This window comes from Pedobacter superstes (assembly GCF_037622515.1).
GTDB lineage: Bacteria > Bacteroidota > Bacteroidia > Sphingobacteriales > Sphingobacteriaceae > Paradesertivirga > Paradesertivirga superstes.
On record NZ_JBBJCN010000003.1, the window covers coordinates 1 to 461,373 of the forward strand.

342 protein-coding genes and 2 tRNA genes (1 of these 344 only partly in view) are annotated in these 461,373 nt (G+C 39.5%); 104 read left to right on the top strand and 240 right to left on the bottom strand.

Annotated elements, in window-relative coordinates:
• Positions 1-432: 432 nt before the first annotated feature.
• Positions 433-711, top strand: a complete 279-nt coding sequence (locus WG906_RS09045) for a hypothetical protein (RefSeq protein WP_339992263.1) — start codon at positions 433-435, stop codon at positions 709-711.
• A 1,120-nt stretch (positions 712-1,831) separates the two neighbouring features.
• Here WG906_RS09045 and WG906_RS09050 read toward each other — a convergent pair.
• The 10 genes from WG906_RS09050 to ppsA form a co-directional block, all read right to left on the bottom strand.
• On the bottom strand, positions 1,832-2,086 hold the full coding sequence (locus WG906_RS09050; RefSeq protein WP_339992264.1) for a hypothetical protein: 255 nt from the start codon (positions 2,084-2,086) through the stop codon (positions 1,832-1,834).
• A 234-nt stretch (positions 2,087-2,320) separates the two neighbouring features.
• Complete coding sequence (locus tag WG906_RS09055; RefSeq protein ID WP_339992265.1) at positions 2,321-4,750, bottom strand: glycoside hydrolase family 2 TIM barrel-domain containing protein; 2,430 nt, start codon at positions 4,748-4,750, stop codon at positions 2,321-2,323.
• Positions 4,751-5,016: 266 nt separating this feature from the next.
• Positions 5,017-9,231 (bottom strand): hybrid sensor histidine kinase/response regulator transcription factor, encoded by a 4,215-nt coding sequence (locus WG906_RS09060; protein ID WP_339992266.1) that lies wholly within the window; start codon positions 9,229-9,231, stop codon positions 5,017-5,019.
• A gap of 108 nt (positions 9,232-9,339) precedes the next feature.
• Positions 9,340-11,175 (bottom strand): glycoside hydrolase family 35 protein, encoded by a 1,836-nt coding sequence (locus WG906_RS09065; protein ID WP_339992267.1) that lies wholly within the window; start codon positions 11,173-11,175, stop codon positions 9,340-9,342.
• Between the two features lie 60 nt (positions 11,176-11,235).
• Positions 11,236-12,798, bottom strand: coding sequence for a glycoside hydrolase family 30 protein (locus tag WG906_RS09070; RefSeq protein ID WP_339992268.1), 1,563 nt, complete (start codon positions 12,796-12,798; stop codon positions 11,236-11,238).
• A 68-nt stretch (positions 12,799-12,866) separates the two neighbouring features.
• On the bottom strand, positions 12,867-14,543 hold the full coding sequence (locus WG906_RS09075) for a RagB/SusD family nutrient uptake outer membrane protein (protein ID WP_339992269.1): 1,677 nt from the start codon (positions 14,541-14,543) through the stop codon (positions 12,867-12,869).
• A 10-nt stretch (positions 14,544-14,553) separates the two neighbouring features.
• Positions 14,554-17,637: a SusC/RagA family TonB-linked outer membrane protein gene (locus WG906_RS09080; RefSeq protein WP_339992270.1), complete on the bottom strand. Its 3,084-nt coding sequence runs from the start codon at positions 17,635-17,637 to the stop codon at positions 14,554-14,556.
• 501 nt (positions 17,638-18,138) lie between these two features.
• Complete coding sequence (locus WG906_RS09085; protein ID WP_339992271.1) at positions 18,139-18,348, bottom strand: hypothetical protein; 210 nt, start codon at positions 18,346-18,348, stop codon at positions 18,139-18,141.
• A gap of 191 nt (positions 18,349-18,539) precedes the next feature.
• Positions 18,540-20,474 carry a sialate O-acetylesterase gene (locus WG906_RS09090; protein ID WP_339992272.1) on the bottom strand — a complete coding sequence of 645 codons (1,935 nt, stop codon included), beginning with the start codon at positions 20,472-20,474 and terminating at the stop codon, positions 18,540-18,542.
• 496 nt (positions 20,475-20,970) lie between these two features.
• The gene (gene ppsA, locus WG906_RS09095) at positions 20,971-23,448 is read right to left on the bottom strand and encodes a phosphoenolpyruvate synthase (protein WP_339992273.1); all 2,478 of its coding nucleotides are present in this window, start codon (positions 23,446-23,448) and stop codon (positions 20,971-20,973) included.
• A 127-nt stretch (positions 23,449-23,575) separates the two neighbouring features.
• Between ppsA and WG906_RS09100 the strand changes: the two genes are divergently transcribed.
• Genes WG906_RS09100 through WG906_RS09110 form a run of 3 tightly spaced genes read left to right on the top strand, consistent with a single transcriptional unit; the run spans position 23,576 to position 25,791 of the window.
• Positions 23,576-24,436, top strand: a complete 861-nt coding sequence (locus WG906_RS09100; RefSeq protein WP_339992274.1) for a helix-turn-helix domain-containing protein — start codon at positions 23,576-23,578, stop codon at positions 24,434-24,436.
• The gene (locus WG906_RS09105) at positions 24,429-24,617 is read left to right on the top strand and encodes a hypothetical protein (protein WP_339992275.1); all 189 of its coding nucleotides are present in this window, start codon (positions 24,429-24,431) and stop codon (positions 24,615-24,617) included. Before WG906_RS09100 ends, WG906_RS09105 begins: the two co-directional genes overlap by 8 nt.
• On the top strand, positions 24,610-25,791 hold the full coding sequence (locus WG906_RS09110; protein WP_339992276.1) for a PAS domain-containing sensor histidine kinase: 1,182 nt from the start codon (positions 24,610-24,612) through the stop codon (positions 25,789-25,791). The genes WG906_RS09105 and WG906_RS09110 overlap by 8 nt, the downstream gene beginning before the upstream one ends.
• A gap of 154 nt (positions 25,792-25,945) precedes the next feature.
• Here the strand turns inward: WG906_RS09110 and WG906_RS09115 are convergent, their stop codons facing one another.
• The 6 genes from WG906_RS09115 to WG906_RS09140 form a co-directional block, all read right to left on the bottom strand.
• Complete coding sequence (locus tag WG906_RS09115; RefSeq protein ID WP_339992277.1) at positions 25,946-27,982, bottom strand: RagB/SusD family nutrient uptake outer membrane protein; 2,037 nt, start codon at positions 27,980-27,982, stop codon at positions 25,946-25,948.
• Between the two features lie 17 nt (positions 27,983-27,999).
• On the bottom strand, positions 28,000-31,371 hold the full coding sequence (locus tag WG906_RS09120; RefSeq protein ID WP_339992278.1) for a SusC/RagA family TonB-linked outer membrane protein: 3,372 nt from the start codon (positions 31,369-31,371) through the stop codon (positions 28,000-28,002).
• Between the two features lie 576 nt (positions 31,372-31,947).
• Positions 31,948-32,946, bottom strand: coding sequence for an alpha/beta hydrolase fold domain-containing protein (locus tag WG906_RS09125; RefSeq protein ID WP_339992279.1), 999 nt, complete (start codon positions 32,944-32,946; stop codon positions 31,948-31,950).
• A 59-nt stretch (positions 32,947-33,005) separates the two neighbouring features.
• Positions 33,006-34,685: a RagB/SusD family nutrient uptake outer membrane protein gene (locus WG906_RS09130; RefSeq protein WP_339992280.1), complete on the bottom strand. Its 1,680-nt coding sequence runs from the start codon at positions 34,683-34,685 to the stop codon at positions 33,006-33,008.
• A gap of 24 nt (positions 34,686-34,709) precedes the next feature.
• Positions 34,710-37,910: a TonB-dependent receptor gene (locus WG906_RS09135; RefSeq protein ID WP_339992281.1), complete on the bottom strand. Its 3,201-nt coding sequence runs from the start codon at positions 37,908-37,910 to the stop codon at positions 34,710-34,712.
• Between the two features lie 228 nt (positions 37,911-38,138).
• Positions 38,139-39,272 carry a FecR family protein gene (locus WG906_RS09140; RefSeq protein ID WP_339992282.1) on the bottom strand — a complete coding sequence of 378 codons (1,134 nt, stop codon included), beginning with the start codon at positions 39,270-39,272 and terminating at the stop codon, positions 38,139-38,141.
• Positions 39,273-39,376: 104 nt separating this feature from the next.
• Between WG906_RS09140 and WG906_RS09145 the strand changes: the two genes are divergently transcribed.
• The gene (locus WG906_RS09145) at positions 39,377-39,958 is read left to right on the top strand and encodes an RNA polymerase sigma-70 factor (protein ID WP_339992283.1); all 582 of its coding nucleotides are present in this window, start codon (positions 39,377-39,379) and stop codon (positions 39,956-39,958) included.
• Between the two features lie 65 nt (positions 39,959-40,023).
• On the opposite strand, the gene WG906_RS09150 is transcribed toward WG906_RS09145, so the two are convergent.
• From WG906_RS09150 to WG906_RS09195, 10 genes are all read right to left on the bottom strand, one after another.
• Complete coding sequence (locus WG906_RS09150) at positions 40,024-40,788, bottom strand: rhamnogalacturonan acetylesterase (protein WP_339992284.1); 765 nt, start codon at positions 40,786-40,788, stop codon at positions 40,024-40,026.
• A gap of 18 nt (positions 40,789-40,806) precedes the next feature.
• Positions 40,807-41,541 carry a rhamnogalacturonan acetylesterase gene (locus WG906_RS09155; RefSeq protein WP_339992285.1) on the bottom strand — a complete coding sequence of 245 codons (735 nt, stop codon included), beginning with the start codon at positions 41,539-41,541 and terminating at the stop codon, positions 40,807-40,809.
• Positions 41,542-41,939: 398 nt separating this feature from the next.
• Positions 41,940-44,318, bottom strand: coding sequence for a PAS domain S-box protein (locus tag WG906_RS09160; RefSeq protein WP_339992286.1), 2,379 nt, complete (start codon positions 44,316-44,318; stop codon positions 41,940-41,942).
• A 593-nt stretch (positions 44,319-44,911) separates the two neighbouring features.
• Positions 44,912-46,069: a glycoside hydrolase family protein gene (locus tag WG906_RS09165; RefSeq protein ID WP_339992287.1), complete on the bottom strand. Its 1,158-nt coding sequence runs from the start codon at positions 46,067-46,069 to the stop codon at positions 44,912-44,914.
• The gene (locus WG906_RS09170; RefSeq protein ID WP_339992288.1) at positions 46,038-46,691 is read right to left on the bottom strand and encodes a hypothetical protein; all 654 of its coding nucleotides are present in this window, start codon (positions 46,689-46,691) and stop codon (positions 46,038-46,040) included. Before WG906_RS09170 ends, WG906_RS09165 begins: the two co-directional genes overlap by 32 nt.
• Positions 46,688-47,152 (bottom strand): three component ABC system middle component, encoded by a 465-nt coding sequence (locus WG906_RS09175; RefSeq protein WP_339992289.1) that lies wholly within the window; start codon positions 47,150-47,152, stop codon positions 46,688-46,690. The genes WG906_RS09170 and WG906_RS09175 overlap by 4 nt, the downstream gene beginning before the upstream one ends.
• Entirely contained in the window at positions 47,149-48,375 is a 1,227-nt protein-coding gene (locus WG906_RS09180) for a hypothetical protein (RefSeq protein ID WP_339992290.1), read from the bottom strand. Before WG906_RS09180 ends, WG906_RS09175 begins: the two co-directional genes overlap by 4 nt.
• 171 nt (positions 48,376-48,546) lie before the next feature.
• Complete coding sequence (gene mobC, locus WG906_RS09185; protein ID WP_339992291.1) at positions 48,547-50,580, bottom strand: conjugal transfer protein MobC; 2,034 nt, start codon at positions 50,578-50,580, stop codon at positions 48,547-48,549.
• Between the two features lie 10 nt (positions 50,581-50,590).
• Positions 50,591-51,868: a relaxase/mobilization nuclease domain-containing protein gene (locus tag WG906_RS09190; RefSeq protein WP_339992292.1), complete on the bottom strand. Its 1,278-nt coding sequence runs from the start codon at positions 51,866-51,868 to the stop codon at positions 50,591-50,593.
• Positions 51,850-52,260 (bottom strand): mobilization protein, encoded by a 411-nt coding sequence (locus WG906_RS09195; RefSeq protein WP_339992293.1) that lies wholly within the window; start codon positions 52,258-52,260, stop codon positions 51,850-51,852. The genes WG906_RS09190 and WG906_RS09195 overlap by 19 nt, the downstream gene beginning before the upstream one ends.
• A 578-nt stretch (positions 52,261-52,838) precedes the next feature.
• Here WG906_RS09195 and WG906_RS09200 point away from each other — a divergent pair.
• Positions 52,839-54,389, top strand: a complete 1,551-nt coding sequence (locus WG906_RS09200; protein WP_339992294.1) for a recombinase family protein — start codon at positions 52,839-52,841, stop codon at positions 54,387-54,389.
• Here the strand turns inward: WG906_RS09200 and WG906_RS09205 are convergent.
• A tRNA-Asn gene (locus tag WG906_RS09205) sits at positions 54,352-54,428 on the bottom strand. The genes WG906_RS09200 and WG906_RS09205 overlap by 38 nt on opposite strands.
• Positions 54,429-54,537: 109 nt before the next feature.
• Between WG906_RS09205 and WG906_RS09210 the strand changes: the two genes are divergently transcribed.
• On the top strand, positions 54,538-55,458 hold the full coding sequence (locus tag WG906_RS09210) for a PfkB family carbohydrate kinase (RefSeq protein WP_339992295.1): 921 nt from the start codon (positions 54,538-54,540) through the stop codon (positions 55,456-55,458).
• 42 nt (positions 55,459-55,500) lie between these two features.
• Here WG906_RS09210 and WG906_RS09215 read toward each other — a convergent pair whose 3' ends face one another.
• The 3 genes from WG906_RS09215 to WG906_RS09225 are packed head-to-tail and all read right to left on the bottom strand — an operon-like array spanning position 55,501 to position 56,946.
• A complete protein-coding gene (locus tag WG906_RS09215) occupies positions 55,501-55,749 on the bottom strand; it encodes a cytochrome b5 domain-containing protein (protein ID WP_339992296.1) in 249 nt (82 codons plus the stop codon).
• Positions 55,749-56,435, bottom strand: coding sequence for a lycopene cyclase domain-containing protein (locus WG906_RS09220; RefSeq protein WP_339992297.1), 687 nt, complete (start codon positions 56,433-56,435; stop codon positions 55,749-55,751). The genes WG906_RS09215 and WG906_RS09220 overlap by 1 nt, the downstream gene beginning before the upstream one ends.
• Positions 56,428-56,946, bottom strand: coding sequence for a hypothetical protein (locus tag WG906_RS09225; RefSeq protein WP_339992298.1), 519 nt, complete (start codon positions 56,944-56,946; stop codon positions 56,428-56,430). Before WG906_RS09225 ends, WG906_RS09220 begins: the two co-directional genes overlap by 8 nt.
• A gap of 229 nt (positions 56,947-57,175) precedes the next feature.
• Between WG906_RS09225 and WG906_RS09230 the strand changes: the two genes are divergently transcribed.
• Both WG906_RS09230 and WG906_RS09235 read left to right on the top strand, forming a co-directional pair.
• Positions 57,176-58,651 carry a phytoene desaturase family protein gene (locus WG906_RS09230; protein WP_339992299.1) on the top strand — a complete coding sequence of 492 codons (1,476 nt, stop codon included), beginning with the start codon at positions 57,176-57,178 and terminating at the stop codon, positions 58,649-58,651.
• Between the two features lie 51 nt (positions 58,652-58,702).
• A complete protein-coding gene (locus WG906_RS09235) occupies positions 58,703-59,230 on the top strand; it encodes an SRPBCC family protein (RefSeq protein ID WP_339992300.1) in 528 nt (175 codons plus the stop codon).
• 70 nt (positions 59,231-59,300) lie between these two features.
• Here WG906_RS09235 and WG906_RS09240 read toward each other — a convergent pair whose 3' ends face one another.
• Both WG906_RS09240 and murB read right to left on the bottom strand, forming a co-directional pair.
• Complete coding sequence (locus tag WG906_RS09240; RefSeq protein WP_339992301.1) at positions 59,301-59,840, bottom strand: sigma-70 family RNA polymerase sigma factor; 540 nt, start codon at positions 59,838-59,840, stop codon at positions 59,301-59,303.
• A 134-nt stretch (positions 59,841-59,974) separates the two neighbouring features.
• Positions 59,975-60,991 (bottom strand): UDP-N-acetylmuramate dehydrogenase, encoded by a 1,017-nt coding sequence (gene murB / locus WG906_RS09245; RefSeq protein WP_339992917.1) that lies wholly within the window; start codon positions 60,989-60,991, stop codon positions 59,975-59,977.
• Between the two features lie 133 nt (positions 60,992-61,124).
• Between murB and WG906_RS09250 the strand changes: the two genes are divergently transcribed.
• On the top strand, positions 61,125-61,862 hold the full coding sequence (locus WG906_RS09250; protein ID WP_339992302.1) for an SGNH/GDSL hydrolase family protein: 738 nt from the start codon (positions 61,125-61,127) through the stop codon (positions 61,860-61,862).
• Positions 61,863-61,932: 70 nt separating this feature from the next.
• Here the strand turns inward: WG906_RS09250 and lpdA are convergent, their stop codons facing one another.
• A complete protein-coding gene (gene lpdA / locus WG906_RS09255; RefSeq protein WP_339992303.1) occupies positions 61,933-63,336 on the bottom strand; it encodes a dihydrolipoyl dehydrogenase in 1,404 nt (467 codons plus the stop codon).
• A gap of 294 nt (positions 63,337-63,630) precedes the next feature.
• Here lpdA and WG906_RS09260 point away from each other — a divergent pair, with 294 nt between their 5' ends.
• Both WG906_RS09260 and WG906_RS09265 read left to right on the top strand, forming a co-directional pair.
• Positions 63,631-65,283: a M1 family metallopeptidase gene (locus WG906_RS09260; RefSeq protein ID WP_339992304.1), complete on the top strand. Its 1,653-nt coding sequence runs from the start codon at positions 63,631-63,633 to the stop codon at positions 65,281-65,283.
• Positions 65,284-65,329: 46 nt separating this feature from the next.
• A complete protein-coding gene (locus tag WG906_RS09265; protein WP_339992305.1) occupies positions 65,330-66,061 on the top strand; it encodes a head GIN domain-containing protein in 732 nt (243 codons plus the stop codon).
• Positions 66,062-66,126: 65 nt separating this feature from the next.
• On the opposite strand, the gene odhB is transcribed toward WG906_RS09265, so the two are convergent.
• The 3 genes from odhB to WG906_RS09280 all read right to left on the bottom strand — a co-directional run bounded on the left by odhB (position 66,127) and on the right by WG906_RS09280 (position 71,839).
• On the bottom strand, positions 66,127-67,641 hold the full coding sequence (odhB, locus tag WG906_RS09270; protein WP_339992306.1) for a 2-oxoglutarate dehydrogenase complex dihydrolipoyllysine-residue succinyltransferase: 1,515 nt from the start codon (positions 67,639-67,641) through the stop codon (positions 66,127-66,129).
• 18 nt (positions 67,642-67,659) lie between these two features.
• Positions 67,660-70,455, bottom strand: a complete 2,796-nt coding sequence (locus WG906_RS09275) for a 2-oxoglutarate dehydrogenase E1 component (protein WP_339992307.1) — start codon at positions 70,453-70,455, stop codon at positions 67,660-67,662.
• A gap of 112 nt (positions 70,456-70,567) precedes the next feature.
• On the bottom strand, positions 70,568-71,839 hold the full coding sequence (locus WG906_RS09280; protein WP_339992308.1) for a DASH family cryptochrome: 1,272 nt from the start codon (positions 71,837-71,839) through the stop codon (positions 70,568-70,570).
• Between the two features lie 197 nt (positions 71,840-72,036).
• Between WG906_RS09280 and WG906_RS09285 the strand changes: the two genes are divergently transcribed.
• Positions 72,037-72,465 carry a CBS domain-containing protein gene (locus tag WG906_RS09285; protein ID WP_339992309.1) on the top strand — a complete coding sequence of 143 codons (429 nt, stop codon included), beginning with the start codon at positions 72,037-72,039 and terminating at the stop codon, positions 72,463-72,465.
• On the opposite strand, the gene WG906_RS09290 is transcribed toward WG906_RS09285, so the two are convergent.
• Entirely contained in the window at positions 72,462-72,815 is a 354-nt protein-coding gene (locus WG906_RS09290; protein ID WP_339992310.1) for a (2Fe-2S) ferredoxin domain-containing protein, read from the bottom strand. The two genes, WG906_RS09285 and WG906_RS09290, sit on opposite strands and share 4 nt — an antisense overlap.
• Positions 72,816-72,852: 37 nt before the next feature.
• On the opposite strand from WG906_RS09290, the gene WG906_RS09295 reads away from it, so the two are divergent.
• Together WG906_RS09295 and WG906_RS09300 are read left to right on the top strand one after the other, a co-directional pair.
• The gene (locus tag WG906_RS09295; RefSeq protein WP_339992311.1) at positions 72,853-73,764 is read left to right on the top strand and encodes a TIGR01777 family oxidoreductase; all 912 of its coding nucleotides are present in this window, start codon (positions 72,853-72,855) and stop codon (positions 73,762-73,764) included.
• A complete protein-coding gene (locus WG906_RS09300) occupies positions 73,757-75,073 on the top strand; it encodes a cryptochrome/photolyase family protein (protein ID WP_339992312.1) in 1,317 nt (438 codons plus the stop codon). Before WG906_RS09295 ends, WG906_RS09300 begins: the two co-directional genes overlap by 8 nt.
• 17 nt (positions 75,074-75,090) lie before the next feature.
• Here WG906_RS09300 and WG906_RS09305 read toward each other — a convergent pair whose 3' ends face one another.
• Positions 75,091-75,984: an FKBP-type peptidyl-prolyl cis-trans isomerase gene (locus WG906_RS09305; RefSeq protein WP_339992313.1), complete on the bottom strand. Its 894-nt coding sequence runs from the start codon at positions 75,982-75,984 to the stop codon at positions 75,091-75,093.
• Between the two features lie 7 nt (positions 75,985-75,991).
• Positions 75,992-76,465, bottom strand: a complete 474-nt coding sequence (locus WG906_RS09310; RefSeq protein WP_339992314.1) for an FKBP-type peptidyl-prolyl cis-trans isomerase — start codon at positions 76,463-76,465, stop codon at positions 75,992-75,994.
• 251 nt (positions 76,466-76,716) lie between these two features.
• Here WG906_RS09310 and WG906_RS09315 point away from each other — a divergent pair, with 251 nt between their 5' ends.
• Positions 76,717-77,196: a hypothetical protein gene (locus WG906_RS09315; protein WP_339992315.1), complete on the top strand. Its 480-nt coding sequence runs from the start codon at positions 76,717-76,719 to the stop codon at positions 77,194-77,196.
• A gap of 130 nt (positions 77,197-77,326) precedes the next feature.
• Here the strand turns inward: WG906_RS09315 and WG906_RS09320 are convergent, their stop codons facing one another.
• From WG906_RS09320 to pdxA, 11 genes are all read right to left on the bottom strand, one after another.
• Positions 77,327-78,916: a M28 family peptidase gene (locus WG906_RS09320; protein ID WP_339992316.1), complete on the bottom strand. Its 1,590-nt coding sequence runs from the start codon at positions 78,914-78,916 to the stop codon at positions 77,327-77,329.
• A 6-nt stretch (positions 78,917-78,922) separates the two neighbouring features.
• Positions 78,923-79,357: a ribose 5-phosphate isomerase B gene (gene rpiB, locus WG906_RS09325; RefSeq protein WP_339992317.1), complete on the bottom strand. Its 435-nt coding sequence runs from the start codon at positions 79,355-79,357 to the stop codon at positions 78,923-78,925.
• 25 nt (positions 79,358-79,382) lie between these two features.
• Positions 79,383-80,264: a twin-arginine translocase subunit TatC gene (gene tatC, locus WG906_RS09330; protein WP_339992318.1), complete on the bottom strand. Its 882-nt coding sequence runs from the start codon at positions 80,262-80,264 to the stop codon at positions 79,383-79,385.
• Positions 80,265-80,323: 59 nt separating this feature from the next.
• Entirely contained in the window at positions 80,324-81,673 is a 1,350-nt protein-coding gene (gene accC, locus WG906_RS09335; protein WP_339992319.1) for an acetyl-CoA carboxylase biotin carboxylase subunit, read from the bottom strand.
• A gap of 88 nt (positions 81,674-81,761) precedes the next feature.
• Positions 81,762-82,235: an acetyl-CoA carboxylase biotin carboxyl carrier protein gene (gene accB, locus WG906_RS09340; RefSeq protein WP_339992320.1), complete on the bottom strand. Its 474-nt coding sequence runs from the start codon at positions 82,233-82,235 to the stop codon at positions 81,762-81,764.
• A 78-nt stretch (positions 82,236-82,313) separates the two neighbouring features.
• Entirely contained in the window at positions 82,314-83,309 is a 996-nt protein-coding gene (locus WG906_RS09345) for a beta-ketoacyl-ACP synthase III (protein WP_339992321.1), read from the bottom strand.
• Between the two features lie 13 nt (positions 83,310-83,322).
• Complete coding sequence (gene plsX, locus WG906_RS09350; RefSeq protein ID WP_339992322.1) at positions 83,323-84,261, bottom strand: phosphate acyltransferase PlsX; 939 nt, start codon at positions 84,259-84,261, stop codon at positions 83,323-83,325.
• Positions 84,261-84,386, bottom strand: a complete 126-nt coding sequence (locus tag WG906_RS09355) for a hypothetical protein (RefSeq protein WP_339992323.1) — start codon at positions 84,384-84,386, stop codon at positions 84,261-84,263. The genes plsX and WG906_RS09355 overlap by 1 nt, the downstream gene beginning before the upstream one ends.
• A 15-nt stretch (positions 84,387-84,401) precedes the next feature.
• Positions 84,402-84,593 carry a 50S ribosomal protein L32 gene (rpmF, locus tag WG906_RS09360; RefSeq protein ID WP_339992324.1) on the bottom strand — a complete coding sequence of 64 codons (192 nt, stop codon included), beginning with the start codon at positions 84,591-84,593 and terminating at the stop codon, positions 84,402-84,404.
• Between the two features lie 14 nt (positions 84,594-84,607).
• Positions 84,608-85,150, bottom strand: a complete 543-nt coding sequence (locus WG906_RS09365) for a YceD family protein (RefSeq protein ID WP_339992325.1) — start codon at positions 85,148-85,150, stop codon at positions 84,608-84,610.
• 158 nt (positions 85,151-85,308) lie between these two features.
• Positions 85,309-86,364 carry a 4-hydroxythreonine-4-phosphate dehydrogenase PdxA gene (pdxA, locus tag WG906_RS09370; RefSeq protein ID WP_339992918.1) on the bottom strand — a complete coding sequence of 352 codons (1,056 nt, stop codon included), beginning with the start codon at positions 86,362-86,364 and terminating at the stop codon, positions 85,309-85,311.
• A 110-nt stretch (positions 86,365-86,474) separates the two neighbouring features.
• Here pdxA and rsmA point away from each other — a divergent pair, with 110 nt between their 5' ends.
• On the top strand, positions 86,475-87,257 hold the full coding sequence (gene rsmA / locus WG906_RS09375) for a 16S rRNA (adenine(1518)-N(6)/adenine(1519)-N(6))-dimethyltransferase RsmA (protein WP_339992326.1): 783 nt from the start codon (positions 86,475-86,477) through the stop codon (positions 87,255-87,257).
• 8 nt (positions 87,258-87,265) lie between these two features.
• On the opposite strand, the gene WG906_RS09380 is transcribed toward rsmA, so the two are convergent.
• Positions 87,266-87,814, bottom strand: a complete 549-nt coding sequence (locus WG906_RS09380) for a DUF3575 domain-containing protein (protein WP_339992327.1) — start codon at positions 87,812-87,814, stop codon at positions 87,266-87,268.
• A 233-nt stretch (positions 87,815-88,047) separates the two neighbouring features.
• On the opposite strand from WG906_RS09380, the gene WG906_RS09385 reads away from it, so the two are divergent.
• A complete protein-coding gene (locus WG906_RS09385; protein ID WP_339992328.1) occupies positions 88,048-88,980 on the top strand; it encodes an NAD(P)-dependent oxidoreductase in 933 nt (310 codons plus the stop codon).
• 23 nt (positions 88,981-89,003) lie between these two features.
• Here the strand turns inward: WG906_RS09385 and WG906_RS09390 are convergent, their stop codons facing one another.
• Complete coding sequence (locus WG906_RS09390) at positions 89,004-89,300, bottom strand: hypothetical protein (RefSeq protein WP_339992329.1); 297 nt, start codon at positions 89,298-89,300, stop codon at positions 89,004-89,006.
• Positions 89,301-89,602: 302 nt separating this feature from the next.
• Here WG906_RS09390 and WG906_RS09395 point away from each other — a divergent pair, with 302 nt between their 5' ends.
• Complete coding sequence (locus WG906_RS09395; RefSeq protein ID WP_339992330.1) at positions 89,603-91,795, top strand: bifunctional alpha,alpha-trehalose-phosphate synthase (UDP-forming)/trehalose-phosphatase; 2,193 nt, start codon at positions 89,603-89,605, stop codon at positions 91,793-91,795.
• On the opposite strand, the gene WG906_RS09400 is transcribed toward WG906_RS09395, so the two are convergent.
• From WG906_RS09400 to WG906_RS09460, 13 genes are all read right to left on the bottom strand, one after another.
• Entirely contained in the window at positions 91,792-93,576 is a 1,785-nt protein-coding gene (locus tag WG906_RS09400) for a glycoside hydrolase family 15 protein (protein ID WP_339992331.1), read from the bottom strand. The genes WG906_RS09395 and WG906_RS09400 overlap by 4 nt on opposite strands.
• A gap of 40 nt (positions 93,577-93,616) precedes the next feature.
• Positions 93,617-94,663, bottom strand: coding sequence for a GntR family transcriptional regulator (locus WG906_RS09405; protein WP_339992332.1), 1,047 nt, complete (start codon positions 94,661-94,663; stop codon positions 93,617-93,619).
• 88 nt (positions 94,664-94,751) lie between these two features.
• Positions 94,752-96,488, bottom strand: coding sequence for a hypothetical protein (locus WG906_RS09410; protein ID WP_339992333.1), 1,737 nt, complete (start codon positions 96,486-96,488; stop codon positions 94,752-94,754).
• Between the two features lie 100 nt (positions 96,489-96,588).
• The gene (locus WG906_RS09415; RefSeq protein WP_339992334.1) at positions 96,589-99,357 is read right to left on the bottom strand and encodes a glycosyl hydrolase; all 2,769 of its coding nucleotides are present in this window, start codon (positions 99,355-99,357) and stop codon (positions 96,589-96,591) included.
• Between the two features lie 166 nt (positions 99,358-99,523).
• On the bottom strand, positions 99,524-99,835 hold the full coding sequence (gene rhaM, locus WG906_RS09420; RefSeq protein WP_339992335.1) for an L-rhamnose mutarotase: 312 nt from the start codon (positions 99,833-99,835) through the stop codon (positions 99,524-99,526).
• Positions 99,836-99,888: 53 nt separating this feature from the next.
• A complete protein-coding gene (locus tag WG906_RS09425) occupies positions 99,889-102,855 on the bottom strand; it encodes a glycoside hydrolase family 2 protein (RefSeq protein WP_339992336.1) in 2,967 nt (988 codons plus the stop codon).
• A 1-nt stretch (position 102,856) separates the two neighbouring features.
• Positions 102,857-105,313, bottom strand: coding sequence for a glycoside hydrolase family 31 protein (locus tag WG906_RS09430; RefSeq protein ID WP_339992337.1), 2,457 nt, complete (start codon positions 105,311-105,313; stop codon positions 102,857-102,859).
• A 131-nt stretch (positions 105,314-105,444) separates the two neighbouring features.
• Complete coding sequence (locus tag WG906_RS09435; protein WP_339992338.1) at positions 105,445-106,602, bottom strand: glycoside hydrolase family 88/105 protein; 1,158 nt, start codon at positions 106,600-106,602, stop codon at positions 105,445-105,447.
• A gap of 16 nt (positions 106,603-106,618) precedes the next feature.
• Complete coding sequence (locus WG906_RS09440; RefSeq protein ID WP_339992339.1) at positions 106,619-107,413, bottom strand: DUF459 domain-containing protein; 795 nt, start codon at positions 107,411-107,413, stop codon at positions 106,619-106,621.
• 203 nt (positions 107,414-107,616) lie between these two features.
• A complete protein-coding gene (locus tag WG906_RS09445; RefSeq protein WP_339992340.1) occupies positions 107,617-108,390 on the bottom strand; it encodes a rhamnogalacturonan acetylesterase in 774 nt (257 codons plus the stop codon).
• Positions 108,391-108,403: 13 nt separating this feature from the next.
• A complete protein-coding gene (locus tag WG906_RS09450; protein ID WP_339992341.1) occupies positions 108,404-110,296 on the bottom strand; it encodes a rhamnogalacturonan lyase in 1,893 nt (630 codons plus the stop codon).
• 320 nt (positions 110,297-110,616) lie between these two features.
• A complete protein-coding gene (locus WG906_RS09455; RefSeq protein ID WP_339992342.1) occupies positions 110,617-112,980 on the bottom strand; it encodes a glycoside hydrolase family 2 TIM barrel-domain containing protein in 2,364 nt (787 codons plus the stop codon).
• An 18-nt stretch (positions 112,981-112,998) separates the two neighbouring features.
• Positions 112,999-114,906, bottom strand: a complete 1,908-nt coding sequence (locus WG906_RS09460) for a rhamnogalacturonan lyase (protein ID WP_339992343.1) — start codon at positions 114,904-114,906, stop codon at positions 112,999-113,001.
• Between the two features lie 541 nt (positions 114,907-115,447).
• Here WG906_RS09460 and WG906_RS09465 point away from each other — a divergent pair.
• Positions 115,448-115,888 (top strand): hypothetical protein, encoded by a 441-nt coding sequence (locus WG906_RS09465; RefSeq protein WP_339992344.1) that lies wholly within the window; start codon positions 115,448-115,450, stop codon positions 115,886-115,888.
• 94 nt (positions 115,889-115,982) lie between these two features.
• Here WG906_RS09465 and WG906_RS09470 read toward each other — a convergent pair whose 3' ends face one another.
• Positions 115,983-116,990, bottom strand: a complete 1,008-nt coding sequence (locus WG906_RS09470; RefSeq protein ID WP_339992345.1) for a hypothetical protein — start codon at positions 116,988-116,990, stop codon at positions 115,983-115,985.
• 471 nt (positions 116,991-117,461) lie between these two features.
• Positions 117,462-118,310, bottom strand: coding sequence for a DUF2911 domain-containing protein (locus WG906_RS09475; protein WP_339992346.1), 849 nt, complete (start codon positions 118,308-118,310; stop codon positions 117,462-117,464).
• Between the two features lie 262 nt (positions 118,311-118,572).
• Here WG906_RS09475 and map point away from each other — a divergent pair, with 262 nt between their 5' ends.
• Positions 118,573-119,337, top strand: a complete 765-nt coding sequence (gene map, locus WG906_RS09480; protein WP_339992347.1) for a type I methionyl aminopeptidase — start codon at positions 118,573-118,575, stop codon at positions 119,335-119,337.
• A 193-nt stretch (positions 119,338-119,530) separates the two neighbouring features.
• On the opposite strand, the gene WG906_RS09485 is transcribed toward map, so the two are convergent.
• From WG906_RS09485 to WG906_RS09665, 37 genes are all read right to left on the bottom strand, one after another.
• On the bottom strand, positions 119,531-121,690 hold the full coding sequence (locus WG906_RS09485; protein ID WP_339992348.1) for a hypothetical protein: 2,160 nt from the start codon (positions 121,688-121,690) through the stop codon (positions 119,531-119,533).
• Positions 121,691-121,697: 7 nt separating this feature from the next.
• Positions 121,698-123,002 carry a pectate lyase family protein gene (locus WG906_RS09490; protein ID WP_339992349.1) on the bottom strand — a complete coding sequence of 435 codons (1,305 nt, stop codon included), beginning with the start codon at positions 123,000-123,002 and terminating at the stop codon, positions 121,698-121,700.
• Positions 123,003-123,029: 27 nt separating this feature from the next.
• A complete protein-coding gene (locus WG906_RS09495; RefSeq protein WP_339992350.1) occupies positions 123,030-126,731 on the bottom strand; it encodes a DUF4450 domain-containing protein in 3,702 nt (1,233 codons plus the stop codon).
• Positions 126,732-126,932: 201 nt separating this feature from the next.
• A complete protein-coding gene (locus WG906_RS09500) occupies positions 126,933-128,384 on the bottom strand; it encodes a glycoside hydrolase family 28 protein (protein ID WP_339992351.1) in 1,452 nt (483 codons plus the stop codon).
• A gap of 10 nt (positions 128,385-128,394) precedes the next feature.
• Positions 128,395-129,471, bottom strand: a complete 1,077-nt coding sequence (locus WG906_RS09505) for a glycoside hydrolase family protein (RefSeq protein WP_339992352.1) — start codon at positions 129,469-129,471, stop codon at positions 128,395-128,397.
• Between the two features lie 111 nt (positions 129,472-129,582).
• Entirely contained in the window at positions 129,583-130,830 is a 1,248-nt protein-coding gene (locus WG906_RS09510; protein ID WP_339992353.1) for a pectate lyase family protein, read from the bottom strand.
• A 321-nt stretch (positions 130,831-131,151) separates the two neighbouring features.
• On the bottom strand, positions 131,152-132,843 hold the full coding sequence (locus tag WG906_RS09515; protein WP_339992354.1) for a RagB/SusD family nutrient uptake outer membrane protein: 1,692 nt from the start codon (positions 132,841-132,843) through the stop codon (positions 131,152-131,154).
• 51 nt (positions 132,844-132,894) lie between these two features.
• Entirely contained in the window at positions 132,895-136,110 is a 3,216-nt protein-coding gene (locus tag WG906_RS09520) for a SusC/RagA family TonB-linked outer membrane protein (RefSeq protein ID WP_339992355.1), read from the bottom strand.
• A 23-nt stretch (positions 136,111-136,133) separates the two neighbouring features.
• Positions 136,134-137,567, bottom strand: a complete 1,434-nt coding sequence (locus tag WG906_RS09525; protein ID WP_339992356.1) for a fasciclin domain-containing protein — start codon at positions 137,565-137,567, stop codon at positions 136,134-136,136.
• Positions 137,568-137,636: 69 nt separating this feature from the next.
• Positions 137,637-139,391, bottom strand: a complete 1,755-nt coding sequence (locus WG906_RS09530) for a fasciclin domain-containing protein (RefSeq protein ID WP_339992357.1) — start codon at positions 139,389-139,391, stop codon at positions 137,637-137,639.
• A gap of 5 nt (positions 139,392-139,396) precedes the next feature.
• On the bottom strand, positions 139,397-140,884 hold the full coding sequence (locus tag WG906_RS09535; RefSeq protein WP_339992358.1) for a RagB/SusD family nutrient uptake outer membrane protein: 1,488 nt from the start codon (positions 140,882-140,884) through the stop codon (positions 139,397-139,399).
• A gap of 18 nt (positions 140,885-140,902) precedes the next feature.
• A complete protein-coding gene (locus tag WG906_RS09540; protein ID WP_339992359.1) occupies positions 140,903-144,154 on the bottom strand; it encodes a SusC/RagA family TonB-linked outer membrane protein in 3,252 nt (1,083 codons plus the stop codon).
• 21 nt (positions 144,155-144,175) lie between these two features.
• Positions 144,176-146,464, bottom strand: a complete 2,289-nt coding sequence (locus WG906_RS09545) for a fasciclin domain-containing protein (protein ID WP_339992360.1) — start codon at positions 146,462-146,464, stop codon at positions 144,176-144,178.
• 361 nt (positions 146,465-146,825) lie between these two features.
• The gene (locus WG906_RS09550; RefSeq protein WP_339992361.1) at positions 146,826-151,313 is read right to left on the bottom strand and encodes a hybrid sensor histidine kinase/response regulator transcription factor; all 4,488 of its coding nucleotides are present in this window, start codon (positions 151,311-151,313) and stop codon (positions 146,826-146,828) included.
• Between the two features lie 139 nt (positions 151,314-151,452).
• Positions 151,453-152,874 carry a glycoside hydrolase family 28 protein gene (locus WG906_RS09555; RefSeq protein WP_339992362.1) on the bottom strand — a complete coding sequence of 474 codons (1,422 nt, stop codon included), beginning with the start codon at positions 152,872-152,874 and terminating at the stop codon, positions 151,453-151,455.
• Positions 152,875-153,050: 176 nt separating this feature from the next.
• Positions 153,051-155,921, bottom strand: coding sequence for a glycoside hydrolase family 2 protein (locus WG906_RS09560; RefSeq protein WP_339992363.1), 2,871 nt, complete (start codon positions 155,919-155,921; stop codon positions 153,051-153,053).
• A gap of 8 nt (positions 155,922-155,929) precedes the next feature.
• Positions 155,930-157,003: a glycoside hydrolase family protein gene (locus tag WG906_RS09565; RefSeq protein ID WP_339992364.1), complete on the bottom strand. Its 1,074-nt coding sequence runs from the start codon at positions 157,001-157,003 to the stop codon at positions 155,930-155,932.
• Positions 157,004-157,008: 5 nt separating this feature from the next.
• A complete protein-coding gene (locus tag WG906_RS09570; protein WP_339992365.1) occupies positions 157,009-159,948 on the bottom strand; it encodes a glycosyl hydrolase 115 family protein in 2,940 nt (979 codons plus the stop codon).
• A gap of 70 nt (positions 159,949-160,018) precedes the next feature.
• On the bottom strand, positions 160,019-162,865 hold the full coding sequence (locus WG906_RS09575; RefSeq protein ID WP_339992366.1) for a glycosyl hydrolase: 2,847 nt from the start codon (positions 162,863-162,865) through the stop codon (positions 160,019-160,021).
• Between the two features lie 10 nt (positions 162,866-162,875).
• Positions 162,876-164,096: an oligogalacturonate lyase family protein gene (locus WG906_RS09580; protein WP_339992367.1), complete on the bottom strand. Its 1,221-nt coding sequence runs from the start codon at positions 164,094-164,096 to the stop codon at positions 162,876-162,878.
• Between the two features lies 1 nt (position 164,097).
• The gene (locus WG906_RS09585; RefSeq protein WP_339992368.1) at positions 164,098-164,886 is read right to left on the bottom strand and encodes a polysaccharide deacetylase family protein; all 789 of its coding nucleotides are present in this window, start codon (positions 164,884-164,886) and stop codon (positions 164,098-164,100) included.
• Positions 164,887-166,422 (bottom strand): rhamnogalacturonidase, encoded by a 1,536-nt coding sequence (locus tag WG906_RS09590; protein WP_339992369.1) that lies wholly within the window; start codon positions 166,420-166,422, stop codon positions 164,887-164,889.
• Between the two features lie 2 nt (positions 166,423-166,424).
• Positions 166,425-167,735, bottom strand: a complete 1,311-nt coding sequence (locus WG906_RS09595; protein ID WP_339992370.1) for a rhamnogalacturonan acetylesterase — start codon at positions 167,733-167,735, stop codon at positions 166,425-166,427.
• Between the two features lie 2 nt (positions 167,736-167,737).
• A complete protein-coding gene (locus WG906_RS09600; protein WP_339992371.1) occupies positions 167,738-170,158 on the bottom strand; it encodes a glycoside hydrolase family 95 protein in 2,421 nt (806 codons plus the stop codon).
• A gap of 1 nt (position 170,159) precedes the next feature.
• Positions 170,160-171,533 (bottom strand): glycoside hydrolase family 88/105 protein, encoded by a 1,374-nt coding sequence (locus WG906_RS09605; RefSeq protein ID WP_339992372.1) that lies wholly within the window; start codon positions 171,531-171,533, stop codon positions 170,160-170,162.
• Between the two features lie 394 nt (positions 171,534-171,927).
• Positions 171,928-173,481 (bottom strand): sialate O-acetylesterase, encoded by a 1,554-nt coding sequence (locus WG906_RS09610; RefSeq protein WP_339992373.1) that lies wholly within the window; start codon positions 173,479-173,481, stop codon positions 171,928-171,930.
• 98 nt (positions 173,482-173,579) lie between these two features.
• Positions 173,580-174,686, bottom strand: a complete 1,107-nt coding sequence (locus WG906_RS09615; protein WP_339992374.1) for an SGBP N-terminal domain-containing protein — start codon at positions 174,684-174,686, stop codon at positions 173,580-173,582.
• A 154-nt stretch (positions 174,687-174,840) separates the two neighbouring features.
• Positions 174,841-176,601 (bottom strand): RagB/SusD family nutrient uptake outer membrane protein, encoded by a 1,761-nt coding sequence (locus WG906_RS09620; RefSeq protein ID WP_339992375.1) that lies wholly within the window; start codon positions 176,599-176,601, stop codon positions 174,841-174,843.
• 25 nt (positions 176,602-176,626) lie between these two features.
• Positions 176,627-179,848 (bottom strand): SusC/RagA family TonB-linked outer membrane protein, encoded by a 3,222-nt coding sequence (locus WG906_RS09625; protein WP_339992376.1) that lies wholly within the window; start codon positions 179,846-179,848, stop codon positions 176,627-176,629.
• A 16-nt stretch (positions 179,849-179,864) separates the two neighbouring features.
• Positions 179,865-181,448 (bottom strand): fasciclin domain-containing protein, encoded by a 1,584-nt coding sequence (locus tag WG906_RS09630; protein WP_339992377.1) that lies wholly within the window; start codon positions 181,446-181,448, stop codon positions 179,865-179,867.
• Positions 181,449-181,524: 76 nt separating this feature from the next.
• On the bottom strand, positions 181,525-183,342 hold the full coding sequence (locus WG906_RS09635) for a fasciclin domain-containing protein (RefSeq protein WP_339992378.1): 1,818 nt from the start codon (positions 183,340-183,342) through the stop codon (positions 181,525-181,527).
• A gap of 18 nt (positions 183,343-183,360) precedes the next feature.
• Positions 183,361-184,860, bottom strand: a complete 1,500-nt coding sequence (locus tag WG906_RS09640) for a RagB/SusD family nutrient uptake outer membrane protein (RefSeq protein WP_339992379.1) — start codon at positions 184,858-184,860, stop codon at positions 183,361-183,363.
• A 17-nt stretch (positions 184,861-184,877) separates the two neighbouring features.
• Complete coding sequence (locus tag WG906_RS09645; protein WP_339992380.1) at positions 184,878-188,144, bottom strand: SusC/RagA family TonB-linked outer membrane protein; 3,267 nt, start codon at positions 188,142-188,144, stop codon at positions 184,878-184,880.
• A gap of 9 nt (positions 188,145-188,153) precedes the next feature.
• Positions 188,154-190,379, bottom strand: coding sequence for a fasciclin domain-containing protein (locus tag WG906_RS09650; RefSeq protein WP_339992381.1), 2,226 nt, complete (start codon positions 190,377-190,379; stop codon positions 188,154-188,156).
• 695 nt (positions 190,380-191,074) lie between these two features.
• Positions 191,075-193,234, bottom strand: coding sequence for a RagB/SusD family nutrient uptake outer membrane protein (locus tag WG906_RS09655; RefSeq protein ID WP_339992382.1), 2,160 nt, complete (start codon positions 193,232-193,234; stop codon positions 191,075-191,077).
• Between the two features lie 21 nt (positions 193,235-193,255).
• Positions 193,256-196,597, bottom strand: coding sequence for a SusC/RagA family TonB-linked outer membrane protein (locus WG906_RS09660; protein WP_339992383.1), 3,342 nt, complete (start codon positions 196,595-196,597; stop codon positions 193,256-193,258).
• A 391-nt stretch (positions 196,598-196,988) separates the two neighbouring features.
• On the bottom strand, positions 196,989-197,219 hold the full coding sequence (locus tag WG906_RS09665; protein ID WP_339992384.1) for a hypothetical protein: 231 nt from the start codon (positions 197,217-197,219) through the stop codon (positions 196,989-196,991).
• 75 nt (positions 197,220-197,294) lie between these two features.
• Here WG906_RS09665 and WG906_RS09670 point away from each other — a divergent pair, with 75 nt between their 5' ends.
• Positions 197,295-197,885: a YceI family protein gene (locus WG906_RS09670; protein ID WP_339992385.1), complete on the top strand. Its 591-nt coding sequence runs from the start codon at positions 197,295-197,297 to the stop codon at positions 197,883-197,885.
• Positions 197,886-197,944: 59 nt separating this feature from the next.
• On the opposite strand, the gene WG906_RS09675 is transcribed toward WG906_RS09670, so the two are convergent.
• Complete coding sequence (locus WG906_RS09675) at positions 197,945-198,721, bottom strand: MBL fold metallo-hydrolase (protein WP_339992386.1); 777 nt, start codon at positions 198,719-198,721, stop codon at positions 197,945-197,947.
• A 98-nt stretch (positions 198,722-198,819) separates the two neighbouring features.
• On the opposite strand from WG906_RS09675, the gene recJ reads away from it, so the two are divergent.
• From recJ to WG906_RS09690, 3 genes are read left to right on the top strand one after another with little or no spacing between them, the layout of a single operon-like run.
• Positions 198,820-200,523, top strand: a complete 1,704-nt coding sequence (gene recJ / locus WG906_RS09680; RefSeq protein WP_339992387.1) for a single-stranded-DNA-specific exonuclease RecJ — start codon at positions 198,820-198,822, stop codon at positions 200,521-200,523.
• Positions 200,524-200,528: 5 nt separating this feature from the next.
• On the top strand, positions 200,529-201,293 hold the full coding sequence (lptB, locus tag WG906_RS09685; RefSeq protein WP_339992388.1) for an LPS export ABC transporter ATP-binding protein: 765 nt from the start codon (positions 200,529-200,531) through the stop codon (positions 201,291-201,293).
• On the top strand, positions 201,280-202,794 hold the full coding sequence (locus WG906_RS09690) for a GH3 auxin-responsive promoter family protein (protein ID WP_339992389.1): 1,515 nt from the start codon (positions 201,280-201,282) through the stop codon (positions 202,792-202,794). The genes lptB and WG906_RS09690 overlap by 14 nt, the downstream gene beginning before the upstream one ends.
• Before the next feature lie 96 nt (positions 202,795-202,890).
• Here the strand turns inward: WG906_RS09690 and WG906_RS09695 are convergent, their stop codons facing one another.
• Positions 202,891-203,943, bottom strand: a complete 1,053-nt coding sequence (locus WG906_RS09695; RefSeq protein WP_339992390.1) for a TerC family protein — start codon at positions 203,941-203,943, stop codon at positions 202,891-202,893.
• A 3-nt stretch (positions 203,944-203,946) separates the two neighbouring features.
• On the bottom strand, positions 203,947-204,918 hold the full coding sequence (locus tag WG906_RS09700; protein WP_339992391.1) for a polyprenyl synthetase family protein: 972 nt from the start codon (positions 204,916-204,918) through the stop codon (positions 203,947-203,949).
• A 171-nt stretch (positions 204,919-205,089) separates the two neighbouring features.
• On the opposite strand from WG906_RS09700, the gene WG906_RS09705 reads away from it, so the two are divergent.
• From WG906_RS09705 to WG906_RS09715, 3 genes are all read left to right on the top strand, one after another.
• Complete coding sequence (locus WG906_RS09705) at positions 205,090-205,797, top strand: helix-turn-helix transcriptional regulator (protein WP_339992392.1); 708 nt, start codon at positions 205,090-205,092, stop codon at positions 205,795-205,797.
• Between the two features lie 103 nt (positions 205,798-205,900).
• Positions 205,901-206,788: a PepSY-like domain-containing protein gene (locus tag WG906_RS09710; RefSeq protein ID WP_339992393.1), complete on the top strand. Its 888-nt coding sequence runs from the start codon at positions 205,901-205,903 to the stop codon at positions 206,786-206,788.
• Between the two features lie 122 nt (positions 206,789-206,910).
• Positions 206,911-206,997, top strand: a tRNA-Ser gene (locus WG906_RS09715).
• Between the two features lie 218 nt (positions 206,998-207,215).
• On the opposite strand, the gene WG906_RS09720 is transcribed toward WG906_RS09715, so the two are convergent.
• The 4 genes from WG906_RS09720 to WG906_RS09735 form a co-directional block, all read right to left on the bottom strand.
• Entirely contained in the window at positions 207,216-207,782 is a 567-nt protein-coding gene (locus tag WG906_RS09720) for a hypothetical protein (protein WP_339992394.1), read from the bottom strand.
• Positions 207,783-207,786: 4 nt separating this feature from the next.
• Positions 207,787-208,350, bottom strand: a complete 564-nt coding sequence (locus WG906_RS09725) for a hypothetical protein (RefSeq protein WP_339992395.1) — start codon at positions 208,348-208,350, stop codon at positions 207,787-207,789.
• Complete coding sequence (locus tag WG906_RS09730; protein ID WP_339992396.1) at positions 208,347-208,703, bottom strand: hypothetical protein; 357 nt, start codon at positions 208,701-208,703, stop codon at positions 208,347-208,349. Before WG906_RS09730 ends, WG906_RS09725 begins: the two co-directional genes overlap by 4 nt.
• Positions 208,704-209,083: 380 nt before the next feature.
• A complete protein-coding gene (locus tag WG906_RS09735) occupies positions 209,084-209,614 on the bottom strand; it encodes a hypothetical protein (protein ID WP_339992397.1) in 531 nt (176 codons plus the stop codon).
• A gap of 390 nt (positions 209,615-210,004) precedes the next feature.
• Between WG906_RS09735 and WG906_RS09740 the strand changes: the two genes are divergently transcribed.
• From WG906_RS09740 to WG906_RS09750, 3 genes are all read left to right on the top strand, one after another.
• Positions 210,005-210,205: a DUF6965 family protein gene (locus WG906_RS09740; protein WP_339992398.1), complete on the top strand. Its 201-nt coding sequence runs from the start codon at positions 210,005-210,007 to the stop codon at positions 210,203-210,205.
• A gap of 241 nt (positions 210,206-210,446) precedes the next feature.
• Positions 210,447-210,725: a hypothetical protein gene (locus tag WG906_RS09745; protein ID WP_339992399.1), complete on the top strand. Its 279-nt coding sequence runs from the start codon at positions 210,447-210,449 to the stop codon at positions 210,723-210,725.
• An 11-nt stretch (positions 210,726-210,736) separates the two neighbouring features.
• The gene (locus tag WG906_RS09750) at positions 210,737-211,036 is read left to right on the top strand and encodes a hypothetical protein (protein WP_339992400.1); all 300 of its coding nucleotides are present in this window, start codon (positions 210,737-210,739) and stop codon (positions 211,034-211,036) included.
• Between the two features lie 411 nt (positions 211,037-211,447).
• Here WG906_RS09750 and WG906_RS09755 read toward each other — a convergent pair whose 3' ends face one another.
• Positions 211,448-211,858: a hypothetical protein gene (locus WG906_RS09755; RefSeq protein ID WP_339992401.1), complete on the bottom strand. Its 411-nt coding sequence runs from the start codon at positions 211,856-211,858 to the stop codon at positions 211,448-211,450.
• 214 nt (positions 211,859-212,072) lie between these two features.
• Here WG906_RS09755 and WG906_RS09760 point away from each other — a divergent pair, with 214 nt between their 5' ends.
• Positions 212,073-212,405 carry a hypothetical protein gene (locus WG906_RS09760; RefSeq protein ID WP_339992402.1) on the top strand — a complete coding sequence of 111 codons (333 nt, stop codon included), beginning with the start codon at positions 212,073-212,075 and terminating at the stop codon, positions 212,403-212,405.
• A 217-nt stretch (positions 212,406-212,622) separates the two neighbouring features.
• Here WG906_RS09760 and WG906_RS09765 read toward each other — a convergent pair whose 3' ends face one another.
• The 12 genes from WG906_RS09765 to WG906_RS09820 form a co-directional block, all read right to left on the bottom strand.
• On the bottom strand, positions 212,623-212,925 hold the full coding sequence (locus WG906_RS09765; RefSeq protein ID WP_339992403.1) for a hypothetical protein: 303 nt from the start codon (positions 212,923-212,925) through the stop codon (positions 212,623-212,625).
• A gap of 51 nt (positions 212,926-212,976) precedes the next feature.
• On the bottom strand, positions 212,977-215,001 hold the full coding sequence (locus tag WG906_RS09770; protein WP_339992404.1) for a hypothetical protein: 2,025 nt from the start codon (positions 214,999-215,001) through the stop codon (positions 212,977-212,979).
• Positions 215,001-218,015, bottom strand: coding sequence for a coiled-coil domain-containing protein (locus WG906_RS09775; RefSeq protein WP_339992405.1), 3,015 nt, complete (start codon positions 218,013-218,015; stop codon positions 215,001-215,003). The genes WG906_RS09770 and WG906_RS09775 overlap by 1 nt, the downstream gene beginning before the upstream one ends.
• Before the next feature lies 1 nt (position 218,016).
• Complete coding sequence (locus tag WG906_RS09780; protein WP_339992406.1) at positions 218,017-218,586, bottom strand: hypothetical protein; 570 nt, start codon at positions 218,584-218,586, stop codon at positions 218,017-218,019.
• A 346-nt stretch (positions 218,587-218,932) separates the two neighbouring features.
• Positions 218,933-219,499 (bottom strand): hypothetical protein, encoded by a 567-nt coding sequence (locus WG906_RS09785; protein WP_339992407.1) that lies wholly within the window; start codon positions 219,497-219,499, stop codon positions 218,933-218,935.
• 505 nt (positions 219,500-220,004) lie between these two features.
• On the bottom strand, positions 220,005-220,295 hold the full coding sequence (locus WG906_RS09790) for a helix-turn-helix domain-containing protein (RefSeq protein ID WP_339992408.1): 291 nt from the start codon (positions 220,293-220,295) through the stop codon (positions 220,005-220,007).
• Positions 220,296-220,395: 100 nt separating this feature from the next.
• Complete coding sequence (locus WG906_RS09795) at positions 220,396-221,286, bottom strand: hypothetical protein (RefSeq protein WP_339992409.1); 891 nt, start codon at positions 221,284-221,286, stop codon at positions 220,396-220,398.
• Positions 221,287-222,630 (bottom strand): phage integrase SAM-like domain-containing protein, encoded by a 1,344-nt coding sequence (locus WG906_RS09800; protein WP_339992410.1) that lies wholly within the window; start codon positions 222,628-222,630, stop codon positions 221,287-221,289.
• Between the two features lie 499 nt (positions 222,631-223,129).
• Positions 223,130-224,182, bottom strand: a complete 1,053-nt coding sequence (locus WG906_RS09805) for an asparaginase (protein WP_339992411.1) — start codon at positions 224,180-224,182, stop codon at positions 223,130-223,132.
• A gap of 45 nt (positions 224,183-224,227) precedes the next feature.
• Entirely contained in the window at positions 224,228-224,995 is a 768-nt protein-coding gene (locus tag WG906_RS09810; RefSeq protein ID WP_339992412.1) for a TatD family hydrolase, read from the bottom strand.
• Positions 224,996-225,106: 111 nt separating this feature from the next.
• Entirely contained in the window at positions 225,107-226,747 is a 1,641-nt protein-coding gene (locus WG906_RS09815) for an NAD+ synthase (RefSeq protein WP_339992413.1), read from the bottom strand.
• A gap of 18 nt (positions 226,748-226,765) precedes the next feature.
• Positions 226,766-227,392 carry a porin family protein gene (locus WG906_RS09820; protein WP_339992414.1) on the bottom strand — a complete coding sequence of 209 codons (627 nt, stop codon included), beginning with the start codon at positions 227,390-227,392 and terminating at the stop codon, positions 226,766-226,768.
• Positions 227,393-227,453: 61 nt separating this feature from the next.
• Between WG906_RS09820 and gldB the strand changes: the two genes are divergently transcribed.
• Positions 227,454-228,485, top strand: a complete 1,032-nt coding sequence (gldB, locus tag WG906_RS09825) for a gliding motility lipoprotein GldB (RefSeq protein ID WP_339992415.1) — start codon at positions 227,454-227,456, stop codon at positions 228,483-228,485.
• Between the two features lie 266 nt (positions 228,486-228,751).
• On the opposite strand, the gene WG906_RS09830 is transcribed toward gldB, so the two are convergent.
• The gene (locus tag WG906_RS09830; protein ID WP_339992416.1) at positions 228,752-228,973 is read right to left on the bottom strand and encodes a hypothetical protein; all 222 of its coding nucleotides are present in this window, start codon (positions 228,971-228,973) and stop codon (positions 228,752-228,754) included.
• A gap of 106 nt (positions 228,974-229,079) precedes the next feature.
• Between WG906_RS09830 and WG906_RS09835 the strand changes: the two genes are divergently transcribed.
• Positions 229,080-229,253, top strand: coding sequence for a DUF6496 domain-containing protein (locus tag WG906_RS09835; RefSeq protein ID WP_339992417.1), 174 nt, complete (start codon positions 229,080-229,082; stop codon positions 229,251-229,253).
• Positions 229,254-229,407: 154 nt separating this feature from the next.
• Here WG906_RS09835 and WG906_RS09840 read toward each other — a convergent pair whose 3' ends face one another.
• Entirely contained in the window at positions 229,408-230,400 is a 993-nt protein-coding gene (locus WG906_RS09840) for an aldo/keto reductase (protein WP_339992418.1), read from the bottom strand.
• 143 nt (positions 230,401-230,543) lie between these two features.
• Between WG906_RS09840 and WG906_RS09845 the strand changes: the two genes are divergently transcribed.
• Entirely contained in the window at positions 230,544-230,996 is a 453-nt protein-coding gene (locus tag WG906_RS09845; protein WP_339992419.1) for a hypothetical protein, read from the top strand.
• 53 nt (positions 230,997-231,049) lie between these two features.
• On the opposite strand, the gene atpG is transcribed toward WG906_RS09845, so the two are convergent.
• The 8 genes from atpG to WG906_RS09885 all read right to left on the bottom strand — a co-directional run bounded on the left by atpG (position 231,050) and on the right by WG906_RS09885 (position 237,019).
• Positions 231,050-231,934, bottom strand: a complete 885-nt coding sequence (gene atpG, locus WG906_RS09850; protein ID WP_339992420.1) for an ATP synthase F1 subunit gamma — start codon at positions 231,932-231,934, stop codon at positions 231,050-231,052.
• A gap of 88 nt (positions 231,935-232,022) precedes the next feature.
• Positions 232,023-233,597, bottom strand: a complete 1,575-nt coding sequence (atpA, locus tag WG906_RS09855) for a F0F1 ATP synthase subunit alpha (RefSeq protein WP_339992421.1) — start codon at positions 233,595-233,597, stop codon at positions 232,023-232,025.
• Positions 233,598-233,761: 164 nt separating this feature from the next.
• Positions 233,762-234,307: an ATP synthase F1 subunit delta gene (atpH, locus tag WG906_RS09860; protein WP_339992422.1), complete on the bottom strand. Its 546-nt coding sequence runs from the start codon at positions 234,305-234,307 to the stop codon at positions 233,762-233,764.
• 83 nt (positions 234,308-234,390) lie between these two features.
• Complete coding sequence (locus WG906_RS09865) at positions 234,391-234,900, bottom strand: F0F1 ATP synthase subunit B (protein WP_339992423.1); 510 nt, start codon at positions 234,898-234,900, stop codon at positions 234,391-234,393.
• A 76-nt stretch (positions 234,901-234,976) separates the two neighbouring features.
• Complete coding sequence (atpE, locus tag WG906_RS09870) at positions 234,977-235,192, bottom strand: ATP synthase F0 subunit C (protein ID WP_106292165.1); 216 nt, start codon at positions 235,190-235,192, stop codon at positions 234,977-234,979.
• A 35-nt stretch (positions 235,193-235,227) separates the two neighbouring features.
• Complete coding sequence (gene atpB, locus WG906_RS09875; protein ID WP_339992424.1) at positions 235,228-236,337, bottom strand: F0F1 ATP synthase subunit A; 1,110 nt, start codon at positions 236,335-236,337, stop codon at positions 235,228-235,230.
• A gap of 53 nt (positions 236,338-236,390) precedes the next feature.
• Positions 236,391-236,780, bottom strand: coding sequence for a hypothetical protein (locus tag WG906_RS09880; RefSeq protein WP_339992425.1), 390 nt, complete (start codon positions 236,778-236,780; stop codon positions 236,391-236,393).
• Entirely contained in the window at positions 236,777-237,019 is a 243-nt protein-coding gene (locus tag WG906_RS09885; protein ID WP_339992426.1) for an AtpZ/AtpI family protein, read from the bottom strand. Before WG906_RS09885 ends, WG906_RS09880 begins: the two co-directional genes overlap by 4 nt.
• Before the next feature lie 79 nt (positions 237,020-237,098).
• Here WG906_RS09885 and ade point away from each other — a divergent pair, with 79 nt between their 5' ends.
• The 4 genes from ade (at position 237,099) to uvrC (ending at position 245,795) form a co-directional block, all read left to right on the top strand.
• Positions 237,099-238,733 (top strand): adenine deaminase, encoded by a 1,635-nt coding sequence (gene ade / locus WG906_RS09890; protein ID WP_339992427.1) that lies wholly within the window; start codon positions 237,099-237,101, stop codon positions 238,731-238,733.
• Between the two features lie 122 nt (positions 238,734-238,855).
• On the top strand, positions 238,856-241,684 hold the full coding sequence (gene porW / locus WG906_RS09895) for a type IX secretion system periplasmic lipoprotein PorW/SprE (RefSeq protein ID WP_339992428.1): 2,829 nt from the start codon (positions 238,856-238,858) through the stop codon (positions 241,682-241,684).
• Between the two features lie 3 nt (positions 241,685-241,687).
• On the top strand, positions 241,688-243,949 hold the full coding sequence (locus tag WG906_RS09900; protein ID WP_339992429.1) for a transglycosylase domain-containing protein: 2,262 nt from the start codon (positions 241,688-241,690) through the stop codon (positions 243,947-243,949).
• A 22-nt stretch (positions 243,950-243,971) separates the two neighbouring features.
• Positions 243,972-245,795, top strand: a complete 1,824-nt coding sequence (gene uvrC / locus WG906_RS09905; RefSeq protein WP_339992430.1) for an excinuclease ABC subunit UvrC — start codon at positions 243,972-243,974, stop codon at positions 245,793-245,795.
• A gap of 52 nt (positions 245,796-245,847) precedes the next feature.
• On the opposite strand, the gene porN is transcribed toward uvrC, so the two are convergent.
• The 6 genes from porN to WG906_RS09935 all read right to left on the bottom strand — a co-directional run bounded on the left by porN (position 245,848) and on the right by WG906_RS09935 (position 252,472).
• A complete protein-coding gene (gene porN, locus WG906_RS09910; protein ID WP_339992431.1) occupies positions 245,848-246,714 on the bottom strand; it encodes a type IX secretion system ring subunit PorN/GldN in 867 nt (288 codons plus the stop codon).
• A gap of 7 nt (positions 246,715-246,721) precedes the next feature.
• Positions 246,722-248,254, bottom strand: a complete 1,533-nt coding sequence (gene porM, locus WG906_RS09915; RefSeq protein ID WP_339992432.1) for a type IX secretion system motor protein PorM/GldM — start codon at positions 248,252-248,254, stop codon at positions 246,722-246,724.
• A 42-nt stretch (positions 248,255-248,296) separates the two neighbouring features.
• Positions 248,297-249,112 carry a type IX secretion system motor protein PorL/GldL gene (gene porL, locus WG906_RS09920; RefSeq protein ID WP_339992433.1) on the bottom strand — a complete coding sequence of 272 codons (816 nt, stop codon included), beginning with the start codon at positions 249,110-249,112 and terminating at the stop codon, positions 248,297-248,299.
• A gap of 62 nt (positions 249,113-249,174) precedes the next feature.
• On the bottom strand, positions 249,175-250,488 hold the full coding sequence (gene porK / locus WG906_RS09925; RefSeq protein WP_339992434.1) for a T9SS ring complex lipoprotein PorK/GldK: 1,314 nt from the start codon (positions 250,486-250,488) through the stop codon (positions 249,175-249,177).
• Between the two features lie 196 nt (positions 250,489-250,684).
• Entirely contained in the window at positions 250,685-251,452 is a 768-nt protein-coding gene (locus WG906_RS09930; protein WP_339992435.1) for a uroporphyrinogen-III synthase, read from the bottom strand.
• A 6-nt stretch (positions 251,453-251,458) separates the two neighbouring features.
• Positions 251,459-252,472 carry a DUF4271 domain-containing protein gene (locus tag WG906_RS09935; protein ID WP_339992436.1) on the bottom strand — a complete coding sequence of 338 codons (1,014 nt, stop codon included), beginning with the start codon at positions 252,470-252,472 and terminating at the stop codon, positions 251,459-251,461.
• A 241-nt stretch (positions 252,473-252,713) separates the two neighbouring features.
• Between WG906_RS09935 and WG906_RS09940 the strand changes: the two genes are divergently transcribed.
• Entirely contained in the window at positions 252,714-252,947 is a 234-nt protein-coding gene (locus WG906_RS09940; RefSeq protein ID WP_339992437.1) for a hypothetical protein, read from the top strand.
• A 2-nt stretch (positions 252,948-252,949) separates the two neighbouring features.
• Here the strand turns inward: WG906_RS09940 and WG906_RS09945 are convergent, their stop codons facing one another.
• The 3 genes from WG906_RS09945 to WG906_RS09955 form a co-directional block, all read right to left on the bottom strand.
• Positions 252,950-253,378 carry a hypothetical protein gene (locus WG906_RS09945; RefSeq protein ID WP_339992438.1) on the bottom strand — a complete coding sequence of 143 codons (429 nt, stop codon included), beginning with the start codon at positions 253,376-253,378 and terminating at the stop codon, positions 252,950-252,952.
• A 134-nt stretch (positions 253,379-253,512) separates the two neighbouring features.
• Positions 253,513-256,071, bottom strand: a complete 2,559-nt coding sequence (locus WG906_RS09950; protein WP_339992439.1) for an ABC transporter permease — start codon at positions 256,069-256,071, stop codon at positions 253,513-253,515.
• Positions 256,064-256,759 (bottom strand): ABC transporter ATP-binding protein, encoded by a 696-nt coding sequence (locus tag WG906_RS09955; protein WP_339992440.1) that lies wholly within the window; start codon positions 256,757-256,759, stop codon positions 256,064-256,066. The genes WG906_RS09950 and WG906_RS09955 overlap by 8 nt, the downstream gene beginning before the upstream one ends.
• Before the next feature lie 211 nt (positions 256,760-256,970).
• Between WG906_RS09955 and WG906_RS09960 the strand changes: the two genes are divergently transcribed.
• Positions 256,971-257,636, top strand: coding sequence for an arylesterase (locus WG906_RS09960; RefSeq protein WP_339992441.1), 666 nt, complete (start codon positions 256,971-256,973; stop codon positions 257,634-257,636).
• Positions 257,637-257,706: 70 nt separating this feature from the next.
• On the opposite strand, the gene WG906_RS09965 is transcribed toward WG906_RS09960, so the two are convergent.
• Complete coding sequence (locus WG906_RS09965; RefSeq protein ID WP_339992442.1) at positions 257,707-259,257, bottom strand: malate:quinone oxidoreductase; 1,551 nt, start codon at positions 259,255-259,257, stop codon at positions 257,707-257,709.
• A gap of 120 nt (positions 259,258-259,377) precedes the next feature.
• A complete protein-coding gene (locus WG906_RS09970; RefSeq protein ID WP_339992443.1) occupies positions 259,378-259,767 on the bottom strand; it encodes a hypothetical protein in 390 nt (129 codons plus the stop codon).
• A 231-nt stretch (positions 259,768-259,998) separates the two neighbouring features.
• Between WG906_RS09970 and WG906_RS09975 the strand changes: the two genes are divergently transcribed.
• The 10 genes from WG906_RS09975 to WG906_RS10020 all read left to right on the top strand — a co-directional run bounded on the left by WG906_RS09975 (position 259,999) and on the right by WG906_RS10020 (position 272,525).
• The gene (locus WG906_RS09975; protein ID WP_339992444.1) at positions 259,999-262,509 is read left to right on the top strand and encodes an AsmA family protein; all 2,511 of its coding nucleotides are present in this window, start codon (positions 259,999-260,001) and stop codon (positions 262,507-262,509) included.
• A gap of 125 nt (positions 262,510-262,634) precedes the next feature.
• On the top strand, positions 262,635-262,955 hold the full coding sequence (locus tag WG906_RS09980) for a YgaP family membrane protein (RefSeq protein ID WP_339992445.1): 321 nt from the start codon (positions 262,635-262,637) through the stop codon (positions 262,953-262,955).
• A gap of 345 nt (positions 262,956-263,300) precedes the next feature.
• Positions 263,301-264,029, top strand: coding sequence for a hypothetical protein (locus tag WG906_RS09985; protein WP_339992446.1), 729 nt, complete (start codon positions 263,301-263,303; stop codon positions 264,027-264,029).
• 529 nt (positions 264,030-264,558) lie between these two features.
• Positions 264,559-265,689 (top strand): radical SAM family heme chaperone HemW, encoded by a 1,131-nt coding sequence (gene hemW, locus WG906_RS09990; RefSeq protein ID WP_339992447.1) that lies wholly within the window; start codon positions 264,559-264,561, stop codon positions 265,687-265,689.
• Between the two features lie 282 nt (positions 265,690-265,971).
• Positions 265,972-266,517 carry a fasciclin domain-containing protein gene (locus tag WG906_RS09995; protein WP_339992448.1) on the top strand — a complete coding sequence of 182 codons (546 nt, stop codon included), beginning with the start codon at positions 265,972-265,974 and terminating at the stop codon, positions 266,515-266,517.
• Between the two features lie 124 nt (positions 266,518-266,641).
• Positions 266,642-267,523: a carbohydrate kinase family protein gene (locus WG906_RS10000; RefSeq protein ID WP_339992449.1), complete on the top strand. Its 882-nt coding sequence runs from the start codon at positions 266,642-266,644 to the stop codon at positions 267,521-267,523.
• A 77-nt stretch (positions 267,524-267,600) separates the two neighbouring features.
• Positions 267,601-268,698: a vWA domain-containing protein gene (locus tag WG906_RS10005; RefSeq protein WP_339992450.1), complete on the top strand. Its 1,098-nt coding sequence runs from the start codon at positions 267,601-267,603 to the stop codon at positions 268,696-268,698.
• A 70-nt stretch (positions 268,699-268,768) separates the two neighbouring features.
• The gene (locus WG906_RS10010; protein ID WP_339992451.1) at positions 268,769-270,271 is read left to right on the top strand and encodes a sigma 54-interacting transcriptional regulator; all 1,503 of its coding nucleotides are present in this window, start codon (positions 268,769-268,771) and stop codon (positions 270,269-270,271) included.
• 77 nt (positions 270,272-270,348) lie between these two features.
• Positions 270,349-271,596: a metallophosphoesterase gene (locus tag WG906_RS10015; RefSeq protein ID WP_339992452.1), complete on the top strand. Its 1,248-nt coding sequence runs from the start codon at positions 270,349-270,351 to the stop codon at positions 271,594-271,596.
• A 23-nt stretch (positions 271,597-271,619) separates the two neighbouring features.
• Positions 271,620-272,525 carry a UbiA prenyltransferase family protein gene (locus tag WG906_RS10020; protein WP_339992453.1) on the top strand — a complete coding sequence of 302 codons (906 nt, stop codon included), beginning with the start codon at positions 271,620-271,622 and terminating at the stop codon, positions 272,523-272,525.
• Between the two features lie 161 nt (positions 272,526-272,686).
• Here WG906_RS10020 and WG906_RS10025 read toward each other — a convergent pair whose 3' ends face one another.
• The 3 genes from WG906_RS10025 to WG906_RS10035 are packed head-to-tail and all read right to left on the bottom strand — an operon-like array spanning position 272,687 to position 276,948.
• Complete coding sequence (locus tag WG906_RS10025; RefSeq protein ID WP_339992454.1) at positions 272,687-273,373, bottom strand: response regulator transcription factor; 687 nt, start codon at positions 273,371-273,373, stop codon at positions 272,687-272,689.
• Positions 273,374-273,376: 3 nt separating this feature from the next.
• The gene (locus WG906_RS10030; protein WP_339992455.1) at positions 273,377-275,047 is read right to left on the bottom strand and encodes a sensor histidine kinase; all 1,671 of its coding nucleotides are present in this window, start codon (positions 275,045-275,047) and stop codon (positions 273,377-273,379) included.
• Between the two features lie 8 nt (positions 275,048-275,055).
• A complete protein-coding gene (locus WG906_RS10035; RefSeq protein ID WP_339992456.1) occupies positions 275,056-276,948 on the bottom strand; it encodes a S9 family peptidase in 1,893 nt (630 codons plus the stop codon).
• 240 nt (positions 276,949-277,188) lie between these two features.
• On the opposite strand from WG906_RS10035, the gene WG906_RS10040 reads away from it, so the two are divergent.
• The 3 genes from WG906_RS10040 to rfbC are packed head-to-tail and all read left to right on the top strand — an operon-like array spanning position 277,189 to position 279,888.
• A complete protein-coding gene (locus WG906_RS10040; RefSeq protein WP_339992457.1) occupies positions 277,189-279,003 on the top strand; it encodes a tetratricopeptide repeat protein in 1,815 nt (604 codons plus the stop codon).
• A 29-nt stretch (positions 279,004-279,032) separates the two neighbouring features.
• On the top strand, positions 279,033-279,335 hold the full coding sequence (locus tag WG906_RS10045; protein ID WP_339992458.1) for a DUF4286 family protein: 303 nt from the start codon (positions 279,033-279,035) through the stop codon (positions 279,333-279,335).
• Position 279,336: 1 nt separating this feature from the next.
• A complete protein-coding gene (rfbC, locus tag WG906_RS10050; RefSeq protein ID WP_339992459.1) occupies positions 279,337-279,888 on the top strand; it encodes a dTDP-4-dehydrorhamnose 3,5-epimerase in 552 nt (183 codons plus the stop codon).
• 51 nt (positions 279,889-279,939) lie between these two features.
• Here rfbC and WG906_RS10055 read toward each other — a convergent pair whose 3' ends face one another.
• The 19 genes from WG906_RS10055 to WG906_RS10145 all read right to left on the bottom strand — a co-directional run bounded on the left by WG906_RS10055 (position 279,940) and on the right by WG906_RS10145 (position 299,671).
• Positions 279,940-280,776: an OmpA/MotB family protein gene (locus WG906_RS10055; RefSeq protein ID WP_339992460.1), complete on the bottom strand. Its 837-nt coding sequence runs from the start codon at positions 280,774-280,776 to the stop codon at positions 279,940-279,942.
• 9 nt (positions 280,777-280,785) lie between these two features.
• Positions 280,786-281,448, bottom strand: coding sequence for a DUF2461 domain-containing protein (locus WG906_RS10060; RefSeq protein WP_339992461.1), 663 nt, complete (start codon positions 281,446-281,448; stop codon positions 280,786-280,788).
• A gap of 28 nt (positions 281,449-281,476) precedes the next feature.
• The gene (locus WG906_RS10065) at positions 281,477-281,752 is read right to left on the bottom strand and encodes a hypothetical protein (protein WP_339992462.1); all 276 of its coding nucleotides are present in this window, start codon (positions 281,750-281,752) and stop codon (positions 281,477-281,479) included.
• Between the two features lie 154 nt (positions 281,753-281,906).
• Entirely contained in the window at positions 281,907-282,446 is a 540-nt protein-coding gene (locus WG906_RS10070; RefSeq protein WP_339992463.1) for a DUF420 domain-containing protein, read from the bottom strand.
• A 3-nt stretch (positions 282,447-282,449) separates the two neighbouring features.
• Positions 282,450-283,160 carry an SCO family protein gene (locus tag WG906_RS10075; RefSeq protein WP_339992464.1) on the bottom strand — a complete coding sequence of 237 codons (711 nt, stop codon included), beginning with the start codon at positions 283,158-283,160 and terminating at the stop codon, positions 282,450-282,452.
• The gene (locus WG906_RS10080; protein WP_339992465.1) at positions 283,160-283,513 is read right to left on the bottom strand and encodes a cytochrome C oxidase subunit IV family protein; all 354 of its coding nucleotides are present in this window, start codon (positions 283,511-283,513) and stop codon (positions 283,160-283,162) included. Before WG906_RS10080 ends, WG906_RS10075 begins: the two co-directional genes overlap by 1 nt.
• A 14-nt stretch (positions 283,514-283,527) precedes the next feature.
• The gene (locus WG906_RS10085; protein WP_339992466.1) at positions 283,528-284,217 is read right to left on the bottom strand and encodes a cytochrome c oxidase subunit 3; all 690 of its coding nucleotides are present in this window, start codon (positions 284,215-284,217) and stop codon (positions 283,528-283,530) included.
• Between the two features lie 9 nt (positions 284,218-284,226).
• Positions 284,227-284,805, bottom strand: coding sequence for a cytochrome c oxidase subunit 3 (locus tag WG906_RS10090; RefSeq protein ID WP_339992467.1), 579 nt, complete (start codon positions 284,803-284,805; stop codon positions 284,227-284,229).
• Positions 284,806-284,822: 17 nt separating this feature from the next.
• On the bottom strand, positions 284,823-285,695 hold the full coding sequence (gene cyoE, locus WG906_RS10095) for a heme o synthase (protein WP_339992468.1): 873 nt from the start codon (positions 285,693-285,695) through the stop codon (positions 284,823-284,825).
• Positions 285,696-286,766: a COX15/CtaA family protein gene (locus WG906_RS10100; RefSeq protein ID WP_339992469.1), complete on the bottom strand. Its 1,071-nt coding sequence runs from the start codon at positions 286,764-286,766 to the stop codon at positions 285,696-285,698. It lies immediately after the preceding gene.
• A 73-nt stretch (positions 286,767-286,839) separates the two neighbouring features.
• Positions 286,840-288,732 carry a cytochrome c oxidase subunit I gene (locus WG906_RS10105; RefSeq protein ID WP_339992470.1) on the bottom strand — a complete coding sequence of 631 codons (1,893 nt, stop codon included), beginning with the start codon at positions 288,730-288,732 and terminating at the stop codon, positions 286,840-286,842.
• A gap of 18 nt (positions 288,733-288,750) precedes the next feature.
• Positions 288,751-290,061: a cytochrome c oxidase subunit II gene (locus WG906_RS10110; protein WP_339992471.1), complete on the bottom strand. Its 1,311-nt coding sequence runs from the start codon at positions 290,059-290,061 to the stop codon at positions 288,751-288,753.
• Positions 290,062-290,097: 36 nt separating this feature from the next.
• The gene (locus WG906_RS10115; RefSeq protein WP_339992472.1) at positions 290,098-291,333 is read right to left on the bottom strand and encodes a quinol:cytochrome C oxidoreductase; all 1,236 of its coding nucleotides are present in this window, start codon (positions 291,331-291,333) and stop codon (positions 290,098-290,100) included.
• Between the two features lie 19 nt (positions 291,334-291,352).
• Positions 291,353-291,907, bottom strand: a complete 555-nt coding sequence (locus WG906_RS10120; protein ID WP_339992473.1) for a c-type cytochrome — start codon at positions 291,905-291,907, stop codon at positions 291,353-291,355.
• A 25-nt stretch (positions 291,908-291,932) separates the two neighbouring features.
• Positions 291,933-292,469, bottom strand: coding sequence for a DUF3341 domain-containing protein (locus tag WG906_RS10125; protein ID WP_339992474.1), 537 nt, complete (start codon positions 292,467-292,469; stop codon positions 291,933-291,935).
• 2 nt (positions 292,470-292,471) lie between these two features.
• Positions 292,472-293,935, bottom strand: coding sequence for an NrfD/PsrC family molybdoenzyme membrane anchor subunit (nrfD, locus tag WG906_RS10130; RefSeq protein WP_339992475.1), 1,464 nt, complete (start codon positions 293,933-293,935; stop codon positions 292,472-292,474).
• Between the two features lie 29 nt (positions 293,936-293,964).
• The gene (locus WG906_RS10135) at positions 293,965-297,018 is read right to left on the bottom strand and encodes a TAT-variant-translocated molybdopterin oxidoreductase (RefSeq protein ID WP_339992476.1); all 3,054 of its coding nucleotides are present in this window, start codon (positions 297,016-297,018) and stop codon (positions 293,965-293,967) included.
• Positions 297,019-297,061: 43 nt separating this feature from the next.
• Positions 297,062-298,411: a c-type cytochrome gene (locus WG906_RS10140; RefSeq protein WP_339992477.1), complete on the bottom strand. Its 1,350-nt coding sequence runs from the start codon at positions 298,409-298,411 to the stop codon at positions 297,062-297,064.
• 285 nt (positions 298,412-298,696) lie between these two features.
• The gene (locus WG906_RS10145) at positions 298,697-299,671 is read right to left on the bottom strand and encodes a deoxyhypusine synthase family protein (RefSeq protein ID WP_339992478.1); all 975 of its coding nucleotides are present in this window, start codon (positions 299,669-299,671) and stop codon (positions 298,697-298,699) included.
• A gap of 132 nt (positions 299,672-299,803) precedes the next feature.
• Here WG906_RS10145 and WG906_RS10150 point away from each other — a divergent pair, with 132 nt between their 5' ends.
• Positions 299,804-300,934 (top strand): BamA/TamA family outer membrane protein, encoded by a 1,131-nt coding sequence (locus tag WG906_RS10150; RefSeq protein ID WP_339992479.1) that lies wholly within the window; start codon positions 299,804-299,806, stop codon positions 300,932-300,934.
• 13 nt (positions 300,935-300,947) lie between these two features.
• On the opposite strand, the gene WG906_RS10155 is transcribed toward WG906_RS10150, so the two are convergent.
• Positions 300,948-302,321, bottom strand: a complete 1,374-nt coding sequence (locus WG906_RS10155) for an OmpA family protein (protein WP_339992480.1) — start codon at positions 302,319-302,321, stop codon at positions 300,948-300,950.
• Positions 302,322-302,368: 47 nt separating this feature from the next.
• Entirely contained in the window at positions 302,369-303,154 is a 786-nt protein-coding gene (locus WG906_RS10160; RefSeq protein ID WP_339992481.1) for an O-methyltransferase, read from the bottom strand.
• Positions 303,155-303,275: 121 nt separating this feature from the next.
• Here WG906_RS10160 and WG906_RS10165 point away from each other — a divergent pair, with 121 nt between their 5' ends.
• A complete protein-coding gene (locus tag WG906_RS10165; protein WP_339992482.1) occupies positions 303,276-304,139 on the top strand; it encodes a transglutaminase-like domain-containing protein in 864 nt (287 codons plus the stop codon).
• Between the two features lie 42 nt (positions 304,140-304,181).
• On the opposite strand, the gene prfB is transcribed toward WG906_RS10165, so the two are convergent.
• A protein-coding gene (prfB, locus tag WG906_RS10170; protein ID WP_339992483.1) for a peptide chain release factor 2 occupies positions 304,182-305,256 on the bottom strand; the annotation gives its coding sequence in 2 pieces (ribosomal slippage) (positions 304,182-305,195 and positions 305,197-305,256; 1,074 coding nt in all).
• 176 nt (positions 305,257-305,432) lie between these two features.
• Between prfB and WG906_RS10175 the strand changes: the two genes are divergently transcribed.
• From WG906_RS10175 to WG906_RS10210, 9 genes are all read left to right on the top strand, one after another.
• Positions 305,433-305,699 (top strand): nucleotidyltransferase family protein, encoded by a 267-nt coding sequence (locus tag WG906_RS10175; RefSeq protein ID WP_339992484.1) that lies wholly within the window; start codon positions 305,433-305,435, stop codon positions 305,697-305,699.
• Positions 305,692-305,856: a HepT-like ribonuclease domain-containing protein gene (locus WG906_RS19470; protein ID WP_431844474.1), complete on the top strand. Its 165-nt coding sequence runs from the start codon at positions 305,692-305,694 to the stop codon at positions 305,854-305,856. Before WG906_RS10175 ends, WG906_RS19470 begins: the two co-directional genes overlap by 8 nt.
• Before the next feature lie 108 nt (positions 305,857-305,964).
• Positions 305,965-306,729: a hypothetical protein gene (locus tag WG906_RS10180; RefSeq protein WP_339992485.1), complete on the top strand. Its 765-nt coding sequence runs from the start codon at positions 305,965-305,967 to the stop codon at positions 306,727-306,729.
• A gap of 58 nt (positions 306,730-306,787) precedes the next feature.
• Positions 306,788-308,446: a glucose-6-phosphate isomerase gene (gene pgi / locus WG906_RS10185; RefSeq protein WP_339992486.1), complete on the top strand. Its 1,659-nt coding sequence runs from the start codon at positions 306,788-306,790 to the stop codon at positions 308,444-308,446.
• A gap of 699 nt (positions 308,447-309,145) precedes the next feature.
• Positions 309,146-309,715 carry an RNA polymerase sigma factor gene (locus tag WG906_RS10190; RefSeq protein ID WP_339992487.1) on the top strand — a complete coding sequence of 190 codons (570 nt, stop codon included), beginning with the start codon at positions 309,146-309,148 and terminating at the stop codon, positions 309,713-309,715.
• Positions 309,712-310,917 (top strand): hypothetical protein, encoded by a 1,206-nt coding sequence (locus WG906_RS10195; protein ID WP_339992488.1) that lies wholly within the window; start codon positions 309,712-309,714, stop codon positions 310,915-310,917. Before WG906_RS10190 ends, WG906_RS10195 begins: the two co-directional genes overlap by 4 nt.
• Positions 310,892-311,449 (top strand): YceI family protein, encoded by a 558-nt coding sequence (locus tag WG906_RS10200; RefSeq protein ID WP_339992489.1) that lies wholly within the window; start codon positions 310,892-310,894, stop codon positions 311,447-311,449. Before WG906_RS10195 ends, WG906_RS10200 begins: the two co-directional genes overlap by 26 nt.
• A gap of 5 nt (positions 311,450-311,454) precedes the next feature.
• Positions 311,455-312,387: a DUF5777 family beta-barrel protein gene (locus WG906_RS10205; protein ID WP_339992490.1), complete on the top strand. Its 933-nt coding sequence runs from the start codon at positions 311,455-311,457 to the stop codon at positions 312,385-312,387.
• A gap of 9 nt (positions 312,388-312,396) precedes the next feature.
• Complete coding sequence (locus WG906_RS10210) at positions 312,397-312,861, top strand: Rieske 2Fe-2S domain-containing protein (protein WP_339992491.1); 465 nt, start codon at positions 312,397-312,399, stop codon at positions 312,859-312,861.
• A gap of 73 nt (positions 312,862-312,934) precedes the next feature.
• On the opposite strand, the gene WG906_RS10215 is transcribed toward WG906_RS10210, so the two are convergent.
• From WG906_RS10215 to WG906_RS10245, 7 genes are all read right to left on the bottom strand, one after another.
• Complete coding sequence (locus WG906_RS10215; RefSeq protein WP_339992492.1) at positions 312,935-313,999, bottom strand: glutaminyl-peptide cyclotransferase; 1,065 nt, start codon at positions 313,997-313,999, stop codon at positions 312,935-312,937.
• Positions 313,986-314,342 carry a YraN family protein gene (locus WG906_RS10220; protein ID WP_339992493.1) on the bottom strand — a complete coding sequence of 119 codons (357 nt, stop codon included), beginning with the start codon at positions 314,340-314,342 and terminating at the stop codon, positions 313,986-313,988. The genes WG906_RS10215 and WG906_RS10220 overlap by 14 nt, the downstream gene beginning before the upstream one ends.
• Positions 314,342-316,270, bottom strand: coding sequence for a DNA primase (gene dnaG / locus WG906_RS10225; protein WP_339992494.1), 1,929 nt, complete (start codon positions 316,268-316,270; stop codon positions 314,342-314,344). Before dnaG ends, WG906_RS10220 begins: the two co-directional genes overlap by 1 nt.
• Positions 316,271-316,321: 51 nt before the next feature.
• Complete coding sequence (locus WG906_RS10230) at positions 316,322-317,269, bottom strand: hypothetical protein (protein WP_339992495.1); 948 nt, start codon at positions 317,267-317,269, stop codon at positions 316,322-316,324.
• Between the two features lie 130 nt (positions 317,270-317,399).
• Complete coding sequence (locus WG906_RS10235; RefSeq protein ID WP_339992496.1) at positions 317,400-318,584, bottom strand: M20 metallopeptidase family protein; 1,185 nt, start codon at positions 318,582-318,584, stop codon at positions 317,400-317,402.
• A 62-nt stretch (positions 318,585-318,646) separates the two neighbouring features.
• Entirely contained in the window at positions 318,647-321,955 is a 3,309-nt protein-coding gene (gene secA, locus WG906_RS10240; protein ID WP_339992497.1) for a preprotein translocase subunit SecA, read from the bottom strand.
• A gap of 201 nt (positions 321,956-322,156) precedes the next feature.
• The gene (locus WG906_RS10245; RefSeq protein WP_339992498.1) at positions 322,157-322,666 is read right to left on the bottom strand and encodes a hypothetical protein; all 510 of its coding nucleotides are present in this window, start codon (positions 322,664-322,666) and stop codon (positions 322,157-322,159) included.
• Positions 322,667-322,739: 73 nt separating this feature from the next.
• Here WG906_RS10245 and purD point away from each other — a divergent pair, with 73 nt between their 5' ends.
• Entirely contained in the window at positions 322,740-324,014 is a 1,275-nt protein-coding gene (purD, locus tag WG906_RS10250) for a phosphoribosylamine--glycine ligase (RefSeq protein ID WP_339992499.1), read from the top strand.
• 55 nt (positions 324,015-324,069) lie between these two features.
• On the opposite strand, the gene WG906_RS10255 is transcribed toward purD, so the two are convergent.
• Both WG906_RS10255 and WG906_RS10260 read right to left on the bottom strand, forming a co-directional pair.
• Complete coding sequence (locus WG906_RS10255; RefSeq protein WP_339992500.1) at positions 324,070-325,203, bottom strand: redoxin domain-containing protein; 1,134 nt, start codon at positions 325,201-325,203, stop codon at positions 324,070-324,072.
• A gap of 75 nt (positions 325,204-325,278) precedes the next feature.
• Complete coding sequence (locus WG906_RS10260; protein WP_339992501.1) at positions 325,279-326,463, bottom strand: formimidoylglutamase; 1,185 nt, start codon at positions 326,461-326,463, stop codon at positions 325,279-325,281.
• Positions 326,464-326,632: 169 nt separating this feature from the next.
• On the opposite strand from WG906_RS10260, the gene WG906_RS10265 reads away from it, so the two are divergent.
• The 5 genes from WG906_RS10265 to WG906_RS10285 all read left to right on the top strand — a co-directional run bounded on the left by WG906_RS10265 (position 326,633) and on the right by WG906_RS10285 (position 331,901).
• Positions 326,633-326,992 carry a hypothetical protein gene (locus WG906_RS10265; RefSeq protein WP_339992502.1) on the top strand — a complete coding sequence of 120 codons (360 nt, stop codon included), beginning with the start codon at positions 326,633-326,635 and terminating at the stop codon, positions 326,990-326,992.
• 42 nt (positions 326,993-327,034) lie between these two features.
• Positions 327,035-328,006 carry an NAD-dependent epimerase/dehydratase family protein gene (locus WG906_RS10270; protein WP_339992503.1) on the top strand — a complete coding sequence of 324 codons (972 nt, stop codon included), beginning with the start codon at positions 327,035-327,037 and terminating at the stop codon, positions 328,004-328,006.
• A gap of 122 nt (positions 328,007-328,128) precedes the next feature.
• Complete coding sequence (locus tag WG906_RS10275; RefSeq protein WP_339992504.1) at positions 328,129-329,421, top strand: HAD-IB family phosphatase; 1,293 nt, start codon at positions 328,129-328,131, stop codon at positions 329,419-329,421.
• 68 nt (positions 329,422-329,489) lie between these two features.
• The gene (locus WG906_RS10280; RefSeq protein WP_339992505.1) at positions 329,490-330,746 is read left to right on the top strand and encodes a voltage-gated chloride channel family protein; all 1,257 of its coding nucleotides are present in this window, start codon (positions 329,490-329,492) and stop codon (positions 330,744-330,746) included.
• A gap of 90 nt (positions 330,747-330,836) precedes the next feature.
• Entirely contained in the window at positions 330,837-331,901 is a 1,065-nt protein-coding gene (locus tag WG906_RS10285; RefSeq protein WP_339992506.1) for a branched-chain amino acid aminotransferase, read from the top strand.
• Between the two features lie 60 nt (positions 331,902-331,961).
• On the opposite strand, the gene WG906_RS10290 is transcribed toward WG906_RS10285, so the two are convergent.
• The 17 genes from WG906_RS10290 to dcd form a co-directional block, all read right to left on the bottom strand.
• The gene (locus tag WG906_RS10290; RefSeq protein WP_339992507.1) at positions 331,962-332,936 is read right to left on the bottom strand and encodes a pectinesterase family protein; all 975 of its coding nucleotides are present in this window, start codon (positions 332,934-332,936) and stop codon (positions 331,962-331,964) included.
• Positions 332,937-332,954: 18 nt separating this feature from the next.
• On the bottom strand, positions 332,955-334,169 hold the full coding sequence (locus WG906_RS10295; protein ID WP_339992508.1) for a multidrug effflux MFS transporter: 1,215 nt from the start codon (positions 334,167-334,169) through the stop codon (positions 332,955-332,957).
• A 39-nt stretch (positions 334,170-334,208) separates the two neighbouring features.
• The gene (locus tag WG906_RS10300) at positions 334,209-335,192 is read right to left on the bottom strand and encodes an aldo/keto reductase (protein ID WP_339992509.1); all 984 of its coding nucleotides are present in this window, start codon (positions 335,190-335,192) and stop codon (positions 334,209-334,211) included.
• A 13-nt stretch (positions 335,193-335,205) separates the two neighbouring features.
• Entirely contained in the window at positions 335,206-335,652 is a 447-nt protein-coding gene (locus WG906_RS10305; RefSeq protein WP_339992510.1) for a c-type cytochrome, read from the bottom strand.
• A 9-nt stretch (positions 335,653-335,661) separates the two neighbouring features.
• On the bottom strand, positions 335,662-336,915 hold the full coding sequence (locus tag WG906_RS10310; protein WP_339992511.1) for a PQQ-dependent sugar dehydrogenase: 1,254 nt from the start codon (positions 336,913-336,915) through the stop codon (positions 335,662-335,664).
• A 32-nt stretch (positions 336,916-336,947) separates the two neighbouring features.
• A complete protein-coding gene (locus WG906_RS10315) occupies positions 336,948-338,651 on the bottom strand; it encodes a GH39 family glycosyl hydrolase (RefSeq protein ID WP_339992512.1) in 1,704 nt (567 codons plus the stop codon).
• A 522-nt stretch (positions 338,652-339,173) separates the two neighbouring features.
• Positions 339,174-340,190, bottom strand: coding sequence for a zinc-binding alcohol dehydrogenase family protein (locus WG906_RS10320; protein WP_339992513.1), 1,017 nt, complete (start codon positions 340,188-340,190; stop codon positions 339,174-339,176).
• An 11-nt stretch (positions 340,191-340,201) separates the two neighbouring features.
• Positions 340,202-340,990, bottom strand: a complete 789-nt coding sequence (locus WG906_RS10325; RefSeq protein ID WP_339992514.1) for an L-fucose dehydrogenase — start codon at positions 340,988-340,990, stop codon at positions 340,202-340,204.
• A 36-nt stretch (positions 340,991-341,026) separates the two neighbouring features.
• Positions 341,027-341,863 carry an amidohydrolase family protein gene (locus tag WG906_RS10330; protein ID WP_339992515.1) on the bottom strand — a complete coding sequence of 279 codons (837 nt, stop codon included), beginning with the start codon at positions 341,861-341,863 and terminating at the stop codon, positions 341,027-341,029.
• A gap of 60 nt (positions 341,864-341,923) precedes the next feature.
• Entirely contained in the window at positions 341,924-342,781 is an 858-nt protein-coding gene (locus WG906_RS10335; protein ID WP_339992516.1) for a fumarylacetoacetate hydrolase family protein, read from the bottom strand.
• 14 nt (positions 342,782-342,795) lie between these two features.
• Complete coding sequence (locus WG906_RS10340) at positions 342,796-343,560, bottom strand: SDR family NAD(P)-dependent oxidoreductase (RefSeq protein ID WP_339992517.1); 765 nt, start codon at positions 343,558-343,560, stop codon at positions 342,796-342,798.
• Positions 343,561-343,570: 10 nt separating this feature from the next.
• Positions 343,571-344,818, bottom strand: a complete 1,248-nt coding sequence (fucP, locus tag WG906_RS10345) for an L-fucose:H+ symporter permease (protein ID WP_339992518.1) — start codon at positions 344,816-344,818, stop codon at positions 343,571-343,573.
• 191 nt (positions 344,819-345,009) lie between these two features.
• Positions 345,010-347,478 (bottom strand): TonB-dependent receptor, encoded by a 2,469-nt coding sequence (locus WG906_RS10350; protein ID WP_339992519.1) that lies wholly within the window; start codon positions 347,476-347,478, stop codon positions 345,010-345,012.
• A 119-nt stretch (positions 347,479-347,597) separates the two neighbouring features.
• The gene (locus WG906_RS10355) at positions 347,598-347,894 is read right to left on the bottom strand and encodes an ATP-dependent Clp protease adaptor ClpS (protein ID WP_339992520.1); all 297 of its coding nucleotides are present in this window, start codon (positions 347,892-347,894) and stop codon (positions 347,598-347,600) included.
• A gap of 38 nt (positions 347,895-347,932) precedes the next feature.
• Positions 347,933-348,670, bottom strand: a complete 738-nt coding sequence (locus WG906_RS10360) for an enoyl-CoA hydratase/isomerase family protein (protein ID WP_339992521.1) — start codon at positions 348,668-348,670, stop codon at positions 347,933-347,935.
• Between the two features lie 20 nt (positions 348,671-348,690).
• A complete protein-coding gene (locus WG906_RS10365) occupies positions 348,691-351,405 on the bottom strand; it encodes a TonB-dependent receptor plug domain-containing protein (RefSeq protein WP_339992522.1) in 2,715 nt (904 codons plus the stop codon).
• A 106-nt stretch (positions 351,406-351,511) separates the two neighbouring features.
• Positions 351,512-352,048: a dCTP deaminase gene (gene dcd, locus WG906_RS10370; protein ID WP_339992523.1), complete on the bottom strand. Its 537-nt coding sequence runs from the start codon at positions 352,046-352,048 to the stop codon at positions 351,512-351,514.
• A gap of 124 nt (positions 352,049-352,172) precedes the next feature.
• On the opposite strand from dcd, the gene WG906_RS10375 reads away from it, so the two are divergent.
• Positions 352,173-352,862 (top strand): 4'-phosphopantetheinyl transferase family protein, encoded by a 690-nt coding sequence (locus WG906_RS10375; protein WP_339992524.1) that lies wholly within the window; start codon positions 352,173-352,175, stop codon positions 352,860-352,862.
• Positions 352,859-353,557: a lipoyl(octanoyl) transferase LipB gene (gene lipB, locus WG906_RS10380; RefSeq protein WP_339992525.1), complete on the top strand. Its 699-nt coding sequence runs from the start codon at positions 352,859-352,861 to the stop codon at positions 353,555-353,557. Before WG906_RS10375 ends, lipB begins: the two co-directional genes overlap by 4 nt.
• 25 nt (positions 353,558-353,582) lie before the next feature.
• On the opposite strand, the gene WG906_RS10385 is transcribed toward lipB, so the two are convergent.
• The 8 genes from WG906_RS10385 to miaB all read right to left on the bottom strand — a co-directional run bounded on the left by WG906_RS10385 (position 353,583) and on the right by miaB (position 362,176).
• Complete coding sequence (locus tag WG906_RS10385; RefSeq protein WP_339992526.1) at positions 353,583-354,368, bottom strand: mechanosensitive ion channel family protein; 786 nt, start codon at positions 354,366-354,368, stop codon at positions 353,583-353,585.
• Between the two features lie 275 nt (positions 354,369-354,643).
• Positions 354,644-356,284 (bottom strand): chaperonin GroEL, encoded by a 1,641-nt coding sequence (groL, locus tag WG906_RS10390; RefSeq protein ID WP_339992527.1) that lies wholly within the window; start codon positions 356,282-356,284, stop codon positions 354,644-354,646.
• A gap of 112 nt (positions 356,285-356,396) precedes the next feature.
• Positions 356,397-356,684, bottom strand: a complete 288-nt coding sequence (locus WG906_RS10395; protein ID WP_339992528.1) for a co-chaperone GroES — start codon at positions 356,682-356,684, stop codon at positions 356,397-356,399.
• Positions 356,685-356,893: 209 nt separating this feature from the next.
• Positions 356,894-357,226, bottom strand: a complete 333-nt coding sequence (gene secG / locus WG906_RS10400; RefSeq protein WP_339992529.1) for a preprotein translocase subunit SecG — start codon at positions 357,224-357,226, stop codon at positions 356,894-356,896.
• A 10-nt stretch (positions 357,227-357,236) separates the two neighbouring features.
• A complete protein-coding gene (locus tag WG906_RS10405; protein ID WP_339992530.1) occupies positions 357,237-358,835 on the bottom strand; it encodes a DUF8458 domain-containing protein in 1,599 nt (532 codons plus the stop codon).
• Between the two features lie 29 nt (positions 358,836-358,864).
• Positions 358,865-359,380 (bottom strand): LPS assembly lipoprotein LptE, encoded by a 516-nt coding sequence (gene lptE, locus WG906_RS10410; protein WP_339992531.1) that lies wholly within the window; start codon positions 359,378-359,380, stop codon positions 358,865-358,867.
• 2 nt (positions 359,381-359,382) lie between these two features.
• Positions 359,383-360,615 (bottom strand): sigma-54 interaction domain-containing protein, encoded by a 1,233-nt coding sequence (locus WG906_RS10415; protein ID WP_339992532.1) that lies wholly within the window; start codon positions 360,613-360,615, stop codon positions 359,383-359,385.
• Positions 360,616-360,745: 130 nt separating this feature from the next.
• A complete protein-coding gene (gene miaB / locus WG906_RS10420) occupies positions 360,746-362,176 on the bottom strand; it encodes a tRNA (N6-isopentenyl adenosine(37)-C2)-methylthiotransferase MiaB (protein WP_339992533.1) in 1,431 nt (476 codons plus the stop codon).
• 111 nt (positions 362,177-362,287) lie between these two features.
• On the opposite strand from miaB, the gene WG906_RS10425 reads away from it, so the two are divergent.
• The 10 genes from WG906_RS10425 to WG906_RS10470 all read left to right on the top strand — a co-directional run bounded on the left by WG906_RS10425 (position 362,288) and on the right by WG906_RS10470 (position 381,505).
• Positions 362,288-364,096 carry a hypothetical protein gene (locus WG906_RS10425; RefSeq protein ID WP_339992534.1) on the top strand — a complete coding sequence of 603 codons (1,809 nt, stop codon included), beginning with the start codon at positions 362,288-362,290 and terminating at the stop codon, positions 364,094-364,096.
• Between the two features lie 312 nt (positions 364,097-364,408).
• On the top strand, positions 364,409-364,789 hold the full coding sequence (locus WG906_RS10430) for a hypothetical protein (protein ID WP_339992535.1): 381 nt from the start codon (positions 364,409-364,411) through the stop codon (positions 364,787-364,789).
• 272 nt (positions 364,790-365,061) lie between these two features.
• The gene (locus tag WG906_RS10435) at positions 365,062-373,788 is read left to right on the top strand and encodes a glycoside hydrolase family 94 protein (protein WP_339992536.1); all 8,727 of its coding nucleotides are present in this window, start codon (positions 365,062-365,064) and stop codon (positions 373,786-373,788) included.
• Positions 373,789-373,925: 137 nt separating this feature from the next.
• Complete coding sequence (locus WG906_RS10440; protein WP_339992537.1) at positions 373,926-374,792, top strand: STAS domain-containing protein; 867 nt, start codon at positions 373,926-373,928, stop codon at positions 374,790-374,792.
• Positions 374,793-374,794: 2 nt separating this feature from the next.
• Positions 374,795-375,202, top strand: coding sequence for an STAS domain-containing protein (locus tag WG906_RS10445; RefSeq protein WP_339992538.1), 408 nt, complete (start codon positions 374,795-374,797; stop codon positions 375,200-375,202).
• A 7-nt stretch (positions 375,203-375,209) separates the two neighbouring features.
• Positions 375,210-375,596, top strand: coding sequence for an anti-sigma regulatory factor (locus WG906_RS10450; RefSeq protein WP_339992539.1), 387 nt, complete (start codon positions 375,210-375,212; stop codon positions 375,594-375,596).
• Complete coding sequence (locus WG906_RS10455; RefSeq protein ID WP_339992540.1) at positions 375,589-376,599, top strand: ATP-binding protein; 1,011 nt, start codon at positions 375,589-375,591, stop codon at positions 376,597-376,599. The genes WG906_RS10450 and WG906_RS10455 overlap by 8 nt, the downstream gene beginning before the upstream one ends.
• Position 376,600: 1 nt before the next feature.
• A complete protein-coding gene (locus WG906_RS10460; protein WP_339992541.1) occupies positions 376,601-377,797 on the top strand; it encodes a sensor histidine kinase in 1,197 nt (398 codons plus the stop codon).
• Between the two features lie 303 nt (positions 377,798-378,100).
• Positions 378,101-378,232: a hypothetical protein gene (locus WG906_RS10465; protein ID WP_339992542.1), complete on the top strand. Its 132-nt coding sequence runs from the start codon at positions 378,101-378,103 to the stop codon at positions 378,230-378,232.
• Positions 378,233-378,325: 93 nt separating this feature from the next.
• Positions 378,326-381,505, top strand: a complete 3,180-nt coding sequence (locus WG906_RS10470; protein ID WP_339992543.1) for a chemotaxis protein CheB — start codon at positions 378,326-378,328, stop codon at positions 381,503-381,505.
• A gap of 147 nt (positions 381,506-381,652) precedes the next feature.
• Here WG906_RS10470 and WG906_RS10475 read toward each other — a convergent pair whose 3' ends face one another.
• The 5 genes from WG906_RS10475 to WG906_RS10495 form a co-directional block, all read right to left on the bottom strand.
• Complete coding sequence (locus tag WG906_RS10475; RefSeq protein ID WP_339992544.1) at positions 381,653-383,596, bottom strand: OmpA family protein; 1,944 nt, start codon at positions 383,594-383,596, stop codon at positions 381,653-381,655.
• Between the two features lie 73 nt (positions 383,597-383,669).
• Positions 383,670-385,310: an ice-binding family protein gene (locus WG906_RS10480; RefSeq protein ID WP_339992545.1), complete on the bottom strand. Its 1,641-nt coding sequence runs from the start codon at positions 385,308-385,310 to the stop codon at positions 383,670-383,672.
• A gap of 729 nt (positions 385,311-386,039) precedes the next feature.
• Positions 386,040-387,728: a sodium:solute symporter family transporter gene (locus tag WG906_RS10485; RefSeq protein WP_339992546.1), complete on the bottom strand. Its 1,689-nt coding sequence runs from the start codon at positions 387,726-387,728 to the stop codon at positions 386,040-386,042.
• 178 nt (positions 387,729-387,906) lie between these two features.
• Positions 387,907-388,830, bottom strand: coding sequence for a glycoside hydrolase family 43 protein (locus tag WG906_RS10490; RefSeq protein WP_339992547.1), 924 nt, complete (start codon positions 388,828-388,830; stop codon positions 387,907-387,909).
• Positions 388,831-388,908: 78 nt separating this feature from the next.
• Positions 388,909-389,949, bottom strand: a complete 1,041-nt coding sequence (locus WG906_RS10495) for an Ldh family oxidoreductase (protein WP_339992548.1) — start codon at positions 389,947-389,949, stop codon at positions 388,909-388,911.
• Positions 389,950-390,219: 270 nt separating this feature from the next.
• Here WG906_RS10495 and WG906_RS10500 point away from each other — a divergent pair, with 270 nt between their 5' ends.
• Genes WG906_RS10500 through uxuA form a run of 4 tightly spaced genes read left to right on the top strand, consistent with a single transcriptional unit; the run spans position 390,220 to position 395,414 of the window.
• Positions 390,220-391,245 (top strand): LacI family DNA-binding transcriptional regulator, encoded by a 1,026-nt coding sequence (locus WG906_RS10500; RefSeq protein ID WP_339992549.1) that lies wholly within the window; start codon positions 390,220-390,222, stop codon positions 391,243-391,245.
• 18 nt (positions 391,246-391,263) lie between these two features.
• Positions 391,264-393,414, top strand: coding sequence for an alpha-glucuronidase family glycosyl hydrolase (locus WG906_RS10505; RefSeq protein ID WP_339992550.1), 2,151 nt, complete (start codon positions 391,264-391,266; stop codon positions 393,412-393,414).
• Positions 393,415-393,434: 20 nt separating this feature from the next.
• Positions 393,435-394,190: an SDR family NAD(P)-dependent oxidoreductase gene (locus WG906_RS10510; protein ID WP_339992551.1), complete on the top strand. Its 756-nt coding sequence runs from the start codon at positions 393,435-393,437 to the stop codon at positions 394,188-394,190.
• A gap of 60 nt (positions 394,191-394,250) precedes the next feature.
• The gene (uxuA, locus tag WG906_RS10515; RefSeq protein ID WP_339992552.1) at positions 394,251-395,414 is read left to right on the top strand and encodes a mannonate dehydratase; all 1,164 of its coding nucleotides are present in this window, start codon (positions 394,251-394,253) and stop codon (positions 395,412-395,414) included.
• Positions 395,415-395,481: 67 nt separating this feature from the next.
• Here the strand turns inward: uxuA and WG906_RS10520 are convergent, their stop codons facing one another.
• The 4 genes from WG906_RS10520 to WG906_RS10535 all read right to left on the bottom strand — a co-directional run bounded on the left by WG906_RS10520 (position 395,482) and on the right by WG906_RS10535 (position 404,623).
• Positions 395,482-400,437, bottom strand: coding sequence for a LamG-like jellyroll fold domain-containing protein (locus tag WG906_RS10520; RefSeq protein WP_339992553.1), 4,956 nt, complete (start codon positions 400,435-400,437; stop codon positions 395,482-395,484).
• A gap of 249 nt (positions 400,438-400,686) precedes the next feature.
• Entirely contained in the window at positions 400,687-402,309 is a 1,623-nt protein-coding gene (locus tag WG906_RS10525) for an NADP-dependent glyceraldehyde-3-phosphate dehydrogenase (RefSeq protein WP_339992554.1), read from the bottom strand.
• 187 nt (positions 402,310-402,496) lie between these two features.
• Positions 402,497-403,936, bottom strand: a complete 1,440-nt coding sequence (locus WG906_RS10530) for an MFS transporter (protein WP_339992555.1) — start codon at positions 403,934-403,936, stop codon at positions 402,497-402,499.
• A 27-nt stretch (positions 403,937-403,963) separates the two neighbouring features.
• The gene (locus WG906_RS10535) at positions 403,964-404,623 is read right to left on the bottom strand and encodes a bifunctional 4-hydroxy-2-oxoglutarate aldolase/2-dehydro-3-deoxy-phosphogluconate aldolase (RefSeq protein ID WP_339992556.1); all 660 of its coding nucleotides are present in this window, start codon (positions 404,621-404,623) and stop codon (positions 403,964-403,966) included.
• A 231-nt stretch (positions 404,624-404,854) separates the two neighbouring features.
• Here WG906_RS10535 and WG906_RS10540 point away from each other — a divergent pair, with 231 nt between their 5' ends.
• Together WG906_RS10540 and WG906_RS10545 are read left to right on the top strand one after the other, a co-directional pair.
• Positions 404,855-405,880, top strand: a complete 1,026-nt coding sequence (locus WG906_RS10540) for a PfkB family carbohydrate kinase (RefSeq protein WP_339992557.1) — start codon at positions 404,855-404,857, stop codon at positions 405,878-405,880.
• An 85-nt stretch (positions 405,881-405,965) separates the two neighbouring features.
• Positions 405,966-406,415 (top strand): NanQ anomerase/TabA/YiaL family protein, encoded by a 450-nt coding sequence (locus WG906_RS10545; protein WP_339992558.1) that lies wholly within the window; start codon positions 405,966-405,968, stop codon positions 406,413-406,415.
• 800 nt (positions 406,416-407,215) lie between these two features.
• Here the strand turns inward: WG906_RS10545 and WG906_RS10550 are convergent.
• The 9 genes from WG906_RS10550 to WG906_RS10590 all read right to left on the bottom strand — a co-directional run bounded on the left by WG906_RS10550 (position 407,216) and on the right by WG906_RS10590 (position 420,514).
• Complete coding sequence (locus WG906_RS10550) at positions 407,216-408,706, bottom strand: UxaA family hydrolase (RefSeq protein ID WP_339992559.1); 1,491 nt, start codon at positions 408,704-408,706, stop codon at positions 407,216-407,218.
• Between the two features lie 96 nt (positions 408,707-408,802).
• On the bottom strand, positions 408,803-410,248 hold the full coding sequence (locus tag WG906_RS10555) for a tagaturonate reductase (RefSeq protein ID WP_339992560.1): 1,446 nt from the start codon (positions 410,246-410,248) through the stop codon (positions 408,803-408,805).
• Between the two features lie 85 nt (positions 410,249-410,333).
• Complete coding sequence (locus tag WG906_RS10560) at positions 410,334-411,350, bottom strand: sugar kinase (protein WP_339992561.1); 1,017 nt, start codon at positions 411,348-411,350, stop codon at positions 410,334-410,336.
• Complete coding sequence (gene uxaC / locus WG906_RS10565; protein ID WP_339992562.1) at positions 411,347-412,747, bottom strand: glucuronate isomerase; 1,401 nt, start codon at positions 412,745-412,747, stop codon at positions 411,347-411,349. Before uxaC ends, WG906_RS10560 begins: the two co-directional genes overlap by 4 nt.
• Before the next feature lie 40 nt (positions 412,748-412,787).
• Positions 412,788-414,440: a UxaA family hydrolase gene (locus WG906_RS10570; protein WP_339992563.1), complete on the bottom strand. Its 1,653-nt coding sequence runs from the start codon at positions 414,438-414,440 to the stop codon at positions 412,788-412,790.
• Between the two features lie 98 nt (positions 414,441-414,538).
• Positions 414,539-416,449 carry a glycoside hydrolase family 88 protein gene (locus tag WG906_RS10575; protein WP_339992564.1) on the bottom strand — a complete coding sequence of 637 codons (1,911 nt, stop codon included), beginning with the start codon at positions 416,447-416,449 and terminating at the stop codon, positions 414,539-414,541.
• A gap of 12 nt (positions 416,450-416,461) precedes the next feature.
• Entirely contained in the window at positions 416,462-418,129 is a 1,668-nt protein-coding gene (locus WG906_RS10580; protein ID WP_339992565.1) for a glycoside hydrolase family 28 protein, read from the bottom strand.
• A gap of 455 nt (positions 418,130-418,584) precedes the next feature.
• Positions 418,585-419,508, bottom strand: coding sequence for an alpha/beta hydrolase (locus WG906_RS10585; RefSeq protein ID WP_339992566.1), 924 nt, complete (start codon positions 419,506-419,508; stop codon positions 418,585-418,587).
• A gap of 22 nt (positions 419,509-419,530) precedes the next feature.
• Positions 419,531-420,514 carry a pectinesterase family protein gene (locus WG906_RS10590; protein ID WP_339992567.1) on the bottom strand — a complete coding sequence of 328 codons (984 nt, stop codon included), beginning with the start codon at positions 420,512-420,514 and terminating at the stop codon, positions 419,531-419,533.
• Between the two features lie 84 nt (positions 420,515-420,598).
• Here WG906_RS10590 and WG906_RS10595 point away from each other — a divergent pair, with 84 nt between their 5' ends.
• The 3 genes from WG906_RS10595 to WG906_RS10605 are packed head-to-tail and all read left to right on the top strand — an operon-like array spanning position 420,599 to position 426,385.
• Positions 420,599-420,850, top strand: a complete 252-nt coding sequence (locus WG906_RS10595; protein WP_339992568.1) for a hypothetical protein — start codon at positions 420,599-420,601, stop codon at positions 420,848-420,850.
• Positions 420,840-423,893, top strand: coding sequence for a glycoside hydrolase family 2 protein (locus WG906_RS10600; RefSeq protein WP_339992569.1), 3,054 nt, complete (start codon positions 420,840-420,842; stop codon positions 423,891-423,893). Before WG906_RS10595 ends, WG906_RS10600 begins: the two co-directional genes overlap by 11 nt.
• Before the next feature lie 29 nt (positions 423,894-423,922).
• Positions 423,923-426,385, top strand: coding sequence for a glycoside hydrolase family 95 protein (locus tag WG906_RS10605; protein WP_339992570.1), 2,463 nt, complete (start codon positions 423,923-423,925; stop codon positions 426,383-426,385).
• A gap of 82 nt (positions 426,386-426,467) precedes the next feature.
• Here WG906_RS10605 and WG906_RS10610 read toward each other — a convergent pair whose 3' ends face one another.
• From WG906_RS10610 to kduD, 4 genes are all read right to left on the bottom strand, one after another.
• Complete coding sequence (locus WG906_RS10610; protein WP_339992571.1) at positions 426,468-427,769, bottom strand: acetylxylan esterase; 1,302 nt, start codon at positions 427,767-427,769, stop codon at positions 426,468-426,470.
• Positions 427,770-427,862: 93 nt separating this feature from the next.
• Positions 427,863-429,263 carry a glycoside hydrolase family 28 protein gene (locus WG906_RS10615; RefSeq protein ID WP_339992572.1) on the bottom strand — a complete coding sequence of 467 codons (1,401 nt, stop codon included), beginning with the start codon at positions 429,261-429,263 and terminating at the stop codon, positions 427,863-427,865.
• Between the two features lie 249 nt (positions 429,264-429,512).
• On the bottom strand, positions 429,513-430,349 hold the full coding sequence (gene kduI, locus WG906_RS10620; RefSeq protein WP_339992573.1) for a 5-dehydro-4-deoxy-D-glucuronate isomerase: 837 nt from the start codon (positions 430,347-430,349) through the stop codon (positions 429,513-429,515).
• 30 nt (positions 430,350-430,379) lie between these two features.
• Positions 430,380-431,153 (bottom strand): 2-dehydro-3-deoxy-D-gluconate 5-dehydrogenase KduD, encoded by a 774-nt coding sequence (kduD, locus tag WG906_RS10625; protein ID WP_339992574.1) that lies wholly within the window; start codon positions 431,151-431,153, stop codon positions 430,380-430,382.
• A 206-nt stretch (positions 431,154-431,359) separates the two neighbouring features.
• Between kduD and WG906_RS10630 the strand changes: the two genes are divergently transcribed.
• Positions 431,360-432,148, top strand: coding sequence for a gluconate 5-dehydrogenase (locus tag WG906_RS10630; RefSeq protein WP_339992575.1), 789 nt, complete (start codon positions 431,360-431,362; stop codon positions 432,146-432,148).
• A 55-nt stretch (positions 432,149-432,203) separates the two neighbouring features.
• Here the strand turns inward: WG906_RS10630 and WG906_RS10635 are convergent, their stop codons facing one another.
• The 5 genes from WG906_RS10635 to WG906_RS10655 form a co-directional block, all read right to left on the bottom strand.
• Complete coding sequence (locus WG906_RS10635; protein ID WP_339992576.1) at positions 432,204-433,553, bottom strand: pectate lyase family protein; 1,350 nt, start codon at positions 433,551-433,553, stop codon at positions 432,204-432,206.
• A gap of 132 nt (positions 433,554-433,685) precedes the next feature.
• Complete coding sequence (locus WG906_RS10640; RefSeq protein ID WP_339992577.1) at positions 433,686-434,699, bottom strand: pectinesterase family protein; 1,014 nt, start codon at positions 434,697-434,699, stop codon at positions 433,686-433,688.
• 5 nt (positions 434,700-434,704) lie between these two features.
• Positions 434,705-436,090 carry a pectate lyase family protein gene (locus tag WG906_RS10645; protein WP_339992578.1) on the bottom strand — a complete coding sequence of 462 codons (1,386 nt, stop codon included), beginning with the start codon at positions 436,088-436,090 and terminating at the stop codon, positions 434,705-434,707.
• A 336-nt stretch (positions 436,091-436,426) separates the two neighbouring features.
• The gene (locus WG906_RS10650; protein WP_339992579.1) at positions 436,427-438,232 is read right to left on the bottom strand and encodes a RagB/SusD family nutrient uptake outer membrane protein; all 1,806 of its coding nucleotides are present in this window, start codon (positions 438,230-438,232) and stop codon (positions 436,427-436,429) included.
• Positions 438,233-438,242: 10 nt separating this feature from the next.
• Complete coding sequence (locus WG906_RS10655) at positions 438,243-441,443, bottom strand: SusC/RagA family TonB-linked outer membrane protein (RefSeq protein WP_339992580.1); 3,201 nt, start codon at positions 441,441-441,443, stop codon at positions 438,243-438,245.
• Between the two features lie 226 nt (positions 441,444-441,669).
• On the opposite strand from WG906_RS10655, the gene WG906_RS10660 reads away from it, so the two are divergent.
• Both WG906_RS10660 and WG906_RS10665 read left to right on the top strand, forming a co-directional pair.
• Positions 441,670-442,698: a LacI family DNA-binding transcriptional regulator gene (locus WG906_RS10660; RefSeq protein ID WP_339992581.1), complete on the top strand. Its 1,029-nt coding sequence runs from the start codon at positions 441,670-441,672 to the stop codon at positions 442,696-442,698.
• A gap of 202 nt (positions 442,699-442,900) precedes the next feature.
• On the top strand, positions 442,901-443,074 hold the full coding sequence (locus tag WG906_RS10665; protein WP_339992582.1) for a hypothetical protein: 174 nt from the start codon (positions 442,901-442,903) through the stop codon (positions 443,072-443,074).
• A 2-nt stretch (positions 443,075-443,076) separates the two neighbouring features.
• Here WG906_RS10665 and WG906_RS10670 read toward each other — a convergent pair whose 3' ends face one another.
• The gene (locus tag WG906_RS10670; RefSeq protein WP_339992583.1) at positions 443,077-444,477 is read right to left on the bottom strand and encodes an MBL fold metallo-hydrolase RNA specificity domain-containing protein; all 1,401 of its coding nucleotides are present in this window, start codon (positions 444,475-444,477) and stop codon (positions 443,077-443,079) included.
• A 122-nt stretch (positions 444,478-444,599) separates the two neighbouring features.
• Between WG906_RS10670 and WG906_RS10675 the strand changes: the two genes are divergently transcribed.
• Positions 444,600-444,971, top strand: coding sequence for a BlaI/MecI/CopY family transcriptional regulator (locus WG906_RS10675; RefSeq protein WP_339992584.1), 372 nt, complete (start codon positions 444,600-444,602; stop codon positions 444,969-444,971).
• A gap of 1 nt (position 444,972) precedes the next feature.
• On the top strand, positions 444,973-446,655 hold the full coding sequence (locus WG906_RS10680) for an energy transducer TonB (protein WP_339992585.1): 1,683 nt from the start codon (positions 444,973-444,975) through the stop codon (positions 446,653-446,655).
• An 84-nt stretch (positions 446,656-446,739) separates the two neighbouring features.
• Here WG906_RS10680 and WG906_RS10685 read toward each other — a convergent pair whose 3' ends face one another.
• From WG906_RS10685 to WG906_RS10695, 3 genes are all read right to left on the bottom strand, one after another.
• Positions 446,740-447,507 carry a succinate dehydrogenase/fumarate reductase iron-sulfur subunit gene (locus WG906_RS10685; RefSeq protein ID WP_339992919.1) on the bottom strand — a complete coding sequence of 256 codons (768 nt, stop codon included), beginning with the start codon at positions 447,505-447,507 and terminating at the stop codon, positions 446,740-446,742.
• 80 nt (positions 447,508-447,587) lie between these two features.
• Positions 447,588-449,522, bottom strand: a complete 1,935-nt coding sequence (locus tag WG906_RS10690; RefSeq protein WP_339992586.1) for a fumarate reductase/succinate dehydrogenase flavoprotein subunit — start codon at positions 449,520-449,522, stop codon at positions 447,588-447,590.
• A gap of 39 nt (positions 449,523-449,561) precedes the next feature.
• A complete protein-coding gene (locus WG906_RS10695) occupies positions 449,562-450,347 on the bottom strand; it encodes a succinate dehydrogenase cytochrome b subunit (protein ID WP_339992587.1) in 786 nt (261 codons plus the stop codon).
• Between the two features lie 358 nt (positions 450,348-450,705).
• On the opposite strand from WG906_RS10695, the gene WG906_RS10700 reads away from it, so the two are divergent.
• Positions 450,706-451,701, top strand: a complete 996-nt coding sequence (locus WG906_RS10700) for a TlpA family protein disulfide reductase (protein ID WP_339992588.1) — start codon at positions 450,706-450,708, stop codon at positions 451,699-451,701.
• Here WG906_RS10700 and pdeM read toward each other — a convergent pair.
• Positions 451,667-452,347 carry a ligase-associated DNA damage response endonuclease PdeM gene (gene pdeM, locus WG906_RS10705; RefSeq protein WP_339992589.1) on the bottom strand — a complete coding sequence of 227 codons (681 nt, stop codon included), beginning with the start codon at positions 452,345-452,347 and terminating at the stop codon, positions 451,667-451,669. The two genes, WG906_RS10700 and pdeM, sit on opposite strands and share 35 nt — an antisense overlap.
• A 66-nt stretch (positions 452,348-452,413) precedes the next feature.
• Positions 452,414-453,949 (bottom strand): Do family serine endopeptidase, encoded by a 1,536-nt coding sequence (locus tag WG906_RS10710; RefSeq protein WP_339992590.1) that lies wholly within the window; start codon positions 453,947-453,949, stop codon positions 452,414-452,416.
• 186 nt (positions 453,950-454,135) lie between these two features.
• Here WG906_RS10710 and dapF point away from each other — a divergent pair, with 186 nt between their 5' ends.
• Complete coding sequence (gene dapF / locus WG906_RS10715; RefSeq protein WP_339992591.1) at positions 454,136-454,921, top strand: diaminopimelate epimerase; 786 nt, start codon at positions 454,136-454,138, stop codon at positions 454,919-454,921.
• A gap of 275 nt (positions 454,922-455,196) precedes the next feature.
• On the opposite strand, the gene WG906_RS10720 is transcribed toward dapF, so the two are convergent.
• Positions 455,197-455,562, bottom strand: a complete 366-nt coding sequence (locus WG906_RS10720) for a hypothetical protein (protein ID WP_339992592.1) — start codon at positions 455,560-455,562, stop codon at positions 455,197-455,199.
• Positions 455,563-455,703: 141 nt separating this feature from the next.
• On the opposite strand from WG906_RS10720, the gene aspS reads away from it, so the two are divergent.
• Positions 455,704-457,449, top strand: coding sequence for an aspartate--tRNA ligase (aspS, locus tag WG906_RS10725; RefSeq protein WP_339992593.1), 1,746 nt, complete (start codon positions 455,704-455,706; stop codon positions 457,447-457,449).
• A gap of 180 nt (positions 457,450-457,629) precedes the next feature.
• Here aspS and mscL read toward each other — a convergent pair whose 3' ends face one another.
• Positions 457,630-458,043, bottom strand: coding sequence for a large-conductance mechanosensitive channel protein MscL (gene mscL / locus WG906_RS10730; RefSeq protein ID WP_339992594.1), 414 nt, complete (start codon positions 458,041-458,043; stop codon positions 457,630-457,632).
• Positions 458,044-458,146: 103 nt separating this feature from the next.
• Positions 458,147-458,878: an acyl-CoA desaturase gene (locus WG906_RS10735; protein ID WP_339992595.1), complete on the bottom strand. Its 732-nt coding sequence runs from the start codon at positions 458,876-458,878 to the stop codon at positions 458,147-458,149.
• A gap of 229 nt (positions 458,879-459,107) precedes the next feature.
• On the opposite strand from WG906_RS10735, the gene WG906_RS10740 reads away from it, so the two are divergent.
• From WG906_RS10740 to rpsB, 4 genes are all read left to right on the top strand, one after another.
• Positions 459,108-459,329: a hypothetical protein gene (locus tag WG906_RS10740; protein ID WP_339992596.1), complete on the top strand. Its 222-nt coding sequence runs from the start codon at positions 459,108-459,110 to the stop codon at positions 459,327-459,329.
• A 609-nt stretch (positions 459,330-459,938) separates the two neighbouring features.
• Positions 459,939-460,382, top strand: a complete 444-nt coding sequence (gene rplM / locus WG906_RS10745) for a 50S ribosomal protein L13 (RefSeq protein ID WP_339992597.1) — start codon at positions 459,939-459,941, stop codon at positions 460,380-460,382.
• 15 nt (positions 460,383-460,397) lie between these two features.
• Positions 460,398-460,784: a 30S ribosomal protein S9 gene (rpsI, locus tag WG906_RS10750; protein ID WP_339992598.1), complete on the top strand. Its 387-nt coding sequence runs from the start codon at positions 460,398-460,400 to the stop codon at positions 460,782-460,784.
• Between the two features lie 18 nt (positions 460,785-460,802).
• Positions 460,803-461,373 carry the 5' portion of a 30S ribosomal protein S2 gene (gene rpsB, locus WG906_RS10755; protein ID WP_339992599.1) on the top strand. It continues 275 nt past the right edge of the window, so only the first 571 of its 846 coding nucleotides appear in the window; its start codon is at positions 460,803-460,805; its stop codon lies off the right edge, out of view.

Consider the following 461,373-nt stretch of genomic DNA (forward strand, 5'->3'; position numbering starts at 1 on the left):
GATACCTTTATAATTTTTTAAGTTCATTATATCTTTATTAGATTATAGATTCTATGATGCTTTAATTCTCTAAAGGCCCTATAATAAATGCCTTCGCCTGAATAAGCACCATATTTATTTTTTATAAAGGTAAAAAAACTTAGTGTAAATTATACACTAAGTTTTCAACAACATAAATTTTATCGAAATTACTATAGACCCATGCCGGGTATTATCCCGAAAACCCTCTTTAATGATACTATTAAGGACCTTCTCGTATCAATTCCCTTAAACTAATAAATCGCAATCCATAGGTAGTTTACAATTTATCCGGTAGGACATCAGAACTGACAGCAATTTTATATCCTAATAAGTAAATTTTTAACAAATAAGTTGTGATTGTTAAAATTGTTTTTTAAATTTAATCTCTAAACCAATTAAACCTAACAACATATGGGCAACACGACAACAGTCTTAGGAAATCAGCCTGCTTTACACCACTTTAAAAACTTTAAAGTAACTTATCAGGATAAAGACGGATCAGTTTTACATGGATTTGTTAAACAGGTCACTTTCTTTGATTATGAAGTATATGTTAAAGAAAAGGGAGTAATTATTCATTGTATTAAAAATGAAGAGGGACTTCTAACCTGTGCCCTTAATAGCCACAAAAATCCAGCTTGGGTTGATGGGCTTAGTGAAGAGGTGGCGAAAAGAGTTTTAACCCTTTAATTATAGTAACTCACTTCATTTTTATAGCCCCTTACAGACTCCGTACAGGATCGCATATTTCAATTTAAACAGTTAAAATTATTAAAAAGGGTTGAACCAACCGCCAACCCCACATCTACCTATGAAAATATCTTTTTGAGAAGGGAACGCAATTCTACAACTAAATCGCCATTCCTAATAGTTCACACTCATCTCAGTCCTTTCTTCCGAATCATACAACGATTGATTTAATAGTAGTTTTTTTGAGTCAATTGCCTTTTAATTTGTGCGTTAATTTGACATCTGTATCATCTAAACATGGAGAATAACTACCCTGAACCATACCTAACTCAAAGCACAACAGCTTAAATTACAACAACTTAAATTACAACAACTTAATTCCAATAATATATCAAACTAAATTATTGGCATAATAAATGCAAAGGACTTTATATGAAGATAGTGAATTTAAAAACTGCTCCAACGCTAAGTAAAACTCAAAGGTTATTAAAGGAAATCTTAAAAAAAGACGCATGTGCATTAAAAGCTATTAACATGCAATTTTTACGGAATAATCAGGGATATAACTCCAGATTTATAGGGTTTATCGCCTAATCAACATATTTATCATCATCTACCTATCAAAAGAGCTTTCTAACGGAAGCTCTTTTGTTTTTCAGGATAATGCCGAGGCAGATTAAGCAAATGATTGAAATTCTTTAGACCATGAAAATTATGAAATTTTCATTTTCGAGTCTGATAAACAAAATACAACTCATTAGAAAGAATCGCAATTAGGCCGAGAATTTTGCTTTTTCAACAATTTGATTTTTTTATTACCAAAATGTTAATTTTTATTGAAAAACTTTGCATTTGTAGCAAATTTTATATCTTTGTGACAGGTTTATAATTGGTTAGTTAAAAGGTCTTCATTCTCCCCGTTTGAAGACCTTTCTTTTTAAGAAATTACCTCTCACTGGTTCTAAAAAAAATACATCTGGTAAGGTTGTTGGGTCTTACGCCATTTGAACAAAAGATGTACAGGTCGACCAAGAAAAATATTTTGATAATTCAATCGGAGGATTTGATTTGATCTTTGTACCCCTCCTAAAACGGCAGAGATTTCGCCCTTATAACACCCTTAAAGTTCTACCAGATATTCTTCAATCGATTCTGAAATCAACTGAATTATTTTAGCATCTGGTGCCAGATTATTCATTTCTGCCTCTTCATTTATAATTGCGATATAATTCTGGTTGACATCTGGTTCGAAAGCAATAGCAATACCGTCTACGATAACATGAAATGAATGTTTATGGCCGCATGCATAAAAGACTGCGTCATACTCAATAACTGCATCGTTATATTTAACCAGAAGGGTGAAGAAGTCAAGCATAATTAATTTAACTTGTACGTAAAGTCAATCTAATTAGTTTCTATATTCTTCTAATCATTTAAAAGTTTTTAGTCTGCGGTGATCTCTATTAATTCAACATATTGTAATAAGCTCTGATTTTGAGCTCATTACTACAAAATCATTTGAAGAATTTTTAAGAAATTACTTTCGTAATTTTTCAGAAAAACATATAAAACAAACATCTCCTGAAAATATGTGGGAAGGTCCCCGCAATTATTGGCCAGTTTTGAGGAATATTGTTGATGATTTCAAACCCGGGGAGCTTATTGTGATTTTTACCCGTCCTGGTTGCCCTCCTGACTGAACATAGGCGAGCAGCTTCCCATTATATACCTTTCTCTTATTCTCTTTATAATCTTCATGACTTGAAAGATCTCCGCTTTCAAGCCCAAGCAAGACTGCCGGCCCTTCAATAGTTAGCAAAAGCTCATTATTTGCTTCATACACAGGATTCCCCGCATTATCTGCAAGTTGAATTTCTATGTGCGTAAGTTCTTTTCTCTTGGCGCTGAATTGGGTTTTATCTGCAGAAGCTTTAATGACGGCAACTTGTCCGGCAGTTTTTAATTGGCATGACGCTACCAGAGAATTCTTATTAAATCCTTTTACTAACAGTACGCCCGGCGTATATTCAATGTCCCAGAAAACAGGCTTGCTCTTTTCTATTCTGATTTTTTTTCCAAGCGATTTACCATTTAAAAATAATTCAGATTCTTCTGTGTTAGAAATGGCGATTACCCGGATCTTGTCGCCTGTATTCCAGTTCCATGACGGCTTAGACTCCCTTCTCCCTCTCTCTTCCGTTCCCTGGGATACTTTTGAAGCTGTTAAATAAATTAGTGGCTGGGTAACCCATAGGCTCTTTGTTGTATAAAAATTGGGCTTGGGAAAACCGGCTAAATCAAGTAATCCAGCGCCACTGCTCCTGATCGGCCATGCCCGTGACTCGCCTATAAAATCATATCCTGTCCATAAATATTGGCCGAAGATATTTTTACTGGTATCAACAGCTTCCCACGCATCATAGCTCATTCCATTTTCACTCCCATAAATAATCCGGTTTGGATATTTTTTATGATCTTCTTCGTATCGGTATTCCTGGTAGTTGTATCCTACGATGTCGAGATTTTCAGGATACCTGGTCGTATTCGACATCACTACACCAGCAAGAGCAGCCGTAACAGGGCGGCTTGTGTCTTCTTCCTTTACGGCCTGAACCAATATTTTTGAAAGTTCAGCCAGGCGGCTTGCTGCTGGGTGATCAAGAAGGTGGCCTTTACCATAGATCTGCGGGTTTCTGCCGGTATTCAATATCTCGTGAGTATATGGGTCGTTAGGATAATCTATCTCATTTCCAATGCTCCACATAATTATGGAGGGATGATTTCGGTTTCGCAAAACCATATCTTTCACGTCGCGTTGCGCCCATTCTTTAAACTCCTCATGAGAGCCGTCCCTGCCTGGCTTTCCATCATTCCAACCCTCAATCCATTTATTTTTGCCTTCTTCCCACTCATCAAAGGCTTCATCAATAACTAGAAAGCCCATTTGATCGCACAGTTCATAAAAATAATCCTGATGTGGATAATGACTCATCCGGATAGAATTACACCCTACTTCTTTTAGCTTATTCAATCTTCTGGCCCAAACCTCCCGCGGAACCGCTGCTCCCAACGCCCCTGCATCATGGTGGACACAAATGCCTTTAAGTTTCATATTCTTCCCATTAAGAAAGAAGCCTTCATTAGCATCAAACTTTATCGTCCGTATACCTACCTTCTCTTTATACTCATCAGTCTTTTTGCCGTTATTGTAGGTAGAAACAGTTAATGTATACAGGTGAGGATCTTCCACTGACCACAATTTAGGCTGCGTTACAGGCATCGAAAGCTGAATCTCGCCTGAAGAATTTGCACCAATTGAAATATTCTTAGTGGCAGTTGCTATCGTTCTCGATCCCAGACTCAACTTAGTTTCAACCAAAATCGTTGAAAGGACAGCCAAAGAGTTATCAACCCAAACTTTCACATCAGCCCGGGCTCTTTGCAAAGACACTTCCGGCGTTGTAAAACTTACGCCCCATTTGGGGATATAGATTGGCTGCTCTGTAATTAAGTAGACATCACGATATATCCCAGATCCTGTATAAAACCTTGAATCAGCAAATTTTGAGTGATCAACTTTAACAGCAATAGTATTACTCCCTCTCTTTAAATAGGGAGTAAGTTCGTATTGAAAAGGAATAAATCCATTGGGTCTTTTACCCAGATAATGTTCATTAATCCAAACTTCGCTGTTCTTATATACTCCATCGAAATAAATAAAAGCTTTGCCAGAGGGCGGGACACCAATCTCATTAAATGTTTTACGATACCAAGCTATACCGCCGGGTAAATAACCAGTGCCACTAGCCCACTCTTTACTGAAAGGACCTTCGATGCTCCAATCGTGAGGTAGCTGGACATTTCTCCAGGTGTTATCATTAAAACTTGACCGTTCGGCGTTTAAAGCCTCGCCTTTATAAAACTTCCAGCCATCGGTAAATAATTTCTTCTGTCCAATTTGCTGTGCTGAAACACTTAGAAATGCCAAATTCAAACAAAGAATAGTTAACAGTCGTTTCGCGATGTAGATTGTATTCATATTAGTAATACTGGTTTATAAAAGATTTGAGCAGCCTTTTCGGAAGCTGTCAGAGCGAAAATCGACAAAAAAAATTAAGGAAACAGGGGGTAAACAGATAAAATCATGAGGTAATCCTATTATCGCGAAAAGGTGCTATTTATGACATCATGTATTCTGCACCGGCTTGGAACAAGCAAACAGAAATCTTAATGCGGAGAAAAATATCTGGCACCTGAACAAACTTTATGGTACCAATCGGGTCCGGCAATGACTATACCCTATGACTATCTAATAGTATGGGTCGTGTGAAACTTCCTTCTATACTTTTTCATATATTCAGAAGGATTCATACCAAACACCTTGTTGAATTGCTCCCTGAAATGCTTAATATCTTTTATCCCTACTTTATAAGCAGCCTCAGAAACGGTACACTCCGTTGAAATAAACATTTCCGCTGCTTTTCGAAGGCGAATGAATCGTATAAATTCATTTGGAGATTGTCCGGAAATGGATTTTATTCTGCTATAAAGCGTTGACCTGCTCATGCCTATTCTATCTGCCAGTACCTTTATCCCAAACTGGGATTCAGATAAATTTTCTTCAACTATCCGGATGCAGCGATCAAGGAATTGCTTGTATTCATCTGAAATCTTTGAATTATCCGGCTTTAAGGTAATATGATTAAAAAAGTAATTTTGTAGGTCATTCCTGTTTTTTAGAATTCCGGCTACCCTGGCTATTAACATTTCCTTCTCAAAAGGCTTGCTGATAAAGTCTTCCGCACCGCACTCTATTCCTTTTAGCTTTACTTCATCGGATGAACTTGCAGTTAAAAGAATAACCGGAATATGATTTAAGGCCGGGTCGTCTTTTATTCTCGAGCACAGTTCTATGCCACTTATTCCTTGCATCATGATATCGCTTATGACCAGGTCTGGCATATATTTTTTTACTGTTTCAAGTCCTTTATCCCCGTTTTCAGCTTCCAAAACTTCGAATTCTCCCTCAAACAGCTGCTTTACGTATTGACGTATCTGAACATTATCATCAACAATCAGAATTCTTTTATCATCTGAGTACACTTCCGTACTTTCTGAATTGCCAGCAGGTCTTACTCCGAAATCCTGTTCCATCTGCGATTCCACTACTAATTCTTCCAGGAACACAGAACTCTCGTGAAGCTCCTCAAAAATTATAGCATCTTTGAAATGTTCTTTCCCCTTCTTAAATAAGACAGAAAACTTAGTCCCCTGCCCTGTCTTGCTCTCATAACTAACACAACCTTTGTGACTTTCAACAAAACTCTTTACCAGTGATAGTCCAATTCCAAAACCTCCTGCTGAACCGGAACTATTATTTTGTACCTGGTAGAACTGTTGAAAGATACGTTCTCCGACTATCTCAGGAATGCCAATTCCAGTATCGCTTATTTCGATTAATACATCCTGGTCTGTTTCTAAAACTTTTATAGTTATGGAGCCTTTTTCAGGAGTATTTTTTAATGCGTTGGAAATGAGGTTAAAAAGAATAATTTCCATTTTTTCCCGATCGGCAATAATTTCGAGAGAGTTATTTGCCGTTTCAAACGATAAATCAATATTTTTTTTCCTGGCCTGATGAGTGAAGCATAAATACACTTCCTGGCAAACGCTGCTAATATTTAATTTCACCAGTTTAAGCTTACTCATCTCGCTCTCAGATTTTCTAAAAAGTAAGAGCTGATCAACCAGGCTTAACAATCTTCGGGCATTCCTATAAATCGTATTTAGATTCCCCATGCTTGCATTATGAGAATCATCATGCAGTAATTCTTTTGCAGGATTAATAATAAGTGTCAGAGGGGTTCGAAACTCATGAGAAACATTTGTGAAGAAATTTATCTTTTTCTCATGTAATTCCTTTTCCTTTTCGGCTTCAAATTGTGCGGCTTTAACCTTGAATTTCAGCCTTGCCTGCCTCGTTCTGTATAGGATCAAAGAATAGATCGCGACTCCAATAAGCCCCGCGTAAATTAAATAGGCCCACCATGTTTTATACCAGGGTGGTAGAATGACGACGCTAATACTCGAAAAAGTATCAGCCCATATTCCATCTTCGTTAGAGGCTTTTACTTTAAATATATAGGTACCCGGGGCCAGATATCTGTAAGTAGCGGATCGCTGGCCTTTTACAAAGTTCCACTCTTTATCAAGCCCCTCAAGCTTATAAGCATACTCCCCTTCGTGCGGGAAGCCATAATTCAGAGTTAAATAATTTATTGAAAATACGGGCTGATCGGGATTTAACTCTATCTGACTAGCCTCTGTGATATCCTTAATATTTTCGAATTTGGCTCTGTCTGTCGGCTGCCCGTATATATTTAAACCCGTTATTAACACCTTCGGGGCCGATTTGCTCGGTTTTATATTGCCCGGATCAAAGAAATTACATCCCTCGGTACCACCAAATAACATATAATTACCATTTTCACCCACCAGTGCAGAGCCTTCGTGAAACTGCCCGCCCTGTAAACCGTCAGATTCATCGTAATTATAGATTTTGCGAGTTTTACCGTCAACTTTGGATATGCCCTTATTTGTGCTTAACCAAACATTCCCCTGGGCATCCGCCTTAATGGAATACACCGTATTGTTAGCAAGGCCGTTTTTTTCATTATATTTTGTTATTGCTTTGGTCTTTGTGTTGTAAATCACCAGACCGTCGCCTTCCGCCCCAATCCAAAGCTGTCCTTCCTTATCCAGATACAGAGCATAGACCACATTATTTACCAGAACACCGCTTTCTGCTGAGGTTTCAAAAAGCTTGAAAAAGGCATTTCTCCTTACGTCATAGTAATTGACTCCGCCACCATATGTACCAACAAATAAATTTCCACTGCTATCTTCGGTGATCGCCCGCACATCATTGGAAGCAATTTCGCTGTTATCAGGATTCCAGTTATCGAAAGTCTCGGTTTTTAAATCAAAAAGATTTAAACCTCCCCCATTTGTTCCAACCCAGATATTTTGTTTGCTGTCTTCATATATTACCCTGACATCATTATACTTCAAACTGCCGGGACTTTTAGAATTGTATGAAAAGGATTGAAAGGCATCAGACTTTTTATCATAACGCATCAATCCGCTTTTATAGGTCCCAAACCAAAGGCGATCCCTGCTATCTTTTAACGCTGATAACACTGCGTTGTCAGTGATACTACCTTTTCGTCCATCAGCCCTATAATTTTTAAGAATCTTTCCTTCTTTCGTTACTTTAAATATTCCATCCCCGTCTGTACCCAGCCAATACAAGCCCTCGTTATCCTGCGTCAGGCCATAAAAACGGACAAAATCGGAACCTTCCAAATCTTTCCTTATTTGAAACTTCCTGAATTTTTTTGGAATGCTGTTAACCATAAAGATTCCATTCCCATAGGTTCCTAACCAAATATTTTTATCCTTATCCAAAAAAAGTGTCTGGACCGACCATTTCGTTACGAGACTACCGTTGCTATCCTTAACCGGTTCGAACTGATATTTACTCGCTGACTGGCTGCTTGCAACCTTATACAGTCCACCATCCTGGAGGCCTACAAGGATTTCCTTATCTCCATTTTCGATCACCGATAAAAAAATATTACCCGGCAGATTGTAATCATGTCCATTAAAGAGCTGAAAGCTGTTTAATTTTCGTGAATAGAGAGCTAAGCCATTGGAAGTGGCAACCCACACATTTTGATCTTTGTCTTCAAAAATTTTATTAATTCTTGCCTCTGGCAAGGGGGGTATAATTTTCGATTGTCTTTTAACCTGAGAGCCCAATACCGCAAACACCTGAATTCCAAATCCGTTTGTACCTACCCATAAAAAACCTTTTGAGTCTTCATAGATATTCAGTATTGAATTTGTGTTTAAGCCTTTTAAGTTACCGGTATTATAAGGTGTAAATTTCTTATTCTTCTTATTAAAATAGTAAAATCCGGCCGCTGTGGCTACCCATAGGTTATTATCACGACTTTCTGTAACACAGGTAATATCATCCTTCTTATCTGGCTTCTTCCCGTTACTATTATACCGGATAAAACGCTGACTACCGGTATCAAAACTCGTCAACCCATTCCGGGACGAGATCCAGAGCAAACCCTGCGAATCCTTAAAAACCGACTGTACATGATTGCTGGCGATCCCATATGGATTATTAGGTTCATTTTTAAAAACAGTAAATGAATGACCGTCAAATCTGTTTAAACCATCTGATGTAGCTATCCAAATGAAACCCTTGTTATCCTGTGTGATACTATTTACGATTCCGAAGGAAAGCCCGTCCTTTAAACCATAATGAAAAATATTCTTTTCCGCATGCGTTTGAGACTGAACTGCTAAAGAACTTATTAGCAGGAGAATGAAAAACACCTTATTCATCTTGAAACTTGCCGACATTAATAATTGGTTATTAAATATACGTTTATCTACCGACAGTCCGAAAAAGCATCCGCTTAAATATGCTGTTAGAGCATTCAAATTTCATTGAATTATATCATCCCGGCCCCGAAACTCAAGAACGCCTGATATGGAAATAACAGGCGTTCGATTGAGCAATCCTCAATTTAATGAGCACTAAATTTTATCCTACTTTAGCTTATCTAAAATTGCTTTATCACGACCTGCCAGAATGGATTGTTCGGGTTTATTAAGTTCAAAAACTAGGACTTCATTTTTACCTTCTTTAAGCCACTCGGCAGGAACATATATGGTTTGTTGAGGACCTATTTCCCAGTACTTCCCAAGGTTGTGTCCGTTAATCCAAACCACTCCCTTGCCCCAGTTTGAAAAATCCAGATAAGTATCAGCAACTTTGTCTATAGTAAGGTACCCCTTTTTAAGAGCAGGCGTTTTTGAATCAACACTAATTTTCTTTACACTACCCGCCGGTATGGTATCAAAAGGAAGCTTATACATTTGCCAATTTTGAATTTCCCTTCCACCTAATTCCACTTTTTCGGTGATTCCTTTTTTATTTTTCAGTAAATAGGGCCCAAAATTTATTCTTCCCATATTCTCTACGAGGATATCAAGTGTTACCTTTCCTTTCGGCAGGGTTAACATTAAACTATCCTGGTATAAACGCCTGTCCAGATTTCCTGCCCGTTTTCCATTGATAAAAACGATACCATAGTCTCTCAGATCCCGGATTTTAAGCAGTTGCTTAGTTCCGCTTCCATTGATTATTGTCCGGTACATTACGTACCCGTAGGCCTGGTTTAAATCTTCAAATGTTAAAGGTTTTTTGCTGGTGATCGGAGATTTCAGCAAATCGAATACAGTACTCGAAGACGTAAATACAACAGGTTTTGTATTGATGGAGGTTTTAGCGGAAGGAACCGAAGGCAAATCCTGGCCTTCAGGTAAATTTTTCTGAATAACTTCTCTAAAAAGCATAAACTTTTCGGTTGCGTTACCTGCCTCATCTAATGGCGCGTCATAATCATAACTACTGATCTGGGGTTCATAAGGATTCTTATCATTAAAGTTTGCGCCATTCATAAAACCGCGGGTAGTTCCTCCATGAAACATATACATATTTATAGATATGCCGGCTTTTAGTACAGAATCTAACCTCCCTGCATATTTTGCCGCAGGAACAGTATGATGTGTCGTACCCCACCAATCAAACCAGGCGGGATACCACTCTGCGATGAAGTAGGGACCTTTACCATTATTATTTTGGCTGACAAGCCTTTTCACTTTCTCAGGATCGTCTACTCCGTTGATCGCTGCAAGTAAACCCGGTAAGTGGCCGTCTTTAATTGCAGCTTCCGGATCACAGGTGTAAAGAATACCATCAAAACCTGCCTCTATAAACATCTTTCTGTTTAGGTCAAGATATTTTTTATCACTTCCATAAGAGCCATACTCATTTTCTATTTGTGTCATAAGAACGTTCCCGCCATGGTTTACCTGCAGAGGTGCCAGCTGCTTTCCTACCTCCTTGATGTAATTCTCGTAAGCAGCCAGATATTGAGATTCGGTGCTTCGAACCTCAAGGCCCTTTATATTTTGCAACCAGTAAGGATAACCACCGAATTCCCACTCGGCACAGACATATGGACTTGGACGTAAAACAACCCAAAGGCCCTCTTCCTGAGCTATTTTTACAAACTCCTTAACATCGTTGTTTCCTGAAAAATCATATTTCCCTTTTTGAGGTTCATGCACATTCCAAAAAACATATGTGCCAATTGTATTCAGGCCCATAGCCTTGGCCATCTTCATTCTGTGTCTCCACGATTCACGGGGAACCCTGGGATAATGAATCTCGCCGGAAACCATTTGAAACGGTTTGCCATCTAAAAGAAATGCCGAGTCGGTTAAAGTGAAGGTGTGGGATGAAGTTTGAGCGTTCAGGTCCTTGCCAAGGAAAACGAGCAAAGCCAGGAGAGCGAGGTTGTGTGTTATTTTATTCATGATTTTGTATTATCTATGCTTTTTCCAGCGAAAATTTAGTAGTGTTGATACAGGCTCTAATTATTCTAAATCAGATAAAAAAGTGGTTATGCTTTGCGGTTCCAGCACAATAGGTTTATCAGCAGGAAGGGCACGTTTTATAAGCAGATCTTTTGTTGCTGAGGTTATATAAGTTGTAAGATCTTTAAGCTTCCCATTATTCAAAGCTAAACTTAGTTCAACAGCCTGTGGAGTTGAGTTTATTACAACGGTGACCAGCTTATTATCATTGGTTTTGTATGATGAAGCCAGAACTTCTGGTTCCCCACCGTTAGAGACAACATCCAGCCTTACCGAACCGGGTGTAATAAAGCGACTGTAATTACCCAGAGCCCAAAGCATTTTGCTCGGGTAATGAGCACCGTCAGTTTTATTTTTGTCAATATAAATCAGCCCGTCTTTGTAATCATAAGGAGAAAGGGCCAGCCACCATTGCCATGCAGAAGCACTCGCATTGACCAGATCGTTATGAATTACCCTTGCTAAATACAATGCAGGAGCGATACTCAAATCCCGGCCCTCTCCTTTCATCTCATTTTCATTATCACCTAAAATACAATATTCAGACTGCCAGAATCCTAATCCGGAAACAGAGGATATTTTCGCAGCAACCTGCTTTCTGATGCCTGCTGCCTTTGCATAACTTGATGTGGTAAAGTAGCTATGGCCACAGATGAGCTTTTCTACAGAAGATAAATTACCGATATAGTTCGGGGATGAAGAATCGAAGAAAGCTTCAATCTGATTGCCCTTATCGGCCTTACCATTTGCGGAATAAAGAAATTCATATTGCCCTGCTTCAGAAACTGTAATTTTCGTATTCAGATTATTCGTTTTAAGCGATGCATCGAGTGAATTTATAATGCCAGAGATCTCGCTGTTGGTGAAAGGCGTTCCTTCCTGCCCGCCGTCGCTCCAATCCCACTGTGGTTCGTTGACCGGACTTATGTAATTAAATGTAACTCCTGATTTAACCTGAACTCCTTTTATCACAGTCGTAAGAAAATCTGCGAACGCAGGAAAGTTTTCTCGAGCCAGATTGGGCTGCGCAGAACTTGCGAACGCTTTTTTAGTCACCGTCATTTGAACTGGTGGACTGTTTGTGAAAGCAAGAAAATTGTTTACGCCGCGTTCCTTTGCAGCTTTCAAAAACCACATCTGTCCGGACTGCCGATTCCAATCGTAAGTTCCATTGTCATTCATAAACGATTCCGCTCTGCGCCATTCATCGCCAATACCACTTTGACTTCCCTGTTGTGTACTCCCGGCACCAATATTAAATCGCCAGAATGAAAGACCTATACCTTCCGGAGATCCGTCCGATTTTAGCTTTCGGCTGAAAAGCAGATCAGCAATCCCATTTTTTTTGGCTTCCGGCCAGTTCCCCGCGAATTGACAGGACCATGCGTCGGATGCTCCAAAGTTGTCGATCGTTTGATACCCCTTGTTAAGATCTATTGAGACCATAACTTTTCGCACCTGATCCGCAGCAGCAGGATTTTTTAAGCCTTTTTCCTTCCCGCAGGCAGAGATACTTAGAGAAAGCATAAAGGACAAAACTTTGCTTATTAGCTTTAAATTCATTGTTCGATTTGTAAAGAAATGCCTATAGAAAAAGCTACCGGCTTATCCGGTAGCTCATAAATCATTTATTAATAATTAGCATTTTGCTTTAGTTTGTCGCCAGAGGCCTGGATCTCAGCCCTTGGAATTGGCAACCAGTAGTGCTTTTCTTCAAATTTTCTGCCCTCTAGGGCTACCTTTTTCTGGTAAGCCAAAGTACTTCCGCTTTTCGTGATAGTAATCCCTTGTGCAGGCATATTTTCAGTTTGTGTAGCTATTTTCCAGCGACGAACATCATAGAAACGGTGCTCTTCAAAAGCCAGCTCCACTCGGCGCTCTCTTCTTATAGCCTCACGCATTTGTTCTTTAGTTAAGCCAGCCAGAGGCGGCATATTTACTCCGGCACGTGCACGAACTTCGTTAACCGCATTGTATACCGTTATATCTGGGGTAGCGACAACTTCATTTTGTGCTTCCGCATAATTCAACAGGATCTCAGCGTACCTGAAATAAATCCATGGCTGTATACCAGCTACGTTCCAGGGATTTTGAATCGGCAAATCCTCATCAACAAATTTCCTTAGGTAATAACCTGTTTTAGAAGTATTCCAGTTTGACGGTCCGTCTTTGCTGTCGCGCCCTCCGGGAATAAAAGTTTCAACTGCGCGCCCGCGATATGGAGCGCCATTGTGAAGAACTGTAGCGTAAAACCTTGGATCCCGGTTTTTGTAGGGATCTTGTTCATTATATCCTGATGTAGGATCTGTTATAACTTTGCCATTATTCATCTCATAGGCGTCTACCATATTCTGCAAAGGAAGGTTACCGCCCCAGCCGTCGTAGCCATTGGGGCCGTTAGAGATTTCCAGCCGAACGTGAGGAGCAGCAACAGTATAATAACGAGCGAAAATAACTTCGTTGCTGGGGTCGGATTTCTGAAATAAGCGGCTATAGTTCGAACTTAAACTATAAGTACCAAGATTCATTACTGCTTTAGCAGCATCAGCAGCTGCCTGCCATGTGCCTGCGTTATATAGCGGGCTTGCAGCATATAAAAGCAATCTTGATTTCAAAGCAAGAGCAGCACCTTTTGTTGCTCTGCCTCTTACCCAGCTGCTATTATTACTTTCAGGCAGTCCAGCTGCAGCCTCGCTTAATTGGGCAACAGCATAGTTAATACAATCAGCGATGCTTGCTCTTTGAAATAGCGCCGGATCTGTGAGATCGTCGGATAGGTTAGAAACTTTGTCTCCCATTAAAGGAACACCGCCGTAGTTACGAATGAGATCATGGTAACGGAAGGCACGGATAAATTTAATTTCGGCTATCAGGTTTTTTTTATGAGATGCACTCATAGGAACCTGATCAACATTTGCCAGGGCGTAATTACATTCTCTTATACTTCTGTAGCTGCGGCCCCACAATGTGCCTGCAATACCTGTATTCTCAGGAGACAACTCCCCCTTCTGAACAAGCCAGGTATCATCGTTATTATTATAAATAGCCTCATCAGTCAGGGAACACCACATGGCATATTCAAAACCCCGTCCAAACCCCGGCAGTGTTCCTTCTGCTTCTTTATTCGTTAATCTGGTTCCCAGATAACGGTTAATTACAAAAGATTCAAAAAGTGTAGAATCTGATGTGATTGCTGCATCGGATACTCTATCGGTAGGTGTGATGTCTAAAAAATCTTTTTTACAGGAGGCCACTATTGAAAGTGCAGCTGTAAAGTATAGTATATTTAAAATTCTGCTTGATTTCATGATCTCTTATTTAAAACTTAATACTCGCGCCTAAATTGATAATACGTTGCTGAGGATAAAACTGTCCGCTTTCACTGCTACCCTCAGGATCATAATCTTTAACTTTTGTAAGGGTGAACACATTAAATGCATTGGTGTAAAACCTTACCGACTGTATTTTAGCTTTAGAAAGCACAGACATAGGTAAAGTATAACCTAACTCAATGTTCTTTAACCTTAAAAAAGCAGTATTATTTAACCAGAAATCATTTCGGTATTGGCCACCGCTTATAGAAGCAGAAGCTCTTTCATCTACACGAGGAAAAGTGCCATTTGGATTTGCAGGACTCCAACGGTTGTCGGCCCAGCTGCTGTAAAAATTACCAACTGTTCCAGCTTCCCCTAATACATATTGATTCACTTTAGACTGACCCGCCAAAACAGCAGAAAAATCAAAGTTTTTCCATCCGGCATTTAGATTGATACCGTATGTCAGCTGAGGTATATTTCCAAGCTCAGTTCTTACCTGATCATCAGCGGTTATCTTGCCATCATCATTGTAATCCTCAAATTTTAAATCACCTAATTTCGCGCCAGTTACATGCGGGTAACTATCTAATTCTTGTTGGGTGCGAAAAATACCTATAGACCTGTATAACAAATAAGTATTTAACGGCTTGCCGGTTTCTTTCTGGTAGTCAAGGGCTGCAGGTGATTCATCTCTGAAAACAACCTTACTTTTTGCATACGTAACGTTCCCTGAAATACCATAGCTGAAATTACCTTTATGATTATAACCCAATGTAGATTCAAATCCGGCATTATCTACCTCTCCTATGTTTTCAGATGGTACTAATGCATCCGAACCAAAGGGATTTACAATTCCGGTCACATTTGGAATGGAAGCATTTCTGTTATAAAGAATTTTTGATCTGTTTTCTTTAAAGTAGATAAACTCAAGGGAAATATCTTGAAAAAGAGCTGCATTTAAACCGATATCTGTTTTTTTAGAAACTTCCCAGGTAATACTCGGATTGGCAAGTTTAACCAAATCAATTCCGGGATTAACACCACTACCAAGTATGTACTGATTATTGAAAGAATAGTTATTGATAAACTGGTTAGAGCCAACATTATCCCCACCCAGTTCTCCATAAGAAGCTCGAAGTTTCAGGTCATTAACAAATTTTACTTTGTTCTTAAACCATCCTTCTTCTGATAAACGCCAGCCTGCAGAAATTCCTGGAAAGTAGCCGAATCGCTCTGATGAAGGAAAATTAGATGAACCGTCAACACGTAATTGAACTTCCGCAAGGTATTTCTCTTTATAGTTATAATTGGCTCTTCCAATATAACTAACCCGAGTCGCTTTCCAGCTTCTGCCTTCAACCTTCATATCAGTAGGACTCGTTCCTCCCTGAGACAACTCCGGGGTTTCCTGTGTAGGAAAATTCAACTTTCTGGCATCAAAGTAATCCAGGCTTGACTCACTCTGTTCATAAGCGGCAAAAGCAGTAACATTATGCACTCCAAAGCTTCTTTTGAAATCTAATTTAATATTGGCTGTAGATAAAGTAGTATTCTCCTGAGACTGAAACAGGGAAGCTTTAGCTTCTCCTACTGTTTTAGGATCATATTTATTATCGGTACTGTTGTACAAATACACTAAATACGGAGTAGTAAAATTCTTGTTTGACTGATCTGACTTATCTAAGGCATAGAAACCATCTATTGATAATCCTTTAACAAGTGGAATCGCATAGCTGGCTCTTAGAATTCCGTTAAAAAATAAACGGGGGTTTTTGTTTAAACCGCCGGCATCGGTCACCATCATTACCGGGTTGTTATTTTCTATACCCGAAGAAGGAAGTCCGTTGGGATATATTGCGGGAACTGTAGGATATGCTCTATATACCGAACGGAAAATATTTCCTGCACCCTGTGTAGGGAACTGCCTGTTTTCCTGCCTTCCCGCCAAAGACAGACCAACTTTAAAATTATTTGTAATGTTAGCGTCTATATTCGACCTAAGGTTATACTGATTATATTTTGTAGCCCCTTCTTTATATAGACCACCCTGATTAAGCATTCCTAAAGACACAAAGTATTTTGTATTTTCTGTTCCCCCGTTTACAGATAGGTTATGCTGATTTTGAAGTGCATTGTCTTTTAGCGAAGTTGCTATCCAATCTGTATTAGGGTAGTTTAACGGATCTGATCCATTTCTAAACTTTTCTATTTGCTCAGCAGTATAGAACTGATTCATCCCGCCTGCAGGGTTATTATAATAGTTAATTTCATTCCTAATAGTTGCATAAGTTGCAGCATCCGCCATTTTAGGCAGGCTTGTAGGAGAAGAAAACCCCTGATTGAAACTGTAAGAAACGGTTGGTTTACCGGTTGTCCCTCTTTTTGTAGTAACAAGGATTACCCCATTGGCAGCACGACTACCGTAAACAGCTGCGGAAGCATCTTTTAAAACGGTTACACTTTCAACATCATTAGGATCTAAACGCTCAAAACCGCCGAGTTGCCCCGGTACACCATCCACAACAACCAGAACATCTCTGTTACCGGTAGTAGAAATACCTCTGATACGTATCTCAGACGCATCATATCCAGGTTCGCCACCCCGGTTTGTCGCCATAACACCTGAAAAGCGACCGGCCAACGAGTTAGACAAGTTTGGCTGAGGGCTTTTCACTAGTTCTTCACCTTTTACAACAGAAACTGATCCTGTTAAAGTCGCTCTTTTTTGCGTACCGTACCCGACAACTACTACCTCCTGCAGTGATTTGGCTTCGGGCGCAAGCGCTACATTGATTATCGTTCTGCCATTAACCCCGATTTCCTGAGAAACAAAACCAATAAAGCTATACATCAAACTAGCAGTATTATCTGGAACAGAGATGGAATAATTCCCATTAATATCAGTTGTTACTCCATTCGACAGGTTTTTAATTTTAACGGTCACGCCGGGTAAAGCTTCATTACTCTCATCTGTAACTTTCCCTTTAACTGTAACTTGAGCATTGGCTACGCAAACTGCCAATAAAACAATGGGAAGTATTAAGCCTAGCTTAATCCACCAGCGCGTGCGGTAATTACTACACATAAAAAAAAATTTAATTTTAGGTTTAAATTGGTTTAAAATGAATGAGCCTTAATTCTGGCAAGGTTACATTCATGGAAATACTGTTAATCTTAGTTCTTAAAAATCGGCCGTATTTAAGGTTTATAAACAATAGCTAAGTTCAGTTAAAAATAGCAGATGCGTGAGGGGCAAACAACCACAATCATAGGGGAGTATTAACAAAAAACTGTCTTTAGAATAATAATTCCGCCAGTAACATATAATTCCATTCAGCAACAATAATTGTCAGAAGCTCTGTAAACTGACAATATCAAGCGCACATAATAACATCCGTGATGCTTGCCAAAAATCAAATTCGGAGTGACTGTTTTTACTGGCTTAGGAAAACTATGATATAGCTTTTCGATGTAAGCAAAAAATAACCGTTCCTCTGAGAGAGGACCATCATATAGCAATGAATGACATTGCATTTTTACTCTTTACAGAAAGAAGCAAAGACGTTGATCGCTTACAGACAAACCTTTAGTTTAATAAGGGAAAATTTCTGGGCTTGGGATATATTTGTTTGAACCACTGAGTGGATGATTCAGATGCTGTCTCCGGTTTTTTCTTAGCAATAACAGTTGTTTCTGATAAATCCGTGGTTTTGTCTGCCTCGGTTTTAGGGCATTCAATTAATCTACCATCTTCTTGTTCTACTCTTACCGGCAACGCTTTTATTTTTTTCATCATGACTAAGTTTAAATTCGCTAGCCTCGTACTAACCCTGATCGATTATATTGACCTATTTTGAAGGTCAATGGTCCAAAGAAACATACCTGGGCTTCTATATACAAAAGACGCTTCATTTAAGATAAATCAACAGGGGACAACTATTGAAATGAAAGGGGCTAATCGTTTAATACGAACAGCCCATCAAGTATTTACTCATCAGTTCTGAAAGGCGATGCAGGCAGTTTCTCTGCGTTATACAAGTTTGCGCCGACCGGATTATCAGCCCAGGCGTAACGAACGTACTTCGGATCGGCTACGCCTTCGGCCCATACGATAATTTTATTACCCTTAATTTGGGCTTTAGCCCAAACGAATTTTTTATCTGCGGCGGCAATCGCAAATTGTGAAAGTTCCTCATCATCAATTGCAATTAAACCACTCCCTGTATGAGCAAAATTGAGAACAATCTTATCTCCTGAAACTTCGGACGACATAAAAATCGGACCGGAAGAAACAAGACGAGATTCTTTATAAACCAATTTTCTCGCGGCTAGTGCCAGCCTCTCGCCAACGTCTTTTTTATTGTCGGGATGAATATCGTTCCACTCACCAAGGTCGATAGTCACTGCCATGCCTGTATTCGGTATAACAAGTGTTTTTAAAGCTGCTTCACGCAGCAACGGCCAGCTTCCGTCAGACGGAAGATAATTTGCGTCCCCGAAATTTGGGAGCTGCACATACAAAAAGGGAAGAGACGGACTGGAAAACTTAAGTCTGTAATCTTTTATCAAAGCGGGTAATAAGTTCCGGTACTCTGTAGCGTTACCCGAATTACTTTCACCCTGGTACCATAAAACCCCTTTAATTACGTAATCCGTGGCCGGAGCTATCATTGCGTTAAACAATGCTGATGGCTCACTTTGAGGAGAAATTGCTGCAAGCCCCATTCTTACTGTAGGTGAATAAACTTCACCAACCCTGTAATGCCAGTATCCGGTTAGGTCTACCGTTAATCCATTAGCATCCAAATAATAAGGCTTGTCGGGTACAAACCCTCCCTTACCTCCGGTGTTCTGTACCCTAACCACAAAAATATTTCTTCCCGGTTTTAATTTATCGGGACCAAGGGAATACCTCCTTTGCGGATATTGATAGCTTGTTTTGCCAATTTGCTTCCCGTTAACATACAACACATCTGCGTCTATTATCCTCCCCAGAAATACCCTGGCCGGAACTCCGGTCATCGACTTAGGTATATCCACTTCTTTTCTGTACCACACCACTCCGTTCAAATCTTTCAGGCCCTGATCCTCCCAATAACCGGGAACAGTGATTTGTCGCCAGCCTTTTGGAACATATTCTGTCTCGTACCATTTCACCTGGCCGATTAAACCCTTGTCGGTATCATTACGGCTTATACCCCGGCCTGCTGCGGCTCTTCGGTTTACATCATTAACATATGCTGTGTCTTTGTTTTTTAATATCCGTGCTGTAATTGAAGAAAATTCTTTTAAGCCATCTTCACTTGTCCAGGCCTCAATAGGAGTTCCCCCGACACTGGCATTTATTATGCCGATGGGTATGTGCTGAGTTTCATAAATCTGGCGGGCAAAAAAATAGGCTACAGCAGAAAAATCAGCTACATCAGCAGGATTCGCCCACTTCCAGCTACCGGCAGAAAAATTGGTCTGAGGTCCGCTTAAACTCGCTTTTGTTTCGATCCAGAACTGTCTTATTTCAGGATAATTGGCTTTTTTTATATCAGCTGCGTACGTAATATTATGTAGGGCCATCTGGTGTACCATGTTAGATTGCCCTGCACATAGCCAAACGTCGCCAATCAGAATGTTCTGAAGCGTAATAGTATTCTTTCCCTTTATCTGCATAATATAGGGCCCTCCCGCTTTCATAGCGGGAAGAAAAGTATTCCACTCTCCCTTAATATTCGTTGTAGCTTGCGCAGCTTTCCCGTTGAATCGAATACTGATTTTTTCACCAGGCGAGGCCCAACCCCAAATTTTCAGTTTAGCATCCCGCTGCAGTACCATACTGTCGCGAATCAATTGCGGCAGGGTTACTTGCGAAAATGCAGTGCTAAAAAAGAAAAATTGCAAGAAAAAAAAACCGAGTTTACTTGGGTTCATAAGTAATTATTAAATGCTTGAATTTTGTCAAGCATTCCGGTATCAAAATTACACAGCAAAATCCGACTAGTACGCCTCAATTGTTCAAATCTGCTATCACAAATGTTTTAAAGAAAGACAAATTAGTTTATTCTTCAAGAAGTTTGCAAATCTTATTTCCCCACTTTACCCAACAAACATTCATCCTTCACCAAAGGGTCGTGAGAAAAATATGTCAGAAATGGCAAGCCGAAAATATCTCAAGCAAAAAACATGTAATTACAATAGATGAACTGGTTTCAGCCTTTTTTAAAAACCTTGCTTATTTATGTATTGCTTTCTGAAGCAGCTTTTTCTTAAAGCACGATACCTTCATTAAAACATATCGACTGTTAGTCAGCTAAAGACTAAACTGCTATTTTGAACCTGTAAAACAAGCGCCTCATAGTTATATGGGCGCTTAGTTTTTAATAAAGTATCCTGGCTTCTAAGGGAAGCTGTAAATAATACCATTTAACTATCCGGTATGCTTCAATATTGAACTACCTGTTTCCACTGCCCTTTGAGGCACAAATCTTGCAGCTTTCTCGATAGCATGTATGGCGTTAACCGTTTTAAAAAAGGAGTCGGGAGTGACAGAAATTGAATCTATTCCCTCTTCCACTAAAAACTGTGCAAAATCAGGATAATCTGACGGCCCCTGACCACATATGCCAACCTTTATACCAGCCTTTTTAGCAGATTGTATAACAGATTTAATCATCGCTTTCACAGCAGGGTTTCGCTCATCGTAAATATGTGCCACTAAAGAGGAATCTCTGTCAATTCCTAATACCAGCTGAGTGAGGTCATTGGAACCTATAGAAAAGCCATCTATATATTTTGCAAAGTCGTCGGCCATTATAATATTGGAAGGGAGTTCTGCCATTAGATAAACTTCCAAGCCATCTTCACCACGTTTCATGCCATTTTCTTCCATCACCTCGTACACTTTTAGCAATTCTTCTACAGTTCTGCAAAAAGGAATCATGACAACCACATTTTTTAATCCAATTTCTTCCCTCACTTTTTTTAATGCTTTCAGCTCCAGAATGAAAGCCTCCTTATATTCATTTGAATAATATCGCGAAGCGCCTCTCCAGCCGATCATCGGATTTTCCTCCTTTGGCTCAAAATGATTCCCGCCTAAAAGATTGAAGTATTCATTACTTTTAAAATCCGATAATCTTACAATTACTTTTTCAGGATAAAAAGCCGATGCGATTTTTGCAATGCCGTAGGAAAGCTTATTTATAAAGTAGTCCTCGCCATTTTCAAACCCCTTAATAAGTTTTTCGATCTGGGTTGATAGACTGATATCATTTAAGGACTGATATTGAAGCAATGCTAATGGATGAGCTTTAATATAAGTATTGATAATAAATTCTTCCCTGGCTAATCCAATTCCCTTACACGGCAGATTAGAAAAACGGAAGGCAAGATCCGGGGAAGCGACATTAAGGAGAACCGGGGTTGTAATTTTCGGCAACAACGATAAATCAATCTCATTTTTAATATAATCTATCTGGCCCTTGTATACAAAACCGACATCCCCTTCTGCACACGATGCGGTAATTAACTCTCCTGTGCTTAAAAGTTCTGTTGCGTTTCCACAACCAAGTATTGCAGGCACTCCCATCTCGCGTGCAACTATGGCCGCATGACAAGTTCTGCCGCCTTTATTTGTTATAATTGCCGAAGCTTTCTTCATAATGGGCTCCCAATCAGGATCCGTCATATCGGCAACCAATACATCACCCTCTTTAAATTCAGCATGCAGGCTTTCATCGAGGAGAGACAGAACTCTAACCTCTCCAGTTGCGATTTTATCGCCCACTGCCACTCCCTGAAGAACAAGTTTTTCTTTACGGGTCGTGTCGTTGATCTGATATTCTATAAGGTTGTCAACGTTTTTACGTGAATGTATAGTTTCCGGCCTGGCCTGCACGATAAACAGCTCATGACTGATTCCATCTACCGCCCACTCGATATCCATCGGACACCATTTACCCTTCAATTGCGAATAATATTTTTCAATTGTGACTACCCATTTTGAAAGTTGAAGGGCTATTTCTTCTGAAATACAAAAATTACTTTCCTCCTTTTCGGTTGTCTTTACAATTTTCACCCTCTCTCCGGCAAGGTCACTATAAACCATCTTCCGATCTTTTGTACCTAATTTCTTTTCAATCAATGCCGGGTATCCCTTTTCTAAAGCAGGCTTAAAAATGATGAATTCATCTGGTGAAACAGAGCCCTGCACTATCATTTCACCAAGTCCGTAAGAGCCATTAATAACAACAACATCCTTAAATCCACTTTCGGTATCTAGAGAAAAAGCGACCCCTGAGGCCTCCAGGTCAGAACGCACCATTTTTTGAACGCAAACAGCCAGTCCAATTTGAAAATGATCATAACCAAAATTTCGGCGATAACTAATTGCCCTATCCGTGAATAAGGAGGCAAAACATTTTTTAATAGATTCTAATAGCGACCCTGACCCACAGACATTCAGATAGCTTTCCTGCTGTCCTGCAAATGAGGCGTCAGGTAAATCTTCGGCAGTTGCGGATGAGCGGACAGCTACATCGAGGTTAAACTGCTCATACTCCTCTGAGAGTTTTGTATATGCCTGCGTAATGCACTTTACCATGTCTTTCGGAAATTCGCTCTCAAGTATTAAATCACGAATTCCAGCACCACAACGTTTTAATTCATCAAGATTATCAATATCTGCAGCTGTAAGAATATTTTCAATTTTCTGTTCTATGTTATTGTGTTTGACAAATTGCCTGTAAGCCTCTACAGTCACCACAAATCCTTGTGGTACCTGTATCCCTAAAGCCGAAAGATTCTGTATCATCTCCCCTAAAGAGGCGTTTTTTCCACCAGCTATGCCGATATCGTTAATTCCAACCGAGTCAAGTCGGATAACTAGTTTTGCTTCATTTTTCATACTGTCGAATTTGATATAACAAAAATAGCTTAGGCAACGACCTAACTTGAATTAAAATTTGCAACTTTTGATACTATCTTAACCTATATTTGTAATAAAAAAGGATATAGATGTTATCTTTATACTAATGAATCCACATCTCCACAAGATTATTCTTAATGGCAATGAGTCCTTCAGCGCTCAATTAGAGATGGGATTGGATTTAAATAAACAGTGGCACTATCATTCAGAGATTGAAATAATTTACATCATCACAGGCTCTGGAATAAGGTGTATTGGCGACAACGTTGATATTTTCAAAGAAGATCAGATGTTTCTAATCGGCCCCAATGTCCCACACCTCATGCGCCCGGATAAAGAGTACGACCCTAACAATCCGGACGAAGCTGTGGTCATACATTTCCTGCCCGATATTCTAAAATCGTTTTTAGCCTTACCCGAAAACAGGTCAATAACCGACCTATTGAATAAATCTTCCTACGGCATAAGCATTCAGGCCGAAGCACTTATAGCCGCGAAAAAGCTTATCTATTCTATCAGATTTGCCAGAGGCACTGAAAGGTTTATCATACTTCTCCAGTTACTTAATCTGATAGCCGGCAATTCCAGCAATAGTTTCATCTCCCATACAGCTTTTGGAGCATCCTTTCATAAATTCGATGACACCCGACTTAACAAAATATACCATTACACTCTTAACAATTATTCAAGGGAAATAACCCTTAAGGAGATCGCTGATTTGGTTCATTTAAGTCCACACTCATTTTGCAGATATTTCAGATCAAGAACAAAAAAAAGATATTCATTATTTTTACTCGAAGTAAGAGTTAGCCATGCATGTAAACTACTTACAAACACCGATTTAAGCATAGCGATTGTATCTTATGAAAGTGGATTTATGAACTTCTCAAACTTTAACAGACATTTCAAAGCGATAGCTGGCAAAACGCCTTTGGAATACAGAAAACAATTCCAGAACTATGAGTAATCACAGCAAAAATCTCCCGATTAAGCTTATTTCAGGAGGGGCAGTGAAAAAACAAAATGCTCCCTTTAGAACCACTCTGGTGATCTCCATTAAAAATACCATTGATGATTTGGAAAACAAATCTCAAGTAAGAGTCATTACTTTAAGGAACGTTGTAATAACTCTTAACATGTATGGATGATCTTGACTCGCTGAAAACTGAAATCGCAGAACTAAAAAAAGAGAACGAATCTTTGAAAGCATCTGCTGTTCAGTCAAAGGAACAACACGATTATAACGAAAGCCAGGATCGCTTTAAAACTGTATTTGAATGTTCGAGGCTGGGCAATAAGATCATTTCTTCAGATTTAGTTATCATTCAAGTAAATCCCGCTATGGTCGAAATGCTGGGCTACGACCGTAAAGAAGAGATTATTGGCACCCAAATCACAGATTACACTCCGCAGGAGTTTCAGAATCAATGGAAGGTACTTCAGGATAATTTATGGAAAAAGGCGTCGCCATCTTTTACCCTGGAAACCTGCTTACAGAGGAAGGATGGTTCTATCATCTATTGCCAGGTAACATCCATTCTGTTCCAGGATAAAGGCGAAACTCTGGGATATACCATCATTGAAGATACTACTGAACAGCAAATTTTAAGAAAACAAAAAGAAGACTTCATAAGCGTAGCAAGTCACGAACTTAAAACTCCTGTAGCAAGTCTTAGAGCTTCGATACAATTACTGAAACGTATACTTGAAAATGGAAACAAAGTAACTGATAAGGTACTTGAATTATCCAAAAAAGCTGAAATCAGCTCAGTAAAACTCGGTAATCTTGTAATTAACCTATTAGACGCAACAAAGATTGAGCAAGGTCAACTCTCCTTGAATAAAACACCGTTTAAGATTTCCGGGCTTATTGATCAATGCTGCAACCATATTCGATTAGACAATAAATATCATATTTCACTCACAGGAGACTTGTCTATAGAAGTTTATGCGGATGAAGAAAAAATAGAACAGGTGATAATAAATTTAGTTAACAATGCAGTAAAATACGCTCCCGCATCGATAGATATTTTGATCCATATTGAACGGTTAAAAGAACATATTAAAATATCGGTATCCGACAAAGGCCCGGGCATATCAGCGCAAATTCTATCAAAGCTTTTCGATCGATATTTTCGGGTGAACGAGAACGGAGGCCATAGTTCAGGTCTAGGATTAGGTTTAGGTTTATATATTTCTTCTGAAATAGTAAGAAGACATAAAGGTGAAATTGGAGTTGAAAGTGAACCCGGACAAGGAAGTACGTTTTGGTTCACCATCCCGGTACAAACGCCAATCCCGCAAATCAACGCTGCCTTTTAAAACGGATAATGACATTTCGGAGGTGGATGCCCCGGCTAAAACAAAAGCCGCCCTACATGGGCGGCTTTTGTTTTATTGTTTATCTGGCATATGCTAAAGATCAAAGTTTCAAGACCCAGTTTATCGCCAGAAATGACGGATTATTATTTGGTTTTTATGGCTGTGCCAAGCCATAACCATTGGTAACTTTTCCTTTCGATTGTCTGATAGTTTCAGAAGGGAGAGGCCAATAATATCTCGGCGGATCACCGGCTGATGTTATTCCGGAAAGCGTATTTCTTTTATAAGCGGCCTCAAAACTAACGATATCAATTCCCCAGTTAGTTCTAACATATCCCTGACTTTGCAATAAAACAGCTTCTGCACTGCCCGGAGCGATATAGCGGAACAAACCTTGTATTGCTACGTTATGATTGGTTCCAACTACCTTACTGCTTACAGCGGCAAGAGTGCTATAATTGTATTGCCCTCTCCATCCCGGATAAAGAGCCGGGTTGGTAATATCCGCATCGTAGGTTAAAGGATTAGGTAAATTAACCATTCTGGTCCAAACATAAGCAGGTATTTCATTACCATTCGCAAAGCGGTGGTAGCCCTGAGTTCTGATATTGCTGATCATTGTCGTCATTTCCTGCTGAATGGCTATAGCCCGTTCAGAGAAATTCCCTGAGCGTATCATGTCCCAACGGCGTGTTCCTTCGCCAAGAAGTTCCAATTTACGCTCCTGCAGAACAGCGTCTTTTAATGCCTGACCCGCTAAAGCACCCAGGTTATTTGCTGAATTGCCAAAAGCCCTTTGACGAATTTGATTAACCAAATCAATAGCGTCACTTTCGCCCAGTTCAGCTTTAACTTCCGCAAGCATTAAAATAACATCTGCCATTCTCAACATAGGCCAATTCATACCAGAATTTCTTTGAGATGCAACGAAAGGAGGATTCATACGATTATCGTCCCATTTATTCGTTGATATTCCACCGGTAATTTTATTTCCGGGAATAAAAGAAATCATCTTCTCATTACCATCTCCGTTACTGCCGGTAACGGCAACACTAACATCTCTCCGTTTATCAGCATTGCTGTATTCGCCGTAATAAACGGTAGGCATAATACGAAGGGCTGCGAAAACTTTGGTAGGAGCTGCGTTGTTACTACCACCATCTGATGGCCTGCCAAAGGCATAACTATATTCGCTTGTGGTCAATGTCTGCCCACCTTGTATATTGCCAAGTTCAAATATAGATTCCGGACTCACCTGTAAGTCGTGAAAATATTGGAAATGGCGTTGAAACGGATTATTGGCAACACTTCTGTTATCCGAAGTAATTAATCCTGCCGTTCCCTTATTATCAATAGCCTTCTGAAAATATGTTTTAGCGATCTGGTAATAGTTCAGATAATCTGAACGGCGGGCATATACACATTTGCTGGCTTCATTTCCTTTTTTAATAAAAGTTAAACTTCCGTATAAATCAGGTACATCGGTTCGTATTGTTTGGTATCCACCGGAAGCAAGCGCGATTTGCCCTATCAAAGCATTGCAAAACGTTTTGGAAAAACGTTCGGCATTAATCCCTCCTTCTCCGATTTTGTACATGAGTGGCTCTGCTTTTTTAAGATCCTCAATTAGATTGTCATAAATAACAAAACGTGATGATAAGGAATAGTCGTCAACAGCTTTATTTTCATAACCATAGGGAACATCACCGAAATGTTTAACCAACTCGAAATAACAAAACGCTCTCATTGTAAGTGCTTCTCCATATAGATGGGTCCAATCGGAAGTTCTTCCTGCAGCAACATCCTCCTTAAAAGGCGCTTTTTCGGCAATCAGTTCAGCTACCTTAGCTGCACTTTTAAGCGAGGCATAAAGCCCGTTGAACCCACCTGCAACCGCATCAATTGGTAAAAGATCCGGGCGTAAAATGGCATTCAGATTATTGCTTGAATTATCCTCCGGGTACAACTCTGCATCCGATCCAATAGGATCATTCCACCTGTATGTTCCCATCACACTATTTTGACGATAATTTGCATAACACCATGACAGTATTTTGTACGTTTCAGCAGGTGTGGAAGTAACAAACTCATCGTCCACAGCCGAGGGACTTTTCGCATCCAGGAAATCTTCCTTACATTGTGTAAACGTGATACACACCGCAATTGCTATTAAATATTTTAAACTTTTCATTTTTTCTGTTTTAAAATTTAAAAATTAAGATTCAGCCCAAAAACAAAAGACCGGGCTCGGGGGTAAGCTCCGAAATCCATCCCGATAGTGGGAAATTTTTGGGTATTGAAATTCTCATTAGAGCTTACTTCCGGATCGAGTCCGCTATAACCGGTTATGGTGAGTAAATTATAAATACTGCCGTATAGATATAGTTTACTCAGCTTAACTTTTGACAGGAGCGATTTGGGAAGGCTGTATCCTAAAGTAAGTGTGTTTAAGCGAAGGAATGAACCATCTTCAATCCCCAGACTTGAGGTAGGACCGCCTTCACTGTATGCCAGGGGTAAAGTTGCCTTAACATTGGCTGCATTTAGCTGCTCAGGGGTATTTAGCCTCACAAGCTGTCCATTGACAACATCGTAAATTTTATAGGCATCGTTCAAAATCGCGAGCTTATTTTCATAAACACCCGCTTCTTTCGGTCCGAATAATGTCGCCAGTTTAGTTACATTATAAACATCATTGCCATAACTCCAGTTGAAATTTATCCCTAAATCGAAGTTTTTATACCCTACATCAAAATTTAAACCACCAGTGTGAAGCGGGGCCATTTTCCCAATCACAGCAATATCCTTATCGTCAATCTTGCCACTATTATCCAGATCTTGAAATTTCGGAAGTCCTGGATATGCAGTTTGTCCGGCAGGGCGATTGGCGGCACTCAGTCCATGAACAATGCCCATAAAATTACCAAGGTCGGCCACCCCACTCTTGAGTGTGTATAAGCCATTGTTGTAAGTAAAATCCTCGGGGGTATAAAATCGCTCATAAATCAAGCCCCTAACTAGGCCAACCGGATTGTCCTGCATCAGGATATAATCAGAAACCGGGTATGTTCCGGCACTATTCCAATTTGTTCCATAAAGCCCCGTTATATTAGGAGCGAGGTTATCGATATTACTTTTGTTAAAATTAATATTACCCCCGGCACTAACCCTCCAATCATTGGTTTTTAAAACTGTTCCTGTAAGAGAAAGTTCGACCCCTTTGTTGCTGGTTTGACCGACATTTTTAGTAGTACCAACAAAGCCGGTGATTCCGGGAATCGGGATATCTGTTAACAAATCCTTGGTAGAATTCCAATATAGGTCAACAGTACCCGACAATCGATTTCCTAACAAACCAAAATCGGTCCCGATATTACGGGTAATAGTTGTTTCCCATTTCAAATCAGGATTGGCTAGCCTGTCCCTTACCAGATATGCCGACTGACGTTGGTGGTTAACAGCATATTGAAATCTTTGATCTGTTACAGAGCCCCAGGTTTGGGTCCATGAGCTAGGATCAATTCTATCATTACCCGCTTCGCCATAAGACACCCTAAGCTTTAAATTGTCTAACCAGGTAATATTCTGCATAAAAGGTTCGTCTGATACTCTCCATGCGAAAGCTGCAGCCGGGAAATATCCCCATTTATTATTAGGAGCAAATGTAGAGGAAGCGTCTGCACGAAATGTCAGCGTAAATAGATAACGGTCAAGTAAGGAGTAATTTGCCCGTCCAAAGAAGGATTGCATACGGTTAGGGAAATCAACCGAAGAAGAAAACAATGCCGAACCAACTGTTGCATCATATTGGTTGATTTGGGCAAAAGCGGTTTCTTTATCAAAGTTTGCCGGGAAACGGTTTGCCTGTACAGAAAGGTTAGTTCCTCCTGAATTGGCAACTTCCTGGCCTGCTAATAAATTTAACTTATTCGATTCATTAATGTTAAACTCATAGTTTAATGTATTTGTCCACCGTGTATTCCAACTATCAGTTTTGCGATAGTCTGCTGCACCAGCATGAAGTTTTCTACTGGTTGCATCTTCGATATAATTATTATAAACAGCTCCTGACCAGTATTGTCTTTGACCCCAGGTGCCGCTTAAACTAAAATCAGTATGATATGTTAATCCTTTAATAATCCCCCAATTCAAAGACGTTATCGCCACCGCATTTTGATTTTTATTATATGGTTCATAGTCTCCGATACGAGCAACAGGACTGTAAGTATCCCACATCGAACTTTTTCCGTACTGTTCTATATTACCTGTCCTAACCGCATTGAGATCTCCTAAAACGTGAGCTGTTGCAATCGGACGGAAACGATAAGAAGTAGATAGCAAAGATCCGGCACCGCTGGTTGTTCCCTCATCTCCAAGTGTAGGGGTACGTGTATAACGGGTATTCAAATCAAAGCTTAGGTTTTCAAAGATTTTTTGACTAAGCTTAAATGCTGCATTTGCACGTTTGTAATAGGAGTTTATCTTCATTCCCTGATCATCGGTATAGCTAGCCGAAAACAGTATTTTTGTTTTGTCTGTCCCGCCCGTTAAGGTTAATGCGTGATTCATGGATGTAGACTCATTATATACTTCTCTTTGAATGTCGTCTGAGGCTAAGTTTCGGTAACTTTCAATGCCCCCTGTATTTGTACCCGCATTGGCCCCGAGGCCATAATATTTCTCAAAAGGCGTTTGATAAGCAACGCCATTAGCTGCCGCGTTGGCCCACACATATTTTAGATAATCATATGGATTCAGAGATTCGAGGTAATTAGTTGGTGTATTAAACTTCACATAGCTGGTATAACTAACGGTTGTTTTTCCGGCTTTTGCTCCTTTAGTAGTAACAAGAACGACGCCATTAGCCCCCCTGGCTCCATAAATAGCAGTAGATGATGCATCCTTCAATACATCAACGCTTTCAATCTGATCACCGGAAACATCTGCCAAATTGCCCGGAATTCCATCGATAAGAATTAAAGGCTGGTTGGTTTGTGATATTGAGCCTCCACCACGAATACGAATGGCAATATCTGCACCAGGCCGGCCGTCTTGCGCAGTGACTTTTACTCCGGGTAATTTTCCTTGCATGGCTTGCGCAATATTGGGAACCGGGGTAGCAGCGATATCCTGACCACTAACCGATGCTACTGAGCCAGTCAGATCCCGTCTTTTCACAGCGCCATAGCCGATAATAACTACCTCGTTTAAACTATTCTGACTATCCTTCATCGTGACATCAATAGTTGTACGATTACTGATTTTAACTTCGCTGGTGGCGTATCCTATAAAAGAAAACACGAGAGTGCCCTCGGTGTTGTTAACTTTTATAGCATAACGGCCCTGTATATCTGTGACAGTTCCCTTCGATGTACCCTTAATGATTATGTTAACGCCCGGCAAGGTTTGTCCGCTATCGTCACGAACGGTACCATTTACCGTCTTATCTGTCTGTTGCGCAAAGATTTGCGAGGCCGTGATGAGAACCAAAACGACACCGAGGAAAATGCGCCGATTAGAAAGTTGGATTATTTGTCGCCAGTGCCTGGCGTCTAATAACAGTTGAGTAAAGAAATTCATAATTAACTTAGGTTTATAAAAGGTTTATAAAAAAGGTCTGGCAGCTGCCTTGGGTCAGAGCTCCGCGTTCATAAGTAATGTATGCGTAGATAGGGTAACAATTCGGATTGATTATTAACTCCGCCGACCCATTCGCTTTTTAAGGTGATAGCCAAAGGCCACATCAAAAGCGGCATGGAAAAAAAGTAACGCTTTTTTCATAAAGTTAATTTATAGAGCCGGCAATTGGTTCCGGCAAGGTTAATAATTTGGTTATAACGATGGGTCGCTAAGACTAACAATCGAATCTCATCGTAATACAAAGTTAACCAAAATAGTGTTGAATCTGGGTCAAAATTTGACCGAAAAGGTTTAAAATTTGATTTCGTATAGCTCACATGATCGCCTCCCATATTGCATTAATTTCTTATTATAAACTGGGCTCGAACCAGCGACCCTCAGAAAATAGTTCTATCTATCTACTGCCCAACACGCACTTCCCATATTCACCGAGTCTGTCATTTATAAGCATATGACAAACCCATTAATAATAGAGTACACGAATATCAATCACGTGGTAATGTCCGGTGGATTATTCTAATTAGCTGGGTTAGCGACAAAAATTTTATTCAAAAAATCCCCCATATATTGTACTGATTCATCGACCCATGGATGAAATAACCAAAATGGATGAACTTTAACGTTGAATTTATAAACCTCATTATAAACTCCCCATTCTTTAAGCTGCCCGCATAACTCGTCCTGACCTGCATGGAATCTCGAAAACCCACTATTCAGGAAGAGCATAGGAACCATTTTTTCATTTGCCCAATATGCCGGTGAAGCTTCTTTCCAGATTGCTGGTTTCTCAACATAGGAGCCGCCCAACCACTCAACATCAGGCGAGTTCTTTGCCCGCTCTAAATTAAGAGATGCCGGAGCCAAAAAATTTATGACGCCATCTATGTCAATAGCGGCCTGAACAGAACTAGAATGAATTTCGTTTCCCATGTTTCCTTCAAAATATTTAATACCGTTGGTAGCAGCGACAAGTGCGGCCAATTGACCTCCCGCCGAACATCCTGATATCGCTATTTTGTCCGAATCAATATTATATGTTGAAGCATTTGCTCTGATCCAACGTATCGCAGCCTTAATGTTATGAACCGCAGCAGGATATTTTGCTTCAAGAGAAAGCTGATATTCTACCGGTATAGTAACAAACCCTTTGGCGGCAATCATTTGTGCCATTGGCACCTGCATTGATTTTTCGCCCGAACGCCAGCCTCCTCCATGGATCATAATTAATGCGGGATATTTTCCGCTCTTTCTTGGCTGAAATAAATCTAGATGTAGCTCGCGTTTTCCGTACGGCGTTTGAGGCAAAACAGCATAAACAAGATTACGGTAAGCTTTAACATTATCCGGAACTGAGTCAATAGCAGGACTGATATAAGGGAACTGCTTTTTCACCTGACTATAGACCCGCGCAACATTATAGGAAGTGTCTTTAGGAAATTTACTTTCCAACTGGGAAAAAGCATCGGCAGTTAGCCCTAAAATAGAAAGATTAAGAAGTAATATTTTTAATTTCATAGTATGCCTTTAAACACAAGGATAAGAAGACTGCGCATCGCAGCCTTCTTATCCATTATTTAGTTATATCCGGGATTCTGAGTAAACTCGCTTTTATTCTGGATCACGTCAATTTCAACCTGAGGTATCGGCCTTAAATTGTGATAAGACTTTACTGTTGCAGCAGCCTCTGGGTTATATTTATTAAGGCGCTCAACTAATTTGCCCGTTCTTTTAAGGTCAAACCACCGAAGCTGTTCTCCTGCCAGTTCTCTTGCTCTTTCATCCAAAATAAAATCGAGTGTAATATCGCCTGCAGCCACTTTAAAATCCTGGTACTTGCCAGGCAATGCCGCTCTTTGTCTTAATGCATTTACGAAGTCAGCAGCGGCCGCGTTATTGTTTAATTTCATGCTTGCTTCAGCCGCAATTAGGTACATCTCTGCCAATCGGAACACGAAAGCATCACGTTTACTCATATGCTCACCTCTGTCTGCTCTGGTTGGATCGGCAAACTTATTTAATTGAACATAGCGACTCCGGTCACCTTTAACCCGACCATCGGCTTCGTAGACATCGTTTATATCGTAAATCATATATTTCTTTGTCTGTCTTACTGCCGGTGACACAACATTCTTTGTTGCGAAAAGAATTGTATCTCCTATTTTAATTCCTGCCGGTAAAGATTTTGGCTCATTAGCCCACCATGCCGTTCTGAAAGTTCCGGAGTAGCGGGAATCTTTGGTTTCGTCATAAAGACTTAGCAGATATCTGGATGGTAAAAACTGATTAAGAGGACGTCCGTTTTCAATATCCCAGTCAAAGCCGGGAGAACCGAAATTCATCATACAGAAAACAGCGTGTCCGTGATGTCCACCTTCCCAAAGATAGAAATAACCCAGATCATCAACTCTTCCATAGTCATTTAATAAGGCACTAGATGAGTAATTTACGTACCAAACAACCTCCTTATTAGTATTGCCGTTGCTGTTAGCCATTTTCCATAAGTCAGCATAGTTGGTCATCAGAGAAAAACCATAGTTATTGATTACGCTATTCGCAGATGCCAGAGCCTCTGCATTCATGCCTCTTGTTAAGTACAGACGTGCCAGAAATGCATCAACGGCCGGAAGGGTAATCCTGCCGCCCTGCGGGGTAACAACTCCTTTTAGATTAGTTTTGGCCACATCAAGGTCCGCGAAAATCAACTTGTAGATTTCATCCACAGATGACCTGGTAGAGGTAGTTTCAGGCCCTTCAGTTTCCTTGGTTCGCAATGGTATAGAGCCGAAAGTTTCTACCAGATGATAATAGTAAAAAGCTCGTAAAAACCTAACTTCTCCTTCACGCAATGTCTTGATGTTGGGAGACAATGGCGACTCTGGCAATCTGCTGATTGCTGCATTACAGGCATTTATACCTTTGTAAAACCCTTTCCAGGCATGAATAAACCCCGGGTCAGCTCCTTGCAAACTTTTCGTATACTCGTGATACTGAGTGTAGCCGCCTCCCCAGCCTCCTCTTAAAATTTCGTCTGTACCTGCTTCTGTTAGTAAGTAGCCGATCATCTTACCATACCATATCCTGGTTGGAGCATAACAGCCGTTAACCAGGCTTTCCATGCCTTCCGGCGTTTTGTAAAATACATCTGCAGTGACGTTGCTACTGTTAGTTTCTTCCAGAAAATCGTTGCAAGAGAAGAGAACCAGCGAACAAAGAAGCAGTAGTTTATATCTAAAATTTTTGATGAAATTTTCCATTTGTCTTATTGTTGAGGTGAAACACTATAATCCTAAATTAATTCCGAATACGAGTTGTCTGGTCAACGGGAAGTCGGCAGAGCCACCTCGCTCAGGATCATAATTGTCCATCTTGCTAAATGTGAAATAATTTTTTGCCGTGAGGTATAACTGGCCGTTGACCGGAAACTTGCTGAACATCGTTTTCGGCAGTTTGTAGCTCAGTCTTACATCCTTTATTTTAAGAAATGATCCATCAATATATCGTAGAGTAGACAGATACTGATCATCATGTCCTACCCAAGGTCTTGGATACGCATTTGTCGGGTTTTCCGGGGTCCAGTAATCAACCTGAGATGTATTGAATATTCCACCAGTATAATAAGACCCTAAGTAATCACTATTTATCATTTGACCTACTCGCGCATAGATCAGCACTGATAATGCGAAGTTTTTGTAACCGAAATTATTAGTCATCCCGGCAGTCCATTCAGGAGATCTTTGTCCTAAAATAATTCGATCATCAGTTGCGGTTATCTTACCGTCGTTGTTTTGGTCTCGCACCTTAATTTCGCCAGGAACTTTTCCAAATTTGGCGGCATCGGCCTTTTCACTAGTTTGCCAGATACCTGTTTTCTCATAATCATACAAGATATTGATCGGACTTCCGACAAACCATCCCTTCGATACATCGTTACCACCTACACTTAGAGCAACAATTTTTTCTTTGAACGTTGCAAAATTTACATCAGTAGACCAGCTAAAGCTTTTGCGCGACATGATAGTTCCGGATAGAACCACATCAATCCCGTTAGTCTCGGTCTTTCCAACATTTGCGATGATCGAATTAAATCCAGTTAACGAAGGAAGAATTCTTTCCATTAACAAATCGTTTGTTTTCGTTTTATAAATATCTACAGATCCGGTGAGCCTGTTATTGAAAAAGCCAAAATCAAGTCCGCCGTTTAAAGTAGCAGTCTTTTCCCAACCCAGCTCCTTATTTGCAACTTGCTTTGGAAGATACCCGAAGGCGGCGGTTTCGTCAAAAGAGAACGCAATCCTGTTCAAGCCTCCATTGGTTTGATAGGGTTGAATTGCGCTGTTACCCGAAATTCCATAACTGGTTCTAAACTTCAGATCAGACAGGGCCTCAAATCCAGACAAAAAAGATTCTTGCTTGATGCGCCAGGCCAGGGCAACAGATGGAAAGTACGCCCACTTATTACCCTCGGCTAAAACTGAGGCACCATCAGCACGCAGTGAAGCAGTTAACAGGTATTTGTCATTAAACTTATAGTTTAGCCGGCCGAAAAATGAGTTAAGTGAGCTTTCAACCAGATTGCTTCTTGTAACAACATCACGGGCGTTAGCCCCCAGATTGTAGAAAAGCGCGGTTGAATACGGCTGATCTTTCCCTTCTCCTCCGAAAGAAACAGAGCGGTTACTTATCATACTGTTTCCAAGCATTAGATTTAAAGCATGCTTCTTTAGATCGAAATTGTAATTCATTACGTTCTCCCAGGTCCAGCTTCTGCCTTTATTGTCGTTTATAAGCGACCTTGAAAACCCCCCATTTCCACCAGCCAGGCTTGTGTTATTACCTTCGAAAATCCCTTGTTGTGAATTGTTTAGATCTACTCCAAAATTTGACCTGAAAGAAAGCTTTTTCAATACATTCCATTCAGCAAAACCTACCATAAAAACTCTCGAGCTGGTAGTATTATTTGAATAGTTATCGGTGCTTTCGTCCATTAACGGATTTATATCAAGATTAGCTGGCCAGGGATATTTGTTGATCGAGCCATCCTCGTTGTACGGCAAGCCGATTGGCAGAGCCTTTGAAACCGTCCAGAAACTTGTATTTCTCCTTTCCTGCTTTGATGAGTTGAAATTAAGAATCGTGCCTATTTTTAAGGCTTTAGTAATTTGATGATCTAGATTAAGATGTTGAACAAATCGGTTCAGCTCATCATGTTTTAATAAACCCTTTTCTTTGAAATATTCAGAGGATAGCCTGAACCTTGTTTTTTCATTACCTGCTGAAACAGCTATATGATTGCTCCAAACTGAGCCGTCATGCAACAGAATGTCTGCCCAATCTGTATCGATACCCTTGTTGATGTTATCGAGCTTTGCCCCAAAAATGGTAGCATCACCTGGTACAGGTTTATTGGTATTTTCAGCCAGAGCCCTGTGCGCCTCACGTGTTATAGCTACATATTGGCTGGTATTGGAAGCATAGGGATAATCGGAAAGAGTATTTAAACCGTAATAATTATTAAACTCAACTTTAGTTTTTCCGTTCTTGCCGGCTTTGGTGGTAATCAAGATAATGCCGTTAGCCCCTCTGGATCCATAAATAGCTGTTGACGAAGCATCTTTTAGCACTTCTATTGACTCAATATCATTAGGGTTGATGTCAATATATGATCCATACTGAATACCATCAACGATAACCAGCGGACTATTTGACGCGTTTAAAGAGCGGTTACCTCTGATTGTAAAATTCATTCCTGCCCCTGTCTCGCCACTGCTTCTTGTAAGGTCCATACCTGCGACCTTTCCCTGCAGTGTCTCAAGAACGTTTGTAACGGGGGTAGAAGTAATTTGAGATTGCTTGACAGATACCACAGAGCCAGTAAGATCAGAGCGCTTAACTGTTCCGTATCCGACAACAACAACTTCACTTAAGTCTGATACCGATTCCTTCAACACTATATTGATATTTCTTTGGTTTGAAATCGGATATTCCAGCGTCATAAATCCGATAAATGAAAAAACCAGCACACCCTTGGGTTCAGAGATTTTAAGACTGAACTTACCGTTATTATCGGTTACAGCATTTAAAAAGCTTCCCTTTAGTTTAACTGTTACTCCAGGCAACGGCTCAGCTTTTTCGTCAGTAACAATGCCGGTTATAGTTACATCCTCCCGCACATTTGTGGCAATTTCCGGCTTCTTTGAAATTAATATTGTTTTATTATTGATAACGTAACGTACAGGTTGCCCTTGAAAAATATTATCGAGCACTTCAAGCAAATCTTGATTTTTAACCTCTATGCTTACTGACGGAAGCTGTTTAAAAGAAATATTATTGTACAGGAAATCATATCCGGTTTGTTTTCTGATCTGAGCCAGCACCTGTTTTAAAGGGGCGTTTTTTGCAGAAACACTTACATTCTGAGCAAAGGTTGCAGCTCGAATCTGCATGAAAGTAAGTGCGATTAAAACTAGGGTTAGTTTCATTTTCAGAATATAATGGTTCGGTATGACTGGCATAAACGGGCTAGTCAATCCAGGTATTTTTTTATACATTTGGATGTAGGTTTAATTAGTCTATTGTTAGTTGCAATGATTTAAAACCTGAACAGCTAATAGCTGAACTTCCGGGAGTGTTGGTAGCATTCCCGGTTGGTTTATTTTAAGTAGGGCTCTTTTCTATTCTGTATCACTTAAATTAACATTTCTAGGTAATCAATTTGATACGATAACCCTCCTTCCTTTAACAGTGAAATGAACTTTTCCCAGCAACTCGAAATTTTTAAGAATTTCAGAGAGGTTTACAGAACGGGAGAATGTTCCAACAAACCTGTCATCGTTACTGCTAAGATTATATTCTACCTCTACGTCGTACCAACGACTGATAATCGTCATAATGCTCTTGATATCCTGGTTATCAAAAATGAAATAGCCACTTTTCCATGCAATAGCCTCTTCTGCATTAATTTGCGCGATGTCAATCTCTGATCTTCCTTTATAGCTGATTGACTGCTGACCCGGAACAAGCATTTTACTCTGCTTAGAATTCGCGACAGTTACACTTCCCTCAAGTAAGGTAGTGCTGACATGTTCTTCATTATGGTATGCTTTAACGTTAAAGCTAGTACCGAGCACCTTAACTTCTGTACCATTAGCAGATACTCTGAATGGCTTTTTCTTATTTTTCGCAACTTCAAAATATGCTTCACCTTCAAGCTCTACTGTTCTGTCCTTACCGCTAAATACAACCGGAAACGTTAACTTACTGTCTGAATTAAGCCACACTTTTGAACCATCTGGCAATACTAATTCGTATTCACCTCCACGTGGTATATAAATGGTATTTAAATGGGTGGCGGCACTTGCATTATTGGAATTATAGACAATTCTGCCATTTTCCTTAGATATCGCGGAAGGTCCTTGCTGTGCAACAAGGCCATTTTTAGAAGCTCCCAGATCCACCTGCGATCCGTCCGATAAAATAAGTATCGCCTTGTTTGATCCCGGAAGGATCGGGACAGGCTTAGGTTTAATCACTACTCTATTTTTAGTATCACCTGAAATACTGTTGAAATAGTACAAGCCACCAAGCATACAAAAAACAACACAAGCTGCTGCAACCCATCTTAGCCAGGGGTAAATTTTGACAGGAGAAGAGTTCTTAATGCTTTTAATTAAGCGGGTGTAGATTTCACTCTTAATTTCCTCTTCATTTCCCAACTCGCTCTCATCCCACTTGTTTACTAATGAAAAAGTATCCTGATAGTTTTCAAGAAGCAATTCTTCTTCCCTGGTACAATGGCCGGAACTGCACTTTTCATAAAGTGAAATGAATTCTTGTTTCGTCATGGTTATAATCAGTTATATGTATAGTTCCTAAAACACCGGGGCACACACATAAATTTTTTATATTTTTTTAATCATCCTTTTATATTAATTTTAAGGGACCGATTATGCTCAACCGCCTTTCACCGGATTCTGATTTACTTGACGCTATAAAGCTTGATGACGAAAAGGCATTTGCGTTGCTTTTTGACCGCTATTGGTCTAAAATTTATAGCACCTCAAATCGTTACCTTAAAGACGGGTCAGCATCATCAGATATTGTTCATGATATCTTTCTGGGAATATGGCTTAAAAGGGCCGAATTAAAAATCACTTCTCTTCAGGCTTATTTAACTACCGCAGCCCGATACCGGGTATATAAACAGCTGGAAAAAGGAAAGAAAAACATTTTAAAATACGAAAAAGATCTGGAAATACATGATACTTGCTTAATTAACAATCAGGCAGACTCCAACTTTATATTCAAAGATTTAGAGAAAGAGGTTAACACATACCTGTCTAAATTGCCTAACAGGTGCCGCGAAATATTTATTCTGAGCAGAAAGGAACACCTCTCAAATGATGAAATTGCTATTAAACTAGGAATCTCTAAACGGACAGTCGAAAATCAGCTCACTCACGCGTTGAGACAAATCCGCTTATCTTTAAAAGATGTTTCTGTTATTCTTCTGTTACTTTATGGAATTTAAAATCTGCCTGTATAATAGCTGCCAATACTGGGTCCTGCGACCTTCTACTCGTAGTTCCGAAAAAGTTATAATTTTGAACTGGGCTTTACAACTCTGTGATAAAGATCGAGATTTAGTTTTTTCATTTCATCAAGAACCAACTCTGCTAATAGACGCGCACCGTATTCACTGAAATGGGTATTATCGTTTACTCCATTCGGGAACTGAGGATTTGCGCCGGGCTCAGAAATATTAAATAATAATTTAGAATTCTCGGGACCAAATGATTCGTAAAGCTGGCGGCTTCTGGTATCAAGATCTACCATCGGAACTTTGAGCGCTGCGGAAACCTCTGCCACCACTTTTGAATATTCGACATGAGTTTCTGAAGCCTTACCATCTTTATCGAATTTACGCCGTGATACCGGAGTTACGAGTACGGGCGTCGCTTGTTTAGCTCTGGTTTCCGTTATAAACCGGATAAGGTTCTTTCGATAATCCTCAGGAGAAGTGTATCGCTCTTTATATATTTCCTCTTTCGCTTCATCATTATGGCCAAATTGCATAAAAACATAATCACCTTTCTTTAATGCATTTGCAACGGGCATCCAGCGATTCTCACTAATAAAGGTTCTCGTACTTCTTCCTCCTCTGGCATGGTTGCTTACCTCAACAGTTTTGTCGAAAAACACGGCGAAAGGTGTTCCCCAACCGGTTACAGGAGCTTGCGACACGGGTTGAGTACAAACGGTGGAATCTCCAATTAAATAAACGACTATAGTATCCTCATCAGACAGAGCAAAGGAAAAGAGAGTAAAAACTACTGCCAGAGCTACTATTTTATTAAGCATATGCATAAATTATATCTTTTATTTCTTAAGTGCAGGTGTGAAAAAATGATGGGAAATAACACCCGGATTAAGCGCCTTAAGTTCAGCGTAAACAATTTCAGCCATTTTACGGGCCCCAAGCTCACTGAAATGAGTATCGTCTACCTTTCCATCCGGATAATTAGGATGCTGCCCAGGCTTAAGATAATTAAACAGCCATTTAGAATTCTCAGAGCCGAACTCCTGTAGTAAAGCCTGGCTTTTCCGGCCTAAGTCAACTAAACCCACTTTTTTTCGTTCTGCAACTTTACGAACCAGCTCAGAATAGACTTTGTGAGTATCTTGAACTTTGCCCTCTGAATTAAAATTTCTTCTTGCTGCAGGAGTAATTAAAACCGGAATAGCCTTTTTTGACCTGGAATCGTTGATAAACTTTATAAGATTATCCTGAAACTCTCTCTTTTTTGTTGATTGAACTTTGCTGGCTACCTCATCGTTGTGACCAAATTGTATAAGGACGATATCTCCTTCCTGCAGGCTGTCGACGATAGGAGCCCAGCGATTTTCTGCAATAAATGATTTAGTACTTCTTCCGTTCTGAGCGGTATTGTAAACAAGAGTTGATGTAGTATCAAAAAACTTTGCGAACATCATCCCCCATCCGGTATCAGGATACGCGTTTAACTGTTTGACTGACATAGTTGAGTCGCCGACCAAAAACACCCTAAGTTTTCGTTGCTGACTTGTAAAGCTAAAGCCAACGAGGGCTAGCATAAGCAAAATATATTTAATGTGAAGCTTCATATATGTGTTATCTTGAACGTGCAGATTTTGATTTGGCATCATTTTCAACCACTAAGTATCCTTCATAACCGATTAGTTTCGTATTCATCAGTCTGATATCTTTACTGGTAACACCTCTCACTGAAATCCAACAAATTATCTGCTAAAATTAGCTATTGCAGTGGAGGGATCAAAGTGCATCAGGATTAAAAATTGTGGCATTAAAACAAAAGGATGATTTAATATTTGTTGAAGTTTTTCGAAATTATGGACACTGTTTGTTCGGCTTTATAAAGAGCATCTGTCTTAACAGTACCGTTGTGGAAAGTGAAGAGAACGAATGGAAACCAATGACTTCAGAGTCTCTTCGAAAGTAATCGACTACCAAATTAAATAAGCTCTGCTACAAGATTTTTCGTTATTTTCTTATATAAATGACTTGGCTCGAAGGGCTTCAAAATAAAGTCATTCATTCCCTTTTTCACAAACATTTCTTTACTTCCCTCGCCCACACTACCAGTCAACGCTATAATCGGCAATTCCTGGTATTTTTTTCCGGATAAAGCCCTGATTAATCTAACTGCTTCAAAGCCACCCATTACCGGCATATAGATGTCCATTAATACCATATCATAGCTGCCGGCTTTGACTTTTTCAATTGCCTCCAGACCATTTTCGGCAAAGTCTACTTTAACACTCCACTTGTCAAGTACTTTTCTGGCCAGCAATCTATTAATGGCATTATCATCAACAACAAGCAAGTGTTTGAAAAGTGGAGCTTGTTGTTCAGGATACAAAATTTTAGTAGCCGAGGTTAATACTTTTGGAAAGGTAATTGAAAAATCAAAGGTCGTACCCTTGCCCAATTCACTTTTTACCCCAATTGACGACTGATTAAGAAGGATAAGTTTTTGGGTTATTGCCAGGCCAAGCCCTGTACCTCCATATTTTCGGGATGTGTCCATTTCGGCTTGAGTGTAAGCTTCGAATATGCTATCAAGTTTGTCTGCTGGTATACCAATCCCAGTGTCGCTTACTTCAAATTTAACATTCACATCAGTATCCGTTTCTTCCTTTTTAATAACTTTAAGCTTAACCTCGCCCTTTTCAGTAAACTTTACTGCATTGCCGAGTAAGTTCATAAAAATCTGGTAAAGCCTAGTCGAATCTCCTAATACTTCTTTAGGCAGGTTGTCATCAACTTCAAAATTAACAACAACACTTTTGCCTTCCGTTTTAAACTTTAAAGATTCAATAGTTTTTGAGGCAAGTTCCCGAAGATCTACCGGCACGCTTTCAAGCTGAAGGTTGCCCGTTTCAATTTTAGTGAAGTCGAGGACGTCATTAATCAGAGTAAGAAGCTTCTGTGCTGAGAATTTAAGAATATTTAAATTATTTAATTGGCGCTCCAATGGCTCTTCATCAATCAATATGCTTGTCATACCGATCACAGCATTGAGAGGAGTGCGCATTTCATGGCTGATTACTGAAAGAAAATTCTCTTTGGCCTTACTCAAGCCAATTGCATCTTCACGCGTTTTGATCAATTGCTCTTCAGCATGTTTACGAGCAGTTATATCTACTATGACAGAAACCTGCTTTTCAACCTTGCCAGCTTCATTAGTAAGTGGGTTATTCGAAGAAAATATCCATATAGGTGTGCGGTCCTTTTTATAAAGCAACGCCTCTGTTTCATAGGGTTTAATTTGAGCCAGGAGCTGTTTCGCTTTCGCAAGCAGTGTTCGGTCAGTCTTTTCTCCTACAAGGAGGTCTCCAAATGTTCTGCCTTTAAGCTCAGTAAGTTTATAACCAATTATATTTTCGGCAGCTGCATTCAACCACTCTATTTCGCTCCTGGAATTTCTTATAATTACTCCGGCTGCTGACTTTTCAACTGCAACTGACAATGTTTTAAGCTTTTCTTCGCTCTCCTTCCTCTCGGTAATGTCCCTGCCGTTTACCAGCCATTTATCATCATTGATGACATCCGACCACTCGAACCATTTAACCTGGCCAGCCTTTGTTATCACGCGGGTTTCTAAACGAAAGGCAGTTTTCCCCCTTGCTATCTCTTCATATACTGCTGGCATCACCCGTTCACGTTCGCCCGGCAAAGTGAAATCCCAGATATTTTTTGACATTGCTTCCTTAACCGTATAGCCAAGTAGCGAATAAATTGAATCGTTGATGAATTCAATCACTCCGTCACTATTTATTATACAATGTATTTCTGTAGAGTTATTAAAAAGATTTTGAAACGACGTTGCCTGCTGCAATAATTTCTCAAGCTCACGATTCTTTTCGGCAAGTTCCAGATGAGCCATCACTTCGTTTGCAAGGATTTTCAATGCATCTTTCTGATATTGCTCTAACGCCCTCGGCTGATAATCAAGGACGCAAATAGTGCCAATATTAATACCATCGGTAGTTGTTAACGGATGTCCGGCGTAGAATCGTACTCCATCAGGACCCGCAACATGTGGGTAGTTTGCAAAACGCTGATCTTTCTGGGTATCGGGAACTTCAAGAAGAAAGTCATTCTGTATAGTTGTTTTGCAGATAGCAATATCAAGGGGAGCTTCTTTTACATCAATCCCCATAATAGATTTCATCCACTGTCTTTTATCATCTATAAAGCTAATTAACGCTACCGGGGTTTTGCATATATGGGACGCTAACCTCATAATGCTATCATACTGATGCTCAGATTCTGTATCTAAAATTTGATACTTTTTTAAAGCATCCAGCCTTTTTAACTCTTGATTCATAATTTAACGATACACAACGTTTTACGTTAAAAACGAACAAATGTTGTAAGAATGTGACGCTTATTTTTTACTAACCTGTTACATCTGAAAGGGTAATTTGAAATGCTAGTTCCAGGTCGGTTATTTGAAGAAGCTGAGCTTTGAAAGCTCTGTCTACCTTAAGTAACACAGCTTTTTCGCTAATTAAAAAAAGTTACCTCCTAAAAGCCTATCTCCTCTTGCGGATGTAGCTCAGAGAAACTTAATGTGTCACTCAATACGATTGATTTCGATTCACCAGATTGCCAGATCAAAAGGTTGTTATAAGCCAGATTTCTGTTACATATCTGCAACAAAACCTAGTGGAGTTCAACAAAATTGTCTGCTAAATTCGAAATTGCTGTGGACGCCTCAAAATCGTCAGAATGACAGAAGCATGCATAAACGCACTAAAAAGGCCATTTTATAGAAAGAAAGAAAGCCTCATATTTCAACATAGTTCATAGTAAGGGTACATTTAAATTCCTGAATAAGCAACATTCATAAAAAGAAAACTTTTGTTTATGCGAAATACAATTATTTCGAGGTTATAAAGTTTGGACTTGTCCGACTGTTCAATCATGTGATAAACTAGGTTTAGCATTTTGCTGTGGAGTTAGATTTGAAGGCAGTTGAACTACTCCTTTACCGCCCGCATTCCTAATTTTTTCTAATTCCCGGGGAAATTCCCCCCATACATTATTATAATATAGAGAGTTTTCAACGCTAACATCAGAAGAATTTTTTAATCCAATCAGTGAGTTGCTATCCTTGGCCTTCACCATTTTCACGCCAGATATCTTTGCGCCTAACACGTCATCCAGAAACACAACGTATCGGCTGTCTGGCTTTTCATAATTAAACGTGCTGTTGTTTACTGAAAGCTCTTTTACGTGTCTGGCCCACAAGCCATAAGATGGCTGTGTTTTAAGGTTGGACACATTATATTGTCCTACCCCAAGCTCTGGAGGGCTATTTTCTTTGTCGGATAATGGATTTCCGCCTTTTACAAGAACATGTACATCATTAAAAACAATATTTTTAATGTAGCCGGTATGCAGACGATTGGGTAAATTAAAATTCAGACCGCCTTCTACCACAGAAGACTCGGGAAGACTATAACCTGCTACGATCGGGGTTGCTCTACGTTGCTTGCCATCAAACGGTTTCCACCTTTTATCTGCCTCGCCGTAGGAGCTTCCTCCATAGACTTCGAAAATATCTATACCGTTGAGTATGATATTTTCAACCACACCAATATTCACATTATTTACCAGAAGCTCATCGTGCTTAACACCATTCTCATCAAATTTATGGCGGCTAACATTGGCACCCAGAATACGGCCACGATTAGATATGGAAATAAAAAACGGTGTGGTAGTTCTGTACATTTTCGATCGCGAGTGGATTGTGCCCGTATGTCCGCAATTAAGGTGTATATCCTTTATATGTGCTCCATCATTAGTTGAAATGGAAAAACCCGCTTTATTAGCGCCAAGTACATAAATGTTATCTACATGAGCATCCATTATATCATCAGCAGTTTCAGATCCGATCTGAAACAAATTGCAATTGGTATCGCCAATAATATTTCTCACCATAAAATGTCGCACAGGACGGGTAAATCCGAGGGAACAATCAGATCCGGGCTTCACGATATCATCAGAACTTACCTTACAATAAATATTGGTAACCGTAACATTATTGCAGGATTTTCGCAAGCTCCTTTTCAAGGTTATCTATTTTTTCTTTGGCTAAAACATTCCCAACGTCATCCACACCTATAGCAAGAAAGAAAATCCTTTCTAATGCTTCAATATATTTATCCCGATCATATAGATGATAATCAAAAAAGTTTTTTGTATGAGCAATTGTATCCTCAGACAAAGTGTTAAACAACAAAAAATACCGATATGAAATTTTAGAGCCAGCAGAAAGATGCTTACCGCCAAACGGTATTTTTAAGTTTTCGTCAATACCAAACTCTCTTTCAAGAATTGATTTGACTTGCTTTATATCGTTATTCTTTGCCAATTTTTCCGGGAAGGTATTATCACTGGAAAAGTAAATCTCATCTGAACCAATATTAATCACAGGGCTTTTTCTTGCGATTAAAAAATCTTTATCATTAATCCTAAAGTCTAAGCCATACCATGACACTGTTTCATTAATGACTTTTTCAGCAATGTTGGCTTTAGAAGAAAGCATACAATAATCAAATATGGATAACAAACTCGTTTTCCCCGTTCCACTTCCACCAGTAATCACATTTACTTTATTCGATAGAAAGTTTAATTCACGAGATTCAGCGCCATTTTTAAACCACAGGATTACTTTATTAATATGAAACTTCATAGCTCGATTTTCAATTTTAAATACAAAGAATTTTCGTTTTGACCTTTAAATAGGTATGCTAGCACTTCGATAGCAGGAAGAAAGTCAGTTGCTCTTTTACCAATGGTTCTTGAATACTCAGGACTAAAGTCAGAGGTATAGTTATAAACTATCTCATCTCTCCGGATCGTGATGATATTCATTTCGCTGAGAATTGTGATCGCATTTATAGACAACGGCAAGTAATCAACAAAACGAGCGTTAAAGCTGATAAAGCACTCTGGATTTTTCACAATAAACTCTTCTAAGCTTCTCTTTAAGGAACTACTTCTCAGTTTTCTTACTGTTGGATAATGTAAGATAAATGGCAAAACGAGTAGTGCTTTAGCAGATGTGATGCTACTAAATCCTTTTAAAAGATAGCCCAGAGCAACACATGCTAAAGCTTCATTGTTATTTATATAAGCTGAAGACTGTCTCATTGTTCATACCTTTTTTCCCAATCAAGATGCCATCCGATTGCTTTTTCTTCCGTTAATAAATAGAAATGTCCGTGGCTTAACTCCATGGTAAGTAGTGTTTCGTCAAATTGGAGTATTTGCTTTCTCATGTCATCCAACAACGACAAAGCTGATTCTTTTATCTCAGCATCAATATCACTAGATCGTAATCCTTGTTCCAGTTTAGCTTTAATCTTCCTATAAGTCGACTTGAAAGAGCTTTTGTGTATGAAACTTGTTGCATTATTAAACTTTTCACGATCCGATGATAAAAAGTCACCGTTTTCCTCCCAGTCTTTTAAATTATTAAGCAGTTGAAGCATTTGAGTTGTGTATGCTATTATCTCTTCTTTATCAGAAAGAGCTATATCTCCAATATCAATAAGTTGCTTAATAAACAGCTGTTGTTCAGGCTGGTCAGGCAGAATGTAAGGCAAGTCTCTTATAGGGAGCTTTGTACTAATCGCTACTTTGAAACATTTCCCAAATTTCTTATTGAAGGCTTCAAAGCTTATTACGTTTTTGATGCCTTTTTTTACGTTGAGATAGTTAGTATCTCTCAGTTCCGAATGTAGTGCTCTGTAAACATCATCAACTCTCTGGGGGATGTGAATTTTTTCCAACAATCTCTGTTTAATCTTTTGAATAAGATCATCGTGATTAAGTTCGAATGTGATGTTGTTAGCAAACCCATTTAATTTGTCTGAAGTTAAGTTCCTAAAGACATCAATGTAAGCTTTAATATCCGAATCTTTAGTGGTATTGGATAGTACTTTCAGGTAGTCTTTAAGCTCCTTAACTTTAATATCGCCATTTTGAAGCTTTATTAATTGCAAAATGAACGGGTTTTTAATTGACTGCTTGTTCGTGGCTATCTGAAATTCTGTGTCTCCAATAAATTTTTTAAAATCTATTTGCTCATTAATGATTTTGCTCCAATTAGCTATAGTTTTCCATAAATCTCCATCTCTTTCTGTAAGATTTATACTATTCCTTGAAGCATTCTTCTGAAGAGTGTGTTTAGTTTGTATTAGGATCTGTTTACCACTAGCAAGCTCTACATGTACATCATCCCTTACTTCAATCCCTATTTCTTCACCATGACGTAAATCAAGCAATAAATAAAAAAAGTGATAAAACTGATACTCAAATCCTATGGAAGTATCTGCTGCAGACGTCTCCTTTTGAGTTTTAGAAATTGGCATTATTATTCATTGGCATAGCTAGATAATATAATAGTAGTGAAAGAATATCGTACTCAGATCTACTTGGTAACTCCCAAAACTACTTAATTAATTAAATTTATTTAAAATTAACATTTTACGAAAAATAATTTGTGATTTGAATGTCCTAGCATTACGCTTACTATATCGATACTACATTGAAATAATTGATCCTTTCTCGATTTGTTTAGTGGATATAATTTCATCCCTTTCAACTGTATCTTGCTGGACAGCTTCATTACCAGTAGTCAATTTTGAAATTTCGATATCAATTAATCTATCTATTTGACCTTTAACCATCTTGTAATTTCCTTGAATATCTTCCTCTGTAACATTTCCGAATAACGGCATAGGTTTATAGCTATCCTCCTCTTTTTGTATGGCCACATGGTCATTTTGAATTTCGCTGTGAAAGACCTTAAGCCGCACTTTGCAGTCTGGATTGTCCGCTACGATGCCCACAAACTCCCCCGATGAAAGTGCGACTATCTTAGATGCTGGAATAGCAAAGTCAAGCTGTGTAGCTCTAGTGGTTGAGGTATCATTACTATTAATAGTCATACTATTTTTATCCTGCACAATCTTGCCAAAGCTTTCCGATAAAGACTTTGCAGTATCGCCAGTCACTTGTCCACTAATAATATTCCCTACGATACCAGTAATTACATCTGCCTGTTCAGCACCATAATCCTTTTTAAGCTGGCTGAAATCCTGCACTCCAAGAGTCGTAGCCACCTTGTTGCTTCTTGCCGTAGCAATCAAGCTATCAATATTATTGAAATAGATTGTAGGAAACTCATCGAATACTAAGCTGCATTTATGTTGGTTCTTCCTGTTAACCAGCTTAATCATCCGGGAAATGTATAAAGAAAGGACTGCTCCATAGATCTGTAGCTTCTGAGGATTATTTCCAACACAAACTATCTTCGGTTCCTCTGGATTGTTTATATCAAGCGTGAAGTCATTTCCGGAAAGAACATAGTACAATTGGGGTGAAGATAACCTTGCCAATCCAATTTTCGCTGAAGCTATCTGCCCTTCCAGTTGCGCCATAGCTTTATTGTGGTAAGCAGATATAAACGGATTGATTAATACTTTTATCTCTTCCTCCTGCTCCAGGATAGCAAATAAGCGATCATAATCTACTTGCATAAGTTCGATAACATGTGGAAGCGTACAATACTTTCCACCTTCGTATTTTCGCAGATACCAGATTATCGCGGTCAGGAAATTCATCGGTGATTCAACAAAAAAGTCGCCCTGTTTTTTGATCCATTCACGATTGAGGCCGAGCATGATTGTTCGGCTGGCTTCTGTTGCATCTGTAATATCTTCCATACTTTCAGGATGTAAAGGATTGCAACGATGCGTACGATTCAAATCATCAAAGTTGATCACATAAAACTTGGGAGCTACTTTATAATTCTTCTTGTATTTCAATAGCTTGTTGTAAGCAATCTTGGTCAGATCATCATATTTAAAATCATACAAAAACATGGTGAATCCCTTCTTGATATGCTGGTCGATGATGTGCCGGATAACAAAATAACTTTTACCAGCTCCCGGAGAGCCAGCAATAAGGACTCCCCTAAACATGTTGATTAGATTAATCCAGCTCCGACGTCGTTTACCCTTTAAGTTGTAAACAGCAGGAAGATTAACCGAATACTCGTTTTCCAAAAGCCTTTCTTCCTGGGGAAAAGTTTCGTTCTCTGTATTAAAAATATCTTTATTCAAGACAGTATTTAGCAATCTGGTTAAACGGACGCCGCCTGAAAGGATCAGCAAATAACCTGTTCCTGTTATGCCGATATAGCTAATCGCAATAAGCTGCGGAGCTATTCGTAAGTAAAATGATAAAGCACTTATAAAATACAGGAACAAGCCTGCCCCTATGTACACCAATATTGTTTTTTTCTTGGTGTCCTCGTCCTTTTTACCCTTTGCTCCTATCAGTGATATAAGAAGAAATAACAGAGCTGCGAGCTTAGGTTTAAACATACCCATGAACAATCCGGTGGAGGAAATATTTGTCAGAATCCGGTCGGTGATGTCTGCTGTCCAGCCCCATTTTTGAAAGGCCAGATAGCAGGTTAAATAGAAATGGATGCTTAAGATGGTTAGACTAATCATCCTCGTCAAGTCAATGATTTTTCTGAGGCCCTGGGTATCTTCTCCTGTTTGCATAACTCTTTGATTATAGTGATTGCTGCTGATCGTTTTGCTGACCTTTTTTCTTCTTTTTCTTTTTTGGGTGTGCTCCAAAAGAAAAATCTTGGGCGGGTTTTGAAAGGAAGCCTTTCAGAAGATTCACTTCTTCTGGTTTGATTAAATATGATTTTGATTCGTCCCGCTTTAGGTAGTTGGTTGGAGTTGGAGGTTTAAGGTATGTTTTAAGCTCGGGCTTGATTAGTTTATCTGAAATACCGAATCGTTCCGTGATAGCTTTAACAGCATAACCTTTCCCTAGATCACTTCCATTAAATACTGTCTTTCTGTTGTTGTCAATGAAAGTGATTCCAAAAGCGAAGCCCTGTTCGTTCTGTCTGAATACCACGTTAATGTTTTGCTTTGCCAATTCCGAAATGAAAGTGGCTTTGCTTATCGTGGTATATTTATCAAACACATCGTTGATGGTTTCTTTTAAGGGTTCCTTAAGGGCTTGTCGCTTTTCGTGATTTTGAGAGAACCGTCTCTCTAAATTAGCCATGGTAGGTTTGTTATAGATACTGCTCGCTTTAATTGGCACTCCCACCTGTTCGCCTTTTTCATTGATGATGCTATACATCAAACCATTCTTCTGAAACATCAGAGTATTCTCTCTTCCACGATTAGCAATCACATTAAACTGTTTAAGAACAGCGTTCATTTCTGCAAGGGAAGTGAATTTATATGTACCGACTACAGCATTTACGATATTGGTGATAGCTCTCTTTGTGGGACTCTTACCATAGTCAACCTTTGCCAGGTCAGCTGGCTTTATCTTCAGGGAATTGCTTAATCTCCTCCCCTCAGCCCTAATCAATTTAAACTCAATTTCCAGTTCCTTTCGGGCCGGCTCTGAAAGCTTCCTGCCTATATCATGAATATCTATCCTTCTGCCATCAGATTTAATGTTTGTAGTAGCGATGTGTAAATGTGGATGTGCCGCGTCGTTATGCCTATAAACTAGATATGGCTGATCTCCGAAACCAATCTTCTCCATGTACGTGATGGTGATTTGTTGAAGCTGTTCATTATTAAGCTTATCCTGGCTATCTAAATTCAGTGAAATGTGGATAGCATTGGTTTTTACTTTGTCCGTAAGCATCGTTAAATGCTGAAATCGTTGCAGCTTTTGGTGTAAACTCATTTGAGCAACATCAGCAGCAAAGCCACTGGCTAGAAGAAGCTGTGCCATCGATTTAGAAACCTTATTCTCATTATACTGCAGCATCCCTCGAATACTCTTACCGCTTATAATTTTGGCAACCATCTTTCAGCTAGTTTGGATACAATGATTAGTAAACGATCAATTTTCTCATCAACCTTTTTGTACAAGTCGGCAGTCTTCATTACATAGAATGCCCGTTCAGCACTGCTTTGACTTGTATGGAAGTATTTAGTCTGTTGATTGATATTAATTCCAATAGCTTTAAGTTCCTTTCGGATTAAAGCCATTTCCTCCATAGGGCCGTTAAGGGAAATATCCCGATAAAAGCAGTTTATTTTTTTCTGAGCAAGAATCTTCCTGGCTACTTCCCCAACCGAACTGCAATCACTCTCCTTTTGAAGTTTCTCTAATCGGTTAAAGAGCTCTTCGTTTACTCTGATGATAATAGGCTTACTTAAAATATCTTCTGGATTTGACAGCTTCTTTCTGGCCATACAAAATATTTTTATAGAGTTATAAGACTTCGCAAGTTCCGCAGCGAAGTCCCGGCCTCGAGGACGGCAAGATATTTTCGTATACGAAAATACATCTTGCTGCCCGCTACACGAGGGCCAATGCTTACCGTCCGGCTACTGCGGATCTTGTTCAGACTTTCTAAATTGATAGCAAAGGTGAGAAGCTTGATTTATTGAAATACGCAATGGACACGGTAGATGCGAGAGAAAATAATTTCTGCATGTAGTCCTTATACCAAAGTCGTGAAGCTTTTAAAAACTACCGCCTTCGGAATTTACAAGTGATAAGGTTTCTTTAGTTTGATTTTATGTTTCATTTTAATCTTTCGCACCTTCCGTCATCCTTGCGAATACATTAAGCGAAACAGGTGCAGATTTGCTCTTTTAAGAAGAGAAAGGCGGAGATTTATGCCACAGGAAAATCGGTCTATAACCCCGGAAATGGTAGTTAAGATCCTTAAGGAAAAAGGTACAGAAATTTCTGTAAAGGATGCCGAAATCATTTTGGATTTCCTATATAAATTTGGTAAGTTAACACTAATTCAAGCTTTTAATCAATGAAGATCGCCGATTTATATATAAGAGTAAGTACTGACGAACAAGCCGATAAAGGTTATTCTCAACGAAATCAAGAAGAAGTTTTAAAAAGGTATTGCCAGATTAATTCTATTCAAATAAGAAAAGTAATTTTTGAAGATCATTCAGCTAAGACCTTTAATCGCCCTGAATGGAAAAAACTATTGCTAGACCTCAAGAAAACTAAAGGCAAGCTAACGGATTATGTCTTATTTACTAAATGGGATCGGTTCAGCAGGAATGCGGGCGATGCATATCAGATGATTAGCACCTTACGGAATTGGGCCATTGAACCGCAAGCTATTGAGCAACCCTTAGACATAACCATTCCTGAGAATAAATTAATGCTTGCAATCTATTTATCTACACCAGAGGTAGAAAATGATAGAAGAGCACTAAATGTTGTTCATGGCATGCGGCGAGCTAGAAAAGAAGGACGTTGGATGTCTCTAGCGCCTGTTGGATATAAAAATGTAACCTTAGAGAATGGAAAAAAATCTATTGTCCCCAATGAGCCCGCTGCGACCATAATTAAACAAGCATTTGAAAGGATTGCGTCCGGGCAATTTTCGACCGAACAAATTTGGAAAGTGTCGAGAGCTAATGGGTTAGCCTGTGGGAAAAACAGATTTCTTGTTGCAATGCGCAATCCTGTTTATTGTGGCAAAATCTTCATTGAGCAATTCAAGGATGAAAAAAGCCATATAGTACCAGGTCTTCATAAGGCCTTAATTTCAGAATCTTTATTCTACGAAGCACAAGATGCAATGGACGGACGGAAGAGACAGCAGGGAACAAAGGTGGTGTCCCAAGATGAGTTACCATTGAGAGGCTTTCTTTTGTGCACCAAATGCTCTAGAGTTCTAACTGGTAGTGCTTCAAAAGGGCGAAAGCAGTATTATTACTATTACCACTGTTCCTCAGCTTGTGGCTGCAGATACAAGGCAGAAGAAGTAAATTCTGCATTTCTAAATGAGCTTAAACGATATGTGCCGGTACCGGGGATTGCTGAACTTTGCGAAGATGTGATTAGAGACTTGTATAATCGTGAGTTTGCAACTAAAGGAGATGGCCAAAATGATATCATAAAATCTATTACTGAAATAAATGGCAAATTAAGCAGGGGCCGTGAATTACTGTTAAATGGGGACATAGACGGAAATGACTTCCGGCTTATTAAAACTGAGTGCGAAGATAAAATCACTAGACTCGAAGCCAAACTAGCAGAACTATCTGTTAAGACAATTAATATAAATTCCATCCTAAACAAAGCCATAAAAAATCTTACAAATCTGGCTTCAATGTATGAAAACGGCGATATTTCATTAAAACGGGAAATTATTGGTTCGATGTACCCCGAAAAATTAAGTTTTGATGGAACACAACATCGAACCACTCGTATCAATGAAGCAATCCAACTTATCTATCAGATTTCCAACAAATTAGTGGGTAAAAAAAGAAGGGCAAGCCATGATTTTTCATGCTTGCCCACTGTGGCTCCCGAAGCTGGGCTCGAACCAGCGACCCTCTGATTAACAGTCAGATGCTCTAACCAGCTGAGCTATTCGGGAGTTCCTGGTTATGAAACAAGTTTAAACTTGTGTCCCGTTTGGGAATGCAATAGTCGGGATTTTAAATTATTTATGCAATATTTGCGTACATTTTTTTTTAAAAATATTTATGAGCTTAGTTGTTATCGGCACTGTGGCCTTCGATGCCATAGAAACGCCTTTCGGAAAAACAGACAAAATAGTGGGTGGAGCGGCCACATACGCAAGTTTAGCGGCTTCTTATTTCTACGAACAGGTTAAAATCGTAGGCGTTGTTGGCGACGATTTCCACCAGGAAGATATCCAATCTATCAAGGACCATGGCATAGACGTTGAAGGATTGCAGATTAAAGAAGGCGAAAAATCGTTTTTCTGGGCAGGAAAATATCACAACGACATGAATAGTCGCGATACTTTGATTACCGAATTAAATGTACTTGCCGATTTCGATCCTATTATTCCGGAATCTTACCAGGATTGTCAATACTTATTATTAGGTAACCTTACTCCCCAAATTCAGCAAATAACCATACAGCGGCTAAAAAATCGTCCCAAACTGATTGTGCTCGATACCATGAACTTTTGGATGGACGTAGCTATGGCCGATTTACTCGAAACCCTTAAAATGGTGGATGTTCTAACAATTAATGATGCCGAAGCTCGTCAGCTTTCAGGAGAATATTCTTTAGTTAAAGCAGCAAATAAAATATTAAAAATGGGGCCTAAATATCTTATCATAAAGAAAGGGGAACACGGTGCCTTGTTATTTAGCGAAGACAAAATATTCTCTGCACCTGCGCTGCCTTTAGCTGAAGTATTTGATCCAACCGGCGCTGGCGACACTTTCGCGGGCGGCTTTATAGGCTACTTAGCTAAAGTTGGTACAATTAATTTCAATAACATGAAAAATGCCATTATATATGGCTCTGCTCTGGCATCTTTCTGCGTTGAGAAATTTGGCACAGAAAAAATAAAAAACCTGAGCAATGAAGAGGTTGAGGCAAGAATAAAAGAATTTATTAATCTGAGCAGCTTTGTAATAGAACAATAATATAAAATTGATTGGGCAGTGCTTTCAGACTGCCCAATTTTATCACTTACCTATAATACTTCCTAGCCTCCCGATGGCCTGAAACTTTTCAAACACCGACTCTGTGTGTGGGGCGTCTTTTAATTCATCGGTTAAGTCCTGTCCTGCCCAATGTTCGTAATGCTTCCCGTTTTGCCACAAGCGGCTTGCGGAAACATCATAAATAACCCCTTTGTAAGCTACCCATATTTCAGGTTTGTCCTGTCCATTCCGGAGTGCTAATTGGTTTTTTGTATAGAAAGGCAAACTCATCAGCTCAATTTCTGGTTTCTCTTCTTAAAATATTCGAAAAAAAGCATATTCATTAACAACATTGAAAGAGAATAAAAATGGTCTTCAAAAGGGATAGTACCGACCCTGAATCCCGCGTTTTCAGCATTATTATACATTACAATTGGGATACCGGTTAGAATTCCGTTCACAATATAAAATGGGATCAGGGACACAAAATAAGCGAGATAGAACCTGCTTAACTGATAAGGACGCCTGACCAGCACAAAAACACTTAGAAACAACAACAATCCAAAAGTTATTAAAGAATATACCCGGTCATAGTAAAACAGAAGCATACAACTCGAGATGGTTAGCCAAAAAATACTTATAAAAGTTGTCAGGCCTGCGAGAATATCTCGTTTAACATAATAATTGAGACACTCGTAAATAAACAAACAAGCAAACGGAACAGTAATAAAAAATAAGATCTCTTCAATCGGAAGATTAAAAAAATAAAGCCCGATAACATAGTCTGCATTGAAAGACCACACATGGTAAAGGGTAAAAATATAATCCCAGGCCAGAAATACCAATCCTGTAATGAGCAAGCCCGGCACAATGAATTTCCAGCTTTTAAAGAACCTCACCCGCTTATCAAATGATAAAACTATGGGAAAAAACAGCGTGAAAAAATTAATCAGAAGATAGGAAAAATGTTTATCCATGAGCAATTACCTGCTCTAAGGTAGCGATTTCTAACGGACTGCATCTTTTCGTTTCCTTCATAAAACCCACAAGATTCAATAACAGGGGCTTGTCCATAGCTCCGAACTTCTTTTGTTTCGCCAGCTCAATAATTTTCCTTTTATCTGCTTCAAGATGCTTACTGTAACCGAGGAAGGCGGGAATATAATGCTCAAGACTAAACCGGAGAAAACGTATTTCGAGGTTATCCGGACTTTTACTGACAGCAGCTTCTAGTGTTTTTAATCCACTCTTAAGATAAGAGATTTTATTATAGGGGTTAAATGCATGGCGTGCTCTTATTGCCTGAGCCGAACCGAAATAGGCCATTACAATGGGTTCGGAAGAATTTTGACTTTTTAAGCTCTGATAGAACCTGTCGGCCGCCTTTTCATCGTTTACCGCAGAATAGTAATCCTTTCTGATTTGTGGTAAATCACTCGCATTAAGAGTTGCGGAAGCAAAAAGCATAATGAATAATAATCGAACCATAAGAATGAAACGCAGGAGACCTGGCTAATAGTTTGCAAAATATAATATTCTTACAACTTCTGACAAAACCTGTTATCAAAGCTAAGTAATATATAAAAAATGCGCTTAAATTGAAATGAAAGAGTAAGAGTTAAAACAAGAGATCATTTTCTACATTTACCCTTCATGAATAACAAACTTATTCCGAAGCAAAATCTCTGCGCTCATTTACTAATCCAAATCTGCTGGAATGACAAAATCTAAGATCGCCATTATCGGTTCGGGGTTTGCAGGGCTGGCAGCGGCGGCTGTACTGGCAGATAAAGGTCATAATGTTACTATTTATGAAAAGAATGACCAGGCCGGAGGCAGGGCAAGAATTTGGGAAAGCGAAGGGTTCAAATTTGACATGGGTCCCAGCTGGTATTGGATGCCGGAAGTTTTTGAAAACTTTTATAATTTATTCGGGAAAACAACCTCGGATTTTTACGATTTAAAACGGCTTGACCCCTCCTACCGGATATATTGGGGCAAAAACGACTTCACGGATATTCCGGCAAAACTTACGGAATTAGAGGAATTGTTTGAAGAAATAGAACCAGGCTCCTCCCCTAAATTAAAAGAGTTTTTGAAACAGGCAAAGTTCAAATATGATACGGGAATGAGCGACTATGTCTTCCGGCCTTCAAATTCGATCAAAGAATATCTGGACCTCAGACTTTTAAAAGAGAGCTTTAAAATTCAGATGTTTACCAGCATGAGCAAACATCTGCAACAGTATTTTAAAAATCCAAAGCTGCTTAAACTGCTTGAGTTTCCTGTATTATTTTTAGGAGGAACGGCAAAAAACACTCCGGCCTTATATAGCATGATGAATTATGCTGACCTGGCTTTAGGCACCTGGTTCCCGACAGGCGGAATGAATGAAATTGTAAAAGCAATGGTATCCATCGCAACCGAAAAAGGAGTTGATATAAAATTAAATCACGAAGTTTTAAAAATAAAAACTGAAGGCAATAAAGCAATCGGAATTGAAACAGGCAAGGGTTTTTATGAAGCCGACTTAGTGATCTCAAATGCCGATTATGAGCATACAGATCAAAACCTCACAGCTATTGAAAAAAGAAATTATAGTCCGAAATACTGGGATAAAAGAATTTTATCACCATCATCCTTATTGTTTTATATCGGGGTAAACAAGAAGCTTAACAACATTTTACATCATAATCTATTTTTTGATGAAGATTTTGAAAAGCATGCCGATGAAATATATAAAACCCCACAATGGCCTTCAAAACCTCTTTTTTACGTCTCCTGCACATCAAAGACTGATAAGATGTCTGCCCCGGAAAACGGAGAAAATCTTTTTTTTCTGATGCCTTTAGCACCGGGATTAGAGGATAACGAAGTGTTAAGAGAAAAATATTTTAACGCTTTATTAAATCGGTTTGAAGATATTACAGGAGAAAGAATCAGAGACTCTATTGTGCTTAAACGCAGCTATGCAATAAACGATTTTGTGAAAGATTATCACTCCTTTAAAGGAAACGCTTATGGTTTGGCTAACACCTTAATGCAAACCGCATTTCTCAAACCCAAAATGCGCTCCAAAAAACTGATCAACCTTTTATTTACTGGCCAGCTTACTGTACCTGGACCGGGGGTACCTCCTGCGATCATTTCCGGGCAAGTTGTTGCTTTAGAGGCATTAAAAATTTTAAAATAAATCGTTCTTGATTAATTTTTTTAACTTCAATTAAATTAAAAATCTAAAATCATGAAAGCCTTAAAAATCATCCTACTTGTTATTGTTTTTTTAGCTGCGTTCTTTTTTATCGGAGGCATGCTTTTGCCGAAAACCTATCAGGTAAAACGGTCAATCAGTATCAATGCACCAGATAGTGTGGTTTACAACAATATTGCGGATTTTAACAATTTTTTGAAGTGGAATCCGTGGTATAAAATGGAGCCGTCAGCCAGGATTAAGATTGCCGGTACTGCGGGCCAGCCAGGTCACTTATATACATGGGAAGGCGAAGAAACCGGCACAGGGCAAATGCTGATCAAAAATATTGTGCCCCAAAAGTTGGTAGATATCGAGTTAAAGTTTATAAAACCTTTTGAAAATACGGCCAAAACAAAATTTCAGTTAGATGCTAAGGAAAACACCACCGTAGTAACCTGGATAATGGAGGGTGAAAACAAATCGAGCATGGATAGATGGATGGGTTTAGGAATGGACAGTATGATAGGAGGAGATTTCGAAAGCGGATTAAAGGAGCTGAAATCCCTGTCTGAAAAGTAAGCATAAAAAAAGAGCGTCAGGCTGGCACCTGTACGCTCTTATGTATGATGAGTTTTAGAAAAGGGGCAAATTAATCAAGCTCTGCGTACATCGGCTTTTTAACACCGTTGTCGTATGGTTTTAAGCTCTTCTTAAGAAGCTTACGAGCTACGTGAATGCGTGTTTTTACTGTTCCTATTGGAATAGCTAAATGATCTGCAATCTCATGATATTTAAATCCTTCGAAGTACATACTGAAAGGAACATAATATTCTTCAGGAAGTTTGCTTAAAGCTAATTTTATATCATCCATAATAAATTTCGACTCCCCCTGGTTCTTAGTAGAACTGAAAACAAGGTTTGCTGAAGAAATTTCGTCGGATTTAGTAACAAAAGAGCTTATTTTAACAAAGCGGCGATAATTATTAATGAAAGTATTTTTCATTATTGTATACAACCACCCTTTCAGGTTAGTACCCTCTTTAAATTTATTGTAGTATGTGATGGCTTTTAGTAGAGTATCCTGAACCAGGTCATTTGCGTCATCTGCATCATGAGTAAAATGTAATGCATACATCTTTAATGAACTTGCCTGACGCATAACCATTGTGTTGAATTCTATTTTAGTCATGTTGTTAGAGTTAAAGTTATCGTTACCAGTTTTTCATATTCAAACTTGTAAATATCTTTACAACAATTATGCTAATTCGAGTTCAGCACGGTCAAGATCTCCCGGCAGGGCTAAAAATTAACAGTAAATTAATGCTAAATTATGTTCACTTCGCGCTCTAAAGTAACACCGAATTTAGCCCGAACATCCTCAATAATATGCGTAGATAATGCATAAACCTCTGATCCTGTTGCATTTCCGTGATTAACTAAAACTAAAGCTTGATTCTTCCAGGTACCTGTTTCACCAATTTTTTTTCCTTTCCAACCACACTGTTCTATGAGCCAACCGGCGGCTAATTTCACTGTACTGTTTGGTAGACAGAAGTGAACAGTGTCCGGAAAAACAGACTGTATTTTCTTAAATTCATGCTCCGAAATTATAGGATTTTTAAAGAAGCTGCCTGAATTACCGATGGTCGAAGGATCAGGAAGTTTGCTTACCCGTATATGAGACACAACATCTGAAACATCTTTTATTGTTGGATGGTTTATTTGACGCTTTTGCAGTTCCTCACCTATTGCTCCGTAGCTAATATTCAGTGATGGGCGGGTAGATAAAACAAATGTGACCTGGGTGATTATTATCTTCCCTTTTAGCTGATTCTTAAAAATACTTTCCCTGTATCCAAATTCACATTGCTCTTTATTAAATTCCAGTATCTTTCCTGTTTCAATTTCAAATGCTCTACACGAATGAAATACATCTTTTAACTCTACACCATACGCTCCGATATTTTGAATTGGCGAAGCACCCACAGAACCTGGTATTAAACTAAGGTTTTCCATGCCTGCAAAACCATTATCAACACAATACATCACCAGTTTATGCCATACCTCCCCGGCTCCAGCTTTAATTATAACCGTTTCACCTTCAACCTTCGCCTCTATACCTTTGAAATTTATGCGAATTACAAGCCCTTCAAAATTCTTAGTAAGCAACAAATTACTTCCACCTCCTAATACTAAACGAGGTACCTGTTTCCATTTTTCATTATCAAAAAGCTCTGTTAAATCTTTTTCAGAATTTATTTCTGTAAACCATCGGGCAAATGCTTCTACTCCAAAGGTGTTGTAGCTTTTTAAAGAGACGTATTCAAGAATTTCGGGCATGGTGCTATGTTTCTGCGCCAAATCTCGCAAAATATTTTTAACGATAGCGAGTGGTGGAAAATTCTTTGCGTTCGTGTAATTATTTAGAGTTAGCCCTCGTCTATAATATAGTAGTCAGATTATTTGCTTTATTATGAGAATCTTATTTTTAGGCGATAGCATTACCCGGGGAACACAAGGTGTTAATTGGATTAAAATGATTGAAAAAGATCATCCCTACTGGACCTTAGAAAATGCCGGTATAAACGGAGAGACCATGAACAAGCTTTCAGGAAGACTTGAAACCTACCTGAAAAATAATTCGAATTATGATGTAATTGTTTTCCAATCAGGTACGAATGATATATTATTACCTATGTTCAGGCATCGTGGATTTTGGTTCAGACAGTCATATCGCCAGCAAATAAAATCCGGCAATATTCCTTCATCTCCAAAAGAGTTTGAAATTGTCTTAAAACACAGTGTAGAATATATTCAAAGGCATTCGGAGGCTCAAATTATCCTCCCCAATTTAGGTTGTATTAATGAATATCTCCTGGCCGAAACCAATGCCAAACTTTTCAGTTTTAACAGTATCATTAAAAAAATCGCTAAAGAGCACAGTTGCATTCCGGTTGATATTTCTGAATTATTTCAAAATGAGCTGAGTCATATGAAAACCATGGATTATTGTGCGGATAATTTCTCAGACACCGCTTTCCTTGACTTAATCACCTGCAATTTAGGCATGGCAGATAAATTAAGTAAAAAACGCAAATTGCATCTTACCATAGATGGCATACATCTGAACAGCAAAGGAGCTAAAATTTTTAAAGAAAAAATCGAGAATGCTATACTTTTAACGAAGGAGAAATCACTCTTATTTATCTGACATTAAAAAACATCAAAAAAAGGCTTAGCGCTGTGCTAAGCCTTTTTTTCACCTTTAACCTTTACCCGTTTTATATATGCAAAGCCCTGTTTTCAGTTGCCGCTAAAGCAGCTTCTTTAAATGCCTCTGTATAGGTTGGATGAGCATGGCAGATACGACCGATATCTTCTGCAGAAGCTCTGAATTCCATGGCTACTACAGCTTCAGCAATCACATCTGCAACACGAGGACCAATCATATGCACCCCAAGAATTTCATCCGTGTTTGCATCAGCCAGTACTTTAACTAATCCATCTGTATCCATACTGGCACGGGCGCGCCCACTTGCCTTAAATGGAAAAGAACCGGATTTATATTTTTTACCCTGCTCTTTTAATTGTTCTTCGGTATAACCCACACTTGCAACTTCCGGCCATGTATACACTACACCCGGAATAAGATTATGATTAATATGTGGTTTTTGTCCTGCTATAGTTTCCGCTACAAAAACCCCTTCTTCCTCGGCTTTATGCGCAAGCATAGCTCCGCGCACTACGTCACCAATAGCATAAATTCCTTTTACAGGTGTTTCAAGGTGGTCGTTTACCGGAATTTTCTTTCCGCGTTCTTCTAACGATATGCCAATTTTGTCTAAACCTAAACCTTCAGTATAAGCAGAACGGCCGACTGCAACGATGCAATAATCACCTTCAATACTTACTTTTTCTCCCTTTGAGGTCTCAGCAGTTACCGTAACATTTTTACCTTTTACGGATGCTCCGGTTACTTTATGACTTAATAAGAATTCAAAACCCAGCTTGCTTAAAGATTTTTGGAGTTCTTTTCCTAAAGTTTTATCCATGGTGCCGATAATGGCATCCATAAATTCAACCACAGTAACTTTTGCTCCTAAACGTGCATATACAGAACCAAGTTCCAGACCGATAACGCCGCCACCTATAACAATTAGATGCTTTGGAACTTCAGTCAGATTTAAAGCTTCTGTAGAAGTTATAATTCTTTTTTTATCTATTGGCAGAAAAGGCAATGCAGTTGGCTTAGAGCCAGTCGCTATGATCACATTTTTTGTGGTGATTGTTTCTTCTCCTCCATCAATCTTAGCAATTTTGATAGTATTTTTATCCACAAAAGAGCCCAGACCGTTATAGGTTGTAATTTTATTTTTCTTCATCAGGAAAGTAATTCCTGCTGTATTCTCCTGCACAACAACATTCTTACGGGCAATCATCTGACCGATATTCACTTTTAAATCTTTAAGGTCGATACCATGGGTTTTAAAAGTATGGGCAGCATTATGGTAATGCTCAGATGAATCCAAAAGCGCTTTAGAGGGAATACAACCTACATTCAGGCAAGTTCCTCCCAATGTACTGTATTTTTCAATTATAGCTGTTTTTAACCCTAGTTGGGCGCACCTGATGGCAGCTACATACCCACCCGGCCCGCTTCCTATTACCGTAACGTCGTATTGCATGATTGTTTTTGTTGTTTGGAGTCCAAAGTTAAACGATTAATACTCTTAAGGAAAACTATTTAAATTAATTCCTGATCAATTAAGTAATATTAGCTTGTATTTTCATTCCTGAAAGCTCAAAACATCTATTAATCTAATTAAATTCAATTAAATATGGTCCGACAGAACAATCCGTGACGCTTTTTCGTTAAAATCAACCGGAAAGAAACGATAAACTTCTTAATCAGAGTAAGCGTTAATAAAATATAGTGAGCCATCATGAGCCATTAAAAGGCAAATATATTCTGATGAAAAATGCATAAATATTTCAGTATTATACTTCTTATCTTTAGCGTTACCTTTTCAAAAGCCCAGCTTTTAAAAGAACAAAAGTTCTTTAGCAGAGCGGATACATTAAGAGGGATGCTTAGTCCTTTAAGAACATGTTACGATGTGAAGTACTATCACCTGAATATAGCGGTTAATATCAATGAGAAAAAAATTAGCGGATCAACCCTTTTTCGATTTATTTCACAAGCTGATTTTAAGCGCCTGCAATTCGATCTCTTTGATAATCTAAAGATCGAAAAGATTGTTTATAAAGACCTTGAACTTTCGTTCAGCAGAGAATTTAACGCAGTATTTTTAGATTTCCCTGATACTCTCAGAAAAGGATCAGTAAATGAGTTCACAGTTTTCTATTCAGGAGCTCCACTAATTGCAAAAAACGCACCCTGGGATGGGGGTTTTGTATTTTCAAAAGATAGGAATGGTAAACCCTGGGTAAGTGTTGCCTGCCAGGGAATAGGTGCGAGTTTATGGTGGCCTAATAAGGATCATCAGTCTGATGAACCCGACAGCATGTTAATAAGTGTTACCGTTCCCTCGGAACTGATGAATGTCAGTAATGGCACGCTTCGGTCCGTTGATAAATTAAATAATGGTAATACCATTTATAACTGGTTTGTTTCTTATCCTATAAACAATTACGGAGTAACCCTTAATATAGCAGATTATGCTCATTTCTCTGATTCCTATAATGGATTGTCCGGAAAACTTCCCCTAAACTATTATGTACTCAAAGAAAATTCAACCATCGCCCGTTCACACTTTAGGGCAAATGTAAAGCCAATGCTCAAATCTTTTGAACAATGGTTTGGCCCTTATCCCTTTTACCGAGACGGCTATAAATTGATTGAAACCCCATATCTTGGATTAGAAAATCAGAGTGCAATAGCATATGGCAATCACTATGCAAATGGGTACAAAGGCAGCGACTGGTCGGGAACTGGTTTGGGCCTGACCTGGGATTATCTCATTGTTCATGAATCCGGCCACGAATGGTTCGGTAATAACATAACCTCAAAGGATATTGCTGACATGTGGATCCACGAATCCTTTACAACCTATTCAGAAGGGCTATTTGTAGAATCAAAAGCCGGAAAGCTCGCCGGAGCGAGATATATCAAAGGATTGAGGAAAAACATAATTAATGACAAACCTATAATTGGCCCCTACAATGTTAATAAAGAGGGATCTGGTGATATGTATTTTAAAGGAGCAAATATTCTTCATACTATCCGGCATATTATCAACGATGATGAAAAATGGATCAGAATTCTTAAGGGACTGAATACTAGTTTCGGTCTGAAAACAACTTCAACAGCAGAAATTGTCAGTTATATCAGCAAATCTTCCGGTAAAAATTTAAGCTTAATCTTTGATCAGTACTTACGTCATACCCGAATTCCGATTCTAGAGATTAAAAAAACAGGACCTATGTCTGCACAATATCGCTGGAAAGCAGATGTTAAAGACTTCAAAATGCCCGTAAGAATAAAGACAAGAATTAATTCCACGGAATGGAAAATGCTTCATGCTACTTCGAACTGGCAAACACTTAAAGCCGGCTCAATTATACCAGACACTGATAATTTTTATATAAATGTGAAAATTCTTCCGGATTGATGCAACTTATTCAGCCCCTCAGCGTCTAATCAAAAAAACACTGGTTATGAACAAGTTATTATCATCATTTGGCTGGATACTACTGCTGCTTCCCTTTATTAGCGTTGCCGGAACTAAATCCATTTTACACACCATTCAGGGTGAAAATAAAATTGAAGAAAGGCCGGTTTCTAATTTCACGGGCATCAGCAGCAGCGGAGCCTACGACGTTTATGTAAAAATTGGAACCACTGAAGATCTCAGGATTGAGGGAGAGAAAGATTACATCAAAAACATTGAGACTAACGTGGAAAACGGAACATTAAAAATCAGAAACAGTAAGTCGGGTAGCGGATGGAGCTGGACTAACTTTGGCAAAACCAAGATTTATATAACCGCGAAATCGCTTAACAACCTTACTTTAAGCGGTTCAGGAAATATGATAATTAACAATACAATTAAATCGGACCAATTAAATACCAGTGTTAGCGGTTCAGGTAGTATTCGTTTAAACATGATAACTACCAACTATAATGCTGCTGTAAGCGGATCAGGAAATATTAATGCCATAGGCCATGCGAAAAAAGCAAGTATTGCAATAAGTGGTTCAGGAGGATTTGAGGGACAAAACCTTAAAACAGCAACAACGGATATTAAAGTCAGTGGTTCCGGAAATGCTACTATATATGCCGATGAACAGTTAAATGCTCATCTTAGCGGGTCCGGGAATATCACCTATTCGGGGAATGCACAAGTTAACCAGGCCAAAAGCGGGTCGGGTAAGATTACTAAAAACTAATTCAATTATTGTAGCATAAAAAAAGCCTGGCATATGCCAGGCTTTTTATGTTTTATCCGGGGAGATTAGACTCCCAATAACAACCTTGTTGGATCTTCCAGTAATTGTTTTACTCTTACCAGGAATCCTACTGATTCACGACCATCAATAATCCTGTGATCGTATGACAAGGCAACATACATCATCGGACGAATCACTACTTGTCCGCCGATAGCGACCGGGCGCTCAATAATATTGTGCATGCCTAAAATAGCAGATTGAGGCGCATTAATGATTGGAGTCGACATCATAGAACCAAATACTCCACCGTTAGTGATCGTAAAAGTACCGCCTGTCATCTCTTCAATAGACAGTTTATTTTCGCGGGCTTTAAGGGCAAGTGCCAATACAGCTTTCTCAATACCATCAAGCGACAGTGCATCTGCATTACGAATAATCGGAACAACTAATCCTTTCGGAGCCGATACCGCAATTGAAACATCTACAAAATCACTGTAAACGATTTCTTCGTTTTCTATCCGTGCATTTACTGTAGGGAATTCTTTTAGAGCCTCACAGACTGCCTTAGTAAAGAACGACATAAAGCCCAATCCAACACCATGCTTTTCTTTAAATTTATCTTTGTATTTGGTACGGATGTCCATGATCGGTTGCATATCTACTTCATTGAAAGTAGTTAACATTGCCGTTTCATTTTTTACCGTAACTAATCTTTTCGCAATTGTTTTGCGTAATCCGGACATCTTTTCGCGGCGCTCATTTCTTGCACCGGCAACCGCAGGGGCAGACGGAGTTGCAGCGGGAGCAGCTTTCGGGCTTTCAGCCTTTTTAATTTCCGCTTTTTGCGCGTCTTCCTTGGTAATCCTTCCGGCAACACCAGTACCGTTTACAGATTTTGCATCAACGCCTTTTTCAGCTAAAATTTTAGCAGCGGACGGAGATGGAGTTCCTGCAGCATATGATGAAGCCTTATCAGCCATTACAGCAGGTTTTTGATCTGCCGCCGGAGCCGAAGCTTTTGGCGATGAACCAGCACTTGCACCAACTTCAATATTACATACCACCGAACCTATCTCAAGAACATCTCCTTCTTTAGCAACTCTTCTTAAAACACCTGCTTTTTCTGCGGTAAGTTCAAAAGTTGCCTTATCGGATTCAAGCTCTGCTATCTGCTCATCCATTTCTACAAAATCACCATCGGCCTTTAACCAGCTAGATAAAGTTACTTCTGTAATAGATTCGCCCACAGGCGGAACTTTGATTTGAATAGTTTCACCAGTACCTGAAACAGGCGCTGCTGATTCATCAGCAGCAGCCGGCGCTGAAGCAGGAGCAGATGATGCGCCTCCTTCTTCAACAGAACATACTACTGCACCTATTTCCAGTGTATCACCTTCCTTTGCTATCGTTCTTAAAACTCCGCCCTTTTCAGCTGTAAGCTCAAAAGTTGCTTTATCAGATTCAAGTTCAGCAATAACTTCATCCATTTCAACAACATCTCCATCCTGTTTTATCCAGCGGGATAAGGTTACTTCTGAAATCGATTCGCCTACCGGCGGAACTTTGATCTCTAAACTCATAATATTCTATTTAATCGATTAATCTACTTTAACGGCTTTGTTGGTTGTATCAACCACAGTTTTCTTAACTTCTTTACCTGCTTTATCTTCAAAAGCTTTTCCAATAATATATAACTGCTGAGAAATATGCTGCTTAGCGTATCCTGTAGCAGTACTGCTGCTCTCTTTTCTGGAAATAACTTCAAGATGGATATCAGAATTTCTTAATTTACGGCAAAGATAAGGCCATGCTCCCATGTTCTCAGGCTCTTCCTGAACCCATACATATTCCTTTGCTTTACCGTATTTATCTTTAATCTTTTCTAACTGAGCATATGGAGTGGGATATATTTGCTCCAATCTGACGATCGCAACATCTGTCCGTTTGTCCGTTTGTTGTTTCTCAAGTAAATCGTAATAGATTTTGCCTGTACAGAACAATACACGTTTTACGTCATTTGCTTTTACGAATGCATCATCAATTACTTCCTGGAAATGACCATTGGTAAATTCATCAATTTTACTTACACATTGCGGATGACGTAACAAACTCTTCGGAGTGAATACAACAAGAGGTTTACGGAAATCACGCTTTAACTGCCTGCGTAATAAATGGAAGTAGTTGGCAGGTGTTGTAACGTTGGTAACCTGAATATTGAAATCAGCACAAGCTTCCATAAAACGCTCTATTCTCGCCGAAGAATGTTCGGGACCCTGTCCTTCATAACCATGAGGAAGAAGCATAATCAAGCCATTAGAGCGTTGCCATTTCGTTTCGGCACTTACTACAAACTGATCAACAATAATCTGGGCACCATTAAAGAAATCTCCGAATTGTGCTTCCCAGATGGTTAATGACTGAGGATTAGCTAAGGCATATCCGTATTCAAACCCTAATACACCGTATTCGGAAAGGTGTGAGTTATAAATATCAAATTTTGCCTGATCGCTACCATGTTTAACCTGAGTTAGCGGGATATATTCCTCTTCAGAATCTTCAAATTTAACTACGGCATGTCGGTGAGAGAAAGTTCCGCGCTCTACATCCTGGCCGCTGACACGCACACGCAAACCTTCACTAAGCAAAGTTCCGTAAGCCATCAGCTCGCCCATGGCCCAGTCAAAGGTCTCATTCTCGACCATTTTCTTACGATCTTCAAAAAGTTTTTCAATTTTTTTGAAGAACTTTTTATCGGAAGGCAGCTTGGTGATCTGTCTGGCAATATCAAGGAAAACCTCTTTGGACACAGCAGTTTTAGAAGGTGCAAATATATCTTCTATCGTTGCCATCTTTAAACCGGTCCATGCACCGGAGTACATTTGATTCGGTTCGTAAAGATTACTTTCCTTCGATTCATTTAATCTCGCCTGCAATAATGCGCGAAACTCTTTTTCCATTTCGGCAGCAAGGTTTGCATCCACGCTACCATGCTCCATCAATTTTTTATTATAAATTTCCCTTGGATTTGGATGCTGCTCGATTGCTTTATATAATAGTGGCTGAGTGAACTTGGGTTCATCAGCTTCATTATGGCCAAATCTCCGGTAGCACAGAATATCTATAAATACATCGTTATGGAATTGCTGACGATATTCCATTGCCATGTTAACCGCATAAACCAAAGCTTCTACATCATCACCATTAACATGAAATACAGGAGACAATACTACTTTAGCAATATCGGTTGCATAGGTTGATGAGCGTGCATCTTTATAGTTGGTGGTAAAACCAACCTGATTATTGATAACGAGGTGAATTGTTCCGCCAGTTTTATAGCCGTCAAGTTTCGACATTTGTAAAACTTCATAAACAATACCCTGACCCGCTACAGAAGCGTCACCATGGATTAAAATCGGGGCAATTTTCTTATTGTCTCCACTGTACTTGAAGTCAATTTTAGATCTTGTGATACCCTCAACTACGGGGCCTACAGCTTCAAGATGAGAAGGATTTGGACAAAGGCTCAAGTGGACTTTTTTACCAGCCTGCGTATCAACATCAGTTGAGAAACCCAGGTGATATTTCACATCACCACCAAAAGGTTTGGTTTCATCGTATCCCTTACCCTCAAATTCAGAAAAAATATCGCGGTAAGTTTTGTGCATGATATTAGCAAGCACATTTAAACGACCACGGTGGGCCATTCCGATCACAAACTCTTCAATGCCAAGCTCGGCACCTTTTTCAATAACCGAATCCAATGCCGGAATAACACTTTCGGCACCCTCTAATGAAAATCGTTTCTGTCCCAGGAATTTCGTACCCAAAAAGTTTTCGAATACTACGGCTTCATTAAGTTTTCTTAAGATGCGTTTTTTAGTATCGACAGAAAAATTCGGAGTGTTACGTTCTCTCTCCATCCTATCCTGAAACCAATTAACTTTTTCAGGATTACGCATGTAAGTAAATTCTGCACCTATCGACTGGCAGTAAGTGTCTTCCAGCAGTTTACGTATATCACGCAGAGTTGCCGCCCCCAGGCCTACTTCAACCCCTGCATTAAAAACGGTATCAAGATCGGCTTCGCTTAGCCCAAAAGTCTCTAATTCTTTCCCCGGAAAGTATTTACGGCGCTCACGTACAGGATTTGTTTTTGTAAATAAATGGCCTCTATCGCGATAGCCATGTATCATGTTAAGAACATTAATTTCTTTAAGAAAATGCTCAGGAGTGTCAGCACCCGCTACATTTACTTCAGAACCCCGACCAAAGTCAAAGCCCTCAAAAAACTTCTGCCAACCAAATTCAACTGAATCCGGATCTTCTTTATACGATTGATATAAGGAATCTATATAAGATGAATGTGCGTTACTGAGATACGACAAATTATCCATGGAATGTTATAATTTTTCTAAAAAGTAGCCGCAAAAATAAGAGTTTAGGCCTATATTTTTTAAGTATTTCCTTAAAAAATGATTTATATCGAACTTTATTACAAAAAAAAGTTTATCGGGTCTCATTTACCATATCCAGCCACTTCTTAATATATTGCTCTTCTATGAGTGGGTCGGCCTTAATAGTTATTGGCCGGTTTACCGACATAACACCTTCGCCCGCTATGTATGTCCAGTTTCCCCAATTACTGGCAGGTGAATAATCAATTAATTTATCTTCAAAGTAAGCTGCCCCGGCTCTCCAGTTCACCCCCAATTCAATTACCAGGTTCAATGCCACATATTGCCTGCAACGGTTATTTATATATCCCGTTGAGTTTAATTCTGACATACAGGCATCCACAATTGCGTGACCTGTTTTTCCGGATTTCCACTTTTTAAATACTGAAGATTCTGCCGCCTTAGGTTCATGAGAACTAAAAGTGGTTTTGCTGCCATGTTTCTTAAGCATAAACCTGAAATAGTCCCGCCACTGAAGTTCTAAAACAATATGAGCAGCAATATCCCGGGAAGGATGTTCACGTTCATATTTTTTCACCTGCCAGTATACCTCACGCGGAGACAAGCATCCTAAGGACAGCCATGGCGAGAGTAATGAAGTTTGGGTTGTAACATTTTTGTGCGCCTTTACAGGCACCTTGTAATTTAACAAGAAATCAGAGAGATGAGCAAGGCCTTCGTGCTCCCCTCCAATAAAACGGCATTGTGCGCGCTCATCGAATTGAGGAGCAGAGATCCCCAGATCAGGCAGCGAAGGAAGTTCACCACGTTCCATATCAGCGGGAATCTGTATCTTTTCCGGACTTGCAAAACCGGGTCTGACGCTACTATCCCGTTCAATTTTCTTTTTAAAAGTCACGAAGGCATCAGGAATATCCTTTATCGGAAAAGGTAAATCTTCTTTATGATAGAGAGTGTGACCGATGAAATGCTTCAGATTAATTTGCTGTTTCCATAAAGCCGACTCCACATTTGCTGAAATTTCGGTTTCTTCGGCAGCTACTTCCCGATGGTGGTAAACTTCTGACGCGGAATACTTTAAGCAAATCTCAGGCAATATCTCTTCCGGCCGCCCCAATTTAATCATTAAATCGCCGCCAAGGCTTTGCAGCGATTGTCTCAAACTATTAACACTTTCCAATAAAAACTTTGCTCTGAATGAGCCCGTTTTTTTTGTCCCGTATTTAGTTTCACTAAAGTACCTGGGATCAAAGCAGTAAACCGGAATAATATAATCGGCACGTTTCACTGCTTCCAGTAAAATCTCATTATCATGAACCCTTAAATCATTTCTAAACCAAACAACTATGGTTTTTCCATTCATATATCCACAAACCTATTTGATGCAAAATAGTTAAAAATGTGTTAATCCATTCTATTGTCACAAAATTGGAAATAATATTGACATCATGAAGACAATAAAAAATGAAGAAATTAAGATCCCTTAATATCTATGCTTTACTTTTAATCTATTAAATGTAACAGAGGAAAATTATCGTTAACTTTAAAGAAACAACAATTATGATAACAGTCAACCACGTTCTTTCAGGCAAACCGTCTCAAGTATTTTCCGTAAGTCCGCAAACCACCGTATTTGAAGCACTTGAAGTGATGATGAATAAAAACATAAGTGCATTGGTTGTGATGGAAAAAAATGAACTATGCGGCATTTTCACTGAAAGAGATTACGCCAGAAAGATCGTTCTTAAAGGGAAGTCATCGAAAGATACTCCGGTTAGTGAAATCATGACAGCAGAATTGATTACTGTTGATCCTGCAGATTCAATTGATTACTGCATGAAGATCATGACCGAAAAACACATCAGACATTTGCCGGTTGTTCAAAACACCCAGGTGCTTGGAATGCTTTCTATCGGCGATGCAGTTAAGTCAATTATTGAGGTACAACGTTCTACAATTGAACAGCTTCAAACTTACATAAGCAGCTAAGCTTTTGTTTGATCCTGTTTTTTTTTATACCAGGGTAATTCATTGAAATTCATGATAAGCCTCTCAACAGGTTTATTATTTTGAAGGTGTTCAGTTACAATTTCTTCAACATCACTCAATTGAACTCTGCTATAAAATATCCCTTCGGGATAAATAACGACAGATGGTCCTGCTTCGCAGGCCTCCATACAGCCCGTTTTTTGTGCCCTGATCTCCGTGTTCAGACCTTTTTCCTTAATCAGTTTTTTAAACTCCGCAACCAGATCCATCCCATGTGACTCGCCGCAACTAACTCTCGAACCTGCAGGGCGCTGATTCGTACAAATAAAAACGTGTTTTGAATAAAGCATATTAAAACCAAAAATACATATTAGAGTTTAGAAGACTATGAGCAAAACAGTTTTAATAACCGGAGCAAGCGGACTGATTGGAAAACCACTGACCCAACGCATGCTCGAAAAAGGTTTTACTGTTCATCAGCTGAGTCGGAATCTTTCAAAATCAATCGATGGGGTTAAAATTTTCAAATGGAACATTTCCCAAATGAAAATAGATGTGAAATGCATTGAGAATGTTGACGCTATTATAAACCTGGCAGGCGAGGGTATAGCAGATAAAGCCTGGACTCATAAACGAAAGCAGCAGATAATTAAAAGTCGGACAGGATCAGTTAAATTATTACACGACGTTCTTAAAGAGCACCCAAATCATACAGTTAAGACATTTATTTCACCATCTGCAGTTGGCCATTATGGTGACAGGAACGATGAGATTTTAACAGAAGAAAGCGAACCTGGAACTGATTTCCTTTCTAACACCTGCCTGGCATGGGAACGAGCAGCTGACAAGATTGAGAATTTAGGCTTAAGACTTATAAAGTTAAGAACCGGGTTTGTTTTATCAGACCAGGGAGGAGCTTTACCTAAAATTGCAAAACAAATTAAACTTGGTTTTGGGGCCGCCCTTGGCAGCGGAAAACAATGGATTCCCTGGATACATATTGAAGACGTTGTGAATATATATTTGCACGTGCTGGAAAGGGAGGAAATAGAGGGTGTATATAACATGTCGGCTCCTTTTCCTGTAACGAATAAAGATTTAACAAAAGCAATTGCGAAACATTTAAACAAGCGTTTATGGTTGCCAAACGTGCCCGAATTTGTCCTGAGAATCGTTTTGGGAGAAATGAGCCGACTGGTCCTGAACAGCACGCGAACATCTGCGGAAAAAATTGTTGAATCCGGGTATAAATTTACATTTCCCGAACTCGAATATGCACTAACGGATATATATGGATAAAAAGCCAGTTGTCAATATCTTCTGGTTCAGAAGAGATTTAAGACTGCAAGATAACGCAGGTCTGTATTATGCACTGCGATCCGGCGTTCCAGTTCTACCTCTATTTATATTCGACAGAAATATCCTGGATAAACTCGAGGATAAGAACGATGCAAGGGTTACATTCATCCACCAGGCACTTAGCGAACTTAATTGCACCTTAAAAACATATCATTCTTCGGTGCTGGTAAAATACAGTTCACCGTCCGATGCCTTCAAAGAGCTTTTAAAACAGTTTAACGTTCAGGAAGTCTTTACAAATAACGATTATGAACCTTATGCCCGAAAAAGGGATTCGGATGTGGCCTCTATTTTAGAAAAACATGAAATAAAATTTAATCGGTTTAAAGACCATGTCATCTTTGAAAAATCAGAAATAGTGAAAGATGACAGCAGTCCATACACCGTTTTTACCGCTTATAAACGAAAATGGGTTCAAAGCCTGCAAGCCGGTTTTCATTTTAAACCCTACCCTACCTTAAAATATTTTCATAACTTTTTAAACCTGCCCGGTTTAAAAATTCCTGAATTGTCGGAAATCGGATTTAAAAGAAGTCTGATTGATATCCCGTCAGCGACATATCTGCCAAAGTTGGGCAGTTACGCCGACCTGCGTGATTATCCTGCTATTGATGGAACTTCCCGGATTGGCATACATCTCCGCTTTGGCACAATCAGCATAAGGGAGGTAGCTGCCGATGGCAGTCAACTCTCCTCTGTGTGGTTGAATGAATTAATCTGGAGAGATTTTTACAGTATGATATTATGGCATTTCCCGGAAACGGAAACCCATGCTTTTAAAAAAGAGTTCGACACGATTAACTGGCGAAACGACGAACAGGAATTTGCAGCATGGTGCGAAGGAAAAACCGGTTACCCTATTGTTGATGCCGGCATGCGCCAGCTAAATGCTACCGGATGGATGCATAACCGCGTTAGAATGATTGTTGCCAGTTTTCTGTGTAAGCATCTTTTAATTGACTGGCGCTGGGGCGAAGCATACTTTGCACGCAAGTTGCTCGACTATGACATGGCAAGTAATGTTGGAGGCTGGCAATGGGCTGCCGGTACCGGGAACGATGCGGCACCATATTTCAGAGTATTTAGTCCTGATTTACAAACAAAAAAATTCGACCCGCAACTTAATTATATAAAAAAATGGATCCCCGAATTTGAAGATCCATTTCTATATCCTAAGCCCATTGTTGAGCATAAATTTGCAAGAGAAAGAGCATTAAAGGCTTATAAATTGGTCAGACATCCTGCATAAACATCCTTCAGCTTAGCCTATGGCTGCGCTACATCAATAACCTTTATATCAAAGTCGAGACATGAAAAAGGAGGAATGGAAAAACTTCCGAATTGGTCTTGTCTTCCGGCCGTTCCATATCCCAGAGCCGATGGAGCTAATACCCTCATCGTTCCCCCACCTTTAATTAAAGGCAAAGCTTGTTTCCAGGCATCAATAGTTTCTGATAGGGTAAGAACCGCATTATCGGTGCCTGTTTGTTGAAATATACTTCCGTTTAAAAATTTACCGGTGTATTGAATAGTTAATATAGAATCAACATGTATAGGGCTTCCTGTACCTAATGCAGTTATTTTATAATATAAACCAGCTGAAGTTTTAGTAAAACCTGATAGGTTGTTAGACTGCATATAACTATTTATACTTGCGTCATCATAGGCTGGTATAGATTGTTCATCAAGCAATTTAACTGTATAATCAAGTGAGGCATTTCCAGGAATAGCACCACTGCCATTTCTCCCATAAGCCAGATTGGAGGGAACGAGAACCCGAATCTCCCCCCGGCGTTTTTTTAACACTTCCTTAATCGTTGTCCGCAGAGCTTCAGGAGTAAAGTATCCGAAAAATTGTCCTGAACCACCGTAATGATTGGCAATAGTATCTGCATTAATATAAGTTCCGTCAAGTGAACGAACAGTGTATATCAACGGAATTTTATCAGAATAAGCAAGATCGCTACCCGTACCCGCTTTTAAAACTTTGTAATATATACCATTAGTGCCCTTTTCAAAACTTAAGTTATTCCGGCTTATATAGGATTCTATATCTTTTGCATCCAGCTCCTGGATAGTTTCATATTCTTTTTCACAAGCTGAAAACAGGAAAAGCGCAATAAACAACAGGCAAAACGATTTATATAAATTTAATTTCATTCTATAATTAATTAACATCTAGTAAGTCAATATCAAAATCCAGAATTGAGTTAGCTGGGATACTGCCTTGAGATTGCTGACCATAAGCATACACTGATGGTACAAACAACCTGATTTTACCGCCCTTTTGTATTAAAGGAACCCCGATCTGCCATCCCGCAATAACACCACCCAAGGTTAATTCTACAGGAGCTGTTGGCTGTGGAATAACCTGACCTCCAAGTAAGCTTAATGAATAGGTCACAGTAACGTTAGTCGCAGTAGTGTAGGTTACTGACCCCGTTCCCGGCTCTGTAATCACATAATATACGCCGGTGGAATGTCTCTGGGCAGTTATATTATTGGCAGCTAAATAATTTTTAATCAGTTCTTCCTCTTTCTGTAATTGCTTTGCAGGATCATAAGGATCGCTTTTTTTACAAGCGGTAAAAGCTACAGATACAAACAGCAAAAACAATAACGTTTTTCTTAGATTTTTCATAACCGGCACAAATTTATCTTTTTATAATTCAAAAACTAGCGATTAACTATTTTTAACATAACGACCAAGCCTCGTCATTCGATACATTATAACCAATAATTAAAAGCGTTAAGAAATTAACAAAATTTTTCATCAAAAGCTCTTTATATTTGCAACCTTCTGTTTAGGCATGCAGTCTATGCAAAAACAAACCATCACGTAAAAAACGTGATTTTACAGAACTATTTTTAACTGATATTGTAATTAGTGTTATGAAAAGATTTTTATTACCATGCATGATTTTGGGCCTGATGTTCACTTCAGCCTCAACAGTAAATGCTCAGTACAAAAATGCATTAGGTGTGCGCTTAGGCGATGCCTATGGTATTACTTATAAAACATTTATCCGTCAGGGCCGTGCGCTGGATTTTATTTTAAATGTGAGAAACCGAAAAAATGATTCTCATTTTAATTTAACCGGCTTGTATGAGGTTCACAACCCGATAAATGGTGCACCCGGATTACAGTGGTATTATGGTGGTGGTGGCTCTTTAGGAAGCATCAATTATAAGAATGATGATGACAGAGATAATGATATTTATTTAAGCCTTGATGGCGTGTTGGGATTGGATTATGTAATACCTAATTCGCCATTAAATCTTTCTTTAGATTGGAAGCCTGCTTTTGTTTTAACTCCCTACTCTGGCTTTTATGAAAGAGGCGTAGGTCTCTCAATTAGAATTATTCTATAAGGATAGATTTAGGTATCAAGTATTTAGTATCAGGTATCAAGACTGGATGCAGTTCTGATACTTGATACTAGATTTATTGTTTACTGCTGTTTTTTTCAACCTTTCACCTTTCACCTTTCACTTTTATTCCCTACCTGCTCTGTGGCATATCGTTGGTAATATCTACTACTGGTCTTTTATCCCGGTGCACTATATCCCAGGCAGTATAAAACACTAACTGTGCTCTTTTAGTCAATAAAGGGAAGTTAATTTTGCTTATCTCATCACTTTCTTTGTGATAATCCTCGTGCACTCCGTTAAAATAAAAAACAATCGGGATACCGTGCTTAGCAAAATTATAATGATCTGAGCGGTAATAAATCCGTTCGGGATCATTCGGGTCATTATACTTATAATCGATCTTAAGTTTAGTATAGGTTGCATTTGCATTCTCAGAAATCTGATGCAATTGCGTACTTAGTTTATCGGATCCGATCAGATAACAGTAGTCTGCACTATCCTTATGAGCCGGGTCAACACGCCCTATCATATCTATATTTAAATTGGTGACCGTACTCGTTAAAGGAAAAACAGGATGCTGTGAATACCATTCGGATCCCAACAGACCTTTTTCTTCACCAACTACGGCTAAAAATAAAATACTTCGACGCGGACCTTTACCCTCTTTTTTAGACCTGGAAAAAGCTCTGGCAAGTTCAAGCACAGCTGTTGTACCAGAACCATCATCATCAGCACCGTTAAATACTTTGTCGGGGCCGGTTGGGTTCATACCTACATGATCATAATGAGCAGAAACTACCAGGAGTTCATTTTTCAGATCTGAACCTTCAAGATATCCCAATACATTCACGGCTTTAACATCTTTTACTTTTTCACCGTAAGATGCTTCAAAATCAGATTTGCACACCCTGCTTGCGGGAAGCCCGGCAAGATTAATCTCAGCACCTAGCTGATCTATGGTTTTACCTGTTTTCTGAAGAAAAATATTAGCAGTTTCAGGAGTGATCTGAATTACATCGGGCACAACCGGAACCTTAACCTGTACCGGTTTCTTTATAGAAATAACAGCATCTGCTATATGACCGTTTAGTTGTGACAAATACCTGGTAAGATCAGGATTTACTGCAAGAATTAAAGCCGGGTGCTTAGATTTAAGGTTTTGGATACGCTTATCCGTCATTTTTGCCCAGTCTGAAGGTTCACTGGTGTTTGAAATAACAGAAACACCATTTTTTTGCGGTTCTCCTTTACCAATAATCAATACAACCTTTCCTGTTATATCAATTCCTTTGAGATCATCGTAGGCTTCGGTACTTATTCCATAGCCTGCAAATATGATTTCTACGGCTTTGATTTTCTTATCGTTTGCACTACCCCTTAAATAGAAATGCTTTAAACTTTGAAGCTGATAATTGTTAACCTGAAATTTATCGACAATAAATGAGGATTCAATGAGACCGACCTGCTGAAAATAGGATCCTTTTACCGGGGCTTTCAAACCCAGTTTCTTAAATTGACCGGCTATATAGTTCGCGGCAAGTTCAGCTCCGCGTGTTCCTGTCTCCCTTCCTTCAAATTTATCGGAAGCAAGGATGCTTAAATGCTTTCGGGCCTCTTCAGGTGTTAATAAACCTGCATACTTAATCGCGGAAGAATTTTGCGCAAAAGCATTAAAAGACAGTATTCCCGTCAGCAATAACCCTAGTATTTTATGCGTCATAATATTTTAGCATGAAATCTTATCTACCCGGTTAGCATGTCTGCCACCTTCAAACTCAGTAGTTAAAAATTTCTTTGTTATAGCTTTAGCCAGATCTTCAGATACAAAGCGTGCAGGAATACATAATACATTGGCATTATTGTGTTTTCGGGCCAGTTCAGCAATTTCTTCGGTCCAGCAAATGGCAGCCCGTATTCCCTGATGTTTATTCGCAGTAATAGCTACCCCATTGGCGCTTCCGCAAACAAGAATTCCGAATTCAAATTCTCCAGACTCGACAGCATCAGCCACCGGATGAGCAAAATCAGGGTAATCCGCAGAATCTGAGCTATAGGCTCCAAAATCTTTAATTTCAGACCTGGTTAAAAAGTCTCTTAATAATTCTTTGTATTCAAATCCTGCGTGATCTGAACCAATGGCTATAGATAAGTTTGTTTCCATGAATAATGAAAATTGAATGTATAGATTATTTAGCGGAATAGAATTCCAATTCTTTCTTTTTACGGTTTCTCTCTACCCGGGCCGAAACAATTATACTCAGCTCATATAACAGAAACAGGGGAAAGCTAACCGTTAACATTGTTAATATGTCGGGGGTAGGAGTTACAACTGCTGCAATAATTAATATAAGAACGGTAGCATATCTTCTTGAAGAACGCATAAATGCTGGTGTCATTATGCCCAGCTTCGATAATATAAATATTACTATAGGGAGCTCGAAAGTGATTCCGGCCCCAATACTTAGTGTTGCAACGGTGGATAGGTAAGAATCAATAGTTATTGTGTTTTTTATTATTTCACTAACGTTATAATTCGCTAAAAAGTTGATGGATAGTGGCGCAATAATGTAATATCCGAATAACAGCCCTGCAGTAAACAGCAGGGTGGCATAAAACACGAACCCCGTTGCAGAACTGCTTTCTTTTTCTGTTAGGCCGGGTTTAACAAAACGCCACACTTCAAAAAGAAGATAAGGAAAGCCAAGTATCAGGCCAATTAGCAGAGATGAGTTTAACTGTAAGGTAAACTGACCTGCCATTTCGGTATTAATAATGCTGAACGGAATATCTTTAATACAGAAATCAGGGCCTAAATTGAACCGTTCACTTAAAATGCACATCATTCTGTAAGTCCAGAAATCAGTCTTCTTAGGCCCCATTATTATGACGTCAAAAATGAAATCATAATATACAAATGCAAATACAGTAAATAAAACGATGGCGATGGCAGAGCGAATAAGGTGCCATCTTAAAACCTCTATATGATCAAAAAAAGACATTTCGGATTCAAGAGACTTTCCTCTGTCTTTAATTGTCTCTACAAGATCTTTACGTGGTTGCTCAGTCATCGTTTAAAAAACAAAATACCATTCTCTTTATACGAGAATGGTATCTATATGGATTTATTTTATGCCTTATCCTCGACAAATACAAAGCTTTCCATAAACTTTGTGGTGAAATTTCCAGCTCTGAAATTCGGATCTTTCATCAGTTTTATATGGAAAGGAATTGTTGTTTTTATTCCTTCAATTACAAATTCACTTAATGCCCGTTCCATAGTTGAAATAGCCTCGTCACGGGTTTGACCGGTACAAATCAGCTTTGCAATCATAGAGTCATAATGAGGAGGCACATGATAACCTGCATATACATGGGTATCAACCCGCACACCGTGTCCTCCAGGGGAATGGAAATTTGTAATTTTTCCGGCAGCAGGTCTGAACCCCTGATAAGGATCTTCAGCATTGATCCGGCACTCAATCGCATGCATCTGGGGGAAATAGTTTTTCCCTGATATAGGAACGCCTGAAGCAACTTTAATCTGCTCCTTAATTAAATCATAATTAACCACCTCTTCAGTAACAGGATGTTCAACCTGAATACGGGTGTTCATTTCCATGAAATAAAAATTCCGGTGTTTATCGACCAAAAATTCGATAGTTCCGGCACCTTCGTAATTTACAGCCTTCGCTCCTTTCACAGCGGCTTCACCCATTCTTTCGCGCAAGTCATCTGTCATGAATGGGGATGGTGACTCTTCTACCAGCTTTTGGTGCCGGCGCTGGATAGAACAATCGCGTTCTGATAAATGACTTACCGTTCCGTACTGATCTCCGATTATTTGAATTTCGATATGTCTGGGGTCTTCAACAAATTTTTCAAGATATAATCCGTCATTCCCGAAAGCCGCGCCAGATTCCTGACGAGCAGAATCCCATAAATCTTCAAACTCTTCATCCTTCCAAACCACACGCATACCCCGGCCACCACCTCCGGCAGTTGCTTTAAGTATAACAGGATAACCAATTTCATTCGCAATTTTAATACCTTCTGCAACATCGGTCAGTAAGCCTTCGGAACCCGGAATAGTAGGAACTCCAGCTATCTTCATGGTTTCCTTCGCGGAAGCTTTATCTCCCATATCGTTTATTTGCTCTGGTGTAGCACCAATAAACTTAATCCCATAATCTCTGCAAATAGCTGAGAATTTGGCATTTTCCGATAAAAAACCATATCCGGGATGAATAGCATCAGCATTGGTTAATTCGGCAGCAGCGATAATATTGGGGATATTGAGATAAGAATCTTTGCTCGCCGGCGGACCAATACAAACAGCCTCATCAGCAAAACGAACATGCAAACTTTCACGATCGGCGGTAGAATAAACTGCGATAGTTTTGATTCCCATTTCTTTGCAGGTACGAATAATACGTAGTGCAATTTCTCCGCGATTTGCAATTAATATTTTTTTAAACATGAGATTTTATGATGTGCAATTAAACAAATATGCAGATACGAAGATGATTGCATACCTGCACATCCACATATCTGCACATAATTTAAATCTATGCTGGTTCTACCAGGAATAACGGCTGATCGTATTCTACAGGGCTTGAATTTTCAACCAGCACTTTTACTATACGACCAGATACTTCTGATTCGATCTCATTGAAAAGTTTCATTGCTTCAATAATACAAATCACCTGTCCAACTTTAATTTCATCACCTACATTAGCGAAGAAAGGTTTATCGGGACTAGCTGAGCGGTAAAAAGTTCCAATCATTGGAGATTTTACTGTAATGTATTTAGAAGTATCATCCGCTGCAGCTGTAACTGCTGGTACAGTGACCACGGGCGCAGAAACTGGTGCCGCTGCTACGGGAGCTGCAACCGGAGCCGCTGCTACAGGGGCACCTGAAAATATTGGCGGCTGATTAGTTTTTATGGTGATTTTAAAGTCTTTTTCTTCAATAGAAACTTCGTTTACACCTGATTTGGAAACAAATCTGATAAGTTCCTGAACCTGTTTAATATCCATTTTTCCGATTTGGTTGATTATAAATTTCAAAATTCAGAAATAAAACTCAAAATTAGAGAGTCTTAAACTTTTATATTTTTAGCTGTTGTAAGCCCATTTTAAGTACACAGATCCCCACGTGAATCCACCGCCAAAAGCTGCAAGAATTAAATTATCACCTTTTTTTAGTTTCTTCTCCCATTCCCACAAACACAGTACTATTGTGCCATTGGTTGTGTTTCCGTACCGTTCGATGTTAATCATCACCTTTTCAGGCCCGACTCCTGCCCTGTTGGCGGTAGCATCGATTATACGTTTATTAGCCTGATGTGGCACAAGCCATGCAATATCTTCGGATTTCAGATTATTTCTTTCAATAATCTCGCCTGCAACATTTGCCATATTTGTAACCGCAAACTTAAACACTGCCTGACCTTCCTGGTATGCGAAGTGCTCTTTATTATTTATCGTGTCGTATGATGCGGGTCTTAAAGATCCACCGGCCTTGATATTCAGGAGATGTTTTCCGGAGCCGTCACTCTTAAGTATTGAGTCAAGCACGCCATATCCTTCAGTATCCGGTTCCAGCAAAACCGCCCCACAACCGTCACCAAATATTATACATGTAGTCCGGTCTTCGTAGTTCACTATAGATGACATCTTATCGCCACCTACAACCAATACTTTTTTATGTTTACCCGATTCGATAAATTGTGCTCCTGTTGTTAAACCGAAAAGAAATCCAGAACAAGCTGCCTGCAAATCATATCCCCATGCATTTACAGCTCCGATTTTATCAGCAAGAATATTTGCAGTAGCAGGGAAAGGCATGTCGGGAGTTGAAGTACAGAAAATGATGAGTTCTATCTCTTCGGCGCCTATGCCTCGTTTTTCAAGCAATCCCTTGACAGCCGGAACAGCCATATCTGAAGTAGCAAGGCCTTCGCCTTTAAGGATTCTTCTTTCTTTTATCCCTGTTCTGGTAGTGATCCACTCATCATTAGTGTCCACCATTGTTTCCAACTCGTGGTTGGTTAACACATAATCAGGTACGTAACCATTAACCGCTGTAATCGCAGCGTGTATTTTTTGCATAATCCTGTCTGAATTACTTAAAGGCAGAGGTTATTTTTTCAATTAGTTTAGTTTCAATCATGTTTCTTGATAAAAGAACCATGTTTTTTATTGCTTCGGGCGGTGAAATTCCATGACCTATGATAACCGGAGCATTTACTCCAAGTATAGGACTTCCCCCGTATTGTTCATAATTAAATTTAGCAAAAAAATCGTCTTTAAATCCTTTCTTAAGAGTCAGGATATAAAAAGTTTCGGCAAGCTTTAGCATTACATTACCGGTAAACCCGTCACAAACAATAACATCGGCCTTTTCATTGAATAAATCTCTTCCTTCAACGTTGCCAATGAAATTAAACATGTTTGTATCTTTCATCAAAGAATATGTAGCCTGGGTTAACAGATTACCTTTTTCTTCTTCTTCACCAATATTAATTAAGCCAATCTTAGGATCTTTTATACCAAGAATATTTTCAGCGAACAAACTTCCAAGCACTCCAAACTGGAGAAGTGTATCAGGTTTGCAATCGGCATTAGCGCCAACATCAAGCATAATACCGAAACCATCTTTCAGCTTAGGAACAATAGAAGAAATTGCTGGACGAATTACTCCGGGAATAGTTTTAACGCTAAACATAGCGCCAACAAGCATTGCGCCTGTATTTCCGGCAGAAGCGAAAGAATCAATCTTTCCTTCTTTCAGCATACGGAAACCTACACAAATACTGGAGTCAGGCTTTTGGGTAATAGCCTTTGTAGGGTGTTCACCCATGCCTATTACCTGGGTGGTGTGGATAAATTCCAGTTTATCAGGATTGAAACTCTGTTCCTTAAAAAAAGGAAGAGCCTGCTCCTTATCACCAATGAGAACCAAATGCTGATTCGGTTCTAACTTTTCATAGGCTGCAATCGCACCCAAAACTGTTGCTTTGGGGGCGAAATCTCCGCCCATTATGTCTAAGCCAATTTTCATCAAAAGAAATTATCTTTTTTAGGAAATGAATTTGCCTTTCCGGCTGCTTTTAAGGCAGACAGTTCAGGCAGAACTATCACTATATTCAGATTCGATTTACCGGACTGAACATATGATGGTTTCATACTTGAAAATTTAACTTATCCTATAGAAGTGCTTTCAACTAGTAATTTACCTTTGTAATACAGATTACCATCTACATTATATGCTCGGTGAGGCAAGTGAATTGCGCCTGTGGTTTTGCAGGTAAACAAGGTTGGCGCCTCAGCTTTGTAGTGAGTTCTTCTCTTATCTCTTCTCGATTTGGAAATTTTCCGTTTTGGATGTGCCATCGCGTCCTGTTGTTTTAATTATCGTTTTTTATATTCTTTAATGCTTCCCAGCGTGGATCAGCATCGGTATTCTCTTTTTCTTCCTTACCAGCCGAAAGGGCCTTTAGCTTTTCAATCACCTCTTTATCGCAAAATTCTGTATTACCTACATCTTCGCAACGATTGAACAAAGGTACTGCTAAATTAATATACTCATATATAAGTTGAGACACATTAATTTCATGCTCATTTTTACCGAGCACTATTATCTCATCTGTATTGTCTTCAAGATTCTCATCATCAGAGAACTTAACAATTTGTCTTTCATCTACATTCACAACCGTCGGAAAATCCGAAAGACAAAAATCGCAGTTTGAAAAAATCTCCCCCTTAATTTTGAATTGAAGTATAAGCATCGTTTCCTGCTTATCCAACTCCATATCAACTTTTAGTTTCCCATTTTTAACTAACGAGTATTCAAACTCGTTAAAAAAGAGATCATCTATATCAAAATCGAACTGATGCTTCCCGATTTTTAATCCCGTAAATGGTATTCTGTATTCCTGTAACGATTTCAAAGCACGGCAATTGAGCCTGCAAAGATAGGTAAATTAATTATTCGCAGAAAGGATTTTTTCAAAGGATTTTTTAAGTGCCGAAAAGACGGGAAGACTAAATGAAATTATCAGAAAAACGAGGCACAAAATACCCGAGGATTTTGTGCCAAAAGCCTTCTCTAATCCCTGTCTTTAGACAATTTTGTAATTTTTAAAGGATTGGAAGTAAGCTCCTGAAGTTCCTTTCTTCGTTTCACAATATTTATTGCCATAAACAGCGCTTCACGGAAAGAGCTTTCTGAAGCCATATTTTGTCCTGCAATATCATAACCTGTGCCATGATCAGGAGATGTACGAACCACCGGAAGGCCTGCAGTAAAATTCACTCCATTATGAAAAGCTATCGATTTAAAGGGAATTAATCCCTGATCATGATACATGGCAAGCACCGCATCAAACTTCAGATGAGAACCATTCGCAAAAAAGCCATCCGCCGAATAGGGACCAAAAGCAAAAATCCCCTTGTCTTTTGCTTCTTCAATTGCGGGACTTATTATTTCAATTTCCTCTTTGCCTATTAGTCCGTTATCTCCTGCATGCGGATTTAGTCCTAAAACAGCAATCCGTGGCTTCTGAAGCCAAAAGTCTGATTTAAGACTATTATGCATCAGCTGAAGCTTTGATATAATCGCATCTTTAGAAATACTTTGGGCAACTTCTCCAACAGGAATATGTCCGGTAACCACGCCAACTTTTAAATCTTCGCCAATCAGAAACATCAGGGAATCTGCCGAGTTCGTCTTATCCTGTATATATTCTGTGTGACCAGGAAACTTGAAATTTTCGTTTTGTATATTATGTTTATTAATAGGAGCTGTTACCAGGGCCTGGATGTTTCCTGCAATCAGATCGGCAACAGCCCTATCCAATGACAGGAACGCATATTTTCCGCCCGTTTCATTTATTACACCGGGCTCGATTCTCACGTCTTCCTCCCAGCAATTGATCATATTCGCCCTTTTGGCGTTGGCCTGGTCGGGATGAGTAATCACGTTAAAACTAAAGTCGTTTAACCCTAAAGACTTGCGATAAAAAGAAGCCACCTTGGTATTTCCATAAACAATGGGAGTGCAGTAATCCAAAATATTCGCATCGGCAAGAGTTTTTAAAATAACTTCCAAACCAATACCATTAATATCACCTATGGAAATTCCAACTTTTATTTTTTCGCTCATGAGGTTTCGATCTACCGGACCAGCCGGAAATTCCTGCAAAATAAAGAATTTGAAACGGTTTGCCGTAATCGCATTTAAAGTTTGCGTAATTTGCGCCAAATTATCCCCTGATGAGTTCTGTACGCGCAAAAAAACACTTAGGCCAGCATTTTCTAACCGACAAAAACATTGCTGCTAAGATTGTGGAGAGTTTGAATCCGGAAGGAAAATACAATCAGGTTCTTGAAGTTGGCCCCGGCATGGGGATACTTTCTGATTTTTTACTGCAAAAAAAAGAGTACGAAACCTTTCTGATAGACCTGGATTCAGAATCGGTTGAGTTTTTAAAAAGAAAGTACCCTCAACTTGGCACCAGGCTTATTAACGGAGATTTTTTAGCATTAGATTTTAAAGAAGTATTCCCGGGTAAACTTGGAATTATAGGCAATTTCCCTTACAATATCTCCTCTCAAATCATTTTTAAAATACTGGATAACAGAGATCTTATCCCTGAAATGGTGGGGATGTTTCAAAAGGAGGTGGCAGAACGTTTTTCTGCTAAGCCCGGAACTAAAGCATATGGAATATTGACTGTACTTATCAATGCTTACTATAAAGTTGAGTACCTTTTTACTGTAAAAGCCGGAGTGTTTAATCCTCCTCCAAAGGTACTTTCTGCGGTTATCCGATTATCCAGAAATAAAGTTGAAACACTGGATTGCGATGAAAAACTTTTCTGGAAAGTGGTAAAAGCAGGATTTAATCAACGAAGAAAAACATTAAGAAATGCCTTATCATCATTGATTAATAAAGAAAAAATGACTGATGAGCCGATGCTTGATTTGAGAGCTGAGAGACTTAGTGTTGATGATTTTGTGGCGTTGACAAACAGGATAAGTACTTCATTAGTGTAATATCAGCATTAAAATTTAAATCCGGCTAATAAACCTATTCTGCCATCCACGAAACCGTTTTGCTTTTCATTATTGGAAATATCCTTTTGGGATATAAATCTCCCATAACCAGCACCGGCAAAGGTTTCAAGATTGAAAAATCGGCTTTCCACCATGGTTACACCCAATAATAGTCCGGAAGATAATCCTTTGCCTTGAAAATCTCTGGAGCTTATTGAAACGAACCCAGTATTGTCCACATATCCTTCTCTTTTCACTTGTTTTTCTATATATCTTAAATAAGTCCCTACATACAGAAACTCAAATACTGTATATTTAAGGTCAAGAATACCTGTTTTGAAACTATAGGTCTGATTAAAAGGAAGATACCTGAAATCTCCGGCTGAGCCATAAAGCTGGAAACTTAACCTTGAATTCTGTTTGTAATTAAGCGCCAAAGACGGACCGGCAACAGCCAGGTTTAATAAATTAGTACTAATTGTGAATTTCTTATCCTGGGGATAAGCGGAGTACGCAAAGAATAGACCAATCAGAAATAAAGGCACATGCTTTTTCATTAGGCTTCAACTGGATTTCCATACAAAGTACAATTAAAATTTATTTAAACAGCAGATTGAAAACAAGTCCTGATTAACTTAAGATCAGTTTCAACACGGAACTTTAAATGATTTGGCCGTATTACCAATAAGATGCACGATACTTTGATTATGATTCAAATCTTTATAAATTTTCAATAATCAGAAAAGCAGAAGAAGTACCTTTACGCTGCTGAAGTCAAACTAACCCTTAAATGCACAATAAAAAGATTTTAATTGCTGATAAATTACATCCTGTTTTTAAAGAAGAAGCAGAAAACCTTGGATACATTGTTGACGATCTACCCGCTATTACAAGAAAAGAAACACTGGATATTATTCATGAATATACTGGAATTGCGATCCGCACAAAATTCAATATTGATAAAGAGATTATAGATGCAGCCGGTAACTTAAAATTTATTGCCCGTGCTGGGGCCGGTATGGACAATATCGACATTGAATATACCAAAACAAAAAACATACAATGTATTAATGCCCCCGAAGGGAACAGTACGGCCGTAGCTGAACATACGATAGGAATGCTATTATCTCTCATGAATAACCTGAGAAAGGCCGATATTGAAATCCGCAATGGTATTTGGGATCGGGAGGGCAATCGCGGTCATGAATTAAAAGGTAAAACAGTAGGCATTATTGGCTACGGTTTTATGGGAAAAAGCTTAGCCAAACGGCTAAAAGGCTTTGATGTTGATGTAATTGCTTTTGACAAGTATAAATCTGACTACAGCGATGAATATGCGTCCGAAGTGAGTATGGAGCAGATTGTTAAACATTCGGATGTTTTAAGTCTGCATATCCCTCTGAAAAGGGAAACAAATCAATTGGTAAATGATGAATATTTACTTCATTTTAAAAAACCCATTTTCTTTTTGAATACGTCCAGAGGCGAAATAGTAAACACACAAGCTGTTTTAAACGCTATAAAGAGCGGGAAAATACTGGGGGCCGGACTTGACGTACTTCAGGTGGAAAAATTTCCTTTAATTGAGGATCAATCGTGGTATTCTGATCTAAAAAATGAAGGCCGTATTATTCTTAGCCCGCATGTGGCAGGATGGACAATAGAATCGTACCGAAAGATATCAGAAGTTCTTGCTGAAAAACTGAAAGTGCTTTCGGTATGAAACTTTTTGTAGTCGCCACGAATTTAATTCAACACAATATTAGGATGGAAATTCATAAATTCTTCATAAGCTTTGCTTAAATCTTTAACCGAATTTATTTCAACATCATCACCCCATGGTGTCCATGAAGTAAATTTTAATTTTTTATCAGATAGAGGTTCAGACTTTTTTATCGGTGTTATTTCTTCATACACACCAAAATTTCCTAATGTATAGTACTTGATCTTTTTTGTACGGCGTTCGAGCAAATGTGATTTGGTTAGCTTAAACCCCATCCCTTTTATCCAGCTTTTAATTGAAAGTGCATTATTTCGTGTCATGACTAAACAAGTTATGATTTCAAATTCGGTTATTTACCGTTACCATAACATGTTCATTTTCATCTGGTTCTAATTAATAATTATTTTTTCTGCCATTTGTTAACAACTTGTGTTAACAACTAATGTTATTCAAATATTTCCAGAGTATCAAAAACTCCATGGAAAGCAGGATAATGATAGCAGAAAGTTATACCCTGTTGGTTTAATCACCAGAATTAAATCATTTTTTCCTGTAAATATTTCTTAATTGAAACTTAAGGCTTAAAAAATCCTTGAAATAATACTGCACTTATAAAAATAGTATGGGCAAAACAATCATTATCTCAAACAGACTTCCGGTTAAAATAAGCAAGACCAATGGCGAGTTCGAGCTAAAACAAAGTGAGGGAGGCTTAGCCACGGGTCTTGGGTCGATATACCGGCAAGGTAATAATGTTTGGGTTGGGTGGCCTGGACTTGAAGTTTGTTCAGAAGATCAGGAGGAAACTATCAAAAGCAAACTTTCCGAAATCAATCTCTCTCCGGTTTTCCTTTCGCATCAGGAAATATCCCTTTATTATGAGGGGTTTTGCAACGAAACATTATGGCCTATTTTTCATTATCATCCAACCTATGCAAAGTATGAGCAAAGCTTTTGGGATAGTTATAAGGAAGTAAATAATAAATTCAAGGAAGCAGTTTTACAACTAACAGAGCCTGACGACATCATATGGATACATGACTATCAGTTGCTGTTGTTACCAGGTTTAATAAGAGCCGAACTCCCCGACATTACTATAGGTTTTTTCCAGCATATTCCTTTTCCCAGTTCTGAATTATTCCGACTTATTCCATGGCGGGCAGAAATTCTTGAGAATATGCTTGGAGCCGACCTGCTGGGTTTTCATACTTTTGATGATGCAAGACACTTCCGAAGTGCCGTAACCAGAGTTTTACCTATTCATTCGTCATCCAATGTAATTACTTACAACGACAGGCAGGTAGTTATTGAGTCCTTTCCAATGGGTATTGATGATAAAAAATTTGAGTCACTAACTTCTGACAAAAGGGTTCTGGATAATATTTCTGAACTTAAGGTAAGCTTTGACAAAAACAAAATCATTTTATCGATAGACCGGCTTGACTACAGCAAAGGAATTTTACAAAGGCTACAGGCCTATGGTTTATTGCTTCAAAACCATCCTGAACATCTTGAAAAGGTAATTCTTTATATGATAATTGTCCCCTCCCGGGATAATGTAGCAAATTACAAAGAATTAAAGGATGAAATTGACAAGATGGTTGGCAATATAAACGCCAGATACAGAACCTTAAACTGGATTCCGATCCATTATTATTACAGGTCATTTCCAATTGATATACTGTCTGCGCTATATAGCATCGCCGACGTATGCCTTGTAACACCCATGCGAGACGGCATGAACCTTGTAAGCAAAGAATATGTCGCCAGTCGTACAAACAATGATGGAGTACTCATTCTCAGCGAGATGGCAGGTGCCGCTAAAGAGCTGGTAGATGCCTTGATCGTCAATCCAAATAACATCGGTGAGATATACCAGGCAATTATCCAGGCTATAACCATGACCAGGGAAGAGCAACACAGAAGAATGAAGCAGCTACGCAATGTAGTAGCTAAATTTAACATCAGGCACTGGGTGAAAATTTATATGGATCGCCTAAAGGAAGTGAAACAATTACAAAAATCTATGAAGGCTAAATATCTTGAGAATTACAGACAAATATTATTGGAACAAGAATATGCGGCCTCTACCAACCGGATTATATTTCTTGATTATGATGGCACACTGGTCGGTTTTCAGTCAGACATTGATTTAGCTTTCCCGGACGAAGAATTATATGAATTATTAGAGCGCCTGTGCGCTGACCCTGCAAATCATGTCGTCATGATAAGCGGACGTAAGCATGAGACTTTAGAAGAATGGTTTTCTAAATTACCGATCGACATGATAGCTGAACATGGTGCATGGACAAAGGTTTACAATGAAGAATGGGTAAAATTGCCAGGATTGGAGAATCATTGGAAAAACGACATTATCCCGATTCTGGAAAGGTATGTCGACAGAACACCAGGTTCGTTCATTGAAGAAAAAAGTTTTTCGCTGGTGTGGCACTACAGAAAAGTTGAGGAAGGGTTGGGAGATTTGAGAGCAAATGAAATAATAAACGACCTGCGCTTTATTATTGCTGATAAAGGACTTCAGATGCTTCCGGGAAGCAAGGTGATTGAAATCAAAAATATTGAAGTTAACAAAGGGAAGATGACTTATAAATGGCTGGAAAATAAACAGTATGATTATATCATGGCTCTTGGAGATGACCATACAGACGAAGACATTTTCAAGGCGATGCCCCCAAAAGCCTACACAATAAAAATTGGCGGCAATATTTCTGCCGCCAGATTTTATCTGAGAGATTTTAAAGAAGTGCGCCGCTTATTAAAATCTTTAACCAAGATTTCATCCGTATCTAACTAAAGAAATACTGGTCTGTCTAATTTTATTGCAATACGGTATGCGGCATTCATTAATCCTACATGGCTGTAAGCCTGTGGGAAATTGCCCCATTGACTTCCTGTATTTTCATCAACGTCTTCGCTGAAAAGCATCAGGTGATTCGAGTACTGAATAATATTTTCAAACTCTTTAATCGCTTCATCAACCCGCCCGACACAAGCCAGGGCTTCCACATACCAAAATGCACATATCAGGAAAGTAGTTTTAGGTTTCCCGAAATCATCTGCATGTAAATACCGATAAAACAGGCCGGTAGGTGTTTTAAGCTCAGCTTCAAGAGCTTTCAAATGATCTTTGGCTCTATCCGATGCCGGATCAAGGTAATTCATCATGATAAGCTGCAAGGTACTCGCATCCAGATGAGTTCCTCCCGCTGCATTCGTATAAACTTTCCTTACGGGGTCATAACAGCTTTCTATATGATCTGCAGCTTTCTGCTGTAGCGCCAGGGCCCGGTCTTCAAGCTCTTTATTTTCAATTGTACGGGCCATTTTCGCGGCGGCCGCACAACCTGCCCATTGAAAGAGATTGCTGTAACAATGAACATTGGCAATATTTCGGAATTCCCAAATACCTGCATCCTTTTCATCTATGGTGCGCTCGATTTTCTGAAGCACAGACTCTATCCAGCGAATAGAATCTTTTCGCTCACGAAACACAAAACGGTAGTCAATATAAAGGGGCATAATGGAAATCATCACCTGACCGTAGATGTCGTTCTGGATATGCTCTGAGGCCTGATTTCCTACCCTTACAGGCTTGTTTCCCATATAGCCATCAAGGTGCTCCAGAATCGTTTCATTAAGATCGCTTTTACCGTCAATGGCGTACAAAGGCTGATACCTGTAATTCTCTGAAACTGAAATGCCTGCTACGTAATTAAAATAGCGTTCCATTTCTTCAAAATGGCCAATGTGGTTCAAAGCAGAAATCACGTAATAGGTATCTCTTAACCAGCAAAACCGGTAATCCCAATTTCGTCCGCTTCCGTCGTACTCAGGCAAGCTGGTGGTGCTGGCGGCAATAATCGCTCCGGTATCTTCGTATTGATGTATTTTTAGAGCCAAAGCCGAGCGGATTACGTATTGCTGATAGAATCCCGCCATATTTGAATGCTTTATCCAGGTTCGCCAATAAGTAATGGTTTCCCTGATAAAGGTTTCGCAGGTGCTTATTAAGGGAGCCTCCAAGGGCTGACCATAGGTCAAAACAAGGTATTTAACCTCATTCAATACGAAATATGTATCATCATCAGATAGATAACTGATAGGAATATTTGTAGTCAGCCGTAAGGTGTCATCACAGCCCTCGAAATCAATATGATTGCTTCCGCGATGAGCCTTCAGTTTTTTCTTTCCGTAATCGCAAACAGGCTGGCACTTCACATTGATCCTGAGATTACCCTCAATAGGCTCAATTTTACGGATCAGCATTAAGGGTTTAAAAAAACGTTCGTGCTGTTGAAATCGGGGGGCAACGTCAATTATTCTATACCGTCCGTTCTCGCAGGTAATTTCTGTGCATAATACATTTGTATTTTCCAGATAAAACTGATTGGATGTATAGTTGGTGGCCGGAAGAATTGAAAACTCTCCGCCTTTTTCCTTATCCAGTAAAGACCCGAATACAAATGAGCTGTCAAACCTTGGCCAGCACATCCATGAGATATTTGTATTTTTATGCACATGCGCAAGAAATGCACAGTTACCTATTATTCCGGTTTCATAAACATGTTTTTTCATTGTTTTTATTACACAACAAAAGCAAACAAGTTTTAAAAATTTACAAAGAAGGTCTCAGCGTGAGATGAAAAGGCACCTCAATATGGGCTCTGGAGTTGTCTAATATCATTTTTGCAGCAATTGCACCCATTTCCTGAAAGTCTGTTGAAACGGTAGTAATACCATTTAAAATTATTTTTTTAAGAGGTGTTTCATTATAAGAAATCACACCAACCTGCTGCCCAACTTTTAATTTAAGTGAGATAATTTTCTCAATCAGTTTAACCAGATCATCCTCCATAAGGTTGATATAAACCTCCCCTTCTTCAATGGGCTCTGTACTGATATCGCTTACTACTTTATGACTAAAGGCATACTGCTGACAAAATCTTAACAGGCCCTTTTTAATCTCTTTGGGATAATAGCTCTTTTCAGGAAAAATTAATTTTATAGTATGATATTTACTTAAAACGTCCTTTGCCTGTTCCAATGCGTTATAGATATCGTCTTCAAAGTTTTCGTATACCGCAGCATACTCGCCTTCAACACCGGGGATTTTTTTATCGAGCAGCACCAATTTCTCTTTTGGAATTGTATTGATAATTTCGCAGGCATTTTCGCCCCCTTCGATAAAGTGAGGCACAACGATGTAATGACTATAACCTTCCATTTTGTCGGCCAGCATTTTTTTAAACAACTTAAAATCGTTGTTATAAATGTAAAAATCAACGGCTACATGATCACCAAGGGCAGCAATAAAGGAATCGTAAACTATTTTTTTATGGGAGCTTAATTTATTAAACAGCATGCAAATTCTAAGCGTCTGCCTGAAATCTGTACTTGCTATGTAGTAGCCTTTACCGGGAATTGAAGCCAATACGCCGATTTTTTTTAAATACTTATAGCCTTTTTCCGCAGTATCGCGTGATATTTCCAGTTCATAACTTAATTCGTTAATAGAGGGCAGCATATCATTTCTATTGATTTTGCCTGATTCTATTGCTGTTAAGATAGAATTTGTTAACTGTAGATATTTTGGAGTAGCCGAATATTCGTCAATATGAATAAAATCAAAAAACTTAAACGACTTAAGTGAGGACTTGGACATATATTTTACTAAAATAGTAAGATTAGCGGAATTATCATCCGCTAATCACTTACTGCTTTAAGTAAACAAGGCAGTTATTGCAATATAATCAATAATGAGTATGATTTACAACTTTAGATTTGAGATAGTTTAAGTCGGATTTTAAATCTTTATTTGAATGTGATGCAGTTTTAGAGCCAAATACACGTAATGTTCCCCGCGATAAGGTGATTACTTCTTCTGCTCCACGGCCTGTAAAATCAAACATATGAAAAACTCCGTCAGGGAAATATAGGTCGCCTTCGCCTTTATCATCCAGTTTAAATTTGTACCAGAACAGCTCTGGTTTGCCTTTACCGTTCCAGTTTCCGACAACAAAATCAGGGTTACCATTTAAAGGATAGCCATTGGGCCACATGGAAATAAGCGTCCCTTTATTATCGAACCAAAACAGCTGGCTGGAAAGACCAGGTTCGGTAGTTTGTTTCAGCCCATACGTTCTACCCCCGACAACCACCTGCGGACCGGGCACTTTTTTTAGAAAATCTCCGACCTGAATTTGCTGACTATGCTCGGCTACATTCTGCCAGATTATTTCTTTGGTCATAGCCTTTAGGGCATAAACACCAGTTTCGCTGTTAGAAATTAAAATATCAAGTTTTCCATCCTTATCTATATCAGCAAACTTATAACTATCCGCATGATCGTGATTATCGCCAAGCAGATCAAAGCGGTTCCATATCTCTTTCCCTTTAGAATCAAGCAGTAAAGACCCTACAAGCACTTCATCAATGCCATCTTTATTGAAATCTACCGGATAGATATAATGCCCGAGATTATCTTTTTTCCGGTTCTCGGTATGTTGCCATAGCAAGGTCAGGTCAGATTTATAGGCATTAATATTCATTACACCACCATAATCTGTAAATACAACAAGTTCATTTGGAGCATCTTTGGTAAGCTTGGCAATAGCCATCCTGAAATTATTATACACATGAGGAAGAGCTTTTGTGGGCCATTCGGTTTTACGAATCTCTTTGCCTGTACGACCATCGGCAATTACCAGCCACTCTTTGTTATCGATGAACCTCCAATGTACTATTTCTGAGTTTCCGTCTTTATCAAAATCCCAAATGACACCGGGAGCTTCGAACTCGGCACGTAACCGGGTATTCTCTTCCGGGGCTTTCCATGACCATAATTGTGCACCTGAATTATCGAACACCGTTGTCGTCCAATCGGGGCTAATAGCCATCAGATCGGTTTTCTTATCTCCATTCACATCCCCGAATTTCACGATGCCGTTTCCAGGAAGTTTATATTCTTTTATAAGCGTAACATCCGAATTCAGCTGATAGGGTTTTATATCCTCCTCTCTCAGATCGGGATTAGTGCTCAAAACGAGCACGTCCACTACCGGCGATGGATCGATTCGGGTGATCTTAAAATCCGTAATGCCCTTGTTCAGTTCAAAAGTCCCGGCTTTTTTCCAGCTTAAAACATCCGAACCGAAAGTTTCGGCGCTAACCTTACCTCCTACCGATACTTTAAAGCCGTTACCACGGGCACCCTGACTTCTCACATATAAATAATACAAGCCCTTAAGGGGAACATTGATGCGTGTAATCAAGTTGGTTTCGGAGTTAAGAACAAGGGCGGTGTTATTGAATATCCATTCGGCCCGTAAGGTGCCCGCATCCGAAATGACATTACCTTTGGGGTTTCTGTCAAGAAAATCTGACGCCGGAATTATGATTGTACCTGGCATATCTACCGGGTGACTGAGCTTTTGAGCGAATGTATTCAGGCTAATTAAAGCTGCAATGAAAAGAAACAGATTTCGCATGTATGTAAGTTTAATAAGTTTGAGATAATTGATACATCGTAAATCCGCCTACAGCCACCGTACCTTAATACTAACCTGTTCGCACCGGATTTCATTCACACTACTTTTTGTAAGGCGTAATCGTTACCGGACCAATGAGCCCGGAAGGCTGCGGCTGCCAAACAGCAGCATTAAAATCCTTATAATTAATATTTACAAAATTAATTTCATGGTATTTGCGCCATTGCAGACCTTTTTTATCCATATCCCTTATCCTGTTTGCCATCAGGTTAGCGACTTCAATTTTAATAGTGTTATTTCCTTTTTTCAGATATTTGCCGATGCGGGCCTGAAATGGAATACTCCATAAAATGCCTGCATCCTGTCCGTTTACCCAAACGTGCGCACTTTCATGAACCTTACCCAGATCCAGAATATATTCTGCAGCTTTAAGCTTCGGCATCTTGAACGTAATCGAATATTCTGCCCGTCCCGAGTAAGCAACAGCAGAACTGTCACCCATATCTGTCCACGAAATTAGTTTAGACAGCTTTTTATCCTGAGGAACTTTTGGGCCTCCATCGGTAAAATGTAATACCCATTCTCCTTTTACTTCTACCGGCTTTAAACCATTATTCAGATATGTCCATTGAGGGATACCCGAAGCTTTATCAGCTGTTTTGAGAATCACTGCCTCACCGGGAAGCATTTGAATTTTAACTTTAGTGATATCTCCTTCCTGTGTGCTGCTCGCGATACCAGAGTTTCCGCTTTGAGGATCCAATATCAGAACCTCAGAAGCCCGGGTATTAATTGGCAAATCAGTATCTATTGTTTTTGAGGTATGATTGACCAGGTAATAATATTTTTCGGGCCCAACCTGGCGGCGTATAAATTTAAGGCCTGTGGCCGTTAATTTTTCAGAAACAATCCCTTTAAAATCAAGCGCTTTTTGAACGTCCGCTGATAGCAAAATCTGTCCGGAACCGGTCTTTAATTGCTTTACACCATTACCGGCATCTGTAAAAGACAATCCGGAGACAAGCTGAAACAGTTTATTTCTGTTAGCTTCGAGATTGCTTAATCCCGGAACATCTGCAGGAAGCTGCTGAATAATGACTGTGGCACCATCTTTTGCTAAATCGATAATTTTCTGCAAGGTTGCTACAGGCATCATATCCGCTTTGGGAACAATCAGGGTTTTATAAGGCGATGCGTTGGCAGAAGTGCTTATAGCACCATTTTTAACAGCTGATTTTTCAAGTAAGGCGTCTGAAACAAAATCCAGCGAATAACCAACCTCCTGTAAGGATTTTACATTTTTATAAAATTCACTTGGATGAAGCCAGACATCCACATCGTGAACTTTAAGAGGCATATCCATACCTTTTGCATTATTCCATACATCGTAAATTGGCCAGTAAACCAATAATTCATTATCAGATTTACCTGCCTGAAGAACAGACTGAACACGAGTGATATAGGTATTTAATCCCGGCAGATGAGCCCACCAGCTATTGGCAGGAACAAAATTTACCGAAGCGTAAAACAGCCATCCCGGGAAAGGAATATCCTGTGGTGAATACGTTGTTCCGTGGAAGAAGGTATGGTTAACACCGGATAAGAACACCTGTTCCAGTTCTGGTTTGGTTTGAGATAAAGAAGTTTTAAAGTGCTCGGTTAACCAGGTAAACGTTTCACTTGAGGTCAGATTTTTACCTGTAACATGGGCAGCTGACGATGCAAATTTAAGCATGATCGGGTCAGGATCTACATTACGAATATCCGCGCTGTCGCGTCGAAGACCGGGAATAGGAAAATAGCTTGAGCCAAAGGTCTCGCATTCAGGAATATCCACAGCAGCGTACAAATCAAGCAAATTTCCCGGAGATCCGTGAGCCTGGTTTTTTGAAATACCCTTGTATTTATGAGCCCAGTTAGTCCATGGTATAGTAAAATTATTCAATAACATATCCGACATTGTTTCGCGGTAATCTGATTTTAACCGGGCGATCGTTGAATTCGAATCTTTACTAACTAATTCCCGGATATGGGGTCGTAAATCATAGCCACGCAGGGTCTTAAATTCATCAAAAAAATTAGAGGACCAATCTGCATTATATACTTCGTAACTATCGTTATAAAATGCCCGGATATTGGGAGGGTTATTGGCGAATACTTTATCATAACGGCTCAGGTATTCATCAAGTGCAGGTCTCGAAAGGTGGTTTAAAGTAAATCCTTCGCCTCCGGGAGCCGCTCTTTTCACCATCTGACGGGTTTTTCCGGTAAATGCAGCATAAATATTCCAGCTTCCCGTTTTTGGCTTCCAGCTCAGATTTCCATCCTTATCAACCTTATCGATAAGTTGTACCACTTCGCCATTATCATTGTAAGCGGTTAGAGATTGCAAACGTGCAACACCAGCCCTGGGGTCGGCAATAAGGATCTTTTCAGAGAGCGATTTCCAGGCATCCACCTTATAGGTTTGAACAATTAACCTGGAGGCAGCATGCTCTGCAGGCACCTGGGGCCCGCCAAAAGGCCAGCCTGTACCATTTGTAAGATCCACTCCCATGCCTAAACTGCCAGCCTCCTTAACGGTATGGTTAAGCATTTTTATCCAGTCTGGAGAAAGGTATTGCAAATACCGGCTTTCATAACCGATTGCACCGTAAATTGGGGCAATTTCGACACCACCAAAGCCTGTTTTATTGTAATTGCTTAAAAGGGCCGAAATATTTTTTTCATCCACGGCGTTACCCATCCACCACCAGCGGGTCCATGGTTTTGTTTCTTTTTTAACTTCAGGCCATGGGTTTATCTGGGCCTGAATCGTATTGAGAAAGCCAATGATTATGAGTGATGCTATAATTGTGCTTCTTTTCATTTGATTTTATTTTTTTTGAGATGAAGCTATCATGAGCTAAAGTCGTAGCGTCATACTTAAACTGTCGAAGTAAAGCGATTTTGTCCCACCCAAACCCTTCGACAGGCTCGGGGTGACGCCAACGCATGGCATGTCACCGATCTAATGTCGAATAACAAGAGTCATATTAATCCATATGAAACACTTCAATAAGTGGTTTGCTTACTGGAGAGTTATCCGAATTGGTATCCATGATATCGGCCATGTAGGCCCACCATTTCTGAACAATTTCTGTTTGACCCAGATCTTGTGAAGACATATTTCCATCCTGCTGCTGTACCGCGAATAGAATATTGGTCTCCTCGTCAAGAAAAATGGTATAGTCACTTATTCCATTTTCTTTTACAAGAGCTTTTAATTCGGGCCAGATTTCATCATGACGCTTTCTGTATTCATCTTTAAAGCCAGGCTTAAGCTTCATTTTAAAGGCTAATTTCATATTTATAGAATTGAGATATGAGACATTCGATATGAGAACATACTACTAATTAATTAGATTTGAGGAACTACGTTTTGATAAATCTCTGCTTCAATTATACTTAAAGTTCCTTTAGCGTTGGCATCGTTCCTGGCTACGCCGTCATCAAGCTTTTGACCGCCCATTTCTACCCCGATAGCCGAATCATCTTTTGCAGAAGCTTCATTCGCAAGTTGAACAGTTACGGTTTTTCCCTTTGTTGGCTTACAAACAAGGGTACAATAACCTAAAGACCTGGGAGTAACTCCGTTAAAAACCACAACATTGTCTACCAGGATTTTTACCGGGTAGCTACGGCTTCTGAAATTGTTTAATTTCAGAGTTACCTCATTTACTATTGATTCGTTGGCAAGGTTATATTTAACCCAGGCATTTGAGATTTTGCCGTCGTTTACCCAGTCAGAAAGTTCATTGTCATCATAGCTTAATGCTACCCGATCTGTATTGGAACCAGCTGTCGCCGATACTATTTTGAGCGCGGTTCTTTTAGGGGTAAATGAAGGACCCTGTGGTGTCGGACCTCGTTTTAAACCCGGAGTTAGTCCGTCTGCAGGCATATTTAATGACAAACCATTTGTCACCTTTACAGGGACGGACTTAAAAGCTACCGTTGCCGATTTCAATCCTTCGGACGATGCTGATAAAACTATCTGGCCCGGCTTTGGGGTCGATCGGATAAATACCCGGTTAACGCCTCCTTCTACAGGAAGGCTTTTTGCAAGAATATAATTATCCGGTCCCTGTGCAATTCCACCTCTCCACTCTGCAGGGCCCTGGAGTTTAAAATCAATCATGTTAAGAGCTATAGGACAACGGTTGCCTTGCGCATCCACTACTTCGACCTGAGCCAGAACAACGTCTGCACCATCGGCTTTTAAGCCTCCGGGAGCCTGCACTGTTGTCAGACGCAAACCCGCAGGTGCTCCAGCAGTTTTAATTTCAGCTTCAGATAATTTCTTATTCTGAACATCATAAGAAACTGCTTTGATTGTTCCGGGCTGCCATTCTATACTTTTAAAGGTAAAGGCGAAGCCATCCTGGCGTTCTCCAAAACCTTTTGAATGCCCGTTGATGAACAGTTCAACTTTCGCGCCGCTTGATACAACATGAACATTCTTTTTTGTGCCAGGCTGGTAATTCCAGTGCCCTATAATATGCGTACTGTGGCGATCAACATCAACCCATCCATCCCACATTACTTTATGGGCATAGAACCCATCTTTAGGAATCCGCATAGCATCAACCTCTCCGCTCCTGCGATAGTTCTCTGCACCACGATAATGTGTATTTGAGTCAGAGAAAATGATATTAACCCCTCCGGCGCTAACACGTTCCCCAGTTCCGGGGCGCTCTTTCCAGAACTCATACCAGCGCGCTACATTTTCCAGTGCGTGAGTATCCTGGTTACGGTTATAGCTGCTGGCATCCTGGTCCTTGTACAAAGGACCTTCCCCATTCTTATGAAAAGGAGGAGAAAACTCATCCCAATACTTGCGCAATCCCTCATCGCGGGAGTATTCTGTAGCCCATAATGGTATATCGGCGCTCTTATTGGTATACAGCATTTCGCCGCCATATTCAGCCACTTTACTATCGAGCATTTCGCGCGAACCAATAGCACGCCAGCCATTTGGATCATATTTAGATTTAATGGCTTTCATCTCGGTCATATGAGGCTCACTGATCGACTCATTCCCGCATTCGTAAAATAAAATACTGGGATTATTCCGGTTATAAATAATGGCATCACGCATTAATTGAGTGCGTTGAGTCCACCTGGCGCCATCAACATCTTTCTCGGCATCGCCGGCAGGCATCGCCTGGATCAGACCGACACGGTCGCATGATTCTACATCCTGTTTCCATGGTGCGATATGCATCCAGCGAACCAGGTTTGCATTACTCTCTACCATAAGTCCATTACTGTAATCGCTCAACCATGGTGGTACAGACATTCCTAAAGCCGGCCATTCGTTGCTGGTTCTCTGTGCATAGCCCTTTAATACCAGAACCCTGTCGTTAAGATAAACCGTACCATTTTTGAATTCGGCTTTTCTGAAACCGGTTTTGGTATTTACTTCATCAATAGCTTTTCCATTTACTTTTAACCTGGTACTAACTGTGTACAAATAGCCATAGCCCCAGCTCCAGAAATTAAGGTTGCTCAATGAGGCACTTGCGCTTACTGTTTTGGTTTCGCCAGGCTGAATAGTAGTTTGTCCGCCATCAAATACTTTCACACTTTTTCCGTCCAGGTCCTTTACTTCGACTTCGTATTGGAACGTTTTAGGTACAGAATATTCATTCCGGACTTCCGATTCGGTTACAATTGTTGCCGTTTTGCCGGGAATATCAAAATCTTTTGGATAGATGTAAACGCCCGTTGTTTTAAGGAACGAATACAATGGCAATGTCTGATACAGCTTATCGGTAACATGTAACCAGGCATTTTTAGGTAAGCCGCCATAATTCGCATTGAAGTTTTTATCGCTCCATTGAAACTTGGTTTTAGTGGCTTTCTCCTGGTAATTCCAATCGTTATCAACCCGAACTGCAATAACATTTTCGCCAGATTTGACAATATCAGTAACATCGAACCCAAAAGCCATAGCACCATTCTCATGTAAGCCAACGGATTTTCCGTTAAGATAAAATTCTCCAGCCTGACGAACACCTTCAAACTCCAGAAAAATCTTCTTACCGATATCTGAAGAAGGGACTTTGAAACGTTTGCGGTACCAGACTATTCCGGTCGGGTGTTTATCGATAGAAACCTTAAAGGCTGCATCTTCGTTCCAGGCGTGAGGCAATGTCACGTTCTGCCATGCCGCATCGTTAAATCCCGGTACTTCGGCTCCTTTTGCATCGCCAATATAAAGTTTCCATCCGGGGTTAAAATTATATTTAATCCGTGGGCTATCTGCTGCACTTGCCATAAGCACAAAAACAGACAGAATCAGCAAAGAAATAATCCTTTTCATTTTAATAGTTTATAATTAATTCAATATTAGATTTATTGGTACCCGAAGACTTCACGTAAACAGTCCGTTCTTTCTCATCATAAAAATATTGTCGGGCAGCTAAAGCAGAATCCGGGCTTAAGGTCATTTCCTTTCCGTTTTCAGTAACTGCAGTTGGCTTCCGGCCCTCAATAAGGCGAATCCGGGCCAGATAAGTACGCTGCAGCGGATCAAAGCTCCCCGTCGTTTTGCCAATATGTACTTTAAAGTTTTTTGCCTGAGAAGTTGTGGTAATTCTGGTTAAGGCAAACTTTCCGGTTTGATAATCAAGACTCAAACCATCATCCTCATATAAATCAAATGCTGAACTTTTGCCTGGAAAAATATCCAGTGTAATTTCATTAACCGGCATCTCAGCAACATATTTCATTTCTGGTTGCATAGGTATAATAGCACCGGCTTTCGCAAAGAGAGGGATTGTATCTATAGGGCTAACTACATTAACATTTTGTTTCCCTGTATATCTTTTGCCTGTCCAGTAGTCGTACCATTCCCCTTCCGGAAAATAAACAGTTCTGGTTTTCGCGCCCTTTGTAGTTACCGGCGCAACCATTAAATTATTTCCAAACATGTACTGGTCGCCAATGTCGTATACATTTTTATCGTTCTGATACTCAAGAACGAGGGCTCGCATTAAGGGCATTCCGCTTTGATACATGGTATGTGCATTGCTGTATATGTAAGGAATTAATCTATATCTTAACAAATCGTATTTTTTGAAGTTGGCAAGTGCAGCATCGCCATAGCTCCAGGGTTCTTTATAATTTGGATGCTCCATTCCAAAAACCAGGGCGATCGGGCTAAACATTCCGAACTGAACCCAGCGCATATATAATTCGGGATCGGCAACATGCTCGAAACCGCCCATACAATGCGACCAATAGCCAATACCTGAGATTCCGATATTAATCCCGGCTTTGATTACAGGAGCAAAATATTGCCATTCACTCGGCCAGTCGCCAGCAAAAATGAAGGGATAACGCTGAATACCGGCATAACCTTCGCGTGTCTGGTTTAGGCCGCGCATTTTGTTCAACGTCTGAAACTTTTCGAACGGGGCCTTGGCATATGCCAGCGGGAAAATATTATGGAGTTTTTGCGCGGCTTTATCAGTAGGACCAGTTTTATCGCTTTCGTTTGCCAATCCTCCAAAGGCACTGCCTTCATCCGTTTTTAAAAACATTGCACCCTGACTGGCTACTTTCATTACACCGTTGTCCCACCACCAATCGACAGATTTCTGGTCAAAAAAATTAACAAACTCACCTTTACCTCCCGGTTCAGGATAAACTAAACCCTGTTCACGAGCCTGGTCCAAAAGGTTCATTGTATTTCCATTATCAAATCGCGGGCGCAGGTGCAACCCCACCATTTTATAATTCATCGCATACAAGCTGTCAAACATTCCTTTCGGATTTCTGAAAGTTTCACGCCATTCGAAAGAAGTAGCGCCCTTTCCCCCGTTTTTACCGAAAATTCTCCAGGTAGAGTCCAGCCATAACAAATCAACCGGAATACCTAAAGTTCTGAACTTACGGGCCAACGCAATCACATAACTGTCGGACGTTTCTGCTTCATGCCCCCAGGTTCCGCCACTGTATGTCCCAGCATGCAGCCCAAAAGCAAATTGAGGAATTAAAGGCGCCTTCCCGGTTAATGCGGTATAATCAGCAAGTATGGATGGAAAAGTCGGACCATAAATAAAATAGTAATCGAGCTCACCATCAACTGCTTTAAAGCTGTACTGATCATCCAGGCTGGCTCCCATATCCCACTCTGTGGCAAAAGAGTTGTGGAGAAAAATGCCATAACCCTGAGTACTCATAAAAAATGGAACCGGTGAATAATTTGCCTCCAATATATTGTAAGCGCCAACTGCATGAGGCAATCCTTTTCCACGACCTACATTTAGCTTAAGCTTTTTATTTTTCTGATCAATGAAATCCATTCGCTCCCCGAATCCAAAGAAGTGTTCGTCCGACAGCAGGTTTTTCTTTGCAACAACGGCTTTGCCTTCTTTAAAGGCACCGGCATTGTTTTCGGAAGACAGAAGTTTACCCTGTTTATTATAAACATCTATTCTGAAAGGCGATTTATATACCCGTACATCAAGCTTAGATGACTGAAGAAGATAATGATCGTTATTTTCAGCCGAAATTATCTCCTGGGAGGACCACTTATAATTGGAAACCATCCATGGCTCATTTTCTTCGAATATTCTGCTCCATGAGGTTCTTACCCGAAACATTCCGGGAGTACAAAACTCTATTTTGACATCAGAATTTGTATTCGAAAAAAAGAATTCATTGCCTTGTTTTTTATACCCCGAGCTATAGCTCCCTGCAGGTTGGGCATTCACTGTGAAAAAAAATACAGCAAAAAACAAAAGAAGAAGCCAGAACTTATAAAAAGTTGACATAATTGATTGTATATAAGACAGCGATTGTCCCAAAATGGATTTTGTCATTCCGAATCTTGCCTGAATCATGAAATGGGCTAAGACTTCTACTGAGGCCGAAATGACAAAATCCGTAAAAAGAATTAAGTTTTTTATTTCATTTTGTAAACTTCGCTTCCTGCCATTAAGAAACAACCAAGACCATAATCTTCAAAATCAGGTTTGCTTGTATAGCTTACAGGCTGGCCATCTTTTGGTTCTTTGCCCGTTCCCTGAACGTAACCTAAAAATCCGTTTTTATGAACTGCTTCTTTAGACATTGCATTCCATGCTTTAACAATTACCGGGGTGTACACCTCTTTGCTCAATGCTCCGTTATTAACACCCCAGGCCATTCCGTATACAAACAAAGAAGTTCCGCTGGTTTCTTTGCCGCCAAAATTGTTAGGATCGTGTAAACTGGCATTCCAAAAACCATCAGTTCGCTGGAGGGGAAGCAGGGCTGCCATCATATCTTTGTAATCCTGCATGTACTCATTGTAATGAGGATCTGATTTCGGCAACATAGACATGGTACGAACCAGGGCTGCGATTACCCAGCCATTTCCTCTGGACCAGTAGCAATCCTGACCGTTAGGCTCTGTATAGGGAGGATCAAAATCCTTATCTCTCCACCAAAGCTTGTCTGCAGGGTTCCAGAGGCCTTTATCGCCATGTTTAGTTTTGCTGTAATTATACAGCTCGTACATTTTATCAAAATACCTGGTATCGTTATACACTACACCTAATCTTGTAAAAACAGGCATAGCCATTTGTAAAGCATCTATCCACCACCAGTCGTCAACTTTCTCACTAACCAGCATCCCATCAACTGCAGTTTTAATATCTTTTATTCTTTCTTCTTTTTTATCAATAAGATAAAGATCGATATAGGTTTGTCCGCAGGTTTGATCATCAGCATTCTGACGGTCTCTGGCAGTACCGCTTCTCAGGCCCCATTTATGTTTTTCGCCCCAATCTACAGCATAGTCATAATACACCTTTTGTTTTTTAGTACTAGGGTCTAACCGGTAAAGTTCCATGAGTCCCTCATAATACACACCTCTGGTCCAGATATTACTTGGCCTTTCTCTATTGGTAACAATAGATTTTCCGGGATCGGGCCATTTATTCATAAAGTACTGGTTTGTTAATCGCATTTGCTTCAGCACACTTTTCTTTTTAGGAAGTTTCTGTGCCTGGGCTTCTGAGAAAACTGATGCTATAAGAATGAAAGCAATCACTTTAAAGCATGAACGGAAATTAATCATATGCGTATGTATTGTTCTATTTTGTAATTAAATACTTTTTAAGAGGATTAGGTTTCAACTGATTCAGTCCTTCCACAACCGATTGAGCATTCAGCCTCGCACCCGCCTCAATGGTGTGCGTTCCATCTGTGGTATTAAAGTACGTTGATCTCACTTTTTGTTCACCTTCCTTATCGTACTGATCGGCAGTGATCTTATTCAGGTCTACGAAATAAGCCCCGCCCTGTTGAGCCGCCTGCTGCGCCCATTGAGCATAACTATCAACCGAACGATTCACCTTACCATTATTCCAGCCATTTCTGGGAATCAATGAGGCTACAATCGGAGTTGCTCCTTTAGCTTTTATATCAGAAATAAACTTCCTTATATACCATCCATAAGAATAGACAACTTCTTTTTGTTTAGTGATAGGGTTATATATTTCTTTACTCTCATCGCCATTACCTTTTATCGTTCCGCGCGCACGGGCAGAATCATCCAGAGGGCTGCTGTCATTATGCCCGAACTGCATGATTACGAAATCGCCTTTCTGAATTTTGGGAAGCACAGCTGCCCATCTTCCCCTGTTCATAAACGTACGGCTGCTTGTTCCGCCCAAGGCTTCATTTTTCACAGTAATTTTTGTAGTATCAAAATAAGCGGCAATTATGTCGCCCCAGCCCCAACGACCACCGTCGCCCATGCCTTTTGCATGCTTTACAGTAGAATCACCTATTAAAAAAAGTGTGGGTTTTTGCTGCGGCTTCATGACCAGGCATGAAGAAATAATTGCAAGCGTTGCAAGTAAACTAAGGGTATAGGTTTTTTTCATCAATATATATTTTTTAAAGGTTACGAAGTCCGCCCGGCTTCGTTCGGACGGGCTTTCATGACTTACATCAGAGAATAATTATTTATTACCGGCTATGAAGCGTGTTAAGACTTTTTTTTGCCGACTACTTATGCAGTTTCATAAATTAAAGAGAGTCTAACCCGATTTAACGGACCAGACTCATAGAAATACAAATTTAACAATTAACGCAGAAACTTAGCCAACGACAATTTTTTCTGTGCTTTAATTCCTTCTGCCACTGATGCGGCATTGACTAAGGCGCCGGCTTCATTTGTGTGTGTATGATCGCCGGGAAAAAATTCTTTTACTTTATCGGGCCCCATAGCATCATACTTATCTGCAGTTAGCTGATTCAGATCAATAAATACTACTCCTTCAATTTCTGCTGCTTCTTTTGCCCATTTGCCAAAATCATTATTGGCCCGTTTAACTTTTCCATCGGCCCATTGATTTCTTGGAATCATCGAAAGTACAACAGGAGTTGCTCCTTTAGCTTTAGCTTCTTTAATAAACTTACGCAGATAGGCCCCATAAGTAAGCACAACTTCCTTTTTACCATCCGGCCAGGTTAACTCTTTTGTTTCATCACCTATACCTCTTAAAACCCCACGATATCCGTTTCTTGTTGTATCGGGTGCGCTTCCTTCATTGTGGCCAAACTGCATTAACACAAAATCGCCGGGTTTTAATGTTGAAAGTACTTTTTCCCAACGTCCTTCTTTTATAAATGTCCGGGTACTGCGTCCGGCCATAGCCTGGTTACTCACAGATATACGGGTTGTATCAAGATGGTTTCCTAAGTAGGCTCCCCAACCACGCTGAACATTATTAGAGTTTCTTACAGTCGAATCGCCTATAATATAAACCACGGGTTTATTCTGCTGGCGAAAAGCAAACGCCATTAAAAGGACTACAAGTAATGCGGGCCAAAATTTCTTAACTGATCTATTGTTCATCTTTAAGGTGTTATTAATTTTTTGAGAATACTGTTTTCTTAGGAGCTTTCACCTCAATATTAGGTTTAGGTGCAGGTTTCATATCCTCTCCCATATAGAAACCCGGGTGAGGAGGCTGATTGTACGCTACATTTTGCCAGGCAATTGCCATTCTGTACTGCGGATCATGCATCAGGGTATACATTTTATGCTGAGTAGGAATAGTAGTAGTAAAAATCCTGAGCTCTTTATTATCTGTGGTTCTTAAAATTACTTCTTCTCTCCAGTCTCCCAGGATATCTGCACTTAAAGCCGGAGTAGATTTGGTTCCATTATTTGAAGAACAACCAGCGGCGGTGAATATCCGTCCTATCTTATACTTATCGATTCCGTTACCGTTAAGAAGTTCGCGGGTTAAATCCCCATCCCACCAGCAAAGGAAATTCGTCGAAGTTGGATTTGGACCAATTTTCTCGCCTTTAAGATTTAGCAAACCATTCGAGCCGGAGAACCACATTTCGGCCCCCGGATTTTCGGCATCAATATTTGCAGCTACACCACGGCCAACATCCTCGTCGTTATGGCCGGACCACAATATTTTACCGGTTTTTGCATCATATAAAGCGGCTCCCGGCCCCTTTGTTCCTTCTTCAATTTCGTGAACCCCAAAAACTTCCAGTCCCGGACGTGCAGGATCCAAATCGCTTACATGCAGGGCGTCTCCATGACGAAGGTTAGTTGAAAACATTCCTTTCCCATTGTCGTCAATAACCATTGCACCATAAATAACTTCATCCTTTCCGTCATTATCCACATCGGCAATGCTCAGGCCATGGTTTCCCTGACCGGAGAAAGGGTTCTCACTATCTTTGCTATCGAAAACCCAGCGCGAGGTTAGTTTCCCGTTACGGTAATCCCAGGCAGCAATTACAGATCTTCCATAGTAACCGCGACACATTAATACACTGGGAAGTTTTCCATCTAAATATGCTGCTCCGGCTACAAAACGATCAACACGATTTCCGTTGTTGTCGCTTCCGCCATTTCCGCCATGACCGCTCCATCCGTCGGTTGGATAGCGGTTTGCGATATAATCAGTTGTCGCTAAAGCCTCCCCGGTCTTTCCGCTGAAAACCGTGAAATATTCGGGGCCCTGCAGTATTTTTCCAAAGAAGACACCACTTTTCGGATCAATATTCCTCCAGTCTTTGGTAGAATCTCCTATCACTTTTCCTTTTCCGTCAATGGTGCCATCGGCAGTTTTACAGGCAAACTCCGCGATCCCGTCGCCATCCATATCAATTACTATAAACTGAGTATAATGAGCGCCTTCGCGGATATTTTTACCAAGATTTATTTCCCATAATAATGTACCATCCAATTTATAGGCCTGAAAAATGGGGACATCGGTAAGACCGGGTGAAGGAGTATCTCTCCCTCTGCCGGTTTGATGTAAAATAATTTCATATTTCCCGTCTCCGTCTAAATCGCCTACAGAGGCATCGTTTGGAGTATATCCCGGAATAGTTTTTAAAGGAACTGACAAGTATTGTTGTGCAGGTGCATTGGCAGCAAGAGTATAGGTCTCTCCGGTTTCTGTTTCTTTCCCTTTCGAAACAATTTTTACAAAATAAGCATTCGACTGGGTTGTGTCCACACCTTCGTCGACATAATTTGTACTGTTTGAAATAGGCTTACTATTTAATTTCAGCGCTGTTTTAGAACCTGTAGAACGGTACACGTTGAACGCGATATCTTCAGGATCGGTCCCCAGCATGCGCCATCCAAGGTAAACTTTGCCGGCTCCCTGATTAATGGCAATAGTACCCCTGTTAAGATATTCCATTTGCCGTTTTTGAGACAATGCCGAAAAAGCAAACAGCACAAATACAATAAGCAAAACATTATTAAGTAAAAGTCTTTTCATTATTGGTTATAAAATGGTAGCATAAAGTAAACGATTTGAACAGGCTTAACCGTCATGCACCATCATGGCATTTTGCGTGATAAATCTCAAAAAAAGGCCTATCGGTTATTAAACAGCGATTTTTGGGAGACAAAGAGTTTAGGAGTAATACACATGTTACATTTTAGAAGAGCCCCTAAATCAGCTTTTATTATTTCTCTCCTTAGTTTGTGTGGCACAAGCCAGGTCTCTGTCCTTATAATGTCCGCAACCCTGCACGGTCCAAAGGTCTGTGTCTCTCATTGTGAAGACACAGACCTTTGGGCCCAGGGGACAATTTACTATTTCGCTGAAGATGTCACTTCTAATGAAACTGATCCTTGTGCCAATCCAGGGCTCGTTGCCAGTATATCCACCTTTCCTTTAGGCGCGTTTGCCTGAATAATGGCTACTGCCTTTCCCATATTAGCGCTTCTCTCAGATGTCTTGTACATTTCTGTACTTATAAGGCTTCCATTATCAACAGCATTTATCATTCCCTGGCCTGAAACTTTAAAGCTTATAGGATTATCGCTATTGGGGCAGGGGACTCCATTTTCATCAACTATAGTTGCCGTAATTATCGCTGCATCATCAAAACTGTTGGTTAGTTTCGGCTGGCTGGCAGTTAACCTGATTTTAGCCGGCTTGCCTGCGGTTTTAAGTTCCTGCTCTACCACTACTTTCCCGCCATTTTTTCCTACAGCTTTAATGGTTCCCGGGGCAAATGTTACGCTCCATGTAAAGGGCGATGCATTTTTAGCAAGTGGCTTTACGCCCAGCGACTTTCCATTCAGAAACAATTCCACCTCTTCACAATTGCTGTACACCTGCACCCTGCCTTCATCATAGGTATCAAAATCATCCGGAGTCCAGTCGGAAACTAAACGTCCTGAACCGGCATTTCCAGCGCTCCTTGTAATATGCACCATGGGCTTGTCAGACCACCAGCTTTGCCGTTGAAAGCCCTCGGGTTTAATTGCTCCGGTACGATCGAGAATTCCGGATCCATGACCAATGGAAGGCCAGTCTTCTTCTCCAAAATAATCAATACCTGTCCATAAAAACTGACCGGCCATATAGGGCTTATCGCGCAATGTCAACCAGGCATTTTGGGTATGGCCGTTCTCGGTACCGATAACTTTACGGGCGGGTTTGGATTCATGAGCCTGAACCAATTCGTTTTCGCGATAGTTCTGACCAACCACATCCATTAATTCCACAAAACCATTGTCGTATACTTTTGCAGAATTGGGTCGAAACAAAGCCATAGTAACCGGACGTGTTCCATCCAGTTTATGTATCAGGTCCTTTTGATCAGTAAAGGTTTTAAAGCCAGCCGGACTATTTAAATCGTCGCGAATTTCATTTCCCACACTATAAATCACAATACTCGGATGGTTGCGGTCGCGCATTACCATGTCGCGGGTATCGGCTTCCCACCATTTATCGAAATATAAATTGTAGCCGTTTTCTGCATTTCCTTTTTTTGCTCTCCATGTATCGAACGATTCATCCATCACCAATAATCCTAACTCATCACAGAGGTCGTAAAACTCCGGAGCCATGGGATTATGAGCTGTACGAATACCATTCACGCCAAGCTCTTTAAGCGTCAGTAATCGCTTTTTCCAAATTGCTGCCGGTACCGCAGCTCCAACGGCTCCACCATCATGATGCAGGCAAACCCCTTTGATTTTCAGGTTTTTTCCGTTTAAGTGGAATCCGCTTGCGGCCTCAAAACGAATATCCCTGATTCCGAAAACATTGGTTTCATTGTCAAGGACCGTTTTGCCTGAAAGCACTTTTGTCACTGTTCGATAAAGATTAGGCTTGTTAACATCCCACAATAAAGGATTTGACAACGAAATATTTTGCTCGAAAGCAGCCGGTTTTCCGGGCGAAATTGATTGAGTAGTTTCTGCACTTTTCAGGGTTTTACCATCCGGGCCCAGTACTGAAGTCTGCAAGGTTATCTCCTGCGGAGCAGATGATTCGTTTTCAATACGAGTTTTTATACTAACAGTTGCCGCTTTATCCGTTACATCTTTTGTACTTACAAAAACGCCCCACTGAGCAACATGAACAGGATTACTTGTAATTAAGCGAACATGCCTGTAAATGCCGGCACCAGTGTACCACCTTGATGCAGGCTGCACCGAATTATCGGCACGAACCGCTATAACATTGGGCCTACCAGGGTTTAGATGCGGAGTAAGATCGTATCTGAAACCGATATATCCGTTAGGCCTCTTTCCAAGATGTTTGCCATTTATCCACACATCACTATTAGCCATAATACCATCAAATTCAATGAATAATTTCTTTTGGGCATCTGCCTGAGGAACGGTAAAGGTTTTTCGATACCAGCCGATACCACCCGGAAGATATCCTCCCCCCCGACCGGTTGAATTATTTCGATCATAAGGACCTTCAATACTCCAGTCGTGCGGAACACTTAAGGTTCTCCATGTATTATCTTTGAACTCTGGCTTTTCGGCTCCTGAAACATCTTCTTTAATAAATTTCCAATTGTCTTCAAAGGCTGAAACTTTTCTGGCAATTCCGTTTTGAGCTAAAAGCGCAGAACTGAAAAGGGTAAAAATCAGTAAAACCAGGCCATTAAATAGATTTCCGGTGTTCTTTTGAATTATTGTTATTCTCATGTAATGGATTCTTTGGGCTTATTTACCTTTATATTTCACTAAGGTGATATTTGGTTTTGGAGGTGCTTTCATTTCGGGACCAATATAAAAGCTGGTATGCGGCGGCTGATTATAAGCCACATTTTGCCATGCAATGCTTAGACGGTAATGCGGATCGTGCATAAAGGTGTAAAAGCGGTTTGCGGCCGGAATTGTGGTAGAGAAAATTCGCAGTTCTTTTCCATCGCGGGTTCGGAACATCACTTCCTCGCGCCAGTCGCCCAATATATCGGCGCTTAATGCAGGTGTAGATTTTGTACCATTGTTATGAACGCAATCATATTGTGCGGCATTTAACAATACATCTGTCTTCTGATTCATATAATCCCATTTGCCGACAGTTGTTGAGTTAAGTATTTCACTCAGCATATCGGCATCCCAGAAAACACCAAAGTTAACTGCCGGAGTGCGCTCAGCAATTTTATTGCCTTTAACGTCAAACATTCCGGTAATTCCGGCTCCGGCAACCCATGATTCAAAACCTTTGTATCGCGGATCGACATCTAAAGCCAAAGCACGGCCGGGGCCTTCACCGTCTTCACCTGCTTTAATAGACCCTTTTTTCCAGATCACTTCTCCGGTGCGGGCATCACGGAAATTTGCCCCGGCATCACCAAATCGTTCCTGGATACTAAAAACCTCTAATCCGGGTCGTGAAGGGTCTAAGTCGCTAACGTGCAATGCATCAGCGTGTCCGATTTTGGTAGTATACAAACCTTTGCCATTATCATCCAGCGTCATCTGACCATACACAATTTCATCTTTTCCGTCGCCGTCAATATCTGCAACGGATAAATTATGGTTGCCTTGTCCACGGAAAGGCCGGGTCTCTTCACTGGCATCACTGTCGAACACCCAGCGTTCGGTTAGCTTCCCGTTCTTTAAATCCCATGCGGCAATAACCGTGCGGGTGTAATATCCACGGCACATCACTAAGCTGGGATGAACGCCATCAAGGTAAGCCACTGCTGCCAGGTAACGGTCGCTGCGGTTGCCATTTCCATCGCCCCATATCTCTCTCAACTCCTGGGTAGTAGGTTCCAGTTTAGTTGGATGACGCGGAGGATTATAATTTGTGGTATGTATTTCCGCTCCTGTGAAGCCATTAAAAACGGTGAGAAATTCAGGGCCTTTTAAAATCATGCCTCGCTCATCGCGATAATCTTTAGTAGAATCGCCAATCACCTTTCCTTTGCCATCGATGGTTCCGTCGGCTGTTTTACAGGCAACTTCTGCCCGTCCGTCGCCATCCAGGTCATAAACCATAAACTGGGTATAGTGGGCTCCGTCACGAATGTTTTTACCAAGATTTATTCTCCAGAGCATGGTACCATCAAGCTTATAGGCTTCAAGTATCGGCGGATCCGTAATACCGGCTTGTGAATTATCTCTCGCCCGGCCAGCCTGGTGCAATACAATTTCATATTCACCATCGCCGTCAAGGTCTGCTACAGAAACATCGTTTGGATTGTATCCTGCCAGAGTTTGTAATGGCACGGATAAATAAGGTACTGTGGGAGCGTTCGCTTTTAAAACAAAGGATTTACTGGTTTCAATTTCTTTTCCTTTAACTACTGCTTTAACGAAATAGGCATTCGATTTAAGGGAATCTCTTCCCGTATCAATAAAGTCTGTAGTTTTTACAAGGGCTTGCTTATTTAATTTTACCGGACTCCCGCCATTCACAGAGCGATAGAGGTTAAATGCGATATCTGAAGGATCTGTACCAAGCATGCGCCATCCTACATATACTTTTCCACTTCCCTGATTTATGGCGACCATGCCACGACCCAGGTTCTCCATCTGGCGCTGTGAATACGCTTTAGAAAAGCTGAAAGGAAGAATAAAAATTAATAAGCATAGATGAACAAGTATTTGTCTTTTCATAAAATGGAAATAATTGGTTCTTTAAATTAAGTTAAAGAACTATTATTTACCATCATGGTCTGTCATGCTGCGTTTTTAGCTCCAAGAACTAACCAGCCTCTATCATTCTAAATAGAGCTTTTATATATTTTTGAGCATACCGGGTAATGCAGATGTTACAAATTGCGATGTAATAAGCTCATTACATGGAAATTGAAAGTTTAGAAAGAATCCATAAATTTTTTATTTCGTTGGCCGGCAGCCGAGATTACATGGATAAATTTTTCACCTTTGGTCTGTGTCACATAGACCAATATCTTTAAATCGTTTTTTTAAATACCTAAATGGTCTGTGGAGACACAGACAATGGCGTACGAGATGATTTGAAAAAAACAGTATTTAATTTCAATTCCAACATTTAGCCCTTTTGCTATTGTCTGCTTGTGAGGGATCATTTCTGAACTTGTGGGGTCATCAGTGAAATTTTTGGCTATATTTATACAGTCTATCCAAATTGGAGCTTGCCCAAAAAGTAATTATTACAAGCATAAACTATCCCTCTATGAATCAATTTCTATCAATCATACTATTTTTAATAGTTGTTCAAAACGCATCAGCAACTTCACCTACAAAATATAGAGTTCATATTGTAACCTGGGATGGAAGCAACGTTACTGGCAAACTTAATGCGATCAATGATAGCACCATAACAATTAAAGATTATAACGGTAAAATCTATACTTTCTCTGCCAGACAAACGAAAAATCTGAAAATATGGAGACCATGGATAAAGCTACCTGCTGCGGTTGCGGGCGCAACAGCTTTAGCTGTTCTTTTAACAGATAATAGCTCGAATCGTACCTGTCTTCCTGATGTAAAAGGATTGGCTGGAATTCCGCTTGGCTTCATTTCAGGATTAATTGCAGGAGATTTGATAGCTGCTAAATTCAATAAAAGAAAAATGCATATATCAGATTTCAATAAAGTAAGCGGCAAATTATAGCACATGCTTTTTTTTGACAAGATTCCATAAAAATGGTCTGTGGAGACACAGACCACGGCGTAAATGGGCTAAACCATGAGTAAAAACGTTTATCTTATAATGGCACTTCCCTGTGTGGCCTGAAGCTAAAGAGTTCTTTATTCAAAACCTTTTGAGTATATGGATAAATAAAGGTGGTTGTTTTTACTGAAAAGGGGCTGCGAGCTGGTCTCGCACTTAATTGTTTCAGTACTGTACTACGCGTGGCTGATGACTCCTTCAGTTTTTTTAACAGCATGGCTTTTTTTTGAGGGTCGGCACTTTGATCTGCCAACTTTTGAATCCGGACAGAATCACGTTGAAACCCGGATCTGAGCATTGAATCAACATTCGCATATGTTTTGGGATTTACTATTCTATCATTCTCTACTTTACGAATCAGGAAATCACTTTTGGCAACCCAAACAGTAATTTTCCCTTCCAGCCTGTCTTTTCCTGAAATCTTATAGCAAGGCAGCCCATTTACCATTTCAAACCCGCTTGAATCAGGCACAAAGCTATTGTATATATTTCTTCCTGGAGACAATTTCTTAGGGAATAAAAGTCGCGGGATCAGTGTTGCAGCTCCCGATGAGACACCGGTCATTGAGGCTATTGCCATACTAAAAGTTTTATCAGTTGTTAACTCGTTGGTAACACCCCACCATGTTTTTACTGTTTCTCCTTTTTTGTTTAGAGTATGCAAAGAGTTAGACTTGTTTGGTTCAAAATATTCAAAGTTAAAACCTTCAGTTGCGGAATATGCGGTTCGGAAAATCTTGGCGCTTTTATGGGGGTGGCTGCCAGAATAAAAGTCGCTGATAACCTTGCCCGAATCAAGGTATGTTTTCAATGACGCGTAGCTTTGTTCTGATTTTTTAATTACAGAATCTATGCTTAAAGTTTCATCGGCTTCATTTGAAACGTTTTTTGACTCTCCGCAGCTACTAAACAGAAAGGATATAATGAAAATCAGAGGGTATGTCATTACAGGCAGGTTTAATGTTAATATATTTAAATGAGTATACTTCAGCAAGATAATATTTTTCATATCAAATAATATCTTTTCTGATATGTGTGACATACGAAGGTTAAAAAGTTTCCCTACCCCTTGGTCTGTGTCACACAGACCAATATCTCTTAATCGCTTTTTTTATCTAATAATCTGTGAAGACACAGACCATGCGTGGTTAAGCCATCATTTATATTTAAACAGACTTTAAACGGACCTTGTTCGCACCTTAGTCGCATATTGGACGCTAAAATGCGAATAAGGTGCGATTAATATTTGATTTAAGTCTGTTCAATTTAGGTTTATATTAAGACGTTAGTATACCCTGGGGCTGTTTGAGTTATTAATAAATCAGATAAATCTATATGACTAACTTAAGGTCGGGCGGGTGATCGTCGGGATTTTCGATCCAGCTATAATATTGACTTTTAGCATTGGATTTCTCACCCTCTGTGAGACAGACAATTATCTTTATCGGTATAGAACAAAATACAAAAAGCCACTGACGATTAAATCAGCGGCTTCTTTTTACACTTACAAACCCTATTTCTTCGCTTCAGCTAAGAATTCAGTGTTTAAACGAACGTACTCTTCATTTTTTAATTCGGAAGCTAACTTAATACCTGCTTCGGCAGTTTGAATAGCTCCTTTTTTATCTCCGGCTTTCAACTGAATTTTTGCTTTCGCCAATTTTATCCAGGGAGCTTTTTGATCTTCAGCTTCTGCAGCATTCACCCATTCTAATGCTTTAGCCATGTCTTTATTGTTGTTGTAATAATATTGGGAAGCAGCAAAATAAGGTTTCTTCTCCCCTTTCATGGCCTCGTTTATGCTTGCCATCACCCTGCTGTCGATATCAGCGGTTAGATTAACAGAAACCTGAGTATTTTCCCACATAAGCTGCAATTGAGCTGATGTTTGATAGACATTTGCAAACTGCATGGTAAATGTTTCCACCTTGTCTTTAAGACTTTGCGGCTTAACGCTAAAGCGGGCTAAATCATCTGCTTCTTTGTATGTGTAGGCTCCCCATTGCTGTGATCCCTTACTTATAATTACGGTCCAATCCTTTTTACCCGGAATGGTGAATAATCCATACTCTCCCGCCGGAATGGTTTTCCCTTCAATGATCACTTCATCCGAAAATTTAATAATAGTTGCGCTGTTTGCGCCTGTACGCCACACTTTATCAAAAGGCACCAACCCTCCAAAAATCGCGCGTCCTCTAATACTCGGACGAGAATAAGTTAAGGTAATATTCCCAAGCGCAAAATCCTGGATAAGCGTTTGGGTGCTGCTTGGTTGTGGCAGTTTAATACCCTGAGCGTTTGTTTGTGCTGCAAAACACAGACTACAAATAATAAAAGCGAATAATCGGTTTAATTTCTTCATGATTTGGTACGAAATAAGGTCTAAAAGTACGAATAAATATGATCGCAGGACTCACGATTAAGTAAGGATGATAGCAGCGGGGGCCATGGCTTTCATTTAAGTCATCTGCGGAAGTGTGACGCAATTCTCGAAATTTTCTGTTTTTTAGTAACTTTATTGCTCCTTAACACGGACGTTCTTTTAGGGCACCGTTTAGACACCTAAAGTTTAACGATCAGGCTAAAAACGGCACGATAAATACTTAATCAGAGAAGAGCAAGATATGTCAATCACAACAGAGTCAGAACTAGTGGGAATGCAAAAAGCAAGTGAAGCTGTTGCCTACACTTTGAAAGAAATGAGAAACTATGCCCAACCGGGTATGACGACGAAGGAATTAGACAACTATGGCGGACAAATCCTTAACGACATGGGAGCTAAATCAGCACCATATTTGACTTACGGTTTTCCTGGCTGGACGTGCATAAGTATAAATAATGAATTTTGTCACGGCATACCCTCTGACAAAAAAATAATTAATGAAGGTGATTTAATTAATATTGACGTTTCAGCAGAATTAGATGGCTTTTGGTCGGACAACGGAGGGTCATTTGTTATCGGGACGGATGTAAACCAACACCAAAAACTTATTGAGGCTTCAAGACAAATTTTACATAAAGCAATTCATAATATAAAAGGTGGGGTTCGTATTTCTGACATTGGTTTTTTAATTGAAACCGAAGCTAAGAAAAGAGGTTACAGAGTTATTAAAAATTTAACGGGCCACGGAGTAGGAAGAAGTCTTCATGAAGAACCAGCCGAAATAGCGAATTACAGAGACCGTTTTAATTCGACAAGATTTAAGAAAAATTCTGTAGTTGCTATTGAAACTTTTATTTCAACGACTTCCACTTACGCTGAAACTTTACAAGACGGCTGGACAATGGTTGGTAACAGGGGCGGTTTTATGGCACAACACGAACATACTATTGTTGTTACTGACGGTAAACCAATTGTACTGACAGAGATGAATGAAATTTGGAATTAACAAAGCGATAAGCCCCAACCTTGGTCTGTGTCAATAAATCAGCCTCTTTTACCCATTAATTCGCATGATCAGTAAGGCAATCTCATGGTCTGTAAAGACACAGACCATGAGATTAAGATATCAAAAAGAAACCCCTTCATGATCTGTGAACAGAGCCATAAAGGGGTTATATGTTTTATTTAATTTGTGAATATTAAGGCATCTTTTTAAATCCTTCAGACTTCACCTTCCATTTTCCGTCTTTCGGGAAGCCGGGGTTTAAGCCTGTGCTCCCGTCCCATCCGCCGGCCATCATAGCTACAGTTGCCAGTACACCGCCGTTGCCTGGAAGATATATACGGAGACGTCCGTCCTGGTAATTGTGACCGTTTTTTAGATAGGTATTGGTCTGTATCTTCATAAACAGGGCGTCAATTGCTTTGTTAGGGTTTCCTAAACGGGCAGCAGTCATGGCGGTCATCGGAAAATCCCATCCCCATGTATCGGGCCATTGCCAAACTTTCCAAACGGTATCGAACGTGCGTTGCATCGTAGCCTTATCTAATTTTGCTGAAGCCGGTACCATACCTAAAGCGCCTAATACCGAAGGGTGATCGCGCAGCCATTTTTCATTGGTAAAAGAATCCTTATTGTTTTCTGTAGACAGGTAAACGCCGTTGTATTTAGGAAGCGGAGCAAGTTTATTAATCACTTTATCCCATTCTGCATCCCTTGGCATGCCTAAACGCTCACGCCATTTCTGGGCAATTCTAAGGGCCCAGTCCCAGTAAGCCAGCTCATAGGTCGGATTATAAGTATCCTCCGCTTTAAAAACTTCCTGTGCAGGAATTAATCCTTTACCCAGATTATATTGATTCTTTAAACTATCATATGAGGGAAAAGAAGCCATAAACTCGGCTGTTCCGAACACAATGTCCTTGTATTTCTCTAAAACTTCTTTACTGTTTTTATCCCTGTAAGCAAGCTCGGCCATATAAATGGGATGTGGCTGCTGCCATAAAATGAAGGCACCTACAGAAGAGGGGCTTTCCAGACCTTCATGGTCGGTCATTTTCTGCCAGCGATTCCCTTTAAAACCTTGTCTCTGGGCAATCTCTTTTGCGCCATCCCGTACCTTGAAATACCAGTCGAGCGTATTGGTCATTAGTTGTGGCCTGTTCCATAGAGCGAAATGCACAGCATGCCACCAATGCATTTCCAAATGCGGTTTTCCAAACCAGCTGTTAAATGTTAAGCCTGTTTCCTGCGGAGGGAATGAACCGGCACATTGGATTTTAGTAAGGTATTGTGATGTGATTACTCTCCTTTCCAGTTCCTTTGCTCTCGGATCGGTACTCCCTGTGAAGTCGATTGCAGCACCGCTCATCCAGAAATCTTTCCATTTGCTGTTACTGTTAACTTTGGTTTGAACAAAAGAAGGCAATGCCGATGGTTCAGCTTTCACAGGAGAAAACAAACAGCTCAATTCAAATACCTGTGCTCCTTTATCCGGGGTAATTTGATAATAATGAGGCGTTGATGTTTTAGCGATAGAGGCTGCACTCCATTTCAAACTATTGAAATAAGATATCCCCTCTAACTGGTGCTCAAGAACAGCTCCGTCGGCAGATGTGGTTCTGATCGCTGAGGTATGTTTCTCAGGGTTTTTATAATTCACCCCTTCGTCGAGAAAATCGGCGGTGGGATACGGATACACCATTTTCACTTTTAGACGACCCATTGTAATTAATGGCGATTTTACCTGGAAAGCTACAAGATCCTGCTCCTGATGTCCGAGTGTTATCACATCAACGGGAACACCTTCTACTGTAAAGTGACTGCTTAGTTCACCTGTCCACATATTTAATGTTTGACGGATGTCTTTAATATCGGCAGGTTTCGCTAAAGACCCATCTTTTTTATAAATGTCAAAGCCCATGTTTCCGAGCTGCACACGGTGAACGCTTTTGCGGAACCAGTCGGCGGCACTTCTTTTCCGTAAAGGCTCTGAATACTGAATGGAATAGGTCGATTTCTTTCCGTTTAAAGTATACTCTTTTAAGGTTTCTTCAAATTTATATCCCACGGTATCTTTCCAGCGGTTCCAGCCCCATTCTGACTGGGTGCCTAAAGAAACGCCTTTGGCATATCGTTCAGGAAAGGTTTGCAGACCTGTAACATCTGCTGTAAAAGCAAATTTACCGTTACCCAGAGAAAGGGATTCGAGGGAGTCAATTTTAGTGTTAACAATGTTGTGCCTCACTACCAGGGCCTGCCTGTTAATAGGGGTTTGCTGGGCCAGTGCTGAGACCGAAACCAAAAGGATGAAAGCTAATACTGCGTGTACGGTTTTCGTTATAGGTGTTAAATTCATAATCTTATTAAATAGCTTTCGCCGGCTTCATAGCTAACGAATTTAAATAGTGTTCTAATTGGGTATAATGAGAGCTTTTTACCAGAATTTTTCCATCATCAGGATTTTTGGGGTTGAGTTTGTTAGTCAGCTCCCATGAATCTGGAATGCCATCGGAATCGATGTCCTGATTGGCACTGCCCCCGACAAGCTTGCCTTGACCGCCGGCCTCTGTCTCTGTTCTGAATATCCGCCCTTGTCTACCGAGCGATTGCAGGTAGGAAATAATCCGCCTGTCGATAGAATCTCGTTTTATGGATGATCCGGCTTCAGCCATAACGATATGGTAAGCCTGCGTTGCCGACTGTGTAGTTACTGCCGCAGGAGAAACATTCTGGCGCTTAGAAACTATATCTGCTTTCTCTGCTTTAAAGGTCTCTTCGTTAACGAGACTGCCATTTAATACCCCGTCTTTGTTCAGATCGGCATAATTTCCGCTTTGATATACATGATCGGTAGCGGTGAACATGCTCAGAAAATTATCCGTGGAATTAGGCCCGGCGATGAAATAATTATTTATGATATCCTGGTGATGATTGGCAGCCGAATGTCCGCCTACAAATCCGCTCACGCCCCAATTATAGACTACATTATTTACATACTCAATATCTGCCTTGGCTTTAGGATTACGGCTCTGGTTATCGATCCAGAGTGAGTGATGTATCGTTAAATTTTTAGGACGTTCGAGCAGTGCACCGAAACGTTGAGGGTCGATAGCCTCTCCGAACAAACAATACTGAAAAGTGATATCGCTGCTTTCCTGAACATGAAGATTATCCCACCTGCCCCACTCAATGGAAAGGTGATCGAACATCATATTTTTGGCACTGTCTGCAACAAAAGTGCACATTCCCCTGGGCATGTCGATGCTTCCGCGGAAGCGGAGGTAACGCATTATCACATTTTCCTGTTTTGAGAGTGTAATGCCATATCCAAAAATCACGATCCCTTCTCCGGGAGCGGTTTGCCCCGCTACTGTTAAATTGGATGCGGCGCTGATTCTTGATTTAGCTTTTATAACTCCTCCTATATCAAAAACTACGGTACGGTTGGGCTTGCTCACCGCGTCACGGAAAGAGCCTGCGCCGCTATCGTTTAAATTAGTAACGTGGTAAACTGAACCTCCCCTGCCTCCGGATGCTTTGGCTCCATAGCCTTCTGCCCCTGGAAAGGACACCTGCTGTGCTGAACTTAAAAAAGGCAGAAGCACCAGGCTGAATATGAGACTTAGGTAATGTGTTTTATAAAATGGGGACTTAACTTTTAAAGTCATGATATAAATTATTATCGTGTTTGTTTTTTATCTCTGAAGCGTTAAACTCATCAGGCCTATCACCACGTCGTTTGCAAGTGTTTTTAGTTTTAACTCTTTAAGTTCTTTATCAGGATTCAGCGGCAAATCCAATACTGTTGCGGCACCCCCGTCTATGCCATAGTTGGAAAATCCTTTTATGGTATAGAAGTTTTTAAAATTGCGGCTTACTTCGGCGGTTTTAAGGTTAACCCGATATGGCCGTGGATAAGCGATATTAAACGCATAATCATCAGTATAATAATCCTGTTCAATTGGCCACCAGGTTTCCGGATTTCTCAGGGCAAGACGTTCTGAAGTTCCGTCGGTATAATTAATCAGCACCTCCCCATTATCCAGCCTGCTTTGCATAGCATTTGTTGAACCGGCCATCAGCAAGTATGCATGTGATGCTTTTCCAGTTAATGGGATACGAACCGAATCAGGGTAGTTATCCCACTGAGAGGTAAACACAATGTTTTTTTGATTATTCGATGAAGGTGTTAAAAATGCAACTCCATTTGGAATAGTAAACTCATTTTTAGATCCCGCTGCCTTCCTTAATCCCGAATCGTCGATATTCGCTGTGGTTAGAGGATAACACCAGTTTCCAATTCCCTGTAAAGGAAGCTGCAAAGTCGGTGAAGTCGGGCGGGGCGACAGGTATTTATTTTTATAGATATTTGTCACCATATCGTTATACGACGAACTCAAATCTACTTTTTGCCATTTAGAGCTTGCATCAGGTTTAACCGTCCAGTTAATTATCTTTTCTTCAACAAAATGCTGGCCGGCAAATTCGAACCGAACCAGGTTGGTACCTGATGCAAGAGCAGATGCGGGAATCTTAATATCAGCAGAAGAATTGGCCGTTAAATTTAAATCCTTTGCGAAGGAGTTTTTCCCTTTATTGACCATCAACTTTCCTTTAAGCGCAGCGCCCTTATTTTTCAGGCTCAGCACTACTTCGCTTCCGGTCTGCTCTTTTTTAGTTATAATTTGCACAGGTTCGGCGACCTCAATGTTAACCGGGGCCCACCATGTAAAATCACCCTGCTGTAATTTTGCAAAAACCGTTTTATTTCCAGGTTCTGATTTTACTGTTCCTGCAATAGCAGAATTGCTTATCACTTCTGCATCAAGCACATTTTGAGGATCGAAAACCTGCAGGGCCCTGGCAGATCCGAAATTTAATGTTACCGGAGTATTCGAAGCGAACGATTGATCTTCCGGTTTAATCAGCGCATTTCCGGCCCACTCCAGTTCTATATCATATTTGGCCGCCTTTCCTGCCATTATTTCTACTGTTGGATTATTAACAGCTGCCTCCAAAATCTTCCAGCTCACTTTTTTACCATTAACGGAAACCGATTTGAGTTTTTCCGCCCGGGCTTTTAAAACCAGGCGCAGATTCATAAATTTCGGGAAGTCCGGACTAATGGAATACTTGTCTGTATTACCCGTCCTTTTAAAGTCAAATGCTATATCTGGAATTATTAAGGAGGCGTAGTTCCATTCAGCCGGAAGTCCGGGTTTGATCGTTAAAGTATCGTTTAAGGCATCGGGCAAAACCCCAAACAAGCCTTCAACCAGGGAACGGCTTGCCATGCCGATTGGGTCTGCGAAATCGCGGTAAAGCTCTCCGCGGATAGCATCGTAAAACGAAAGCTGTTCAAATCCGCCGGGGCTTGAACTCAGGTACATACTTTCTACCATCATACTTTCCCAAAGCTTAAAGGCTTCTTCGCTTCGGCCGGCCTGCCAGTAAGCAAGGGCCGTATGTAAAACTTCAGCTAAAGCCACATTGTTCAGCGACCAGGTATAAGGCTGCCAGTTTGTAGTCGAAATGGTATAGTAATTCTTATCCGGCAGACCATTTGCCTTTATTGGAATATGAGGAATTTCGGTATCGACGTATCTCAGAGCCTGGTAAGCCTGGAAGGGATCCGGAACTTCAGAATCCAGAGCATGATATATGGACCATATTCCTGCATAGGGATGTACCAGTTTTAAACCCAGTAAATCTTTATACTCGGCATACCATCCTTTTTGGGGCAGCCATAAGTTTGCGTTTATTGCTTTTAAAATTTTATCCGCTTCCTGCTGGTAGGGCGCTGGGTTATCACCTAAAAGTTTTGCCAGCTTAGCGGCTAATTTATTTGCCCTGTAATTGTATGACGAGGAATGGGTTACGCCTCCTCCGCTATATTGCAGTGCATCACTTGCCCAGATTGCACAATAAGCATCGTACAAACCATCGCCATCCATATCGAAGTTCCGCTTTTCCCAGGCAAGGTGGCGTTTTATTGCGGGCCACATTTCTTTAGCGAAAGTTAAATCTCCATTCCAGTTAAAATGGCTCAGCATCTGGTCAAAGAAAACCAGGTTCATATCGTAATGGTGAGCGACTTTATTGTTATTCGGATTGCGGGAAATATAACCGCTGCTAAAAACAGCGGTCCCCATTTTTTCGGCCTGACGGGCGAAGTTCAGCGCAGTATCCGGTGTAATGGGTCCGCTTTCCGGACTTAAAACCTGTGAGTTTTCGTAACTGGACAAATGTATTTTAGCCCTGTCGTGCCAGCCAAGCGGGTCGGCAGTTGAGGCGCCCCTCCAGGCATTCAACCGCATGCGCCAGGCTACCGCTCCATGCAGAAAAGTCGGATCTTCCCAAATTGCGTCGGCTGCTGTTCCAAGAGCACCACCCAGTGTATTGATATATGGGTCGGGAGTTTTTACCTTAATGCGATCAGCAAGCTTTGCTCTTGCAGCTTCGGCTTTGCCAAATATTCCGGGTAATAAAGAATAGCTTAAGGTCGGAGTTTCTTTAGGGCCCTGAATTAAGAAATATAAGGATTTAGCAGCAGAGGCCTTGATGCGCCCTGCAAGTACAGGCTGTGCATTCCCTTTTGAATCTGCGAGGGCTAAAGGCGACTCTTGTTTGCCGGCATCTGCGATGTGCAGCGCCGAGCCTAAGGGAAACAATCCTGACAATTGCTTTTGGTTCTCAACAATGCCCTTTTCTTTAGTGTTATCGGCCACATGCTGAATTTCATAGCGTTCTTCTTCGGTTAACACCCTGCCAGATCCAAAATTCAGAACGAAGTTGTTTTTGCCTAATTTAAAAGCGTTATCCCTGCAGTATTCGGGTTTCAGATAAAATGAAGATTCGGGATCTGCACCAATATCACCATCGCGCGAAAACTTTTTACCGGTAGCTCCACCAAAAGTCCAGAACAACTCAGTTCCCTTAGGAGTTCCAGCAAACTCAGCTTTAACAATCAGGCCTTCTGCATCGGCCTGAGCGAGAACAAAAAGATTAAGAGTACCTGAGCCTAAAAGAGGGTCCTTAATTTTATAAAGCATGGAACCCGGACGGTAACGGCTTTCTATTTGCGATGCGTCAATTATCCATTTACTGGTATTTCCAGAAATGATTCCGAATTTCAGATTTCCTCCCATTCCCGGAAGGTAGAGCGCAAATTCAGGAAGATCCCCGGTTTCTACTCTGAAGCCTGTATTGGTTCCATAAAGCGCCCGATTGAAACGTTTTGTACCATTTACACGCACAAAGTCATTTCCCTCCGGCCGGTAATGAATGCTACGTTCTTTACCATGCCATAAAACTTCAGTACTCTTTGGCGACTGGCTAAAAGCCGCCTGACTAATCAGTAATAAAGAAGAAAAAAAAAGGACTTTATAAAAGCTCATTTTTGTTAATATGTACGAGTCGGAGACTCTTTTTTATTATTAATCCCGCGTATCGTCATTGCCGACCCGATCGGCAATCCTAAAGCGCCATACCGGATTATCTTGCTCAGCATAAAGATTCCTGCCTGCCCCTGCCCGTTCGGTCAGGCGGGCGTTCCGTTCAGGCGGGCCTGCGCAGGAATGACGATCAGTGTAAATTCTTTATTTATTCTTCAAACTATCCGGTACCTGAACTAAGGCACCATTAATCCTCACGTTTTGGAATTGCAGATTTTCAATATAATCGACTTTCATCGGCACCTTAACACCTTTAATATTCACATTAATCATTCTTACGTTCTGTACCGGTGATGATTTATATGCGGCTGAAAGTAATCCGTACTCACCGCCACGTTCCACTTCAAGATTCTCAACCCAAATATTTCGGATGGTAGGAATGAAATTACCCGGCTTTTCATAGAACATATTAAACTTAACTGCTGCCTCTCTATATGTACCGACTTTGGTATCTTTCATAAAAACATTCTCAATAATACCTCCCCGGGAAGAACTGGTTTTTATTCTCAAAACTCTATCCAAATCCGGGCTGTCCATAGAATTATTTAATGCATAGATATTTCTTGCTCCCCCGGCAATTTCACTCCCTATCACCACACCTCCATGACCATCTTTCATGATGCAGTTCTCGATGATATGGTTCTCGGCAGGCCTGCCGATATTTCTGCCGTCTTCGTCACGGCCAGATTTAATTGCGATACAATCGTCTCCAGTGTCAAAATAACAATCTTTTATAAGTACATTTTTACATGATTCCGGATCGCATCCATCATTGTTAGGGCCATGGGAAATTACTTTTACCCGCTCAACAATTACGTTTTCACACAATACAGGATTAATACACCACATCGGTGAGTTAATCAGCTTAAAATCCGACATCAGAACATTTTTACAGTTGTACTGCTGTATGAAATTAGGGCGGAGATAGAATCCATCTCCAAAAACACGGGTTTTCGGGTCAGTTTCCTGGTGCATTAATTTGTGTAAAGAATCGCGTGCCGGGGTTTGCTTAGGCATGCCGGCTTTCCATCCGTAGCGTGGCGCTCCGTTCCAGTTCCACCAGTTGTTATTATCAGCGTTCCCATCTAAAATACCGTTCCCTGTAATAGCAATATTCTCTTCCCCATAAGCATAAATAAAGGATGAATAATTCATCACTTCCATGCCTTCCCAGCGGGTAAATACAATAGGGTAATCTTTAAAATCGCGGCTGAAAAGAATTTTCGCGCTATCCACCATGTGCAGGTTTACATTACTTTCAAGATAAATAGCACCGGTTAAAAATGTACCCGTAGGAACTATCACGCGGCCGCCGCCGGCCTGACTGCAAGCCTCAATGGCCTTTTTAAAAGCCTCCGTATTTTTAGTTTTCCCATCGCCAACAGCTCCATAGCTGGTTATTAAAAAATCTTTATCGGCAAATTTTGGCGCTTTGATCGCTTTTCTCAACTTCTCAATCTCCATTAACGGCTGAGAACTATTTTGCCAGACAGTAGCTTTTTTAGTTGCACACGAGTGAATGAATAGTAGCGCAATAACCGACAATACAGTTACTTTAATCCCTGCTGCGCTGCGCTTAATAATCGAATTGCTCATTATATCTCCTTTATGAATTTATTTTAAATATAAGTGGTGAAGCCGTCATATGCTTCCCGCCCTGTGAAGTAGTGAAAAGATAGGCCGGCTTATCTTTGATAAATAATATTTGAGGCCGCTCCAGTCTGCCATACTTCTTTAAATGCGAAGGAGCAGGTGCCTGCTGCAAGTATTCTTTTACCGGTTTATATGCGATCTCAGGTTCGCTCCAGTTTAAGCCATCTTTAGATTCCATAATTAAACCTACATCATGACCGTAAACTCCCATATCACGGCAAATTAATTTGAACCGGTTTTTTTCATGCCAGATAAAAGCATCCTCAAACTGTTTGTTTCCGCCTTTACCGGAAAAATCTATAATCGGCTTATCTGAATAACGCACATATGGCCCCTCAAGTTTATCAGAAATTGCTAGGCCATATTTACGGTTACCCCTGATGAGCGGGTCCTTAGAATTGTAATAATCGTTATTGTTCCATGATTTATAATACAACCAGTATTGCCCGTTGGGATGCTTTATAAAAGCAGGATTAGTGGTACAGTGATCGTCCCATGCTCCTTCGGGCCCTGCTTCGAGAAGCGGTTGGTCAGGGCGTGTCCATGGACCGTTCAAAGAGTCGGCTGTGGCCATTCCGATGCGCTTAGTATTGGTTTTACCATTGGAATTACCCATAAAGAACAGGCAATACTTGCCATCCACAAACTTTATAAGAGGATTATGGCAGGTCGTGGCATCCCAAAAACCCGGTCCGCGCGGTGCCAGTACCGTTTCAATGTATTGATATGGTCCTTCGGGTTTATCTGCCACTGCGTGAGCGATCTCGCAACTGTTGATCCATCCTCCCATACCCTTTTTTGCCGACCAACGTGAATAAAACACATGAATCTTCCCGTCCGGTGCCTGTATCGGACTGTTGCACCAGACATAAAAGCCTTCAGATTCAAGAACCCTGCCTATTGGTCGAAGTTTTTTTGCAAAAGCCGAAAGATGATCTTTCAGGTACACTCCCGCAGCAAAAACTGAATCCGTCAATAAGGTGCATGCAGAGATGATAGCAATTTGCGTAAGAAACCGGCGCCTTTCCATTAAGAATGATATGATTGATGTAATAAGGAATACAGGATAAATTTCATATTAAGCTGTTATTGGCGTACCTAGTACATAAGTTAAGGTGTTGGTGAGGACACCTTCCCTGGTTTATTTAGTTAATTCATTCAGATATTCTTCAAGGTTGGTATATCCGTCTTTATCAATATCGCCATTACTATCCGCTTTTGCAGAATTGAATTTATTTTTTTTCTCCCAGTCGTCCGGCATACCGTCGCGGTCTGTGTCTTTTAACACTTTTCCGCCTTTGATTGTTCCAGGACCTTTTTCAGAATTTTCTTCTTCACTGCTGATAATCTTACCTTCTTTACCTAATGATTTAACGGTGTTTACTAATCTTGTGTCTACCTGGTCTCTGTGTAAAGATGCTCCTGCATTTGCCAGCACAAAATCATAGGCCTGCTGAGTTTGCAGCATAACTACTTTAGGGAAATCATTGGCAGCTACCCAATCAACAACGGTATACTGAGCTTTAGGAATATCCGCACCATCAAGCTTGCCATTTTTATTTCCGTCATGAAAATTCGAAGCAGCAAAAATGTGAAAGTTGGTATTGCCGCGTGTAAAGGGAGGCGCAGAAGTTTGCGGACCATCAATAAAATAATTATTTACTACATTGGCATAAGAGTGTGATTCCGAATCGCCTAGAATATACGCTCCTACCCGCCAGTTATATACTACATTATTTATGAATTGATTTTTGCCTTTTACCTTAGGATTACGGGTATGATTGTTCACGTAAAGGTTTTTCAGCAGGCTAATTCCTCCTGTAGTTTGTATAAGTCCGCCGGCCGAATGCGAATGAAGACCTTCTGCGATAATCGAGTTTTGGATGGTTATATCTGAGACCGTCCCGCTAACAGAGAATGTTTCATCCCTGCCCCATGATACAGAAAGATGATCGAAAATCATGTTTGAACCTTCGGAAATAGTCACAGCATCTTTGCCCTTTTCGCCATTAATGCCCATACGGATTCGGATGTATCTGGCAATGGTATTTTCAGCTTTTGAAAAGGAAAGGCCATTTCCGTAAATGGTAATGCCATCGCCGGGAGCAGTTTGTCCTGCTATCGTGAGGTTTGGAGCTACCTGAACCCTTGATTTTATTTGAATAACGCCACCGATATCAAAAACTACTGTACGGTTCGGCTGGCTAACCGCATCTCTGAAAGAACCGGGGCCATCATCGTTAAGATTAATAACATGATACACTTCGCCGCCGCGTCCGCCTTTGGCGAAACGGCCAAAGCCTTCGGCTCCCGGAAAAGCAAGCTGCTGGGCACTAACCTGCATACTACCTGCTAATAATGCCGCTATAATAATTGATTTACAGTTCATGATTTATTCTCTTTATAAATTAAAATCCGATTGATTACGAATTTATCTTGTTGACATAAATAAAGATAGCGCCAGGAAATTGCACCGCATCGTCATCATCGTTCTAACCCCAATCAGCATCTTCCAGGTATCGTCATTGCCGACCCGATCGGCAATCCTAAAACGCCATACTGGTACCAGATTATCTTGCTCTGCATTAAGATTCCTGCCTGCGCAGGAATGACGTATCGGGCTATCAAAGATCAATATGTCCATATCAAAAACTCATTGGGGACACAAAGCGCGCTTTAAAACGGCCTATTTTATTAATGCTTATCATTTCTAAAATTTAAAAGGAAGAAACAAGTCTTCTTTCTTTGTGATCTGTTTAGACGCCGATGTTTTAGCTTTCAATTTTGTATTAATAAAGTCGAAACCGGTTCCTGCAGCTTCTTTCTCTCTTCTTAAAGTAATGCGGACAAGATCCTGCCAGCGATTCCCTTCGTAAGCTAATTCCAAAGCTGATTCATTTACTATCGCATCTTCCATCTTCATCATTTCAGAATTATCCTGCAAACCGGCATCCAGATTGGTTGTAGCAACCCTGGAACGTAAACCTAAAGTACGGTGGTACTTGCCGCGAATTCTTGGTGCATCCAGCTTTCTCGCATCAAAATCATAAGGGAATTTAAGATTGGTTATACGCCTGTCCACTTCAGCAGGTTTTGTCAGATCATTATATGTACCTTTTATACCATTATTCAGTAAAGCATAAGCAATTTTAGTTTCCCCGTCGCGGTTGGCAGCTTCCGCGAAACGCAAATGAAGCAGACTGGTTCTATACAAAAACCACTTACCATTTTTCTCTAAAACATTAGCAGGTAAACCCGATGTTGCATTCAGATAGTTATATAAAAATTTCATGATTACAGGCTGCCCGTTAATGATTTTATAGCTGTTATCCGCTCCCCGCAAATCAGAAGGAGTTCCGTCTGATTGAACCTGGCTATTCCAGTTATCAATAGCATTTTGTGATGGTTTGACTAAATACCGGCCTCCGCTGTTAGAAAACAGGTCTATAAAAGGATTTTGTGGCTGATAATTCTTATCGAAGTACATGGTCCATAACCACTCCCACTGATACTGATTATCCTGGGGAGAACGGGAAAAGAAAGTTTGCCAGGCAGAAGGGGTTGCCGCATCATTATCGCCACCGCTGGAGCCGGAATAAAAATTCCAATAGGCCCCGCTCGGCGCACCTTCACCTAAGGGAGTTGTCGTTTCGAGAACATATTTATAATAAGTAGCGGCTTTATTATACTGGTTGATCCATAAATACATATCCCCCAACAATAAATTTTTATTAATGAATATCATCTTACTTGGATAGCCATCAATCTGGCTGATCAGCGAGCTCGCATCAGCATAAGGCTGGAGATATGGCAAAGATTCCATATAAGTTATCAGTTCGGGAACTAATTCATCCAGCTTCTTTTTAGGAAATTTCGATTCATCCTTCACATCGTAAATATTAACAATTGGTTCTGTTACATAAGGAATTTCTCCGTAATGAATGGCCAGCTGAAAATATAACCAGGTACGCAAGGCGCCGATATCTGAATAGCGTTGCTGATAATTGCTTTCGCTGATCTTTTTCGTATCATACATATCTTTAAGGTTTTTAAGCACATCGTTACAATTGGCAATAATGGCGTAATAAGGCTTCGGATCAATGTATGGATTGTTTGCTGAAATATTGTTGGTGTTTAATTCTCTTAGGTGTTCATCTGCATTAACAGTAACATCCATTAAATCTGCCCTCAGTTCGTTAAGAATTTCATACTGTTTCGCAATGCTTAAAAACTGTCCATATATTCCTAAAACAGCTGCATCGGCATCATAAATATTTTGATACACTTCCTTAGAATCGATGGCGTTTTCGGGGCTAATATCAAAAGTTTTTTTGCAGGAGTTTAAGCTTGTAAAGCTAATTGCTGCAAGCAAAAAAACACTGAATTTGGTTGATATTTTCATTGAATATTAATTTAAAAGCCAGGTTATCCCAGCCGTATTTTTTCTAATTAATTATAAACCAACACGAATTCCTAACTGAACAGATTTGAATTGCGGCTCTAAAGCAATATCAACACCTTGTCCAAGCGGACTTCCTGAAGCGCTAAACTCCGGGTCGTAACCCAAATAACGGCTAATAGTAAACAGGTTATTTCCAGTTGCATACACTGTAGCATTTTTAAGGAAACCGGGTTTGAAAGGAAGCGCATAAGCAACAGATAAATTTCTTAGTCTGATGTAAGATCCATCCTCAATCCAGCGATCTGCAAAACGCGAATTGCCCATCGGATCGTTAAATGACGCTCTTGGCACATCTGTAACCTGTCCTTCATAAGTCCACCTGTTTAATGCATTGATGGTTTGATTCATTGATGAGGATACCGATTCCAATATCGCTCTTGTACCGTTATACACATCATTACCAGCGCTAAAAGTGAATAGGGCGTTTACAGAAAATCTTTTATACCCCAGGTTACTGGTTATGCTTCCAAACAGATCGGGATTAGGATTTCCAATAACCTGCCTGTCATTTTCATCAATTACCTGGATTTTGTTCGCAATATCCGACGGACTATCATAAGTATTTACAAAACGAACATCACCGGCACTCACAGGAGTTAAAGCACCGCCGGCTGATTTTATAAAAGTTTTAGATGCCTGAGCTTCGGCTGTAGTTGAATAAACCCCGCTTGTTTTGTATCCATAGAACTGGTTGGCTACCTGGCCTACAGAGGAGATGAATGAAGCTCCGCCAAATTCGGTAATTTGTCCGTCCTGAGGCAATGCTGTTATTTTACTGTTATATGATCCTAAATTTATGCCCAAGTCTAATTTCAGCGTTCTGTTTAATATCCTGCTGTTCATTGCCACCTCAAAACCATTGGTTTTCATACTGCCGCTATTCGCAACCATATAATCAAACCCAACGGCTGTAGCCATAGGCAAAGCAGTAAGCATATCCGACGTATTACGGCTGTAAGCATCGAAACTTAAACTTACCCGCTCATTAAATAATGCTACATCCAGGCCCACATTCGCTGTTTTAACAGTTTCCCATTTAAGGGTTGGATTGGCGATGTTTCCTCTTATAATGCCCTGATTTCCAAGAAGATTCTGTGATACATAATATTGTCTTGCTGAATAGTTGCCGATATCATCATTTCCTGACAAGCTGTAGCTTGCACGCAATTTAACCAGGTCGATATTATTTGCTGAAGCCATGAAATTCTCGGAAGAAATCAGCCAGCCTGCAGCAATGGAAGGAAGCAGGGCAAACTTGTTTCCGTTGATTGTTAATTCATCCTCTATCTGGGTACCAAATCTTGATGAACCATCGGCTGCAAGGTTTAAAGACAATAAATATTTGCTTTGGAAAGCATAATCAACATTTAAATAGGTGTTCAGCCAGCGGAAATTACCGATATCGCCACCAATTCTCCGAAGTGAATTTACGCCGGAACCTACACTGATAAAATCATCAGTGGGTGAATTAAAGCCTAAAGCTGCGTCTTCTTCGCTTTCGGTATTATTGAAACGAACACCAGCATGGGCAGAAAGATCATGATCGCCGGTAAAGGTTCTTTTATATGAAAGATAAGAATCATTATATAATGAGAACAATCTCTGCACCCTGCTGCCTAACCTGCTGTAAGCGATAGCGTTATCCAGAACCTCTGGAGTAATACCCAGACGGGGCATGAATGTATTTTCTCGTACTTTATCATATGTTACACCTATTAAAGAGCTTAAGCTAAAGGCTTTCGTAAAGGCATAGTTAAATTTAGTAGATCCAAAGAAACGGTAACTCTTATTGGTTTGCTTAGCATCTTCTATAACTGCAAAAGGATTGCTCCGGCCAAAAACATCCGTATCTGCCAGGTTAGGAGATTCAGTTCCATCATCAGACACCTGATTCACAGGAAGAAATGGTGATTTCGTAAGTCCTAACAGAATTGGGTTGGTAGAAAAACTCCGGCCCTGATCTTTTAGTTGTTGTTCAATATTAGTAAAAGAAAGATTTGCCGTTGCCGTTAACTTTGAACTTAAGTTCAGATCGGCATTAAAATTAGTATTATATCTGTTCAGGCTGGTGTTATCTATAGTTCCGTTATTACTTAAATAGCCCATTGATAAGGCATATTTCGCGATATTATCACCCCCGGTAATTTTCAGAAAATAATTTTGACTGTAGTTATTCCCCAGAACTTTATTCTGCCAGTTTGTATTGTAATGATACCTGCTGTATTCCGGATTTTCGGTATCATTCATATACGGCTGAGCCTGTATCTGGGCATTGGTCATTCCCGAACTCTGAAGAACATCAGAAAGGTAAAGTCTGTAATCTCCCACACCCAAAACAGGTAAATTTTTTGGAGAGGAATTAATGCCACCATAAGCAGCAAAATCTATTTGGGTAGCCAATTGTTTTGCGTGTGCCGTCGTAATGATAATAACACCATTAGCACCTTTTGTACCATATAATGAACCGCCGTCTTTTATAACCGTTATATTATCAATATCCTTTAAATCAATATTTGAAAGAGGATTAACAACGTGGCCGCCAATTAAGGAAGTTCCATAATCATTGGTATCGTAGATCATTCCATCAACCACTACCAGAGGCTGATTGCGGGTATTGAGAGAAGAAAAACCACGAAGAAATAAATCAGATCCAGTTCCGCTTGTTCCCGATCTGCGAACTACATTTAAACCGCTTACCAGACCCTGCAGATAATTATCCGGAGTTTCTGCTGAACGCTCCCAGTTCCCGGTAGTATTAACTGAGGATACAGAATAAGGTATCTTAGTTTTGGTTATGGGTCCGAACGGCATTACTGCCAGGTCATGAATTGAGTTCAGATCATCGTTATTCAACGCTACAGTTAGTGAATTGCGGCCCTTTAAAGCGACATTAGTAGTTTGATACCCCGGCGCAGAAATATTAATAACTCCTGTGTATGAAGGCACTGAGAGTTTAAAAGCTCCGTCTTCTCCGGTTATTGTTGCCGAGTAATTGCCAGATTTAATACTTATGCCTGAAAGAGGTTTTCCTGTTGATGCATCTTTTATAAGTCCTGATATCCTGCTACCGTTACGGTTCTGGGTGGTCATTACAACCGAATCAGGCTTTACAGCTTCAGTATTCTGAGCCAGCAAACTAAAAGACGTTAATGTTATGACAGGAAAAAGGAAAAGTTTTTTAACTGCTATTTTCGTAAATACGTGCATATCTTCTTAATAAAATAATTCCTTTATGGAAGCTGTGGCTCCAGTCTGAAATAATCAAGGTTTATAGAATTCGTTGCGTCAACACCATTATTGGCAGCAATAACAAATGCATTGTAATCGCCATAATTGCTGATTGTATACTCGCCTACATAAACTTCACTGAAGTTTTTAAGGTTAACCTGGGTTTCTGCAAAGCTGGTAGATGCAGGATCAGAAATGGCAAATCGCTGTTTAAAGGTTAATGTTTGAACATCATTAGGTGCTACCCAATAGACTTTATATTTTATACTATAAAGATCTTTAATTCTGTATCGGGCATGAAACAATGGTATTTTATGATTAAAAATATAGATATCATCAAAAAGCTCCTGGGTAATCGGATTCCTTCTCTGACGGTATTTTATATTTGCCGACTTATCTGTTCTGCTGAAACCAACAGGAGTTTCTCCTTCCTGTCGCACATCACGAATTTTATTTCGTAAAGGAACATTTACCTGGCTCATTACATATACCATTCCGTTGCTGGTTTCATAGCTATTCTGAATCGAGCTTTTATCAATAGGAACCTCTACGCCATCTTCAGAAATAAGGATGTTCGGTAAATTGTTAAGCGTGTATTTTCCTTTAAACACCAGGTCTTTCATCACCATTAAAGAGGCAAGGCGCTCGGTGCTATCCGCATTTTTGCCCTGGGTATAGGGTTTAATTTTGGTCCTTTCTGTTTCCAGGGATGCGTCGGCAAGAAGAACAACAGTGTATTCCTGATCTTCATCTTTGAGACTTCCTACTCTGTCAAATAAAAGATTCTTTTGAACGATACCTGTCCCCGGTTTGTACACAGGTCTTCCGGTAACAGGGTCCACTCCCGTTTGTTCTGCTACTGCAGAATCAATAACCTCGTAATTCAGGCTTGTTAAATACTCTTTTTGCTTAAATGAAGAAGCATTTATAAAATCAAAGATATTTTGCTTTGCGAATACTGCTTTGTTGACTGTATGCAAAATACCATTACCGGCATGCTGATCGATAGTTACCAGACCGGCATCCTCAAACTTTGTTTCACTAAAGTAAATGTACTTTCCATTTAGTGTTTTTAAGCGAAGAGTATTGGTTGCAAGAGCTGTATTATAAGGCAGTTCAACAATGTAATATCCAATAAAGTCTTTTAGCTTCTGTTCATCATTAAGAACATCAGTACTCAGGTTTGCCAAAGCATCATTCGAAGGCGCCCATACCGTATATTTTTTTGACGAAGCAAGCACTTCGCTATACTTCGTTTTTATCAACAGTTCCGAAAACTTGCTTAAAGATGGTTCAGCCTGAATTCTTTGAAACAGGTTTTGACCTAAACCGGCATCCTGCAGTCCGGCATGCTCCTCCCACTTATCCTGGCAGGCTGTTAGTATGCTGATTAAACTTGCAATCAGGAAAACAAACGTTTTAATTCTAAAATTCATTTCTGTAGTTTATGTAGCCTGGTGGTAAGACTTATAATGATCTTACCTTCGGCTTATCAGATTATCTAATTATGGTTTTTGTACAACTGTTCCGTCCGGATTAAATTTGGGCCACAGCTGATCTTCCTTTTCAGGAATAAAGTGGATCATATCGAACTGCACATCACCGCTTCCTTCCCAGGTTGCATCAAGCCTTAATATGTGTCGATCGGTTTTCTTTACATCAATGGTTCCGGCAAGCAGTCCGTAACTGTCTCGGTAGTAATCAATGGTTTGACCGTTCTTTAAATAGTAAGGAGATTCTGCGAAGACCATTTTTTTACCTAAAGTCTCCAGCGACTCCGGGGTTGTACCTGAAGGGTAAGTCCATTTATTACCAACCAGAACCTGGGCCGGTAAGCTTTCGCGAAGGTTCAGAATTTTAGGCAGCAACTCTCCGTTGAAAGAAACGGCTACACCACCACCACCACCGCGACGGATAAAGCAAATCCAGACTTTATATCTTCCTTTTACTAAAAGAGGTGTTTTAAACTCAATCCAGCTATTGGCTACCACATTCGTTCTTAATGACCCAAACTGTAAATAGTCATTATTATAAACATAAAACTGTCTTGCTTCAGGGGCCACTTTATACTGCGCCGAACCCTGTTGCCAGTTAATATCCTGGAGTTCTCCCGGAACAAACGACTTACTTGACTTATTTGTCACCCTGAAAATTCCGTTTAAACTGGTAAACTCTGGCTGATCAGTAACCTCCCAGTAAACAGGAATCGGGAAACGCACTTTAATAGCATAGGGGTCAGACATTACATGCAATACACCATTAGCTGCCGTGGCATCACTCAGGGTCCTGTTTATCAAAGCACCCTGTTCATGAATACCATTAAAGGTATCGTCATTAATTAGTACAGTTGTACCCAATAGCTTTGCTGTAACTACATCTAAAGGCGATAATGTTGTATGAGATGAGGCCTTAAAAATATCAGGCATATATTTTAATCCTGGTAAGATATGATAGGCTACAAACAGGTGTAAACTATCAGAAATCAGTTTTGGATCTCCGGTATTTGAGTATTTGGCTTTTAAAGCGGCAAAAGATGTAATTTTCGGATCTTTTTCTTTCATTACCGCATTCGATTCTGCCAGCACTGTAAGAAATCTGCGGGTGGTATCCGGATTGTTTTGCGGATGAATATTTAAGGAATCATAAAAACCCGTTGCTTTTAATGCCTCGGTAAAAATTGAATAATTATCATCCTGATCTATCATTTCGGCAAGCGTTAATTTAGCCGGACTCAGCACATGGTCGATAACATGGATAATACCATTTCCTACACGGATATCAGCCTGCTTTAAATTTGCCTGCCTGTTAATGGTTATTAAAGTAGTTCCATTAACATTTTGTGCACCTGTAATTAAGTATTGACCGTACATGGTTTTCGTACGAAGCTTGCCATCATTAAATAAAACAGAAGCGATTGTATCACGTACCAAATGAATTTTGACAAGATCCTTTAAATCGTTAATATCTAAATCGCTTACAGATGATTTGCCCTTCGAACTAACATAAGCAGCAACGGCATCGTTAGTTGGAGCAAATATGGTGTAGGTTCCATAAGCTGCCAGCACACCTTCATTTTCTGTTATTTGCAGAATTTTGGAAAACTCAGAGAATTGCTCAGGCAACTGAAGTAAATAATCAGAGATATTTACATCCGAAGTTGTATTTACTTTAAACTGTTCTTTTTTACAAGCTCCAAAAACCATCAGCATAAACAGCAGAATTAACCCTGCTGTGCTTTTTTGATATACATTTTTTTTCATAACGCTTATTTAGTTTTAACGTAAAATGGATTCTGTACAAGTTTTTTATTAGTTTCCAGCTCGGTAAAAAACACTGGAAGGTAATGGCTGTCATTATCCTGCAGTTTTGCAACTGCCGATTGCTGGTTCTCCGGAGATGCTGTAACCACAACCACATCGAATAATAAACCCCGCTGAGAATAATCATTACGCTTAGCATTTCTTAATAAATCAAACCAGCGCTTCCCTTCGTAAGCAAACTCGCGGGCTCTTTCTTCGAGGATATACAATGCAATACCGTCTCTGTCTGTAAAATCCGTGAATGCCTTTTCGGTGGCAGGCAGGGCATTGGCCCGGTCTCGAATAATTTTGACCAATTTCAGTGCTTCTTCACCCTGACCAATTTGATTCAGCGCTTCAGCTTTCATCAGCAAAATATCAGCGTACCTGTAAACAAACCAGTGCGCAAAAGAAGTTGATGAAGATCTTCCGGTACTTGAGTTTACACCCTGGTATTTCCAGATGCTGCCTTCATTGAATTTTAAAGCGGCTCCATCTCCGCGTATATCCTTATTTTCCAAATCAAGCAAATCGATGGTATAAACCTCTTCCGAAACTTTTAATGCCGCGGAAAAACGTTTACTTGATTCGGCAAGCATTGAGTAGAACGGATTCAGACGATTTTGATTGAAATAGAATTCAAATATGCTTTCGTTTGAACCGCCTTCGTAAAACACGGTACTAAACCAGCTATTGCCCTCTACTAATCCGAACTGATTGGAGTTGATTACCTTGTCGCAATACGTTATGCTATTAGCATAATCTTCTTTCCATAGGTAAACATCCGCAAGTAAAGCCTGTACCGCATATTTAGTGATCCTGCCTTTGTCATTATCCCGGTTACCGTAAGTGGTAAAAGTATATTCTTCGGCTAATTTTAAATCACTTACTATCTGGTCTAAAACCTGGGTATCGGTGCTTTTCGGTATTTGCAAATCATCGTCATCGCTGGCCGTCGCCTTTAACTTTAAAGGAACATCTCTAAAAGTGCGCACCAGATAGAAATACATCAGGCTTCTTAAAGCTAATGCTTCTCCCACATAGCCATCCACATCGCGTTGCTTAAATGTATTATCGGTTTCTAATACTTTCGGAGCGAAATCAATTACAGTATTGCAATTATTTATGGTCTGATATACTGCCGCCCAATTTGCTATGCTATTAGTTGACTGAATATTGACATTAATAATATTAAAATCATCAGCTTTTGCCCGGGCACCGGTTTGCAGCATATCTCCTCTTAATTCACCCCATAAAAATAGATTTTCAACCAGAGGCGGAGCCAGCAAAGAGGCATAGCAACCATATACAGCAGAAGCAACCTGCTCCTTAGTTTTCCAGAAATCCTGTCTTACTATACCGTCCTGAGGTTCGAGGCCAAGGTATTTTTTGCATGATGATACCGAGATACCAATGATGCCAAGTAAAAGGATATATTTTATTTTACTAATCATTTCTGTTTCTTTAAAAATTTAAAACCCTGCAGTTAAACCGAATACCATATTTCTTGTAGGTGGAGTCATTGAATTATCCTGGATCAGCGCAAAGGGATTACCCAGTCTTGGTGATACTTCAGGATCCTGGCCGGTATATGTGGTAAATGTCAGCAGGTTCTCCGCTGTAAAATACACTCCCAGATTTTTCAATTTCATTTTGTCAAGAAGAGGCTTAGTGAAATTATATCTCATCGTAAGAGTTTTTAATCGCACAAAAGAAGCATCTTCAACATAACGGTCAGACCCTAGCCAGTTGTAACCCGAATTATACAAGGCCCTTGGGATGTTTGTAACATCGCCCGGATTTCTCCAGCGTCTTAACACCGCAGTACTTTGGTTATCGTATTCGTACATATTGGTGCTGATCATCTTTGTCTGATTAATCACATCGTACTTATACCTGAAACTGAAAAATGCTGTCAGCTTTAAATTTCCTTTAAATGTGATTTCGGGACCAAAACCTCCAATAAATTTTGGATTACCGTTACCCAGGTACACTACATCCATGTAATTGATATTACCATCATGGTTAACATCCTCGTACATTGCATCTCCAGGCTGAAATACATAATCGGTGTTCGGATAATCAAAACGCATAGGAACCTGAGTACCATCAGCGCTAATTAGAGGTTTATCATTTTTATCGCGGGCAACAGTTGCATCGGCATCTGTGTATACTCCTTTAAAACGGTATCCATAAAAAGAACCAAAGGGATTATCTACCTGAAGGAATCGTTTATACTGCCCGTTAGTATTCGTATTTCCCGATTCTCTGGGATAAAACTCGGATATTTCGCGAATAACGTTTACGTTACGAGCAAAATTGAAACTTAAGTTTAAGTTCCAGTTTTTGGTTTTTAATGGATTGGCCCTGAGGTTAATCTCCCAACCCTGGTTATCCATGGTACCCACATTCATATCAAGGTTGTTATAACCAGATATAGACGGGATGCTTAGGTCGGGGAAGAACAAATCGGTTGTGCGCATCCTGTAAACGTCCACATCAAAATCAAGCTTATTATTAAACAGAATTACATTTAAGCCTAAATTTCTGCCGGTAACGGTTTCCCATCTTAGGTTTCTGAGCTCTATATTACTGGAATATACAGCAGGGTTTCCTAAATAATCCCAGTCATAGTTGTTATATATATTATAAAAGCCATAGTTTGTTTTAGGTGCCCGGCCGCTTTGTCCGTAGCTGGCACGCAAACTAAGATCATTGATCACCTTCACGTCCTTCAGGAAGTTTTCGCCCGAAATTCTCCATCGGGTAGAAATTGAAGGGAACAGACCGGATCTGTTTGCAGGACCAAATTTTGAATTAGCATCGGCACGTAAGCCTGCATTAACAATATACTTGTCCTTATAACCATACTGTCCGTTAATTAATGCGGCAACACTTCGCACCTGTGAAAAGCTGGAAGAAAGATTTTGCGTTCTGGAAGGGGATGTAGGATCTTGTAATTGAGGAGACGCAGAATTTGATGTCAAAGATTGAAGACTGGTACTTCTGTCATCATTACTTAATAAAGAAACCAGACCAATAAAACTGTGATTCTCTCCAAGCTTGGGAGTGAAAACCAGGTTGGTTTTAGTTTGAAGCCTGAAGGCATCTCTGTCACCATCGTAAGCACGATTAACATTTACTTCATTAATTGGACGGCCGGTAGCAATTTGTGGCAGGAATGATTTATTTTTTGAATTTTCTATATCAAATTGAACATCTACCGTAGCTTTTAAAAATTCCGGCATAAAGTCGTACTGCAAATTAAAATGGGGAGTAATCCGCTCACCAATAACTTCATTAGTTGCTTCATTCAGCATGGCAACAGGATTATAAGTTCCTGCATAGGCACCCTGTATATTTTGAAGCGGAGATAAATAAATACCGGTATTATTGCCTTGGGCATCATATTCATAGACACTCATATTCGGCATCTTATCATAAGCTATGCGTCTTGCATTGTCACTGAAAATCTTATCTGTAATGGAATGCGTGTAAGCGATATCCGTTCTGAACTTAATTTTATTGGACACGTTATAGTCAAGATTGATACGGGTAGAAATACGGTTTAATCCGGTTCCTATTGTTGTACCTTTCTCCCCCAGATATCCAACAGAAGCATAATAACGGGCCTTCTCGCCTCCGCCATTTATAGAAACATTATGGTCCTGTTTAAAACCTGTCTGTGTAATGGCATCTATCCAATTGGTATTATTACTGTAGTTATTAAAATAGTAAGGGTCGCTGATGTCATATTGTAATTCCTTTACTGTTTGAGTATTTAATGGAGAGCCGTTCCTATTCATAAACGCTTCCGGAATAAGCATAGAAAACTGATCTCCTGACAACATTGGAATGGCAGCAGGTTGATTGGCCATCGTGCCTTTTACTGCGTAACTCACCACAGGTTTTCCAAGGCGCCCTCTTTTGGTATTAATAATTAAAACACCATTAGATGCTCTGGAACCCCATACGGCAGTTGCAGCTGCATCTTTAAGCACACTTATATCCTGAATATCCGAAGGCGCAATGTTCAATAAAGATGCGTAACCCTGTTCGTCGGCAGTTCCGAAATTAAAATCCTCAGGAATCTCAGTTTCATAAGGCATACCGTCAACAACTATCAGAGGTTCTGTAGAACCATTAATTGTCGAGGTTCCCCTGATCCTGATCTGCATACCCGCTCCCGGATCTCCTGAATTTGCTGCGAAATCCACTCCGGGTAAACGTCCCTGCAAGGCCTGATCAATGGAGGTTGCAGACATTTCTTCCAGATCTTTTGCATTAACCCTAGCAACACTCACGGTAGAGCTTCTCTCATCAATTTCCAGCAGCCCATTGCTTGATGTTTTGCGTCCGGTTACAACAACTTCGGTAAGTTCGTTGCTGCTTCCTTCAAGCTGCACATCAAGCACGGTACGGTTGCCGACATCATAGGTAGATGTTTTATAGCCAAGAAAAGATACTGATATTTTATTTTGAGGATTCGAAACTCTTAATACAAAGTTCCCGTCAATATCAGTAGTTACACCGTTAAGCGTTCTTTTTTCTTTGTCGATTTCGGTAACAGTTGCACCTATTACGGGCAACTTGTCTTTCTTATCTATTACCTTACCACGTATCGCTCTTACAGCATTCTGGGCCATTGCAAATTCAGTCTGAAATGCAGCAATTGCCAGCAACACTAAACAAAATGCCAAAGGCTGAGTAATTATCTTCTTCATTTTAATATTCAGGTTTCAGAATTAATTAGTGTCGAATTTTAAAAAGCCATCAATGAGATGGATCACTGCCCGGTTGGAGAGGTTGTTACTGCTGGGAACAACAACATTTACTGTTCCGGCTTTCATATCTGTTACCTGCATGCTTCCCGGTGAATTGGTAATTGTAAAGGCGGTTGTAGCGCCATTATCCTTTTGAAGCAGGGTAAGATACCCGCCTTCTTTTTTCCCGTCAGGAACTACGGTTTCTTTTTGCAGAATATGATACCTGATAAAGCTTGCAACTTTTTCCTTATCAGCGGCTACCGTTGTAGTAGGTGATGCAGGTAAATACTTCTGAGCAATGGCAGCATCAATAGCTGCATTATTAGGTACAAATATGGTATTTACAGAACCTGCTGAAATCCCTAATATCTCACCATTAGTTGTATTATAGAGACTCGAGGCCTTGAGGTAATCAAAAAACTTTTTAAAATTAGACGAAGGAGTTGCTGCCAGTTTTTCGATATGCTTGCCGATAGACAATGCTGATTCATTTAGCAAACCATTTATGTAATAAACTGATCCGTTTACTGCCGGGTCTCTTTCGCTAACTGTACGGGTAAGGTTAGCATCCTGATTACCTGCAGAATAAACAGAACCTCCATTATATTTAATGTATTCTCCGTTATAGGTTTCAATTATACCATTTCCGGAAAGACTGGATAGATCCTGACGAACCACGTGGGTATTTAGTATCCTGTTTAACTTATCCCAGGCAGAAGTACCAGTTAACTTTGCGCCGCCCCCGGGAGGGTCATACTCCCATCTATTGGCATCCAGATTATAAGTATATCCTGCGGCAATTAAATCAGTGTCAGAAATAAGAAACAGGGTATATTTTGCATTTGAATTAATGATATTGGTTTTTAAAGCAACAGATAGTGCCCTGGTCATCAATGAATAATTGGGGTTCAGATATGCTTTCCCAAATACAGAACTGAAAACATTGGCTTCCTGAACTTTATTGGTACCATAAAAAAGGCCGTTACTTAACACTTTCTTATCTACTACATCTGTAGCAGGATCAAATAATGCACCTTGTCCCTGATTGTTGTTGGTTGTAGCGAATTTACTTGGCCAAACAGTCGTTCTCCACATATGGGCCATTAAAAAATCGACAATGATTTCTTGTGGTAAGACTTCAAAAGATGCATAATGCTTAAGGAGAACATTCTTGGTATAAGCTTCAAATGCTTCATTTGTGGGAGCAAACATGGTATATCCATCCATTTGTCCATCATTATCATCAAGCTTTATAAAATTCTCGTTATTAGGCGAATAAGGCAGACTACTGTTGTATACTTTAACATATACATCCATATCAGAACCGGTAATCTCTTTGTTTTTTGCGGTAGCAGAGGCATTGATTAAATAAGAGACCATGTAGTCCTCCAGTATTTTTTTAAACTTACTGTACTGCGGCGCTTTATTTAAGTACTGATCAATGCTCGGAAGGGGAAGAATTACTTTATCGATCTCATGAATAATACCATTCTCCGCAACAATATCTTTATTAACTACCTGCGCATTTGAAACATGAAACCCTGAGAATGTTGTACCAGGAAACAGATATGAATAATCACTTGCGGAAATTCCCTTAGCGGTAAAATAAGTATCCAGAAAAAAAGGAATATACTTATTGTTATTATCCGCTGATACATAGTAGGAACCGCCCGTATTATTTCTGTTGGATGCAGCTACCAGAACTTTTTTACCCCCTATTATAGTGGTGTCTAAGGACGCATAAAAAGTAGTGCGTCTTTTAAATGCGTTACCCGGATCCCAACCAATTCCGGATTGGAAATCGTCTAACCTGTCGGATTTGAATGAATTATAAACCAGGGAATATCTAACGATTTGGTTTGCTACAGAATCCTTAATCTGATTTACATCGGTCAGGTTATTTTCCCCCATATATTTAGCTAATGCTTCGTCGTTGGGTGCGAATATTGTCCAGTAACCGGCCTTGCTTAAAATATCTTTGTAACCTGCTTTGTCTACAAGCACCAAAAAGCTTTTGAAGTTATTTTTCGATTGTAACTGCTGATAGATCGGATCAGCCAGCATTTCCGGCCTGCCGTAATAATTATCCCACTCTTTCTTATTACATGCAGTTAGCACAGTAACTAAGCCTAATAAGACTAACGAGGTTTTGATTGTTTTATCCATTGAATGTCCTATGAACCGAATTGAATCGAGTCCGGCTTTATCAAGATTTACTAAGGCCCTGCATTTTTGGATATAGCCCTGAACTTGTAAAAGTCTGCCCATAATTTTCTAAATAAATTAAGCTAATGTCAGATTTACTGCAATCCATTTTGGCTAAAGAAATAATTGAAATTCACCTTCTGCTGACATCGGGAAGACGGCAGCGGAAACTTTTCGAATTGATTTATTAAATCAAAATCCGGAGAAAATAATGCGGCTGGATCAATGTAAAACTTTAGAATATACTGGCTTGCTTGATTATTAATAAATTGGTTTGTTGAGTACAAATCTATCTGAATGCATGCCTCAAGACATGCAAAAATTGACGTAATTCATTTAAAAATTGGGTTATTTTGAGCTATAAGCTCTATTTCTGCCGGGATGAAGGTATTTATTCCGGGAAAGTAAGGCTCGGCATTATCTCTTACGTTTTTTGAGAATGAGCGTTATTACTCTTCTTATTTTTCATGTATTCTGAAGGAGACACTTTGTACTTTTCTTTAAAGCAGGTGCTGAAATATCCTGAACTGCTGAACCCGGTCATATAAGAAATTTCGGAAACCGTATATTCAGCAGCATCGAGTAATTGCATAGCACGTTTTAAGCGCATATCTCTAACAAACTCGACGGGTGCAAGACCTGTAAGGCTCTTTAATTTCTTATAAAATGCTGTGCGTCCAACTCCTACCGCCTCTGCAACATTGTCGATATTAAATTCGCTTTCCAGTATCCCCGCTTCAACAATCCGGATAACATCCTTTAAAAACTCTTCATCTCTGGAGGTAATAAGAATTTCATCAGGCTTTATCTGAACAAGCTTTTTGTCATGACTGACTAATGATTCGAAAAGCTTCTTTCGCTGGCTTAAAAGATTTTCTACAGATGCCAGAATATGATCTGTATGGAAAGGTTTAGTGATATAAAAGTCGGCTCCATATTTTAATCCTTCTATCATGCTTTCCACAGATGATTTCGCTGTTAACAGGATAACAGGAATATGGCTCGTATGTGCATCCGTCTTTATTTTGTCGAGCATTTCTATACCATCCATATTCGGCATCATCACATCGCTGATGATGAGATCGGGCAAATTATCACAGGCAGCTTTAAAACCTTCTGCTCCGTCTGCAGCTTCAAGCACTCTGTAAAATTGAGAAAGCTGCGCTGCCAGGAATTTCCTCAGTTCAGAATTATCTTCCACCAGCAGCAGAGACTGCATGTCGGGTTTTGCATTTCTGCTTACTGCTAATCTATCGCTGATTTTATCAGAAACAGCATCTGGATAGCCTGAGTTAATAAAAGCTGATAATTGGGGCGTATTTACAAAGTCCGCTTCCCCGGCTTTAAAATGCTCTTTTCCGGTTTTAAGTTCAATGCTAAAAATCATCCCTCCCTCAGGGCTATTATCGGCAGAAATAGTTCCATAATGCGCCTCTATAAGTTCTTTGGAAAGAGCCAGCCCAATACCTGTTCCCTTCAGATTGTTATCGCTGATTTTATCGCCTTCATAATAGAGCTCAAAAATCTTGGATAACTTTTGTTTCGGTATTCCATGCCCCTGATCTGTTATGGTAATCGTAAAATCCCTATTCCTTTTTATTGCGCTTACATCGATGCGAATTGTTTTATTCGGAGGACTGAACTTAAAAGCATTCGACAGTAAGTTATAAATAACAATATCAATTTTCTCTTCATCAAGCCATGCGTAAAGTTCATCAACATCAGAATTAATCTGCAAGTCGATATTCTTTTCCTGTGCCAGCCCGGTAAAATACTTGCTAATTTCTTTAAGCAAGCCGACGATCTCAATTTCAGATAATCTTAACCGCATTTTTCCGCTCTGCACTTTCCTGAAATCGAGCAGCTGGTTAATTAAACGTATCATCCGGTTGGCGTTCCGGTTTACTATATTAATATTTTCCCGTCCCCGGGCAGATATGGGTTCGTTTTTGGATATATCTTCTAAAGGACTTACGATTAAGGTAAGCGGGGTTCGCAGTTCATGAGAAATATTGGTAAAAAACTGCATCTTTAAATCTGTCAAACGATGCTCGACAGCAACATTGTTTCTTAATTTTATCATTGTTGAAATGACCCTCCTGGCCATCTCTATCAAAATCACAAGCACAATACAATAAGCTATATAAGCCCATATCGAAAGCCAGGGCGGCGGAAGCACAGTAATTTTCAGGCTTTTAGCTGGGATATTATTAAAAAGCTCAGTACTTGTACCCTTTACAATAAACTCATATTTTCCCGGAGGAAGATTAGTATACGTAGCTTTATGCTGATTTTTTACATAGTGCCACCCCTTATCGTATCCTTTAAGTATGTAGGCATAAGAAACTTTTTGTCCTGCCCTGTAATCCAGCACAGTATAATCGATACTCACTACATCCTGATCATAGTCAAGCGTGATTAGTTCTGTGCTATTAAGGGAAAACTTTAAAGGAGAACCGGGAGTTCCTGGTATAATATCTTTATTGTATAACTGAATATTGGTTAATGCCATATTCGCGTTTAACTTTTGATTCGATAAGCGGGCAGGATTAAAATATATATATCCCTTAACGCATCCAAAATAAAGATGTCCCGAACGTGATCTGAAACAGGCAGCTTCAGAAAATCCCACCGGAGGCAAGCCATCGTAGGAATCATAATTTTTGAAGGACTGTGTTAAGCGGTTAAACTGAGATAAGCCATTTTCTGTTGCCAGCCATAAATTCCCTTTGTTATCATCTACTATACTGAGTATAATGTCATTGGGTAATCCTTCATCCCGGGTATATATGCGAAACTTCAGTTTTTTGGTAGCCGGATCCAAAATAGCTTTATTTAAACCGCCTCCAAAAGTGCCCACCCACATTTGCCCCATGCGGTCGCGATGAATGTACTGCACATCATTATTCCCCAGGCTACTGCGGTCGCCGGGGATCTTACTATATTTTAAAAACTGGTAATTCTCAGGACTTCCTTTATCAGGATCGAATAAAACAAGGCCGTCGGTTGTAGCTACCCATATCTTTCCATCAGTACCCTGCTGCAAATGCCTGATCACATTACAGGAAGCAGGATATTGTTTGAATGCATTTTTACTATTCCGGAAGAGCATTTTACCGCCAGACGGTATAGCCAGATTTAAGCCACCACCGAGTGTTCCAACCCATACTCTGCCTCTGTTATCCTGAAAAACAGAATATACAAGATTACTGCTTAAGCTATGCTTATCGCCGGGATCAGATACGTATTTTGAAAGCCTGTATCGTGAATGCTCTTTATCAAGCGGCCGTGCTATAGTTAAACCATTGCCCTTTGTTCCCAGCCATATACTGCCTTCGCGATCTTCGAATATTGAATAGACGCTTCCGACTTCCAAACCCGGGGAATTTTCAAAAACACTGCCTAGCTTCTGGCCATTTTTAAAAACATGAATCTGTCCGCCTTTGGTGCTAATCCACAATCTTCCTTTTTTATCTTCAAGCAATGCTCTTACTTCATTCTCTGATTTATTCTGCGAATTATTAACAAGAAGTTTATAGTTAAAATTATTCCCCGGAAAGGTGATCTTATTAACTCCTCCATCAATAGCACTGATCCATAAAATACCTGCAGGATCGGCATACAGGGCAGTAATTATATTTGAAAACTGCTGTTGCGGGGATCCATGTTCGTTATAAAAATATTCTATTTTATCGGCGGATGGATTAAAATATCCCAGGCCCCCTCCCTTGAGGCTGGCCCATAACACCCCGTTTATATCTTCGAATACTGCGTAGTTTTTATTTGGGCTTACTACATTCGCATCCTTTTTCTGACTAAATAGCTTAAAGGTTCCGTTTGCCGGATTAAATTTTATAATACCATTTCTTTCAGGCTCGAGCCAAATTAAACCAGACTTGTCTTCATAGATTGAATAAAATGTATCCGCTCCGGGCATGCTGTTAAACCTGACCGCATTCGTCTCAGGACTTAGGGTGATAATACCTTTACCACTGGTGGAAATGTAAAGCTGGCCCTTTTTGGAAGGACGCAAAGCGTTGAATTTTGTACCTGCCGAAACGGGAATGATAGAAAAATCACTTCTCCGGTTATCAAAAGAAATCAGGTTGCCATCAGCGGTCCCAAAATAGATCTTTCCTTTAAACTCTGCTGCACAGGTGAAAGAATAATCAGGACGGAAAGAATCCCTGCCATTTTTGAAAATTTGCTTTTCATAGTAACGCCCGTTCTTCTTAACCAGGCAACTCAGGCCAGTGCCTGTCCCTATCCAAACCCGCTGATCTGTATCCTCAAATAAAAAATTTATGCTGTTGCCGCTGATGTGAAAATCGCCGCGGATTTCTGAACTGTACCTGTATATTTTGGGGGCAGATGAGGTATTAAGATTTACTGCACATAAAAGGCCCTGGTTCGTTGTAAGCAGCCAGGTATCGCCCGTAGACACAGGAGCAATCCTGTCTATAATAAGATCTTTAAATTCTTTTTGCGTGCCGGGAACAGACAAGAATTCCTCTTTCTTTTTATCAAACCGGTAAACAAGGTTATCGTATGTTTTGACCCAGAGGAAACCGGGTTTATCTTCAATAATAGTTCTGATTTTGTTGTTTTTCAGATTGGAACTATCGCCTGGAAGAGATTTATAAGATGTAAAAACATGACCGTCAAAACGGTTTATACCGTCCCATGTGCCAAACCACATGAACCCTTCTTTGTCTTTTGTAATGCACAATACCCCGTCATGCGAGAGTCCGTTCTCAGTAGAATAATGTTTGAAATTCGCTTTCGGCTGGGCAAAAGCAAAGTTCAGAAAAAATATATGGCTGCTTATTAATAAAACAATAGCCGTTGCCGATAACCTCACCCATCTTCCTGCTCCCAAACTTTCTTTAGTACAGATAATTATCCTCCACATATCTGTTATAAGCAATAATCAATTTACTTAGCGCAAATTCATTTCATCTTAGATGAAATGAATTTAACGCCCCATGTATCTAAATAAATATTTAATTAAAATGTCTCATCCCGGCTCCGAAAACCAATAATACCAGCGTCTATGGGTTAACGTTTTGCGAGCTGGTGACCTGTATCTTGCTGTTATCTTTTGTTTGAATAGAGACATTCTTAAATGTCCAATCACTTGCATTTTTTATTGAACCAGCAGTATTCGCTGTGATATTAATATCAGTAAAGTTAAAGTTCCTTAAAGGCTCCTGATCTAAACCATCGGCAAAAACGGCTTTACGTGCACCATCGGCTTTAATATTTGAGATATAGACATTTTTGAAGTGAGGAATGCCCTTGACCGGATCAACTCTTTCTACCATTTTTTTCCAATGCTCCGGAACGGTATTGATATCATATCCTTCGGGAAGGGTTGAATAGCTATAGCTCGGGTTCCAGTTAGGGGTTATTTCAAGGGCAGTTCCAACTCCCGACATTTCAATATTATCAATATAAATATCCTCTATTGTACCTCCACGATTTGTGGCAGATTTAAAGCGAATACCAACACCTGTACCATTGGCTTTAAGATTTTTAGCCAGAATATGACGCATACCGCCGGAAGTCTCACTTCCGAAAGTAATTAAGCCTCCCCCTTTACGGGATATACAGTCGCGAATTACTATATATTCAGCCGGACGGTTTACTCGCAAGCCATCCCAGTCTCTGCCAGACTTGATACAGAAATTATCATCATTACAATCGATATCTGAATTTTTCACCAGAATCCAGGAAGAAGAGTCGATATCAACGCCATCAGTACTTGGACCGTGTCCGCCAATATTGTTCTGAATAGTTATCCCATCAACCGTAACATATTTTGAATATAGAATATGAACTGTCCAGAACCCGGCCTGTTGAAAAGTCAAGCCTTTAATAAGGACATTTTCCGACTCGGATACCAGTAAAGTACGGGGACGCTTAGCATCATAATCCACAATCCATCTTAATTTTTTAGGTTCATATTCTTTTCTCAAAGCCCAGTAAGAATCCCAAAATGGTTTGCCCTGAGCATTTACAATTCCTTCGCCACTAAGTCCCGCGTTTTCCTGTTTAATAATATTAATCAATGCGGCAGGCCATTTCATTTCTATGCCGGCAACACGGGTATCAATATCCGGATAATCACTAAGATTCTGACTTCCTAAAATTTCTACCCCTTTATCAATTTGCAGAAATACATCTTCCTTAATAAACAGCGAGCCTGTTAAATACTGACCCGGAGCGAATACCACTTTCCCTCCGCCCTTATTAGAGCAGGCATCAATCGCTTTTTGAATGGCCTGTGTGTTAAGAGTCTTTCCGTCATTTATAGCGCCATAGTCTTTTACATTAAAGACCCTGGCCTTGATTTTCAGCTTTCTTACACCAACTTTTGAGGCCCAGGCAGGATCTGCTGCAAAAACAGTTACAGCTGTAAGGGTTTGAATGACCAGGAATAATAGGATTACTCGCTTCGCTGCTTGAATCATGTTTATTTTTAATATGGTTATATTGCTAAAACATGCTTTAATTGGGCTTAACCAGCAAAAATGAATTAGCAGAGATATTTGATAATTAGTGCCCAAGATTAATAAAAAAAAGGGGATTATGCATCCTGCAAATCCCCTTTATGGAATACCATTCCAGTAATAAATCAGTTACTTTTTTAATCCGTCAAAATATTCTCCTTCGGCATAGTAAACTGCTTATTATCATCAGATGGCTTAGGTAGGCCAAAATAAAATAACAAGGTCCTTTTTTTGCTTCCATTTATGTGATTCAATTCGCCCAGGGGACCAAGATTCCGAGCATTCGGGCTAACTCCCAGCGCAAGCTTAGATCCCATAGGAGGAATAGCATCCAGGAAGGAAATATTTCCTACAGGAAGTACAGGATGTGAAACCGGACCGGTCAATCCATAAAAGTCGAACAGACGCACGAACATATCATTGTCAGGCGATGCTACCGTGAATTTTCCCTGCACGGTGCTTAGTTCCATCCACGCTATTTCTGAGAAATAGCCTTTAAATTCAGGATAAATCCATGGTGCACTTCCGGTTTGAGTATTATTATACCTGTTTTCCCAGACATTCAATGTCGCTCCGTGCAACCTGTTTTTCCAAACGCGGCTCGGGCCCTTTCCTAACCATTTTGCACCTAACACATAATTTTCAGGATAGTTGAAACTTACACCTGCAAATTGATAATCACCGTTTAAAGAATATTCGTAAGTCATTTCAAGCCATCCGCTGGGGTTCATTTTCCAGCGTACATACTTCATATCGCCTGTATATGAAGATTCAACAACATAACTGTCACCTTCTTTAAAATGCTTTAATCCTGTAAAAGATGCATTTCCGCTTACCAAAACAGGGCCATCTTTAAAGGATAAGGCGGCACTGCTTTCATTGGCGAGGCTATTTAGCTTGCCGGTTTTCTTATTTATGCTTACCGTAATACCGGCTGCACGCAGGGTGATTAATGAATCAGTTTCATTTGCAGCTACAGCAGCACTACCTATCGCCGGAGAAAGTGTTTTTTCCAATAAACGCGCGTTACTCCCTGTCTTCCAAACCCATCTGTAAATTTCATTTTTAAAAGGGTCGAAGGCTGATACTGCCAGGCCATCGTAATCTTTCCAATCTGCAGGAAGGCTTATCTTTAAACTTCCTTTTGCTACCGGGGCGATAGAGGGAGCATTAAAATTTCCCTGCTTAACAGAAGTGTAACCAGACCGGGAAGCATTCTGCTTGTTAAAATTGATCAGTTCCCATTTAAAGGTACACTGGTTTAAATTAGTAAAATGATACCGGTTCTCTACATCTATTTCTCCATTGAAATTTGCAGGAAGTTCCTTTAATGTTATTCTAACTGGCGAGTAGATTTCACGTATAGCATAAAAACTTCCTTCTTTTTCCCTGTGCGGACCAACAATTCCGTCAGGAGCATTTACACCATTTACGTCAATAATATTATTCTGATCGGTACGAACAATTCCTTCATCCGCCAGGTCCCAGATAAAGCCGCCACCACCTTTTTTAGCGTTCCAGTGCAGTTCCCACATATCTGCAAGCGAAGAAGCAGCACCGCCATCATCCTGCGCATGAAGGAACTCTGTAACCATATAAATATTCGTGTCGGCAAGAATTTTCTGAGTGCTGTAATAATCCTCATAATGATTTGCGTCGATGCCGTTAAATGCATTTCCGGGGCGATGGTGTCCATGAATTACTGTACGATTTGATAAATCATATTTTCCGTAGTCATCATCCAGATCAAAGTTATGTCCGCCTTCATTACCATTGCTCCAGAAAATTATAGAGGGATGGTTTGCGTCGCGAATAACCATTTCTTTTACCAATGGGGTACCAGCTTTTGTGCTGTAAGCCTTTTGCCATCCGGCTAATTCATCCAATACATACAGTCCCAAAGAATCGCAGATATTAAGGAAACTCTTATCGGGGGGATAATGCGAACAACGAACAGCGTTCATGTTCATTTCCTTTATCAACTTCACATCCATCAGATCTATTTTAGCATTTACAGATCGTCCGCTTTCGGGCCACCAGACGTGACGGTTAACGCCCTTCATTTTGATTTTTGTCCCGTTTACATAAATACCGTCCTGCTTTCTGACTTCGATAGTTCTGAAACCAAATTTTTCCGTAGTGCGGTAAACATTCTTACCGGCATTTTTTATATAAATGTTCGTACTGTAAAGATTCGGTGTTTCGGCGGTCCACAGTAAGGGGTTTTGAACTGAGGTTCTCAGATTTACCATTGTATCCCTTCCCGAAGTTTTTCCTCTGGCTGTGTTTATAATCTTTCCTTTAGAATCTATAATCTCCGCCACGATATCTCTACCCGCCTGTGCATTTTTCAAATGAACATTCACCCTGAAAGAACCATCCGCCTTAGCATCAATAGCTGTCCAGGAAATATGTTCTTTAGGTACCGCTTCCAGATAAACAGGGCGGAAAATCCCACCAAAAATCCAGTAATCAGCAAGGCGCTCTGCATTATTAACAGAGTTATCTGCCGACATTTTGCTTACGATTGCTTCTAACTGATTTGACTTTCCATATTTCAGCTTATCGCTGATATTGTATTTGAAACGGTAGAAAGAACCCTGATGAACCGGACCGGCTGATTTACCATTGATTTTCAGTTCAGTATCGGTCATCGATCCTTCAAACACAATAAAAACGTCTTTACCCTGCCAGCTTGCAGGAACATTAAAGCTGTGGCGATAAATTCCTTTTTCATCTGCGAAGCGAAAGTTTTTACCGAAGGTTACATAATCACGGCCGTAATTGTATTCGCCGAAACCTTGCTGTTCCCAATGCGAAGGAACCTGTATTTTGGACCATACCCCACTTTTACGTCCGCCGGTCACCCAAAAGTCCCATGCAACGGTTTTTTCATTATCTGTACCTGACAGGTATTGTATTTGTTTAGTTATTCCCGACTGAGCAAAAACCTGGACGGCAGTTAAGATTGAAAACCCAATGGCTAAAAGTCCCTTTTTAAAATTCATATTTGGTATTATTTTTTCTTTTTAAATTTAACATATACAGGCTTATCTCTGTCTACAGAAATCACACCTTCTTTATATTCCAATTCTGCTACCTGTATTAAACTCCTGCGCGTTTCCACGCCATCGGCTGCAGGTTTTTTCGTCCTTCCGGGATGAGTAAAATAATAAACATAAGCTCTGTCGCCGCTTACAACTACATCTGCATGACCTCCAATTGCCTGATCTTCAGGCCCCTTGCCAGGTTCTTCCAAAATACGTTTGGGCTGGCGTGTCCATTTGGTTAAATCATCAGAGTAATACAAACTCATGCCTGCCCAATTATCAACCAGCATCCAGTATCTATTCTTCCATCTGAAAATTTTAGGCCCTTCTCCCCCTCTGTCTCCTACGGCTCTGCCCTTCAGATCCCAATTTTCAAGGTCTTTACTATCCGCATAGTAAATGGATTTCCCATCTTTTTCATTATTGTACCACATGCGCCAGGTACCATCATTCAACTGATATAAACTGGCATCAATTACTTTATCATTAATCAATGCTGCTGTCGATTTATAATCCCAGTTAATCAGGTCGCTGCTTGTTAGATGCAGGATATTCCGTGGATGGCTCCAGTCGGTAAAAATTCCGGGAACATAGGTAAGAAACATGTGGTAAGTCCCCTCAGACTCAAAAACATCGGGGGCCCAATGGGTATAATCTTTTGTCGGACGAAAATTAATATTTGCGGTATCACGGTATTTCCATGTGGCACCGTCTTTGGACTCTGCAATTCCGATTCTTGTGCCATGAACCCAGGTTACGCCAGTTTCCTTAACAGCATTGGCACGTCGGTTGGTGTAAAACATAAACCATTTTTTCTCTTTCTTATTCCATACAATAACAGGGTCTGCAGCTCCATCGAATATGGGGTCCCGGAACAAGGGTTTATCAGCCAGTTTACCTTTCTTTTTCTGAGCAAAACACACATCAGAAATTAACACCACACCACATACCACTAAGGTAAGGGCAAGAACTTTTCTTAGCTGAAAAGACGTAAGAGTTAAGTTTCTATTTTTTATTTCTGCGTATGTTTTACAAATCATATCACTCAATTCTTTTTTGTTTCCGGGATAGCACTATACCCTTTTTTTAATCCACCGAAGTCTATTACAATCCTATCCATAATAACTCCCGGATCTATCATATAAATTCGTAAGGTATGCTTACCCTCATTTATGGATTGTCCTTCGACTTTCCGGATGGCGCTATTTCTTAAAACATTCTGTTTCCACTCTTCGCTTCTTCCTGCCGTTTTAAAATCAACAATTTTTACCGGGCCATTATCAACAGAAACAGCATAGCGCATACTGTAATTGCTATTAACCGGATGGGTTGGTAAGGTAAAAATATTTATTACCGGAAGGCCGGATGTGACTGAATAAAAATCGTATTCAACAGACGGTGCACTATTTATCAGATCCCCGGGAACTTTTAGTGAAGGAATATTGACTCCTTTAAGAGGCAGGGCCATGAGGCTTTTATCAGTAGAAAAGCCATCAATTAGCTGCCATCCCTGATTTTTTTTATTGGTATTTCTGCTGAAATCAGACGCATTTATAGATATGAATCCATCCTCTTCTATAAACCCTTTAAAATTAGCCAGTTGTGGCGGAACAGAATTATTGGCTCCGACATTCACGTCCAGAGTTTTACCATCGGCTGTAAAGCTGATTTTACCATTCTGTCTTCCGTTTCGCGGAACTTTATTCCAGTCCACACTAACCCATATCCGGATTTCTCTTTTTCCGGCTTGAGGAATCAAGGAGCCGGAGCGCTGAGAAAGGCTTATCCAGCCATCTGCCCGTGCGGACCAGTTAAGTGTTTTATCTTCACTAAGAAAAATATCTATGAAGTATTTTTTATCGCTTGTACGATTAAATACCGGGAGCACAAACTGAGCGTTTCCTTTAGTTATTAAGGACGAATCCTTAGTCACAAAACCTTCCGGCGCGATGCTCCAGCCTCCTGTTTTGCCTAAAGATATCTCTGGTAACACAGGTTCTTTATACACAGGTAAATTCCGCGGCTCCATAGACATTATATGTTTCCATTTACCATTTACCAATTGATTGTTGTAATATTCTGTCTCTTTTACAATATCATTATATGCCTGTTTTGACATGGCAGCATAATCAGATGCGCTTGCACGGCTTTGTTTAGCATAGAGAAAGGCCTTATCCCTGTAAAGGAATTTTTTATTCATCAGCGAAGCGCCAATCACCGGATAATAAACCAGCTGATAAAACGCATCAGCATCCTTTGCGCTAATCTCCGGACGTAGTGTTTTCAAGTCGGAAACCAATTTCTCATAGCTATCAATGCGGCGCTGCGCTTCATCACCATAATAGAAATGATTATAATCAGAATATTTTGTTTGAGTTGTTGGTTCAGTTTGGCTCCAGCCCATAAACTCCGGACGGCGTTCAAAAGCGAGCTGGTAGTAGTTCCAGAGAATGGAGCTGATCCGTTCAGCTTTAGCGGCACCAAATACAGAAGCCACCCAGTTTTTTAAGTGTGTTTTTGAATAGGAGCTTTCTTTAAATGGCTCGGCCTGGTAAGCCATATCCATAAATTGCTGGATATTATATTCCAGCGGCTTAATATCGCCCACATTCAATACCCATAAACGGTCAGACCCGGTTTGATAAGCTTTCATCATCTCTTCGCGGATTAATCCCGGATGGGTGGAGCTTAGCCATAAATAATCGTGCGGACGCCCCCAGTAAGAAGCATGATAATAAACTCCCGAACCGCCAGAGCGCTTATTCTCTTTCTCGTCGTTTAATCGCTGAATGTATCCGTAATTGTCATCGGGCCATACCACGGTAACATCATCAGGAAGTTTGATATTGCTGTCGTATATTTCAAGAACCTCTTTATACACTGTAAATACCTGTGGGATGGCCGCCACGTTAGCATTCACATGCTTTTTAAGCATTCCCCGCTGCTCTTCAATAATTTTTTCCAGTAACGGAACAGCTTCTTTTACACTTTTAACACCCTCCATACCACTGTCGTGAACTCCACGCATTCCAAGGGTATAAATGGCATCATTGTCTTTGCTTTCTTTTACACGGCTGTCCCAATAATTATAGATTTTCTCTTTGTTGGTGATGTAATTGAAGGCGCCCATGCTCTTATCCCATTCGCCCACATTGTTACGAAGCATAGGTTCGGCATGAGATGAACCAACCACGATGGCATAATCGGCAGCTACTTTTTTGTTTCCGGGATAAGAATAAAAAGCTTTTGTACTTGGGTGCATGGCCGGCCATATAAGATTAGCCTTGAGACGAAGTAAAAGTTCGAATATCTTAGCGTAAGTCTTTGGACCAATATCGCCTGTTTCGAGCTCGAACGTTTTGGCTGCCCAGGGTTGCAATCCCCAGTCTTCGTCATTTAAAAATATGCCGCGGTATTTTACAGAAGGTGTTGGGGAAGTAAAGCTGCTTTTGCTAAAATAAATCTCATTATGTTTTACCGGATTAACATCAGCCCACCAGTAAAAAGGTGAAACACCAATCAGCCTGGATAGTTCAAACACGCCAAAAGCAGTTCCCCTGGGGTCGCTTCCGACAATAACCAGAGCCTGTTTGACATTCGGCGCGGGATTGTCTACGATGGAAATTGTGAAAGTTTCCCATCTTCCCTTAAGGTTATCGACTTTGAGTTTTTTACTTTCAATTAAAGCATCAATAATTCTGGAACTTCCTAAGGTACCAATTAGAACCTGCTGAGAACCGGCATCTGCATTTATCGTTCCGGGAGCGACTCCGCTAACAAGTTTTACATCATTTCTAAAAGCCTCAGCCGCAATTCGTACGACTTCCGCATCTGCTGCATCACTATAAATTGCAGCGGCCTTGCCTTTTACAACTAATGGAAAAGAATTGCTTAATGGTTGGAATGAGACAGAAATCTGTGCTATTGTACTTTGAATACTAAACAGACACAGTAGAATTATATAGTTCTTTTTTTGCTTGTACATTATCTTTAAATCCCTTCAACGCCGGTATTTACGGGTTGATAATTTTTGAATTTGCAAATTTAATCTCCAATTATGGCTTAACGCCCAACAAAGGAGTAATTGTCACCGGACCTAACAAACCCGATACTCTGGGCTGCCATTTAGCAGCGGTGAAAAGTCCGTCGGCCCCACGGTTTGCCCCCATCCTTGCAGGCATATTGGTATTATAAAATTTCTTCCAGAAAATATTGTTTCGATCCAGATACGCGGCTCTGTTAGCCATAGAATTGGACACCTCAATCACCAGTGTATTTAAACGCCTTAATTTATCAGAGGGCACTTCCAGCTGATATACCGGGCCCAGAACCGTTCCAATATATTCTCCATTAAGCAGTATCCTGGCGCTTTCTTCCACTTCTCCTAAATTTAACAACCAGGTTTTAGCGGATCCTTTAGGTTTTTTAAAGGTAATTGTATAACTGGCAGTTCCTGAAAAATCTTTCACTCCTTCAGAGCTAAAGTTCGTCCATGATTCAAGTTTAGAAACATTTAAAGCAGCAGGTAAAGCTGGCCCGCCATTCAAGAACATGACCTTCCATTTTCCTTCAATAGGATATGCCTCTCCCGCTGCAACAGTATAGGGATGGGTGGTGACATTAACAGAAGAATCAGAAGTTTCCAAAATCATACTTTCGCCTCTGGCTATCTGCAGGTAAACTTCGGTTCGGTTGTTTCCTTTACGGATACTTCCATAGCCTGTTTTCTCCGTCATTGGGTTAAATAATGCAATTGAAGAAACCGTATTCTGCAGAGGAATCCACCCGTTTATGTCTTTATTGCCAGAGTTTACTATAAAATAATAAGACCCCTTCTCATGTTTCCTGCGTATCAGTTGCAAACCATTATCCACCATGCTCTCGCGAATAATATTCATCGAGGTTAGGGTTTTGTCTAAATCATCGGCAATTAAAACGCTTCCACTACCCAGAACTGCTTTTTTAATTTCACTTGCTGATGAAAACTTTAAAGCGGACATCAGCTGTCTGAATTCCGCCTGTTTCTGTTCCAGATTTCCCAAACCAGGAACACCGGACGGGGTATTTTTATAAAATACAATGGTGGCCCCGTTTTGTGCCAGAGATATTAATTTTTGGAATGTAGCTAAGGGCATAAATTTAGTCGCAGGCACTACTATCGTTTTGTAGTTAATTCCCCCGGTTTGAACTGATCCATTAGCCGCAGAGGTATTCAAAATCTGCGCATCAGAAATGAAATCAAAACTGTGGCCTTTAGCTTGTAAAAGCCGGGCGCTTTCTTCAAGGCTTGTACCTTTAAAACCATGGTCTATTCCGTCAAAATGCTGAAGAAGCGTTCTTCCGGGAGTAGCATAGGTATCATAAATAGGCAGATAAAGCAAGACATCATTATCCGGCTTTCCTTTTTGCATAAACGACTGCACATGCGCTACATAATTATTCAGCTTTCCAAAATCTTTCCAGAACGTGTTATTTGGTGTAAAATGCACTGCTGCATAAAATAACCAGCCTGGCCATGCTTCATTTTGAGGTGTATAATTTGCTCCGTGATAAAATGTATGATTAATTCCGCCCAGCAGAAAGAGGTCCATCGCCTTTTTTACGTCGCCAAGCTTCGATAGAAAATGTTCATTTTCCCATGTGGCCGACTCGGATGAGGTTAATAGTTTTCCGGTAACGTGAGCCGCCGAAGAGGCAAACTTCAAACGCAAAATATCAGAACCTTCTGTTTCAGGGATATCAGTAGCGGCGTACAGATCAAGAATGTTGGCAGGTGAGCCATGTGCCTGGTTGCGAATTATTTTTCCATGGGTTTTAGCCCAGTCGTGCCATGTTTTGGTATAATTCTCAAGAAGTAGATCTGAAATAGTTTCCCTGTAATCCGTCAGTACACGGCTATTCTTCTCCTCAGTGTCTTTAGAAAATAAGGCTGGAAGATAGTTCCTCAAATCATAGCCTCTTCGTTTCTGAAACTCTTCAAACAACCTTGGCGTCCAGTTTGCTTCACCCTGGGCATCATCAACTTCATAGGAGTCGTTGAAGAATCCCCTTAATCCGGAGATATCTGATTTTTTAAACGCTGAATCGAAATATTTCAAGTAATTGTCTGTAGCTGCTTTCGAAAAATGGTCAATAGCATAACCCTCACCACCCGGACCCGCGCGCTCCACCATTTTACCATGCCATCCCTCAAAAGCCGCATAGATATTCCAGTTTCCGGCAGGAGCTGTCCAGTTCAAATTTCCCGAGGCATCCACTTTTTTGGTTAAATTTATCACCTGCCCGTTATCAGAATACGCCATTACAGCTTGCAAAGGCAACGGTTTTGGGAAGCGAACCTGATCGAACGCGTGTAGCTGCAAATCAGGATTTGAGGCTATAGGCTCTTTTAATTTTGAGATATCGATGCGCTCTCCCACAGTTCGAACCATGGCAGGCTGCATGAATTGAACCGCCTCCTTTAATCTTTCCCCGGTTTTCAGCGAATAATTCTTGTAGGCTATATATTTACTGGCATCATCATCGGTAACCCATGGACCGCCAAAAGGCCATCCTGATGCCTGAGCCATATCAATGCCTAAATCCAGACGCTTGCCTTCGCTTAAAGTATGCTTCAGCATTCCCAGCCACTTGGGTGATAAAAAATCTATAAATTGTTTCTCATAGCCTTTAACTCCATATATGGGAGTAATTTCCAGGCCACCCAAACCAGCTTTCTGATATTCCCCCATTATCCAGCTAAGGTCCTTTTCATTTACCGCACTTCCCTCCCACCACCAGCGTGTCCATGGTTTATTCTGCTGAGTAATTTCAGGCCATTTGGGTGCTGTTTGTGCAAAGCCGGTGAAAGAATTTGCAATCAGCGTTACCGTTAGTGAGCTTATTATAAATTTGCTTTTCATGTGAATTCCCTTAATGAATGTGATCCTCTTCGCCTTTGGCTATTTCGACGGCGTAAACCTGACTATCGCCTTCAAAATTAGCCCTGAATATTACCCATTTCCCATCAGGCGAAAAATGCACATTGGGTTCTAATTTATAGCCATGAGCCTTCATGTTAACCAGTCGCTCTGCTTTAAACTTGTCGCCTTCAGGTCTGAAGAGGTAAATCCACATTCCATCCGGAGCTTTGGCAACCTGGCCGGCATCTCCGCCATCACCGGCGAAAAGTTTTTGATCTGGCGAAACATTAAAATGAATAGACCACTCATTTCTTTGAAGCTGATATTTTTTCTCCTGCCCCGATTTTAAATCCACGCCTGTTAAATAAAATGTGGTACTCCTTGGCATCTGATGATCAAACCAGATAGTTTTACCATCAGGAGAAAAGAATTCGTGGCCAGCGATCTCCATATCCATAGTGCGGGTGTGCCGTTTTACAACCTCACCTGTTGAAATATTAATTGTCCAGATACGATCCACTTTATGCCATGGTCCTTCCTGACAGAACATTAAAAGATTTTTGTCTTCCGGAGAAAACTGAACGTGACCAAGCCAGGTATTTTCTGTATGGATCTTCTTAAGTTCACCTGTCTTTATGTTTACGGTAAATAAAGTATTCGGAATATTCGCATCGTAAATACGGTTAAAATACTGACTCTTTTCCGGATATTGTTTTAAAATTTCCTTTTCGGTACTCCCATCGCTATATCTTCCGGCTAAAACTGTTTCATCCGCGTTGAGAGTAGATATTGTTGCCTTAAAATCCGCTGGAAACACATAAAGCAGCCGGGTCTTCTTTGTTTTCGCACTGCTGGCAAAAACACTGTCATTGATCTGGTAAACAACTTCCTGAGCTTTATGGGCAACAATTTCTCCACGCATAGGTGAACTTTGATTAGTCACCTGTTCTGTTTTGAACGTTTTCAGATCAACTGTATAAACCTGTTTACTATTAGAATTGGTATTATAAAAAAGCATTTTATTGCCAAAGAAGGGATTATTATGAAAATAAAAGCTGGCATTACTTCCGGGTACGCGCGACAATTTTACTATTCTATGTCCGGTATCTTTGTCTATCCATTCGTTTGGCATAGGTTTTTTTGCACCGGTTTCTAAGCGTTCCTGAGCGACTAAGCAGAGGCATGGTAATAAAAACAGTCCGGCTAATACAGCAATATTTTTCACTTTCATCTCATTTAGTGTTAGTAAAATTGGGGGTTATCAGATCAAAGGCCTTTTTTGAATTTATGTATTTCTTCAAATCACGTAAGGCGATGACTTTATACTTATTATCGTGTAAGTATTTCAGATATTCTTCAAATAAATTTAAAGGTGTTGTTACCCATGGGTGCGCCTCATCAGGAACGCCGTGAATAGTAAGCACCACAATCCGGCCCTCTTTTGCCCTGTTAAATGCTGCATAAATATCCTTGCTGTTATCGCCCGAGGTACTATAGCTCGGAATCAGGTAAGGATGATCTTTTTCTGGTTCATAGGGTCTTGATCCTCCTACTCTGGCAAAAAGGTATCCTTTATCTTTTAACACCTGAATGGCGGAAGGATGTGTATCATAACCCGGATAAGCGAAACTTGTTAATGCTTGTTTAACTTTTACATCTTTAGCCTTATTCTCAATATAGTTTAATTCATTAATAAAACGTGCCCGGTCCATTTTGTTAACATGGGTATGGTTTTGTGTATGGTTAGCGATCTCAAAACCCATTTTATTCAATTCTCCTATTTGTTCCCAGCTCAAATATTTTGTTTTATCGCTAAATGCGGGCTGCAAGAACTCAGCGATAAAAAATGTAGCCCCAAACCCATACTTTTTTAAGAGCGGCGCAACGTTAGAATAATGACTTAAAACCGCATCGTCAAATGTGAGAACTACCAGCTTATTGGGTACAGATCTCTTTATAATTTGAGAATACCCGGTCAAACCTGTAAATATCAGTAACCCTATAATCAGCTTATTAAGCATTTAAAAACTTTTATCCTTAACCGTATTTATTTTGGTATTCTTCAACATATTCCCTCCTGTCGATTCAAAACCCGAAACATCTTTTAATACCAAAACAGGAGACGTTCCGGCCTTTTGCGCCCTTACGTTATTCAGTTGAATTCCCTTAACATCAATCAGCATAAATGCGGGCCTTATTTCCCTGCCTAAAAAGCTTACCTCAACATTGCTGATTTCAAAATTCCTGGCATGGCGGATATAAAAACCATAAGAAGGTATTACACCAAACTTCTCGGGTTCAGGGTAAGCTTTTTCATGTTCAGGAACTACTTTTTGAATCTTCGATTCTGCCGAATCCAGAGGTCTGTAAAATATGCGGATGTTACTCAGCTTCACATCCTCGATATCGTTACCGGGAAGGCCGCTGATCAGGGAGGAGAAATGCGAATCGGCATTATAAACCATTAAGTTATTAATGGTCACTCTTCTTAATTTCCCAACAGGCACTCCGGCAGGGCCACGCATCCGGCCACCTAAACGCAAAAATATCGGAGAATTCACTATATCTCTCATGGTAATATTACTGATGGCAATATCTTCGAGTAAGCCGCCATCTACGGTTTCTAAAGCTAGCCCCCGGCAAAATTCGAACACACAGTTAGAAATAGTGATATTTCTGAAACCGCCGTTAGACTCTGTACCAAATTTTATTCTTCCGGTAGGCCCTTCTCTGTCGGGAACCATTTTATATTCGTCGCGTTTATAGGTTCCGTTAATAAAAGTCCCCCTGTCAAAACCGGTTACCTGGCAATTTGTAATCGTTACGTTTTCTGTAGCCCTTGAAAAACCCAGGGCATAAGAACTTTTCAGACAAATAGCATCGTCCCATGGCGAATTTATACTGCAGTTTGAAATCCGCACATTGCGGCAGCAATCAATATCCATACCGTCACGATTGGTATCCATCTTTAGGTTGTCGATGGTTAGATTATCTACACCCGTTGCAAGGATTGCAAAATGCCCCCCGTAAAGGACTGTGAAATCTTTCAGTATTACATTTTTACATAGCTTCAAAGCGATGGCCTTATTTCCGACGGGATTTCTCGCAGAAGCATTTCTTACCAGCCCTTTGCCGTAAATAGTACCCGGTCCGAGAATTGAAATATTCTCTAAGTTCTCGCCCCAGATTAAGCTATTACGCCAATGACTATGGCCAAAATCCTGGTACTGATATTTATCTCCCCATTCATTTGGCTCGGGAACATCGTACCCAATACCTCCCTGCGGACTTGCAGCAAGAATGGTGGCACCTTGTTCAAGGTAAAGAGTAATGTTACTTTTAAGCCGGATAGAATAACTTAAATAAGTTCCTGCCGGAAAATTTATAGTACCACCTCCCAACATTGCTGCCGCCTCTATAGCTTTATTAATTGCCTCCGTATCTAAGGTCGTACCGTTCCCGGCAGCTCCATAAGCTTTAACATCGTAGGTTGCTGCCCATACCGCATTCGATGCAGTTAACAGAACTATTGAAAGAAACAGCTTTAGTTTCCTCATCTTTAATTTCCGTCAGGTTTAACGATACTAGCCTTTGGACTGGCCGGCCAATTGAACGTTTCAAAGGAATCTGGCCTGGCAGGATCAAATGCAGGCATATCTACTACAAATTTCGAGATGCCCAACTTTTTATCCTTAATAGCGGATGCAATAATTTTAGCGATCTCATAAGCACCATATGTATTAAAGTGGGTATTATCATTTAAATTCAATTCCGGATATATAACAAACGCCTTTTTAGAATTTTCGGGGCCTAATGTTTCAAATAACCTGGTCGTTAAAGAAGTAAGATCGATTAAGGGAACATTCACTTCCTGTGCTACCTTTTTTGCTGCGTCAGGATAATCGCCATGAGTATTATTCATTTTTCCATCCTGGCCGAAAGAACGACGGGCGGTCGGGGTAACTATAACCAGATGACCACCTTTGCTCTTAACTTCTGTTGCAAAAGTGCGCAGGCGTTCACTATACGATTTATAGGGCCCATCATTCGGCCCTTTCTCTTTTTCATCGTTATGACCAAATTCTACAAATAAGTAATCTCCCGGTTTCATAATGCTCAGAATTTTCGCGAGCCTCTTGCTGCCGATAAAACTTCCTAAAGACAGACCAGACTCAGCGTGATTGGAAATAGCCACACCAGGCTTAAAGAAACGGGGAATCATTTGCCCCCATGACGCCCAAGGTTCGTCGTCCTGGTTTACCACTGTAGAGTTTCCTGCTAAGAAAACTGTGATCTGGTCATCAACCTTTTCAATTTCAACGGCATTAACAGCAGTTTGAAGGTCGAATTCAAGAGTTAGTTTATCATCCCAGTCGAGCTTGGTAAGCTCTCTCGGCTTTAAGCTCACCTGGCTTGTTCCATTTATATTACGATCCTTGACATGAACAATGAAAGTTTCTGTCCTGAATTTCCCTGTTTCGGTTTGGGCATTCTCAAGCATTAATCTGCGTGATTCTGATTTCACAGTAGTTGCTGTTTTTCCTTGTGAATCTCCCAGGGTTAAAGTCACTTTGTAATTCCCTTCAGGCACTTTAACCGAAAAATAAAACGGCTTATCGCTTTTTACAAAGTCGCTTTTCAGTAAATCATTTCCGCCACGGTCAACAGACTCAGGACCTGTTCCTAAATCGAAACCGTAACCTTTTTCCGCCGAATAAATCGTACCCGGAGTTACTGCGGTATAACCCTTTGCTGCTTTTTCGGTTCCGAAGTCAAATTTTAAAGAATTTGACACCTGGCTTTTTGTCTGCACAGCACATGCTGTAAATAAAACTGCTGTTACTGCTAACAGAGAAAACTCTCTCTTCATAATTACTGTTGTATAAATAATTCGTATTTCGCTCCCTTCTTAGTTGGGAAAGAAGTTAGGTATTGTGTACTGTTATTTAAGTTTACTGTTGAAGTGGTTAGTTCCACACCTTTCACCTGAATTTTTTGGATTGTGCGAAGCTTAATGGTGTTACCCGCTTTAGAAGTAACAAATGCACGCGCCAACTTGCCATCAGACCAAAACATGTCAATATCAAAAGCACCTCGCGCAACCATTCCTGTAACATGTCCGTTTTTCCAGGCTGCCGGCAAGGCTGGCAATAATTGAACTTCACCTAAATGACTTTGGAGAAGCATTTCCGCAATTCCTGATGTTCCACCAAAATTTCCGTCGATCTGGAATGGAGGATGGGTATCAAACAAATTATTCAAAGTCGAGCTCTTTAAAAGTTCCTGGTACACTTTATGAGCATGATTGCCATCTAAAAGGCGGGCCCAGAAATTAATCTTCCATGCCTTGCTCCAGCCTGTACCTTCATCGCCACGAACTTCCAGGGTTTTACGTGCTGCATTTGCAAATTTTTGATCTATGAGGGGAGAGATTTGGCGGCCAGGATGTAAACCAAATAAATGTGAAACATGACGATGTAGCGGATCGGCATCTTCCCAATCACCATACCATTCCTGCAGGTTGCCCTTTGCTCCAACTTTAAGAGGACTAAGCATGCTTCGCTTTTCCTTAAGCAAGGCAGCAAATTGTTTGTCTGTACCTAAAATTTCACTCGCTTCGATGATATTAGTGAAAAGGTCCCAGATAATTTCCATATCCATGGTAGATGCAATGGTTACATTTCCCTTGGTGCCATCAGGCATTACATACACATTTTCAGGTGAAGTTGAGGGCGCAGTTACCAATTTGCCATCTTTTTCAACAAGCCAATCCAGACAAAACTCAGCAGCTCCTTTCATCAGCGGATAAGCAGTTGCGCTAAGAAATTTTTTATCTGAAGTAAAGCGGTAATGCTCATACAAATGCTGGGATAACCAAGGGCTGCCTAATGCCCAACTGGCATATTTTGGATCTCCCTGCACCGGATTAGTCAGAGCCCATATATCCGAATTATGATGAACCGCCCAACCACGCATATTATAAAAGTTCTTTGCTGTGGCTCTGCCATTGATTGCCCAGCGGTTTATGTGTTCAATTAATGGTTGTGTTAATTCAGAAAGATTAGTTTGTTCTGCCGGCCAGTAATTCATTTCCACATTAATATTCGTAGTATAATTACTTCGCCATGAAGGTCTGATTTCCTTATTCCAGATACCCTGAAGATTTGCAGGCATTCCGCCGGGCCTTGACGAGGATATCAAGAGATACCTTCCGAACTGAAAATACAATTCTTCTAAAGGAACGTCTGTAGATTCCTTCTTATAATTGGCCAACCGTTGGTTAATCGGAAGATTCGGCGCAGCTCTATCAGTTAATGAAACTGTTAAGCGATTAAAAAAAGACTGATAATCTTTAATATGCGAATCTAACAACTGAGCATAAGTTTTCTTTAATGCAGGGTTTAGAAAGCTGATTGCCTTTTTTTCTTCATCAAGTCCCTGCCGGTCCGGATATTTATCAAAACCATTAAAACTGGTTGCAGCCGACAAATATAGAACTGCTTCTGTAGCACCAGAAACGCTGATAGTGCTATCCTGGGCTAATATTTCCCCGTCTTGAGAAACTGCTTGTACTCTAAACTGAAAGCGCATTCCATCATTATGTTCTGCATCCTCATAAATTAAAGGCTTAGGTGTTCTTCTGGCATCGTTCGTAATCCGGGCTTTTCCCTTTAAAACAAGTTGATTATGGGCGGTTACGGAGGTTGAAAACTTTAATGGATGACTGGCGCCAACTTTAAAATTCAAAGTTTTTGCTTTATTTGACTTTAATCGAATTACGATCACCTGGTCTGGTGCAGATGCAAACACCTCCCGTGTAAACGTCACCCCATCAACGGTAAAGCGAGTTGTCGAAGTAGCATTGGTAATATTCAAGTCCCTGTAATAATCTGTAGGTGTGCCGGTATACTGCTGGCTTATTTTAAGGTCGCCTAAAGGCTGATACATCTCAGTATCCGGGCCCTGCATGTTTTGCAAAGTCCTTGAGGCTTTTGAGATACTATCCTGAAAAAGCAAATTCCTTACCGTAGCTAGATAGGCAACCGCTTTAGGATTAGGATTGGGATCAACCGGGCCCCCAGTCCATAAGGTTTGTTCATTTAGTTGTATGAGTTCTTCATCAGGCCTTCCGAAAACCATAGCACCCAACCGGCCATTCCCAATAGGCAAGGCTTCGTTCCACTCTTTTGCAGGCGTATTATACCATAAAACATACGATTTTTGCTGAGCAAAAACCGTATGTGCTGTTGTTAAAAAAAGGACTAAGATTACTATTTTTCGTGAATACACCATTCTATTTATACATCTGAACAGAACTGTCATTGATCTCAAACGGATGCTGCTGAAGCATACGGTACATTTCGGCTCCGGCTAAAAGTACCGGACCATAACTATGGGCAGCAAATACATTTATCGGGCGATAATAATAGAACGCCGGATCGAAGCCCATTCCTGTTCCCACACAAGTACCCTCAACCTGACCTTTTGCATTTACTTTTGTACTTACGGCGTTCCAGGCAAGCAACGCCATTGGACCATAAGCCTTTGCATCCAGCCATCCTTTATTAATAGCCCTGGAAATACAATATGCATAAATCGCTGTGGCGGAAGTTTCAAGATATGAATCATTGCGGTCAAGCAGCTGGTGCCAGAAACCTGTTCCATTCTGACGCATTGCCAAACCATCGACATGTTTTTTCAGCATGGCAACTATGGCAGGGCGACCCGGATGATTTGCAGGGAGGGCATCTAAAAGTTCTACTTTAGTCATGATGGCCCAGCCATTTGCACGGGCCCAGTGAAACTGCGGATGCGGATTCATATCCTGAACCCAGCCATGCATGTATAGTCCTTTTTCGTTATTAAACATTCTTTTTGAGAACAGCTGATACTGCTTAACCGCTTCATCAAAATATTTTTTATCCCCTGTTAAAACACCCATCTGAGCTACAGCAGGTAAGCTCATATACAAATCATCCAACCATAAGGTATTGGGTTGGGGTCTGTTTCGGGCAAGTGTTCCGTCTTTTAAACGAAACTCTTTTGTCATTATATAATTCAGATAATTATCAATAACCGGTCGCAGATCCGATTTGATTTGACCTGTTCTTTGTGCTTTAATCATAGCAGCTGCCATAGATCCTGCATCATCTAATGCATGAGGCTGTAAAACCGAACGAACAGGGCTATTGGCTCCCACATCCGTTTTCAATAAGTCTTTATACCTGGAAACCACATCGGCAATGTAATTGATGCGATTTATAGTATAATCTGTATATTTTTTATCCCCTGTGGCAGCTCCGGCTTCCAGCATACCGGTATAGGTTACTCCCCACTCATAGCTAATTAAACGATAATCCCCCTGTTTGAAAATTGAGTTAATGTTAGCCGATTTCAAGTCCACCTCTGCTTTAGAAGTTTTATCAACCAGCTGCATAGGAGTCCCTGCATTGAGATAGTTGTAGACCCTGTCAAGTACCACTTTAATATCCGCTGGTTTCGTTTCTCCGTAAGGAGTAACATAATCCGGTTTCAAAAGATGCAGGGGAGTAGTCACATCGTTACCTGTTCCGGTGGTGTATTGAGCGAAAGAAGGTGCAGTAGCGGATAATATCAATCCGCAGGTTATAAAAACTTTATGCGCCTGATTTTTAGGGAATTTTAACATGAAATAATATTAGGTTTATAGAAGAATTTAACTTTTTTCTGGATAGCATGTTTCCATAAGAGCACAATGTACTATAGTGAAGCTTTTCAGCCATTAGAAAATTTGCCCTCATTATGTGGTATAAAATGGTTTAACTTAGGGATCCCTAAGCTAAGGAGTTTTTGCATTATTGCTATCCTGCTGCATCCTGCTTTGTCATTTATTATGGAACAAAAGGCATTTCTGAAACAGAGATGTTACTTTAGAAAGCCCAATAAATATGAAGTGTATGCTATAGGTGTTTCTTAGCGAAGAACCTGGCAAGATTTCGTGCATACTCAAGGAGCTATTCGAAAAGATCAAAAGGATAACGCTGCCTCGCATTATCCTGAATAATAAACTTATTGTTCGTTTTTTAATTATCCGTTCGGAAAGGTGAGGCTGGCAATCCAGCTTTATTATATAAACTTATTAAAGGATTTTTACCCCATGCATAGCGAACCGCTACAGGCCTGGCAATGTCCGGACTTGACACAACTATAGTATTTCCTTCAATCTTTGCATCGGCCCAAACAAATTTTTTATCCTCACCAGCTATTGCAAAGCCCTTTAATAAACCGCCCTTAGCCTCTAAACCACCGTCTGTATGCTTAAATTGCAGTCGAACGGTATTACCTGCGGTCTGCATTTTATCGTATACTGGCCCTGAATAGGTAATTTTCTGGCCATAAGCAAGAGCTAAGCCGGCAAGCGACAGTCTTCTGCCTATTTCCTGCTTATTTTTCGGATGGATATTTCCCGGGTTGTTAGAGTCCGCATTATCAATGGCGACAACCATAGCCGTATTTGGAATGGAAAGATTCTGCAGTTGAGCATGGCGAACAGTCACCATTGGATCCTCTTTTACCGGTTCTGTAATCAGTGCCTGATGATTGGCAAGCTGAACGTACAGGAAAGGGAAATTGCCCTGCCCCCATCGCTTTCTCCAGTCGGCTACTAATGTTTCCATAAGGTCCTTATAAATATCTGCGGTGGGACCATTAGATTCTCCCTGATACCAAAGCGCTCCTCGTATTGCATAAGGAACCAGGGGAGATACCATCCCGTTCCACAGTACACAAGGATTATGCTGATCTCTTTCAGGATTTTGCATAGCGGAAGGTTTTTTAGGCAATGTTTTCCCTTCCGCGCGGGCCTTGGCCGTATCGATCTTCCATTGTGCTACTTCGCGCTCTGATTTATTCCGAAGTGAAGTATCTCCATATCGTTTCATTTTATCATCAAAGTTGCTTAGCAGCTTTGTATATTTCGGATTGGCCTCAAGCGCAGGCTTACTTATCCATGCCTCAGCAGTGCTTGCACCAAAAGAAGTAACCACAAGCCCAATCGGTACGTTTAGCTTTTTCTGAATATCACGGGCAAAGAAATACGCTGCTGCGGAAATATGGCCAACTGTTTTGGGAGATACGATTTCCCATCCGACCGTTTTAATTTCCTTCAGTACAGGGATACTTGGAGTAAAGTCGGCATCTAATACTCTGATAAGAGGATAATTCGCGTTTGCTACTTCTTCCGCTTCATTAAATACACCTGCCCATGAGCGGTCTTCTTTAGCCACTGTCATATCCATATTCGACTGGCCGGAACAAAGCCATACTTCACCTACATATACATCTGATACAGTTATGGAATTATTCCCCTTAACTGATATTATAAATGGCCCGCCTGCAGAAAGTTTATCGAGATACAGCATCCACTTACCTTCCTTATTGGCGGTGACTGATTTATTTTGCTTTATAAAAGTTACAGATACTTTTTCTCCGGGAGCGGCCCATCCCCAAACCGGAACGGGTTTATCACGCTGGAGAACCATATGGTCAGAAAAAGGGCTGGCAAGTTTAATGTCGGCATAGGCCGTTAATGAAGCGGCAATTAAAAATATAATAGTTAGAATTTTTCTGAAATGCATATGAAAAAATTGGTTATAAGGCACAATATTAAGCGTATGGGTTTTAAGTCATGTACAGAACTATATAAATCACAAGAATTTTACTGAAGAAAATGCTATCAGTCGCCCAATCCCTCAGGGACTTTTAATGGATCAACTTCATTCATCACCTGCGACATAGGGATATATTTATTTCCAACTACTATAGCATATCTCCAGCCTCCGTAACTCATTACAGCATCCCAAATATCAGTCCCGATATAATATCTGTTACGACCCTTAATTTCCAGGTTATCCGAATACAAATCATTACTTGCCTTTGGGTCATAGCACTCGAAATACAAATTTCCATCAACTTTTTTATACCCTTTGACAACTATAAATTGAGTACTTAAAGGGGTATTTAAGAGATAATATCTGTGTGTATGTTCTAAAGGTGTAGGATTATAACGAACTCTGGACATATTTAATTCCAGCATCACCAGATAGCCCTTATCAATACAGTCAATAATCTCGGCATGTGAGGAAGAGAGTGACACCAGTTTCCAGCCGACAGCAAATTTAGAGAGGCTATTTGTGATATTTTTCGTTGAAAATGGATTGGCATTGGATACACCCATCGAAAAGTATTCAGGATTTTCGCTATCCCGTAAAGATTGTACATCAAGGGATACAAATTCAGTTCTATGACTAAATTTCATAGCCATGGCGAGGCAAGCGGCTCCGCCGTTTATATGAGAATACTTTCCTGAATTTTCTTTACCAAAATACCACTCATAATTCCGGGTAATCCTGTTGTCTGCTTCTAAATTATTGCCAAGTCCTATTCGTTTATGGTTGGATGTAACTTTAACTGTCCAGTTAGCATTTAAGCCATTTGCCGCTATAACTGTGTAGATTACAGGGTTAATAAAATTATTTTGGGTAGCGCTGCTTTTTTGTTCAATATCATTAACCCTGGCAGTGGCGCCTTTGGACAATTGAAATACCGCGGTGAGTCGATCACGTGGAATATAATCTGCTATTTCAACTACAATTTCCCTTTTCTGTTTATTAATTGCCGTAAAGCTCCCGTTGTTAAAAGAAAAATTAATAATCTCTGACTCTTCAGTTGAGATTGAACCGGATTTTTCTTTTTTACACCCTAAGGAGAATATCAATAGAAATGCGAGAACAATATGCAACAACCTGATTTTACCTAAAAAGAATATAGCCAATGCTTTCATAGGAATCTTCTGTTTTTAATAATTGACATATCTCAATGGTCCATTTGCATTTGTTAGTCCTGCAGAAATTAACGACAACCCGCTTATTAATAAAAATCAAAAATGGCCCACTTACAGAGGGCCATTTATATTTAAGCAATTAATTGAAAGAATATCACTGCCATTTAAAAGGCAAATACCAATTCGCTTCATTAGATAGCTTGACCCTTACTTCATTTGCAGTAGCCATATCGCCCTTCGCTTCGAATTTAGCCGCTACTTTATTTGCCAGGTAGTTCGGATCCTCAGCTCTTCGGCGTTTAGCGATACGTAATAAATCCTGCCAGCGATTACCTTCAAATGCCAGCTCTAAAGCAGCTTCTTTAATAATTATATCTTCCATCGCCCGAATAAATCCGGGTTTATTTGTAAAAGCTTTACGTGGATTCCCTGGAGAGGAAAAATCAAAAAACTGTACAGAATCAACCTTAGCTGGCGCTAAACTGACTCTTCCCCGGATTCCGCTGTTGCGATACCATGCAGCTCTAAAACGCGGAGCTTCTCCATTACGGCCATCAAAATAATATGGAGAGCTGAAATTCGGGAAGTCAGACTGCATAATATTGGTAACATTGGAAGGAAGACTAGCGGGTCTGAAAGTACTTGAAATGCCATTATTAATCAAAGCATAAGCAAGGCTGTCCTGATTATCATGGATCGCTGCCTCAGACATTCGAAGATGTAATAATGCCGCTCTGTAAAGGGTCCATTTACCACCTGTCTCAAAAGGTGTAGTAGGGTTATAAGTGGCAATTAACTTATCAATTACCGGACTAATTCTTCCAACATAGCTATTCCCCTCACCCCTGTGTATATCCCTTGGGGTACCATCACCTAGTGTTTGTCCATCCCAGTTTTGAATAGCATTGGCTGAAGGTTGAATTAAATACTTGCCACCAAAATAAGCATACATCTCTATAAAAGGATTTTTGGGACTGAACCGTTTATCGAAGGGAATATTATTAAGAATTTCATAGTATGACCCCCTTTCGCCAAAAGCCTGATTAAATGCGAGATCCCAATTCGCATTTCCGCCTCTTGATGCAGTAAAGGAAGACACTTTGTAAGTCTCATACCATTGTTCACTATCCATAGCAGGATATTCCACATCAGCATAATTCATTACATCATGATAATAAGTAGCCGCCTTTGTCCAGTTTCCTTTCCAAAGATTTAAATCACCTAAAAGAAGTTTTTTATTAATAAACATCTTGGTAGTATTATAACCATCAAGATTTATCAACAATGAATTTCCTGCGGGAATAGGATTCATCCTGGGAAGAGCCTCAGTAAACTGAAGAATATTAGTAAGTAATTGGTCGAAAGAGATAAGAGGATATTTACTCTCATCCTGTACATCCTGTATACTTTCTAAAGGCTCGGTAACATACGGTACGCTCCCGTAATGAATACCTACCTGCAAATAGACCCAGCTGCGCATTGCACCAACTTCAGAATAACGAATATCATATTCCTCCTGAGTGAGACGCTTATCTGCAAGCATACGGTCGAAATTTTTCAAAGCATCGTTACAGTTGATAATAATCTCGTAAAAAGGTTTTGGATTAGCCCAGGGATTGTCAACGGTAACGGAATGGGTATTAATCTGCCTCAAATATTTATCAGAATTTACAGTAACATCTTCAAGATCTGCCCTTAACTCATTTAAAACCATGTACCGGTCGGCGATGCCCGCTAGCTGGCCATACAGCCCGATAATAACTGCATCGGCATCGAATACATTTTGGTAAGCTTTATCATATTCCAGTGCATCCTCGGGTGCAATGTCTAACAGTTTCTTACAGGAGATTGTGCTTATGCTAAGCGTAAGCAATAAAACGCTTTTGAACAACCAGCCTTTTATATTTCTTTTCATACTTTCTTTTTTTATAACCTATAAATTATAATCCAATTCTAACACCAAGCTGTACAGTACGGAACTGAGGTTCAAGACCGGTATCAATACCCTGCGTAAACACACTATTGGTTGCGCTAAACTCGGGATCGTAACCTAAGTATTTTGTACTGGTAAATACATTATTTCCTATCAGGTATAATTTGGCATATTTTAAAGCTTTGGCATTAAATGGAACGTCATAGGATAAAGATATAGTCCTTAATCGTATGTACGAACCATCCTCAATCCAGCGATCAGAAAAACGGGAATTCTCATTAGGATCACCAAAGGTCGCCCGGGGCACATTGGTTACTTGCCCTTCGGCTCTCCATCGGTTCATAACCATAGGAGATTGATTTTGTGTACCGTTCATAGATTCCAAATCACGGCGAACAGCATTGTAAATATCGTTACCCTTAGAGAAGCTAAACATTGCATCGAACGAGAAGCGTTTCCATGAAAGGGTATTGGTATACATCCCTACAAAATCTGGGTTTGGATTTCCAATTACCTGTCTGTCGTCTTCATCAATAAAATTATCTCCATTGGTATCTACAAAACGAACATCACCAGCTTTAAAGGCTAATACAGTTCCGTCATTTCTTCTGCTGGCTAAATTAGCAGCAGTTGCTTCGGCACTTGTAGAATACACTCCATTGGTCTTATAACCATAAAACAGATTTCCTTCCAAACCCTTTTGAGTAAGAATAGTACCACCTGCGTAATTAGTTAACATTCGATCGCCCGGGATTTTGGTTATCTCTGTTTTATAGGTTGAAACATTCAGCCCCATATCCCATTTAATGGATTTGTTTAAAAGTCTTCCATTTAAACCCAATTCTACACCATTGGATTTCATACCGCTATTATTACTAAAGGCGAAGTCGAAACCAGTAATTGTATTAACAGGCTCCTGTACAAGCATATCATGAGTAGTATTATTGAACAGATCTGCGGTAAGATTTAGCCTTTCATTTAAGAAAGACGCATCCAAACCAATATTGAACTTTTCTATCGATTCCCATTTCAATGCGGTATTAGGAATATTTCCTCTTACAAGCCCCTGAGCTCCAAGAAAATTTTGGGTACGGTAGTACTGTTTAGCGGTATAATTTCCAATATCATCATTACCTACCAAACCATAACTTGCCCTTAACTTTAATAATTCTATAGCTTTATTATTGGCAAGGAAGTTCTCGGAAGAAATTAACCAGCCCGCAGAAACAGATGGCAAAACAGCAAAGCTGTTCGATCCTAGTTTTAAGCCGTCAGAAACATTTTTTCCGAAACGGGATGAACCATCCACCGCGAGATTGACATTGACAAAATACTTATTAAACAAATCGTAGCCTGCGTTAGCATACATATTTAACCAGCGCCAGCTTCCATTCTGACCGCTGATTTGTCTTAAAATGGCCTGTCCTTGTCCAACAGTAACATAATCATCTGTTGCCGAATTATAGCCCAAACCATAATCAGCTTCCATTTTATTATCATTAAATCTGAACCCTACATTTGTAGAAAGAGTGTGGGTATTATCAAAGGTTTTATCAAATGATAAACGTGTATCAGTAAAAATAGAATACAGACGCTCAACATTTGATCCTGAGCGGTTTCTGGCCACACCCTGGGAAAGAGTGTCAGACAAAAACCCTTTTTCAGGTATAAAAATATTCTCACGAACCTTACTATAGGTTATACCACCTAATACCTGCAGACGAAGCTGTTTAGTGAATTCATAATCAAACCCTACTGATCCCTGGAAACGATAGTTTTTATTTGTTCCCTGCATTGTCTCAACAGCTGCAGCAGGATTACTTCTATTGAAAATATCTACATCAGCATAATTGGGCGATTCCAAACCTAGCTCCGAAACTTCTCTTGCGGGAAGAAAAGGAGATTTGGTTAAACTAAGATAAATTGGATTTGTATTATTAGCCAGGCCCTGATCTTTTAATTCCTGCTCATTTGACACGAATGAAAGATTTGCATTTCCTTTTAACTTAGTTGTAAGGTTAAGGTTAGCATTAAAACGTGTTTGATAACGTTCAAGGCCGGTATTTCGAATAATACCTTTATTACTCTGGTAACCAACTGCCAGTCCGTATGTAGCAATATTATCCCCCCCCGTTACTTTCATGTAATAGGTTTGGTTATAGGTATTAGAGATTACTTTATCCTGCCAGTCGGTATCATAGTGATATCTAAAATAATTGGCGTTGGTCGCATCATCATTCATATATGGCTGCGCCTGAATAATGGCTTCTGATTGAGTAGCCGACACCCCGTTATCTGCGAGATAGCCTCCCAGAGCATCGGATAAATAGGTCCTGTAACTACCCGCTCCCATTACAGGGATACTAGACGGGCGTCCGTTGAACCCTCCAAAAGCTGCAAAATCTATTCGGGTAGCCTGTTCCCTTGCACGGGCCGTGGTAATTAAAATTACTCCATTAGCTGCCTTAACGCCATAGGTTGAAGCAGTGGCATCTTTTATAATCGTAATATTGTCAATATCCTTTAAGTCGATATTTGCTAATGGATTATCTACATGGCCTGAAATCAATGAAATTCCATAATCATTATTATCATACAAAATTCCATCCACCATTATAAGTGGCTGATTGGTAGTAAATAATGAGGTATAACCACGAAGAAATAAACTGGCGCCTATACCAGGGGTGCCTGATCGGCGGATAACATTTAAGCCGGGAAGCCTGCCCTGCATATAAGAGGCGGCATTTTCTGATGACCGTTGCCAGTTATCATTAACATCCAATGAATTTACAGCTCCGGTAACGCGACTGAATGGTACATCTCTGAAGGGTAAACGAGCCACATCATATACGGAAGTAAATGCATCTTCGTATAAACTCACCGAAACACTTGTCCGCCCTTTTAATGCAACTTCCTTAGTTTGAAAACCAAGTCCCGAAAGGATTAAAACGGCATCGTAATTAGGTACCGATACGATAAAGGTTCCCTTCTCATTTGTAATAGAAGCCGAATACCCTGATACACTTATGCTAATACCATCTAAAGGCTTGCCGGTTGATGCATCTGTAACGGTTCCCGTAGCTTTTTGTCTGCTGTCATTAACCCGGTTAACAGAATCCTGAACATTTGTTAATGTATCTTGTTGTCTGGCCTGTAAATTAAGGGCAGCTGTTACCAGTAGTAAGCCAGGCAGAATTATTTTATTTACTAATTTTTTAAATATGTGCATAATTCAGGTTATTAATTTATAGTACCGGTACCAGTTTAATGTAATCAAGTAGCAAGTCGTTAGTTCCATTGGCGGTTGTAGTATTACCCACGAGGAATACTCCAAGAGCTCCTGCAAGTCCCGACTTAAGATTGGAAGCATAATACTTTGATGGAGTATACTCTCCCAGGTAAACTTCATCATAGTTTGGACGAAACACCTGCTTGCCTCCTGCATCAAGCATCGGAGTACCGTTCGGATTTTTAGCCCGCACTACACCTGGCTCGGGTTGATAAGGAAAACCGGGTGTTACAACAAGAGGATTGTTAAAAGCCACCCGCAAAGGGAAGTGAACAATATCCGTAGCAGTAGCCGCTACTGTCAAATTGTAATCTCTTACGATGCGCCAGTACACTTTATACTTAACAGAATTTACGACAGAAGGCCGGTATCTTGCCCAATAGGTGCTTGTTGTATGGTTCTGTACTAAAAGCTGAGTATAAATACTACCGTCCGGGCTTCTCCTGGTTGGTCTTGAGTTCGTTTTTACCGACCTGAAATCTGTAGCGTTATTTATATTTTCCCCCTCAAGCTTAACAGGCTTTAATTTGGTGTAGTTATCAAAGGTTCCATTTCCGGTTAAATCGTAATTGATGCTGCTCATAACATAAACTACTCCATTACTCACCTGATGTGTTTCGACAATGGCGTTTTTATTTAGATGAAACCTTACGCTATCACGGAATGAATAGACATCAGCAGGTAAATTGTCAGGATTTAATACTCCCCTGAATGCAAGGTCCTTGATAACACTATACTTAGTCAGGCTATCTGTACTATCCTGGGTACCCAATTGATAGTAAGGCAAAAGCTTTGCTCTTTCAGCTTCAAAAGCAGCATCAGTTAAAATAACATACGTAAAGAGAGAATCCTCATTGCTGATATCGGCTGATTGAAGATATCTGTTAGCCTGAACAATACCGGTACCCTCTTTATAAATTGGGCTTCCGGTTTGAGGGTCAATACCAATTTGCTCTGCAAGAGCAAGATCTCTGAAAGTAAAATTTAAGGACTGAAGCTCCTGCTTCTGTTTAGTTGAAGTAGACATCAAATATTGCCACGCACTTACTTTTGGCGTAATTGCCGTGCTGATGGTATGCATTACACCATTACCAACATAGCGGTCTTTAAGTACCAGAGGCGAACCGTCTACACTTGAGGCGGTAAACGAAACGTTTTTGCCATTTAAAGTTTTAATACGTATAAAAGGTTCCAGAGCCTGTGTCGTTAAAAAAGACTGATTAGCGATGTGATTTCCCACAAACAACTTTAATTCTTCGGGAGTATCGAGAAGAGCAGGATCCACGGCCTGCAAAGCCTGATTGGTAGGCGCCCAAACGGTGAAAGTTTTAGACGATGCCAGAACTATATCATATCCTGTTTGAATAAGATATTCATTGAACTTACTTAAGTCAGGATCCTTATTGATCTGGGCTAACAAATTTTCCGACAATATCGGATCTCCAATTTCATTGTGCTCGTCCCATTTTTTATCACAGGAAGAGAACAGGAGTCCTGTAAAAAGCAAACACAGCAGTACAGTTCGTATTTGTAAATTCATTTTGTTAGTTTCTATGTTTATTTAAACTTTCCGGCTGGATTACCAGCCGGAAAGTTTTATTTGGTTAATTAAACAATTAATGTGTTCCCGGGTAATTAGTCCAGTCTTCTGTGCCATCCGGCATAAATCTTGGTAAGATCTGCGATTGGTAATCAACAGGGATAAACTGAATCATATCCAAATTATTCGTACTCTGAGTTCCCCGGATAGCCTGTATAACAACGGTATGAACATCCGTAGATTTAATGGTTACAACCCCAAGGCTTTTCGCCACCCAGGGACTATTCGATGTTTCACCATTGCTGGTAAATGTTGCTTTTAAAAAGGGAGCGGCAGCATTACCGTTGGAAGTGTAATACTTCCAGCCCAAAGACTCAAGCTCATTGGTAGATCCGGTCGGAGGTGGTTCTGCAAAGTAAAAAGATTTAATGGTCGGATCTCCGTCAATAACCAGCCTGGCTTCCGTTCCAATACTTGTTGGCCATCTACCAGATTGATTTTGCCTGCGATAACATACCCAAACATTATACCGGCCACGCACTATAAGCGGAGACTTCATTTGAATAAATTCCTGACGGGCATTACCAGACTGGTTACCTAAAAACAGATTAAGATAATCTTTAAACACGTAGCTAGCATCGTTATTGTATGTAACCCCATCGCCTGTTTTTGGCCACCACCAGTCTTTAATTGGCGAAGGGGCTGAGGCTGATGATTTCCTCCAGGTAAACGTTCCGCTTTTACGGAAAACAGATAAGAGAGCCCTGCTTTCAGGAAAGTCGGCAACATCCCAATACACAGGAAACGGTGAGCGAACTTTAATCATAAAATGCCCGGTGGTGGCAGCAGTACTTGCCGGCGCGTAAGGAGCAGTTAAATGCAAAACGCCGTTAGACGCAGACACATCGCTGGCATCACGATTAAGAGTAAAACCAGGCTCGTACGATCCGTTAAAATCAATGTCATTTATAACTACTTGCTGATTAACCAGTTTTGAGGAAATAACTTCAGGGTTTGCCAGCGTAATATGCCCCTGAGCTGACACGATATCCGCCAGATACTTTGCGTTATAAAGAATATGATAAGCCATAAACGCATGCATTCCGTTCAAATGACTTTTCATATCCGCTACTCCTGTATTATACTTTGCCTTTAGTGCTGCATAAGAGTTGAAACCCGCAGCCGCAAGAACCTGGTCGGATTCGACTAATACAGTTAAAAATTTCTGTGCAGGGTCTGTATTATTAACAGGTAATATATTTAAGGTATCGTAAAGACCTGTTTCTTTAAGTGCTTGTGTAAATATCGAAAAATTAGGATTCGCTTCAATAGATTGAGCAAGCGTTAACTTTGCCGGTGTTAATACATAATCAATAACATGCACATAACCATTACCAAGACGAATATTAGATTCCTCCAAATTTGCCTGTCTGTTAATCGTAATCTGAGTCGAACCTCCCACATTACTTGCACCTGTTACTAAATATTGTCCGAACATAGTAAGCGCAGGCAGCTTACCGTCACCAAAATCTGTGGTAGCTACGGTGTCTTCAATTAAATGAAACCGAACGATATTCTTAAGTTCCTGCAAATCCACCTGGTCAACAGAGGTTTTACCATTATCTTCCAGGAATTTTTTTACCCCTTCATTAGTTGGTAAAAACATAGTGTAATTACCATACGCCTGAAGGTATCCGGCATTTCCGGTCAGGTCCAGAATTTTTCGGAACTCTGAGAACTGATCAGGATTTTTGTCTAAATAACCGGTAATGTTTACCTGATTACTTACAACAGAAATAATAGGCTCCTTTTTGCAACCTGTCAGGCCAACCAGCAATAATGCCAACAGCATTATGGGTGCCTTAATCCATTTATGTGCGAGAATATTTTCCATATCTGTGATTACTTAATTTTATTTATAGAAAGCGTTTTGTTCCAAAAGTTTATCAGCCTGCAATTCAGAAAAGGCTATAGGAAGGTAATGGCTCCTTACATCCCTATATTTTGTAATCATTGACTGCTGAATATCAGATGGAGCTATTGTCGCAATCATATTCGTGATCAGATCCAAACGTGCATAATCATTGCGTTTAGCATGGCGAAGTAAATCGAACCACCTTTTTCCTTCAAACGCAAATTCACGCGCTCTTTCAGCAAGGATATAATCCGATAATTCCTCAGGTGAAGCAATATCAGGCGACTGCTCTGTTACAGGCAATGCATTTGCTCTGTCTCTTATCACATTGATCAGATCCAAAGATTCCTGTCCTCTGGATAACCATGCCAGAGCTTCTGCTTTTAACAACAGTATGTCTGCATAGCGATATAAAAACCAATGCCTGTTAGAACTATTTGCAGTAACAGTATTGTTGATATTGTTGGTACCAATATGTTTCCAGATAAACTTATCATTTACTCTGAAGGATGCTCCATCACCTCTAACATCTTTAACATTCATTGGGTCAACGGCATCTGTTCCATACAACTCATCCGTTACCAATGCGCTGGCTACAAAACGCGGCACATTGGCAAATGTATTGTACCATGGATTAAGAGCTTGATTGTCGAACTGAATTTCAAAAATACTTTCGGCCGAGTTACCCTGCACAAATACCGTATTAAACCATCCTGCGTTACCTCCTTCAATCAAACCAAAGCGTCCTGAGTTAATTACTTTATCACATGCAGCTACACATTCTTCATATTTATCCATCCATAAATAAACATCCGCCTGTATAGCATAAACAGCATAAGTGGTTATACGTCCTTTGTCCATCGGCTCATTAAGCCGGGTACCATAAGTGGTTACCGCATTTACAGCAGCAAAGTCAAGATCAGAAACGATCTGGTTAAAAACCTCCTCCTTAGAACTTTTAGCTAATTGCTCTATGTTAGAATCGCTGGAGCTGGCCTTTAACTGCAGTGGCACCTCGCCCCATACTCTTAATAAATAGAAATACATCAAACCTCGCAGGGCTCTGGCTTCGGCCAGGTAACCATTTAACTGCTGCTGGGTTAAAGTCGGATCGGAAGCAAGAACCTGAGGACCGAATTCAATTACTGTGTTACAATAATTAATAGTGGTATACAAGGAGCTCCAGTTGACAAGCGCACTTGTCGGCAAAATTTCAGCTGTGGTATAATTAACATCCTCAGGCCGCTGACCTGCGGAAGGATTGAGCACAACCATATCGGCCCTCAGCTCTCCCCATATAAACATATTTGTTACCAGAGTTGGATTGAGCAGGGATGTATAACAGCCTATTACTGCTGATTGTAATTGTTCTTTCGTTGTCCAGAAGTCTTCTCTTACAATACCATCCTGAGGTTTTAATTCTAACCATTTATTACATGATGTGGATGAGAGAACCAGCATCACCAAAAGAATTTTATATTTTATATTCTTAATCATCTGTGATATTTTAATTATTAAAAACCTACTGTTAAGCCCAATACAAGATTTCTTGTTGGAGGAGTCATCGCATCATCCACAACAAAACTGAAAGGATTATTTGGCCCTCTCGAAGACACATCAGGATCTACTCCTTTATATTTTGTTAAGGTGAACAAATTCTCTCCGGTAATAAACAAATACCCGCTCTTAACTTTCAGCTTGCTGGCCAGACCCTTGTTTAAAGTATATCGTCCTGTTAAAGATCTTAACCTTACAAAAGAAGCATCCGATACATACCTGTCAGATCCAAGCCAGTTATAGCCAGAGGCGTAAAGAGCACGGGGAACATCAGTTACATCACCCGGATTCCTCCATCTCTTTAAAACTATGGTACTTTGATTGTTATAATTGTACATATTGGTGGTATTCATTAATGTCGTATTAATCAACTCATACCCCAGTTTATAACTAAAAAATGCCTGGAGCATGATGTTACCTTTAAAAGTAATTCTCGGCCCGAAACCTCCGGTAACTTTAGCATTTCCATTGCCCAGGTAAACAATATCATCTTCATTAATATTTCCGTCTTTATTGATATCCTCATACATGGCATCACCCGGCTGGAAAGTATAGTCGACCACAGGGAAATTATAACGCATGTTGATAATCTGACCATTCGGCCCTATAATCTGATTTCCATTGGCATCAAGAGCGATGGTTGCGTCCTGATCGGTATATACACCTTTGTATTTAAAGCCATAAAAAGACCCGAACGGATTACCCGGTTGCAGGTAAGATCTGTAAACCCCGTTTCCAATAACTCTTCCATCATTACGTGGATAGTATTCAGATACCTTATTAATAATGTTAAGATTCTGAGCGATGTTAAAATCAAAACCCAGAACAAGGTTTTTTGAACGATAAGGAATGGTATTTAAACTAACTTCAAAACCCTTATTGGTCATGGTGCCAACATTCACAGAAAGGCTGTTATAGCCTGTATAATTAGGGATCCGAAGATTATCAAAGAAAAGGTCTGTAATTTTATTATGATAAAAGTCAAGGTCAACCTTAAACCTGCTTTTAAAGGTCCATAGGTTAAATCCTAAATTCAATCCGTTAGTGGTTTGCCACTTTAAATTATCCAATCCGATATTTCCTGGAACAACGCCGGACATTCCCATATAGGAAAGCGAGGTAGGATTATACGTATTGTAGAATGAATAATCTCTGCCGGGGCGACCACCACTTTGACCAAAACTAGCTCTGATACTTAAATCATCTAACCATGAAGAAGTATTTTTCATGAATGGTTCACCAGAAACTCTCCATCGTGTGGAGATAAAAGGAAATACGCCGTATTTGTTATTATTACCGAAACGTGAACTTCCGTCAAGCCTGGCCCCAACATCAATAAGGTAGCGATCAAATAAAGAAATCTTATGCGATGTAGCTACGCCAACGCTTCGTGTTCTAAAAAGAGAGGCGCTTAAATTCAGGTCTCCATTCTGGGTACGAGCAGGGTTGGATGGATCCTGCAGGAATGAAGAAGCCGTATTAGATGTAGTAATATTCTGGCCAAAACCCTGACTGTCGTCCGTTTGAAAACTTAACAAGGATGTTAATGTCGTATTCTCCCCTAATTTTGGAGTAAAAATAAAATTCAGTTTGGTACCAACACCGAATGCATCCCCGTCATTATCAGAAGCCCTGTTCACCACAGTTTCTGTCGCCGGCCTACCTGTTGCAACCTGAGGTAAAAAGGTTTTCGATTTGGTATTATTAATGTCAAATTGTAAATCAAAAGTAGAAATTAACAGTTCGGGAAGGATATCATACCTTAAATTGAAATGCGGAATTATTCTCTCACCCAAAAGCCTGCTGCTTGCTTCCTGAGCCATAGCAAGAGGATTATATGTTGATCCATATTGTCCCTGAATGTTAAAAGCCGGCGAGAAATAATTAGGTGTTTCATTACCAAATTCATCGTACTGATAAATAGCCATATTAGGCATTTTGGCATAGGCTATATTTCTTACACCGCTGGTATAAAGCGCTGTGTTATCAATATGGGTATAAGTAAAGTCAGACTGGAAACGGATACGATTGGACACCGAATAATCAAGATTAACTTTTGCTGTGATCCGGTTAACATCCGTTCCCATAGTAGTACCTTTGTTATTTAAATATCCTACCGAAGCATAATAACGGGCTTTCTCACCACCACCTGACATCGAAAGGTTGTGATTGTGCTGAAAACCCTGACGAGTAATAGAACCAACCCAATCACTATTGTTGCCATAATTATAAAATGAGAATGGCATTAATGGATCGTATAAAAACTCCTGGTTGGCGCTTATATTTAGTGGGAGTCTGTTCATATTGTTAACAGCCTCAGGAATCAAATTCGAGTATTGATCGCCGGATAACAATGGTATGTTTTCTGGTTGTTTTGAAAATGTTCCGGTAACGTTATAAGACAGGCTTGGTTTACTTACCAATCCACGTTTGGTATTAATCACCAATACACCATTCTGAGCTCTTGAACCCCAAATTGCAGTAGCAGCGGCATCCTTTAAAACTGTAATATCTTTGATATCCGAAGGAGATATATTTAATAATTGAGCATAGCCCTGTTCATCGGCAGATCCAAAATTAAAGTCATCCGGAATCTGAGTTTCGTAAGGCATACCATCCAAAACAATAAGAGGCTCTGCAGAACCATTTATAGAGGATGTACCCCGTATACGAATAGACATCCCTGCACCCGGGTCACCCGAAGTTGCTCCGAAATCCACACCTGGCATTCTCCCCTGTAAAGCCTGATCAATTGAAGCAGCAGAAAGCTCTTTCAAATCATCTGCATTTACTGTTGAAGTAGCAACAGTAGAATTACGGGCCTCTACATTTAAACCTGAACCGTTACTAATTGTACGCTGCCCCTGTATAACAACATCCTCCAAAACACTGGATGAGGAAACCATTTGGAAATTTATTGTGGTTCTTCCGTTAATAGCCTGCACGATACTTCTGTAGCCCAGATAAGAAACCTGGATTGAGTTGGCTGGATTTGATACCGGTAAGGCATAATTTCCATCAATATCTGTAACCACACCTCTGATAGTCCTTTTATCTTTATCCAGCTCAACAACTGATGCGCCAATAACACCCAGCTTGTCTTTTGAGTCGATAACCTTGCCCCTTACAGTAATCTTCGCTGTGCTTTGAGCAAAAAGGGTATCACTGAAAAGAAGACTTACCGTAATAAAAAAACAACTTATATATATATATGTATTTTTCATACCCGTTTATTAAAAATTTAAGACCTTGTCGATTGAATGTATAAGTGCCCTGTTACTTAGATTATTACTATAGGCAACAATTGGTTTAGCAATAACCGGAGTAGCCGTATCATCTAATAATTCCATTGTTGCGGGATCAGGATTTACATTACCATTGTATCTTACGGTAAGAATTCTTGAATCACCCACAGCAGTCTTTAATAATGTTGGATAACTTCCTGGTTTTTTACCATCGACCGCTACAGTAGCTTTGCTGATTACCGAATACTGTATGAATTTTTCAACCGCAAGTTTTTGCGCAGGCGTAAAAGTAGCGTAGGCGAAATTTGGCACTCCTGTTAAAATATTTCCAGGAAGCTTTCCTGCTCTTACCGCATCAGATATTGCAGCATTTGACGGAATAAACATCGTATGAAATGAACCCTTTTCTACGCCGGTAATAACTTTATCGGCATTAGACCATAAAGGCGAAGTGATCAGATAATTATAAAAATGAGAATAATGGCTCCTGAGTGTTAAATCTGTTGAGGTTGCCAGCTTCTCAAGGCTGTATCCAGGCGTTATATCGTCTTCAGCAAATTTTAAAGACCCTGTGGTTGTGTAGGCCCGGCCATTAAAGGATAGTTTAGTACCTGTAACGGTAACAAATGTATTGTCAACAACATTTCCACTTGCATATACCTTGTTGTTTACAAACTTAACGTACTCCCCATTAAAAGTTTCTGCAATACCTGTACCTGATAAATTATCAAACTCCCCAAATGGTGTACTTAACACAGAAGTCTGAGTAAATCTGTTTACCCGACCTATTGCGACCGTAGTATAATCTGTACCAACTCCAGGTTTGGTATATCCCCATAAATTGGTTGTTTGGTTAAAGTTATAACCTGCATTTCCCATCTCAGTATCAGAAATCAGGAACATGGTATATTTAATATTTGGAGATGTAATAGCTGATCGCAGATCTGATTGATTAATTGCCCTGGTCATTAGCAAATACTCAGGATTTAAATAGGCATGACGGTAAATAGTTCTGAATACATTCGCTTCCTGAACTTTATTTATGCCATAAAAGTTACCATTACTTAAAACAGTTCTATCGATTACGTTCCCGGGAAGAAAGGTAGCCGGCTCTTGCTGAGAATTTAAATTATCATCGATCAAAGAAGGCCAAACAGTGGTTGTCCACATATGTGAATTCAGGAAATCAAGCAATACTGAAGGTGGAGCCGCCTGAAAGGTTCCATAATACTGCAATAGATCGGCTGTGTATGCCTTTAATACATCATTGGTCGGAACAGCGATGGACCAGGCCGATGCCTGACCATCAGTGGTGGTTAATGCCCGATAACCCTCATTGCTGGGAGAAAAAGCTAAAGCCCCGTTGTATGTTCTTAAATAAACAGAGTCTAAGCTACCTGTAAGTGCCCGATACCGTTTTGTAAAATCTGCATTGGGCAGATACTGCACCTGAAGATCAAGAAGTTTTTTAAATTCGCTATACTCAGACTTTAAAGCAATGTATTGACTGATATTTGGGATCGGAAGGATTACTTTATCTATCTCATGAATTACTCCGTTTTCTGCCGGGATATCCGCTGTCACAACTTTCGCATCAGCAACCATAAAACCGGTTAGAGTTTTATCAGGATAGAATGCTGTATAGTCGCTGAAAGGAATACTGTTATAGGTAAAATAAGAATCAATAAAATAAGGGATGTGCTTGTTATTATTTTCATTAGCCACATACTGAGTTCCATTACGGCTATTGTCTACAACCTTTCTATTGTTTTCAGTGTAAACAAAATCATAATATGCAGTTTTTCTTCTATAGGCAGAATTTGAATCCGGCCCAGCAGAAGTCTGATAAAAACTTAACTGATCTTTTCTGTATGGATTATAAACCAATGAATAAGTCGCAATTTTACGCGCTGTTTCATTATCAATAGCATCTATACCCGCTAGTCCTTTTTCCTGGAAATACTTCGCAAATGCTTCATCGTTAGCGGCAAAAAGTGTCCATGAACCGGCTTTCCCTAGAATTTCTTTATAACCAGATCTATCAATTAACGATAAAAGGTTTGTAAAATTCCCCTTCGCTTGAAGCTGCTGATAAATAGGGGGAGCCAGATCAGCAGGCCTTCCGTAATAATCGTCCCATCCTTTTTTCTGGCAGGCAGAAAATAACAGGGCTAAAGATAAAAAGCACAATAGGCCATTTATAGTTCTCTTCATATAAATTTTATTGATATGTAAAAAGTATTTGATTTATTGGGATCTAAATTTCTTCACTAAACAAGAACTGAATAACAAAGAGATTTGAAGTAAAGGTTCTGCCATAACATGCTATTAAGAGGTTAAAAAATTGGTTAAGATATAGGCTGGCTTAGGACCAACCATTTTTATAATAATGCAAGTTAAATGTTAAAAACTCAGTCGGCAACCTGTAGTGTCCTGTTGTATGAAAGTTGTGTCCGACTTTCCTCTGTTAGCAGGGAAATAATACAGAATGAAATTCTTAAACATGTAATATTCATAATTTATCGTTCAGAAAAATAAAAATTCGATCAATATTCAGCGTACATCCATCGATGGTGAATAATCTTTTGATCTGCATTGTATTTAAAATTTTACATTCATTAATTATCATACGCAGAGCTTAATATATCGGGTAAATAATTGGTTATCGGGCTAATTTATGGAGAGGAACGGGGGCGGGCAACCTGTGGTGTCCTGCTCTAAGAAATAGAGTATCAGGGGGAAAGGGGTATTAATCGCGCAATTTTCCTGAAATAGCAAATTCGCGAAAACTCTATTGAAGATATTTCAACAAATCATTCATTAGACTGATAAAAAAGCAAATATGAAATTCCTTTCTTTTCTAAATAAAAAAGCACCAGCCGCTGATTTCGGGCGGCTGGCGTAAATAATTAATAACCAGGATTCTGGTAGGCTGCTCTTGCAGAGGCATCTAGCGGATTACCATTAGCATCTGTTAACTGCACAAGATACGCGTTGGGCCATGCTCTGAAGGTGTAATGCTTTCGCATCTGCCCTTTCCCGTTTCCATTCTGGCCATTTCCACTTTGTGTATTAAAGGCGACGGGCCACAATCCGGTCAAAGGCGATGCCATTTGATTTAAGTATATGACGCGGTCATATAAAATCCCTGCATTATGTAAATCTTCCCATGCTAAACCTTCTGACAGAAACTCCCGAGCTTTTTCATTATAAATAAAATGAATAAACATCTCCGGCTTCGATGCAACAGTAGGGATATATCCCTCTGCTATGGCCTGGGGTGTACCTGGTGTAAAGTGATTTTCCGATACCTGAATTGCGGGATAAGCTCCAGCACCTGCAGAATAGGGCGCTTGTCTTTCCGCAGCTGCCAAGGTTGCCGCCCTGGGCTCAAATTCCACAAGAACCCTGGGGCGGGCCTCGCCCGACTTGTAAGCTGCTCTCAGGCGCAAAACATTAATATCACTTACTGCCAGTGCGTACTGAGCTTTCCGACCGTAGGCTTCTGCACGAATTAAGTATGTTTCGGCCAAACGCATTAAAATAATATCGCGGGTGCCGCTTTCACTGTTAAAATTGGCTTCATCCGAACTGCCTCCCCTCAAAGGATCTATATATTTCTTAGAGGATAGGTATGGTGCTGTTCTGCCTGTTGCGAGCCCCATAGAAGACTGGTCTATAAAGAGCCTGTAATAAAATCGACCGGTGGTAGCAGATCTTATCCAGCGAACCATGAATTGAAATGGCATACTCATCACCATAGCAGAATCCAGCGCTTCATTTCTTTGATTTTCCAGGTAAATAAGAGCCCGTTGTCCGGTTAATATTCTCTTGCTGCCCGCCGTCACTGCCGGCTCTCCGGCTGGCTTATTTGCATTCCACCAGGCTGCCGCGGCGGCACTCCAGGTATAGGATGAACTGGTAGCAAGAGGCATATTACTGATATATTCGTATTGGAAGGTTTTATAATAGCGCGAGTCGTTTACTTTATCTCTAAAATTATCGTATCCCCAATCGGTAGGTTTATATGTACCAAACGGCCGGCCGTACGCCATAGACCGGGCAACTCCAGTTTGAAATGTGTAATCGCCGATATGATAATTTATTGAGCGATTTTGAAAACGCCCGTTTAAGGTAGTGTTTACATCAAACTGTGCCGACCATAGAACTTCTTTATGCGGATTTGTTTCTGAAACCCGGGGATCAAACAGGGTCCAGTAATCCGGCGCAAGACCAGCCACACCGCCCATTGCGTTGATAACAGCAGTAGATATACTGATTACTGAATCGAGGTCTGTAGCTACGTTTCCTTTATATAGCATTTTAAGATGCACTTCGGCGTTATTTTGAAATCCCGCGGCTTGCGCACGATTAAGGTATAGTTTAGAAAGGAAATGTCCGGCGGCCCATTTTGAAGCACGGCCCTGATCGGTTGTTCCGGGCAGATTATCGTATGCATACCGCATGTCAGCAATTATCTGTCTGTATATATCTTCAAGTTTCGATTTCGGATAAAAATAAACACCCTGATCTGCCCTTGTCGGGGTTAATAATAAGGGCACATCTCCCAATTGATTGGAAATTAAATAATAGGCCCAGGATCTTAAAAACAAAATTTCTGCCCTTCGCGCCTTTCTGAAATTCTCATCAGTACCAAATCTGCCCGGCCGGATATTATCTATAACGTCCAGAGCAATGTTACAATTATTAATATGCGGATACGCTCCCATTGGAGCAAAACCTGCGTTTGCACTGCCTATGTAATTATTTACATTCGGCGCGATTCCTGTAATATCAGAGCCGTACTGCTCCGGACTCATTGTTGCAAAACCCAGGGCGGTATGCATGTAGGCATCTGTTTCCGGTTCTATTAGTTTGGTTCCATTTCCGTCCCATTCATGCTTCACCCGTGCATAAACATACAGGCCGTTAATAAGTGAATTCAGCCCGCTTTCGTCCTCGAAATATTCCTGTGTTAAACTTGCAACCTGCTCCTCTTCCAGGAAATCTTTGCAAGAACCTAGGCTAATCACAATCATTACAGTCAAAATTGAAATATATCTTTTCATAACGATCTTTTTAAATAAGTTTTACAAACCCGCGCGTATCCCAAATACAAAACTTTGAGGCTGAATTGTATTATTATTCGTACCGCCTAAAGGCCCCCCATTACCAGAAATCCTTTCCCAATTAGTTTCATCATCAGGATTTATTCCCCATTTAACTAAATCTCCCCCAAAAAGGAAAGGGTTTAGCATCTGAACATTTAGCTGAACGTTTTTTAAGGAATATTTTTCAATCAGCTTTGACGGAATATCGTAGGTAAGAGAAATATTCCTGACCGCTACAAAAGAACCGCGGTTATATTGCATTGCTTGTGAAAAGTTGCTCACTGTAGCCCCCATAACCGGCATTGGCCAGCGCCCGCCCGGATTGGTCCATGACCACATATCATTCTCTACACGTCCATTAGGAAAAGTACCACCATAAGAGTTAGGGTAGCCACCAAAATAAGTCTGTCCGATACGTGCGTAAACAAATGAGCTTAAACTAAAATTCTTATAGGTGAATGTGTTAGTTACACCAGCCGTCCACTTCGGCCGGGCAGAACCTCTGATGACCATATCATTACCATCGATTCTATAATCTCCGTTCTGATCTATTATTCTAACTGTTCCGGGATAAAAATTAAGGCCGGCGGTAGTTTTAAATTTGGCCATCTCGGCAAGGTCTTCCGGAGTGTTTTGCCAAAGACCATTATAGTTGTAGTAATAAAACGCCTGCAAAGGCTGCCCTATGAACCAATTATTTGCAAGCATATCTTCCTTACCATTAATCAGCTCAACTATTTCCTCCTTATTCGTTGTGAAATTAAGATCGGTACTCCAGCTAAAATTGCTCTTTTTGATATTATCAGATGAAAGTGTTATTTCTAAACCCCTGTTTCTTGTTTTGCCGATATTTTCAAATTTGGTAACATATCCCGTAGTTGCAATCAAGGTTCTTGGCATAATTATATCAGATGTCCTGGAATCATATACTTCGACAGCTCCGGATAAGCGCCTGTCAAGAACATTGAAGTCGAGCCCTAGATTCCACTGCCCGGTTTTCTCCCATGCTAAGTCCCGGTTCTGTATCAATTGCGGCAAATAGCCAACTGCAGGAGAATTACCGAATATATAGGGGTTTCTGCTTAACGGACCTGTAGTAGTATAGGGATCCACTGAAGAATTACCGGTTACGCCATATCCCAGGCGAGGTTTCAGCTCATTTAGCCAATCAACTCCATCTAAGAATTTCTCTTCATGCATTTTCCATGCTAATGCGAATGAAGGAAAAAAGTCCCATTTGTGCTCAGGGGCAAGTACGGATGCCCCGTCAAATCGACCGGAAGCAGTAAGCAAATACTTATTCATCAAAGAATAATTTGCTCTGACCATGTATGAAGACAAGGTATTTTCTGTAAAACTTGAACCGTAGCTACTGGGCACGCCGTTTGAATTAGAAGCAAGATCATACCACATACTTAGCGGGATAGTTGTACCGGTCACGCTTGCGGCAACATTCTCTCTTCTGGACTTTTGAGAAGATTGCAATAGGGTGAGTCCCAGTACATGATCGCTTCCGAATGTTTTATCGAAATAGAGAAGATTTTCTGCTACCCACGAAAAGTTCTCATCTCTGTTATATCCCGCGGTATTTGGCCTGTTAGTCAAGTGATTTGTGGCTTCCGGGCCAGTCCATGCTCCTATTCTGAATGTACGGAACTGTGTTCCAAAATTCAGGCGGTATCTTAACCAGGGAGCAAACTTCACATCAGAAAACACATTGGCCATAGCCGATGCCGAACGTCTCTCGTTTACTGACTGGTCTATATCGATAATTGGGTTCCACAAATTAAGGTTCCCTCCGGGATTTCTGATCCAGCCGCCGCTTTCATTTGTTGGAAGCGCATAGGGAAATTGATCTAAAGCCCTTGAATATAAATCTTTAGAACCTGTATTGCTGGTATTAGGACCAAAGATCCCGTAATTTTGATTCGAGAAAGATCCCATTATAGAAGTTCCCAGCGTCAACCATTTAGTGGCAGTGATATCGCCGTTCAGATTTATATTATACCGGTTAAAATCCTGATCTTTTTGAACACCGGTGACATTATTGTAGCCAAGAGAGAGGTATAAACGGGAAATATCTGACCCTGCGCTGAGCGCTATTTGATGATTTTGGTTTATGCCCTGACGGGAAACATCATTAGTCCAGTCGTAGGACCTGATATTGTTTGAGTTATAAACCGGAACCTGAGCGGGCCATCCCATGGCCTGTTCTTGAGCAGTTGTTGGACGAGTTTTTACGGTTACCCCAAAATCATCCCACTCATATCCCATCCATACAGAATTTCGTGCCACAAGATCAGATCCCAGCCCCATTCTCCTGACATCTTCAAAAGGATCAGGATACCAGACAACGGCGGGTTTCGATAAGTCTGCGTTATTGATCGTAGTAGGAATATTTCCATACTGACGGCCATTAATTAGTGATTCCCGCCAGCGGTCTATATATTCTCCGCCATTCATCCAATCGGTTAAAGAGTTATACCAGTCCAGCGCAACCGTACTGCTATAGTTTATGGCAACTTTTCCTTTCGATCCCTTTTTTGTTGTAATAAGGATCACCCCATTGGCTCCGCGTGACCCATAAATGGCGGTAGCTGAAGCATCCTTTAAAATTTCCATTGATGAAATATCATTCGGATTGATATCATTGATAGAAAAGGAAGTCACTCCCAAAGCGGATACAATCGGAATACCATCAACTACATATAAAGGATCATTCGACGCTCCTAACGATCTGTTACCTCGAATGCTTACACTCGGCGTTTCACCGGGCTTTAAATTGGTCGTAACGTTTACTCCGGCCGCTTTACCTTGTACTGCCTGCAACACATTGGTGACCGGCCGTTCCTGAATCGTTTCCGCTGAAACACTTGTTAAGGCACCCGTAACATCACTCTTTCTCTGAGTACCATAACCAACAACAACAACCTCTTCAAGAGCCTGGGTATCGTCAGTTAACTGGACGTTAATTGTTGTCCGGCCGTTAACAGCAACTTCCTGAGTCACGAAACCGATATAAGAAAATACAAGCACCGGATTGGTGGCATCATCAGGAACCACAATGACATAATTCCCTGAAACGTCTGTTGCCACTCCGGCCGTACTCCCTTTCAACTTCACACTAACACCGATAAGCCCTTCACCGGCAGCATCAGTAACCTTTCCTGAAACACGTATACGCAATTTTTCCGCAGAGATGGTACTGGCATTATTTCCCCCGAAAGCAACTCCCGTTAATATTATAGCTAGCACCAGCTGACTTAATGTTATCCTTAAAACTCTCTCTAACTCGTTAGAGATTTGTAGATAGAATTTCATACATTTATTTGTTTTATATCTAAAAATGAGACAATAAAAACCTGGCCGTGGTTAGGGAGTGCGGGCGGCACTTCCTGAATTTTCAATAATCTTTCTCTCGTTTCCTTTTTTCATCCTGTTACTTTTTTATGTTTAATTTATTATGAGGCTTGAGTTTTCGGTATTTTAAGATCGAAAACCAAATAACATTATACATTTTATGCTTAATCACTTAGTTAATAGTCGAAAATATACATTGGTTAAAACTGGTCTTCAAAGCACATCTACAAACCCGCGATTTTCACTATAACATCCTTATTTTCAAAGTGTTTAAACATTTTTTTTAAAAATTAAAGGACGATAATTCCATGAATTTACGTGAAGCTTTTTGCCTGTTATCGCATTTTTTATCTCATCTCACCCGGGCAAGTACGACTGAATTTTTTTTTGAAAACACACCTGATGTAAACCTGTCTGAAGCCGGCATTTCTGCTTCTTTAAAAATGAGAAATGGGATCAGGATCAACTCCCATATTAAAAGGCAATAGTTAACAAGGAAGACCCATGACTCTGCCGATTCCTGGATGCTAAAACCAAAGCTTTCGGGGCGGAGTACCGGCGAGCAGGAAAATTTTTTGCTCATTTGTAACAATATTCTTGCGATTCAGGTGTTTAGACATTTAACAAATGCATTAGCTTTGTACATCTAATAAAATCTATGACATTTAAAATTCTATCAATTTCAACAGTAATTTTAGCCTTTCTGGCATTTAAACCTGTTGCCACGGAAACTTTCAAGGTCGATACCAAAGCCTCTTCAATAGAATGGGTAGCCGGGAAAATCGGCGGAAGCCATAGCGGAACAATTCAGTTAGCCTCAGGAAGCCTGGCATTTGAAGGCAAGAGCCTAAAAAGCGGAAACTTTGGAATTGATATGACAAGTATTGTAATAACTGATTTAAAAGGAAATTCCAACCAGAATTTGTTAAATCATTTAAAAGGGGATGATTTCTTTTCAGTAGCAAAAAATCCTGCTTCTTCGTTTCAAATCACCAAAGTAACTTCTGCCGGAACAGACAGGGTAAATATTACAGGCAATTTGATTATAAAAGGAATCTCGAATGAAATAACTTTTCCTGCAACAGTTAAAAGAGCAAACAAAACTGTTGTTGCAGTAGCTAAAGGTGTAAAAGTTGATCGTACAAAATATGATATAAAATACCGCTCTAAAAACTTCTTTAGCGACATAGGTGATAAGGCTATAGATGATGAATTTGAGCTTTCGATTAATCTTGTAGCAAAGAAATAAAGAATTTGATTTTGGTTAATTTTGGTTAAATCCGGAGCTTTACTCCGGATTTTTTTTGCTTAACTAGCTAAGGTAATTATCTTAAAACTGCCATCCTGTTCAGCAACTTTCGATATAGGCTGGCTTTTCGCATGATAATACAAACAGGTCCAATCATTTTCTGCAGCAAGCTTTCCATACTTTTCGCGCAATTCCATAGATCTTGCGCCGTCAAAATCGTATTTAGCTTTAAACTTCCGGAGGAGTTGTTCTGGCTCAGGCAGAATATCAGCTCCGAAAAACACAGTCTCTTCCCCGTCTTCAATTAAAAAAACCTGGTGAAACTCGCAGTGCCCACCCGTTAATTCGTAACTAATTCCTTCGGTTAATTTCCCATCTCCCTCAACAAAGTGAATGCTTCCGCTTCTCTGCACCACATCAAATATGTCAGTATGATAGGATTTAGAATGCGAACTAAAAGCAGCTTCCCACTCTCCTCTTTGAATAACATATTCTGCATTTGGAAAGGTAAGCTCCATCTTGCCATCTTTTTCATAAATCATCCCACCCGAGTGGTCGTAATGAAGATGAGACATCAGCAAATAGTTAACATCACGATAATCGTATCCTGCTTTTCTTATATTCTCATGTATAATTAATTCGCCCTTTTCGTTTTTAAAGCCCAAACCGGTATCAAATACGATTAAACTATCGGATGTTTGAAGTAAAAAAGGCTGAACATAGACAAATAAAGATGCCGGACGATCTTTGGTATGATGAATTGCAGCATCGAAGGGTAGAAATTTCTTTGAACTATCTACCGAATACGAGCCTTCATATAGCGCATGTACTTTCACAGAAAAAAAATGATTATTGACAATGAATTACTTATAAACTGAACGAGGATAAATTTCCATTTATATAGTATATTTACCCGTTAGACCTTAACAAAGATATGCAAAAAAGGTGGGCAGAGCAGGAAGTAACTAACCAAAAAGCTATTCAGGACTTAATGCAATCGCTTCAGATTGACGAAGTATTGGCTAGACTGTTGGTAGGAAGAGGTATAACCACTTTTGAAGATGCACGTTGTTTTTTCAGGCCGGACTTATGTCATCTCCACGATCCATTTCTTATGCAGGATATGGAGAAAGCAATTCTTCGCATCGAAACAGCTATCAATAAGGCAGAAAAGATTTTAATTTACGGAGACTATGACGTTGACGGAACCACATCGGTGGCACTGGTCTACAGCTTCTTCCGAAAATACCACAAACATCTTGATTATTATATTCCCGATCGTTATAAAGAAGGGTACGGAATTTCTTTCCAGGGAATCGATTACGCTGCGGAACACGGATATAGTTTAATTATCGCATTAGATTGCGGAATTAAATCGGTTGATAAAATTGACTATGCCAATATTTTAAATATCGATTTTATCATTTGTGACCATCATATGCCCGGCAGTATTTTGCCGGATGCTGTTGCTGTTCTTGACCCAAAACGATCTGATTGCCAGTATCCCTACCTTGAACTTTCCGGCTGCGGAATTGGCTTTAAACTGGTTCAGGCTTACGCGCAGAAAAACGATATTCCGTTTGAAGAGATCTTCTGTTACCTGGACCTGGTTGCCGTAAGTATTGCATCGGATATTGTTCCTATCACAGGAGAAAATCGCGTACTGGCATGGTACGGCTTAAAAAAGCTTAATGAATCGCCCTGCAACGGACTGGCAGCACTAATAGAGCTTTCGGGCAAAAAACAGTATACAATTTCGGATGTGGTGTTTATGATCGGCCCGCGCATAAACGCTGCCGGACGGATCGATGATGCAAAACATTCCGTCAGCCTGCTTATTGCAGACGATGAAGTTTCGGCGAAAAATCAAAGCCTCGTTATAAATATCAAAAACACTGAACGGAAAGAATTTGACAGCTCCATTACTGAGCAGGCCCTGGCAATGCTTGATTCTGATCCGACACAGCGCCATCGTAAAACCACTGTAGTTTATGATGAAAGCTGGCATAAAGGGGTAATTGGAATTGTTGCCTCCCGGCTTACGGAAAAATATTACAGGCCAACAATTGTATTAACAAAATCTAACGGACATGCAGCCGGTTCGGCACGTTCTGTTTTAGGGTTCGACTTATACGAAGCATTATGCTCTTGCAGCGATTTGCTCGAACAATTTGGCGGACATAAATATGCCGCCGGGTTAACTATAAAACCAGAAAACATTCCGGCACTTCAAAAACGTTTTGAAGACGTGGTTTCACAAACTATTCCCGATGAATTATTGGTTCAGGAAATAAGCATCGATGCGGCCATACAATTAAAAGACATTAACGGGAAATTATTCAGAATTCTAAACCAATTTGCCCCGTTCGGCCCCCTGAACCTGGCCCCGATTTTTTTAACTAAAAGCGTTAACTTAAAAGGACCTGTTGCTGTGGTTGGAAATAATCATTTAAAAATGAATATCTGTCAGCAAGATTCTGCCGTTTTTGAATGCATAGGGTTTAATATGGGCGAATGCCTTCCATTAATTGAAAAAGGAATTCCATTTGATATTTGTTATACGATTGAGGAGAATGTTTGGAAAGAAAAACGTTCTGTTCAATTAAACATTAAAGGAATTCGCAGCATCTTAGATTAAGATAAATGATACTCAAAGCAGAGAACCTGGTAAAAAAATACAAGCAACGAACTGTTGTAAATAACGTTTCTTTCCATGTTGAACAGGGTGAAATAGTCGGACTCTTAGGTCCCAACGGTGCAGGAAAAACCACTTCATTTTATATGATAGTAGGCTTGATCCGCCCTAACGAAGGCCATGTGTACTTAAATGATGAAGAAATAACAGAAGACCCGATGTACCGCAGGGCGCAGAAAGGTATCGGTTATCTGGCACAGGAAGCTTCGGTTTTCAGAAAACTCAGCGTGGAGGATAATATTCGCGCCGTGCTGGAAATGGGCAGGTATACCAAAGAAGAGCAAAAGCATCAATTAGACGAACTGCTTACAGAGTTTGGCCTTCACAGAGTGGCCAAAAACAGAGGAGATCTTCTCTCGGGCGGGGAGCGCCGACGGACAGAAATAGCGAGAGCACTTGCCGCAAATCCCAAATTTATTTTGCTTGATGAACCATTCGCCGGCGTTGATCCGATTGCTGTGGAAGAAATTCAAACAATAGTGGCTAAACTGAAGCATCGCAATATCGGAATTCTGATTACGGACCATAATGTACAGGAAACCCTTTCTATAACCGATAGAGCTTACATACTTACCGAAGGAAAAATTATGTTAACCGGCACGCCAGAGGAAATTGCAGATAACCAAATGGCCAGAAAATTTTATCTTGGACAACATTTCGAACTTAGAAGAAAGAACCTAATTAAACCATCATCTCCTAATGACAATAGTTAATTCCATTGCTACCTGGTTCATTAAAAAAAGAATGCACCAGATAGATCTGTTCATAAAATATCCACACGATGTGCAGGACGAACTTTTTGGCAACCTTATTAACCAGGCCAGGGATACAGAGTGGGGTAAACAATATGGATATGAATCGATCCGGAGTCAGGAACAGTTTAAAAATCGGGTTCCGATCCAGAATTATGATTCATTAAAACCCTATATCGAACGGATGCTTCAAGGTGAGCAAAACATCCTTTGGAATACAGAAATTAAATGGTTCGCCAAATCATCCGGCACCACAAACGATAGAAGTAAGTTCATTCCAATTAGCCAGGAATCTTTAGAAGAATGCCATTTTAAGGGCGGGAAAGACATGCTTGCAATTTATTGCAATAACCGTCCGGATGCCCAGATATTTACAGGAAAATCGCTTACTCTGGGAGGCAGCCATCAGGTTACTCAAAGCGGAGAAATATCCTTCGGCGATCTGTCTGCTGTCTTGCTTAAAAACCTGCCAATGTGGGCAGAGTATATCAGAACTCCGGAACTTTCGATCACTCTGATAGAAAATTACGAAGAGAAGATTGAAAAGATCGCTCAGGCCACGATCGGGGTTAATGTGACCAATATGGCGGGTGTTCCCACATGGACCGTTGTACTGGCTAAACGACTGATGGAAATCACCGGAAAGCAAAATCTTTTGGAGATCTGGCCCAATCTGGAGCTCTACGTACACGGTGCAGTTAACTTCACACCATACCGGGACCAATTCAAGAAATTAATCCCTTCCGATTCCATGTATTACCTTGAAACCTACAACGCGTCTGAAGGTTTTTTCGGAATACAGGATCAATCTAATTCTGAAGAAATGCTGTTGATGCTTGATTATGGCATTTATTATGAGTTTTTACCTATGGAGCACTTCGGGGAGGAAAATCCTAAAACTTTAGGATTGGATGAGGTGGAAACAGGAAAAAACTATGCTCTGATTATCTCTACCAATGGCGGTTTGTGGCGTTATACTATAGGCGATACAATAAAATTCACTTCTCTTTCTCCATACAGGATACAAATAACAGGCAGGACTAAACATTTCATAAATGCCTTTGGTGAAGAAGTTATTATAGATAACGCTGAAAAAGCTTTAGCTAAAGCCTGTGAAGAAACTCAGGCTTCTATTCGCGATTATACCGCCTGTCCGATTTACTTCCGGGGAAATGATGCAGGGGGGCATGAATGGATCATCGAATTTGACCAGAAGCCTTCGAACATTGAACTCTTTACAGATATCCTGGACAATACCCTCAGAGAAATAAATTCAGACTATGATGCGAAGCGATTTAATGATATGGCTCTGCAACGGCCTACCGTACATGTCGCTCCGGAAGGTACATTTTACAAATGGTTAAAACATAAAGGTAAACTAGGTGGTCAGCATAAAGTGCCAAGACTAGCAAATGAAAGAAAGTATGTTGAAGAGATTTTGGAAATGATAAAATCTGCTTAAGCTTCAACTTACTTAGCCTAACAATCGGTTAAGTAAGATTTCAGGCATTAGGCCATAAGAAATAATCATTTCCTTAAATCAGTGGTGCTTTTAATTCTAATGAGGATGCATTCTTTTCTTTGGAAAAAGTAAAGAAGCTACAATACTTGTAGTCAGAATTAACATAATTATGATTAAAGAATGCGAAGTGGTAAATCCCCATTCTTTGAGCCAGTGGTGTCCAAGCATTTTTATTCCTATAAAAACCAATAAAAAGGCCAGGCCGACCTTTAGATAATGGAACTTATGGATGATGTTAACCAAAAGGAAGAACATTGATCTTAGACCTAAAATCGCAAATATATTAGAAAAAAATACGATATACGGGTCTTTGGTAACGGCAAAAATAGCCGGAATAGAGTCTACAGCAAAGATCAGGTCCGTGAATTCTACGATTAATAAAACAAGGAATAAAGGAGTAACCATTCTTTTCCCATTTACGCGAAGAAAAAACTTATTGCCCACAAACTCGGGATGAATGGCAAAAAACCGGGATGCAAACCTTACCACCTTGTGATTTTCAGGATCAATTTGTTCATCATCATTCCGCTTTATGAACATCATTGTGCCCGTATATATCAGGAAGGCACCAAATATGTACAAGATCCATTCAAACCTGTTAATAAGAGTTGCCCCAAGGAAAATAAACACAAAGCGCATAATAACGGCTCCAATAATCCCCCAGAACAGAACTCGGTGATAATATTTTTCATTTACCCCAAAGGCGCTAAAAATAAGCACCATTATGAAAATATTATCTACAGATAATGCGTATTCAATAACATATCCGGTTAGAAATTCAATAGCGAGGTTTTGATTGTAAAGATGCAGGCTGCCGGTGAAGTCATTCGGATTAAGCTCTATATCGTGCTTATGTTTTGCAGTAAATGCAAAAAGTTGCTCAAAATCTTTTATTCCATGTAACTGATTCCCTTCTGTAAGTAACAGGAAATAAAATCCTATTGCAAAAGAAACCCAGATAAAACTCATAATTGCAGCTTCTTTTAAACTTACAACATGGTCTTTTTTATTGAAGAGACCTAAGTCAATCGACAACATCAGGATTATGAAGATTAGAAATCCTCCAAAAAACAAAATTTCGTTTGGCATAGATTATTTCTTTCGCTCTGTGGTAAACCGAACAAGTTGTTCCAAAGCAGTTCTTGCTTCGTGCTCCGGAAATGTGTTTAACACATTAAAGGCTTCTTCCTGGTATCTGTGCATCTGCATCTCAGCATAAGCAAGTCCCCCGCTGTTTCTAACAAAATGTATCACTTCCTGGACTTTCTGAGCATCCTCGTTATGGTTTTTAACAAGATTAATAATCCTATGTTTTTCGGTCCGGGTGGATTTACTCAGTGCATATATAAGCGGCAGCGTGATCTTTTTTTCCTTAATGTCTATACCAAGAGGTTTCCCGACATCGTCAGTCCCAAAATCAAACAAATCATCTTTAATCTGAAATGCTATTCCGGTCTTCTCTCCAAACAGACGCATCTTCTCAATGGTTCCAGGGTTAGCTCCGGCAGAAGCAGCACCGCATGCGCAACATGAGGCAATCAGAGAAGCAGTTTTTTGGCGGATAACTTCGTAGTAGACGGCTTCATCAATATCCAGCTTGCGTGCTTTTTCTATCTGCAACAACTCCCCTTCACTCATTTGTTTAACAGCTTCAGATACTATTTTAAGCAAATGAAAATCATCGTTATTTATAGAGAGCAACAATCCTTTTGATAAAAGGAAATCGCCAACCAGTACCGCGATCTTATTTTTCCATAAAGCATTTACTGAAAAGAACCCACGGCGCTCGTAGGAATTATCAACCACATCATCATGAACAAGGGTGGCCGTATGTAATAATTCTACGAGGGCAGCCCCCCGATGAGTAGCTTCTGATATACCACCTGCCAGGCTCGCCGAAAAGAAGACAAACATTGGTCGTATTTGCTTCCCCTTTCTCTTAATAATGTAATGAGTGATTCTGTCGAGCAAGGGTACAGAACTTTTCATTGAAGATTTAAACTTATCTTCAAATAAATCCAGTTCCTTTTCTATGGGTCGCTTTATCTCGTCGAGTTTTGACATGAAATTCTTACAATCATGCTATAAAACATGTGCGTATTTGCTGCAAACATAGGCTAAAAATTGCAGATCTTAAACACTCCAGGGAATTAGACACACCAGATCTGAAAATTTTATCGCATTTTGACTGCTTCGGTTTATATTAGATTTACAAAATATTTCACATCGGCAAATATGAAAGAAGGCGATAAATTAGTAGATTCAGAAGGCACCCATAAATTATCAGAAAAAATATCAGAGAAAATAAATGAAATACACGAGTTAGCTACTGATTTTCCCTGCGTAATCATCATTCATCATGTAAAGGATTTTTCTATTGAATACATGTCGCCCAAAGGTTTATCTCAATTAGGAATCAGTCTGGAGGAATTACGATCGATTAAATCAGAAGAATATCATGCCCGATATTTCAACGAAGAGGACTCAAAAGATTATGTACCCAAACTTCGCAAGTTAATGGAGCAAAATACAGATGAAAGCATCTCCTTTTTTCAACAGGTTAGAATTAATCAGGCAGAAGAATGGATATGGCACTGTAGCAGCATGAAAATTTTAATGAGGGATGAGAACAACAATCCGTTGTTAACAATAACAACCTCATCGCCAATAGATCCAAAACATCATAATACTACAAAAATACAACGCCTTCTTGATGAAAATACATTTCTAAAAAAGCATTACCTGGAGTTTTCCTCCATGACAATGCGAGAACGGGACATTTTAAGGGTCATAGCTGTAGGAATGAGTTCGGCTGAGATAGCCAAACAAATGAATATTTCAGTGGCGACCGTAGACACGCACAGAAGAAATATAAGACGTAAACTGAATGCCGGCAGCTCCTATGATTTGGCGCAGTATGCCCGGGCTTTCGACTTAATTTAAATTTTAAAAAAAAATAAATTCTTCATCTTCTCTTCATCTTACTGGAATAGTTTCGTATTCATAATACTATAGATTTAATTATAAACACTTAAATTTTAACAACATGAAAACGAATACATTCTTAAAAGGACTATCTTTTGTTGCGGTGGCCGGACTTCTTGCCTTAACCTCCTGCGACAAACAAACTGAAGGGCCTGAAACTAATGAGGTAGAAGAAAGTCGTGCGATTCTAGTAGCTGAAGCAACAAGCTCATCAGATGCTGTTTTTATCGTAAATACTGTCCCTGCCGGTTGCGATAAAGATTCGATAGCGACAACAGAATTACATACCTCAATTGGAACTTATCTGGCAACCAATTATAGCGGGTACACTCTCGTAAAGGCTTTTAAGATCAAAAAGAACAGCGCTGTTCAGGGATATATCGTAGTTATTAAATTTAATGATAAACCAGTTGGTTTGTTATTCAATGAAAACGGAAACTTTATAAGAATATTCGAGCAACGGGAACGCGGTCAGTTAATTGGAAGAGGATGGAAAAGAGGCGGTCGTTTTGACGGGCGCGATGGTCAGCACCGGGACACTATCGCATTAAGTGCTTTACCCTTAGCAATCAAAACTTATTTCCTTGTTAATTATACTCAAGATACATTACTTGCTGCACATGCAGGAAGAAATGGGGATGTTGTTGTAATATCGGCAAACAATGGCTTATACGCGACCTTATTTACTGCCAACAGTTTATTTGTTAAACGCGCCCAATTAATATTAAATGCCGGAAGAAAAATTGCGATCAGGCAGGCAGACTTATCAGCTAACATAGCTACCTATTTAAGTACTACTTACCCTGGATATGTCTTCCACAGAGCATATGCTGTTAAAGTAAATTCGGTAACTCAAGCCTATGTAGTATTTATTGATTCTAACGATACTAAATACGCTTTACAATTTGACTCGAGCGGGAATTTTGTAAAATCTGCCGTAATCCGATAGTATCCCACACACACATATATATATCTAAACAGCATCCTTTTTCAATATGGATGCTGTTTTCTTTTTTTACTCCTTTGAATTCAAATTATACCGACTTATTTCTTACTTTTGCAACCTTCAAAGGAGAGATGTCAGAGTGGTCGAATGAGCCAGCTTGGAAAGCTGGTGTACTCGCAAGGGTACCGAGGGTTCGAATCCCTCTTTCTCCGCAATGTTTTAAAGAATTGGCCGTTTACGATATGTAGAGGGCTTTTTTTATGAAATGAAATTTAGGTGGTGCAATTAGTGGTGTAATTCGAAGGCTTTTATCTGCGATTATTTAAGTCTATTTACAACCATACTAATTCAGGGTTAAAGTCAATAGTTATTGCGCTCGTTTAGAAATGAGCAACTCAGCTGAATAAATCCATTAACAAATAGCTTAAAATTAATGTTGAAATAGGTCATCGTCCAAAATTACATAGGCTGGTAGTAGTATGGATGCTAACTGGGAGAAAGTAGCCCGACTTGCAGCTCCAATCTTCTGAGATAATTTAGACTTGTTTGTCAACAAATCGGCTGTTTCAAAAATTTTTTCACCCTCCACTTCCCATCTAATTGAAAAATGCCAAAAGTTGCATTTAGTAGGGGTATGTTGGACATAACTCTTTATTTTCTTTTTAGTCTTACCAGTCATAAACTCAAATTCTAGCCCCACAATATCCTCGATCTTTACTGTCCAATAAACCCTTTGGTCGTTAAAATCAAACTGCTCAGGATATAAAGGAGCGATACCGGGAAAGCTTGGGTCACAGTAGGTGTTGAAGTCGTCAGAAAACACCTTCTGTATCATGATCTTGATATGCTCTTCTGTATAATGACCTAGCAAATTCGTTGACAGGTCTATTAAATGCTCTTTCGGAGAGCAAATATAGTTCACATTAACAGACTGCCCATCGTGAAGTGGGACCCCTTCTTTCAAATCAGCATACCTAATTAGAAAGTGGTCAGTCAAATTTTCAGTAATATACTTGTAATTCTCTTTCGGAAGTAGAATTGAAGGATAATCTGTGGACATTCGGAAGGTAAGTTTGATGATCTTGCTTTGGGAAAAGTTGTTGTACGTTACCTATCCCGGAAGCTAAGGAACCAGAAAAATCCATTTTTAGGATTTTTCCCTCAAAGCATGTAATTATACATTCCTCAAGTTCATCCTCTTTCCATTTAGGGAAGTATTCAAAGTAAACATTAAGTCCCTTTTTCCTGAACTTTATCAGCACACTCATGTCGTAAGTTGCTTCAAGAGACAAATGTTCTGGCGTTATCAAGCTCAGTTGATTGATAATATACTTCAGTGACGTGAACAATACGTCCTTAATTTCAAATAACGCTTCGAAATCTTTATCTTTTGAATACTGACGTTCAAACTTTTCTAACGGAGATTCTTCGTCATTGGACGCCTTCTCGAATGTCATGTCGTATTTTTCAGGCAAAGAAAAATCAGCTAATGGAGTTGAATCAAACCAATTAGATATCCTTACGAAGTCGGGGGTACTTACTTTCTTTTCTCTTGTACGGATCATTGATTTTGTTCAGACTCAACTGCTTTTGAGGATTTTTTAAGTTCGTGTTCGGCAATATGCTTTTGCATCCATTCTACTATCGATTTAGCTGTATTCAAGTCCACCAAAATACCGAATGGAAGTTCTCGAATAACAGTCACATCTTTTTCAGGAACAATTGGCAACGGGGAAAGTTTGCCATCTTGGAGCATAATGTGTTCTGTAGATTTCGGAATTTCATGGGTCTCTACATAAAAATTCATCGCTAAATTTCCACGAGTATTTACCCCACCGAAAATTCCATTCACTATTACAGAGCGGAAGTCATGGGACTTCATGTATTTAAAAGTAATTTTTCGTTGTTGTTTTGCCATTTAAGCGGAACAAAATTATGATGGAGACATAAATGCTTCTTACGATTATACAATAATAAAATAAAACATTGTATTATTCTTCAGATTAATGTTAAAATAAGTTAATATTTCCCACTGGTTAGACTTTTCTAACGCAAATTAGGCCTATCCTAAAAGACTACTTTTTGTAGTTATCCCCCCATTCTTTTGAGTGCATAATCTTGAAAACATTGAGACGGCCACCGAAAAACAGGCTTTTACCTACAAATATTAAAGCTTATCTTTGCATCGTTCCTTTGTCGTTATTGGAATAATCTAGAAAGGGCGCGGTCTTAATTTATGAGCCCTTTTTTACTGATCCATACCTAAATTTTCAATCACTTCCTCTAATGCTTCATAATTTACCAGGGAGTTCCTTCTTCATCCACCCACTTAACAGCTATTAAACTACCTTTCAATTGGATAAATCTGTCGTCATCAAATTGCAAGACCCGTTCTAGTTTACTGAAGTCATATTTAAGTATGATCATTAATCGAGCTGCCGTTACAAAAAACGGATCGAACGCCGACATGTCAATTGATTCGATCGCATCCTCAGGCTCTTCTTCATCGTCCTCCACTTCCATCATTCCATCACCACCATTTTCGTAACTTGCGATAACCCTTCTACCATATTCCTCTGTCTCGATGGTCCCGAAACCTATCCTTTGCAAAAAATCAAAGAATTGAATGCCTTGTTTTGTAGAAGCGATTGCGTCTATTCCACCGTCACATTCAGATACAAATAAATGGCCTAAGCCTTTCATTACGTCAATGACAGAATAATCTCGTGTACCTCGTTCAATATCAACCTCCACCCTTTCTTCGACGATAGGTAGAGATTTTAGTATAAAATACATGTCCCAATAATGCACACCGTGAATTTCACTCATTTTAGAAGGATTAGAAACGTAAGGTAATTGATGTTTTATAGGTAAACATCTTGGCTTTAAAGCGTTTGCCAAATCTAAAAAACTTATCCTAATAAAAAAGCCGGGCAATACGCCAGCAATCGAGCACTGTAAATATTTTCGTCCTGTTTTTTTTTCAATTCTGCACATTAACTGTATACACAGGACTCACCTCTAATCGGATTTATTCTTGTTTTAATGAGCGGAAATAGAGAAACTCGAAATGGTTTATAAAAAAAGCCCAGCCACTATTACAGCGACCGGGGCAGATAAATATCATTAAAATTTATCCAATTATTTCCCACCCTACACCGTCATCATATTCGCTCCCTGGGGGCATAGGAGATACGGTAAATTGTTTACTTTTATCGAATGACTATTCAAGAACTTGAAGACTATTTTAAAGTTAAAGATCTACCACAAGAGTTTTACCTTCATCCATCTGTTAAAATAGTAGATGTTCCCAAGTTTGTTAAAACCCAAATGCTACAGATCAGGGCTCAGGGTGTTAAGACTCCTTCTTATGATAGGCTAATGGAATTTATAATAAAGTTCAAGGAGAAAGCGGAATAACACACTGAGGATAATACGGCATTATTTTAGGTGCTTCACTGTGGGATTACCGAACTAGAGCCTATACACGTGTATAGACTGTTAGAAAACCTTCTATACACGTGTAATGACCGTGTTAAAACCTTACGTATACGTGTAGTGACTTCGAAAAAGTCTTGCTAAATACGTATGACTGTAGAAAAACCTTTAATAACAGGTGTATGATACTTTATTCTAACTTAGTATAACAAAACTTACACTAATGAAAAAAATCCTACCTCTCCTATTTCTCTCAATACTTTTTACCGGCTGCAAAAAAGAGACTACTTACTGCTGGCAATGCAAAACCTATGCAGTAGCAACCGAAGTTACAAGCACCTCAAGAAAAACAATAAGTAGTGGCAATACAGAAAGTGAGGTTTGCGATAAAACACCTGAAGAAATTGAAGATCTTATTAAAGCTACCAAGACACTATCAACTGGCATCTCCGGCAATGTTACTTTAGAGCAAAAAACTTTCATGACATGCATTAAGCAATAATTACAGCTACTATGAGCATTACATTAGAAAGATATGAATTGCTAAATCTTATTGAAGATTGCATGGAAGTAGCAATTAAAAGATACAGGGTTGAAATTGGAGAGATCCCAGCAATGATAACACTCGCTGAAGCTTACAGACGGTACACTCAAAGGAAAGTTGATATGTGGATTAAGCTTGAGTTGATAATCCCAATTAAAAGAGGCTCAAGTAGGAACTCAAAAGTTGAGGTTGATTACATGAAATGTGAGATCTTGAATAAAGAAACCCAACACAGTTATTTAACGATTCTCAATAAATCAAAAGGATAACTCCTAATAGATCTATGACTGTGATAAAATCTTCCTTATCTAGTACAAAACAGGTTTATTTGAACCAATCCTGTACAGGCGCCACCTATACCTAAAGGTGACACCATTACATTCAAAAACTCGCTTTACAATGCTTTAAACTAACATTTTGAAAACTTAGGTAAAACAATGGTAAAACACTTAGTTTTTCTTCCCTATACTGACTCGGAAAACTCAGGAATTCATCTTTTCGGGACCATCTCACCCTCTTCATTTGGTTAAGCGTGGTTAAGCAATATAGATCTTGAATTCTCCCCTTTGTTATGGACTCTAAAAACTCAGGAAATTGAGTGAATACGAAACTTTGAATGGGTGTTTTCAGAGCGATAAAAAAAGCCCTGCAATGCAAGGCTTTTTAAGGTTGTCAAAAAGTTAAGAATACTTTAACACTTTCATTTCCTTTTCAGTCAACCATTTGCCACGCTCACCTCCCTTGAATACTTTTTCCAATGGTATATCTTTTTCTCTGTATGAAAATAATGGGTTGAAAGTGTTACCTGGCAGGATAGTGCCAACATCTACTTTAAATTTTGCTATTTGAACCCAAAAGCGGGTTAAGCGATTTACATATTCCTCAAGGAGTATAGCAGCCTCTTCATAGGGCTCAGACCACGAAGTATAAAATGGTACAAACATTACAATTTGAGATGTCTCCCCGTTTAAATGGAAAAGTGTAGCCCTAATAACTGTTTGATTCGGGCTATTTACGCTTGTCACTTCTGCAGTTGGAGAAACAAAGGTCTCTGAATCTTTACTTTGATTTTTTGCTTGATAGTTTCGCATAATATTTTGAAATTATACTCGGAGGCTGCGAAACTATCTATACCAGTTAAGGCACTGAGAAAATTGCCGGTCTTAACGGCTCCTCCGAGTTGTGTAAAAATAAATAAGTTTATGGAATTGTCCATTAACATTGTTGTATAAAATAGTTTCGCACTACTAAGTAACAAATAAAAATTATCAAATCAAAAGTTAATCTTTTACATTTAATGTAAATATGAAAGATCCTGAAATCTTAAAAATTGATTCAATTGCTGTATTCCACTCTTCTCAAGTCAGTTATTCACTGATCACTAAACTAAATGAGGGGTGGGTACATTTTCTCGAAGGGGTGGCGATGGGGACTAATGAAGGAAAATTCAATACTTCCATACCGCCTGAACATCTGTTTGATACTGATACCCTGAGTGATTCTATACTTTCTATTGATGAAACTATAAGAGAAGAACTGCAAGAGTTAATACAAGTATGTGCAGAGGCAGATTGCCGATATTTTCAGGTAGTTTTTGATGACTATGAAATCATATCTGAGGAAGAACCACAGTCGTAGATCAAAGGTTTAGCACACTTAACACCGTTATGGAGAATCACATAACGACCCAAAGTGATTATATTCACCTTCACTATTATTTAGGTTAAGAGGGGAAATCTCCTTTTGAAAATATACCCAAACTGAGAAATAGCAGTTTGTATTGAAATTAGGTCAAAGCGGGAATTCCCACTTTGGGAATAATCCAAACCGTTAATTTGCGGACTGCTCTAGAATGCTATTTAACTTCTTTTCTTTCTATAGATGTTAGATAAGTATGTCTTGTAGATGCCTTGGAAAGGATTTCTAATGTTATTCGATCTAATCGGATACTTGAGGAGGTGGTTCCGTCTTTAATAGCCTTTAAATTGCCTTCTTTTATCCACCGATCTACAGTTCCCCGTCCATACTTTTTATAAGCTTCATTTTTGGAAAGAAAAGGTTTTAAAATATTTAATTCAATTAGCGTACTCTTCGTTCCTAGCTCCACACAATCTGTCATAAGTTGTTTAAGCTGATTGAATTCCATTGTGATTAACATAAGCTTTTAAATAAAATCAGGTAGTAAGTTCTACCTGATTGATTATAGTGGTTATTTCTTTCGTATCAATTTAAATAAATCATTATTAGGCGTTAGAAGCCCCCTGAACTCTTGTTCTTTGTTTTTTGCTACATCAACAGAAGCTTCCAAAATAAAAAGCTGAAACTCATTCCCGTTGAAAGTAAATTTAACAAAGCCTGTTGGAAATTTATTTAGTAAACTCAGGATATTTCTTGGATATGCAACAGTAAATGAAATTATGTAGGGTAAAAACATTTTACCTGGCAAAGTCGACACATCTAAGTCCCCCCTCTCGCCTGTTCTTATCCCGTTCAGATCAACTGTAACAAGCTCCACATTCTTATCTGCTGACTGGAATATTATCTGCTTAGAATCCATCCTGTCAAGGATACTATGTAAATAATCCCCGTGACGTCTTAAGCACTGCTTAGGGCTTAGTTTCATATTAAACACATAAGTAGTCGATATCACCCCGGCAACGCTTGTATAAGCCTCTGAGCGTTCAGGATGGTAGTACGTTTGTCCTGCTTCAACACCCGGCTTTAAGTAGATAAAAAACGTTGCGTTATCTGAATTTGAATCAGTGCTGTCTTTCCCTGATAAATTAATCCTGGTAAACTCTATTCCAAAACAATCGGCCCGATAAGGAGAAACTAAATTAAGCTCTTTTTGAATACGTGTAACCGGCAAAGAATAAACCTGAGATGCGTTAAACTCATCTCTCCCGTTTAGCTCGTCATAATTCTGGTTCTGATAGCCAATTTTAACTGAATTATAAACGAATTCGTTAGCAACTATTAGTGAGAAATCTTTAATGCTCCCAAGATTTGCAGCCAGTAAATTTGATTTATAATAATAGGATTTACTTTCCAGTGTTGGTTTCCCGTTCTCAATACCAAATCCAACGTTTAATACGCTGTTCATTGCCGTAAAGAAATCCCTGAACGATGTTTTAAGCTTTGCCCCTGATATTTGCCTAATCGCATCCCCTGAAGTAATGGTTAATTGCTTCCATTCCTCCAGTAAAAAGCTTTGGGTTTCAATAGCAGACCCGTTCATTTTTTCAATTAGCTTATTAAAAACATATTTAGGACGTAAAGCTTTGCATTTAGAAGCTGGAGCCGGGGCGCCGAAAGAGCATCTTATAAGACCCTCATCAACTTTGAATATACCAGAAGTGCCACCAGGAGATGACGTAGTCACATAACCTACAGATAAAAACACCTTTTCACCAGGCACAATAGTAAAAGAATCTTGTTTTGTTATTTGGCTTCTAACGGTAGTGAACTCTTGTATAATCTGGGATTTAACCACCCCAGAGTTATTGACAATATTTATTCCCAGCCCTATCCTATTAAACGCACCCTTCAATTCAAATTGATAATTGATATTTATCGCCTCCGATGATGTATTTTCTACAAACCATTTATCAGAAGTGGAATAATTAGGGGTCGCTCCTTCTCCAGGGAAGTTTTCCGCCTCTACTGCTTGCACTCCTACGGGATTAGTTAATAAATCCTCGAGTATGATCTCTAATCCTAAAAGGTAGGCTTGAAACCCTATGCCTCCAGTTATCGGCACTACAATATCCGTAAATGTCTGTTGTAATGGGATGCCTGGTAATTCAATTTCTATTGCTTCCGGAACATCTATATCAATTTCATAAACAATGTTCTCATAGGCTTTAACTTTACTGCTAAGCCCTGTATCTATGACGTTTACCTCTACAATATTATCCCTATCTATAAAATTTGAAAAGTCTAGCCCACCTACAAAAATCACTTCGTAATTCCAGGTAAAAGTATTTAGTTGTTCAATCTTAAAATTAACCTCCGCTTCAAAAGAATCCTTATAAAATACCATTCTTAATAGTTCTGCGCTCTCTGGCGGAAACTGTAATGGCACTGACAAGCTTCTTAATAGGCCGAAATATGTTTCGTTTCTTAGCCATTTAATTTCTGTTGAATTTTCCCATCCAACAGGGGCAAATTTTAATACGTGATCAGCTCCCTTGTATGTAAGAGTGTATCTGAATTTATCTGGTTGAACTCCCATTATCTTTTTACACCCCTTTCATAGTCTTTCCAGTTGCCCGGCCTACTTGATTTATAACTTATACCTAACATTCTTGCTTCCTTTTGGGAAAGTATCGCTTTTTTAAGCTCATTAGTGCTATTCCTTTGAGCCTCTATAAGTTTACCTATGTCCACTTGCTGACCTCCCACATATTGAACATGGTCCGGCTTGGCTATCATGCGCTTTAAATTAGCATTGCTAATAAATTGAGTTCCTTTTTCAACTATTCCGACCTCTGGAGTAGACTTTGTTAATGAGTATTTTCCATCAGGATCGATTCTTAACTCCGTACCGTGTCCATATTCAGCAAGTCCGGTAAACCCCATTTTACCCCCTTTTTCAAACTTAGGTATTGGAGTAGCAAGAACCTTTGCAACCTGGGCAGCGCCAATAGCGGCGACCAAAATAGATAGTGGAGTTATGGCGCCATATTTCATCACATTCTCCGCCGTGAGCGCAATAATCCTTGCAATACTGGCAGCCTTCTCAAATCTGGCCCTTGAAATCTCCAGGGATCTTTGGCGTTTCTCTATGGCTTCCCGGTCAACTTGCGCCTTAGCTTCGATCTGAGCTATTTTAATGGCTTTTTCATCCTGAGTAAGAATCTGAGTTTCTAAAGCTTTCTTTTGCCTTTCTTCCTGCTTATCAATATCCTCCAGGGCTTTAGTATTCCGGGCTTCTTCTCTTTCAAACTGTGCCGCAACTAACTCTTCGCCTATCTCAAATAAGGCGTACGCAAGTTCTTTCTCTTTCTCTTTAAGTTCTTTTTTAGCCTGGTATTCCTTTTCGGCATTCTCGATAGCAATCCTGGTAGTCAGATTAGAGGCTTCTATTTCCAGATCAGCTAACTTTTTAACATCAATCCCTAAAGCTCTATTCGTTCCTATTCCAAATTTTAGATTTTCCTCTTCAAGCTTAATCTCTTCTTTTAAAGCATCAATCTGAACTTGCAACCTATCTGAGGCGGCGGCTGATTCAATATCATACGACTGCTCTCTATACTGTTTTTCTTTAATTAAGCCTTGTGCGTATTGCTCGCCTAAAGCGTTTAGCGCTTCCGAGCGATGCTGTTCAATCAGCCTTAATCTGTCTTGCCCGGCCTCCTGAATGAGAAGAATCTTAGCTTGTTCTGCATCTTCAAGATCTTTAGCTCCTTTTTTTAATCTTAACTCCAGCTCATTTTCGGCAACTTCGGCGATATCTTTCTCTGTCCTATTTTTATCCCGCTGTATCTGGCTAATCTGGTTCGCCGATTCTTGGGCTATAGTCCTCTTTTTAGTTTCAGACAACCCAGCCTCAGTGAGCTGAATAGCTTGGCTGTTCCTGATTAAAGCGATTGAGGTTTTTTCGTAAATTTCAAGGGAATTCAATCTTTTTTCAAGGCTATTCTTTTCATCCTCATAGATGTTCTGAGCTGCTGTTTTTTGCGCTTCGAGATTTGCCTTTATAAGTTCTAATTGCTCTTTACGACTATTGTCAGTTTCATCCCCGTCGGCATTATCAAAAAAGTTAAATTTAAACTCCTTTGATATAGTTGCAGCCTCAGCCAGTAGCTTCGATGAAACAGATTGAATCGAGTTTACAATCTTATCAAATGCCGTTTTATTCTCTTTTACTTCACTATCTGCGGCTTCTTTTGATGCTTTAGATCTTGCTTTTGCCGCTGCCTGAGCTGCAGCACCATAAAGCCTTACGTTTTTAGCGCTATCCTGAGCTACCTTCTGTGTTTTTTTAATTTCTTTCTGCTGTTCTTCTTCAGCTTCAATAACATCCTTTGCCGCATCAGCTAAATCCTCGGCACTACTACTAATCACCGCCTGGGCCGCAGCTTTTAACAGCATCATTTTTATGTAAGAGGGAGCGTTTTTCTGCAAAGCCTTTTCTGCTTCGTCCAAAGACCCTACTTGTCCGGTAGTTTTTCCGATAGTTTCATTATATTGTTTTAAAGCGCCTTCTTTAGAGATAAATCCCTTTTTAGCAAGGTCAATAACATTCGTTAACTCAATGACATTAGAAACGGCTGTTTTGTATTCGCCGGACTTTAATCCCTCATTAAGGGCTTTTTGCTTCATGGAAAATTCATCCATTGCACCTTTGCCTTTAAATAAGGTAGAAACAAAGCCGCCTATTTCTTTCCCATAAACAGTGAAAAGGGTAATCCCAATACTCAGGGCAGTTCCCCATGAAAGTACAGAACTTGTTAATTGGCTGAACAGTCCAGGCACCTTTTCGCCTTGTGCCCGTAATGCTTTAATCTCAACTTGCGTTTGTCTTATCTGGTCAAAGAATATTGGTAAGTTATTCGACAAGGCCATAAAGCCGGTTTGAACCGAATATGTAAATGCCGGGAATTCTCTGGTTAATTGATTGATCGAGTTACCTAACCCGCTGAAGCCTCCTGCGTAATTCCCTACGTTTCGCTGGAATTTACCAAGTGGCTGCTCTATAGCATCTACTTGCTTTCTTAATGCCTGGACATTTTTAGTTGCATCAATAAACTCCTTTGAGGTAACACCGAAAGTAACGCCTAAATCCATCGCCTCTTTTTCGGCTACGGATAAAGATTTGGCGAGCACATTAAATGCCCGTGATTGCTCGGCTGTTCTTGCGGCCTGCTTTAAAGCGATCTGTTCGTCTTTAGCGATACGAGCTAAACTCCTTTGGTGGGCCTTTTCTGCCTGAGCCTCACGTTTGCTAATAGCATCAGATTCTTTTTTAAGAGATTGTTCACGTACTTGTTGCAGGTGTGTTTCTTGCAGCCTTATTTTTTGTTGTTTAGATTCTATTACCTGTAAAGCTTTTGTCACATTCTGCGTATTTATGATAAGCTCTTTATGCGTTTTAGAAGAACCAACAGAATTACTAGCCTTTATTCCTAAAAGTATAAATTCCGACAATTCACTTTTGGCTGCTTTTAAATCTGTAGTTAGTCTTTCAATCTGCTTAAACGCCTTTTCAGATACTAATTCATCAATAGTTTCATTCTTAGCCATGTTAGTTATATTTTGAAAGGTTATACTTGTTCATTAATTCTACAAACCTGAAAAGGCTTATAGTTTTATCATCAATTGAATCCCCAATGAAATTTGATAAATCACTCAAGAGACTATAATAGCTGCTCGGATTTGGATCTGAATGTTGAGTACTTGGCTTATCTAAGTCTACAACGGCTGCTTTAATAGCGTCAATTATCAGATTTAAATCCTGTTCTTTAGTTTGCTCGTTGTACTTGTAGTCATACCCCATTTGATTTATTGAATCGCATAATGCTGGATCATAGCTTCTTTTAAGTGGCTCCGCTATTAATTCAATTATCTTGAGGTTATTATTTGACATAGAGATATTTTTTACTATTGCCAGTACACTTCCTTGCGTTGCTTCGCTTGCGATTGCAGAGAACTCATTTAAAATTGTTTGCCAGGCTTCTTCTAGTTGCACTGGAGACCCTTTCCCCATCAAAGATTTATCACCGGAGGTAAGTACTTTAATGAAGCTGTAAAGAGGCATTTCAGAACATGATTTATAATACTTGCCTTTGCCTGATTTGAAATTCCTTTTCGTCATAATATTTAAGTTTAAAGATGTTTTACTGTTAACCTTTTCCACGTATAGTTAAATGTGGAAAAGGTGCATACTTTGTGTTTTTGTAGTCGTGGAAATAGTGCATACTTTTACACTGCGCATTAATTGCAAATATTTAGTTTTCATTAGCGTCAAAACCAGTTCCTTGTCATTGGATATAGAGTACTTTGCGAGTACCTTATAAAACTGTATCCTTCGCTTATTTTTTTTTGCTTTGGTCCATAGTTTCCAATTTTGAGAGTTGATACACTCCAAATAAACCCTTTCCTCATTCCGGGTCAATTCGCTTTGTCTGATATCTTCGTTATAAATGACCCCCTCTACTCTTTTAAATAAAATCTTGCGCGAGCAGTTCAATTGAAGAAGCATTTACAATATCAGCCAAGATTCTAATGTCTGCACTTTCAAATACTCTGCTTCGGAGGTATTTAACTTCTAGCCTAAGAATGTTTATCGGCTGTCGATATTGCTTAGACTTGTTATAAATCTTTATCCAATAATCTGTACTATTAAAAGAAATGCCCTTATCATACCCTTTAAGATCATCTCTAACTATTGGCATACGTTCTTTACTAGAATGACTTATACACCTATCAGTAAACCTTTGAGGAGTAAATGGAGTATTTACATTTAGGCCAAATTCAAGCCCTGTGACAGCCATTTTTAATATACCCGTACCAAACTTGCTTCTTAAATCTTCAATGACCTGCAGTAGCTGCATGAAGTCGAAATCATTATAATTATGCATCCCTTCATTGAAGTACTTGTGAAGGCTTCCAAATATGACCACCCGGCCTGTAGTGAAGAGTTCAAAGGTTAATCCCTGGTATTTTACCTTAATAGTGCCTAATACTTCCGCAGTATCATGATTATAGCCGGAAACTTTATTTTTCAATATAGGGGCCTTAAGAAGATCATGTAAAAAACTTAGCGATTTGGTTTCAAGCCTAATGAAGTCATACATAAATTATCCCTTCTGAATAGGATCCAGTTCACAGGCAAGCCTTAACACTTCCTTACAAAACCGCCTATTGATCTTGGCTTTGATTCTAATCACCTTCGCTTTTAACCTTGGAAGTTGATTTGTTGATCCTTCCATTAGTTCTGTTCAAAAAGAGTTAATTGCTTTGGCCTAGAAAATAAATCAGGGTTTGTAGTATAAAAGCCGGCTAGGTGATTTGTGAACGGGCATCTACCGACCTTATAAAGCTGTATTAGCCCAAGTTCTCTCATTTTGGCTACATATCTACAGATCGATGGCCTAAGCACCCCTGTGTAAACTTCTACCATTCTCATAGTGGAAGGCTTTTCAAAGAAGGCGTCTCTAGTTTGTAGTAATTGCTTATGGAAATAATTACCTTTGGATTCTGAGTTCAAGGTATTTAAAGGAGTTGCGGCATTCATGCTTTAACTCCTTTCTTTTTACTTACCTCAATAGCTTCCAACACTTTATTAAAATCATACCGGATGGAGCTTCCTACTTGAAGGAATGGGATTTTACCTTTTTGCCTCCATCGGATTAAAGTTTGGATAGTTAAATCAAGTCTTTTGCAAAGCTCTTCACCTGTTATTACTTCAGCTTTAGGCGCCGTAGTGTGTGCTTGAAAGTCAGGAAAGAAACTCAACAATTCTTCCCTAAACATTTGCCTTACTTCAGGAGTTGTAAGGCTTGTTAAAAATACATTTTCCATTATGTTCGATCATTTGTGAACACAAAAGAATATAGAAAAAAAGGGCATAAACAGTCAGGGTAACCCTAGGGTAACTACCCTAAATATTGCAAGATTATTTTTAGTTAATCATAGCTATCAAGTTATCAATTGACTTTTTAATATCAGGGTGTCCGTTTAATGCTAGTTGTACGTTTTGAAACTGCTTTTTATTTGCCAAAGGCTCCCCATTCCGATGACGGGCCTCTATAGTGGGAACAGCCTTCCTAATATTATCGTGACTGTTGTTAAACATTATAGAGTATTTATCCGCAACTTGTATAGGAGTTAAATTAGCCTCTTTCCCGGCTCTAAATAATATGAAATACATCAAAGCACTTTCAAAAGCAGAAAGTGAACTCCCATTATTTGGTGTATTAGAAATTATTTCAAATTTATCTATAAATTCAATAAGAGTTTGGCAAATAGAGGCAAGAGTATAATTATCGAAGAGATAACGAAACTCAAGTTCTTTTCCTCTAATAATCCTATCCAACCCAAAGTAAATGACACCTAAGAAATTATTGTAAACTGTGACTGCAGCTGAATAATATTCGATCCAACTAAACTTCTTACTTGGATGCAGTTCCAATTCCGCTTTTTTTCTGCTGTCAATATCAAACTTAAATCGTTTAAAAACATCGCTGTTACCAGTTAGATTTTCGTTGAATAAATCTCTTACATACACAGCTTTGTTATAAACTTCAATCAATTGGTTTTTAAGTAATACAGGATTTTGTACAGTTTCAAAACGTTCTGTTATCACGCCTTTAAACTCTTGGATATTAAATAACTCTTGATCAGAAAACAAATGAATTTGATTAATAAATCGCCCAGTCATCAACATATCACCTTTTTCATTCACTAGGGTAATATTTGGGTCTATTCCATTAGATGAGAATTGGCTCTTAAAAATAGTCTCAATGATCTGTAATTCCCGTAAAACTTTATCTATTGCTGTTGTTTTCATCATTTAAATTACCTTAAGTTTTTGAACTGGCTCTCCCCATGCCTTAAGCATCACAACCTTTTTACGCTTCTCTGTTACTTTTACGTACCTGGCAAAAGACTTGTAATCTTCATGGCCGCTTATAGTCATAACCTCTTCAGCACTCATACCCTTTTCTAAAGATAGAGTTACAAACGTTTTACGAGCCGTATGGAAGTGTATTAATTCGTACTTAGGGTAGGTATTCACAACTCGCTTTTTGCCATGAAAACGAACAATTTCAATAGGTTGATTAACTCCAGCTTCCTTACATAGGTCCTTTATGGAAATATTTAAATTCTGGTTGCTAATCATTGGTAAAGGCTTATGCAAATCCTGGTATTTCTCAAGTATAGCCGAGGATACTGAATTTAGAGGCACGGTTAATTCTGTTTTAGTCTTTTTTACCGTTAAAGTGATAACGTTATCTTTTATGTGCTCCCGTTTCAGTTGTGCCATATCGGAATACCTAAGTCCAGTAGCGCAAGCAAAAACAAAGATATTTCGCGCTTTATCGAGCCTTTTATTTTTTGACAGATCAAGGCTAACAATACTATCGAACTCTTTTTGATCTAATGCAATCACCTCCAGCTTCTCTTTTTTGATCGTAAAGTCTCGATAGCTCTCATTTACTTTAATGCCGTGCTTTCGTGCGTAACCTAAAAAGGTCTTAATCGTACTCAAGGCTTTTGCAATAGTCGTATTATTCAGCATCGGGCTAACATTCCCCTCCTTATCTGTTTTGGTTCTATTAATAAGAAAAGATTGCAACTTATGAAAAAATGAATAATCGATTGTTTCGAAGGTCACCTTATTCCCCGTTGCATCCTGGTAAGCTTTTAAATGATTTTTTACTGAATTATAAACCGTTAAACTCCCTTTCTCGCGCGTTGCTTCATGGTCTTTGATATATCGATCCATAAAATCATAAACCAATCCAGTAACCTCTTCTTTTTTCGTTAACTGGTTTTGATTAGCCAATAATGAATCAATAATCAGTTTAGAAGAGAATGGGGTTTTCAAAGCAATAAACTTATCTTCAATATCTTCGATACTCGCTTTAGCTTTATCAACGGCTTTATTGATATCTTTTATTTCAGTCTCTGTTAACAGGGAATTAACTGACAATGACGGAAATAATCTCCGTGCCTCTTTTTGAGGGATGTAAACGGCTCTTTGGTCTTTAGTATCCCAATACTCAGGATAGATAGATAGATTCAGACTATAACGTTTGCGAACGCCTGCTAGAGAATAGATGAGACTTAACGGAGTCATACCGTTTTTGGCAGATACCCCTTTTCGAAGCTCTATCCTAATTGTACCTATCATGTCGTTATTTGATAACCTAATTCAAAAGTAACGATTATGTTTTAGTGGTGCAATTAGTGGTGCAGTTAATTTGTTAACGAGGTTTAATTGGTTATAAGCCAAAATAAGCTCCATACCTAACTTTTATACACAACAATCGGTTTAATTATCAAATACAACCTATGAAAATCATACGATCAAGTCCCTCTTTCTCCGCAATGTTTCCATATCCAAACACACAAAAAGCCTGCAAATCAAATGATTGCAGGCTTTTTATTTTTGATTAAAACACCGATTTATACACCATTTATCATAAAAATGGGAGTGATTCGGCAAGTAAATAGCCGACTTTTCCCAACTCACGAGGGGATACCGTCATTATCTGTATCCTTTTAGGGAGTACCCTTATATTTTCGGGTAACCGCCTACCTGACTGATACCAGTAATGATACCATTCTTTTAGAGAAAATATGAACAATAAATTCCTCTTCTCGGCTTAGATTTAAAAGCGAATTACATTTTAAAAAACACCTTTTGTCCAGTTCATCGGGCTAACCTTGCTCAGCTCTCCACGCAAATCGGTTTCAAGGAGGGAAGAAATACGATCATAAGTAAAGCCACGCCCTAAGAGGAACATTAATTTGGTTACAGCCGCTTCGTAGGTCATATCAAAACCGCTGACAACACCCATATTTTTTAGCTCCCGGCTGGTTTCGTAGCGCCCTAATTCCACACTTCCTACCTTACATTGAGAAATATCAAGAATTACTTTCCCTCTTTTGATTGCGGATTCAAGGCAATCCAGAAACCATTTCTCGGTATTAGAATTTCCGGCGCCAAAGGATTCTAAAATTATAGCATCTGTGGCAGAACTTACTATTGCGCCAACAGTTTCTTTACTGATTCCGGGGTAAAGCTTTAAAACAGCAATGGCATTATTTAATTTTTTGTGCACCCTGAAAACGCAATCGTCGCATTTACGTATACTGCTATCATTAAAGCGTAAATGAACTCCTGCTTCAGCCAGAACCGGATAGTTCGGTGATCGAAATGCTTCGAATTTAGCAGAGTTATATTTGAATGAGCGGTTTCCGCGAAATAACTGAAAATCGAAGTAAATACAAACCTCAGGAACCCTTGCCTTACCATTAGCCATCTTAGCAGACGCAATTTCAAGAGCGGTGATCAGATTTTCTTTAGCATCGGTCCTGATTTCGCCGATCGGTAATTGTGAGCCGGTAAAAATAACAGGCTTATTCAAACCTTCCAGCATAAAACTTAATGCAGAGGCTGTAAAAGCCATAGTGTCAGACCCATGAAGGATTACAAAGCCATCATAGCCCTCATAATTTCTCTCAATCAACTCAGCCAACTCTATCCAGATAAGCGGCGACATATTTGATGAATCAATAATTTCATCAAAAGAATGTACCGTGATCTGATATGGAAGACGCTGTAATTCGGGAACATTTTCTGTAATATGTTCAAAATCCAGAGGCTTTAATACACCCGTAACTTTATCGTGAACCATTCCAATAGTTCCTCCGGTGTAAATAATCAAAACCTTTGTCATTCCTAAACTAAATTATTGTCTAAAGATATAAAAGGAAAGCCGCCGTCAAACCCCAAAAATATTTTTTGAATTTTCTGTGGTAATCTCAGCTACAGTTTCTACAGAAACCTCCTTGATATCCGCTATTTTTTCAGCTATATACGTAAGATAGCTGCTTTCGTTCGGTTTTCCTCTAAACGGCACGGGCGTTAAAAAAGGCGAATCCGTTTCAAGAACGATATTTTTTAATTCTAATTGTCGCACAACTTTATCAAGACCCGAATTTTTATAGGTCACTACGCCTCCGATACCAAGATAAAAACCTAATTCAATGATTAGATCGGCTTGTTCTTTGGTCCCTGTAAAGCAATGAAATATTCCTTTTAGCTTTTCATCCTTTTCAGAAAGTAATAGCTCATATACTTCACTAAAAGCATCCCGGCAATGTATAACAATGGGTAGATCTAATTCTTTTGCCCAGGCAATTTGGGCGTGAAAAGCTTCCTGTTGAATTGCCAATGTGGTTTTATCCCAATATAAATCTATCCCGATTTCTCCAATAGCATATATTTTAGTTTTGGATATGGCCTGTCTGATAATTTCAAGCTCTGCAGTAAAATCGCCCTTAACATCGCACGGATGCAAACCAAGCATCGCAAAACAATTTTCAGGATATTCGGAAACCATTTCAGAAACCATTGAAATGGATTCTGAATCAACATTGGGCAAGAAAAGACGGTTCACCTGTTTATCCAGACAACGTTGTAGTAATGCCTTCCTTTTCTCGACATCTCTTTCGTAATAAAGATGTGTGTGTGTATCGGTAAGAATCATTTTTACAAATATAAGAAAAGATGGTTTTGATCGGGCTGGTAAGGAATATGCTAAAAGATTTCTCGTTTCACTCGAAATGGGTGAATTTCAGCTTTCTTCCAGACAAAACATTTATGACAAATACTTCCCTACAATCGGCATTCTTCTACCCATGCCAAATGCTTTGGGAGAAACCCGCAAAATAGGAGGAGTTTGATAGCGCTTAAACTCGGCTTTATTTACCATCGCTATAACTTTTCTAACCAGATGTTCATCAAAACCCTGCGATATGATTTCACGGGAGCTCTTTTTCAATTCGATATACTGGAAAAGAAGTTTATCAAGTACATCATAATCAGGTAATGAATCGCTATCCTTTTGATCCGGTCGTAGTTCCGCCGAAGGAGGTTTAACAATACTATTTAACGGGATTATTTCGCGTTCTCGGTTGATAAACTGAGCCAACTCATATACCTGCGTTTTATAAACATCTCCGAGCACCGCTATGGCGCCAGCCATATCACCATATAAAGTACCATAACCAACAGCACACTCGCTTTTATTTGAGGTGTTTAACAAAATATACCCGAATTTATTTGAGAATGCCATTACAATCACTGCCCGGCAACGTGCCTGTATGTTTTCTTCCGCTACATTGAAAGGCAGGCCTTTAAACACTGGTGCAAGCATAGAATCAAAAACATCGGCGGCATCTTTAATCGCAATTACCTCATGATTACAACCCAGATTCTTTACGAGATCCAAAGCATCCTGCACAGAATGGTCCGTAGAATATTTTGATGGCATCAAAACAGCCATAACATTTTCAGGACCCAGCGCTTCTGCAGCAAGGGCACAAACAAGGGCAGAATCTATACCACCGGATAAGCCCAGTACCGCTTTACTGAATCCTGATTTATAGAAATAATCCCTGATTCCCAAGATTAAAGCATGGTGAATTTGCTCAATATCGGGAAGCGGATTATGCTCTTTCTTTTGATGTCCAATTATCTCACCCGCTTTGAATTCATAAATCCTGACATCTTCTTCAAAATAATTCAACTGATCCAGCATTTCACCCTGAACATTAAAAACCAGCGATCCGCCGTCAAAAATTATTTCGGTTTGAGAGCCTACCTGGTTTACATAGAGTAAAGGCAAATGATATTGTTTACAATTGTCGCTTAATATCTTATACCGGTTATCGTCATGATCATAAGAGAATGGCGAAGCGGCTATGTTTATCATCAAATCTGGCTTCTCCTTGATCAATTCATCCATCGGCGCAGAGATGTACAGCGGATTATCGTTAATATTCCAAAGATCCTCACAAATAGTCAAAGCTATCTTATTGCCTTTGAAGCTTATACACGAAAAGGTTAAGGATGGCTCAAAATAACGGTACTCATCAAAAACATCGTAAGTCGGCAATAATGCTTTATTAACGACACTGCTTACTCGTCCATTTTCAATAAAATACGCAGAATTAAATAAATCCTTTCCCTCTATCCTTGGGTTCTTTGTCGGAACTCCAAGAATACAGGCAATGTCTGAACAGGCCGCCGCAATCTGTTTTACAGCATCCTCACATAATTCAATAAATTCAGAAAACTCCAAAAAATCTCTCGGAGGATACCCGCAGATAGCCAGTTCCGCAAAAACCACGAGGTCGGCCCCCTTTTGCTTTGCCTCATTAATGGCTCCAATAATCTTCTTTGTATTTGATTCGAAATTACCAATGTGGTAATTTAATTGAGCTAATGCGATCTTCATTGCTGTTTATAGAAATTATTAAAAAAACACACCCAGATTTAAGGCAATAAAAGGATTACGCGAGTCATAATCCTTAAAAACTTTTGTAAATCCGTTATTAAAACTAAGGCCGGTAAGAATAGTTAAATTTTTGCCCGCATTCCATTCGGCCCCTGCTCCCATGATTAATCCCAAACGGAAAGTATTTACGTCCGATGATATTGAAATATCCTTTACCAGGATATTTGACCCAACACTTTCTGCATCCTTTTTAGCAGAAATATTAATTCCTGTACCCAGACCAAACTGACCGTAAAATCTTCCCTGATCTGTCGGATTACTTTTAAGTTTTAAAGTAAAAGGCACTTCGATAAATTGCAGCCTGTACTTATCGGCAGAAATACCAGTTCTCACAGCTTTACTATTTAATGCTGTTACCGTAAAAGCTGTTGAAAAGAAATAATTTTTTGCGAATCCGATATCTGCAAGTACACCATATGAAAATCCAGCCTTACTTCCGTCGGCCGCCAAATTATTCCCATCATTTGTGACCCAGCTTAAATTAGGTGATAAGGTAAACCCTAACTTAAAATTCTTCTCAACTTCCTGACTCTGCCCCGCGAAAGCACCAAAAAGCAAACTGGAAAGTATTACTATGTATCTCATACGCTTTATTTTTAGAGCTGTCTCTTTACCTGTTTTTGTTATTTTCGCTTTATATTTTAAAATGAATATCAAAAGCACTTTCCAAATCTACCTGTTTTTTTTAATTGGCATCTTTGTATTCGGATGCAAGAATAAAAAAGAGGTTGATGTAAGTAACATAAATCTTAGTATAAAGATTGAAAGATTTGATAAAGAGTTAAGTTCGCTCAATCCTCAAAATTTTCAGAATCAAGTCGCCACCCTGCAGAAAAAGTATGGTTTTTTTTATGAGGATTTCATGAATGGCATGCTTGGCGTAGGAAATACAGACAGCCGGGAATATTATCAAAACCTCAAAACGGTACTTTCTGCTCCCGATTACAATGCTTTAAAAAAGGAAGTCAGCGAGAAATTTCCGGATCTGAAAAAACAGGAGGAAGAATTAACTGATGCGTTTAAACACGTTAAATATTATTATCCTAATCAAACTATACCAAGAATAATTTCTTTCTTTTCCGGATTTTCTGTTCAAACGCCTATTGGCAATAACTATATTGGTATTGGGCTGGATATGTTTTTAGGATCTGATTCCAGATTCTACCCGGCGCTGAGGAGCAGTATACCAGCATACATTTCAAGACGCTTTACACCGCAGAATATTACTCCAAGGGTTATCGAAACATTCACGCGTGAAGAATTATTTCCAGAACCCGATGCAAGCACATCTTTAATGCAGAAAATAATATATAATGGTAAAATTTTATACTTTATGGATGCCATTATGCCTGAAGTTCCGGATTCGGTAAAAATCGGCTATACCAGCGAACAGCAAAAATGGGCGGAAGAATATGAAGGGGGTATTTGGGCTTATTTTCTTGAGCAAAATCTTTTATTTGAAACTGACTATTTTAAGATCCAGAAATATCTCTCTGAAGCCCCATTTACACCAGGCATCGGCGAGAAAAATGAATCTGCACCAAAGCTTGGATTATTTATTGGCTGGAAAATAGTAAAAGAATATATGAGAAAAAATCCTTCAGTTACATTACAGGATTTAATGGGTGATATGAATTTCCAAAAAATCCTGGATAAGTCTAAGTACAGGCCGGATTAATTCAGCAGGGTATCCACTTGTTTGATTGTGGTGTTACCATCCCGCCCAATACTTCCTGAATGCGCCCGACCGTTTGGCATGCCCAGCCGTCCGGGAGAGCCAGTTCGTATCTGAATGGGATTTAGTTTGCCCAAAAGAAATTACAGGCAAAAGCAGAGCAAGGAAAAAAAATAAATTTTTCATTATGCTCTAAACGCCCAAAAGCATGCTTTTGGTGCAATAAAAAAATCGCCTACAGAGCTTTTAACACCCTATAAGTCAGGAATTTATTTAAGGATGTTAGATACTGCTTTAAGGCAAAGTACAACACCTATAACCAGAATAATATTGGAAAGTAAATTTACAAATGTCCAGTCGGCCAGGAAGCGTAACACCGCGCCCAAAACAGCTACAAAAACACCCAGAGCCATTAAAGTGTAATGACTAGGATTATTAGCGTTATCGATATTTCTTTCGCTTTTATTATACGTTTCTATTGGATTCTCCATTTACAATAATTTATGCCGCGAAATTACAAATCTGATTCAATACAAAAAAGCTTTTAATCTTTTAAAACCATTTTCGATTTCAAAAGCTTTTATTTTTTAAAAAGTTATGGCAAAGTATTCGAAAAAGGCAGGCGAGAAAGTTGAAGAAGTCATGCATGAAATGAAAGAAGGGAAACTTAAAACCGGGACAGGAAAAAAAGTAACATCAAAAAAACAGGCTGTGGCAATTGGCTTATCTGAGGCACGGAAAGAAGGAGCAAAAGTCCCCAAAAAGAAGTGATTCACAATACTGTTTCACGCAAAGCTTGCAATAACATACGCAAAGAACACAAAGTTTTCGATTAAAAACATCGTCTTTCCGGCATAAATACTTGCAAGCTTTGCAATTTATCAACTTCTGGCTTTGCGCGAAATATGCGCTGAACATATAAGAGCTATTCAATTACCAACTCATCCAACTGCATATTAATATAATTCATCTCATCTGCGGATAAATGAACATCCGCTGCTTTAGCATTTTGAATAGCCTGACCAGAATTTCTTGCACCGGCCAAAGCAATAGTAATCCCAGGCTTCTCAATGGTCCACTTCAAAGCCAATTGACCCAGAGTAATTCCTTTATCATCGGCGATACGCTTTATCTTATTCAAAAACACATTAACCTGCACGAGATTATTTTGAGAAAAAAACCTTACGCCAGACCGGTGATCTCCTTCAGAAAATTCATGGCCGGGCTTAATTTTTCCTGTTAATAAACCTCTCTCCATCGGGCTATAAGCCAGAATAGATCTCTTGTTAGCAAGGCAATACGGAATCACCACTTCTTCTATTTTTCTATTGACCATGCTATAGGGCACCTGGTTAGAAACCAGCTTAACTGTTTTTTCAGCTTCTTCCATCTGGTCTGCATTATAATTACATACGCCAGCATATCTAACCTTCCCTTGTTGGATCAGCATCTCTACAGCTTCCATTGTCTCATGGATTGGAGTTGTCGGATCAGCCCAGTGAATTTGATACAAATCAATATAGTCGGTTCCCAAAAGCTTCAGACTAACTTCACATTCTTTTATCACACTTTCCTTCCCGGAAAATTTATAAATATCAATATCCTTGCCCTGGTTATTTTTACTCTTAAAATAAAATTCACCTGTCGGTGTCTCCCATTGCAATCCGTACTTTGTAAGAATTTGAATTTTATCTCTGGGCAAGCCCTTTATAGCTTCGCCAACAATTTCTTCACTTAGCCCCTGGCCGTACACAGGCGCAGTATCTATGGAAGTTACACCATTCTCATAGGCAGCTCTTATTGCATCTACTGACTCTTTACGTTCTGTACCGCCCCACATCCAACCACCCGCAGCCCAGGCACCAAAAGTTATTGTCGAAAGTTCCAAATCAGATTCTCCTAGCTTTCTATATTCCATACTTAATTTTATTGTTGAAACATGATTTCTAATAATATGTTTAGCTTATCCCTCACATAAATTGACAAACTAACACGTCTGCAGATTAAGCAAAATCAAAGGTATCGATGTAGCAAATTTAAACCTGTTTGCGTAATTAAATTATGAGCATCAGGTTTGTCATATTATTATTCATTATATTTCTGATATCCGCATGCAGCGTGAAAGAAGATCTATGTGCTGCCTATTTATGTGACGCTCCAAGGGTTCATCTCAAGATTAAATTTAAAGATTCAAACAATCAGGATCTTCTTTTCTCATTAAATGCGCCATACAGCCCGGGCGACTTGAAAGTTCGAAGCACACTTTTCAATGAAGATCTGCAATTTTGGGTTGATAGTGCAGACAAAAGCAATAAATATATTATTCTGCCTCTATCCTACTCACAGCATCTTACATTAAAACTGGGTGATAAAACAGAAGATGTTATAAAAATTGAAGCATCAGTTAAAGAAGCGGGATGTTGTGAAACAATAAAGATTCTAAGTTTAAAACTGAATCAAACAACAATTTGCACTAACTGCAACAGCATTGAACCAATTATTCTTATAAAGTAAAAGTCCCGACTATTTAAATAATCAGGACTTTCATATTGTTTATTCTTAAACTATTACCCTCCGGTCAAGGCTGCAGCTCCACTTACAATTTCCGAAAGCTCGGTAGTAATAGCTGCCTGACGTGCCTGGTTGTAAGAAAGTTTTAAAGCTTTCAACAAATCACCGGCATTTTCAGTCGCTTTATCCATCGCAGTCATACGTGCACCATGTTCAGATGCATGAGAATCTAAGATAGCTTTGTATAGTTGAGTTTTAACTGATTTAGGGATCAGCTCATTCACAATTTCCTCTTGCGAAGGCTCTAAAATATAATCAGTTTTCGAAGCGGAACTTTGGGTAGTTTGCTGAGGTCGAGGTACCGGAAGCAACTGCTCTGAAACCAGAACCTGCATTGCAGCATTTTTGAACTGGTTGTAAACTACTTCAACCCTGTCATAATGACCATTCACAAAGCCTTTCATTATTGCTTCTGAAATAACCGAGGCATTTTCGAAACTCAAAGCAGAATACAATTCATTGTTGTTTCCAACAACACTGTATTTGTTTTTCTCATAAAAATCCTGGGCTTTCTTTCCGATAGCTACAATACTGACATTCCCATTTCTTAATTGCTCAGAATACTTCTCGGCAATCAGTTGATTGGCGGTTTTAATAACATTGGCATTAAAAGCTCCGGCCAATCCACGGTTTGAAGCTACAACAACTACAAGAACCCTTACAGGCTCACGCTCCTGGATTAGCGGAGAAGTTGATTCTTCTAAACTTGCAGAAAGATTTGACAAGATATCCCGAAGCTTATTAGCATACGGACGTAACTGTATAATAGCATTGGTAGCCCTTTTTAACTTAGCAGCCGAAACCATTTTCATAGCTTTGGTAATCTGCTGGGTAGAACTTACCGATGCAATTCTATTTCTTACTTCTTTTAAATTAGCCATTCTTTTTTTAGATGTGAGATGTGAGATGCGAGACATGAGACTTTCGTCGCATGTTCTCATATCTCATATCTATTGTCTCAAATCTCTATTAGTATCTTCCTGCTAATTCCTTAGCAACTGTTTCAAGAACAGAAGTTATGCTATCATCAAACTTACCGGCTTTAAGGGCCTGTAAAACCTCCGGATTACGCACTTCCAATTGCTGAATATATTCCTTTTCGAATTCCCGTACTTTGTCTATAGGAACCTGACGCAATAAACCTTTGGTTCCGATATAAATAATAGCAACTTGTTTCTCAACCGCTACCGGAGAAAACTGGCCTTGCTTTAAGATTTCTACGTTACGCGCACCTTTATCTAATACCGACTTAGTTGCAGCATCAAGGTCTGATCCAAATTTAGAGAAAGCCTCTAACTCGCGGTATTGTGCCTGATCAAGTTTTAACGTTCCGGCAACCTTCTTCATAGACTTGATCTGAGCATTACCACCCACACGTGATACAGAAATACCTACGTTAATAGCCGGACGAACACCTGCGTTAAACAAATTAGACTCAAGGAAGATCTGACCATCAGTAATTGAGATTACGTTGGTTGGAATGTATGCGGAAACGTCACCTGCCTGTGTTTCGATAATAGGAAGGGCCGTTAATGAACCACCACCTTTAACTAAATGTCTGATTGAATCAGGCAAGTCATTCATACTCTGAGCAATCTCATCAGATGCATTGATCTTAGCAGCACGCTCTAATAAACGGCTGTGAAGATAGAATACGTCTCCAGGATATGCTTCGCGACCCGGTGGACGACGAAGTAACAAAGATACTTCACGGTAAGCAACGGCTTGTTTTGATAAATCATCATAAATGATCAAAGCAGGACGTCCTGTATCACGGAAGAATTCACCGATTGCCGCACCAGAGAAAGGAGCAAAAAACTGCATCGGTGCAGGGTCTGCTGCAGAAGCAGCAACAACTACCGTATAAGGCATTGCACCGTTTTCGTCAAGTGTACGAACAATCTGAGCTACTGTTGAACTTTTCTGTCCAATAGCAACATAGATACAGAAAACCGGCTGACCAGCTTCATAAAATTCTTTTTGATTGATAATTGTGTCGATGCAAACTGCTGTTTTACCAGTTTGACGGTCACCGATAACCAGCTCACGTTGGCCGCGACCAATCGGAATCATCGCATCGATTGCTTTGATACCAGTTTGTAATGGCTCAGTAACCGGCTGGCGATAGATTACCCCAGGAGCTTTACGCTCAATTGGCATATCATAAGTTGCACCCATGATCGGGCCCTTTCCGTCAATTGGTTGTCCAAGCGTGTTCACTACACGGCCCAGCATCCCGTCACCAACCTGTATGGAACCGATCTTATTCGTACGTTTGATTGTATCGCCTTCCTTAACCTCACTATAAGGTCCAAGCAAAACCACACCTACGTTATCTTCTTCAAGGTTCAATACAATACCTTGTAAACCGGTTTCAAATTCAACCAGCTCGCCCGATTGAACTTTGGTAAGGCCGTAAACACGAGCGATACCATCACCTACTTGCAAAACGGTACCAACTTCTTCAAGTTCGGCCTCTGATTTAAAGCCTGACAACTGCTGGCGCAATATTGCCGAAACTTCATCTGGTCTTACCTCTACCATAGTTTTATTTATGAGTTTTTATTGTAAATCTTTGTTATGTACTCTTTTGTAAATTTTGTCCTGCTTTCCGCTTCAAGCCGCTATGCGGGCTTTCCGCTTCAATCAGGTTTAGATTTCGGGGTCTGTCTCCCTTTTGTTATTGTCATGCTGAGCCTGTCGAAGAACTAAAACACCTTTTGCGAAAACTCCTTTTTCAGTTTACTCAAACTGCTTGAAATACTTGCGTCAACCTGCCTGTCTCCAACTTTCAATATAAATCCTCCAATCAGGTCAGGATCAACTCTGCTCTCTAAAACAACCTGCGCATTAGTAGCTTCAACCACTATTGAAGTTATCTTGCTTTTCTGCTCCTCAGTAAGTGGTGCAGCAGAAGTTACAAGAGCATGGAGTATTCCTTTACGTCTGTTGTATTCGTTAACAAATTCTTTGGCTGTTCCGTAAAGAATTCCGGAACGTCCTTTTGTCACAACAATCTTGAAAAAAGTCATGATAACTTTATGGAAACTGCTGCCGAATAATTGATTAAGAATTTTAATTTTCTTATCAATTCCAACTATCGGGTTACGTAAAACTGCCTGCAATTGCGAATTTTGGTGCATAACCTTAATAAACGACTCAATATCCGCTTTTATCGCTTCTAAAGAATTTTGCTCTTCAGCCAGGTCTATTAATGATTTTGCGTATCGTGATGCTACTTGTATTTCAGACATCTTTATTTATTTGTAAGTATAAAGTATATAATATCAGGTATCAAGTCTAGCTAAACTTTATACTTGACACATTGTACCCACCACTAGTTCAATTTCACTTCCGTTAGCAATTCAGAGACCAATGCTTCCTGCTTGCTTTTGTCCTGCAATTTATTACGCAAAACTTTTTCAGCAATCTGAATAGAAAGTTCAGCAACCTGTCCTTTTATTTCAGCAAGAGCCGCAGTTTTTTGTGTCTCAATTTCATGCTGAGCTTTTTCAAGCATTTTTGCGCCTTCAATTTGAGCACTGGCTTTAGCCTCTCCGATAATCTTATCTTTAAGCTCCTTAGCTTCTTTTAAAATCAAATCACGTTCTGCACGTGCCTGCTTTAATAATGATTCATTCTCGCTGGTTAAACGAGCCATTTCTTCCTTAGCTTTTTGAGCAGATTCAAGCGCATTCTCTATAGAGCGTTCACGATCTGTTATAGCAGTCAGAATAGGAGTCCAGGCAAACTTCTTTAATAAAATTAAAAGAAGTAAAAATGCGATAGTCGACCAAACAACAAAGCCAAGATGATGATTTAATATACCTTCAAATAATTCTTCCATTTTTTACAATTTCTTATCAGTCAAAAACAAGAGCCGGAAAACAACCAACCGTTAAATTTCCGGACTCTATGAGTTCTTATTGTGGGTTATTACCCAACAATGCTACTACCACACCGAACAAAGCAACACCTTCTACAAGTGCAGCTGCGATGATCATAGCAGTCTGAATTTTTGAAGCAGCCTCTGGCTGACGAGCAATACCTTCCATTGCTTTTCCACCAACCTGACCAATACCGATACCTGCACCGATAACTGCTAAACCTGCACCAATTGCAGCGATTGAACCTACCATAATTGTTTAATTTATATAGTTTTTAAAAAATGATACTAGTGATGTGCATGCTCATCAACCGCTGTTCCGATAAACAGGGCGGTAAGCATGGTAAAAATAAATGCCTGAAGAAATGCAACTAAAAGTTCCAGAACATCCATGAATAAAACGAAAGCAACAGAAACAGGAGCGATGGCCAGAGATTTGAATATAAATATCAATGAAACCAAGCTCAAAACAATGATGTGACCCGCAGAGATGTTAGCGTACAAACGAATCATCAATGCGAAAGGCTTAGAAATAACTCCGATAATCTCCACAGGGATCATGATCGGATATAACCACCATGGCACATCCGGAAGTAAGATATGTTTCCAGTAGTATTTGTTTCCGTTCAGGTTTGTTACCAGTAAAGTAATAAACGCAAGAACAAAAGTCATGAAAATATTCCCTGTAACATTGGCCCCACCAGGGAACAATGGAAATAAACCCAATAGATTATTGATCCATATAAAGAAAAACATAGTCAATAATAGCGGCATAAACTTTCCGTATTTATACCCGATATTTGGCTTGGCAATTTCATCGCGAACAAAAAGAATCACAGGCTCAATAAGAGACTGAAAGCCTTTAGGCGCCATTCCTTCGCGTTTTTTATAGGCTCTTGAAACCGAAGTAAATATCAAAACCAGTAAAATTACAGCCAGCCAGATAGCCGCCACATTCTTGGTAATTGAGAAGTCATACACATTCGAAGAACTTTCCTTGTCAATTTCGCCGGCAGCATTTACAGCATAAATCTTATCTTCGACAAGCTTATAGCTGTAATATTTACCCGCATAAACTTTTTCTCCATGATGAAACTCGGAGGAAGAGAAAAACTCAGATCCCTTATTAGTAATAAGTATAACAGGTAGCGGCAAAGAAGTGTGCCCCCAAAGGTGCCAGTAATGAGAATCTGCAATATGCTCCATGATTGCAGACGTCGGATCGAATTTCTCGTGTTCACCCTCACCTTCGGTGTGCTCAACTGCTGGAATATGAGCGTCGCTTTCAACACTTGAAGAAAATGTAGTATCTGTTAAATCACGATGCCCTGAATCTTGAGCTGTTGATACTGTCTGGAAACTAATAAAAACTAAAAAAAGTGCGAAAACAACGCTCAATCTAATTTTTTTTGAATTCAAAATGTGGGTAAACGACATTTATTACAAGTTTTTTACGTTTTATTTTGGTGGCGCAAGTTACATAACAATGCATAAACTTCAAAGGACGTAAATGAGAAATATAAAGAAAAAAATTCGATGGCAAAAAAAAGGCCGTTTACCTTGAATTTCAACAGGTAAACTACTACAAAACCCATGGAGAAAAGCAACTTAATTATTATGGCTCCCATAATAACAAAAACAGAGTTCTCCCCCCCGTTTTTTATGCCGGCCATTGATACGATATAAGCAATTATGGTGATCACTACGAGAAATCCGAAAATCACCCAAAACTTCGGAACCAGAATAACTCCTGAAGGATTATTTGCTTCGATTAACCATGCTGTCAAACCCAATACTCCAGCTATAAAAAGCAGGATTAAAATAAAGTTTCGTAAACTCAAGATTTCAGTTTTCTAATGGAACGAACAATTATATATAAGGCGATAAGAACTCCTGCCAAGCTTAAGAAAGCCGTGGCCAAAGGTGTTTTTGCCTGTCTTCTTTCGTCAATTTTATAACCGGCATAAGTAAAGGCGCCTATTACAACAAACATTTGGAAGCCCATTGCCGAGTATTGGGCATAGCTACTCAGCAATCCTTTTCCCTTTTCTACCGGCTTTTTATCCTCTTCCTCTTGCATAACAGGTTTAATTATTTGCAAAAGTACTACTTTTATGATCTTGAACACTATATCTTATCATTAGCAATTTCTAATATTAATGGGTGAAAGCAAATTTATAAGCGGGCAGATTGTTGACATTGAAAATAAAAGGATTTATCCGGGTACTATTTTTATTTTAAATGACAGAATCGAAAAAATAGAAGAAACACCAGAAGCAGAAAATCAATATATCCTGCCTGGATTTATTGATGCACATGTACATATAGAAAGCTCCATGCTTGTTCCTTCAGAATTTGCCCGCATTGCTGTAATTCACGGAACAGTTGCAACTGTTTCCGATCCTCATGAAATCGCGAATGTATGTGGCATTGATGGTGTAAAGTTTATGATTGAAAATGGAGATCAGGTTCCGTTTAAATTTTACTTTGGTGCGCCTTCATGCGTGCCTGCTACAACATTTGAAACCGCAGGAGCAGAAATCTCTGTGAAAGAAATCGAAGATCTCCTGAAATCCGACAAAATAAAGTATCTGGCAGAAATGATGAACTGGCCAGGTGTTTTATTTAAAGACCCTATGGTGTTCGAAAAAATCAATATTGCAAAAAAATACAATAAACCTGTAGATGGACACGCTCCCGGCTTAATGGGCGAAAAAGCCCAACAATATATTGCCGCCGGAATAAGTACAGATCACGAATGTTTCACCAGGGAAGAAGCTTTGGAGAAATTAAATCTGGGAATGAAAATTCTGATCCGTGAGGGCAGCGCCGCTAAAAACTTTGATGCTTTAATCAGTCTTTTAGACGATTATGAAGATCAGATCATGTTTTGCTCTGATGACAAACATCCCGACAGTCTGCTTTTGGGACACATCAATGATTTGGTAAAGAAAGCTATTGAAAAAGGCATTGATCTTTTTAAAGTACTTAAAGCTGCCTGCGTGAACCCTGTAAATCATTACAACCTTGACGTAGGCTTACTACGCAAAGGAGATTTCGCAGATTTCATAATAACTGATAATCTAACATCCTTCAAAATAAAAGAAACTTATATAAATGGGAATCTGGTTGCCACTAAAAGCAGATCCACTATCGACTCTGTTAAAGTAAGCCTGATAAATAATTTTAATTGCACGGCAATAAGTGCCTCCGATATCCGGATTAAAGCTTCAGGCAAAAATATTTTAGTAATTGAAGCACTTGATGGTCAACTTATCACAAATAAAATAAAGGCTGAGGCATTTATAACAAATGGATTTATAGAATCAAACCCGGAAAAAGATATCCTAAAGATCATTGTAAAAAACCGTTATAAAGATGTGCCACCGGCTATTGCTTTTATAAAAAATTTCGGTTTAAAAGACGGAGCCATCGCTTCTTCCATTGCCCACGACTCGCATAACATTATTGCCGTAGGCTCAAACGATGATTTTATAATTGAAGCAGTTAATCAACTAATCAGCTGTAAAGGTGGAATTTCAGCAGTTTCAACTTTCGATTCAAAGGTTTTACCTTTACCTGTCGGTGGGATCATGACTACCGCAGACGCCTATGATGTTGCTGAGTTATACACAGAATTAGACACTCTGGCCAAAAAAATGGGTTCCAATTTATCATCGCCGTTTATGACCCTATCCTTTATGGCCCTGCTGGTTATCCCGTCATTAAAGCTAAGCGATCTGGGACTTTTTGATGGTGAAACATTCGAATTTACAAAATCCGAATCTTCCTGATTAAATCTGTCAATAGTTTATCTTTGAAAGAATATTAATATAAAAACTAACATTCGCTAACCGGAAATAAAATATTTTTGCCATGAGCTTGTTAATGTATTTAAGTCAAATAAAATTCAGCCTTGAAATCTAATTTTCAGTTCCTGTCCAGTTGCGCCATTTTCGGTTCAATACTCGTCTACGCTGGTTGCATCACCCCAAAAGACTCTGTTACCAGTCGTGGAATGCAAAACCTTACTGCACGCTATAATATCATCTATAATGCAAACTTATTATTAGAGGAGAGCTCAGGAAGTATAGAAAAAGCGCATATCGACAATTATGATCAGCTGTTAACCATTTATAAGGAGCCGTCAGAGGCCATATCTGCAGCAGAAGCTACGAATCTTGATTCTATAATTAAAAAGGCAAACTCAATAATTAATGAAAAGCTTCATAGCAATTATGTTGACGACGCCTATCTGTTAGTAGCCAAAGCAAATTATTTAAAATCCAACTTTTTTAACGCTACAGAATATTTTAGTTACCTCTACAACAACTATCCTTTAGAAAAAGATGTAAGGCAAGAATCACTTGTTTGGAAGGTCAGAGCTCTTTTACAATTAGAAAACATAGCAGAGGCCTCGAATACAATAGATACCGCTTTAAAATACATTGAAACCTCGAAAAAAAACATCGCAGATGTCTATGCAAGTTATGCCCAGCTTCTAATTACTACTAACAAAGAGTCTCAGGCAATAGCCGTTTTACAAAAGGCAATAGATGCTGGCACCTCCAAACACAACATAATCAGATGGAAATATATTCTTGCCCAGTTGCAGGTTGAAAATAAGCTATATGAAGATGCCTACAAAAACTTCTCGGCCGTTGTTAAAAGCAATGCATCATTTGAAATGGCATTTAATGCAAATCTTAACCGCATAAGAATTGAAGAGGAACAAAGCGGAGCATCTTCCGACAGGATCACCCGCTTGAAATCTCTGTTAAAGGATGACAAAAACAAGGATTTTATAGACCAGATTTATTATCATATAGGCAATATCTATCATGAGCAAAACCTTGAAAATGATGCCATTAACAATTATAATATCTCAGTAAAAAAGAGCACCTCAAACCTCGACCAAAAAGGAATTACATATTTAAAACTTGCCGACATTTATTTTAATAAAGCTGATTACATCAAGGCAAAAGCATATTATGATAGTACCCTAAGTACATTATCCCCAAAATACCCGGGCTATGATTTAATAAAAAAGAAAGGCAGCAATCTCGAATTGCTAGCCTCCCGCTACCGCACTATCGCAAGGGAAGACACTTTGCAAACTTTGGCAAAATTGCCTGAAGAACAAAGAGAAGAACGAATTGGTGAACTTGTAAGACAACAAACAGAACGTGCTCTTTCACAAGTAAACCATCAGGAAGCAGTGAATAACTTAACTGCAGGCATTGATGTCCCTGCTTTATCCAAACCCACAGAAGGAAAGTTCTATTTTAATAATTCTACAGCTCTTAGTCAGGGACTTTCTGACTTTAAACGTAAATGGGGTAACAGACGTCTTGAAGACAATTGGAGGCGGGTCTCTAAAACTGCTGCAGAAACAACAATAAGTATGTCTGCCGATCCGGATGCAACTATAGGAGCATCATTGCCAGCAAGCACAACAGCCTTAAGTGCAGAAACAATCCGAGACAGCTATTTAAAAAATCTGCCTTTAACAGAACCTTTACTGCAGCAATCCAATCAAAAAATTGCAGAAGCATACTATGATATCGCTAATTTTTATAAAGATGAGCTGAAAGATGAAGAGATCGCAATCAGAACATTTGAAGAATTATTAGGACGTGCACCTGAAAGCTCCTACAATTTACCGGTATATTATAATCTATACAGATTGTATCAACCCAGCAACTCTGAAAAATCCACAGCTTATAAAAATTTAATACTTTCAAAGTTCCCTGATTCGCCATTTGCCAAAGTAATTCAGGACCCGAATTATTCCCGGGAAGCGGATGAGAAAGTAATGGCTTTAAATAAAGCGTATAACGAGGTGTTTAACCTTTATACAGAAAGAAAATATACTTCTGTTTTATCGGCAATTCAACAAATAGATCAAATTTATGGGCCAAATAAGCTATCTCCGCAGTTAGCTTACCTAAATGCATTAGCTACAGGCCACCTTCAAAAGCTCCCTCCGTTTGAAAATGAACTTATACAGCTGGCAGCCAATTATCCTTCAGATGAATTAATCACACCATTGGTAAAACAGCATTTACAATTCATAGAAACTAACAGAGCCCAGGTGGCTTCCAGAACAACTGCTCTTTTAGATTATGATCCGACCATGCCGTTTTTTGTTGAAGAACCGGTTCCTGCTCTTGTACCGGCAGCAGCACCAGCACCATTAACCAGTTCTGCGCAGCCTCAAAACGCTTTAGTTTCAAAAACAGATAACTCAGTCCTTCCAGGACAGCAACCGGCAAAAACAGATGGTATAACTTCACCAGTAATTTCGCAACCACAACCTTTAATTGAAGTGCCTGAAACCACCTCAACGGTTGAATCGCCTGCTATTAAGGCTAAAGACAGCCCTTTTAACTTACCTGGTGCCGCAGAATACTATTTTGTAATTAATGTTACAGATATCCGTTATAACTTAAGCTCCTCCCGGTTTGGTGTTGGCCAGTTTAACAGATCCAAATATTCGGGTTCTTCCTTAAAACATCAGCTCCAAGAGGCCAACAATGAAAATCAGTTAATTTATGTAGGTGTTTTTCAGACTTTTGAGGACGTAAAGGCCTATGAAAGGGCGATTGTACCTCTTCTTAGCGACATTATGAAGGTTCCTGCTGAACAATATACTACCTTCGTGATCACAAAAGAAGGCCTTGAAAAATTACAAAGCAGGGCAGTTATCAATTCATACACTGAATTTTACAAGAACAGTAATTAAAATATGCAAAAAAAGACTACCGGTTTAACAAAACATGAAGTAAACCGTTATACCGTTACTTTTTGGAAAATTGTTATCGGATGTATCTCTTTTGGGATCATACTTCTCTTTAGTATAGGTTTGGGAATTTTTGGTGCACTGCCAACATTTAAGGACCTTGAAAACCCTAAAAGCAATCAATCTTCTGATATTATATCCGATGACGGTATCGTTATTGGCAGCTATTTCGCTCAAAACCGCTCTACAGTAAGATATGACGAGATTTCTCCGAATGTTATCAATGCGCTGATAGCCACTGAAGATATTCGCTTTTATAATCACTCCGGAATTGATTTCAAACGAACCTTTACCATTCTATTTTATAATTTGATAGGAAAGCAACAGGGTGCTAGTACCATAACGCAGCAACTGGCATTAAATCTGTTTTCAGAAGAAGGCCGTTCCAAGGTATTCCTGAAAAGGGTTGTGCAAAAACTACAGGAATGGATAACTGCAATTAAGCTTGAGAGACAATATACCAAGGAAGAAATTATCACCATGTATCTTAACACGGTGAATTTTGCATATAACAGTTATGGCATTAAATCCGCTGCCCGCACATTTTTTAATACCACTCCAGACAAACTAAGTCCCGAACAAGCGGCTGTTGTTGTAGGAATGTTAAAGGGCCCCTCTTTGTATAATCCGGTGCGCAATCCTGAACGCTCTCTGGCAAGAAGGAACACGGTTTTGACCAACATGTATAAAGCAGGTTATCTAACTGCAGCAGATACCGAAGAACTTCAACAAAAACCCTTGGTTCTTAAGTTTAATCCGGCCGATCATAATGTTGGCTTAGCGCCTTACTTCAGGGCTGTTCTTAAAAAGGATATTCAAAAGATCTTTGAAGTTCAAAATATCAGAAAAGCCGATGACACTCCATACGATTTAGACCGCGATGGATTAAAAATTTATACTACTATAAACTCGCATATGCAGCGTTATGCTGAAGAAGCACAAAGAGAGTATATCGCGCAGTTACAAAGACAGTTTAACAGATCATGGAAAGGCCGGGATCCGTTTAAATTTCAGGAAGCTGAACATTTGCTTGAACAAGGCATAAAAAGATCAGACAGATATCAGCAACTAAAAGAAGACGGCCTTACAGAAGGGGATATATTAAAGAACTTCAGGACAAAGACCAAAATGACAGTTTATAGCTGGAAAGGTGAAATTGATACCATGATGACACCTCTTGATTCTGTCAAGTATTACAAGCTCTTACTTAGAAATGCCATGATGTCTATGGAGCCGAGCGGACCAAATGCCGGTTACGTACGGGCATGGGTAGGCGGAATTAATTTCGAACACTTTAAGTACGACCAGGTAAAAATGGGGTCACGTCAGGTTGGTTCTACGGCTAAGCCCTTTACCTATGCTGTTGCAATTAATGAAGGCTACTCTCCCTGCTACCAGGTCCTGAATGAGCCTGTTACGATTGATAACTGGACACCACGGGCTCATTCTCCCCGTCCCGGTGCCTTAACTCTAAAAACCGCGCTGGCCCATTCAGAAAACTTTGTCACCGCTTATATGATGAAGCAAGTTGGCGCAACCGCTGTTTCAACGCTGACTAAAAAGATGGGAATCACCACAGATGTCCCTGCCTACCCGTCAATTTGCCTGGGAACCTTTGATGCAAGCTTATACGATATGGTTGGAGCATATTCAACCTTTGTAAACCAGGGTGTGTGGACAGAACCAATTTATCTTTTGCGTATAGAGGATAAAAACGGCAATATTCTATATGAAAATAAGCCGCAGGTACGGGAAGTTTTAAATCCACAGGTTGCTTATGTAATGGTAGATATGCTAAAAGGTGTAGTTCAGAATGGAACTGGCGTCAGATTACGTTACAAATATAATCTGAATAACCCTATTGGAGGTAAAACAGGAACTACGCAAAATAATTCTGATGGCTGGTTTGTGGGCATCACACCGCAGCTGGTTACAGGTGTGTGGACCGGGGCCGAAGACCGTGCAATTCATTTTAGTTCTACTGATCAGGGCGAAGGAGCAAATTCAGCCTTACCCGTTTTTGCTTTATACATGAAGAAAGTATATGCAGATCCCAAGTTAAAATATACCAAAGGTGATTTTGAAACTCCTCCGGGTGGTGTAAGCACAGTTTTAAATTGTGATGCATATGCACCGAAAGTAACTGATTCCAGCACTGTTCAGCCTGCTACTACAGTGGCACCTTTATCGACGGTGATAAAAAAATAGACATTTTTGAGGTCGTGGAAGTATGGATAAATTTGATCATCGGGAAGCTCTGCGTAAAATTCCACCTAAGCCCGGCGTATACCAGTATTGGGATATATCAGGTGACTTAATCTATATTGGTAAGGCAAAAAATTTAAAAAACAGGGTTAGTTCCTACTTCAATAAGGATAACTATCGCATAAATGCTAAAACCAGAGTGCTGGTTAGTAAGATTGCTAACATTACTTTTACCCTTGTAGATACTGAGATTGATGCTTGGCTTTTAGAAAATAGCCTGATCAAAAAGCACCAGCCAAGATATAATGTAATGCTCAAAGATGACAAAACCTACCCATGGATTGTCATTAAGAATGAGCGCTTTCCCCGTATTTACTGGACACGTAACATGGTAAAGGATGGCTCGAAATATTTAGGGCCATATGCATCCGTAAGCATGATGCATACGATTCTTGACCTGGTAAAAGAACTCTATCCTCTACGCACCTGCAACCTTCCCCTAAGTACTGACAACATCGCTGCTGGGAAATTTAAGGTTTGTCTCGAATATCAGATAGGCAATTGCAAGGGGCCATGTCAGGCTTATCAGGATGAAGAAGATTATAACAAAAGCATAGAAGATATTAAAGATATTCTGTGCGGGAAAACAGGCGTAGTTATACGAAAGCTCAAGTCGCAGTTAGAAGAGGCCATTGCGGAACTTAACTTTGAGGAAGCCCACCGGTTAAAGAAGCAATTTGATCTCCTGGAAAAATATCAAAGTAAATCAACCATAGTAAACTCTTCTATTTCGGATGTGGATGTTTTCAATATAGCAACGGATGAAAAGCATGCCTTTGTAAATTATTTAAAAGTGATGAATGGCACGGTTATTCAAACGCAAACCCTTGAAATTAAAAAGAAGCTGGATGAAACGGATGAGGAACTGTTAACTATTGCTATTTCAGAATTCAGAACAAGATTTGAAAGCACCTCAAAAGAGATTATTATTCCGTTTGACCTTGAGATAGATGATCCAAAATTAAAATTCACGGTTCCAAAGCTGGGAGAGAAGAAAAAACTGCTTGATCTATCCCAAAAAAACGTTGCCTTTTTTAAGCGTGAAAAACTCGATCAGTACGAAAAGCTTAACCCGGAAATCAGAACAGAGCGTTTATTAACGCAAATGATGAAAGATCTCCGGCTGAACCAGCTTCCGCGGCACATTGAATGCTTCGATAACTCAAACTTCCAGGGGAAATACCCGGTGTCTGCAATTGTCGTATTCAGAGATGCAAAACCCTGCAAAAAAGATTACAGGCATTTTAATGTTAAAACAGTAGAAGGGCCGAACGATTTCGCGACAATGGAAGAAGCGGTTTTTCGTCGTTACCGCCGAATGCTGGAAGAAGGAACTCCGCTCCCGCAATTGGTAGTAATTGATGGTGGCAAAGGTCAGTTAAGCTCAGCGATTAAAAGTCTGAAGCAGTTAGGCATCGAAAATCAGCTAACGATAATAGGTATCGCGAAACGCCTCGAAGAAATTTTTTATCCCGGTGATCAGTATCCTATGTACCTTGATAAAAAGTCAGAAACGCTAAAAATCATTCAGCAGTTACGCGATGAAGCACACCGTTTTGGAATCACTTTCCATCGAAATAAACGCGATAAAGGAACATTAGTTACGGAACTAGAACGTATACCCGGAATTGGGAAAACAAGTTCGCAAAAGCTCCTGACATACTTTAAATCGGTAAAGAATATAAGGGAAGCAACAGAAGAAGAATTAAGCAAAGTAGTAAACACCAAACAGGCAGCAGCACTGCTATCTTATTTTGATATTAATAAAAAATCCCCTGCTGAATTTTAGCAGGGGATATTTTTATGTCCGGATCCTGAAATAAATTCAGTATCACACCATTCTAATATGACCACAAATCGTGTTCGTAATCAATCATTTCTTTCTTAATTCTTTCAGATTCATACAGCTTATCTATGCCCTGCGCGTAATCTTTAATACGCAGATCATCAGGATTTGAAACTTTCACAATATAGCTTTCGAAGAGCCGCTTCATAAACATATCGTCGTAACTTAGGCCGGTTGCATCATTTGCACGACTCATTACTTCTTTTGTTACAAAAGTATGTCTTGCTTCTGGGAAATAAATCCAGAAAGCGGGCTGCTCTCCTAAATCCTGCCCTGCTGCTTTAATTTTAACCATTGGAGCTATACCGATAATCCGCGGTTCGTAGATTGAACGTTGCTTATCAAAAATCCAGTCTTCTTTAATCTGGAATTTAACAATACTATCAGGGTTGAATTCACCAGCAACCATAGAACCATTACCAACAGGATCGCCGTTTGCATCAAATTGTTGTACCAAAACACTATCCGCAAATTTCCCCTTAGCTTCTTCAGGTTTAAGAACTGTAGAAAATTCATTTATAGATGGATCCCCACCAACGGGATGAGCATATGCAGTCATTTCACCTGTTGCCACGGCCTCCATAATTACATCAATAAGCCTTGCTTTGGGAGAAGAAAAAATACGGTTCATTTTCTCCCGAAGATCCATCTCTCTGTAAACACGCTTCTGAAACATAACATCAGCTTCACGAAGGTTTGCATAAGGTGTAACCTTTGCATTTAAAAGATTGTCTTTTTTATAATGGCCATCTAATGGCTTCTCTTTTTGAACCGGTGTGGTTGAATTGCCCAAATTTGGTTGTTGTGCAAAAAGGCTTGCAGTACATAAAAAGGAAACAGCCAGCAAAAACATCTTTTTCATAATCTTTTTAATTTGCGGTTAAACCAATTGAACCTATCAATCGTGTTGATCCATCCGGACCGGATGCCGTAATTTCATCGAAAAAAACTCTGGTACCAGGAGCCACTATCTTCATTGCGCTTTGCATAGCAGGGGTTAAACTACTACCGGATGCTTTTAAAACCACAGCATCTGCACCTTTCTTAGCGATAACTAATGTAAAACCAGTAACCCTGAATGTTGCATCAAAATCAAAGCCAATTAATTTTGCAAATACAGTATTTTGACTCTTAATTGCAACAGAACTCATTATTCCTCCTGATTTTCCTGCGAATTGAGGAACAGGATCGGGAATTCGCTTCACTCTAAACTCCTGACTTCCTATAGTTTGTGTTTTTCCTCCGATTTCGGCAGAAACATTAACCTTTGCAGTACCTGCAGAACTAACTTTAACTACATATGTTCCGTTCGAACCGGAGATGCTTCCACCAGACATACTTACCCTTAAGCTTTCTTTAGGGATTCCAGGCGCTGAAATTGAAACAGGATTGGGTACACCGATATAGAAAACATTCATTTTTGTGGGTGATACCACGGCAGATGGTCGGGCCACCTGGTATTTCTGCTCAGTTGTTTCGTAATATTTAATGGTTCCGTCAGTTTGCTTAACTGCGATTCTTCCTTTCCATGAAAATATTCCTTCACGGCCGGTCGAAACGGTATATGTACCTTTCCCATTTCTCACAGGAACACCTGAGCCATTTATTGAAATTGAAGGATTTGACTTTGAATCATAAGCTGTCAAAAACACCTCGGCAGTATACGGTTGTCCCTGAATCAAATAAGAGGTGGGCGCAACAGCGACTGCAGCAAACTGATCCAAATTAACAACGGCCTGATCCATTTTACCAAATAATTTCTTGATAACATCTGACTCGGCATTTTTCACATCCGACTGCACTTTACTCAGAATAGTCATTGCAGCCGTAAGAGGAGTACCTTCACCAAAATTAACTTCTTCCCAGGATTTCCTTACTCCATTTACCCTTTTCTCTGGATCTTTGGCTTCTAAAGAAAATGTTACACTAGCCCGATCTTTAGGATCAAGCAAGGCTAACAGACTTTCGCGGGTTTGATTTATTTTAGTTTTCAATTTTTCCCCCTCCTTCTTGTTGATCATTATTCCAGGAGCAATGTCCTGATTAGAACGTTCAACAAGATCTCCGGTCTCTGCGTCAATTCCCTGACCGGCAGTTGTAAACTGAGTTTTTAAATTCTCAATATAACTATTTAAATCTCCTGCAATTTTCCGGGCCTGTTGAGCCTTTTCAAAAATAGGCCTTGCTCTGACAGGTTCATCTTTTAATTTGGTATTTTCGAATGACGCCACTAATTGGCCCACACTCGCTTCAACATTTGTTCTTGATGCCACCAAACTATCGTTGATATTTTTAAAGGCATTCAAAATTGTATCAGAAACGTTTAATGCAAGCATCGCGAGCAATACCAAATACATGATATTGATCATCTTCTGTCTTGCGGTCTCTCTACCTCCAGCCATGCGTTATTTAAATTTTCTTATAATCAATTAAACAATTAATAATTAAACACGTGGCTGATTCATTGCCGAAAGCATGTTTCCGTAGACAGAATTTAAAGAAGACAGGTTTTTAGCCAGGCGACCCACCTCCTCTTTAAATTGCTTAGAATCATCCATAGACTCATTAAAGTTTTGCATGGTCAATGAAAGGTTCTGATAAAACTTGTTCATTGATTTTAAATGAGCGCTTGAATCTTGTAATTCAAGCTCGTATACTGCGTTTAATGCAGAAAGATTTTTAGCAAGGCTATTCACCTGATCGTGATAGGCTTTTGAATCGGTATTCGAATTAGCCATTTCCTGAAGGTTAGAAGAAGCTTTATCAAATGACACACTTAACTTGTCAAAACTGGCACTTGCCGTTTTAACCTTTGTGGTAAATTCATTTGTAGCTGTAGAAGCATCGGCAACCGAGGAGATTGTCGCTACTTTGTCTCCAAAGGTTCTTAGACCTGTACCTAAGCTTTGAATCAATTCAGGACCAATTTTAGCATCCTCAAGCATTTTGTCTAAAGCTGCTGTTGATGAATGAGATGCGGAAACAGAAACAGCACGGGGACTCACTTTAGGAAGTTCCCCATCAAAGCTCTCGTCTAACTCGGGATATACTCTATGCCATGCTGGTTCTTTGGCCGGAGCAAAAAATCCTGTCAGGAAAAACAAAAATGCCTCAACAGCCAATCCTGCACCGATCATATAATTACCCCAAATACCTCCCAAATGCAGGATTTTAAATAATGCACCAATGATTACCACGCTTGCACCCCACGAAATTGCTGTGTGGAGCGGTTCTAATTTGAAAGATGATTTACCAGCCATAAAAATTCAAGAAGAAGTTAGAAATTTGATTTTAAAATAAAAAGTGTGTACTTGTGATTTGTTTAGTTTTTATCTTTTATGTCTCTTCCCTGGTATTTTGTTACGCAGCGGAAACCAACATAAGATTTCGCGGTATCCTGATATTCGAAAGAGCGGGTTGAATTTTGAAGAAAATAGCCAATGTCCTTCCATGAGCCACCGCGTACTGATTTACGTTTTAACACTTCAGGATCGCCCCCTTTTGCTTCATAATTGAATGTTGGATTCAAATCATGAGTAAATGTATTCGCCGATTCATCATAAGCAGAAGAAGTCCATTCAGCAACATTGCCAGCCATATTATACAAGCCGTAATCGTTAGGGAAATACGATTTTACATTCACTGTGAATGCTCCTCCGTCGTCAATATAATTACCTCTTCCCGGTTTGAAGTTAGCCATTAAACATCCTTTAGCATTTCTGATATATGGACCACCCCATGGATAATCATTACCAACCCTTCCGCCCCGGGCTGCATATTCAAATTCAGCTTCAGTAGGCAACATATAATCAGACCGGATATATTCAGGAAGTTTTCTGCTGGCAGCGTAGGTGGCATATAAACGTGTGCGCCAAACTGTAAATGCACGCGCCTGACGCCATGTTACCCCTACTACAGGATAGTTTTTAAACGCAGGGTGTGAAAAATAACCCTGAGTCAGTGGTTCATTTGCTGCATAAGCAAAATCCGAAAGCCATACCAGGGTATCAGGGTAAATAGCTACTGTATCGCGAAGAATATTATCAGACCGTGTTCTTGTTTTATCACCGCGATAGTTTGCAGCTTCACGGAGCTTCATAATTTCTAAATTGTATTTAAGCAAGCGAACATCAATCTCATTTCTGTCAAAAACGCGATCGTCGCCCTGATAATACATTGCCTGTAGTTTCGAAGCATTTGCAGCACCGCCTTTTTTATTACTCCAAATGGTTTTTGCTTTTTTCCAATCAATGTATTGTGGCCCGCCGGCATCTGCCGCTGCTCCCTTTTTAGGCTTCAAATAATAATTAGGGTCTTGCAGATAATCTTTAATCGCAATGGAATCTCTTACCCAATTAACAAACTGGCGGTATTCGCTATTTGTAATTTCAGTTTCGTCCATGTAAAACGCCTGAACTGTAACCTGTTTATTTTGAGCTATTTGAGCATATGTAATATCCTGATCAGTTTGGCCCATAACAAAAGAGCCGGCAGGAATATAAACCATTCCAAAAGGAATAGTTCTTGTAGAGACTTTTTTAGTCTTAACCCCGACCAACTCACCCCCGGATTTGTTTCCACATCCGCTTGAGAGAGCCGCAATAATTGCGAGAGCGATAACGTAAAATTTCTTCATTGTATTTAAAGGCATACCTTTTAACTATCGATGTTATTGATAATAAATTTATTTATTAAAAATGATTATCCAAACAGTAAACTTATGAAAATTTTTATGGTTAATTGTTATAACTCATAAACTTTCAGACACCTTGGTACGGATAAAAAAGGCAAATGTTACTGATAATTAAAGATTTTTTACGGATAGCCTGGTTTTACTTATTCACCTGCTTAATATACTGCTCGATTGCCATGGTCATACTGGGTGCAATTGGGGTTGGACCAGGTATATCAACTATCAGGCTTCGGTCGGCAATAGCTTTTTGAGTACTCACACCAAAGGCTGCAATCCGGGTTTCTTTTTGCTCAAAGGTTGGAAAGTTTTTATAGAGAGATTGAATACTCGATGGGCTGAAAAATACTATTATATCATAAAAAACATTGGCAAGGTCGGAAAGATCACTGCATACTGTTCTGAACAATACAGCCTGCGTGAAATTATAACCGTTCTCTTGTAAGAATTTCTGTGTTTCTTCTGCAGAGACATCAGAGCAGGGGTAAAGAAATTGCTCTGAAGCATGTTTTTTAAGAACCTCAGCAAGGTCGCTGGCGGTTTGTTTTCCAAAAAAGATCTTACGTTTTCTATATTGAATATATTTCTGAAGGTATAAAGCGATGGTTTCGGACAAACAAAAATACTTCATCTCAGCCGGCACTTCATAACGCATCTCTTCGCATACACGAAAAAAGTGGTCAACAGCGTTTTTACTTGTGAAAATTACGGCAGTAAAGTCAGCAATATTTATTTTGTCTTTCCTGAATTCCTTTGCCGGAACGCCTTCTACATGTATGAATGAGCGGAAATCTACCTTTATGTTGAATTTCTTAGCGAGATCATAGTAAGGCGACTTATCGTTCTCTGGCTTAGGAAGGGTAACCAGTATACTTTTTACCTTTTTCTTTCTTGCATCTGTTGATACCATATATTTCTAGAACCTAAGGGCTTTTATCAGAATTAATAATGGGCAAATTTCGAGGGCACAAAGATAGAAAATAAAATATATTAAAGGAAACCTATAGTTCGATAAAATATTTGTAGCCGCCCGTAAGTATTGAAAGAAGAAAATTGCTGCGATTAATATCAGCGACATATAAATATATATTGGGGCGAATCGTGCTGGTGACAGGCAAAATGCAATAACGATCGGCAAAAACAAAAGAGCCGCATTAAAATAACTCAGAATCAATATGGAAATATATTCTTTGACAATCTTCCCTGCATTGAATAGAAAACCAAGCAGTCGAAGGATAATGATCTTAGCTGTGAATAAGGCAATTACGATTATTGAAAGATGGATAAATAAATTAAAACCTGTATACCCATAAGAAAGTTGGAAATACTTTCCGCACTGATAAAGGTACATTCCTATTGTAAATCCGAACAGGAGATAAAGAAAAATAAATGGCCATGAATTAAAAAATTTCTCTTCTTTATTTATCTGACCTAAAACCCTGTTACTGTAAAAGGCATGAATTATTGCAGATAATTCTTTTGCGAAAGCATTTTTCAGTACTGCAAAACAAAACAGAAGCAAAAACACAAAAGCAATTATCCATAGCTCGCCTTTAGGACGCGGCTGTCCTTTATCATACCGTTCTACCTTTTTGGGAAACTTATTTGTCCATTCCTGAAAGTTTAGATTTTCTACTGAATACAGCTTTATCAAACTGTCAATAAACTGGTTGGGCCGATTTGGATCGGGCCTTTTTATCCAAAGAAAACTAAGTGAATCGCCTACTGCCTTCAAAGAATCCTTAAGATGTTTAATAGAATCTTTTTTAGCCTGCAATCTTGCTAAATAGGCCGAATCCCGAAATACCGGTCTTCTATATTGTGGTTCAGAAAGCACTGGCACGCGCGCGGATACAGAATCAACCTGAGCAACAGCTGCAGCACTCCAGATCCAGAATCCTAATAAAAGCAGAAAGTTTTTCCCCGGCATTAAATTAATCAATATCTCAATCGAAACTTTGTTTGCAAATTACCTGATTATTATCTTGTTTTCCTAAATCTTTATTATGCATTTATACAGTCAAAAATCATACTAAGATTTTCATTGCTGCTTACTTGCTAAATATAAATCATCACCTATGGATGTTCTCAACAGATGACCCAAATAAAGATTGCTTTATTTAAAACTCTACCTTTAGAAAACGGTTATTAAATCGAAGACAAAAATTATCATGGAAAGATTTGATTTTCAGGTGCTGTTAAGCGATGGTTCGTTTGCAGATTATGAAGTACAAACAGAGAGACATTCTGATACATTTGAAGTTTTTAAAGATAACAACGTTTTAGCAACATTTAAGGCTACAAAAGACGGTGGCTGGGAACTTGAAGATAATCCCGGTAAAATCGATAAAGATTTAGAACATCGAATATCGCTGCAATTGAATAGCTACCGCATCGACAGGTAAGCTTATTTTGATCTAACTGCTGTTATACGGGTGGCATCTTGTTCCATTGTTTCAAAAACAAGTTTTTCAGAAGAAATTTCTTTGATAAGAAATGGAAACTCTCGGGTTATTCCTCCAGAAAGATTTTCTTTATAACGAATCATATTATCTTCCATTCTGAATTTGCCATACGAAAGGCGCTTTCCACCCCACATGATCACCAAATCGTTAGCATTTGAAAATTGAATAGAAGGATTTTCGGCTTTCAGTTCTTCATCCGGCATTATGTATGCAGGGTTTTGATGAAGATTTTCAACTTTGACATATTTCCATTCTCCGTAAAGCTGTTCTGGTTTAACCGATTTAGTACAAGATGAAAATAATATTAATGTCAGGGCTATAGCAGAAAGGCTAAATTTCATATAAGGATATTCCGAAAACATAATATTCATACTTAAACCTGTTTAAAGTATCGCCCCCAAAGCTAATTATTTACGTGATGATACCATATGATCCACCATCAATTGGGAAAAGCCTTGTTTTGATTCACTCTTCTCATCTTGCCTACAGGGGGCTTTAATCACAGTTAAATACCATCAACTCCTCTTAATACTTCCAGGGGAGGACGGTTTAAAATTCCGCGGCTATTAATTAATCCGATTATTACTGTTAAAGCAGAAATAAGGAGAAAAAGAAGAATTAATGGACTTGTCTGAGGATTAAAAGACGTTTTAAAAGTATAAACAGCCAGAGCCCAGCTTGCTCCTAAAGAAAGGAATATCCCCGTTGCAGCTGCTAAAGCTCCAAGAAAGAAATACTCAAGTGCTGTGATGATTAAAATTTGCTTTTTGCTGCCTCCTAAAGTGCGCAATAGCACACTCTCCTGTATTCGCTGGTATTTGCTGATAAGAACTGATGCGATTAAAACTACCAGCCCTGTAATAATGCTGAAAGCAGCCATAAACTGAATAACAAAGCCTATTTTTTTTAAAATATCATCCAGTACACTTAGCACAAGTGCCAGGTCAATAACAGATATATTAGGAAACTCCTGAACAATTACTTTCTGAAATTTAGCCGATGTTTCGCTGTCCGGAACCCGTGTCATCATAACATGAAACTGCGGGGCTTCTTCTAAAACACCTGTAGGAAATACCAGTCTGAAATTTGTCTGAATGCGATTCCAATCGACTTCGCGAAAGCTGCTGACAACTGTTTGAATGAGTGCGCCTTGCACATTAAAAGTTATGGTATCTCCTATATTCACATGAATCCGGTTGGCATAACCTTCTTCTAAAGAAACATTAACCACTCCATTTGGCGTTATGTTTCCAATCCATTTTCCTTTTGTAATCCGTTCGGAGGTAGTTAACGTATCCCGATAGGTAACTCTCAGCTCGGAGTTGAAAGCTCGGCGCGAAACTTTTAAAGTACTATCTTTTTTCACGTCAGCAGCAGTATACCCATTTACCTCTTCAATTCTCATCGTCACAATGGGAACTTCACTGATTACAGGCAATCCCTGTTCCTTCGTAATTACAGCAACTTTTTCCTTCTGATTCGTCTGAATATCAAACAAAACCATATTTGGCTGATTCCCGCTGGCAGAAATAGTTACCCTGTTTATAAGAATATCCTGCACAAGGAAAAGCGTACTTATAAATGCTGTTCCCAAACCTATAGAAACAATTAATATTAGAGTTTGGTTATGGGGCCTGAACAAATTTGCTAAGCCCTGCCGCCACAAATAACTCCAGGAGACAGGAAAGAACTTTCTAACCATCCAAATTAAGAGTGAGGCTGTGGCTGTCAATATTATAAAAGCAAAAATAACTGCGCCTGTAAAAAAGGCTGCCTCTCGCCAGCTATTTAACTGCAAATAGGAAAACCCTATAATGAAAATCAATATCAGCAGATAAACGATCCATTTTACCGGATCCTTAAAAAGGCTGGTTTCATGGTAAGTTATCCGAAGTGTATTTAAAGGAGAAATATTTCTGACAGATACCAGAGGAAGCAGAGCAAACAAAATTGAAATGATTATACCCAGCAGTACCCCTTGTAATATTGCGGTCCACGATACAATTACAGATATTTCTACGGGCAAAAAGTCTTTCAGCACTACAGGTAGTATCTGCTGCACTATTGTACCGAGAAAGGCACCGATGACGGAACCTATAAAACCTATCCCTACAATCTGGATCAAATAAATTAAGAATGCCTGATAAGCTTTTACGCCCATACATCTCAAAATAGCGATGGTAGCTAATTTCTCGCGGATATATATGTGAATTGCGCTGGCGACACCTATACACCCAAGTAACAGGGCAACGAACCCAACAAGAGAAAGGAAACGTGTTAAATCTTCAAATGATTTGCCGGTATCGCGTTTCTGTCCCTCTACAGTTTGATAGTCAAGGTCAGCTTTATCTAAACGTGGTTCAATCCGCTTGATGAGTTTTTCAACTTCGTCTGCATTTTTAAATTTATAGAAATACTGGCTGTTAATTCTGCTCCCCTTTTTAGATAGACCAGTTGGTTCGAGATATTTGAATGGTATGTATACTACCGGCGCAACAGAAGCAGATATACCAGTTTGTCCGGGGGCCTTTTGAAGTATCCCGGCAATTTTGAAGGTAACCTCTCCCACCTTAAGAGAATCGCCCACTGCTGCATTAAATTGCAGCATCAGCGTTTTATCGACTATGACCGTCTGGGAATCTCTGAAATTTTTTCCTCCCTGAACCGGAATAGTTTCCAGGCTGCCGTAATAGGGAAAATCGCCTTCCAGTGCCTTTACCTGCACCAATCGAGTACCCTGGCTTTTTGGAAAATAAACCATTGAAGCAAAACTTCTTTGCTGCGAGCGCTCATCGCCTATTGAATCCAAAAGTTTCTGCATTTCTTCAGAAACAGGCTTATTACTGGAAATTGAAAGATCTGCACCTAATAAACCCGCAGCCTGCGCGTCGATATCCTTTTTCAGATTATCTCCGAAAGAATAAATAGCCACCAAGGCAGCAATCCCCAGAATAATGGAAGAAATAAAAAGAAACAACCTTGATCTGCTTCTCCGGCTATCGCGCCATGCCATTTTAAAAAGCCAGCCAACATTAACCCGCATATTCGAATTTATATTAGCCATTTAAGTTTATGCTTAAATCATCAGCAATGATAACTCCACCTTTAATTCTGATTATGCGTTGAGTTTTTGATGCAAGTTCCATGTCGTGAGTGACTAAAACCAAAGTAGTTCCGGCTTCCTTATTCAAATCAAAAATTAACTTAACCACTCGTTCACTTGTTTCGGCATCCAGATTCCCGGTAGGTTCATCGGCGAATAAAATTTTCGGACTATTAGAAAAGGCCCTTGCCAGAGATACGCGCTGCTGTTCACCGCCAGACAATTGAGAGGGATAATGGTGACTACGGTCAGACAATCCTACTTTATCCAAAAGTTCCATTGCTTTAGGTTTAATGTTTCTCTCGCCCCTCAATTCTAAAGGAACCATTACATTTTCCAATGCAGTTAATGTAGGAAGTAACTGGAAGTTTTGAAAAATAAAACCTACATATTGATTTCGAACCTGCGCCCGTTTGTCTTCGCTGAGCTGATCGATACGGATATTGTTAAGTTCTACTAAACCTGTTGATGAACGATCCAAACCTGCGCATAAGCCTAATAGTGTTGTTTTACCACTCCCCGACGGGCCGACAATAGCCAAAGTCGATCCCGCATCTACAGAAAAATTTATCTTATCTAAAACTGTTAAATTGCGGCCTGCACTCAGGTAAGTTTTACCCAGATCTTGTATATTCAGAATTTTCTCCACATTCGTAAGTTATGACGCTTTAACAAAAGCGCAAAAGTTTGAGTAAAAAAGTTTAAAATTATTACAAATCAAATGTATTATGCATAAACCAAACCTAAGAGAACATGTTTAAAAATACTACCGGAACAAGATAATACTAAACAAGGAAGGTTTAAGCGTTATTAAGTTAATGCAATGAACTTTCGGTATTGAATATCCATAAAATAACAAAATGAGGCACACACTATCAATTTTCTTTTTAATGACCATACTTATGACCAGTTGCAGTAATGAAAACCAGGGAGGGCGCAACACTAATAAAAGCGGCCCGGCTGCATCTAAACCACGAAAAACTATTTTATTTTTTGGAAACAGTTTAACAGCAGGTTATGGTCTGGAGGATCCTGAAGAAGCCTTCCCGGCGGTGATTCAAAGAAAAATAGATTCTTTAAACCTTCCCTATAAAGTTATTAATGCAGGTTTAAGCGGCGAGACAACCGCCGGTGGAGCAGTCAGAATAAATTGGTTATTAAAACAACAAATCGATGTTTTCGTATTGGAATTAGGTGCTAATGACGGGTTGCGGGGCCTTAAAGTAAGCGAAACAAAAAAAAATCTCCAATCAATACTTGATACTGTAAAACTGAGATTTCCTAAGGCAAAACGTATTTTATTGGGGATGGAAGTCCCTCCAAATATGGGAGGAAAATATGTATCTGATTTTCGTGTGATCTTCAGGCAAATTGCAGAACAGAACAAAATACCTTTTGTACCCTTTATGCTGGAAGGCGTTGCAGGCAATGCAGAATTGAATTTAAGAGATGGTATTCATCCTACCGGCGAAGGGTATAGAATTGTTGCCGAAAATGTCTGGGAGGTATTGAAAAACGAATTGTAATCGGGCACCTCTAAAAGAGAGATCTTAGGAATAACATCTATTGATCTCTCTTCTTCAGCGAAATAAATAATTATTGAGAATATTCTGCGTGAGCTAGACCCAGTATTTCGGTGCTCCAGCTTCTTACCTCCTCCAGCAGTTGAGCGTCGCCGGCAAGAGATTTACCATATGACGGAATCATGGTTCTTAACTTATTCTGCCATTCAGCAGATACTAAGCGATCTTTAAAGCACAAACTCAATAAGTTTATCATAATAGAAACCGCCGTTGAGGCCCCGGGTGAGGCGCCTAACAATGCCGCTATTGATCCGTCTTTGGAGCAAACCACCTCAGTTCCAAATTCCAGAATACCGCCTTCAACGGGATCCTTTTTAATAACCTGAACTCGTTGCCCGGCAATTTCCAGTTCCCAGTCTTCTAGCCGTGCTTCGGGGAAAAACTCGCGTAAAGCCTCTATACGGTCCTCCGGCGACTGGCGTACCTGATCGATCAGATATTTTGTAAGAGGCATATTTTTTAAACCCGCCGCAAGCATCGGAACAAGGTTGGCGGCTTTGATTGACAATGGCAGATCGAGTATCGATCCATTTTTTAAAAATTTAGTTGTAAATCCGGCGTAAGGGCCAAAAAGAAGCTCTTTCTTGTCTTTAATAATTCTAGTATCTAAATGAGGTACAGACATGGGAGGCGACCCTACAGGCGCCTTTCCATATACTTTAGCATAATGCTTTTCTATGATTTCCGGATTCGTGCAACGCAACCATTGTCCGCTTACCGGGAATCCGCCAAAGCCTTTTCCTTCAGGAATGTCTGATTTTAACAACAATGGCAACGAACCTCCTCCGGCACCTATAAAAACAAAATCAGCTTTTACTTTTCGTTTATCCCCGCTTTCCAATTCCTTCACTTTCACTTCCCATACAGCCTTCTTTTGCTTAAGATCCCGGACTTCATGATTAAAATTTAAAGTAACCCCGGGTAAAGATTTCAAATGATTAAACATGCAACGGGTCAGCGCACCGAAGTTAACATCTGTTCCAATATCCATCCGTGTGGCTGCCAGCTTTTCTGAGTTATCACGCCCCTGCATGATAAGGGGCATCCATTCCCTCAATTTACTTTCATCTTCAGTGTATTCCATTCCATGAAAAAGAACACATTGCTGTAAGGCATCAACGCGTTTCCGCAAAAAGTTTACATTTTTATGCCCCCACACAAAACTCATGTGCGGAATCTTCTGGATCCAGCTTTCAGGAAGTTTAACCCTGTTATTTTGCACCAGGTGTGCCCAGAATTGTTTTGAAACTTCAAAAGATTCAGCAATTTTTATTGCTTTGTGTATTTCTACCGACCCATCTACAAGCTCCGGGGTGTAATTTAATTCGCAAAAAGCTGAGTGTCCGGTACCGGCATTGTTCCATGCATCCGAACTCTCCGCCGCCACGATATCCATACGTTCAAAAATCTCGATGGTTAGTTCAGGATCAAGTTCCTTCAATAAAACGCCCAATGTGGCACTCATAATTCCGGCACCAATCAATACTACGTCGGTGTTCTTCTTTTTACTTTTATCCTTTTTTGTCATGATTGTTAAGATGCAAGCTTTCAAAAAGCTTTTCATGAATAAATAAAATTCAAAGTAAAGTGTTTTTATAACATGAAAAGATTAAGCAATCATAGAAAACGCAGAAAATCAGCCTTTTGAAAGCAAACATTTTGAAAAGGCATATTTAAGAACAGTCTAATCTTCATCCTGGATCTTTCGTTCCTCAATTTTTGTTACAATTCTTCCCTTTTTCAAGCCTATCCGGATAAGTGCGTACAGGCTCATATAAAAATTGGCTATCCAAACAATGGAAAAGCCTGAAAGCAGATACCCTCTCCAATCGGTAAAAAGAAAATGAAACTCTGTAATAACAAGAAAAATAGCTGCCACATAATGGCTAAAGCAATACTCGCACGTGAAAAGATAAAAAAGCTTCCTTTTCAATAAGCTTTCACAGTCTTGAGAACGCGCAATACAATATTCACGGGGCTCCTTAAATATTTCCTCTTGCGTAACTGTCCAGGCAATACAAGCTACCGGAATAGAAAGCATAAACAGCCAGGTAATTTGAGTTGATAAATCCATTGTTATCATAGACAACATCATGATTAGTATTGTTTTAAGATATATTTCTGATTCATTAGCAACAAATCAGGGTATCGGACACGATTAACTAAAAAAGGCCAATATTCTATCTTGAATCTAATTTTTACACTAAATGGAACATGTTAGCTATTAAGCTGTTGTAAATATGATCACTTATAAATAATAATTCTTTTTTATGATGTTTCCTTTTTATTCTTTATCTAATTTATTATGCCCAAACAGATAAGGATCCTTCTAAAAGTCATAGGTATTGCTTTAGGAATAATTCTTGTTCTGTGGCTTGGGCTTGCGGCCTATATTACAATCAATAAGCAAAGTTTGTTAAAGGCTGTATCCTCAGAGTTAAACAACAGCATTACCGGAAAGCTATCTATAGAGAATATGGAACCTGCGCTTATACGGGGATTCCCAGGCATTTCTGTTTTATTAAAAAACGTATTGCTTCGCGACAGTTTATTTGAAAAACATGGGCATAATTTAATAAAGGCCAATGAGGTTTTTGTTGCACTTAATATTTTTTCTTTAGTAGGAGGAAATACTGAAATTCAAAAATTAACCATAAGGGATGGCGAAGTTTATCTATTTACCGACAGCCTTGGTAAGAGCAACAATTCTGTTTTGGTGAGGGGAAGCAAAAGCGATAAAAAAGGAAAAAGAAAACAGATAAACCGTATTGAGTTTAGGAATGTAAATTTCATTCAGGACAATCAACAAAAGAAAAAACTTTTCAACTTTGATATACATTCGCTATCTGCAAAATTCGATTATAATAGTAAAGGCTGGAAAGGCGACATTCAGGCTAATATTAAAGTAAATTCATTAGCTTTTAATCGCGCCAGGGGAAGCTTTATACAAAACCAGAACGTAAAGGCAGACCTTGAAATGACCTATGCAGAAGCTTCAGGAATACTACACATCCCATTACAGAATATAAAAATCGGGGAAGAGAAGTTTGATATAGGAGGTAATTTCCGATCGACAGAGAAAGCCTCAGACTTTAAGCTCACAATAGTTGCACCAGATATAAAGTTTAAAAATATCATTCCTTTTCTAACAAAAAACATATCAACTAAACTAGCCATCTACGACCTTAAAAAGCCTTTTTTTGCCAAAGCCGTAATCCAGGGAAGTTTAAAAAAGCGGGGCGACCCTAAAATATTGGTCACCTGGAACGTAAAAAATAATGATTTGACAATTTCTGGCGAAACAATTAATAACTGCAGTTTTACAGGGTATTTCAACAATGAGGTTAAAAGTGGTTCAGGCTATAATGATATTAATTCTGCCATTGGTTTTGCTAACTTAAAAGGGAGCTACTACACTATTCCATTTACATCTGATACATTAAGGGTTGTGAATTTGAAAAAACCGGTTATAGAAGGCCGGTTCCAATCGAATTTTGCGCTTGATAAATTAAACAATATATCGGGATCAGAAAGCTTTCATTTCCACAAAGGTACAGCCCGGTTAAATATATTGTACAGGGCTCCTTACAATAAAAGCAAAAGCATTGAACCTTATATTAACGGCACATTAAAGTTAAATAATGCAACCTTAAATTATCATCCAAGAGACCTTACTTTCTCAGGAATTAGTGGAATATTCTTATTCAAAGGCCAGGATCTGTTTCTGCAAAACCTTCAGGCAAAAAGCGGCAGCAGCAGCTTTGTCATGGATGGTTCTCTGAAGAATTTTCTTAATTTATATTACACCGATCCCAAAAAAATCATATTAGACTGGCATGTAAAAAGTCCGCAGATTAACCTCAGCGAATTCCTGGTTTTTCTTGCCAGGCGAAAAACTGTTCAAAGAAAGGTCTCCAACAACCGATCAACAACACGCCTGTTTAACCAGCTGGACAGGGTACTTACAGAAGCAAATATTCATGTTGAGTTGGAAGCGGGTAAACTAATTTATCGCAGATTTGAGGCTAACAGGGTCCATTCCAGTATTTTGATGAAAAAAACCGGCATAGACCTTCAGGATGTCAGTTTTAATCATGCTGACGGAAGATTGCAGATTAATGGCCTTATTGATCAATCAGGGTCCATTAATCGATTTAATATTGACACACGGATCATTAATGTTAATATTACTAAACTGTTTTATGCCTTCGAAAATTTTGGCCAGGACGCAATTGCCTATCAGAATTTAAGAGGAGTATTCAATTCCAGAACAATGGTTTCGGGTGTAATAAGAGACAACGGACAAATGGTTCCAAAATCCATTAATGGCTCTGTGATCTTCGACATTAAGAATGGCGCTCTTTTAAATTTTGAGCCTATGCAAAAAGTAGGAAACTTCGCTTTTCCAAACCGAGATTTTTCCAACATATTATTTTCCAGTTTAAAAACCACCCTGGATATAAATGGTAGCAAAATAACAATTCACCCTATGTATATCCAGTCCAGTGTGCTGAATTTATATATTGAAGGAATTTATGGAATACCCACCGGGACAGATATTGCACTTCGAATACCTCTTCGTAATCCTAAGAGAGACATCGGTCTATCGGACAGCTTAAAAAGGGAAAGGTTTGACAATGGAATTGTAATTAATTTAAGAGGGCAGGATGATGAAAACGGCAACGTAAAATTTAAGCTCGGCAAAAAAGAAGAAGAAGGAGAAATTGATGAAAAAGAAGCAAAAGAAAGAGAAAAACTGGATAAAGAGAGAGAGAGAACATTAAGGAGAGAGGAACGAAAAGAGAGACGGCTTTAAATAACTTAAAGGCGAGAAATACATTTTGCGCCTTCTTTACCCATTTATTTGGCATACCAAACTAAATTTCAAAACCACAAAACACTCTCTAATTTACAGGGTTATTATTAAAACATTTCAGAACTATGGAAAATTCAATAATTAACAGGCTTTCAGATACTTTAAACAGTTCCATTCTTCAGGAAAATGAAAATGCCAATGTTGGAACATCAGAACGCATTATTTCGGTAGGTGCCGGAGCTTTTATAGCTTTAAAGGGTATAAGTAATATATTTTCACATCCCTTATTAGCTTTAACAGAATTAGGATCAGGTGGGCTGCTTCTGTATAGGGGTCTAACAGGTTATTGCCCGGTGAAAGATAAATTTGAAAAAATGGAACATCACAATATCCCGCTAAGTTCTCCGACAGTACCCGTTACTACGATGCCTATTGAATCGTATTAAAAACATTAAAGCCTCCCTTTCGGGGAGGTTTTTATTATAAATTTTCTCCAGGGTTCATCACAAAAAGCTTCTTAGAAACCATTCTTGAAGGGGTAAATACTGTAAATATCTGTAATCGTTCGGTAATTAACCTTTGCAAACAGAAGCTGTTGTGCCAAATAAGGTCTTGATAATTCGCCAAGTAATAAGATGTCTTATTTAATTTGCAATACTCGATAGTACTACTCTCAAATCGCTATTGAAGACTAAAGACAGAGTGCTTTGTAATTAATTTTCTTTCAACTGCATTTCTTTTATACATTTATAAAATCTATTGAATACAATTCTTATTTGGCTTTTTCACATATGAAACCTATAACCTTAAAACATTTTTTTATACTGTTAGCAGTAACATTTGCAATATCCTGTAAAAAAGGCGATTCGCCTGAAACAGAAAAGATCACAAATGGTCATGGAAACATATCATACTTTGCCAAAGCTTTGGTTACAGGGGTTAAAACATCTGCGTTGAAGTCTAACACCATTTTGTCAACGGTTTCTGTTGACTGGTCCTCCGCATCTATTTATGTAGAAAAAATATCGTTCGTGGGTAAGAGCAGTAATCTGCTTGATACTACTATAGTGATAGAGAAGAACATGAACATTTTTAATTTAGATGCTATGGCAGGAGTAATCAAATTACCCTCTGGTTCTTATAAGGATGTAAAAGTTAAACTATTCTTAAAGAAATCGCCAAAATCTGCATTAGCATTCAATCTTAGGGGGACATTCATGAATACTAAGGGTACAAAAGACAGCTTGATAGTGGCAAGCTCATTACCTTTCGAGGCTAATCTTGGAGTTAACGACATTACGCTTAATCCTTCCGATAATTATAAAGTCACCGTCACCTTTGATTTAAATAAAGTATTGACAGATATCTCAGCTTCTTTAATAGAAACTGTTAATACCAATTTAGGTACCAATGGACTCAGAACCTATGTTATCTGGAAAGGCGGGTCTCAGGATGTGCCGTTGTTCAACAAGGTTACTACGAACTGGCAAACTGTGTCTAGTGTTGTTATTTCCAAATAACCCGATACATAAGCACACTCGGCATTTTGGATAACCTCCTTAAATAAATAAGTTCGAAAACGCTTTAAGAAAACTTCGTGAACATCGTTGAACACATGATTTTTGTTAGTATGGCATTATTAAGATGAACAGTTAATCACTCCAGCTTATAATTGCACTTATTTCCAGGCATTCATCCAGATAGTCCAGCAGGTTGTATTTATACTTTCCGGAGGTTTGTATCCATGCTGCGAAATATTCAGCTGATCCCCTCTCTTATTCCTGATTGAATTAGCTCTAACTTTTCATTATCTCCCTCTGCAATCCGGGTTCCTTTCTCCGAGCAATCCTTTCCTACCTGGATTCTTCAAAACCCATAATTGCGCTTACCTTTGCTATTATCATTTTTGGTAAAGCTACTAGCACTAAACTTACCAGATTTAAGTTTTTTATATCGTACCGTTACCATTTTACTTTGTTACCCGAGCTATTCAAAAAGCATCACACGAGGGAAAGAAACAAAGTTTAAAATTTTACAACAAATCAAAGCATGGCCGGAATCTACCTCCATATCCCCTTCTGTAAAAAAGCATGTCATTATTGCGATTTCCATTTCACTACGTCGCTTAAATACAAAGATGAGCTTTTGCATGCCATGATGCGGGAACTTGACTTACAAAAAAAGTATCTCGGTCCGACAAGCATCGAAACAATTTACTTCGGCGGTGGTACTCCTTCCCTCATTGGGGCGGGTGAAATTCAACGATTAATTGATAAAATCCATCAGATTTATACCGTGAGTTCTGATCCTGAGATCACACTAGAAGCTAATCCGGACGATTTGGATACTGCTTCGGTTCAGGCTTTAAAGTATACCACTATCAATCGGCTCAGCATCGGAATCCAGTCGTTTTTTGAAGAAGACCTGCTTTGGATGAACAGGGCCCATAATGCCACGGAAGCCGACAGTTCTGTGAAACGAGTTCAGGATGCCGGGTTTGAAAACATCACTTTGGATTTGATTTATGGCTATCCATTATTAAGCGATGATAAGTGGAGGTCGAACATGCAAAAAGTCATTGCCATGAAAATCCCCCATGTTTCGGCTTATGCTATGACTGTTGAAGCGAAAACTGCCCTCGCGTCATTTATTAATAAAGGTAAGCAGCCGGCAATGAATGAATCCCAGAGTGCCAGAAACTATTTGTCTCTTATCGAAACACTTTCAAATGCGGGCTTTGAACACTATGAAACTTCAAACTTTGCAAAACCCGGCTGCTATTCAAAACACAACACAAATTATTGGAAAGGCGTTTCTTACTTGGGCGTTGGTCCCTCAGCACATTCTTTTAATGGCGCAACCAGGCAATGGAATGTAGCCAATAATGCAAAATACATTGATGGGATTCTAAAAGGAAATATCCCTGCCGAACAGGAAATTCTCACTATCACAAATCGGGTGAACGAGTACATCATGACATCCTTACGAACGCAGTGGGGCATGGATCTGATTAAAATTGAAAATGAATTTGGGCCTGATTATAAAAAACAAATTGAGGCCCCGTTGAAACAGTTTATAGAAAAAAAACATATCATTTTAAAAAACAATACGGTAATTCTTACAACAGAGGGTAAACTTTTCGCAGACCGGATCAGCTCCGAATTATTTTTATCGGAGTAGTAAATGAACGCGAGTTGCATCTTCCATCCTGATTATTAGACCAATATCGAAAATTTCACTACAATCTACTTTCAATCTTTATAGGAGCGGGTTGGAAAAACTCCCTTCTTCGCTGCCTGCCTTAACTCATTTTTTAGACTTACGAAGTCATTGAGACTTCGTTAAGTCTAAGTATTCGAATTTCTCTTTAACAGCAGACACTTATAAAAATACGCGGCCCAAAAAATCCAGGCCACTATAATTCTCCGTAATTCTTCATGACTATAAATTAAACTATACATCATGAAGAAAATTTTTACTGTAATAGCATTAGCAGCTAGTGTAATTACATCTCAATCGTTCGCGCAGAAAACTAAAATGGTAGGCGGTGCAGCAATGTATCCTACAAAAGACATTGTAGATAATGCTGTCAATTCCAAAGACCATACTACATTGGTTGCTGCCGTAAAAGCTGCCGGATTGGTGGAAACCCTTAAATCAGAAGGCCCGTTTACCGTATTTGCTCCAACCAACGCTGCATTTGATAAATTGCCTGAAGGAACCGTTGCCACTCTGGTTAAACCAGAAAATAAAGCGATGCTTAGCTCTATTTTAACTTATCATGTTCTGGCCGGCAAATTGAGCTCTGCTGAAATTGCTGCAGCTATTAAAGCAGGCCGCGGGACTGCGGAATTTAAAACCATACAGGGTGGAAGAATTTGGGCGATGATGAAAGGAAAAGACCTCATTTTAAAAGATGAAAAAGGCGGAATGTCTAAAGTCACAATAGCCGACGTATTTCAGAAAAACGGAGTAATACACGTTATTGAGACAGTAATAATGCCTTAAGTAATTTAGGATGACCCGAAAAAACCCGCCCCACAGGTGGGTTTTTTCAGTTTAGAATTCGCCAAATCCCAAGCAGAATAAATCATCTGAATAAACCATTGAATTATAAACTATACATTTGTCGATGCAGCAGGTAGTTTGTTTTGGAGAAATATTGTGGGACAATTTCCCAAGCGGAAAAATGGCAGGCGGAGCCCCTATGAATGTGGCGTTACATCTTCATAAGCAAGGTACTGGCAGCCGCTTAATCAGTAGCGTGGGCAATGATCAGAACGGAAAGGATCTAATCGCATTTCTCGCTGAACATGGCTTATCAACTGAATTTATTCAGCAACATTCAACCCTACCTACAGGGATAGTTGAGGTAAAACTTGACGAAAACGGGCAAGCCACATACACCATTGTAAAGCCAGTTGCCTGGGATGAAATTGTTTATCATGAAAACTTAACCTCATTGATCAAAACCGCAGATGCCTTAGTGTTTGGAAGTCTGGCCTGCAGAAGCGAAATAAGTTACCACACATTAATGAAACTAATTGAGACTAGTAAAGTCTCAATTTTCGATATGAATTTGCGCCCTCCGCATTTCAACATGAGTATCCTGGAGAATTTAATGAACAAAAGTACTATTCTGAAAGTAAACGAACATGAACTGGAATATCTTACAACTCATTTGTCGCTTGCAACAGAAGACATTGAAAAACAATTAAGTAAACTAAGTAGTATTACCCAAACTTCGACCATTTGCGTAACACTGGGTGATAAAGGGGCCTGTATTTTTCATGAAGGAGAGTTTTATACTCATCCTGGTTTCTCAATAAAAGTGGCCGATACTGTAGGCGCGGGAGATTCATTCTTGGCTGCCTTTATCAATGGCTACTTACAAAACACGCCAATGCAGCAAACATTAAGCCGGGCCTGTGCCGCGGGGGCCTTAGTTGCTTCAAGACATGGCGCCAATCCACCGTATACTATTGATGAAATAGCTGAGTTCATCAATTTTTAATTTTACAAACTTATAACATCCCCTGCAATACAAACTTTTAAATTCGTTATAACATATATCAATAGAAAGGGCGAATCATGCGGGGACACTCATTTTCAAAATATCTACCAAATGAGCTTCCAAAAGGAGGGTTTGAGGAGCTATTGAAATTATTTCTTGAGCTACTAAATTATACATCCGGCGATGCTAACGAAGCACTTACCTGGATGAATGAATTAGACAAGCAATATAATCTTACCAGCGATGAATATGGAATGGGAGATTTTATTGATGATCTGAAGAACAAAGGGTATTTAGATGCAGCCGATACTAAGGGCGGGTTTAAAATTACAGGAAAAACCGAGCAAAGCATTAGAAAATCAGCTCTGGAAGAAATATTCGGAAAACTTAAGAAGTCGGGTAAAGGAAATCATAACACGAATATCTCTGGAATTGGAGAAGAAAAAAATGCCGACAGGCGTGAGTTTCAGTTCGGCGACAGCCTTGATCAGATAGACATGACCGCGTCTATACATAATGCTCAGGTTAATCATGGCATAGGCGATTTTACTCTTACTGAACGCGATCTGGAAGTTGAAGAAAAGGATTATAAATCAATTTCTTCAACTGTATTAATGATAGACATATCGCATTCCATGATTTTATATGGTGAGGACAGAATAACTCCCGCAAAGAAAGTTGCCATGGCACTCGCCGAATTAATCAAAACCAAATATCCTAAAGACACACTGGACATTGTAGTGTTTGGAAACGATGCCTGGCCGATAACATTGAAAGAACTGCCTTATTTACAGGTAGGTCCTTATCATACCAATACTTACGCCGGACTGGAGTTAGCTGCCGATATACTACGAAGAAGAAAAACGCATAACAAACAGATTTTTATGATTACCGACGGGAAACCCACCTGTCTGAAAGAGGGTAATAAATATTATAAAAACAGCATTGGCCTTGACCGAAAGGTGGTGAATAAAACACTTAACAAGGCGGCAGAATGTAAACGTTTAAATATTCCAATAACTACGTTTATGATTGCTAAAGATCCTTACCTGCAACAATTTGTTCGTAAGTTCACCGAAATAAATGGCGGTAAAGCATTTTACAGCTCGCTTAAAGGATTAGGCGAATATATATTTGAAGATTACATCAGAAACAGAAGAAAAACAGTAAGATAAAAACCAGGCATGCCACATTAAATATGGCATCGGCCAATGAATTACTGATCTCGGATCTCTCTACAGAAAAATGAAGCAACACGAAATAAAAACCTTAGGTGAACTAAAAAAATCAGGTTATCAATCCCGTTCCATTAAGCAGGAATTAAGAGATAATCTGATCAAACAGCTAAAAAACAAAGAAGTTGGATTTGAAGGCATAATCGGTTATGAGGATACGGTTATTCCTGATTTGCAAACAGCCATTTTATCACAACATAATATATTGCTGTTAGGCTTACGCGGACAAGCAAAAACTCGCATTGCAAGGCTAATGGTAAATTTACTGGATGAATATATTCCCTATGTGTACGATTCGGAATTATATGATGATCCTCTGAATCCAATTTCATGGTTTGCACGCGAGCAACTGGAGAAGCATGGCGATGACACACCCATTGCATGGTTGCACCGCGATGAACGTTATACCGAAAAACTAGCAACTCCCGATGTAACGGTAGCAGATTTAATAGGCGATGTAGATCCGATTAAAGCAGCTTCCTTAAAACTTCATTATTCTGATGAACGGGTTATTCATTATGGATTGATCCCCCGGGCGCACCGCAGTATATTTGTAATTAATGAGCTTCCTGATTTACAGGCAAGAATTCAGGTGGCATTATTCAATATACTCCAGGAAAAAGACATACAAATACGCGGTTTTAAACTACGTCTTCCACTCGATGTTCAATTTGTATTTACGGCAAATCCTGAAGATTACACTAACCGGGGATCGATTGTAACCCCATTGAAAGATCGTATCGAAAGCCAGATATTAACTCATTACCCCAGAAGCGTGGAGATTTCCCGCAAAATCACTCAGCAGGAAGCAAGACTTACTGAAGAGCAGATAATAAGCGTCGAGTCGGATGGCCTGGTTAAGGACCTTATCGAACAAATCGCCTTTGAGGCGAGAAACTCTGAATATATTGATAAAAAATCCGGAGTATCCGCAAGATTAACCATTACAGCCTACGAAAACCTCATCAGTACTGCTGAGCGCAGAATGCTGATAAACAACGAAGAAAGAACCTTTGTCAGGATATCCGATTTTCTTGGAGTAATTCCGGCAATAACCGGTAAAATTGAGCTTGTATATGAAGGCGAGCAGGAGGGTCCGGCTAAAGTTGCAAACATTCTGGTAGGTAAAGCGATCAAATCCCTGATGTCTCAGTATTTCCCCGACCCTGAAAAACTAAAACGATCAAAAACAACAAGTCCATATACCGAAATAACAGGTTGGTTTGGTATGGGTAATAGTATAAGTATTGTAGATGATCTTTCTGAAACAGAATACAGCAGCATCTTAAACTCTGTTCCCGGCCTACGCGATTTGGTCAAACTGTTTCATCCAACATTAATCAACTCCCAGCAATTACTTTTAATGGAATTTTTATTGCATGGTCTTTCAGAGTTCTCACAGGTCAGCAAATCATACCTTGATAATGGTTATGCGTTTAAAGACATGCTCGGCAGTTTATTTAATGCCAAATTCGATGAAGATGATGATGACGATGATTTCGACAATCGCTAACCATCATATTTTTAAACATCTTCGTTAAAGAATTTGCCAGATCAAATTCCAATTTCAACATTCGTTAAAAACATTGCATGTCCGACAGGTTAATTCCATTACTAATCATTAGTGTCTTACTTCTAATTATAGACTGGTATATTTTCAAGGCACTTCTGTCTTTGAAAATAAAAGCCATAGAAAAAAGAAGGAACACGTTTAGCTATTTATATTGGGGATACAGCGTTCTCCTTATCCTGGGAGTTTTCCTGGGAGTATATTTAAATATAAAACTTACGGCAAGGGCCATAATATTGGTGGCATTTTTCCTGACTTTTGTAACTAAATTTTTCTTTTTACCTTTTCTTTTTATTGATGATATAAGAAGAGCTTTTATTTGGTTAACACGGAAACAAGCAAAAGAAAATCCTCTGGATCTTCCTTCAGATGACAATAAAATCCCCCGCTCAGAATTTATTGTTAAGTCAGGTTTACTGGTTGCTGCAATTCCTCTTGCCTCTTTAAGCTGGGGCATTGCTTCGGGTGCATACGACTATCAATTGACGAGAAGAAAACTGTATCTGAAGAACCTGCCGAAAGCTTTCCACGGGCTTAAGCTGGCGCAGATCTCTGATATACATTCGGGCAGCTTTTACAATAAAAAGGCTGTGTTGGGGGGGGTTGAGATGGTGCTTTCCGAAAAACCTGACCTGATTTTATTTACCGGTGACCTGGTAAATAATCTGGCTTCCGAAATGAAAGAATATCAGGACATATTTTCTAAAATCAAAGCCCCTCTAGGAGTGTATTCCGTTCTTGGGAATCATGATTATGGAGACTATTACTTTGGCAAAGAGCCGTCAGCAGCAAAAGCAAAAAACCTGGAAGTAGTAAAAAGCATTCATGGGCTTATGGGCTGGGATCTGTTGTTAGATGAACATCGAAAGATAAAAGTAGATAATGAAGAAATAGGAATTCTTGGCTGCCAAAACTGGGGGGCTGGCCGCTTTATTCAAAAAGGCAATTTAGAAAAAACACTTTGGGGTACTGATGAGCTTCCTGTAAAACTTCTCATGTCTCACGACCCATCTCACTGGCGGGCCCAGGTTCTGCAACATCCTGACATAGATGTTATGTTTAGCGGACACACACATGGAATGCAGTTTGGTGTAAAGACGAAGGAATTTCAATGGAGCCCGGTTGAGTACATCTATAAAGAATGGGCCGGTTTGTATACAGAAAAAGAGCAGCAACTTTACGTAAATGTTGGATATGGTTTTTTAGGGTATCCTGGAAGGGTTGGAATTCTACCTGAAATTACGATATTTGAGTTGCATCGAACCTAAGTCTCTTGTAAACAAAAACTTGCATGCCGGAAAGCCATTCGAGAATATTAAAAAACACATTTAGTCAGGCACTTGACTTCCTGCTTTTCAGCAACATTTTTATTGCCCTTTGTGCTGTAGCTCAGGCAAAGGTTACGTATCACTTACTAGGTGCGGAATGCGATAAGCATGTATTAGGCATTTTATTTTTTTCAACAATTGCGCTGTATAACTTCAGCACGTTTATGTCCAAACCGGCGCAACCCCAAAAGTCACCATTCAGAAGGGTACGCTGGGTTTATGGAAACTACCGCTTAATAATTACCCTTACGCTGATCGCTATAATTTCTTTAATAGTCCTGACCCTGTTTTTATCCGCGGCTTCTCAGGTATTACTGTTATTTCTTGGAGTTATTGCTATCTCATATAACCTTCCATTATTCAGCATTGGCGACAAAAGGTTTGGCCTGCGAAACGTTCCCGGATTAAAGCTCTTTCTTATCGCTCTCATATGGTCATTAAGTTGTGTGCTTTTACCCATTGTAGAACTGGGAAACAACCAGTCTGTAATGATATCCGCAAATGACACCATACTTCTTATTGCCAAACGTTTCCTGCTTATTGCGGCCATTACCGTTCCTTTTGATATCCGGGATTTATTTCAGGATAAAAGCTACGACCTTAAAACAATTCCGGTTATTCTCGGAGAGAGAAAATCCTATTTGGTTTGCCAGATACTCCTGGCTGCTTATTTAACTTTATTGTTTTTATTTACCAGGCAATTTAACGCAGATTTCTTTGCGCTTACTCTTACTATTTTCCTGACGGGATGGTTAATCTTTAAATCGGAATGGAAGAAAAATGAATACTATTACTTCCTGTATCTCGACGGAATAATGATATTGCAATTTCTAATGCTTTATTTATTTAGTCTGCCTAATCAGTACTAAATTCCTTGGAGTGCTCGGTTGAAATTCAAATGCATCGCCGGGCGATCTTTATCCTGCTTACTCGTTGTAGGCAAACCCCAATACATACCTGCTTATCCGAATCCATTTATATGTCAAAACCCCGCGTTTTTTCAACGCGGGGTTTTGCACTGGATATTTTTTTAACAAACAAACTTATATCCTATCCCTCTGACAGTTTGCAAATATCCCGGAGAATCTGGATTATCTTCTATCTTTTTGCGCAATCTTACGATATGCATGTCCAGGGTCCGGGTGTTAACATCCGAATTATATCCCCAAACAACCATCATCAATTCGTCACGATGAATTACTTTATTTGCATTTTTAAGAAAATAGAGCAGTATTCTATTCTCCAAAATGGTGAGTTCAATCTTTTTGCCCGCTTTTAAAAGAGAGTGAGTATTGGGATGATGCTCCATATTTCCGAACCGGTGCATTTCGGTTTTTTCATTATTAATAACAAATTTCACCTTGTTTTCAATCAGAGCAACCAAAACATCCATATTAAAAGGCTTGGTCACATAATCGGACACCCCAAAGTTGTAAGCGTTAATCTTATCAACATCCTGAGCTTTTGCAGTCATCATAATAATAACACCTTCGAATCCCTTATCTCTTACGTTTTTACAAACTTCAGACCCCTCCTTTGATGGTAGCATCCAATCAAGCAGAACAATATCCGGATTCTCTTTTAAAATTATTCCTTCCGCTTCATCACCATTAGAAGCCTCGAACACGATATATCCCTCAGCCTGTAAACGATGAGAAACCAGGAAACGAAGATTTTCGTCATCCTCAACAATAGCAACTTTTATGTCTATATTCATATTTTATGGTTCGTATGGTAAAACTATAGTAAACTCAGAGCCTATTCCGACTTTACTTTTAACAAAAATATCACCCTTCATAAAGTTAACCAGTTCCTTACAAAACGCCAACCCTAAACCCACGCTTCCCTGCTGATTGTATTGACTTTGAATTCTGTAGAATTTCCTGAAGATATTTTCCATTTCTTCTTTTGCGATTCCAATTCCCTGATCGGCAAACCTTAGTACAATCTTACCCCGTTCTAAAGAAATATCAATATGTAATTCTTTCTGTTTAGGCAATGAATATTTATATGCGTTTTCAATAAGATTTTGAAAAATACTTGACATTAAGACCGGGTCGGATCTAAAATTTTCAACCTTACGGATGTTGTAAGTTATCTGATAATCGGGATATTTAATCTGATAGGCATCTATCAGATTCTGAACAAACACCTCAAGATTAATATCTTCATTCTTTATTTGAATGGATTGATTTTCTATCTGAGTAAAAGACAAAAGTTTATTCATCAGATCATTCAGCTTATCAGCCTCCTCATCCAATATTTTCCCGTATCTGAAACGTTCCTGATCAGAAATTTTGTTCGCACTCCTGATATTATTCCCCGCAATTTTAATTACACTTAATGGTGTTTTAAATTCATGTGTGAAATTATTTATAAAATCATACTGTAGCTTAAACATCCTGCTGTTGATATTCAGATTGCGATAAATTAAATAGGCGATGAAACCTAAAATACCATAAATAATTAATATTGAAAAAGCAACAGGCATAAACCGTCTGGTGATTTCCCTGGATAAAAAGCTTCTGGAAGAGCTGAAAAATAATTTATAATCGGCAAATGCACCAGAAAGTGCTAAATCGGTATTCATTAAATCGGGATCTGTATCTACCGATTCAAAAACTATGGGCTGAATGTTTATTTCCTGGTAAAGTTCCGGATGATTGTTCTTTATGCTTAATTTATATGGATTTAGCCGAAATGACAGAATGTCCTGTTCATAGATTGGTGAAGGGCCCTGATCTTTATTTATTAAATCCCGAAAAATCTGCAATTCTTCATTCCGGGGATTATTCATGAAAGTTATCCGGTTATGAGTTATATTATAATAAACTTCAAATAAGTTGTTCTCGGAAAGACTTTTAGTGGTATCAATGGTTTCTACATAAGCGGAAAATTTTGACGCCATACGGTTAAATTCATCCATAGCCCGGTTAGAGGGTATTTTATCCGGACTTTTATATAACAGTACGGAATCTGCGGGGACGTCTCGTCCTAACTGATAAACGGCTTTTGGAACAATTGAGAAGTTATTTATTCTAAATGCATTTGGAATAGAATGATTGCTTACCTGGGTGTCAAAAAAGATAATCCGGCTAACAAAGGGATATTTTCTTAAGACTGTATCGGAATACTTTACTACTGAAGCTGAGTCAAGATACCCTTGATAAAAAGAAATTTCAGGAATTTTATTTAGAAAAAAATCATTATAGGGCTTAACTGTTTCTTCGAGAACAGAAATCTTTTGGGTGTTAAACTCATTTTCAACATACTTTTCAGTGAAATTCCGCGCAAGCACCAGAGCGATTATTAGCGAAATAGTAATAAGAACTAAAAAACTGGCATTAAGGAGATGATTTTTACGGTAATAATATGCCTTAAAACTTCCCATACGGCTAATTACTTCTTAAGATTGGCACTGAAGAATTTCTCAAGTTCATTGAAAAACTCCACGCGCATCTCAGCATTTCTAAAGTTATAATCCCTGCCTTCCTTTGTAATATAGGTAATTGGAACCTTACGCTTCTTTAATTCTTTTACAAATTGATTAGTCTCGTTAACATTCACCCGCGAATCTTTAATATCCTGTGCTATTAACAGGGGTGCCTTGATTTTATTGGCATGAAAAACAGGCGACACAGCCCTTAATTCATCCATCTCCTTCTCTGGATTACCGACCATTTCGTAATACATTTGTAAGGTTGGCTTATAATGTGGCGGCACCGCTTTTATATACGCGAACAAATTAAGAAATCCTGACTGTGACGCCCCGCAGGCATACAGATCGGGTTGAAAAGACAAGGCATGCAGAGCACTGTAGCCACCAAAGCCAAAACCATAAATACCAATTTTTTTCTTATCAGCAATCCCTTCCGCGATTAACCAATTTACCCCATCTGTGATATCGTTTTGAATATCTGTGCCCCATTTTTTAAAACCTGCTATCCAAAACTTCTTACCATAGCCTTTGGAACCTCTGAAGTTCACCTGAAATACAGCATATCCCCTGTTTGCTAAAAATTGCACTTCCGAGCTAAAGCCCCATGAATTTCTGGACCACGGGCCTCCTCCTCCATGAGGAATTACTATTAACGGGAGCTTTTTAGCTTTATACCCCAAAGGCAATGTTAAATATCCATTTATGATTAATCCATCGCGTGATCTAAATGAAACGGGCTTCATACTGCACATCTGATCTTCAGGTATAGTTGGGTTAATATCACTAAGCTTTACCAGCTTTTTGTTCCTAACCGAATAATGGTAGAAAGCGCCAGGTGTTTTATCTGTAAAGGTTCTGATAACAAATTGCTGCTCATTTAAATCTCTGTCTGCAACCCTGATCTCATTATTTGGAAGAAGATTTTCCAGGTGTTTATACACAGCTTTTACAGAGTCATTTAAATAGATCCGATCCTTTTTCCATGTCTCAAAACCTGCAAATAAAAGCTTATGGCTTGAAGTAGAATAAGCCGCTTCAGATATATCAACATCCGGATGAGATACAATGATTTTTGTCTCCTTTCCTGTTATGCAATCAAATTCAACCAGTGCTGTTTTATCTCTGTTTAAATTTGATAAGGCATAAATACGACTCTTTATCTTCTTACAAAAGCCAACAGGGGTGATTTTATTCTTAAAGTTATTGGTTATTACCGGCCTGAAACTTTCCTTTTCTGAATTTCTAAAAAGCAACGTTTCATTTACGCCATCACTCGCCAGCGCCATCCGCAACATTCCATATTCATCAGCAAACCATTGTATAATATTTCCAGGATTCTTCTCTGCCAGAGTCAGCTTTCCTTCCCTTATGTTTAAACGATATGCATCAAATATGGTCGAATCCCGCTTATTAAGAGCGATTAATAACTGATCATTGATAATATTATCTGAATTAATAAGCCGTACACGCACCGAGTCCACTGGTAATAATCCCCGAAAATTTTTGCCTGCTCGGTTAACTGCATATAAATGGGAACTTTTCTCCTTTCCGTTATCATTCATAAACAACAATTCATTGTTATTGGCCCAGCAATAAAATGTGGTATTGTATTGCGTTTCGTCGGTTATTCTCGTTACATTTTTTCCATCTATAGACTGTACAAAAATGTTCATCCTGTTTTTATACGGCTGCTGATAGGATATGTACCGACCGTCGGGTGAAATTTTAAAGGAGGTTTTAACAGGATTTCTAAAAAAATCTTCAATAGGAATTTTCTTTGCAGTACGTTCATACGAACATGCCGCCAACAGGAACAACCCGATAACACTTAACAACTTCAACTGTTTCTGCATAAATAATATAACGACCCCTTCCATCAAGAATAATAAACGAAGGGTTTAAAATACTAAAATATGCCTTTTCTAAATCCCAACAAGTAACAATTAGAATACAGCTGATTTCGAATAGCTCAATAGTTTTCGATGCAATAATAAAAAATTACATTAGAAAATGAAAAGTAAGCAATTTCGTTATCTTTATTAATGCGGGGCGTAATACATCATTTTTTTAGAAGATTCGCTTTTGTAAACATCATGAAATCACTCCTATTTACATTGTTTTTTGTATCTGCTTTTTTCTTCTCTCATGCTCAGGTAGCTTCTGAAGATGTACTGGCTTTACAATATTATCAAAGTGGAGAGTTCGAAAAAGCGCTCAGTATTTACCAAAAGCTATTCAGCCAGAGTAAAAACCAAGCTCAGTATTATGATGCTTACTTTAACACCCTGATTAAGCTGAAACATTATGATGATGCCGAAAAACTGGTAAAAAAGATGTCCAGTGCCAACAAAGGCAATTTTAGTTATCAAATAGATCTGGGAAGGTTGTTTAGGGAACAGGGGCAGCAGGAGAAAGCTGCCGATATCTATAATAATCTGATTAAAAACCTTCCGAAAGATGAAGCCGCAATCAGAGATCTGTCAATATCTTTTTACAGAGCTGATGCCTATGACTTTTCAATTAAAACTTTATTAAGCGGTCGCAAAATACTAAATGATGAAGAGGCATTCGCTTTTGATCTGCTTGCACTTTACAGATATCAAAAAAACAAAGGCATGCTGGTTCAGGAATACATAAATCTTTTTAGTAAAGAGACAAATGTGCAATTAGTAAATCAAGCCAAAAGTGCTTTTTCATCTCTTTTCGAATCTTCAGAAGATTATGATATCCTTAAAACAGCTTTACTGAGAAAAATTCAGAAAGATCCTCAGAACATTGCCTTCTCTGAAATGCTGGCCTGGCAGTATATTCAGCAAAAAGAGTTCGATATGGCTTTAAAGCAGATTGTGGCCCTTGACAAACGACTGAAAGAAGAAGGCGACCGCGTTTATGATTTGGTATCGATTTTTCTTGCTAATAAAGCATACGAACAGGCTATTGAAGGATTAGAATACCTCCTAACCAAAGGGCCTTCCAGTTCGCATTATGTGCCTGCAAAAATGCAAATTCTGTATACCAAAAATCAGCAGCTGATTTCTGGAAAATTTAGCAATGCGGAACTATTGCAGCTCGAAAAAGATTATTTATCCTTGCTGCAAGAGTTTGGAAGAACCCGAAATACGGTCTTTGCCATGCGTCAGCTGGCTTTACTTCAGGCATCCTATCTTAACAAAGCAAAGCTTGCTGAAACATTACTCGAAGAAACACTAAAAATTCCGGGACTCACCGCGACTCTTACCGGCCAGACAAAATTAGAACTTGGTGATGTATATATTTTAACGGGAGAAGTGTGGGAAGCGGCCTTAATTTACGGACAGGTGGAGAAAGAATTTGCAAACGAACCAATAGGGCAGGAAGCTAAATACAAAAGCGCCAAGCTTTCTTATTACCAGGGAGACTTTACCTGGTCCAGAGCGCAGCTGGATGTGCTTAAAAGTTCTACTTCTCAGCTCATAGCAAATGATGCCTTAAATCTAAGTTTACTAATCGCTGAAAACACTGAATCGGAAGCAGACACCAATGCTTTGAGAAAATATGCAAAGGCCGATTTTCTGATCTTTATCAATCAATACGATAAAGCATTGAAGACACTTGATAGTATAAACATCCTTTATCCTAAAAACTCACTTGAGGACGATATCCTGATGTCTAAGGCACGGATTTTCCAAAAACAAAATCTTCTTGATAAATCAATCGAACAATTAAATTTAATTGTGGCAAAGCATGGTACGGATTTATGGGCTGATGATGCTTTATTTATGCTGGCAGAGATCTATGAATTATCCCTTAATAATAATGCGAAAGCATCTGAGTATTACCAGAAAATCATTATAGACTTTCCAGGGAGCCTTTATGTAACAGAAGCTCGTAAGCGTTTCAGGGTATTAAGAGGTGATAATCTTGGCTAAGAATAAAGAGGATTATCTATCTTCGCAGCATGATTCTTTACAACATTACAGTTATTATTGAAGAAGGTATTGAAACTGACTGGCTGAAATGGATAAACCAATATTTTGTTCCCGAAGCCTTGTCAAGTAACTTATTAGTATCCAGTCGTTTACTAAAGGTTCTGGACTCTCCAAACGAAGGCAGCACTTTTTGCCTGCAATTCATTGCAGATAATATCCAAAATTATAATGAATTTAAAAACTTACACGCATCAGCTCTTTTAGATGCACATGCATTAGAGTTTAAAAACAAATCCGTTTTTTTTAGCTCTGTAATGGAATTTATAAATTAAGATGATATTTAAAGAAACTTCAATTCCTGGAGTAATTATTATTGAACCCAAAGTATTCAGGGATGACCGCGGATATTTTTTAGAAAGCTATAATAAAAAAACGTTTTTTGATGCGGGCATTAACGCAAACTTTGTTCAGGATAATCAATCATTTTCACACCGCGGCACATTGCGGGGTTTACACGGACAAGCAGAACCCTTTGCACAAGGCAAGCTGGTAAGAGTTATTCAGGGTCGTGTTATTGATATTGCAGTCGATATTCGGAAGAGCTCTCCCACCTATGGCCAATATGTAAGCGCCGAATTAAGCGGAGAAAACTTTAGAATGTTTTGGGTTCCACCGGGTTTTTTACATGGCTTTTCAACACTTGAAGACAATACTATATTCGCATATAAGGTAACCAACTTATATGATAAGGCTTCAGAGATTGGAGTAAAATGGGATGACCCGGAATTAAATATTGATTGGGGCTTAGAGGCTGATGAAGTAATCCTTTCGGATAAAGACCGGCTGCTGCCTTTGTTTAAAGACTTCACCAGTCCGTTTTTTTAATAAATTAAACCTATAAGGATTTAAAAAGCCCTATAGGTTTAATTTATACTCTTATTCTTCTTTTATCAGATTATACAACTCGTCCAGTTTTGGCGACAGAACTATTTCAATTCTTCTGTTACGACTTCTCGCATCACCTGCATTACCTGCAGCAATGGGTTGAAACTCGCCTTTTCCAGTAGCAGTAATCCGATTAGATTCGACGTTTTGCTCATCTGTTAAGTAACGTACTACAGATGTTGCACGCAATACGCTCAAATCCCAATTGTCCTTTATCTGACCAAGATTTACTACCCGCTGATTATCCGTATGTCCTTCAACAGAAATATTAATTTCAGGCTGTGTTTTTAATACTTTCGCAAGCTCGGTAAGTGCTTGCCGGCCTTTTTCATCTATTACAATACTTCCGCTGGGAAATAATAACTTGTCGGTTAAAGAAACATATACTTTCCCGTTTTTTATGTCAACGGCTAAACCACTTTTCTGAAATCCTAATAAAGCTTTTTGAAGTTTTTCCTTTAAAGCATTGGTAGCGGCATCGCGTTTACGCAAAATATCTTCGACCTCCTTTAAACGGGCTTCACGGCGTTCAAGATCTGCCGCCAATCTTTTTATTTCAGAGGAACTATTAGCGCGAAGTGAAGCATAATTGGCATCAAGGCCGGTCAGCTTGGATTCAAGATCCACCATTCGGTTATTTATTCGGGATGTATCGCCTTTTAACCGGGCTATTTCTTCCTCAAGAGTTTCAATTTTCACATTTGCGTCACTCCACCCTACAGATAGAGAATCTCTTTCTGCAATTAATGACTGATATTTTTTTGTTGATAAAACAATGCAAGAACTTAAAAACAAGGTTCCGAACAACAAACAAAGTATTTTATTCATATAGCAATATTAAGAAATAGCATTTCGCAAAAAAACCATTAAAGGAAATAATTTTTTAAGGCTTGATAAAATCGAATCGGCAGATAGTTGCCGGGTTAAAACCCTATCAGTAATAGGGGCAGTTGCTGTAAAGCTTTTAAGCTTTAGATATTCGATATCTTCATGATCTGAACTATAGCCCTTAGGCGTAGTTTTAAGAACTCCCTCCCTGTCTAATTCTCCAAACTCTTTAATAAATGAGGGTTCGTTTATAATCAACCGTAGTTCGGACCCATTGTAATCAATTTCCTGACGTATAGCCTTAAGTTCTTCAGTTTCCGGGAACCATGAACCACCGGCAACGAAAGATTTTCCAGGCTGAATATGAACATAATATCCAGGCCCTTTAAAATTCTTCCCGTTAGATGAAATGGCAATACCGAAATTCGTTTTAAAAGGTGTTTTATCTTTACTAAAACGTATATCCCGGTAAATCCTCATTACACAGTCTTTTGGATTCAAATCTGCAGGAATCGTAGAATCAAACTCTGATAAGCCGGCAATTAGTTTGGAAGTAAATTGAAGAACATTTTGACGGGCAGTTTCATAATCAGCTTTGTTAGCAATAAACCACTCCCGGTTATTATTCTCAGATAATTTTTTTAAAAATTCCAGGGTTGATGCTTCAATCATTCCGTGCAATTAAAGGATCATTATCCTGTTAATTCAAATTAATCTTTTCGTCTTTTATATCTATAAGAATATCTTTTCGACGGTACTTCTTATACCAGATAAATCCAACCGCGGCAACTGCCAGGTACGGCATTGCGAGAAGATATAGAATTCCATCATTCAAGCCATTCCCTTGCGTGTTACCATTTTGTACCGAGTTTTCGGCATTTAATGTACACATGGAGCATTGAGCATCAGCGCTTGATGATAGACTCAACACAAAGAGAAAACAAATTACAACCGCACAATACTTCACAAATTTCATATAGAAGGAATTTGAAAGATGAGACACCAGTTTTTGAACATGGCACCCACCAAACCGTAATAATACAAAGGTAATTAAATGTGTTATGAGCCGATAATTTTAAATGTTAATTAAATGCAAAAAATCACAAGAACAGCCCGGCCTGATGACAATTTCAAAAGGTATAATAAGGCGCTATCATTAAATAAACTATTACTCCTGTAACAGTTACATAAAGCCATATAGGGAAGCTCCAGCGAACCAGTTTCTTATGTTTGCCTACATTTAATTTCAAGCCGCTGTAAAAGCTTAAAAGGACTACAGGCAAAACAAGCGCAGCCAGAATAATATGAGTAATCAATATAAAATAGTAAATATACCGTACAACACCCACTCCCCCATAAGTTGTTCTGATGCCGGTTGCATGGAAGATTATGTATGAAACCAGAAAAAGCGAAGAAAGAATGAACGTGGTTATATTAAGGATTTTATGAGTTTGTATATTCCCTCCTTTAATCTGGTATAAAGAAATCAATAATAGCACACTACAGGTTCCGTTGATTATTGCATTTAATTTGGGGAGAAAGAAGACCCATGAGGGAACTGTAGTTCCCTGGGGGAAAATAGTAATAACGTGGCTTTGCAGCACAAGCACAACCAAAAACACAACAATGGAAACCGCGGTGATCAAACGGACAACAAGTTTATCGTTCATAACTCATTTTATTGGTTTTAATGCTGTAGCCTTTCGAAGCTCCTCAGTAATCTGTACTTTAATTTCATCAATAAGTTTATCAACCTGCTCCTTACTTGTCGAATCATAATAGCCACGAATCCTCTTATCGGCATCAATAAGAATCAACAGCGGACTATGAACGATACTATCAGCGGAACTGCCTGAATATGCATCTACGAGGAAATCCTTCCTTGCCAGTTCAAAAATAAACGCCTTATTACCTGTTAGAAAACTCCATCTGACAGGCTTAGCCTTATACGTCTTCGCATATACGTTCAACACGGAAGGACTATCGCGTTCAGGGTCAACGGAAATTGAGTAAAACTTTAACCTTTTGTTGTTTGGATACTCGGCCACAACACGGGCCATTTGCCTATTCATCTCTTTGCAAAAAGTATTACAATTTGTAAAGAAAAAATTAACTACTGTAATTTGGTTGCTATCTGTAGGAATTCCAATGCTATCACCGGTATTACTTACTAATTTAAAGTCTCTGATCGTATGATAAAGCGTATCAGGGATCTTTTTACCATGCTTTGTATGAAATGTTGAAGCAACCTGTTTGGGCCCGAAAATATCTAAAGGCCTGTACCTGTTTTGACCTTTTTCGGTAAGCAGATAATATAAAAATCCTGGTACCGCTAAAAGAGATACCAGGATCAGAATTTTTTTAATAGAAAACTTATTGTTCATTAATTCATATGTACATTCAGGTATGCCCCTTCTGTAAGCATTAAGACTATAAAGTAAACAATAAAGATCAATGCAAGCACGATACAAGTTATGAACCCATACTTCTCAAACTTAAGGTGCATAAAGTAAGCTACGATATAGAATGCTTTAAGTAAGGTAAGGCCTATATAAATAAAGTTACCCACTCCCTGACTCATATAACCTCGTGGAATTAAAACCAAGGCTATTATAAATTCAATTGCTGTTATGCCTAACAGATAGAAGAATACGTTCCAAATTTTCCTCTTAGTCATACCTGCATGTTCACCATGCACAGCTTCTTCTGTTGTATGTGTTGTATGTTCTGACGCCATATTAGTTCTGATGATTAAACAAGATAAAAGAAAGTAAATACGAATACCCAAACTAAATCTACAAAGTGCCAGTACAAGCCAACCTTCTCCACCATCAGGTAACTTCCTCTTTTGTGGAAAACATTACCAATTGTCATGAATAGAATAATAATATTAATTATCACTCCACTAAAAACGTGGAAACCGTGAAATCCGGTTATGGTAAAAAACAAATTTGCAAACTGTGTGGCACCAACCATATCACCTCCTTTGTAAAACTCAGGAATACTTCCCCACCAGTAACCTTCATGATGAAGATGTGACCATTCTGCAGCCTGGCATCCTAAAAAGGTTGCGCCACCAATAATTGTCCATATCATCCAGGTAATTACTTCTTTCCTGGAATTACGATGTCCGGCTTCCACTGCCAGCACCATAGTTACAGAGCTCATAATCAGGATAAAAGTCATTATTCCCACAAAAACAAGTGGAGCGCCATGATCTGTTATACCGGGGATTGACTGAAACACATCATCCGGATCGGGCCAGGTAAGTTTGCTAAAACGTTGTGCCCCGTAATAAATTAAAAATGCAGAGAATGTGAATGCATCAGAAACAAGGAAAAACCACATCATTATCTTGCCGTATTCGACATCAACTGGTGATTTTCCACCGTCCCAAGCACCGGTTTTTACTTCGTCTAATTGTGAGATAGTAGTACTCATTACGTTATTTTATTGGTTCAAAAGTAAGAAAACATATAAATAAATCCATAGTATATCTATAAAATGCCAAAATATAGATGTCGCTTCCAGCCGGAAGTTATTTCGAACCGGAGAAACGTTTGTAAGCTTCCCGGTAAAGGCTCTGAAAAGTAAGATTATTCCTACAATAATATGCAGTAAATGTGCGGCAGTAAACACATAAATAAAAGAGTGCGATGCATTGGGATTTACAAAGGTGACACCCTGATTAAACAGCGTGATCCATGCCTGTACCTGGAACAACAGGAAGGCAATTCCAAGAATGATCGTTATTGAAAGGTATAAATTTTGTTTACTGAACTGAAGCCTCTTTCCTGAAAGATAAGCCCAGTGCATGCTAATACTGCTTAATATAATAACGGCAGTACTATATTTGAACACTTGCGGAAGCAGGATTTTAATTCCTCTTGAAGGATCCCCGGCTGTATAAACTATAAAACCACTGGTAAGTCCTGCGAAAAAAATAAATGAAGAGACAAGAAATAACCACATCATGAACTTCCTGGCTTTGAGGTTCTCTCTATCCTGATCTATATGCTTCTGTGTCATAGCAATATCCATATTTATTACCTTATAAAATCAAACAATAATACCAACTGTACGAGAGGAAGGTAAAAGAACGATCCAAACATCACTTTTTGTGCTGAAGGAATATCTAACTTCCTGTAAAGATCAAATGCGAACCAACAAAATATCAATCCGGCTACCAATGATACAGTGCCAATGATGTAACCCCCAAAACCCATTATAGTTGGTAACAAACTTACCGGCACTAAAACAATGGTAGATAAGAACGTTATTAAAGCACTCGTCTTATCGCGTTTGGTAGTAGGAAGCAGCCTGAAACCTGCTTTCTTATAATCGTCATCCAAAACCCAGGCTATAGCCCAGAAATGCGGGAATTGCCACACGAACTGTATCAGAAAAAGAATGATGGGAATCCAGGATATTTTAGGGTTGTCAAATGCCGCGAAATATCCTATAAGCGGAGGTAAAGCACCCGGGAACGCTCCAATGAAAACCGCTATCGGAGATTTCCTTTTTGAAGGGGTATACAAAAAAGCATATAAAAATATTGAAAAGACCGAAAGTACTCCGGTGAGAAAATTAAGTCTTACGAGGATTAATGTACCGGCTATACCCATAAATAAACTAAGCACCAACGCCTGACCGGTAGTCATTCTTCCTGCAGGAATTGGACGGTCGCTGGTACGCTTCATTAATTTATCAAGATCCTTTTCAATAATCTCATTAAACCCATTTGCTGCACCTGTCACCAAAAAGCCCCCTATTGTTAATATTAACCAGTTTGACCAATCGATAAAACCCTGCTCTTTACTACCGATTAAAAACGATACAGATGCGGAAAACACTACCAAAAAGGTAAGTCTTAACTTAATTAATTTTTTAAAATCTGAAATAAAACTTCCTTCTGCCACTTATCTTACAATTCTGGATTTATATAATTTGTTCTGCTTTAATAATAAAAGCAGGTAATATTGGGCCCCAAAGATTAAACTTGCCAATAATAAATGCACTGTTTGAGCAACCGGAGGCAAAGCATAATGGGAAAGGATAAACCCTGTGCTAATCTGTGCCACGATCAATACCATGATATAGGTCATATACCTAAAATGATACGTGCTTCCTATAAATTTCCTCCGTATCAGTACAAGAAGTACCAAATTGAAGATGAAAACCACAATTGCCAGGTCGCGATGTATGTTGAATTGAAATCCAATCTTTTGCACCCAGCCTGAACGTTGCATATAATTTAAAGAATCAGCAATAGCATCGATCTGTTCGCGTACTTCCGTCCCCAATGTAATTTGGAAAATCGTTAGCAATAATGCTATAATGGTTATTATCCGTAGTACGCCTGCCTGCTGGTTTGCCAATAAACTTCTGTCCCTTAAAATTCGGGCCTGAAAAAAAGTGTAAATACTAATTGCGACAATCGCCAGCGCGACTAACATATGTATTGTAACCACCCAGGCAAGCAAATTTGTAGAAACCACAATTGAGCCTAACCATGCCTGAAATACCACCAAAAAAAGATTAAACAGACTTAAAAAGAATATCCTCTTCCTTGACTTTAAATATGTTAATGAAAAAAGAGCACATCCAAGCAACAGGAAACCAGTAATAGCTCCAATTAAGCGATTTACATATTCCGTCCAGGTTTTAGCTGCATTGAACTCTTCCGGTTGCAAAATACTTTTGTCCTCTCTGATGCGGGAAGCCAAATCAGAAAAACCCAATAAATCAAGACTCTTTGCAAATCGCTGATTCTTAGCTACCCGATGCTGAACAAATTGTTCCTGGTAATTATTGGGAAGCTGAGACGTCTCTGTTGGCGGAATCATCCGGTCGAAACATTTTGGCCAGTCTGGGCAACCCATTCCTGATCCAGTACTTCTAACTACTCCCCCGGCAAGAATCAATATAAAAAGAGAGATAATGGCAATCCTATTTGTGACCAGAAATCTTCTTTCGCTTGAGGGATACATAGTTTATAAAAAAATTGGGGTATCCCAGTAAGATAAACTTACAACAGATACCCCAAATTCTATTTAAATTAATTTAAATGCTTTGTTGAGCTTCCACCTGTTGTTTTTTCTGCCATTCAAGCTGAATTCTTTCAGCCTCAGGATTTCCTTCGAAATCATGGGGAAGATTTGAACTCATTGTTTGAGAGAAAGGTGTTGTTTGCGGGATAAAATCGTCTGAATGACCCGGCTTGCTATAATCATATGGCCAACGGTAAACGGTAGGAATTTCCCCGGGCCAGTTACCATGAAGATGCTCAACAGGTGTGGTCCATTCCATAGTATTTGAATCCCATGGATTTTGAGTGGCTTTCTTTCCGTAAAAAATTGAGTGAAAGAAATTCCACAGGAATGCTACCTGCCCTAAAGCAGCAATAATAGCCGCCCATGAAACAAAGGTATTAACCGTTAACCATTCCTTCATAAACTCAAACTCCGTAAAGGCGTAGTAACGGCGAGGAACGCCGTCAAGGCCCATAAAGTGCATCGGGAAAAACACTAAATATGCTCCGATGAATGTAAACCAGAAATGCAGATATCCCAACTTCTCGTCCATTAATCTTCCAAACATTTTAGGATACCAGTGATACACACCACAAAGCATTCCGCAAATTGCAGCAGATCCCATTACCAGGTGAAAGTGAGCAACTACAAAATAAGTATCATGTAAAGGAATATCTAAAGCAGCATTACCCAGGAATATACCCGTTAAACCACCTGAGATAAAGAACGAAACTAAACCGATGGCAAACAACATAGCCGGGGTAAATCTGATATTACCTCTCCAGATAGTAGCCAGCCAGTTAAATGATTTAACCGCTGAAGGTACCGCGATAATTAATGTAGTTATCATGAACACCCCTCCTAAAAACGGATTCATCCCGGTAACAAACATATGGTGCCCCCAAACGATGAAAGAGAGAACGCTGATTCCTATTAAGGAATAAACCATGGCATGATAACCAAAAATAGGTTTACGGGAATTGGTTGCCATTACTTCAGATGCAATACCCATTGCAGGCATAATAACGATATACACTTCCGGGTGACCAAGGAACCAAAATAAATGCTGGAATAAAATAGGGCTACCACCTTGTTGAGGTAAAACCTGTCCCTGTATAACGATTTCAGATAAATAAAAACTTGTTCCGAAACTTCTGTCAAATATTAATAGCACAACCCCTGCCACAAGCACAGGAAATGATAGCACACCTAAAATAGCTGTAAGGAAAAACGACCATATTGTTAAAGGCATTTTCCACATATCCATACCTTTTGTACGCATGTTTAAAATGGTACTGATATAGTTTAGTGCACCCATTAATGACGAGGCAATAAAAAACACCATACTAATCAGCCACAACGTCATACCAGCAGCCGAGCCCGAAATTGCCTGAGGCAAAGCCGACAAAGGAGGATAGATTGTCCAACCAGCACTTGCAGGCCCGCTCTCAACAAAGAAAGAGCCCATCATAATCACACAGGCTGTAAAGAAAAACCAGTATGATAGCATATTTACAAATGGAGATGCCATATCCCGGGCTCCGATTTGTAAAGGAATCAATAGATTACTAAAAGTTCCGCTTAAACCTGCTGTCAGTACAAAAAACACCATGATAGTCCCATGAATGGTGACCAAAGCAAGGTAAAAATCGGGCTTAATACGACCTCCTTCAGCCCATTTGCCTAAAAAGGTTTCCAATAAAGGAAAACTTTGATCGGGCCAGCCAAGCTGAATACGGAAAAGTATAGAAAGAAGCATCCCGATAACCGCCATAATAATACCGGTAATAAGGAATTGCTTTGCAATCATTTTATGATCCTGACTAAAAATATATTTAGTCAGAAAAGTTTCATGATGATGACCATGATCATCGTGGCTGTGTCCAGAATGCTCTAATGTATGCTGAATCGCTGTGCTTGCCATATCTCGCTTAATCTGAAATTATTTATTTAATGCTAATTTATTATTTGCTGAAGCTTCGCTGTTATCAGCCATCTTCAACTCCTTCTTCACATCGTCATTGAAGAATAAAGGTTGTGTTACTATCCACTCGGCATATTCTTTTTCACTTACAACTTTAACTGTGTATTGCATATTATAATGTCCTGCACCACAAATTTTAGCACATAATAACGTGTATTTAAAGGCTGCATTGCCTGTTTTCTCGCGCATCTCTTCTGTGGTAAGACGAGGAGTTAACTGGAAGAAAGTTGGCATTCCCGGTACAGCATTTATTTGAGCTCTGAACTCAGGCATATAAAAACTGTGCAAAACATCTTTTGAGCGAATAGTGAAGCGCACCGGTTTATTTACCGGTAATACGATTTCGCCGCCTAACCTATCATCCCAACTTTTAGGATCCTTAAAATCAATACCAAGAGCATTTGTAGGACTGGTAAGCTTATAATTTCTTAAACCTAATTCGTTATTCTCACCGGCATATCTAACATTCCATTTAAATTGCTCACCTGTGATCTCGATATTTAAAGCGCTTTTGACTGCATCTTCCGATGGACTTGTAATAGTTCTCCATGTAAAGAATCCGTATAATACTAACACCGTTAATGCAAGGGCTGGAATAATTGTCCAAAGCCTTTCAATAAAATTATTGTGAGGATAAAAGTAAGCTTTACGATTATCATTCGCAGAGTATCTGAAAGCAAAGCCAAACAATAATATTTGTGTAATAACAAATACGATTGTTGTTATCACAATTGTAGTCAACATCATTGAATCAAGAACTAGCCCATGCTCAGATGCCGACTCGCCTGACGACATATTTCCCCAAACTTTATAAGACCAATACGTACCATATAGTCCTAAAACAAGGGTAATTGCAAACAAACCACCCTGAATTTTATTCCAGTTCAGCTTACCCTTTTTACCGTGAATTTCAGATGTTAATTCATATACTTTTAAAACCTTTCCAATGATGGCCAGGAAAACACACAGTAGAAAGAAAAGCAAAAGGTAATAACTCACAGATTTATATAAATCTGTATTATCCTTAACTTCCTCAACTGCTGCAAGAGTGCTGGCATCATCATCAGTTGCTTCTAAAATTTCAACCGGAGTATCCGCAATAGAACCTGTTGACGAATTAATCTGCTGCGCTGTATCAGCTGCGACTTTATCTCCTGGAACTGTCTCACCTAGCTGGCCCTGAGCAAAAGCAAGTCCCGAGACTGCCATCAGGCAAACAAACATTGCTATGGAGAATACCCTGCCTTTTATTAATTTATTAAAACTCATTTTCTTATCTGCAATTCGTTAATAAATATCTCTGTCTTAAATATGATGGTGCAAGCTTTCCTCCAATAATGGGTGATTTTGAGGTACCAGAGGTTTGCTGGCAAGTTTCGTTAACATCAGAAAGCTGAACAATCCCGCAAAACCAATCGCAATACCTACTTCAGTTATTCCAAAATCACGATGACTTTCTAAGCTCCCGGGCATAATCATCATATAATAATCCAACCAGTGACCGCATAATAATAAGATACATACAAACATTAGTGTATTTACCTGACGTTTAGCCTCCCGTGACATTAAAATCAATACCGGAGATAAAAAGTTTATGAAGATGTTTAACCAAAACCAAAATTTGTATTCTGGTTCCCATCTCTTATAAAAATAAACAGTTTCTTCAGGAATGTTCGCGTACCAGATCAATATAAATTGAGAAAACCAAACATAGGTCCAGAAGATAGAGAATGCAAATATCAGTTTACCAAGATCATGCAAGTGGTTAGAGTTAATCCAGGTAAAATACCCCGCTTTTTTCAATAAAATTAAGGTTAAGGTAATAGCGCATAAACCACTCACCCACATTGCAGCGAAATTGTACCAGCCAAACATAGTTGAGAACCAGTGAGCCTCAATAGACATAATGGTATCGAACGACCAGATCGGAGTGGTGAATCCAAATATTACTAAAAAGATAATAGCGATTTTGATACTTTTTTTATGATTAATTAATCCGCCAACCTGATCCTCATTATTAGAATAACGAGCAAGTAACAAAGCAAACGTGCTGTAAATACTTAAAAATATCACCTGACGTATTAAAAAGAAAGGAACATTAAGGAAACTCGCCTTTTTAGCGATAATCGGGTCAAAGTTTTCATTGCCTTCTTCAGCTATTCCTTCCAGATGCCAATGATGGTAAAGGTTATGACTAAACAGACCTGCTATTATTATAATGAGTAAAACTACTGATGCAATAGGTAAAACCTTGGCAAAAGCCTGAGGTATACGCAGTAATCCTGCAGACCATCCAGCCTGTGCTACAAATTGCAAAGCAAGAAAGAAAGCTCCGGCAGCGCAAACACAGGTAAAATAATACCCCATTAAAAGTAAATTAGCAAATGTCCTTTCAGAATGATGCTCAGAAGAATCTATTAAGAACCCATAAGCAATTGCTATTATACCGATTAGTATAGAAACGAGGCTCCAGGTTTTTGCTTTACCCGAAAATTCGAATTGTTCGTTAAAATTATGTGTTGTATGATTGTGAGTTCCCATTTTTTGGCTAAAACTTTAACTATTGAGCTTTTTGCAATTCATGAACATACATTACGATTTTCCATCGCTCTGTAGGAGAAAGTTGTGTACGATGGGGTCCCATAAGGTTAACACCGTAAGTTATTGTATGGAAAATTTTCCCATCTGTTAAATCCCTCATTGCTCCGCCCCTTGAAGAATTTCCGGTAGAATATGATGGAGGAGGAGGAAATTTCTCAAGTGCAATAATGCTTCCATCACCCTTTCCTTTTGCACCATGGCAGTGAGAGCACATATTACGATAAAGAGCTCTTCCTTCCACTAGAGATGCGGTCGTTACCGGTATCGGGTTTTTCAAGCCAGCACTTGCAGCATTATATCCTTCAATTGTATTTGGATAATTTTCCACAACTCTGTCATATCCAACTGGTGTAGTACCTTCAGGGGGTAATTGCGCCGATTGTTTGTTGGCAAAGTTTTCATTTGGCTGATCCGGATTATAAGCGATCGGATCATACATATTACGGGCGTATTCCCAGCCTGCGCCTTTGCCACCACCGCAAGATGATATTAAAGCTGCAGATGCTACAGTCAAAAAAGTAAGGCTTAATATCCTGAGCTTATTCATAACTAACATATTTCCTTTCGTTGTGCATAATTTCTACAGCACCGGCTTCGTTTAATAAATCGACAATTTTATCAGGGTACGGATTTGCTTTTGCATCAATAGCTATAATAAATCTATCATTTGTTGCCCGAAGATCCATAACTCTTGGCGCACGTCCGGGGAAAAAGTGATTTGCGAAAAAGAAACAAGCCATCATTCCAAAAGATGCGAACAATACCGTAAGTTCAAAACCAATAGGAATATAGTTAGGCATTGAAAATGCAGGCTTTCCCCCAATGTTCATTGGCCAATCATATACCATTGTGTAATAAATTAATGAGAAGGCTGTCAACGTACCCACACAACCAAAGCAAAAAGCTGCAATCGGTAAGCGTGAACGCTCGTATCCCAATTTTTCTTCGATACCGTGAATAGGCATTGGCGTATAGGCATCGTAGACGCTTATATTGTTCTCCAGTAACTTGTCTATCCCGTGCATCATATCATCAGGATCTTCAAAATGACCTAAAATATATTTTGTGTTGCTCATTGTTAAACTTTTAGATAATCTACACTATCGTACTTTTCCAAAGATTCCTGATAGAACTCTCCTTCTTCTTTCTTCACATGTCCTTCCCGAATCTGTTTTTGTTTTACCTGATCACTCGCACTCTTAAGGATGAGTTTTACCTCTGCTATCGCTATCGCAGGCAATACTCTTAAGAAAAGAAGGAATAGAGTAAAAAATAGCCCAATCGAACCGAGGAATATACAAACATCTACTACAGAAGGATAAAACATGGCCCAGCTTGAAGGAAGGTAATCGCGGTGCAATGAGGTTACAATAATTACAAAACGCTCAAACCACATACCTATATTAACTACAATCGACAGGATCCAAGATGCAAGAATGCTCGTACGAATTTTCTTGAACCAGAAAAGCTGGGGAGAAATAACATTACAGGTCATCATACTCCAATATGCCCACCAGTATGGTCCGCTTACACGGTTTAAGAAAGCATATTGTTCGTATTCCACACCAGAGTACCATGCGATAAATAACTCTGTTAAATAAGCCACACCAACTATGGAACCTGTTACGATAATGATTTTATTCATTGATTCGATATGAAACATAGTAATGTAATTCTCGAAGTTCATTACTTTACGTACAACCAATAACAATGTTTGTACCATAGCGAACCCGGAAAAGATTGCTCCTGCAACGAAATATGGAGGGAAAATTGTAGTGTGCCATCCAGGCTCCAGGGATGTTGCAAAGTCCATAGATACAATGGTGTGTACCGAAAGTACTAACGGAGTTGAAACACCGGCAAGAATCAAAGAAACTGACTCAAAACGCTGCCAGTTCTTAACAGACCCAGCCCATCCGAAAGACAGGATAGAATAAATTCTTTTACGAAGACCTGTAGCCCTGTCGCGTATAGTTGCAATGTCTGGCAATAAACCTGTGTACCAAAAAACTAAGGATACAGAAAAGTAAGTTGAAATCGCAAATACGTCCCATACCAATGGCGAATTAAAGTTAACCCATAATGATCCAAATTGATTTGGAAGAGGTAGTGGCCAATAAGCCAGCCATGGACGCCCCATGTGAGAAACTACATAAGTAGCAGCACATATAACGGCGAATATGGTCATCGCTTCAGCAGACCGGTTAATGGAGTTACGCCAGTTCTGACGAAATAAAAGTAGTACAGCAGAAATTAGTGTTCCGGCGTGACCAATACCTACCCACCAAACGAAGCCGGTGATATCCCAAGCCCAACCTACTGTTTTATTTAATCCCCATGCGCCGATACCTACATAAAATGTATAGCCTACAGAAACTACCCATAATAATGCAAACAAAGCTGCAACTGTAAAGCCAATCCACCAGGCTTTATTGGGTTTATTCTCAACGGGAACTAAAATATCTTCAGTGATCTTTGAATAGGTAATATTCTCACCTGTGATTAATGGTTCCCTTAATATTGATTCCTTATGTGCTGACATAATCTTTTAAAACTCTTAATAGTAATCAATTAAGCTTGTGCTTCTGCTGCTGTATTTCTAACTTTTGTTTGATAACCTACACCTGGCTGAACATTTAGTTCCTGTAATACATAATAGGTACGCTCATTACCCAATGCTTTACTCACTGCAGAATTCGGATCGTTCTTATCTCCAAAGATTATAGCATTTGTTGGACAAGTCTGCTGACAAGCTGTTTTAATTTCCAGGTCCCTTAAAGGACGTTTGTCGATTTTAGCTTGCAATTTTCCGCCTTGTATACGTTGAATACACATCGTACATTTTTCCATTACTCCCCTGGAACGAGTCGTAACATCTGGATTAAGCACTAACTGCGTAAACTCATTGTTCATGTAGTTATCGAAACGAGAATCATTCCAATAGTTAAACCAGTTAAAGCGGCGAACTTTGTACGGACAGTTATTCGCACAATAACGAGTTCCTACGCAACGGTTATAAGCCATGTGGTTCAAACCGTCTGATGAGTGCATCGTTGCAATAACAGGACAAACCGTTTCGCATGGAGCATGATCACAATGCTGACACAACATTGGCTGATTTACCACAGTTACATCCTCAAGGGTATTGCGTTCTGCAAGCTCTCCGATTTCAGCCTCTTCTGTAATATTCTTGCCTTCTTCCTGGAAGCTGTAATAACGATCAATGCGTATCCAATGCATTTCACGACGGCGGCGAACTTCATCCCGACCAACAACAGGAATGTTGTTTTCAACATTACATGCAACTATACATGCTCCACAACCTGTACACGCATTTAAGTCGATAGCCATAACCCAGCTATTTCCTAATTGCTTGTGTTCAGGCCATAAATCATATGTCTTATGTTCCGTTTCATGCTTACCGGTTCCTGAATATGAATCTTTAACATACTTATCAAAAGTAGTTTCGCGGATTATATTCCGTCCCTCGTAAGAATGGTGCGTTTGTGTTTGAGCTAATTCATATTTTCCACCTGCAGCTGTCACTTTAACAGGAGCGGTCGTTTGTAGTGAACCGTTTGCAAATTTCATGAAAGGGAAAGCATTCTTCCCTACTTCATTACCAACCTTACCAACTTTCGCCCGGCCATAACCTACCGCAATAGAAACTGTACCGATAGCCTGACCTGGCTGATAAAGAGCAGGAAGAACAACAGAGTAGCCATTTTCAGACTCAACCTTTACCAGATCAAATTCTGCAACCTTTAACTCATCAGCGTATTTCGGATTGATAGCAACATAGTTATCCCAGGTTACTTTGGAAACCGGATCCGGTAATTCTTGTAACCAGGCATTGTTTGCATACTGTCCGTCACGGATAGCAACAGATTCATATACAGTTAATTCAGTTGGACTCTCTCCACCTTTTGCTAAGGCAGCTGAAGCCGCAAGTATTGCCTGAGCAGCATTGCCGGCATTCACAGGACTCGCTTGTCCTGAAGTTGAAGCAGGAGCAGCAACAGCGGAAGAACTTACAACACCTTTTTGCAAAAGTTCTTTCCAGGTAAGACCTGCCGAAGGAAGAAGACTGGCTTCCCAGTTATTTTTAACGTACTGATAATAGTTCTTAACAGCATTATCAGACCACAATAATAAACTTTGCTCTGCCTGGCGGGTATTGTAAACCGGGTTGATGGTTGGCTGTACAATTGTATAATATCCAGCTACAGCATTTGAATCACCCCATGTTTCTAAGTAATGAGGAACGGGAGCAACCACGTCACATTCTGAAGCGGTTTCGTCAGGACGATCAGCGAAAGAAACCTTTAATTTTACCTTTTTTAGTCCTTCTGTAAATTCTTTCGAAAGAATAGAACTGTATGCCGGATTGCTATCGATAAAGAATAACGCATCAACCTCACCACGTTGCATTTCAGCTACCAGGGCTACGAAATCAGCATCATTACCTAAATATTGATACGACGGATTTGCAATATCAATAGTGGTACCGTAGCTACCTAATAGAGTATTGATTCCGTTTACTACTGTTTGAGTTGCAATATCATTGGATCCGCTTACAACTAAAGCTTTTCCTTTTGCAGCCAATAATTCTTTTGCGACTAATCCCAAAGCTGTTTCAGCTTTAGCGTTTGTTAACTTTTTGGTTGATCCACCGCCGCCCAGAGCTGCATAAAGGTTCAGCAATGCAATACCTTCTTCGGATGGTTTAAGAGCGATACGAACATCGGCATTGGTTCCAGTTAAGCTCATTCCAGCTTCAAACTGTACGTGTCGTGACATCTTTTTATTTTTAAGAGATGCCATATTACGATTCACCACATACTGGCGGTTAAATTCCAGGGGTGAGATCCATGTACCAAGGAAATCCGCACCAAAGCTTACAATAACGTCTGCCCTGTCAAAATGGTAATGAGGCAAAACAGCTTTTCCAAAGCTCGCTTCATTAGCTTTTAAAATGCCGGAGTAAGAAACAGCATCTAACTGAATATGCTTCGTATTCGGGTATTTGGCAATAAAGTCGGTGATAACTTTTTGAGATGAAGGGCTATTGATAGTTGAAGAAACAATTCTGATCTTCTTTCCACCAGCCTGGATTTTGTTTAACTCACCCTTAACGAATGAATCAACGCTGTTCCATGAAGCATTTTCACCTTTTAATTTAGGACCTTTCAGTTTTGAAACATCGTATAAATCAAGGATTGAAGCTTGAGTTACTGCATCCAATCTCCCCTGACCGAGAATACATGCGGGATTTCCCTCCAGTTTTATAGGACGTCCTTCGCGGGTTTTCACTAAAACACCATGCCCTTTAAAGCTTGATACATAATAGTTTGCCACACCAGGAGTCACTTCCTCGGGCTTGATTAAATAAGGAATTGATTTGTGAACAGGAGCTGGCTGACATGCCGCCAGTGTAACGGCACCTAAACCAAAACCCATAGCCTTTAAGAAATCACGGCGCGGAGTTGGGGTTTTTAAACCCGCTTCACTTAGTAATTCCTCAATAGGTAATGATTCGGCAAATTCACCTTTATTATTCTCCACAAATTCCGGAGTTGTTTTCAGCTCTTCTAAACCTTTCCAGTATTTCTTATTGCTTTCCATTTAAGCTATATAAACTGTTGCGTAAGTTCTATTTTGTAATTTATTAATAGTGACATTTACCACATTCGATACCACCCAATACTGCAGGCGTAACTTTTTGACCTTTTGTAAACTGGTCATGAGCGGCAATAACCTTGTCGTAGTAAGCATTTCCCTTAAAGTTCACATCTTTTGTTTTATGACAATTGATACACCACTTCATCGTCAAAGGAGCATATTGGTAAACTTCTTGCATGGTCTGAATTGGACCATGACACTCCTGACATTTAATGCCAGCAACTTTTACGTGTTGAGAGTGATTAAAATATGCTAAATCCGGCAAGTTATGAATCCGAACCCACTGAATTGGCTTAGGATCATCTCCGTAAGTTTTAGTCTGCGGATCGTAATCTAAAGCTTTATAAATTTTCGCAATCTCCGGTGAAGTTTCGCCATTATATTTATCGCTCGCTGTTACATAATTATGGCAGTTCATACAAACGTTTAATGAAGGGATTGACGCGTTTTTAGACTTGTACGCACCAAAGTGACAGTACTGGCAATCAATTTTTAATGTACCGGCATGTAATTGGTGAGAGTATTTAATTGGCTGCTCTGGCTGATATCCTTGATGGACACCAGTATTCCACAAACCCATCCAACCCGCAGAACCAAGAAAAATAATTAAAAGCAATACAGCAAAACCAACGAACTTCTTGTTTTTTGCTAGCCTTCTAAAACGAACTGAGGTACTTTCACCTTCAACTTCATCAATTGCTACTCCCTGCTTTTGCAGTAATAACCTTTCTAAAGTCTTTATCACACGGTTTAAGACCAGAATGATAAACAAGGCTACAAGAACTAAAACGATCAGACCTCCTAAAAGATAATCACTGACCCCTTTCTTCTCCTCACCGTCAGCGCCTTCGGTTCCCGAAGCCTTAGCCGCACTTGCAGCAGGTTTATCGCCTTCAACCTGGATATAAGTTAGAATATTGGTGATATCAGCATCCGTCAACTCCGGAAAAGGGGTCATTACCACCTTTTTATACTCGTTAAAAACTTTAACAGCAGCCGGATCTCCTGAAGCAACCAGCGCCTGTGAGTTCTTAATCCACTTGTTCAACCATGCCTGGTCATGCCGATCCTGAATGCCTTTTAAAGCTGGACCAACCACTGCCCGATCAATACCATGACAGGCTGTACATTTTTGCTTAAACAGTGCTCCACCAGCAGCAGCATCTCCGGCAGCGGCAGCAGGCGCTCCGGCAGCAGCCGAACCTGATGCACCTTGTACTGCAGCGGTACTCGTATCAGTGCTATTTTGCGCATAAGACTGAATACCAATACTTAAAGAAGATACTAAGATTAATGATTTTGCAACACTTCTAAAAAACAATGAGATGCTCCTCATATTATATTTTACACTTAAAATTAGATATGTATTCGAAAGCTGAATGAGATTCCCCCAACATTTTCGGAGGACAAAAGTATAATTAATTCATCTATGCATGACACTCCAATGACCTATATTAACAATTTATAATCGTTCTAAATAATAGCAAAACAGCCTCATAGCTTTTGCAAAGGGCGTTTTTAGAGAAAAAAGAGAAATATCCGTTTAAACAGATTTTGCATTTAATCTTAATTTCTTTAAATAATGATTTGCATCAATGGTTAATATAGATATAATTTGCTATCACTGCCGTAAGATCCAGGCAAATATCAAAGGGACGACAATCGTCGCATCCGATTCAACAATAAACTTGGGTGTATGAATATCTAATTTCCCCCAGGTAATTTTCTCGTTCGGAACTGCTCCTGAATATGAGCCATAAGAAGTTGTTGAATCAGAAATCTGACAGAAATAACTCCAAAATGGAATATCATGCATTTCCAAATCCTGATACAACATCGGCACCACACAGATAGGGAAATCACCGGCAATACCTCCCCCTATTTGGAAAAATCCAATTCCTTTACCACTGCTGTTATTTTGATACCATTCTGCCAGCCAGGCCATATACTCAATACCGCTCTTCATTGTGCTGGCCTTAAGCTCCCCTTTAATAATGTAAGAAGCGAAAATATTCCCCATTGTACTATCCTCCCATCCAGGAACTATTATGGGAAGATTTTTTTCTGCGGCAGCAATCATCCAGCTATGTTCAACCGGAATTTCATAATTTTCCTTCATCACTCCGCTTAACAAAAGCTTGTACATAAACTCGTGCGGAAAATATCTTTCGCCTTTATCTTCAGCGTCTTTCCAGATCTTATAAATATGTTTTTGAATCCTCCTGAAAGCCTCTTCTTCAGGAATGCAGGTATCAGTTACACGGTTAAAACCCTGCTCTAACAAATCCCATTCTTCCTGAGGGCTCAGATCACGATAATTAGGTACCCGTTTATAATGCGAATGCGCAACAAGATTCATTACATCTTCTTCCAGGTTGGCACCTGTACAAGAAATTATAGCGACTTTATCCTGCCTGATCATTTCTGCAAGCGAAATACCAAGCTCTGCAGTACTCATGGCACCTGCCAGGGTAATCATCATCTTTCCCCCCTCTACTAAGTGAGTTTCGTAACCCTTAGCTGCATCTACAAGGGCCGCTGCATTGAAGTGGCGATAATTGTGTTCTATAAACTGGGATATAGGTCCTCTTTCCATTATAAATTTTTAAAGGGGTAAAAATACTATTTTTTGATTGCGAGCTTAATTTAGTTTTGCAAACATCGCTGAATTACTGAATTTATAAAGGAATTGTTCTTCTTTTTTTCACAAAAGCTATATTCGCCCACAATGAAAAAGTTTTTAGTTCTGGGCATTATCCTTTTTAGCTTACAAAACAACAGTGCATTTAGCCAAAGAAAAATACTTGGAAGATTTTTCGGGAACGAAAACGATAGTACAAGCAAGGGCAGATTTATAATTTTGCCTGCTCTTGGCTATGCCCAGGAAACGGGTTTTGAATATGGCCTGGTCTCCTTAGCGTCTTTTTATACAAATAAAGATACAGTAACCAGAAACTCAAGTATTGCCGGATTAATTGCTTTTACAACAAAAAAACAATCGATAATTACGCTAAAACCAGATATATGGTCGAAACAAAACCGATATCATTACATAGGCGATTTGAGGTATCGGGATTTCCCTTTCAATTTTTATGGCATTGGAGACGATACACACAAAGCAGATGAAGAGAGGATTACCCAAACCTTAAAGAAGGTTAGTGTAGAAGTAGAAAAACTAATGAAAAGAGGGTCATATACCGGAGTCAATACCAGTTATGAAAATTACAAATTTATTGATAAAGAGCCCGGAGGAGTCTATGAAACAGATCAATTTATACATGATAAAGATGGCGGGGCAGTTCTATTTCTAGGAGTCTCGCAAATCATCGATTCGCGGAATTCAAATGTCTACCCAAGTCGTGGCACCTATCTAAAACTTAATTATTCTTTTGCACCAGATATTTTCGGCGGTGAAAACTTTACAGGAAGCACGGCAAAACTGGATTTCAGAACTTTTAAAAGCTATAATCCCAAAACAGTACTTGGATTTAACTTAGCATACCAGACTATCCAGGGAAGCACCACTCCCTTCTACTTATTACCACAATTAGGTAATGACCAGGTTATGAGAGGATATTACACCGGTCGATACCGCGATAGAAACTTACTGGCCACCCAGATTGAACTTAAATACAGAATTATTCCAAGGTTTGGTGTGGTTGGTTTTGCGGGAGCAGGTTCTGTATACAATACTCGTATAAATCTGGGTAATTTTAAACCTAGTTACGGTGCGGGAATCAGATATTTCTTCGATACGATAAGAGGGTTGAGCTTAAGAATAGACTATGCCTTCGGAGAAAAAAGGAGTGGTGAAGAGAGACAAAAAGGATTCTATATTGCCTTTGGAGAGGCGTTTTAATAAAATATTTTCACTAATCTCTTTTTACGAAATAGATCTCAACCCTTCTGTTTTTCATTCTTCCCTCATCCGTATCATTTTTTGCTGCTGGCTTCAGATAGGCATCTTCGGTAATTTCAATTGGAATATCTATAGTTCGAAGTTTCTGTAAAGCATCCATCACCGACTGATTCCGCTTTCTGGATAAGGCCATATTGTACTGCAAATCGCCGATACTATCGGTATGTCCGGCAACACGCATTGTATATTTATTTTTAACGCGGTCGAACGTTGAGGCAATACCTTTCAATTTATTCAATTCGCTGTACACTATGTCGGCCTTGTCAAACTCAAAATAAATATTCGCATCCATGTATACTGTATCCGGCAGCAAATCTTCGAGATTTTTACCCGCCAGAATTTGCCGTGCATCTATCAGCTTACTTAAATCCGGATAATCAACAAAATCAGGCTGCATTGTATCGCGTTTAGCTATAAGACTCCTGTCTTCAACAAACACTCCAGAATCATAAATATTGTCGGCAACATCAGCAATGATAATTTTCAAATGGTATTTTTTATAAGGGACCACATAGGTTTGTGCAACCAGCTTTTTCGTTACTCCATCAAACTGTAAGAACCGGTATAAGGCAGGCCTGGCCTTTTTAACTAAAGTCGGATCTGTACGGATATATGCCGTTTCAGCAGATTCTTCGGGCCGGGACGAGAAGAAGTTTTTGATGCCGTGCCAAATTGAAGGAAAAAAGCCCATAGGTCGTCTTTCAACCGATGGCGCTTGCCTTTTAGTGACAGCGCTTGAAAAAACATTATTGTCAATAAAAAACTCCTGGTTCGTCTTATGGTTTACCGTATTGATACTCACTGGCTCAGATTTTCCGGGAATCAGAGCTATATTATTTTTTGTATTTTCATCCGAAACGAAAAAAGCAAACACATCATTATAAGCCGAGCCAACATATTCAGGATATTCTTCTGAACCAAACTGATAATTGAACTGCAGGCTATTTCCCATTGGCACAAAATCAAACTCAACCATGCTTACGTCGTAGACATTGGGCTTCACGATCTTCTGCAAATCGGCATCCTTTTCTACATCACCAAAGGCATAAGTTTGATTGTATTTGTTATTCATACCGGCGACGTTATATGCCGAGCCTGTTGAAAGCACTAAACCTTTTTGCAGGTCTAAAACATTTCCTGAATTGCTAAATGACCCAATGGATAAGAAATTCCCATGAAATTTTATATTTCCGACTACTACCCCCTGACCCGTAAAATTTTCCTTGATCCACTTATTAACATCAACACGCGATACACGTATTTGAGCGGTGCTTGTAAACCCGGCTAATAACGAAAACAATACGATGGTGTAAAGACGTAAGCTCATGGTAATGGTTTAAGGTTTTTGGCTTTTTCTAATATAACCAATATCTATCAAAATTTTATTCGAAAATGCTCTTTTGCATGACCTTTCCTAAAATAAACTAATCCGATCCAGAATAAATCTACTGTAAGGCTAACCTGTGGATTGGCTTTGATCTCCTCCCAGGCTTCTTCCATACCTTTACTCCAATAAATATCATCAAAAATCAGGACAGTATCGCTATTCACCTTTGAAAGGCACCAGTTAAAATAATTTAAAGTGGCATCCTTGCGATGGTTCCCATCTACAAACACAAAATCTAATGAATCTGTTTCGTCTATAATACCTGGAAATATTGCGTCGAAGTTTCCCGTAAGTAACCTAACGTTACCGATTTTTAATTTATCCAGATTCTCCCGGGCGATTTCTGCAGTTTGCGGACAGCCTTCAATTGAGATGATATTTGCCCCTGGCATAGCTTTCGCCAGATAAGCAGTTGTTAAGCCCAAACAGGTTCCCAGTTCAATAATATTTTTAGGCTTATTATCGTTAGAAATTCTATAGATTAACTGAGCAAGTTTTTTAGGCTTTAAGGCATTTTTTGCAAGTTGCCGTACCAGTTTTTTCTTATTGTTATTAACGTGCGAACCTGCGCCTAGATCGGTAATGGTAATTTCCCTCTCATCAGACAATAAGCTTTTTCGCAATTGTTCTATTTGCTTATAATCGGTTCGGGGTTTAAAATCATAAATTACTTTGTCGACCAGGTTGTAAACAAAAGGGGAATGTATTCCATGACGTGTTTTGGCTGTAAGCCGGTGTCTGATATATGATTTAAACAGTTGTGAATTGATCATGCAAGAGCAAAATTAGACAAAGCATTGTTATATTATATGATAGAGCCAAAAAAGATTACATCTTAGATTCAGACAATTCTTAATACAAGGTGTTATCTTTTTTATATTTTAGTAAAACACTATGAATGATAAAGAATTAGAATCTTTGATTAAGTTACTTGATGATCCGGATGCAGAAGTTTCCCAGCATGTTGAGGAACGTCTGCTTTCTTACGGTAATGAGGTAATTGAATATCTTGAAAGTGCATGGGAACAATCCTTCGACGCACTTTTACAGGAGAGGATCGAAAACCTCGTTCATAAAATCCAGTATAATTCTGTAAAGAAAGAACTAGAATTATGGTATCATGGCGGTGCTTTTGATTTATTGCAGGGGGTGATTATTATTAATAAATATCAGTACCCCGATATGGACCCATCTAAAATCATCAACCAAATTGAAGAGATTAAGCGTGAAATCTGGTTGCAAATGGTTTATGATATGAGTGCTATTGAAAAGGTAAAAATTATAAATCACGTATTATACAGTATTTATAACTTTTCGGGCAATACCACCAACCATCAGGATCCACAAAACTCATACATCAGCCAGGTGCTGGAGAGTAAAAAAGGCAACCAAATTTCTCTCGCCATTATTTATTCCGTGATCGCACAAAAACTGGACATCCCGATTTATGGTGTAAATCTCCCTCAGCATTTCATCCTGGCGTATATAGACGAAGCTAAAGAATACATTTCGGAAGAAGGTGTTTTGTTTTATATAAATGCGTTTAACAAGGGTTTCATTTTTAGCAGACGAGATGTAGACTCCTTTTTAAAACAATTAAACCTGACCCCTGCTAAAGAGTTTTACGAGCCTTGCAATAACGAAGATATTATTCGAAGGATATTAAGAAACCTGATTTCTGCTTATTCAAAATTAGGGTATGATGAGAAAGTTAGAGAAACCGAAGAATTATTGCAGGTATTGGAAGCTGAGAAGTAAAACAAATGTCCGGACTCCAATTAGTTCCGGACACGTCAATCTTTAAAATTCCATCAAATAGGCTTTAATAAAATCGTTTAAATCGCCATCTAGTACCGCCTGTGGGTTTGAAGTTTGATGATTAGTACGGTGATCTTTCACCCTTCTGTCATCTAAAACATAACTTCTGATTTGCGATCCCCATTCAATTTTCTTCTTGCTTCCTTCGATAGCTGCCGAGGCCTCCTGGCGTTTCCGCATCTCAGCTTCATACAACTGTGATTTAAGCAAACGTATGGCATTCTCTTTATTCTGAAGCTGTGATCTTGACTCCTGATTCTTGATAATAATACCTGAAGGTTTGTGATACAGACGAACGGCTGTCTCTACTTTATTTACATTTTGGCCACCAGCTCCACCCGAACGGAAGGTCTCAAATTCAATATCTGCAGGATTTACCGCTATTTCAATCGTATCATCAACAAGAGGATACACATACACTGAAGCAAAGGATGTATGGCGTTTTGCATTGGCATCAAAAGGTGATATACGTACCAGGCGGTGAACACCATTTTCACCCTTTAAATATCCGTATGCAAACTCTCCTTCAATCTGAAGAGTTACGGATTTAACACCGGCAACTTCGCCTTCCTGGAAATCCTGTTCAGTAACTTTACACCCATTCTTCTCCGCCCACATAATGTACATGCGCATTAACATCTGAGCCCAGTCGCAACTTTCTGTCCCGCCAGCACCGGCTGTGATTTGAAGCACAGCGTTCAGCTGATCTTCTTCTGAACTGAGCATGTTTTTAAACTCAAGTTCTTCAAGCTTAACCAGAGCAAGCTGATATTGCTCCTCAAGCTCTTCTTCAGTTGCATCACCTGATTGGAAAAACTCATATAAAACGGCAGTATCTTCCACAGCAGAGTTTACATTAACAATGCCGTCGGTCCAGACTTTTTTAGCTTTAATGGAATGTAACACCTTTTCGGCGTCTTTTGGTCTATCCCAGAAATCAGGGGTAAGAGTTAATTCTTCTTCTATATGGAGTTCATCAAGTTTCTTGTCGATGTCAAAGATGCCTCCTCAGGGACGTTACTCTGTCCCTTAAATCCTGTAACTGTTCTTTAGTCATGGAACAAAAGTAAGAAAATGGCTTAAAAAGAGCTGTATTGTTTTTCGCTGAGAGAAAGATTCACATGCGCATTTCTTTTTTGCGCCACTTAAACTTAGTATATTTGAATCAAGGTTGAACATACCGAAGTACAACATTACTCTACAAGAATGTATACACAGGAAAAGATTATAAATATGCTGAAACTGCACAAGCCCGCGCTAATTCAGAGATATCCTATTTCTGAACTTGGTTTGTTTGGATCTTTTGCCCGGGGTGATTTTAATGAACAGAGTGATATAGACATCCTTGTTGACTTTAACGGAAGAATAGATGGATTCGATTATATTCGTTTTGCTCATGAGTTTGAAGATCTTTTCCATCATAAAATTGACATGGTTTCCCGAAGAGCGATTAAGCCGCATTATTTACCATTTGTAGAGCGTAACCTAATCCATGTCTGAACGAAATATACCTTTGCTTCTATCCGACATCCAAACCTCCAATTTTATAATCCATGAATATTTCGGAATTGATAATCTAATAGTTTGGGATATTATAAAAAATCGCTTGTCAGATCTATCAGATGACATTTCAGTTTTGCTTCGATCGGAGAGATAATTTAATACTGGCTTTGAAATTGAATTTCTTACTTATAAAAGTTAAATGTTAAAAGCTTTCCAAACCTGCAGAACAATTAAACACATCATTGGTCTATACTAGATATTGATGTTACAGAGAAAATATATTCCTTTTCTTACTCTGCTTTTTATTTTCTTTGCTTGCAATTCCGGCAAACAGATGAAAACTGTTGAAGATTCTGTTGCGATCGACACAATGCGAGCCGAAGGCCAGGCTTTAGACACTTCTTCTATCCCGAAATTATCGAAGCAAATTAAACCATATAAAGGACTTTTTATTCTGGGAAATGAAGTTAGCGCTTTTACCGATTGCAATAACGGAAAACTTTATTGGCTGGAAGACAAGAGTAAAAAGCTTTTGCCGGCTTATAAAAAATCCACCCAATTTCTCTCCTACCCTTATGAAAGTGTGTATTTAGAAGTAAAAGGATACCTGAAAGGTAAATCAAACATGGGTTATGCAGGAGACTATGAAAATGTTCTGGTTGTCACTGATCTTATTACTTCAAAGCAAAAATCTTTTCATACTGATTGTTTCAATTATGAATTTATTGGCTTAGGGAATGAGCCTTTTTGGTCATTAGAAATAATTCCATCAGAAAAAATTATAGCCTTGAAAGATGTTGGGAACGATAAAACCTATACATTCCCTTACAATCCAGGTAAATCCTCCGCCTCAAGCACAATATATGAAAGCTACAATGATAAAAAACAGAGTATAAAAGCTATCATTACAAAACAAAAATGCAGCGATGGCATGTCTGACAGAATATATAACTATGCTGCTGAGGTGACTATCGATGGCAGAACACTTAAAGGTTGCGCTATTAAAAAAGGTGATAATATTAAATGAATCGTTAAGTGTCAAGTTTAATTAAACAGGATTTTTATCTTAGTCCAAATTTTCGTGTATGCTTCCAAAAATAAATTTTACTCAAACTCAGGCTTATCAATATTTAACAGATCATTTTGTTGAAGTCAATAACCAGCATTTACGTGGTTTATTCGCCGAAGATCCAGACCGTTTTAATAAATTTTCTCTGCAGTGGAATGAAATTCTTTTAGATTATTCTAAAAACAGGATCACGGATAAAACTATGGCTTTGTTAATTCAGCTGGCTAAAGAATGCGGACTTAATGAAGCCATTGATGCAATGTTTATTGCTGAACAAATCAATGAAACCGAAGGCCGGGAGGTTCTGCATACCGCGTTACGAAATCAGGGGACCAAAAAAGTCATGGTTGGAGGCATTGATGTAATGCCAGATGTAAATGCTGTTCTTGATAAAATGGAACTTTTTTGCAATTCTGTAATATCCGGAGAATGGAAAGGCTATTCCGGGAAACCGATCACAGATATTGTGAACATTGGCATCGGTGGTTCTGACTTGGGCCCGGTAATGGTTTATGAATCTTTAAAATCTTACCGCAATCATTTAAATCTTCATTTTGTATCAAATGTTGATGGAACACACATCGCGGAGGCCTTAAAAAAAGTAAATCCTGAAACTACACTATTTCTTATCGCCTCTAAGACTTTTACCACGCAGGAAACTATGGCAAATGCTCATAGCGCACGTAACTGGTTTTTAGAAAACGGGGGCTCTTCAGATGGAGTTGCCAAACACTTTGCTGCGCTTTCTACGAACGCAAAAGCTGTTTCAGAATTCGGGATAGATACAAAAAACATGTTTGGTTTTTGGGATTGGGTTGGAGGCCGCTATTCTTTATGGAGTGCTATCGGCACCTCGGTAGCCTTAGGAATTGGATTTGATAATTTCAAGGCACTTTTAAAAGGTGCACATGACATGGATAATCATTTCCGAAAAACAGAATTCGAACAAAATATACCTGTAATTCTGGCATTGCTAGGTATCTGGTATAATAATTTTTTTGAAGCCGAAAGTCACGCTATTTTACCATACGATCAATATATGCATCGCTTTGCGGCATATTTCCAGCAAGGAGATATGGAAAGCAATGGCAAAAACGTCGACAGAAATGGAGATCCGGTAAATTATCAAACCGGCCCTGTGATCTGGGGAGAACCCGGAACCAACGGACAGCATGCATTTTACCAGCTAATCCATCAGGGTACAAAATTAATTCCCTGCGATTTTATCGCTCCCGCTCAGTCACACAACAAAATCGGATCTCATCATACGCTGTTACTCTCTAATTTCTTCGCCCAAACAGAGGCCTTAATGAACGGGAAAACGTACGAAGAAGTGGTAGCAGAATTGAAAGCTTCCGGAAAACCGGAGATAGAAATTGAGAAGCTTGCGCCATTTAAAGTGTTTGAAGGAAACCGACCGACGAACTCTATACTTGTGAAAAAGGTCACTCCGGAAACTTTGGGTGCGCTAATCGCGATGTACGAACATAAAATATTCGTTCAGGGTATCATCTGGAATATTTTCAGTTTTGACCAATGGGGAGTGGAGCTGGGAAAACAGCTGGCTAACAAGATTCTGCCTGAATTGGAAAGTGAGTCGCCAATTAGCACACACGACTCCTCAACCAACGGCCTGATTAATCAGTATAAAAGCTGGCGTAAGGAGAATCTATAAATTAATTTAGATATTTATACTAACATTTAAGAGGGGCAGGAAACTGCTCCTTTTTTATTTATAGGGCAAAATATCCCACATAACCGGTGGTTTATGCAAATAACCAAAGAGCTTTTAAATGAAATATTAAAACTGGGTGCACCTTTAAGAGTTGACAAGAATTGTTCTTAAATACTGTAGAAAACTTTTGCGTTTGTTCCGTTAAGAATAATTGAAAATCAGTGTTGAATTGTTTAAACAGTTCAACGAGTTTTTTTCCTTAGCTGTAAGAACCGCTGAACCGCCGCCTTTTCCACCCCGTTTTGAAATTACCAGGGGTGTTTTATTACGTTTGTTCATTTGCTCTACAATTCCCATGCCTGCTTGTAAGAAATTTCCATTTCCAGGGCAGCTTGCGTGATGGAACCATGTTTATCTACTTTTTCTAAAAGTTCAATTCTGTCGGAACCCAGGAATGTCCCTTCCTGCGCATCTACCCAAATCCTACCGTTTGCTATTAGCTTAATGTATGCCTTAATATTAAGAAATAAGAAACATATAATTCTGGTCTCAGCTATACCAAAACTACAATTGAAATCTCGCTGATATAAGAAAAATGTTGGCTAAATGCCATACAAAATTTCTCTTAAAAATAATTCTTTCCACAAGCAACCTATCTGACATATCTCCGTACTTGTGAGTATATTGAGTTAACTATTGATGGACTCATCTAACATTCAACATATCATATCAGGATGTAAATCCCGCGACCGTAAAAGTCAGAAGGAGCTTTACAGGCAATATTTTGGGTTTTCGATGAAGATCTGCTTTAGGTATGCTGAGCACAAGGAAGAAGCTATTGAAATAGTAAACGACGGGTTTTTAAGGGTATTTAACAACATTCAAAAGTATGATCCTGAGCGACCCTTCAAATCATGGATCAGCACCATAATGATCAATACCTCGATAGATTATTATAGAAAAAGAATAAGACGTACGAAGATGGAGGAATTAAACAGCAGCCATGAGCTGGAAGAACACGAACATATTTTATCCAGGATAAATTATGATGAATTAATAAAACTGGTACAAAAGCTTTCCATAGGTTATCGCACTGTTTTCAATTTATTTGTAATTGACGGGTACACGCACGAAGAAATTTCGGGCATGTTATCGATATCTGTTGGCGCATCAAAATCCAATTTATTTAAAGCCAGGCAAAAATTAAGAGAAATGTTAAGCTCGATGGAAGATGATACATCGGGACATATGAAGTTTAAGATATCATGAAAGAATTATCTGACAAGAAATTTGATGAGCTGTTAAAGCAAAAAGCAGAATCCTTTGATTTTGACTTTGATGAGTCTGCATGGAACAAAATGGAGCAAAAGCTTCGAAAAAGAGACCGCGCTATTTTCATAAGAAACAGCAGCTTTGTACTCATCTTATTATTGCTTGCCGGTGGAATTTATTTTTTCCTTGATAATAAACCCCTTAATGAAACAACTAAAATCGCAAAAGGTGCGAAATCCACTCAGCCACAGCTTACTTCCGTAGATAAAAATGAACAGAGGTTACATATTGATGAAAACAACACGGTTACGGTTTTAAAAGACGCGGTAACCCTCCCTCAAAACATACAGGAAATAAAATCAGTTAACCGCACTAGTGAAAAGAAGGTTTCCACGAATCCCCAATCCGCTCAAAATAAAACAGTTACAGAAACTTCAATAGTTGAAAAACCCGACGAATTGGAGGCATTAGCAAGGAATCAACCAGAAGTTCCCGGATCAACGGTCCCCATATCAGATATCACGAATGGTGCTTCAAGTTTCAATCCGGGTGATACAAGTGTAAGTAATAAAGAAGCCGCCAGTCGATCAAAGAATAAAAAACTCGCATTCAGTGTAACCGCTTTAGCGGGACCAGAGTTCAGTTCAGTTAAGTCAATTGCCGGCAAGCAAGGAACAATAACTCTTGGAATTCTTTTAAATGCTGCGATTTCAAATAAAATCACGGTCAGCTCGGGACTTAAATACGGCTTAAAAAATTATCAAGCTGGAGCATACGATTATCAGATGCAAAATCAGACCCGTGCGGGGATGCTTTCGGGCATTGATGCCTCTTGCGCAATTCTTGAAATTCCTTTACAGGCATCGTATACGTTATTAAACAATAGCAACAAGAGGATTTCAGTGTCGTCCGGCTTATCTTCTTATCTGATGCTTAAGGAGAAATACCATTTCAAGTACACCCCTCAGTCTGGATATAATGATTATTTGTTAGAGAAGAAAAATGCCAATCAACATTATTTTAGTGTGTTAAGCCTTTCGGCAAGTTATCACATCCGGCCAAAAGCATCCCATGTTGAATGGGCTATTGAGCCTTATGTAAAATTACCTCTTGGTGGTGTCGGGGAAGGAAATGTAAGGTTAAAATCAAGTGGAATCTCCTTAAATCTTAGCTATGATCTTGGTAAAAAAAATAAGTAACGTGCTAATCTATTTATTGGCATCTACATCGATATACACGCCATCCTATGCTCAAAATCTGACAACGAAAGCAGCAAAAATTCGTTTTTTTTCATCCACTCCTGTTGAGGACATTAAAGCAGCGTCGGATAAGGGTGTAGCCGTGCTAATGGGCAAAACCGGTGAGATTGCGTTCCAGGTTCCTATTAAAAGCTTTGAGTTTGCCAGGGGCTTAATGCAGGAACACTTTAATGAAAATTATATGGAAAGCGACAAATATCCATACGCCAAATTTAACGGAAAGATAAACCAGCCGCTGGATTTATCGAAGGACGGCGAATATAAGGTCACTGCCACAGGCGCACTTTTAATTCATGGAGTTACCCAACAGCGAACTATTCCAGGTGTAATAAAAATAAGAAGTGGAAGTATACAATTATTATCTGCCTTTGATGTCGCCTGCGCAGACCATAAAATTAAAATCCCAAAATTGGTATTAACTAAAATAGCTGAAGTTATAAGAGTAAATGTTGATGCAAGCCTAAACCCATAACCTTTATGAAAAAGCTCTTCTTAACCATTATCGCTTTTTTGCTTTTTATTTGCGGCTCTTATTCGCAGGAAGCAGATTCCCTTTTACAATCACTTGACTCCTCCAAATTTTCTGGCGGCAAGACCTTCTCAACGTTTAAGTCAACCAGGGTGGTTTTATCGCATTCAAGCGAAACACAGAAAAAATTTGATCTCGATTTACGAATTCGCCATCATTTTGGTGATATAGGCGGAGACTTTGGAAGTTCTCATACCCTTTATGGACTTGATATAGCCACAGATCTGTACATAGGATTAGATTACGGACTAACTAACCGATTAACTGTAGGAGTTGGCAGAAGTAAACATGACGAACTCTTTAACTTCTTTATCAAACATAAGGCTATAGAACAATCTAAGAAAACTGTACCTGTAACGATAAGCCTGCTGGCACAGGCCGGTGTGATTGCAAGGGAAGAAAATTTCGATAAAGAGTTTAATTCTGATTCGACGAGAAACAGCTATTTATTACAGGCTATTATAGCCCGTAAATTTTCTGAACATCTTTCCTTACAGGTTTCTCCTTCGTATTTATTACGATCTGAACATGTTGCTTTCGGGGATCAAAAAAATCTTTTCAGCCTTGGCTTTGCCGGGAGGTTCAAACTTAGCAGACGCCTCTCTCTAATCGGCGATTATCAGCTCGTGAATGCTTTCCGACGACCAGATAGTTTCTCGGACACCTATTATAACCCATTGGGAATTGGCTTGGAAATTGAAACCGGAGGCCATATTTTCTCACTCAATTTCATGAATTCTGAATATATAATAGAGAACAATTTTTTACCGGATACTAAAAAGTCATGGTCTGATGGAGGTGTTCGGTTCGGATTTACAATATCCAGAAATTTCAGTCTTTCAAAATCAAAAAATCCGGACGTCCAATCTAAAATCTATTAATCAAATGTTATGGAAAGAGACGAATTTTTAAAATCCCTTGGCATAGGCCTGGCAATGGTTTGCACAGGAACCTGCCTGCAATCCTGCGGAAAAGGCGGAAGTGATGATACCGGAACTCCGGGGAATCCACCCGGTGGCGGTGGTGGAGGAGGAGGCGGCAATACCGCATCTGTAGACATTTCATCTATGACAGCAGTAGGAAGCCAAAATACCGTAAACGGTGTTTTGTTTATAAGAATGGATGCGGCTAATGCAGCATCATCCTTTGTTGCTACTGAAGCTGTTTGCCCGCATGAACAAGGTGTATTAACATGGCAACATAATAATTCCAGAATAATATGTGGCAATCATCAGTCTACTTATAGTTCTACAGGAGCAGTAACCGGCCAGCCAGTAGGCGGTGGAACAACCAGAGCATTAAAAATATACACGGTTAGTTTAACAGGAACTACATTAACTGCAACTAAAACCTGATTATTAGGGAGAATGATTCATGCGGGGTGATCTCAACGATCATCCTGCATGATTTTTTGTAAAGTTGAGTTCTCTACTGAATTTTAATTTCAAAGAGTTTGTTCCATTTCTTACCGGTAACAAAGAGGCGTTTTCCATTTGAATCCCAGGCGATGCCATTTAAAACATCGGTAACTCCTTCTACATGATCTCCGGGAGGCAACAAACCCGCTAAATTAATATAAGATTCTACCAGCCCTGTTTTAGGATCTATTATAGCAATGTCGCTTTTGAGATATATGTTGGCATAAATTTTCCCATCAACAAGCTCCAATTCGTTCAAATTACTCACAGGCCCTTTATTATCATATACCTGCAATGTATTTTCCTTTTGATAGGTATCTCTGTTCAAAAAATAAATATTATTTGTTCCGTCTGTATTTAAAATTTGTGTGCCGTTAAATGCTAATCCCCAGCCTTCCCTGCCTGCTGTATAAGGAAACTCGGCTATCTTTTTGAAGGTTTCCTTATCGTAAACAAAGCCAACCCCTTCTCTATAGGTTAATTGAATAATCCTATTACCAACCACAGTTATTCCTTCAGCAAAATATTTTCCGTCGATATCAACTTTAGCTAAAATCTTACCGGTTTTTAAATCCGTTTTTCTCAAACTAGATCCTCCAAGATCTGCGTATCCGCCATCACTTTCATAAAGCACTCCATCATGAAATTCAAGACCCTCAGTATAGGAGGTGGTATCGTGGGGATAAACATTTACTATTTTAAAGCTATGTATTACCGGAACTTTTGAAGGGAGCAGTTGAATATTCGAGCTTACTTCATAAAAATCAGAACCACTATAAATTTTGGCCGTTATTACCCGTAAACCGAATGATAAACCTTCGACAGAATATTTTACCCCCTGAGTATCTGCACGACCTGCGATATATTTTGAATCAATAAAATAGGCAATAGAATCGAATCCACCCGGCTTTGCATCGGTTTTTAGAATGATCGTTTCACCCGGGGTTACATTACCCCCTTCTATGGGTGAAATAAAATATACGGGCTTTTCTGGAGATCTTTTGCAGGAAGTTAATGCCAGCGTGATAATCCCAAATAGATAAAAAGTTTTAACTATGCTTTTACCAAAATGCATCTTCAATATGTTTGAGTGTATATTCACCATTTTTTTGAAAAAGAATTGAAATAATATCAAAACGAATTTCTCCTTTGAAATTCATGAGATAAAGGTATTCTTCTGCAGCCTTTTGCAAAAGTCTTTGTTTCGATTCATTTACAAAATCTTCAGGCTGTCCAAATCCGGTTGATGACCGGGTTTTTACTTCTACAAAAACAATACGCTTATCGCGATAGGCAATTAAATCAATTTCAGCTTTACCAAAACACCAATTCTCATCAAGAATTTCATAGGCAATTTCTTCAAGAAATTTTCGGGCGATGACTTCGCCTTGCTGGCCAAGAAGATTATGAGTTGCCATTATTTTAAAATAACCGACCCTAAAAACCCGGAAATACCTTTTTCGACCTCCTTAACCCTTAAATATCGCTGCATTAAAATAATCTGATTATCCTCATCCGTTTCCTGTTGAATTTCCAGTCTGATATTTTTCAGAATTCTGTCCACCTTTCTCTTCTTTAAGTGAAATATCCCACCCAGAATAGTTGCACGCATATTTTCCGTTTCATTGCGTACATAGATTTTCCGTTTAACGTACCAGTTTTCACTTAAGTTATAAGGTGAAGAAATAAGCGAGATAGCCAATTCTGAAATCTTTGGGTCTTTGTGTTTAATAAAATCCTGTACGGTAGGTAGCTCCCCGTTTTCAATAAGTTTGTTGTATTCCTCCAACACACTTTTACATTGGGGATTATCGAAGCTTACATCCGCAAGGTTTGAAATGACATAAGGAGCAATGTAAGTATCTGTAATTCCATCCCAATGCACCAGCTCATGGCCGTAGTTTAATAATAAACGTACGATCTCTTTTTCCTGAAACTCATCGTTATCTGTATAATTCTCCGCTTCAAGAAACCCGTCTGGTGGCGGCAATTCATCAGGTCTTCCTGCCGGAGCTTCGGGCTTATTATTTTCTCTTTTATTTTTATTGAGCCTTAATTTGTTTAATTCAGCAATTAAGACCCGCTCCTCGATCTGCATTAAAGAACTGCACTCCCGAACAAACACAGAAGCCTTTATTCCATCCGGAATTTTGGCGATACTATCTACAACATCATGAATGATCCCTGCTTTTTTAATAGGATCATTTCCGGCGTCTTTTAAAAGGATGGATGTTTTATAGAGGATAAAATCTTTCTGGTTCTTTTCTAAGAAGGTTTTAAACGCTGAACTACCCAATTTCTGGACATATGAATCAGGGTCATTCCCTTCCGGGAAGAGAACAACTTTCACGTTCAGACCCTCCTCTAGAATCATATCCAAGCCTCGCAGAGATGCCTTTATGCCTGCAGCATCTCCATCAAAAAGTATAGTAATATTCTTTGTAAAACGGGAGATAAGCCTTATCTGCTCTATCGTTAGTGAAGTTCCTGAGGATGCTACTACATTCTCGATGCCGGCCTGCTGAACCGAAAGAACATCTGCATATCCTTCAACAAGGTAGCAGTTATCCAGGTCCCGTATAGCCTTTTTTGCGAAGAAAAGTCCGTACAGAACATTCGATTTATGATAAATCTCGCTCTCTGGCGAATTTACATATTTTGGTACGTTCTTATCCGTTTTAAGAGTCCGGCCGCCAAAACCTATAATTCTTCCTGTAAAGTTATGGATAGGAAACATTACCCTGCCACGAAAGCGGTCATATAAGCCCCCTTTATCGTTACGGATGGATAAGCCTGCCTCCTCAAGAAACTCTTCTTTAAACCCTTCGCGAACCGCTTTCTCGCCTAAGGCTCCCCATTCATCAGGAGAATAACCGAGTTCAAATTTCTTAATAATATCATCACGGAAACCACGCTCCTTAAAATAACCCAGCCCGATAGTTTGTCCGGCCTGAGTTTCCCACATGGTATGACTGAAAAATTTGGCCGCCCAGGCTGAAACTACGAAAAGACTCTCTCTTCGGGTATCAGCTACCTGCTGCTCAGGCGAAGCCTCAATCTCCTCAATCTCAATATTGTACTTATTGGCCAAGTACTTAAGCGCTTCCGGATACGAGTATTTCTCATGATCCATGATGAAGCGGGTCGAATCGCCCCCTTTACCGCAGCCAAAACATTTATAAATGCCCTTGTTTACCGATACGTGAAAGGAAGGAGTTTTTTCATTATGGAAAGGGCAGTTCCCAATTAAGCTGGTTCCCCGCTTTTTTAAATGCACGAAGTCGCCAACCACCTCTTCTATACGGGCAGATTCTAATATTTTATCGACGGTTTCTTTGGCAATCATCAGTAAAAAAACAAGAGTTTAAAATAAGAAGAATTTCGGCTTAGAGCAATCTTACTGCTTACCTATTTTATATCCCTTATGCAAAATCAAAAAACTGGCCTTTTCCTCTTTCTTCAAAGGAATGTCCCAATCACCCTGATAACTTATTTTAGTCGGAAGCAACACCTCACCATTATCAAAATAACCAAGCTCTATATTCATTTGCACATCAAAATCAAAGGCCAGATTATCATACTTCATATCAATATACCTTCCCAGAATCTGGAAATTACGCTTATCAAAAATGGTGGTTAATTCTTTTATCATTAATCCATCCTTTGTCCAGTTCGTTATATCAGGCTTAACTTTAATTGTAAACTTATATACCGGTATAGAATCGAGGTAAGTGCTTGAAAAAAAAGAATAATTGTAATACTGGCGCATGTTTGCTGTAAAAATCTGAGTTTTCCCCCCAATAATAGGAACGCCTTTAATAGGTCTACCGGGAGCAAAAATCAGTGTTTTTAATTTATCCTTATACGATTCATTAGTCCCACCGGCCTTGCCTGAAGCGGGAGCGGAAGATTCAAAATCAGAATTATATGGATTCATAAAAATGTAGTCAAACATTTCCACTGTGTATAACTGGAACTTACCATTTTTCTTATAAAGCTTCCCGCTATCCTGCTTTGCTAAAAGCTGCATTTTATAAGGACCATTATTATTATGGTAGATTTTTCGAAAAACCCTCCCTTCCACCTTGTTCTTTTTATCGTATGTAAACACCCTGTTCTCAGCTGTAAAACTGTACTTTTTCATATTACTGAAAGCCTCATAAAAACTGGTATCTTTCAGCATTTCGTTAATAAAGGTCTCGACATTAAGTCTTTTGGCTGTAATATTTATGACCGTATCAAAAGTTACGGTGAGCACCGTGTCGGGATTAAAACGAGGGATTTTCTGAGCTTCAGCGCTGTATGTTATTATAAAAAGGAGTACTACTCCGATGATTATTTTCATTTGTAGAATAATTGCTTTTATCGGCGATGAAACTTGCATGAGCTTCCTCCCTTAAACTTGAATGATAGTTTCGGTTGCGAATGCTGAGAATGAATTATCGCAGGCCATTTGCGAAGCTTTTCAGCACTTCTTAATTTCCGAGCTGCCTTAAAGCAGTATAAGACATTAAACCCACACTTGTTTTTAAGGCATTTTCATCAATATCAAACGTAGGTGTATGTACTGATGATGTAATTCCCTTTTCCTCGTTTCGAATCCCGAGACGATAGAAACAGGCATCGGAAACCTGAGAATAGTATGCAAAATCTTCCGCGGCCATCCAGATATCAATATCGATGACGTTGTCTTCTCCGAGATAGTCTACGGCAAATTCACGGACTTTAGCGGTTAAATTTTCTTCATTCACAAGGAATGGGTAACCATTTACAATATTAAAATCGCAACTTGCCCCCATACTCTCAGCAATGCCTTCCGCCATCTTTTTCATCCGCTTATGCGCTTCCGCACGCCAGGCTTCATCCAGGGTTCTGAAAGTACCTTCTAGGTAAACTTCATTGGGTATAATATTAGTCGCCCCATTAGCAATTACCTTGCCGAAGGATAATACAGTTGGAAGTTTAGGATCTGCAATACGGCTAACGATCTGCTGCAGAGCAATAATTATATGTGAAGTGATCACAACAGGATCGACATTCTGTTGTGGCTGGGCACCATGCCCCCCTTTACCTTTAACGGTAACATACAATTCGTCTGTCGAGGCCATATATTTACCAGACCGAATGCCTATTTTCCCAGAATCAATAAGGGGCATCACGTGCTGTCCGATAACCGCCTGCGGTTTAGGATTTTGAAGGACCCCTTCTTTTATCATTACGCTTGCACCGCCGGGAAGTTTTTCTTCGGCAGGTTGAAAGATCAGTTTTACAGTGCCTCCAAATTCGGATTGTAGCTCTGTAAGTATTCGCGCCACTCCCAGTAATGAGGAAGTATGGACATCGTGACCACAGGCGTGCATTATCCCAACATTCTGAGATTTATAAGAAACTTCATTGGCTTCAACAATCGGTAAAGCGTCCATATCTGCACGCAGTGCTACCACAGATTCTGAAGGCTTGTCTCCCTTGATTAAACCCACTACACCCGTGTCAGCCATTGAGACCCATTTAATACCAAGGGCATCAAGCTGTGCTTTTACAAAGGCTGATGTTTGATATTCAGCATACGACAATTCAGGATTTTGATGTAAATGCCGGCGAATATCAATGACATCGCCGTGAATACTTTCCGCTAAAGCCTGAATTTTCTCTTTTAACATTTAATGTTTAGTCGAATTAAAAAATCAAAATTAAAAACTAAATAAGCTTAATAACACCAAATTTATTCTAAACCTGCACCATGGCAGTTTTTATATTTCTTCCCACTTCCGCAAGGACAAGGATCGTTTCTTCCAATCTTAACTTCGGCACGTACCGGCATTGTTTTTTGGATTTCGCGTGTATCTTCCATCGGAGCTCCCCCGGCGCTTGCTAATGCGGCAAGCTGAGGCTTTGACACTTTCAATTTTGACAGGTCTTGCTTGGGTTGCGGACGGGCTTCTCTAACTTCTTCTGATTGCTGAGATGGAATACCGCCCTTAAATAAGAAACTTACCACGTCCTTATTCACTGTAACAAGCATCTGTTTAAATAAATTAAACGCTTCCATTTTGTAAATAACCAATGGATCTTTCTGCTCGTATACCGCATTTTGAACGGATTGCTTAAGTTCATCCATTTCACGAAGATGTTCCTTCCAGGCCTCATCTATCAATGCCAGAACTACGGTTTTCTCGAAAGACTTGAACACTTCTGTTCCTTGACTATCTACCGATTTTTTAAGATTGGTAGTAACCTGCATTCCTCTTAAACCATCTGTAAAGGGAACAATAATATTCTCGATGAATTCACCGCGTTCCTCATAAACTTGTTTAAGTACCGGGAAGGCTTGCTGAGAGATCACTTCAATTTTACGCTGATAGTAATCCGTAACCTTTGCAAACATGCGATCGGTTAACTTTGCTATTGATAAACTGGTAAACTCATTTTCATCAATTTCAGGATCAATTGAAAATATTCTTATAAGCTCTAACTTAAAGCCTTCAAAATTTGCGGTTTCTTTATATTCAGTAATAATGTCTTCAACGGTATCAAAAAATGTATTGTTCAAATCCACTTCCAGACGTTCGCCGAAAAGAGCATTCTTACGTTTGGCATAGATAACCGAACGCTGAGAATTCATCACATCATCATATTCTAGCAAACGTTTACGTATACCAAAGTTATTTTCTTCAACCTTCCGCTGGGCCCGTTCGATCGATTTGGTAATCATGGAGTGCTGAATTACCTCGCCTTCCTCAATTCCCATCCTTAACATGATGTTTGAGATTCTTTCTGAACCAAACAAACGCATTAAGTTATCTTCAAGAGAGACAAAGAACTGTGAAGAACCCGGGTCACCCTGACGCCCTGCACGACCGCGTAACTGCCTGTCGACACGACGAGACTCATGGCGTTCTGTACCCACAATGGCCAAACCGCCAGCTTCCTTAACCCCTTCACCTAGCTTGATATCAGTTCCACGACCTGCCATATTTGTAGCAATAGTTACAGTACCGGCTTTACCCGCTTCCGCAACAATATCCGCTTCTTTCTGGTGTAACTTCGCGTTCAACACATTGTGCCTTACGCCTCTCAGTTTAAGCATCCGGCTTAACAGCTCTGATATCTCGACCGAAGTTGTTCCGACCAACACAGGACGACCAGCCTGGGTTAGCGCGGCAATTTCATCGGTTACAGCATTATACTTTTCACGCATGGTACGATAAACCTTATCCTCCATGTCTTTACGCTGCATCGGAACATTGGTTGGAATTTCAACCACATCCAATTTATAGATCTGCCATAACTCGCCTGCTTCAGTTGTTGCGGTACCTGTCATACCGGCAAGCTTATGATACATTCTGAAATAATTCTGAAGCGTTATAGTTGCATATGTTTGCGATGCATCTTCAACCTTCACATTCTCTTTAGCCTCTATAGCCTGGTGCAAACCATCAGAGTAACGACGGCCTTCCATAACACGGCCGGTCTGTTCGTCAACAATTTTAATTTTACCTTCATCAATGATATATTCTACATCATTTTCGAATAAAGTATATGCTTTTAATAATTGATTAACAGAGTGTATACGTTCAGATTTCACTGAAAAATCGCGCATCAGTGAGTCTTTTCTGGCAAGTTTCTCTTCCGTGCTAAGTGTTGACTTCTCAATGTCGGCGATTTCAGAACCTACATCAGGCATTACAAAGAAGTGAACATCTTCACCAGAAGCTGTAATTAATTCAATTCCTTTTTCGGTTAGTTCAACTTGATTTTGTTTCTCATCGATGATAAAAAACAGCTCTTCATCTACCTTTGGCATTTCCTTACCCTGATCCTGCATATAGTAGTTCTCAGTTTTATTAAGGATTTGCTTAATACCAGATTCACTAAGGTATTTTATCAAAGCTTTACTTTTTGGTAAACCGCGGTGCGCTCTCAGCAAAGCTAAACCACCGTCACTAACACCAGATTTTCCTTCTGATATCAATTTCTTTGCTTCATTTAAAGCAGTGTTAACGAAACCCTTCTGAGCATTCACCAGACGTTCAATCCGCGGTTTCAACTCATAAAATTCATGTTCATCACCTCGTGGTATCGGTCCGGAAATAATTAAAGGAGTACGTGCATCATCAATCAAAACTGAATCGACCTCATCCACCATCGCATAATGCAGTTTTCGCTGCACCAGGCTCTCCGGTGTCTGTGTCATGTTATCACGTAAGTAATCGAAACCAAACTCATTATTGGTACCGAATGTAATATCTGCTAAATATGCTCCACGGCGACCCTCAGAATTTGGCTGATGTTTATCAATACAATCTACACTTAACTCATGGAATTCGAATAATGGCCCGTTCCATTCAGAGTCACGTCGTGCAAGATAATCGTTTACTGTTACGATATGCACCCCCTGCCCTGCAAGAGCATTAAGGTATGCGGGCAATGTACCAACGAGAGTTTTACCTTCACCTGTGGTCATCTCAGAAATCTTTCCCTGATGCAACACGATACCACCAATCAACTGAACATCATAATGTATCATGTTCCAAACAACCTCGGTACCAGCAGCCAGCCACGTATTACTGTGAATAGCTTTATCACCTTTTATCTGTACATTATTTTTACGTGCAGCCAGCTCGCGGTCAAATTGAGAAGCGGTTACTTCAAGTTTTTTATTTTCGGTAAATCGACGTGCTGTTTCTTTTACTACGGCAAAAGCCTGTGGCAAAATCTCAAGCAAAATAACTTCAAGCTGCTTATCGCGGTCCTTCCCCAGTTTATCTACCTTATCGTAAATATCTGTTTTATCATGGATGGATAGTTCGAGACCTTCAGCCTCTTCCTTTAAATCATGAATTTGCTTATCAATATCGGCTAGCGCCTCTTTAATTTTAGCTTTAAACTCAGCTGTTTTCTGCCGCAATTCATCATCACTTAAAGAAGCTAATTTGGGATATTCTGCCTTAATCTGTTCAACCAGAGGTTGAATTTGTTTTATATCGCGTTCGGACTTGCTACCGAATAGTTTATTTAAAAAACCTAACATGTTGTATAGAATGAACTCTGTTTTAATCAATAATTACGCCAGCACTGCCAATAAGCCAATCTGACACAACTGGATGCAAAATTAATTTTATTTGCTGAATAATTGCGGGGAAAATCATTCTAATAAATAACTTATCTAACTACAGAAAATTGTCTGTTCACAAACCTGAATATTCATCTCAAAATCCTTTAATACCTTCTGTCAAAGATCATCATCATCTAAATCAAACCAGTCGGTGTCAGGATCATCATCATCATTATAATCCTTCCCTTCTTCAGAAACCATTTTCATTTCAAAATCATCGGTAGTATCAATCACATATCTTATAGTCCAATCATCTTTGCAATCATTAGTGACATCGAACGTTCTGATCCATGCAATAAAAATAACCCTGAATTCTTCCACTGCATTTCGCATCAGAGTAACGTAATCGTTATGATTTATATTTATTAAATGCGCAAAAAGCACGCCTTCAAACATCTCCTTTATGGCGAATTTAATCTTGATAGCATTCTCCATTTTTAGCGAATACGCGTCGCAACCAACTGCGCCAGCTATTCTGGAGCCTATTATCATGGCATTACTTAATATCTGATGTTCGATATGTTCTCTCTGATCATCATCTTTTAACGCTTCACAGATATGCTCTGCCAGAAATAATATTTCCTTAGCCTTTTGATAAACCGGCAATTTCTCTACGTCATCAAACATTTCAAAAATTTTAATGAATGGATTTACAATATTCTTAATTCCCTTTAACAATATAGAATTTTATCTTTGCGCAATGAAAATCCTTTTACTTGGTTCTGGCGGAAGAGAAAGCACTTTTGCCTGGAAGATATCTCAAAGTCCGCTTTGTAAAGAATTATATATCGCACCCGGCAATGCCGGTACTGGTGCATATGGAAAAAATATTAATTTATCAGCGACAGATTTTAAAGGCATTCGTCACTTTGTAATTGATAACGGTATTACCCTTGTAATTGTTGGACCAGAAGAACCTCTTGTAAAAGGAATTCATGACTATTTTCTTGCCCATGATGATTTAAAAAATATTCCTGTAATTGGCCCCCAGCAACAAGGCGCCCAACTAGAAGGAAGCAAGAATTTTTCAAAGGCTTTTATGAGGCGACATAATATTCCCACCGCTGCGTCAGCTTCGTTCACTATTAATTCTTTGAGCGAGGGTTTATCATATTTAGAAACTCACAAACTTCCGATTGTACTTAAAGCAGACGGTCTGGCTGCGGGAAAAGGTGTACTGATCTGTCAGACCCTGGATGAAGCCCAGTCAGAATTAATAGATATGCTGCAGAATGCAAAGTTTGGTGAAGCCAGCAGCACAGTAGTAATCGAAGAGTTTCTTACAGGAATAGAGCTGTCTGTTTTTGTATTAACAGATGGTCAGAGTTATAAAATATTGCCTGAAGCTAAAGATTACAAACGTATTGGAGAGGGAGATACAGGCTTAAATACAGGAGGTATGGGTTCCATATCACCGGTTCCTTTTGCCGATGCTGCTTTTATGAAAAAGGTTGAGGAATCAATTGTAATTCCAACTATTCATGGATTAAAAGCGGATCATATTCCTTTTAAAGGATTTATTTTTATTGGCTTGATGAATGATAACGGAGAGCCGAATGTGATAGAATATAATGTAAGGATGGGCGACCCGGAAACAGAAAGTGTTCTTCCCAGGATAGAAAGTGATTTTCTGGACTTATTACTGGGAGTTGCAAATGAAAACCTTGCCGAAAAAGAACTTATAATCTCTCCCAAGACCGCAGCAACGGTTATGCTTGTTGCAAGCGGCTATCCGGGTGAATATATGAAAGGGAAAGTTATTTCAGGTCTTGACAATATACGGGAATCACATGTTTTTCATGCCGGAACGACACTGGATGACAGTTTAATCAGAACGTCCGGAGGCAGAGTTCTTGCAATTACTTCTTTACAGGACACAATGTTTGATGCCGTTCAGCAAGCTGTAGCCGATGCCGGAAGAGTATATTATGACGGACGATATTTCAGAACCGATATTGGATTTGATTTACTTTAAATTGAAAAAGCTCTGCATTGACAGAGCTTTTTCATTCTTATCTGAATCTTTCCGATCAATTCTTCTTATTTAAAATATCATTAAGCGCTGACTCAAGTTGCTCTCCCCGAAGATTTTTCGCAATTATTTTTCCTTCCGGATCGAGAAGAAAATTTTGAGGAATACCGGTAACGTTGTACATCACAGCAACTTCATTCTTCCAGAAATTCAGATCAGAAACCTGGGTCCAGGTTAATTTATCATCCTCGATAGCTTTAAGCCAGGCAGATTTAGCTCCGGGTCTATCCAATGATATCCCTAAAACTGTGAAGTTTTTGTCTTTGAACTGATTATATACTTTTACCACATTAGGATTTTCCTGCCTGCAGGGACCACACCAGGAAGCCCAAAAATCCAACAAAACATATTTCCCTCTAAAATCAGTAAGTTTAACCTGCTTTCCTTCTACACTGGCCTGAGAAAACACCGGCGCCGTTGCGCCTACCGCAAGATTTCTTTCCTTTTTAAAACGCTCACTAATGATCTTTGCCGATGGCATTTTCTTAATATCACTGCCCAACAAATCGTACAGAGAATCTACCAATTTATAATTTTGAGAATATTCCGCGATCTCCGGCAACAATAACAAACCCATAAAGGTATCCGGATTTGTCTTTAAAAAACCTAACCTCGCATCGTGCATTTCTTTTTTATAATTTTCATATGCATTTTGAAATACAAGCTGTAAGGAATCGCGATTACCGCCGTTCATTGCTTTCTGTCTCATTATTTCGTAAAACTCATTAAACCCCTGGGTACTGGGTGCTGTTTTACTTAAATATGCTTTAAAATCTTTGTCCGCTTTTGATCCTGAAACTTTAGCAGAAGACAATTTATCTGCTATAGCAATATTTATAATTCCTTTATCAATTAATAGCGAAAGTGAAGCAGTATCAGCTTTAGCGTCCTGACTAAAAGATAAGAAAGCTTGCTCAGGCTCTTCAATTTCGCCCTTAATGGAAAATTTTCCATTAACAAAAGATATAGGCACAACTTCAGGCTTTGGCGTGCCGTACATCTTAATACGGGTGAAGTATAACTTTTTGTTTTGAAGCTTTTGACCAACGCTTCCCTGTATTTCAAACTTTTGTTTTTGGGCAAAAACATTAAACGACAGGAACAGAAGCAGAAATAATATTTTAACTTTCATTTGAATATAATTGTTTTTTACAGGCTATGAAGCTATCATGAGCAAGTTCATTTTTATTATGCTCATGAGGTTTCATTAATTAAGCTTTTGATAGGTGCGCCACCATAAATCCGGCATCTCTCCAGAAACGGCAATTTGGTAATCTTCGTATCTGCATGGAATTAAATGATAACGCTCATTTTTTGAAGTACCCACAGGATAAGGCACCTGCATCCACCACCTGTCAGTTTTCTTGCTTTTAACAAATACCAGTTCGTGACTATTATCTTTTAAGGAGGCGCGATAGATAAGATATTGAGATTTAGGCTGAAGTGGAAAATCCTTTTTACGATTATAAAAGCCATCCACGAAATACCAGATCATTTGAGCCAGAAGCATGGCTGTTTGTCCATTAGTATCATAGGCAGGATTAAATTCATAAAAGCCTATCGAAGTTAATTTATCGTTCATGCCAGCATACCGGCAAATCTGACAGGCGTCTTCCCCGTAAAAACCATTAGGGCCGGCATTGGCATTACCCCCGCCATCCGAAGAGCGAATTGCAGCTATATCAAAACTTAATAAATTAGCATTCCGGATGATTGGTTCGGATGTAGATATATTTCCGGAAAACTCGCCCAGACGATGTATGTCAAAAAACAATTTCTCCATTACCCGCAAACTATCCTGATTAACATAATATGTTTGATACCCGATATTACTAAAGTTAAACAGGTAGTTTGGCTGATGCAGTAATATTTTATTCAGGTAAGATGTCGAAGTTGTTTCGATTGACGTATCCCTTGCCGAATCGTCCAAATCGAATTTAGGATCTATAATTACTACATCAACCTTCTGTTCTAATGACTCGTAGGCAAGATATTGAGCGTAGGTCAAATCTTGTCCTCCTCCAATAATCAGAGGTACAATATCTTTTTTTATCAGCTCAGCTACTACTGTTTTCAGGGCAAAATAAGTGTCTGAAACGGTATTACCAGCTTTAATATTGCCTAAATCCACTATCCTTACAGTATTTGTTCCCTGAAAAAGAGAATAAAATTTCTCCCTGACATAATCAGGTCCCAAAGCACACCCCTGGTTATTTAAAGCATTTCTGTCTTCCAGAACCCCTACAATCGCTATATCAAAAGTCTGAGTTTCTATATCAGGAAAGCTGTGCATATGTATTTCAACCTGCGAACCTAACTGACTGGTAAAAAACTCTTCGTGAGCACCCACTTTATTAGAATCTACAGGTGAAAAAAAATCGGCTAAAGACATTTAATTTTATTAAGTTGGAATTTATAAGCGTTGAGGGCCTTAATCCTTTGTCCAAATATCAACTTTATAATTTAATTTAATAAATGAAACTAGTTTTTCAAATGAGTCAGTTGATCGAAATAAGTCTAATCGTCTATTAATCTTGCAGATCAGATAAATATTCAGAACCATGAAGCCGTCAATTACTTTAGTATTATTTATGGCTTGCTGTGTATTGTTTGCCTGGGCACAGCCGTCAAGTCAAGGGCAACCTGGCGGATCTGTTAATATCAGGATATGCACTCCTAGTCGGGCGCACCTGGTCATTAGGAAACCGCTCTATGTGGTATTTTCTCACAATAAAATTATTGCAAAAGGAGATTCAATATTGCCTTCATTGCTACCTGATGCAATTAAATCGATAAATGTGGTTAAAGACAGCATCGCGAATTTAAAATACGGTTCTGCAGCACAACACGGGGTCATTGAAATTTTTCTAAACGACGACAAATATCCTGAGGCATATAAGACCTTCATTAAAGGTGATTAAAAAAATATGTAAGTTTGACATCAATTTCAAACTTCATCTTTGATGATACTGGTTACCGGCGCTACTGGATTTTTAGGTTCTGAATTAGTTAAACAACTGCTCGAAAAAGGCCAGCAGGTACGTGCCATTAGACGGGCCTCATCGGTAATTCCGGCTATTTTAACCAATCAAAGTTTATTAGAATGGGTTGAAGCAGATATCCTCGATTATTTTGCCCTTGAAAGTGCCTTTGAAGGAATTTCACAGGTTTATCATTGCGCCGCATTCCTCTCCTTTGCCTCCGAAGACAAAAAAAAGCAGCTAAGTGTTAATAAAGAAGGCACTAACCATGTGGTAAATCTTTCTCTGGAGAAGAATATTCAAAAACTGGTTTATGTAAGTTCTGTAGCAGCGCTGGGAGATGCTAAACAGGGTCTGCCGGTTACTGAAAATAATCACTGGGAATTCAACGGGACTCAGCAGGGCTATTCGATTTCAAAATATGAAAGCGAAATGGAAGTGTGGAGGGCAATGGCAGAAGGGTTAAATGCAGCCATTATAAATCCCTCTATTATAATCGGAAAAAATGCCGGAACATGCGGTAGCGGGCAAATCTTTGAAACCGTTAGAAAAGGATTAAAATTTTATACAAGGGGAAGTAACGGTTTTGTAGACGTAGCCGATGTAGCCAGAGCAATGATCACACTAATGCAAAGCGAAATATCGGGAGAACGGTTTCTAATAAATGCCGAGAATTGGACTTTAAAAGATTTACTAACTGAAGCTGCCAGAATTTTTAATCTTAACCCGCCAACAATAGAGGCAAGGCCCTGGATGATGGCTTTAGGCTGGAGAGGTGCCGGCTTGCTTTCAACATTAAACGGTAAAAAGTATGGACTGACTAAGGATACTACCCGTAATGCCTTCAGAAAAATGGTTTACTCTGACGATAAATTTCGTAGATATTTCCCTGATTTTAAATATAAACCTATTAAAATCAGTATTAAAGAGGTGTGCAATGCCTTAAACAAATAAGAGGTTTGTTACATTTGCAGCAATTTAGAGATCCTTCTAAGCATAATAATGAAACCTGCAAGAGCTTAGCACTCACAAAGTGATGAATAAGCTCGTGCAAGAGCACTAAAAAATATACTCTGATGAAAAATTATTACATCATAGATTTCGATAGTACGTTTACTCAGGTTGAGGCATTAGATGAATTAGCACGTATTTCATTAAAAGACAACCCAAACCGTGAGGAAATTTACAAACAGATCGAAGACCTTACTAACGCAGCCATGGAAGGCAGGCTTTCTTTTCGCGAAAGCTTAACTCAACGTGTAAAGATACTTGAAGCCAACCGGGATCATTTAAAATTACTGGTGGCCCGCCTAAAAAAGCTTGTCTCCTCTTCTTTTTCAAGGAACAGAACTTTTTTTAAAAATCATGCGGATGATGTTTTAATCGTTTCCGGTGGTTTTAAAGAATTTATTACCCCGGTAGTTCTGCCGTACCATATTAAAAAAGAAAATATTTATGCCAATACCTTTCTTTTTGATATCGACGGAAACATTGTTGGATATGACGACGCGAATCCGCTATCACAGGAAGGAGGAAAAGTTAAACTTTTACAAGAATTAAAGCTTGAAGGAAACCTGTTTGGCATTGGAGATGGATATTCTGATTTTCAGCTTAAGGAATCGGGTCTCATTCAAAAGTTTTATGCATTTACCGAAAACATTTCCCGTCAAAGTATATTGGAAAAGGCCGACCATGTAACACCAAGTTTTGACGAATTTTTATACATTAACCAGTTACCAAGAGCCATTTCCTACCCAAAAAACAGAATTCTTTGCCTGGTAGTAGGTGATGTCCCGGAAGAGGTAATGCAAATCCTGAAAAAAGACGGATTTTCTATCCGTCATAAAACAAGCTTTGAAGAAAAATACGTAGCGGATGTGGGAATGCTTATTCTGGCAAACGGAGAAAAAGTTGAAGATGATCAATTAAAGCAGGCTGTTAAACTTAAAACTATTGGGTATTTAGGTAACAGCAGGCAAAAGTTTTCCCATAAAATTGCTACGGAAATGGGAATAGTCGTTTTTGACGATCCAAAACACAACCCCAGAAACGCCCAGTTTATTTCAAAGAGGGTGGCCGACTTCATTAACCGGGGAGATACCTATTTAAGTGTTAACTTCCCGAATCTGCAGCTGCCGAAGGTCGCTAATGCTCACCGCCTTATTCATATTCATAAAAACGTACCGGGAATAATGGCCCAGATAAATCAGATTTTTGCGAACCATAAGATTAATATCGTAAGTCAGTTCTTAATGACTAACTCACAAATCGGATATGCTATTACGGATGTCAGCAACCAGTATGATAAACAGGTATTAAAGGAACTGAAAGAAATTTCTGACACGATTAAGTTTAGAATATTATATTAAATTTGAAACTACACCTCAGATGATTACTCTATTCAGCTGATTTAATCTGATTAGGGGCTTTAAATACAATGTATTCGAAAACTCATCTTCACATTCTGGCTTTTACCTTTAAATGGCTTTTATTAGCCGGTCTTGTGGGTATATTATCAGGAAGCGCTTCGGCATTTTTTCTAATATCCTTAGACTTGGTTAGTAATTACCGGGAAACGAACTTTTGGGTTTACTACTTTTTACCTGTAATTGGTTTAACAATAGGCTTTTTATACTATTATTTAGGCAAATCGGTAGAAAAAGGAAACAATCAGATAATTGACGAAATTACCCGGCCCCAAAAAAGAATACCATGGCATATGGCCCCGCTCGTGTTAATCGGTACACTTTTAACCCATTTAGGGGGCGGCTCGGCTGGAAGAGAAGGGACCGCAGTACAAATGGGGGGATCTCTGGCAGATCAGCTAAACCATATATTTCCTTTTAAGGCCAGCGACCGGAAAATTCTTCTTATTTGTGGAATAAGCGCAGGTTTTGCCTCAGTTTTTGGCACTCCATTAGCCGGAACGGTATTTGCCCTTGAGGTTTACATCATCGGGAGGATGCGATACGAGGCCCTCATTCCATCCCTCTTCGCAGCTATTATTGCCGATCTCATATGCAAAATGTGGGGTGCAACCCATTTAAACTATACTATCCGTTCGGTTACCGAAATATCTTTTCAAAACCTGCTTCTCGCCCTGCTGGCTGGTGTTATTTTTGCTTTTGCAGGATGGCTGTTCAACAAGTCTATTCCTTTTTTAAAAGGTTTTTTTGATAAAATCTCCTATCCTCCATTGAGACCGTTTATCGGAGGTTTGATAATTTTAGCCTTGCTATTCGCGTTTGATGATTTCAGGCTTGCAGGTCTGGGTATATCAACAATTGTTGAAAGTTTTACCGTTCAACAACCATCGTACCTTTTTTTGTTTAAGATAGTATTAACCGCTATTACTTTAAGTTCCGGATTTAAAGGAGGTGAAGTAACTCCACTCTTTTTTATCGGGGCAACCCTGGGAAGCGCTCTTTCTTTCATTTTACCTTTGCCTACCGATTTGTTAACTGCCATGGGTTTTGTGGCCGTATTTGCCGCTGCAGCAAATACCCCTTTGGCTTGTGTGTTTATGGGAATTGAGCTATTTGGAAGCGAATCCGGGCTATTTATCGCGATAGCATGCCTCATCGCCTATTTATTTTCTGGTCATAGCGGCATTTATAGTTCTCAGATTATCGGCTCACCAAAACATCTGATCTGGACCCGGCACAAAGGAAAAAATTTAAAAGAAATAAAATAACACCAATTATTAGCAAGATATCTAAAAACCTTTATCATTAAATCGCTCAAATTCTGTTTATTTGTATGATTTTTATTAAAGCCAGGCGCCGTGTCACAAACACTTGATATTAAAATTACTAAAACTTTAGCTTCACGATTAAAAGAAACGGATTTTAACGACTTGCCTTTCGGACGTATATTTTCGGATCATATGTTTGTTGCGGATTATGCGGATGGCGAATGGAAGAATTTTCAGATTTTGCCTTATGGTGATTTATCGTTGAGTCCTGCAATAGCCTCATTGCACTACGGCCAAACGTTTTTCGAGGGCTTAAAGGCATATAAACATCCTGATGGTAAGATAGTGGTATTTCGTCCGGATAAAAATGCGGAACGTTTTAACCTTTCTGCGCAAAGGATGTGTATGCCAGAGTTACCCCGCGAAATTTTCATTCAAAGTATTGCGGCACTTGTAAATTTGGACCAGGACTGGATTCCTACAGAATCTGGAACCTCTTTATATATCCGTCCTTATATGTTTGCCACAGACCCTTATCTGGGAGTTCAGCCATCTAAAACTTATAAATACATTATTTTAACCTGCCCCGTTGGAGCTTATTTCAGCAAACCTCTTAAAGTTAAAATTGAAACTAAATATTCACGTGCCAGCGAAGGTGGCTTTGGCTTTGCAAAAACCGGAGGTAATTACGGCGGTTCTCTATACCCTGCCCAGGAAGCTTTGAAGGAAGGTTTCGATCAGATTATTTGGACCGATGGCCGCGATCACGCTTATATTGAAGAACTTGGAGCTGCGAATGTAATGTTTATGATTGACGGGACGCTTATTACACCATCCACCCGTGATACTATTTTGAAAGGTGTGACCAGGGATACTGTTTTAACATTAGCCCGCAAATGGGGAATCCCGGTAGAAGAACGCAGAATTTCTGTAGCAGAGGTTATTGAAGGATTAAAAAGCAAAAAATTAACAGAAGCGTTTGGCGCCGGTACCGCTGCAACGATTGCCCCTATTGCGAGCATTGGTTTTGAAGGAGTAGTTTATACCCTACCTGATCAATCTAAAGCAGAGTTCTCTAACAAAGTGCTTAAAACACTAAACGATATCCGCTATGGCTCCGGTCCCGATGAAATGGGCTGGAATTATGTGATATAAAACAATTAAAAACAGGCAGCGTTTTAAACGCTGTCTGCCTTTGCAGTGCAGGAAGGCCTTTCACTCAAAGGGTTTCCAATCCCTGAATATCTTTTCTAAAGTATATTCCTTGACTTCTTCATCGCTTAACTGGTGCGACCATTTTACCCGTTTTCCAGGCTGATACCCTTCACCACTATTTTTATATTCGGCATAATAAGCCGTCTGCTTGTTAGACTCTTTACCCCAGTGATCCCAACCTTCGGGCTTTATCATCTTACCCAGATCAGATTTAATAAAAACTGTTTTTGCACTCGGGCGCCATGGCCTGCCTAAATAAAAGGACTTTTCAGGCGCATCACCTCCAATCTTACAATTAAAAAACACATACCCGTATTTAGTAGTATCTGGTGTAGAAGCTGCCGTAATATATCCGTTTTTCTTAGCGAAAATATCACACCCATCAAATACAGCAGTGGAGGAGCCGAAAATAAAATCAACTGTACCCTCGATATAACAATTTTTGTAGAATTGCCTGCTCCCTCTTCCATAAGTATACAGTGTATCCTGAAACCCTAAAAATTTACAGTTTTTAAAGGCCGCCTTATCTCCTGCTACCCAAACCGCAACTGCCTGACCTACGGGTCCTGAAGAGTTTTCAAAAGTTATATTTTCGGCAGTAAAACCATCTCCATATATATAAAAGCTAGCCGAGCCAGAAGTGCCTTTTTCCTCACCAAACGAATTCTTCTTCTGAGCAAAATCGTCATAAGTTAAAATAGTCTTATTGACATCTTCGCCTATAAGCTTTACCAATTGTTTAGAACCAGCGAGTACGAGTTTCTCTTTGTAAACTCCTTTTTTAATGAGTATCGTTGTAGCCTTTTTACGAAAATCGGGCACAGCGTTTATCGCTTCCTGCACGGTTTTAAAATTTCCGCTTCCATCCTGGGCAACTACAAAGTCATAGGGAGCAGAACTCGCAAACAGAAAATTTATAGAGAGTAAACAGAGTAAGGTGACGGCTAAAACAGGTTTAAGATGGTTAAGAAACATTTTTAAATTTAATGAAATCTATAAAGAAACTGCTGGATCAGGCCTATGTTTTTTAATAAAAATTTCTCCAATTAACAATGAAAGAAAACTTATGGTGATACATAAAGCAATAACCAGAGCCATAGGCCATGCGGTACCGTTATGGAGATAACTTACCGAAGCTGATGAAAGACCAGCAAAAACCATTAGCATGCTCCCGCTTAAAGCCGATGCGATACCAGTATTCTTTTCAAATGGCTCCATAAAAAGAGATGTCGCATTCGGGGTAATAAACCCCTGCATCGCCAGGTAGATAAAGATGAGCGCAAAGGTTCCGAAAGCATTCATGTTGCTCGTAAGGGTTCCAATAAAAAGCAATACTCCGCTGCTAAACTGTACGATTCCTGCATGCAAAACAATCTTTTTACTGGTATATTTCCTTAATACGACGCGGTTTATCTGACTGCATAGAATCAGTCCAAAAGCATTCGCACCAAAGATCCATCCGTATTGTGTTTCCGAAAAACCAAATAGCTTCATAAACACAAAAGGCGAACCTGCGATATAAGCGAATAATCCGGCTGACCCGAACCCGCTGGTTAATGCATAAGTTAAAAATGCAGGTTGTTTGAAAACCAGCAAAAAGCGGCTGACTACTTCTTTGGGATAGAGAGAAGCTGATTTATCCGCACCTTTACTTTCAGGCAACACACGAGCTGATGTGATAAGCTGAATAGCAGCAATCGCAGTTAATGTAACAAAGATATATCGCCAGCCTAATCCTGCGCTAATAAACCCTCCCATCGTAGGTGCTATGATAGGCGACACTCCCATTATGAGCATCAGAATCGAAAATATTTTTGCGGTTTCTGAAGCGGGAAAAAGATCGCGTACCATCGCACGGTTAATTACCATACCTGCGCATCCGCCCAGGGCCTGGAAAAACCGCAAAACGATTAAACCATCCACTGATGTTACAAAGGTACATCCCAGGGAGGAAAGAAAGTACATTGAAACGCCCAGCATCAATGGTAATTTCCGACCATAACGATCTATAATTGGTCCGAAAAACAACTGTCCGGCAGAAATACCAATAAAGTAACTTGTTAATGAGAGAGCGACATGAGAAATATCAGTATTCAGATCATCAGCTATAGCCGGAAACCCTGGCAAATACATGTCTATCGACAATGAACTTGTAGCGCTAAGCAGGCCGAGAGTTAAAATCAGAGCCGTGGAATTTTTATTCTTCATAGGAATTAACCAATAAGGCTTAAAAACTTTATTGGCTCTTTAAAATTTTCCTCTGATACTTGGCCTTATTTCTTCTTCGTACAATTCCAACAATTTACGGTGCGTATCAACCGAAAGAGGATGCAGATTTGATGCTGACATATTACTTTCTACCTGACTTACTTTGGTGGCTCCGGGAATAACAGTAGTGACCTCGGGGTGATCCAGTATCCAGCGGATAGCCCACTGAGCAGTATGATTATCAGGAAGCATATCTGCTATTCGGTTTGCTAAATTCACGCCTTTCGAAAATTCAATACCCGAAAAAGTTTCTCCAACATTAAACGACTCGCCATTTGCATTGTAGTTACGATGATCATTTTTTGAGAAACTACTGCCCAAATTATATTTTCCACTCAGCAATCCGCTGGCAAGCGGAACACGAACAATTATAGCCACATTCTTTTCTTTTGCTTTCGCAAAGAATTCTTTGGCATAATGCTGCCTGAAAAGATTAAATATTATTTGAATTGATGCGATACCCTCCTGCTCAAGGCAAAGCATTGCCTCTTCGGCGGTTTCTACGCTTGCTCCCCAGTTCTGAATCAAGCCCTCATTTTGCAGCTTGCGCAGATGATTAAATACCTTTCCGGCACGCAATTCCTCCTCGGGAATACAGTGCAATTGTTCCAGAAAAAGAGACGATTCACCGAGATTTTGAAGTGAAGATTCAACATGAGTCCTCATGCTACTATAGGTAAAATTTTGCGGCCAGCCATTTAGCCCATCACCGCGTCGACCAAGTTTTGATGCTACAATCAGCTCTTTATCGGTCGTTTTAAGAAATTTTCCTATATAAGTTTCGCTGATTCCCATGCCATAAACATCGGCCGTGTCAATGAAGTTCCCGCCCATGTCCACAAACTTGTTTAAAATAGCAAAAGCTTCTTCTTCATTAATATTCCCCCAATCGGCACTACCTAATTGCCAGGTTCCTAAACCAACTTCCGAAACAGTTACATTTCTGAATTTCCTATAGTTCATCGTACTTCTCAAATTACTTCTTATTCCTAACCGCGGCTACTTCTGCGGAGGTAACAGCGCTCGCTTTGTTGCCAAAATTATTACGAATATAGGTAAGTACATCAGCAATTTGCTGATTAGTAAGAAAACTATGGGAAGGCATCACGTTTGAGTACGTTTCGCCATCAATTTCAACGTCCTGCATACCTTTAAGCAGAATATTTATAAGAGGAGCTTTGGCTCCCAAAACATACGAGGTTTTAACGATGGGGGCATTCATACTTGGAACTCCCCCTCCATCAGGCTGATGACAAGCAACGCAATAGGTATTATACACAGCTTTACCTTTTGCTATAGAAGCTGGTGAAACGGCGGCAGATTTACCCTGTCCTGATTTAGATATTGCTACAGGCTTTTTGGTTTGCGCAAAAGCAGAAATTGAAATAGCAATAATAAATAGAGTTAATGATTTCTTTTTCACGATGTAATATTACTTTTTATATGAAATTTTATAGATAGTACCCTTTAAGTCATCTGTAATATATAAAGACCCATCCGGCCCCATAGCCAGGCCGCAAGGTTTATGATCAGCACGACCGGATGCAGTTTTTTCAGGAGAGCCCGAAAACCCATCTGCAAATGTTTCCCATTCGCCGGATGGCTTACCATCTTTAAAGGGAACAAATGCCACTAAAAACCCTTTTTGAGGTTCCGGAGAACGGTTCCATGAGCCATGAAATGCTACAAATGCTCCGTTTCTATATTTTTCGGGAAACATATTTCCTGTATAAAATAACAAGCCATTTGGGGCCATGTGTGCCGGAAAAGCGACTACAGGATCAATAAACTTTTTATCTCCCTCTTTTCTTCCGTCACCACCATATTCTGGCGCTACTATTTTTTTCTTTTGAAAAGGATCATAATAAATATATGGCCAGCCGGCGTTGTCGCCTTTCTTAATCATATACATACACTCGGCAGGCAATTCTGCTGATTGCTTGGTATCATAAAGCTCAGGGAACATAGTCAATTGATCCCTGCCATGTTGCATCACATATAAAGTATTGTTTTGCGCGTTCCAGTCGAGTCCAACCACATTCCTTAATCCGGTTGCATATCTTACACCTTCCGGATAGCTTTGGTTAAGTTTATCGATTTTAAATTGCCAGATTCCACCAGCGGTTTCCAGGAGGGGGCAATTATCCTGACCAGGAGAACCCTGTTTACGATCTTCAACCTGGCAGGAGTTTGATGGAGCACCGACGTTGACATATATGTTTCCATCATTATCTAAAACCAAAGATTTGGATTCGTGTTGCCTTTTATTAACCAGGCCTGTTACAATCTTTTCTGGTTGATCAGGATTGATAACATGCTCATTAGCATCTAATTTATATCTGAATACTTCTTCGTCTGATGAGGTGTAGAGATAGCCATCTTTTAAATAAATACCGGTTCCGATATAGTTACCAAAACTTGTTTTAGTTTCATATTTACCATCGCCATCTTTATCCTGAAGCATTAAAATGCCCTTTTCTTCTACCTTTCTGGCCAGCTTCACATAAATATCACCGTTTTTTGTTACTACTATATGACGAGGTCTGCCTGTATTCTCTGCAACAACCTCTGCTTTAAACCCCGAAGGAATAGTTAGGCCCGCAGTCTGAGCTTTGGCCTGAAATGCGCTTAGCGCAAGCACAGCAGCACCAAGCATTATACCGGATATGTTAATTCTATAGTTCAAGTTATAATTTTTAAAGTTCAAATATCCCAGTTTTATTCCCAATCAATTTTTAGTAATGACACTCCCTGACGAGGTAATGTTATAGTTAACACAAAATCGCCGGTTTTAGTCTTGATTTTTTTTGATTTACCCAAAGTTTTTAATTGGCCCGCATTTTCAAGTTCTTTTATCTGCGCTGAGCCTGGGCTTTGCGGAGCCCCCATTTTTTTCCATACTTCGTAAGAATTGCTGTGCTCATTATCGATTCTATAATGAGTTAATTTTAGCGATTTATTAGGCAACTTTTTGAAAGTGACTTCTATCGGCTCCGCAGGACCTTGTAAATCATCGTCATGATAATTCCAGATCATAACAGCTGCGGTCTTTTCATCTTTTGAGGCTAAGGCACCAATGTCGGTTTGCGGACCTCTGATGCTAGACTCAAGGGCTGTTTGTAAAGGATACATTCTATTGGAAGTAGCCTCAACTCGCTGGCCTGACATTTTGCCAAACATTCTAAAAACATTTAACACAGGCTTGTCTACTCCGTTGGTCGCCAAATCACGAAATCCATAAAACCAGGGTTGATCTTCAAATTCAAAAGACCAGGATACCGCACCAACAAAGTTCGCATTATACTGATCGGCCAGAGCATATTTTCTGGCAAAAGTTGCCGCAGTGTAGCTTGAATACATAGTGCCATTGCGGTATGCATTTGAAGGGTTGGTTGCCATTCCACAGGCGGCACAACCCTCGGGATCTGACTCACCAATAATCAAAGGCAAGTTCTTTGTTTCCGGATAAGAAGCGGCAATTTTAAAACCTGCTGCAATATCTTTAAGCTGAGGAGCCATATTCATTCTTACCCTGCCATCAACCAACCGCGGACTTCCCTTTGCATGAAAAAGTAAAGCCTCTATAGGAGAACCTATTTTACCGGTTGCATAATTGGTACCGGAAATGCAGTGCTTTATAAATGCATTCATCCATTGGGTTGCACCGGTGCTGGAGGTGCCTGCAATATTAATTCCACCGATTCTAGCTGTAGGCAGGGCCCGTTTCAAACCATCTGCTGCGTAATCATACAATTTAAAGAATTCTTCCTGAGTACCCTTCCAATATCCGTTCGGTTCATTCCAGACTTCCCAATACCAGCTTTCAACTTCCTTTTGGCCATAGCGATCAACAGAGTGCTTAACCCATTGATATACGAGCTCACGCCATTTATCATAATCTTTTGGCGGGTATGCCCAGCCGGTCAGAATATTACCATATGGATCCCCGGGTTTCCAATTATGCTTATATGGTTGCGGTTTAACAGACAGCGCTTCAGGCATGAATCCAATCTGGGCAAGAGGTTTCATTCCCCGTTTAATATATGTATCAAATATACTGTCGATAATCTTCCAGTTGTAAACCGGATTCCCATTTGCATCTTCGGTATAAGCATTGGTTGATCCCCATTTCAATGCGGGTGTTCCGTCACCTGTAACCAGTAAACTGTGAGCCCGTACATATACAGGCACCGGACTCAAAGCCTGCAGCTCGGTAAGCAATTTTTTGCCGTCTTTCATGTAAGTATAATTGGGCTCATCGTATCCAAACCAGGCCCAAACCGGCGTCATTGGTCCAACAGCCCTGGAAAAATCCACTTCAATTTTTGCAGGCATTGCTGAAGTACTCTGAGCTTTAACTGGGTGATGACTTAATGCAATCGTAAAAAATAACAAAGCAGAAAAAAACAGGCGGTTCATCATATATTGGTTGGTTAATTTATTCAGGTTATGCAAAGACATCAATGCAGATAAGCTGTTCTGAACACTTTACTCCATCTCTTTGCAATACATTAAAATAGGGAGCGACACCTACCTCTTAATTTTACCGGTCGCCCTTACTCAAGGCAGCTGCCAAAATCTAAAAAAACAATTGAATTTGATTCAACAATGTTGAATGACAAATGTATTGCATAGAAATGGGATTCTAAAATAAAATCCAAGTTAAAAGTTGAGATTTTTTTAGGAAATAGGTATCGACAAACTTATTGCGAAATTAAGCCCTAATCATTCGGTCCGGAGATTCGGAAGCTTATTTTAAAGAATTCTGGTAAATGGCAGGACAAGACAGGTAAAGTAACAGGGGTACCTAAAGAATCTTCCGGAAAATTCTCTAAATATCCCTGTCAGGCTGTATTAAATTGACCGCCGGAAAGTACAAATCAATCTATTGTTAGCACAAGAGGGTTTACTATTCAGCCCATGATACTAAAAGTAACTATGTAACTAATCAACTTCGATCATTGCTTTTATCACTCCGTTGGCAGGATTCAGCCAGCCTTTAAACTCATCTTTTACCTGATCAAAGGTTACGCGGTGTGTTATATATGTTGCAGGATTAACCAATCCGTTTTTCATACAGGCAATTACATGTTCAAAATCATCACGAGTTGCATTCCGGCTGCTCATCAGCGTTGCTTCGCGCTTGTGGAATTCGGGGTGACTAAAACTTAAGTCTCCTTTTTGCAAGCCTACAAGTACATAACGAGCGCCATGGGCCATATACTGAAAACCATTGTTAATAGCTTTAAGACTTCCTGTTGCATCTATTACAACCGTAGGAAAATCGCCATTTGTTATCTCTTTAAGCTTTCCAATAACGTCATCAGTCATTGGGTTAATAGTATAATGCACATTTAACTTCTCCTTGCAGAATGCTAAACGCTGATCATTAATGTCCATGGCAATCACCTTCCCGCCAGCAATTCGGGCAAACTCCATAATACCCAGCCCGATTGGCCCCGCACCAATTACCAGTACAAATTCATCTTTTTTAACGTCGGCTCTTCTTACACCGTGTGCTCCAATAGCTAAAGGTTCTACCAGGGCTAATTCATCAAAACTTAAACCTTCACCATGGATCAAAGAATACGATGGAACGGAAAGGTATTCGGCCATTCCTCCATGGGTATGTACGCCGCACACTTTAATGTTAGCACAGCAATTCGACTTTCCTGAACGGCAAGCGATACATTCTCCGCAATAGAAGTAAGGGATAAAGGTTACAGCCTCACCTGGTTTAAATCCCGAAGCATTATCTCCCTCAACAAATTCACCGGCAAGTTCATGGCCAAGAATCCGTGGGTATTCAAAGAACGGCTGGGTTCCTTCAAATGCATGAAGATCAGTCCCACAAACTCCGATTCTTTTTATTTTTAAAATAGAGTGATCTTTTGATGCTACCGGGTGCTCACCCTGTTGGTATTCAAAGTTTCCCGGTACAGTACAAACTAAGGTTTTCATATATTTATTTCTTAAGCATTCGCTAAAGCGCGATCCAAATGCACATAACCACCATCAACATGAATAAGCTGTCCTGTTGTATGGCTTGAGCATGGCGATAATAGAAATGCCGTTGCATTACCCAGTTCTTCAGGTGTGGTCATTCTGTTCTCAAAGGGGATTTTATCTGTAATTTCCTTTAATTTCTCTTCTGGGTTTGAAAGTGTTGTAATCCACTTTTCATAGGCTGGGGTCCACGATTCTGCAACAATTACTGCGTTAACGCGGATGCTGTATTTCAACAATTCAACAGCCCACTCGCGTGTCAAGGCATTTCGACCACCATTGGCAGCAGCATAGGCAGAAGTTCCACCCTGACCTGTTTCAGCTGTTTTCGAACTTATATTTACAATCGAGCCCTTTGACTTTATTAATTCTGGCAAAGCATAATGAGCCAAAAGATAGTAGTGGACTACATTTTTATGAAGTGATTCCATGAATCTCTCATAGGTTCCGTTCTCTAAACCAACGCCATCGTTTACCCCCGCATTATTTACCAAACCTTCGATTCTACCGTATTTAGCGACTACCTCTTTAATAACACGTTCGCATTCCTCAGGTTTTGTAAGTTCAGCAGCAACCTGAAAGCCTTTCCCCCCAGCAGATTCAATTTCCGAAAGCATTTTTAAGCTATCCTGTTCGTTTCGGCCCACAATAACAGGGATAGCACCTTCACTGGCAAGAATTTTCACAATGCCGGCACCAATCCCCTTAGCGCCACCGCTTACTATAATTACTTTATCTTTAAGTTGTAAATCCATAAATGCAAAATTATCCGCCTCAAAAAGAGCGGAAGGTTAATTAGTTAAGTTGTAAAAATCAATAGCATTCTTTCCCCAGAATAGCCCCTGCTCATTTTCTGAAAGTTGGGATGTGTAATTTTGTACCAGACCAAGCATTTTCTGATACCCTCCCGCTACTTCACAAACAGGCCAGTCTGACCCGTACATTACACGTTTTATTCCAAAAGCTTCAAAAACAGCATCAAGATATGGGTCGAAATCATCATTCCTCCAGTAATTCCAGTCGGCCTCCGTCACCATTCCTGATATTTTGCAACTTACATTAGGATGCTGAGAAACCGCTTTGATGTCTTTTTTCCATTCATCAAGCTTTTTATCTTTTATGTTTGGCTTGGCAATATGGTCTATTACAAATTGCTGATCCGGAAAAGCTTTAACAAACTCTTCGGTATATTTTAACTGGTCTGGATATATAAGAATATCATACGTATATCCATAGTCAGCCAATAAGGAAATACCTCTTTTAAATTCAGGTTTGAGCATTAAAGCTCTGTCTTCTTCTCCCTGAAGAACATGACGAAAGCCTTTCATCTTTTCGTATCCCTTATAAAATGTGAGACTTTCCTTAATATTTTCAGCACGTAAATCAACCCATCCAACAACTCCTTTTATAAAAGAATTAGCCGCCGCAAGTTCGAGCAAGAAAGCATTTTGTTCTTCCGATTGATCTGCCTGAACAGCCACACACCCATCGATATTATTTTCTTTTAGAATGGGAGCCAGATCTTCCGGCAGGAAATCCTTTCGGATAACCTTCATATCATCATTTATCCAGGAATCCCTTACAGGGTCAAAGCGCCAGAAGTGTTGATGTGAATCAATTTTTTTCATCAGAATATTGCCTATTAATGGCTACGAAGCTTTTACAGACATGACATTTTAAATAATGATCTATGATTTTTCATAGGCAACAACCTTTTGGGTCGAAGTTCCTAATCCGTCAATTCCAAGTTCAACTATATCTCCGGGTTTTAGGTATACCGGGGGTTTAAAACCTAAACCAACACCTGCAGGAGTCCCTGTTGAAATAATATCCCCCGGAAGTAATGTCATAAACTGGCTTAGATAAGAAACCAGGAACGGAATTTTAAAAATAAAGGTTTTAGTATTTCCATCCTGCATTTTCTCGCCATTTACATTCAGCCAAAGACGAAGATTATCCGGATCAGCTATTTCATCCTTAGTGGCCATAAACGGACCAATTGGTGCAAACGTGTCGCAACCTTTTCCTTTATCCCATGTTCCATTTCGCTCAAGCTGGAAAGCCCGCTCAGAAACATCATTATGCAAGCAATAACCCGCAACATAATCCATTGCCTCAGACTCTTCTACATAACTTGCTTTCTTACCAATTACAAAAGCGAGCTCAACCTCCCAATCAGTTTTAACTGAGTTTTTAGGAATAACTATATTATCAAAAGGACCAACTAAAGCCGTTGTTGATTTCATAAAAAGTACCGGCTCAGGAGGGATCGGAGCTCCTGTCTCCAGGGCATGATCTGCATAGTTTAAACCAATACAAACAATTTTAGAAGGGCGGGCTACCGGTGATCCGATACGGCTGCCTGAAGGTATTTCCTGAAGTTTTCCCTGGTTCATTTCCAGGTAATTTTCAAGCCTTGAAAGACCGTCACTTTCAAAAAATGCTTCATTAAAGTCTTCGCCAAATGCAGATAAATCGTAATACACACCATCGATTATCAACCCTGGCTTTTCTTTATTTAGTTCTCCGAATCTAAAAAGTTTCATAAATATATCTCTTCCTAATTATTAAGTTTAATAAATCCTCCGTCAAGCGGATAATCACAACCAGTCACAAACCCAGCCTCATCCGAGCACAGATAAAGAGCCAGTGCCGCAACTTCTTCTGGTTTACCCATTCGGCCGATAGGCTGGCTTTTCGATAATTTTTCAAAAATCTCATCTTCCTTACCAGGATAATTCTTAGCAATAAACCCATCAACAAAAGGGGTATGTACCCTTGCCGGGGAGATGGAATTACTTCGAATTTTATCATTTATATAATCACGGGCTACAGACATGCTCATAGCGTGTATAGCCCCTTTACTCATCGAATATGCAAACCGGTCGGCGATACCTACAGAAGAAGCGATGGATGCCATATTCACAATTGCACCTCCCCCCTGGGCCTTCATTAACGGGACAGCTGCATAAAGACAATTATATGCTCCTTTAACATTTACATTATACACTCTTTCAAAATCATCCTCCGAAGTACTTTCTACTCTTCCGACGTGGGCAATACCAGCATTATTTACCAGGATATCGACCTTGCCAATCTCCTTGAAAACAGATAAAATCTGATCCTGCCTGCTTACATCTGCACTATAAGCGAAGGCTTCGCCTTCCGCTGCTTTAATTTCTGTTACAGCCTGTTGGGCATTGTCGGAACTTAATTCAATAATATGAACGACAGCACCCTGACGTGCAAAAAGCAATGCAATTGCTTTCCCTATTCCACTGCCACCGCCTGTAATTACAGCATGTTTATTTTTTAAACTGAACATTATTCAAAAACTATATTTTGGGTTTAACTACTTTATATCCTCTCAGGCCAAATATCGTGATCACAATAAAACAAACTAAGGGAACTATATAACCATTTTGAATGTCATTTGTTGAATCGCTGATAATACCAAACAGTGGCGGCAGCAAAGCGCCTCCAACAATAGACATAATAATTAAACTGCTTCCAAATTCCGTATCTCCACCTAAACTTTTAATACCTAAAGCAAATATAGTAGGGAACATAATTGACATGAAAAAGCAAATGGCAATAACAGTATATACAGTTATCATTCCATGCCCGTAGATAGCAACAATACATAACAATACGTTTATAGATGCATAAATGGCCAGTAATCTTTCAGGTCTGAAGAATTTCATTAGTCCGGTACCAATAAACCTGCCTGCCAGAAAAGCTGCTCCGCAAACACTCAAATATGCTGCGGCGGCCATTTCGGTAATACCGGCTGACTTAGTCGCGTATAAAATAAAAAGACTGAATACTGACACCTGCGCACCTACATAGAAGAACTGCGCAGCTACACTCCATGATAAATGTTTGTGTTTTAAAGCATGAAAGATGCTTTCGCTCTCACCATGTTCATCAGAGTTTTGAATAACAGGAAGTTTTGTAAAAGCAAAGATCACTGCAATTACAACTAAAACTATCCCCAGAATGAGGTATGGACCTTTTACTGATGACGCCTCAGCTGCTAAAGCAATTTTTCTGGCACTTTCGGTCATCGCGTTCAACTCCGCGTCCGTGGCTCCTTTTGTTAAAATTATTCTGGCTCCGATAAAGGGAGCTAAGGTTGCAGCCAATCCATTAAAAGATTGAGCTAAATTAAGGCGGAAGGTCGAAGTTTGTGGATCTCCTAAAGCAGAGGCATAGGGATTTGCAGCAGTTTCAAGAATAGTTAGTCCACAGGCAATAATAAATAATGCGATCAAAAAGAAATTATACGACTGATTATCGGCTGCCGGAATAAATAAAAAGGACCCCAAAGCAAAAAGGAGTAGGCCTGCAATTATTCCACTTTTATACCCATATTTCTTCATAATCATACCCGCAGGGATCGCCATTACAAAATAAGCAATGAAAACGGCAGAATCTACAAGGGTTGCCTGAAGAGTTGTCAGGGTAAAGGATTTCTTTAAATGAGGTATTAAAATTGGATCAAGATTATGTGCAAAACCCCATAAAAAAAACAATGAGGTGACCAGAATAAAGGGAAAGAGGTACGGATTTTTATTAGCCATATATTTAGGTTGTATTGTTAGTTTCTAAAGTGCCCCTGCAAGTAAAGAATATTCGAGCGAATATTGAATTTTATTCTTATATATTCTATCAATTCTTCGATTTGGAATATATAGCTTAATACTATGATAATACTATAAAATTCAGGGCAACCTTAAGACAAACTTACATACAATCCCGAAACATGATTGGTCTAAAACTGAGGCTCTTCCATTGACGGAGCTTCGGATTCTCTGTCATTACGCTTATTTCTGTGTGGCAAATCAGACTGGCCAAAACGATAGCTGAAGGTTAGAGTTGCCTGGCGTCCCTGCATGCGACGCTGAAACTCAGAAATAAAGGCATCTGTTTCTGTAATCATACCCCATTTCCGACTATTAAAAACATCACGCATATTAAACGATAGACTTCCCTTTTTCTTCATAATGTCTAATCGTAAAGCGGCATCCATACCAAACATTTCTCGGCCTCTCCCCTGAGCAGTTATCCTGGGAGCCATATAGTTCATATTTATCTGTCCGGATAAATTCATTGGAAGCTGAAAACTTGATGTTAAGTTTGAGTTCCAGTTGTAGCCGTCGTTAGACTTTAAACCATACTGAGCGTTACCAAAAAACTTATTATAAAACACATTTACATTCGCTGTGATATTGAACCCTTTAGCAATATCTGCCCGGCTTATCAGCTCTAACCCGGACGCCTGTGTTTTACTAATATTGATAAACTGGCTTAAAGTTGTATCACCGCTTAATACCGTACGGTAATTCTGCACTACATCATTTACCTGGCGGGCAAATACGGTCGAAGTTAATGTAAAAGCCTTCCAGAATTTCATGTAACTGAATTCAACAGAATGAATATCTTCCGGTCTTAAATTCGGGTTACCCATCCTTAGATTGTTGGGATCGGTAACATCCAGAAATGGATTTACCTGCCAGCCTCTCGGACGATTAACCCTGCGTGTATAACTTAGTTGCAGTTGATTCTCTCCTTTAAACTTTTGAGTTAAGAAAACACTCGGGTAAACTCTAAAATAATCCAGGTTCCCTTTTGCACTTGTTGGCAAAAAAGTATCTCCATCAATTCCGGTATATTCTGTATTCAGATAAGCCTGCTCTGCCCTCAGCCCAGCCTGAAAGCCAAATCCTTCAGTGATCTGGTTTTGGTAATTTGCATATAGGGCATGCACAATATCTTCAGAAGAAAAATCATTAGTTAATGCATAATCCTTTTCAAAAAGCCCCATAGCCTGATTGTACTTCTCTGAACCCTGACCATCATCACCCATGCGGATCGTTGTTCTATAACCAGCTTCAAGCTTTTGCTTTTCTGTGAATGGAAGTGTATAATCTGCCTGCAAATTGTAATTTGTTCTTGACTCAGTATTAATATTAACCCTTCTGTCTAAAGAATCCGTATTGATCCTTTGGGGATAAAAGAAATTCTGATTGAAATTTGAACCTTCATCTTCAGAGCTTTGCCCAAAACTAAAATTCGCAATTAGCTCCTCACCTTGTTTTTTAAATTTCCGGCTAAAATCCAGAGTTAAATCATACCCCTTGTCTTTGCCCTCTTCTTCCGACTTTCTAAAACTGGTACCGTTAGTGGCGGCATTAAAATAATTCTGATAGACGTAATTAATGTCTTCGCTATTCTCACTGTTTCGAAGATTCATGTTCGCAGAAGCTCCTATTGTAGTTTTTGAATTCAGATAGTAGTCAAACCCTATTTTAGCGTTATTTCCAATATTATTGCGCTCACCGCGGGAAGTATTAAAGGTTTGTCCATTATTAACAAAAGAAGTGTTATTAAAGCCCCCGCCCATTCGGGTGCCATATCGGAAGCTATAGTTCCCATATAAATTCACATTTCCATCGCGATAGCTTAAATTGGCATTAGCATTATAGTTTTCCTGGGTTCCAGCCGACAGCGCAACCGCACCATTTATACCTATTTTTTTATTCTTTTTTAGAACAATATTGATTATTCCGGTTTGGCCCTCGGCATCGTACTTAGCAGAAGGGTTAGTAATAAGCTCTATGCTTTCTATTGAACTGGCGGGTAAAGACTGTAAAACCGTAGAAATATCACCGCCACCGATCGCTGAAGGTTTACCGTCTATTAGTACACGAACATTTCCGGAACCCCGAAGATTCACATTTCCGTCAATATCAACTGAAACAGTAGGAACATTTGCCAGCAAATCAGTGGCTGAGCCTCCTTCGCTCACCAAACTTTGTTCTACGTTAAATACCTTGCGGTCTACACCTAAAGTCATTGCATTTCGCTGTGCCTCAACAGTAACCTCTTTCAGTACATTGGCTTTATTTGGTATTAGTGAAATAGTGCCAAGATCTATTTGAGAATTCTGAGGGCTTATAGCAATCGAATCTTTTGAGAATGGCTGATAACCAATAAAACTGATTTTCAAGGAATAATTAGCAAAAGGCAGAGAGCTCATGCTAAACTTGCCATCTGCATCACTTTGAGCCGATTTGATAGTTTGCCGTGATGAATTAAGCAGGGCGATAGTTGCAAAATCTATTGTTTTCTTTGTGCCGGCATCTATAATTGTACCACTGATTCTTCCCTCAGCTATTTGTGCCGAAACAGCATTGACATATAGAAAAGAAAAAGCGAGAATAAATTGCAGGAGCCTCATTTGTAGTGTTTTGCTTTAAAGGGTAACAAACAGCGTGCAAAGAAAAGCCATTATCCATGAAATTTATGGCAGTAACTACTTTATTACGATAAAAGGAGATGAAAAACAGAATAAGAAATTTAATCGATACTAACCGTTAAACCTTCCTGCTGAAGTATTTTACGATAAACCTCGAGCTCGGTAAAAGAACCCTCCAAAACAGCACATTTGCCATCGTTATGAATGGTCCATGCGATATTCTCAGCCTGATTACTATTATAGTCAAGATACTTTACCAGGCAATAAATTACGTGCTCAAATGTATTTATATCATCATTCCATAAAATCAAACGATGATTAGGTCGGATACTTGTTAAAATTTCTTCGAGAGTAAAAGTTTCGACTTCTGTTTCTGTTCCGGCACTACGAATATTCATCTCCAAAGTTTTTTTAATACAGGATGTGATTTACAAATTTAAGACTTTTTAAAGTTCTTTATAATTGTTTGTAAAATTGACCTGTTGTAAGGCGCCCACCATTCGTCCAGTATTTTTTTTATAATATCGGGCTGATGAGGCTGAACGGCAAAAGCCAGGTTCCTTCGTATGTTAAATTTGCTCTCCTGCCATACAACCTTATTAAACTGAAGATATTTCTGCATCTGCCGAACAGCGGTGTTCATTAAAATTTCGGAACTCACCATCTCATCAATCAAGCCAATACTCAATGCCTCTTCGGGATTCACTAATTTAGCTTCAAGCAGATATTTGCCTGCTTTTTGTCTTCCGATACACGACGCATATAACTGGAAAAAACTGTCCGGAACAATGATTCCTAAAGCGATTTCATTTAGCCCAATTGAATAATTACCCTGGACCATTATCCTGTAGTCGCTGCAAAGGCAAAAAATTGTACCGGCGGCCGGCGCATGTCCATTGATTGCGGAAATCAGTGGTTTTTTAAAAGACGTTAAAGCATAGATAAGCCCGAAATATTGTTCCCAAAAAGTTTTTATCTGATCTTCTGAGTAATCGAAAAGATCGAGTAAATCCAGGCCAGCAGTAAAGTATTCGTCTTTTCCTGTTAATATGACACCAGAAATATTGTCATCATTTCCAATATTCTGAATAATATCTTTTAACTCCATTACCATTTCGGCGTCTATGGCGTTAGATCTCCCTCTGTCAAGTGTTATAAGAGCGATTTTTTCCATTACGTTTATTTTAATGGTGTTCATTTGACATTAAACCGATATACTTGCCTAACCAAAGATCCCTTAAGGTCTAAACCCTCAACAACAGCTTTATAAGTTCCCGGTTTATCTGCTGTGAAAAACTCTACTGAAGCTTTACCTTCAGAATCTGTTAAAATATTTGGCACCCAAAAAATCGTGGATCTGAAATCGGGTATATAAGTATTAGATTTAGGAGCGGCGTACACCGGAGAATAAAATTGCCTGCCAATATAATAACCCTGCGGGGTGTACGCAGCAATACCGGGTGCAAAACTTCTCGGCGACATATTGCGTTCTCCCCTTTTAGTCGTAATAATCATTACCCCTCCACCACCACGCATCCCATAGATAGCAGTATTTCCTATATTTTTTAGTATTTCAATAGTTTCAACGTCATTAGGACTAATAACCGAAAGATAGGAAGGCTCCACATACATTCCATCAACAATTAATTGCATCGGCACCGCACCAGAAAAAGAACTAAACATGTTTCTGGTTAAATAAGCCACCCCGTTTTGGATAACCAGCCCTGCAACTCTACCCTGAAGGCAAAATGCCAGATTCTGACAGTTTACCAGATCTGCCGCAACAATAACTGCATCGGCATTACCCGCACCATTAAGATTACTTGACTGTTTTACTTTAGGCTTTGCCTCAGTCACTTTAACCTCCGCAAGCATAATACTTCGCCGTAACAATCCATACTTTCTCATTTCAGCAAATTGCTCGCTACGGGTTTGAAGATATGTTAAAAGCGATTGATTCACATTTATTTCTGTACTGGCAGAATTTATATTTTTTGTTACCATTTGTTGCGGCACCCTGTCAAGAACTATTTCTACATTTTTCTTATCCCTTTCATTGCGCGCCTGCACAATAAAGGTCGTACTATCATTGAATGTCAGATTTTCAAAATTGAACCGGCCTCCGCCATCTGTTATAGTATCAAGAAGCAATCCGGTCCCTCGCGAAGTAAGCAATGTAACTTTCCCTCCAATAACAGATGTGCCATTCGTATTCAGTACTTTTCCGCTTAAGCTTATATTTTGTTCCGGCTTAAATGTCAAAACCGGATATATTCCGGCAGCAATTTTTTTCCAGTCGAACTTTCGCCACCCATGTGTGAGCATCAGATTATCCAGAGCTTCATCTTTTTGGGGCGTAACGTCACTAAAATAATAATTGGGAGTTTCTATGTATCCTTTTAATTCTGAACTCAGGAGAAGATTTGAAAGGATTGTATTTTCCCTGACATCATCAAATGGCATTAAAGATTCATTGGTAACAGCCATCGAAAATACACCTTGAACGGACTTCTTTGATGAGTCTGCAGCACTAAAACTCAGGTTAACTTTTTCCCGTGTGCCGTATGTTTCCTTATCGGATTTTAGATGCAATGTAAGAGGGGAAGGATGACGTACAAAAACAAGTCTTTCTGCTAAGGGTTGATAAGAGGCGTCGAATAAAGTAAACTGGATTATTCCCTGAGGAAAGCGTTTCCTGGAAAGAGAAGCCGATAAAACATTCCTTTCCAGTTTATTTTTTGAAATAAAATGTACAGTCCCGTTTGACTGGCCCACAAGGATAATTTCTTTATCAGAAGATTCAGCCACAGCTGCGGTCACTTTAATAACTAAGGTTTCACTGTCGGCACCGTTTACAGATAATACATAACCCGAGTCAAATGCTCGTGGCAAATCCAGTTTTTTTTCAGAGCCGTCATCAAATTTTACGATAGCCGAATACTTTTTATCCTTTAGCGGAGTAAACAAAAAACTGCCCATGCCCGCATAAGCGGAACTGAATTCTGTAATTCTCACAGCATTTTCATCCTGAATATAACCTGAAATATTTCTGCTTACCCCATCTGCTGCAAGGGCTTTAAATGCCACCCGCGACTTTATATTATTAACCAGATTCCCGCTTTCAGGGAAAAACTGTACATCAACATTTGCAGAAGTTGCTTTTACAGGGAAGATCTTTCTAACAATTGTTTGTGAATCAATTTTAATAGAGGTATTTATCTTTCCTGCCTTCAGAATAAAGGGTTGACTATTCGTAAATTTAATTAAAAGATTCCCGTTATTATCGGTAACACCCTTCCCCTTTAGAATATTCCGGTGGTCAAGTAGAATATCGTAGTTTACTTCTTTCCCGGCGAGTGGCTTGCCATCTAATTTTGAGTACGTGATGCTGGCATCCACATGCTCCCGAATACCTGTTTTAGAAAAACTATATTTAACGTCGCTTATAACCTGACTGGAAAATGAATTTCCAATTTTTATAGACTTATCAAAGAAATATGCTTCATCAAAGTTCCGCATCCAATTGGTATAAGCTCTGATGCGGTAATTGCCCTCGCTAAGGGAATCAGACAAAGTAAAATCACCCCAGGCTAAACCGGAAATAAGGGGAAGTCGTAAGGTCTTTTTTATGGAATCTTTTTCATTGATGAGATCCACGTACAGAATCTTGCTGAGGCCTGATAGTTGATTTTTCTCCGCATTCACCACATACGATTTAAACCATATAGTATCACCAATGCTATAATAAGGCTTATCAGTATGAATATGAACTTTTTCCGAAGTGTAGTTATCCCGGTAGCGGTCGAGTTTTAAAAGCAACTCTTTTATAGGATCTTCATCTGTTGCAAATCCGAAACTCAGAACTGAACAAAGCAGAACTGACAAAAAAACTATATACCGCGTTTTCATTGGAATCTGATCTAACTCATGCCTTTAAAATGAATGATTACAGGCCGATTTTAAACCTCAATTTACTAAAAATGAGGCTTTAAACCTATGTCTATAACGTAATATTCTAAAAAGAATTCTTCCACATCATACTTTCAACCGGTTTGGTTGTTTTTCGGTTGTATTTAGCATTCCCTTTCGAGTTGTAGAAGGTCTCTATCTCTCCTCCCACTTCAAAATAAATCAATTGACCGATAGGCATACCTGCATAAATGCGTACAGGCTGGGTCGAAGAAATCTCCAGGGTCCAGGTATTACAAAAGCCAACATCACCCTTACCGGCAGTGGCATGTATATCAATCCCTAAACGACCTGTGCTGGATTTTCCTTCAAGAAAAGGCACATGATTATGGGTTTCTGTATATTCTACAGTAACACCCAGGTATAAGGTATTCGGTTGCAAAACAAAGCCATCTTTGGGAATTTCAAAATGATCTATTTCATTATGAACTTTCGCATCGAGCACCCGGTTTCTGTATGTGGCCAGGTATTTGCCTAAATGCACATCGTAAGAATTAGTGCCAAGGCAGTCTCTTTTGAAAGGTTCTATGATAATTGTACCTTTTTCTATTTCTTCTAGAATGCGTTTATCTGAGATAATCATAATTACGGAAGGTTTGGCCTAAAGTATGATTATTTTAAGATAATTTTACGAGCTATTTCAGATTCTGAAAAGTGTCGAGCAAACACTTCGAATCAGGAGTTGTATTTAAATTGAATATAAAAGCATGGCCCTTGCTTACCATAAAAAACTGGATGACAGCACAGAATTTGCTATCTGGAAGATAGAAGAATCTGCAGAAGAATTATATGCGCAGCTGCAATTACGAGATCATGAAGAAAAAGTTTTAGATGGCCTTAACAATGGAAAACGGAATCTTCATTGGTTAAGCACCCGCGTTCTGTTACGACAATTACTGAAGACTGAAAATTATATAGATTGCCAGGTCGACGAACATGGCAAACCTTACCTTCCCGATTCATCATTTCATATATCCTTTAGCCATTCGTTTGACTATGCCGCGGTCATGATCAGCAAAGACAAAGCTGTTGGTATCGATATAGAAATGATAAAGGATAAAATCGAACGGGTGGCACATAAATTTCTGGTTAAAGAAGAAATAGCTTTTATGGACCCCCTACACAAAATTGAACATCTGTATATCTGTTGGTGCGCCAAAGAAGCCATTTATAAGCTTCAGGGTAAACGGAATGTGTCTTTTAAAGATGATATACGACTGCAAACCTTTCCATATTCTAAAGCTGGCAACTTTCAGGGCTTTTTAGAAACTGATCATTCGCTCAAAAAATTTGATGTTTATTTTGAGCGTTTCGAAAACTACATGCTTGGGTATGTCGCCGGAGGCATTGAAATGGGTAATTCCAGTTCGACTCATCATCAAAACGCAAGCAAATGAAAATTAAAAAAGTATTTTTTCAGGATTGGGGATTGCTTGATTACCAGGAGGCCTGGGACCGACAGGAAGAACTTTTTTCCAGCATCGTACAGCTTAAAATCGATAACCGAACTAACGACAGCATAATCCCTACTTCCAATTACCTGATTTTTGTTGAACATCCTCATGTTTACACTATTGGCAAAAGTGGCAAAACCGAGAATCTATTACTGGATGAAAAAGGATTAAAGAAAAAAAAAGCTACCTATTACAAAATTAACAGGGGCGGCGATATAACTTACCATGGACCTGGTCAGTTAGTAGGCTATCCGATCCTGGATCTGGATAATTTCTTTACAGATATTCATCTGTATTTAAGAACCTTAGAAGAAGCTATTATTTTAACACTTGCTGAATATGGTATCAAGGCAGGGAGATATCCCGGCTATACCGGAGTTTGGCTGGATGCTGATAATAGTAAGGCAAGGAAAATTTGTGCTATGGGAGTACGATGCAGTCGATGGGTTACAATGCATGGCTTCGCATTTAATGTGAATACCGATCTTAAGTATTTTAAAAATATTGTTCCCTGCGGAATAGATGATAAAGACGTTACCTCAATGGAACGGGAGATTGGCCATAAACTTAACATGGAAGAAGTGAAGTGGAAATTAAAAGCTCACATTGCTCGTTTATTTGAAATGGAACTGGATTAATGAGATAGGCCAGTTCCATAACTATTTACATACCCGGCAGCAATATTCCGGCACTCTTCAAGTCATCAATTAATTTTTCCTGAAAATTTAACCTGGCATCAGTAAATCCATGCGGGTTAACCCAAATATTTACAGAAATCTTGTAACCATCTGGTTCAAGTAATGAAATTCCAATTCGGGATTCGGGACTTTTTAGAATATTATGAGATGCCTTAATCGTTTGCTCTATTATGGGTTTTACTGAATTAAAATCAACTTTATAATTTAGTTTTAACTCAACATCTAACCTGCGCTTTCCTTCTCTGCTTGTATTGATAATAATTTCATTTGAGAGTTTGCTATTCGGAATAATCACGGTTTTATTATCGAAGGTAGTAACAACCGTATAAAAAACCTGGATGGAATTGACTATACCCTCCTGTCCCTGCGCAATAATATTATCACCAACCCGGAACGGCTTCAGTATCAGAATAAGCACACCGCTGGCAAAATTCTGTAAAGTACCCGAGAGAGCTAAGCCCGCTGCAACACTAAAGGCCCCAATTACAGTTGTGAAAATAGTAAGCTCAATGCCCACCACCTGCATTATGCCTATTATTAAAAATACCTGCAGAGATATTATGATTATACTTTGTAAGAAGGGCTGCAGCGAAGGATCGAGATCGCGTTTTTGCATGGCAGATACCAGCCATTTACGCATAAGCTTGATAAACCACATCCCTATAAAGAATATGATTATAGCGGTTAATACCTTTGGTCCGTTAAAAATTATAAAATCGTAAGCTTTATCGTAAAATGTATCCCAGTTCATGTGTCCGGATCAGAATTTAGAGAATTGGAGAATTATCAGATTTTTTTGACTGACAAATGTAAAAAATTAAGCGGACTGGTGTTTGAGGCTTTATAGTTCTTTGAGGAATTTTTATCCGCCGAGGATCTTCGGAATCCATTTTGTAGATATTATTTGAATTGAATATTAGCTTGTAAAGATTTCTTCGAATCCGAAAAATTCAATAATCCTGATAAGACAAACGCCCCGAGAGCGAATAGCTCCGGGGCGTTTCTATATTCTGTGAAATTCAGTTATTACATCATTCCACCCATGCCGCCACCCATTGGAGGCATACCACCGTGACCGCCTTTATCTTCTTCAGGCTCATCAGCTAATACACACTCTGTAGTTAACAACATCGCTGCAATTGATGCTGCGTTTTCTAACGCCACACGAGAAACTTTAGTTGGATCGATAACACCTGCTCCGATTAAGTTCTCATAAACATCAGTACGCGCATTATAACCAAAATCAGCACTTCCTTCTTTAACTTTTTGAACTACGATAGAACCTTCGATACCTGCGTTTTCGCAAATCTGACGAAGAGGCTCTTCTATAGCGCGACGAATGATCTGGATACCAGTATTTTCGTCTTCGTTAGCACCTTTAAGGTCAGCCAAAGCTTCAACAGCACGGATGAAAGCAACACCACCACCGGCAACGATACCTTCTTCAACAGCTGCACGAGTTGCATGTAATGCATCATCAACACGGTCTTTTTTCTCTTTCATCTCAACTTCTGTAGCAGCACCAACATAAAGTACAGCAACACCGCCTGATAATTTAGCTAGACGCTCTTGTAATTTCTCACGGTCATAATCAGATGTAGTAGATTCTACCTGAGATTTGATCTGATTAACACGAGCTTTGATATCTTCAGAGTTACCGGCACCGTTGATTACAGTAGTGTTATCTTTATCGATAACGATTTTTTCAGCTTGTCCTAAATAAGAAAGGTCAGCATTTTCTAATTTGTAACCTCTTTCTTCAGAAATCACAGTACCACCTGTCAGGATAGCGATATCTTCTAACATTGCCTTACGACGGTCGCCAAAACCAGGAGCTTTAACAGCAGCCACTTTCAGTGAACCACGGATTTTATTAACTACCAATGTAGCTAAAGCCTCTCCGTCTAAATCTTCAGCAATGATTACTAAAGGCTTACCAGTTTGCACTTGTTTCTCAAGAACAGGAAGCAATTCTTTCATGCTGCTGATCTTTTTGTCGTAGATTAAAATGTAAGGGTTTTCAAGTTCCACTTCCATTTTATCAGCGTTGGTTACGAAGTATGGAGAAAGGTATCCACGGTCAAACTGCATACCTTCAACAGTTTTAACTTCAGTTTCGGTTCCTTTAGCCTCTTCAACAGTGATCACACCGTCTTTACCAACTTTTCCCATTGCTTCAGCAATTAACGAACCGATAATCTCGTCGTTATTTGCAGAAATAGAAGCAACCTGTTTGATTTTGTTATTGTCTTCACCAACAGTTTGAGACTGTTGTTTCAAATTAGCAACAACTGCAGAAACGGCTTTATCAATACCACGTTTCAAATCCATTGGATTTGCACCGGCAGCAACGTTTTTAATACCCGCAGTTACGATAGCCTGAGCTAAAACAGTGGCAGTAGTAGTACCATCACCTGCTATATCAGCAGTTTTTGAAGCCACTTCTTTCAGCATTTGTGCACCCATGTTTTCGATAGGATCTTTCAATTCTATCTCTTTTGCTACCGTAACACCATCTTTAGTGATAGATGGAGAACCGAATTTCTTATCGATAATTACATTACGTCCTTTAGGACCAAGAGTTACCTTAACTGCGTTTGCTAAAATATCGACACCTCTTTTCAGGGAGTCGCGAGCATCAACATTGTATTTTACTAATTTTGCCATTTTTAATTTTTTTTAATGATTGAATGTAGATTAATGAATGATAGAATTAATGAATAACAGATGAGTGGCTGGAAAATACTCAATCCTTCAAAATTCAATCCTTCTTTCATTTCTAAAGAACCGCGTAAATATCAGACTCACGCATAATAAGGTATTCTTTTCCTTCGTGAGTAATTTCAGTACCGGCATATTTGCCATATAAAACAGTATCGCCTGCCTGTACAGTAGGTTTTTTACCTTCACCATCTTCTGGCGACACAGAGATTACCGTTCCTTTTTGAGGTTTTTCTTTTGCAGTATCTGGAATATAGATACCTGAAGCCGTTTTTTCTTCTGCAGCAGCTGCCTCTACTATTACCCTGTTGGCAGTGCCAGCGATTGGTTTAATATTTAATGCCATAGTTTTGATATATTTTGTTCTGTACCCTGTTTGACACTTTTTGTGCCAAAGAAATATTTCAGGGATTTTTGGCGGTTAACTTGTCAAAATTACATATATCAAAAAATCCGAATAGCTATTTAACCTGCTCAATGTCATGCTGTCAGTGAAATGTCAGCACAAAAAAAAAGCTTCCATTAAGGAAGCCTTCACTATGCAATTAAGCAATACTATTTCTTTGTTGAATCTGCGCCCGGAAGTGCCTGCGGAACAAGCGGGGAAGTTCCAGCCGGCTTTGTTACCTGGTTTTGAATATCTTCTGTTGAAGATCCCGATACTCCGCTCTGAGGAACAACATTAATAAGTAATACAATTACCATTAGTGAAATAATTAACACCCAGGTTCCTTTTTCAAGAAAATCTCCGGTGCGTTGTACTCCCATAACATTATTTGAACCAGCGAAGCCAGATGTAAGGCCACCGCCCTTTGGATTCTGGATTAAAATAATGAGTGCCAATAGTATACAGATAATGATTGCCAGAATAACCAGTGTAATGAACATGATAAATATATTAATTAAATTTCTTTTCTATTTCCCGAATTTGACCGGCAAAGTAAGCGCTTTTTTCCGGGAATTTCAAACTTAATTTTTGGTAAGTATCAATGGCTTTATGATAAAGCATCTGATCGGTGTAAATCTTTGCCAGGGTTTCCGAAACCAGGTCTAGATTATCCTCCGAACTTTTCCTTGCCTTATTTTCTGTATCCAGTCGTTCTGCCTTGGGCGGCCGAATTTGAGGATCTTCGGTAATGAATTTTTCAATTATAGAATCTTCATGGCGCTTATGAACAAAATTCGCTACCCTGCTTTCGTTTTGGAGAACATTTATCTCCGGTTGAAAATGGAAAATATTTTCGATGATCTGATGATCAAGCTGCCCTGAAACATGTTTTTTAATAATTTCCGGACTTACAGGCAGTTTTGGAGCATATGGCTGATAGGTATCTGCATGCTCTTTCCGGGTCTTATTTAACCACCACAAAAATGAAAGAGGCATTTTATCGTCATCATACATCGAAACTGTGTTGTGCTGTACAGGATCCGCAATTGCTGTCTCTTCAGCCAACGACTCAACACTATCCTCTTTTAGCAGAGGATCAATAACAGACTTATCAAATACGAAATAATCTGTTGAGGCAATATTGCCGATTATTTCATTCTGTGCAGGAGCATGCTCAGCAAGCTCATTTATCCCAGGATTGACAGAGACCTCCTGGATAACTATATTATCTTCCGGATATTCTGAAAAGGGTATTACTGTTTCAATAGTATTGTCGAAAGTATCCGGGTTAACTTTAAAATAACTTACAGCTTTTTCTGCATCCTCATTCTTTTCCTCGGAGACTTTATTTACAATCATTTGAGTATCTAAGGATTCCGTCAGATCCGGGCCTTCGAAGAATACCTCCCCGGCTTGCCCCTGCTCTAAAACTTCGCCTACAGAAACAGGTTCTGAAAAATCAGATTCTGAAACAGTTTCATTTGATTCAGCGGAATTGTCTAATCCTGAAATCTCTATTACTTGTTCGAAATCACTCTCTTCATGTACCTCTCCTGAGTCAGCTATAAATTCGGCATGTTCTTCGAAAGGAATATCCTGAATATTATTCATTTGAATAAACTCATCTTCAGCAATTCCTGCACTTACTGGTACGCCTTCCGATAATTCAGGATCTGCGACCATTCCCACCTCTTCGGATTTATTTTCTATTTGTGCATTTTCATCCACACCGGCAGAAGATGCAACTAACTCTGAGGCAGAATTCTCCAACTCCAATGCAGCCTTTTCAACCACCTCCTGCAGTGAGCTGTCCAGAAAGGGCTCAGAGGATTTCTCTGAATGAGTATTTTCTAATTCAGCAATATTATTTATGATTTTATAGAGCTGTAGCCTATCGGGAATGTATGCAGCCGCTTTAGAAAGATAATCTCCAAACTTTTCGGGCTTATACTTTTTAAGAGTAAAGGCATACGATACATGAAGGGGATATGAAAAAGGATAAAGTTCTACCAAATCCTCCAGCATAGCCATATCAAAGACCGTTAAAGTGGAAGGGTTAGATATTAACCTTGAAAATTCTCTGGTATTTACGAAACTTAAATCTGCCACTTTTTAATAAAAAGATGAAACTAATAAACTCATTTCCAATTATCAAAAGCTTTGTTGAAAATATCTTCTGTTAGCCTTCTCGTTACAATTGGAATTACTTTAGGCTCCTGAGCCTGGATAGACCCATTATCAAGAGAAAATTGTTCATATTGACTAAAGGATTGCTCAAAACTCTGTTCAGGATCCAAAGCACTGGTATATTTAACACTCACTGTAATTGTTAACCTAACAAGGTTAGCTCTTTCACCTGCCGTAACCGCAACGTTAGCGAAATTATAGTCGGTAATACGGCCCTCGAAATGCCCGTCTGCATTTTCGCGGATTAAATTTAATTTGCTTTGCGTTCTTATACGTGTCTTTAATTCTTCGGTAAAAGCCTGGCTCAGTGTTGGCACGACTAAAGGCGCTGTGTTTTCAAAGAAGTCTACAGAAACCGTCTTCATATTAGGAGGAATCGAGGCTCCGTTAAATTTATACGAGCAAGCCTGAAAAAAGAATACCAGCAGCAGGATACCTAAATGTGCTTTTTTAAAAATACGTTTCATTCTTAATTCAAGTCTAATTCCTTAATCTTACGGTAAAGTGTTCTTTCGGAGATACCTAATTCCTGCGCTGCAAGTTTTCGTTTTCCTTTATGTTTTTTCAATGCTTTTTTAATAAGATCCGATTCTTTTTCTATCAATGATAACGACTCTTCAACCTCCTCGGTATGATGACTGTAGTCAAAATTTCCTTTATTGTCATTTTCCTGATGATGAATAGTTACAATCGGCGCATTTGCCTGGGTTGAAGGCAATTCAATATCTCGGTAAAGCTGATGAATAAGATGCGGATTTTCTGACACGGCACTGGCATTGCCTCCGTTCTGAATTATTTCTGCAACCAGTTTTTTCAATTCTACCATATCGCGTTTCATGTCGAACAAAACCTTATAAAGTATATCTCGCTCAGACAAATCTTCTTTTTTACCCTGATTAATCCGCATAGGAAGGTTGCCATGTTCCTGAGGGATATATTGCTGTAAGCTTTGTACAGTTAAGTTCCGGTCTTTTTCGAGCACGGCAATTTGTTCGGCTACGTTTTTTAACTGCCTTACGTTCCCGGGCCAGCTATAATTTATCAGCATCTGCTGAGCATCATTATCTAACTGAACAGAGGGGCTACGATACTTATTGGTGAAGTCCGCTATAAACTTTCGGAAAATAAGATGAATATCTTCTTTCCTCTCACGTAAAGCCGGGATTTTTAATGGTACTGTATTTAAACGGTAATAAAGATCTTCACGAAACTTGCCATTCTGAACGGCATCAAACACATTCACATTCGTGGCAGCTATAATTCGCACATCAGTTTTTTGTACTTTAGATGATCCGACACGAAGATACTCCCCGGATTCTAATACCCGCAGAAGACGTGACTGGGTTCCCAAAGGCAGTTCGGCCACTTCATCCAGGAAGATAGTGCCGCCATTTACTACTTCGAAATAACCCTTACGCGCTTCATGAGCGCCTGTAAAGGAGCCTTTCTCGTGTCCGAACAGTTCAGAATCGATAGTACCCTCAGGTATTGCGCCGCAGTTAACGGCAATAAAAGGGCCATGTTTACGTGCACTTAGCTGGTGAATTATGTGTGAAAAAACCTCTTTACCACTGCCGCTTTCGCCCGTAATCAATACGGATATATCGGTAGGAGCAACCTGTCGGGCAATATCAATTGCACGGTTAAGCAGGGGTGAATTTCCTATTATGCCAAAGCGGTTCTTTATATCTTGTATATCCATCTGTAAGTAGAAGCAATAATCAGGAGTCAGCTATCAAGTAAGGACCATTCTTTGAATTCTGTTTCAATTCCTGGGCTTAACTAAATTTCTTTCCCTCCAAAAAGTCTGCATTTCGCAAAATTTCGCGTTTTTAATCGACTATTTTTCCAAGCAAAGTAGCAGTTGTGCATTCTTCAGCAATAACGTATGCATACTCGCCTGGTTTGTAATTATTATTTAAAGGAAACACAACCATTGCATTGTGATCGTTGCGTCCACAATAATGGAGCTTTGATTTCTTCGAAAAGCCTTCAATCAATACTTTTTGAACTTTACCCAACTGCAATTTTAGCCGCGAGTGCGAATGCTGCTGCTGTTTTGCAACAACTTCCTGCAACCGGCGAAGTTTAACATCCTCAGGAATATCATCCTTATATCGCTTTGCAGCTAAAGTTCCGGGCCTTTCGGAATACATAAACATATAAGCGAAATCATATTGTACGAAATCCATCATGCTGATAGTTTCCTGATGTTCTTCCTCTGTTTCTGAGCAGAATCCAGTGATAACATCTGTGGAAACAGCACATTCGGGAATAATTCGCCTGATTGCATTTATGCGATCCATATACCATTCGCGGTCGTAAGTACGATTCATTAAATCGAGCACTCTTGAATTTCCGGATTGAACAGGAAGGTGAATGTAGTTACAGATATTGTCATATTTCCCAATAGTATATAACACCTCGTCGGTAATATCTTTAGGATGAGAGGTTGAAAAACGCACGCGTAATTCGGGGCTTACCGAGGCAACGAGTTCAAGTAATTTTGCAAAGTTCACATGCTCAGAACCTTCCTCATCAGACCATTTGTACGAATCCACATTCTGACCCAGTAAAGTCACTTCGCGGTAGCCCTGATTAAACAAATCTTCCGTTTCTTTTACGATTGAATGAGGATCACGGCTGCGTTCTCTGCCTCTTGTAAAAGGAACCACGCAGAAAGAACACATATTATCGCAACCACGCATAATGGAAACAAATGCTGTAATTCCATTAGAGTTTAAACGAACCGGACTTATATCAGCATACGTTTCTTCGCGGGAAAGCAAAACATTTACAGCTTTATTTCCGTCATCCACCGTACCAATAAGATTTGGCAGATCACGATAAGAATCTGGACCAACAACCACATCTACCAATTTCTCTTCCTCTAAAAACTTGGCTTTTAAGCGTTCGGCCATACACCCCAATACTCCTACTACCAGTCCGCGATTCTGTTTCTTCACCGCTCCGAATTCCCGTAGCCTGTTACGAACTTTCTGTTCAGCATTTTCGCGGATAGAACACGTATTTATAAAAATGACATCGGCTTCTCTATATTCTGAGGTTGTTTGAAAGCCCATGTCAGTCATGATAGAAGCTACTATTTCGCTATCGGAAAAATTCATAGCACAGCCATAACTTTCTATATATAGCTTCCGGCCATCATGCTTTAAAGGAGCAGTTTCAAGTACCAGAGCCTCTCCTTGTCTTGCCTCATCGTGCTTGGCAAGTTCTTTATCACCTATCAGCGGGTTGTACATCTTTATTGTTTTGGAATGCAAAAGTACTATATTTTTATATAATGACAGGTTGTCAGTTATGGATTTGATGTAAAAAATGTAAGTTTATAAGCGGGTAAAAGAAACTCAGAAATGCCGATAACACAAGAAGAAAAAAAAAAATTATCAAAAAAAGTAAAGTGGATATCTGTATTGTTAATCGTTATATTAACTATTGTACTAAGCGTTTCTGTTTATATTTATTATCAGATAGAGCCCCTGGTTGCTGCCCGCCTAAAAGAGACCATAAAATCCTCCACCAATAATCTCTATACCATTTCATTTTCAAAGCTTTCGATTAATCCATTTACAGGAAGTGTAATTATAAGAGATATCGTGTTTGAAGCCAATGACAAGGTCTACGGACAGTTTAAACGTGACAGAATAAATCCGAGCCATTTATATGAGATCAGAATTAAGGTTTTAAAGATCAAACATGTACATCCTCTGAAAATCTATTTAAAGAAAGACCTCGTTATCAGCTCCCTGTCCGTTGAAAGACCGTCCGTCAGGGTGTATTATGAAAAAACTCTCGAAAAAGACTCCTCAAAAGTTGATACTCGCACAGCCTGGCAACGATTGTCAAAATACCTTCATTCCATTAAAATCGAAAGAGTTTCATTTAAAGAGATTGATTTCAAATACATCGACAGACGATTAAAAAAACCGGAAATTAATGGCATTAAAAATCTATCAATTACGGTCAATGACATTTTAATAGATTCACTTAGCCATCGTGATGAGTCGAGGTTTTATTACACCAAAAATATCTTAGTTGAGATTTTCGATAATCAGTTTAGCAGCAATGATGGTATGTATACCATAATGTTTGATAAAATGGAGATGTCGACCTTGAAAAAGTATGCCCTGGTCAACGGTTTGAAAGTAATACCGAACTACCCGGAAATTCCTTTCTCATTAAAATGGGGATATAAAAAAGCAAGATATGTGGTCAAGATGAATGAGGTTTGGCTGAATGGGATTGATTACAAAACCTTAACTGACAGAAGACAGTTACATGCCTCATCTTTACATTTAAAAAATGCAAGCCTCGATGTATTTATGAATAAACAACTTCCTAAAGCAAGTGGGGATCTGGGAGCTAACTTCCCACACCTATTATTGCGCCAGTTGAGATTAACATCGACAATAGACACTATAAAAATCGAAAAATCAGCATTAAGTTATTCAGAACACGATCCGTTTACTGGAAAAAAAGGCAAAATTTCATTCACTGCCTTAAGCGGTGAAATTTTTAATGTTACCAATGATTCTATATCGCTGCGTAATAATAACTGGGCAAAAGGGAAATTTACTTCATTTCTTTATGGTAAAGGAAGACTGGATTTTAACATGAATTTTAATCTTACATCTCCGGTAATGGAATATAATTATTCGGGCAAACTACATGAAATGCAAGCAAAGTATTTTAATGAAATCACCCGGCCATTGGCCCTGCTGGAGGTAAGTTCGGGCCAGGCCCATACCGTTACATTTTCTGTAAAAGCTGATTATAGAAACGCGAATGGGACAATGAGGATTGTTTATGATGATTTGAATATTGGCATTCTGAAACTAAACCGGAATAAAAATCTGCAGCGAAGCACAATTCTTTCTCTTGTAGCTAATAATCTTTTACTTAAAGAAGATAATCCTTCTAAAGGAGAACCACTAAGAACCGGCAAAATCAGTTATTATAGGCCTGATTCTATATCCTTCTATAGTATGATCTGGAAAAGTGTTTTTACGGGTATAAAAGAAAATATCGGTATGACACCAGAAAGAGAAAAGGACCTGCAAATGAAATTTAAAAGTTTTAAACAGGAGGGGCCGGAAAAAAGCAAAGAAGAAAGAAGATTACAGCGCGAAGAAAGAAGGAAACGGAGAAAAAACAAGGTATAATTGGTTTTTTTTAAGAACAGCTAATTTATCAATGCCTTTAACTGAGTTATCACGAATTATCGGAAAGCGACATCCCTGATTTTCCGGATTATTTTATACCGCGTGCATAAAGCTCCCCTGTTATAGATCAAACCTTTTAATTCCAGTATGCTTATAATCTCCGGATAAAGCATTTCCATATAAAACGGAATTAAAAGATTAATGCGCATTAAAAAACTTACCTTTAAGAACTTACACCTTTTCACAAATTTTCTTCCACTTAGAAAATTACCATTTCCTTCAGGTAATATTTAGGCTTACGAAACATAAATCATGAAAAACAAGAAGAATTTCTTTAAATATTACCGCGTTTTTAAAAATGATACCTCAGTAACAGAAGTTTCAGATAACGACTTTAAACCATTTAAAAAGAGATGGATCATCAAAAGTCCTGTAAATGCACTTAAGGCTTCACCTTTAAACTGGTATTCTCTACCTGTTGATGCAGCTATGTTTTATGGATATACTAATATAATACACGCCATGGAAATGGCTAAGGCAGGAGCATTGAAACATATTGAAGGACTTATAAGCCAAAACGCTCATGGAGTCACCGAGTTAAAACAATACCGTATTGATCACTATGACGATCTGAATGTGAATTTACTTGATGGTAATATTCGAAAATTAGAGAAGGAATTAAACACTAAATAAGACGGTTCTTGAACCGGCACCGCAAGCTGAAATAAAGTTTAGCGAACAAAACTCCGCTTTTAAAACAATTCTACAGAATATCTACTTTACTCTGTAGGTAAGCAAAACAATTATGACCTCAGACTTTTCTTAAGAAACTCAAATCTGCTAGCGCAGACATGCTGTTTTCTTGAATTATTTCTATTAAAACTGGTTTATGCGTTTGCCACGTATAATTATTTAATCTGGCGCCCGGCCTGTTAACTCAATTGAACAGGGACATCACAATAAATATGAAGATTACCAACAGTACAATTTTCGATACATTGTCGGGTTTGCGCATCTCTTTCCAGGAAGATAATGTTATCCGGAATTTCGATAATGATGAGCCCTTCCGTTCTGAACTTTACAGTTCAGGGCAAATGGATAGCCATGCTAAAGTGATTGCCCGGTCGCATAAGTTACTGAAAAAAAATTCCTCAGACCAGTTGCTGAAAAGACTGGAAGAAAATGAAAATACATTATTGGAAGTGCGCAACCTGTTGGTTGAAAGCATCAGATCCGGCAAAGACATTACCCCTGGCGGAGAATGGTTATTAGATAATTTCTATCTTATAGAAGAGCAGGTTGTGATAGCCCGGAAACACTTGCCAAAAGGGTATAGTGAAGGGTTACCCAGCCTGAGTGCTGGCATTTCAATGGGAATGCCCCGTGTTTATGACATAGTTTTAGAAATCATTTCACATAGTGACGGCCGTGTTGATGTTAAGGGCTTGAGCAGCTTTATTGCTGCTTATCAGTCTTACACGGTGCTTACCCTTGGAGAATTATGGGCGATCCCCATTATGCTCCGGCTTGCCGTAATTGAAAATCTGCGCAGGGTTTCAGGTAAGATCGCAGTGGATATGATTGACCATAACCTTGCCGATTACTGGGCCGGCAGCATGCTGACTACAGTTAAAGATGAGCCGGGTAATTTAATTTTAACCATTGCCGACATGGCCCGGTCCAAACCGGTATTAAACAGTTCTTTTGTCGCAGGTTTTACCCGCGAATTGATGGGTAAGGGCCCGGCACTTGCATTGCCACTTAGCTGGATGGAACAGCAACTGTCTGGCATAGGCCTTAGCAGCAATGATCTGGTACGCCAGGAAACTCAAAAGCAAGCCTCCGATCAGGTATCCGTTCGAAATAGTATTGGCACCCTTCGTTTTATCGGAGCCACCGACTGGCGTGAATTTGTTGAAACCCTTAGCAGCGTGGAACAGGTATTGCGGCAGGACATTACGGGAACTTACCCGCTAATGGATTTTGCGACACGCGACAGATACCGACACGTAGTAGAATCAATCTCTAAAGCTTCTTCAATCTCCGAAACGGATGTAGCTCAAATAGCGCTTGATATGACAAGCAAACATGAAGAACACGATGAGTATTTTTCAAGGAAGCGACATGTGGGCTATTATCTTATTGATAAAGGACTAAAACAAACGCAGAATGCTTCGGGAATGCATCATTCTTTAAAGCAGAAATTATTCAGATCTACCCGCAAAATACCTGTCTTTTTGTATTTGCTATCAATTGTAATTATTACTCTTGGTGTAGCTTCGGGCATGTGGTACCTGGCATACTCACAGGGCATTAATGGATGGCTGATGTTAACTTTTGTAGGCGCACTTTCAGTCTCAGGTTCTGCCCAGCTGGCAGTTTCACTGGTAAACTGGTTCGCTACCCTTTGGGTAAAACCCAATCTTTTGCCCCGTATGGATTTTTCTACCGGCATTCCAACAGAATACAGGAGTATAGTTATAATCCCTACAATGCTTTCGAGCGATTCCTATACAGAGGAGCTGATTGAAGCGCTTGAAATACGTTATCTGGCCAATAAAGAAGCTAATTTACACTTTGGGCTGCTTACAGATTTTATTGATGCAGATGCAGAAATAATGCCGGGTGATGGCCCCCTTTTAGAAAAAGCATGTAAGGGCATAGAGGCTTTAAATCAGAAATATAATGAATCTGAACAGGATACTTTTTTTCTATTTCACCGGTCCAGAACCTGGAACGCCAGGGAAAAAAAATGGATGGGATATGAACGGAAAAGAGGGAAGCTTTCGGCGCTGAATGCGTTTCTCAGGGATCGCGGAGCAAATTCATTTTCTAAAGTTGTAGGGAGTTACACTATCCTGTCCAACGTAAAATATGTTATAACACTCGATTCAGATACACAACTTCCCAGGGATGCCGCATGGAAATTTATCGCTACCATGGCACATCCTCTGAATCAGGCAATTTACAATATGCGCAAAAAGCGTGTAACAGATGGATATGGAATTTTGCAACCCAGGGTTGCCTCGAGTATTCCTAAAACAGCTACTTCATTATATCTGCGAATGCAGGGTAATGTTACAGGCATCGACCCTTATACCCGTGTTTCTTCAGATGTATACCAGGATGTTTTCGGAGAAGGCTCCTTTATCGGAAAAGGAATCTATGACGTCGATATATTTGAGGAAGCAGTTCATGAAGTGTTCCAGGAAAACCGGATACTGAGTCACGATTTACTGGAAGGCTGTTATACCCGTTCGGGATTACTAAGCGACGTATTATTGTATGAGGACGGGCCGGCACAATACAGCGCCGACATAAAAAGGCATCACCGATGGATTCGGGGAGATTGGCAAATTGGTGCCTGGATGTTGCCCTTTGTAACCGGAAGTAACGGCCGCTTAACGCTGAATCCGCTTTCTGCTTTATCTAAATGGAAAATCTGGGACAATCTCAGAAGGAGCATGCTTCCCCTGTCGCTGATTCTTTTATTAATTATGGGCTGGTCGGTGTTACCACAACCCTGGTTTTGGACTTTGACAGTTACCATCATTGTGCTTTTGCCTGTTATGATGGCAGCCGGCTGGCAATTAATAAATAAGCCAATTGAGCTCACCATTCAGGCACACCTGGCCGAAGTGGGCACTTCAGTAAGAGATGTCTTAATACGCTTCACATTTGGTCTGGCAGTTCTTCCGTTTGAAGCTTATAAATATTCCGACGCCATATTCCGCACAAACTGGCGAATGATCGTTTCCGGAAGGAAACTACTGCAATGGACACCTTCTGCTTCTATCGTATCTAACCGTAACGACGTATGGTCGGTTTATGCGACCATGTGGATCGCTCCGGTATTGGCAATTGCTTGTATAAGCTTGCTTATTTACTCCAATCCGACGGCCCTTTCTGTTGCTTCTCCGATACTTATTCTATGGTTGCTGGCCCCTGCAATTGCGTGGCGCCTCAGCAAACCGGAGAAAGAAGAAAAACCTGAATTCCTGGATGAACAAATTGTATTTCTTCATAAATCTGCCCGTAAAACATGGGCCTACTTTGAACAATTTGTCACTGAGAAAGAGAACTGGATGCCTCCTGACAATTACCAGGAAGAGCCAGTTTCAGCAATCGCCCACCGGACCTCTCCTACCAATATGGGAATGGCGCTGCTATCTAATCTTTCAGCCTATGATTTTGGCTATATCTCCGGCGGTGAGCTGACAGCACGATGTAACAACACATTAAACTCGATGCTGCGACTGGAACGTCACAAGGGACATTTCTATAACTGGTATGACACTCTATCTTTATTACCTCTTCAGCCCAGATACGTATCAACCGTTGATAGCGGAAACCTCGTTGGGCATTTGCTTACTTTACGACAGGGACTCTTATCGCTTTCGCAGCAGCCTATATTCCACAAAAATGCATACCAGGGATTAATCAGCACGACTACCGTAATCAAAGATTTTTACAAATCGAAAAACTCTGATACAGCTGATCAAATAATTGATTTCCTGGAGCTTGCAATCCAGAAAAACAGCAATTCTCTCACTACGATAAAATCTGATCTCGACGCGCTTCTTAGTCTTGCGGCAAAACTATCAGAAACTCAAACCGAAAACGAAACCGGGCTACTCAACTGGACAAGCAGATTATTATCACAAATAAAAAATCTCAGGGAAGATCTTTTGCAGGTCGCTCCCTGGCTTGAATCTCCGGTTCCGCAACGTTTCCTCGAATTTGACCGGAATCTTTCACTGCACGCAATAAAAGAATTACATTCTGATTTTATCACAATTCTTTATCGCTACCAAAAAGAAGAGTGCACTGCAGTTGAAAAGGAATGGTTAAACAGGATATCAGAACTGTTAACCAAAGGAAAAGATTCGGCAATCGAAAGAATTCTGCTGGCTGAGAAGATAGCCATGCAATGCGAGAAACTTAGTGATATAGAATATGATTTTCTGTATGACAAATCAACCAACCTGCTGAGGATCGGATTTAATGTTGACAGTCAGACGAAAGACGAGAGTTTTTATGACCTGTTAGCTTCAGAAGCCAGGTTAGGAATTTTTGTTGCTATCTCGCAAGGGAAACTTCCCCAGGACAGTTGGTTTGCATTAGGGCGCTTATTGACAAATTCAGGAGGAGACCCCATATTACTATCATGGAGCGGATCAATGTTCGAATACCTGATGCCACAGCTTGTAATGCCGTCCTATGAAAATACCCTGCTTCATCAAACGAGCAAGGCTACCGTTAAACGGCAGATTGATTATGCCGCTCAGCGCGGAATACCCTGGGGTATTTCAGAATCAGGATATAATACAGTGGATGCAAATTTAAATTATCAGTACCGGGCCTTTGGGGTTCCGGGCCTCGGACTGAAACGCGGGCTTGAAGAGGATCTGGTAATTGCACCTTATGCTTCTATGCTGGCTCTGATGGTTTCTCCATTAAAGGCCTGTTCCAACCTGCAATTATTATCAAAAGAAGGGTTTGAAGGAGAATATGGCTTTTATGAAGCTATTGATTACACAAGCACACGCCTGCAAAGAGGAAAAACCAGCAGTGTTGTTCGTTCTTATATGGTACACCACCAGGGCATGGGCTTTCTTTCTCTGGCTTATGTATTATTAGACAAGCCTATGCAACAAAGGTTCAGTGCCGAACTGCGTTTTCAGGCAACATTATTATTGCTTCAGGAACGCATTCCCAGAACGACACTTTTCTATGCTCACACTGCTGATCTGATCGAAACGCATACCGCAGAGCCAGATGTACAGGTAAGAAGCATTAACACGGCAAACACAGCGGTGCCCGAAATTCATCTCCTTAGCAATGGCCGTTATCAGGTAATGATAACCAATTCTGGTGCAGGATACACCCGCTGGAAAGGTCTGGCTGTTACTCGCTGGAGAGAAGATGCCACCAAAGATGACCGCGGTATATTTTGTTATATAAAAGACATCAATACAGGAACGTTCTGGTCAAATACTTATCAGCCCACCTTACATCCTGCCCAAAACTATGAAGCAACCTTTTCTCAGGGGCATGTTGAATTTCGCAGAAAAGACTATGGTATTGAAACCAAAACTGAGATTGTAATTTCTCCGGAAGACGATACAGAGATGAGACGGATACGGCTAACCAACCGAACTCCGCTTGTAAAAGTATTGGAAGTCACCAGCTATGCGGAAATAGTTATGGCAAGCCAGGCTTCTGATGAGGCGCATCCGGCATTCAGCAATCTTTTCGTCCAAACAGAAATATTAGAAGAAAATAAGGCCGTTTTATGCACGCGCCGCCCCCGTTCTGAAGGAGAAACCCCTCCATGGATGTTCCACCTGATGGATGTACGCGGTGCCACTATTGAAGCCGTATCGTATGAAACCGACCGTATGCAATTTATTGGACGGGGAAGAACGCTGGCACATCCCCGGTCAATAGACGAGGATACACTCTCCGGCAAGCAGGGCTCAGTATTGGACCCGGTTTTATCCATACGCTACAGGATTACAATAAAACCTAATCAGACAGCTATTGTAGACCTTATTTACGGAATAAGCGAAACCAAAGAACTATGTGTTGGCCTGATGCATAAGTATCGCGATCAGCACCTTAAAAATCGTGCGTTTGAATTATCATGGACACATAGCCAGGTTTTATTGCGCCAGATTAATGCAACCGAGGGAGATGCACAACTTTACGGACGTCTGGCCTCTTCTGTAATTTACGCAAATGCACATTTGCGGACTGAACCATCAGTGATTCAAAATAATACCAGGGGACAATCATGGCTCTGGAGTCATTCGGTTTCTGGCGACTTACCTATTGTATTGCTGCATATATATGATGCAGACAGTATGGAACTGGTTCGGCAACTTGTTCAGGCCCATGCTTACTGGCGTTTGAAAGGCCTCGCAGTGGATCTGGTGATTTGGAACGAAGATCATGGCAGCTACCGCCAGGTTTTACAGGAACAGATTCTCGGCCTTATCTCCGCAGAAGTAAACAGCAACATGATTTACAATACTCCCGGTAATATATATGTTAAATCCGTTGATCAATTATCTTCGGAAGACCGGATTCTTTTTGAAAGTGTGGCCAGGGTAATAATTCATGATAATCGGGGAACTTTATCCGAACAGGTAAACCGTCATCAGTTAGAACGAGTTCTGCCTCCGTTTTTAGAACCGAAATCAATCGCCACAAGGGAAATCGTTCATACACTGGAACTTCCCGATGATCTGTTATTTTATAACGGAACCGGGGGCTTTACTCCCAACGGGAAAGAATATAAAATATTAACCGATAAAAAACAAACGACTCCTGCCCCCTGGGTAAATGTTATTGCTAACCCTCATTTTGGCACCATAATCTCAGAAAGCGGCTCTGCATATACCTGGGCCATCAATGCACACGAATATCGCCTTACGCCCTGGAGCAACGACCCTATAAGTGATGTCGGCGGGGAAGCCTTTTACATACGTGATGAAGAAACCGGACATTTTTGGTCACCTTCGCCTTTTCCGGCAGCAGGCACAAACCCTTATATCATAACGCATGGTTTTGGCTACAGCACTTTTGAACATATTGAACATGGCATTTCGACAGAGATGTGTGTATTTGTCGACAAAGAGCACCCTGTTAAATTTATCGTATTGAAAATCAAGAACCTATCGGGACGGGAAGGCAAATTCTCGGCCACGGGGTTCATGGAAATGATCCTAGGTGACGTGCGTTCAAAAACGAATATGCACATTACTTCAGAACAGGATTCCAGCACAGGCGCAATGCTGATCAGGAACAGGTATAATTCTGCTTTTGCAGACCGGGTTACTTTTTTTAAAGTGGACGGTGGTGTAAGTTTCAGTTATACAGCCGACCGTTCAGAATTTATCGGCAGAAACAGGAACCTGGAAGAGCCTCAGGCTATGTACCGGAAAAGATTATCCGGGAAAACCGGAGCCGCAATGGATACCTGCGCCGCATTACAGGTTAAATTTGATTTATTCGACGGCGCTGAAAAAGAAATAGTATTCATGCTGGGAAATGAAGAAAACACACCCGCAGCCAATGAGCTGATAAGGAAATTTACTGACAGAGAAAAAGTTTTGCAATCTCTGCAGGATGTTAAGGAATACTGGAAAGATGCCTTAGGGGCAGTGCAGGTCAGTACTCCAGATATTTCGCTGAATATTCTGGCAAATGGCTGGCTTACTTACCAAACCATGGCCTGCCGGATGTTTGCCCGAAGTGGGTTCTACCAGTCGGGTGGAGCTTTTGGATTCAGAGATCAGCTACAGGATGTACTTGCCCTGTTACACAATAAGCCAGATATGGCGAGGGAGCAAATCTTATTAAGCGCCTCGAGGCAGTTTGCCGAAGGAGATGTACAACATTGGTGGCATCCGCCTGAAGGAAGAGGAGTCCGGACGCGTTGTTCTGATGATATGCTATGGCTTCCTTTTGTTGTGTCCAGATATACTGCCTCAACAGGCGATACCGACATTCTGAATGAAGCTGTCGGTTTCCTGGAAAGCAGAACATTGTACGAACACGAAGAAACGCTGTATGACCTTCCTGTTAGCGGAATACAGAATGCCGTTTTGTATGAACACTGTGTTCGCGCGATTACCCATAGCCTGCGTTATGGTGATCATGGCTTACCATATATTGGAGCGGGAGACTGGAACGATGGAATGGACCAGGTTGGCCATAAAGGAGCCGGCGAAAGTGTATGGCTTGCATTTTTCCTGTATGACGTGCTGATAAAATTTGCAGATGTTGCTCTGAATTATGGAGATCCCATATTTGCTGAAACCTGCAAAAAAGAAGCGGATACACTGCAAACCAATATAGAAGCATCCGCATGGGACGGCGAATGGTACCGGCGCGCCTATTTTGATGACGGATCGCCCCTGGGTTCACATCAGAATCAAGAGTGCCGTATAGATGCTATTGCTCAAAGCTGGTCGGTATTATCTGGTGCCGGTAATGTCTTAAGAAGAACTCAGGCAATGGCATCTCTTGATCAATACCTGGTTAAAAGAGAGTTAAAACTTATTCAGCTCCTCGATCCTCCATTTGATTCAAACGGGCCAAATCCTGGATATATAAGGGGCTATGTACCGGGTGTTCGCGAAAATGGCGGTCAATATTCTCATGCCGCAATCTGGACGCTTATGGCTTTTGCCGCATTAGAAGAACGTGAAAAAGTTTGGGAATTATTTAGCATGATACAGCCTTTAAGTCATGCTTCTGATGCCGCATCTGTTAAGATCTATAAAGTGGAACCTTATGTAATGGCAGCAGATGTTTATGCAAACGAATCTCACAGAGGAAGAGGTGGCTGGACCTGGTATACAGGCTCTGCAGGCTGGATGTATCAGTTTATAACAGGTTCCTTATTGGGAATGGAGCTTCAGATTGATCAGTTGAGATTTAAACCATGCTTTCCATTGCAGTGGCCTTCAGTAAATATTACTTATCGTTATGGCAAGGCTAGTTATAATGTTACCGTTTTTCAAATGACTGACGATATTGATTCTTATTGGAAAATGGGAGATATCCATGGTAAAGGGGATTCCATTCAGCTGATCAATGACGGTAAAGAGCACACAGCTGAGGTGTATATTCAAACGAGGCTTATTGCCGACAGCAAAATTGAAATTTTAAAAGAATCCTAAAAAAGAAGCACATAAGAAATACAAAGTAAACAGTAAGGCCCTGGATTCCCTCTCTGGCAGACCCGGGAGGGAATCCAGGGAGGAAAATAAAAAATTAATGTCTTTAATTCCTTACTATTACATTTTATAAAGAAAAAATGGAGTATAATATCCCCAAATTATTACAGAAGAAAAAGAAAAGCATCATTGAATTTTGGATCAAAAATCAGCTTTCGGAAGACGGTTTAAGAGAAGATTTAATATCGAATGAGGAAATCAGACAACAGTCTGAAGAACTTGTAGACTCCCTTGTTAATAACCTGACACTCGAAAATTTAACGGAAGTAAATTCACCGGATTTCGATGAGGTGATCGAAATTCTTTCGGGCATTTCAATCACCAGAGCCCGGCAGGGTTTTAGTCCGAGAGAAACCGGAGCCTTTATTTTTGGACTAAAAGAAGCCTTACTGGAGCTGCTGCAACAAGAGATTAAAGATGATAAGGAAGCGCTTTATGACGCAACGCTTAAAATAAATCGTTTGCTTGATAGTTTCAGCATTGCCACATTTGAAACGTTCATTAAAGGCCGTGAAGAAGTAATTTTAAGGCAGACTGATGAAATTACCGAAATTTCTACACCTGTGATACGGGTATGGGATGGTATTCTGGCGCTTCCAATTATCGGAACTTTAGATAGTGCCCGTACTCAGGTGGTAATGGAGAACCTTTTACAGGAAATTGTTGAAACAGGCAGCAGTATCGCAATACTTGATATTTCTGGTGTTCCGGCGGTAGATTCACTTGTAGCCCAGCATTTAATTAAAACCGTAAGCGCCACCCGTTTAATGGGAGCTGAATGCATAATTAGTGGAATACGGCCGGAAATAGCACAAACAATTGTGCATTTAGGCATCGATCTTTCAAATATAATTACCAAGGCTACTCTGGCCAGTGCGTTAAAGTTTTCTTTTCAGACACTTAAACTGGAGGTAAAAAGGATACAAACAGTAAAAGCAATACAGTAACGATGGAGAAAATACCTATACTTAAAATGGGGCCATTTTTATTGGTTACAATTCAGATTGATCTATACGACCGCATTGCTTTATCACTCGAAGCTGATCTTGTTCAGATGGTAAATAAAATAGGTGCGAAAGGTGTTCTTATTGACATATCTGCTGTTACAATAGTGGATTCTTTTATGGGACGCATTTTTGGCAATATCGCCAGCATGTGCAAAATCCTCGATGCAGAGACGGTAGTAGTTGGAATGCAACCTGCTGTAGCCATAACTCTTATTGAGCTGGGCCTTCCTTTAACCGGTGTTCATACAGCACTCGATGTTGAAAAAGGGATGAAGCTGCTGAATTCGAGGGTTGAACTCGAATCTGAGGAAAATGAAAAGCTGGACGACGATGATAATTACGCTGTCTAAAGATAACATGCAAATTATCAAAGATCAGGATGTGGTCCCCTTCAGGAACCGTGTGAAAGAGTATGCTGTAAAAATTAAAATGGGGCTGGTTAACCAAACCAAATTAATAACTGCTGCAAGCGAACTAGTTCGTAACATGCTGAAATATGCCAATGGCGGAGAAACACTCATTGAAATTATTAATAAAGGACGGGATAACGGAGTGCGTCTCACATTTAAGGATTACGGGCCTGGCATAGCCGATATCAGCTTAGCCATGAAAGATGGCTATTCTACAGGCAAGAGTCTTGGTCTGGGATTACCCGGAACACGACGCCTGGTAAATGAATTTAACATAACTAGTGAAGTTGGCAAAGGAACTACAGTGGTGGTAATCAAATGGGCGAATGGATAATGCAACTCATGTAAGTTATTGTGCCGAAGACAGGAGCTATTTTTCCTTGTTAAAGAAAGATATAAATAAAAAGGCCACAGAGGCTGGATTTAGTCCTAAAAAAATAAGTGCGCTGGATATAATTGTCGCAGAAATGACTTCAAATTTGCTGAAATACGCAGAAAAGGGCGAACTTCTTATGTGCATAACCGGCGAAAATGAAAATGAATACCTTGAGTTAATATGCATCGACTCAGGCCCTGGCATAGCCGACCCAGCAAAAATGATGCTGGATGGCGTTTCTACTTCAAGGACTTTCGGAAACGGATTAGGAAGCATAAAAAGACTGTCGGATTATTTTGAAATATATAGCATTATGGGATGGGGAACTATCCTGCTCTGCAGAATATATAAAGATTCCGAAAAACACACTGAATCCAAAAAACTGGTTGTCCGATCACTCGTTTTGCCTAAACCAGGTGAAATAGTGAGTGGAGACGGCGGTGCTTACACTTTAAGTCAGGAATATTTTAAATTATTAGTTGCAGACGGGCTTGGACATGGTATTGAAGCAAACAAGGCCATCATTGAAGCCCGTGCGGCCTTTAAACTCTGCAAAGAGAATGATCCGGTTGAAATTCTAAGATTTATCCATGATTCGATAAAGAAAACCCGGGGAGCAGTGGGAACTGTTGTGGTACATGATTTCAAAAATAAGCTATGGAAAATAGCAGGTGTAGGGAATATTAGTACCTGTATAATGAATTATCAGCAGGCCAGAAATCTTATGTCTTACAATGGTATTATTGGTCACAACATTCCAAATTCCATGAAAACCCTGGAGATAGCTTCCACCGAATTCCAGCAGGTAATTTTATGTTCTGACGGGTTAAAAACGAGATGGGACAGCAGCAAATACCCGGGGATACATAAATTTGACCCATCCCTGTTGTCAGCAGCCCTGTATAAAGATTATGGCCGCAAAACAGATGATATGTCTGTAGTGATATGTAAAATTTATTAAGATGTTTGAACTGATCACACTAACCCTTGAGAATGAAATGGACCTGGTTTTGTCCCAGAAAAAAGCATTAAGACTTTCAGAGGAGTTAAAATTAACGATCTCCACCCAGGCAACATTCGCCACAGCAGTTGCCGAATTGTGCAGAGTTATAATAGACTTCACAGATACCGGCGTACTTTCTCTTGGTCTCATACAGGATTCCAGTCGGTACTCGTTAACCGGAGTTGTGAAATACAAAGCCATCGAAGAATCAAAAATTCCCGAAGAGTCTTTTCACTACGCAAAAAGGCTGATTCCATCGTTCAAATGCTTATTTGAAACCGAAATGGCTATTGTAGAAATCAGCATCAATCTACCAAAATCAGTCAAATTAAATTCAGAGAAGATTCAATCTCTGAAAGATTTTTTTGACAAGGAGCCGCCCATTTCTGCATATGAAGAGATAAAAAAAAAGAATCTTGAATTACATCATATCGCAGAAGATAAAGACGAGCAGTTAAAACAGTCGAAATACATTGATGAAAAGCGTAATGAATTTATTTCTATTGCCAGCCATGAATTAAAAACCCCAATCACAATTATAAAAGCATATACCCAGCTTGCTTTGTCGGGTAAACAACAATGCAGTGACGCTGTAAAAGATTTTCTCTTAAAAATTGATGCACAGTCGACAAAATTAAGGAACCTTGTACAACAATTGCTGGATACCTCCAAAATCGAGAATGGCAGACTTGAGTACAATTACGAAATAGTCGACTTCAATAAATTTATCGAAGAAACATCCTTTTTAATCACTCACTTATTACCCCACCATAAACTGATCATTGAGCTTGGCCCCAACGTTAAAGTTAAACTCGATAAAGAAAGAATGGATCAGGTATTTACAAACCTGATAAGCAATGCCGGTAAGTATTCAAAAGCTGGCAGCTCTGTTTCATTGAAAACAAAAATTACAGGCGAAGGAGGCCTAACAGTTTCTGTAACTGATGAAGGAATAGGTATGTCGAAGGTGAGTATCGGGAAAATTTTTCAAAAGTTCCACCGCGACAAGCAGGTCATCCAGGGATATTCTGGCCTGGGCATGGGCCTGTACATCGCATCGGAGATCATTAAGGATCATGGAGGCGAAATATGGGTAGAAAGCATTCAGGAGAAAGGCTCAACTTTCTCTTTTTCCCTGCCAGTTTTAGAGAATTAATTTAAAAAAAATCTGTTTATTTTCTTTTATTAAACTTTGCCTATTTATTTTCTTCAAGATAGCGTAAAACCACTGATAATCAATTATTAATACCTACCTTTAAGAGATTTCACACTCTACAGCATCCATAAACAGGTATCCAATTTCTGACAAGGAAATATTTTCAATTTTTATCAAGAAAATGAAAAGAAAAAAAACAACACATTCTGCACTTGTCCTCTAATGATATATCAACGATATAAGGTTTATTGATTTAAACTGCTGTTATGAAGTAAAAAATCCTCTAAAAAAAGCGACACTACTATGAGCAAAGACAAAGGAAGTAACGACAAGAAAAAGGCCCCCAGTACTGAAGGAAAAAAGCCTAAATCAGATTATCAGACGGGTAAGACTTCTGTATCAAAAATTGATATAATGCCCAATAAGAAAAAGTAGAGTTTCGTGGCCGCAGAGTTTGAGTATCAACTAAGACACTGTTTATCAAATTTTCGAATGTATCCCCGTATATAATTTAAGCCATGTACTAGTATGCTAACAGAGCCTCACCATATAATTGCTATTGGCGCTTCCGCAGGCGGCATGGAAGAAATAAATTCTTTTTTTGATCATACCCCATTAGATGGCGTTTCTTATATAATTGTACAGCATTTATCAGCAGAATTCAAAAGCCGAATGCTTGATTTATTGAGCAAACATAGTAAGCTTGAGGTTAAAGAAGCTGAGGATGGTATGCAAATACAGTGCAACGAGGTATACCTTATCCCCAATGATAAGTTTATGACCATACAAAACAACCACCTGCATTTAACCGGGAAAGAAAACATTCGTGGACCACACCTTACAATTAATACATTTTTTAATTCCCTGGCAGAGGATAAAGGAAACAAGGCCATTGGCATCATACTTTCAGGCTTAGGCACCGACGGTACCGAAGGTATAATATCAATAAAAAAGGCCGGAGGAATGGTTATAGCCCAGGATCCGGAAACAACTGAGTTTGGCAGCATGCCCTCTAATGCAATCGCATCGGGAATGGTTGATTTTGTTCTGGAGCCCGAATTAATGCCTGATAAAATTGAAAGCTACGTTAAAAATGAAATTGATCTAATGTTTAATAGTAAGGATGATGAAAAACACCTTTCAGACATTATTAACTTAATAAAAGAACAGTCTCCACTTGATTTTACCGACTATAAACAAACAACAATACTCAGAAGAACCAAAAGAAGAGCAGCTTATAGTAATTTCAGCACACTGGCCAGTTATATCAAATTTTTGAAGACAAACCCGCATGAAGTAGAGACCCTTATACAAGACTTTCTAATAAGTGTAACTGCTTTCTTCAGAGATAAAGAAGCTTTTGATTTCATTCAAAATAATGTTATATCAGGACTTCTTAAGAGCCTTGCAGTGGATGAAGAGCTAAAAATATGGGTAGCAGGCTGCGCTACAGGCGAAGAAGCCTATTCTATGGCAATACTTGTTAATGAACAATTAACGGGAAAATATAAAAATACAGTAGTAAAAATATTTGCTACCGATATTGATAACTATGCATTGGTTTTTGCCGGAAAAGGAGCTTACAGTCAGGAAACTACAAAGTCTATATCTCAAGAAAGACTTGATAAATACTTCATAAAAGAAGGAATTACGTACAAGGTAAATCCGGAAATACGTAAAATGGTAATTTTTGCGCAGCACGACCTGGTAAAAAATCCGCCTTATTGCAATATGCACTTTATCAGCTGCCGTAACCTGCTGATTTACATGACACCCGCTCTGCAGAAAAAGATTTTCTCCATGTTCCTATTTGGGCTTAAAATGGATGGATATTTATTTTTAGGCTCAAGTGAAAATCCCGTTCCTATTATTCAAAGCCTTGAGGTAATAAACAAGAAATGGAAATTATATAAAAACATTGAAAAAAAACGGGTTATACGCTTTGATGCCTTCTCCTTACCAGATCTTAAACACAAGCCTGCACAATTTGTACGGGGAAATAAAGGAGCGAGCAATACACTTGCCGACACAATAAACGAAACGCTAGTTAGTAACCTGAACTATCAGGCAATTTGTATTGATGAGAATAATCACGTGTTAAAAAGCTATGGAGATACTTCAAAATATCTTCTTCAGAAAAATTTCATATCCGACCTACCTGAATTGCTTCCGAAGCCTTTAGTCGTCGCATTTAACACGCTACGCACAAAGGTTTTAAAAACCGGCAAGAAAAGTTCAGTTAATGGCATAAAAATCAATCATGATGATTTTGTTATTAAAGTCACCATGACCGTCTATCCTTTGCCTGCAAGGAAAGAAGATCCTAAAAACCTGCTGGTAATCTTTAATGAGGACCGCTCGTTTAATCCTGTTAAAGTCAAAGATGCAGAGTTTGATGAGAAGATATACTTAGATCAGTATACCAGGAATTTAGAAGACGAACTGCGTGATTTAAAAGATAAACTTCACTCTGCGCATTTGCAGCTTGATGCATCTAATGAAAATATGCAGTCTTTCAATGAAGAGCTGATCTCTGCAAATGAAGAAATGCAAAGCTCGAACGAGGAGATGCAATCTGTGAATGAAGAATTACACACCATAAACTCTGACTATCAGTTAAAAAACAAAGAATTACTTGAACTTAATGACGATCTGAATAATTATTTCAGAAGTAATATTAATGGCCAGTTATTTGTAAACAATGATTTGCTGCTGATGAAATTTTCTCCCGGCACTGTTAAACAAATTAACTTATTACCAACCGACGTTGGCAGGCCACTAAGCCATATTTCTACCAATATAAAATTTGAAACATTCACTGCAGATATAGAGCAGGTACTATTAAACGGACACATTATTACAAAAGAGATCGAATCTCTTGACGGTAAATGGTATCAGATTATGACCATGCCATACATAAGGCAAACCGACAATAAAATCGATGGCGCCATTATCACTTTTAATGACATTACAGAATTGAAAAATACGCAGCTGGAACTCGCTAAAAAGAATAAAAGTCTGCTTCGAATTAATGCCGACCTCGACAATTTTGTTCACACGGCGTCCCACGATCTTTTAACGCCGCTGAATAATATAGAAGGAAGCATTGTAGTTATGAATAAAATAGAAAGATCAAATCCGGATCTGACTAAATTTTTAAACATTATAAATATCTCTATTCAAAAATTCAGGTCTCTGGTAAAAGAAATAGCTGAAGTGGCAAAAATAGAAGCCGACATGATAAGCATGGAAATGGTTGACCTTGACGATACAATCGATAATATAGAATGGAGCCTTGACGATAAAATCAAAGCGTCGGGCGCCGTAATTACACGGGAACTGAATGTTAAAAAAGTCTCTTTTTCAAAAAAGAATCTAAGAAGCATCATTTATAACCTTGTTTCAAACGGTATAAAATTTACAAACCTGGAGCGTCCTGTTATTAACATAAAAACTGCAACTGAAGGTGAATATGTCGTTCTATCGGTAGAGGATAATGGAGTTGGGATTGATAAGGAGAATGCCGATACTATATTCCATATGTATGGCAGGTTAAATCATGAAATGGAAGGACAGGGTATTGGTTTGTATCTTATTAAAAAGATCGTAGATGCAACGGGCGGCCATGTCCTTCTGGAAAGTGCTCCGGGCAGCGGCAGCAAGTTTTTGATATATCTAAAAACAGAAACGGAAGAAGTTCTGGCTTAAATCATAATCGGATTCACTTGTTTAGTAAACTTATAAGGGCGAATTTAACTGATCTGGGAGATATCAGTTAAATATCTTACACTAATTCATATAAAACAAAAAGAGGCGGAATTTCTTCCGCCTCTTTTTGTTTATGTTAAAATTTTATTACTTACCGGGAATAATATCAATGATAACTGTTCTGTTATAAAAACGCTCTTCGGGAAGATTATTTTCAAACGGAGTACGATTCGCATCTTCACCAAAACCAAAGGTTTCAAATTTTACATTGCTTTTGCCTGATCTTGTTAAGGCCCGCTCAATAATTTTCTGTGTTTCCTGAGCTCTGTTATGAGAAAGCTTATGATTGTACTCTTCTTCACCAATAATATCGGTGTGCCCATGAACAATCACTGTAGATCCGCTGGAAATTAAGGGAGAAACAACATCCGTTAAGAATTTATTATACGACGCTATAGAGTTCGCTCTGTTAAAGTCGAATAAAATACTATAACGGAAGCCTTTTTCTGATGTCTCATCCTGACGCACTAAATAAACTGAACTCTCCTTTTTTACAGGTAATCCGGTTTTAGTTTCACCAAGCATTACCACTTTGTAATTTCCCTCTTTATTCGCTCCGAGAATTGATAGTCCCGGCATGCTTTCCTGATCTTTGTAAAAGGGTCCATAATGCTTCACCAAACCTTTATCATCAGTCATATCGATTGTCCATGACTTTAGAACAGCGCTAGCTCCATCAACATTGAAAATCACGTGGCTATCAAGAGGATTAACCTGAGTTGTAATAATCTGAACTGGTTTCATCATTCCACCGCCAACTTCCATTAACAGTTCGGGTGATTCGCTGGAAATATCTACCCTGCGGTCTCCTTCACGAAGAAGAACAAGTTCTTTCGTTCCGCCTGGTTGTTCTGAAGGGATAAGCGGCTTTGTACGACCAGCTGTCGAAATCCGTGAGCTATTGATACCAAATACAGATACCATATATTGCTTAATTGATTCGGCAAAGATTTTACCTTCTTTCGGCCCGTTTGCAGAAGCACCATTTAATGCAATAGAAGCACTGGGATTAGCCCTCATTCTGTCTCCAAGGATATTCAGAATGTTATGATACACATTTAACTGCCTTGCCGAACGGCCGGTCATTGTTTGTGATTGTTCAATTTGCAAAGATGTTTCCTTAAAAGACGAGGCCTGGTTGTTTGTAAGCAGCACATACCGGCTTGGTATGTCTGTTGATCCACCATCAAAAAACACAGAATTACGAAGTGGCAGGGTTTCACTCACCAGGCGCTGTACAGGAACGGCTTTAGGAGCACGTACAGCAAAAGTAACATCCCTGACAGGGATAGCTGCAAGCGGAGCTTCTATAACGGCAGGATCTTCTTTTCCTGCTTTGCCGAATTTCAATGCAATACCCGCCCTTACAGTAGACACAGACCAGCTCTCGATGCTACGTGCATCCTGGCCAAAGTATGGGTGATATGAGATAAAGGGTGAAAGAGAAGCCTTGGTTTTGCTGTTCGCAGAAGATATCGGAAAGTCATATCCCATACCTATCTGACCCGAGAAAATAGTGTTGTTCATCGCACTAAAATCATCATTTGTATCAGGCTGTTTTAACTGAGTATATTCAAATTCCTTTTGCATACCAAACGCCACTCGCGGGCCCGCGAAAAAGAACAGTTTAGTGGAAGGAACACCTAATCTCAAGCTCGGTTCAACAGTAATGTAGTCAAGATTAGTTTTTAAGGTTGCAGGGCAATTACATGGAGCTATAACGCTGTCAAATTTGCCTCCGCGTCCGTCGTAACCCACATTTAACATAAACCCTAAGATACTTGCTGGTCTGTATTCCATCAAAAATGACCCGTAAGGACGTATTCCGTTTCCTTTATGGAAAGCAGTAGGAACGATTAATGAGTTGCTTAATCGTTGGGTTGTGCCGCTATACAAATTCAGATTCGCGCCGCCTGATACACCGAACCACCATTTTGGCTGGGTGGTTTGGCCCTGAACGGTGACCTGGCCTAGAATTATCATCAATGTGCAGATGATAAAGCCTTGCATTATTTTATTTATTGGTATCATATGAGTAGTCTTTAAATTAATTTCTTGTTTGATTTTTACATTTTAATATAAATCCCCCGAAGGGGATTCATTTTTAAGGTTGGATTACAGTACTTCCTATTAGCGTAACTGCTGTTTGAGCTAATAATTTACCGGTAATTATCGCACCGTTATTCAGGGAAATCAATGTTTTACTCAATATAATACCATTGAAGTTCGCTTGGGTTCCAAGAGTTGCCTGACCGGCAACAACCCACATAATATTTTTGGCCTGTGCGCCACCTGCCAGAACAACTCTTGCACTATTACTCACTGTAAGGTCTCCGGCTATCTGGAAAACCCAGGTATCATTGGCCGAACCAGTTAGCGTAACTGTAGTGTTTGGATTAATCAGCACACCAGTACTCCATTTATATAATCCCGGAGCCAGGTTCAGTCCTGATATATTTCCAGCTCCAGTTCCAATGATAGGTGCCGGAGTGACCAAATTGTTCGCTGTGGTATAAGCGGTCTCCATATTACTCACCGCCGTAGTCATGTTAGTTGGAGTAGGGGCAGCATAATCAGACGCATAAATTCTGCCGGTCACAATTGGTGAGCGGGAAAACTGTCCGCTTGCATCCATTATCAATCCAAAACCGGTTATGGCTGTAGCAGCTGCGGGACTAACACCTATGTCGCCGTTTACGAGGCTGATACCTGTAGTTGAAATACCTGCTTTCGTAAGAATTGAAAAATTGGCAGCTCCGCCTAAACTTGGTAATGTTGGACCAACCGCCGGACCGGCAACCGGACCACCTGCCGTGAAGTTAGCAGTAAATGTTCTGTTGGCAGTAATTACAAAGGTTAATGGATTTGTAGTTAAGGTTGGGTTTCCAACTTCTGTCCAATTGGTAAATGTAAACCCGCTGTTTGCGATTGCCCGTATAGTTACTGAAGAACCTGAACTATACGTCCCGGCACCAGTTACTGTTCCTCCCGGACTTGGAGCACCCGGATTTGTATTTAACGTTACTGTAAAACTTGTTACTGATGGCACAAAATTGGCTACAAGCGCCGTGTTTCCTGCCATAGTAAATTGATAGTTTGGATTTGTTGAAACAACAACACCTGCCTTTGTCCAGTTAGTAAATGCATAACCCGGACTTGGTGCAGCAGTTACAGTAACAGAAGATCCCTGGGCAAAATCCCCTGATCCGCTCGTGGTACCGCCTATAGCCGGATTCGTTGGATTAGAGGATAGCGTTACCCGCGGAACAGTTGTAAACGTCCAGACATAATCAGCAGCCATTGCTGTACGCAGTGTGTCTGTAGACCCCGTGGTTACAGTACCTGTATATGTAGTAAAGGGTAAGAGCCCCTCGGTTGACGGAGCTGTTGGTGTTGGAGTAAAAGTAAATACTTTACCGTCGGCTGTTGGAGCCACCGTTCCGGAAATAGATGCCGTTCCCTGCTTTAAAAGAACTGTAGACGCATTAATTGTTGAAGCCTCCATGTTGGTGTTGAATGTTAACATAATAACTTTGTTCACCGCAACATCTACCGCACCATTTGCTGGGTCGGTAGTAACAACAGGACAGAGACCGACAATCTCATCACCGAAATCATCTTTCTTACAGCCGGCAGTAAATACTGCAAGCAATACTATAAAGGACCACATAGTATGGTATATTTTTGAATAGCCCCGGCTACGCGCTGCAACACTATTCTTAATAAAAGGAATTTTTGTAATCATGATTACTAATTTTGAGTGAAAATTTTATATGCTTTGAGAGCGTTATAGCATTACACCCAGTCTTTCGTTTACGATGGATGGTAAAATTTTAAGTATTGACATTCGCTTTTAATAATCGTTCACAAAGAGATTATAAGCGAAATACATGAATGGGAAATCGGGAGGGTATACTGTTTATAATGAAGTTTTAATATGAGGTTTTGTGAAATAAGCTCCGTCACCGTTTTAAAAGAGGCTTTATAGATATTTACAAATATGTAAACATTTATACAGATCTGTGCAAAGCGAGTGCCCTTAAAACATCAGACTTTGGACATATCAAGATCTGTTATAAGAATTGTCCGTTCTAAGCATATCAGAGCACTTTTTAAGCAAAAAAAAAAGAAAATATTTTTATTTTAATTTAAATCTGATTTTTACATCATTAAAAAATTTAAATTAAAATAAAAATCATGCCCGAATTACAGCAAAACTGTAGGTTTTAAAGTACGGTCTTTGTAATCGGGACCAATTCGCAGGCTAGACACAATATGATGTGGATTGAGGATGGATTTAAACTTATTTAAAAGCCCTGAAAATCTCTAAAAGAACCTTAAGGGCCTCCGCGTACAAAAAGAGGGAACCGACTAAGTCGGTAAACTAAAGTTTGGTTAAACAGAATTCAGTATAAAATCAAAGAACCTCCTCCGGCTTGGAGAAGGTTCTGTAAATTCTTCTAGTGTTAATTGATTACCAGTAAATACCGTAGATAGCTACAAGCATACCAATAATAATTAGCGAACCTACAGCAAAACCAGTTGTAGTTTTAAACATTTTAGTATCTACTTCCAAACCAGTTGGACGAAGACCTTTACTATTTTCAATCATACTGATAATGTACATTCCCAGTATACAGAAAAGGAACACAAATCCCATACGATCAAGGAAAGGAATCTCATAAACACCGCCAGCGGCTGGATTTGGAACTGCGAAACCAAATGGCTCAAGGAAAGACAGATCTACCATCCCAGGAAGGAACTTAAGGAGTAATGAAAGTAAAAACCCTCCAATTGTAGCGAACAATGCTGCGTTCGAAGTTGTTTTCTTCCAGAAAAATCCTAAAATAAACATGGCGAAGATACCCGGAGATACAAACCCTGTATATTCCTGAATGTATTGGAACCCGCCTTTTTTATCAATTCCTAAATGGGGTGCAATAATAACTCCCAATATCATTGAAACAACTACAGTGATTTTACCTGTCATAACCAGGTTCTTTTCACTTGCATTAACATTAAATATTTTTTTGTAAACATCTAAAGTAAAGATGGTAGCAATACTATTAGCCTTACCGGCTAGAGATGCAACCACAGCCGCCGTAAGAGCCGCAAATGATAAACCTTTCAACCCTGTAGGAAGAAGATTAAGTAATACCGGATAAGCTCTGTCTGGAGTTAATTCACCATCATGTAACATGTCTGTCTGGAAACTTCCAGCGCCTTCTCTGTATAATACATACGCGGCGATACCTGGTAATACTACAATAACCGGCATTAATAATTTAAGAAAAGCTGCAAATAAAATACCGCCCCGGGCAGTTTTAAGATCTGCTCCTAAAGCACGTTGTGTGATGTATTGGTTACATCCCCAATAGTTTAAGTTTACTATCCACATACCACCAACTAAGAGGGTTAATCCCGGCAGGTCAATAAAGTTAGGATTGCTGCGGTCAAATATCATATCAAAGTGGTCGCTCGCTTTTGTAGCCATTAAATTGTAACCATTAAGCACACCAGTTGTACCATAATGCTCCGATACCAGATTTAAGGCCAGATAAGTCGTTGCAAGGCCCCCAAGAATTAAAAAGAATACCTGAATGACATCTGTATAACCAATAACCTTCATTCCTCCTAAAGTAATAATGATAGAGAAAATGGCTAAGGCATACATACAAGCGGTGAGGTTAAGCCCTGAAATACTATTAATCGCCAATGCACCCAGATAAAGAATAGAAGTAAGATTCACTACAACATATAGTAGCAACCAGAATACCGCCATGATCATTGCAACAGTACCGTTATAACGCTGATGAAGGAATTGAGGCATGGTAAAAATCTTATTTTTAAGATATACCGGAATAAAGAAAACCGCCACAATTACTAAGGTGATGGCAGCCATTAGCTCGTAAGTGGCAATTGCCAAACCCATTTTAAAACCAGAACCACTCATACCGATAAACTGCTCGGCAGAAATGTTTGAAGCAATTAAGGATGCTCCGATTGCCCACCAGGTTAAAGAACCTTCGGCAAGAAAATAATCTTTAGAGCCACTGCTTTCAGATTTTTTCTTATTATAGATATACAAGCCGTAGCCTGCAACTATAATGAAATAAATAAAAAATACAATGTAATCTTTAGTGTCTAGTGAATTTGTATTCATATTGGTTAGGTTATTCTTTATTTTTTAAAATGTTAAATCATCTCTTGCCCAGGAATGAGCCTCTTTTTGGTTACTTAGTGTAAATTCAACACTTAATAATTTCGGTGCTCAAAGTAGAAATATTTATTTAAATTTTTATATTTTTTTTTGCGAACGAAAATCATTGAAAATAAGACTATTAACGCAGCCTTGCTAACTCTTTTTTGGAAACTTTAAAGATGGAACCATGCCGAAGTCCTTTAGGCAGGCTAATCTTATCAGAAATATCTGTCCAGTTTTTCAAATCTGTAGAAGTTATTGCCCCGTATTTGTGTGCAGTGTATTTATCGTAATAAACAATCCAGTTTTTACCCATCTTCAGAGTGGTAGGACCTTCAGCCCATATCTTATCTGTAATAGGTCCACTTGCCTTAGAGTAAGGGCCTGTGAGGTTTTGGGCAAAAGCAATTTTTAAATTCTTTTGTACAGGTTCTTTCGTTTCATCTTTAAGAAACATAACCCAACGCTTACCATCTTTAACAATAGTTGCATCTATCGAATTAAAACCCGGATTATAAAGCAGTTTGGTTCCACTAAAGCTTTTAAAATCCTTAGTTGTTACATAATATATCCTATGATTATACCCCGCGTCTGCCGTAACCTGAGTTTCGGGAAAAAGTCCGGTTATAGTTGTGGCCCAATAAATCAAATACTGTTTATTCTTTTTGTCGTAAGTAATTTCCGGGGCCCAGGAATTTCTGGCACCTTGTTCGTGCTCCATAACCGGAATATATTTTTGTTCCGACCAGTGAACCAGATCTTTAGAACTCGCATAACCTATCCCCTTAGCTGTCCAGCTTACAGTCCATACCATATGAAAAATGCCATCTTTACCTTTAATGATGCAAGGGTCACGCATCAGTTTATCCTTACTCAGAACTGGTTTCAAAAAAGAGCTGTCACCCTTTAGAGCTTTCCAATTAAATCCATCTTCACTATAAGCCAGGTGCAAACCGTCTTCTCCGTTACCTTTAAAATAAGAAAATAAGTAGGGAGCTTTCTTTTGTGCATAGAGCGAAACTGCAGCACAAAGAAAGAAAGTTAGGAATAAAATTCGTTTCATCTGAACTATGGAGGTTTAATGGGGCTAAATATACTGTTAAAACTAAGGTTCAATCAAATATAAATTGCCTTTAAGAGATTAAAGATGTGTAAGAGTTACATCAAACTTTTGGGAAAGCTCTTTCAAACCCTGAATCACCGTCGGATAAAGGGTCAGGCCATGAGTCAACTGTTGCTTCTTTAACGATAGAGCTCTTTGTCCGGGTAACCTTACTTCATCTCCCGAATCCAGACACTTTTTACTTAAGTAATCTGTTTCTGCAACAAAAGCTCCGCTGCCGCTAAAAGCCCCCGGATTAATTATTTGAATAAATACTGATGCGGTCCACCGTTCAGGTTCCTCAGCTCGTCCGTATCCTCCCAGAGCATTGGTTAAAGCTTCAACCAAAATCCCTAATGCAAAACCTTTGTGCCCTGAATCTTGTCCTCCAAGAGGAAGTATTGTTGCCGGCTCATCACCGTAAAATTTCACGGGGTCATCCGTCACATTTCCTTCCTTATCCAGCAACCATTGATGCGGCAGTTTTTTATTTTCATCATAAGCCCTCTTAACATAGGCATTGGCGGTAGTAGACAGGCTGACGTCCATAAGTATTGGCAGAACACTGCCAGGGATTCCTGCCGCCATCGGGTTGGGACTGTAAACGCCTGTTTTTCCACCGAAAGGTGCCACCGTTTTATTTTTAGGATCTGAACATGAAAGCAAAATTATATACCCCCGGTTAGTGACCCTTTCAAGATAAGCAGCCAGACAAGCTATGTGATGGCTCCTTTGAATTACGATAGTTACCACCGGATGTTCGGTGATTCTTTCCAGCGCTAAATCAATCGCTTTATAAACGAGCCATGGACCAGGCAGATAATTCCCGTTCCAGGTGATAGCTGCACCGGCATCCCGAATGCTTGCGGGTTCACCGGTTTTTAGCATATTGCCATCTTCAAGTTCCTTGACGTATGATGGCAATAACTGAAGTCCATGAGTAGTATGGCCCATTAAATCTGCTTCAACCAGAATTTCTCCAACAATCCTTGATTTTTCCTCATCAAGTCCGGTCTGCTCTAAGACAACCTTCGCAAACTCTATAAGATGGATGGCGCTATAACGGAAGTTTGAATCCATATTCTTAAACTGCAATATACGTTTTGTGGTAAATATACAATTGATAGACATCTATGATAAGTATACTTTTTAAGAAAAGAGTAATCTGTTGAATTGAAACAAAATTTCAAAAAGACCAATTTTTTGTGTTCAATTTACCAGGAGGTTTAGCATGTGCGAGTTTAATAAAAATAAACATTGCAACCGATTGCATAAACTCTTTACTTTTTTATATCTTAGTCCCTTTAAAAGATTTAGCAGCTGAGAAATCATTTAAAAAAATCCTTTTTAATGAGCTCTGAAAAAGAAATTACCATTTATGACATTGCCAAATCCCTGGACATTTCAGCCGCAACGGTTAGCCGCGGATTGAAAGATCACCCGGGAATCAGCAAAGTCACAAAGAAGAGAATTTTTGATGCCGCCAGAGAAATGGGATACAGAGCCAACTCTTTAGCCAGCAACTTAAGGCTTCAGAAAACAAACACAATTGGCGTAATTGTGCCCCGATTAAATAGCAGCTTTATGTCTGACGCGATTGCAGGGATGGAAAAAGCAGCTAATCAGGCTGGTTACAACCTGATTATCAGCCAATCACTCGAGACTGTAAAAAAGGAAGTTGAAAATTCTAATACAATGTTCAATAACAGGGTTGATGGATTATTGGTTTCTTTGGCGTATGACACTAAAAACATCAGCCATTTCGAGCAGTTTATTAATAAAGGTATTCCAATAATCTTTTTCGACCGTGTTTTTGAACACAAAAAATGTCCGAACGTTATTATAGATAATTTCCAGGCCGGATATGAAATAAGCAGACATCTTATTAAAACAGGGGCGAAAAGAATTATGCACATTTCAGGAAACCTTTCCAGAAACGTTTACTCTGAACGTTTTAGAGGATTTAAAGCTGCCTTAAATGAATTTAAGCTCCCATTTGCTGATGAATTGCTTATTGTAAATAATCTAAGTGCCTCAGAAGGAATTGAGGCAGCTCTGCAAATATTAAATATGGCTGAAAAACCGGATGCAGTTTTTGCATCCAACGACAGTTGCGCCGTTGCCTGCATGCAGGAATTAAAAAGCCGGGGAATCAAAATCCCGGAAGATATTTCTTTTGCAGGATTTAATAATGATCCTATTTCGAAAGTAATTGAACCTAATTTAACTACAGTGAGCTATAAAGGTGAAGAAATGGGGGAAATATCCGCAAAAATCCTTATCGCACATTTAACCAATAACCAGGACCTCGCACTAACCTCCACACTTATATTACCCCATGAACTCATTATCAGGCCTTCTTCTTTGAAGAATTGATATTAAGCTATTTTAAAGATGAAACAACTATCCAGCCTACTTATTTTCGTTTTACTTAGCCAATTCGCCAAGGCGGAAAATGGTTATGATTTATGGTTAAGGTACCATGCTTTAAATAATCTTCAGAAAGTGAAGGTCTACAAAGGCTCGGCAAGCCAATTGTTATTTCCCGCTTCTTCCGAAACGTTGTCATTAGCCAAAGAGGAATTAAAAAGAGGGCTGTCGGGTTTACTCGCAACAAAAATTCCTGAAGTACAAACAGTTACCCAAAACGGAGCAATTCTGGCTGGCACGCCGGGCAGTCTTAAGCTTATAAGTTCCCTGATTAGTGCAGAAAAACTCAAGCAGCTCGGAAACGAAGGCTTTCTAATACGAACGCTAAACAGCAATCAGAAAAAAGTTACAATAATCGCTGCAAACACAGATATCGGTGTACTATACGGGATTTTCTCTTTTTTAAAGCTTATCCAAACTGAGCAGGATATTACTGATTTATCAATTACTGATGCCCCTTCTGTAAAGCTCCGATTATTGAATCATTGGGATAACCTGGACCGTACTGTAGAACGGGGCTATGCCGGTTTTTCACTTTGGGACTGGCATCGCCTGCCTGATTATATTGACCCACGGTACAAAGATTATGCACGCGCCAACGCCTCTATCGGAATTAACGGCACGGTTTTAACCAACGTAAACGCAAACGCGCTGATTCTTACCAAAGAATACCTGGCTAAGGTTGCAGCTTTGGCAAATGCGTTCAGACCATATGGCATCAAAGTCTATTTGACAGCCCGTTTTAGTGCTCCTATAGAAATAGGGGGGCTAAAAACTGCTGATCCCTTAAATCCAGAAGTAAAAGCATGGTGGAAGGCCAAGTCAGATGAAATCTATTCTTTCATTCCTGATTTTGGAGGCTTTTTGGTAAAAGCAAATTCCGAAGGTCAGCCGGGGCCGCAAAATTATGGCCGCAATCATGCCGATGGAGCGAACATGCTTGCAGATGCAGTACAAGCTCATGGCGGAATCGTAATGTGGCGAGCTTTTGTATATGATAATGACGTTCCGGACGACAGGGCAAAACAAGCTGTAAATGAGTTCAAGCCGCTTGATGGTCAGTTTAGAAAAAATGTAATGGTGCAGGTTAAAAACGGGGCCATTGATTTCCAGCCGAGAGAACCATTTCATCCCTTATTTGGGTCTATGCCCAAAACTCCTGTTACAATGGAATTTCAAATTACACAAGAATATCTTGGTTTTTCCACCCACCTCGCCTATTTAGCACCTTTATTTGAAGAAACACTACAATCCGACACTTATGCCAGGGGTCAGGGATCTTCAGTTGCAAAAGTAATAGACGGAAGTTTGGACAATCATTTCCTCACGGGGATGGCTGGCGTAGCGAATATTGGTAATGATATCAACTGGACGGGGCATCCTTTTGGTCAGGCCAATTGGTATTCGTTTGGCCGATTAGCATGGAACCCGCAAATTTCATCCGGAAAAATAGCAGATGAATGGCTTAAAATGACTTTTAATACGTCAAGCTCTTTCGTTGAACCAGTGAGAAAGATGATGCTGTCATCACGGGAGGCATTGGTAAATTATATGACTCCACTGGGTTTACATCATTTAATGGGATGGAGCCACCATTATGGTCCCGGACCATGGATCAAAGATAAACCACGTGCAGACTGGACGTCAGTATATTTTCACAAAGCCGATGCTTTTGGCATTGGTTTTAACCGGACGTCTACAGGCAGCAAGGCGCTTAGCCAGTATTCTCCGGAAGTTAGGGCCAAATTTGAAAACATCGATACTTGTCCGGAAGAACTGTTATTATGGTTCCATCATGTTTCATGGGATCATAAAATGAAATCGGGCCGAACACTTTGGGATGAGCTATGTTTCAGGTATAATAAAGGTGCTGAAGATGTTAAGGCCATGCAAACAACCTGGGAGCAGCAAAAAGGAAAAATAGATTCCGAACGATTTGAACAGGTAAGCTCATTGCTGGCGATGCAATATAAAGAAGCACAATGGTGGCGCGATGCCTGCCTCCTTTATTTTCAGCAGTTTTCAAAAAAGCAAATTCCGGCAAATTATCCAAAACCGGCATATTCACTCGATTACTATCAAAAACAGGAATTTAAATTCGTTCCGGGTATATAAAATAATTATCAAATACTTTCATGAAAGAACCTAGTAAAGAAAGAGAAATAGCTATAGTAACCGGAGGTGCCTCCGGCATAGGATTTGCCATCGCGCAGGAGTTTGTTAAAAATAATATCTACACTGTTATTATCGGTCGCGATAAGGAAAAACTTCAACGGGCAAAGAATGAACTTGGAGATTTGTGTGAAACCATTTCACTTGATCTGGGTGAACTATCCAAAATTCCGGAAGCAATGCAGGATATAATAAACCGGCTGGGAAAAATTGATATTCTGGTAAACAATGCTGGAATTAACATGAAAAAAGAATTCTGCGATGTTACTGATGAAGATTTTATGAGTATTATCCATACGAATCTTATATCCGTTTTTGCTATTTCCCGCGAGGTTGTGAAATTTATGATCCCTAAAGGCAAAGGTTCTATAATTAATATAAGTTCTATGGCATCTCAGTATGGCATTCCAAAAGTAATAGCCTATACCGCTTCAAAAACTGCATTAGATGGAATGACCAGAGCCATGGCAGTAGAACTATCGCCAAAAGGGATCAGGGTAAATTCTATAGCCCCCGGATTTATTGCAACAGACATGTCTGCAAAGGCATTAAATAATGATCCTGAGAGGAAACAAAAAGTTATGTCGCGTACCCCTATGGGTTATTTAGGTGAACCCTCAGATATCGGAACAACAGCATTCTTCCTCGCCTCTGACAGCGCGAAATATATTACAGGAGTAATCTTGCCGGTAGATGGAGGGAACTCGGTTGGATTTTAAAAACAATCCGCTATTGTTTTAACCTGGTCATCATATATTTCAATAAAAGCTATTAATAAAATGCAATTAGAACATACAATGCGATGGTACGGGCCCAACGATCCCGTTAGTCTATCAGATATTAAACAGGCAGGTTGTACCGGAGTTGTAACAGCCCTGCATCATATACCTGTTGGTGATATATGGACAGTGGAGGAAATAAATAAGCGTGTTGCCGAAGTAGAAACTGCCGGATTAACATGGACTGTTATTGAAAGTTTACCCGTACATGAAGACATTAAAAAACAATCTGGCGATTATCAAAACTATATAGAAAAATATAAAGCCAGTATTAAAAACATAGCGGCCTGCGGCTTAAAAGTTATTACTTACAATTTCATGCCTATTCTGGACTGGATGCGTACAGATTTAGAATACCTTATGCCTGACGGCAGCAAAGCCCTTCGTTTCGAAAAAGCGGCATTCATGACATTCGATCTTTTTATTTTAAAAAGACCCGGGGCCGAAAATGATTATTCTCCTGAAGAATTACAAAAGGCCAGGAAGCGTTTTGATGAAATGTCGGAAACAGAAAAAGCGGCATTATTTAATACTGCTTTACAAGGATTACCAGGAAGCGAAGAACGGTTTACGGTTGAGCAAATACTTACAGCACTAGATACTTATAAGGCCATCGATGTTAAAAAGCTTAAAGAACACCTCTTCCATTTTTTAAGAGAAATTGTTCCGGTGACTGAAGCCGAAGGAGTAAAACTGGCTATTCATCCTGATGATCCTCCCTATCCTATTTTAGGTTTACCAAGAATTGTCAGCACCGAAAACGATGCTAAAGAATTACTAGACGCAGCACCTTCAGCAGCAAATGGTTTGTGTTTTTGTACAGGATCATATGGCGCACGCCCTGATAATGACTTGCCCGGAATGGTTAAACGCCTGGGCGATAATATTCACTTTTTTCATCTTCGCAGCACACAAAGGGATGATGAAGGAAACTTCTATGAAGCAAATCACCTTGAAGGCGATGCTAACATGTATGAAGTAATGAAGGAGGCTGTGCTGTTAATGCGAAGAAGACATGTGTCTATACCAATGCGGCCTGATCATGGCCATCAGATGCTTGATGATTTAAAAAAGACTACCTACCCGGGATATTCTGCTATTGGCCGCTTACGCGGATTAGCCGAATTAAGGGGCCTGGAAATGGGAATCGATAAATCTCTTTGAGAGAAATATATATAACAAAGAAGGGCAGCTGAAATTAGCTGCCCTTCTTTGTTTAAACTCCTTAAGTTTAATTAATTATGATGGATTTTGATTGAACAAAACCATTCAGACTCATCCGAAGAATATAAGTTCCGGCGGATAAACCTGAAAGCTTTACTTCCTTCGAATAGTCACCATCTTTTAAATCGCTAAAAGATTTAACAATTACACCGGCTGTGTTATAAACTGCAATCGCAATTTTTCCATTCTGATTGCTATTGACATTTATCTTAAATTCTCCGTTGGACGGATTTGGGTAAATGCTAAGCGATTCAGTTGACTGACTTAAGTCAATCCCTGTAAAAGAAGCGGCGATTACGGCCTGTGCCTTATCTCCGGCCTGTCCGTTCTGAATTCGTTCGGTATTACTTACGGGTGAAAGATTTCCGGCAACATCCACGGCTTTAACAGTAAACTCATAAACGTTATAGCCAATCGGTCGTTCTGCTAAATAGTTTGTCGTTGCTAATAGCGTATTATTTAGTTTTACCCCATTTCTATAAACATTATAACCAATTACTGCTACGTTATCTGTCGATGCTGCCCAGCTTAAAGCAACTGTATGCTTATTTGTTTTATCTGCTAAAAGAGTAACAGCACCTGGCGCTTGTGTATCCGGAGTAGTTACAGAAATACCTGTGCGTTCTGATTCATTTCCAGCATTATCGTTCGCAGCAACAGCAAAAGAGTAGGTTAAAGAGGAACTTAAGCCTTCCACCCGAAAAGTGGTTCCAGAGCTCGTACCCACTGCCTGTCCGTTTTTATAAATAGTGTAGCCCGTTACACCTATAAAATCTGAAGATGCTGTCCAGCTCAAAGTAACAGTTGAATCTGTTGTTATAGCTGATAAATCAGCCGGCATTGTTGGAGCAATAGTATCTGGTAGTACCACAAATACTTGTTCAACGTTAGTTGCTGAACTATAAATAGCATTTCCCTCCTGCGTTGCAGTAATAACAGAACTGCCAACGCCGGTAATATGAACGGTACCATTTATCACAGTCGCTACACTGGCATTTGAACTGCTGAAAGACACAGGTAAACCTGAGCTTGCGCTTGCAGATATCGAAAAATCAGGTTCGCCAAGTATCTTTTGAGGGAGGCTGTTGAAACTTATAATTTGAGAACCCTTAACTACAGTTAAAACCTGACTTACAGGCACAGCAGCTATGTAAGATGCGTTACCTCCCTGAGTAGCTGTTATTGTAGCTGAACCAGTACCAACAAGATGTATTTTCCCGTCTGCAATTGTTGCAACGCCATTATCTGAACTACTATAAGTTATTGCTAAGCCCGAGGTTGTTGTAGCACCTGCATCAAAATCGGCATCAGTAAGCTGTTTGTCTGGCAAGCCTGAAAATGTAATTGTCTGAGCATCTTTAGCTGCGGCGAGGCCTGATATCTCGGAAGCAGACAAAGTATAATTGAACATTTTTATTTCATCCAGCATTCCCTTAAAAGGCGAGTTAAGGTCGTTACTGTTCGCGATGGTTAATGGTTCAATACCACCTATTCCATTCGTAAGAGTAGTATTGTCAGTCGCTTCAATAGCGAGCGTTCCATTTCTGTAAATCCTTAGCTTCTTCGCAACTACATCTCTTACAAAAACAATGTTAACCCATGTATTATTTAAAAAAGTACTGCTGCTCATCGTTACAGAACTTTTCACTACATCATCATCTACATTCCAGCTGATATTTCCGCTTTTTAATTCAACACCAAACCATCTGCCTGTTGCACCGGTAGCTGTATTCTTAGTGAAAGTGCCCTTATGCAACATATAAGAAGAAGTAGAAGCACTCGCCGGCTGACCTGCTTTAACCCATAATGAAATACTGAACGAAGTTTTATCAAAATGAATATTGTCTTTATGAGGAACCCTGATTGCTGATGCAGCTGTTACAGTTTTGAGGTTCAAACCGTTATTTATCCGGCCAGCTTCCCATGCATAATCTGTAATATTTTGCAAAGTTCCATGAGTTTGGTATGGGGTATTATCAGTTATAGCTGTTCCGGATGTTGCATCAAGTTTCCAATCGGCAACAATTCCTTGCTGAAACGGTGTTTTAAACGACCAAACTGCTCCCTCTGTGGTACCCGCAGAACCTACTGCATCAACCCTCCAGAAATAGACAGTATTAGGATTCAAACCATTAAACTGATATACCGGAGCTTCCACCGACACGTCACCCTTGTAAGATAAGTTGTTACTGGCTGTGCCGAAAAACACTTTATAGATTGACGTATTTATACCGCCTTTCCAGCTGGCATTAATTGGGGAGATTGTAGCTGTCACCGCATTATTCACCGGATTTGGAGAAAATGCCTGCAAGGGAAGCGGACTTGTATGGTATAATCTCAATATATCATTTTCTGACAACACATAGTTAAATGCCTTCATTTCATCCATCATCCCTGCAAAAGGAGCGTTAAAAGAGTTGGTATTCGCGATTACAAGCGGTTCATCCCCTCCGATACCTCCAAGAGTATTATCGGTTGTTTCAACCATTAATGCTCCATTTTTGTAAACACGAAGTTTTTTAGCCGCAACATCTCTTACCACAACAATATGGTTCCATACATTATTGAAAAAGGTTGACGAACTTGTGGTAGCTGAACTTTTTGTGACATCATCATCTACAGAAAAAATCAGGTTTCCGTCTTTAAGTTCAATCCCAAACCATTTGCCGGTGGCTCCATTATTAAGGTCCTTTATAAAGGTACCCTTATGAAACAGGTATTTGGAAACATTAGATTGAGCCGCCCCCTTTACCCATAAAGAAAAACTGAATGAATTCTTATCAAGTAATAAATGCTCCTGATGAGGGACAAGCACACCCGACGCAGAAGTCATCGTTTCAAGGTTTATTCCATTATTTATTTTTCCGGCTATCCATTCATAATCCGGGACATCATTTATTTCTGCGTCATTTCTGTAAATGCTGCTATCCGCTGCTACAGTACCAAATGTTTCATCAAATCGCCAGTCGCCGATAATTCCTAACGGGAAATTCTTTAGAGTTTTAAACGACCATACATCACCAGTGGTTGTTCCCAAACTATTTACGGCATCAATGCGCCAGAAATACGTGGTATTTTCCAGTAAACCTGTTACAGGATAAGAGGCCGATGTAACATCCGATTTATATTCTAAACTGCTCGAGTCGGTTCCGAAATATACTTTATAGGAAATGGTATTTGAACTGCCTGTCCAGGTAAGATTTCGGTTTGCAAGTTCGATACCAGTGGATCCACTTGCTGGTGATGGTAATGATGGAATCGCCGGAGCAGATGGAAGCGTAGCGGTTTTGGCAGTCAGGCTGGCATACGCTGAAGACTCTGACACAGTTATTCCTTTAATGCGATAATAATACATTTTATTCGCATCTAAGCCGGTATCTCCGAAATTGGTAACGTTGGCATTAAGAGTATCAATAATGGTAAAAACGGTCCCGTTTACAGAACGCTCAAGAATAAAATTACTTTCAGAATCAGAATTATCTGTCCAGCTTAAGTTAATTGATGAAGGAGTGATATTACTTGCTGTAAGATTGGAAGGCGGTCTTAAAAATGTAGTCGGCGGATTTAAAGCAAGTCCGTTTATATAAACTTCAATATTTAAGTAACCGGTTTGTGAGGTGCTCATTGCAACTGCATCCTGTGCATTATTTTTATTAAGACCATTGGCATCTTCCCATGCATCCGGCATACCGTCATTATCAGAATCCTGAGGCGCAGCAGCTCCAAATACGTTTCCTAGACCTCCATTTGCGAGGGGAAGGTCCGTTTCCCTGTAAACATAGAATCCTTTTACACCTTTAGATTTCACCTCATCTACAAGGAAAGCATCTAAGTCATCTCTATGAGGATAGGTTGCACCAACATTATCAATAACATGCTGGTATGCCTGCTCAGCAGTAAGGGTTGGATTAGCCGCAGGATAAGGGTATGGCGATGTTTTAAATGCTTCGGCCGTGATGCCGGGATATCCGGTTGGGCTGCCATCATAAGGAATTACGGTTCCGTCAAGAACGCCATTTTTATTATGGTCGAAATAATTACCCGAGCCGTAAATATTGAAAGATCCTGTCCCTCTGGAAAAAGGGCTCTGCTCAGAAGGAGGCGTCAAGGGACCGCTCACAAAATAATTATTGATAACATTTACTTCAGAAACACCTGAAGATCCTCCCATAATATACCCTTCACCAGACCATCCATAATTTAAATTATCGCCTAATCTGTTACCATTACCCCAGTTATAAACCACATTATTTACAAACTCATTAACGCCTTTTACTTTAGGATTACGGGTTTTGTTACTGATGTATAAATTCTTAAGTAAACTTACTTTACCACCATCGGGAGTTTGAATCAAGCCACCTGCAGAATGGTTCTCCCGGTGAAGACCCTGCCCAATAATAGAATTTTGAATGGTAATATTATCCGGAGAAGTTCCTTTGCCATCCCAGTTAATAGAGAACACTTCATCCATGGCCCAGGTGAAAGACATATGATCAAAAATCATATTGGCTCCGCTAGCTAAACCTGAAACATCTTTTCCAGAATTTCCTGTAGCACCTAAACGTAACCTTAGAAAACGGCAAATAGTATTATTTGAGTTTGTGAAAGTTACACGTTTGTTTGAAATTACAACCCCGTCACCCGGGGCGGTCTGTCCAGCAATTGTGATGTTTGCCGCAACGCTGATATCTGTTACAAGTCTGATGATACCTCCAACCGAAAAAACGACTATGCGACCGGATTTGCTAACAGCATCTCTGAAAGAGCCTGCTCCACTATCGTTAAGATTGGTTACAACATACACTTCTTTTGTTGCAGAAGCCCTTGCGCCCTGAGCAAACCGGCCGAAACCCTCAGCGCCAGGAAAGGCCGTGGTTTGCGCCTGAACCGGTGCCAGAAAACAACTTAAAAAAAATAACAAAAGCAGACAACACTGCAATGATGAAAAAGTAGAAATTCTCATATTAAAGGGTTTATAGGTTAATATATATTTAGACGGATCTAAATTATGGTTCAGGTTTATCAGTGCTAACCTAAGGCTTATTAAAATGAGTGGCAACCTGTAGTGTTATGGGATATTGTGCTTAGTATAAAAATAAACGGTAAAAATTCTGTTACATAGTTTTATTCCGACCGGTCGAAAATAGCTAGCAATAAAAGCAAAAAGCCCCCTGCTGGTGGCAGGAGGCTTTAAAAAAAACCTTACTAATGGTTAAAAGATGAATTTTGTACTCAGAAAATTAGAGTTATCATCACTTATAATTTCGTTAATCAAGTGCTTGTTATTCTCATTAAGCTTTGTAGCTACCAGAGAACGGATTGAAAACGAACGCAATGCATCAACAACTGAAAGTGTACCCTCTGCACTGTCCTTCCTTCCTGTAAAAGGAAAAACATCAGGTCCACGCTGACATTGGCAATTTACATTTACACGACTTACCTGATTAACTAAAGGATCAATTAAATTCGCGACCTCAGCGGCATCATTACTGAATACGCTCACTTGTTGACCATGAGTAGACTCAATCAGGTATTGAATTGGCTCTTCTACATCATCGAATGCAATCACTGGTATTACCGGACCAAATTGCTCTTCGCGATACAATTTCATGTCTTTATTTACCGGATAAACAATTGCAGGATAAACGAATGATTCGCAGGTCTCCCCACCATTTTCATTTATCACCTGTGCACCTTTGGAAATCGCGTCATCGATGCATTCTTTCAGGTAAGCTGGTTTGTGAGGCTCGGGCAAAGGGGTTAATGCAACACCTTTTTCCCAGGGCATACCAAATTTCAGTTTCTCTACTTCTGTTGTCAATTGGCTTAAAAAGTCATCAACGATATCCCTATGTACAAAAATAATTTTAAGGGCAGTACAGCGCTGTCCGTTAAATGACAATGATCCAAGTACGGTTTCAGTTACTGCCAGTTTTACATCTGCATTTTGAGTAATAATCGCTGCATTCTTTGCATCAAGGCCAAGAATAGCACGTAATCGATTTACTTTCGGGTGCATCTTTTTTAATTCATTGGCAACTTTACTTGAACCGATAAGAGTTAAAACGTTGATCTTTCCGGACTGCATTAATACCGGAACGATATTATGCCCCCTTCCATAAATGGTATTTACAACGCCTTTTGGAAAGCACTCTTTAAATGCACTAAGCAAAGGGTAAAACAATAAGGTTCCATGTTTAGGTGGTTTAAACATGATTGTATTACCCATAATAAGTGCCGGAATCAATGTGGTAAACGTCTCGTTCAACGGATAATTGAAAGGTCCCATACACAAAACCACGCCCAGAGGTGAGCGGCGAACCTGGGCAACAATACCCTGCTCAATCTGGAAACGGGATGAATCCCGGTCGATATCTTTTAAAGCATCAATAGTTGCATAGATGTACTCTACAGTACGGTCGAATTCTTTAATAGAATCGGCGTAAGATTTACCGATTTCCCACATGATCAGCTTTACAACAATGTCTTTCTGAGCAATCATTTTATTGGTGAAGTTCTCCACACAAGCTATTCTTTCCTGCACACCCATGGTTGGCCACGAACCCCGGCCATTATCATAAGCAGCTACCGCCGCATCTAATGATTCCAAAGCTTCGGCCTGCGTACAGATCGGGTACGTGCCGATCAGCTTGCGCTGAAGCCCCGACGGGGTTTGAATACATACCGGAGAATACACGGAGTGAACATCGCCGTTCCACTGCTTCAGCTCTCCATTGCTTAAAAACTCCCGCTGATTCACTTCCTGAATCAAAAATTCCTGCGGAACCTGATCCTCGGATACGAAGATCGATTCTAAATTTAAAGTACTTTCCATTTATTTTAATACGCTATCTGGTCGTTTCACATAATACAGAAATGCTCGACACAGTCTTTCTGAAAAATCTCACAAACATACTATTTTGAAATAGACATCAACGGGTTCGGGATCACGGGCAAGTAAAATTAGGCAAAAAAAAAGGAGAGATGTTAATCATCCCTCCTTCTCCATTTTTTACGAAATGCTACAATCCTGTAATAGGTCTATACTTGGGAACCAAGCTTTTCATCACTACCCAGCCGATTAAATAAGCTACCGCACAGATAGAGAAAACGATAAAATATCCTGCTTCCTTACCCTGAAAACCCATAAAAGACATTTGAGTCTCGTCGGCATGTGTAAACAACACACCCGAACCTTTATTGATAATAGTTGAGCCAATTCCACCGGCCATGCCGCCGATACCTGTAACGGTAGCGATAGCTTTCCGGGGAAACATATCTCCAACTGTAGAAAATATATTAGCCGACCATGACTGGTGAGCTGCTCCCGCGATCCCTATGATAATTACAGGCAACCAATAGGTAGTTTGACCAAGGGGCTGCGCAAGCAATGCAAGCAAAGGGAAGAATGCGAAAATAAGCATCGCCCGCATACGACCTTCGTATGGATTCATTCCTTTCTTGTCAACGAAATAGGATGGCAACCATCCTCCAATTATTGACAACAGGGTTATCATGTATAGCACAAACAATGGAAGCGCACTTTGCGTCGAATCCATTTGGTAAATATCCTTTAAATAAGCCGGTGTCCAGAACAGAAAGAACCACCACACACCGTCGGTCATGAATTTTCCAAAAGCAAAAGCCCAGGTTTGCCTGAATTTAAGCAAGCCGATAAAAGATGCCTTTGTTGTTGTTTCTTCTACATAATCAACAAGCTTACGATCGGCAATAGTATCTTGCTGGATGTATTCTAACTCTGCTTCGTTTACACTGGGGTGTGCTTCCGGTTTGTTATACATAAATACCCAAAAGCCCATCCACACGAAACCTAAAGCGCCAATCATCAGGAACGCCATTTCCCATCCCCAGGTTGCTGCGATAAAAGGTATTGTTAGCGGAGCCGCCAGTGCGCCCACGGTTGCACCTGCATTGAAGATACTTGTGGAAAGTGCCCTGTCTTTTTTAGGAAAAAACTCGGCAGTAGCCTTTATTGCTGCAGGAAAGTTCCCCGCCTCACCTAATGCAAGCACAAAGCGCGCGATGATGAACAATGTAACGCTGGTTGATAATACCAGGCCCACATCTCCTACTGTAGAAATTGATTCTTTAGCACCTTCAAAACTTACTAACCAATTTCCTGTAAGGATACCTGATGTCGCAATTCCGCAATAAGCATGAAGACAAGCACCTACAGACCAGACGCCGATCGCCCACAAAAATCCCTTTTTCGTATCCATCCAATCGACAAAGCGACCGGCGATAAGCATTGAGGCAGCGTAAAATATTGAGAACAATGCGGTGATCGTTCCATAATCACTATCAGTCCAGTGAAACTCGGGTACCAGGTAATCTTTCCATGTTAAGGAAAGAACCTGCCGGTCCAGATAATTGATAGTGGTAGCAAAAAACAACAGACCGCAAATAGTCCACCTGTAATTGCTGGGTTTTTTAATTTCCATTTCGTTTATTTGATTGGTTAGTTTTTTCTATTTACAAGATTTAACTAATTCTAACACTTTAATGGTGTTTTCGGTCAGCAAATCGTATTGACGATTATCCATAACATCTTTGCTAACTAAATTACTTCCCATACCAACCGCACAAACTCCTGCTTTAAACCAACCGGAAATATTCTCTTTAGTTGTATCTACACCGCCTGTAGGCATGAATAATAAATCAGGAAACAATGCTTTAATTCCCGAAAGGAAGGAGGGACCTAAAATGTTACCGGGGAATAATTTCACGAACTTCGCTCCTAATTTCTCCGCTCTGATTATCTCCGTTGGTGTCATACATCCCGGAACCCAAAGCATATTGTTTTTATCGGCAACCTCGGCAGCATCTTCAACCAGTCCCGGACTGATAATGTAATCAGCCCCAGCATCAATAAATGCCTGAGCCGTAGCTGCATCTTTAATGGTACCAACACCCAGATACATTCCTTTTAATTCTGTTTCACACACTTTCTTCATTTCTCTGAAGTTATTCAATGCCGCTTCCCCACGGTTAGTGTATTCAACAGTCTTTATACCGGCTTTATACAAGGCTCTTAATAAGTCTATACTTACCTGGGTATCTTTATTAAAATACAGTGGAAGGACACCTTGCTCAGGTATCAATTTCAATAGTTCGGCTTTTTTATCCATGTCAAAAAAAATAGATTATTTTTATTAAAGGTTATGTAATTTGGCTAAATTAGAAATTATACCTTAAAAACACGAAGATTGGAATTGCAGGGGTCCACTTATTTTTTACGCAATCGTTCCCGATGAATTTTTCTCGTAATTTATTAACGTAAAATTACTTACTATCCAACTTTAGTGTATTTTTGCCCTTCAAAATAAAATTATCAACCCTCTTTAATATATAAGTTTACTATGTCTAAAAAAGTTGTAACACTGGGAGAAATCATGATGCGGTTATCCACTCCCGGATTCGAACGTTTTGTTCAAGCAGATAGCTTTGATGTAACCTACGGTGGTGGCGAAGCAAATGTAGCAGTAGCAGTAGCTAACTACGGTTTAAATGGTGTTTTTGTGAGTAAAGTCCCGGATAATGCATTGGGCCAGGCTGCAATAAATCACATTCGTCGTTACGGTGTAGATACACAGTATATTGCCAGAGGCGGAAAAAGATTAGGAATCTATTTTTTAGAAACGGGTGCTTCTGCCAGAGCTTCACAGGTTATTTATGACCGTGCTGATGCTTCTATCGCAGATGTAGATGCTTCGGAGTTCGACTGGGATGCAATTTTCGAAGGCGCTGACTGGTTCCACACAACTGGTATCACTCCTGCTTTAAGCGATAAAGCTGCCGCACTTACATTGGCTGCCTTAAAAGCAGCAAAAGCTAAAGGTGTTACTACAAGTATCGACTTAAACTATCGTAAAAAACTTTGGAGCAAAGAAAAAGCACAACAGGTAATGTCTGAACTTTGCCAGTATGTTGATGTTTGTATCGGTAACGAAGAAGATGCAGAAACTACTTTAGGTTTCAAAAGCGCTGGTACAGATATTACAAAGGGTGAATTGAATCTTGACGGATACAAGGATGTATTTCAGCAAATGAAAGCTAAATTCGGCTTTAAATATATTGCTTCAACTTTACGCGAAAGTCATAGTGCGTCTGACAATGGTTGGTCTGCTTTGGTTTATGATGGCAATGAATTCTATCACACTAAGCAATACGAAGTACGTATCGTTGACCGTGTTGGTTCTGGTGACTCATTCGCTTCTGGTTTCATTTATGGTTTAGTTACTGGCTTACCAATGGGCGAAGCTGCTGAATTTGGTGTTGGTGCTTCTGCATTGAAACACACTATTCCCGGCGATTTAAATCACGCTACTCTTTCTGAAGTTAGTATCCTTATGAAAGGTGATGCTTCTGGTCGCGTTCAGAGATAAAAACTCCTATCCCATAAAGGGAAAAAATATATCCGTCTTGCTACACAGCGGGACGGATTTTTTTTAACCAATTAGATTTAAAACAATGATTATAGACTCTTTAGAAAATGCTGAAAAATACAACAGCGTTCACCCTCTATTTGCAAAAGCGTTTGAATATTTAAAATCTCAGGATCTGAATTCTATTGAAGACGGGAAGTTTGATATTGCAGAAGGCATTAAAGGCATAATGAGTGCGAAGCCAGGTAAATCTGAGGCCGAATCACTTGAAAAATTTGAGTGCCACCAAAAGAACATCGACATCCAGGTTTGTATAAGCGGAACCGAAATTATTGGCTGGAAACCGCTTGCAAAATGTACAAGTGTAAAATCTGAATACAGCGATGAAAAGGATGTAGCCTTTTATAATGATAAACCCGACATGTACTTTCAGTTAACTGATAACCAATTTGTTATCCTCTTTCCGGAAGATGTACATGCACCGATGATCGGAGATGGCGTTATTAAGAAATTAGTTTTAAAGATCAAGATATAATAACGTCACCCGAATGTGAATTGAATCGACATAAGAAAAACAATTACCCTCATTTGGTTAATATCAGATTTGACAACTTTTGAAAGGTTGTCAAATCTTTAACCCCCCCGTCATAAAACCCAGTTAAAAGATCACTTAAGGGGCTGATGTTGTATGCTCCAAAAACGGATACATTTTTTTGCCGCTTCCCTTTGTTTAACATTCCCTTACCTGGTTTCGATCTTACAACCGATATGTTGCCCTGTTTGCTAAACATTAAATTTCCAATAGTACCGCGTAGTCTCCTTCTATCCAGTAAGGGCCATTTGAGTTTTAAATTTAAATCCTGAGTGTGCTTTTTATTCAATAGCTGCATTGCAGTACTTTCCAGAATTCTGATTTGCCACAAATCCAAAACAAATAAACATATAGTCCGCATTTTTCAATAAAAATGCGGACTATATGCGGACTATATGCGGACTTGCTAAGAATCAGGGGTTAATTTGGTGATATGAATAATTGGCATTGTTTCACACTGAAATAGCCTTGGTACTTCTGTTATTAAAGAAGTTAAGGATAGAAAGATAGTGATCGTGAGACCGGTCTGAAAAACTCAATACCAGCCAGTCGCTATAATGCCTGCTCGCTTTGCCGGCGTTCGCGCATGGTAGATCTCACGGAGTAAACAATCCGCTTTCTATGGATGTGCCCTGCAAAGCAGGCTTGGGACCTAGCCCCTATAGCAAATCGCTCTGCCCGGCGCCAATAAAAAAGGAGTATCAAAAAATGATACTCCTTTTTCTTTTTCCATATAATGAAGATTACAAAGTCACTCCTGTCTTAAAGATAGCAATCTCACGGAAACCATTTTTCTCATGATGGGCTTTCTCGCCATTGGCAACTCTCAGAATTTTATCAACAAATTCTTCTAAAGCTTCGTCGAAAGTTTTATCCTCAGCTAAGGGCCCTGCATTGTAATCAATCCAGTGTGGTTTTTTAGTTGCCAGTTCAGTGTTTGTAGCGATCTTTAATGTCGGGATAAAGCTTCCAAATGGTGTACCACGACCAGTCGTAAACAACACGATATGACATCCTGAAGCTCCTAGTGCTGTTGTAGCAACAAGATCGTTTCCAGGAGAAGAAAGGAGATTCAAGCCTTTCTTATGCAGCCTCTCTCCATATTTCAATACGTCAACTACGTTTGCGATACCGCCCTTTTGAGTACAACCCAATGATTTATCCTCTAAGGTTGAGATACCACCCGCTTTATTACCCGGTGAGGGATTTTCGTAAATCGGCTGTTTCTGATCGATAAAATATTGTTTAAAGTCGTTGATTAGATGAACAGTCTTTTCGAATACCTCTCCATTTACACAACGGTCCATTAAAATTTGCTCCGCACCGAACATTTCAGGAACCTCGGTAAGAATAGTTGTTCCGCCCTGGCTGATTAACCAATCTGAAAAATAACCCACTAAAGGATTTGCTGTGATACCGGATAAACCATCAGACCCACCGCATTTTAATCCTACACGTAACTCAGAAACCGAAATTGGCTCGCGTTTATCATTACGGATTTCTTCATAAATCTCTTTTAAAAGAGCTTTAGAATCTTCTACTTCATCAGAGGTACTCTGGCTCGAAAGGAACTTGATTCGTCTCTTGTCGAAATCTCCTAACGATGCCATAAACTCATCGATTTTGTTATTTTCACATCCTAATCCAAGAACCAGAACACCACCTGCGTTAGGATGCAGAGCAATATCGCCAAGAATTAAGCGCGTGCTCTCGTGATCATCACCTAACTGAGAACATCCGTAGCTATGTTTAAATACTTCAATTCCATCAATATCTGTTGGGTTTTCTTCCGCTTTAAACTCGCGGATAATCTGCTCTGCAATACCGTTTACACAACCAACAGTTGGAACAATCCAAATTTCGTTGCGAATACCTACATCTCCATTTTGACGACGGAAACCATTAAAAGTCAGGTTGCGGTTTGGATGAGGAAGTTCATCCAGCAGGCTTGGATTGTAAGAGTAATCAAATACGTCCTTAAGGTTAGTTTTTACATTTTGAACGTGAACATGCTCTCCGAGTTTGATGTCTGCAATTGCATGACCAATGGGATAGCCGTATTTAATAATATCGGTTCCGTTTGGAATTTCATCTATTGCGATTTTATGTCCTTTTTCAATGTCGTTGAGAACAATTACGCGTTTCCCATCAACTTCAATTACATCTCCCACACTGAAATCCTTCAATGCAATGATCACATTATCCCTAGAATGTATTTTAATAAACTCTTTCATGTATTATATATATATTTCTTACAAACAGTAAATCAGCAATTTATCTTACAAAAGTAACATAAATGAAGCTGACTTACTGTCTTAAAAATGTTAATATTAAACAGTTTCAATTGCTTTTGCCATTCCGTTGTTCACGATATTCGCTAAATGCTTCGTAACAGCTGCGGTTAAGCCTTCAACCTTGGTCAGATCAGTTTTCCAGTTTTTCTCAAAAGATAAAACCGTTACCACTACAGCCTCTAAAGACTCATCGCTGCCGTCGTACTTCGTCCAGGCATTTTTCAATAGCTCTAAAAGAACAGCATCGTCGTTAAGCGAAATCGCTTCTTCACCGCGTTTTCCTTTATAGAAAGCAATAGTAGCTGCTAATGAGAACGAAAGTTTTTGAGGAATAGCGCCTTTTCTATTTTTATACTCCAAAAGCGAAGGCAATACACGCGTTTCGAACTTAGACCATGAGTTTAACGAAATACTCATTAGTAAGTGTTTGATGTACGGATTTCTGAAGCGATCGATCACATCATTCGCGAACTGCTCTAATTCTTCTTTAGGAAGATCTAAAGTTGGGATGATTTCATCGAATATAGCTTCTTTAATAAACTTTCCTACAACCTCATGCTCTACAGATTCCCTGACAGTATCTAAACCATATAAGTAGGCAACCGGAACTAAAACAGTATGTGCACCATTAAGTATTCTTACTTTACGGGTACGATAGGGAGTCATGTCCTTCACATATTTAACATCCAGGCCAATTGAAGGGAACTGAAGTTCCTGCTGAAGTGACTCCGGCGCCTCGATTACCCACAAATGAAAATGTTCGGCCTCAACAACCTGCTTGTCTTCATAGCCAAGTTCTTCAGTGATTTCAGAAATTCGCTCTCTGGGATATCCGGGAACGATACGATCCACCAAAGTGTTACTGAAGGTACATGCGGTATTTAACCAGTTTACAAAACCTTCTCCGAAGCTCCATTTCTCAGCTAGCTGAAGAAGGATGCGTTTAAGGTTATCTGCATTTTTTTCAATTAACTCGCAGGGGATAATATGAACTCCTTTGCTTGCATCACCATTAAAGGTTTTGTAACGATGGTTTAACCAAACGGCCAGCTTTGCAGGATATGAATTTGGCGGAGTAGCCGTTGGAACATCATTTTCATCGTAAGCAATACCAGCTTCGGTAGTGTTTGAGATGATATAACGCATTTCGGGATTTTCGGCAGTCTTTAAATATGCATCAAAATCCACGTAAGGATTTATTCCTCTGCTAATGATGTCGATAGTTTCGTGGGTACTCTCCGGTTTACCGTTTTTTAAGCCGCGAAGGTAGAGTGTATACAGGCTATCCTGCTCGTTAAGCATGTCGACCATACCGTTAGCAATGGGCTGAACAGCCACGACTGATCCGTTAAACTTTCCGCTTTTGTTTAACTCATTAAAAAACCAGTCAACAAATGCGCGAAGGAAGTTACCTTCTCCAAACTGAAGAATTTTTTCAGGATATTCTTTGTATCCTGTGTAAGTGGTTTTATTTAGTTGCATATTTTTATTAATTCAAATTTTAATATTCGTCCTATACTTTTCGGATACTATTTTTAGTTACGTTGGGTCCTAGCTCACCAGTAGATCAGTCGTTATCAGATCGTAATTTTGTTACTGTAAATATATCCTGTTGTGTAGCGTCGCCTTGTTCCTGGAGTTTTCCAAAAGCGGCAGCAGTAGCATAATTTACGATATCCTGCGGAGCATGATTATTATAAAATCCATAAATTAATCCGGCCATAAAGCAATCGCCGCTACCAGACCGGTCTATAACTCCTTTAGTTTTAAATTCTCCTGAATTATATTGCTTACCCCCGGTAAATAGACTGGTATAATACAACAGGTTATTACTATCATTATCAAATCGGAATGTGTTTCCTACATGCTTGCATTTTGGGAACTTATCCATGATTTCCAGCGAAGTGGCTTTTGCATGGTTCAGGTAATCTTCCTTTTTGCCTTTTTGATGAATATTTTCATCGATAGAAGTTCCAAGCAAGCTATTTGCAGACCATATATTACCCATCACTAAATCGCAGTGTTCGACTAAAGCAGGCATCACCTCAATAGGATCTTTACCATATTTCCATAATCGCGACCGATAATTCAGGTCAATGGAAGTAATTATCTTTTTATGTGAAGCGGCTTCGAGAGCTTCCAGGCAAACATCGGCAACATTGGCGTTTAGAGCCGGACTAATAGCCGTCATATTAAACCAGGAAACATCACGCAGCACTTTATCCCAATCGATCATCCCCCGCTTCAGTTCCGAAAACGATGAGTTGTCCCGATCATAAACCACACTGCTCTTTAGGTCAGCCCCTCGATCCAGATAATAAACCCCTACCCTTTTCCCGGAAAGAAGTATAGATGATGTATAAATACCCCGGTATTCCAAATAATTGATGATGTATTCAGACATGAAGTTATCTGGCAGAACAGTACAATATTTTACAGGCACATTCCATCCTGCCAAAGCAGTAGCCGTATTCGCTTCGGCGCCACCCATATACAAAATAAACGGGTTCTTTTCTGCTTCTTCACTAGAGGATGGCGATACCCGCAACATCAGTTCGCCAAAACACAACACTTTACTGATCACAAGTTGAAATAGTTTTTAGCATTATAATAACTTATATCCTTTACCACTTTTCCTAACCATTCCATGTCAGCAGGCAGCTCGCCATTTTCTACATCATCGCCAAACATATTGCAAAGTATTCTTCTGAAATATTCATGACGAGGGAATGAAAGGAAACTCCGTGAATCTGTAAGCATACCAACAAACCGGCTCAACAATCCCATGTTCGATAGAGCATTGATCTGCTTGATCATGCCGTCTTTCTGATCAAGGAACCACCAGCCAGATCCAAACTGCACTTTTCCGGCAACCGATCCGTCATTAAAGTTTCCGATCATCGTTGCCATTAACTCATTATCGGCCGGGTTTAAATTATAAATGATGGTCTTGGCCAGCCTGTCTTCAGTATCCAGCTTATTTAAAAACTTTGATAATTGAGGTCCCTGGCTAAAATCACCGATTGAATCCCAACCAGTATCCGGCCCAAGGATGGAAAGCATCCTGGCATTGTTGTTACGTAATGCCCCTAAATGATACTGTTGAACCCACCCTTTTTCATGATCCCAGAAGGCAAAATGAACCAGCATAGCTGATTTAAATTTCAGAACTTCCTGGTGTGTCAGAGTTTGATTACCGCGAATTTTCAGGAAGATGGATTTGATCTCTTCATCTGTATAATCCTCAGCATAGATCTGCTCCAAACCGTGGTCTGAAATAGAACACCCGTTTTCGGCAAAGTAATCGTGACGTTTTTTCAGAGCCTTTAAAAAGGTGTCGAAATCGGAAATACTTAAATCCGTTACAGCTTCTAATTTACCGATATAAGTATTTAAGCCGGCAACATCATCTGCAGCCATAGCTTTATCCGGACGAAAAGCCGGGCGAACTATTATCTCTGCGCCGTCTTTTGTAATTTGCTGGTGAAAGTTTAAGGAATCGATCGGATCATCGGTAGTACATACCGCCTCAACTTTACGCATCTTTAACAAACCCTGCACAGAATACTCCTTAGTTTGAAGCTTCGCTGTACACTCTTCGTAAATTTTCCTTGCCGATTTTCCGTCTAATATATCATGAATATTAAAATATCGCTGAAGCTCAAGATGGGTCCAATGATATAAAGGATTTCTTAACGTATAAGGCACTGTTTCTGCCCACTTTTCGAACTTCTCGACATCACTTTTATTGCCTGTAATATAAGCTTCATCAATACCATTGGCACGCATTGCACGCCATTTATAATGATCTCCATACAACCAAACCTGGGTTATATTTTCAAAGTTTATATCGTTAGCAATCTGATCAGGAGGTAAATGATTGTGATAATCGATAATTGGCATGTCTTTAGCAAATTCATGATAAAGCTGCTGTGCCGTTTTGGTATTCAGTAAAAAGTTCTCGTCTAAAAATTCTTTCATGATATCAAGCTCATGGGAGCGTTATTAATTTTTATATTATTTACAATGAAACTCCGCGTTTCCATGGAATAAAGTCATCCTGACCATGTCTGACCGCACTTACTTCAATTTCGCCGCTGGCTACCCGTATCACATAATCAAGAATACGTTCACCCGCCTGCTCAATGGTCTCATCACCTTCTATAATGGTTCCTGTATTGACATCCATGATGTCGTTCATCTTATTGTACAGGGTTGTATTGGTCGCAATTTTAACTACCGGTGCTATAGGATTACCTGTTGGAGTACCTAAACCCGTAGTGAATAAAACCACGTTGGCGCCTGAAGCCACTTCTGCAGTGGTAGATTCAACATCGTTACCCGGAGTACACAATAAATTTAAACCGGGCTTGGTTACCTTTTCAGGATAATCTAATATTTCAGTAACCGGAGATGTTCCGCCTTTCTTTGCTGCACCGGCCGATTTTATCGCATCGGTAATTAAACCGTCTTTAATATTTCCGGGTGACGGGTTCATATCAAAACCAGAACCGGCTTCTTCTGCTCTTTGCGCATACGTTTTCATCAGGTGAGAAAAGCGTTCGGCACTTTCAACAGTAATACAACGATCGCTGATGTTTTGCTCTACACCACAAAGTTCAGGGAACTCTGCAAGAATGACTGAACCGCCTAAAGCAACCAGGAGATCTGAAGTATAACCTATAGCCGGATTTGCTGATATTCCGGAGAAACCATCAGAGCCTCCGCATTCTAATCCAATGGTAATCTTACTTAAAGGTGCCGGCTCACGTTTATTTTGATTAGCGAGAACCAGACCTGCAAAAGTCTGTTTTATTGATTCAGAAAGCAGTTTAGCCTCTGTACCAATTTTCTGCTGTTCAAGGATATAGAGTGGTTTAGAAAAATTAGCATCACGTTTTTGAATTTCCTCTTCAAGCATCTGCACCTGGGCGTTCTGACAGCCAAGGCTCAGTACTGTTGCTCCGGCAACGTTGGGATGAGTAATGTATCCTGCAAGCAAAGCACATAAAGCCTGAGCATCAGAACGGGTGCCACCGCAGCCGCCTGCATGCTTTAGAAATTTAACTCCGTCAACATTAGGGAATAACCGTTCTGAGGTTGGCAAATAATCGACTTCAGAAAGAGAAGCATTTAAAATGCCGTTAACATCCGATCCTGACTTATAGAGGTTGATTAATTGTTTAGCCTGATTGGCATATGTTTCATTTCGGCCATAACCCAATTGCTTAACAAGCGCTTCTTCAAGAACTTCAAGATTACGGTTCTCGCAAAATACCATCGGTATCACTAGCCAGTAATTGGCAGTTCCTACACTTCCGTCAGGACGATGAAAACCGTAAAATTGTTTGGATTGAAATTTTGATACATCAGGAGTTTTCCAGCTTGTTTTACGTTCTCCTACAGTAAAGCTACTGGCAGCATGCTTAAGATTAGCAGTAGAAATTAGACCACCTCTGGGAATAACAGACTGCGCTTTTCCAACAAGTACACCATACATGGTTACTTCATCTCCCGGCTCTAAATGAGCCGTAGCAAATTTATGTTTTGCCTGAACTTTATCAATAAGCTGAAAATCTTCCCCTTCAAAAGTTACAGTCTCTCCCTGCTCTAGATCTGTTAAAGCAACAAGTACATTATCATCAGGATGAACCTTTAAAACCTTTTGTTTCATTTTACTAGTATATTATTTATAAAAAACGCCGTAATTCTGGGTAGTTAAATAAATGAAAGACATATCCATATTACAGCTTTATTTAACAAAATCATTAATTATTCTGATGAACCAGCCTGTGTTAATATCCAGCCAACTAAATCTTTAGCAGCCTTAAAATTTTCGTATTGTGCCGGCAGCTTTCTTCCATCGACATACTCATTATATAACCATGGATCACCAACCGCAAAAACAGTCCCTTTTCCAACCTTAGCCGTAGCCATAACCACATTCCTGCCAGAGGTAAAGGCCGGCTTTGCAGGATCAGAAAGCTTAAGCGTACTAATTTCTTTTATGTAAACTTTTTTAGCAGTCTTAAAGATCGGATGTTTGGCAGGTATGGTAAATGCACCTGTCTCATAGGCATCATTTTTTACAGCATTAATCATGTCTGAATTAAAATGAATTCCAAAACGTTCTGAGATGGTGTTGAATTTGGCTAACTCTGCATTCGTATAATCATTGGTCATTAAAACCAAAACCCCGCCGGCGTTAACCCAATTATAAAGTTCATCCGCATCTTTAGAAGATGCAAAATTAGGTTTAGGAGTTTCCTTTTCAGTATCAGGATCAACAATGACATAAACATCAGAATTCTGAAGATTCGACACTGTGGGTGCAGCAGTTAATGTAGTTGTTTGCGCACCGGCATATTTGAATAAATTACCCAAAAACCAAAATCCGCTGTTTGCCGCGTCATCCCAGGTGTAATGAAACTTATAGTTTTTACCCAATACATCTTTTCTGGTTTCATTGTTAAAATAGTTATCCAATGTAACCACCTTGCCTTTTCCTGGCTTAGGCATGGCTGCAAGCTCCATTTCATTAGCAGCCATCATAAATGAACCAACTCCCTTAGGGTCGTTAGTAATTACTTTTTCACGCAGGTAATACTCATAGCTTCCATCACGATAAGGACTGCCACCCAAACCCGAAACACTTACGGTTTTTGTAAGATTAATCTTATCTGCGTTAACGGGCTCGATAAATTCTTTCAGCATCCCATTATATCCTGTTTTTACAACAGTCATATAACTTTCAGGCAAATAACCCAATCGTACGGCTTTGGCTAAAGCATACACGAACATACCAGAAGCAGAAGATTCAAGGTAATTGCCTTTTCCGTTGGGCATGTTTAATATATCGTACCAAACCCCGCTTTTGGGATCCTGAACACTTTGAACGGATTTTGCGAAACGATTCAATATCGCTATCAGTGAATCACGTTTTGGATGATTAACAGGAAAATATTCTAAAGCGTCTACCAAGCCCATACCGTACCAGCCCATTGCTCTTCCCCAAAAATGAGGAGAACGGCCCGTTACAGGATCAGACCATTTTTGTTCTCTTGATTCATCATACCCATGATATAAAAGACCAGTTTTTGAATCAATAGAATTCTTTTCCATTAAAATAAACTGAGTGGCAATATCATTAAAAGCCTGCCAGTCATGAGCCATTGCAGAATATTCTGCGTAAAAGGGTTGCCCCATATATAAGCCATCTAACCACATTTGGTGAGGATACACCTTTTTGTGCCAGAAACCACCTTCGGCTGTACGCGGATGGGTACTTAATTGCTGACGCAAAGTCTGGACAGCCTTCAAATACTTCTCCTGCCCGGTAACTTTATAAAGGAGAATTAAAGCCCGCCCGTTTTTAATATTATCAATATTGTAATTATCTCCGTCATAGGTTCTTATGGTTCCATCTGGCTTTACAAAGTGATCCATACTTTTCTTAATATAATTAAAGTATTTGCCATCACCTGTTCGCTGCCAGATTGCAGATATTCCTTCTAAAATAACACCCTGATCATATGTCCACTTAAAGGGACGACCCGTCCATAAAGAATCTGCCCATATATCCATCACTGTAGCAGCCATTCTTTCAGAAACAGGTTTGCTCTGTGAAAAGGATACGGATGTTAGAAGAAGGAATAATATAAGTACTGAATAAGATTTTCTCATTGTATCGAGCTTTTATTTTATTATTAAGGACTGGCTTTTAGCATCCTGGTTAAATTCCGCTTTACTCACAGAAGCTGAAACATTGGTGTTTGACACAGCTATCTTTGAACTTCGTTTGCCATTTACATTGAATAATAGCTCTGCACCGGGCTTATACTGAAGATTATTGAATGTAATAGAGCTACTGTTCAGAATATTAACCACCGGCTTACTCTGCTCGCTGATAATGTTCACATTTTTCAGGTGAATTTCTTTTGCTTCTTCTATTTCAATTCCCTTTTTTGCTTGCAGAGTCATATTCTCGAGATAAATATTATTTATATTCATTTCGGGTAAACCCCGGATAAAAATTGCTTTTGCGGCTCCATCGGCAACTACATTACTGATATAAAAGTTTCTGAACGCCGGGGTTTCCTCTGTAACAGGTAAAAGCTGGACTTTAGGCGCTTCGCGTTTCTCACCTGTAAGCGGAACCGGATCCACAGCAGCATAATACATATCGAATAAAAGAGCTTCACCTGCAATATCTTTCATATTAATATTTTTGATAAAAATATTCTCCACTACTCCACCCCTTCCACGGGTTGTTTTAAAGCGAAGGCCGATATCAGTTCCTATAAAGGTACAGTCGGATACAAAAATATTCTTAGCGCCTCCTGACATTTCACTTCCGATAACAAATCCACCATGTGCATGATAAACCACACAATTTCTTATAACCACATTCTGGGTAGGCATTGCACGTTTACGTCCCTGTGCGTCACGGCCGGATTTGATACAAATACCGTCATCTCCAACATCAAAAACACTATTTTCAACTAAAACATTGTTACAGGATTCCAGATCAAGCCCATCTCCATTTTGTGCATACCATGGATTTTTCGCGTAAATATCTCTGATGATAATATTTTCCGACATTAGTGGATGAATGTTCCAGGCAGGAGAATTCTGAAAGGTTACTCCCTCAAGTAAAATATTTTTGCATTGAGTAAGAACAATCAGATTCGGACGGAGAAAGTCCTTAATTTCCGAAAAATCCGAAGCAGTTTTCCCTTCTGAAATTACGCCTGCATTTTTGATTTTAGATCCTTTAAGAGAACTTTCTGTAGGATACCAGATTTTTTCATCATCACTTAAAGTCCCTCCGCTCGCCAAAAGACCTTTCCACTGATTTTCTGTAAGCTTATCTTTTTTAACCATCCTCCAGGCATCCCCGTTTCCATCGATAATACCTTTTCCTGTAATTGCGATATTTACCAGATTTGTTCCTGAAATAGGAGATTGATTACGAACTGCTCCCAGACCTTCCCAATTGGTATGAACTAATTTATACTGTGAAAGATCTTTTGTAAATGACAAAAGCGCATCTGATTTCAGATGAAGGTTAACATTGCTTTTTAGTTCAAGAGGTCCGGTTAACCAAAGTCCCCTGGGTATTACCACCACACCTCCGCCTTTCTGAGAACAGGCGTTAATTGCATTATTGATACATGTGGTGTTCAGTGTTTTGCCATCGTTAACTGCACCATATTTAACAATATTAAAGGTGTCTTTCTTAAATTCAGGGGCCGTAACAACCGGAAGTTTTGATGGCCATGGCTTGTTTCCAGACTGTCCGAAACTATCTGTTGAAGTGTTAAGAGCAACTATAAAAGCGATACTATGGAGTAGGTGTTTCATTCTCGAATAATTTTTAATACAAGTGGCTGCCCCTTATTAATACATTATAGCAACCTCTGAAATATGAGTCAGGCTTATAGGTTAGTGTATTTTATAAATTAACTTACCAGCAAGTTTAACGAGTTTCAAACTAAAAAGAGGCAGACTAAGATAAATAAAGTTATGCAATCGTTCCCGATAACGTTTGCGCTGGTTCAAATATAAAGCTATTGTGACATTATAACTTTTCTTTTATTGACGAATCTCTTATTGCGGGTAAAAAAATCTATACTTTAAGGATTTTTGAATGAGACAGGGTTCTAAAACTTAGTTAAACAGTAAAGAAATAAAAATAGCTATTCAGCCGGATTAATCTAAGGTACTGCCCACATTTTAGTTTCGAAAACCCGGTAAATTTCTTAGAAAACTTTTCGATTTGCGTCTCTGATAAGGGAACAAATAAGCAGGAAAAATAATTATTTAGCTTTCACTGATCCTATGAAATTCATTTCCAACATCCAGCTTTCACATAGGCTTGTCCAGAATTCTGCAGACCCCGGATTATTTCGTAAAGCAATAGAATGTCCTCCAAAAGGAAATGTATGAAGACTTGCCGGGACATTATTTTCGATCAATGCTGAATAATAAAATACGCTATTTCGAACATTCACAGATTTATCATTAAATGCATGAACAATAAATGCAGGCGGTGTAGCAGAAGTTACGTTCAAATGGACCGAGAATTTCCGAATTGTCTCTTTCGATGGATTATCTCCCAGCAAATTTTTCCGGCTGCCGGCATGCGCATAGGTTCCCATATCTATTACCGGAGAAACCAGTATTGTAAAATTGGGAAGGTAAGCCACTTTATCAAGACTATCTCCGACTGCGGAAAGATCCTTAGTACTTGTGCTAACCAGCGCCGCAAGATGCCCGCCTGCCGACGAACCCTGAACTCCGATTTTATCGGGATGAATGCCCCACTTGATTGCGTTAGTCCGAATTAATTTTATAGCTCTTTGAGCATCCTGTAAAGGACCATTTTCTCTTTCCTTTAAATCAACAGAGTTTGGAAGACGATAATTTAAAACAAACGCGCTTATACCCATTGTATTAAACCATTTAGCCAGCTGGGTTCCGCTTATAACATAGGCTAAACGTTCATATCCCCCTCCCGGACAAATAACTACCGCGGCCCCTTTATTTTCCTGTATTGAAGGGAAATAGGCATAGAATCCCGGTGTTCCAACTTTAAATACCCGTTCATTGGCAATACTATCTTCAAGCTTTATTCCTTTCGAATTAGGCATTTTACCTTTTGGCCAAAGAGGTACAAACTCCTGAGCCTGTATATTTAAAACCTTAAGCAAAAGAAAAAATATAAAGTATAATCGAAGCATAGGACTCTAATAAAAGGGTAAATTAATTGTTTCGTTTTTTCAGGTCTAAAATTATCAATCGAGGATTCCAGGTCCCAAAAACATTGGCAACCGTGAAGTTTTTAATTTCAACATCGCTTAACTGTTTTGCCCAGTTTACCCTGGAATCTGTTCCTGCACCTGGACCGTAATTTTGATACTCAAAGTACCGTGCGGTTTTATTGCTCTCGGTGGTGTTCCAGTTAGCCCATCCCTGGGGCATGATATGATTATCAATATAACAATAAAGATAGGCAACATTTGAATAGGGTTTCCATGGCCTTCCTAATGACACCTTTCGCAGAATACTATCTCCGGTCAATTTACAATCGTAAAAAATAAAACCGAACCTGTTTGCCTCGGGAGTGGAAGCGGCTGTAATGTGTGAGTTCTTTTTACTGTGAATTTGGCACTGTTCAAACCAAACTGTTGCAGAACCAAATATAAAGTCAGTGGTTCCTTCTATATAACAATTTTCATAGTATTGTCTGCTCCTGTCGCTATTAACAAATAATATATCCTGGTTTCCAATAATCCTGCATTCTAAAAAAACTGCCTTGTCTCCCCGCACATCCAGTGCTACGGCCTGACCGGCTGTAAATCCCGCATCATTTCTAAAGGTTATATTTTTAGCGGTAAAATGATCGGCATTAATTTGAAAACTATACGAATTATGGGTGCTTATAGAACCCCGCCCGGGCGATCTATTCCCTGGATGATCATCATATGAAAGAATAGTATTAAACCTGTCTTCCCCAACAAGCGTTACAAAATCTTTAGTAGCAACAAGCAATAGTTTTTCTTTGTAGAAACCGTTTTTTATAAAAACCCGGATAGCCTTTTTATTATTAAGAGGTATTGCATTTAAAGCTTCCTGAACGGTTTTAAAATCGCCATCCCCCTGTTGTGAAACAATAATCTCCCTTTCTTTCGCAAAAAGCAAAAGCATATTAAAAAACATCGCAATGAACAGTCCACTGGTTTTCATGACTTTATCGGGCTTAAATTAATTTGGATCAGTTTTAGTCATTATCGGTTAAGATCGTATTGGTAATATATATAATAAAAATCTGTGCAATCCTCCCGTGAAGAAGATCTGACCATTCCGGGAACGATTGCACAATTTCCCGGGGATATCCAAACTATTAATGCTACTAATTCCTACTTTAGCGGTATAATCAATTTTTACCTCAAACTCCATCAGGATTTTATAATGATAACGGCAAACTTACCAATTTTAACATTAACAATGTCAACGTTGGCATTGAAAATCAGACTAACTAATTACCCAACTAAACTTTGCAAATCCAACGATGTTAAATAACCAGATAAGAACTCTTTTACTACTCGTGTTCATTTATATCTCCCCATCTGCTGCACAGACAGGTCGATATATAACTGATTTAACTAATAATGATTGGAAACTAGTTCTCGACAAGAATGCGTCCTGGAAACAGGATCAGTTATATGCCCCGCCTGTTAACTTAAGAAATGTAAAAGTAAACATTCCAACGGGGGGATGGGAGACTCTGGGCAAGACACCTGGAATTATTACAAAACTTCCGGCCACTGTTGAACAATTTTATTGGGGAGAAAACGAGAATTCTTTTGGAGTATCCGGAAATTATTTAGGCGTATCGTGGTTTAGCACTAAAATAAATGTTCCTTCTACCTTGAAAGGTAAACGGTTGACTTTAAATTTTGAAAGTGTCCGTTTTCGGGCTGAAGTTTTTGTGAACCGCAAACTGCTTGGATATGATTTGGTGAACGGCACTCCTTTTGAAATAGATATAACCAATGCGGTGCAATACGGCAAAGAAAATGAGATCGCTGTTCGGATTACCGACCCCAACGGAAACTTTGACTGGCGGGATTCTCAAAATTTTATGTGGGGAAACTACCGAACCAATCCAACTCATGGCTTTGGCGGTATAACCGGAAAAGTTAGTATAGTTGCCACCGATAATATTTTCATTGATGATGTATTTATTAAGAATAAACCCAATCCCACAGAAATAGATGTCCAGGTTACAACAGCAAACAGCAGTGGCAAAGCTGTAAAAGGCAATTTATTGATTGAAATAAAGGAGAACGGGAATAAACAAGTTATTTTTCAAAAATCATATCCCATTAATCAGGTATCGAAGGGCAATTCAATAAACACCTATACAATTGCGGTTAACACTGCAAAGCTATGGAGCACCGATGATCCAAATTTGTATACTCTTACAGCAAGCTGGCAGGGTGATAATAAAACTGCGGATCAATACAATCAGCGCTTTGGGTTTAGATGGTTTGAGGTGCGGGAAGTTGATGGCGACAAGCAATTCTATTTAAACGGAAAACGCTTTGTTGCATTGACTTCCATAAGCTGGGGTTTTTGGCCGGTAAATGGTATCGCTCCATCGGATGGGCTTGCGAGAAAACAAATCGAAACCGCAAAAAAGATAGGCCTGAACATGCTGAACTTTCATCGCACCATAGGGCAACAAAACGTACTGGATTATGCTGATGAATTAGGACTGCTTTATTTTGAAGAGCCGGGGGGCAATCAATATCCCGCGGACCGGTTTAACGCAACAGATCCTATAGGGAAAATGCAGGCAGAATTCTATTTTGCCACCCGGAACGAGAAACTCTTCCGAATGATTAAAAGAGACAGGAACCATCCGTCCCTTGTAATCTATAATATGCACAATGAAAGAGGAGCTCAGCCACAAAAACAGGATAGCCTTCAAATGATTGCCGCGCATAAATTGGATGAAACCCGCATCATCACTTATAATTCTTCAAATGGTGATATAAAGCTCGGTCCCGATAAACGTTTTAAACTTCATTTGCTTCCCTACGATTTTACTTTCCGCGACTATGGCTGGTTCGACCAGCATCATGCGGGTGGCCCGGGTACTTATCATGACAATCTGTACAAAGGACCAAAAGATTATTTAAGGTATTTTGATCATAAAGATGAAATAATTTACTGGGGCGAAGAAGGCGCAATCGGAACACCTCCAAGACTGCAATTAATCAGGGATGAAATTCTGAAAACAGGGAAGAATATCGGTTGGGAAAGTGGAGCTTATCTAAAATGGTATGATGCGTATAACAACTTCCTGCAGAATACCCCGGGCTTTAACAAGGCCTTCCCTAATGTAGATTCTCTGACAAGAAAAATGGGGAATGTTGCCTTTTATTACCAGGGCAGGACCATTGAAAATATTAAGATAAATAATCAAACTGATGGATATGCTGTGAATGGATGGGAAAGCATGATGCTTGAAAATCACTCTGGCATTGTAGATAATTACCGCAATCCGAAAGGAGACCCTGAATTAATTTCACGCTATACAAAACCTCTGTATGTTGCTGTAAAAATGAACCGTAAAGTATTAGGTACAGGTGATACATCAACGATTGACTTTCATATTGTGAATGAGGCGAACCTGAACGGAAGTTATACTTTAGAGGTAAATGCTGTATCTGATGATGGAAAATCCGTTTTAAACAGAAGCATCCCTGTAAAAATAAGCGGGGGATCGACCTATGGAGAATTGCTTTTTGAGGGGCTGAAAATCGTTCCACAGAAAAGCGGTTATACTACTGTAAGAGCAGAGTTAAGAAAAGATGGACAAACCTTAGCAAAAGGAAGTGATAAGCTTTTTGCAGTCCGTTTAAATACTTCAGGCATACCAGCATCCGGCATGGTCGCCGATACAAGTGGTGTTATTGCACCATTTTTAAAATCGGTTGGTATCAGCTCTTTTAAAGGATTTAGATCAGGAAGACCGGAAGGAAAATATATGGTGGTTGGTGCATTCGAGCCACAACAAACCGGAAATCCCTTGGTTACTGAAATTTTAGAATGGGTGAATGAGGGAAATACTCTGATTGTTATTGGCAATATAGAAAAATGGGCTACTTTTCTTGGCCGTAAAGAATTAATTGATTACCGTGGTTTTAAAGAGTTAGGTACAACATGGTACGGAGGGAATTACTTTGTTAAAGAACACGAACTTTTCAAAGGCCTGCCTCAAAATTGTGTATTCAACTGGGAGTACCAAAGCCTTGCTACTTATAATAAAAGCCGCATTGGCTTAAGAATTTTAAATGGTGAAACTGTTGTTGCATGCGTATCAGACCACAAGCCTGAGGTATATTCTGCATTAAGCATCATCCCTCACGGAAGAGGCAAAGTAATTCTATCCGCTTTAGATATCATGTCAACCATTAAAGATGTAAACATTGGAAAACGGGCTGAAGGTGATGGGGAAAATGCCGCAATGACCACGTTCAATGCTTCTTCAAAAAATAAAGCCAATGTTGTCGGACAGCAGCTTTTGCTCAACATGATAAAAGCATCTAATTAGTAAAATACATAGACACACAATATTGAATTATGAAAAGGATTTACATTCTGATTTTCTTTTTTACCATTGTTAAACACGTCCATTCGCAGGAAAATTTAAAACTATGGTACACTAACCCGGCCAGCAACTGGAACGAGGCCTTGCCTATTGGAAATGGCCGATTAGGTGCCATGGTATTCGGCAATCCTGCAAAGGAACAACTGCAACTAAACGAAGAAACAGTTTGGGCCGGCGAACCCGGAAACAATGTTAAACCAGACTTATATCCTTCGATTCAGGAAGTTAGAAAATTAATTTTCGAAGGAAAATATAAAGAGGCTCAAGATCTGGCAACTACTAAAATACCAAGAAAACCGGCAGCTGATAATAACTATGGAATGCAATACCAGCCGGTGGGTAATCTCTTTATTGCGTTTCCCGGCCATGAGAATGTACAGGAGTATTATCGCGACCTTAACATTCAAAATGCAATAAGTTCAGTATCCTACAAGATTAAAGATGTTACTTATAAAAGAGAAGTTTTTTCTTCCTTTTCAGACCAGGTGATTATTGTTAGACTGACTGCGAGTAAGCCAGGAAGTATTACCTGCAATCTTTCTATGGATAGTCCTCACCTTATTAACAATGTATTTGCCAAAAGCAATCAATTATATCTTACCGGTAAATCAAGTGATGTTGATAATAAAAAAGGGAAAGTATTATTTGAAACCCAGGTTCAGCCAAAGTTAGAAGGCGGTAAACTGGAAGCTGTTAATAACAGTCTGAAAATTACAGGAGCTAATTCTGTCACACTCTATATTTCTATCGGAACTAATTTTAGAAACTACAATGATCTCTCAGGCAGCCCATCAGAAAAAGCTAAAAGCTATTTAAGTAGCGCATTTAAAAGAGCATACTCTTCAGCGAAGAATGAACATATTAAAAGTTATCAGAAATATTTTAATCGGGTATCCATTGATCTGGGAAAAACATCTCAGGCCGAAATACCTACCGACCGAAGAGTAAGGGAGTTTGTGAATGGGAAAGACCCTCAATTAGTATCTCTATACTTTCAATTCGGCAGATATTTATTGATATCAAGCTCTCAACCTGGGACACAACCTGCCAATTTACAGGGTATCTGGAACGATAAAATCAATCCGCCATGGGATAGCAAATACACCATCAATATCAATACTGAGATGAATTACTGGCCGGCAGAAGTCACTAATCTCTCTGAGCTGCACGAACCTCTTTTTTCTATGGTGAAAGATTTATCTCAGACAGGAAAAGAAAGTGCATCTAAAATGTACAAGGCCAGAGGGTGGAACACTCATCATAACACGGATTTATGGCGTATCAGCGGACCAATTGACGGAGCATTTTACGGATTATGGCCAATGGGCGGAGCCTGGTTAACCCAACATGTTTGGCAACACTATTTATATACGGGCGACAAAAAATTCTTAAAAGAAATGTATCCGGTACTTAAAGGAGCTGCCATGTTTTATGTTGATGTACTGCAGGAGGAGCCAACGAATAAATGGCTTGTGGTAAGCCCATCGATGTCGCCGGAAAATTCACACCAATCCGATGTATCTATTGCTGCAGGAACTACAATGGATAATCAACTGGTATTTGATGTATTTTCAAATATTATAAACGCATCCAAAGCCTTAGGCATTAATGATAAATTTATCGACACAGTACAATCCAGTCTCAATCGCCTTCCTCCCATGCAAATTGGCCAACACAATCAATTGCAGGAATGGTTATTTGATTGGGATAAACCCAGCGATCAACACAGGCATATTTCTCACTTGTATGGCTTATATCCAAGCAATCAAATCTCGCCGGAGAAAAATCCTGCCCTCTTTGAAGCGGCTAAAAACTCACTGATTTACCGGGGCGATAAATCAACCGGATGGTCTATGGGCTGGAAGGTGAATTGGTGGGCAAGGTTACTTGATGGAAACAGAGCATATAAATTAATACAGGACCAACTAACGCCTGCTCCGATAGAAACTCAAGGTCAGAACGGTGGCACATACCCAAATTTATTAGATGCCCATCCTCCATTTCAAATTGATGGGAATTTTGGCTGTACAGCAGGGATAGCAGAAATGTTAATGCAAAGCCACGAAGGAGAAATTCATCTATTACCCGCTTTGCCTGATGCCTGGCGCCAAAAAGGCTCTATTAAGGGACTGATGGCAAGAGGTGGTTTTGAACTCGATTTTGCGTGGGAAGATGGAAAGATCGTTGCTTTAAAAGTAAAGTCGAAACTAGGAGGAAACTGCCGGATTAAGGTTTATAACAAGCTTGCTCCGGAAGGTAATTCTAAGTTAACCATTGCTTCAGGCAGCAACCCGAACGTACTATTTACTTCTCCTGAAGTTAAGAAACCTTTACTTTCATCCAAGGCTAAATTGATAGGCGTTCAACAGAAGTATGCTGAATTATACGATATCATCACTACGGCTGGAAAAGAATATAAATTCCATCAACTATAAGAATACATACACTAAGGATGTGTAAGTTCAATCATCTTTCTCAACAGATTATCCAGGGAGAAAGATGATTGGAATAATTTTCTCATTTCTTTAATTGCTTTTTAATCCAATCTATTGACTCCTGATTTGTTTCCGGAAATCGCCAATGACCTGATATTGGCGTGATAGCGATTGTTTTCGGTGCTTTAATAGAGTTAACAGCTGCGTAAACCGAGGTTGGCGGAACAACATTGTCATTATAGCCCCATGAATAAAATCCCGGCACCTGTATGTTCTTTGCAAAATTTACAACATCATAATATCCTATTGTCCGAATTTTCTCGGGTGTGTTCGCAGAGCTAAGATTACTTTGATTGAACAGATGTGGCCATCCGCCTGCCCGCCCATGCAAATAACCGGTCACGTCGCAAAGCGCAGGATAAAAAGCCGATAAACAAGTTACCCTTTTATCCAAGGCAGCCGTAACTATCGAAAGCGCCCCGCCCTGGCTACCGCCGGTTACCACTACATTTTTTCCATCGAATTCTGGCAAACTGCAAAGAAAGTCGATTGCCCTTACACAACCCATATAAACGCTTTTGTAATAGTAATTATCCTTGTCGTCAAGCTTATTAAATACATAATCTCCAAAAGCACTGCTTATGTTTCGATACGACTCAACATCTATCAGAGGAGACAGTCCATGTATCTCAATATTAAAAACGATAAACCCCTTGTTTGCATAGCTTATAGCGGGGGTAATAATTTTTATTCCGGCTCCGGGCGGCTCAAAAAGAACAGGGTATTTCCCGGGAGCTTTCGGCTTACATAAATATCCGTACAGGCGCTTATCCGATTTATAATTCTGCAAACTTACCAGATACACATCCACAGTGGATGTAGATTGATCAGGCAAAAAAGTAACTATCGCATCCATCGGAATTTTAGAAGCTTCATTCTTTGCTTTGGTCCAAAACTGCTCAAAATCCTCAGGCATCCGGACAGTAGGTTCGATTTTCTCAGGAGAGAAAGCAAGTTTGATTTCACCGCTGTAGATTGTTCCATCAACCATTGTTCTCACAATTAAGCGCCTGAAGCCCGGCTGTTTACTGGTTGCAATCTCTATCTCCCCCTTACCGCTTTTCAGCTGAAGCCTCCCCTTCTTATCCGCGGGCAACATTTCAGGACCAATTTCGTAATCTATAGACACATTTTGAACCGGCACTCCAAATTTCAAAACAGCCACTTCAACATTTGCAATTTCATTTACTTTATAATTCCAATCAGGATGATCCGGAGTAAGCACAAAATCTACCAGTTTGATTGGGGCGGGCGACTGAGCCACGATATCAGATATCGTTAAAATGCAGGCAATTATTGTAACTACGTATTTTCTAATTTTCATTTGTTTAAACTTTAAATCTAACACCTCTCATTACTGTCATAGACGATCTCCATGATTAAGAATCAGATAACGCCTGGTTTTTTAGATTATTTATCATTGTAAATGATAGGATGATTTTTCCCCTGGTATAGGGTCTGAAATTTGTGGCGGTTCAATGGAGACGGCAGCATCAAGTCCTCTTCCTGTTACATTATAGGTATTTAAGAGAGCCCCCGAATACCCGGAAACATTTATATTGACAATTTTGGCCTTCTTTATATTCGCAAGTGATATCCCTTTCTTACAGGTTCCGGTGACATTCATCAATGTAAAACCTTCAAGTGGCTTGTTAGGATGAATAGCCTTTCCATCAACCAGAACAGGAACATCTTTTACCCTGATGTTTGTGAAACTAAAATTTTTAATCGTCGGGATACCTTCATCTCCGGGTACCGGCATCTGATCCTGTAATCCGCTGCCCAATATATTGAAACGAAGGAACCCCTCTCTCATTCCTGAGACATCCAGGTTATTACAAACTATATCTTCTATAAAAGCTCCCCGCCCCGGGCGACTTTTAATATAAATAGCATGAGTATTCGCTTTTATAAACTTACAATTTTCTATTCTGATGTTTCGTATACCTCCTGAGGTTTCGCTGCCAATACCGATACACGCGAATATAGAATCGGCAAATGTGCAGTTTGTGATGTGAACATCTTTAGTTGTTCTGAGCAGGGAATAGCCTTCCATTCCTCTTCCTGATTTCAAGGAAATACAGTCATCACCGGTCTCGATATCACAATTATCAATTCGCACATGCTTACACGAATCAATATCAATTCCATCGCCATTGCCACCGGTACTGCGGATGAAAAGATTCTTAATAAAAATATTATTACAGAAGGTTGGATGGATTGACCACATTAAATAGTAACTGGTAGAGAAATCTTCCAACCGGATGTTGTTACAGCCGATTGGCTCTATTAAGGCAGGGTGACGCAATGGATTCTGGGCATTAGGCCGGCCCCCTAAGGCGCGATTGCCAATAATTTTCCCTGGTCCAACTATTCCTATATTGTCTGCATCAAAAGCATATACTAAACTAACATGCCCTTTTATCCATTTGCCTTCCCAGCGAACCTGGCTTACCGGATAATCGTCAAAATCGGGAGTTCCCAGTATTGTGGCGTCTCTTTCAAGACGGATTATAGTATTAGACCTTAGCTGAATTGCTCCGGTGAAATAATCCCCTGCAGGAAAAAGAACCTCGCCCCCGCCAAGAATCGAACAGCGGTCAATGGCTTGTTGTATAGCAAGGGTATCTTTTGTTTTTCCATCACCGGTTGCTCCAAAATCACGAATATTCAGCTTTAGCTTAGATTGTCTGATTAAGGTTTTAGTATCACTATTTTGATGACTATAGGCCTGTGTGCTTAACCCTATCTGGGCTGCAACGAGACCGGCTCCAGCTAAAGCAGAGTTTCGGATAAACTGTCGGCGCGAATTCTTCAAATCTTGACTATTTTACTTAATAAACAGCATGGTCGATTTCATATAAGGGAAGCTGCAGGAAACCGGTTATAATTATCTAAAACTATCAAATAATTCGGCCGTTTTAAACAAAACAAAAGCATTTTTTACCGGGAACGATTGCATAGCCCTCTTGTTACATTAGCTGATTGCCTCTCTATCGCTTAATAAAAAACATAAAAAAAGAGGCTATCCCTGAAGAAGCCTCTTTTATGCTTTTGTGTTTAAGTACTATCTCAAATCTCTCATGGCTACTCCATCCATATCAGAGTACACCAGATTCTCGCCACTCATCGACCAGATGAAGCCATAATTTGCAGTTCCACCACCAGAATGAATTGACCATGGCGGTGATATAACCGCCTGATGATTGTGCATAATAACATGACGTGTCTCTTGTGGCTGGCCCATCATATGAAACACGATCTGGTTTTCCGGAACATCGAAGTAGAAATATATTTCACTTCTTCTGTCGTGCACATGAGATGGCATAGTATTCCATACACTTCCTTCATGTAAAACTGTTAATCCCATTACCAACTGGCAGCTTTTGGCGCCTTCAAGGTGAATATACTTGTAAATAGTACGCTCGTTGGCAGTTGCTTTACTCCCGATTGTGGTAGGAAATGCGTCTTCTTTTTTAACCAACTGTACCGGATATTCCTTGTGCGCAGGCACAGAGTACATGTAGAACTTTGCCGGGTTATCAGCCGAAAGGCTTTTAAATATTACAGACTTAGACCCTTTACCGATGTATAGAGCATCTAGTTTGCTAACTTTGTTGCTGGCACCATCTACTGTAATCTCACCGTCTCCGCCCACGTTAATTATTCCAAGCTCGCGTCTCTCAAGAAAATAATCGGCTCTTAAATTATCGTAAGTTGGAAGCTCATGTTCTTTAGCGACAGGTACAATAGTTCCGACAATCGCTCTGTCGTAGTGAGAATAGGTGAAGTTAAACTGATCATCCTGCATCAAATCATCCACCAGAAAATTCTCTCTGATCTCCGCTGTATTTAAACCTGCCACCTCTTTTGGACTCTGGGCGTATCGTTGATTCATTACCATATCTTATTCTTTTAAATTTTTCAATTAAAATTAGCGTCCCATCCAACCACCGTCAACGGTTAAAATAGTTCCGCTTACATAATCTGAAGCTTTAGAGGCAAGAAAAACCACTGGCCCTTTAAAGTCTTCTGTTTCACCCCAGCGGTTTGCAGGTATTCTGCTCAAGATTGATTGACTCCGCTCAGGATCTGCTCTTAAAGCCTCTGTATTATCAGTAGAGATATACCCTGGAGCAATTGCATTAACATTTACGCCTTTTGAAGCCCATTCATTCGCAAAGGCTTTTACTAAACTTCCTATTGCGCCTTTACTTGCGGCATACCCCGGCACATTTATTCCGCCCTGGAAAGTTAACAGCGACGCGGTGAAAATAATCTTACCGGATCCCTGAGATACCATGCGTGCCCCAATCTCACGAGTGATGATAAATTGACTATTCAGATTAATATCAATAACCTTATACCAAGCTTCGTCCGGATGCTCTGCCGCAGGCGCACGCATTATAGTACCTGCGTTGTTAACCAAAATATCTATCCTTTCGTTTTCAGCGAGTACCTTTTCAAGGAAGTTTTTTACTGAATCCCTATCACTGAAATCGCACTGGTAAGCTTTAAACTTTCTTCCGATCTTATTAATATCTTTTTCGGTCTCACTTCCGCTTAACGCGATTGATGAAGAGACTCCGATAATGTCAGCGCCTGCCTCTGCCAGTGCTTCTGCCATTGCCTTTCCAATTCCCCGGTTACAGCCGGTCACTAAAGCTACCTTGCCCTGTAAACTAAATAAAGATTGATTATTACCCATAAATGTAATTAGCGATTCAAATTCGGCGCAAATTACAGTTTATAGATAAGATTTTAAATAAACCCGGAATATTTACTGCTGAAAAGGGCTTTTCGCAAAAATACTGATTAGAAACTCGCGCACCAATGACGCAGATCATCTACTTTCTAACCGCACATCCTTAAGATTGCTGAGGAATACTGTAATTCCAGATTAAGCAAGGATATATGTCACTTTCACTTTTTGATTTAACAGGTAAAAATGCCCTGATAACAGGTGCCACACATGGATTAGGAATGTCGATGGCTACAGGATTGGCACGTTCAGGTGCACAGATTATCATAAACGATATCTCTGAAGAAAAACTAAATACCGCCATTGAGGAATATGCCAATAACGGTATTAAAGCTTATGGCTACCTTTTCGACGTAACTAACGAAGAGGCTGTTAAAGAAAATATTGCTAAAATAGAAGTAGAAGTTGGGCCTATTGATATACTGGTTAATAACGCGGGCATCATAAAACGTATTCCGGCTTTAGATATGGAGGTCTCTGACTGGGAGCAAGTGTTGCGAATCGATCTTACTGGGCCGTTTATTATGTCTAAACAAGTGGGCAAGTTTATGGTGCAACGTAAATCTGGCAAAATAATTAACATTTGCTCGATGATGAGTGAGGTCGGTCGTGAAACGGTAAGTGCTTATGCTGCGGCAAAGGGCGGGTTAAAAATGCTGACCAAAAATCTGGCTACAGAATGGGCAAAATTTAACATCCAGGTTAACGGTATTGGACCGGGTTATTTCGCGACAACGCAAACTGCACCAATCCGGGTAAATGGACATCCATTTAACGATTTTATTATCAGTCGTACCCCTGCCGCAAGATGGGGTAACCCTGAAGATTTGCAAGGGGCCACCATATTCCTTTCTTCAAAAGCATCAGACTTTGTGAGCGGACATATTTTATACGTGGACGGAGGAATTCTTGCAACGCTGGGGAAAGCTGCAAATGAGTAGTAGAGAAGAAGTTCCTAATCAATTTGATTGCTTAGGAACTTCTTCTTTTACATTGTTACTTAATCAGGCTGTTTAAGTAAATTTCTATATTGGTATAGAAACTTTTAGCCTGCATCTTCCTTGAATCGGAGGGATCGTCAGGACTTAAGCCGTTCTTTCTTTCCCAAACATCGGCGATCCCGTCTTTGTCAGAGTCGGCAGGAGCAGGTGCTGACTTCAATTCCGGCCAGCCACCAACGTCATTCTGAGAATCAATAATTCCATTATTCGCCTTACCCGAAACAGATACACCATTTCTTACTTCCTGTGTAACGCGAGAATCTACAATATCCCTCCTGAAGCTTGCGCCTGCGTATTGCAATACCAAATCATAAGCTTTTTGAGCCGTATGCTGTATGATGTCAGCTACCTTAAAAGGAGAATCCTGTTTAACAGAATCCAGATGCTGCGCATCGACACCTCCACTCCAGTTGTCTTTGCTGACTGCCGGATTTCCACTTATGACATTATCGGCGATATAAAACTTTCCATAAGGCCGGTAAGGTTCGACAAGACGGTTCTTCTTATTCGCTTCAGTTGCCCGGCCGGGTCTGAAATAATTGGCAACAATGTTATACCGTCCCTTTTCACCTCCGTAGATGTTGTTATTCGCCCAGTTATAAATAACATTATTGCGAAAGTCGACCAGTTCATCTGCAGAATTAGGCGTACTGCTGGAGCCACTAAAACGAGGCATTCTGCTATTATGACTTGCTATTAAGTTATGATGAAATGAAGCTCCCCGTCCTCCCCAGATTCCTCCATAGCCATGATCTCCCTTCTCATGGACAGAATGGTTCAAACTCTCTGATATGATGCACCACTGCAACGTAAAATCTTTGTTATTGTAAAAAGAAGCACATTCATCAGTTGCCCAACTCATTGAACAATGATCTATCATTACATTACTCACACCTTTTATTCCGCCGAATGCATCTCCCTGAAATTTTGATTCATCACCCAGACGGAAACGTATGTAACGAATAATCACATTATCGGCCTTAATATTTAACGGGTAGTTTTTTAATGTAATACCTTCACCGGGTGCAGACTGCCCTGCAATGGTTATATCCGGATTGTTAATATCCAATTGAGATTGCAAAGCTATTGTTCCTGATATCGTAAAAATGAGTGTCCTCGGCCCCTTAGCCTGAATTGCTTTTCTTAGGCTTCCCTCACCGTTATCATTAAGGTTTGATACTAATAAAACATCCCCTCCCCGACCTCCGGTGGTATATTTTCCAAAGCCTTCTGCTCCGGGGAAGGCAATGGCTTCTCTGCTATCCTGACCCGCTTTAGATTGTACCATTTGAGACGCACAGGAAGTACAAATACCTATTAGTAATAAAAGGAAGATTTTATTCATTGTGTGTAATTTTTATTGCCCAGATAGTAAAAATAAATTCGTAATATTTAAAACGCACTCCTACGCAATATTGACTTATTAAACACAAAATGGTATATCACACCTCGCATAAATCAAATCGCTTATCGTTTATTAAAAAGGCTTCCAGGCTCCTAATATTTTAGCAACTGTATAATCCTGCGCCTGAAGCTTTGTTAGCTGGTTCGACCATTTTTGTCTTTTTCCAGGCTTATAACCTTCACCGGTGCTATTATATTCTGCATAAAAAGCCGTCGTTTCATTAGCGGAATTGTTCCAGTTGTTCCATCCTTCGGACCTGATGTGCTTGCCCATTTCACAATCGATATACACCACATTGGCATAAGGGCGCCACGGTCTTCCTAAATAAACAGATGCATCGTTTGCTATACCTGTTAACTTACAGTTGAGATAAACATATCCGTACTTTTTACCCTGAGGTGTAGAAGCAGCAGTAACATATCCACCTTTAAGACTATGTATTGTGCAACTCTCAAATACTGCTGTAGAACCTCCGAACATAAAATCTACGGTTCCGGCAATGTGACAATTTTTTAAATATTGAGTAGTGTTAACTGCAGCGTAATAGGTATCCTGGTTTCCTAAAAACTTACAATTTCTAAAAGCAGCAAGGTCTGCCTGTATACTTATAGCTAAAGCCTGGCCGGCATTAATTCCGGCAGAATTTTCAAATGTCAAATTCTCCGCTTTAAAATTTGTTGCTTTAATAAATACAGATGAGGATCTCGAGGTACCATACGCTACTCCATTGGGGTCAAGTTTGGATGAGAAATTATCATATGTCAGAATTGTTTTATCAGCACTTTCTCCTCTAAAATAAATAAAAGTTTTATTCCTGGGAATGGTAACTACCTCTTTATATACTCCCTCTTTAATGTAAATTAGGTAATAAGCAGAAAGGCCTGATGGCGCAGCATCTACAGCTGCCTGAATTGTTTTAAAATCTCCCGATCCATCAGCAGCCACTACTTTGTCTGGTTTTACACTTAACGCCTCGATTGCCGGATTTAAACCCGCTAAGGGCTTACTATTACTTGTTTTACAGAAAGAAAACGCTATCAGCGTAAAAGATAACAGCAGGCACCTCTTTATTAATTTAAAAATCATTCCCGTTAAAATTTAGTCAGGCTATTCAAATACACCTCAATATTTGTATATTCTTTACTCAAAGAATATCCTGAGGAGTCATTTTTCGACAAATTCAGATGACGCAATTTTTCCCACTTATCGGGCATACCATCTTTGTCAGTATCAATTGGGGCAGGACCTGATTTTAGCGACGGCCATGCATTTACAGTTTTGGCATATTCTGTTCCATGAGGAAATCCACCCTGTACATCAATAAATCTACCTGTCCGACTTTTCACATCCTTGATTATTCGCTGATCAAGAGTGTCACGTTTAAAGCTGGCGCCCGAATATTGTAAAACATTTTCGTAAGCTTCAGCTGCGGATTGGATAGCTATGCTTTCCGACGGAAACGCCTGCATAAGTTTCGCTTTCTCAGCATCCTCTTTAGTGCCTTTTTCCATGATCACCCCTCCCCAGTTGTCTTTGCTTACACCTGGAGATCCGTCAACATAATTTCCGTTGATATAAAATTTCCCAAAAGGAATTTTATCCGTTTTGTATGGATTGGCGATTCGGTTCAACACATTTTTATTCGTCGACGGACCGAATCTATAATAATTGTTTACAATGTTATAATTACCTCCTTCGCCTGCATAAACGTTGTTAGAGCCCCAGTTATAGATTACATTATTTCGGAAATCTACATTCTCAGAAGAGCTGTTTCGAATTCCGTCAAAACGCGGTGTCCTGCTGTTGCAATGCGCGAACAGATTATGATGCGCGGAAAGATGTTTTCCGCCCCAAATTCCACCGAAACCGTGATGCTCAAAATCTTTATCACCAGTTTCAAAATGATAGGAATAATTTAAGGGTTCTGAAATTAAATTCCATTGAACTGAGGTGCTGTCTCCGGCATAGATTGAAAAGACCTCATCTGTACTCCAGCTTATACTGCAATGGTCAATAATGATATTTTTCCGGCGTGTGCCACTTAAGGCATCGTCCGAGCCAGCCCCGTTTACCATACCCTTATTCTGATACCTGTCACCCATACGAAATCGTAAATAACGCACGATAATATTGTTCCCGGATATGCTAACGGGATAATCTGCCAGGCATATCCCATCTCCAGGGGCAGTCTGCCCCGCAATTGTTACATCTCCCTTAATAGATAGCGGAGAAATTAAATGAATGGTCCCCGAAACAGCAAAAACAATTACCCGCGGCCCTGAAAAGCCTACCGCTGCCCGAAGACTGCCTTCACCTGCATCATTAAGATTTGAAACTGTAATCACTTTACCACCCCTACCGCCGGTTGTGAATTTGCCGAATCCTTCAGCCCCGGGGAATGCGATTGTTTGTGCGTTTACCAAACCTAAAGTCCCGGCGATGGTTATTAAACCTATTAAAGTTATTAGCTTAAACATATATCTGAATTTCTAAAAATAAAAAAGACATGGCTTTAATGCCACCCCATTAATGATTGTTTGATGGAAGATTACAACCTGTTGAAAATTGATCCCTTCGAATAATTGGTATATTTAGTATTAACAAGTGTACGTTGTTTTTATCAATTGTGCCAACGATGGCGGACAAAAAACTGTGCAATCGTTCCCGATGCTATTGACCCATTTAAATTGCTGCCATTTTAAAATAAAACAGGGAAATTATATGGCGAAACATCCAAGAATTTCACTAATCGAATCTGAATAAGACCCTATAACAATGCTTAATATCAGCCCTGTTATAAGGTCTTTTAATAATTAATATCCGGGATTTTGTTGAAGTTTCCCTCCATAAGAATTAAACACAGAGGAAGGATAGGGAAACAGCTCGCTTTTGTTTGCTACAAAGAAACGAGCAATACCATCTTTTAACGGAATACCAGTATCAGTGGTTGCCCCGCCAACCGGATTGAGATGTAATCTCCAGTCAGTGCGTGTCCAACCGGTAGTAGGATTAGGAACTGCTGTAGTATAATAAGGATTCGGACTAAAAAACTGAAGCTCCTCTCCATTCATTCTCCAGTAAATTGATGCAGGAACATTTGCGTAAGGACCTGCATTTTCAAATATCTGCTGAATTTTCACTCTTGTCTCGGCTATCTTCGTGGCAAGCAGATTCCACCGTATTAAATCATATTTACGAATTGCTTCTCCCCCAAATTCAAGATAGCGCTCGTTAACAATGGCATCAAAAAAAGCACTTTTACTAAGTGGTGTAATTCCAATACTGGCTTCATTTCCCTTAAATGCTCTTTTTCTTACTTCTTCAAAAGCTAATATCGCTGCAGGAGTCGGGCCATTATTAATTTCATTTTCAGCCTCAGCAAACATTAACAGCACATCAGAAAAACGAATTATTACCCAATTGAAACCGAGATTTAAAGGAGAGCCTCCTAAGATGGGATTACGCCAGTCTCTCCTGTACTTACCGTCGGTAAGCTCACCTAATCTTCGTAAAGTTTTCTGATTATTAGCGTTGATTGCATAAGTAGGAACAGAAACGTCCCGACGTGTATCCAAAGGACTAAAAGCATAAAAATAATTAGGCAAAGCCAATACCCCACCTCCCCCTCCCCCATATCTGGAAGATCCATTGATGCTTGGGCCATTATATTGTCCCATCCGGCTATCAGAATTTGCATTTCCACCTCCTGCCCCTACTTCAAACATTATTTCGTAGGCAGGGTCGGGAGTAAAAGCGGCCACGTATCTTTTCCATACATCTTCAAAGGTAGCGTTGAGCGTATGCTGATCACGTCTCGCAATAAGCTCGGCACATTCATCCCGGGCAATTGTATAGTACTTTAAATAATCAGCCCTCCGTTCCATTAACTTGGTGTCGGTACGTAATGAATATCCACCACGAAATAAGGCAATTCTTGCCCGAAGAGCCTTTACGGCACCTTTGGTGATCCTTTCATTTCTGGCGACGTCTGTCCTCCATGGCACCAGGTCTTTGGCCAGTTCAAGATCGGCCAGGATATGATCATAGGTAGAATCACGGTTAGCATTTCTAATAAACAAATCAGTTTGTTTGTAAGAAGGTATAAAAGGCGCCGGAACATCTCCCCAGTGACGAATCAACTCAAATAAATATTGCGCTCTAAGCGTAAGAACCTCACCATATAATCGCCTTAATAAAACTTTCTCCGCTTCGGGCCCGCTCGTATATTGCGGCATTAAGGGTATCTGCTCAATACATAAATTCGATTTCTCAAGCCCTCGATAAAGGGCATTAAAAGGGTTCAGTAATTCTGCATTATCAATCTGCAGCTGATATCGGCCAATTCCTCTTCGTCCATTATCTATCGCTCCGCTAACCATTCCCTCATCAGAATCATAGGGATAATAAAGATTAATACGGATACCGTAGCTAGCATCTCCCATCAGTTCATCATATGCTCCCAATACAGAAGTTGTGGCATTAGATACATCCGAGAAACCTTGTGATACAGTAAATTGAGATACTCCCTCAACCTCCAGGAGTTTTTTACATCCGGAACCGGAGCAGATTATAGCAACCGCCACACTTAGTCGTATTGCAAAAAATAGTATCGTTTTCATGCTTGATGTTTTAAAATGAAATATTAGTGCCAAATACAAAAGTCCGTGCACGCGGATAACCCGCAAAATCAACCCCCTGGGTTAATGGATCTGACCTCCGGGTACTCACCTCAGGATCAAAGCCACTGTAATTGGTCAATGTTGCAAGATTATTTACAGTCGCATAAAAGCGGATACTCGACATTCCAGCCTTTTGACTCAGCTGTTTAGGAAAAGTATATCCGAGTGTTACGTTATTGACACGAAGAAAAGACCCATCTTCAATTGCCCAGGAATGCAGGTAGTACCGCTGGTTATTAACCGGTCTCCATATTTGCGCATTTGCATTTAATGCAGTTAGTTCGGCAGGATCAGTTACCACGATTCCGGCGCTGTTCACAGTTCGCCAACGATTTTGCATAATATTCAGCATATTCAGGTTAAGAAAGCTCCCGTCAGTCTGTTCTATCTTATTGGCATTATAAATATCATTGCCGTATACAAAATTGATAAATACGCTCATGTCAAAATTCTTGTAGCTCAACTGGTTGTTCCATCCACCAGAAAACTTGGCATTTGCGTTCCCGATCACCTGCCTGTCACCTGCAAGAGTTACCAGTCCGTCATTATCTAAATCTCTTAACTTAAGCGAGCCCGGCTGCGGATTTCCGAAAATTGAAGAGTTATTAGGCACCCCTGTTTTTAGAGTATAAGTGGCCGTGGTTGCGTTATAATTGAAATCATCTACCTTGTAAAATCCGTCTGACACAAATCCATACATCTGTCCGACAGGTTTTCCTACTTCAACCAGAAAATCATCAGCGCCATCCGATCCCTGCCAGCCCGCGCTTCGTGTTTGGGAAGTTATCGTACCCAGATTATCTACCCGGTTTCGGTTAAAAGCTATATTAAAATTCGTTGACCAGTTAAGTGCTTTACTCCGCAAAGGCGTAGCGTTTATCTGAAACTCTACCCCCCGGTTGGAAGTAGATCCAATATTTTGCTGCTGAAAAGTGTAACCGGTCGTCGAAGGAATGGCCGCCTGAAGTAGAAGTTCCTTTCCTTTATTAAAATAAACATCGGCAGTAAACTGTATTCTGTCACTGAATAAAGACAAGTCCAGTCCCGCATTTTGCGATATCGTCTTTTCCCATTTAAGGTCAGGGTTTGCCAGAGAGGACGGTGTAAATGCTGGCAGCGCGGTATGGTTCAAGGCATATAACCCGTTAGCAGCATATAATTGCTGATACAGGAGATCGCCTATTCGGTTATTTCCGGCTACACCATAGCCTATTCTAACTTTTGCATCATTAATAAATGATAAATTTTTCATGAAATTCTCACCTGCAAAACGGTAGGCGATTGTACCAGAAGGGAAAACAAGCAATCCTTTATCGTATGCAAATTTAGTTGAGCGGTCTGCACGTAACGCAAAAGTGCCCAGTAATTTTTTATCGAAAGCATAATTGACACGTCCGAAGAAAGAAAGAATCCGGTTCGGGGGAGCTTCAAATGAAGTGGGAAAAGGCTGTGATGCTCCTGCAGGCGGGGACCCCAGACTTAAATTGGCCAGGGCTTTTTCCGGACTTATATCCGATGGGTAATAACGGGTTTCAGCTGAGGTCAGTTTAGAAATTGTCTGGTAAAATTCCTGACCAATCAGAAAATCCAGATCATGAAGATTTCTTATCCCTTTTTTAACATATTGAAGCACGTTAGAGTTATTGAGCGTAGTTGTTTTAGTATTGCTGATAGAGGCCACCGGGAGGGCCGCGAAATTTCTTGCTGTAGGAGTCAATTTGCTGAAAAAAAGCTCCTGGCGACCGGCAGCATTATCAAAACCTAATGTCGTTTTAAATGAAAGTCCTTCTAATATCTGTAACGAAAGGTAACCACTAATGTTGGTTGCACTGCTGGGAGCATTTCGATATTCGGCCTGTGTTAAAATAACAGGGTTCTGTATCTGATTGGAATTCAAATAGTAATCTTCATCAAACTCATCCACAGCCGGCCTTGTAGGAAGCTCAAATGGTCTATAGATGATGCTGTGGCGTAAGCGGTTAGTGGTTCGTGTGCCGCTGGCTGTGGTACCCGCACCCCTGACTTTCTGATCAGAATAACGGGCTGTTAAACCAATTCTGAATTTATCGGACGCTGTATGATCGAACTTAAAGTTTGTAAGATATCGCCTGAATCCCGATTGAAGCAATATTCCTTCTTCATCATTCGCTGTAGCGCTAAAGTTAAAGGTCGTTTTATCACTTCCTCCGCTTACCACAAAATTATGATTCTGATAAAAAGCCTGTCTGCCAAATACCCTGTCTTGCCAGTTGATGGCAGGAGTATTCCGATACACATTTAATGTATCCCAGGTAGAGCCATAATTTCTTGCAAAATTATCTCTATCGGTCTGGCTACCTCTTGAGCGTTCGTATTGCCAAACTATGAATTCATAAGGACTCAGAACATCCATCGTTTTAGATATTCCCCGGAATCCTGCGGATCCATTATAGGATACTATAGTTTTTCCTGCTTTACCTCCCTTTGTAGTGATAAGTACGACACCATTGGCTCCGCGAGCTCCATAAATTGCGGTAGTAGAAGCATCTTTCAAAACATCTACAGAAGCAATATCCTGCGGTGAAATTACTGAAAGAGCATTTTCAATCTGTATACCATCCACAATATAAATTGGCGAATTATCCTGGGTTATTGATCCGCCTCCCCTTACCCGTATTTGAACTTCAGCTCCGGGAGATCCCTCGGTTGTTGTTACTTGTACACCGGCAAGCTTTCCGGTTAATGCTTCCGCCGCCGAAGACAGGGGAATGTCTTTTAATTGTTTTGCCCCTACCGAGGAAACCGAACCTGTTAAATCGCGTCGCTGTACGGTAGAATAGCCAACAGCAACAACTTCACTTAACATCGTCGCATCTGGTTCCATCGAAATAGTTACCTGATTTGTATTTGCTGTTACGCTAATACGCTGTTCTTTGTAACCCAGATATTTTACTACTAAAGTAACATCTCCGGGGGCGGAAACCGCCAGGCTGAAATTACCATTCACATCTGTTATCGCACCTTGGGTTGCACCTGCGATATTGACACTGGCACCGATAAGCGGTTGTCCATCGGCTTTATCAAGCACCTTTCCGGAAATTTGTCGTTGCTGAGCCTGCACTGAAAACAGTACCGTTAACAATGCAGAAAAGATTAGTAAAGCTTTTCTCATCTTCTTAAGATTTTAAAGACAATAGGTAGAGGAGACAATACATTTTAGAGATGTAATCAGCCTCTTTATATTTTGAATAATTGGTTATATAATTCTATATTAATTTACGCCTTTTTGTTTAAAATTCCAAAAATGACTTAAAAATGTGACCCGGTGTAAACCTATCAAACCATGGTAAACGTGTATTTTTTTACTACTTTAGAAAAATCATTGTCGCTATATACAAATGAGGTTTGAAACTACAACCATAAAAGATATCGCAAAAGCACTTGGTCTGTCTACTTCAACCGTTTCAAGGGCATTACGCGGCGGGTACGAAATAAGTGAAGAAACAAAGCGTATTGTATTAGACTATGCTGAAAAAATAAATTATCGCCCTAATCCAATTGCGTTAAGCTTAAAAGAAAGACGAAGTCATTCTATTGGCGTAGTAGTTTGCGAGATTGCGAATAATTTTTTTTCGCAGGCCATCAACGGAATAGAATCGATTGCCTATAATTCCGGCTATCACGTTATCATAACTCAAAGCAACGAGAATTACGAACGAGAAGTGCTGAATGTTGAACACCTGGCTTCAAGATCTGTTGATGGCCTTCTGATCTCCCTCTCTTCAGAAACTCCGGATACATCGTACCTCAAAAAATTACATGATAAAGGATTGCCCATAGTGTTATTTGACAGGGTAAGTGAAGAAATTGAAACTCACAAAGTAATTGCAAACAATTATCAGGGAGCATTTGATGCAACTGAGTATCTGATTAAGGCAGGTCACCGAAAAATTGCCCATTTTACCAATGCTGCCCATCTTTCAATAACCAGGGAAAGGCTCTCCGGGTATAAAGCAGCCCTCAAAAAACATAATATTGACTATAACGAATCCTACGTTAAATCCTGCAGTCACGGCGGGATGATTCAAAATGAGCTCGACGAAGTGGTTAAAGAAATTCTGTCGTTAAATGACAGGCCCGAAGCTATTTTTATTGCTCAGGATAAGTTAACTACAGGAGCTTTAATAGCAATCAAAAAGCTTGATCCCGAATATGCTTCAGAAATCGCGATTTCGGGATTCACAAATTCCAATGTAGTCGAACTTTTTACTCCTTCTATTACCGCAGTAAGGCAGCCGGCCTTTGAGATGGGTCAATTGGCGACCCAACTTTTGATTCAGCTGATTGAAAGCAAATATCCGGTTACAGAATTTGAAACTAAAATACTCAACACACAACTTATGCTTAATAGTTCCTCCGGTATATAAAAAGTGTAAATTATGCTGCCTTTCTCCATCCCCTCGGCATCAAACCGAAAAATCAAATACCCCGGGTATAGCCTAATCTTAAAATCTCTCAATCCGTTTAACCACCCAAAACCACCTGTTCATCTAGAACTATCCCCTCTTAGTCTAATTAATTTTTTGACCTGATAAACTTGTAGTTTATTTGATATTCAATATTACCGACATGAAAAAATCTGGCACCCCGGGGGTATCACCATTTATTATATTGCTGATCCCTGCGCTAATTATAATCGGACTTTCGAGTACAGGCACAAGCGACATTGAGACTGAAAAACAACAGGCCAGTATTCACTTTCAACTTCCTTCATTAAAAGGAATGATCAAGTCGATGTTTTAAAGCTATAGTTGTTCACTATCGTGTTGTTTCGGAATAATTACATTTGAAAAACCTGCGGCAATTAATTTCTGCCTGAAATTCGTCTGGACATTATATTCGCCATGCACAAGAAATATTGTTTTAAGATCATTTGGATCCTGGCAGGATAAAAACCTTAATAAGTCTTCGTAATCTCCATGTGCACTCATAGATTTAATTTCCCTCACCTCGGCCCTTACATCAAAATCATCAGCAAATATTCTTACAACCTTGCTGCCCGCAACCAGCTTTCCACCTAAGGAAGAGGGCTCGCAATATCCTACTATTAATATGGTGTTTTTTTCATTTCCGATATTGTTTTTAATATGATGTTTTACCCGCCCGGCTTCGGCCATGCCCGAAGATGAAATGATTACACAGGGCCGGGGGTCATTATTCAACTTTTTAGATTCTTCTACAGACTGTATAAATTTCAAGCCTTCGAAATGAAAAACGTCGTCATCCTGTTTCATTGTCTCCTTTACGCTTTTATTAAAAACATCAGGATGTTCTTTAAGCACATTGGTTGCTTTCTCAGACAAAGGGCTATCTACATAATAAGGAACATCAGGTAAACTCCCTTTCAGATGCAAGCCATTCAAAGCATATAATAATTCCTGTGTTCGTCCCACGCTAAAAGCAGGAATGATCACTTTGCCACCTTTTAATTTACAGGTTTGATGTATGATGTCCCGAATCTGGCCTTCTAAAGCGTCCAAATCTTTATGTAGGGAATCTCCATAAGTGGATTCTAAAAGGAGGTAATCTGCCTGAGGGAAATTTTGCGGATCTTTTAATAAAGGATCTCCGTAACGGCCCACATCTCCGCTGAAGGAAATTCTATGATATTTGCCCTCATCAAGAATCTTAAGATGTACAGCAGCGCTCCCTAAAATATGCCCGGCATCAGTAAACCTCAAACTTATCCGTGAATCAATCTCAAAATCTTCATCATAATCCACTATTTTAAACATGCGAAGGGCCTCCATTACATCGTTCTCTGTGTATAAAGGCTCCAGGAGTTCCAAGCCATCCCCTCTCCTGTGTTTATTGCTGTATTCGGCATCTTGTTCCTGTATTCTGGCAGAATCGTTAAGAAGTATGTGCGCGAGATCCATTGTAGGGGCGGTAGAAAATATTATCCCGTTAAATCCTTCTGCAACCATTCTTGGAATTAGTCCGCAATGATCAATGTGTGCATGAGATAAAATCAGGTAATCCACCTTATCGGGTCGAAAACCGAAATAGCCGTTTAAGCCATCTGTATTTTCACCCATTCCCTGGAACATCCCGCAATCAAGCAGTATCTGGGTTCCATTACTTAGTTCTATCAAGTGTTTGCTGCCTGTAACGGTTTGGGCAGCCCCGTGGAAGCTTATTCTCATTCTATAAATTAAGTTTAAACTCAACATAAAGTAGGGAATGAAAGTTTTAAAACAATAAACTAAATTAATAGTTGCAAAACTAATCAGTTAGTTATATATTTGAATTAGCAAAAGGAAGAGAAATGGAACTAAGAGAACTTACAAGGGCAGAAGAACAGATTATGCAGGTTTTATGGCAATTAGAAAAGGCTTTCGTAAAAGAAGTGATTGATATATTACCTGAGCCAAAACCCGCCTATAATACGGTTTCTACGATAATCAGGATATTAGAAACGAAAGGTTTTGTAGATCATGAGGCTTTTGGAAAAAGTCATCGCTACTTCCCGATTGTAAGTAAAGAACAATATAAAAGCTTCGCTACAGAAAAACTTCTAAGCGGATATTTCGGCAACTCTGTAGAAAGCATGTTTTCTTTCTTCGTGAAAAAGGAGAAGATTGATCTGAAAGAAGCCGACGAAATCTTAAAACTGATTAAAAACCTCAAAAATAAATGATATGAACTGGCCATCCTACCTTATCCAGGTTAACATTTACCTGGTTCTGTTTTATGCGTTTTATGCGGTGGTTTTAAAGAATGAAACTTTTTTTAAGTGGAACAGAATATTCCTTTTAAGTTCCGGAGTATTCTCTTTTCTGATACCTCTAATGCAATCGGAATGGGTAAAAAACTTATTTGTCAGCAAAGAAATTGAACAGATCACCCGGGCTACTTTAAGTCCGGTTGCTTTAAAGGAGGTACAACTTACCGCAGCAGTAAATCCGGACCTAAGCATGGGAGAATGGGTTTCCTTTGTATATCTTCTGGGAGTTATTATCTTCTTTAGCAGATTTCTCTGGCAGCTAAGCAAAGCATTTGGAAGCTTCCGTCAAGGAAGTCAGGCTCAATCCTTTTTCAAAAAAATTAAAGTATCTGAGGATCTTCCTTCCAGAGATTCTATTTTAAAACATGAAGGAGTTCATGCGTCACAATTTCATTCAGCCGATGTGATATTTTTTGAGCTCATTGCTATTCTCAACTGGTTTAATCCGGTGGTCTACGCCTATAAAAAATCTGTAAAGTATATTCATGAGTTTATTGCAGATGAAATAGCATCAGGCCACATGGGAAATTCTGATTATGCGCTTCTTTTAGTCAGCACTGTTTTCGGTATTCAAAAAGAACAATTGACCAATAATTTCTATAACCAATCATTCCTAAAAAAACGAATTATCATGCTACACAAAACCAAATCCAGGACAACAGCACTTTTAAAGTATGGCTTAACCGCGCCCTTATTTGCCGCAATGCTTGTATTTTCATCGGCGACAATAGTGCAAGAAAACGTTGATAGATTAGAACCGGCAAAGATTGTTACGCTGTCAGGAACTTTGCAGTCGATTAACACAGGTAACACTTCTTCTGAAAAATCCACTAATGTGGCTTTGGCCACCCTTCTTAAAGAGGTTAAAGGAGCAATGGCCGAGCAATTTAAGACCGTCTCAACTGATGATAGTAAAACAGCTGACACTTCACCTCCCAAATCCACTAATGCGGCTTTTGCCAGCCTCCATAAAGAGATTGAAGACTCAATGGAATTAATTTCAATGCCTGCTGAAGAGCAAAACCCGAAAGATACCTCGGGCGTTTATAATCAAGCCTCTGTTGAGTTAATGCCTGAGTATCCAGGCGGCGTTAACAAATTCTTACAATGGGTGGGCAGCAATTATAAATTTCCAAAAGCAGCCGCTGAAGCAGAAATTTCAGGAAGAATGATTGTGCAATTTGTTGTTGAAAAGGACGGCACATTGACAGACATTAAAGTTCCCAGGGACTTAGGTTTTGGAACAGGTGAAGCAGCTAAAAAATTATTAGCCCAATCTGCAAAATGGAAGCCAGGGGTTCAGAACGGAAAACCGGTTAGAGTTCAGTATACATTGCCTCTTATGCTTAGAGTTCCTAAAACTAGTGTCAACTCCACAGATAGTGTGATAATCATAACCAATCAAAGGAATTCTATTAACTCTCCAAACCCGCCTTTATTTATCTTAGAGGAGAAAGAAATAACTGCAGAACAAATGAAACAGATCAAGCCGGCCGACATAGAAGCCATACAGGTGCTAAAAGATAAAACGGCTACAGAAAAATACGGCGAAAAAGGCAAAAATGGAGTTGTAATAATTACGTTAAAAAAGAAATAACTATATCTACCTGTAACAAAAGAGCCCTGACATTTTCACATCAGGGCTCTTAAATTTCCTCCTTGCCTCGTGTTACAAAACTAATTAAATTTCTTCTTCTTTAAAAAGTTTGGCACTCAAAAACTCTCTTCTCATTCTATTAATATTCGACATAGAAATCTCTTTCGGACATTCAATTTCACAGGCACCAGTATTGGTACAACTACCAAATCCTTCAGCATCCATTTGAGCAACCATCGATTGCGCTCTGCGGTAACGTTCTGGCTGCCCCTGAGGCAATAAAGCCAATTGCGAAATCTTTGCCCCAACAAAAAGTGCAGCGGAAGCATTTTTACATGCTGCCACACAGGCGCCACATTGGATACAGGTTGCAGAATTAAATGCTTCATCGGCAATTACCTTCGGAATAGCGATTTCATTCGCATCTGGCACCCCGCCTGTATTCACAGAAACATATCCGCCTGCTTGCTGAATTCTGTCGAAAGCCGAACGGTCTACAGCTAAATCTTTAATAACAGGAAATGGTGACGCACGCCATGGTTCAATAGTAATTGTTTCACCATTTGTAAAGCTGCGCATATGCAACTGACAAGTAGTGATGGCACGTTTAGGCCCATGAGGGCGACCATTAATATATAAAGAACACATTCCGCAAATCCCTTCACGACAATCGTGATCGAAATGGATAGGGTCTGTCCCTTTTTTAATTAAATCTTCATTTACTACATCAAGCATCTCCAGGAAAGACATATCCGGAGAAATATTTTCTGCTTTGTAAGTAACAAATCCTCCCTTATCGCTGGCATTTGTTTGTCTCCAGACTTTCAGGGTTAAATTCATGTTTCCGCTCATCTTTTGAGATTTGAGTATCAAGTATCAAGTATAAAGATTAAACATCCTGATACTTGATACCAGATACTTGATACTAAATTCTATTTATAACTTCTTTGTGTCAACTTAACATTTTCATATACCAAAGGCTCTTTGTTCAATTGCTCCGGCATATTTTCACCTGTAAACTCCCATGCTGCGACGTATGCAAATTTATCATCATCACGGAGAGCTTCACCTTCTTCAGTCTGGCTCTCTTCACGGAAGTGACCACCACAAGATTCTTTGCGATGTAAAGCATCATCAACCATTAGTTCACCAAGCTCAATGAAATCTGCTACACGTCCGGCTTTTTCTAAGGACATATTTAATTCCTCATTTTTTCCAAGAACTATAGCATTTTTCCAGAAATCAGCCTTTAACGCCTGAATCAGTCCTTTTGCTTTAGTTAGGCCGGCTTCGTTACGGGCCATACCACAGTATTCCCACATTATTACTCCTAATTCGCGGTGATATTCATCAACGGTTTTAGTTCCTTTAAGGGATAATAATTTATTTAATCTATCTTCTACAGCCTTTTTAGTTTCTGCGAAAGCAGGATGACTTGTATCTACAGGTTTTGGACCGATTCCTGCCAAATAATCTCCTAAAGTATATGGAATTACAAAGTATCCGTCTGCCAAACCCTGCATCAAAGCAGATGCACCTAAACGGTTAGCTCCGTGGTCAGAGAAATTACATTCACCTAAAGCATATAAGCCAGGTACTGTGGTTTGCAAATTATAATCTACCCAAAGCCCGCCCATTGTATAGTGAACAGCAGGATAAATGCGCATTGGTAATTCATATGGATTCTCATCAGTAATCTGATAATACATATCAAAAAGGTTACCATACTTAGCCTGGATGGCAGGCTGACCTAATCGTTGTATTGCATCAGAAAAATCAAGATAAACCGCTTTACCTGATCCGCCCACTCCACGTCCGTCATCCACCGCTTCCTTAGCGTTTCGCGATGCAACATCACGAGGTACTAAATTTCCGAAAGATGGATATTTACGCTCTAAGAAATAATCCCTGTCTTCTTCTTTTACTTCGCTCGCTTTAAGCTGTCCCTTACGAATTTGCTCAGCCATAGCCTGAGTTTTAGGAACCCATACACGCCCGTCGTTACGTAATGACTCAGACATCAAGGTTAACTTCGACTGATGATCGCCGCTAACAGGAATACAAGTCGGGTGAATTTGAGTATAACAAGGGTTACCAAAGAAAGCGCCACGTTTATGTGCTCTCCAGATAGCGGTTGTATTGCTACCCATTGCATTGGTAGAAAGGTAAAATACGTTTCCGTATCCGCCGGATGCTAAAAGAACCGCATGCCCTGCATGAGTTTCAAGTTTTCCTGAAATCAGATCGCGGGTTACTACTCCCTGTGCTTTACCATCAACAACAACTACGTCGAGCATTTCATGACGGTTGTACATTTTTACCTTACCTTCATGAATCTGACGGTTTAAAGCGGAATAAGCACCTAATAACAATTGCTGTCCGGTTTGACCGCGTGCATAAAAAGTACGTGATACTTGTGAACCTCCAAAAGAGCGGTTATCAAGCAAGCCACCGTACTCACGTGCAAACGGTACTCCCTGAGCAACACACTGGTCAATAATACTTACTGATTCTTCAGCTAAACGATGAACGTTTGCTTCACGGGCACGGTAATCGCCACCTTTAATGGTATCGTAAAATAAGCGATAAACACTATCACCATCATTACGGTAATTTTTTGCTGCATTGATACCACCTTGCGCAGCAATAGAGTGCGCACGGCGAGGGCTATCCTGAAAACAGAAAACTTTAACATTGTAACCAAGCTCTGCAAGAGATGCAGCAGCCGAAGCACCCGCTAAACCACTACCAATTACGATAACAGTATATTTTCTCTTATTTGCAGGGTTAACAAGCTTTAAGTTAAATTTATGCTTGGACCACTTTTCAGCTAAAGGTCCCTCTGGTATTTTAGAATCTAAAATCATCACAGAATTTATTTTGTATCCCGATAAGGGAGGATCAATCTATCGTGTTAAAAATATGTATATCGGCATTGCGGCAAACAAAGCAGGAATAATAATACTGAAAACCCATAAACCAATAAACTTGATAGCCGGGAAGTATTTATTATGATCAAATCCTAATGTTTGAAAACCGCTCTGAAAACCATGGTAAAGGTGGAAACCCATTGCAATCATAGAAATTACATAAAGAGCCACATACCATAGATGACTGAATGATTCAGTAACAACTTTGTAAAGATCTTTTGCAACAACTATTTGGGTTCCGGCTTGCGCATCTATATAAGATGAATGCATTAGTTCTACAGCAGAAACAGGCAATTCTGTTACACGAACTGCATCGGGGTTCTGAAGAGCCGTTTCATACTGGGTATAAGGTAGTCCTCCCCAGTGGTATTGCGCCCAGAAATTACTCATGTGAACCACAATGAAAATTAAAAGAATAGTACCTAAAATTCCCATATTTCTGGAACTCCACGTGCTGTTTGCCGATCCGTTGTACTGTGCATACGCTACTGGTCGCGCTTTCTTATTATACCAGGTGATTAATAAAGCATACACCGCGTGCAGAATAATCGAGGCATAAAGAAGATAAGATACAAGTTTAATTGGCAAAAAATGAGTCATAAAATAAGAATACTCATTAAAAGCCTTACCTGCATCATCTTTAAACAGCTGTAAGTTTCCGATAAGATGGACGACGAGAAACAAGGCGAGAAACAACCCCGTTAAGCTCATAATCAATTTCTTTCCCAGAGTTGAGGAGAAAGTTTTTTTGAAACTGCTCATTACTTTTTGTTTGATTTATATTTAGAAACGCAAAAGTATTTAAAAAGGCTATACTTATATAACAGATTTTAGCTTTCTAAAGAGTTTTAAATTATTTAGAAACGTTCTAAAATAGCGCGAATGGCAATTACCATTTTACCTAAATCGAAAATCAGGCATTTAAAAAAGTTAAAAAAACGCTAATTATTATCACCGAATGAGGATTTAAGATAAAAACAAACGTAATTTTCAAAAATTAAAACAGCCAGGCCACGACAACAGGCGAAACAGGCAATAAAAAAATAAATAATTCGACACAAAAAAGAAATCAGGCATTTTTAAACATAAATTAATAGCATAACCCGTCAATTTAATACAAATGAAGTTTCAACTTTCGATTTTCAGCTTACTTTTTCTCACCGGTTGTTTTTATAAAGATTCAAAGGTAACAGGTTCCGCTAAGGGCCTTAAGGATGCGGTAATTGAAATTAGCGGCCCCGATAAGTCATGGTCAGCGAATGTAATTGATGAAAAATTTGAACTTAGTCCAAGGTTTGAAAAGGCAGATTTTTATGACTTTAAAATACACTTCACAGGGGGTAAAATGATCACCCATCAAATCTATCTTGACAAAGGGCTGTATGACATCAGGCTGAACTCAAATTTTAAAGAATACCCCAAAATAGAAACTCATGTTCAGAACCAGAAGGATCTGAATAAATATTATGAAACTCAAAAATCTGATAAGTCTTCAAGACTTGAAACATTCATAAAAAAACATCCAGGCTCCCTGGTTTCCGCATATTTGCTGGGTCAGAATACCGAAGAAATTTTCAAAGACCCTAAAAACTACCAGAGGCTATATAACAGCCTTAATTCCGAAATAAAAAATTCTTCCCATGGAAAAAAAGCAAAAAAAATCATTTCTGGCTACGTAAGAACTATGGTCGGAGCCAAAATCCCTGAAATCAAAGGAATAACACCAGACGGGAAACCGTTCAATATAGAATTGCTTAAAGGGAAATTAACATTAATTGCGTTTTGGGCCAGCTGGTATACGCCAGGTCTTAATGATTTTCCTCAGCTTAAAGTGCTTTATGATGAACTGCACCCAAAAGGTTTTGAAATAGTAAGAATCGCTATAGATAAACATGAAGAGAGGTGGAAAAAAGCTATAGCTGATAATCAGTTAAACTGGCTGCACGCAGCGGATTTTAAAGGTGCGTACTCAGAAAATTTCGAATTGTTTAATACCAATAAGCTTCCTACCTATATTATAGTGGGACCGGATCTTAAAATCGTTGATTTTGACGTGCCGGTTGAGAGTGTAAGAATCTATATTAATGATTTTCTAAAGAAGCCTTCAGCAAAATAACTTTGTCATTTAAAATTCCGAAAACAGTATCGTCTTCATTTTCTTTAAGGCAGCATTTACCGGTAAATTTCCCGAAAGCGGGCAAAATACCAGCAGTTTTCCCAAAAGAGAAGCATGATAATAGTACACTTTGCCGGGCTCTTCCCCGTAAACGGATAGCCGGATGTATATGTCCGCTTAATACGTATACATTCTCCGGAGGAATTTTTTCGAAATCCTTTTTATCATGAACAAACAAAAAAGGGCCTAGCCTCAATTTATTATGTAATTCAAAATTCGCTTGCTGGTAATAATCCTCATGAAGAATATCATGATTCCCCTGAATTAAGATCATTTTTATAGTAGGATACAATTCACGCCACAGCTCCAGCCAGTTCCAATCGTTATTCATATCGCTATGAAAAAGATCTCCCAGAAATATGAGCTGTGAAGGTTTAAAGTCATGGATCAGATCCGAAAGCGTTGCGAGTTCTTCCTGTTCCATCAACTTTGGTATGGCAATACCCGCTTTCCGGAAATGGCCTACTTTACCAATATGTAAATCGGAAATTATTAATGCCTTCTCTTCTTCCCAAAAAATAGCTTTTTTTGGCAGAAGTATTAAATTTTGCTCTAAGAAAACCCATCTCAATCCAACAGAACTCATGCGGCAAAAATAAAAGCCTTTCGGGTTAATCGAAAGGCTTTAGAATTGAATTTTTTATATTTAAAACTACTGAACTACAGGAAAAGTAGCTCTGAATCTGGCTCCGTCCACCGTAATTCCGTCTATGCGAATAGTATTATTAGTAGAGGCTACAACAGCAGCTTCAACCTCATCAACATTATTTACTGGTTTGCCGTTGATATGAGTGATGATTGTGCCCTTTGCAATTTCATATTGCTGTAACAGGCCACCTGGCCTTGCGCCTGCAACCATTACGCCCGAATTTGTTTTGTACCGTTGCTTTTGAGCAGGAGTTAATGCCGCAAAATTACCTCCTAAAGAAGACAGGATTTCATTTGCTTCAATGTTTGATTTATTGGATGCAATTTTAACGGAACTTTCTCCTTTAAGAGTAACTGAAGTATTTCGCTCATTTCCGTCTCTAATATAGCTTAACTGAACTTTATCGCCAGGCCTTAATCGGGCAACTCTTTCCTGCAAATCAGAGGAACTAATAATTCTATTTCCGTCAATCTTAGTAATAACATCACCTTTTTTCAGGCCTGCAACCTGAGCGCCACCTCCTTCGACAACTTCATTTACATACAGGCCATTGATTTGCGAAATGCCTAATTCTTTTGCTCTGAGGGCATTCAACTCATTGAATGTAACCCCAATAAAACCTCTTTTAACAGCTCCAAACTTTATAAAGTCGTCCATTATTTTTTTGGCGAGATTTACCGGAATGGCAAAACCATAACCTTCATAACTTCCGCTTTGTGAGGCGATTGCAGCGTTAATACCAATTAACTCTCCCTGCGTATTCACCAGAGCTCCCCCACTATTTCCGCGGTTAATCGCGGCATCGGTCTGAATAAAAGATTCAATCGCCGAATTTACTTTGGGCTCTTCAGCTTGCCGGCGGTTACGGAACTCGCGGGGATTATTACTCTCGCCTAAAATGCCTATGCTACGGCCTTTCGCACTCACAATACCTGCAGTTACTGTACTCTGAAGAGTGAAAGGATACCCTACAGCAAGAACCCACTCTCCAACCTGAACATTGTCTGAGTTTCCTAACTTTACTACGGGAAGATTTTTAGCTTCCACTTTTACCAATGCAAGATCTGTATTAGGGTCTGTTCCGATAACCTTAGCTTCGTAAGAACGATTATCAGTTAAAATAATCTCAATCTTACTTGCATTTTCAACAACATGGTTATTGGTGACAATATATCCGTCAGGAGTTACAATCACCCCGGACCCCGAAGCTCGCTGCGGCACATTTTGACCGCCACCTCTGGGTGATCCAAAGAAATCTCTAAACATATCCTCCATAGGATCTCCCCCGCCACGATTCTGACTGGAAGCATCATATGTTGTTTGAATATGTACAACAGCCGGAGTAACGACCCCTGCCGCCTGGACAAAATCCACATCACCGGCCGACGAAACGTTCACCGGATTATTAGTAAAATATACCTTTTGTCTTTCTTCAAGACTTAAATTATCGGCGTATTTAGTTTCGATAAGCTTATAACCGCCGACTGCAACTGCTCCTCCTATAAAAGCAGTTAAAAGTGTTACACCTATTTTATTCATATTTATTCCCTTATATATTCTTCTACTCAAAATTAATACCAGTTAAACGTTATATGCAACGTCAGCATGCCTAAAAAACTGTTAAATATTTGTTAAATATTAATTCAAAAAATTTCAAAATCCAAATTCCCTGATTATGATCTTAACAGTACAAATTTCTTTCCACAATTTTGTAATCTTGTAACAATGAAACTACACTTTTTAAAATATCAGGGAGCCGGAAATGATTTTATCCTCGTTGATAATAGAAAATTAGGATTTAACCACCACCAACCCGCTTTAATCGCGAAATTATGTGATAGAAGATTTGGCATCGGCGCTGATGGAATGATGTTTCTTGAGGAGAAAAAAGGCTTCGATTTTGAAATGATTTATTATAATGCTGACGGCAATCCAAGCAGTATGTGCGGAAATGGCGGAAGATGTATTGTTGCTTTTGCTAAAGATCTGAATATTATTGACAACGAAACAAACTTTTTGGCAGTAGATGGACCTCATTATGCCAAAATTTCAGAATCTGCCGAATGGGTTAGCTTACAAATGATTGATGTTGAAGCAATTAAAAAGGACGAGGATGCTTACGTCCTAAATACCGGGTCACCACATTTTGTTAAATGTGTATCGAATTTATCTGATAAGGATGTTTATTCAGAAGGGAAATCAATACGATACAATGATACCTATCAGGCCGAAGGGATCAACATTAACTTTGTTGAAGACCAGGGAGACCACTATTTTGTCAGAACTTATGAACGCGGCGTAGAAGATGAAACCTATGCCTGCGGAACTGGCGTTACAGCTGTAGCGTTGGCAATGGCAAAACATAAAAACCAAACCGGGGATATTACCACACCTATAAAAGTTTTGGGAGGAGATTTGAACATTCGATTTAATTATGATGGGTCGAAATTCAGCAATATCTTTCTAGAGGGACCTGCTAAATTTGTTTTTGAAGGTGAGATAAAGATTTGACAGGGAAAGGTTGTAAGTGTCTGACACCTTGGAGGTGTCTGACACTTATAGCAATCAAAAGATCATTTGCATCTTTTCATTAGAAATAACCTTATAAGAGTCTTCATAAAAACGTTCATCATCAATTGGAATCAATTGTTTGGTTAATATCTTATTACAAAGCTTTCCATTTCTTATATTCATGTAATCTTTGAAGGACGAAAAGCTTCACTCTTCCATTTTCTTTACCAACCCTGCCTTATATGCGTTTTGATGATTATAATGGAAAGCAATAATTAATTGTTGTTCATCGCTAAATCAATTTCTTTAGCTTTGGTTTTTTGCTGAAAAAGGTTTCCACTAAATTTATTTTGTTTGTTTATTGCTTTGGTGTAAGAACTTAAAAGCAAACGAATGTTTTCAGAAAATTGTTGAATTTCAATTCCATTTCGACTTATGGTTGAAACAGTATTGATATTTGCATGAAGTAAAATATGAAAATGTGTAGGCATTAAACACCAACTCAGGATATCAGATATTGGATAGATATACCGCCTTACTTTTTCAAGAAAGAAAACATAATTATTTTCTGAAAAGAAGATAGGTTGTTTATTATTTCCTCTATTATAAATATGGTAGCAATTACCCTTAGTTAGATGCATTTTTTAAAGGTAAAAGAAAAAGAATAACTTCAAAAGCACATAAAAAAGTGTCTGACACCTTAGAAGTGGCTAACACTTAAACGACTTAAATGTATAATTTAACACCAAAAAAATTACTTTTGCATCCCTAACATAATTATTATGCATAGAACACATACCTGCGGTGAATTAACCATCAACGATTTAGGAAAAGAAGTAACCCTTGCAGGATGGGTGCAAAAATCACGCGATTTAGGTGGAATGACCTTTATTGATGTTCGCGACAGATATGGAATCACCCAACTCCTTATTAATATGGATGAGGATCCTACTTTAAGTGAACAGGCCCGCGAACTTTCACGCGAGTATGTAATTAAAGTTACCGGAAAAGTAATTGAGCGAGCCAGCAAAAACCCTAAAATCCCTACGGGAGATATAGAAATAAAAGTTTCTTCTATTGAAATATTAAATGAAGCAAAGCTTCCTCCATTTTTGATTGAAGATGAAACCGATGGTGGCGAAGATTTAAGAATGAAATACCGTTACCTGGATCTGCGTCGTGCGCCGGTTAGAAATAATTTAATCCTTCGCCATAAAATGGCCCAGGAAATAAGAAAATATTTAGATGATCAGAACTTCCTAGAAGTTGAGACGCCCGTACTTATAAAATCGACACCTGAGGGTGCCCGGGATTTTGTGGTTCCAAGCAGAATGAATCCCGGCGAGTTTTATGCACTTCCGCAATCGCCGCAAACATTTAAGCAGCTATTAATGGTTTCAGGTTTTGACCGTTACTTTCAAATAGTAAAATGCTTTCGCGATGAGGATTTACGAGCAGATCGTCAGCCAGAATTTACTCAAATAGACTGTGAAATGGCCTTTATTGAACAGGAGGACATTTTAAACCTCTTTGAGGGTTTAATCAATCACATGTTCAAAAAAGTGAAAGGCATTGATATTGGCAGTGTTCCTCGTATGGATTATGCTGACGCAATGCGTTTGTACGGTTCAGACAAACCTGACACTCGTTTTGAGATGCAGTTTGTTGAAGTAAATGACATTGTAAAAGGCCTGGGCTTCCCTGTGTTTGATAATGCTGAGCTTGTTGTAGGTATTAATGCAAAAGGTTGTGCCGAATATACCCGCAAACAGTTGGATGAACTTACCGAATTCATTAAGCGCCCTCAAATCGGAGCTACCGGTCTTATTTATATGCGCCACAATGCAGATGGCAGCTTAAAATCATCTGTAGATAAATTCTATAACGAAGACGCTTTAAAGCAATGGTCAGCTGCTTTTAAAACCCAGCCCGGAGATTTGGTTTTGGTAATGGCGGGAACTACAGATAAAGTTCGTAAACAATTAAATGAGCTTCGCCTTGAAATAGGCGACCGTTTAGGTCTCCGTGACAAGAATAAGTTTTCTCCGCTTTGGGTAGTTGATTTTCCATTATTAGAATGGGACGAAGAGCATGCTCGTTATCATGCAATGCACCACCCCTTTACTTCACCCAAACCGGAAGACATTGCTTTGCTTGACACCAAACCGGGAGAAGTTAGAGCCAATGCTTACGATTTAGTGATCAACGGAACTGAAATTGGTGGTGGTTCTATTCGTATCCACGACAGAGGATTGCAAAGCTTAATGTTTAAGCACCTTGGATTCAGTCCTGAAGAAGCGCAAAAACAATTTGGTTTCTTAATGGAAGCTTTTGAATTCGGGGCACCTCCCCATGGCGGTATCGCCTTCGGATTCGACCGCCTGGTTTCAATCTTCGCGGGACTGGATTCTATCCGGGATGTGATTGCGTTCCCGAAAAACAATTCGGGTAAAGATGTGATGATAGATTCTCCGTCAACGATTTCTGATGAACAGTTGAAAGAGTTAAGTATAAAGACTACTGTGTGAATGGAAACCGATGAATTATAGATTAAATTAATTGAACCTCCGCTTAGGAGGTTTTTTTTATGAAACTTGAAGTCGCAAATTGCGACATCAAGACGAGGATAGGTTTTATACCGGATGAGTAATAATGGATTCTTTTTCATCGGATGACTTCGACAGAAATGCAAAGAGTCATCCGATGAATTAATTCACCTTCTGATTTTTCAAAATATCTCTGATTTCACTTAGCAATACTTCTTCTTTTCCGGGAACAACAGCAACTTCAACAACTTCTTCCTTCCTTTTTAAAGAGTTAAGAAATTTAATAATAAGAAATATACAGAAAGCTATTATGAGAAACTGAATAAGGGTATTTATGAAGTTTCCGTATTTAATAGAAACTTCGGCTACCTTATTCGCTGCATCTTCCGGCTTTAGAAGTATTTTCTTATCCGCGAAATCTATGCCCCCTAAAAAATAGCCCAATGGTGGCATAATAATATCGTCGACCAGAGAGGTTACGATTTTCCCAAAAGATGCACCAATGATCACACCAACGGCGAGATCGATAACATTGCCGCGCATGGCAAATTCTCTGAATTCTTTAACTATACTCATAAGGCTGATTTTAAACTAAATATATTACTTAATTTAAAGTTAAAACAAATGCGACATATAAAAGCAATTCGCAAAAAAAAACCTCCGTTTGGAGGTTCTTATATTAAAATGATTTTCTGAGTCGGATAATTCCTATCCAATGCATAAATTTCATGACCGGATAGACCGGATCGAATTCAAACCAGCGTTGCGCAAAGTTGGCGCTATTCGGATGCATATGATGATTATTCTGGAATAACTCACCCAGCATAAAAAAGTCGAAAGGTGTGGTATTTTTAGAATGGTCGCCGTTATCGAAATTTGAATAACCGTATTTATGGCCGCACCAGTTAACTAATGCGCCATGTAATGGTCCCATTACAAAATGAATTGGGAGCAATAAGAACATCCACCAATGCTCAGCAAATTGTATGTAAAAGGCTATATAAAAAACCACAAAGCCAATTCGAGACACCATTGAAGAAGCCATTAAATCAACTGTTCTCCATTCAGGATAATTCCCTTTGAAACGAGTTTCCGGCTCTTTATTAAACTTTACATATTCCTGAAAGATTACTTTTGTATGCCACATCATTTGAAACACATCTCTGAAAAAGTGTGGTGAGTGAGGATCTTTTTCTGTATCACTATAAGCATGATGCATACGGTGAAGTATTGCATAGGCTCTTGGATTAAGGAATGATGCTCCCTGAAAAACCCAGGTCATAATATAAAATGTGCGTTCCCAGAATTTACTGGTAGTAAACATTTTATGAGATGCGTAGCGGTGAAGGAAAAATGTCTGAAAGAACAACGACAGGAACCAGTGGCAAAGAAAAAAGATAAGAATAATCACAAATACTATTTATTAAAGGATATGAATTATAAAAGGTTGCTATTGCAAGCTCGCTTATAAAACGCAAAAATATGAATATTGGTTTATTAAAAACTATTAATTGAAATTAATGACTTTAAAAGGTATATTCTTTGCCAATGCACACCTATCGGGAACGTGCCAAATGACAACGAGATTATGCAAATACTTTATAGTCCTGATTTGTATATTTGTTATTAAACCTATCAATATGATATCTCAACTTGAAAGGGAAGAACTTGCAAAAATTATATTAAGTACTGATAATGAAAATCTGATCAATCAGATTAAAGACTTACTGTTACAAAGCCATTCGTGGGCTAACTTACCTACAAAAGTCCAAAATGATTTAAACACCTCAATAGAAGAACTGGAGGCAGGCTTAGGGATACCACATGAAGAGGTTATGAAGGATTACAAAAAATGGCTTTAGAAATTATATGGTCGCCTAGATCTAGAAAAAACTTCGCTTCAGTAATTACTTACCTCGAAAAAAATTGGACAGAGAGAGAAACAAAAAACTTTGTAAACAAGTGGCAAAAACACTTTCCCTCATAAGTGAGTCACCTTATTTGTACAAGCCCTTCTCGGGTAAAGAAACAATCAGAGAAGCCGTAGTTACTAAACACAATTTATTAATATATCCAATAGAAAATAACAAAATTTAATTATTAACGATATTTGATACCAGACAACATCCGATTAAGAAGAATGTTTAATTGATTAATGCGCCCCTTCAGGCGGCGAAATGAGGATTTGAAACAGAAAGCGGGACTGCACATTCGACAGATAAGGCAGATGATTTAAAAGTCTCACCATGGAACTTACCCGAATTAGAGCATAATAAACGCTTTTATTAATAACATACATTATAATAGGTAGTCCGCCCAACTCGTCTCCTGCAGGAGAATGCGCTCAGGCCAGGACGCCAAGGCGCTGAGGTTTTTTCTTTTTTGTTTTGCCATTCATTTAATTCCTTCTATCTTTGCAATCCCTTTTTGAGGGGTATAAAATATTTTTTAATTAATTTAATATCAAGCAAGTGAATACGTTAAGTTACAAAACTGTCTCTGCTAACAAACAGACCGTCGACAAACAATGGATAGTTGTTGACGCTGAAGGCGAGATTTTGGGGCGCTTATCTTCTAAAATCGCTATGGTGATCAGAGGAAAGAACAAGCCATCGTACACCCCACACGTAGACTGCGGAGATAACGTAATCGTTATCAATGCAGACAAGGTAAAACTGACCGGTAACAAAATGGGTGACAAAACCTATGTCCGTTACACAGGCTATCCAGGCGGTCAGCGTTTTATTTCTCCGAAAGAGTTATTGGCTAAACATCCTGAGCGTATAGTTGAAAAAGCTGTACGTGGTATGTTACCTAAGAATCGTTTGGGACGTGCGTTGTACAAAAACCTACATGTTTATGCAGGTGCTGAGCATCCTCATGCTGCACAAAGTCCAAAAGAAATCAAACTTTAATCAAAGAGAAACGAAATGTCAACAACAAACACTTCAGGCAGAAGAAAAACAGCAGTTGCCCGTATCTATCTTAAAGATGGTAACGGCGGCATTACCGTGAACGGTAAAGATTACAAAGAGTACTTCCCTACCTTACCATTACAATTCATCGTTACCCAGTCTACAGAAGTTTCAGGTTCTACCGGAAAATTTGATGTTACTGTTAACGTTGCCGGTGGTGGTGTTAAAGGACAAGCGGAAGCGGTACGTTTAGCAATTGCTAAAGCTATTGTAGAACTGGATCCGGAAACTAAACCTTCTTTGAGAGCTAAAGGTATTATGACTCGTGATAACCGTATGGTTGAGCGTAAAAAACCAGGTCGTAAGAAAGCCCGTAAGAAATTTCAATTTAGTAAACGTTAATCTCAGGAGGATCACACAATGGCAAGAACAACATATCAGGATTTATTGGATGCAGGTGTACATTTTGGTCACCTTACCCGCAAATGGGATCCGAAAATGTCTCAGTACATTTTCATGGAGCGTAACGGCATCCACATTATAGATTTAAATAAAACTTTAACAAAATTAGAAGAAGCTGCTGCCGCGATTAAACAAATCGTTAAATCTGGCCGTAAAGTATTATTCGTAGCTACAAAAAAGCAAGCTAAGGATATCGTTGCAGAGCAGGCTAAATCTGTAAACATGCCTTTCGTAACCGAGCGTTGGTTAGGTGGAATGTTAACAAACTTCGCAACAGTACGTAAGTCGATCAAAAAGATGTCTAACATCGACAAGATGACTAAAGACGGAACTTACGATGTACTTTCTAAAAAAGAGAAATTAATGATTCAGCGTGAGCGTATCAAATTAGAAAACCTTTTAGGAGGTATCGCTGATTTGAACCGTCTGCCTGCTGCATTATTCCTTATTGATGTTAAGAAAGAACACATTGCTGTTTCTGAAGCATTAAAATTGAACGTACCTACTTTTGCAATGGTAGATACAAACT

Coding starts and splice junctions, on each gene's coding strand:
- WG906_RS09045 (WP_339992263.1), top strand. CDS start 433: ATGGGCAACACGACAACAGTCTTAGGAAATCAGCCTGCTTTACACCAC.
- WG906_RS09050 (WP_339992264.1), bottom strand. CDS start 2,086: ATGCTTGACTTCTTCACCCTTCTGGTTAAATATAACGATGCAGTTATT.
- WG906_RS09055 (WP_339992265.1), bottom strand. CDS start 4,750: ATGAATACAATCTACATCGCGAAACGACTGTTAACTATTCTTTGTTTG.
- WG906_RS09065 (WP_339992267.1), bottom strand. CDS start 11,175: ATGAATAAAATAACACACAACCTCGCTCTCCTGGCTTTGCTCGTTTTC.
- WG906_RS09070 (WP_339992268.1), bottom strand. CDS start 12,798: ATGAATTTAAAGCTAATAAGCAAAGTTTTGTCCTTTATGCTTTCTCTA.
- WG906_RS09075 (WP_339992269.1), bottom strand. CDS start 14,543: ATGAAATCAAGCAGAATTTTAAATATACTATACTTTACAGCTGCACTT.
- WG906_RS09080 (WP_339992270.1), bottom strand. CDS start 17,637: ATGTGTAGTAATTACCGCACGCGCTGGTGGATTAAGCTAGGCTTAATA.
- WG906_RS09085 (WP_339992271.1), bottom strand. CDS start 18,348: ATGATGAAAAAAATAAAAGCGTTGCCGGTAAGAGTAGAACAAGAAGAT.
- WG906_RS09090 (WP_339992272.1), bottom strand. CDS start 20,474: ATGAACCCAAGTAAACTCGGTTTTTTTTTCTTGCAATTTTTCTTTTTT.
- ppsA (WP_339992273.1), bottom strand. CDS start 23,448: ATGAAAAATGAAGCAAAACTAGTTATCCGACTTGACTCGGTTGGAATT.
- WG906_RS09100 (WP_339992274.1), top strand. CDS start 23,576: ATGAATCCACATCTCCACAAGATTATTCTTAATGGCAATGAGTCCTTC.
- WG906_RS09105 (WP_339992275.1), top strand. CDS start 24,429: ATGAGTAATCACAGCAAAAATCTCCCGATTAAGCTTATTTCAGGAGGG.
- WG906_RS09110 (WP_339992276.1), top strand. CDS start 24,610: ATGGATGATCTTGACTCGCTGAAAACTGAAATCGCAGAACTAAAAAAA.
- WG906_RS09115 (WP_339992277.1), bottom strand. CDS start 27,982: ATGAAAAGTTTAAAATATTTAATAGCAATTGCGGTGTGTATCACGTTT.
- WG906_RS09120 (WP_339992278.1), bottom strand. CDS start 31,371: ATGAATTTCTTTACTCAACTGTTATTAGACGCCAGGCACTGGCGACAA.
- WG906_RS09125 (WP_339992279.1), bottom strand. CDS start 32,946: ATGAAATTAAAAATATTACTTCTTAATCTTTCTATTTTAGGGCTAACT.
- WG906_RS09130 (WP_339992280.1), bottom strand. CDS start 34,685: ATGGAAAATTTCATCAAAAATTTTAGATATAAACTACTGCTTCTTTGT.
- WG906_RS09135 (WP_339992281.1), bottom strand. CDS start 37,910: ATGAAACTAACCCTAGTTTTAATCGCACTTACTTTCATGCAGATTCGA.
- WG906_RS09140 (WP_339992282.1), bottom strand. CDS start 39,272: ATGACGAAACAAGAATTCATTTCACTTTATGAAAAGTGCAGTTCCGGC.
- WG906_RS09145 (WP_339992283.1), top strand. CDS start 39,377: ATGCTCAACCGCCTTTCACCGGATTCTGATTTACTTGACGCTATAAAG.
- WG906_RS09150 (WP_339992284.1), bottom strand. CDS start 40,788: ATGCTTAATAAAATAGTAGCTCTGGCAGTAGTTTTTACTCTCTTTTCC.
- WG906_RS09155 (WP_339992285.1), bottom strand. CDS start 41,541: ATGCTAGCCCTCGTTGGCTTTAGCTTTACAAGTCAGCAACGAAAACTT.
- WG906_RS09160 (WP_339992286.1), bottom strand. CDS start 44,318: ATGAATCAAGAGTTAAAAAGGCTGGATGCTTTAAAAAAGTATCAAATT.
- WG906_RS09170 (WP_339992288.1), bottom strand. CDS start 46,691: ATGAAGTTTCATATTAATAAAGTAATCCTGTGGTTTAAAAATGGCGCT.
- WG906_RS09175 (WP_339992289.1), bottom strand. CDS start 47,152: ATGAGACAGTCTTCAGCTTATATAAATAACAATGAAGCTTTAGCATGT.
- WG906_RS09180 (WP_339992290.1), bottom strand. CDS start 48,375: ATGCCAATTTCTAAAACTCAAAAGGAGACGTCTGCAGCAGATACTTCC.
- mobC (WP_339992291.1), bottom strand. CDS start 50,580: ATGCAAACAGGAGAAGATACCCAGGGCCTCAGAAAAATCATTGACTTG.
- WG906_RS09190 (WP_339992292.1), bottom strand. CDS start 51,868: ATGGTTGCCAAAATTATAAGCGGTAAGAGTATTCGAGGGATGCTGCAG.
- WG906_RS09195 (WP_339992293.1), bottom strand. CDS start 52,260: ATGGCCAGAAAGAAGCTGTCAAATCCAGAAGATATTTTAAGTAAGCCT.
- WG906_RS09200 (WP_339992294.1), top strand. CDS start 52,839: ATGAAGATCGCCGATTTATATATAAGAGTAAGTACTGACGAACAAGCC.
- WG906_RS09210 (WP_339992295.1), top strand. CDS start 54,538: ATGAGCTTAGTTGTTATCGGCACTGTGGCCTTCGATGCCATAGAAACG.
- WG906_RS09215 (WP_339992296.1), bottom strand. CDS start 55,749: ATGAGTTTGCCTTTCTATACAAAAAACCAATTAGCACTCCGGAATGGA.
- WG906_RS09220 (WP_339992297.1), bottom strand. CDS start 56,435: ATGGATAAACATTTTTCCTATCTTCTGATTAATTTTTTCACGCTGTTT.
- WG906_RS09225 (WP_339992298.1), bottom strand. CDS start 56,946: ATGGTTCGATTATTATTCATTATGCTTTTTGCTTCCGCAACTCTTAAT.
- WG906_RS09230 (WP_339992299.1), top strand. CDS start 57,176: ATGACAAAATCTAAGATCGCCATTATCGGTTCGGGGTTTGCAGGGCTG.
- WG906_RS09235 (WP_339992300.1), top strand. CDS start 58,703: ATGAAAGCCTTAAAAATCATCCTACTTGTTATTGTTTTTTTAGCTGCG.
- WG906_RS09240 (WP_339992301.1), bottom strand. CDS start 59,840: ATGACTAAAATAGAATTCAACACAATGGTTATGCGTCAGGCAAGTTCA.
- murB (WP_339992917.1), bottom strand. CDS start 60,991: ATGCCCGAAATTCTTGAATACGTCTCTTTAAAAAGCTACAACACCTTT.
- WG906_RS09250 (WP_339992302.1), top strand. CDS start 61,125: ATGAGAATCTTATTTTTAGGCGATAGCATTACCCGGGGAACACAAGGT.
- lpdA (WP_339992303.1), bottom strand. CDS start 63,336: ATGCAATACGACGTTACGGTAATAGGAAGCGGGCCGGGTGGGTATGTA.
- WG906_RS09260 (WP_339992304.1), top strand. CDS start 63,631: ATGCATAAATATTTCAGTATTATACTTCTTATCTTTAGCGTTACCTTT.
- WG906_RS09265 (WP_339992305.1), top strand. CDS start 65,330: ATGAACAAGTTATTATCATCATTTGGCTGGATACTACTGCTGCTTCCC.
- odhB (WP_339992306.1), bottom strand. CDS start 67,641: ATGAGTTTAGAGATCAAAGTTCCGCCGGTAGGCGAATCGATTTCAGAA.
- WG906_RS09275 (WP_339992307.1), bottom strand. CDS start 70,455: ATGGATAATTTGTCGTATCTCAGTAACGCACATTCATCTTATATAGAT.
- WG906_RS09280 (WP_339992308.1), bottom strand. CDS start 71,839: ATGAATGGAAAAACCATAGTTGTTTGGTTTAGAAATGATTTAAGGGTT.
- WG906_RS09285 (WP_339992309.1), top strand. CDS start 72,037: ATGATAACAGTCAACCACGTTCTTTCAGGCAAACCGTCTCAAGTATTT.
- WG906_RS09290 (WP_339992310.1), bottom strand. CDS start 72,815: ATGCTTTATTCAAAACACGTTTTTATTTGTACGAATCAGCGCCCTGCA.
- WG906_RS09295 (WP_339992311.1), top strand. CDS start 72,853: ATGAGCAAAACAGTTTTAATAACCGGAGCAAGCGGACTGATTGGAAAA.
- WG906_RS09300 (WP_339992312.1), top strand. CDS start 73,757: ATGGATAAAAAGCCAGTTGTCAATATCTTCTGGTTCAGAAGAGATTTA.
- WG906_RS09305 (WP_339992313.1), bottom strand. CDS start 75,984: ATGAAATTAAATTTATATAAATCGTTTTGCCTGTTGTTTATTGCGCTT.
- WG906_RS09310 (WP_339992314.1), bottom strand. CDS start 76,465: ATGAAAAATCTAAGAAAAACGTTATTGTTTTTGCTGTTTGTATCTGTA.
- WG906_RS09315 (WP_339992315.1), top strand. CDS start 76,717: ATGAAAAGATTTTTATTACCATGCATGATTTTGGGCCTGATGTTCACT.
- WG906_RS09320 (WP_339992316.1), bottom strand. CDS start 78,916: ATGACGCATAAAATACTAGGGTTATTGCTGACGGGAATACTGTCTTTT.
- rpiB (WP_339992317.1), bottom strand. CDS start 79,357: ATGGAAACAAACTTATCTATAGCCATTGGTTCAGATCACGCAGGATTT.
- tatC (WP_339992318.1), bottom strand. CDS start 80,264: ATGACTGAGCAACCACGTAAAGATCTTGTAGAGACAATTAAAGACAGA.
- accC (WP_339992319.1), bottom strand. CDS start 81,673: ATGTTTAAAAAAATATTAATTGCAAATCGCGGAGAAATTGCACTACGT.
- accB (WP_339992320.1), bottom strand. CDS start 82,235: ATGGATATTAAACAGGTTCAGGAACTTATCAGATTTGTTTCCAAATCA.
- WG906_RS09345 (WP_339992321.1), bottom strand. CDS start 83,309: ATGCAAAAAATACACGCTGCGATTACAGCGGTTAATGGTTACGTACCT.
- plsX (WP_339992322.1), bottom strand. CDS start 84,261: ATGAAAATTGGCTTAGACATAATGGGCGGAGATTTCGCCCCCAAAGCA.
- WG906_RS09355 (WP_339992323.1), bottom strand. CDS start 84,386: ATGAAACCATCATATGTTCAGTCCGGTAAATCGAATCTGAATATAGTG.
- rpmF (WP_339992324.1), bottom strand. CDS start 84,593: ATGGCACATCCAAAACGGAAAATTTCCAAATCGAGAAGAGATAAGAGA.
- pdxA (WP_339992918.1), bottom strand. CDS start 86,364: ATGAGCGAAAAAATAAAAGTTGGAATTTCCATAGGTGATATTAATGGT.
- rsmA (WP_339992326.1), top strand. CDS start 86,475: ATGAGTTCTGTACGCGCAAAAAAACACTTAGGCCAGCATTTTCTAACC.
- WG906_RS09380 (WP_339992327.1), bottom strand. CDS start 87,814: ATGAAAAAGCATGTGCCTTTATTTCTGATTGGTCTATTCTTTGCGTAC.
- WG906_RS09385 (WP_339992328.1), top strand. CDS start 88,048: ATGCACAATAAAAAGATTTTAATTGCTGATAAATTACATCCTGTTTTT.
- WG906_RS09390 (WP_339992329.1), bottom strand. CDS start 89,300: ATGACACGAAATAATGCACTTTCAATTAAAAGCTGGATAAAAGGGATG.
- WG906_RS09395 (WP_339992330.1), top strand. CDS start 89,603: ATGGGCAAAACAATCATTATCTCAAACAGACTTCCGGTTAAAATAAGC.
- WG906_RS09400 (WP_339992331.1), bottom strand. CDS start 93,576: ATGAAAAAACATGTTTATGAAACCGGAATAATAGGTAACTGTGCATTT.
- WG906_RS09405 (WP_339992332.1), bottom strand. CDS start 94,663: ATGTCCAAGTCCTCACTTAAGTCGTTTAAGTTTTTTGATTTTATTCAT.
- WG906_RS09410 (WP_339992333.1), bottom strand. CDS start 96,488: ATGCGAAATCTGTTTCTTTTCATTGCAGCTTTAATTAGCCTGAATACA.
- WG906_RS09415 (WP_339992334.1), bottom strand. CDS start 99,357: ATGAAAAGAAGCACAATTATAGCATCACTCATAATCATTGGCTTTCTC.
- rhaM (WP_339992335.1), bottom strand. CDS start 99,835: ATGAAATTAGCCTTTAAAATGAAGCTTAAGCCTGGCTTTAAAGATGAA.
- WG906_RS09425 (WP_339992336.1), bottom strand. CDS start 102,855: ATGAAAAGGATTATTTCTTTGCTGATTCTGTCTGTTTTTGTGCTTATG.
- WG906_RS09430 (WP_339992337.1), bottom strand. CDS start 105,313: ATGTCAACTTTTTATAAGTTCTGGCTTCTTCTTTTGTTTTTTGCTGTA.
- WG906_RS09435 (WP_339992338.1), bottom strand. CDS start 106,602: ATGATTAATTTCCGTTCATGCTTTAAAGTGATTGCTTTCATTCTTATA.
- WG906_RS09440 (WP_339992339.1), bottom strand. CDS start 107,413: ATGAAAAAAACCTATACCCTTAGTTTACTTGCAACGCTTGCAATTATT.
- WG906_RS09445 (WP_339992340.1), bottom strand. CDS start 108,390: ATGAACAATAGATCAGTTAAGAAATTTTGGCCCGCATTACTTGTAGTC.
- WG906_RS09450 (WP_339992341.1), bottom strand. CDS start 110,296: ATGAAAAGACTTTTACTTAATAATGTTTTGCTTATTGTATTTGTGCTG.
- WG906_RS09455 (WP_339992342.1), bottom strand. CDS start 112,980: ATGAGAATAACAATAATTCAAAAGAACACCGGAAATCTATTTAATGGC.
- WG906_RS09460 (WP_339992343.1), bottom strand. CDS start 114,906: ATGAAAAGACAAATACTTGTTCATCTATGCTTATTAATTTTTATTCTT.
- WG906_RS09465 (WP_339992344.1), top strand. CDS start 115,448: ATGAATCAATTTCTATCAATCATACTATTTTTAATAGTTGTTCAAAAC.
- WG906_RS09470 (WP_339992345.1), bottom strand. CDS start 116,990: ATGTCACACATATCAGAAAAGATATTATTTGATATGAAAAATATTATC.
- WG906_RS09475 (WP_339992346.1), bottom strand. CDS start 118,310: ATGAAGAAATTAAACCGATTATTCGCTTTTATTATTTGTAGTCTGTGT.
- map (WP_339992347.1), top strand. CDS start 118,573: ATGTCAATCACAACAGAGTCAGAACTAGTGGGAATGCAAAAAGCAAGT.
- WG906_RS09485 (WP_339992348.1), bottom strand. CDS start 121,690: ATGAATTTAACACCTATAACGAAAACCGTACACGCAGTATTAGCTTTC.
- WG906_RS09490 (WP_339992349.1), bottom strand. CDS start 123,002: ATGACTTTAAAAGTTAAGTCCCCATTTTATAAAACACATTACCTAAGT.
- WG906_RS09495 (WP_339992350.1), bottom strand. CDS start 126,731: ATGAGCTTTTATAAAGTCCTTTTTTTTTCTTCTTTATTACTGATTAGT.
- WG906_RS09500 (WP_339992351.1), bottom strand. CDS start 128,384: ATGAGCAATTCGATTATTAAGCGCAGCGCAGCAGGGATTAAAGTAACT.
- WG906_RS09505 (WP_339992352.1), bottom strand. CDS start 129,471: ATGGAAAGGCGCCGGTTTCTTACGCAAATTGCTATCATCTCTGCATGC.
- WG906_RS09510 (WP_339992353.1), bottom strand. CDS start 130,830: ATGAACTGTAAATCAATTATTATAGCGGCATTATTAGCAGGTAGTATG.
- WG906_RS09515 (WP_339992354.1), bottom strand. CDS start 132,843: ATGAAAATATCAACCAAATTCAGTGTTTTTTTGCTTGCAGCAATTAGC.
- WG906_RS09520 (WP_339992355.1), bottom strand. CDS start 136,110: ATGCACGTATTTACGAAAATAGCAGTTAAAAAACTTTTCCTTTTTCCT.
- WG906_RS09525 (WP_339992356.1), bottom strand. CDS start 137,567: ATGAATTTTAGAATTAAAACGTTTGTTTTCCTGATTGCAAGTTTAATC.
- WG906_RS09530 (WP_339992357.1), bottom strand. CDS start 139,391: ATGAAAAAAAATGTATATCAAAAAAGCACAGCAGGGTTAATTCTGCTG.
- WG906_RS09535 (WP_339992358.1), bottom strand. CDS start 140,884: ATGATTAGTAAAATAAAATATATCCTTTTACTTGGCATCATTGGTATC.
- WG906_RS09540 (WP_339992359.1), bottom strand. CDS start 144,154: ATGAAGAAGATAATTACTCAGCCTTTGGCATTTTGTTTAGTGTTGCTG.
- WG906_RS09545 (WP_339992360.1), bottom strand. CDS start 146,464: ATGGGCAGACTTTTACAAGTTCAGGGCTATATCCAAAAATGCAGGGCC.
- WG906_RS09550 (WP_339992361.1), bottom strand. CDS start 151,313: ATGTGGAGGATAATTATCTGTACTAAAGAAAGTTTGGGAGCAGGAAGA.
- WG906_RS09555 (WP_339992362.1), bottom strand. CDS start 152,874: ATGATTCAAGCAGCGAAGCGAGTAATCCTATTATTCCTGGTCATTCAA.
- WG906_RS09560 (WP_339992363.1), bottom strand. CDS start 155,921: ATGAATTTTAAAAAGGGACTTTTAGCCATTGGGTTTTCAATCTTAACT.
- WG906_RS09565 (WP_339992364.1), bottom strand. CDS start 157,003: ATGATTTGTAAAACATACGCAGAAATAAAAAATAGAAACTTAACTCTT.
- WG906_RS09570 (WP_339992365.1), bottom strand. CDS start 159,948: ATGTACAAGCAAAAAAAGAACTATATAATTCTACTGTGTCTGTTTAGT.
- WG906_RS09575 (WP_339992366.1), bottom strand. CDS start 162,865: ATGAAAAGCAAATTTATAATAAGCTCACTAACGGTAACGCTGATTGCA.
- WG906_RS09580 (WP_339992367.1), bottom strand. CDS start 164,096: ATGAAAGTGAAAAATATTGCTGTATTAGCCGGACTGTTTTTATTACCA.
- WG906_RS09585 (WP_339992368.1), bottom strand. CDS start 164,886: ATGCTTAATAAGCTGATTATAGGGTTACTGATATTTACAGGTTTGACC.
- WG906_RS09590 (WP_339992369.1), bottom strand. CDS start 166,422: ATGAGGAAACTAAAGCTGTTTCTTTCAATAGTTCTGTTAACTGCATCG.
- WG906_RS09595 (WP_339992370.1), bottom strand. CDS start 167,735: ATGAAGAGAGAGTTTTCTCTGTTAGCAGTAACAGCAGTTTTATTTACA.
- WG906_RS09600 (WP_339992371.1), bottom strand. CDS start 170,158: ATGGTGTATTCACGAAAAATAGTAATCTTAGTCCTTTTTTTAACAACA.
- WG906_RS09605 (WP_339992372.1), bottom strand. CDS start 171,533: ATGTTAAAATTCCCTAAAAATCAGGCGCATAAAGTTTTTATAACCTGC.
- WG906_RS09610 (WP_339992373.1), bottom strand. CDS start 173,481: ATGCATTTCAGAAAAATTCTAACTATTATATTTTTAATTGCCGCTTCA.
- WG906_RS09615 (WP_339992374.1), bottom strand. CDS start 174,686: ATGAAAGCATTGGCTATATTCTTTTTAGGTAAAATCAGGTTGTTGCAT.
- WG906_RS09620 (WP_339992375.1), bottom strand. CDS start 176,601: ATGAAAAGAAATATAAAAGGCTGGTTGTTCAAAAGCGTTTTATTGCTT.
- WG906_RS09625 (WP_339992376.1), bottom strand. CDS start 179,848: ATGCACATATTTAAAAAATTAGTAAATAAAATAATTCTGCCTGGCTTA.
- WG906_RS09630 (WP_339992377.1), bottom strand. CDS start 181,448: ATGAATTTACAAATACGAACTGTACTGCTGTGTTTGCTTTTTACAGGA.
- WG906_RS09635 (WP_339992378.1), bottom strand. CDS start 183,342: ATGGAAAATATTCTCGCACATAAATGGATTAAGGCACCCATAATGCTG.
- WG906_RS09640 (WP_339992379.1), bottom strand. CDS start 184,860: ATGATTAAGAATATAAAATATAAAATTCTTTTGGTGATGCTGGTTCTC.
- WG906_RS09645 (WP_339992380.1), bottom strand. CDS start 188,144: ATGAAAAATACATATATATATATAAGTTGTTTTTTTATTACGGTAAGT.
- WG906_RS09650 (WP_339992381.1), bottom strand. CDS start 190,379: ATGAAGAGAACTATAAATGGCCTATTGTGCTTTTTATCTTTAGCCCTG.
- WG906_RS09655 (WP_339992382.1), bottom strand. CDS start 193,234: ATGAAAAGATATATTTCAATTTTGACTGTAATGATTGTGATTAGCCTA.
- WG906_RS09660 (WP_339992383.1), bottom strand. CDS start 196,597: ATGAAATTCTATCTACAAATCTCTAACGAGTTAGAGAGAGTTTTAAGG.
- WG906_RS09665 (WP_339992384.1), bottom strand. CDS start 197,219: ATGAGCAAAAAATTTTCCTGCTCGCCGGTACTCCGCCCCGAAAGCTTT.
- WG906_RS09670 (WP_339992385.1), top strand. CDS start 197,295: ATGACATTTAAAATTCTATCAATTTCAACAGTAATTTTAGCCTTTCTG.
- recJ (WP_339992387.1), top strand. CDS start 198,820: ATGCAAAAAAGGTGGGCAGAGCAGGAAGTAACTAACCAAAAAGCTATT.
- lptB (WP_339992388.1), top strand. CDS start 200,529: ATGATACTCAAAGCAGAGAACCTGGTAAAAAAATACAAGCAACGAACT.
- WG906_RS09690 (WP_339992389.1), top strand. CDS start 201,280: ATGACAATAGTTAATTCCATTGCTACCTGGTTCATTAAAAAAAGAATG.
- WG906_RS09695 (WP_339992390.1), bottom strand. CDS start 203,943: ATGCCAAACGAAATTTTGTTTTTTGGAGGATTTCTAATCTTCATAATC.
- WG906_RS09700 (WP_339992391.1), bottom strand. CDS start 204,918: ATGTCAAAACTCGACGAGATAAAGCGACCCATAGAAAAGGAACTGGAT.
- WG906_RS09705 (WP_339992392.1), top strand. CDS start 205,090: ATGAAAGAAGGCGATAAATTAGTAGATTCAGAAGGCACCCATAAATTA.
- WG906_RS09710 (WP_339992393.1), top strand. CDS start 205,901: ATGAAAACGAATACATTCTTAAAAGGACTATCTTTTGTTGCGGTGGCC.
- WG906_RS09725 (WP_339992395.1), bottom strand. CDS start 208,350: ATGATCCGTACAAGAGAAAAGAAAGTAAGTACCCCCGACTTCGTAAGG.
- WG906_RS09730 (WP_339992396.1), bottom strand. CDS start 208,703: ATGGCAAAACAACAACGAAAAATTACTTTTAAATACATGAAGTCCCAT.
- WG906_RS09735 (WP_339992397.1), bottom strand. CDS start 209,614: ATGAGTGAAATTCACGGTGTGCATTATTGGGACATGTATTTTATACTA.
- WG906_RS09740 (WP_339992398.1), top strand. CDS start 210,005: ATGACTATTCAAGAACTTGAAGACTATTTTAAAGTTAAAGATCTACCA.
- WG906_RS09745 (WP_339992399.1), top strand. CDS start 210,447: ATGAAAAAAATCCTACCTCTCCTATTTCTCTCAATACTTTTTACCGGC.
- WG906_RS09750 (WP_339992400.1), top strand. CDS start 210,737: ATGAGCATTACATTAGAAAGATATGAATTGCTAAATCTTATTGAAGAT.
- WG906_RS09755 (WP_339992401.1), bottom strand. CDS start 211,858: ATGCGAAACTATCAAGCAAAAAATCAAAGTAAAGATTCAGAGACCTTT.
- WG906_RS09760 (WP_339992402.1), top strand. CDS start 212,073: ATGAAAGATCCTGAAATCTTAAAAATTGATTCAATTGCTGTATTCCAC.
- WG906_RS09765 (WP_339992403.1), bottom strand. CDS start 212,925: ATGTTAATCACAATGGAATTCAATCAGCTTAAACAACTTATGACAGAT.
- WG906_RS09770 (WP_339992404.1), bottom strand. CDS start 215,001: ATGGGAGTTCAACCAGATAAATTCAGATACACTCTTACATACAAGGGA.
- WG906_RS09775 (WP_339992405.1), bottom strand. CDS start 218,015: ATGGCTAAGAATGAAACTATTGATGAATTAGTATCTGAAAAGGCGTTT.
- WG906_RS09780 (WP_339992406.1), bottom strand. CDS start 218,586: ATGACGAAAAGGAATTTCAAATCAGGCAAAGGCAAGTATTATAAATCA.
- WG906_RS09790 (WP_339992408.1), bottom strand. CDS start 220,295: ATGGAAAATGTATTTTTAACAAGCCTTACAACTCCTGAAGTAAGGCAA.
- WG906_RS09795 (WP_339992409.1), bottom strand. CDS start 221,286: ATGATGAAAACAACAGCAATAGATAAAGTTTTACGGGAATTACAGATC.
- WG906_RS09800 (WP_339992410.1), bottom strand. CDS start 222,630: ATGATAGGTACAATTAGGATAGAGCTTCGAAAAGGGGTATCTGCCAAA.
- WG906_RS09805 (WP_339992411.1), bottom strand. CDS start 224,182: ATGACAAAGGTTTTGATTATTTACACCGGAGGAACTATTGGAATGGTT.
- WG906_RS09810 (WP_339992412.1), bottom strand. CDS start 224,995: ATGATTCTTACCGATACACACACACATCTTTATTACGAAAGAGATGTC.
- WG906_RS09815 (WP_339992413.1), bottom strand. CDS start 226,747: ATGAAGATCGCATTAGCTCAATTAAATTACCACATTGGTAATTTCGAA.
- WG906_RS09820 (WP_339992414.1), bottom strand. CDS start 227,392: ATGAGATACATAGTAATACTTTCCAGTTTGCTTTTTGGTGCTTTCGCG.
- gldB (WP_339992415.1), top strand. CDS start 227,454: ATGAATATCAAAAGCACTTTCCAAATCTACCTGTTTTTTTTAATTGGC.
- WG906_RS09830 (WP_339992416.1), bottom strand. CDS start 228,973: ATGGAGAATCCAATAGAAACGTATAATAAAAGCGAAAGAAATATCGAT.
- WG906_RS09835 (WP_339992417.1), top strand. CDS start 229,080: ATGGCAAAGTATTCGAAAAAGGCAGGCGAGAAAGTTGAAGAAGTCATG.
- WG906_RS09840 (WP_339992418.1), bottom strand. CDS start 230,400: ATGGAATATAGAAAGCTAGGAGAATCTGATTTGGAACTTTCGACAATA.
- WG906_RS09845 (WP_339992419.1), top strand. CDS start 230,544: ATGAGCATCAGGTTTGTCATATTATTATTCATTATATTTCTGATATCC.
- atpG (WP_339992420.1), bottom strand. CDS start 231,934: ATGGCTAATTTAAAAGAAGTAAGAAATAGAATTGCATCGGTAAGTTCT.
- atpA (WP_339992421.1), bottom strand. CDS start 233,597: ATGGTAGAGGTAAGACCAGATGAAGTTTCGGCAATATTGCGCCAGCAG.
- atpH (WP_339992422.1), bottom strand. CDS start 234,307: ATGTCTGAAATACAAGTAGCATCACGATACGCAAAATCATTAATAGAC.
- WG906_RS09865 (WP_339992423.1), bottom strand. CDS start 234,900: ATGGAAGAATTATTTGAAGGTATATTAAATCATCATCTTGGCTTTGTT.
- atpE (WP_106292165.1), bottom strand. CDS start 235,192: ATGGTAGGTTCAATCGCTGCAATTGGTGCAGGTTTAGCAGTTATCGGT.
- WG906_RS09885 (WP_339992426.1), bottom strand. CDS start 237,019: ATGCAAGAGGAAGAGGATAAAAAGCCGGTAGAAAAGGGAAAAGGATTG.
- ade (WP_339992427.1), top strand. CDS start 237,099: ATGGGTGAAAGCAAATTTATAAGCGGGCAGATTGTTGACATTGAAAAT.
- WG906_RS09900 (WP_339992429.1), top strand. CDS start 241,688: ATGCAAAAAAAGACTACCGGTTTAACAAAACATGAAGTAAACCGTTAT.
- uvrC (WP_339992430.1), top strand. CDS start 243,972: ATGGATAAATTTGATCATCGGGAAGCTCTGCGTAAAATTCCACCTAAG.
- porN (WP_339992431.1), bottom strand. CDS start 246,714: ATGAAAAAGATGTTTTTGCTGGCTGTTTCCTTTTTATGTACTGCAAGC.
- porM (WP_339992432.1), bottom strand. CDS start 248,254: ATGGCTGGAGGTAGAGAGACCGCAAGACAGAAGATGATCAATATCATG.
- porL (WP_339992433.1), bottom strand. CDS start 249,112: ATGGCTGGTAAATCATCTTTCAAATTAGAACCGCTCCACACAGCAATT.
- porK (WP_339992434.1), bottom strand. CDS start 250,488: ATGAAGAAATTTTACGTTATCGCTCTCGCAATTATTGCGGCTCTCTCA.
- WG906_RS09930 (WP_339992435.1), bottom strand. CDS start 251,452: ATGGTATCAACAGATGCAAGAAAGAAAAAGGTAAAAAGTATACTGGTT.
- WG906_RS09935 (WP_339992436.1), bottom strand. CDS start 252,472: ATGCCGGGGAAAAACTTTCTGCTTTTATTAGGATTCTGGATCTGGAGT.
- WG906_RS09940 (WP_339992437.1), top strand. CDS start 252,714: ATGGAAAGATTTGATTTTCAGGTGCTGTTAAGCGATGGTTCGTTTGCA.
- WG906_RS09945 (WP_339992438.1), bottom strand. CDS start 253,378: ATGAATATTATGTTTTCGGAATATCCTTATATGAAATTTAGCCTTTCT.
- WG906_RS09950 (WP_339992439.1), bottom strand. CDS start 256,071: ATGGCTAATATAAATTCGAATATGCGGGTTAATGTTGGCTGGCTTTTT.
- WG906_RS09960 (WP_339992441.1), top strand. CDS start 256,971: ATGAGGCACACACTATCAATTTTCTTTTTAATGACCATACTTATGACC.
- WG906_RS09965 (WP_339992442.1), bottom strand. CDS start 259,257: ATGAAAAGCTTTTTGAAAGCTTGCATCTTAACAATCATGACAAAAAAG.
- WG906_RS09970 (WP_339992443.1), bottom strand. CDS start 259,767: ATGGATTTATCAACTCAAATTACCTGGCTGTTTATGCTTTCTATTCCG.
- WG906_RS09975 (WP_339992444.1), top strand. CDS start 259,999: ATGCCCAAACAGATAAGGATCCTTCTAAAAGTCATAGGTATTGCTTTA.
- WG906_RS09980 (WP_339992445.1), top strand. CDS start 262,635: ATGGAAAATTCAATAATTAACAGGCTTTCAGATACTTTAAACAGTTCC.
- WG906_RS09985 (WP_339992446.1), top strand. CDS start 263,301: ATGAAACCTATAACCTTAAAACATTTTTTTATACTGTTAGCAGTAACA.
- hemW (WP_339992447.1), top strand. CDS start 264,559: ATGGCCGGAATCTACCTCCATATCCCCTTCTGTAAAAAAGCATGTCAT.
- WG906_RS09995 (WP_339992448.1), top strand. CDS start 265,972: ATGAAGAAAATTTTTACTGTAATAGCATTAGCAGCTAGTGTAATTACA.
- WG906_RS10000 (WP_339992449.1), top strand. CDS start 266,642: ATGCAGCAGGTAGTTTGTTTTGGAGAAATATTGTGGGACAATTTCCCA.
- WG906_RS10005 (WP_339992450.1), top strand. CDS start 267,601: ATGCGGGGACACTCATTTTCAAAATATCTACCAAATGAGCTTCCAAAA.
- WG906_RS10010 (WP_339992451.1), top strand. CDS start 268,769: ATGAAGCAACACGAAATAAAAACCTTAGGTGAACTAAAAAAATCAGGT.
- WG906_RS10015 (WP_339992452.1), top strand. CDS start 270,349: ATGTCCGACAGGTTAATTCCATTACTAATCATTAGTGTCTTACTTCTA.
- WG906_RS10020 (WP_339992453.1), top strand. CDS start 271,620: ATGCCGGAAAGCCATTCGAGAATATTAAAAAACACATTTAGTCAGGCA.
- WG906_RS10025 (WP_339992454.1), bottom strand. CDS start 273,373: ATGAATATAGACATAAAAGTTGCTATTGTTGAGGATGACGAAAATCTT.
- WG906_RS10030 (WP_339992455.1), bottom strand. CDS start 275,047: ATGGGAAGTTTTAAGGCATATTATTACCGTAAAAATCATCTCCTTAAT.
- WG906_RS10035 (WP_339992456.1), bottom strand. CDS start 276,948: ATGCAGAAACAGTTGAAGTTGTTAAGTGTTATCGGGTTGTTCCTGTTG.
- WG906_RS10040 (WP_339992457.1), top strand. CDS start 277,189: ATGAAATCACTCCTATTTACATTGTTTTTTGTATCTGCTTTTTTCTTC.
- WG906_RS10045 (WP_339992458.1), top strand. CDS start 279,033: ATGATTCTTTACAACATTACAGTTATTATTGAAGAAGGTATTGAAACT.
- rfbC (WP_339992459.1), top strand. CDS start 279,337: ATGATATTTAAAGAAACTTCAATTCCTGGAGTAATTATTATTGAACCC.
- WG906_RS10055 (WP_339992460.1), bottom strand. CDS start 280,776: ATGAATAAAATACTTTGTTTGTTGTTCGGAACCTTGTTTTTAAGTTCT.
- WG906_RS10060 (WP_339992461.1), bottom strand. CDS start 281,448: ATGATTGAAGCATCAACCCTGGAATTTTTAAAAAAATTATCTGAGAAT.
- WG906_RS10065 (WP_339992462.1), bottom strand. CDS start 281,752: ATGAAATTTGTGAAGTATTGTGCGGTTGTAATTTGTTTTCTCTTTGTG.
- WG906_RS10070 (WP_339992463.1), bottom strand. CDS start 282,446: ATGAACGATAAACTTGTTGTCCGTTTGATCACCGCGGTTTCCATTGTT.
- WG906_RS10075 (WP_339992464.1), bottom strand. CDS start 283,160: ATGAACAATAAGTTTTCTATTAAAAAAATTCTGATCCTGGTATCTCTT.
- WG906_RS10080 (WP_339992465.1), bottom strand. CDS start 283,513: ATGGCGTCAGAACATACAACACATACAACAGAAGAAGCTGTGCATGGT.
- WG906_RS10085 (WP_339992466.1), bottom strand. CDS start 284,217: ATGAGTACTACTATCTCACAATTAGACGAAGTAAAAACCGGTGCTTGG.
- WG906_RS10090 (WP_339992467.1), bottom strand. CDS start 284,805: ATGACACAGAAGCATATAGATCAGGATAGAGAGAACCTCAAAGCCAGG.
- WG906_RS10100 (WP_339992469.1), bottom strand. CDS start 286,766: ATGTATCCCTCAAGCGAAAGAAGATTTCTGGTCACAAATAGGATTGCC.
- WG906_RS10105 (WP_339992470.1), bottom strand. CDS start 288,732: ATGGCAAGCACAGCGATTCAGCATACATTAGAGCATTCTGGACACAGC.
- WG906_RS10110 (WP_339992471.1), bottom strand. CDS start 290,061: ATGAGTTTTAATAAATTAATAAAAGGCAGGGTATTCTCCATAGCAATG.
- WG906_RS10115 (WP_339992472.1), bottom strand. CDS start 291,333: ATGGGAACTCACAATCATACAACACATAATTTTAACGAACAATTCGAA.
- WG906_RS10125 (WP_339992474.1), bottom strand. CDS start 292,469: ATGAGCAACACAAAATATATTTTAGGTCATTTTGAAGATCCTGATGAT.
- nrfD (WP_339992475.1), bottom strand. CDS start 293,935: ATGTCAGCACATAAGGAATCAATATTAAGGGAACCATTAATCACAGGT.
- WG906_RS10135 (WP_339992476.1), bottom strand. CDS start 297,018: ATGGAAAGCAATAAGAAATACTGGAAAGGTTTAGAAGAGCTGAAAACA.
- WG906_RS10140 (WP_339992477.1), bottom strand. CDS start 298,411: ATGAGGAGCATCTCATTGTTTTTTAGAAGTGTTGCAAAATCATTAATC.
- WG906_RS10145 (WP_339992478.1), bottom strand. CDS start 299,671: ATGGAAAGAGGACCTATATCCCAGTTTATAGAACACAATTATCGCCAC.
- WG906_RS10150 (WP_339992479.1), top strand. CDS start 299,804: ATGAAAAAGTTTTTAGTTCTGGGCATTATCCTTTTTAGCTTACAAAAC.
- WG906_RS10155 (WP_339992480.1), bottom strand. CDS start 302,321: ATGAGCTTACGTCTTTACACCATCGTATTGTTTTCGTTATTAGCCGGG.
- WG906_RS10160 (WP_339992481.1), bottom strand. CDS start 303,154: ATGATCAATTCACAACTGTTTAAATCATATATCAGACACCGGCTTACA.
- WG906_RS10165 (WP_339992482.1), top strand. CDS start 303,276: ATGAATGATAAAGAATTAGAATCTTTGATTAAGTTACTTGATGATCCG.
- WG906_RS10175 (WP_339992484.1), top strand. CDS start 305,433: ATGCTGAAACTGCACAAGCCCGCGCTAATTCAGAGATATCCTATTTCT.
- WG906_RS19470 (WP_431844474.1), top strand. CDS start 305,692: ATGTCTGAACGAAATATACCTTTGCTTCTATCCGACATCCAAACCTCC.
- WG906_RS10180 (WP_339992485.1), top strand. CDS start 305,965: ATGTTACAGAGAAAATATATTCCTTTTCTTACTCTGCTTTTTATTTTC.
- pgi (WP_339992486.1), top strand. CDS start 306,788: ATGCTTCCAAAAATAAATTTTACTCAAACTCAGGCTTATCAATATTTA.
- WG906_RS10190 (WP_339992487.1), top strand. CDS start 309,146: ATGGACTCATCTAACATTCAACATATCATATCAGGATGTAAATCCCGC.
- WG906_RS10195 (WP_339992488.1), top strand. CDS start 309,712: ATGAAAGAATTATCTGACAAGAAATTTGATGAGCTGTTAAAGCAAAAA.
- WG906_RS10200 (WP_339992489.1), top strand. CDS start 310,892: ATGATCTTGGTAAAAAAAATAAGTAACGTGCTAATCTATTTATTGGCA.
- WG906_RS10205 (WP_339992490.1), top strand. CDS start 311,455: ATGAAAAAGCTCTTCTTAACCATTATCGCTTTTTTGCTTTTTATTTGC.
- WG906_RS10210 (WP_339992491.1), top strand. CDS start 312,397: ATGGAAAGAGACGAATTTTTAAAATCCCTTGGCATAGGCCTGGCAATG.
- WG906_RS10215 (WP_339992492.1), bottom strand. CDS start 313,999: ATGCATTTTGGTAAAAGCATAGTTAAAACTTTTTATCTATTTGGGATT.
- WG906_RS10220 (WP_339992493.1), bottom strand. CDS start 314,342: ATGGCAACTCATAATCTTCTTGGCCAGCAAGGCGAAGTCATCGCCCGA.
- dnaG (WP_339992494.1), bottom strand. CDS start 316,270: ATGATTGCCAAAGAAACCGTCGATAAAATATTAGAATCTGCCCGTATA.
- WG906_RS10230 (WP_339992495.1), bottom strand. CDS start 317,269: ATGAAAATAATCATCGGAGTAGTACTCCTTTTTATAATAACATACAGC.
- WG906_RS10235 (WP_339992496.1), bottom strand. CDS start 318,584: ATGTTAAAAGAGAAAATTCAGGCTTTAGCGGAAAGTATTCACGGCGAT.
- secA (WP_339992497.1), bottom strand. CDS start 321,955: ATGTTAGGTTTTTTAAATAAACTATTCGGTAGCAAGTCCGAACGCGAT.
- WG906_RS10245 (WP_339992498.1), bottom strand. CDS start 322,666: ATGTTTGATGACGTAGAGAAATTGCCGGTTTATCAAAAGGCTAAGGAA.
- purD (WP_339992499.1), top strand. CDS start 322,740: ATGAAAATCCTTTTACTTGGTTCTGGCGGAAGAGAAAGCACTTTTGCC.
- WG906_RS10255 (WP_339992500.1), bottom strand. CDS start 325,203: ATGAAAGTTAAAATATTATTTCTGCTTCTGTTCCTGTCGTTTAATGTT.
- WG906_RS10260 (WP_339992501.1), bottom strand. CDS start 326,463: ATGTCTTTAGCCGATTTTTTTTCACCTGTAGATTCTAATAAAGTGGGT.
- WG906_RS10265 (WP_339992502.1), top strand. CDS start 326,633: ATGAAGCCGTCAATTACTTTAGTATTATTTATGGCTTGCTGTGTATTG.
- WG906_RS10270 (WP_339992503.1), top strand. CDS start 327,035: ATGATACTGGTTACCGGCGCTACTGGATTTTTAGGTTCTGAATTAGTT.
- WG906_RS10275 (WP_339992504.1), top strand. CDS start 328,129: ATGAAAAATTATTACATCATAGATTTCGATAGTACGTTTACTCAGGTT.
- WG906_RS10280 (WP_339992505.1), top strand. CDS start 329,490: ATGTATTCGAAAACTCATCTTCACATTCTGGCTTTTACCTTTAAATGG.
- WG906_RS10290 (WP_339992507.1), bottom strand. CDS start 332,936: ATGTTTCTTAACCATCTTAAACCTGTTTTAGCCGTCACCTTACTCTGT.
- WG906_RS10295 (WP_339992508.1), bottom strand. CDS start 334,169: ATGAAGAATAAAAATTCCACGGCTCTGATTTTAACTCTCGGCCTGCTT.
- WG906_RS10300 (WP_339992509.1), bottom strand. CDS start 335,192: ATGAACTATAGGAAATTCAGAAATGTAACTGTTTCGGAAGTTGGTTTA.
- WG906_RS10315 (WP_339992512.1), bottom strand. CDS start 338,651: ATGATGAACCGCCTGTTTTTTTCTGCTTTGTTATTTTTTACGATTGCA.
- WG906_RS10320 (WP_339992513.1), bottom strand. CDS start 340,190: ATGAAAACCTTAGTTTGTACTGTACCGGGAAACTTTGAATACCAACAG.
- WG906_RS10325 (WP_339992514.1), bottom strand. CDS start 340,990: ATGGATTTACAACTTAAAGATAAAGTAATTATAGTAAGCGGTGGCGCT.
- WG906_RS10330 (WP_339992515.1), bottom strand. CDS start 341,863: ATGAAAAAAATTGATTCACATCAACACTTCTGGCGCTTTGACCCTGTA.
- WG906_RS10335 (WP_339992516.1), bottom strand. CDS start 342,781: ATGAAACTTTTTAGATTCGGAGAACTAAATAAAGAAAAGCCAGGGTTG.
- WG906_RS10340 (WP_339992517.1), bottom strand. CDS start 343,560: ATGTTCAGTTTAAAAAATAAACATGCTGTAATTACAGGCGGTGGCAGT.
- fucP (WP_339992518.1), bottom strand. CDS start 344,818: ATGGCTAATAAAAATCCGTACCTCTTTCCCTTTATTCTGGTCACCTCA.
- WG906_RS10350 (WP_339992519.1), bottom strand. CDS start 347,478: ATGAGGCTCCTGCAATTTATTCTCGCTTTTTCTTTTCTATATGTCAAT.
- WG906_RS10355 (WP_339992520.1), bottom strand. CDS start 347,894: ATGAATATTCGTAGTGCCGGAACAGAAACAGAAGTCGAAACTTTTACT.
- WG906_RS10360 (WP_339992521.1), bottom strand. CDS start 348,670: ATGGAAAAAATCGCTCTTATAACACTTGACAGAGGGAGATCTAACGCC.
- WG906_RS10365 (WP_339992522.1), bottom strand. CDS start 351,405: ATGAAAACGCGGTATATAGTTTTTTTGTCAGTTCTGCTTTGTTCAGTT.
- dcd (WP_339992523.1), bottom strand. CDS start 352,048: ATGATTATCTCAGATAAACGCATTCTAGAAGAAATAGAAAAAGGTACA.
- WG906_RS10375 (WP_339992524.1), top strand. CDS start 352,173: ATGGCCCTTGCTTACCATAAAAAACTGGATGACAGCACAGAATTTGCT.
- lipB (WP_339992525.1), top strand. CDS start 352,859: ATGAAAATTAAAAAAGTATTTTTTCAGGATTGGGGATTGCTTGATTAC.
- WG906_RS10385 (WP_339992526.1), bottom strand. CDS start 354,368: ATGAACTGGGATACATTTTACGATAAAGCTTACGATTTTATAATTTTT.
- groL (WP_339992527.1), bottom strand. CDS start 356,284: ATGGCAAAATTAGTAAAATACAATGTTGATGCTCGCGACTCCCTGAAA.
- WG906_RS10395 (WP_339992528.1), bottom strand. CDS start 356,684: ATGGCATTAAATATTAAACCAATCGCTGGCACTGCCAACAGGGTAATA.
- secG (WP_339992529.1), bottom strand. CDS start 357,226: ATGTTCATTACACTGGTTATTCTGGCAATCATTATCTGTATACTATTG.
- lptE (WP_339992531.1), bottom strand. CDS start 359,380: ATGAAACGTATTTTTAAAAAAGCACATTTAGGTATCCTGCTGCTGGTA.
- WG906_RS10415 (WP_339992532.1), bottom strand. CDS start 360,615: ATGGATATACAAGATATAAAGAACCGCTTTGGCATAATAGGAAATTCA.
- miaB (WP_339992533.1), bottom strand. CDS start 362,176: ATGTACAACCCGCTGATAGGTGATAAAGAACTTGCCAAGCACGATGAG.
- WG906_RS10425 (WP_339992534.1), top strand. CDS start 362,288: ATGCCGATAACACAAGAAGAAAAAAAAAAATTATCAAAAAAAGTAAAG.
- WG906_RS10430 (WP_339992535.1), top strand. CDS start 364,409: ATGAAAAACAAGAAGAATTTCTTTAAATATTACCGCGTTTTTAAAAAT.
- WG906_RS10435 (WP_339992536.1), top strand. CDS start 365,062: ATGAAGATTACCAACAGTACAATTTTCGATACATTGTCGGGTTTGCGC.
- WG906_RS10440 (WP_339992537.1), top strand. CDS start 373,926: ATGGAGTATAATATCCCCAAATTATTACAGAAGAAAAAGAAAAGCATC.
- WG906_RS10445 (WP_339992538.1), top strand. CDS start 374,795: ATGGAGAAAATACCTATACTTAAAATGGGGCCATTTTTATTGGTTACA.
- WG906_RS10450 (WP_339992539.1), top strand. CDS start 375,210: ATGCAAATTATCAAAGATCAGGATGTGGTCCCCTTCAGGAACCGTGTG.
- WG906_RS10455 (WP_339992540.1), top strand. CDS start 375,589: ATGGATAATGCAACTCATGTAAGTTATTGTGCCGAAGACAGGAGCTAT.
- WG906_RS10460 (WP_339992541.1), top strand. CDS start 376,601: ATGTTTGAACTGATCACACTAACCCTTGAGAATGAAATGGACCTGGTT.
- WG906_RS10465 (WP_339992542.1), top strand. CDS start 378,101: ATGAGCAAAGACAAAGGAAGTAACGACAAGAAAAAGGCCCCCAGTACT.
- WG906_RS10470 (WP_339992543.1), top strand. CDS start 378,326: ATGCTAACAGAGCCTCACCATATAATTGCTATTGGCGCTTCCGCAGGC.
- WG906_RS10475 (WP_339992544.1), bottom strand. CDS start 383,596: ATGATACCAATAAATAAAATAATGCAAGGCTTTATCATCTGCACATTG.
- WG906_RS10480 (WP_339992545.1), bottom strand. CDS start 385,310: ATGATTACAAAAATTCCTTTTATTAAGAATAGTGTTGCAGCGCGTAGC.
- WG906_RS10485 (WP_339992546.1), bottom strand. CDS start 387,728: ATGAATACAAATTCACTAGACACTAAAGATTACATTGTATTTTTTATT.
- WG906_RS10490 (WP_339992547.1), bottom strand. CDS start 388,830: ATGAAACGAATTTTATTCCTAACTTTCTTTCTTTGTGCTGCAGTTTCG.
- WG906_RS10495 (WP_339992548.1), bottom strand. CDS start 389,949: ATGGATTCAAACTTCCGTTATAGCGCCATCCATCTTATAGAGTTTGCG.
- WG906_RS10500 (WP_339992549.1), top strand. CDS start 390,220: ATGAGCTCTGAAAAAGAAATTACCATTTATGACATTGCCAAATCCCTG.
- WG906_RS10505 (WP_339992550.1), top strand. CDS start 391,264: ATGAAACAACTATCCAGCCTACTTATTTTCGTTTTACTTAGCCAATTC.
- WG906_RS10510 (WP_339992551.1), top strand. CDS start 393,435: ATGAAAGAACCTAGTAAAGAAAGAGAAATAGCTATAGTAACCGGAGGT.
- uxuA (WP_339992552.1), top strand. CDS start 394,251: ATGCAATTAGAACATACAATGCGATGGTACGGGCCCAACGATCCCGTT.
- WG906_RS10520 (WP_339992553.1), bottom strand. CDS start 400,437: ATGAGAATTTCTACTTTTTCATCATTGCAGTGTTGTCTGCTTTTGTTA.
- WG906_RS10525 (WP_339992554.1), bottom strand. CDS start 402,309: ATGGAAAGTACTTTAAATTTAGAATCGATCTTCGTATCCGAGGATCAG.
- WG906_RS10530 (WP_339992555.1), bottom strand. CDS start 403,936: ATGGAAATTAAAAAACCCAGCAATTACAGGTGGACTATTTGCGGTCTG.
- WG906_RS10535 (WP_339992556.1), bottom strand. CDS start 404,623: ATGGATAAAAAAGCCGAACTATTGAAATTGATACCTGAGCAAGGTGTC.
- WG906_RS10540 (WP_339992557.1), top strand. CDS start 404,855: ATGTCTAAAAAAGTTGTAACACTGGGAGAAATCATGATGCGGTTATCC.
- WG906_RS10545 (WP_339992558.1), top strand. CDS start 405,966: ATGATTATAGACTCTTTAGAAAATGCTGAAAAATACAACAGCGTTCAC.
- WG906_RS10550 (WP_339992559.1), bottom strand. CDS start 408,706: ATGAAAGAGTTTATTAAAATACATTCTAGGGATAATGTGATCATTGCA.
- WG906_RS10555 (WP_339992560.1), bottom strand. CDS start 410,248: ATGCAACTAAATAAAACCACTTACACAGGATACAAAGAATATCCTGAA.
- uxaC (WP_339992562.1), bottom strand. CDS start 412,747: ATGAAAGAATTTTTAGACGAGAACTTTTTACTGAATACCAAAACGGCA.
- WG906_RS10570 (WP_339992563.1), bottom strand. CDS start 414,440: ATGAAACAAAAGGTTTTAAAGGTTCATCCTGATGATAATGTACTTGTT.
- WG906_RS10575 (WP_339992564.1), bottom strand. CDS start 416,449: ATGAGAAAATCTTATTCAGTACTTATATTATTCCTTCTTCTAACATCC.
- WG906_RS10580 (WP_339992565.1), bottom strand. CDS start 418,129: ATGAAACACCTACTCCATAGTATCGCTTTTATAGTTGCTCTTAACACT.
- WG906_RS10585 (WP_339992566.1), bottom strand. CDS start 419,508: ATGCTTCGATTATACTTTATATTTTTTCTTTTGCTTAAGGTTTTAAAT.
- WG906_RS10590 (WP_339992567.1), bottom strand. CDS start 420,514: ATGAAAACCAGTGGACTGTTCATTGCGATGTTTTTTAATATGCTTTTG.
- WG906_RS10600 (WP_339992569.1), top strand. CDS start 420,840: ATGTTAAATAACCAGATAAGAACTCTTTTACTACTCGTGTTCATTTAT.
- WG906_RS10605 (WP_339992570.1), top strand. CDS start 423,923: ATGAAAAGGATTTACATTCTGATTTTCTTTTTTACCATTGTTAAACAC.
- WG906_RS10610 (WP_339992571.1), bottom strand. CDS start 427,769: ATGAAAATTAGAAAATACGTAGTTACAATAATTGCCTGCATTTTAACG.
- kduI (WP_339992573.1), bottom strand. CDS start 430,349: ATGGTAATGAATCAACGATACGCCCAGAGTCCAAAAGAGGTGGCAGGT.
- kduD (WP_339992574.1), bottom strand. CDS start 431,153: ATGGGTAATAATCAATCTTTATTTAGTTTACAGGGCAAGGTAGCTTTA.
- WG906_RS10630 (WP_339992575.1), top strand. CDS start 431,360: ATGTCACTTTCACTTTTTGATTTAACAGGTAAAAATGCCCTGATAACA.
- WG906_RS10635 (WP_339992576.1), bottom strand. CDS start 433,553: ATGAATAAAATCTTCCTTTTATTACTAATAGGTATTTGTACTTCCTGT.
- WG906_RS10640 (WP_339992577.1), bottom strand. CDS start 434,699: ATGATTTTTAAATTAATAAAGAGGTGCCTGCTGTTATCTTTTACGCTG.
- WG906_RS10645 (WP_339992578.1), bottom strand. CDS start 436,090: ATGTTTAAGCTAATAACTTTAATAGGTTTAATAACCATCGCCGGGACT.
- WG906_RS10650 (WP_339992579.1), bottom strand. CDS start 438,232: ATGAAAACGATACTATTTTTTGCAATACGACTAAGTGTGGCGGTTGCT.
- WG906_RS10655 (WP_339992580.1), bottom strand. CDS start 441,443: ATGAGAAAAGCTTTACTAATCTTTTCTGCATTGTTAACGGTACTGTTT.
- WG906_RS10660 (WP_339992581.1), top strand. CDS start 441,670: ATGAGGTTTGAAACTACAACCATAAAAGATATCGCAAAAGCACTTGGT.
- WG906_RS10665 (WP_339992582.1), top strand. CDS start 442,901: ATGAAAAAATCTGGCACCCCGGGGGTATCACCATTTATTATATTGCTG.
- WG906_RS10670 (WP_339992583.1), bottom strand. CDS start 444,477: ATGAGAATAAGCTTCCACGGGGCTGCCCAAACCGTTACAGGCAGCAAA.
- WG906_RS10675 (WP_339992584.1), top strand. CDS start 444,600: ATGGAACTAAGAGAACTTACAAGGGCAGAAGAACAGATTATGCAGGTT.
- WG906_RS10680 (WP_339992585.1), top strand. CDS start 444,973: ATGAACTGGCCATCCTACCTTATCCAGGTTAACATTTACCTGGTTCTG.
- WG906_RS10685 (WP_339992919.1), bottom strand. CDS start 447,507: ATGAGCGGAAACATGAATTTAACCCTGAAAGTCTGGAGACAAACAAAT.
- WG906_RS10690 (WP_339992586.1), bottom strand. CDS start 449,522: ATGATTTTAGATTCTAAAATACCAGAGGGACCTTTAGCTGAAAAGTGG.
- WG906_RS10695 (WP_339992587.1), bottom strand. CDS start 450,347: ATGAGCAGTTTCAAAAAAACTTTCTCCTCAACTCTGGGAAAGAAATTG.
- WG906_RS10700 (WP_339992588.1), top strand. CDS start 450,706: ATGAAGTTTCAACTTTCGATTTTCAGCTTACTTTTTCTCACCGGTTGT.
- pdeM (WP_339992589.1), bottom strand. CDS start 452,347: ATGAGTTCTGTTGGATTGAGATGGGTTTTCTTAGAGCAAAATTTAATA.
- WG906_RS10710 (WP_339992590.1), bottom strand. CDS start 453,949: ATGAATAAAATAGGTGTAACACTTTTAACTGCTTTTATAGGAGGAGCA.
- dapF (WP_339992591.1), top strand. CDS start 454,136: ATGAAACTACACTTTTTAAAATATCAGGGAGCCGGAAATGATTTTATC.
- WG906_RS10720 (WP_339992592.1), bottom strand. CDS start 455,562: ATGCATCTAACTAAGGGTAATTGCTACCATATTTATAATAGAGGAAAT.
- aspS (WP_339992593.1), top strand. CDS start 455,704: ATGCATAGAACACATACCTGCGGTGAATTAACCATCAACGATTTAGGA.
- mscL (WP_339992594.1), bottom strand. CDS start 458,043: ATGAGTATAGTTAAAGAATTCAGAGAATTTGCCATGCGCGGCAATGTT.
- WG906_RS10740 (WP_339992596.1), top strand. CDS start 459,108: ATGATATCTCAACTTGAAAGGGAAGAACTTGCAAAAATTATATTAAGT.
- rpsI (WP_339992598.1), top strand. CDS start 460,398: ATGTCAACAACAAACACTTCAGGCAGAAGAAAAACAGCAGTTGCCCGT.